This is a genomic window from Ruegeria sp. L12, from assembly GCF_056531745.1.
This window is the reverse complement of sequence record NZ_JBQFMH010000002.1, coordinates 166,611-496,209: the sequence shown is the minus strand read 5'-3', so window position 1 is coordinate 496,209 and position 329,599 is coordinate 166,611. Positions and strand designations below refer to the sequence as shown.

Below are 329,599 nucleotides of genomic sequence, written 5' to 3'. Positions count from 1 at the left end.
GTCGTCGCCTTTGCCGTCGTCGCCTTTGCCGTCGTCGCCTTTGCCGTCGTCGCCTTTGCCGTCGTCGCCTTTGCCGTCGTCACCTTTGCCGCCGCCACCTTTGCCGCCGTCGTCGTTTCCGTCGGGATCTCTATCGTCGTCGTCCGGATCGTCGTTACCTGAATTGGAACTGTTTGTCGCTCCATCATCACCGCGCTGGTTTTCATCGGCTGGACCATCGCCAGACCGCTGATCCGTAAATCCGATAGATGCAGTTGGAAAGTCCGTCAGGACTGCGGCGAAGTTGGGGCAATCAAGCAGAGTCCGTTCGAGGATGGACTCGAAATCAGCCCTGCGCTGGATATATTTCAGCATCCGAGAACTGACGACATCGCAAGCGCAAAGGGTATTGGACGATACCGACTGTTTGGCGGTCGCGACGGTGCACATTGCGCTGGCTGAAGTTGGCGCCAAAACGGGCAATGTTGCCGAAAGAAAAACAATGGATAACAGTTTGGATTTGATGCGCATGGCGCCACTCCTGAATACTCGTTAACTACACCGCGATATACAGAAGCGGCGTCATATTTTGAACATGAAGTGATCAATATTCCGTCGTTTTTGCAAGGAGAAGGCGAGGCGGATTCGTTCGGATATACCTAGGAGAAAATATAAATTTAATAAAAACAAAGGGTAAGCCTGATACGCGGGCTGACCCTCATTTCGTGGAGGTGTTTGGATGTGACGCAAAATTGCCACGATTGCGCCATTGTTTCCAAACTGTGAACCAGATTACTGCAAGGCCTACGCGGATTTGGACATTCTTTTACGTTCGTGCGGATCCAAGTAGCGTTTGCGCAGGCGTACCGCATTCGGTGTCACCTCGACCAGCTCATCATCGTCGATATAAGCGATGGCCTCTTCCAGCGAGAACTGAACATGCGGGGTCAGCCGGACAGCATCGTCCGAGCCGCTGGCGCGCACGTTTGTCAACTTCTTGCCCTTCAACGGATTCACCTCAAGGTCGTTGTCGCGCGAATGCTCGCCGATCACCATGCCCTGATAGACATCGGTCTGCGGCGCAACGAACATGCGTCCACGTTCCTCAAGATTCCAAAGCGCATAGGCGACAGCTTGTCCGTTCTCCATCGAGATCAGGACGCCCGCGCGACGACCGGGAATCGGCCCCTTATGAGCGGCCCAGCCATGGAATACGCGGTTCAGAACGCCGGTGCCGCGAGTGTCGGTCAGGAACTCTCCATGATAGCCGATCAACCCGCGCGACGGGACATGGGCGATGATGCGGGTCTTACCCGCGCCTGCAGGGCGCATCTCGGCCAGTTCGCCTTTACGCGCACCGGTGATTTTCTCGATTACCGCGCCGGAATATTCGTCATCCACGTCGATGGTGACTTCTTCGATGGGTTCCAACCGCTGGCCATCTTCCTCGCGGAACAGAACTTGCGGGCGCGAGATGCTGAGCTCGAACCCTTCGCGGCGCATGTTTTCGATCAGTACGCCCATCTGCAATTCGCCACGGCCCGCAACCTCGAAGGCCTCGCCACCGGGGGTGTCGGTGATGCGGATAGCGACGTTCGATTCGGCCTCTTTCATCAGGCGGTCGCGGATCACACGGGACTGTACCTTCTTGCCGTCACGGCCCGCCAGCGGCGAGTCGTTGATGCCGAAGGTCACGGTGATGGTCGGCGGATCGATGGGCTGGGCGGGCAGGGCCTCATCCACTTGTGGAGAGACGAGTGAATCCGCCACGGTGGCTTTGCTCATGCCGGCGATGGTGACGATGTCACCCGCTTCGGCCACGTCGATGGGCTGTTGTGCCAGACCGCGGAACGCCAGAATCTTCGAGGCGCGGAAGTTTTCGATCAGGGTGCCATCACGGCTGAGTGCCTTGAGGCTGTCGCCTGCCTTCAGTGTGCCGCTTTCCACGCGGCCGGTCAAGATGCGTCCGATGAACGGATCGCTGCCAAGCGTCGTGGCGAGCATCCGGAACGGTTCGTCCTTTTTCTCGATCTGCTTGGGAGCCGGGACGTGATCGACGATCAGATCGAACAGCGCGGTCAGGTCCTTGCGCGGCCCGTCCAGTTCCATATCTGCCCAACCCGAACGACCCGAGGCGTACATGGCGGGAAAGTCCAGCTGATCGTCGTCAGCGCCGAGATTGGCGAAGAGATCAAAGCACTCGTCCAGCGCCCGGTCGGGCTCGGCATCGGGTTTGTCGACCTTGTTCAGAACCACGATCGGGCGCAGGCCCAGTGCCAGCGCCTTGGAGGTGACGAACTTGGTCTGTGGCATCGGCCCTTCAGCTGCGTCGACCAGCAGGACGACTCCGTCGACCATCGACAGGATACGTTCCACCTCACCCCCGAAATCGGCGTGGCCGGGGGTGTCTACGATATTGATACGGGTATCTTTCCACTCGACCGAGGTCGCCTTGGCCAGAATGGTAATGCCGCGCTCGCGCTCGAGATCGTTGCTGTCCATGGCGCGTTCCGCCACGGCCTGATTTTCCCGGAACGCACCGGATTGTTTGAGCAGCTCATCCACCAGCGTTGTTTTGCCGTGGTCCACGTGAGCGATGATTGCGATATTGCGCAGGTCCATGAGAGGTCAGCCTTTGAACGGGAAGTTGCCCGGCGCATAACGTGGTGCGGCGAAATATACCAGCCCTAACCGCCAGTCAGTGGCTGGCAGTGGCGGAAAACAGGTGGATGATCAGAAACCCACTCAGAATCATGCTGAGCCCCAGGATCGCGGACCAGTCGAGGCGCTGTCCGAATACCAGAAAACCAATCAGAACTATCCCAAGACCGGACCAGATCGAATAGACAATCCCGACCAGCAGGGCCCTGTGCGTCAGCGCCATAAGATAAAAGGTGCAGCCGTATCCAGGCACGACAGGAAGCGCGGGCCAGAACCGGGTGATTGCAGACTCCTCTACAATGCGGTTGAACCGAGTGTTTCGGCCATCAGGCCAGCAACGGGATCGGGCAGATCCTGGGCGCAAATGGATCTCTTGTTCGTGGGGTTTTTAGGCTGCGTTTGAGCACAAGCGGCAGGACGCGGGCAGGGCATTTCGAAACATGTTTGCGATTTGGATTAAATTGACCAAAGGTCAGGTAAACCTGACTATTCAGAGAATTGCATGTCATGGTAGTACTTTACGTGTTTAATGGTGTGTTTTCTTAACGAGTTTCCAAAAATGACGACTTTTTCAAAATCTGTCATAATCGTTTCGGTAATGATCGTGGCGCTCGGGTGGCTTGCAGACGGGGGGTCCGTCGACATTGATGCAGCCCAAAATGTTGATCGGTATATCGGGGTTCCAGTTTAAGCGTCCGCCGAACGATTTTGAAAAAGGAGCTCTCGGGCTCCTTTTTTTTGGCTTATTGCTTTTCGATCGCTTTCAATTTTGACCGATGTTCGGACAGCTTCTTGACCACGTACTGCCGCGCCTTACGCTCGGCCAGCCTGACGCGGATTTCGGTCAGGAACGCCTCTTCCAGCGATTGCGATGCGGCCGCCAGAACGTCCCCGACCTCGACGAAAAAACGCTCTTCGCCGATTTCATCCATAACCTTGATCGTGTCTTCGGCCAATTTGGCCGCAAGGGTATCGATGGTGTTCGACATCAGCGGGTGTTCTCAGTCAGACGGCGTTTCACGTAATCGGTCACGTCGGTCATTAGCGTGTCCATGTGACGATCCTGGAAGAAATGGTCCGCACCTTCGACCTCGTGATGAGTGATGGTGATGCCTTTTTGCTCGTGCAGCTTGCCGACCAATGAGGTGGTGTCGGCCGGCGGCGCTACGCGGTCGGCCGAACCATTGATGATCAGACCCGAAGACGGGCAAGGCGCCAGGAACGAAAAATCATACATATTGGCAGGCGGCGACACGCTGATGAATCCGGTGATTTCGGGGCGGCGCATCAGCAGCTGCATTCCGATCCATGCGCCAAACGAGAATCCGGCGACCCAGCAGTGTTTTGAGTTGTTGTTCATCGACTGCAGATAATCCAGCGCCGATGCCGCATCGCTCAGCTCGCCCACGCCCTGATCATATTCGCCCTGGCTGCGACCTACGCCCCGGAAGTTAAAGCGCAGGACGGTGAAGCCCATGTTGTAAAAGGCGTAATGCAGGTTATAGACGACCTTGTTGTTCATGGTCCCGCCGAATTGAGGATGCGGGTGCAGCACGATGGCGATCGGTGCGTCTTTTTCCTTTTGCGGGTGGTAGCGGCCTTCCAGGCGGCCTTCGGGTCCGGGAAAAATCACCTCGGGCATGTGTGCTTTGGTCCTGTTTTTTGCCGTATCTGACCCGAGACTATCTTGACGGTAATCGTCGGGTACTTTAGAACGGTTCTAATTACATCTATGTCGCGTAAAGACGCTGTCAGTGGGAGATACGCACTGGCTGCAGCGGCGTCAATGTTTTCGCGCGTTCTTGCCGAGAGGGAATGATATGAAGCTGTCGACCAAAGGCCGCTATGCGATGGTTGCGCTTGCTGATATTGCACTGCAGTCTTCCGACAAGCTGGTGACTCTTGGCGAGATATCCGAGCGTCAGGATATTTCTCTTCCCTATCTCGAACAGCTGTTCGTCAAACTGCGGCGGGCCGAACTGGTCAGCTCGGTGCGCGGGCCGGGCGGCGGGTATCGCCTGGCGCGTCCTGCGTCGGATATTCGAGTGGTTGAGGTTCTGGCAGCCGTTGATGAAACGGTAGATGCGTTGCACAAGGGTGCAGGTGCTTCGGGTGGGTCCTCGGGCAGCCGGGCGCAATCGTTGACCAACCGTTTGTGGGAAAGTCTGAGTGCGAATGTCTATGTCTTCCTGCACCAGACCCGCCTGTCAGATGTGATCCGGAACGATTTGGCGCCTTGTCCGGCTGTACCTAGCCTGTTTGCTGTCGTAGACGACTGATCCTATGAAGCCGTCAACCGACCAACCGCTGAGCGCACAGAAAAAGATGTATCTATGAAACGGGTTTATCTGGATCATAACGCCACAACACCGCTGCGGCCCGAGGCCCGGACTGCCATGATGGTGGCGATGGATGTGGTGGGCAATCCATCATCGGTTCATGCCGAGGGGCGGGCAGCGAAGGCGGTCGTCGAACGCGCGAGGGCGCAGGTGGCCGAGGCTGTCGGCTGTCGCCCGCAAGAGGTCATTTTCTCCTCGGGCGCGACCGAGGCCGCGCGGGTTCTGGAAAATCGCCCCGAAGGTTGCGACGTGTTTGTCGACGCCACTGCTCACGATGCGCTGTGGTCGCATTTCGATCTGACCCATTGTGGCGAGCGTCCGTATGGCCCCGGTCACACACTGGCGATGGGGCTTGCGAATTCTGAGACCGGGATCATTACCCAGCCGCCCAAAAAGGTGGAAAATCAGTGGCCCTATGGGGCGCGGCGCGCGGACTGGCTATTGTTGGACATAACTCAGGCCGTGGGGCGTATCCCGTTTTCTTTCGCCTGGAGTGGTGCAGATATGGCGATCCTATCGGCGCATAAGATTGGCGGAACAAAAGGTGTGGGGGCGTTGATCTTACGGCAAGGTCTCGATATCGAGCCTTTGGCCAGCGGTGGTGGTCAGGAGATGGGGCGCAGATCGGGCACCGAAAACCTTGTGGGTATCGCCGGGTTCGGCGCGGCTGCCGAGGCTGCTCAGCGTGATCTGGAAGATGGCATATGGGAAAATGTCAGGGAACTTAGAAATATTCTAGAAAACGCTCTTGAGGCTGGTTCTAAATCTACTATTTTTGTCGGGAAAGATCAGGAGCGACTCCCGAATACCCTGTGTTTTGCGACGCCCGGCTGGAAAGGCGAAACGCAGGTAATGCAGATGGATTTGTCGGGCTTTGCCATCAGCGCAGGGTCCGCTTGTTCCAGCGGCAAGGTCAAGACCAGTCGGGTTCTGACTGCAATGGGATTTGATGAGGCGGTGGCCTCAAGCGCGGTCCGCGTTTCGCTGGGCCCGCAAACGACGGAAGAAGATGTGTTGCGTTTCGCAGAAACGTGGCTGGAAAAAGAGAAAAAGCATCGCGCGCGCGCCGCGTGATCAGACGGAGGGTGTCAGATGGCCGCTTTGGACCAGACCCAGGTAAAAGAGGGTGTCGATCAGGAAACCGTTGATGCGGTACGCGAGGTCAGCACCTACAAATACGGTTGGGAAACCGACATCGAGATGGAATACGCGCCGAAGGGCGTGAATCCGGACATCGTTCGTCTGATCTCGGAAAAGAATGAAGAGCCTGAATGGATGACCGAATGGCGTCTGGCTGCGTTCGAGCGCTGGACCCAGATGGAAGAGCCGAACTGGGCCATGGTCAGCTATCCCAAGATCGATTTTCAGGACCAGTATTATTATGCGCGCCCGAAATCGATGGAAGAGAAGCCCAAGTCGCTGGACGAGGTCGATCCCAAGCTGCTGGCCACCTATGAAAAGCTGGGTATTCCTCTGAAAGAACAAATGATCCTGGCAGGCGTCGAAGGTGCTGAGGACGCTCCTGCCGAGGGCCGCAAGGTTGCGGTCGACGCGGTGTTTGACTCGGTTTCGGTTGGCACGACCTTTCAGGCCGAACTGAAAAAGGCGGGCGTCATTTTCTGCTCAATCTCTGAGGCGATCAGAGAGCATCCCGAACTGGTCAAGAAATATCTGGGCTCTGTGGTTCCGGTATCAGACAACTTCTATGCCACGCTGAATTCGGCCGTGTTCTCGGACGGCTCGTTTGTCTACATCCCGCCGGGCGTGCGCTGCCCGATGGAACTGAGCACGTATTTCCGCATTAACGCGGAAAACACCGGTCAGTTCGAACGCACCCTGATCATCGCCGACAAGGGGTCTTACGTGTCCTATCTGGAGGGCTGCACCGCACCGCAGCGCGATACCGCGCAGTTGCATGCGGCGGTGGTCGAGATCATCATCGAAGAAGATGCCGAGGTGAAATATTCGACCGTTCAGAACTGGTTCCCCGGGGATGAGAACGGTAAAGGCGGCATTTATAACTTCGTGACCAAACGCGCCGATTGCCGAGGCGACCGGTCCAAGGTGATGTGGACTCAGGTCGAAACCGGTTCGGCCGTGACGTGGAAATACCCGTCCTGCATCCTGCGCGGTGACGACAGCCAGGGTGAGTTCTACTCGATCGCGATCACGAACAACATGCAGCAGGCTGACACCGGCACCAAGATGGTGCATCTGGGCAAGAACACCAAGTCGCGCATCGTGTCGAAAGGTATCAGCGCGGGCAAGGCGCAGAACACATATCGCGGTCTGGTCTCGATGCACCCCAAGGCCAAGGACAGCCGCAACTATACCCAGTGTGACAGCCTGTTGATCGGCGACAAATGCGGCGCGCATACGGTTCCGTATATCGAGGTCAAGAATAACTCATCCCGCGTGGAACACGAAGCGACGACATCCAAGGTGGATGACGATCAGCTGTTCTATTGCCGCCAGCGCGGCATGGACGAAGAAGAAGCGGTGGCGCTGGTCGTCAACGGGTTCTGCAAGGACGTGTTGCAGGCGCTGCCGATGGAGTTCGCCATGGAGGCGCAGCAATTGGTGGCAATTTCACTGGAAGGCTCGGTCGGCTGAGGCAAAATGCAGACCTGTTCGATCATAATCGGTGACGCATTGCGCACTGGGCGCAGCAGCGATGGGCCTTTGGTGGCCTGGGGTGCTGCTCGCCCGGAGATTGTGAATTGCCCTTCGAAAATCTCCTTGCTAAGCAAGCAGGAGGATTTCGATTGTGTAATTTATAAGTGCGCCCATGAGCAAAGAGCAGGCTTCGAGTTTTCAGGATCGCGTCGAACGTATCAATGCGCGGGCACTGGAAACCAAAAAACAGGCACCAAAGCGACGGCCCGATACGGTCTGGACCCGACTCTCCTATCCGCTGGCATTCGTCGGAGCTTTTGCTCTGGGGATCGGGGCGTTCTTTCTGTCTCGCTATCTGCAATTGCAACTGGCCGGGCTTCCGGGCGAGTCGGGGGGCGGCGGGCAGGATTTCATCGGCTTGGCGCTGGCTGGTGGCGTCGTCTTCATGATCTCGTTTTTGTTGAAGAACAATCAAAAGGAATTCGCGTCAGCAAGCGCGTTCGCGATGATTTTGACCACCTTCACGTTTCACAACGCAGTGTGGGCCTATCCCGACGCGTTCGAAGTGGTTTACGGCCCGGAATGGGTGGATTTCGTAAAGCAAATAACGGTGCCGAACAGTATTCAACTGTTCCACATTGCGATCGAGTTCAACTGAGCGCTTGCACCCGGACAACCTTCGTTTGCTGCGCGGCATCTGATCATCTCCGAAATACGACGTCGCCGACCTGCCGCAAATTGAGCGGGAAGCGCGCACAGCTGCAGACCTGTTGTGATCGTCATGCCTGCGCAATGGTGGAGCGTTGAGTTGAGATGAAAGCGATTGCGGACTCGCCACAGAAGTTGCCCATCAGATTGTTCTGGTGGAAAGGCGCGATGAATTTCGGTGATGATCTTGCGCGTGCCGTGGTTTCGTACGCAGCTGACAGACCCGTGAGTTGGGCGCGCCCTGTTAAGGCTGACCTATTTGCCGTAGGTTCGATCATGACGATGGTGCGGCGCGGCGCACTCAAGCGTGGTTCGGATGTGAAGCCATTTGTCTGGGGTACCGGTTGTATGGGGCCGCTGAGGCCCGACTTCCTGAACGCCGTTGAACCGGTGAAAGTTGTTCGCGGCCCGATTACAGCGTCATTCCTGGACCTTTCGGATGTTGCGTTCGGTGATCCGGGGCTTCTTGCCAGCCAGACCTTCGTCAGGGACCGGGCGCAAGAAGACGTGATCGGCCTCGTGCCTCATCACACAGAAGTTGACGATCCTGATATCAAGTCGCTTGTCGATTCTGATCCCAAAATTCGACTGATTGATACCCGACGGCCTGCTCATGTCGTCTGCGCTGAAATTTCAACTTGCGCCAAGATCTACTCGTCCAGTCTGCATGGACTGGTAGTAGCTGATAGCTATGGTGTATCTAATCATTGGTTTTTGAACAATAAAATCCACCGATCGGGAACTCTCAAGTTTTATGACTATGCAGCTGGGATTGAGCGCGCAATGCCCCGACCCCTTGAATTGGCTGATATTGCAAAACACGCAGCCAAAGAGACTGCGGCAAAGCTTGAATATCAGGATGGAATAGACACAAGCCGGGCAAGCCTGCTGGAGAGCTTCCCCGCAATCGAAACAGAGATGGAAAAAGAAAATGCTGGAAATTAAAAACCTGCACGTAAAGCTTGAGGAAGAAGACAAGCAAATCCTCAAAGGCGTCGATCTGACGGTCGAGGCCGGCAAGGTGCATGCGATCATGGGGCCAAACGGCTCGGGCAAGTCGACGCTCAGCTATGTTCTGTCCGGGCGCGATGGCTATGAGGTGACCGAAGGCTCGGCCACGCTGGCTGGCGAAGATCTGCTCGAGATGGAGCCGGAAGAGCGGGCGGCTGCGGGTGTGTTTCTGGCATTCCAATACCCGGTCGAGATCCCGGGCGTCGGCAACATGACCTTCCTGCGCACTGCCGTGAACGCGCAACGCAAGGCACGCGGACAGGAGGAACTGTCGGCTACGGACTTCCTGAAAGAAGTGCGTGCCAAGGCCAAGACCCTGAAGATCGATGCGGACATGCTGAAGCGCCCGGTCAATGTGGGTTTCTCGGGCGGCGAGAAAAAACGCAACGAAATCCTGCAGATGGCGATGCTTGAACCCAAGATGTGCATCCTGGACGAGACCGATTCAGGTCTGGATGTCGATGCCATGAAGCTGGTGTCGGAAGGTGTGAATGCGCTGCGTGACGAGGGGCGCGGCTTCCTTGTGATCACGCACTATCAGCGCCTGCTGGATCACATCAAACCCGATGTCGTGCACATTATGGCAGACGGCCGCATCGTGAAAACCGGTGGCCCCGAGCTGGCGCTGGAAGTGGAACATAACGGTTATGCCGATATTCTGGCCGAGGTGAACTGATGGCTTTGCCCCAAGCAAAACAGACAGCAACCGAGGAACGGCTGGTCTCGATGTCGATGCCAGACGCCGGATGCACCCGCAAGGCGCGCGAGGCTGCACTGGCACGTGTACGCGAAATGGGTCTGCCCGGTCGTCGGGATGAGTATTGGAAATACACCCGCCCGGATTCGCTGACCACGGCCGATGCCCCGACCGCCGCAGTATTTCATCATGATGAACCACTGATGTTCAATGAATTTGATCGCCTCAAGATAGTGTTCATTGACGGTGTGTTCAGCCCGGATGAGTCTGATGACCTTTCGTTGGAAGGGGTGAAAATCGACCGTCTCGAGGATATCTGCTGCAAAGATATCCATTGGGCCAAAGAGTTGTACGGCGTTCTCGAAGCGAAAGGCCAACACCCGGTTCAGCGGCCGTTGGCGGCATTGAATACCGCGTTCGCCTCGGACGGTGTGGCCATTCACGTCACCGGAAAGCCATCGAAACCGATCAGCCTGATCTATCGCCATGAATCCGAGACCTCGGATGCGATCCTGCACCACATCGTGCGAGTCGAAAGCGGGGCTGAGGTGACGATTCTTGAAAACGGCCCCGCAGCGTCGCGTTTCAACAAATGCATGGAGATCGATATCGCCGATGGCGGCACGTTGCATCATGTGCGTGCGCAAGGCCGTGATCATCAGCGCCGCGCAGCGACTCATATGTTCACGCGCATGGGGCACGAGTCGGTTTATAAATCGTTCACTCTGACGGTGAACGGTGTTCTGACCCGCAATGAGCAGGTTATCGAACTGACCGGAGACGACGCTGTGGCGCATGTGGCGGGCGCCTGTGTCGGCGACGGTGATTTCCATCATGACGATACGGTTTTCATCACCCATGACGCGGTGAACTGCGAAAGCCGTCAGGTGTTCAAAAAGGTTCTGCGCAACGGCGCGACGGGCGTGTTCCAAGGCAAGATCCTGGTAAAAGAAGGCGCGCAGAAGACGGATGGTTATCAGATCAGCCAGTCTCTGCTGCTGGATGACGACAGCCAGTTTCTCGCCAAGCCCGAGCTTGAGATCTATGCCGATGACGTTGCCTGTTCACACGGCTCAACATCAGGCGCGATTGATGAAACGGCGCTGTTCTATCTGCGATCTCGTGGCGTTCCGGTCAAGGACGCGACTGATATGCTGACGCTGGCCTTCCTTGCGGAAGCCGTGGAGGAGATCGAGGACAAAGCACTGGCCGAAGTCATCGTCGAACGTCTCGAAAGCTGGTTGGCGCGCCGAAGCTGATGCCGGTCACAACCGATATCGTGGCCACATATCGCGGACCGGGGCGCGTTGTACGTCGTCTGTTGGATATGGGGCCACGTGAAGACCGTGCATTGGCCTTCGTAATGGCCTTTTGCGTGATCGGCTTTATCGCGCAACTTCCGGGACTTGCCCGAAAGGCCCATCTGGAAGGGGCAGAGCTGAACATGCTGATGGGCGGTGCCTTGCTGGGCTCTGTTTTCATTCTGCCGCTACTCTTTTACCTGCTGGCATGGGTAACCCATCTCGTCGCACGGGGCTTTGGCGGCAAAGGCACCAGTTATGGCGCTCGTCTGGCCTTGTTCTGGGCACTTTTGGCGTCGGCCCCCTTGGTATTGCTGAACGGTCTGGTGGCCGGCTTCATCGGTCCGGGCCCCACACAGTCGCTGGTCGGTTTGTTCTGGGTTGCGATTTTCGTCTGGTTCTGGTTCTCGGGGCTGAGACAAACGCAAAGGGCGCCTGAATGAGCTCTGCCTTATTGATGAGAATGGTCGTTCTGACCCTGTCGAACCCGGCTGAGGCCGCACGACGTCTGTTGTCGATGAAGCTTGGTAACGACGTGCTGTGGCTGGCTTTTTTTCTGGCGGTGATTCTGAATGCGCTGGTGCACTCTGCATCGACTATCATCTTGCCGCTGATTTCGGCTGACATGCAGCAACTGGCTGTGCCAATGTCGCGCACCTTGTTGGTATCCGCCGCAGCCATCGTGATCAGCGTGGTGGCCTTTCAGTTGGTCGGCCGCATGCTGGGTGGAGCGGGCGAGATCAATGAGGTGGCGACTCTGGTGATCTGGCTGCAAATACTGCAGATCGCTGGTCAGGCGGTTATTCTTGTGGTCGCGTCTTTCGCCCCCTTCCTGTTCCTCCCGGCCAGCCTGGTGATGCTGGGTCTCAGCCTCTACATCACCCTGCATTTCCTGAACGAAGTGCACCGCTTCGACTCGCTTGGCAAATCCTTTCTGGTGATGCTCATCGCAGGCGTTCTGGCCGTCCCCTTCGTTCTTTGGTTGACCCCTGGCGGGTCTGTATAGGGAATTCCTGTTCATGTATGACGTGCAGAAAATCCGCGCTGACTTTCCGATCTTGTCACGACAGGTGAACGGCAAGCCGCTGACCTATCTGGATAATGGCGCATCGGCGCAGAAACCTCGGATGGTGATCGATGCGGTCACACAGGCCTATGCTCATGAATATTCGAATGTGCATCGCGGCCTGCATTACTTGTCCAACCTTGCAACCGAAAAATACGAATCCGTACGGGGCACAGTCGCGCGGTTTCTGGGCGTTGTGGACGAGAATGAGATCGTATTGAACTCCGGCACGACCGAGGGGATCAATCTGGTCGCCTATGGCTGGGCCATGCCGCATCTGCAGGCCGGAGACGAAATCGTCCTGAGTGTGATGGAGCATCACGCCAATATCGTGCCCTGGCATTTCCTGCGCGAACGGCAGGGCGTCGTGTTGAAATGGGTGGATGTGGATGCTGCGGGTCATCTGGACCCGCAAGCGGTGATCGACGCGATCGGGCCCAGAACCAAACTGGTCGCGGTGACCCATTGCTCCAACGTGCTGGGGACTGTTGTCGATGTCAAAGCCATCACGCAAGGCGCACACGCCAAGGGCGTGCCGGTTCTTGTCGACGGCAGTCAGGGCGCGGTTCACATGCCGGTCAATGTGCAGGATATCGGCTGCGATTTTTACGCGATCACCGGCCACAAACTCTATGGTCCATCCGGGTCAGGTGCGATTTACATCAGCTCGGACCGCATGACCGAGATGCGCCCGTTCATCGGCGGCGGAGACATGATCAAGGAAGTCTCCAAAGATCAGGTGATCTACAACGATCCGCCCATGAAATTCGAGGCCGGAACCCCCGGTATCGTCCAGACCATCGGTTTGGGCGTGGCGCTGGATTACATGATGGATCTGGGTATGGAGAACATTGCCGCGCATGAGGCAGGGCTGCGCGACTATGCCATGCAACGCCTGACCGGGCTGAACTGGCTGCAGGTACAGGGCACCACCGCCGACAAGGCCGCGATCTTCAGCTTCACGCTGGACGGGGCAGGGCACGCGCATGACGTTTCGACCATTCTGGATAAAAAAGGTGTTGCCGTGCGTGCGGGTCACCATTGCGCCGGGCCGCTGATGGACCACCTGGGCGTCACCGCCACCTGCCGCGCCAGTTTTGGTCTTTATAATACCACGGATGAGGTCGACACTCTGATCGATGCGCTGGAATTGGCGCATGATCTGTTTGCCTGATCCGGTCGTATTTGCAGTTGCACCCGGATCGGAACGAGGGTAGCTAACGGCCAAGGCACCTGTAGCTCAGCTGGATAGAGCGCTGCCCTCCGAAGGCAGAGGCCAGAGGTTCGAATCCTCTCAGGTGCGCCATTTTCTCAGTGTTGATGCGCCGTCTGACACAGATGATCAGGCAAAACAAAACCCCAACAGCATGGGCTGAGGGGGTTAACTCAACAGAACGAAGTTCTTAGCGATTAGCCGCGCCAGGTACGGATGACGCCGCAATCCATGTGGACGAAGTTCGAGCCATAGTATTGTCCGACGCCGCCCGCACGGCAGGACATTGCAGCCTTGGCCATCTGTGAAACCGAGCGCGACGACAGGCGCAGATCGGCGGCCTGGCCTTTCATGTGCAGCGAGTTCTTGGCAACCCCGCGCGATCTGGAGCGCAGCATGGCGTTGGTTTTGGGGGAGCGGTAGCCAGAGAGCAGCATATAAGGTTCGCTGACGTCCAGCATGTTGTGGGCGGCTGCCATGATGTCGATGGTGCGCAGGTCCATGGGTTTTACCTGATCATTGCGCCAGTCGCGCATGAAGTAGTTCACTTCTTTGACGGCGTCCTTGATGTATTTGCCATCGACCCAATATACCATATCGAGACGTTCGCCCGTGCGTCCCGAATACATGCGGATGCGACGAATATCGCCCCCGCCGCGAAGGAATCCTGCTGCCTTGGAATAGGTCGGAGCTGCTACGACTGCCGTTGCTGCGAATGCACCCAATAGGGCACGACGGGTCAAACCCGATGCACTGCTCTTGGTCATTTTCTGTTTCGTCCCGTACTGTTCCTGCCTGCGCACGATGTTACGCGCGCGGTGTTAATTTTTCCCATCCCAGATGCGGATTTTATGGCACAGCCGGAATCAACAGCCAAGAATTCTTTGGTCGCAGGTAAAACTAGGGGGAATTTTCGGCAGTTTTTTGCGCAACTGATGCAAGTATGCTTTAATTTGACGCGCTTAGGTCAGGCCCGATGCAAACACGCACCACGGGCAAAAAGATGCGCCTTGGTGATGTATTTGTGAATAGACATTGGCCAAGCGGCTTAACATTATCGTCTGACGCGCCCGAGCAGTGTGCGTCAAGTTATTGAATAACCAAGGTCATCCCATGTCGTTTGTTTCTCGTTCCCGTTCTCTGCTGTTTGCCCTGCTGGCCTCTGGCGCATCTTTGGCGCATGCTGGCACGGATGGAACGGCCTTTCAGATGGCGGTTGCCGACAACACGGCCTCGGCCCCGGCAATAGCCGAGTATTACCGCAGCAATGGTTTCGACCCGATCTGGGTTGGCGAAACAGCCGAGCATGAGGCGCGGCGTGCGGCTCTGATCAAGGCCTTGTCGACAACTGATCTGCATGGGTTGCCAGCGGCGCGCTATGACGTGCAATCGCTGCTGACGCAAATGCAGCAGGCCCGGACCACCCGTGATCTGGGATTGGTCGAGGCGGAACTGAGCCGTGTGTTCGTGAAATATGCGCGCGATATGCAATCGGGTACGGTTACGCCATCACAGGTCGATGATGGGCTGGTGCGAAAGGTCGAGCGGCGCTCGACCGTTGCGCATCTTGAACGCCTCACATCGTCCGAAGACGCGGGATATTTCCAGGCGCTGATGCCGCAATCGCGGCAGTATCGGGCGCTGATGAAGCAAAAGAGGGTGCTGGAGGATCTGATCGCTCAGGGCGGCTGGGGTGCGACCGTTCCGGTTGCCAAGCTCGAGCGTGGCGATACCGGCCCGAATGTGATCAAGCTTCGCAACCGGCTGGTTGCAATGGGATATATGAAACCAACGGCCAGCCCGGCTTATGACGATGCACTGATTGCAGCCGTAAGGGCGTTTCAGACGGCGCATGGGTTGGAGCCTGATGGTGTCGCAGGAAACGGGACGATCACCGAGGTCAATCGTCCGGCATCGGACCGTCTGCGCGCTGTCCTTGTCGCAATGGAACGCGAGCGCTGGCTGCCTGAGGATCGTGGTCAGCGCCATATCCTTGTGAATCAGACGGATTTCTCGGCCAAGATCGTGGATGACGGGCAAGTTACGTTCGAGACCCGCGCCGTGATCGGTAAGAACACGAACGATCGCCGCAGCCCTGAATTCTCGGATGAGATGGAGCATATGGTGATCAACCCCAGCTGGTATGTCCCGCGCTCGATCATCACCAAGGAATATCTGCCGAAACTGCAATCCAATCCGAATGCGGTCGGGCATATCCAGATTACGGATCGCAGCGGGCGACAGGTCAATCGCGGTGCCGTGGATTTCACTCAGTTCACCGCGCGGAACTTCCCGTTTTCGATGCGCCAACCCCCCAGTCAGAACAACGCTTTGGGGCTGGTGAAGTTCATGTTCCCTAACAAGTACAACATCTATCTACATGATACGCCACAGAAATCTCTGTTCGCGCGCGAGGTGCGAGCGTTCTCGCATGGCTGTATCCGGCTGGCACAACCGTTCGAGTTTGCTTATGCGCTGCTGGCCCGGCAGGAAGAGAACCCCAAGGCGTTTTTCCATCGCGTTTTGAACACGGGCAAGGAAACGACGGTGAAACTGGAAAAGAAAGTGCCGGTGCATTTGATCTATCGCACCGCCTATATCGGCCCGAAGGGGGACGTTCAGTACCGCCGCGATGTCTACAACCGTGACGCCAAGATTTGGGAAGCGTTGCAAAAGGCAGGGGTGGCCCTGCCGGACGTTCAGGGGTAATCACGGGGGCAAGTCCTGCCAAAAGGAAGCCCGACATGCAGTTCACCGTTGAGCAAATCGCCAAAGCCATTGGGGCCGAGGCCGCCGGTCAGACCGGCCTGACCATCCTGCGCGCCGCCGAGCCAGGGGATGCCGGGCCAACCGATCTGGCGATGGCGATGTCTCCGAAATATGCTGAGGCTTTGGAAAATGGCTCTGCCCGCGCCGCCGTGCTTTGGGATGGTGCCGATTGGCAGTCCCTGGGCCTTGAGGCAGCCATATTCGTTCAGCGTCCGCGGATGGCGATGGCCGGGATCACCTCGATGCTGGATCGGGGGCAGGGAATTGCATCCGGAATTCACCCCTCTGCCGTGATCGATCCGACAGCCGAGATTGGCGCGAATGTCTCGGTCGGCCCGCTGGCCGTCATCGGTGCGCGCGCTCAGATCGGGGCGGGATCTGTCATCGGGGCACATTGCGTGGTCGGTATCGACGCGGTGCTGGGTGAGAATGCCCTGCTGCGCGAAATGGTAAGCATCGGGGCGCGGGCGCAGATCGGTGATCGGTTCATCGCCCAGCCGGGGGCAAGGATCGGTGGCGACGGCTTCAGCTATGTCACGCCCGAGGTTTCAGGGGCCGAAAATGCCCGAAAAACACTGGGTGACCAAGGGGATGCCAAGGCGCAAAGCTGGATGCGAATCCATTCTCTGGGCGCGGTTGAGATTGGCGATGATGTCGAGATCGGTTCGAACTGTACCGTCGACAACGGGACCATCCGCAACACGGTGATTGGCAGCGGCTCCAAGCTGGATAATCTCGTGCATGTGGGTCACAACACGCGCGTCGGTCAGGATTGTCTGCTATGCGGTCAGACCGGCGTGTCCGGGTCCGTCGAGATTGGCAATAACGTCGTGCTGGGCGGCCAGACAGGTGTTGTCGACAATATCTTCATCGGTGATGGCGTGATTTCCGGTGGCGGCACCAAGATCCTGTCGAACGTACCTGCCGGGCGGGTCATCATGGGCTATCCGGGGATCAAGATGGAAAGCCACACCGAGATTTACAAAGCGCAACGCCGACTTCCGCGCATGGCTCGTGACGTCGAGGCGTTGAAAAAGGCTGTTTTCAAACAGCCGTCGAGCGATTAAATCATCCCCAACGCGAAAATCAGGGAACCGATATGAGCATCAGCGACCGCGTCATTGCAATCATTGCCGAACAGGCAGTGCTGGAGCCTTCGGATGTGACGCCCGACAGCACGCTCGAAGATCTGGGCATCGACAGCCTTGGTCTGGTCGAGAGCATCTTTGCCATCGAAGAAGAATTCGACATCTCGGTGCCCTTCAACGCCAATGAGCCGACCGCAAGCGATTTCGACATCACCGATGTCGCTGCAATCATTGCGGGCATTGAAAAGCTTGTCGCGGAAAAGGTCTGACGCCGGATTATGAAACGCGTAGTCATTACGGGTGCGGGCACCATCAACTCGCTGGGTCATTCGGTGCCCGATACTCTGGAAGCGATGCGCGAAGGCCGGTGCGGTATTTCTCAACTGGAATTCCGCGATGTCGACCGCCTTTCGATCAGGATCGGTGGGCAGGTGCGCGGCTTTGAGGCCGAAGGCCGATTCAATCGGCAACAGATGAGCCTTTATGACCGCTTCACGCAGTTCACTCTGACCGCAGCGAAAGAAGCGATCGACCAATCCGGTATCGTGTTTTCCGGTGACACGGCGGCGCGGTCCGGTGTGGTTCTGGGCACTGCAGGTGGCGGAGTTTCGACCTGGGATGATAACTACCGTTCGGTTTACGAGGACGGCAAGAACCGGGTGCATCCGTTCGTAGTGCCGAAACTGATGAACAATGCGGCGGCCAGTCATGTCTCGATGGAGCATAACCTCAAAGGCCCCAGCTTTACGGTATCGACCGCATGCGCATCGTCGAACCATGCGATGGCGCAGGCGTTTCAGTTGGTCCGCAGTGGCGCAGCCCCAGCGATGGTGACCGGCGGATCAGAATCCATGCTGTGCTTTGGCGGGGTCAAGGCATGGGAAGGGTTGCGGGTCATGTCCAAGGACGCCTGCCGTCCCTTCAGCGCCAATCGCAATGGTATGGTGCAGGGCGAAGGTGCCGGAATATTTGTGTTCGAGGAATATGAACACGCACGCGCACGCGGGGCCGATATCCTGTGTGAGGTTGTGGGCTTTGCCATGTCCTCGGATGCGGCTGATATCGTGATGCCGAGCAAACAGGGCGCCTCGCGCGCGATGGCCGGTGCCCTGAGGGATGCGCGCCTGAATGCAAGCGACGTGTCCTATATCAACGCGCACGGCACCGGTACGGCGGCCAATGACAAGACGGAATGCGCGGCGGTTGCGGATGTGTTTGGGCCACATGCGGATGACCTGATGATATCGTCGACCAAATCAATGCACGGTCATCTGATCGGTGGCACCGGCGCGGTCGAGCTGCTGGCCTGTATCATGGCGTTGCGCGATGGCGTGATTGCCCCGACAATCGGTTATGAAGAGCCCGACCCGGAATGCGCGCTGGATGTTGTCCCCAACGAAGCGCGCGAGGCGAAGGTCGATGTCGCACTCAGCAACGCATTTGCCTTTGGCGGTCTGAACGCCGTTCTTGCGCTGAAGCGGATATAAGAAAGCCGCCGGTTTGAAACGGCGGCTTTGTTTGGATTTTGGTCAGGGGTTTATCTGATCGATACGTTCAGCCCGTCAAAGGCTGAGGTAAAGCCGCTCAGGGACATGTCCATATTCAATACCTGATCGGGCAGGCGGGCGGGGACCAGCGACAGAACCGCTTTCGAGCCGGCTTTCATTGCATCGATATCGCCTTGGGTCAGCCCAAGCTGCGCGACGCAGCCGACCGGAACGCAATGGTGATAGTTGTAAAGCTTGCGCGGCGCACCATCGATTGAAACAGCCAACTGTGCCTGCAGCAAGGTCTCAAGGGGAACAACCACATTCGCCCATGCCACGGCCGCGCCGCCTTCGGGCAGTTTCCCGATCGACACTTCGGCAATCGGATCGCCTTGCTGGTTGTTGAGAATTTGCACCATGGCACAGGGATCGTCATTACCTTCGGTCTTGATGCAGGAAATGTTCCAGTCGCCGGTTTGTTCTTTGACATATTGCTCGCCGATCCGGGGGCCGGATTGACCCAAATCCAGATCGCTTCCAACCTCGGCCTCCGCTTCGGGGGCTTCTGTTGTATCCTGCGCATAGGCCGTGCCACACAACAGTGCTGCGGCTACAAGGTTAAGCGGGAGAAGTTTCCTGATCATGAATGCCTCATCTTGCTGATCCAGCTTTTTGTCCGGTCTAACACCACCCGTTTGCGGTGTCAGTGTCAAACCGATGAACAAGGCGGTATTTGTACGTTTTTTCGCCGAAGTTGGTTCGGAAAATCGAGTATTGGGCAAATAAGAAGGGAGCCGGTGGAGCGGCCCCCTTCATAGAATTTTCTCCCCGTCGGACTGGCCGACTTAGTTATGCGCAGACGTTACGAAAGGGGAACCCGTGGGTCAACTGCTAACCCAAAGAATTTAACCTATTTAAGGGCGAAATCTGCCGTATTCTGAAAAAATGCCGTGCCCGAAGGCACGGCCAGTCAACAGGGAGGAAATTGCCGCATCGCAGCAGAACCGCAATGAAGCGAGATTCACTCTCGCAGCCAAAAGTTAACTTTGTATGCTTGGGTCAGATCGTAGAATTCGGGACAGTTACTTAATGGACAATGAAATCTTTATTGGCGGCGCGGGCGAGGGGTACGGCCAGGCACAGGGGCTTTCGCTGAAATACGCCAACCGCCATGGGCTGATCGCCGGCGCGACCGGTACCGGCAAAACCGTTACGCTACAAATCCTGGCCGAAGGGTTTTCGAAGGCGGGCGTCCCCGTCTTTCTGGCCGACGTCAAAGGTGACCTGTCCGGCCTCGCACTGCCGGGCAGCGCCGAGCACAAGCTGCATCAGGCGTTCATGGATCGTGCAGCCCGGATCGGGTTCGACGCATTTTCATATGGCGCGTGTCCAGTCACCTTCTGGGATCTCTTCGGTGAACAGGGCCATCCTGTGCGCACCACCGTCACCGAGATGGGCCCGCTGCTGCTGTCGCGGCTGCTGGAACTCAGCGAGGCGCAGGAGGGTATCCTGAACATCGCCTTCCGCGTGGCGGACGAAGAAGGGATGCCCCTGCTGGATCTCAAGGATCTGCAGGCACTGCTTGTCTGGATCGGAGAAAACCGAGCGCAGTTGTCCTTGCGCTACGGCAATGTCTCGACCGCATCGATCGGAGCGATTCAGCGGCGGCTGCTGGTGCTAGAGAATCAGGGCGGAACGAACCTGTTTGGCGAACCGGCGCTTGAACTTTCGGATCTGATGCGCACGGATGAGAACGGACAGGGGATGGTGAACATCCTTGCATCGGACAAACTGATGGGTGCCCCGCGCCTGTATGCGACTTTTCTTCTTTGGCTTCTGAGCGAGCTTTTCGAGGAACTGCCCGAGGTCGGCGACCCGGACAAACCCAAGCTGGTCTTTTTCTTTGATGAGGCGCATTTGCTGTTCGAAGACGCACCCAAAGTGCTGGTCGACAAGGTCGAACAGGTTGCGCGCCTGATCCGCTCGAAAGGGGTTGGGGTTTATTTCATCACACAGAACCCGGCGGATATTCCCGAGGATATTCTGGGACAACTGGGCAACCGGGTGCAGCACGCCCTGCGTGCCTTTACCGCAAGGGACCGCAAAAACCTGCGTCTGGCGGCCGAGACCTATCGCGAAAACCCGGCATTCGACACTGAAACCGCCATTCGTGAGGTTGGCGTGGGTGAAGCGGTGACCTCAATGCTGCAGAAAAAGGGCGTTCCGGGGATGGTCGAGCGCACCCTGATCCGACCACCGGGGTCTCAGCTTGGACCAATTACAATGGCGCAACGCAAGGCGGTAATGGATGCCTCGGCGATGCAGGCGAAATATGACACGCGGGTCGACCGGAAATCGGCGTTTGAAATCTTGCAGGCGCGGGCCAACACCGCGGCGCAGGCAGCAGCCGAGGCCGAGTCGGACGAGATTCTGGATCAGCAAAGTCCAATGGAACGTGAATACGCTTCGGCCCGCCGTTATTCCGGCAGCCGCGTCGGGCGATCCTCGTCGCGCGTCTCACGCAAGAAAGATACCTTTGCCACAGCGATGAGCGAAGCCGTGATCAAGGAATTGAAGGGAACAACCGGCCGCCGCATTGTACGTGGCATTCTGGGCGGGTTGTTCCGCAATCGCTGAAGGATGGCACTGGCGCCCCTCGGATTGGGGCGCCGACATCTCTTAGCCTTTCAGGCGCCGCTGGCCTTCCTGACGGCAGTAATTGTCAGCCTCGGATACCGACATCTTGGTTGCCGGGAAGTTAATCGCACGGTCCCAGGTCACGCGGTCATGACGATAAAGTTGACAGGTTACGACGCCTTTGGATGTCTGTACCTGAACCGGGGTGGTTTCCAGATCTTCTGGCGACGGGATACAGGCGGTCAGCATTGCTGCAAGCGGGATCATGACGATGGCGGATTTGAGTGTTCTGTTCATTTAGCCTCAACCTTGTTTTCAATAGTTAAAATCGGATTGGCCGTATGCCGTGCAATTCCGACCGGATTTGTTAGGTGCCTGATATTTCAGTGGGTGGTGATGGTCGCATCTACAAAATAAAGATTTAACAATCAATAAACCGCGCCACTCAATGGGCGCGGTTCGGTAAATTTTGTCTGATCCGGGGCTATTTCTCGGGGATCAGGCCTCTTGGACTGAACCTGAGAACAATCAGCAATATCAGGCCCATGGTAAACAAGCGCATATGGGCTGCGCTGTCTATCAAATGCGACTTGAGCGCGCTTCCGTCGGGCATTCCGGCGGTGATCAGGTTCATCAGCCACAGACCGATGGGTTCGACCTGCACCCACAGGAACCAGATCAGGAACGCGCCCAGTACGGCTCCAAAGTTGTTGCCCGATCCGCCCACGATCACCATCACCCAGACAAGAAACGTGAAACGCAGCGGATTATACGTGCCCGGCGTCAGCTGCCCGTCCAGCGTGGTCATCATTGCGCCCGCGATACCGCAGATGGCCGAGCCCAGAACGAAGATTTGCAGATGGCGGCGGGTGACATCTTTACCCATCGCCTCGGCGGCAACTTCGTTGTCACGAATGGCGCGCATCATGCGGCCCCACGGGCTTTTGAGCGCCATCTGAGCCATCCAAAGCAGCACCAGAAGCACGATCAGGAACAGCAGCGAATAGCCCAGCTTGACCGACAGCGTCGACGCGGTAACCGGGTCAATCCCGAACCACTCGGCGCGCGCAAGGAAAGAGGGGTCCTGCTGCAATTCGACCTCATACCCAACCACGGGTGAGGGGCGCGGGATGCCGTAGACATTCTTCACCCCACGAGCCAGCCAGTCCTCATTCTTCATGATCGCGATGATGATTTCGGCAATCCCCAGCGTGGCAATCGCCAGATAGTCCGAGCGCAGGCCCAGCGCGGTCTTGCCGATCAACCAGGCGGCACCGGCGGCCAACAAACCTCCGGCAGGCCAGGCCAGCAGAACGGGCAGGTTAAGGCCACCGATATTGCCTGCAACCGCAGGGTTGATCGCCTCAATCGCCGCGACATTTGGATCAAAGATCGCACGATAAACAAAGAATCCAACCACGAGGATGCCTATGATGGCCAGCGTCTGCATGCGCCCCTTGGGCATTTTCTGCGCAACCATCACTGCGGCAACCACGGTCGCCGCGCCCAGCAACAGTGCAAGGATGACACCATATCCACCACCAGACCATGCACCCGGCGTCGGAGGGGTCGAGACCAGCACAACCGCCAGCCCGCCCAGCGCGACAAAGCCCATGACGCCGACATTGAAGAGGCCCGCAAATCCCCATTGCAGGTTCACCCCGATGGACATGATGGCCGAGATCAGGCCCATGTTCAGGATCAGGATCGCTGCGTTCCAGCTTTGCGTAAATCCGGTCAGCAGGATCAGCGCACCAACGACTACAAAGAGTAGGGTGTTTTTGACGGGCTCGCTCATATCACTTTTCCCTTGAACAAGCCGGTGGGCTTAAACAGCAGTACGATCAGCAGGATGGCGAAGCTGACGGCGAATTTGTAATCGGTGGACAGGAACTGGACCAATCCGGATGGCTCCAGAATTTCCGGAACCAGATAAGTCAGCACCTTTTTCCACGCATAGGTGATGGTCACCTCGGAAAACGCGATGATGAAACCACCTGCGATGGCGCCCAGAGGGTTTCCGAGGCCGCCCACAATAGCCGATGCAAAGATCGGCAGCAGAAGCTGGAAATAAACGAAAGGCTTGAAGCTCTTGTCGAGGCCGTAGAGAACACCTGCGGTGGTCGCCAGCGCGGCGACGATGATCCATGTGATCATGACCACACGCTCGGGGTTGATGCCCGACAACAGCGCCAGATCCTCATTGTCTGAGTAGGCGCGCATCGACTTGCCGGTGCGGGTCTTGTTGAGGAACCAGAACAAGGCGGCCACGGCAAGCACCGCAACCACGACCGTGATGGCCTGCGAGGTCTTGATCGCCAGTCCTTCGTTCAGCCCCGTCCAGGCCTTGAAGTCGCGCGCCTTGATCAGAAACCGTGCGCCGTCCGAGAACCGCTGATCATCCGGCCCGATAATGAAGCGCACCAGCCCGTTCATGATGAACATTACGCCCATCGATACGATCACCAGAATGACCGGTTTGGCCTTTTGCTCGCGATAGAACCTGTACACCAGCTTGTCGGTGACCAGCACCAGAATGATACAGCCCAGAATGGCAAAGGGCAGGGCAAGCAGGGCGGTCGGCAACGGCCCGAAACTGACCCCGGCGGCCTGCAGGCCCCATGTGACCAGCACTGCGATCATCGCGCCAAAAGCCATGGTGTCGCCATGGGCAAAGTTCGAAAACCGCAGGATGCCGTAGATCAGGGTTACGCCAAGCGCCCCCAGCGCCAGCTGACTGCCATAGGCGACCGCTGGCACGATAACAAAGTTGGCCAAGGCGACCAACGCGTTCAGTAAATCCATGAATTCTTCTCACTGTCCGGGTGCGGCTTTATGGCATGTGCAGTATCGGGATTTCAACATTTCAAGGGGGATTTGAACGTCAGGTCGTACGTTTTTATAACGTGCGATCCTCCTTTGCATTCAGGTACGTTGTCTGCCGGGGCGCCAAAAAACGGGTCCTTCTCGAAGGTTGCCCGTTTTGTTGTCACCCTGAATAAACTGAACTGCTTTTATTGACGGTTGCAACGCATTGTAATTACTGCGTAATGGTGCATTCTCCGCGCTCCTGACGGGCATTGCCGCCGGTCTCACGGATTTCAAGTTTTCCGGTTTCAGCTTCGATCGTGTAGCCCCGGGAAGCGGAGCTTGAAATAAACAGGAATTCCTGACCGTTCAAAGTATGGTAGGTCAGCACCTCGTGGCGTCCCTCGGGATTGACCAGGACACCATTTGATTCTCCTTCGACCCGTTCCATCGAAACGGCATAGGAAGTTGCCATCGGGCTGCAACCGCCAGTTTTGCAGATGTCAGTAACCTGACAGTCATATTTGATCAGGGTGCCGGGTTCCGGGTTCGAAACGGCAAGTGCTGAAACAGGGAAAAGACCCGCAGCAAGTGCAGTCGTGTATCTCATTTTCAAATCTCCTGAGGAGGTGATGATGTTCGCGCAGACGCAGGGATTGCAACTATAGGTAATCTCATCTCGTCTGAGGCTGGCCTTTAAAAACGAATTGTGGCCAAATTGGAGCCGCTAAAAAAAGATATTCAGAAATAACCGGACAAGGCTCGCCAGATATTTTCAGGTATCTTTCTCGGAGCTCTCAAAACGAGTGCACATGTCCTCACCAGGTCTCAAGAACAGGTGAATTTCCTGACGTAAGGCTTTGATAGAAAAAAGCCGTTTTTAAGTTGAGTTCATCACGTGACCACAGGTTGTATGGCTATCATCAAAACACTCCAAAGGGACTCGAGTTAGGTACGACAGTATCTGGATCGGGTCGGGGAACGAGAAGGTAACACCGAATATGAAACACTTTGCTCTGATCGTCTTAGGATTGATTCTGCCCACACTCGGCCTGGCTGCAACGGACGATCCCCTGAAAGGGGCGGATTTTGTCGTGAATTGTGAGTCGGACAAAACTGGTGGTTCGGTAACCCTAGCGAGATCCGGCGTGACCGACAAAGGTTTTATCGTTTCCGAGGATATCAAGGGTGAGGCTCAGATCATTCCCGGCCTGAACTCTTTGACCTTCCTGTATATCATGGATCAGGACGTGGTGACCTTTGTGGTGAAATTCGACAGCCTGCATTATGACATGTCGATCAAGGGCCCTCACGCGACGCTGGACTCCGGCTATTGCAGCAATCCGGCGGAGTGAGTTTGAAGGGGCGGTTGTAGGTGTTCAGGCGCAGGTCGCAACCGCTTTCCCTGACTGCGGCATTGGGATGCGCGCGGCAATCGGGATCGCGGTGTAATGCGGTTGCAACTTCAGCCTCCCAGGAAACTCTTACGCACTTCGGGATCGGCCAGCAGCTCCTTGCCTGTGCCGGTATAGGCGTTCCGCCCCTGAACCAGCACATACCCCTTATCCGCAATCTCCAGCGCCTGACGGGCGTTCTGTTCGACCATCAGGATCGGCAGCCCTGTGCGGGAAACCTCGATAATCCGGTCGAACAGCTCATCCATCACGATGGGCGAGACCCCGGCAGTGGGTTCGTCCAGCATCAAAACCTTGGGTTGTGTCATCAACGCACGGCCCACGGCGACCTGTTGGCGTTGGCCGCCCGACAGCTCTCCGGCCGCCTGATTGCGCTTGTCGCGGAGTATGGGGAAGAGGTCATAGACCTGCTCCATCGTGTCCGAGAAATCGTCGCGGCGGATGAATGCGCCCATCTCAAGGTTCTCTTCCACCGTCATTGAGGTGAAGATATTCGAGGTCTGGGGCACAAAACCCATCCCACGCATCACGCGATCCTGCGGGGTAAGCGAGGTGATGTCCTCGCCATCCAGCCGCACCGCGCCAGAGCGGACATCCAGCATCCCGAACACAGCCTTCATCGCGGTGGATTTACCTGCACCGTTGGGACCAACGATCACTGCAATCTCACCTTTGTCGACGGCGATGGTGCAATCGTGCAGGATGTCTGGACCCTTGCCATAACCACCAGTCATCGTGTCGCCGATCAGGAAGGGGCCGCCCTCGACCTTATGCGTCTCGCCGCTTTTGCGATGAGCGGGGGTCATTGTGCCGACACCATGCGTGTTGGTGATTGAGGCGTCCCTGTTGCCCTTATCGTCCTGGTAGGGGTTGTCGCTCATGCGCCCGCCTCCAGCTTGTCTTTGTTCTTAAGGCCGGTGCCCAGATAAGCCTCGATCACGTGCTCATTGGCCTTGATTTCGTCCAGCGTGCCTTCGGCCAGAACTTTTCCCTCGGCCATACAGATGACCGGGTCGCAGATCTTGCCGATGAAATCCATGTCGTGCTCGATGACGACAAAAGTATAGCCGCGTTCCTTGTTCAGGCGCAGGATGGTGTCGGCGATGGTCATCAGCAGGGTGCGGTTCACACCGGCGCCGACCTCGTCCAGAAACACGATCTTGGCGTCGACCATCATGGTACGGCCCAGTTCCAACAGCTTTTTCTGACCGCCCGAGACCTGACCGGCCTTGTGATCGGCCAGATGTTCGATGGTCAGAAACTCCAGCACCTCATCGGACTTCGCCCTCAGCGCACGCTCTTCATCCGCGATGCGCTTGCGTCCGAACCATGTGTTCCACAGCGATTCACCCGATTGCGCGCCGGGCACCATCATCAGGTTCTCGCGGCAGGACATCGAGGAAAACTCGTGCGCGATCTGGAAAGTCCGCAGAAGGCCCTTGTGAAACAGCTCATGCGGCGGCAGGCCGGTGATATCCTCACCATCCATATGGACCTTGCCGCTGGTTGGGGGCAGAACGCCCGCAATCACATTGAACAGAGTGGTTTTTCCGGCACCGTTCGGTCCGATCAGACCGGTGATCGAGCCCTTTTGGATTTCCAGCGATGCCCCATCCACCGCATGAAACCCGCCGAAATGCTTGTGCACGTCATCGACGACGATCATCTTTTCCCCTAGCCGCCGTTTTCGGCGTTGTTGTCCCATCCCCGTTGGCCGGGGTGCGGCCTTTTTTCACTGAAACAGCCCGGACACAAGGGCCGGGCTGCTTGTTTTTATAACTGTTAACGCGGGATCAACGGAAGTTGACGGTCTTGTTCTCGCCGTCGGTCACTTCGATCTCGCGATACGAGCCCGCGCTTTCACCGGGGCCGATCAGCTCAACACCCGAAGCGCCGACATAGTCGATGTCCTGACCCGCGGCCAGCAGTTCCAGGCCCTTAGCCAGTTCGCCGGGATAGATTTTCTCACCCGGAGCGTTGGCAACGTCCATGATCTTTGCGCCATATTCTGCCGGAGCGGTCGAGCCTGCCGCCTGCATGGCCAGCATGAACAGCGCCGCAGCATCGTAGGATTCCGGCGAGTAGGGCGACGAACCGTCAAAGCCCGCGGCTTCTGCCATGGCAAAGTACTTCTCGGCACCTTCACCGCCCGAACCAGCGATTTGACCGAACGAGCCGTTCAGGTCGGGGCCAACGTTTGCGGGCAGCGAGTCACCGATCATGCCGCCGGGAAGGCCGAACGTGTCAAACGCACCGCTGTCCAGCGCCGACTGGATGATGCCCAGACCACCTTGGTCCAAATAGCCCGCAACGACCAGAATGTCGCCACCGGCCGAGGCGAGCGCGCCGACTTCAGCCGAATAATCGGCTTTTCCGTCTTCGTGCGCGGCCACGATGGTCACTTCGCCACCCGACGCCTCGTAGGACGACTGGATCGCGTCCGCCAGACCCTTGCCATAGTCGTTGTTGGTGTAGGTCAAAGCGATCGAGCTGATGCCACGATCGTTCAGGATATCGGCCATAACCTGACCTTCACGCGCATCCGACGGTGCGGTGCGGAAGAACAGGCCGTTATCTTCCATGGTCGACAGACCCGGCGAAGTCGCTGACGGTGAAATCATCACCATACCGTTCGGAATTGCGACGTTCTGCAGGATCGCACCGGTCACGCCCGAGCAGTCGCCGCCGATGATTCCGGCAACGCCGTCGGCAATCATGCGCTCACCGTTCGAGGTGGCCAGACCATTGTCGATACAGCCAGTGTCGGCGCGGGTTCCGGTGACGGATGCGCCGTCCAGCAGCTTGCCGGATTCGGTGACTTCGGCCATCGCCATTTCAGCGCCCGACCCCATGGCCGGAGCCAGCGATTCAATCGGGCCGGTAAAGCCGAACAGCACGCCCAGTTTGACGTCCTCGGCCATTGCGGTGCCCGCCAGCAGAGCGGTGGCTGCAGTTGCAGTCAGCAGCTTTTTCATATGGTTACTCCCCATTATCATTCGAACATCTTTGTTCTGGGCATGACCCTAGGCAAGCCCCGCAAAAAAGAAAAGCCCTAACGCAAACGTGTTTTTGCCTGCTGTAAACCTATTTATTCTCATGATGATATTTGCTGTGTGCCAAAGGGAAAGATCATGGCGTTCAGAACATTTGCGATTTTGGTCCTGCTGTTCACCGCGGGCATGGTCCGTGCTGATATCCTTGAAACCTCAGAAGGTCCGGTGCGGGTCGAACCCATGGTAGAAGGGCTCGATACACCCTGGGCTGTCGGGATATTGCCGGATGGCGCATTTCTGGTGACCGAGCGTGATGGGAAACTGCTTTATGTGTCTGGGGGCAAGTCTCAGATCGTGCGCGGCGTGCCGAAAGTCGCTGCCAAGGGGCAGGGTGGTCTGCTGGATGTTACCATCGCGCGGGACTTTGCCCAAACACGCGAGATTTTCCTGACATTTTCGAAGCCGCAGGGCGGCGGCAAGGCCGGTACGGCGCTTGCGGTGGCGCGCCTGTCAGAGAATGGCGAGCGCCTGACCAAGTCGCGGGTCATCTTCGAGGCCAGCCCCGGAGGCTCGGGTGGCCGCCATTTCGGATCACGGGTTGTCGAGGCGAATGACGGCACATTGTTCGTCACGATCGGAGACCGAGGTGACCGACCTCAGGCACAGGACAGGTCAAACCACATCGGCACGGTGATCCGGGTGAATCGTGATGGCTTGGTGCCCTCGGACAATCCCTTTGTCGGGCAGGCAGATATCCGGCCTGAAATCTGGACGTACGGACATCGCAATCCGCAAGGGGCCGATCTGGACGCTCGGGGTCGCTTGTGGACGGCCGAGCACGGCGCGCGGGGCGGGGATGAGGTGAACCTGATCCAACCGGGCCGGAACTATGGCTGGCCCGTTATTTCATACGGCACGCACTATTCCGGCGAGGCCATCGGTGAGGGGACGACCAATGACGGCATGGAGCAGCCGCAACACTATTGGGATCCGTCCATCGCGCCTTCGGGTTTGATGATCTATTCCGGCAAGCTGTGGCCGGGCTGGAAAGGCGATCTGTTCGTGGGTTCGCTCAAGTTCGACTATATTTCTCGTCTGTCCGGGACTTCGCTGCGTGAAGCGGAACAAATCAAGGGGCCCGAGACAGAACGCGTGCGCGACATCGTCGAGGCCCCTGACGGGGCGATCTGGTTCATCTCGGTCGGGCAGGGGGCAGTTTATCGGATGACGCCGAAGGGTTAGACCGAAAGCCGCCCGCTTTGCGCACCACGTTCACGATAAGGCGTGGTATTGTAATGCGCCCTGTAGCATTTCGAGAAATGGCTCGGCGAGGCAAAGCCGCAGGCCAGCGCTACGTTGATCACACTCATATCCGTCTGCATCAGCAGGTTGCGTGCTTTGTGCAGGCGCAGTTCCATGTAATAGCGTTTGGGTGACCGGCTGAGGTAGCGACGGAACAGACGCTCCAGCTGACGTGTAGACATGCCCACATCCTTAGCCAGAGTCGAAGGCGAGATCGGCTCTTCGATGTTCTTTTCCATCATCAGGATGACTTGACTCAGCTTGGGATGCCGCACGCCGATGCGCGTGGGCGTCGACAGGCGCTGGGTGTCCTGATCGGTGCGGATCGAGGAATAGATCATCTGATCCGCAACCGCATTCGCCAGATCCTCGCCATAGTCATCGGCGATGATCTTGAGCATCAGATCGATCGACGAGGTGCCGCCGGCCGTAGTCATTCGGTTTCCGTCGATCTGAAACACAGATTTGGTCAATTCGACCGTGTCGAACTCTTCCGAGAAGCTGTCCGAGTTTTCCCAATGAATCGTTGCGCGCTTGCCTTCCAGCAACCCGGCCTTGGCCAGCGTGTAGGCGGCGGTACACAGCCCGCCGATCTTCACACCCTTGCGCGCCTCACGGCGTACCCAGTTCAGGACCCGTTTGGTGGTCGCCGCCTGAACGTCGACCCCGCCGCAGATCAGGACCACTTCGTCGCGCTGCAATTCCTCAAGATCTGCATCCAGCTTGAAAGTGGTGCCGGCTGAACAATGCACGATGTCGCCGCCTTCACCGGCCAGAGTCCAGGTGTAAAGCTCACGATTGGCCATCCGGTTGGCGATGCGCAGGCTGTCGAGGGCCGATGCAAAGGAAAGCAATGAGAACTTGTCCAGCAGCACAAATACGAAATTCAGCGGCTTGCCCGCGCCCTGATCCACGGTGACAACTTGGCGTTGCTCTTGCATGGCGAACTGTCCTTGATTCGGTGCAGACCGGATTTACCCGGTTGCAAATATGCCAGCCACCATGCTCAAAGCTTGTTTGCGGCGTCAAGAGGCGCAAATGTGATATGGTCTCTCATCATTGCATTTTGTATAGAGGCCACCTGAAATACCTCAGCGGAGATCAAAGCTATGACCGAATGGCAAAAAACGAACTGGCGCAACAAGCCCCGGGTTCAGATGCCAGACTATACCGACGCGGCCGCGCTGGCCAAAGTCGAGGCGCAGCTTTCGCAGTATCCCCCGCTGGTCTTTGCAGGCGAGGCGCGGCGTCTCAAGCAACATCTGGGTGCCGCCGGTCGCGGCGAGGCCTTCCTGCTGCAGGGCGGGGATTGCGCGGAAAGCTTCGAACAATTCAGTGCAGACGCGATCCGTGACACGTTCAAGGTGATGCTGCAGATGGCGATGGTTCTGACCTATGGCGCCAAGGTGCCGGTTGTCAAAGTGGGCCGAATGGCCGGGCAATTCGCCAAACCGCGCAGCGCGCCGACCGAAGTGGTGGATGGTGTGGAACTGCCCAGCTACCGTGGTGACATCATCAACGAGCTGGCCTTCACACCCGAGGCACGCATCCCGAATCCGGGCAAGATGCTGCAGGCCTACACGCAGGCGGCGGCGACACTGAACCTGCTGCGCGCTTTCTCGACCGGCGGTTTCGCCGACATGAGCATGGTGCATTCCTGGACGCTGGGCTTCACGGATGAACAGGACGTTCAGAAATACTCGGAAATCGCCGACCGTATTCAGGACACCATCGACTTCATGGGCGCTGCCGGGATCACGGCGGATACCACGCATGAGTTCTCGACGGTCGAGTTCTACACCAGCCACGAAGGGCTGCTGCTGGAGTACGAAGAGGCGCTGACCCGTCTGGATTCGACCTCGGGCAACTGGCTGGCCGGTTCCGGCCACATGATCTGGATCGGCGACCGTACCCGTCAGCCCGACGGTGCGCATGTCGAGTTCTGCCGGGGCGTTCTGAACCCGATTGGTCTGAAATGTGGCCCGACCACGACCGCAGAAGATCTGAAGGTCCTGATGGCCAAGCTGAACCCCGAGAACGAAGAGGGTCGTCTGACCCTGATCGCGCGTTTCGGTGCCGGCAAGGCGGGCGAACATCTGCCGCGTCTGGTCAAGGCCGTGAAGGAAGAGGGCGCGAAAGTGACCTGGGTCTGCGACCCGATGCATGGCAACACCATCAAATCGGCCACGGGCTACAAGACGCGCCCGTTCGACTCGGTCCTGCGCGAAGTGCGCGATTTCTTCGGCGTGCATCAGGCCGAAGGCACCATCCCCGGCGGTGTGCATTTCGAGATGACCGGCCTGGACGTCACTGAATGCACCGGCGGTGTGCGGGCAGTGACCGAAGAGGATCTCTCGGACCGCTACCACACGGCTTGCGACCCGCGTCTGAACGCCTCGCAAGCATTGGAGCTGGCCTTCCTCGTTGCAGAAGAGCTGACAAATCTGCGTCGCGACAGGGTCAAGCGCGCTGCGAGTTGATCAGGGTCGAGAATGCGGAAAATCTGAACGGCGGGTCATTGGCCCGCCGTTTTGTTTAGTCGTCCCGCGAGGAAACCAGCCGTAAATGCGGTTTGCGGGGCGTAAACTCACCTTGCGGCTCGGCAAAGCCCATGGACTCATGCGCGGCGGGTTTGGGTGGCTGCCGCAGCTCTGACACCTCTCGCACCCGATGATCGGTGATCGAGAAACGTCGCGGCGTGGCCCCGATCGTGCCGTCGCTGAGCATGACACCCAGCACGCGGCTGACATCGCCGAGGTCGCTTTTCAGCGGCAACAGGATCATTCTGGCCTCAAGGTTGGTGCGACCCATCTTGCCCTTCGAGGTCAACCCGAGTTCGACCACCGCAGGGGCCGTGAACACCCGGTCCAGATGGGTTTTGACATCATCGCGCGCACCGGGGTCGAAAAACGCGGTCAGCGGCATGCCGCGTACCTCCATCCCGGCCAGCTTGTTCAGGTGGCTCCCAGCCAGGCGAAATCGCGCCAGACCGGGTGCGATGCGTTCGAGGATGAACGTATACTCCAGAACATTCTCAAGCCCGCGCGGGTCGATCTGTGACCGCATCGGCACGCCCTCGTTACCGAGCAAGGCGGTCCAATAAGCCTCGGCCTGACGGATAGGGGACAGGCTGCGCCCGCTGTCAAATCGGTCCATCGCGACGATCTTTCCAAATCCTGAGCCAGATCCGTTGCCAAAAAAGGTTTTCATTTCATCACCCTACCACCACTCAATCGCGATTTTCCTAAAATGCCATCTATCGGGCAAAGCCGGAATTCGCCAGCGGCTGCGATTGTCAAATTGACACGGGTTAATACAAATTTGGAGTAAATCTTTAACGAATGGTTAACCGATTGGTCGACAGCGAGAAATGAGCAGGGTCTTGCCCCCCGCCCGCCGATGGCATTAGGTGCGGCGAGCGGTTTTGACGGAAAGGGCAGGCATGATCAAATCCATGACCGGTTTCGCCTCGGGCAAAGGGGCGTTCGGGCCTCATAGCTGGGGTTGGGAACTGCGCAGCGTGAACGGCAAGGGGCTGGATATGCGACTGCGTGTGCCTGATTGGCTGACCGGGCTCGAGGCCGCGCTGCGTGGCGATCTGTCGAAGCAGGTCAGCCGGGGCAATGTGACCCTGTCGCTGCGCCTCAGCCGGGAAGAGAGTGCCTCGGAAATCAAACTGAACGTGGCGGCGATGGAGGCTGCATTGGACGCGCTGACCCAGACCGAAGCCATGGCAGGCGCGCGCGGTATCGAGCTGGCCGGGTCGAAGGCCAGTGACCTGTTGGCACTGAAGGGGATGCTGGAGGCGGGCAGCGAAGAGGACGATCCGGCACCACTGGTCGCGCAACTGAAATCCGAATTCGCCGGATTGCTGGCCGCCTTTCTGGATATGCGAAAGGCCGAAGGGCAGGCGCTGGCCGGCATCCTCAGCGGTCAGTTGGACCAGATTGCGCAACTGACAGACACTGCCGCAAATCTGGCCGAGCAGCGGCGGAATGAAATGGCGCAGGCGCTCAAGGATAATCTGGCGCGTGTTGTCGACAATGCGCAAGGTGTCGACGCCGAACGGGTCGCGCAGGAGCTGGCCTTGATCGCCGTCAAGGCCGACATCACTGAAGAAATCGACCGTCTGGCAGCCCATGTCGCCGCTGCGCGCGCGCTGTTGGATCAGGACGGTCCGGTTGGGCGCAAGCTGGATTTCCTGATGCAGGAATTCAACCGCGAGGCCAACACGCTCTGTTCAAAATCGCAAAATGCCGAACTGACCGCTGTCGGGCTTGAGCTGAAAGCGGTGATCGATCAGATGCGCGAACAAGTTCAGAACGTAGAATAGGAACGAGGGCAAGCACATGGCAGATCGCCGCGGTCTATTAATCATCCTGTCCTCGCCTTCGGGTGCAGGCAAATCCACGCTGGCACGCCGCCTGATGCAATGGGACAGCGATCTGGAATTCTCGATCTCGGCCACCACCCGCGCCCCGCGCCCGGGTGAAGAGCATGGGCGCGAATATTACTTCCTGTCCGAGGATGCGTTCAAGCAGCAGGTCGCAGAGGGCCAGATGCTGGAACATGCCCACGTCTTCGGCAATTTCTATGGCTCGCCCGCTGAACCTGTCCGCGAGTCGATCAACAAAGGCCGCGACGTATTGTTCGATGTTGACTGGCAGGGTGAGGTGCAGATCCGGAATTCGGATCTGGGCAAGCATGCTTTGTCGATCTTCATCCTGCCCCCCTCGATACCAGAACTTCGGCGCAGGCTGGAAAGCCGTGGGCAGGACAGCGACGACGTGATCGCCAAGCGGATGCTGAAAAGCTGGGATGAGATCAGCCATTGGGGCTATTATGATTATGTCCTGATCAACGACGATCTCGATGCCACCGAAGAAAAGCTGAAAACCATCGTCAGCGCCGAGCGGATGCGCCGCATTCAGCAGCCGCGCCTGCAGAACCATATCCGCACCTTGCAAACCGAATTCGAGGATCAGTCATGACGATCTACGCTTTGGGGCAACATAAACCGCAGATTCACGAGGATACATGGGTCGCGCTCGATGCCAATCTGATCGGAAAGGTGGTGCTGGAGCAGGGCGCCTCGGTCTGGTTCGGCAGCACCATCCGCGCCGATCATGAAGAAATTCGCGTAGGCGCGGGCACTAACGTGCAGGAAGACTGCGTGATGCATATCGATGCCGGATATCCACTGACCATCGGGGCGAATTGCACTATCGGGCACAAGGTGATGCTGCACGGCTGCACGATCGGAGACAACACGCTGATCGGCATGGGCGCTATCGTTCTTAACGGGGCGAAGATCGGTAAAAACTGCCTGATCGGGGCCGGGGCGCTGATCACCGAAGGCAAAGAGATACCCGACAACTCTCTGGTCATGGGGACACCGGGCAAGGTGGTCCGGCAGCTGGACGAGGAGGCGGCGCAGCGCCTGACCCTCAGTGCGCTGCATTATCAGGACAACATGCGCAAATTCCGTGAAACGCTGAAACCGGTCTGATGCCGAATGCCTGAACCCTTGTTCTCCGAGTTGGTCACAGCCATCCCGATGCCCGCCTTGATGGTCGACGAAGCTGAACGGATCGCCGCAGCCAATAGCGAGGCGCGGAGCCTGCTGGGGGCGGCGATTGAAGGGCGGCACTTCGCCACGATCCTCAGGCAGCCTCTGGTCATCGATGCAATTGAACAATGTATGCGGTCAAAGCGGCCCAGCAACGCACGGCACCTTTCGAATGATGGCGCGCAGGATACGACCTTTGAGGTTCAGTGCCGGTACATGGCCAGTTCAAATGTCGCGCTGGTGGTGTTTCAGGATATCACGCACCTGGAACAGGCAGGCCAGATGCGGCGGGATTTCGTGGCCAATGTCAGCCATGAGCTGCGCACGCCGTTGACCGCTCTAATGGGTTTCATCGAAACCCTGCGCGGACCCGCGCGCGACGATACGGCAGCCCGGGAGCGATTTTTGCAGATCATGGCGGATGAGGCCAATCGCATGAACCGGCTGGTCGGAGACCTTCTGTCACTGAACCGGGTGGAAAGCGAAGAGCGGGTCAGGCCCAAGGAATCTGTCGAGTTGACGGGCCTGATCCAATCCACCCTGAACACGCTGCGGCCTCTGGCGGATGATGCCGGTGTAAAACTGTCGCTCGACGCTCCCAATGATCCGGTGACGATTGCGGGAGACAGTGATCAACTGCGTCAGGTTCTGACCAACCTGGTGGAGAATGCGATCAAATACGGCGGCAGCGGCGGCGTGGTGAATGTGGTCGTTACATTGTCCGAGCGCGATACTGCGATGCGCGGTGCCGCGGTTCGTATCCGGGTCATAGACCAAGGACCGGGAATCGACGCCAAGCACCTGCCTCGACTGACCGAGCGATTCTATCGGGCCGACAGCCATCGCTCTCGCGAATTGGGGGGCACGGGTCTGGGACTGGCCATCGTCAAGCACATCGTCAATCGCCATCGCGGTCGGTTGCGGGTTGAAAGCGAAGAGGGGCAGGGCGCTGTATTTACGGTGATACTGCCCCGTTAAACTCTGACCCGGTGCAGACGTCCGGGCTCTGACGGCGCGTCAAGTTAAGAAATTCTGGATATTTCCTGACTTGTCATGAAACCGTTACATACCTGTCACAAAAGGCTTACGCGCGACTCTTAGGGCTTTGCGCAGATCATCATGGGGGTGATCAGTACCCATCCTTGTCAAGGAGACTGAAATGTCCTTTGTAAAACTGTCGGCTTCTGCGCTGGCAATCGCCACCGTCTCGGCAACCGCCGCTGCTGCACGTGACAACATTCAGGTTGCCGGTTCGTCCACCGTTCTGCCTTATGCGTCGATCGTGGCCGAGCTGTTTGGCGAAAATACCGACTTCCCCACACCGGTTGTTGAATCGGGCGGCTCGTCTGCCGGCCTCAAGCGTTTCTGTGAAGGCGTTGGCGAGAACACGATCGACGTCGCAAACGCGTCGCGTGCGATCCGTGAAAAAGAAATCAAAGCCTGCGCTGAAAATGGTGTGACTGACATCATCGAAGTGCGCATCGGCTATGACGGCATCGTATTTGCAAGCCAGCAGTCCGGCCCTGCCTTCTCGGCCTTCCAGCCTGCGGACATCTACAACGCCATCGGCGCAAAAGTCATCAAGGACGGCGCGCTGGTCGACAACAGCTACAACAGCTGGGCCGAGTTCAACGGCGACCTGCCGGACGTTGAAATCGCCATGTTCATCCCCGGCACCAAGCACGGCACCCGTGAAGTGTTCGAAGACAAGGTTCTGCTGGCAGGTTGTGAAGCAACCGGCGCGATGGAAGCCATGATCGCAGGCGGCATGAGCGAAGACGATGCCGAAGACGCATGTCTGGACGTGCGCACCGATGGCAAGTCGGTCGATATCGACGGTGACTACACCGAAACTCTGGCCCGCATCGACACCAACCCCAACGGCATCGGCGTGTTTGGTCTGGCGTTCTACGAAAACAACACCGACAAGCTGAAAGTGGCTACCATGGGCGACGTCGCTCCGTCGACCGAGACCATCGCTTCGGGTGAGTACCCGGTGTCGCGCCCGCTGTTCTTCTACGTCAAGAAAGCGCATATCGGCGTGATCCCCGGCCTGAAAGAATACGCTCAGTTCTTCACGCATGATGAGATCGCAGGTGGTTCGGGCCCGTTGGCCAACTACGGTCTGGTTGCTGACCCAGAGCTGGCGAACACTCAGGACGCCATCGCGAACGAAGTGACCATGGGTTCGGGCAGCTAAACCCAGACCCCATCTAAAATGACAGGGGGCGGCGCAGGTGTCGCCCCGCTTTTTACTTCAAATCCCGATCAAGACCTGTGGGGGTACCATGCCAATTTTTTGGCTCATTCTGATCGTGCTTGCGATTGCTGCCGTTGGATACGTGTTGGGTCGCAGGCGCGCCTTACAAAGCGGCGGCGAAGAAATTCGGGCATTGCATTCGCTTCCAGCGTTCTACGGCGCCAACGTGGCGCTAAAGACGATTGTTCCTGCCATCGGTTTGCTGATCGCCTGGCTGCTGGTGCAGCCGCTTTATGTGAATTCTCAGGTCTCGGGAATGATCCCGGAAACGGCGGTCAAGGACGGTTCATCCCTCAGCCTCGTCATGGCCGAGGTGCGCCGCACGGCATATGGTCTCGACAGTGCCGTCGCACAGGGGCAACTCACCGAAGAGGTGGCCCGGAATGGGCGGGCGGATACCTCCGACATTACCCAGCGGCTTAAGGACGCCGGTCAGGTGGTGACCTCGGACATCACGCAACCAGTGCTGCGTGGGGCGCAGAGCTATCGGGCGATGAATTCCACCGGTTACGCGATCATGTCGGTTGCGGTTCTTCTTGTGGCGCTGGCCGGTGCCGTGTTCAGCTGGTTCCAGACTCACTCTGATTACCGCGCCCGTAACGTTGTTGAGCAAGGCATTCGCGTACTGCTGCTGGCGGCCGCCTCAATCGCGATCCTGACAACGGTTGGAATTGTGTTGTCGCTGATCTTCAACACATGGGAGTTCTTCAAGCTCTACCCGGCATCCGAGTTCTTCTTCGGCACCACATGGGCCCCCAGTTTCTCGGGCCGGGGCGGGGCGTCCGATCTGGGCATCATCCCGCTGCTGTGGGGCACGTTCTACATCTCGCTGGTCGCGCTGCTAGTGGCTGTGCCAATTGGCCTGTTCGCTGCGATCTACCTCAGCGAATATGCCTCGCCCCGCGTCCGTTCCTTTGCCAAGCCGCTGCTTGAGGTTCTGGCTGGTATCCCGACCATCGTTTACGGCCTGTTTGCCTTGCTCACCGTTGGTCCGCTGTTGCTGAGCGTATTTGGCGACGACGGATTGGGTTGGATGAAGGCCGGTACTGCCGTGATGACGGCCGGTCTGGTCATGGGCATCATGCTGATCCCGTTCGTGTCCTCGCTGTCGGACGACATCATCAACGCGGTGCCGCAGGCCATGCGTGACGGTTCTTACGGGCTGGGGGCCACCCAGTCCGAGACCATTCGTCAGGTCGTTCTGCCCGCAGCGCTGCCCGGCATCGTAGGTGCAATCCTGCTGGCCGCCTCGCGCGCCATTGGTGAGACCATGATCGTGGTCTTGGGGGCAGGGGCCGCCGCGCGTCTGGACCTGAACCCGTTCGAGGCCATGACCACCGTTACCGCAAAGATCGTCAGCCAGTTGACCGGCGACGCCGATTTCGCGTCGCCCGAGGCCCTCGTGGCCTTCGCGCTTGGCATGACCCTGTTCATCCTCACGCTGGGGCTGAACGTCTTCGCCCTTTATATCGTGCGCAAGTATCGGGAGCAGTACGAATGACCGACGCCAGCATGCAAAGCCCCGAGACGGGCCGCCATTCGGTTTCCCTAACGGCCACCGACGCCCGGACCAAGAAACGTGCCGCTGCAGAAAAGCGTTTTCGCGCCTATGGGATCGTTGCGATTGCAACAGGCCTGTTCTTCCTGATCGTGTTGTTTGCCTCGATCCTGTCACAGGGCATCCCGGCCTTTCAGCGCACTGTGGTCAGCGTCGAATTCACGCTGAGCCCAGCCCAGCGCGACGAGGCGGAGGGAACCCTGTTCAAGACCAAGGCCTATTCCAACCTGTTCATTGCAGAGCTGAATGAGCAACTGGCCGAAAGCGGTATCACCGTTGATTTCGACGAGGCTGCAATCGAACGTCTTCTGGGCAAAATCGGTGGGACAATCCGCAGCTTTTATGCCGATAACCCCAGTAAATTGGGCGAGCCGGTCATGTTCGATCTGGCGGCCTCAAGTCGGGTGGATGGTTATTTCAAAGGCCGCGTGTCGCGTGACACCCTGCAGGACAGCCGTTTCCTGCAGCTTAGCGATCTGGATCTGGTGGACGCGCTGAAAGAGGCGGGCATCGTCAGGCAGGCCTTCAACTGGCCGTTCATCACCGGAGCGGATTCGGGCGTGGATAACCCCGGCGGTGCAGGCATTGGTGCCTCAGTCGTGGGGTCGTTCTTCATGATGCTGGTGGTACTGTGCCTGTCGCTGCCCATCGGAGTCGCCGCGTCAATCTATCTTGAGGAGTTTGCACCGCAGAACCGTTTCACCGATCTGATCGAGGTGAACATCTCGAATCTGGCCGCTGTTCCGTCGATCGTATTCGGTATTCTGGGTCTGGCGGTGTTCATCCAGTTCATGCACCTGCCGCAATCGGCGCCGCTGGTCGGTGGTCTGGTGCTGACGCTGATGACCTTGCCGACGATCATCATCTCGACCCGAGCGTCGCTGAAGGCGGTTCCGCCGTCGATCCGCGATGCGGCGTTGGGGGTAGGGGCCTCAAAAATGCAGGCGGTGTTCCATCACGTTCTGCCGCTGGCCGCGCCCGGTATCCTGACCGGGACTATCATCGGTTTGGCGCAGGCGCTGGGTGAAACCGCTCCGCTGCTGCTGATCGGCATGGTGGGCTTTGTCGCCCGTGGCTATCCCGATGGATTCGTCGCGGGTTTCACCGAGCCGAATTCGGCCATGCCCGCACAAATCTATACCTGGGCCGCGCGCGCCGATGTTGGTTTCTATGAGAAAGCCTGGGGCGGTATCATCATCCTTTTGATGTTCCTGCTGACCATGAATATCATCGCAATCATCCTGCGCCGCCGCTTTGAACGCCGCTGGTAATTGGGGGCAACAATGAACGACATGACACAGGTGGAGAGAGCCGTGGACTCCAAGAATATCAAGATCAACGCCAAGCAGGTTCAGGTCTATTACGGCGAAACCCACGCCATCAAGGACGTGAGCGTCGACATCGAGGATAAGACGGTTACCGCCTTCATCGGCCCGTCGGGCTGTGGTAAGTCTACTTTTCTGCGCTGCCTGAACCGGATGAACGACACCATCGACATCTGCCGCGTTCAGGGCGATATCCTGCTGGATGGCGAGGATATCTATGACAAACGCGTCGATCCGGTGCAGCTGCGCGCCAAGGTGGGCATGGTTTTCCAGAAACCGAACCCGTTCCCCAAGTCGATCTATGACAACGTGGCTTATGGCCCGCGTATCCACGGCCTTGCCAAGAACAAGGCGGAACTTGATGACATCGTTGAGAAATCCCTGCGTCGCGGTGCCATCTGGGATGAGGTCAAGGATCGGCTTGACGCCCCCGGCACCGGCCTGTCTGGCGGCCAGCAGCAGCGTCTGTGCATCGCCCGCGCCGTCGCGACCGAACCCGAGGTTCTGCTGATGGACGAGCCCTGCTCGGCGCTGGACCCGATTGCAACTGCGCAGGTCGAGGAACTAATTGACGAACTGCGCTCGCGCTATTCGGTGGTGATCGTGACCCACTCGATGCAGCAGGCCGCGCGGGTCAGCCAGAAAACGGCGTTTTTCCATCTGGGTAATCTGGTTGAATTTGGTGAGACCGGACAGATCTTCACCAACCCCGAAGATCCCCGGACCGAAAGCTACATCACTGGCCGGATCGGCTGAGTACAGGATTATTGCGATGAGCGAACAACATATTGCATCCGCGTTCGACCGCGACCTCGAGACCATTCAGGCGCATATCATGAAGATGGGCGGGTTGGTCGAAGCCGCCATCATGGGCGCCGCCCGGTCGTTGGAGACCCGCGACGAGGAACTGGCCAAAGAAGTGCGTCAGGGCGACAAGGCCATCGACGCGCTGGAAGAGCTGATTGACGAAGAAACCGCGCGTTTGATCGCGTTGCGCGCACCCACGGCGGGCGACCTACGACTGGTACTGTCGGTGCTGAAAGTATCGGGCAATCTGGAGCGGATCGGCGATTATGCCAAAAACATCGCCAAACGGACCACGGTTTTGGTCAATGCCGGTGAAATCAGCGGCAGTGCGGCTGCCCTGCGCCGCATGGCGCGTGAGGTTGAGCGGATGCTACGCGATGCGCTGGACGCCTATATCCAGCGCGATGCCGAACTGGCCACCGATGTGATCGAACGCGATCTGGAAGTCGACCAGATGTATAACGGGCTGTTTCGCGAGTTCCTGACCTTCATGGCCGAAGATCCGCGCAACATCTCGTCCTGCATGCATCTGCATTTCATCGCCAAGAATATCGAGCGTATGGGCGACCACGTTACCGCCATCGCCGAACAGGTGGTCTATCTGGTGACCGGCGAACGGCCCACCGAGGCGCGACCCAAGGCCGACAACACCTCGCAAACGATCTAGGAGACAGGCTTATGTCCGCTGATCAACCGACGGTGCTGGTGGTTGAGGATGAGTTGGCGCAGCGCGAAGTGCTGGCCTACAACCTGGACGCAGAGGGGTTTCGTGTCACGCGTGCAGCCAATGGGGAAGAGGCCTTGCTGCTGGTCGAAGAAGACCGCCCGGACATCATCGTTCTTGACTGGATGATGCCCAGCCTCAGTGGGATCGAGGTCTGCCGGCGTCTCAAGATCCGGCCCGACACCCGTTCGATCCCGATCATCATGCTGTCAGCGCGGTCCGAGGAAGTGGACAAGGTGCGCGGTCTGGAAACCGGGGCGGACGACTATGTGGTCAAGCCTTATTCCGTCGTTGAGTTGATGGCACGGGTGCGCACCCAGTTGCGGCGCGTGCGGCCTGCGACAGTGGGCATCCGACTGGAATATGACGACATCATTCTGGATTCGGAAACCCACAAGGTCAGCCGGGACAACAAACCGTTGAAATTGGGCCCGACCGAGTTTCGCCTGCTCAGCACCTTCATGGAAAAGCCGGGCCGGGTCTGGAGCCGTGAGCAACTGCTCGACCGGGTCTGGGGCCGGGACATCTATGTCGATACGCGCACGGTGGATGTTCATATCGGTCGCTTGCGCAAGGCCCTGACGCAGCATGGCGGCGACGATCCGGTGCGGACAGTGCGCGGGGCAGGGTACGCGTTAGGCTAACGGGGTAACGTTTCTTCGGTCTGGGCCTGTGAGGCGAGCCAGTGACGGAATTGCCGCAATGACTGGTCATGCGACTTGTCGTGGGGCCAGACCAGATAATAGGCGCCCAGCGTTTCGATGGCATCGGGAAACGCGGCGACCAGATTGCCGGTCGCAAGGTCCTGTTCGATCAGATAGTTGGGCAACAACGCAACGCCCAGACCATGCAGCGCGGCCTGATTGATGGTGTTGAACTGATCGTGCACCGTCCCGGGCAGGGGATGCTGAGGCTCAACACCCATTTGCCGGAACCACTCTTGCCAGGCCTGCGGGCGCGTCTGGATATGCAGCAAGGGCAGTTTGAGCAGATCGTCCGGTGACGACAATGTTCCCTGCGGCAGCAATTCGGGCGCGCAGACGGGTAAGACCCGTTCCATCTTCAGCAACAGCCGCTCGGTTCCCGGCCAGTCCGGTTCGCCGAAATGCAATGCGGCATCAAAGGGTTCCGATGCGAAATTGAACGGCCTCAACCGGGTTGCCATGTTGATGGTTATGTCTGGATGCAGACGCGCAAAATCGGGCAGGCGCGGCACCAGCCAGCGCATCCCGAAGGTGGGCAGGATCGCCAGATTCAGCGTTCCTCCGACCGGTGAGACATGTAGTTTCAACGCTGCTTGCGCGATCTGGGACAAAGCCGGGCGTATCTCTTGCACGTAATCCTGTCCGGCCTTCGTCAGCGACAATCGCTTGCGGCTTCGGCTGACGAGTTCTGCGCCCAGATGAGTCTCAAGCGTCTGAAGCTGCCGGCTGACAGCGCTTTGCGTCAACGCCATTTCTTCGGCCACCGCTGAGGCCGAGCCAAGCCGGTCCAGCGCCTCTAGTGCGCGCAGGGCCGAGATTGGAGGTAGGACAGGGCGGCGTATGCTCATCTATGCGTTTTACTCATGAAAACGTGCAAATGTCTCGCTGTTTTTTGAGGAAATCTCAGATTATGATGCGCCAAACGCTAAACCGGAGATACGCCATGAACGCGCCAGAGACCAAACCCGTTCTGCGGGCCAAAGACGCGCCCGAATTGGGCAATTTCAGCTGGGACGATCCTTTTCGCCTCTCCGATCAGTTGCAAGAAGATGAACGTTTGGTTGCCGAAAGCGCCCGCGCATATGCGCAGGAAAAACTGCAGCCGCGGGTGACGCAGGCGTTCCAGAACGAGGAAACCGACCCTGAGATTTTCCGCGAGATGGGCGAAATGGGTCTGTTGGGTACCACCATCCCCGAGGAATATGGCGGCATTGGCGCCGGATATGTGACCTATGGTCTGGTCGCGCGCGAGGTCGAGCGGGTGGATTCCGGCTATCGCTCGATGATGTCGGTGCAAAGCTCGCTGGTGATGTATCCGATCTATGCCTATGGCAGCGAAGAACAGCGCCGGAAATACCTGCCGAAACTGGCCAGCGGAGAATGGATTGGCTGTTTTGGCCTGACGGAACCGGATGCAGGGTCAGATCCCGCCGCGATGAAAACCCGCGCCGAGAAGATCGATGGCGGCTATCGTCTGACCGGTACCAAGATGTGGATTTCGAATGCTCCGATCGCGGATGTGTTTGTCGTGTGGGCCAAGTCGGACGCGCATGACGGCAAGATCAGGGGCTTTGTTCTGGACAAGAACACCAAGGGTTTGAGCGCGCCGAAGATCGAAAACAAGCTGAGCCTGCGAGCCTCGATCACTGGTGAGATCGTTATGGATGGCGTGGAGGTTGGCGAAGATGCGCTGCTGCCGCATGTTCAGGGTCTGAAAGGGCCGTTCGGATGTCTGAACCGCGCACGTTATGGGATCAGCTGGGGTGTTATGGGCGCGGCCGAGAGCTGCTGGCATGCGGCGCGCCAATATGGTCTGGATCGCAAGCAATTCAATCGTCCACTGGCGCAGACACAATTGTTCCAACGCAAACTGGCCGAGATGCAGACGGAAATCGCCTTGGGTCTTCAGGCAAGCTTGCGTGTTGGACGTTTGATGGATCAGGCCGAAGCCGCGCCCGAAATGATCTCGATCATCAAGCGCAACAACTGTGGCAAGGCACTGGATATCGCGCGGATGTCTCGGGACATGCATGGCGGCAACGGAATCTCGCTCGAGTTCCAGGTGGTGCGCCACATGATCAATCTGGAGACGGTCAACACCTATGAGGGGACGCATGACGTGCACGCACTGATCCTTGGACGGGCACAGACCGGGCTGCAGGCGTTCTACTAAGCCGCTTCCGGCTGGCACGTTCATATCTGAATGCAGACAGACGTGCCGACCAAAGGCGTAAATACTCCGGGTGTGTCGGGGCAATGAAACCTTCCATTTACTTGACAAAGAACGCCGAATTGCCGTTGATCCCTTATTCCTAAGGGAGCGTTCCTGATGCTTGATCTCATCGCATTACGCCGTGATTTGCACGCCCATCCCGAGATCGGGTTCGATCTTGAAAGGACACCGCGCCGGATTGCCTCTGAGCTGAAGCGCGCAGGGCTTAATGTGGTTTGTGGAATTGGCCGCACCGGGCTTGTTGCCACTTTGCGTCGCGGTCCCGATGAAACGGCCATAGGTTTTCGGGCGGACATGGACGCGCTGCCGATACATGAGGCTAACAATTTTGCATATCGCTCGAACACGGATGGGAAATTTCATGGCTGCGGTCACGATGGCCATAGCACCATGCTGCTTGGTGCCGCGCTAAAGCTGGCGGCTGATCAATCCTTGAACCGCACGGTTCACTTCATCTTTCAGCCGGATGAAGAAAACGGAAATGGTGCCAGGGCGATGATCGACGACGGCTTGTTCGAACGCTTCCCCATGACTTCAATTTTTGGGCTGCATAACTTGCCGGGAATGGAGCTTGGTCACTTCGCAACACAGTCCGGTCCGTTCTGTGCTTTTGAGGATAATTTTGAAATCAGTGTTCAGGGGCAGGGTGGACATGCGTCGATGCCCGAGAAAGGGATCGATCCGATTGTGACGGGATCTGCAATTGTCATGCAGTTGCAATCCATCGTCTCCCGGTCATTGCCGCCAAGCGAACATGGTGTGGTATCCATAACCGAGTTCCTCACCGATGGCGCCCGCAACATACTGCCAAGCAACGTAACTTTGCGAGGGGACTGCCGCGGGTTTTCCAAAGAAGTGTCTAAAACCATCGAAAGCAGAATGCGCGCAGTTGTCGAGGGCGTATGTGCTGCGCAAGGCGCACAGGCGCAGGTCAGCTATTCGACCTCGTTCAGACCGCTGGTCAATGAAGCAAACGCGACCGACATAATCTCAAAGGCCGCCGGTGAGGTTGGAACCGTAGATGCTGATTATGGGCGCGTTGGATTCTCAGAGGATTTTGCAGAGTTCCTGACTTATCGGCCGGGTTCATTTATTCTGATGGGTAACGGCGTCGAAGGATCCTCAGCGATGCCGCTTCACAATCCGTCATATGACTTCAATGATGAAGCCATCAGTTATGGCGTGGAGTTTTGGTGCAGACTGGCACATCTTAACCACTGATCCGTTTGGAAAGAACGGGTACCTGGATCGCTTATTCGGGTGCAATCATTAAACGTATAATCGGTATTATGGTTAATACTTCCAACGGTACACAACCAGATTTGGCGATGGTTTTTCAATCTGTTACGCTAATCTGCAGAACCATGAACGCAGGCAGATATGCATCTGAAGGATAAGACCGTAGTTGTGACCGGTGCAGCCGGAGGTATTGGTGAAGGACTTGCCAGGCGCTTTGCTCATGAAGGCGCTCACGTGGTTTGCGCGGATATCGACATGGTCGGTGCGCAGCGCGTTTCCGACGAGATTGGCGGTGAAACAATCAAGTGCGATGTTTCTCTTGAGAACGACATCCGCAACGTGATTGAGACTGTCGAAGGCACTATGGCTCCGATTGATCTGTTTTGCGCGAATGCCGGTATTCTCACGCTTGGCGGGCTTGATGTACCAGACGGCGAATGGGACCGTATCTGGCAGATCAATGTTATGTCCCATGTCTGGACAGCGCGGCATATGGTGCCACGTATGGTGGCGCGCGGCGGCGGATATCTGATGATGACCGCCTCGGCCGCGGGATTGCTTAATCAACCCGGTGCGGCACCGTACGGCGTGACAAAACATGCAGCCATCGGGTTCGCAGAATGGGTCGCGTTAACCTATGCGCATCAAGGTATCCGGGTGTCGGTCTTGTGTCCCCAGGCGGTGCGTTCGGACATGACCCGCGGACATGAGGATTCGGTTGCGGCAATCGACGGAATGCTCGAGCCCGAAGCCGTCGCGCAGACCTGTGTCCAGGCCTTGGCCGAGGAACGGTTTCTGATCCTGCCGCATCCACAGGTATTGGACTATATGCGTTTGAAAACTGCGGATTATGATCGTTGGATAGACGGAATGTCCAAGTTAAATCAAAGGTATAACAGTAATAATTAACGCGAACGACGTCGCCGAAGCAACCCTTCCTGAGCGACCGATGCGACCAATGTTCCGTCTTGTGAAAAGATCGATCCACGATTGAAACTACGCCCCTGCCCCGTCCATGGCGATTCCATCGCATACAGGTGCCAGTTCTGAAACTGCACCGGCGCGTGGAACCAGATCGCGTGATCCAGACTGGCGCCATCAATCTCACCGGTGAACCAACTGAGGCCATGCGGGCGCATGCCTGAGCTTAGCAAGCTCATATCTGAGGCATAGGCCAACAGCAGATGCTGCATGATCCTGTCAGCATGCGCTGCAGCCCCCATTCGGAACCAGACATGGTTCCGATCATCTGCTTTTTCAGGAGTGAATATGTCCAGCGGCGCGACCTCTCGGACTTCGATAGGTCGCTCGCGCAGCAGTTCGGTTTTGAGCGCTTCCGGTACGCGCGTCAGATATTTCTGTCGCAATTCATCGCGTGAAGGGTGATGCTCCGGCGGTTCAATATCAGGCATCGGGTGCTGATGATCCCATCCATCATCCTGCTTATGGAAAGATGCCGACAGGTTCAGGATCTGTTTGCCATGCTGGATCGCAACAACACGGCGGGTGGTGAAAGACCCTCCATCCCGTGCGCGATCCACTTGATAAATAACCGGAATAGACGGATCACCGGGGCGGATGAAATAAGCGTGCAGAGAATGACACAGGCGATCTTCGACTGTTCTGTAAGCCGCTGCCAGAGCCTGAGCGATAACCTGACCGCCGAAGATGCGTGTGGGCGTTTCGCCACCTGAACCGGTGCCGCGAAACAGGTCGACCTCAAGCGCCTCGATATCGAGCAGGTCAAGCAGGACGCGTTCAGCTTCGGTCATGGGCGGGTCTCCGGTTCGGTGGTACTTTCCGCTATCATCCGCGTTACGATCATTCAACGAGCGCCCCGTGCACCAGCGCCTTCAACTCTGCCCGCGAGGGATATGAGCTGGAAGGCGACAATTGCGTGAAGAAGACGGCAGTGAAGTTGTTGACCGGATCCACCCAGAAATAGGTGGATGCCATGCCGCCCCAGCCGAAATCTCCGACCGAGCCCGGACACCGTAATCTTGCAGGATCAAGCACCACCGCGCCGCCTATGCCGAACCCCGTGCCCTCCATGGGCTGTTCGGCAAAGCTTTGCGGTCCCATTGAAGCAATGTCACCGGGTAAGTGGTTGCGAAACATAAATTCTATGGTTTTAGGCCCCAGTATTCGCACCCCGTTGCCCGAGCCCTTGTTTCGCAGCATCTCTGCGAACAGACCGTAATCGTCGATCGTGCTGATAAGGCCACCTCCGCCGGAAAAGGTGGTGGCGGCTTCAAAGGGTGACTCTCCGGCGCAGTCAACAAGGCGCAGCATATCGCCTCCGGTTTTGGCCGCATTCAAATCCATCGCATCCCCGGCAAGCGGCGTATAAAGCGAGGCAAACCGGTCCCCTGCCCCGGTCGGCACGGAAAACCCGGTTTGGCGCATGCCCAGCGGATCAAAGATGTGCTCGGCCAGAAAACGGTCGAATGGCTGACCCGAAACGACCTCGATCACGCGACCGATGACGTCGATTCCGACGGAGTATTCCCAGCGATGACCCGGCTGAAAGGCCAGAGGCAAAGCAGCCAGCAGCTTGACCCGATCCGCAAGCGCGCCCTGTGCCGGAGAGAATATCAGATCAAGCTCATCCATCGCTTCGGGCAACAGCCCGGGATTGAACGGATAGCTCAATCCGCTGGTATGGGTCAGCAACTGGTGCAAGGTCGGCGTCGGCGCGGCCTCGGTCTGATCCAGACGCGTGGCACCGGGGATCAGGGCGTGCATCGATTGAAATTCGGGCAGGAATTCGGATATGGCAGCATCAAGATGGAACAACCCGCGTTCGACCAGCATCATCAGGGCAACCGAGGTCACGGGCTTGGTCATGGAATAGATGCGTACCAGACTATCACGCTGAAACGGCAAGTCTTTTTCGATGCATCCACGGCCACAGCTATGAAAGAATGCCTCTTGCCCGTCATGCTGGATCAGCAGACTGCTACCGGCGTATTTCCTTTCATCCACATATCGCTGCATCCAGTCCTGAATGCGGGGCAGCGCCTTTGGGTCAAATTTCATGATCTACTCCTCCAGCGCGGTCAGACCATGCTGGGCAAATACCGGGACGTATGCCCCAAAGGCGCGCGCTCGTGCAGGGTCTGATGCGTTGCCGTCCAACGCCCGTTTATAGACGCCCTGAAGAATGGCGGCCATGCGGAAGAAATTGAAGGCGAGATAGAAACCAAAACTGTCGATCCCGGGCAGGCCGCGCCGCGCGCAGTAGTCTGCAACGAAGGCCCGGTCCGAGGGCAACCCAAGCGCTTCCCGATCCACCCCGGCCAGCCCCCGCCCCTCCTTTCCCGGTGGCAGTTGCCACTGCATGATTACCGCTGCCAAATCCGCATAGGGATGACCGATTGTCGACAACTCCCAATCCAATACGCCAATACATGCCGTTCCATCGCGTTCGAACAGAATATTATCAATGCGATAGTCGCCATGAACCAGTGTTCTTTGCCCGTCTTCAGCAGGCACTTGTAGTTCAAGTTCGTCGATCAACCTATTCATTTGGCTTATGTCTTCGGTTTCAGAAGCGCGGTACTGTTTGGTCCAGCGCCCGATCTGTCGCACGAAATAGTTTCCCGGAGGACCAAAATCCGACAGACCTGCGGCATCGATATCGACCATATGAAGTTCGGCCAAAACCCTGTTCATCTCATCCAGAATGGCAGTCCGGGTGGCGCTGGTTTCGCCCTCCATGACGGGATCCACGAAAGAGCGGCCGTCCAGATGTTCCATCACATAAAAAGCCGAACCGATGACGCTGTCATCCTCGCACAGTAGGTACATCCGCGGCACCGGGACGTTCGTATCGCTCAGAGCGCTCTGAACCCGAAACTCACGGTCTACTGCATGCGCGGACTTGAGCAGAACGCCCAGAGGTTTGCGGCGCAGCACGTAGTTTCGATCAGGTGTTCGCAACAGATAAGTCGGGTTCGATTGCCCAACCGTGAATTTAGTAGCCTCTAACAGGCTCTGATAACCTGTTAAATGCGCCTTAAGATACGCATCTACCGCATTTATATCTAACGTATTATCCTGATTAGTCATCCGTCTTCCAGATGTTGAACGCCGCTAAAGTGCGTCGGCGAAGATGTTCCCTCCGCTCTGCACATTGATCCCGCCCGAAACCGGCACGACGGCCCCAGTGACATAACTGCCGCCGCGCCCGCAGAGGAACAGCAGGCAACCCGCAATATCCTCGGCCTGCCCGACACGGCCCAACGGGACAGACTTGCCCACGCGTTCACGCTTGTCCTCATCTTCTGTGGCAAAGGCCGTCATGCGCGACACAAATGGTCCCGGTGCAAGAGCATTTACCGTCACGCGGTACGGCGCCAGCTCTTTGGCCATGATTTTGGAAAGATGAATCACCGCCGCTTTTGATGCGGAATAGCTGTATGCGCCGTCGCCCATCGGCGTTTCACCCATCACCGATCCCACGTTTACCACCCGCGCGGGATCCCGGTCCGAGGCGGATTTCATCAATAATGGCAACAGCTTCTGAGTCAGATCAAAAATGCCCGCTACATTAACCGACATCACTTTGTCCCATGCCGCATAGGGAAATTGACCCATCGGAGCGCCCCAGGTAACCCCCGCATTATTCATCAGGATTTCAAGCGTTTCCGTCCGCTTCTTCACCTCATCGACCAGCGCGTCGATCCCTTCTTCGCTGCCGATATCTCCGGCAAACCCTTCGGCAGAACCAGGGGCATCCAGCGCGTTCAGTTCTGCGGCCACGGCCGCACAGGCCTCACCCTTGCGCGAGGCGATCAGCACACGGGCTCCGGCGCGGACCAGAGCCTCGGCCGCCATCCGGCCAATGCCGGTGGCACCACCGGTGACCAAAGCGGTTTTGCCGTGCAGCGAAAACAATGTTTCGGGCGTCATGAGTTCTCCCTTACCCATTTACCGTTGCGGAAGCGGTGGGGCTGTCTGCTTGACAACACTCGCCTGTAATCCAACGATTTCATGAACACCGAAGCAAGGGGTAAGGAAAAACATGCAAACATTACTCAGCGTCACACCTGGCGGCCCCGAGACTTTGGAACTGACCACTCTGCCCGACCCGACGCCCGGCAAGGGCGAGATTCTGATCCGTGTGCGGGCCGCGGGCGTTAACTTTCCGGACACCTTGATCATTCGCGATCTATACCAAATGAAGCCGCCCCGCCCTTTTGCACCAGGCGGCGAGGTCGCGGGTGAGGTCATCGCGTTTGGTGACGGAGTGAGTGGATTTGCGCCCGGAGATCGGGTATTGGCCCTGACTGGACATGGCGGATTTTCCACCCATCTGGCATTGAGGGCGGCGACGGCGGTGAAAATCCCCGACGCGATGCCCTTCGACGACGCCGCCTGTTTTATCTTTACCTATGGAACCTCGTATCATGCCCTGAAGGATCGGGCGCAGCTGCGATCCGGTGAAACGGTGCTGGTGCTGGGGGCCGCCGGTGGTGTCGGGTCTGCAGCAATTGAGCTGGCCAAGGCGATGGGTGCGCGTGTTATTGCTGCGGTCTCGTCCGCGGACAAGGCGGCGTTCTGCAGGGAAATCGGTGCGGATGAAACCCTCATCTACCCGCCCGAGATGGATCGTGCGGCGCAAAAGGCGTTATCTGCCGAGATCAAGTCGCTGGCTGGCGGTGAAGGCGTTGATGTTGTCTATGATGCGGTTGGCGGCGATTACGCGGAACCTGCGCTGCGCAGCATGGCCTGGGCCGGACGGTATCTGGTCGTTGGTTTTCCCGCCGGTATTCCAAGCCTTCCGTTGAATCTGACCTTGTTGAAAGGGTGCCAGATCGTGGGTGTGTTCTGGGGGGCTTCGGTATTCCGCAACCCCAAGGGGCATGCGCAGAACTTGGGCGAACTGTTCGCCATGTATAGCGACGGCAAGATCACACCTCGGATTCAAGCGCGCTTCCCTCTGGCCCGTGCCGCCGAGGCATTGGATCTGATCAATCAGCGTGCCGTTCTCGGAAAGGTTGTGGTTGCGATGGACGATTTGTGACCCGCGCGGCAACGTCGACTGGTGCTATTGGCCAACATACATAGACGAACCTCACTCACCGATATTCTGGCCGCTGGACGCCCGCCGGTTTCGGGTCTATGAAAAAAAGAAATGGGGACAATTTGAAGATGCACAATATCCTGGTTCTGAATGGACCTAATCTGAATCTACTGGGCACAAGGCAGCCTGAGGTTTACGGCCATACGACGTTGAAAGATATAGAGGATTTGTGCATTTCCCATGGGCGGACTCTGGGGGTGAATATCACCCACCTGCAATCCAACCACGAAGGCGCACTGATCGACGCAATCCATGCGGCGCGTGGCGTCCATGATGGAATCGTTCTGAATGCGGGTGCTTATACCCACACCTCGATCGCTCTGATGGATGCGATCGCCTCGGCTCAGGTTCCGGTGGTTGAGGTGCACCTGTCCAACATCCACGCGCGCGAGACGTTTCGGCACACCTCTTACATCGCGCTGGTTGCGATTGGGCAGATATGCGGGTTTGGGGCGCAAAGCTATGTTATGGCGCTGGATGCACTTGCTGCCCACCTCAGCAAGGAGAGTGCGGCATGATCCTCAAGGATTACCTGAATTTTCTGAGCTATACCAAAACGCTCGAAGAACTTTGGGATGCGCATTGCCGCCAGATGGCAAAATATGGGTTCGACCGTATTTTATATGGCTACACACAGTACCGTACGGCGACTTCGCTGGGCGATCCCGAAGACTTTGTGATACTGACCAACCATTCCTCGGAATACCTGGACGGGTTCATTCGGTCTGGTCTTTATTTCCATGCACCTATGCTGAAATGGGCTCTGAATAACGAGGGCGCCGCAAGCTGGAGCATGATCCACGACATGATGTCCAGCGGTACAATGTCGCCGGAAGAACGCCGGGTGTTCGAGTTCAACAAATCCCGAGGCGTTACAGTCGGGTATACAGTCAGCTTCAACTCTGTCTCGATGCGCTCGAAAGGCGCGATTTCTCTGTCATCGAACAATCATAGCCAGGATGAGATAAACGATGTCTGGCAAGAGCACGGCGATGACATTCTGTTGATGAACAATGTCGCCCATTTGAAGATTCTGACCCTGCCCTATCACGCCCCAAACCGTGCCCTGACCAAGAGGCAGCGGGAAGCGTTGCAATGGGTTGGCGATGGCAAAACCACGCAGGACATCGCGTTGCTGATGGGGCTGACCGCGGCCACCGTCGAAAAGCATCTTCGCCTCGCCCGCGAGGCGCTTTCTGTTGAGACCACTGCGCAGGCCGTTCTGAAGGCCGCTCTTCAGAATCAAATGTTTGTGATGGAAGTCTAATGTTAAATTGACGCTAACTTGCGTCAAATTGACCCTAGGTAAGGAAATCATGACTTTCCAATCGGTCATGAAAATTGCAACCTATTCGTGTTCCGTGAGTGGTGGCTTTAGCCAGGGAACGTTTGATTGGATCTTTGCGATAACGAAGCTCTCCGATCGCTCTGACTCTGAGGCGTCTATTCGTCCACGTCTCTTTGTTGGAATTTTTGAGGGGCCCTGTCCATCCCCATCATAGCGGGGCCCCTCATACCTCCATCATCAGACATGGCTATCTTTTCGGCGCGGACACGAAATCCATTGATTCAATACAGAAAAACCCGGCTACCTGCGGCAACCGGGTTCTTTGCTTTTGAGCTTTGGGTTTGCCTTAGCCTTGTGCGGCTTTGGCAACTTCTGCTGCGAAGTCTTCTTTTTCGACCACGATACCTTCGCCAACTTCCATGCGGATGAAGCCGGTGATGGTTGCGCCTGCTTCCTTGGCAGCCGCTTCGACGGTCAAATCGGGGTTCACAACGAACTGCTGGTTCAGCAGAGTCGATTCGGCGACGAATTTCTTCATGCGACCTTCGATCATCTTCTCGATCACCTGCTCCGGCTTGCCGGATTCGCGGGCGATGTCCATCTGAACCTGCTTTTCTTTCTCGACAACAGCCGGGTCCATGTCCGCTTCGGACAGGGCAGCCGGGTTCACAGCCGCGATGTGCATCGCAACCTGCTTGCCGATGGCTTCGTCGCCGCCCGACAGGGCAACCAGAACGCCGATTTTACCCATGCCGGTTGTCGCTGCGTTGTGGACGTAGGACACAACAGTGTCGCCCGACAGCTTCGACATGCGGCGCACCGACATGTTTTCGCCAATGGTGGCGATCTTGTCGGTCAGCGTGTCAGCAACGGTTTTACCACCCAGATCAGCCGCCAGCAGAGCGTCAACATCGTCGACGCCTTCGGCCGCGTAGGTGATCTTGCCGACCATTTCCTGGAACTCGCCGTTCTTCGCAACAAAGTCGGTTTCCGAGTTCACTTCGACGGCAACACCGTTGCCACCGTTGACGTGTACGGCCACCAGACCTTCGGCTGCGGTACGGCCCGATTTCTTCGCCGCTTTGGCCAGACCTTTGGTGCGCAGCCAGTCTACGGCTTCGTCCATATTGCCGCCGGTTTCGGTCAGTGCTTTTTTTGCGTCCATCATGCCTGCGCCGGTCGAGTCGCGCAGTTCTTTCACCATTGCTGCTGTGATTGCCATCTTTTGGCTCTCCTCAATTCAAACGGAATTGGGGCAGGTCTACCCTGCCCCATATGTCATTTACGTGACGGGCAGCTTACGCTTCTGCAGCGGCTTCTGCTTCGGCGGGGGCTTCTTCTGCCACGGCTTCCTCAGCCGGGGCTTCTTCGAATGCACCGATGTCAACGCCTGCTGCACCCATCTGAGCGGTCATGCCGTCCAGCGCAGCACGTGCGGCCAGATCGCAGTACAGCGCGATGGCGCGGGCTGCGTCGTCGTTGCCGGGGATGATGTAGTCAACACCATCGGGCGAGCAGTTGGTGTCGACAACAGCCACAACCGGGATACCCAGCTTGTTGGCTTCGGCGATGGCCAGTGCTTCTTTTTTGACGTCGATGACGAACAGCAGGTCCGGAACGCCGCCCATTTCGCGGATACCACCCAGCGAAGCCTGCAGCTTGGCCTGGTCACGCTCCATGCCCAGACGCTCTTTCTTGGTCAGACCTTCGGCACCCGATTCCATGGCTTCGTCGATCTGGTTCAGACGGTTGATCGACTGGGAAACGGTCTTCCAGTTGGTCAGCGTGCCGCCCAGCCAGCGGTGGTTCATATAGTACTGAGCCGACTTTTCAGCAGCTTCGGCGATCGGCTGAGCTGCCTGACGCTTGGTGCCGACGAACAGAACGCGGCCACCTTTTGCAACGGTGTCACGAACGGCCTGCAGCGCCTGATCCAGCATCGGAACGGTCTGGGTCAGGTCCATGATGTGGATGCCATTGCGCGAGCCGTAGATGAACGGGCCCATGCGGGGATTCCAACGCTGTGTCTGGTGGCCAAAGTGAACGCCAGCTTCCAGCAGCTGACGCATGGTGAACTCGGGAAGAGCCATGCTATGTTTCCTTTTCCGGTTTACGCCTGGGCGGGGGTGAAAGAAGCGGATGCTCCAACCGGCGGTCTTGATGAGGATGTCTCCCTCAAAAAGGCCAAACCCCGCCTGCGGGTTTGAATGGCGCGCGTATACGGCAGGTTTTGAGGCAGCGCAAGGGCCAAATGCCCTTATTTTTCAAGCGATGCGAGCGCGTGTGCGTGGCGAACGGCCTGTTCACAATGCGCGGCCAGCTCTTTGCGGTTGGCAAAGTCGCTGACTTTGGCGGGTGCGTGATAGATCAACTCGACCGCCCCTTGCCTGCGCGCCCCAAGCGTCTTGAGCAGATGGGGGCCGAAATCCATGTCACCCCACCAACCATAGAACCGGCCCGGCTGCCCTTTGGGCGCGTGATAGATCACCGACACCGGTTGAACATACATGAATTCCCGCAGCTCATCTGTGAAGAACGCTGCAAAAAGCGTTGTTTTGAATGGTAAAACGCGTAATCCATCGGTCGATGTTCCTTCGGGGAAGAACAACAGTTTATGGCCTGCCGAAAGGCGTTTCTGAAACACCAACGTCTGCTCTCGCGCTTTCTTGCGCTCGCGCTCGATGAATACGGTGCCTGTTGCACGCGCCAACCAGCCAATCCCCGGCCAATTCGCAACTTCTGCCTTGGAAACGAAATAGACCCGCTTGCGAGCATTCAGCGCGAATATGTCCAGCCACGAGCTGTGATTGGCCACGACGGCCCCGCGTTCCCGCATCAGGTTCCCAGAGGTCCGGAACCCGATTCCTAATATTCGAAACGCGTTGCGACATACAAACTGAGTGATATGCGGCGTGACCGGGCGATACATGCCAAACAGCGGTATTTCGACCAGCCGGACAACCAGCAACACGATCAGCCCGCCAAAAACCAGAATGGCCAAGGGCAGACCGCGCAGGACCGTCAGGATCCAGCCCAAGAATCCCAGATGCAGCGGATCGGGGTCGTCGTCACTTTGCCACGAGGTTCCGCTCATCGTGTCAGGCCCCACTGTAAATGCGGCGCTGCCGCTCGTTCATGCGGGCGGTGTCGAGGATCAGGCACACGTCGGTAGTGTTGAAGGCGTGGTCGATAAAAGCCCCCTCGCCCACGAACCCTCCCAGCCGCAAGTAAGCCTTGATCAGTGCGGGCACCTGCACCATCGCCGCGCGGCGATCCAGCGCGTCCTTCGCGACCAGATCCATCGATTGATACACATCCGGCTGCGCGCGCACCCTAAGGTCGGGTGGTGCGAGATGGTTGTGATGCAGCATCGACAGGGGTTGCGCCAGTTTCTGAACATCGGTGCCGTGAAAGCTGGCAACGCCAAACAACACCTCGATCTCGCGCTCGGCCACATAGGCGGCCAACCCGTTCCAGAGATGATACATGGCGGTGCCGCCGCGATAATCCGGGTGCAGGCAGGACCGGCCCAGTTCCAGCAGCTTTCGCCCGCCGTCCTTGAGCACGCTCAGATCGTACTCATCCTCGGAGTAGAACCGCCCGAGTTTTTTCATACGTTCGCCCGGTAACAGCCTGTAAACGCCGATGGTTTCCCCGGTTTGGTTGTCTATCGCCAGCATGTGGTCGAAATACGGATCGAACTGATCCCGCTCCAAACCGGCCTCGTGATCAACCATCTCTCCGCCGCCGCCCAGTTCGCGGACAAACACGTCATAGCGCAAACGCTGGGCGGCGCGCAGTTCGTCCTCGGTCTCGGCCAATTTGATTGTGAACGAAGGGCCTGTATCTGGCATTGAGATTTCCGTCTAAGAGTCTTGCGCTGATAACGCAGGACTCCGGGCGAAGGCAATATTCTCTCGCCGGGTCACACTTATGATCAACGGCGTTAACCATTCCTAAACCAGTTTCACAGATCAAAGACCGGCATCAGGGCTATGCGTGTCCCGTCGATTACCACTTTCCCCTGCTCGCGAAAGTTCACGGTGATCTTGCCGCCGATGTTGGACTGAACCTGTCCAACGCCCCAATCTGGGAAATCGGGGTGGCGGACATACATGCCCGGTGCAAGAATAGCATTCAGGTCTGTCATATCGGGGCTCCGGCTTCTTGCGGCAGATGCAGCAGGAGGTACGCATGGGTGCAACAGACGTCAACCTGGCCGAGTTGATCGGATCCCGGATTTGCCATGATCTGATCAGCCCGATCGGGGCCATCACCAACGGGCTTGAGCTGCTCGAAATGGTGGGCGCCGTACAGGGCCCCGAGATGGAGCTGATCTCGGGCAGTGTTGGCAGCGCGGGCGCACGTATTCGGTTCTTTCGGGTGGCCTTTGGCTCTGCCAGCGACCAGCCGCTGGGTCGGACCGAGGTCAGTGAGCTTCTGCGTGATGTGGAACGCGCAGGCCGGGTCCGCATCCGCTGGAACCTGACCGAGGCAGTGCCGCGCAATCAGGTCAAGCTGGCGTTTCTGGCCCTGATGTGCTGCGAAAGTGCGATGCCGTTCGGCGGAGAGGTCGAGATTTCGACACAGGACAACGTTTGGACCGTGACGGGCGTCGCCGACAAGCTGAACATCGACAGCAAATTGTGGAAGGGCGTCGTAAATGGGCGCTTTGTCGATAAAGTCAGCCCGGCGCAGGTTCAATTTGCGCTGTTGCCCGAAACGGCGACTTCCATGGGCCGCCGGGTCGCTGCCGAGACCACCGCGACCCGGGTCACTCTACGGTTCTAGGCGCGGGTCGTTCCGTTTCCGCGCACCAGATATTTGAAGCTGGTCAGTTGTGCGGCCCCAACCGGGCCACGCGCGTGCATTTTGCCGGTTGCGATCCCGATTTCGGCGCCCATGCCAAACTCTCCGCCATCCGCGAATTGGGTCGAGGCATTGTGCATCAGGATGGCGCTGTCCAGACGTTCGAAAAAGCGCGCAGCCGCAGCCGGATCTTCGGTCATGATGCAGTCGGTGTGGTTTGAGCCGTACTGCCGGATATGCGCGATCGCCGCGTCGATATCAGCCACGGGTCGCGCCGCAATGATGCTGTCGAGGTATTCCTTGCCCCAGTCATCCTCGGTCGCAGCCACCGTGTTTTCAGTGGCCAGCGCACCTTGTGCATGAACTTCAACCCCAGCGGCTTGCAGTGCTGCAACAAGGTCGTGGCCAAGTGTTTCGGCTACATCCTGATGGATCAGCAGGCATTCCGCCGCGCCGCAGATTCCGGTGCGCCGGGTTTTGGCATTCAGTACAACATCCAGCGTTTTCTGCGGATCGGCGGCCTTGTCGACATAGATATGCACGATGCCTTCGAGATGCGCAAAGACCGGCACCCGCGCCTCTCGCTGCACCAGCCCGACCAGGCCTTTGCCACCGCGGGGCACAATGACATCGATAAAGTCGGTCATCGTCAACAATTCCTGTACCGCTGCACGGTCGCGCGTGGGCACCAGTTGGATGGAGTCTTCAGGCAGATTGGCCGCTTTCAGCCCCTCGACCAGACAGGCGTGAATCGCGGTTGAGGAATGAAAACTCTCGGACCCACCGCGCAAGATCACCGCATTGCCGGATTTCAGACACAGCGCACCCGCATCCGCCGTCACGTTCGGGCGGCTTTCATAGATCACGCCAATTACCCCCAGCGGTGTGCGCACACGCTGAATGTTCAGGCCCGAGGCCATGTCCCATTCGGCAATCACCTCACCCACCGGATCGGCCTGATCGGCCACGGTGCGCAACCCGTCGACCATGCCCTGAACACGTGCCTCATCCAGCATCAGGCGGTCCATCATCGCCGGGCTCAGGCCCTTTTCACGGCCGAACTCCAAGTCTTTCTTGTTGGCCTCGATGATGTCTGCGCGATTTGCCCAGACGGCTTCGGCCGCTGCTATCAGCGCGGCATGTTTCCGTTCGGCGTTGGCGAAAGCCAGTTCTTGCGATGCGGCTTTGGCACGTGCACCAAGGTCGGCCATCATTGCGGAAATGTTGTCGAAATCCTTCATCTCAAGCGCCTTTCGGTTTCAGTTTATCAGGCCCGGCCATCACAGCGCCAGATCGTCCCGGTGGATCAGCGCCGCGCGGCCCGGATAGCCCAGCGTCGCCTCGATCTCGGACGATTTCCGTCCCTTGATCGCGTCCGCTTCTTGCGCGGTATAGCGGCTGAGCCCTTGCGCCAGCCGCCGCGCCTGCGCGTCCAGTATGGCCACCGGGTCACCACGGCCAAAATCTCCGGTCACCTCGACGATACCAGCGGGTAGCAGGCTTTTACCATTGGACAACGCCTTTGCCGCGCCGTCATCGATCACGATCTCGCCGCGCGGTTTCATCGCCGAGATCCAGCGTTTCCGGGCCGCATGCGGATCAAGTGTGGCCGTGAACCAAGTACAGTTTGCACCGTTATCGAGCATTCTCAAAGGGTTCTGCGGCGATCCTTCTGTGATCGCCATATCGCACCCGCCTGCCGTGGCCATTTTCGCCGCCAGCAGTTTGGTCTTCATACCGCCCTTGGACAGACCCGATCCTGCGTCGCCCGCCATCGCCTCGATCTCGGGGGTGATCTGTTTGATCACGTCATAACGGGTGGCTGAGGCGTCTTCGTTGGGATTGCCGGAATAGAACCCGTCGACATCCGACAGCAGGATCAACTGATCCGCCCCGATGGTCACGGCGATCTGAGCGGCCAGCCGGTCATTGTCGCCATATCGGATCTCATCGGTGGCAACTGTGTCGTTTTCGTTGACAATCGGAACGACGCCCAGACTCAGCAGGGTTTCCAAAGTCGCACGGGAGTTCAGATACCGCCGCCGGTCTGCGCTGTCTTCCAGAGTCACCAGCACCTGAGCGGTCTTGATCTCATGCGGCGCCAGCGCTTCTTCATAGGCGCGCGCCAGACGGATTTGACCGACCGCTGCGGCTGCCTGCGATTGCTCCAGCGGCAGATTCTGCATCGGCAGGCCAAGAACGCCTCGGCCCAGCGCGATTGATCCCGACGAGACCAGAACAACATCCGTGCCCTGCCCTTTCAGCCAGGCCACATCCTGCGCCAGCGATTTCAGCCATTCCGATCTGAGCAGTCCCGTGTTCCGGTCGACCAGCAAGGCCGATCCGATCTTGACCACCAGACGGCGGGCATTGCTCAGGGTTGCCAAGGTGTGGCCTCCTCGCTGGGTTTCTGGCGCAGTCGGTTTTCGTCGATCTGCGCCCGCAAGGCGCGCAATACCTCGGTCACGCCCAGATGCGCGACGCCGGACATGGTCATGACCGGTCCGCCGACGGCCTCTTCCAGTTCGGATTTGATCAGGTCACGTTCTTCGTTATCCAGCGCATCGATCTTGTTCAGAACGGTGATGCGCGGTTTATCCGCTAACGCGCCGCCATAGGCTTTAAGTTCGGTGATGATGGTGTGGTAATCCTGGATCACGGTTTCCGAGGTGCCGTCGACCAGATGCAGCAGCACCGCACAGCGTTCCACGTGTCCGAGGAAACGGTCACCGATCCCACGCCCTTCATGTGCGCCCTCGATCAGGCCGGGAATGTCGGCCACGACGAATTCCACGTTGTCAACGCCGACAACGCCCAGGTTGGGGTGCAGTGTTGTGAACGGATAATCCGCGATCTTGGGGCGCGCATTCGATGTGGCGGCCAGAAAGGTCGATTTGCCCGCGTTGGGCATACCCAGCAGGCCGACATCAGCAATCAGCTTCAGCCGCAGCCAGATGGTGCGGTCGATCCCCGCCTGCCCCGGATTGGCACGGCGCGGGGCCTGATTGGTCGCGGATTTGAAATGCAGGTTGCCGAAGCCGCCATTGCCACCTTTGGCCAGCAGGACCCGTTGTCCGACCTCGGTCAGGTCGCAGATCACGGTCTCTTCGTCTTCGTCCAGAATCTCGGTGCCCACGGGCACGCGCAGGATGATGTCGTCGCCATCCTTGCCGGTGCGCTGCTGCCCGCGTCCGGGCTGTCCGTTTTTGGCGAAGAAATGCTGTTGATAGCGGAAGTCGATCAGGGTGTTCAGCCCATCCACAACCTCGGCCCAGACCGAACCGCCCTTACCGCCGTCCCCGCCATCGGGGCCGCCGTATTCGATGTATTTTTCGCGCCGAAAGCTGACGCAACCGCCACCTCCGGCCCCGGACCGGATGTAGACCTTTGCAAGATCGAGAAATTTCATAACTGTCCCCTACTGCAAAGGCCCCACCGGCCACAAGTCAGAGTTTCTTTGTATATGTCCAGGTGGGCACATTCGCGTCGCGCGCCACCGAATAGCTTTCCGCATCGCCAAGATACTGGAACCCGCAATGGGTCAGCACCCGGGCCGAGGCCGGATTGTCCTGAAACACGCTGGCGAACATGTTGGCGTTCTCAAGCGGGTTGGCATTCACCAGCGCTTCAACCGCCAGCGATGCGATGCCGGTGTTCCAATAGAGCGGCGCGACCCAATAGCCAACTTCGGACTGATTGCGGTCCAGCCGAGTCAATGAGATCACGCCGATCAGCTCTGGCCCGCCATCCTTGGTGGCATCCATTGCCCAGACATCCTCGTCCCGGCCCTCGGCCATCGCCCGCGTCACAAACGCCTCGATCGAACCTGGCGGGAGCGGATGCGGAATGCTGGACGTCATGCGCGCCACGCGCTCTTCGCCTGCATAATGCTCAATGAGACCCATATCCGACCGACGCAGAGGGCGCAGGTCGAACCGCTCGGTTTCGATGACCGGCTGATTGATTATCGTCTCAAGTTTCATGAGTGCGTTCCTCCTCCGAACAACACAAAAAGTACGGACGCAACAGTCAAACTCGCTAGCATCCACATCAGATATTTTTCCGCAGGCCGACCTTCAACCGCATGGGCGATCCCATCTCCGGCAAATGTCCAGACCGGGTGTAGAATGACCTGGCAAAGTAACAAACACGCAGCGATCGTGAACGTCGCGTCAAAGCTGGAGGTCCCGGTGGCGACAAACCCCGTAAACCCGGCAATGATCATCGCCCAGGCTTTGGGGTTGAGCGGATGCACGATCAGTCCGGCCATGAAACCCGGCACCTGCTCATCCGCCGACCCGCGTGACAACCGCAGATTGGCGATCTTCCACGCAAGCCAGCAAATATAGGCGGCTGAAGCGTATTTAAGCGCCTCAAACACCAGCGGCGCCTGATTGGCCACCTGCATCAAACCGAAACCAACCGGCCAGATGATCAACTGCTTGCCCAGAATGACACCGCCCACAAAGGGCAGCGCCGCCCGAAAGCCATAGCGCGCACCTGTACCCAGCAGGACCATGTTGGCCGGTCCCGGCGTGCCGACCTGGCTGGCGGCAAAAATCAGGAAACTGGTGGTCGCGACGGTCATCGGTTCGGGTGATCACAACTGCGTTAAAACGAAAAAGGGACCGGCAATTTCTGCCGGTCCCCCATGAATTTTTCATTAAACCTTCTGGGTTTCGGCTTACTCTGCGGCCTCCGCCACTGGCAGGACCGAAATAAAGGTGCGGTTTTTGAGTCCCTTGTGGAACTTCACGGCGCCATCGGTGGTTGCAAAGATGGTGTGATCTTTGCCCATGCCTACGCCTTCGCCCGGCCAGAACTTTGTGCCGCGCTGACGCACGATGATGTTGCCTGCGATGGCTGCCTGGCCACCATACAGTTTCACGCCAAGGCGGCGACCAGCTGAGTCGCGACCGTTACGGGAGGAACCGCCAGCTTTCTTATGTGCCATTCTCTCTCTCCTTAGCCCTGAGCCAGCTCTTTGGCTTGCTCAACCCATTCGGGTTTCACTTTGATGGTGTCGATAGCAGCAATCTGCTCGTCCGACAAGGCGGCCAGAGCGGCAAAGCTCTTGATACCGGCCTCAACCAGCTTTTTGGCAGCGGCAGGGCCGACACCGTTCAGCTTGGTCAGATCGTCAGCGGCAGCGGCGGCAGGTGCCTCTGCTTTGGCTTCCGCTTTCTTGGCGGGCTTTGCAGCAGGTGCTGCTTCGCCAGCCGGTGCCGAACCGGTTGCAGCTTTGATGCCCGACTTGTCAGCGCCCGACGATAGGATGTCGATGATTTTGACCAGGGTCAGTTTCTGACGGTGGCCAACAGTACGCTTCGAGCTGTGCTTACGACGGCGCTTGACGAATTTGATGACCTTGTCACCTTTGATCTGTTCGATCACTTCGGCCTGAACGCCTGCGCCTTCAACGAAAGGTGCACCAACAACCGGAGCGTCGCCGCCCAGCATCAGAACATCGTTGAATTGAACTTTTTCACCTGCGTCGGCAGCCAGCTTTTCAACGCGGAGGATATCACCCGCCTGAACCTTGTACTGCTTGCCGCCAGTCTTGAGGACCGCAAACATGCGTCTTTCCTTTTCCAAACCGCGTTCTGTGGTCCCCTTTCGGGAGTTGCTGGCGAATGCCACCTCGAACAGCGTGCCCTTTTCGGGCTGTGTGACGACCCGCAGGACCAGCCCGTCGGGTCAATAATAACGAGACCCGGCGCGGGGAATCCGGCCGGGATGCGCGCTTATCCAAACATTCATGGGTAAAGTCAACCCAATTCCGAGGTCAAAGATCAGACGCCTGCATTGCTTGAGCCACCGCCTCTCCCAACTGGAAAGAGATGCTGTTTATCATCTGATCGAAACCGTCGAACAAGGCCTTGTTCAGGGCGCGTCCGGTTTCGGTGCGTGAAAAAGCGATATTCTCGCGCATCTGGGATTCAGACAGCGGCTGATAGGCCATTAAAAGGAAAGAATACATCCATTCCGTCGTCTCTTTCTTGGTCTCTTCACGCCGTGAGAGTAGTTCGGCCAGCCAGGCCTCTTCGTTGGCGCGCGCACCCTGCCCGGTCGCCAATCCGCGATAGAAACTGAAATCAGAGCTTATCGTGCCCCTGACATTCTGTTCGATCAGATCATTGACCTGAACATATTCGTCCACAAGACGAAAAAAGGTATCCTCGCGGTCCGCTTGCTCATACATCGTTCGCGCCATGTCCTCGATCGCTTCATCGGATAACGCACGGCGCGCCGAATTCTCCAGCGAGACGATGGTCTGCCCAAGATCGCTTTCAAAGAAAATTGCCGCCTGTTCCAACTGCGCTTCGGTCATGTTGCGTTCGACTGCGTTCGACATCTGGGTGTGCATCCGGTCAGGATCATAAAGCCTGTCGATCTGCGCTTCGAAATAGGACCCGCCTGAACCATCCAACATTGTCTCGTTCATCGACTGACCCTGCGCCCGCCCCTCATCGCTTAGGATGTCCAAGAATTCTGACAGTTGCATGGCTTGTAACAGCCGCTCGACCTTCTCAGCTGCCGCCAGCGAACTCGCCGACAATATCAGCGCCGTTACTGCAGCCATCAAGCGCATCAAATATCCTGCGCTGGGCGCAGTTCCGCCATCCGCGCGGCGAGAACCTCAAACCGCATGGCCATGATCTCATACTGGATGGCGTTCAGCAGTTCGTAAACTTCCTGCATCATCGGTTGCTCCAACGCCTCAACATATGCGTCGACATCGGCATCCGAGAAATCCTTGTACGTACTAGCCGCACCTGCCAGTGCAGATAGCTGCAACGACCGGCGCATATCGCCCTCGTTCTGGCGCATTCTTTCTCGAAGCTCGTCACCGTTGAGCTGTAGCTCGATAACGCCGGATGCGCTGGCAGCCAGCAGGAACCGAACCTGAATCTCCTGCAGTGCCCGCAGGGACGTGCCGCTGGCATCCACTGCACGATTCATACGCTTCAGGCTTTCGACCCGGGTCGAGCCCTTTTTGATCAGCTCGGACACGATTTCTTGCCCCTGGCGCTGCTTGCCCTCGTCATCCTCATCCATATGCGCGGCATTCTCGGCTGCAACCAGTCTTTGGCCGAGATCCGAGGCATAGAATTCAACCGCATGGTTCAACGCTTCGTCGCTCAGGGTCTGTTCCAGAATCGTCACAGCGGTTTCATGCATCTTTTCGGTGTCGAACACCTCTTTGGTCAGTCGTGTCCAATCCGAGCCGAATCCATCCGGATCAATCCCCAGCATCTGAGGCGCCGAAGCCGAGGCCAGTGCGATGCTTTCAAGCGCGACATCAAAGCCTGTTGTGGTCAGAAACGCCTCGATCCGATCCCGGTTTGCGGCCTGGGCCGCCGTGGCAAGAGTGAGCAGCGGTAGAACAAGGCACAAAACGAGGTGGCGTAGATGATATGTCATGGCTATCAGCCTAGGAGTTTTCGGCGCACTGGCAATGGAAAATCCCGCGATCGGTAAATTCCGGAATTTTCTGCTTGCACCCCTGCGCGTTCCTCACTAAATCCCCCCCTCACAGACCCCCGCGGAGAGGTGCCGGAGTGGTCGAACGGGGCGGTCTCGAAAACCGTTGTGGGTGCAAGCCCACCCAGGGTTCGAATCCCTGTCTCTCCGCCATAATCTTCAAGCCCAAAAACTATTAAATGCGCTACAGCCATTGCCAGTGGCGTGAACCCGCCGCCCGATCCGGGGTTAATCAGCGTGCCATGGCCCAAACCCGGATTATGCTGCAATTTCACGGGTTTTCCCCTTTGAGCCCGTGTAGTTTTACCCCATCTCGGCGACAGAGCATTCAAAGGAGACTCATATGTCACGCCTACTACTTATCGTTGCCATCGCCGCCATTGGCGCAGGCGCTTATTATTACACAACCAAACCCGAGCCGACCCCGGCTGAAAAGCTGCAGGCCGCTGCGGAAGACGCCACCGAAGCGGTGGGCGATGCTGCCTCGGCCGTGCAGGAAGCCGCGACAGATGCCGTGAATGAGGCGACCGAACAGGCCTCTGAGGCGGCATCGTCCCTTACAGATCAGGCGACCGAGGCGGCGTCATCGGTCGCAGAACAGGCCAGTGACACTGCCAGCGCTCTGGCGGAACAGGCAAATGACGCCGCCGCTCAGGCGGGCGATCAGGTTGCAGCGCTGGCGACGCAGGGGCAGGATTTGCTGAATACCTGGGTACAGGATGGCATGCTGACCGCACAGAATTTCGATTATGATGCAATGCTTGCCTCGGTACAGGACAGCGCATTGGCAGACAGCGTAAAAACTCAGGTCATTCAGATCCTCGATGACATCAAGGCATCGCCAGAGACAATAGTGGCGAAAATTCAGGATCTGCGGGCGCTGTTGACGCAGCAATAAGAAAACACCGGGTTGGCCAAAATCGGCCGGCCCGAATTGCATTGACCCAGTGGATTCCGCCGCGTCATTAAGCTGGCGGATTGACCTTGATGCTTTATTTTGCTTGCCTTGAGTTGAAAGCTGTACGGAATTTCCCCGCTTAAACAGAGGCTTCCGCAGCCCAAAACAGCGATAAAGGATTGCAACATGACAGCCCTGCCCGAGACTATGTTCGCCGTTGTTCAAACGCATGAAGGATATTCGGGCAGCGCCTCTGGCCCGACTTTGGCAGACGCCTCAGACTGGCTGGCCGAAGCGGAAATCCCTATCCCCACACCGGGACCCGGACAGGTTCTGATCCGGTTGCGCTCCGCATCGGTCAACCCCTCCGACATCCACTTTATCAAAGGCGAATATGGCCAGCCGCGTGTCAAAGGCGCCGCCGCCGGGTTCGAAGGCTGCGGCGATGTCGTTGCAACAGGCAGCGGGGCCGAAGCGCTGCAGGGTCAGCGCGTGGCCTTTGTCGCTGCGGGCTCGGGCGCGTGGGCTGAATATGTGGTGACGCAAGCGCTGATGTGTATCCCTTTGCGGCCCGATATCTCGGACGAGGATGGTGCGGCGCAGATCGTGAACCCGCTGACCGCAATGGCGATGGTGGATATTGCCCGCAACGCCGGAGAGGCCTTTGTCATCTCTGCCGCCACCAGCCAGTTGGGCAAGCTTATGTGCAGTCTGGGGCGTGATCTTGGTTTGAAGCCGATCGCACTAGTGCGTCGGGCGGAGGCTGTAGACACGTTGAAAGAGCTTGGGGCTGCCGAGGTTCTGGTGACCGGCGACCCGGAGATTTCTGACAGGTTCAACAAGATCAGTTCGGCCCTGAAGCCTCGGGTCTTTCTGGATGCCGTGGCCGATCAACTTTCTGAGCAGATTTTCTGCGTCATGCCAAACGGTGCGCGCTGGGTGTGTTACGGCAAGCTCAGCACCGAGCTGCCGAAGCTGACTCAGATGGGACAGTTGATCTTCATGAGCAAGCGGATCGAGGGGTTCTGGCTGACCCGCTGGATGATGGATACGCCCCCTGCCGATCAGATGCGGGTTGTCGGTGAAGTGCAAGCCCGGTTCGCGGATGGCCGCTGGCACACGGATGTCTCTGCCCGGCTTTCCCTGCGGGAGGTGCTGCCAAAACTCGCGGACGCGCTGAAAAAGAGTGACGGCAAGGTGATTATCGCGCCATAGTAGATCAAAGCGCCGGACAAAACCGGCTGAGGGAGGGTGAGATTGGATAACGCACAGCTGCTGATCAGCGGGCTGGCGAATGGCTGCGTCTACGGCCTGATCGCACTCGGCTTTGTTCTGATCTACAAAGCGACCGAGGCGGTGAATTTCGCGCAGGGCGATTTCATGATGCTGGGTGCGTTTGTTAGCATCGGCCTGACCAACACCGAGTATATGGGCCTGCCCTTCTGGCTGGCGCTGCCGATCTCGCTGGGGATCATGGGGGTGTTGGGGTATCTGGTCGACCGACTGATCATCCGCCGCCTGTTTGGCGAAAGCCAGACCGCTGTGGTGATCCTGACCATCGCTTTGGGTTTTGTGATCCGTTTTGCCGCCGGGCTGATCTGGGGGCATGAACCGCAGACTTTGCAGAACCCACTGGCTGGGAAAGAGGTTCGCTTTGGTGGTCTCGTGCTGGGGATGGAGGATGTGGCCGTCATCGTCGTGACCGTCCTGCTGACCTGGGGTCTTTACGTGTTTTTCAGTAAAACCAAGCTGGGACTTGCCATGCAGGGCGCGTCTCAGAACCAGTTGGCGGCTTATTACATGGGTATACCTGTCAAGCGAGTGCAGGGTTTCATCTGGGCACTTGCTGGCGTGGTCGCCGGGATTGCCGGAATATTATTCGCCGCCAAGGGCTCGGTTGATCCCACGACGGGATTGCTGGGGATCAAAGCCTTCGCGGCGGCCGTGATCGGAGGGTTCGGCAGCCTGCCCGGCGCCTTGGCCGGAGGGCTGATCGTCGGCGTCATTGAACCCTTTGCCAGCCGCTACATTGCAGCCGGATACAGCCAGATTGCACCTTACGCGTTGTTGCTGGCGGTTCTGATCTTCCGACCACATGGCCTGTTCAGTCAGGTGCGGGTCAAAAAGGTCTGATCGCCATGCGGATCGTGTTCAAAACCAACTATATGCAGGACATACGCCCCTGGAAGGATGGCTATCAGCTCAGCCTCTACATGGCTCTGCTGACTATCGTGGCCGCCGCGCCTTGGTGGCTGGACGATTTCTATTTAGGGGAACTGACCAATGTCCTGATCTGGGCCATTGCGGGGCTGGGTCTGATGATCCTGACCGGTCATACCGGACAGGCCAGCCTGGGCCATGCCGCCTTTCTGGCGGTCGGGTGCTATGCCAATGTCATCCTGATCGAAGCAGGCGTGCCCTTCTTGCTGGCTTTCCCGCTGGCGGGGCTGTTGACAGGCATCGTCGGAGCAACGGTCGCCATCCCGGCCTTGCGCCTGCACGGCATCTATCTGGCGATCTTCACGCTGGCCTTGTCTGTTCTGATGGACGACATCATCGTTCTGGCCGAACCCGTTACCGGAGGTGTCGCGGGCAAATATCTGGGCGGTGTCGAAATATTCGGCCATCTGGTGGATCGCTGGTCCACGCCGGATCAGTTCTTCTGGCTGGTTCTGGCGGTCGCCGTCATTGTGACGCTGGGCTATATCAATCTGCTGCGCGCACCGCTGGGCCGCAGCTTTATTGCCGTGCGCGATTCCGAGGTTTCGGCGCAGGCAATGGGCGTGGATATCGCGCGCACCAAGACGATCTCGTTTGCCTTGTCCTGTGCAGTCACCGGGCTGTCAGGCGCGCTGATGGGGATGTTTGCCGGAGCTTTCAACAACGAGACCTTCAGTGTCGTAATCTCGATCCAGTTGCTGATGATGATCGTGATCGGCGGGTTGGGCTCGATCCATGGCGCGTTTCTGGGCGCGATCGTGATCGGCTTCCTGCCGCAATTCCTGTCGATCTCAAAGGAATATGCCGCAGCCCTGTTCGGTGGCAATACGGTCGCCATCCCGGGGCTGGAATTCGGCATCTTCGGAATGATCCTGATTGCTTTCATCCTGTTCGAACCGATGGGACTGTATGGCCGCTGGCTGAAAATCCGCACATGGTTCGAGCTGTTCCCGTTCTACCGCAAGGACATGTTCAAACGGCAGAAATCCTATCTCAAGACGGAGCGTCTGAGATGAGTTTGCTGGAGTTCGAAAACGTCACCCTGAAATTCGGCGGGCTGACCGCGGTGGATGATCTGTCATTCAATGTCCAGGAGGGTGAGGTATTCGCCATTGTCGGCCCGAATGGCGCGGGCAAGTCCACCGTCTTCAATCTGATCTCGCGTTTCTACGATCCCTTTGCCGGGACCATCCGGTTCGATGGGCATGATCTGCTGCGCGTCAAACCGTCAGCTGTTGCAGCCTATGGCGTTGCAAGGACGTTTCAGAACATCGAATTGTTCGAACACGCGACCGTTCTGCAGAACCTTCTGGTGGGGCGTCATCGTCATCGCAGAACCAATCTGATCTCGGAAATCCTGTTCACGCCATCCGCGTGCAGGCAAGAGATCGAAAATCGCGAAAAAGTCGAGGAGATCATCGATTTTCTCGACCTTCAGGCGTTCCGCGACAAGATGATCTCGGGCCTGCCATATGGTGTGCGCAAGGTGGTCGAGGTCGCCCGCGCGCTGGCCACCGATCCGAAACTGCTGCTGCTGGACGAACCCGCATCGGGCCTGTCGGTGGAAGAGACCACCGATATGCGCTGGTGGATCGACGACATCCGGCGGCAGATGGGAATCACGGTTCTGATGGTGGAACATGACATGGGGCTGGTCTCGGGCGTATCCGACCGGGTTCTGGCAATGGCCGATGGCGCGAAGCTGGCGCTGGGAACCCCGGCAGAGGTGCAGTCGCATCCGGCAGTGGTCGAGGCATATCTGGGCAAAGCCTCATGAGCCAGCCAATCCTAAGCATCCGCAATATCGAAAGCTTCTACGGCCCCATCATGGCCATTCGCGGCGTGTCGCTGGATGTGCATCCGGGTCAGATCGTCTCGATCCTCGGGGCAAATGGCGCGGGCAAGACAACGCTGATGAAAACCGTCTCGGGCGTGATGGACCCCGAGAAAGGAACGATCACTTTTGACGGGCAACAGGTTCAAGGGTCTGAGCCGCATATGGTTGTGCAAAAGGGCATCGTCCATGTGCCCGAGGGGCGCGAGGTATTCCCGCTGCTGACCGTCGATGAGAACCTGAGCCTCGGGGCCTATACTCTGTCCGATAAAGGCCAGATCGATCATGACCGGGAATTGGTCTTCTCATATTTTCCGGTGTTGAAGGAACGTCGCTCGCAAGAGGCCGGAACCCTGTCTGGTGGGCAACAGCAGATGCTGGCGATCGGGCGCGGGTTGATGGCCAGCCCGCGGATCATGCTGCTGGACGAGCCGTCTCTGGGTCTGTCCCCTCTGCTGGTGCAGGAGATTTTTGGCATCCTAAAGCGCCTCAATGATGAACAGAACATGACGATGATGCTGGTCGAACAGAACGCCAATGCCGCGCTGGAACTCGCCCATCATGGCTATGTGATGGAGATCGGGCGGATCGTCATGGACGGAGCCGCCGATGTGCTGCTGCAATCCGAAGACATCCAGAATTTCTATCTTGGTATTCAGGAAGAAGGCGCGCGGGAAAACCGCCGCTGGAAACGCAAGAAGACGTGGAGGTGAGCCGGATGGACGCAAGCCCCCTTCCCCCACAGACCGTCATCCACGGCGTTCAGTTCAACGCAACGCCGGGTCAGCGCCCCCTTCGCGTTGATGGCTGCGTCACGATTTGCGAGCTGTTCCAGAAACGCTGTGCCGCGCTGGGGTCGCGCACCGCGCATCGCGAGAAGGATTTCGGCATCTGGAAATCCTATTCCTGGGCCGATTACTGGCAATACGCCAAATGGATCGGGCTGGCGCTGCGCAAACTGGGGCTGAAGCGCGGTGAGGTCGTCTCGATCCTGTCCGAGGACCGCAAGGAATGGGCGTGGTTCGATATGGGCATCCAATGTGTCGGGGGGATCGCCTCGGGCGTCTACACCACGGATTCAGCCAGCCAGTTGAAGTATCTGGTCAATGACAGCGGCAGCCGCTTTCTGATCGTTGAAGACGAAGAGCAGTTGGACAAGTTCCTTGAGGTCGAAGCAGACCTGCCAGATCTGCTCATGGTCATTATCCTTGAGGACGAAGGCCTGCACGATCTCGATCATCCGCGCTGCATGATGGTTGGGGACCTGTACGCTTTGGGGCAGCAGGCCGAGGCCGATGATCCTGGCGCATTCGAGGCGGAAATCGCCTTGGCCATGCCGCAAGACACTGCCCTGCTCATCTATACCTCCGGCACCACCGGCAACCCCAAAGGCGCGATGCTGAGCCATGAAAACATCATGGCTGCGATCGAGGCCGGAGCGCACTCCCTGCCGTCGCTGGCAACCGATGAGCAGCTGTGTTTCCTGCCGCTTTGCCATATTCTCGAACGCGATGTTTCGATCTATTACCCGTTGGCGACGAAAAGCACCGTGAATTTCGCGGAAAGCCCCGAAACGGTGTTCGCGAACCTGCAAGAGGTCTCTCCCGCCACTTTCACCGCCGTCCCGCGCGTGTGGGAAAAGATTTACTCGCAGGTCATGTTCATGGCGAAAGAGGCAACGCCGACCGGGCGTTTCGCCTTTGCGCAGGCGCTCAGGGCAGGTATGGCGCGAGCCGAGTATATCCTTGCAGGCAAACCCGTTCCCGCGATGGTGGGGCTGCGGTTCTGGATCTGGGATCGGTTTGTCCTGCGTAACCTGCGCCGCATGCTTGGATTGGACCGGATGCGGCGCGGCGGTTCGGGCGCTGCGCCAATCTCACCTGATTTGCTGCGGTGGTACTGGGCGATTGGTGTGCCCATTGTCGAAGGGTTCGGGATGACCGAAACCGCAGGCATCGCCGCGCTGAACACGCTTGAGGCCAACAGGATCGGTACCATCGGCAAGCCGGTTCCGGGCAACGACATTCGCATCTCGGAGGACGGAGAGATTCAGGTCAAAGGTCTGAACGTCTTTCAGGGTTACTGGCGCAACAATGCCAAAACCGCCGAAAGCTTTACCTGCGACGGCTGGCTGCGCACCGGGGACATGGGGCATATCGACGAGGATGGCTTTGTCACCATTACGGGCCGCCTCAAAGACATCATCATCACCGCTGGCGGTAAGAACATCACGCCCGCAGAGATCGAAAGCGGGTTGAAGTTCAGCCAGTTCATATCGGATGCCGTGATCATCGGGGATAGGCGCAAGTATCTGACCGCGCTGATCATGATCGATCAGGAAAACGTCGAGAAATTCGCGCAGGAGCGTAAGATTCCATTCTCGAATTTCGCATCCCTTTGTGCGGCACCGGAGGTAACCGATCTGATCGGAGCGGAAATCAAGGCCGTAAACAACGAGTTTGCGCGGGTGGAACAGATCAAGGATTTCCGCCTGATCGACGTGCTGCTGACCGCTGAGGATGAGGAACTGACCGCGACGATGAAGCTGAAACGTGGTCTGGTGGAAAAGAAACACGCACATCTCATTGAAGATATGTACAATTAGTTAAGGGGCGACCCAATAGGGAGGAGAAATATGAAACAATTGATTAAGGGGCTTGCCGCAGCCACGGCAGTGACCGCATCCGCCACGATGGGCTGGGCACAAACGCAGGGCGTGACAGATGATGAGATCGTCATCGGTTCGGTGAATGACCTCAGCGGTATCTTCGCCGCCGTGGGCGTGCCAGCCACCAAGGGTGCGAATGTGGTCTTCGACCGTGTCAACGCCGAGGGCGGCGTTCATGGGCGCAAGATTCGTTTTGTGGTCGAGGATAACGGCTATCAGATGCCGCGCGCGATGCAGGGCTATAACAAGTTGCTGAACCGCGACAAGGTGTTCGCGATGCTGCAATCGCTGGGTACGCCGATGAATGTCGCCGGTTTCAAGCTGCTGGATCCGAAGGGAATTCCCAACGTCGCCCCCCTGACCGCCGCGCGGCAAATGCTGCAAGAGCCGATGAAGAACAAGTTCACCTCATTCTCGACCTATTACGATCAGGCGCGGATCGGGGTGAAGTATCTGAACGCTGAGTTCGGATCGCAAACCGTCTGCACCATGTACCTGCCCACCGATTTCGGCGAGGAAATCCTTGAAGGCAGCAAAGCCGGAGCCGATGAGGCCGGCATCACCTTTGGCGCAGAGACCACCCACAAGCCGGACGAGACGGATTTCGTAGGCTCGCTGAGCAAGCTTAAAGAGGAAGGCTGCGATATCGTCACGATGGCGCTCGGTGTGCGTCAGGCAATCACCGTTGTCGGAACGGCGAAGAAGATGGGCCTGACCGACATGAAGTTTCTCGGAACTTCGGCCAGTTTCCTGACCGTTGTGGCACAGGTTCCGGGTGGCGTGACGGATGGTTTCTACGCAGCCGCATCATGGCTGGACCTGTGGGCGCGCGCGGAAGAGCCTGCCCCGGCGGCGTTTATCGCGGAATACAAAGAGGCTACGGGCGAGGACCCGGTCGGTTTCTCGATGCTAGGCTATTCTGCCGCCGAGATGATGGTCAAAGCGCTGGAGGCGGCGGGGCCTGACCTGACCCATGACAGCTTTATCGCCGCGATGGAGTCGCTGGACTATATGGATGAGCTGGTCGGCAACCAGATCACCTATGGGCCCGACGACCATCAGGGGGCTGATACCGTCTTTGTCAGCGTTGTCGAAAACGGCGCGTGGAAGCTGGTTTACGAAGAATAAACGTTTCGACCCGCAAAATGAAAAAGGGCTCGCAGTTGCGAGCCCTTTGTTTTTCGTATTCCGCAGCGAATTAACGCTTCGAGAACTGGAACGAACGGCGCGCTTTGCGCTTACCGTATTTCTTACGTTCCACAACGCGGCTGTCGCGGGTCAGGAAGCCAGCGGCTTTCAGAGCGCCACGCAGCGACGGATCGTACAGTTGCAGCGCTTTCGAGATGCCGTGCTTGACCGCACCGGCCTGACCGGTCAGGCCACCGCCTTTGACGGTTGCGACAACGTCGAATTCGCCTTCCACACCAGCAACCTGGAACGGCTGGCGCAGGATCAGCTGCAGAACGGGACGAGCGAAATACTTGTCCTGATCTTTGTCGTTCACGGTGACCTTGCCGGAGCCCGGCTTGATCCAAACGCGGGCAACAGCGTCTTTACGCTTGCCGGTTGCGTAGGAGCGGCCCAGCTCGTCACGTACGGGTTCACGCACGATGACTTCTTCGGCCACGGTTTCAACGCCTGCGACGGCGCTCAGCTCTTCGAGAGTATTGATCTGATCAGCCATCGGTCATTAGCTCCGGGTGTTTTTCTTGTTCATGGACTTGACGTCCAGAACTTCGGGCGCTTGCGCCTCGTGAGGATGCTCGGCACCGGCGTAAACGCGCAGGTTGGTCATCTGCTGACGTGCCAGACGGTTGCCCGGCAGCATGCGCTTGACCGCCTGGGTCACGACGCGCTCGGGGTATTTACCTTCGAGGATCTGCTGCTTGGTGCGCGACTTGATGCCGCCCGGGTGGCCAGTGTGCCAGTAGAAGTTCTCTTCACGCTTCTTGCCGGTCATCTGGATTTTGTCAGCGTTGATCACGATGACGTTGTCGCCCATATCCATGTTCGGGGTGAACGACGCTTTGTGCTTGCCACGCAGGCGCATGGCGACGATCGAGGCAAGACGGCCCAGAACCACGCCCTCGGCGTCGATCAGGATCCATTTCTTGTCGATGTCTGCAGGTGTTGCAGAAAAGGTTTTCATGGCAGGATAGTCCTGTTTGATGTGAAAGACCGCCCCAAGACAGAGCGGCCCGAATTCGATGGAGGGGGTTTAGACCCACTCGCACTGCAGGTCAACACACGCAAGTCAGATTATATATAGCAATAACAGTGTCTTATAAATTAGGTATTATTTTACCCCATTAAAATGACCGATATGCCCGACCCTGAGAAGCTTATGTGCAAATTACAGTTCGAATTCATTCAAAGCCGGAGGCGACCATGCAGGAATTGAAGCAGGTCATCGCCGCATATGGTGCGGCATGGCAGGAGACTGACCCGGAACAGCGGCTGAAGTTGCTTACGCGCTGTTTCGCCGAGACCGGACACTATGTCGACCCGACCGCAGAGGTGTCCGGCAGAAATCAGTTCTCAACCCATATCGGAGCGGTGCTGAAGGACACGCAAGGCCGTGTTGAGATCACCAGCGAACCTACCTCGCACCACGGCGTCGTACACTTTACCTGGCATATGGTTGCGCCGGACGGAACGATCATGGTGAGCGGACACGACTTCATTCGGCTGGGTGCAGATGGAAAGATCGCGCAACTGGCCGGGTTCTTTGGTGATCCAGCCCCGCTGGGTTAATGCCATCAGACGCTGATCTGTTCTGGTGGATTGTCCAGCAACGATCGCAGCCGCAGCATTGCGTCTTCGAATTTGGACAATGAAACATGCCCGTTCACGGCGATGCGCACGGCGTTTGGCGCGCGGCCATCGCGCAGGGCGAACTCGTCGGCTGAACGCAGTTGAATCCCTTCCCGCTCAGCCGCGCGGCTGAAGGCGGCAGATCGCCAGCCCGACGGCAGGTTTAGCCAGAGGAAAGGGATATCCCGGTCCCAGTTCAATTCGAACCCTCCCAGAGCGTTTACGGCGACGCGCACGTACTCTCCCATCTTCGACCGGACGTCTGTGGTCAGTTGCCGTGCTGATGGGTGACTCAGCAGCAGGCGTGTCAGTTCTGCCAGCGGCTGAGCGAGTCCGAAATAGCCATATTCCGCAGACCTGCGCAGATCGACACTGCGTTCCTTCGGTGCAATGGCAAAGCCCACGCGCAGCGCGGGCGTCAGTGTTTTTGAGATCGAAGAGACATGCCAGCCCCTTTCGGGAGCCAGCGCACGATAGCTGGGCGCGCGGGCATCGCCCATGCGATAACAATCATCCTCGATGATCTGCAGATCGTGCTTGCGCGCGATCTCGACCACTTCCTTGCGACGCTCCAGCGGAGAGTGCCCTCCGGTCGGGTTCTGAACTTCGGGCGAGACACAAATCGCCTGAGCCTGAGTCTGTCTGAGAATATGATCGAGCGCTTCGGGGCTGATCCCCCATTTATCCATCTTTACGCCGATTACATCTGCACGCATCAACTCTCCGGCCCGGCGGAATCCTGCATAAGACAGGTCCTCGACCAGAACCACAGGCTTGGCGCCGCTAAGGACGGTCTGAAACACGACACACAACCCGCTCTGACCGCCATGCGTCAGTACAATGTCATCTGCCGTGACCGCCCCAAGCGGCAGGTCGGACAGCCAATCCACTACGGCCTGTCGAACCGGTTTATAAGCGTCGCGAGTCGGGTAATTCATGAACATGCGTGGATCGCCCTGCGCGACTTTGGACAGACATTCGCGGATCAAGGCCACCTGCCCGACGTCCGGCAATCGCGGGCTGAACAGGCTGACATTGGCATCATATTTGTCGTCGCGCAGATGCAATTGGCGCGACCAGACATCATCCAGAATGGGCGCGCGCGGAGGGGCCACGAATGTACCACGCCCGACCTCGGCTTGTAGCAAACCCTCATCCGTCAGAATCGTATACGCACGCGCGACCGTTCCGGGGGTGATCTTCAGGCGATACGCAAGTTCCCGCACGGGTGGCAGTTTCTTACCAACCTCTAAGGTCTTACTTTCTATGGCTTTACGGATTGTGTCAGCAACCAGCGTATACTTTGGCCCCTTGGATTTCGGTAACGCTTCCGGCCAAATTGTATCCATTACAATTCTTCCTTTGATTTTGACACAATGCTGAATGTATCAAAACATCATACCGAGCATTTCTAATTTGTGTCAATACAATTTGAAAGGATACCCAAGATGACACGCGCAATGCACAACCCCGCCCTCATGCTGCTGAACGACAGTCCCCGGCTGCCGCTGATCGCTGCGCTGGCCGTGCGGTTTGCGGCGTCGGTCACACAATGGGAACAACGCCGCCGCAGCCGTATAAATCTGGGCAAGCTGGATGACAGGCTGTTGCAGGATGTCGGTCTGACCCGCCTTCAGGCGGACACTGAATCCAGCCGCTATTTCTGGATGAGATAAGCCATCCCCAGTCCCATTTCATGGGACCTCTTCCTGGCCGGGGTCTGACCCCGGCCTTTTTTATCCGAAGGCCGCCGCAGCGGAGCCTGCAGGTGGGATAGAATAGGTCATGCTGGCGCGCGCCACCGGTTTGTCGGACCCTTCCGAATACATCAGCACATCACCCACGGCCAATGTCCGACCGAGTTTCAGCAACCGGCATTTTGCAACCATATCCCTGCCGCCCTCGGGTTTGCGCAGAAAATCCATCGAACTGCTTGTGGTGACCGCCAGCGATTGCCGCCCCTTGCTGGCCAGAACCATTGCATAGACAGACACATCCGCCAGACCGAACATGGACGGCCCGGAAACCGTACCGCCGGGGCGCAGGTGTCGATCCTCGACCCGTAGGCGCATGGTGATTGTGGTCTCGGTCAAATCCTCAACCACGAAATCCTCATGAACCTGCGGGAACACCTGAGCCAGATATGCGGCCAGTTCTTCTTTGTTTAACGCTAACGACATGCTTCCCCTCATCGCCCTGCCCCCATAGAATTGGCCCAACAGCCAGCAGGAGGGCAAGATGGCAATTCTGGAACGTAACGACACAGGCGCCATTGCGCGGCTTCAAATGAACGCGCCAGAGCGTCTGAACGCACTCAGCGACGAGATGCTGGCCGCCCTGCAGGCAGAACTGGACGCCTTGCGTAACGACAAATCGATTCGCGTGGTGATCCTGTCCGGCGCGGGCAAGGCATTTTGCGCCGGCCACGATCTGAAACAGATGACTCAGGGTCGGCAGGCGCCGGATGGCGGGCTTGGCTATTTCCAGGACCTGTTCGATCGCTGTGCGAAGATGATGATGTCCATTCAGTCCCTGCCCCAACCGGTCATTGCACAGGCCCATGGCATCGCCACTGCAGCCGGGTGCCAGTTGGTCGCCACCTGCGATCTTGCCGTTGCGGCCGAAGGCACGAGGTTTGGCGTCAATGGTGTGAATATCGGCCTGTTCTGCTCAACCCCTATGGTAGCACTCAGCCGGAACATCCCGCGCAAACAGGCGTTCGAGATGCTGACGACGGGTGATTTCATCAGCGCCGAGCGTGCGGCTGAATTGGGTCTGATCAACCGGATTGTGCCCACAGATCAACTGGAACAGGAAACGGATGCTTTGGCTGAAAAACTGGCGGCCAAACTCGGCGCAGCCGTAAAGATCGGAAAAGAGGCGTTTTATCAACAGCTTCCAATGCCCACGGACCAGGCCTACGCCCATACCGCCGCGGTAATGGCACAGAATATGATGTATCGCGACACTGAGGAAGGCATATCCGCATTTATCGAAAAACGTCCGCCAGATTGGCAGCAGTAACGCGATTATTATATGCATTTTTACCTACTGTTCGCATTTTTGCACTTTTCAAAAGGGCAACACTGTGGCAATGCTGGGTCAAGGCTGAGGCCTGGATACACTTTTGGGTCGCCGTGGGCGGAAGGTCCCTCCAAGCTGGTTTCTCTCACCGGCGTTGACATTCCCGCAGCGGCGACCCCAAGACTCCCCTAAGAAAATCCCCCATATTGCGCAGCGCTTCGGTGTGCCCTATGTGGCAGTCCATGACAGACAGATTGCATATCGTGGGCGGCGGCATGGCCGGGTCCGAAGCCGCATGGCAAGCGGCAGAGATGGGTGTGGATGTGGTAATCCACGAAATGCGCCCTCAGGTTGGGACGTTTGCGCACCAGTCCGGCAATCTGGCCGAGATGGTGTGCTCGAACTCGTTCCGCTCGGACGATGATGAACAGAACGCCGTGGGCTTGCTGCATTGGGAAATGCGTGCCGCCGACGGGCTGATCATGACTACCGCCGATGCCCACCGTCTGCCCGCTGGCGGCGCGCTGGCGGTGGACCGTGATCCATTTGCCGAGACGGTGACGGCCAAGTTGAAGGCGCATCCGCGCGTTTCGGTCACCGGTGAAGAGGTCACCTCGCTGCCTGCTGACGGGCACTGGATTTTCGCCACCGGCCCCCTGACCTCCCCCGCGTTGGGCGATGCCATTCGGACGGAAACCGGGGCCGAGTCGCTGGCCTTCTTCGATGCAATCGCGCCCATCGTTTATGCAGACAGCATCGACATGAGCCGGGCCTGGATGCAGTCCCGTTACGACAAGGGCGAGACCGAAGAAGAACGGACTGCCTATCTGAACTGCCCCATGGACCGCGATCAGTATGAGGCGTTCATCGATGCGCTGCTGGCGGCTGACAAGACTGAATTCCACGAGGGCGAAACCGCCGGGTATTTCGACGGCTGTCTGCCCATCGAGGTCATGGCAGAACGCGGGCGCGAAACGCTGCGGCATGGTCCGATGAAGCCGGTCGGCCTGACCAACCGGCATCAGCCGGAGGTAAAGCCTTATGCCGTGGTGCAACTGCGCCGGGATAACGCGCTGGGCACGCTGTTCAACATCGTGGGATTTCAAACCAAGATGAAGTATGGCGCGCAAACCGATGTTTTTCGTATGATTCCTGGCTTGGAAAACGCCAGTTTTGCGCGGCTTGGTGGCATTCATCGCAATACATTCATCAACTCTCCGACTTTGCTTGATGAACAGATGCGACTGAAGTCGCGGCCCCATATCCGTTTTGCCGGTCAGATCACCGGGGTGGAAGGATATGTGGAAAGCGCCGCGATGGGTCTGCTGGCCGGTCGCCTTGCTGCAGCTGAAATCCAGGGGCGCACCTTGCCCGAGGTCCCGCAAGACAGCGCCATGGGCGCGTTGATCCATCACATCACCGGTGGAGCGGAGGCAAAGACCTTCCAGCCCATGAACGTGAATTTCGGGCTGTTCCGCCCGGTCGACGGTCTGAAAGGCGGCCGTCGGGGTCGCAAGGATCGTTACAAAGCCTATACGGACCGCGCAAAATCGGCCTGGTCCGAGTGGCTAACGCATTGCTGACTGGACGTTGTGTTCCCAAAGCGCCTAACATGTAGGCCATGGGCGATAAGTTTCTGAAAGACACATATGACCTGAGTTCTGCTCGGGAAACCCGCAATCACTATCAAAAATGGGCTGAATCTTATGACGACGAGGTGGGTGAGCAAGGCTATGTCACCCCCGATCGCGTTGCGGCGGCGCTGAAATCCTATATGCCCGATGATCAGGTTCCGATCCTGGATTACGGTTGCGGCACCGGGCTGTCGGGCGTTGCACTGCACAAGGCGGGGTTTCGTGTCATTGACGGGATGGACCCAACGCCGAAGATGCTGGAACAGGCGGCGGCCAAAGGTGTTTACCGCCACCTCATTGGTTTCGAAGTTTCCGATCCCAGGCCGATTGAGGCAGGCGCATATACCGCGATCACGGCAATCGGAGTCATCGGATCAGGCGCGGCACCACCAGAAACGTTCGATCTCCTCATGAACGCCTTGCCCCGCAACGGATATCTGGCGTTTTCATTCAACGACTATACTCTTGCGGATCGAGCGTATACCACGCGGTTGAATGATTGGCTGGATATGGGGCACGGGCGGCTGTTGTTTCGCGAATACGGCCCCCATCTTCCGGGCATAGACATGAAATCTGACGTCTACGTTGTTGAAAAAGCTTGACCTTTATCACCCGTTTTGCCCCGTCTCCGACTGGCCCCCTGCATCTGGGGCACGCCTATTCCGCGCTTTTGGCACAGGATATGGCTATGGCCGAAAACGGACAGTTTCTGCTGCGGATTGAGGATATCGACCAATCCCGATCCCGCCCGAAATGGGAAAACCAGATCTATGAGGATCTAACATGGCTTGGCTTGCGCTGGCCGCAGCCTGTCATGCGGCAATCGGACAGGCTTCCGCACTATCGCAAGGCGTTGGAAGCGTTGGCGAACAAAGGGCTAGTCTACCCTTGTTCCTGCAAGCGGGCTGATATCGAGGCCGCTGCTGGTGCTCCCCAGGAAGGCGTACCTCAGTTCGGTCCAGATGGTCGCATATACCCCGGCACTTGCCGTCAGAGAAATCTGTCAGATGCAGGTCAAGATGATGTGCTAAGGCTCGACATGCACAATGCGCTTCAAGTTGCTGATATTACTTCATTTCAGGAATCCGGAACAACATTTTCGGGCACCCACCGCCTGTGTCCTGATCACCTTATCCGCGCGGTGGGCGACATAATCCTCGTGCGCCGGAATATGGGCAGTTCCTACCACCTGTCCGTCGTTGTCGACGATGCGGATCAGAACATAACCCATGTCGTGCGCGGCGAGGATCTGTTCGAAGCGACGCAGATCCATGTCCTGCTGCAGAGCCTGCTCGGCCTTCCGACGCCAACCTATCATCACCATCGCCTGATCCGCGATCAGGACGGCAAACGCCTCGCCAAACGAGACGACGCACGCGCCGTCGCGCTTTACCGAGAGCAAGGCGCCACGCCCAACGAGATTCGAAAACTGATCGGGCTCTGACCCCGCTTCATCTTTTTCCAAATACTCTCGCCGAAGGCATGCCGCCCAGCGGCATTCATTCCATGGGCGACATCAACTCAACCTCAGCCCCGTCACGTACTGCGGTATAGAAACAGCTGCGCCGATTAGTGTGACAGGCCGGCCCGGTTTGTCGCACCACCACCAGCAGACAGTCCCGGTCACAATCGACACGAAAATCCACCAGTTCCTGCACATGCCCCGAGCTTTCGCCTTTGACCCAGAACGCCTGTCGCGACCGTGACCAATAGGTTACCCGACCGGTCTCTAACGTGCGTTTGACTGATTCCGCGCTCATCCAGGCCATCATCAGCACCTCGCCGGAGCCTTCGTCCTGCGCGATTGCGGGTACCAGACCTGCCTGATTATACTTGAGCGTCGACGGATCGAACGAGACAGTTTGTGTCATCGCAAAAACCTTTTGCATCCCGGAACATGGCCACTATGTATGGGGAACAGTCAACGAGGGAAAGCCATGAGCGGCGAAACCGATCTGATCAAGCTCTATTCCGGGCGCATTCTCGCGCTTGCTGCCGATATCCCTCATCTGGAACGGCTGGATAACCCGGATGCGACCGTGAAAAAACGCGCGCCGCTTTGTGGGTCGACGGTGACTGTGGATGTACAGGTCGAAGATGGGCGGATTTCTGCGTTCGGGCAGGATGTGAAAGCCTGCGCTCTGGGTCAGGCTTCAGCCTCGGTGGTTGGAAGCGCTGTGATCGGCGCGACACGGGCGCAGGTCGAAACCGCGCGCGATCAGCTTTCAGCGATGCTGAAGAAGGGCGGCCCTGCCCCTGACGCCCCGTTTGACGGGCTTGAGGTGCTGATGCCAGCGCGCGATTACAAGAACCGCCATGCGTCGATCCTGCTGGCGCTGGAAGCGACTGCCGAGGCGATGGAACAGGCAGAACAGGCAAACTGCGCCTGAACGTAGTAAATTCCGACAAATCTGTGTAATCTCTGCCGAAATCCGGGGGAGGCTCAGACGTGGAAAAACTGCTCGAACATTTTGTGACCCTTTGGGTTGTCATAGATCCGATTGGCACGATCCCCGTTTTCATCGCAGTTACTGCGAGTGTTGAGGCCGCTGCCCGCCGCAAAACGGCCTTTCTGGCGGCCGTAGTCAGTGCTGGCATACTGCTGTTTTTCCTTGTCTGCGGACAGCTGGTAATCGAAGCGCTGGATATCGGTCTGAATTCCTTTCAGGTCGCTGGCGGGATAATCCTGTTCCTGTTCGCGCTGACCATGATCTTTGGCGAAAGCAAACAGGACACCGAGCAGCGTGAAGCCCAGGAGGACCTGGATGACAAGATGCACAAGACCAATCCGGCGATCTTTCCGCTGGCGGTTCCGTCTTTGGCCTCACCCGGAGCAATGCTGGCCATTGTCGTCCTGACTGACAACAACCGCTACAGCATTGCCGATCAGGGCATAACGGCGCTGGTCATGCTGGCCGTGATCGCCATCGCGTTTGTGCTGATGCTGCTGGCCGAGCCTATCATACGCCTGATCGGGCATTCCGGGGCTGCCATCATCAGCCGGGTCATGGGAATGATTCTGGCTTCGGTCGCGGTGAATTCCGTTCTGTCCGCGATGCTCGAGATCATCAAAACCGGGCAACTGTAAAAAAAACCGCCGCGCCTTCCGGGCGGAAAGGGCGGCGGCAGGTTGTGCGTTTCTCACGTAGGGTCCGGTTTTCCGCGCGGGGCCGAGGCTGGCCCCTTCAAGGGGTTTGGGACAGGCAGGTCACCCTTGACTGAGATGGGGAAACAAGCACGGCATTATCGGCATGAGATCGCAGGCAGAAAAGCTTAAAACCCCGTCGGCAAGTGAAGGGCTACCACCAGCATGACAACCAGCGAAACCGCGCCCACCGCATCCTGCAAAATCGTTGCTTGCGAACGGCTGAAAGCGGTCTTGATCTGGGCCAGCATGGTCTCACCTCCGGTCAGGGTTTAATCTTTTGTTGACCTTTTGTTCTCATATTTCGACGAGCCAGTAAAGAACTTTATGAGAACATTCGTGAACTTTTTGCGGTTATCGTGCCTAACCAACTGAAATCAAACGGATTGCCTGATCCTGTTTCATGAGCCACAGAAGAACGCGCGCCGCCTTGCCTCTGTCGGTTGTCAGATTCGGATCTGCGGTTAGCAGCGCACGGGCATCCGTTTGGGCGACAGCCATCAGTCCGGCCTGACGTTCCAGATCGGCGATGCGAAACTTTGGCAACCCGGATTGTGCGGTACCAATCAGGTCCCCGGCCCCGCGCATCTGCAGATCGGTCTCGGCGATTTTAAACCCGTCTTCGGTCTCGCGCAGGACCTCCAACCGCTTGCGCCCACCTTCGCTGAGTGGAGGCTGGTACATCAGAAGGCAAGTCGAGGCATCCTCGCCCCGCCCCACCCGGCCACGCAACTGGTGCAACTGGGCCAGTCCGAAAATCTCGGCCCGCTCGATCACCATAATCGTCGCGTTGGGCACATTCACGCCCACCTCGATCACTGTTGTGGCAACCAGCACTTTGGTTTGCCCGGACTGGAACGCAGCCATGGCCGCGTCTTTTTCGGCAGGCGGCATTTGTCCATGCACCAGCCCCACCACGCCGTCCCCCAGTATCGCGCGCAGTCGTTTGAACCGCTCCTCGGCGGCTGTCAGGTCCGACACCTCGGATTCGTCCACCAAAGGGCAAACCCAATAGCATTGCTTGCCCGCATCAATCGCGCCCCGCAAATGGGCCACAACTTCATCCATGCGCTGCGTACTGACGATGGCCGTTTTGATCGGTTTCCGGCCCGGAGGTTTTTCGTCCAGAACCGAGACATCCATATCCCCATATTGCGCCAGCGCAAGGCTGCGCGGGATCGGTGTCGCGGTCATTACCAGTACATCCGCGCGCTGGCCTTTCTCGGACAGTTCCATCCGCTGGCGCACACCAAAGCGGTGCTGCTCATCAACGATGGCAAGCCGCAGGGCGTTGAATTCGACATCGGATTGAAAAACGGCATGGGTGCCGACCAGAATCTGAATGTCGCCCTGTTTCAATGCCGCCAGCTTGGCGCGCCGTTCCGCCCCTTTGTCACGTCCCGTCAGGATTTCAAGGACAACGCCCGCCTCCTCGGCCAGCGAGCGCAACCCTTCCAGATGCTGGCGCGCCAGAATCTCGGTTGGGGCCATCATTACCCCCTGCCCGCCCGCCTCAACGGCGACCAGCAAGGCCATGAACGCCACAAGCGTTTTGCCTGCCCCCACATCCCCTTGAAGCAGACGATTCATGCGATTGCCCGAGGCCATATCGGCCGAGATTTCCTCGATCGCACGTGTCTGCGCCCCGGTCGGACGGTACGGCAGGCTTGCCAATACTCTGGACTGCAACGCACCTGTGCCGACACTGACGATCCCACGTGTCTTGCGCTCTCTTTGGCGCGCAATGGCCAATGTAAGCTGATGGGCCAGAAACTCATCGTAAGCCAGCCGCTCGCGTGTCGGAGCGAATGAGGCGACATCGTCCGCCCCCTGCGGATGATGCGCTGATCGTATCGCGGTCTGCCAATCCGGCCAGCTTTGCTGCGCAACCTGTGTCGTGTCCGCCCATTCGGCCAATGCGGGCGCGCGCGCCAATGCGCTTTGCGCGGCTTTATAGGCTGTCTTCTGGGTGACGCCCTGAGTCAGGTGATACACCGGCTCGAATTCCGGCAACTCGCCAGCACTTTCCGGTGCAACGACATGATCCGGATGCACCATCTGCGCCATGCCGTCGAACAGCTCCAGCTTGCCCGACACAATACGGCGCGCGCCCTGTGGCAGGATTTTCTTCAGGTACTCCCCGCGTGCGTGAAAAAACACCAGCTGGAAATCGGCCTGCGCATCTTCGACATGAATGCGATAGGCCCCACCTTTGTTCCGAGGCGGACGATGCGTCCCGACCGTCACCTCGACCGTCAGGGTCGTCGGCAGGACGGCACCTTGAATTGTATCGCGCCGCCGCCGGTCGATCACCGCATAGGGCAACGCGAACAAGACATCTCGCGGCGACTCGATCCCGAGTTGCCCCATCAATTGCGCCGTTTTGGGGCCAACGCCATCCAGTGTCTCGAGCCCGGCAAACAGTGGGAAGAGTTGTTCAGGTCTGCCGCTCATGCATCCCCGATCAGCTGCAGCCAGCCGTCTTCGTCCAGTGTTTCGATCCCCAGATCAGCCGCCTTCTTCGCTTTTGATCCAGCGCCCGGACCGGCCACAAGCAGGTCGGTTTTTTGGCTGACCGAACCAGAGACCTTTGCCCCCAATGCCTCGGCCCGCGCCTTGGCCTCGGCGCGGGTCATCTTTTCCAATGTCCCCGTGAACACCACTGTTTTACCCGCGACCGGGCTGTCCGAGGCCGGGGCCTCAGGCGGGATAATCGTCAGATGTTGGCGCAGATCGTCAAAGGCCTTGCGTTCGTCAGCATTGGCGAAAGCATCAGACAGCGACAGGCCCAGAGTCGCCCCGATCCCATCAATCCCGATCAGATCGGACCATGCGCTGGCCGCTGAGGGAGGAACATCCAGCCGCGACATCGCAATGTCACGCGAATCCTTAAGCCTTGCACGCCGACCCTCGGTAGTGGCGGCAAACCGTTCGGCTTCCTCCGCCTCATCCGCGGCCCGCTGCGCCAGCGCCGCCGGGCGCGCAGTGTCAATCGCCGCCGCCATCACATCCCAATCCCGATAAAACAGCGCCAGATCGCGCGCGCCGACTTCACCCACGTGACGAATGCCAAGCGCGAACAGCAATCTTGCGAAGGCAATGCTGCGTTTGTCGCTGATTGCCGCAAACAGGTTGCTGGCAGAGGTATCGCCCCAACCATCCCGGTTCTTCAATCGCGCCAGATTGCCCGCGTCACGGTCCTGCAGCGTGAAGATGTCGGCAGGTGTGTTGATCGGCAAAACCGGGTCGTCATAGAACATTTCGATCTGTTTGGCGCCCAATCCTTCGATGTCGAACGCTTTGCGCGAGACAAAATGCTTGAGCTTTTCGACCGCCTGTGCCGGGCAAATCAGACCGCCGGTACAGCGGCGGACCGCATCGCCTTCTTCCCGGATCGCGTCGCTGTCACATTCGGGGCATTTCGATGGAAAATCATATGGTTCGGCATCATCGGGCCGTTTTGACAGGTCCACATCCGAGATCTTGGGGATCACATCACCCGCGCGATAGACCTGTACCCAATCGCCGATGCGGATATCCTTACCATCGCGGATCACGCCGCCCTTGGCGTCCCGACCCGCAATGTAATCCTCGTTGTGCAAGGTCGCGTTCGAAACCACGACACCGCCAACCGTCACCGGATGCAATCGCGCAACCGGGCTGAGTGCGCCTGTCCGGCCCACCTGAATGTCGATGGCCTCAAGCCGTGTCCAGGCAAGTTCTGCCGGGAATTTATGCGCTATCGCCCAGCGAGGGGTCGTGGACCGGAACCCCAACCGGCCCTGCAGGCCGAGGTCATCGACCTTATAGACCACACCATCGATGTCGTAGCCTAGGGTCGCCCTCTGCGCCTCGATCCGGCGATAATGGTCCAGCATTTGATCGGTTGTGGCGCACAAGCGGGTCAGATCATTGACCTGAAACCCAAAGTCTTTGAGCCTCTCGATTGCTCCCATCTGCGTATCCGCTAAAGGCTCGGAAAGCGCGCCCCACGCATAGGCGAAGAACCGAAGCGGTCGCGCCCGGGTGATCTCGGAATCAAGTTGCCGCAGAGAGCCCGCCGCCGCATTTCGGGGATTCGCGAAGGTTTTGCCGCCCCTCTCGGATTGCCGCGCGTTCAATGCGTCGAAATCCTGATGAGACATGTAGACCTCGCCCCGAACCTCAAGCACGTCAGGCGCGCCGTCTATGTGGTGCGGGATGTCCGCGACGGTTAGGGCATTGGCGGTGACGTTCTCGCCTACCTCGCCATCTCCTCGGGTGGCGGCCTGAACCAACGCGCCGTTTTCATATCGCAATGAAAGAGACAGACCATCAATCTTGGGTTCGGCAGTGTAGGCCAGCGGCGCATCCGCGCTCAGGCCAAGATACTTACGAATCGAACGGTCGAAATCGGCGACATCCTCGTCGTCAAACGCATTGCCCAGCGACATCATGCGCATGGCATGGGCCACCTTGGTAAAGCCGTCCGCAGGTCGCGCCCCAACCTGATCCGTTGGACTGTCTGCGCGCTTCAGATTTGGGAAACGGGCTTCGATTTCGGCGTTTCGGCGCTTGAGCGCGTCGTAATCGGCGTCCGAAATCTCGGGCGCATCTTTGGCGTGATAAAGCTCATTTGCGCGCAGCAGGGCCGCGGCAAGACGGGCCAGTTCTTCCCGTGCTTCGTCTTCGCTCAACTCTGCTACCGCTGTGATCTTGCTCATGTCCCCGCCCTGTCACGTCGTCTTGGACCCCAGTGATAGGGCGAGGCCATGGTCAGGTCCAGTGCTGTGCTGAGCCGCGAGTGGGAATGCCGCCCCGGACCAACGGCGGCAATCTGTTGATTGTATCAGGCTCCAACCGCCATTCGCGTTTGATCGACGCTGCCGACTTGCGGGTCACGCAGAACATATCCGCGGCCCCAGACCGTCTCGATATAGTTCTCTCCGCCCGTCGCATTGCTGAGTTTTTTGCGCAGCTTGCAAATAAACACGTCAATAATCTTCAGTTCCGGTTCATCCATTCCACCATAAAGGTGGTTCAGGAACATTTCTTTCGTTAGGGTCGTCCCTTTGCGCAGGCTCAGAAGTTCCAGCATCTGGTATTCCTTGCCCGTCAGATGGACGGTTTTGCCACCGACCTCGACCGTTTTGGCATCCAGGTTAACGGCCACCTGCCCGGTATGAATCACCGATTGCGAATGCCCTTTCGAGCGGCGAATGATCGCGTGAATACGCGCCACCAGTTCTTCGCGATGGAAGGGTTTGGTCAGATAGTCGTCGGCGCCGAAGCCGAACCCCTTTATCTTGCTTTCCGTATCATCTGCGCCTGACAGGATCAGAATGGGTGTTTCAACCCGCGCAATGCGCAACTGCCGAAGCACCTCATGCCCGTTCATATCCGGCAGGTTCAGGTCCAGCAGGATCAGGTCATAGTCGTAAAGCTTGGCCAGATCGATCCCTTCTTCGCCAAGATCTGTCGCATACACGTTCAGGTTAGCATGTGTCAGCATCAGTTCGATGCTTTTGGACGTTGTGGGATCATCCTCGACAAGAAGTATACGCATTCAGCCGCTCCAATTCGGTACAATATCATCGGTTCAAATCGAGACTGGCTAAAAATGGTTAACCTGTCGTTACCGTTGATTCATTTATTCACTTTCCCCTTTAAGTTGTCGATATTTTTTTAGCGCGGTGACCTTTAAGGCGTCGGTTCCGTGCTCGGCAACAGCCGAGGCCCAAATGTTGAACTCTTCATCGCTCAACCCATATCGCTTTTTGGCATCCGAGAGAGAAATGAGCCCGTAAAGCACCCCCCGAACGACGATCAGCTTGCGCGAGGCAACCCAGCGTCGTGTATCCGCAGGGGGCAAATCTGCGCGCGTCAAAACAGTTCCATCCGGCAAGGTAACCGACCTTGGCCCTTCGACTTTGTGCAAATACATCTGTCACACCTTCTATTACTGCGACAAAGCTGCGCCCAGCCTACTTAAAACAGCATGAAACCGCCCCTTGAGAGTGTGTAGAATTTTCCTATATTCTGCCGGTCTTTCTTAACCCGGACTGGAACCACCCATGGCCCTCGATACCGAGACCCCGCTGAACTCGCTTGGCTTTGCCAAACCGCCCTCGGAAACGCGGGTGGTCGTCGCGATGTCCGGCGGTGTGGACAGTTCGGTTGTGGCCGCTTATCTGGCCGATCAGGGATATGATGTGGTGGGCGTGACGCTTCAGCTGTATGACCACGGCGCGGCGCTGGCCAAGAAGGGTGCATGCTGTGCAGGCATCGACATCCATGATGCGCGACGCGTGGCCGAAGAGCGTGGGTTTCCGCATTACGTTCTGGATTACGAGAACATCTTCAAGGATGCAGTGATCGACGAATTTGCCGACAGCTATTTGGCGGGCGCGACCCCTGTGCCCTGCATCCGCTGCAACGAACGGGTGAAATTCAAGGACCTGCTGGAAACCGCCAAGGACCTTGAGGCCGATTGCATGGCCACCGGTCACTATATTCAGCGCATGATGGGGCCGAACGGCCCCGAACTGCACAGCGCCGAGGATGCGAACCGGGACCAATCCTATTTCCTGTTCTCGACCACTCCTGAGCAGTTGGATTTCCTGCGCTTCCCACTTGGCCATCTGCCCTCGAAGGATGCTACCCGCGAGATGGCCGCGCAATACGGGCTGGCCGTGGCGGACAAGCCGGACAGTCAGGACATCTGCTTTGTACCCGATGGCAACTATGCCAGCGTTATCGAAAAGCTGCGCCCCGGCGCGGCGGAACCGGGCGAGATCGTCCATGCCGATGGCCGTGTATTGGCGCAGCATGACGGGGTGATCCACTACACCATCGGCCAACGGCGCGGCCTTGGCATCGGCGGCCTTAGCGAGCCGCTGTATGTGGTCAAGCTGGACGTGGACAAAAAGCAGGTCGTTGTCGGCCCCAAAGAAATGCTGGCCACCCGCATCGTACCGGTACGCGAGATCAACTGGCTTGGGGATGAACCTTTCACCTCGCAAAGGGAATGGCACCTGTCGGTCAAGGTCCGCTCGACCCGCCCCCCGCGCGAAGCGATCATTCGACCCCTATCCGACACCACTGCCGAGGTCGAGTTGCTGACACCCGAGGAAGGTATCTCTCCGGGTCAGGCCTGTGTGTTCTATGCGAATGAAGGCAGCCGCATCTTTGGCGGCGGCTGGATCTGGCGCGGTTACTAGGCCGAAACGGGCTCGACTTCAGCTTCGATCTGAATTTGCAGGGCATCGTTGAACCGGTTGAACGCACCGCAGAGCGTTATACGCCAGGTCAGTTCCACAATCTGCGCATCGCTGAACCATTCGCGCAGGTCCGAGACCTCGGTATCCCGCATCCGGCCTGAACGGGTGGTCACCGCCTCGGCATAGCGCACCACCGCCTTGTCACAGTCGTCAAGCTCGGGATGATCCTCAACATCCGGCAACCGAGCCGCACCTTCGGGGCTGAGCCCTGCCACGGTCAGCAACGGGGTATGATGGGACACGCAATAATCGCAGGCGTTCAGTTTCGATACCGTGACCATTGCCAGCTCCAGCGCCCGGCGCGGCAGGTTTTCCTGCGCACGCAATGTCGTCAGCATACCAGTGACATGCTCCAGAACCGGCGGGCAATAGGCTGCGACCCGTGCCCAGTTGTCGAACGGCCCATAGGCACCCAATGCTGTATGGGACGCGCGGGCTGCGTCGGTCATGTCATCATCGCTCAGAGGCGGGATACGGGTCATGGGCATTCTCCTTCGCGGCATACTTACCCATGCCTGAAGGTGCTGCGACAGATGCGCTTCGATCACAATCCGGTCATTGTGCCGGTTGGGTTTACAGGGCGTCTGTAGGCGAATTGAACAGGATGTAAAGCCCGACACAAACCATGATGTAGGGCGCGATCCGGTCCATTCGCGCCACCCGAGGCCCAAGGCTTTGTGCCCGCGGCGCGCCCCAGGTTGCGACCGCGACCAATGCAGCAGCGGCCCCAGCAGCACCGAGCAAGGCGGCCAACCGGAATGAGGGCGCAGAATCGGCCAAGAGCGGCGTCATTACCGCAAAGCTGTCAATGGACAGGCTCAGAAACAGAGTGACGACCGAGCTGACGGCCCCTTTGGAGCTGAGATCTTCCGCCTCGGTTCCCCGCATTTGCTGCCAGATACCGCGCAAGCCGAAGATCAAGGGCACAAGTCCAAGATAGCCGATCCATTCGGGGATGCCGCTTTGATCCAGCCCGACCGCGACGGTCATGGCAAGCGACAGGACAATGGCCTGCGCAATTGCAAATCCGGCAATGGCGCGGCGTTGTTCCATGATCAGGATCAGGCCAAGCAAAACCGCCAGATTGTCGAGATTGGTCGACACCATCGCCACCCCGGCCGATATGGCAAACAAGAGGTGGTCGAACATGTCGCTACGCCATCCGCTGCAGAACCGCGCGCGCAGCGCGCAGGCCGGGGGCCTCTCCGCCACGCCCAAGACGGTCCATCGTCTCGGCCATGGCCTGCTGCTGCGTATCCGGGGTTGCTGCGACCTGTCTTAGCGCCTGGGCGATTCTGTCGGGTTGGCAGTCGTCCAGCAAGCATTCGGGCACCGTTCGGGTTTCCGAGACCAGATTGACCAGCGTCACAGTATCCAGTTTCACCATGCGTTTCGCGATCAACGTAGTCAGCCAGTTCAGATTATAGGCAATCACCATCGGCGTCGCTTGCGCGGCCAGTTCCAGAGACACCGTGCCCGATGCCGCCAGCGCAAGATCGGCAGCCGCAAATGCCGCCCTTTTCTGCGCCTGAGCCTGATCCGTGGGCAATTCCCGCGGATCGACAACAACCGGTTGCCCCGGCCAATCCTTCACCTGCTCGGTGACAGCCTCGACCATATGCGCGACGGTCGGAACCACCACGCGCGTGCCCGGGCGGTCTTGCAGATATTGCCGGAGAGCGGCCCCAAATATCGGGGCCAGCCGTTCAACCTCCCCTCGCCGAGAGCCTGGCAGTGCAAGGATGATCGGCGCATCACCCAGATCGTGATCCGCGCGGAACTGCGCAACATCCTGATCTGTCGCAACAGGTTCGTTCACAACCGGATGGCCGACGAAATCGCACTCCATCCCGGCGCGTTCCATATAGGGCGGCTCGAACGGCAACAGGGCAAGGACATGGTCGATCACCTTCGCCATCTTGTCGGCCCGCCCCGGGCGCCAGGCCCAGACGCTGGGGGCGACATAGTGGACGGTGCGGATATTGCCCGATGCCTTCACCAGTTTGGCGACCCGCAATGAGAAATCAGGACTGTCGATGGTGATCAGAACATCCGGTTGCGTCTCAAGCACCGCCTGAGCGGTCTCGGCAATCCGGCGTTTGAGGTGGAAAAACTTCGGCAGAACCTCGACCAGTCCCATAACGCTGAGCTCGGACATGGGAAAGCGACTGTTCAGCCCCTGCGCCTGCATCAAGGGGCCGCCAACACCGTCGAATGCCACATCGGGAACCAGCGCGCGCAGCCCCTCCATCAATGCGGCCCCCAACCGGTCGCCCGAAGGTTCTCCAGCGACCAGAAAGACGCGCATCAGACCGCGCGCTCTCGGACCTGAAGGAACAGGCCCAGTCGGTTGCATTCCTCGACGACACGGTCACGCTGCAACACGATTACGCCGCCCTTTTCGATCACGATACCTGAAAGCCCGGCAGCAACCGCCCCGGACACGGTGTCGGGGCCAATTGCTGGCATATCCGCGCGCCGGTCCTGATCGGGCTTGGGCCCTTTGAACAGGACACCGCCGCCCGCATCGGGCCGTTGTGTCAGGGATTGCAGCATCCATGCGGTGCCGAAGATACTCTCGACCGCCAGCGCCTGCCCCTTCAGAACCACACAAGCCTGACCGATATCGGCCGCACCCATCGCGCGCAGGATACCTGCGGCGCGATCTGCATCAGACAGATCGGCCTCGGACGGGTGTGCTTCTGACAGGCAACCAAGCGGAGGCAGCAGATCAGGCGCAATCTCATGTGCGGCCCGAACGTTCAGTCCGGCGTCTTCAAAGATGCCGATGACCGCCCGCAGCGCGCCATCGTCTCCGGACATGATGGCCTGCTGCAGGATCGGAACCAGCGGCATCGTTGCAGCGTCGATCCGCGCCGGGTCAACAACAGGGCGGCGTACCGCTCCGGCCATGCAGATCTCGGTTACGCCCCTCGTTTTGAGGTCGGCGATGAAACTGCCAAGATGTTCCAAAGGAAAAACCACATCTGCTGTCAGAGTGTCCGGTTCGAACCCCTCCATGGCGCAAATCAGCGGGCGGTCGGACAGGCACGAGACAACCGCATCCGGCAACACTCCTGTCCCCGCGATCAGAGCCAGCATCGGATTACTTCCTCGGCGTCAGGAACGAGCGATCGGATTCACCGGTGACGAAATCGACGATCCGGCGCACATATTCGCTTTCGTGATCATCTCCCAACCGCTTGGCCCGATCCATGAAGGTGCCCTCACCTTCGGACAATTCGCGAAACGCGGCGCGCAAGGCCGAGATATCAGCGCGCGCCACGCCACGCCGTTTCAGTCCGACCAGGTTCAGACCATCCAGTTCGCCTCGCGGAGCCTGCACAAGGCCATAGGGAATCACATCATTGGCCACCATTGTCAGCGCGCCGATGATCGCACCGCGACCGACACGCACAAATTGATGCAGACCGGAAATGCCGCCAACGATTACGTCATCTTCGATGATGCAGTGACCAGCCGCGCCGGCATGATTGACCATGATCACCCGGTTGCCGATCTGCACGTCATGGGCGACATGGACACCGGCCATAAGCAGGCAATCGTCGCCGATACGGGTCACACCACCGCCACCGTCGGTACCGGTGTTGACCGTCACATGTTCACGGATGCGATTGCGTTTGCCGATTTCCAAGCGGGTGTTCTCACCGCCGAATTTCAGATCCTGCGGGATTTCTCCGATGACCGAGAAATTGAAGATCACGGTGTCTTCGCCGACACAGGTATCGCCGGTCACCACCACATGAGATTTCAGCTCGACCCGGTCACCCAACCGAACTTGCGATCCGACATAACAGAACGGACCGATGGTACAGTCCTGCCCGATCTGAGCGCCGTCTTCGATAATTGCGCTGGGATGGATGCCGCTCATGTCGTCTTTTCCATGTCCCAATCGACATAGGCCGAGAATTCGGCCTCGGCGGCCACTTCGCCTTCGACGGTTGCACGACCGCTGAACTTGAAGATCTTGCCACCTTTTTTGCCGCGCACAGTTTCAACGTGCATCTCCAGCACATCGCCGGGCACGACCTTGCGGCGGAACTTACATTTGTCGATGTTCATGAAGTAGATCAGCAGCTCGCTGTCGATCACATCCATGCCGACGCCAAGCATGACACCAGCGGTCTGGGCCATTGCTTCGACAATGGTAACTCCCGGCATGATCGGAGTACCTGGGAAATGGCCCTGAAAATGCGGTTCGTTCATGGTGACGTTCTTGATGCCGACTGCGGATTGATAACCCTGAATATCCACCACCTTGTCGACCAGCAAAAACGGATAGCGATGCGGCAATATCCGCTGAATCAGCTGAATGTCTGCGCTCTTGGTTTCCGTGGTCATGGTTTGGGTGTCCTGTTCTGGATGTCTCTTTCAAGCGTGGTTAGCAATACCGCTGGGCAAGGGCAAGCCAGCCTAGTCGCCGTTGGTTGCCCCAAGGCTGGTCCCGTCGCCGATTGCAGCGTTGATACGCTCGATTGCGGCATTGGTGATGTCCGAGGCGTCCGAGCTGAGCACTACAGTCGAGCGTTCGATCACGACCGACGCCTGAGATTCACGCAACAACTCAATCAACACCGGCTGCGCCAGTTCGAAAAACTGACCGCGCGCCTCTTCTCCTCGCCGTGCCAGTACATCGAGCTTGGCTCGCTGGCTGTCTCGATGCGACTGAACTTTTTCGTCAAACGCCTGCGCAAGGGGGCGGAATTCCTCAGCAGATACAGTCGCCCGAAGCTCGGTGAGGTCTTTTTCCTCTTTGCTCAGTTCGGCGACGATCCGCTCGTTTTCCTGAGCCAACAATGCACTTTCCGTTTCTATCTCACGAAACACGCGCTGGCCAAAGGCGGATTCCGCAAACAAACGCTCGCTGGAAATCGTCAGAACACCGGTCTGCAGCACGCCCAGTTGTTGCGCGCCAGCGGGCAGTGCCGACAAAGCAATCAAAACACACAGGGCCCGCAAAGGGCCCTGTAGAAGTTTTATCAAGCCGAAATTCATTCGCGGATCAGAACTGAGCCTGAATAGTCAGGTCAAAGCTCTGTTCGTTGTCAAATTCCTCTTTCTTGAGCGCCTTTGAGAAATTGAAGCGCAGCGGGCCAAAAGGCGTGGTCCACAGAACTGAAACACCGATGACGTGGCGAATTGATCCGTTCGCTCCAACGATATCGGCGCCCGAGGTATTCACGTTGTCGATATTGTAGAGGTTTCCGACGTCATAGAATACGCCGCCCCGCAGACCCAGTTCCTCGGGCAGGCCCAAAGGGAAGTCCGATTCAAATCGCGCCACCCAGTAGTAGTTGCCGCCGATAGCATCATCCTGACCGTTCGACTGATCCCGCGGGCCGATACCGGCGGGTTCGAAGCCACGGAAGGTGTTGGGACCAAGAACGAAACGATCGATAGTCCGGCTGAAGTCGTTCCCGGTCCAATGCAACGCACCCAATTCAAGGCTTGCCCGCAGTACCACTTCTTCGTTCAGGACCCGCTTCTGAGCGATCGCACGCGCGGTTGACTTGATATATTCGTTGTCGCCGCCCAGTCCTGCCGCATCAACCCCCAGTTCAAACAGAACACCTGCTGTGGGATTCAGGCCGCCAAGACGGCTGTCATAGACATAAGAAACACCGAACGAGCTGGAAGTCCGTTTTCCCTGATCGATTTCCGATGCGATCACCGCACCGTTGGTCTGACCGCTTTGCTGCGTCATCTCGCTACGATTCCAGCCATAGCGCAAGCGCAGTGAGGACAGCTCGCCAATCGCATAGCTGAGTTGCGGATTGAAGAAGACCGTTTTCGTATCGTAGCTGGCGAAGCTTGAATTCGTTGTAGACAGCCCCAACCCAAGATCAAAGCGCAACTTACGGCCAAGCAGGTATGGTTCGGTAAAGTTGATTGCATACTGCTCCGAGTCCTGTGCGGTCGACAGAGTGACACCCAGAGTCTGGCCCCGGCCCAGGAAATTGGACTCGCTCAGACCAATCGCGATTCCGAAACCATCCGAGACCGAATAGCTACCACCAAGGCTCAGCGAGCCGGTGGGCTGCTCTTCCACATCCACGTCAACGATGACCTGGCTGGGCGACGAACCTTCGCGTGTGTCCACATCAGCGACCGAGAAGAAACCAAGTGCGCGGATCCGCTCGGCGCTCTGCCTAATCTCACGCGGGTTGAACGGGTCACCTTCAACTGTGTCGAATTGACGACGGATCACCCGGTCCAGCGTGGTGGTGTTGCCCTCAATGTCGATCCGTTCAACAAAGATGCGCGGACCGCGGGTCAATACGAACTGTACATCCAGCGTCAAATCGCGCGGATTGCGCGTCACCCGCGGCTCGACCCGCAGAAAATCGACACCGTTCTTCAGCCCCAGGCGTTCCATCCGCGCGATCGAGTTTTCGACCAGCGTTGGCGAATAGATTACCCCCGGCTTGATCTTAAGCGCTTCCTGATAGGGCGCGGCGTCCACGCCCGGGATCTCACTCACCGTAGAGATCTGACCGAATGAGAAGCGCTGACCTTCAGTGATATTCATCACCAGGAAAAACGCGTCCCGTTCGCGGGTGAATTCCACATTTGCACTGTTGACGCGGAAATCGACATAGCCGCGCGACAGATAGAAGTCGCGGATCACCTGTTTGTCGAACTCGATCCGGTCGGCAATGAAGGTATCGCCCCGCAGGAAAGTGCGCAGAACGTTGGCCTGTTTGGTTTCCAGCACGCGACGCAGCCGACGATCGGAATAAGCGCGGTTACCGACAAAGCTGACGCGCTCAACTTCGATGGTTGTCCCTTCGGCGACTTCAAACACCAGATCCACCCGGTTGTCGCTGCGGCGGATGATGCGCGGGATAACCGTGGCCGAAACCCTGCCCTGCGCCGAATAAATCTCGGCAATCAGATCCGCATCGGCCTCGGCGACCTGAGGGGTAAAGACCCGGCGGGTTTCAGAAGAGATCGCATCCAGCAGCACGTCATCCTTGACGCGGCGGTTTCCCTCGATGCTGATCTGGTTGATTGTAGGGTATTCCGCGACTTCGATGACCAGAGTATTGCCGCGCGGCGTCAGTTCGACTGTCTCAAAAACACCACTGTCAAGCAAACGCTGAAAGGCGTCGTTCAGTTGTCCGGCGGTGACGGTCTGTCCCGGTTCGATTCCTGTTCGAGAGATTATCGTCGAGGTTTGGATCCGTCGATTGCCCTCAACTTCGAAGCTGTTGATCGTGTATGACTGCGCTAGCACCGGTTGTGGAAGAACCAACAAGCCCGGGATTGCAAAGAAGAAAAAGAATACTAGTGCCTGCCACAAAATATTGCTTTGCCGCCCGCGTGAGCCGCAGTATGTGCCCGTGCCTCTGCCGTCAGTCATTTTTGTCACTACCCAGAATTTTCAGACTTTAGGTGCTGAGTAGCCCGATTGTGGCATCATGTCAAAAGTGCAAAATGCAAAAAACGGCCCGCAGGCCGTTCTTAGAAGTCAGCGTCAGTCTGCAAGAATCACAAGCCGACGATGTATCCACCAACCGCAAGCGCCAAAGCGGTCACCCCGAAGCTAAGCAGGACATCCCAATTCAAAAGAAACAGGTGGCTGAAGCCCTGATAGGATTTCTGTAACGCTCTGGTCATCGCTCTTGAGTCCATTCATACGAAAGCACCCAAGAGCATAGGCTTGAATTGCGGCAAGATTGCGTCCGAACCGTGCCAGTTCCGCCTTATTCAGCAGAACAAATCGTTGGTGACTGAGAACAGCATCAAAGACAGGATCAGCGTTACCCCAATCCCCATCAGCACGCGCAGCGCCTTATCGCTGGGTGGTTTGCCGGATACCGCCTCATAGGCATAAAACACCAGATGGCCGCCATCCAATGCCGGGATTGGGAACAGGTTCAGTAAACCAACCGCCGTCGACAAAACCGCAATGAAGAAAACAAAGCTTTGTGCGCCCTGACTGGCCATCGCACCGGATACCTCGGCGATCCCGATCGGGCCTGAAATGTTGCAGGTGCTGATCGCGCCGGTGATCATATGCCACATGCCCGAGAGTGAGCCCTGAATGATGCGCCCGGACTGAACCACTCCACCCTGCAGCGAATCCCAAAGTCCCGCCGGAACCGTTTCAGGCTCGATCATCATTCCGCCAACGATTCCGATGCGCCAATGGGTTACGAAACCGCCATCGGGTTTCGGCTCATCCGTCCGGCGTGGTGCCAGCGCGAAATCAAGATCCGCCCCGTCGCGCCAGACTGTCAGTAACAATGCCCGGCCATTCGACCCCTCAACATGTTCTTTCAACTGACCAAAGGCAAAAATCGGATCACCGTCGACAGCGGTGATCACATCGCCTTGCTGCAACTGGATATCCATCGCTGCGCTGCGCGGTGTAACCTGTTGAATCAGAGGCGGAAACAGCCAGGGTGCCTGAACATTCACAGTCTCACCATCGCGGATGACGGTATAATCCAGTTCAGGCTGTACGGGCAAAGCATCGATAAAGTCCGACCAATTGCTCTGATCATCGAAATCAGGGGTCTGAATGCCGGCGATTGCGATGATCTCATCACCCTCCTGCAGCCCCTGCTCTGTACCTGGCAGCGGTTGCAGCGCACCAACGGTCAGTGGTTCACGCGAGACACCCTGAGACCAATAGATCAGGCCGAACACCAGAATGGACATCGCGAAATTGAAAACCGGCCCCGCCGCAACAGTTGCCGCGCGCGCCCAAAGCGGGGCGCCATGCATGGTCCGCCGCAGCTCTTCCGGGGTTCGTTCGGCGATCACTTCCATCGCCTCTTCGTCTTTGCCAGAGGCCGCGTTGGCATCCCCCAGAAACTTGACGTAACCACCAAAGGGCAAGAGCGCGATCTGCCAACGGGTACCGCGCTTATCGACCCGGCTCCAGAGCACCGGACCGAAGCCGAGCGAAAACACCTCGGCATGGATGCCGGACCAGCGGCCCACGATGTAATGCCCGTATTCATGCACCGCGACGATCACGGACAGGGCCACAACAAAAGCAATGATCGTATAGAGAAGATTGCCGAATTGCGGAATCAGAGAGAGTATATCCAAAGGTGTTTATCCTGCTCGTTGCAAAGCGGTTTCATCGACCCATTTCCGTGTCAGATGGTCCGTTTGCTGTACGTTATCAAGGGTCAAAGGGGCATCAATAAGGCCGTCCGAGGCCTCAAAACGATCAAGTATCGCGGCCACCGTATCTGCCATGTCCAGAAAGCCGATCCGGCCTTTGATGAAGTGATCCAGTGCCCGTTCCTTGGCGGCGTTGAAGATGGCACCTGACAGGCCGCCACGCTCCATGACCTCTCGGGCCAGGCGCAAGGCGGGATAGCGCGCCTCATCCGGTGTTACAAAACGCAACTGCCCCAGTTTGGCGAGGTCCAGCCGTTCGACCGGCAGATTGCGCCGCTCCGGCCAATGCAGTGCATAGCCGATGGCATGGCGCATATCCGGCGCCCCCAAATGTGCCATTAAGGCCCCATCCTGAAACCCGACCAGCGCATGAACGATGGATTCAGGATGAACCAGAACTTCGATCCGGGCAGGATCGACGCCAAAGTATTCTTTGGTTTCTATCACTTCCAACGCTTTATTAAACATCGAAGCACTGTCGATAGTGATCCTCTGCCCCATGTCCCAGTTCGGATGACTCGACGCCTGTTCGACTGTTGCGCGGGACAGATCGGCCATCGGCCAATCGCGAAACGCCCCTCCACTGGCGGTAATGATAATCCGCTCGACTGTGCTGAGGTCTTCGCCAGCAAGAGCTTGAAACACCGCTGAATGCTCGCTGTCGACTGGCAATAGCCGCGCGCCATGTGTTCGGGCGGTGTCCAACACCAATGGCCCGGCACAGACAAGTGTCTCCTTGTTGGCCAAGGCAAGGGTCGCTCCCTGTTTGAGCGCTTCGATCCCTGGCGCCAACCCCGCCGCGCCGACGATGGCCGACATGACCCAATCCGCCGGGCGCGCGCCCGCTTCGATCAGGGCCGCCTGTCCGGCTGCAGCCTGCACTTCGCTGCCCGCCAGCGCGGCGCGCAGATCGTCCAGCCTGTCTTCAAATGCAGTCACCGCGATATCTGCGCCCAGCCGCTTGGCGTCCTGCGCCAGTTGGGCAATATTGCTGCCGCCGGTCAGCGCCACGACATCGTAGGCGTCGGCGTGCCTTGCGATCAGATCGATGGTGTTCTGCCCAATCGATCCGGTCGCTCCGAATATCGACACTTTCCGCATCACATGCCTCCGGGCGCGTAAATCAACCCTGCGATCAGCACAAAGACCGCCGCGCCCATCATGCCGTCAAAGCGATCCAGGAATCCTCCGTGGCCGGGGATCAGGTTTGAACTGTCCTTGACCCCGAACTTTCGTTTCACCGCACTTTCCACAATATCCCCAGCCTGACTGGCCATCGAAGCGAGAACGGATACAAGAACGAACGCGATCCCAAACCCTGCGTAGACGGCAAAGACGGTACCAACCAACGCGGCAGCGACCCAGCCGCCAACCGTGCCGGACCATGTTTTCTTGGGACTAACCTTAGGCCAGAACTTCGGGCCGCCCAGTGTCTTGCCCACAAAATACCCGGCTATGTCGGTGGCGACCACCACAAGGATCAGCCAAACCATCCAGCCAAACCCCATGTTTTCACGGATCGAAATAAAGCCCAACCCCGAGGCGGCTATCCAAAAGGCAAACACTACATAAAGACCACGCGCCTGCCGCATCTGCCCAGCCCCAACCAAGGCCGGTGCCAGCAAAAATGGCAGTTTGTAAAGCGGCGGCAGATGAAAGCTAAGGACGACCGCAAACCCCGTCAGGATTGCCAGTTGAATGGCAACGCCCTGACGTTCGGGGTCGATGATGCGCACGAGCTCCCATGTCATCAGCCCGCAGGCCAACGCGATGAATACCTCGAACCAAAGGCCACCCAGCCAGACTTCGACGGAACCAACAATGACAAGAACCGCAGCCGACAGAATCCGGGTTGTCAGATCAGACCATCGGTCGTCACTCATGCCGGAACCGCCCCGAACCGCCGCTCCCGCAAACCATAGCTTTGGCAGAGGCGTTCAAGCTCGGCAGCCGTGAAATCCGGCCACAGAGTGTCGATGAATTCATACTCGGAATAGGCCGACTGCCAGAGAAGGAAGTTTGAAATCCGCGCCTCACCGCTGGTACGGATAACCAGATCCGGATCAGGAAGAACGCGTGTATCCAGATACTTAGGCAGGGTCTCTTCATCCACATCTTCGGGACGCAGACGTCCCTCAGCCACGTCACAAGCCAGACGTTTGGTGGCGCGCGCCACCTCATCCCGACCACCGTAATTCAGCGCAACAGTAAGATGAACCAGATCGTTATCCTGTGTCTCACGTTCCAGCGAGTCCATCAGATCGGTCAGTTTCGCATCCAGACGCACACGATCCCCAATGAACCGCACCCGGATGCCGTTATCCTTCAGCGTCTTGGTTTCTTTGGTGATATAGCGGCGAAACAGGCTCATCAGCCCGGCCACTTCAACCTGCGTGCGTTTCCAGTTTTCCGTCGAAAACGCAAACACCGTCAGATACTTGATCCCCAAACCTGGACAGGCCTCAACAACCTCTCGAACGCGCCGTGCGCCCGCATGGTGGCCAAACAGCCGGGGCCGACCACGTGCCTGCGCCCAACGGCCATTCCCATCCATGATGATGGCCACATGGCGCGGCCCTGTTTCAAGCGCTGTATGAGGATCTTTCGGCATGATCAGGCTCAGACCTGCATGATCTCAGCTTGTTTGGTCTCAAGCGCCTCATCAACCGCCTTGATCATCAAGTCGGTCAGGTCCTGAACCTCGGCTTCCCACAGCTTCTGGTCATCCTCGGACAGGCCATCGGCTTTGCCCTTCTTGATCTGATCCATGCCGTCGCGCCGGACATTACGGATCGAAACGCGTGCGCTTTCAGCATATTGTCCGGCAACCTTGCCAAGCTCGCGGCGGCGTTCTTCGTTCAATTCAGGGATCGGCAGCATGATAATGGTGCCGTTCAGCTGCGGGTTAATGCCAAGCCCGCTTTCTCGGATCGCCTTTTCAACCTTGCCCACCAGCGACTTGTCCCAGACATTCACGGTCACCATCCGCGGCTCGGGCACGTTCACCGTTCCAACCTGATTGATCGGCGTCATCGAGCCGTAGGCGTCCACCATCACCGGCTCGAGCATCGAGGCCGACGCCCGCCCGGTCCGAAGCGAGGCAAATTCGGTTTTGAGGTTGGCCATTGCGCCGTCCATGCGGCGTTTCAGATCATCGGTATCCAGTTCGAAATCGTCAGACATGCTGCTCACTCCCCGTATTCAGGTGCTGTTGAGATGGGTCATAAGCCATCACAATTGGGATGTATAGCAATCATGGTCAGGAATTGTGGCAATGACCAGAACTGTTTCCTGCATTCCGCCTCTGGCCCTGCCATCAACGCCGGTCAGGGCGACTGCCTGACCAGCATTTGGTCTGTATTTGATCAGGCGTTGACGTCGACGACAACCCGCCCCTTGACCTGACCCTGCAAAATATCCGCCCCCAATCCGGGCAGATCAGACAGGGTCGCCGGATGCACCATCGCCTCAAGCTTATCCATCGGCAGATCGGTCGCGATACGCTGCCACGCACGAACACGGTTGTCATAAGGCTGCATCACACTGTCGATCCCCAGCAGGTTCACCCCACGCAGTAAGAAGGGAATCACGGTGGCGGGCAGCGCCGCACCGCCAGCCAAGCCCACAGCCGCTACCGATGCGCCATATTTCATCTGCCCCAAGACACGTGCCAACATCGCACCGCCTACGGCATCCACACAGCCTGACCAGGATTCACTTTCCAACGGGCGCTTGGTGGTCTCATTCAATTCATCCCGCGGTACGATCGTGGTCGCCCCCAGAGACTTGAGATACTCCGCCGTCTCCGGGCGCCCGGTAACCGCAGCAACCTCATATCCCAGATGCGCCAGAATAGCCGTCGCGACCGACCCAACGCCCCCAGCGGCACCGGTTACCAGGACGGGACCATGCCCAGGCTCCAGCCCGTGATCTTCCAGCGCCATAACCGCCAGCATCGCGGTAAAACCGGCGGTCCCCACCGCCATCGCCTGACGCGCGGTCAAACCATCGGGCAGAGGCACCAGCCAATCCGCTCGCGCATTGGCCTTCTGCGAATAGCCGCCCCAATGCGCCTCGCCCACACGCCAACCGGTCAGCACAACCTTGTCGCCGGGCTTGTATCGTTCATCCGACGACGCCTCGACCGTTCCGGCATAATCGATTCCGGGGATATGAGGGTAACTGCGCACCAATCCGCCCCCCTTGGGCGACATGCACAATCCATCCTTATAATTCACAGTCGAATATTCCACGGCCACTGTCACCTCGCCCGACGGCAGATCGCTCTCGCTGATCTGTCTGACCGACGCGCTTGCCAGCCCGCTCTCTTCATCTCTGTCCATCACCAATGCGTTAAACATCTGACATCCTTCCTGTTTCCCAAAACCAGATCCGCTGCTTCATCTGGCCAAAAATATCTCGGGGGAGTCGCGCAGCGACGGGGGCAGAGCCCCCTCCTCCGGTCAAATCCAGAACCCGTCCCTTACAACTGCACCCCGCACCCCATCAGGCGTCTCAACCTCAAGCGCGGTGCCCGCGTCCCAATGGCTCAGCCGCACCATCCCAATCGAGACATTGGTGCTGAAATCCGGCGACCAAGCGGCCGAGGTCACCTGACCCACCTGTTTCCCGCCGCCATAAATCGGCCACGGCCGATCACATGGGGGCACGGCGTCCCCCGCAATCTCTATCGGTCTGATCTGCTGCACTGGACCTTCTTTTGCCACCCGCAATAAAGCATCTCGCCCGATGCAGCCGATGGCCGTATGCGTATTGCAAAACTTGCCCAAGCCACATTCATGCGGCGTGTTGTCGTCGGTCATGTCGTTTCCGTAGGACAACAAACCACCCTCGATCCGCTCGATCAGATTTGGGCATCCGGCGCGCACGTTCAGATCCTCACCCTGCGCAAAAAGAGCATTCCAGAGCGGCATACCGATATCGCCGCCCTCGACATAAATCTCGAACCCGCCCTGTTTCGAATAGCCCGAGCGCGCCACGGCCAGATCCCGCCCTTCAAACTGGAACATATCGAATTTGAAGAAACGAATGTCTCGCACCCGATCCCCAAACACCCGCGCCATCAGATCATCGGCTTTCGGACCCTGAATCGCCAACGGAGAGACGTCCGGCTCGTCCACCAGAACATCCAGACGATAACCGTTCGCCACCCCCTTGACCCAAAGCAGCAAATCGCTGTCGGCAATTGAAATCCACCACCGGTCGTCCGACAATTTCACCGCAACCGGATCGTTCAGCATCCCCCCGGTTTCATCCACGATGGGCACATAAAAGCACTGACCGGGCAGCATTCCCCGCAGATCACGCGGGGTCAGCATCTGCATCAGACGTGTCGCATCGGGGCCGCGCAACTCTACCTGTCGCTCGCAGGCCACATCCCAGACCTGAACATCGGTTTTCAAATGCCGGTAGTCCGCCTCGACGCTATCAAACACGGTAGGCAGCAGCATCCTGTTATAGACCGTGTAAGCTTTGACACCGGCCGCTTCCACGCCATCTGAAAACGGCGTCCGCCGCAACCGCCGGGATAACGATATCTGGGGCACTCAGACCTCCTGAGGCAAAAAGACCAGATCACTCACCGGCGCGCCCGAGCCGACTTCGGTCAGCATCTGATGCAACTGGCCCCTGTGATGGGTCTGGTGGTTGAACATGTGGATGACGCATTGCGCGTAAGGTTTTGTGACATCAGCTTCTTTCGCCGCCGAGTACCAGGTGAAATCGCCAGTCAGAAGATCGTCAGCCAACGTCCCGGCCCATTCAGCGATCCGTGCGTCGATCTTGTCGCGCAGCGGCAGCCATTCGGCCAGATCAGCGCAGAGCGAGACACTCTCGGGTATACCGCCACCTGGCCCTTGCCCCTTGTCGAACCGAGAGATCCAGATCCAGTCGCCCCATAGCAAGTGGTTTGCCGTCCCCATAATCGAGCCAAAAAACGCGCCCCGATCCCGAGACAGAACCTCGGGGGGTAATGCTTGAAGAAATCCCGCCAACTGATTGTTTTGCCAATGACCATAGCGGGCCATCTCGCGTGCAAAGGCCCCGGTGATCATCACTTGGGCCCGTGCCAGTCGATCGGACAGATTTCGGCGGACTTGCCCCCGAAATCCCACACCCGGCCATAATCGCGCACTTTCGACTTGGTGCCGCGTGCAACAATGATATCGGGCCCCATCCAGTATTTCGAGTTCGACACCATCACCGGATGCTCGGGGTCCTTACCCGCCAGCATCTCGATCTCGCCCTGAATCTTGCGCCCGATTACGATGCGCCGCTTGGTGCCGTCACGTTCGATCACGACAGGGGCCCGCTCGGCCCCGATGATTTCACTGACCAGCATGGTGAACAAACCGGTGGTGCCGCCTGCCTGACCGCTGAATATCTGCAGCAGTCCATTATAGGCCTTGCCGCTTGCGCGCTCGTCCACATAGGCCGCGACCTTCCACTGGCCCTCTCCCATACGGCCCGGGATATCGACCAACAAACCCACATTCAGGCCCGACAGGTCTTCGCCTTCATAATGGCCGTCATCAATGATGACACCCATCCAAGCGTGGCAATGCCCCTCTGTCGGAGGGTGCGCGCCCAGCGACACCACGCAGGGACAGAATACATCGCAGGAACAGTTCAGGATCAGCTCACCCTTGATGGCCCAATCGGTCGGGCTCATTTCACGGCGCTTGGGATTTGGCATCCGGCTGTCGATCCGCTGACTGATCGGTAGCTTGTCCGATTCCGGTTTTCTGTTCTTTGCCATCGGCTTATCCTCCGTATGCAATGTGATACGCCAGCAGTCCAAAACCGCCCGCAATCAGCGCGAACCCCATGGGTCGCGTTACCGCGTGCCCGATCTGAGGAAGTTTCTCCAACACCATGAACAGGGTCGCGAGCCCCATCCACAACAAGCTCATGACGCCGCCAACAAAGCCGAGCGCCATGAAGCCCCAGCAGCAACCAACGCAGAACGCGCCCAGCCCCAGCCCCATATGCAGCCCGCCCGCGAAACCGGTCTTCCAATGCCCCAGGAAATAGGTCATCGGCGCATGGCAAACCCCATGACAGACCTCTTTCGCGCGGGTGAACTGGAAAGCACCGACCGCAATCAGCAGCCCTCCTGCCAGATAGGGTGATTTGGCAATGCCCAGCATATCAACCGCACCCCCAAACAACAGGGCCAGTTGAAGGCCGGTGATCAGAGCTGCAAAACCGACCCAGACGATGAAATAACCGGACAACACGCCCAGCCACCCTGCCCGCGTTCCATTTGCGCTGCGGATCAGGTCATCATAGCTGCGCAAGGTGGGCACCAGCGTTGGCAGCATCATCGCCGCCATCATGATTGCCCACATCCAGAACAGCAGACCAAATTCGGCCATGGGCATATACATGTCCATGCGCGGGTCCATCGCGGCCATGGCCTGCCCCATCGGGCCCGGTCTGCCGATCCAGTCCAGATCCATATCGCGGCTCATGCTGAACATCATCCACCACGCCCAAAGGATCGTGATGTAGAAGCCCAACCAAAGCGCGCTGCGGAAAACTGAGCGACTCACTTGCCTCTCCCGACTCAACTCCCTTGCTTTTCAAATGTCAGACTTTTAAATGTCAGACAAATAAAAATTCACGACTGCAGACAAAGACCATGAAAATCGACCCGCAAAGACCTGTTGATCTGTCGGCCCAAATTGCCCAGGCGATCCGGGATGCAATTATGTCTGGCCGGTTGATCGTGGATGAAAGGCTGCCGTCTGAATCAGAGCTCGCCGATCAGTTTCAGGTTTCGCGTTCGACGGTACGCGAGGCGTTGAAACGGCTTGCGGCGCAGTCCTTGATCCGAACACAACGCGGCGCGTCGGGCGGTGCGTTCGTGAACCGGCTGAACTTTGAGGACGCCTATTCTCAGCAGATCACGACCTCGACCCTGCTGCTGTCGATGAACGCCGTCAGCTTCGATACGGCCTGCGAGGCCCGCTATGCGCTGGAACGCGCCTGTGCCTCACTTTCGGCGCAGCGCCGCACCGCAGATCAGTTGGCAACGATGCGGGCCGAGATCTTCCGGCAGTCTCAACCGGGCCTGACAGATGAGGCCTTCTGTGCGTCGGACGTAGCCTTCCACCGAGCGCTGGTTGATGGGGCAGGCAATCCGGTATTATCCTACCAGCTTGCGGGCGCAGTCGAAGCCATGCAACCCTTGATGAACATGATCACCTTTACAGCGCGGTCGCGCGAAGAGATCATCGCCCTGCACACCGACATCGCCGACGGGCTGGAGGCCGGCGATGCGGCGACCGTGGATGCCGCGCTGGTCAAACTGGAAAGCTATACAAGACAATTGGCGCATGATGTCGCCGAACAGCGGCGCAAACCCGCATAAGAACCAAAGAGGACCCCGAGCAGGCTACATGACATCCGGCAATAAGACCGGAACTCTCACTATGAATTGAAGATCAATGACTTACGGGAGGACGTTATGAACCAAAGACCGGACCCAACATTTTATCCATCCGCCAAGCTGGCAATGGAAGGCCCCACCGAGACACTGGCCTTCACACTCATGCTCAGCCCCGATTTTTCGCAACCGGACGGGCTGGCTGTCGTGAACGTCGACCCGACATCGGATGACTATGGCAAGATCGTTCATCAGGTCATCATGCCGGAAAAAGGTGATGAATTTCATCACTTTGGCTGGAACGCCTGTTCTTCGGCACTATCACCGCTCAGCGGCCATGCGTTTCTGGAACGCCGGTATCTTATCATTCCGGGCATCCGGTCCAGCCGTATCTATATCATTGACGTGAAAAACCCGCTTGAGGCCAAGATACACAAGATCATCGAACCCGAGGAAGTCTTTGCAAAGACAGGGTATTCCCGCCCCCATACGATCCACTGCGGCCCCGAGGGCATCTATGTCAGCACGCTTGGCGGCGGTGGTGCAGACGGCACCGACGGCCCTCCGGGTATTTTCATAATGGATTGCGAAAGCTTCGAGATCATCGGTCGCTACGAGATCGAGCGCGGTGTGCAGGACAAGCACTATGATTTCTGGTGGAACCTTCCGCGCGACTACATGGTCAGTTCCGAATGGGCGCTGCCGCCGCAGTTCGAGAATGGGTTGGTGGCCGAGGATTTGCTGTCGAACAAATACGGCCACAGCATCCACTTCTGGAACCTGCGCAGCCGCACCAATATCCAGACCATCGATCTGGGTGAGAACCATCAGATGGCGCTGGAAATCCGGCCTGCTCACGACCCGGTCAAGCAACATGGGTTCTGTGGCGTCGTCGTGGATACAACCAACCTTCAGGGCGCGATTTTCACATGGTGGCGCAATGATGATGGTACGTTTGAGGCCAAGAAAACCATCACCATCGATCCCCAACCCGCTGATCCGGACGACCTGCCAGAGCTTCTGAAGGGCTTTGCCGCCGTGCCGCCTCTGGTCACGGATATCGACCTCAGCCTTGATGACAAGTACCTCTATGTCGCCTGCTGGGGTATTGGCGAGATGCACCAGTACGATGTGTCGGACCCGATGAACCCCAAGCTTGCCGGCAAGGTTGAAATCGGCGGGATCGTGAAGAAAACCAAACATCCCAACGGTCAGACCTTCGGCTATGGCCCGCAGATGGTCGAGATCAGTCGAGACGGCAAACGCGTCTACTGGACCAATTCGCTCTATTCCACATGGGACGATCAGTTCTATCCCGAAGAAGGTGGGGCGGCGATGGTCAAGGCGGATGTGGGCGAAAACGGTGGCCTGACGCTTGATCCCAAGTTCTGGGTCGAATTCCCCAAAGGCTATCGCAGCCATCAGATCCGCCTTGAGGGTGGTGACTGTTCTACCGACAGCTTCTGTTACCCATCGGTCTGAGTTGGAGGTTCTGATGACATCGACGGCTGGCCTCTGGCTGGCCGTTATCCTCAGCGGTGCCTATCACGGGATGAACCCCGGAATGGGTTGGCCGCTGGCGGTGTCGTCCGCCTTGATGGAGCAACGCCAATCCGCCCTCTGGCGCGCCCTCGCGGCCCTTGCCGGCGGGCATTTCGTGGCAATGCTGGGGGTATTGCTGCCTTTTGCCCTGATGGCGGTGCTGGTCGATTATCAGCGAGAAATCCGCATCGGAGCGGCGCTGATCGTGATTGCCATGGGCCTCTACATCGCGCTCACCCGCAGTCACCCCCGTTTCCTGTCGCGCATCCCTCCCAGCCGCCTGGCGCTGTGGTCCTTTCTGGTCGCGCTCGCCCACGGCGCCGCCTTGATGCTGGTGCCGATCTATCTGGGCCTGTGTGGTCTGGACGAGTTGGATGCCGGTCACAGGGCGATCTCTGAAATCATGACGACAAACGGGTTCATCGTTTTGGCTGTAGCTGCGCTTCATACTGCGGCGATGATTCTGGGTGGAGGACTTCTGGCCTTTGCCGTCTATCGCTGGTTGGGGCTGCAATTCCTGTCTCGCAGTTGGTTCAATCTGGAACTGATCTGGGCGCTCAGCCTGATCCTTGTCGGCATTCTGGGCCTGTGGTCGGCTTTGTAAGGTTTCAATTTCCTGTAAGCACCTTGTATTTCAGCCATCAAGCCGCTTTGTCGACAGCGGACAGATTTCAGGAGTTCCCGAATGCCAGACACCGCGCGCCCTACAGATTTGCTGCGACAAGGCCGGATGGTCGATTGGCAGGCCGCCACCAGCCATGCGTTCACTGGCGAGCTGGCCCAGGGCACCCTGCCTGAGGACAAGATGCGTTGGTACCTGCAACAGGATTATCAATTCGTCGGCGGGTTCGCCCGATTGCTGGCCAGCGCCATCGCTCATGCCCCGACCCTGGCCGACTGCGTGCCCGCCGCGCAGTTTCTGGCGGTGATCACCGGCCCCGAAAACACCTATTTCCTGCGCGCGATGGAGGCGCTGGGCACGACCCCCATCACCGAGCCGGCCCCTAGTACCAAGGCGTTTCAAGACCTGATGGCACAGGCCGCAGCTTCGGGCCGGTACGAAAATATGCTGGCGGTTCTGGTGGTGGCGGAATGGGCTTATCTTTGCTGGGCCAGCCCGGTGAATCCACCGAAAGAAGACCTGCCGTTCTGGTTTGCGGAATGGATTACGCTACATGCAGGCGAAGGATTCGAGGGCGTGGTCGAATATCTGCGCGGGCAACTGGACAAGGCCTGGCCGACGCTGGATGCGGACGCACAGGCCGAAGTGACGCGCCTGTTTCATCGCGCCATCGAACTGGAACGTGATTTCTTTGACGCCGCATACGCGGCCTGACGGAGAGGCAATATGATCTATGCACTGAATGCCCTGGCTGCGGTTCTGACCATTGGCTTTGGTCTTTTCGGGTTTCTGGCTCCGGCCCACACGGCCTCGGCGCTGGATTTGGCCCCCACGAACAGCACCATGGGTCTCAGCGAGATGCGCGCGTCGGTTGGCGGCCTGTTTGTTGTCACAGGAATCGTGGTGTTATGGCTGAACAATCCGATGGCTTACGTGATGTTGGGCGTGGTCTATGCCGGTGCTGCATTGGGCCGGTTCGTGTCAGTGGCGATAGACAACCCCCCGCTGGTCAAAGCGCTGACCTTTGGAGGAATCGAATTGGTTCTGGCCCTGTGGTTGATCCTCGCCAACATGAGCAAAGCTTCGTAAAGCATTGGTTTGATTAAAGGTACAGATTGCCAATCTGAGTTTGCATCGCCCCCGATCCTCACCTATATATGAGATGTCCTTCGGGACTATGGACATAAACGCGCTCGTAATAAGCGGATCGGACCCGGGGGCGGTACCCGGCGGCTCCACCAACCATCCTTCGTTTGGGGATTTTGGGGCCGAAACAGGATCGACGAACGTCTAAAGGGGTTAGCTTTGTCTCGGCTGTCTGCCACCGTTACCGGCGAAAATAGTACAATTGCAAACGACAATCGTGCTCCGGTTGCAGTTGCTGCGTAAGCAGTAACAAGACCGAAACTTAAGCCCTTGCGCCTAGCCGCGTAAGGCGGGGTTCGCAGGTACCTGGCAACAGAAACCTGCATTTCTCCGCTTATGTCTGTTTAATGCGCATAAATCAGCTGAGATTCAGAGTTTATTCACCTCTCTGGTCCATCCTTCCCCTTGAAAGACAGGAGGGTCGAGATGTCGAAATCTGACAGATTGCGCGCGTGGTATTCTGAGGTTTGGGAAAAGGGCAACGTCGACGCCATCGATCAGTTCTTTGCCCCGGATACACTGGCCGAGGGGTTGATCCCCGAAATGCAGGTCGGTGCTGACGATTTCCGCGATTTGGTCATGGCCTTCCGCCATGTGCTTGGTGAAATCTCGGTCGACCTGCCGAAAATCATCGAAACCGGAGATTGGGTGTCCGGAATTCTGCATGTCCGCACCTGCCGCGCCGATAATGGCGCCCCGCTTGAGGTGACTGGACAGGTCATGGCCCGGTTCAAGGACGACAAGATGGTCGAGGCATACAACCAGTTTGATTTCATTTCATTCTTTGAGCAATTGGGCCAGTTTCCGCAGGACACCCTACCCGTCTGTATGACCGGACAACGGCTCGACTGGGCCTGATGCGGGCCTTGACCAATGGCAACCTTCCACGCTAGCAGAAGGACAAGGGGTTGGCTTGCGAACACCCCGTGAGGCGGCAGCCCAAGTTCGCATGTATCCGAAACACAAAGGAAACATGCTATGGCTGCCCCCAATGCAATTACACCCCGTCAATTGTCCCGCCTGATCGGCACCCCTCAGGCACCGGTTCTCATCGATATACGCACCGACCCGGATTTTGAGGAAGATCCTCACCTGATCCCGGGTGCCATTCGCTTGAGCTATTCGGATCTCGCCGGGATAGGACAGCGTATCGGTGGCGCGCAATGCGTGGTTGTCTGCCAGAAAGGCAAAAAGCTAAGTCAGGGCGTTGTCTCATGGCTTCAGGCCGAATATTTGGAAGGCGGTATGTTCGCGTGGCGCGATATGCCGGATGCCCCGAGTGTGCCCGCCTCGGCCCTGCCTGCTCTGGTTGATGAAAGTTCGCTCTGGGTGACGCGGCATAGACCCAAGATTGACCGAATCGCCTGCCCGTGGCTGATCCGCCGATTTGTAGACACTCGCGCCCGCTTCCTGTTTGTCGCACCTTCGGAAATCTCGGGCGTTGTTCAACACTTTGGCGCGGTGCCTTTCGATATCGACGGTGCCGAATGGAGCCATAAAGGCGATGCCTGCACGTTTGACTCCATGCTGGACGGATTCAATCTGCGTACTGCCGCGCTGGACCGCATGGCGAATGTGATCCGCGCGGCAGACACCGATCGGCACGATCTGGCACCCGAAGCTGCCGGGTTGCTCGCCCTGTCGGTCGGAATGTCCCGCCAATATCGCGAGGATCAACAGCAGCTGAAAGCCGGCCTGCATCTCTATGACGCGCTCTATCGCTGGGCCCGGGACGGGTTCGAGGAAACCCACAGCTGGCCTGCAGGACACGGGCAATGACACCGGGCATTTCCGAGCTTATCCGAGTTTTCGGCCGTATCGGACTGCTGTCCTTTGGTGGTCCCGCGGCCCAGATTTCCTTGATGCATCAGGAACTTGTCGAGCGTCGTTCATGGTTGGACGAACAGACATATCTGCGCGCGCTATCACTGTGCATGCTGTTGCCCGGCCCCGAGGCGATGCAACTGGCCACATATGCCGGCTGGCGCTTGCGAGGTGTCGTCGGAGGATTGATCGCCGGCACCCTTTTCGTCCTGCCCGGTGCGTTGGTGATCGCGGTTCTGGTCGCGCTTTATGCCGCTTTCGGTACATTACCACTGGTCCAGGCCGGTTTTCTTGGGGTCAAGGCGACCGTCATCATCATCGTTTTACAGGCTCTGCGGAACCTGTCTCGCAAAGCACTCACCGACACCGAGCACAAGGTGATTGCCGCGCTTGGTTTCCTGGGTATCTTTGTTCTGAACCTACCCTTCCCCCTGATCATCCTGAGCGCAGCGCTGTGGGGGTATGCTACCTCGAAAGCCACTGCGATGTCTCCGACCGAGTCGCTGCCTGCGGCGTCGAACCCCATTCGAACCTGCCTGATCTGGCTGCCTTTATGGCTGGGCCCGCTGGTTCTGCTGGACCTGAGTGATCAGAGACTGCTCAGCGACCTTGGCTGGTTCTTTGCCAAGCTTGCCGTGGTCACATTTGGCGGTGCGTATGCGGTTCTGGCTTACATGACCCAAACGGTGGTCGAGACTTATCAGTGGATCAGCACCGATCAGATGATCGATGCACTGGGACTGGCCGAAACCACACCCGGCCCCCTGATCCTGGTGACACAGTTCGTCGCGATGCTGAGCGGCCAGTTAGCCGGGGGTGCCGCATTGGCCCTGGCAGCCGGAGCGGTAGCGTTGTGGGCGACCTTTGTGCCCTGTTTCCTCTGGATTTTCCTCGCCGCCCCCCATCTGGAACGGATTGCCGCCCGACCGCGCCTGTCTGCAGCAATGCATGGAATCACCGCCGCAGTGGTTGGGGTGATTCTCAACCTGTCCGTGTGGTTTGGTCTGAACGTGTTGTTTGGCGACATTCTTGGCTGGACTCGGGGACCGGTTTCGATCCCTCTGCCAGACCCGGGCACGCTGAATTTCCACGCCGTGATCCTGACACTGTCGGCCGGGCTGTTGATTTTCCGTCTGAAATCCGGTTTAGCGGCCACATTGTGCATAATGGTTCTGGCCGGGATTGGATTGCAGGTTTTGTAATCAATGCAGCCCAGCACGGCCTTTCGTTTCCGCTCGAATCCCTTATGCTGAGATCAACCACTTTCGAAGGATCAACCATGTCGGAAGACATCGACTACGGGAATCTGATGCACACGGCCATGCGGGGCCTGATCAAGACCGTCCTGAGGGACGTGTCGGAAACCGGCCTGCCCGGCGCGCATCATTTCTTTATCACATTCGATACACGGCAAGACGGTGTCGAAATTGCCGATTGGCTGCGTGAACGGTATCCGGATGAGATGACCATCGTCATGCAGCATTGGTTCGAAAACCTTGAGGTCGGCGAAGAAGGGTTTTCGATCACGCTGAACTTCGGGGATGCGCCCGAGCCGCTTTATATCCCCTATCTGTCGATCAAAACCTTTGTTGATCCGTCGGTCGAGTTCGGCCTGCGCTTCGAAAGCCCCGAAGACGAGGACGAGATGGATCATCTGCCTGCCGAAGCCCCGATCGAGGTCGACGCGGAGGAGGACCCGGAACCACAGCACGATGCCGATGTGGTGTCGCTGGACAGTTTCCGAAAATAAACCTGCTTAAACCCCGCATTGATGCGGGGTTTACTGTTTTTTCAGGAAAGTCTCGACCGAGCGGGACTTCACACCGTTTCGGAACCGAGAGAATGACAAATCCAAACCGCCTTCGGCCAGGGTCCGGTCAAATTGCTGCAGTTCATAATCTCCGGTCTCACCAATAAACAGTGAGAATACGGTCAACGTTTCGCCCTCGATCCGTCCCCAGACAAAGGGTTCGCCCTTCATCGGATCCAGCGGAACTTCATGGCCGAACACATTGCGCCTCATCGCTGCGGAATAAACGTCCGGGCGGTCCGAGGCCTGGAAATCCACCGAGTATTTGCCCTCTTTGACCCGACCGTCCGATTTATATGTGGTTGTGGTCCAGCTGATATTGAACCCGCCTTTCAGTTCCTGAATGGAAACGCTCATGTCCCGGGGGGTCGCCGTGCCGTCGGAATCTACCACATCCGCCGAACCGGTATAGTCGCCGACAAACGGCGTGATAGAGTTGGCCGCTGCCTGCTGCACCGACATGGTCAGCCACGCGGATGCGACCAGCGCGAACAAAACCCCGTAAAGAGCTGATCCAATAACAGTGACACGCATGACTGCCTCCGACGCGAGTTACCTTTCTATTTTAGCTTTCACCCGCTCACGTACAATGGCACTGTTTTCGCTAACGGAAAATATTTGTACCGACGCCTCGTCTATACCTTTGAACACGCGGCGTTTAAGGTGCGCGCAACTGGCCGATTGCGTCCTGGCGTCGCTCAGGCTAAACGGCATACAATCGCATACCCGACGGAGTGACAGATGTCTCAGACCCGCACCGAATCCGACAGCTTTGGCCCGCTTGAAGTTCCTGCCGATAAATATTGGGGCGCGCAGACTCAGCGTTCGATCATGAACTTCCCCATCGGTTGGGAAAAGCAGCCCGTGGCCATTGTGCGCGCGCTGGGCGTGATCAAGAAGGCCTGTGCGATGGAAAACAAGGCCACCGGCAAACTGGACGCCACAATCGCCGACGCGATCATTCAGGCGGCTGGTGAGGTGATCGAAGGCAAGTTCGATGATAACTTTCCGCTGGTTGTGTGGCAGACAGGCTCTGGCACCCAGTCGAATATGAACTCGAACGAAGTGATTGCGAACCGCGCCATCGAGATTCTGGGCGGTGAGATCGGTTCGAAAGACCCGGTGCATCCCAACGATCACTGCAACATGGGCCAGTCGTCGAACGACACGTTCCCCACCGCAATGCACGTCGCCACCGCAACCAGCGTGCGCGACGTGTTGCTGCCGGGCCTTGAAAAGCTGGCCTCGGGGCTGGAACAGAAGGCCGACGAGTTCAAAGACATCATTAAGATCGGTCGGACACATACGCAGGACGCCACACCTCTGACTTTGGGTCAGGAGTTCAGCGGCTATGCGCATCAGATCCGTCAGGGTATTGCCCGTGTTCATGCTGCGATGCCGGGAATTTACGAACTGGCCCAGGGTGGTACGGCCGTTGGTACCGGCCTGAACACTCAAAACGGCTGGGGCGAAGCTGTAGCGGGTCATATGGCCGAAATCACCGGCCTGCCTTTCGTGACTGCCCCGAACAAATTCGAGGCACTGGCCGCTCATGACGCCATGGTCTTCCTGTCCGGTGCTTTGGCGACGATTGCGGGCAGCTGCTACAAGATCGCGAATGATATCCGTTTCCTCGGTTCCGGCCCCCGTTCGGGCCTGGGCGAGTTGATCCTGCCCGAAAATGAGCCCGGCTCGTCGATCATGCCCGGCAAAGTGAACCCGACTCAGGCCGAAGCGTTGACGCAGGTCGCGGCCCATGTGATGGGCAACAACGCGGCGATGACTTTCGCTGGGTCGCAGGGTCATTTTGAACTGAACGTCTACAACCCGATGATGTCCTACAACTTGCTGCAGTCCATTCAATTGCTGGGCGACGCCGCCGACAGCTTCACCGAACGGATGCTGCTGGGCATTCAGGCCAACGAGCCGCGCATCGACAAGCTGATGAAGGAATCGCTGATGCTGGTCACCGCGCTGGCGCCGACCATCGGTTATGACAATGCGACCACCGTCGCCAAGACGGCGCATAAAAACGGCACCACGCTGAAGGAAGAAGCCATCGCGCTGGGCTTCGTAGATGAAGCGACCTTTGACGCGGTTGTTCGCCCTGAACAGATGATCGGCCCGAAAGACTGATGGGCAAGCCGGTTAATCTGAACCGGTATCGAAAGGAAAAAGCGCGGGCCGAGAAAAAGGCCCGTGCAAACCAGAACTCTGTAGCCTTTGGGCGCACCAAGGCCGAAAAAGACGTTGTTAAATTTCAGCAGGACAAGCTGAAACGCAACCTCGACAATCATGAGCTGGATGAATGAGCGGACGGCCCGTCAAACGCTCTCTGACCCTCAAAGGGCATCGAACTTCGGTATCCCTCGAGGATGAATTTTGGCGCGCCTTTCGCGATATCGCTGAAGAAAAAGACCAACCTATCAACGCTTTGGCCGCTGAAATTGACGTGGATCGCGACCCGGATACCGGGCTTGCATCGGCCATTCGCGTATTTGTTCTGAACTGGTATCGTGCCAAGGTTTGACGGTTGTCATTCACAGCTCTTTCCGGGTAACCTCGTCGAGAACAAAAAGGGTACATTCATGAGCAAAACGGTATTGGGTCCAGACGGTCAACCACGATGTTCCTGGTGTCAGGCGGCCCCGGAGTTCTTTGATTACCATGACGAAGAATGGGGCTACCCGGTCTCAGATGACCAGCGACTGTTCGAGAAACTGTGCCTTGAGAGTTTTCAATCCGGTCTGAGTTGGCGCACCATTCTCAACAAGCGCGAGAATTTTCGCGCGGCGTTTTGCGGCTTTGATTTCAACAAGATGGCCGCATTTACGGAAGAAGATGTTGAGCGCCTTCTGCAAGATTCCGGCATTATCAGGCATCGCGGAAAGATCGAGGCGGTCATCAACAACGCCCACCGCGCGCAACAACTGGTGGCGGAAGAAGGTTCAATTGCGGCTTATGTCTGGAGATACGAACCCGAAACTCCACCGCCCCCGCAGACCGCTTCAACCTCTGTTGAATCCATCGCCATGTCGAAGGATTTGAAGAAACGGGGCTGGAAATTCGTTGGCCCGACGACCGTGTTTGCCTTCATGCAAGCCATGGGTCTGGTCAATGACCACGCCGAAGAATGTATCGGACGTGAAAAAGCGGCGCAGTTGCGCCGCTCATTCACCAAACCTGTCTGATGATCAGACCGAGGCGCGATAGATCTTGTCGATATTCCCGCCCAATGCAGCATTGAATTCAGCATCCGACTGCTGCTTGGACAGACCTTCCGTCAAAGCACGCGAGAACGAAGCGATCATCTTGCCGTTCTGACCCAGCAGATCGCAGGCCTGCTCGGTCGAATATCCGCCCGACAGCGCCACAACGCGCAGAACGCGGGGGTGATCGGCTAGCGCATCATACAAATTGGCCTGGCTCGGAATGGTCAGCTTCAGCATGACCTCTTGCCCTTCGGCCAGTTGATCAAGGTTCTTCAGGATCTCGGCTTTCAGAATATCCTCGGCCTCGGCCTTGGTTTCCGAGTGAATGTTCACCTCAGGCTCGACAATCGGCACCATGCCCGCATCGGTTACAACGCGCGCAACCTCGAACTGTTGCGCGACAACCGCGGCGATGCCTTCGGCGTTGGCTTCGTGAATGACCGAGCGCTCCTTGGTTCCAAACACGCCCTCGGCCTTGACCAGTGTCTCGGCCAGGCCCGGAATCGGCTTCATCATCTGAACGCCGTTTGCCTGCTCCTCAAGGCCTTTGTCGATCTTCAGGAACGGCACGATTTGCTTGGCGGACCACAGGTAATCAGCAACCTTCTTGCCTGCGATTTCTTCACCCAGCGTACGTTCGAACAGGATTGCGCCGATCACTTTTTCACGGGTGAAATCATCCGCCAGAATGATGCGGGCGCGCATTTTCTGGATTTCGCCGAACATCTCTTCGTCCGAGCTGTAGTCCGATGCCTCAACGCCATAAAGCGCCAGTGCCTTGGGGGTTGAACCGCCGCTCTGGTCCAGTGCTGCGATAAATCCTGCGCCATCGGACATCTGCGCGCGCTGTTCTGCCTTGGACATAACTCTTTCCCGTTCAATATGATTCCGCATTTGCCAACCGCATACAGCAAGCGGCTGAGCGATGATAGTTTGTTAGCGCTCAATCAACCGCAACCATATGCCATCTTTCGATCGCACGGTCAGGTGCGCGACCGGTATGGGCGTTTTGCCCCGGATTGTTTCAAAGCGATAGCGCCGCAGCAGCATCGACAGGATCAGCGGCCCCTCGATCATGGCAAAGCCTGCGCCGGTGCAGACCCGTGGACCGGCAGAGAACGGGATATACGCCTCTCGCTGGCAAGTCCGACCGTTTTCAGTGGACCAGCGGGTGGGGTCAAAATCGTCTGGATTGTCCCACAGACGCTCGTGCCGGTGCAGGTGCCAAGGGCTGATCACGATCTGAGCGCCCTGCGGAATGTCCCGGTTGCGGAACTGTTCCGGGCATGTGGTTTCTCGCACCATCATAGGCACCGGAGGGTAAAGGCGCAGCGCTTCGCGGAACACATCGCGACTGAGCTTAAGCTGTGACATCACCGCGAATTCTGCAAATTCCAGCGCCTGCGCCTCTGCCGCCACCTTCTCTTGCCAATCGGGGTAGAGCGCCATCAGATACAAAGTCCAGGCGAGAGCCGATGCACTGGTTTCGTGCCCGGCCAGGAAGAAGATCGCGACCTGATCGATCATTTCCTCTGTATCAAAGCATTTCCCTGTCTCGGGGTCCGGCGTTGTCATGATCTTTGTCGCCAGATCATTCGGCGCCTCGCCCGCTTTGATCGCCGTCGCGCGTTCGCCGGTCAACCGACCGATCAGATCGCGGATTTGTCGCGCGGTCTGACGCGTTTGGCGAGCATGAAGCCGCGGCATCCATCGCGGGAGCGGAATGAACGCGGCAAGGTTCAACAGCGGTTGTGCGCGCTGATATGTACGGAATTTATCGAACACCTGCGCGGCGACTGCATGGTCAATCGGCACCGAGAACAGCGTGCGGAAGATCACATCGGCGGCCACATGACTGGTGATCTCTTCGCATTCCACCGTCTGACTGGTTTGTGCGCCCATACGGTCTGCGCAAGCCTGCGCCGCAGCGACCATTGCTGGAAAGCTGTCTTTCAGCCGACCGCCTTCAAACGCCGGGTCAATGATCCGCCGCTGACGCTTCCAGGTCTCCCCATTGGTCAGGAAAACCGATTCCCCTAGCAAAGGACGCAACCCCTCGCTGATACGGTTGGATTTGGGAAAGGCATCTGGCCGGTCTTTCAACACGGTTCGGATCAGATCGGGCTGGTTGATCATGTAGGATCGAAAGAACGGCGTCCGAAACTCGGCCATCCATGCGCGATAAAGCCGCTGAGGTTGCGCGGATAACAGATCCTGCCGGAACAGGCGCAGATACCGCCACAAAGAGACCTTGTCCGGTCGTGCCTGTGGCTTCGGCGGCCTCATACGCGCACCGATGTGTATTTTGATACCGGCCTTTCGATCCGCGATTGCGAGGGCGCACGGCCTTGAAAACGGCTGGCCAAGGTGTGGGGCCCGGCGGTGATGCGGAAATAGTCGTAGTCTCCGGGATGGTCAAAAGCGCAGAGATATTGAAAATGCAGACGGAAGAACCGCCAACGCAGTTGCCTCCAACGCTCGGCTGACAGGGTTTGAGTGAAGGCGGCCGACAAAACAAGAGGGCCTCGTTTGTCGGCGGTCGCGACCCCGCTGACCGACACGGGGTCGCATAAGGCAAAGGCGCAGCCATCCCCCGGTGCGGACACGTCCACCCATGTCAGATCGGGATGTTCTGACAGATAGCGCAGGTCTGCACGTAAGCCGGTGGCCGCCGGCAGGAACGAAACCATCGGAACGACCTGCCCCAAGGTCAGGAAAGACAGCACCGGACCGCCATCGGGGACCTTTTGCCGTCGCAACAGCTCTGCCAGAACCGAGACGCCCAGATGAGCACCCGAGCTATGGCCCACGACCAGCACCTCATCCAAATCGCTGCCGAGGGCGTCTGAGATCAGATCAGAGAATTGCGCCAGCCGTTCCTTCATCTCGGGCGCATATGCCCCACGCAGTCGGGCAGAATGCGCGTAGTCATGCATCAGATAATAGGCAAAAAGCCGATTATCGAGCTTTCGAAACCAATGAAGCAGCGCATAGGCTGCCCCTATCGCGAGTGGCAGGCCCCACCCTCCGACCAGAGGATGCGACAAGGCGTATAAAGCCCAGGCAAGACCCAGCGCTGCAATCAGTTGCAGCAGCAGCATCCCCACCGGGTATAGCGCCGCGATCACCGGCCCTTTGCGCAGTTGCATCAAACGCCAGAGCGTTCCTGTTGAGATATAAATCCACGCAGTGCGGGCAAGCTGCAGATAGGTCGCGGGGATCGAACGCGCCATGCTCTGACGCACGAGATCGGACCAGACCAGCACATCAATCTCGGCCTCGACCAACGCGCCATCCTGTTGGGACCGAATATGCCAGCCATAAAGGTCGCGCCCTGTCCGACCCCGGATGGCTATGTCATAGCCCGAGATGGCAGCCTGAGCGTTCCCTTCGGTCCGATAAAGCTCGCGATATCGACGCGGGTGAAACGGGTCGTAACCGGGGATGTAGAATACCCGGCGCCTGCGCACCTCTGGATAGGTTTGTTGACTGCTCATTAACCCGGCCCTCTGCCGTGTAGATTAGCGCAGAGTGATGGCTAGAGTAAGACCCGCCATCGCCACATCCATGTTTAGCGCCAGAGGGCTAACCGAAAGTGGCCAGAACCGGGAAAGTTTCAAGCAGCCACCAGCTGAATTCGGTGAAGAGACCTGTGATCAACATGATGCCTACGAACAGGAGCAGCCCGCCCATCACCTTTTCGATCGTCGCCATATGCGGTTTGATCCGGTTCATCACCGCCATCGAGCGGTTCAGGAACATGGCCGCCAGCAGGAAAGGAATGCCAAGCCCCGCCGCATAAACACCCAGCAGCAAGGTGCCCCGTGCGACCGAAGCTTCGGACGCGGCCAGAGACAGAATTGCACCTAATTGGGGCCCGATACACGGCGTCCAGCCGAAGGCAAACGCAAGACCCAGGATATAGGCGCCAAAGATCGAACCACCGGAATCTCCGGTCTCAACCCGGGCTTCGCGATCCAGCAGCGGGATGCGAAAGACGTTGAGAAAATGCAGACCGAAGACGATTACCACGGCACCGGACAGCTTGGCGAAAAGCACCTGATTCTGCAGAACAAACGCCCCGAATGCCGAGGCGGTAAAGCCGAGCAGCAAGAAAACCGTCGACAGCCCCATGACAAAGAACAACGCCGCCAGTGTGGCCTTGCGCCGCGCGCGCACCTCATCCTTCATCTCATTGATCGAAACGCCGCTCATATAAGCCAGATAAGGCGGTACAATCGGCAACACACAGGGCGACAGAAAACTGATCAACCCGCCCAGCATGGCGATGAACATGGCGGGCAGCAGCCCTGCGTCGATGATATCTATTCCGAACATGGATTAGCACATATGGTATCAAGTCGGTTTCGTCACGGGGCCATTCAGTCACATCCTCGTGGCTGTATGTTGCATGCTGGACAGCATCGCGTGTTGGAAATATCTCAATCACATGACTGATGAGACCGAGACACTCGACGCGTTGGGGCTGTTATGCCCCCTGCCCGTTCTGAAAGCCCGAAAACGGCTAAAATCCCTGCCCGCCGGAGGGTTGCTGCGCCTGCTGGCCGACGACCCAGCGGCGATCATCGACGTGCCGCATTTTTGCAGCGAGGCGGGGCATACGCTGATTTCACAGGAGTCGACGGGCGGGTATCAGGTCTATCTGATCCAGAAATCCGGCTGACAAATACGAAAAAGGCGGACCAGATGGCCCGCCCTTTCGATCACTGTCCCAGTGACCACCAACCGCGCCGTTTCGGCTTGGCGGGGGCTGGCTCGGGTTCTTCCGCAACGGTTTCAAGAACAGGTTCCGGCGTTTCTTCTGCCGGGGCATCCTCTGCAACTTCTTCTTGCGCTACCGGCTCTGCAACGTCTTCTGCTTGCGCTTCAGGTTCTGCTGATTGCTCGGTTTCCGCGTCGGTCGCTGCCACAGGTTCTACAACCTCTTCTGCTTCAACTTCCGGCGTCGCATCGGCTTCATCGGATTGGGCAACTGGTTCGGATGGCTCAGGCGCGTCTTCCGCGGTCTCCGCCTGAGTTGGCTCAGGTGTCGGGGCAGCCTCTGACTCGGCGGGCTGAGTTTCTTCAGTCGCTGCCGTTTCCGCATCTTTTTTGCGACGACGTGGCGCACGACGTTTCTTGGGCTTCTCTGCCTCTTCAACGGCCTCGACAGCCGGCTCAGCCTCAGCGGCCTTCTCCTCGGCGGTTTCATCGTCTTTCGCCGCATCCGGCGATGCCGCGTCATCCGCGTCGCCCTCTGCCGCCTCAGCGCTACCCTCTGCGGCTTCTGCATTGCCCGCATTCTTCTTACGACGACGCCGACGCCGCTTGCGCTTGGGCTTCGCCTCATCTTCAGTCTGAACGTCGGAATCTTCGACGGCCTCTTCCTCTTCCGAGGCATCGACCATATCCATCAGCGTGGCATCTACCGAGACCACAGGCGCAGTCGCTTCGGGCACCACCCGGCTGGCCGTCTTGAATTTCTCCATCGAGAAATCGGGGCTGACCAGATGCACATCACCTTCGATCCGCACCGACAGGCCATAACGCGACTCGATCTGGGCGATATGCTCACGTTTCTGATTCATCAGGAAGTTGGCGATGCTGACCGGGCAGCGCACCAGAACCTCGCGCGAGCGGCGGCGGGTGCCTTCCTCTTCGATCTGGCGCAGGATCGACAGCGCCATGTTGTCGTCCGAGCGGATCAGGCCGGTACCATGACAGGCAGGGCACGGCTGAGTCGTCGCCTCGATCATGCCGGGGCGCAGGCGTTGGCGGCTCATCTCGAGCAGGCCAAAGCCCGAAATCCGACCCACCTGAATGCGGGCGCGGTCGGTTTTCAGTTTCTCTTTCAGGCGCTTCTCGACCGCCGCGTTGTTCTTGCGCTCGTCCATATCGATGAAATCGATGACGATCAGACCGGCCAGATCGCGCAGACGCAGCTGGCGCGCCACCTCTTCGGCAGCCTCCAGATTGGTCTTCAGTGCCGTCTCTTCAATCGAGCCTTCCTTGGTCGCCCGGCCTGAGTTCACGTCAATCGCCACAAGCGCCTCAGTCACGCCGATCACGATATAGCCACCGGACTTCAACTGCACCGTCGGGTTAAACATGCCCGCCAGATAGCTTTCCACCTGATAGCGCGCGAACAGCGGCAGCGCGTCTTCATACCGTTTCACGTTTTTGGCGTGGGACGGCATGATCATCTTCATGAAGTCCTTGGCGATGCGATACCCGCCCTCGCCTTCAACCAGAACTTCATCGATATCGCGGTTATAGAGGTCGCGGATCGACCGTTTGATCAGATCGCCTTCCTCGTAAATCTTCGCGGGCGCAATGGATTGCAGCGTCAGTTCACGAATCTGCTCCCACATGCGCTGCAGGTATTCATAGTCGCGCTTGATCTCGGATTTCGTCCGTTTGGCACCTGCCGTGCGCACAATCAGCCCCGCACCAGTCGGCACATCGATTTCCGAGGCGATATCTTTCAGCTTCTTCCGGTCTGCCGCATTGGTGATCTTGCGGCTGATCCCGCCACCACGCGCCGTATTGGGCATCAGCACACAATAGCGGCCGGCCAAAGACAGATAGGTTGTCAGCGCAGCACCCTTGTTGCCGCGCTCTTCCTTGACGACCTGCACCAGCAGGACCTGACGTACCTTGATGACTTCCTGAATCTTGTACCGGCGCGGGCGCGGTTTGCGCGGAGGACGGATATCCTCGCTGTCATCTTCATCCGCCACGGATTCGATGGTGTCATCCTTCGCGGATGCGTCGGCGCTTTTCTCTTCGGCGTCATCGTCCGCGTCCTGATCATCGTCAGAAGGCGCCGCCTCTTCGTCCTCGGCTTTGGCGTCAGCCTCACCCTCGTCAGAGGCCTCTTGCGCGCTGTCATCAGCGGTTTCGGTAAAGTCCTCGTCCGAATCCTCGGCGCTCTCAACGCCCGGTTCCTCTTCCTGAGAGGCTTCTTCCGAAACAGGCGCTTCGGCTGGCGCATCCTCAGTTACAGGCGCGTCTCCATCTTCGGGTTCTTCCACCGGGGTCTCGGCAACGATCTCCATCGGAGATGTCCCCTCGGGCACATCCGCCTCTTCACCGTCATCAAGATCGATGGTTTCCATGCCGGTCGGTTCGGACGAAACCTCCAGCGTCTCGACCGGATCGTCTGTCTTGACGTCGGCCGCCTTCGATCTCGAGCGCGACCGGCGTTTCTTGGGCTTGGCCTCTTCGGCCTCATCACGCGCCTTCATCGCCTCGGCATAGGCACGTTCTTCCTCCATCAGCGCCTCGCGGTCGGCGACGGGGATCTGATAATAATCGGGATGAATCTCGGAAAATGCCAGGAAACCATGCCGGTTCCCGCCATAATCCACGAACGCCGCCTGCAGCGACGGTTCGACCCGTGTTACTTTTGCAAGATAGATGTTGCCAGCAAGCTGGCGTTTGTTTTCGGATTCAAAGTCAAATTCCTCAACCTTGTTTCCGTCGACCACCACGACGCGGGTTTCCTCCGCGTGGGTGGCATCGATAAGCATTTTCTTAGCCATTTGTCCTTGGTGCACCGCGCCAAACGCGTTGTCCTGACCCGTCCGGGTGGACAGGCGCTTTTGGGGAGGTGTCTTGTACGGGCGATATCGGACGGCGCGCAGCAGGGTCTGGCGCCATGGCCCCCTGCCCGTATACTCAATCGTTGCGCGCGCGTCATCGCGGTTCTTCTCCGACAGGCGCGTGTGAACGCAGCCCGCCCATTTATTCCTTTCACCCGCACAGGCGGGTTCAGGCGTTCATCTGCCCCATAAGGGGCACAATCGGTCTGCCGTGCCGCGCGGGATTGTTCCTGATCATCGGCTCAGCAGCGAAACTCAAAAATACGGGGCTTGCAGGCGCAATTTACCCGGCCCGTCCGCTCACAATAAAGGCAGTCCTGTGGAAAAGACAATGGGCAAACTGCATCCCCACCTGCCGGATCCACAGGATCCACTTCATCTGGCGATAAATATCCCGGGGGTGAATTGAGCCGAAGGCTCAAGAGGGGGCTGGCCCCCTCCCCGCCCTCACAGATAGTCCGACCTTTGAAGGCCATATTTGGCCATCTTTTCATTCAGCGTCCGGCGCGGCAGGCAAAGCTCATCCATCACCGACGCGATCGAGCCCTTATGACGCCGCATCGTGTTGTCGATCAGCATCCGTTCAAACGCTTCGACATATTCCTTCAGGGGTTTGCCTTCGGTCGTCATCACCGGCTGCATTTCTTCATGATCCGACATCAGAAGCGACGCAATGGTACCCGACCCGCGCCGTGACTGCAGCACAGCCCGTTCCGCGATGTTGATCAGCTGCCGCACATTGCCCGGCCAAGGGGCCTGCAACAATTGCGCCGCTTCCTGCGCGCTGACCTGCGGCGCGTCACAGCCGTATTCCTCGGCAAATTGCTCGCTCAGTCGCGTGAACAGGGTCAGAATATCCTCGCCTCGCTGACGCAGTGGCGGCATGGTGATGCGCAACGCTGCAAGACGATAGAACAGGTCGGGGCGGAGCACGTCTTCGCTGGTCTTGCCTGCTTCCTGCAGGTTCGAGATTGCGACGATCCGTGTTTCCGCCGGGGTGCCCTGCTCATTCATCACGCTCAGCAACCGGGCCTGCAGCGTGTCGCTCAGCGCCTCGACATCCTCCAGAACCAGCGTACCGCCACGCGCCTCTTCGATGGCGGGCAGTTGCGTGTCCTCGGGCAGCATCGGGCCGAACAGACGTTTCGACAACGCCTCTTCCTCAAGCGCCGCGCACGAAACCAATACGAACTTCTTCCCGGCACGGCTGCCCACGGCGTGCAGAGCATGCGCCACCAGCGTCTTACCCGTTCCGGTTTCGCCGTCGATCAGGACATGACCATCCGCCTGCCCCAGATCCAGAATATCCTCACGCAGCCGCTCCATTACCGGGCTGGCCCCGATCAGCTTGTTCATGATCTGGGTGCCGCCGGACAGCTCGCGCCGCAGGGCGCGGTTGTCCAGCGTCAATCGGCGGGCATTGCTGGCGCGTTTGGCCAGCTCGGACATGCGGTCCGGGTTGAAGGGCTTCTCCAGGAAATCGAATGCACCGACGCGCATCGCCTCGACCGCCATGGGCACGTCCCCATGCCCGGTGATCATGATCACCGGCAGAGTACTGTCAGCGCCCATCAGTTTTTTCAGCAACTGAATGCCGTCCATGCCGGGCATCTTGATGTCGGAGATTACGATCCCCGGATATTCCGGCCCAAGCACTTTCAGCGCATCCTCGGCGCTGGCAAAGGTCTCGGTGTCATAACCCGACAGAGCCAACCATTGGCTGATCGACTGGCGCATGTCCTGTTCATCATCCACGATGGCGATTTTCATGGCCTGTGCCATAGTCACTTCCTTTACTCCGCGGCCTCAAGACCGTCGCTTCCCAGTATGGGCAATTGCATCTCAAACACCGCGCCGCCCTGTTGGCCGTTGCGCGCGGTCAGCCGTCCGCCATGGTCGTTCACGATCCCGGACGAGATGGCAAGCCCCAGACCCACGCCGTCTCCTGGGCGTTTGGTCGTGTAAAACGGTTCAAACAGGTTTTCGATGTCTTCGATCCCGTAGCCATTGTCGCGCACGGTCAATATTGCGGTTTCACCCGCAGCAAGGATGATCTCGACATCCGGTTCCTGTACAGATTTGGTGGCGTCCAGCGCATTGCGCAAGAGATTGACCATAACCTGTTCAATCCGCATCCGATCTCCCATCACTATAACAGGTTCTTCGGGCAAAATCTGCGTGATCTTCACATGGCGCTGACGCAGCTGCGGTTCCATCATAGACAGGCTCGAGGCCAATGCTTCGCCAAGATTTACAGGCGAAAACGCGTCTGCCCCCTTGCGGGCATAGGATTTGAGCTGACGTGTGATCGCCCCCATCCGCTCAATCAGCCCGTCAATGCGGCCAAAGCTGGCCAGCGCCTCTTCGGGCCGATTCCGGCGCAGCAGCAGGCGGGCACCCGCCAGGTAGGTTTTCATCGCCGCCAGAGGCTGATTCAACTCGTGACTGACGGCCGCCGACATCTCGCCCAACGCGGCCAGTTTCGAGCTTTGCGCGAGGGTCTGCTCGGCAACTTCCAGCGTCTTTTCAACCCGTTCGCGCTCAGCAATTTCCCGCTGCAGTCTTGCGTTCAATGCGCGAAGCTCCGCCGACTCGCGTTGGAACAAAGTCATGCGCGACGTGGCCCTGCGGCTGAGCGCATAAAAGGCCAGCGCCAGAAGAATCGCAAAACCCATGATTTCCAGCGCCAGAACGCTGTTCACCTTCTCCCGGATCGAAGAATAAGTGGTGAACGACGTCATCTGCCAGCCACGGAACGGAATGCGCGTTTCCATCCGCATCACGGCCTCGCCCTGCAAATAGGCATCGGGCGGCAGCGCATGCCAATCGGTCGTGGCCCGGATCGCGCGCTGGATTGCGCCTTGTGGCGGCTGCCGCAGAAGTGCGCCGCTTTCGTCCAGCCCGCGCCATTGTGGTTCGGTCGACAGAATGATCGTACCGGTACTGTCCCTCACCATCACCGCATCGGAGATACCGGCCCAGGCACGTTCGAATTTCTGCAGATCGACCTCAACCACGATCACGCCAAGAATTTCGGCATTTGCTTCGATCCGGCGCGAATAGACAAAGCTATAGCCGCCCGCTTCACGCGGAATGACTGAGAATATCGTCGCGTTTGAACGCATCGCATCGATGAAATAGGGCGTGCCGCGATGCCCCTCGCCCAGACGATTGCGATCAGTCGCCGCCACGGTCAACCCATCACGGTCCAGCAAGACCAGCGAAGCCGCGCCGATCTCTTCAACAAAGGAAATCAGGCGCTGGGTCGACAGCGTATAGTCGCTGGATTGCAGGGCCGAGATCAGCGTCGGATCGCGAGACAGCAGTTGCGGGACAATCGAATTGCGGCGCAATTCACTCAGCAGGTTGCCGGAATACAACGCCAGGCGCAGCTCGGCCCGGTTGCGGGTGGATTCGGTGAAACGACTGGTCAACAGGCTGTTGGTGATCCACACCGTCGCCACAGTTGCGATCAACAGCAAGAAAACGGCAAGCCGCAGCCGCCAGCCCATAGGCGAGCCGCGAAGCCGGTTCAGAAATCCAGCGCTGTTTGATTGATCGTCCGCACTCATGCCCAGACGCTACGCGTCCCGACCGATGACCTCAAGTCACGCTGGCGCCAGCACCCCGGCCAATGCGCGGAAGAGCGCCGTTCCATCCGTGCCTCCGTGGCCTGAATCCGCCGCCCGTTCGGGGTGTGGCATCATCCCCAACACGCGTCGGTTGTGGGACAAAATACCCGCAATATCATCGCGCGAACCGTTGGGATTGTCGGCATAGGTGAAGGCAATGCGGTCCTGATCTTTCAGCGCCGCCAGCGTCTCATCATCCGCAAAATAATTGCCGTCATGATGCGCAATCGGAATATCGATCACATCCCCGGCATTGTAGCCTTCGGTAAAGGCGCTGGCGCTGGTCTCGACTTTCAGGCCGATGGTCTTGCAGATGTATTTCAGACCGGCATTCCGCAGCAACGCACCCGGCAGGATACCAGTTTCTGTCAGGACCTGAAAACCGTTGCAAATGCCAACAGCATAACCGCCCCGTTCGGTATGAGCGGCCAGCGCCTTGCAGATCGGCGATTGCGCAGCAATCGCACCGCAGCGCAGGTAATCACCATACGAAAAGCCACCCGGCACGCCGACAATGTCGACGCCCTCGGGCAGTGTGGCATCCTTGTGCCAGACCATATCAACCGAGAACCCGGCCTGTTCGAAAGCAACGGCAAGATCGCGGTCACAGTTGGACCCGGGGAATACGATGACGGCTGCGCGCATGGCGGACCCTCCTAAGAGACAAAATCGGTGACAACGGCGACACCCGGAGGCGTAGGATTGTCAAAGGCAGCAAGCTCGGCGCTTGCCTGGTTCAGAGTGATCTGGCGGGTGACCAGCGGGCTCAGATCAACGCCTCCGCCCGCGATCAGTGACAACAGCGACGGATAGCGCCAACTGGGCATTCCGCGCGTTCCATAGACGGATAGTTGGCCGGAATAAAGAACATCCATAGGCAGCGCCATCGTGGCGTGATCGCCCGCAGGCATACCGATCTGCACCATCCGGCCCAGTTTGCGCAACGAACGCATGGCCGAGACGGTTGTGACTTCGATACCCAGGGCCTCGATGGCAACATGGGCGCCGCCTGAGGTCAGATCCCTGACCGCTTGCGGTGCGTCGCAGCTGGCCGCATTGACCACCGCATCAGCCCCGAGGCTTTCCGCATAGGCCAGCTTGTCATCGGCGATATCGACCACCACGACACGCGCGCCAAGGGCCTTGCCCAGCAGCAGGGCCGAGATACCGACACCTCCGCCACCAAAGACAGCCAGCCATTCTCCGCCCTGTAACTGTGCCCGCCCGACCAAGGCCTGCCACGCGGTCGTCACCCGACATCCCAGCGCTGCTGCGACTTCAGGGGGCAAAGTGTCTGGCAAAGCGGTCAGGTTGGCGTCAGCGTGAGCGACCGAAATGAACTCGGCAAAAGCGCCATCGCAGGTGAACCCCGGCACGACCTGATCGGTGCAAATCGTTTGATAACCCTGCGCGCAATCCGGGCAGTGACCGCAGGCCAGAATGAAGGGCGCAATGACCCGATCCCCAACACGCCACCGGTTGACCCGGCGGCCAACGGCAACGACCTCGCCGCAATATTCATGACCGGGGGTTATGGGAAGAACAACATCCGGGTCCGAACCGGACCATGCGTGCCAGTCTGACCGGCAAACGCCACAGGCCAGAACCCGCACGACCACGCCGTCTTCCGCCGGTTCCGGGTCGGGAACCGTCGTCACCTCAAGCGGCTGTCGATAAGAGATCAGACGCGCCGCCCGCATCCGTTCAGACCAGTTCGATCTCGTAGCGTTCGATGACGGTGTTGGCCAACAGCTTCTCGCACATCTCGGTCACATCCGCCTCGGTTGCGCCATCGGCGAGTTCCAGATCGATGACCTTGCCCTGACGCACACCTTCGACCTGATCAAAACCCATCGCACCCAATGCGTGACGCACGGCCTCACCCTGCGGGTCCAGAACCCCGTTCTTGAGCATCACATGCACTCGTGCCTTCATGGTCGAAAACTCCAGTCGAGGACCGCCAGCCGGTCCGTTTCATTGCGCGCGGGATATCCCGCTTGGATCTGTCGGACAACCCCGCCGATACTGGGCGGGATCAGTTGATCAGCGTTGGCTTCGTCACGTTGGTCTTGGGCAGAACACCCAGACGGCGAGCCACCTCGGAATAGGCATCCGTCAGGCTGCCCAGATCGCGCCGGAACACGTCTTTGTCCAGCTTCTGACCGGTCTCAATGTCCCACAGACGGCAGCTGTCGGGGCTGATCTCATCGGCGACGATGAGGCGCTGATAGTCGCCTTCAAAGATCCGTCCGATCTCGATCTTGAAATCGACCAGTCGGATGCCGACAGCCAGCATCACGCCGCTCATGAAATCATTCACGCGCAGCGCGAGGCTGAGGATATCGTCCATATCTTGCTGGCTGGCCCAACCGAAGGCCGCAATGTGTTCCTCGGTGACCAGCGGATCACCCAAGGCATCATCCTTATAGCAATATTCAACGATCGGACGCGGCAGCTGCGTTCCCTCGGCGATGCCCAGACGTTTCGACATCGAACCGGCGGCATAGTTACGCACGATCACTTCCAGCGGCACGATCTCGCAATTGCGGACCAATTGCTCGCGCATGTTGAGGCGGCGGATGAAGTGGTTAGGAATGCCGATCTGTGTCAGGCCGGTCATGAAGAATTCACTCAGGCGGTTGTTTAAAACACCCTTGCCGTCGATGACATCTTTCTTTTCGGCGTTGAACGCGGTGGCGTCGTCCTTGAAGTACTGCACGATCGTACCCGGTTCAGGGCCTTCATACAGAATTTTAGCCTTACCTTCGTAAATCTTCTTGCGACGCGCCATGAGCGACCTTTCCAGACTGGCGAAAGGGAATGAGTCCCTTCACGTTGGCGCCCTCATAGTGCAAGCCCCGCCTTCCCGCAAGTTCAGCGACCCGAGAGGGTTTGACGCAGCGCAAATACCTTGCGCCCGGGGCGTCGTATAGTCATATCATCAGGAAAGAGATTGCAATCCAAGGGGTCCCCAACCAATGACCACATTCGACGAACGTGAAGCCGCGTTTGAAAGCAAATTCGCCCATGACGAAAAGATGCAGTTCATCGCACGTATGCGCCGCAACCGGTTCATGGCAGTCTGGGCATCGGCGCTGAAGGGCGAAACCGTTGAACAGGCACGGAAATACGGTCAGGAACTGGTCCATGCCGATCTGCAGAATGTCAGCGAAGACGATGTTGTCGAGGCAGTCAAAGGCTATCTTGGCGATCTCGCAGACGAGGCCAAGATTCGTTCGAAAATGGCTGAACTTCTGGCCGAGGCCAAAGAACAGGTGATGGCGGAAGCCGAACACTGATGGCCTGAAATTCAAAACTCATGATCTTCATGAGAATTATGAGTTTGATTTGACGCCTCGGTCGTGAGACACGGGGCGTCTCATATTTTACGGGCTCAGGCCCTTAATTTTGGAATACCCCAATGACAAACGCGCTCAGCAAGCTTCTGGAAACTGTTGATGTCATCCTCGCGGATGGCGCGACTGGCACCAACCTGTTCAACATGGGCCTGCAATCCGGCGATGCGCCCGAATTGTGGAATGTCGAGGCACCCGACAAGATTCGCGCGCTCTATCAGGGCTCGGTCGACGCAGGCAGCGATCTGTTTCTGACCAACACGTTCGGCGGCACCGCAGCGCGGCTGAAACTGCATGGCGCCCAGAATCGCGTGGCCGAGCTGAACCGCATCGGTGCCGAGCTGGGCCGTGAGGTCGCCGACAAGGCGGGCCGCCCGGTGATCGTGGCAGGCTCGGTCGGCCCAACCGGTGAGATTATGGAGCCGGTCGGCAGCCTGACCCATGCCGAAGCGGTCGAGATGTTCCACGAACAGGCGGACGCCCTGAAGGCGGGCGACGCAGATGTTCTGTGGCTGGAAACCATCAGCGCCCCGGAAGAATTCCGCGCCGCCGCCGAGGCCTTTGCGCTGGCCGATATGCCCTGGTGCGGCACCATGAGCTTTGACACCGCCGGTCGCACAATGATGGGCGTGACCTCATCCGATCTGGCGACGATGGTTGAAACCCTGCCGAATCCGCCTTTGGCCTTTGGGGCCAATTGCGGCACCGGAGCTTCGGATATTCTGCGCACCATTCTGGGGTTTGCAGCGCAAGGGACCGAACGCCCGCTCATCTCCAAAGGCAATGCAGGCATTCCGAAATATGTAGATGGCCACATCCACTATGACGGTACGCCCGAATTGATGGGACAGTACGCGGCGATGGCCCGTGACGCCGGGGCCACCATCGTGGGCGGATGCTGCGGGACCATGCCAGCGCACCTGCGGGAGATGCGCAAAGCACTGGATACACGGCCTCGCGGTAACCGTCCGACTTTGGATGAGATCACGCTCGCGCTTGGTCCGTTTACCTCCGCCTCGGATGGAACCGGGGACGATGCAGCACCTGAACGGCGCGCACGTCGCCGTCGCCGGGCTTAATCAGACACTCAGCGCCCCTCGAATTTCGCGGGGCGCTTTTCAAGAAATGCAACGACGCCTTCCGCAAAATCCCGCGTGCGGCCGCATTCCCCCTGCAGATGCGCCTCGGCCGCCAGTTGCTGCGGCAACGTCTTGTCATAGGTTCCCCGGATCGCCTGCTTGATCGCGCGGAACCCGGCCGTCGGGCCATTGGCCAGATAGGCCGCCCGCTTGCGCCAATGCGCGTCGAACTGGTCATCCGCCACGGCTTCCCAGATCAGCCCCCATTCATCTGCCTGCCGTGCGCTGATCTTGTCGGCAAACAGTGCCGCACCCATCGCTTTGGCAAACCCCATCTGGCGCGGCATGAACCATGTCCCTCCGGCATCCGGCAACAAACCGATCCTGGCAAATGCCTGCAAAAAATAGGCGCTCTCGGTCGCGATCACCACATCCGCGCACAGCGCCAGATTGGCCCCTGCCCCGGCAGCCGGTCCATTGACCGCAGCAATGGTTGGCACCGGGCAGTCATAGACCGCCTCAAGCATCGGTTCATACTCATCCCGCAATGCGCGCTCCAGATCGATCGAACCCGTACTCGATGCGTCGCCCAGATCCTGGCCCGAGCAGAACGCCGGCCCAGCCCCGGTCAGAACAATCGCGCGCGCCTGCCGGGCGGCGTCTTTCATGGCATAGGTGATTTCCGCCCGCATCTGCGTCGTCAGCGCATTCATTTTGTCCGGGCGATTCAGCGTCAGAACCGCCAGACCTTCTGCAATCTCAAGCTGGACTGCTTCATATTCCATCTAAAAAACCTCACCTGCGCAGCATCTTGCGAAAGCTTACGCAAATGCGAGGGAAGGAAAAGCAGAACCGCGCGTCAGTCTTCCAGAATTCGGCGCAAACGTTCCTGTTCTTCGTCGCTGAGCGTGTCTGTATGTCCGCCCCCCTGCGACTGTGACCGTTTGCGCAAAAAGCTCCAGCCCAGACCCGCCGCGATCAGCAACATGATCGGACCGGCCAGCCACAACATCAGATTGGCGCCGGTTGCAGTGGGTTTCAGAAGTACGTATTCGCCATAGCGGGCTACAATGAAATCCACCGCTTCCTGATCGGTATCTCCCGCCACCAGACGTTCACGCAACAGAATGCGCAGGTCGCGCGCAAGCTCTGCGTTGCTTTCGTCGATACTTTCATTGCGGCACACCAGACAGCGCAATCCGGTGCTGAGCTCACGCGCGCGCTCTTCCAGCACCGGATCGTCCAGAACCTCATCCGGTTGCACTGCCAAAAGCGGGCTGGATATCAGCATCAGTATCAGAACAAGGCGCTTCATTCCGCGGGCACTCCGCTTGCTGGTGTCTTGCGCGCACCTGCGGCCACGCGGAAACGGCGGTCCGACAGGCTGAGCAAGCCGCCCAGAGACATCAGAATACATCCCGCCCAGATCCAGTTGGCCAGAGGTTTGATATAGGTACGCATCACCCAGCCGCCATCTGCCTGCTGATCCCCGATCACCACATACAGATCCCGCAGGAACCGGTAGTCAATCGCCGCCTCGGTCGTGGGCATGCGCGCCACCGGATAGTCGCGCTTCTCGGGGTGCAGGGTGGTGATCTGACGCCCGTTCTTTTCAACGGCAACATCAGCGGTGGTCGAAAAGTAATTTGGCCCTTCCACACGCCGCACATCCTGCAGGGTCAGCGTGAACTGACCTACTTCGAATGGCTGGCCCGGCTGCGCCACGCGAATATCTTCTACTTCCCACGCGGTCAGACCGGCGATTGCAAACATCGTGACACCCAATCCGGTATGAGCGACAGCCTTACCCCAATCGGCACCGGGCAGTCGGAACAGACGGCCAAGGCTGCCTTTGCGGCCCGTGCGGTTCCACAGGTCTACGATGGCGCCGAAAGTGATCCAGGCGCCAAGGAACAGTCCCACAGGACCCAAAGCGCTGCGTCCCGTCTGCAGGACCCAGACCAGTATCGCCAGCGCGATGGCCAGAACGAAGGCATAACGCAGCGACCATGCCGCCTTGCCCAGCCTGCCCCGCTTCCACGGGATCATCGCGCCCACAGGAAGAACGATCCCAAGCACCACCATGAAAGGCGTGAAAGCGGCATTGAAGAAGGGCGCACCAACCGAAAGCTTCCGGTCAAACGCCATCTCGGCCACCATCGGCCAGAGCGTTCCGAAGAACACCACGAAACAGCTGACCGCCAGCAGGATATTGTTCAGCACCAGCGCGCTTTCACGGCTGACCATTCCGAAGACGCCCTTCGCCTCCATCGCCTGCGCACGCGCGGCAAACAGGGTCAAGGCGCCACCCGTAAAGATGATCAGGATGAACAGGATGAACACCCCGCGTTCGGGGTCATTGGCGAAAGCATGGACCGAGGTCAGCAGACCCGAGCGTACGATGAATGTCCCGATCAGCGAGAAGCCAAAGGCGATGATGGCCAGCAGGATGGTCCAGCTTTTCAGCGCCTCGCGCTTTTCGACCACGATGGCCGAATGCAGCAACGCCGCCGCCAGAAGCCAGGGCATGAAGCTGGCATTTTCAACCGGGTCCCAGAACCAGAACCCGCCCCAGCCCAGCTCGTAATAAGCCCACCAGGATCCAAGCGCGATGCCGATAGTCAGAAAGATCCAGGCCGCCAACGTCCAGGGCCGCACCCAGCGCCCCCAAGCAGCATCAACCCGGCCTTCGATCAACGCGGCAACGGCAAAGCTGAACGCCATGCTGAGGCCGACATAGCCCAGATACAGGAAAGGCGGATGGAAGGCCAAACCGGGGTCCTGCAATAGCGGGTTCAGGTCTCGACCATCAAACGGAGGAACCGGCAGCCGGTCAAACGGGTTCGACGTGAACAGGATGAAGGCGTAAAACGCCACACCGATCGACGCCTGAACCGCCAGCACCCGCGCTTTCAATGTTGGAGGTAATCCGCCCCCGAACACAGCCGCCATCGCGCCGAAAATCGCAACGATCAGAACCCACAGCAGCATCGAACCTTCATGGTTCCCCCATGTCCCGCTGATCTTGTAAAGCATCGGTTTTGCGGAATGGCTGTTCTCAACCACGATCCGCAGCGAGAAATCCGAGGTTACAAACGCCCAGATCAACGCACCGAAGGCAAATGCTGCCAGAATGAACTGGGTGATGGCCGCCGGTTCGGCGAAAACCATCCATCCGGTCCAGCGTTTTGCAGCGCCTACAAGCGGCACCACGGTCTGAACGATGGCTACCAGAAAGGCGAGGATCAGTGCGAAATGGCCGAGCTCTGTAATCATGGGCCGGTTATACTGCGGCAGCCAGCCATGTGCCATTAACATTCGTCAAGGATCGCCGCACATAGTGTCGCGCCTCAGCCTGCGCGCAGACGTTTCCATTCGTCCAGCGCCGGATTGGCCTCGGCTTGAGCCCCGCCCTGATTATGCGGAGATTCCGCCATGCGGGTATCTTTGGGCTGCAGGGCGTCCAGCGCTTCGAGATTGGCAATAATATCCGGAACTCCGCGCATCGACGTGCTGATTTCACGCTGGAAATCCTGCGCTTTCATCTGATGGCGGGCGCCGAAATAGAATGAGACGATGACGCCCAACAGCCACCAAAGCGGCTCGGGCACAAGCGATATGCCCTGCATCCGTGCCGCGAACCAAACAGGATCGACCATGGCGGCGATAAACAGACCCAAAGTCCCAAGCGCCAGCGCAGGGCGTGGCAGGCGGTTCACACCGTCCATGAACCGATCGAAGTAACCCTTTGACGGCGCCTGAAACTCGGCTCCGAACTGCGACATCGCCGCCGCCCGCAGCATCACCGCACGCTCGGCCCCGCTCTCGGTGTTTTCGCGAAAGACTTCGGCGGTTTCCTGCACGACGTTCCGACCACTGCCGAATAGTAGTCCGAGAATTCCTGAAATCAGGCCCATTCTAAAACCCTCCGCTGAAACTCTTCATCGTTCAGATGATAGACGGGTGACAAAAACGCCTCCGCACGCTTGATCCACCCCCCTTTGCCACCGGCACGGGTACGGGCGTATTTGCGCAATGCAGAATTGCGGTCGGCCAGCTGGAAATAATAGCTTCGGCGCGCAACCCCATAAGCATCCCGCAGCACTATGGGCTGAGGATTGGCCGCATCGCTGCAGGCGCGCGCCGTCTGGGCGCCAATGACACCATCAACATCCAAGTCATAGCCCATCTGACCCAAAAGCTTCTGCAAGATACGCACCGCATGCGCACCGGCGTTCACATGCATATCAAAAACAGAGGGCCACAGGGCCTCAGGCAACAGATCGATCTTAGGCTTCTCGAAATAATGCTTCAGGAAGATCTCGACCGCCTGCGCCCGGGTCAATGCCTGCACGTCCGCGCGGTCGACCACGCCATCCGCCGTCAGATCCAGACCCAAACGCCGCATCGTGTGGATGGTCACACCATGTTTGGTCGCACCACCGGGATCGTCCGGGTCATCAACAAAACCACCCTCACGCGCCACGATATCATCCGCAATCTGTCGAACCGTCTGCATTGAACCACCCTCTTGCTCAGATGGTCCAAACGGTCAGATAAAGGCATTAACACCCCGATAAATCAAAGGGCGCTGCCCGCCTATCGCACGCAACGCCCTGCTTCTTTTGTTTAAAAACACCTCCGCCGGAGGCAAGCAGCAAAGCTGCATTCAGCTGTCGCCACCCTCCTTGTAAACGCCCTGTTCTTTCAGCGCATCCACCACTTCTTTGGGCATGTAGGTCTCATCGTGTTTGGCAAGAATTTCAGTAGCTTCGAACACACCGTTCACATAACTGCCGGTGCCGACCATACCCTGATTTTCCGAGAAAAGGTCAGGCAGAACACCGGTGAAAGCAACCTTCACGCTCTCGCCGCCATCGGTGACAACAAAATGCACCGTCTCCCCTTGCCCGCGAATGATCGAGCCCTCTTCGACCAGACCGCCAATGCGGAAAACCTCGGTCGGTTTTGGGGGCTCGGCGATCACCTGACTGGGCGAGCGGAAGAAGTTGATGCCGTCGCGCATTGCATAGCCAATCAGACCCGTCGCCAGCACAAGGGCCACGACAGCCAACAGAATGACCTGAACTCGACGACGTTTCTTGAGCGTTTTCATACCGTCCTCACGGGAACAGAGGGGCCATCATCAGCCCCTGGGTTTCATCCTCACCTAACATCAGGTTGGCGTTCTGCAAGGCTTGCCCACTGCTACCTTTTGTCAGGTTATCCAATGCCGCGACCACGATCGCGCGGCGCTCGATCCGGTCTCCGACCACGCCGATATGGCAAAAGTTCGATCCCCGCACGTGGTGGGTCGAAGGTGTTTCACCAAAAGGCAGCATCTCGATGAAAGGCTCGTCCTCATAGGCCGATTGCAGGGTTTCATAAACGCTCTGCGGGTCGCCCTTCACGTAGGTGGTGGCCAGAATGCCCCGGTTGGCGGGGATCAGATGCGGCGTGAATTGCACGTGCACGGTACGGCCAGCGATTGCCGAGAACTCCTGATCGAACTCACCCAGATGCCGATGCGTTCCACCCACCGCATAGGCATTCGCGCCTTCGCTCAGCTCTGCGTGCAGCAGGTTCTCTTTCAGTGCCCGACCCGCGCCCGAAACCGCGCATTTCAGGTCCAGAATGATATCATCCAGATCAATCACGCCAGCCGAGATCAATGGCCGCAGCACATATTGCCCGGTCGCGGCATTGCACCCGGTCCCGGCGACAAGCCGGGCTGACCGGATCTCATCCCGATAGAACTCTGTTAGGCCATAGACGGCCTCTTCCTGATGCCCGAGTGCCGCATGCGGGTTGCCGTACCATTTCTGGTACTCGTCACCATCCCGCAGCCGGAAATCCGCCGAAAGATCGACGATTTTCAGGGTCCTGGGCAGATCGCGGATAACTTCCTGACTGGTCTTGTGCGGCAAGGCGCAGAAACACAGGTCGATCTGGGAAAAGTCGATTTCGGATATCTTGCACAGCACCGGCAAATCCATGTGCCGCAAATGCGGAAACACCTGCGCCATGGTCTGCCCGGCCTTACGTTCGGCGGCCAGAGCTTTGATTTCCATATTCGGATGCCCGGCAATCAGCCGCACGAGTTCGGCACCGGTATAGCCGGAAGCACCCAGAATTGCGATTTTATGGGTCATGTCAGACCTCTTTCATTCATGTGTCACATGGGGTGACCGCCGTTGTGACGGTCAACGAATTACGAAATGGGAAAAGCGCCGTCCTTGACCTAGGTCAGGCGGCTTCAAACGAGATTTGTCGTCGGAGAAACTGAGTCGCACGATCCGTCACCACGCCCGGCTTGCCCGTCGTCAGAAACCCGGCCTTGCCTTCACCCAACATGTTGGGATGGCGCTGCAGGTAGTCAGACAAGCTTTCGGCAACCAGATCGCCCTGGCTATAGACCTTCACATCCGCGCCAAGCGCCTGCTGAAACGTCTCTGCCATCAACGGGTAATGGGTGCAGCCCAGAATGGCCGCCTGAGGTTCCGGCATTTTGCGTTTCAGGGCATCCACATGGCTGCGCACCAACGCTTCGGCAAGGATCATGTCGCCCTCTTCGATGGCGTCGACCACACCGCCGCAAGCCTGCGCTTCGACATCCACGCCAATCGCGCGGAACGCCAGTTCGCGCTGAAAGGCCCGGCTGGATACGGTGGCTGGTGTGGCAAACAACGCGACATGCTGCACTTCGACCTCGCGCGGAGGTGAGTTATCACCCCATCGCCGCTCGGTCAGCGCCTCGATCAATGGGACGAACACGCCCAGCACCCGCTTGCCATCGGGTACGCCAGCCTCCTGCATTCTGCGCAGAGCGGCAGCGCTGGCAGTATTGCAGGCCAGAATCACCAGATTGCATCCGCGATCCCACAGGTTCTGCACGGCTACGCGGGTCAGTTCATAGATATCCTCGGCGTCGCGCACGCCATAGGGCGCGTGCGCGCTGTCTGCGTAATACAGAAAATCCACGTCGGGCAGACGTTTCTGCGCGGCGTTCAGGACGGTCAGACCACCCAATCCGGAATCAAAGATACCTACTGCCATTTGCCCTTCAGGCGCGATGCCGTTCCTCGAATTCATAGCCGTAGTCATAAGACTTCAGCGGTTTCGGAGACAGCTCATACGTGGCTTTGCGCAGGAAATCCATCATCTTGCGCGTATCCTTGCCCAATGGGTCAAGAATGTCGCGCCCAATGGGCTCGCCAACGACCACACGGACCGGGGTATCAACGCGTTTTTTGAACTCTTTGATCAGCAGACCCATGCGCAGCGTGTTGTGCAGATGGCTGGCAATCTGGAACAGGCGCGAGGTGTGGCCATCAAAGAACACCGGCACCACGGTTGCGCTCGATTTCGCCACCATCCGGGCGGTGAAACCGCGCCATCCCGGGTCCATCGGATGCGAGAATGGTTTGGCGGCGGTGCTGACGGTGCCACCTGGGAAAATACCGATCGCCCCACCCTCGCCCAGATAGTTCAGCGCGGTCTTGCGGGTGTCGAGGTTCAGCTTCATCGCCTCTTTGCTGGCCTCGAACGAGATCGGAAGAACGATCCGGTTCAGATCTTCAGCCTTGCGAAACACATGGTTGGCCAGAATGCGGAAATCTCCGCGTGTCTGGGACAGGATATGGCCCATCATCAGCCCATCCAGAATGCCATAGGGGTGGTTTGCAATCAGGATCAGCGGCCCATCTTTGGGGATGTTCGACAACGCGCCGCCCGCCACGTCCAACGTCAACCCATACCGATCCACCATCACGGACCAGAAATCACGCCCCTGCGCCACGTCCTGCTCGTACCCGTTGGCACGGCGGATCAGGCGCATACGGCCCGTCGTATTCTCCATCAGCTTGATTACCATCCGCCCGCTCCGCGTTTCCGCGGAATGGGCATAGGAAATATCACGGGCGACGTGATGGCGCGAGGGCATTGGTTCCTCCGGTTTGCTGCCTGCTAAATAAGGCCGGACAACCAAATTGCATGGCTTACGTGACAGGCTTGTGAAGCTTCACTCTGCCGCAGCCTTCAACTCTGGCCCGCCGTCGCGGATGACGGCCAGCAACTCCTCGCGCCGTTTTGCAGCTTTGGTTTCGCTCGCCACCAGCACCGGCCCAAAGCCGCGAATGTCCAACGGCAGAGCCGCCAGTGCCGCAATCGCATCGCGGGTCTCGGGTGTGAGCTTGGGCAGAACCTCTTTCATGTCCTTCTCATATTGACAGATCAAAGCACGCTCCATCTTCCGTTCAGCCGAGTATCCAAAGACATCCAGAGGGGTGCCGCGCAGACCTTTCAGCCTGGCCAGCAGTTTCAACGGCCCCAGGAACCACTCACCAAACGCCTTCTTGGCCGGACGCCCATTGTCGCCTTTCGTGCCCAGCGTTGGCGGCGCAAGATGGAAGGTCATCTTGAAATCGCCATCGAACTCGGCCTCGGCCTTCTGCCGCGTATCCAACAATAGCCGTGCGACCTCGTATTCGTCCTTGTAGGACAAAAGTTTATGATAGCCCTTGGCGATCGCTTCACGAACCTTTTGATCCTCGGTGCTATCAACCAGCTTGCGATACCGTTTCGCCAGTCGCTTGCCTTGATAATCGGTCAGGTGCGCAACACGGAAATCGATCACCTGATCGAGCGTCTTTGGCAATTCCGTCACGTTGGGGCTCAGAATGTTTGCAACCTCGTCCGGATGGGTCACTGCCCAGCGGCCAACTTCGAACGCGCGCTTGTTGCGTTCTACCGCTGTGCCGTTCAACTCAAGTGCCTCCAGGATCGCCTGATGACTTATCGGCAACAGACCGCGCTGCCAGGCGGCGCCAAAGACCATCATGTTCGAGTAGATCGAATCCCCCATCACCGCGCGCGCCAGATCGGTGGCATCGAACAAAGCCACCCCGTCCTTCAGCCGCGCCTGCAGGGCAAGCTGCAACTGATCGCTGGGGATCGTGAAGTCGGTATTGCGCGTGAAATCTCCGGTAATGATCTCATGACTGTTCACCACCGCCCCGGTTCGACCGGACTGCGTCAGACCCAGTGTCTTTGCCCCCGCCGAAACCACCAGATCACCGCCGATCAGAGCGTGCGCCTCGCCGGTGGCGACGCGGATGGCGCTGATATCCTCGGGCCGGTTGGCCAGACGACAGTGGATATGAACCGCCCCGCCTTTTTGAGCGAGGCCCGCCATCTCCATCATGCCCGCGCCTTTACCGTCGATCTGGGCCGCTTGCGCCAGAACCGCGCCTATGGTGACTACGCCCGTACCGCCAACGCCGGTGATCACAACGTTATGCGTGCCGTCAATCTGCGGCAAAACAGGGTCCGGCAAGTCCGGCAAGTCGATCTCGGTCGTCGCCTCTTTGCGGATTTTCGCACCCTCAACTGTCACGAAGGATGGGCAGAACCCATTCAGGCACGAGAAATCCTTGTTGCAGCTTGACTGATCGATCGCCCGCTTGCGGCCGAGTTCGGTTTCCTTCGGAACGATGGAAACACAGTTCGACTGGATACCGCAATCGCCGCAGCCCTCGCAGATGTCGGTGTTGATGAACACGCGCTTGTCCGGGTCCGGGAACGTGCCCCGCTTGCGTCGTCTGCGTTTTTCAGCTGCACATGTCTGGACATAAACAATGACCGATACACCCTCGGTTTCGCGGAATTTTTCCTGAACCTGCATCAACTTGCCGCGCTCGAAAGTTTCGACGCCCAAGGGCAAAGCGCCAAAGTTCACATCCTCCTTCTCGTCATAGACAACAGCCACGTTGTTGACGCCCATGGCCCTGACCTCGGCCACGATACGTTCGGCGCTCAGCCCGCCTTCATTCTCTTGCCCGCCAGTCATCGCAACGGCATCGTTATAGAGGATCTTGAAGGTGATGTTGGTGCCCGCTGCCAGCGCCGCCCGGATGGCCTGCACGCCCGAGTGGTTATAGGTCCCGTCACCAAGGTTCTGGAACACGTGCTTTGTGGTCGAGAACGGAGCCTCGCCAATCCAATTCGCACCCTCGCCGCCCATCTGGGTGAAGCCGGTGGTCTCACGGTCCATCCACTGCACCATGTAGTGACAGCCGATCCCCGCATAGGCCCGGCTACCCTCTGGCAGTCTGGTCGAGCTGTTATGCGGACAGCCGGAACAGAAATACGGCAATCGCGCTGCGATTTCCTGGGCGTTGTCAGCCCGCCGCGCCTCGGACAGCGCTGCCAGACCCGCCCGCACACCGTCCGTATCGCGTCCCTCTTCGATCAGGATCTCGCCCAGCTTCTCGGCAATCATGATGGGGTCGAGCGCCCCTCGGGTCGGGAACAGCTCTTCCCGGTGCAGCGTTCCTGCCCCGCCTTTGTACCAGCCATAGACACGGCGCCCGCGCCGGTCGTCAAAGATGGCCTCTTTGACCTGCACTTCGATCAGCTTGCGCTTTTCCTCGACGATCACGATCAGATCGAGCCCCTCAGCCCAATCGTGGAAGCCCTTCATATCCAAGGGGAAAGTCTGACCGATCTTGTAAGTGGTGATACCCAGCCGCCCGGCTTCATTCGCGTCGATATTCAGCAACGACATCGCATGCGCTAGGTCCAGCCAGTTCTTGCCGGCAGCCGCAAATCCGATCTTGGCACCCGGCTTGCCCCAAACCCGTTTGTCCAGCTTGTTGGCGTGCGAGAACACCTCGGCCGCAAAGCGTTTGTGGTCGATCACGCGCGTTTCCTGCAGATGCGGCGTATCGCCCAGCCGAATGTTCACCCCCCCCTCGGGCATGTCGAACTGCGGAGTTACCAACTGCATTCGATCCGGGCGACCATCGACGACCGAGGTAACCTCGATCGTGTCCTTCATCGTCTTCAGCCCAACCCAGACCCCGGCAAACCGGCTGAGCGCAAAGCCATAGATGCCGTAATCCAGTATCTCCTGCACCCCCGCCGGGCTGACCACGGGCATGTACATATCCACCAGCGACCATTCGGACTGATGCAACACGGTCGAGCTTTCGCCCGTGTGGTCATCGCCCATCGCCATCAGCACACCGCCATGCTGCGCCGTACCCGCCATGTTTGCGTGGCGCATGACATCGCCGGACCGGTCCACGCCCGGACCTTTGCCATACCACAGACCAAACACGCCATCGAACTTGCCATCGCCGCGCAGCCCGGCCTGCTGGCTACCCCACAAGGCCGTAGCAGCCAGATCTTCATTCAACCCGAACTGAAACGTGACATCGCGTTCAGCCAATTGCTTTTCGGCACGAGACATCTGCAGATCGACCGCGCCTAGGGGCGACCCCCGGTATCCGGTGACCAGACCTGCGGTGTTCAGACCCGCAGCCGTATCGCGCGCCTTCTGCATCAGCATCAGTCGCACCAACGCTTGCGTTCCGTTCAGCAGAACCGGGCTCCGATCCAGATCGAACCGGTCATTGAGTGATATTTTCGGCTGACTCATCTGACGTCTCCCCTCGTCGGATTAGTGTGCTTCATACCTGCGTATATTAGGTCACAATTGCTGACCTGTATAGTAAATTCACTCTATTCCGTAACGATTTCCGGGTTTGATTGTGGAATTTGTTATGTGTTTCATATAGGGCTGCCCGGGGATAACGAAAGTTGCGGCGATGGATTGGGACAAGCTCAGAATATTTCACGCGGTTGCGGATGCTGGCAGCCTTACACACGCGGGCGACAAGCTCAATTTGTCTCAATCCGCCGTGAGCCGTCAGATCCGAGCGCTCGAAGAATCACTCGATGCCACCCTGTTCCACCGCCATGCACGCGGCCTGATTCTGACCGAACAGGGTGAACTGCTGTTTGACGCAACCTCGGCCATGTCCAAACGTCTGGACGCCGCCGCCGCGCGCATTCGCGACAGCGAGGATGAGGTCTTTGGCGTTCTGCGCGTAACCACGACCTTTGGTTTCGGAACGCTCTGGCTGGCTCCACGCCTGCCCAAACTCTACGAACGTTACCCCGACCTCAATATCGACCTGATGCTCGAAGAACGCGTTCTCGACCTGCCCATGCGCGAGGCCGATGTCGCCATTCGCATGAAAGAGCCCAGCCAGGCCGATCTGGTCCGCAAACGCCTGATGACCGTTCAAATGACACTCTATGCCACTCCGACCTATCTTGAGGCGAACGGAGGCGCACCAGAGTCGCTTGAGGAAATCTCCAACCATCGGCTGATCTGTCAGACCCCCTCGGCCCCGCAGGTCGGCGCCAGTGCAGCAATGGTGCGTCATGTGATGACCTACAATCCGGGCTCTCTGATGACGGTGAACAACTATTTCGGGGTACTTCAGGGCGTGATACATCACCTTGGGATCGGCGTGCTTCCCAACTATGTGACCGATGACTTCCCCGAGCTTGTTCCGGTGCTGTCGGATATTGAAACCGCAGATGTCCCGGTTTACCTCGCGTATCCCGAAGAACTGCGCCATTCCAAACGGATCGCGGCGTTTCGGGACTTTGTGCAGGATGAAATCATAGCCCACCGCAAGCACCTGAGGCAGCTTGGAAAACTATAGCTATGCGCCAACCGCATAGCCGACATGACCACCTGATGCCCGATTAAACCTTGATCGTTCGAAAGGTGATCCCTAAATGAGCTCTTGAAGGCGATGATGCTGAAACGCTTATCATCTTCATACCTCCCTGTTGGACTATGGCCGAGCTTAGTGCTCGGCCTTTTTTTTGGGGCTTTTTTCACACTGCCTGAAAATTGGGTTGCGAAATTGCTGGGAAATCTGGCGATACGTGCATATGATCCCGAAAAATCAACCAAATTTCCGTGATCGAGGACAGTTATATGCTCCAAACCCTACGCCTGTTTGCGGCGCTTCTTGCTATGGTGGTGATGGCTGGGCCTTTGCACGCACAAGTGCCCTCCACATCATCATCGACGTCCCCCGCGACGATTTCAATCCCCGAAGACCTGACCCCCGAACAAGTCGATGGTCTGGTCGCGCGGATGTCGGATGATCAGGTCAGGTCCATCCTGCTTGAACGTCTCGACGCCGTCGCCGAAAAAAACGCAGCCGCAGCGGAAGAGCGTGAAGATCCGATCACCGAGATCAACGAGATCTGGGCCGAGATGGTCGCGTCCTGGACCCATGTCCTGACCACGGTTCCCAACATATTCAGCGCTCAGGCCAAGGCTGCCGGGAACTTTGTCTCGACCTTTGGCGGCAGCGGCGCATTGACCCTGATCGGTCTTGTGATCGGCGTCCTGATCGTTGGCTTCATTGCTGAAAAGCTGTTTGGCTTCCTGACGCGTAAATGGCACGCGATGCCTGACACCGCAGATGAGAATGATCTTTGGGGCGCAGTCAAATACCTGTTTGTCCGCTTCTGCAACGAACTCGCCGGTCTGGTCGTCTTCTATGTTGTCATCCGGGCGGTCGGGCGCGGGCTATTGACGCCGGAACAGATCGTCTATGCAGCCCCGTTCGTATTCTATCTGATCTGGATTCCGCGACTGGGTGCGGCCGCATCGCGCTTTATTCTGGCACCCAACAAGGCAGAATACCGTCTGGTCAATATTGACGATCACTGGGCGCAATATTTGCACCGCCACCTGATCGGTCTGCTGATCCTGATCGGCATTACCCTGTTTGTGGTGCGCTTCAACGCATTGAACGAAGTGACCGGGGAAGAAACCCGCATCGGATTCTGGCTGAACGCGGCGATCCACATCTATATCGGCGTTATCGCATGGAAAGCGCGCGAAGGCCTGTCGCAGATGATGCTGGGCACCGATCCCGATCACACCAAATTCGATGAAGAAGTCGCGCATTACTACCCATACTTCGCCATCGCCGTATCGGCGGCAACCTGGTTGCTGGTCGAGTTTCTGGTGGCGCAGAACAACCCCTCAACGCTGTACCTTCTGGTTCAGGGGGCGCATTTCACCACCATGTTCTGGCTGCTGATCGCTCCGGCGCTTGACACCCTGATCCGTGGACTGGTGCGTCACTTGCAACCCCCGATGCTGGGTGAAGGTCCGGTGGCTGAACAAGCCTATCGCTCGACCAAGCGCAGCTATATCCGGATTGGCCGCGTGCTGGCTGGTATTCTGGTCATCCTGATGATCGCCAAAGCGTGGAATCTGGACCTGCAAGAGATCGCGGGCGGTGGTCAGGAAGATGGCAGCCGGGTGATCCAGTTCTTCATCATCATCGCCATTGGTTACATCCTGAATGAGGTCGTCTCGCTCTGGATCAACCGTCGTCTGGCGCAAGAGATGACAGCGGATCAAAGCCCCGATGAAGAGGCCGGTGAAGGTGGCGGTTCGGGCGGATCGCGGCTGGCGACGGTTCTGCCGCTGCTGCGGGTGACCGCTCAGGTCGCGATTGCGGTGATTTTCTTGCTGCTTGCGCTTGGGGCGTTGGGGCTGGACATCACCCCGCTGCTGGCCGGTGCCGGTATTCTGGGTCTGGCCATCGGGTTCGGTGCTCAGAAACTCGTCTCGGACATTGTTGGTGGTATCTTCTTCCTGATCGACGACGCGTTCCGGGTGGGCGAATATGTCGATGTGGGTGGCACCACGGGCACGGTCGAGAAGATCTCGATCCGGTCCATGCAGCTGCGCCACCATCGCGGGCCGGTGCACACCATTCCTTATGGTGAGATTCAGAAGCTGACCAACTACAGCCGTGACTGGGTCATCATGAAGCTGAAATTCACCGTGCCCTTCGATACCGACCCGAACAAGGTCAAGAAGATCTTCAAGAAGATCGGTGCCGAAATGATGGAGGACGAGATCCACAAGGATGGCTTCCTGCAGCCGTTCAAGTCGCAGGGCGTGTTCGACTTTGACGATGTCGGCATGATCATCCGCGGCAAGTTCATGGCCAAGCCGGGCAAGCAGTTCACCCTGCGCAAGGAAATCTTCAACCGGGTCAAGGCCGCGTTCAAGGAAAACGGAATCGACTTTGCCCGCCGCGAGGTGCGCGTTGCGATCCCGGGTCTGGAAGAAGCTGAAAACCTGACTGAAGAGCAAAAGGCAGCCGTTGGCGCAGCCGCTGCGGACTCGTTGAACAAGGGCGAGGCCCCTGCCTGACCTGCATGTTTTTGGTCGGCACCACCTGCCGGCTGGACTAGGTGTAATCGAACCAAATGGCGGGACCGGTCTTAAGACTGGTCCCGTTTTTCTTTGCCTGAATGCCCCTGCGCGGGTTTGGCCCTTTCCTCAGGCCGACTGTTGCCCTACAAGGCGCGCAATCTCGGCCCACTTGGACACAGGACAGAAGATGCAAGAGCCCGCCATCACACCCGATCTGATTGCCGCACACGGGCTCAAGCCCGAGGAATACGACATGATCCTCGAGATCATCGGGCGTGAACCGACTTTTACCGAACTGGGCATCTTCTCGGCCATGTGGAACGAACATTGTTCGTATAAATCGTCCAAGAAATGGCTGCGCACCCTGCCTACTTCCGGCCCTCAGGTGATCTGCGGCCCGGGTGAAAATGCGGGCGTGGTCGATATCGGCGACGGTCAGGCCGTGGTGTTCAAGATGGAAAGCCACAACCACCCTTCGTATATCGAACCCTATCAGGGTGCGGCGACCGGCGTGGGCGGTATCTTGCGCGACGTCTTTACCATGGGTGCTCGCCCAATCGCGTCCATGAACGCCCTGTCCTTTGGCGAGCCCGGCCACCACAAAACCCGGCAACTGGTCAATGGTGTGGTCGAAGGCATCGGTGGCTATGGCAACTGTTTTGGCGTTCCCTGTGTCGGGGGCGAGGTTCGCTTTCACCCCGCCTATAACGGCAACTGCCTTGTGAACGCTTTCGCCGCCGGTCTGGCTGACAGCGACAAGATTTTCTACTCGGCAGCCTCTGGTGTCGGCATGCCGGTCGTCTATCTGGGTGCCAAAACCGGTCGCGATGGTGTGGGCGGCGCGACCATGGCCTCGGCTGAGTTCGACGACACCATCGAAGAGAAACGCCCCACCGTTCAGGTCGGCGACCCCTTCACCGAAAAACGCCTGATGGAGGCGACGCTGGAACTGATGCAGACCGGCGCGGTGATTTCGATCCAGGACATGGGCGCGGCGGGTCTGACCTGCTCGGCTGTTGAGATGGGCGACAAAGGCGGTCTGGGCGTGCGTCTGGATCTGGAAAACGTCCCCCAGCGTGAAGAGAACATGACCGCGTACGAGATGATGCTGTCGGAATCTCAGGAACGCATGCTGATGGTGCTGAAGCCCGAGCTTGAGGCCGAGGCCCGCGCCGTGTTCGAGAAATGGGATCTGGACTTTGCCATCGTCGGCGAAACCATCGCCGAAGACCGTTTCCTGATCATGCACAATGGCGAGGTCAAAGCCGATCTGGTTCTGTCGAAACTGTCCTCAACCGCACCGGAATACGACCGCCCGTGGGAACCGACACCCGAAGCGGCACCGCTGGACGATGTCCCCCAGATCGACCCGATCGACGGGTTGCGCGCCCTGCTCGCTTCGCCCAACTACGCGGGCAAGCAATGGGTCTATGAACAATACGACACCATGGTCATGGCCGACAGCACCCGCACCCCCGGTCTGGGTGCAGGCATGGTGCGCGTCCACGGCACCGACAAGGTACTGGCCTTCACCAGCGACGTGACCCCGCGCTATGTCCGGGCAAACCCGGTCGAAGGCGGCAAACAAGCTGTGGCCGAAGCCTATCGCAACCTGACCGCCGTCGGGGCCAAACCGCTGGCCACCACCGACAACCTGAACTTCGGCAACCCAGAAAAGCCCGAGATCATGGGCCAGTTCGTCGGCGCGATCCAAGGCATTGGCGAAGCTGTCGGCGCGCTGGATATGCCCATCGTGTCAGGCAACGTCTCGCTTTATAATGAAACCGACGGTCAGGCGATCCTGCCGACGCCGACCATCGGTGCGGTCGGTTTGCTGAACCATACCGACGAGATCATCGGAAACGAGGTGCGTGAAGGCCACGTCGCACTTATTATCGGTGAAACCAAAGGACACCTTGGCCAATCCGCCCTGCTGGCAGAAGTGTTCAACCGCGAAGACGGCGACGCACCATATGTCGATCTGGCGGCTGAGAAACGCAATGGTGACTTTATCCGCGCCAACCGTGACATGATCAAGGCCTGCACCGATCTGGGCGACGGTGGCATTGCACTGGCCGCGTTCGAACTGGCCGAGGCAGCAGGCGTGGGCGTCTGCCTCGACGATGCCCCGACCGAGTTCCTGTTTGGCGAGGATCAGGCCCGCTATCTGGTCGCCTGCAACTTCGATCAGGCCGAGGCGCTGATGATCGCCGCCGGTCAGGCGGGTGTACCGCTGGTCTCGGTGGGCCGTTTCACCGGTGATGCGGTCAAAATCGGCGGATCCGAAGCCCCTCTGACCGAACTGGCCGACACGTTCCGCACCAGCTTCGCGGCGGCGGTTGCCTGACCGGCTGACCTTTTCACGGATCAAGCATGAAAATCCCGCGCCTGACACCGGCGCGGGATTTCCCGTTCCGAGACTCCGGTCCCATCTTGCACGCCCCCGCGCATCGCTCTACATCTTGGGAAAGACTTTCAGGAGTACACCTACATGCCGATGAGCGCCCACGAGATTGAAACCCTGCTGCGCGAAGCCTTTCCCGATGCGGAAATTCAGGTTGGCGGCAGCGATGGCGTGCATATGTCGGCCATGGTCGTGGACGAGAGCTTTCGAGGAAAGAACCGAGTGCAGCAGCAACGCGCTGTCTATGCAGCGCTGAAGGGTAAGATGGACGGCCCCGCTGGCGAGTTACACGCATTGGCGTTGACCACGAAAGCGCCTGAGTAATGGATGAACCCATTGGGTGGGCTGCTCTGAGACTGGTCTACCTATTATTGGATGTTCTAAATTTCCTCGCGATCATACTCTGTGATCTGCCAAAGCTGCTAAGGTACGGGCCAAGATATTGGCGCATCACGCGACAAATGAGACGGCGTGCCTACACTAGGCGCAGAGAATGAGTATACAAAATGACACTTTGGGGCACTTGGTTCGTTGCAATCGCGGCAATTATTGTTGCCGCAGCCCTGATCGAAGCCTATGTCAAACGCAACCGAAAACGAAGGCTATCGGATATGCGCCCTGACCCGGAAAAGCTCAGCAAGGTTGGCGGCATCGAACGATACGGGCTTGATCCGGTGACACTGGCGCAGGCCGAACACCGAAGGCTTGAAGAAGAAGGATGGGCGCCTGAGCTGCCCGACAACGGAAAGACCCCCGCGCAGGCGGATGAAAAGGAAAAGCAAGATGAGCGACGTTAAGACCCAGATCGACGAAACCGTCAAAGCCAACGACGTGGTGTTGTATATGAAGGGCACCAAAGAGATGCCGCAATGTGGGTTCTCGTCCCGCGTGGCCGGTGTTCTGAACTATATGGGCGTGGAATACACGGACGTGAACGTACTGGCAGATGAGGACGTGCGTCAGGGCATCAAGGACTATTCCGACTGGCCCACCGTGCCCCAGCTTTACGTCAAAGGCGAATTTGTCGGCGGCTGCGATATCATCACCGAGATGACCCTGTCGGGCGAACTGGACACGCTGTTTGACGACAACGGCGTCGGCTACAACAAGGAAGCAGCCGACAAAATCCGCGAAGCGAACGCGTAATCTATCGGCTCACGCAGTCCCTGAACAGAACCAGTTCGGGGGCTGTATCGCCGGCGGCCTGAAAGCTGATCGTGGCTTCCCAGCCTTTCGACCGCAACGTATAGGTACCATCTGCCCCGACAGAGGCATACTGAATACCCGATCCGCTTTCGGCCTGCTGCATCGCGATCAGCTTTCCATCAATGACCATTGCGGCCGCACCGGTCCCATCCGTCGCATTGAAGTATGACACCGGTATTTGGGTGGCGTTTTCGCAGATGAATGTGACCGACAGAATATCAATCTCGGCCAACGCTGCTGGTGCCCACAGGGCCAGCGCGCTGATACACAGGGAAAGGCGCTTTCCCGACATCATGCAGTCTTCTCTTCTATGACAGAGGCTAGCGCTTCGGCGCGCGCCGCCATCTCGGCCAGTGTGTCGGTTACCGAGGGCGGCACCACCGCAACCTCAATGCGTTCGGGCGCGGGTTGAGGCATATTGCGCAGGCGGTTCAGTTCAGCTTCAACTTCGGCCAGTTTCGCCTCAGCCACTTTCACGCGGTCGTCCTGTGCCGCAGCCTTGTCAGCCAACATCAGGCCCGCCATCAGCAACATGCGCGATTCAGGCATGCGCCCGATCTGATCCGACAGCACCTGCGCCTCGTCATCCAGCAGCTTGGCTGCAGCCTGCAGGAAGACCTCTTCCCCGTCCTGGCACGAGACATCAAAGCCGCGGCCACCGATATGAATGGTTACTTCGGGCATTACTCAACCTCTCCTTCAGCCAGTTTGGCATGGGACAACAGCGGCTCCAACCGGGCCAGAACAGCATGTGCTTCTGCCGCATCCGAGGCCCGCGCAGCGCGGGTCGCCTCAAGCTCGGCAGCCGTTGCCCGGTTCAGCATGTCTGCGTCGGTCATGCCATCCTCGGCGGCGGCGCGCAGTTCATCAACAACGCCGCGCAACTGCTCATTCGCGTTGCGCAACCGCTGCAGATCGTCGTCCAGCCGCGACATCGCCGCGCCATGGCTGGCCCGTTCGGCGCGTAACATCTCAAGCTCAGCGCTGAGTTCCGTCATCCGCTCACTATCGGCAAGTTCTGTGCGCAGTTTGTTAAGCTCTGCTTCCATCTCTTCTGCGCGATCGGCGACCAGCGTCAGTTGCTCGACTTCGGCATGAAGAGACTCAACCTCTTCCGCAGCGCCTGCATAAGGCCGCAGCGTTTCAACCTCTGCCCTCAGCGCCGCGATCTCGTCATTGCTCTCCAGCGCTGCTTTTGCCTCTGCCAGATCTGCGCGCGCCGCTTCGACCGTCGCAAGCTGCGCCTTGGCCTCGGCCAGTTGGTCGCGCAGCACATCTGCCTCACCATCCGCAGCAGGTTGCGCGCGCAAAGCATCGATTTCCTGCGCATGCCGCGCATTCAGCGCCTTAATCCGCTCTTCCAACTGCGCATTGGCCAGGCGCTCTTCTTCCAGTGCAGTGCGTAGGGCTGCATCATCGCCACCGGCCAGCGTGGGCGTCTGAAGCGCCTCGACACCGCTGCCGATCCGTTCCATCGCTGCAATGATACGGCGTTGTAATTCTTCGATCTGGCTCATGCCCCTGTCACCTCTTTACCAAGGTTCGTTCTGTTGCGCGCCTGCCCGAATCAAGGGCGGCGGTTCTGATCCCTAGTCTAACGGAATGTGACGGAAAATACCCACTGTTTGGTTTCAACCACTTGCGGAACGCAGTTCATGCGGCAAACAGGCCCAACACCGGGTTCTGCTTGCACTTTGACGGGCGGATGGTATTCAGCGCCCAATCTGCCCGTAACCCAAAGGAATAACGCCCGTGGACCTGACTGCGCTGCGCAAAGCCAACCCCGAACACTGGGACAAGGCTGCGGCCATCCGCACCCTGACCCTTGATGCTGTCGCTGCCGCCAATTCCGGCCATTCCGGAATGCCGATGGGCATGGCCGATGTCGCGACCGTGCTGTTCGAAAAGCACCTGAAATTCGACGCATCCGCCCCGAACTGGCCGGATCGCGACCGGTTCATCCTGTCGGCGGGCCATGGCTCGATGCTGGTCTATTCGCTGCTGTACCTTACGGGCCATGCGGATGTGACGCTGGACGAGATCAAGAACTTCCGCCAATTGGGCGCGAAGACCGCAGGTCATCCGGAAAACTTCCTGATCGACGGGATCGAGACCACCACCGGCCCACTGGGTCAGGGCATCTCGAACGCTGTGGGCTTTGCCATCGCCGAAGAAGTCCAACGCGCGCATTACGGCAAGAAGATCGTCGATCACTATACCTATGTAATCGCAGGCGACGGTTGCCTGATGGAGGGCGTCAGCCAAGAGGCGATCACCCTCGCCGGTCGTCACGAACTGAGCAAGCTGATCGTTTTCTGGGACAACAACAACATCACCATCGACGGCACCGTTGATATGGCCGACCGCACCGATCAGGTGCGCCGGTTCGCGGCCTCGGGGTGGCATGTGATCGAGATTGACGGCCATGATCCGAAAGCGATTGATGCCGCCATCGTGCAGGCCAAGAAATCCAACAAGCCGACGATGATCGCCTGCGAAAGCCATATCGCACTGGGTCACGCCGCACAGGACACCTCGAAAGGCCACGGCGCGCTGACCGATCAGGATCAGCTGAAAGCGGCGAAACAGGCCTATGACTGGCCCCATGACGCGTTCGAGGTCCCGGCCAATGTCAAATCCGCTTGGGAATCCATCGGAGCACGCGGTGCCGCCGAACGCGCTGCGTGGGAAGAGCGTTTCGCGCAGATATCCGAACGCAAGCAGGCCGAGTTCAACCGCGCTTACGCGTTCGAGGCGCCCAAGAAGCTGGCCGGTGCCATCCGCGCGTTCAAAAAGCAGATGTCGGAAGACCAGCCGAAGCTGGCCACCCGCGCCTCGTCGGAAAAGGTTCTGAACGTCGTCAACCCGATCATGACCGAGACCATGGGCGGTTCGGCCGACCTGACCGGTTCGAACAATACCAAATCGGCTGATATGGGTGTGTTCCTTCCGGAAAACCGCAAAGGCCGTTACATCCACTACGGCATCCGTGAACACGGCATGGCCGCAGCGATGAACGGCATGGCGCTGCACGGCGGCATCCGCCCCTACGGCGGCACCTTCATGGCCTTCACCGACTATGCCCGTCCGTCCATGCGTCTGGCCGCGCTGATGAAAGTGCCCAGCGTATTCGTGATGACCCACGACTCGATTGGTCTGGGCGAAGATGGCCCGACCCACCAGCCGGTCGAGCATCTGGCGATCTCGCGCGCGACGCCCAACACCTATGTGTTCCGCCCCGCAGATACGGTTGAGACCGCCGAAGCGTGGGAACTGGCGCTGACCTTCAAAGACAGCCCCTCGGTGCTCTCGCTGACGCGTCAGGGCGTCCCGACCGTGCGTACACAACACAAAGGCAAAAACCTGACCTCGCAGGGCGCCTATGTCCTCGCGGATGCCGAAAGCAAACGTCAGGCCATCCTCATCGCCACCGGTTCCGAAGTGTCGCTGGCGATGGAAGCCAAAGCGATGCTCGAAGCCGAAGGCATCGGCACCCGTGTGGTCTCAATGCCTTGCATGGAACTGTTCGCCGAACAGGACGAGGCTTACCGCAAGCGTGTTCTGCCTGCCGGTCCGGTCCGCGTCGGCATCGAAGCCGCTGTCCGCGCCGGTGGCTGGGATCGCTGGTTGCTGGGCGAGCGTGGCCGTGAGACCAAGGCAGGTTTCATCGGCATGTCCAGCTTTGGCGCCTCGGCCCCGGCGGGCGAACTGTATAAGCATTTCGGTATCACCGCCGAGGCGACCGTTGCCAAAGTCAAGGAATTGCTGGGGCTGTAAAACAGACCCTGCTTATCGTGCAAAGGGCGGCTCGGGCCGCCCTTTTCATTTGGATATCAATGCGATGCGGACTTTCCGAAAAGCGGCATCAACACCTTGGTCGCCAGCGGGATCAGAACCAGCCCCCAGGCCAGCCCCAGAATGCCGTCCATCGTCGCCTTTGACAGCCATTTGACCGCAGCGCTCCATTGGTCGGGCACCGAATAGGCAATCGCCTTGGCCCAGTCATAGATCTGATACTGCAAAGCACCAAAGCCCAACACCTCAAGCCCGTGAATGATGATCGATCCGCCAACCCACAGCATCGCCGCCGTCCCAATGGTCGAGAGCAGTTTCATCACCACCGGCATCGCCCGCACCAATCCGCGCCCCAGCCCGCGCCCCACCGGGCTCGGCGCGTTCCCGGCCAGAAACAGTCCTACATCGTCCATCTTCACAATCAGCGCGACCGAGCCATAAACGGCCAAAGTCACCCCCAGCCCCACAACTGCTAGGGTTGCCGCCTGCATCCAGATATTCGGAGCCTCAATTGCGGCCAGCGCGATGGTCATGATTTCAGCCGACAGAATGAAATCGGTCTTGATCGCGCCCTTGACCTTCTGTTCCTCCAGATGGCCGGGATCGCGGTTCTTCATATCCTCCTCGATCACATGGCTGCCATGAGGAAACAGGACATGGAATATCTTCTCGGCCCCTTCGAAACATAAATAAGAGCCCCCCAGCATCAGCAGCGGTGTAATCAGCCAGGGCGCAAAATTGGCCAGCAGCAGGGCAACCGGCAGCAACAGGATGATCTTGTTGAAAATAGACCCGCGCGCGATACGCCAGATGATCGGCAATTCCCGCGCCGGCGCAAAGCCCTGTACGTATTTCGGCGTAACCGCAGCGTCGTCGATGATCACCCCGGCGGTCTTGGCCCCGGCCTTTCCCGCCGCCGCCACGACATCATCCACGGATGCCGCTGCGACCTTGGCAATCCCCGCTACATCGTCCAACAGGGCCAACAGACCACTCATCGCGCTTCCTTTCATTCATCCGCCGCAGAGGGACCCTACCTGATCCGGCAGCTAGCGCAAGCGTTAGCGCAATCGCGTGAGGTTTGCGCTAACACCTTAAAAATATGCCGTTTTTGCCCTTTTGAGATTCAATATTCGCGGCTATATGGCCTGCAACGCAAGCGCATTTTGGAGACGTCAGATGACCATCAAGGTCGGTATCAATGGTTTTGGCCGCATTGGCCGCTGCACCCTGTCGCACATTGCCGCCTCGGGCCGCAACGACATCGAAGTGATCAAGGTCAATGCCACCGGCCCGCTGGAAACATCTGCGCATCTGCTGAAATATGACAGCGTTCACGGCCGTTTCCCGCGCGATGTCACCATTGACGGCAACACCATGGATCTGGGCCGCGGCCCGATGCAGATGTTCTCGACCTACGACATGAACGAGCTGGACTGGGAAGGCTGCGACGTCGTGCTGGAATGCACAGGCAAGTTCAACGATGGCCTGAAGGCCAAAACACATCTGGAACGTGGCGCAGGCAAGGTTCTGCTGTCGGCTCCGGGCAAGAACGTAGACAAGACCATTGTGTTCGGCGTCAACCACAACACGCTGGCCGCCAATGACAACATGGTGTCGAACGGATCGTGCACCACCAACTGCCTGGCGCCGCTGGCCAAGGTGCTGGACGAAGGCGTCGGCATCGAACACGGCATCATGACCACCATCCACGCCTATACCGGTGACCAGCCGACGCTGGACCGCCGTCACAGCGATCTGTACCGCGCCCGTGCTGCTGCCATGTCGATGATCCCGACTTCGACCGGAGCCGCAGCAGCGCTGGGTGAAGTCCTGCCGAACCTCAAAGGCCGTCTCGACGGCTCGGCCATCCGCGTTCCCACCCCGAATGTCTCGGCGGTGGACCTGTCGTTCCGCGCGTCGCGTGACGTCACCGTGGAAGAAGTCAACGCCATCGTCGAAGAAGCCGCCAAGGGCCCGATGCAGCGCGTATTGGGCTATGAGCCCGCGCCGCTGGTCTCGACCGATTTCAACCACACCGAAGAAAGCTCGATCTTCGCGCCCGAACAGACCCGCGTGGTCGACAACCGCATGGTGCGCGTGCTGGCGTGGTATGACAACGAATGGGGCTTCTCGGTTCGTATGGCCGACGTCGCTGTCGCGATGGGCCGCCTTAACTGACCCTTCGCACACCGCTTGTACCCTTATGCCCGCTCAGGTTATCTGGGCGGGCATTTTCGTTCAGGGCGTATCCATGACCAATCAAATCGCAATCTGGCTTGGAATTCTCATTCTCGGCGGTTTGATGCTGGATGCGGCCTTGTTCGGTACGGAACACCTGCTGTTCCTCGGCAAAAAGCTGTATGATTTCCTGGATTGGCTGGCCTTCTGGCGCTGACAGAGGTTTTGCTTGACTTTCGCCGCAATCTGTAATTGTTAGCGCTAACCATTACTGGACCCGACTATGACGGAGCGCACCATGACACTCAAGCTGGCAATCAATGGATTTGGACGGATCGGGCGCGGTGTTCTGCGTGCGGTTATGGAATCGGGTCGTACCGATGTCGAAATCGTTGCGATCAACGATCTGGCAAAACCCGAAATGAACGCGCATCTGTTTGAATTCGACAGCGTTCATGGTCGCTATTCCAAACCAGTCACGCTCAGCGATGCCGGGCTGGACGTTGGTGCCGGCCCGATCCGGCTGACCAGCGAACGTGACCCCGAAGCGCTGGATTGGTCGGATGTGGATGTTGTTCTGGAATGCACCGGTGTCTTCCGCACCCGTGAGGCCGCCGAACGGCACCTGAAGAACGGATCGAAAAAAGTTCTGATCTCAGCCCCTGCCCGTGGCGATGGTGCTGTAAAAACAGTGGTGTTTGGTGTGAACGAGCACGAGTTGACTGCCAGCGACATCGTGGTTTCCAACGCCTCCTGCACCACCAACTGCCTGTCGCCCGTCGCGGCAGCTTTGGATGCAGGGCTGGGCATCAAGCACGGCAACATGACCACCGTCCATGCGTATACCGCCAGCCAACCGGTGCATGACACTGCGGGCAAAGACCCATACCTGTCCCGCGCGGCGGCTCTGTCGATGATCCCGACAACGACTGGTGCGGCTTCGGCCGTCGGGTTGGTTCTGCCTCAGTTGGCCGGGAAGTTGACCGGGCAAGCCATTCGGGTGCCTACTCCCAATGTCTCAGTCGTCGATCTGGTGGCCGAAGTTTCGCGTCCGACCACCGAAGAAGAGGTTAACGCCTTGTTCGTTGAAGCCGCCGCCAAAATCCCGGGTGTTCTGGCCGCTGAGACGCGTCCGCTGATCTCAGTCGATTTCAATCACGACCCCCACAGCTCAACCGTTTCCCTGGCGGAAACAAAAGTCACCGACGGCACTTTGGTGCGCGTGCTGGCCTGGTATGACAATGAATGGGGTTTCTCGAACCGTATGCTGGACACAGCCGCAGCTATGGGTGCGTTATCCTAAACGCTCTCGTAGCGCATCCCTGACGCGGGGCGTGACGAATTTCGACACATCCCCGTTCAGGCGAGCGATTTCTTTCACCAGCTTGGATGCAATCGCCTGATGCCTGGCTTCGGCCATAAGAAACACCGTCTCGATTGAATCGTCCAACGCGCGGTTCATTCCAACCATCTGGAATTCATACTCAAAATCGGCAACCGCCCGCAGACCGCGCACAATAATTTGAGCGCCGACATCGCGGGCGCAGTCGATCAGCAGGTTTTCGAACGGATGCGCCACGATCTCGGTGCCGGTCTGATCGGACAGATGAGCGCATTCGGCTTCGATCATCGCCACGCGCTCTTCCAGCGAGAACAGCGGCCCTTTGTCCCGATTGATCGCAACACCGATCACCAGCTTGTCCACCAGCGCCGAGGCCCGACGGATAATGTCGATATGACCGATGGTGATCGGATCAAAAGTTCCGGGATATAATCCAACCCGCATCAGGGCCTCCTGCGCAACAATATTTCTGCGCTAGCAAACACATCTTTGCCGCAGGTGCAAGGGTCAGCCATACATTCCGGCCCCTCAGTGCCCCATAATCATGCCTTCCAGCGCGTCTTTTTCCATCGCAAGTTCAGACAGTTGCGCCTTGACCGCATCGCCCAGCGTGACGATTCCAATCAATTTGCCCTCTTCCACGACCGGCATGTGACGGAACCGGCCTTCGGTCATGCGAGACAGAATATCCTCAACGGTGTCTTGCCGGGTCGCTGTCACGAGGTCTTTGGTCATGTAGGCGCTGACGGGTTTGCCCAGACAGCCGCTGCCGCTGTCCGCCAGCTCGCGTACAATATCACGCTCGGACAAGATGCCAGCCGCCGTTTGCCCGCCATCCTCGGAAATGATCACAGTACCGATCCGCTTGCTGGCCAGAATTTCGGCGGCCTGGGAAACTGTTGCTGATGGTTCGACCGTCACCACCTCGTCAGTGGCTTTGGATTTAAGAATGGCCTGAACAAGCATTAGCAAAACCTCCGGTATAACGTACTGTTTTCCAAAGCGTTGCCGGAATGTCTGAAGGTGTCAAGATGCAGCTTCGCGCTCAAGCCGCGCTACTTCGTCCCGCAGGCCGGATGTCAGCGCCTCGGCAAAGCGGTTCAGCCGTTCGTTTCGCTGATCGCCCTGATGCCGGACCAGATAGAACCCGCGTGTCAGACTGACCTGATCCGTCAGGATTTTCCGCAGGCCGGGATGAAACGGTAAGGTAAAGTCATGCGCCACGCAGACACCGGTTCCCAAAGCCACCTGCCGCAACTGCACCGACACCGAATTTGATGCAAGCGCGACACGGTCAATGCCGATATCGTTGAGATAGTCCAACTCGCGATCAAAGATCATATCGGGGATGTACCCGATCATCCGGTGATCGCTCAGATCGGCAATCGTGTGGATCGGCGGGTGGCTATCAAGATAGTTTTGGCTGGCCACCATATGCAGCCGATAGTCGCTGATCTTCTGAACCAGCAATTGCCCGGCGGTTGGCGCACTGACGGTGACCGCCATATCCGCCTCGCGCCGGGACAGGTTGATGATACGCGGCAAGGCCAGGATCTGGATATCCAGATCCGGGTTGGCGTCGCTGATCCGGGCGCAGACCTGCGGCAACAGGTAGTTGGCACTGCCATCGGGCGCGCCTATGCGGATTTGGCCGCTCAGCGACTTGGCGGACCCGGTCATGACACCCGCCGCCGCGCGCATGGCCTCTTCGGCTTGCAATCCATGCTCCATCAATCGCTGGCCTGCTGTCGACAGCACATACCCCTGCTGTGATTTGGTAAACAACACTGCATCCAGCGCCGCCTCCAATCTGGCAATTCGGCGGCCAACCGTGGCCGGATCGATCTTCAGCACCCGCCCCGCCGCCGACAGGCTTTCTTCGCGCGCGACCGCCAGAAAAACGCGCAGATCGTCCCAGTTTGGTGTCACAGTCCCAACCTTTGCATTTTTGCAAAACAGATTTGAGACATTGCCTCTGTCCTTGGGGTTTTTGCAAGTCTATTCTGCGCGCAATCTCAGCGGAGGAATTTGCGATGAATGATCTGACCCACTTTCTGAATGGCGAAATGGTTGCGGGCACGTCCGGCCGTTTCGATGATGTTTACAACCCGGCAACGGGCGAAGTGCAGTATAAATGCCCGATGGCCAGCGCAGCAGAAACCACTGCAGCCATCGAAGCCGCCGCTGCCGCTCAGCCCGCATGGGGCGCCACCAACCCGCAGAAACGCGCGCGTGTCATGATGGCGATGGTTCACCTGATGAACCGCGACATGGACAAGCTGGCCGAAGCGCTGAGCCGCGAGCACGGCAAAACCATCCCCGACGCCAAGGGCGACTTGCAGCGTGGTCTGGAAGTGATCGAATACTGCATCGGCGCACCGCAGATGCTGAAGGGCGAATACACCGACAATGCGGGCCCTGCCATTGACATGTATTCCATGCGCCAACCGCTGGGCGTTGTCGGCTCGATCATGCCGTTCAACTTCCCTGCCATGATGCCGCTGTGGCACGTCGGCCCGGCGCTGGCCTGTGGCAACGCCGTGGTTCTGAAACCGTCCGAGCGTGACCCCTCGGTGCCGCTGATGCTGGCCGAGTTGTTTGTCGAGGCCGGTCTGCCCAAGGGTGTGTTCCAGGTCGTAAACGGAGACAAAGAAGCGGTCGACACCATCCTCGACAGCGACATCATTCAGGGCGTCAGCTTTGTCGGCTCGACCCCGATCGCGCAGTATATCTATGCCCGCGCCACCGCAAACGGCAAACGTGCACAGTGCTTTGGCGGTGCAAAGAACCACATGATCGTCATGCCCGACGCGGACATGGATCAGGCCGCTGACGCGCTGGTCGGTGCCGGTTTCGGCGCGGCAGGCGAACGCTGCATGGCTGTTTCGGTCGCTGTACCGGTGGGCGATGATACCGCTGACGCGCTGATCGAAAAGCTGGTGCCGCGCATCGAAAAGCTGAAGGTCGGCCCCTACACCGCCGGTGACGATGTGGACATGGGCCCGGTGATCACCCAAGCCTCGAAAGAGCGTATTCTGGGCCTGATCAATTCCGGCGTCGAACAGGGTGCCAAGCTGGTTGTCGATAACCGTGATTTCAGCCTGCAGGGCTATGAGGACGGTTTCTTCGTCGGCCCCCACCTGTTCGACAATGTCACGCCCGACATGGACATCTACAAACAAGAGATTTTCGGCCCTGTCCTGTCGACCGTGCGCGCCGGTTCCTACGAAGAAGCGCTGAAACTGGCGATGGACCATGAATACGGCAACGGTACCGCGATCTTCACCCGTGACGGTGACACCGCGCGCGACTTTGCCAGCCGGATCAATATCGGCATGGTCGGCATCAACGTTCCGATCCCGGTACCGCTGGCTTATCACACGTTTGGTGGCTGGAAGAAATCCATGTTCGGTGACCTGAACCAGCACGGCCCCGACAGCTTCAAGTTCTATACCCGCACCAAAACCGTCACCGCGCGCTGGCCCTCGGGCATCAAGGAAGGTGGCGAGTTCAACTTCAAAGCGATGGATTGATCGTTTCGATGCTTTCTCAGAAACCCGGCCAGATTTGGCCGGGTTTTTTAGTTTTCAGGCCGGTTTTGACGCAAGTCCAACCTCACAAGAAATTCAGCGGTGCCCCCCTGGAAAAATGAGGTAATCACCAATATTTTACCGCTAATTCAAAAGACCGAGCAGTTGATATTTTTCCGGAGGCAGCCTTGTCCCAAAACCGTATGACCCGCCGCACAGCCCTGTTGGGGGCTGCATCAGTGATTGCGACACCCGCTTTGGTGCGCGCTCAAAGCCTGGATGCCTTTCCACAGAATGAAGAGGCGATCAGCACGCAAGCGCCTGTACGCCGCAATGTATCCTCGTTCTCACAACAGAACTGGCAGGATCACTTTGACGAACTGGGCGTCGGATGCCTGTTGGCCGACATCACCAGCCGCGCGGTGCATTACTGGGGGGCTGATGGCACCTACAAGCTGTATCCCAGCTCGGTCCCGATGAGCGAAGAACTGACCAAGCGTGGTTATACCGAGGTTGTGCGCAAGCGCGAAAACCCAAGCTGGACGCCGACCGCCTCAATGCGTGAACGCGATCCGACTTTGCCGATCCGTATGGAGGGCGGAGAACCAGGCAACCCGCTGGGCACCCGCGCGATGTATCTGTCCTGGCCCGCCTATCTGGTCCACGGCACACATGACACTCGGAAAATCGGTCGGCAGAGTTCATCCGGGTGCATCGGTCTTTACAACCAGCATGTGGAAGAGCTGTATCCGCTTGTGCAGGTCGGCACTCAGGTACGGCTGCTGTAAGCAGATTGCCTTTTGCAACAAGAAGCCCCGGCCACATGGACCGGGGCTTTGTCTTCCGGGGGTCTTGAAGACTTATTCAGGCAGGATCACTGCATCAACAACATGAATGACACCGTTGCTGGCTTCGATATCGGCCTGAACGACTTTTGCGTCATTCACCTTGACGCCGTTCTTGGCATTGACACTCAGGCGGTCACCCTGCACCGTCAGAACTTTGGCCCGTTTGCCAGCGATATCACCCGACATGACCTTTGCTGGAACCACGTGGTAAGTCAGAATTGACACCAGCTGATCCTTGTTCTCAGGCAACAGCAGCGTTTCCACCGTGCCTTCGGGAAGCGCGGCAAAGGCCTCATCCGTGGGTGCGAAAACGGTGAACGGGCCATCGCCCTTCAGCGTATCGACCAGACCCGCGGCCTGCACCGCGGCGACCAGAGTGTTGAACGATCCGGCAGAAACGGCCGTATCGACGATGTCAGCGGCTTGCGCTTTGACCGGAAGTGCCAGTGCAAGTGCGGCGGCGGCGCCCATGAATGTGCGGCGGAACATGGCTGTTAACTCCTCTCCAGCTTGTTATGGAAAGGGTTACGCGACACTGCGCGGCCCGGATCACATTCAGGTCAATTTTCTTTGAGCTGAACCCAGATGCTCTGCGCCCTGCCATCCTTCAGGAACGGCAGTGCCTCCACCGCATCCGGGCGGTCCTGCTGCAAGTAGTACCCCGGCCAAAGCATTGAATATGCACCAGATTGCAGCAACACGTGCAGCATGTACTGCTCGCCCCAGCCGGGGCAATCATAAAAGAACCGCTTGGGGTATTCATAGGGCAGAAAAACATCGTGGACATGGATCACCACACCCGGCTTCAACGTCGGAATGATCCGGCAGAACAGATGGGCCACATCGTTGCTCATCCGCACGACGTGGCTGGAATCGATGAACAGAACATCCCCGGATTCGAGCTGTTCGAACAGGGACGGGTCTACGTCTTCCAGCCGCTTCTGCTCGAAATGATCCACGACATGGGCAATGTCGGCGCGGGGATAAGGGTCGATCGCGGTGATCTCGGTCTTCAGCCCGCCATCAATGATGGCCTGCCGCGTAACGCGGGTCGAGTTGCCGCAGCCCACTTCGATCACCCGCTTTGGCTGGAACCTGCGGATCATCAGATACAGCGCATCCGCGTCCGGGCTGTCATAGTAGCCATTTCCCAGTTGATAACCGGTCTGGTTGCGTTCGGGGTCTTTCAGTGCCTCAAGCGCCGCCCTGTGCTGCGCGTACTCCGCAACCAGTTGCGAGATGTCGAACCCGGCCATCCCCGGTGAGAGCGCATAGGCCGGACGGGTCAGCCCCCCTGCCCGCTCAAAAGCCTCAAGCCGCGCGCGTTCGTCATTCTCGGTTGCCTTGTCGATCAGCTTTACCCCCAACTCATCAAGGGCGGCGTTGATCTGGGGAAATTTCCTTGGTTTCACGCGAGGCTCCACATTCGGTTCTGTTTGTTCCTTACCCGCGCCAGCCGGGCGTTCGCAAGAACCCAGCATGTCAAACCCTTGGCAAAACGGAAATTTCCGTATTCACTGATGTGAATTGACCAGCGAGGGCCGCCATGCAGCAGGAATTCACGATCGGTATCGAAGAGGAGTATCTTCTGGTCGACCGCGACAGCCTGCAATTGGCCGAAGCCCCCGAGGCGTTGATGGAGGCCTGTCAGGCCGATTTCGAAGGTCAGGTCAGCCCTGAATTCCTGCAATGTCAGATCGAGGTCGGAACCCGCCCGCATGCGACGGTCAAAACCGCGCGCGAAGACCTGAAGCGTTTGCGGTCCTGCGTTTCCAAACGCGCGACCGAATATAATCTGGCCCCGATTGCCGTCTCCTGCCACCCGTTTGCGAACTGGAAGGATCAGCATCACACGCGCAAAGAGCGCTATGATGCGCTACAGCATGCGTTGGGTGGCGTGGCGCGGCGGATGCTGATCTGCGGGATGCATGTGCATGTGGGGGTACAGGACCAGGCGCTGCGCGCCGATTTGATGCCGCAATTGTCTTACTTTCTGCCTCATCTGCTGGCCCTGTCGACCTCGTCCCCCTACTGGAATGGCGAGGACACCGGTCTGTCCTCTTACCGGCTGACCGTGTTTGACAATCTGCCCCGCACCGGCTTGCCGCCGATCTTCGGAAGCTGGGGCGAGTATGATCGTACAACGGGCGTTCTGGTCGAGTTGGGCGTGATCGAGGATACAACGAAGATCTGGTGGGACCTGCGCCCGTCGCATCGCTTTCCGACGCTTGAGACCCGCATCATGGATGTGCAACCCCGGTTGGAGCACACTCTGTCACTGGCGGCGCTGGTGCAGGCACTGACCCGGATGCTGTGCCGCCTGAAAGCCCGCAACTTGCGGTGGCGGCAATATGACAGGTTCCTGATCGGCGAAAACCGCTGGCGCGCGCAACGTTATGGCGTGGGCGAGGGTCTGATCGATTTCGGCGACCGGTCGATCAAACCCATGGCCGAACTGATGGGTGAATTGATGGGCATGCTGGCCGAAGATGCCGAAGCCTTGGGCACCATGACCGAACTTGCCCGCCTGCGCCAGATCGCCGAAAGCGGCACCTCGGCCACCCGCCAGCGCCGCGCCCATGCCGAAGCCGTCGCGCGCGGCGACGATCCCGGGCAGGCGGTGGTGAAACACCTGATCGAAGAATTCCACGCGGACCTGTAAGCCTCAGGTAACCGCCAGAATATCCTTGATCCGCTCGGCTACGGGTTCATAGAGGTCACGGTCGGTCCAATATCCGCCATGCGAAAACGGATTCCACGAGGTAAAGATCTTACCCGCATTGATCGGCTTGTCCTTTAGCGCCCGACTGTCGGCCAGTTGCTTGTAACGCGGCGCGCTCTTGCCCAGCGGAAAGCCCAGAACATCGTGTTTGTCGTAGTAGTTGTACCACCACGTCCGGAATTGTAGCGCCGCGGGCAGCTTGCTGTTGGGCGCCATGATCGGGAAAATGTCACTCTCGGGATAGGCAAACAGGAAAATGGGAATATTGCACCCGAAGGTCACGATCCCAGCCACCGTTTTCATATTCTCGACATCGGTCTGATGCACCGGAGACCCACCACCCGGGCGCAAATGCCGCTGCATGTCGTAGATGTAATTCGACATGATGTGCCCACCCAGCGAATGCGCAAGGATCAGAACCGGTCCCTCGGGTCCGACCTGATGTTTGACCACACCCATCACATTCTCGATCTTCTCGTGTATGGCCTCATAAATCTTGTCGCCATCATCCGGTGTCGGGCGGTACGACGCTGCATCCGAAAGATTGCACACCACAAATTCGCGCAGCTTGTCATATCCCAGACTGCGTTTGATCTTTTTTAGATAGGCTTTCTGACGTCCCTGCAGAATCTGGGCCCAGACCACCTCGTGCCAGATCACGTGGCTCATATCCGCGCCGACCCGGTTCGAGACGCGCTGCTTCAGCCCTTTCGAGAAGGTCGGGGTCGTGGATGCAGGCTGGCCCTGCGGCTTATGTTGGCTACCCATACCGTGAATCACCACCACGGCCAGTTTGTGTGACGCCATCGGAATACTCCAAAAAAAATCATCTGTAGAATTCGTGCAGTATAACGCAGCCACTCAATTCCCCCAAACATGGCCGCAATGTTTGCCGCCATTGAAAAATTTCTGTAAGGATTGAAGAATAAAACGCTCGTTCAATTCTGTAGAGTACAGGGACCACAGCCATGGATTTCGCGCTGACCGAGGAACAGACGGCCATCTTCGACATGGCCTATGCTTTTGGCCAAGAAAATATCGCCCCCTTCGCGCGTCAGTGGGAAGCTGACGGCACCATCCCGAAAGAGCTTTGGCCCAAGATTGGCGAGCTTGGATTCGGCGCGCTATACGTCTCGGAAGACGGCGGCGGATCGGGGCTGAGCCGCCTAGATGCCACTTTGGTGTTCGAGGCGCTTTCGATGGCCTGCCCCTCAGTCGCGGCTTTCCTGTCGATCCACAACATGTGCGCAAAGATGCTGGACAGCTTTGCCAGCGATGAGCTGAAATCCCGCATCATGCCCGGTATTCTCAGCCTCGATACGGTGCTGAGCTATTGCCTGACGGAACCCGGCTCCGGGTCGGACGCAGCCGCCTTGAAAACCCGCGCCGAGCGGACGAATGAGGGCTATACCCTGAACGGGTCCAAAGCCTTCATCTCGGGCGGGGGTTATTCGGACGCCTATGTCTGCATGGTTCGCACAGGCGAAGATGGCCCCAAAGGGATTTCGACGGTCTATGTCGAAGACGGCACCGCCGGCCTCAGCTTTGGGGCGCTTGAACAGAAGATGGGGTGGAAAAGCCAGCCCACCGCGCAGGTCCAATTTGACGACTGCAAAATCCCGGCTGGCAATCTGGTTGGCACGGAAGGCGACGGGTTCAAATACGCCATGATGGGGTTGGATGGCGGGCGGCTGAACATCGCTTCGTGTTCGCTGGGGGCCGCGCAGAACGGGCTGGACATGACGCTGCAATACATGTCCGAGCGCAAGGCCTTTGGCCAATCCATCGATCAGTTCCAGGCGCTGCAATTCCGCCTTGCGGATATGGAGATCGAGATGCAGGCCGCTCGCACCTTCCTGCGGCAAGCTGCGTGGAAACTGGATCAGGGCACACCTGACGCCACCAAGTTCTGCGCCATGGCCAAGAAATTCGTGACCGAGACAGGGTCGAAAGTGGTCGACCAGTGCCTGCAACTGCACGGCGGTTACGGCTATCTGGCCGATTATGGCATCGAAAAGCTTGTGCGTGATTTGCGCGTGCACCAGATACTTGAAGGCACGAACGAGATCATGCGCGTCATCGTCGCGCGCCAGATGCTTGCCAACCGCTGAGGACTTCATGGCTGACATTGATATCCGCACAGTCGGACGCGCCGGGCGCATCACTCTGACACGCCCGAAGGCTCTGAACGCGATGAGCTATGAGATGTGCATGGCCATCGAAACTGCCCTACGGAACTGGCGCGAAGATGATGCGGTCGACCTGATTATCTTTGACGCCGAAGGGGAAAAAGCCTTTTGCGCCGGAGGCGACATTGCCGAGCTTTACGCCACCGGCACCAAGGGAAACTACGATTATGGCCGCACGTTCTGGCGCGATGAATACCGTCTGAATGCGCTGATCTTCGAATACACCAAACCCGTGATCAGCTTTCTGCAGGGTTTTACCATGGGCGGTGGCGTGGGCATAGGCTGCCATGGCAGTCATCGTATCGTTGGCGAAAGCTCGAGGATCGCAATGCCGGAATGCTCGATCGGCCTTGTCCCGGATGTGGGCGGGTCATTGATGCTGGCACTGGCACCGGGACGTCTGGGCGAATACCTCGGAACAACCGGCTATCGCATGGGCCCCGCAGACGCGATCTATGCGGGCTTTGCCGACCATTTCATTCCACAAGACCACTGGCCGTACCTCATCGAACTTCTGGAGGCATCAGGCCGCGCAGAGGTGGTCGAAGAGCACGTTGAAACCGCGCCCAAAGGAGATCTCGCCGATCTCCAACCGCAGATTGATACGTTGCTCGACGGAGAAAGCCTGAGCGATATCCTGAATACCCTGCGCTGTTCTGACGAAGAGTTTTCGGAACAGACCCTTATCAGCCTGCAACGCAACTCTCCGCTCTCGGTGGCCTGCACCGTGGAAATGCTGCACCGGCTGAGGGGAGCGAACCTTACGATGCGCAAGGCGTTGGACATGGAATACCGCTTTACCTATCGCGCGATGGAAGACGGTGATTTTCTGGAAGGCATCCGTGCCCAGATCATCGACAAGGACCGCAACCCCAAATGGCAATTTGCCGATATGAACGTACCGGCCGTAGCGGTCTCAAAGATGCTGCAGCCCCTGGGTGCCAACGCGCTGAGCTTTTCAGAGGAGTAAGGGATGAAAATCGCATTCATTGGACTGGGCAACATGGGCGCCCCGATGGCCGCCAATCTGGCAGCAGCCGGGCATGAGGTGGTCGGCCATGACATGGCAGACGTATCGGTCGACGGCGTGGCAATGGCCCCGACTGGGGCCGAGGCTGCATCGGGTGCAGAGGCGGTCATCACCATGCTGCCCAACGGCCAAATCCTGCGCGCCGTGGCGGACGCGATCATCCCGGCCATGACACAGGGCGCGGTACTGATCGATTGCTCAACCGTGGATGTCGACAGTGCCCGCGCCGTCGCGCAGCAGGCCGTGAGCGCAGGCCTTCAGGCCGTCGACGCTCCGGTGTCGGGCGGTATTGGCGGCGCGGCTGCCGGTACTCTGACCTTCATGGCCGGAGGCTCGGACGACGCCTTCGCCAAGGCCGCCCCCCTCTTTGACATAATGGGCCAGAAGGCCGTGCATTGCGGAGAAGCCGGTGCAGGTCAGGCCGCGAAGATCTGTAACAACATGATCCTCGGCGTCACCATGATTGCCACCTGCGAGGCCTTTGCGCTGGCGGACAAGCTCGGCCTGGATCGGCAAAAGATGTTTGACGTGGTCAGCACGTCGTCGGGCTATAGCTGGACGATGAACGCCTATTGCCCTGCCCCGGGTGTCGGCCCAACAAGCCCGGCAGACAACGGCTATCAACCCGGATTCGCAGCCGAACTGATGCTCAAGGATCTGCGCCTCAGCCAACAGGCGGCAGACAGTGCCGATGCGGATACCCCGATGGGTCAGGTGGCAACCGCGCTTTACGAACAGTTTGTCGAGAAAGAAAACGGGCTGGGCCAGGATTTCAGCGCAATGCTACCGCGATTTGAGAAGCGCACCCGTTCCTAGAACTCGTTGCGGCGGAAAACCGCACAGCTCTGGAAAATCCAGAGGCGCGCCCTTAGGTGATTGGGTATTGTCGACCCGCGACAACTCATACATGCCGGAGCGCGCCTTTATGAAATCTCTGATCAACATTTCCATGATTGCTTTGCTCACATTGAGCCCCGCTGTTGCATTGGCCGGGAACGGCAATGGAAAAGGTAAAGGCAAAAACAAATCTAATTTTCAGGTCGAACGGGTCGCGCCGAAATCTGGCGTGGCACGTAGCAATGCCGTACATTGCCCTCCGGGTCTGGCCAAAAAGGCAGTCCCGTGTGTGCCACCCGGCCAGGCCAAAAAGCTTTATCGGACGGGCGACCGGCTAGATGACTACATTTGGATCGATGATCCATATCGCTATGGGCTGCGGCGCGGTGGCAATTATGTGCGCGCAGGCGACTATGTATATAAAATCGATCCCGAAACTCACAAAGTGCTGAACCTTATCGGCGCTGTTGCCGATATCCTGTATTAAGGCCGCTATTCTGCGGCCACTCGCTCGGCATTCAGCATCGGCTTGAGGTAACGCCCGGTGTGGCTGCGTTCGACTGCGACCACATCCTCGGGCGTTCCGACGGCGACGATTTCACCGCCCCCGTCACCGCCCTCAGGGCCGATATCGATAATATGATCCGCCGTTTTCACCACATCCAGATTATGTTCGATCACCACAACTGTATTGCCCTGATCGACCAGTTCATGCAGCACTTCCAACAGCTTGCGCACATCTTCGAAATGCAGCCCCGTGGTCGGTTCATCAAGGATATACAATGTGCGCCCGGTCGACCGCTTACTGAGCTCCTTCGACAGTTTCACCCGCTGCGCTTCGCCGCCTGACAGAGTCGTCGCCTGCTGACCGACCTTGATATACCCCAGTCCAACCCGCGCCAAAGCGTCCATCTTGTCCCGGATCGACGGCACGGCCTTAAAGAACTCCTGCGCGTCTTCCACAGTCATATCAAGCACATCCGCGATGGACTTGCCCTTGAACTTGATCTCAAGCGTCTCGCGATTGTAGCGCGCGCCTTTACAGGTTTCGCAGGTGACATAGACGTCGGGCAGGAAGTGCATCTCGATCTTGATGACACCGTCGCCCTGACAGGCCTCGCACCGGCCGCCCTTGACGTTGAAGCTGAACCGACCGGGTTTGTACCCCCGCGCCTTGGCCTCCGGCAGCCCGGCAAACCAGTCCCGAATCGGAGTGAAGGCCCCGGTGTAAGTCGCTGGATTCGAACGCGGAGTTCGTCCGATGGGCCGCTGATCGATGTCAATCACCTTGTCCAGATGCTCCAGCCCCTTGATCGTCTCGCAGGGCGCTGGTGTCTGTCGCGCCCCGTTCAGGCGCATCGAGGCGGTTTTAAACAGCGTCTCGATCGTCAGGGTCGACTTGCCGCCCCCGGAAACGCCGGTCACGCAGACAAACTTGCCCAGCGGGAATTCAGCCGTCACGTTTTTCAGGTTGTTGCCGGTTGCCTTGACCACCGTAACCTTCTGCTTCTTGCCCTTGCGGCGCTCGGCAGGGACAGCGATCTCGCGTGTGCCCGACAGGTATTGGCCGGTTATCGAGGCCGCATCGCCGGCGATATGCTCGGGCGTGCCATGGCTGACCACCTGCCCGCCATGCACACCTGCACCGGGACCAATATCAAAGACGTAATCCGCTTCGCGGATGGCTTCTTCGTCATGCTCAACCACAATCACCGTATTGCCCTGATCACGCAGGTTTTTCAGCGTGCCCAACAAACGGTCATTGTCGCGCTGATGCAGACCGATGGACGGCTCGTCCAGCACGTACAGCACCCCGGTCAGGCCCGAGCCGATCTGGCTGGCCAGACGGATACGCTGGCTCTCGCCACCTGACAGGGTACCACTTGAACGGGACAGCGTAAGGTATTCCAGACCCACGTTATTCAGGAACCCGAGGCGTTCGCGAATCTCTTTCAGAATGGCCCGTGCGATTTCATTCTTCTGTACGCTCAGATGGTTCGGCGCGTCCTCGACCCAGGCCAGCGCCTCGCGGATCGACATCTGCACCACCTGCCCCACATGCAGACCCGCAATCTTGACGGCCAGGGCTTCGGCGCGCAGGCGATAACCCTCGCAGGTGCCGCAGGGGCGATTGTTCTGATAGCGTTCGAACTCTTCACGAATCCAGGCGCTGTCGGTCTCGCGATAACGGCGCTCCATGTTTGGAATGACGCCTTCGAAGCTGCGGGTGACCTGATAGACCCGCCCGCCTTCGTCATAGCGGAACTGGATTTCCTCATCGCCGGAACCGCGCAGGAACACCTGCTGCACCTTCTTGGGCAGGTCCTTCCACGGCGTGTTCTTGTCGAACTCGTAGTGCCGGGCGATGGCTTCGATGGTCTGCAGGAAATACGGCGATTTCCCTTTGCGCCACGGCGCCAGCGCCCCGTCATAGAGTTTCAGGGTCTGATCTGGCACCACCAGCCGTTCGTCAAAGAACAGCTCGACCCCCAGTCCGTCACAATCCGGGCAAGCTCCGAAGGGCGCGTTGAACGAAAACAGTCGCGGTTCGATCTCGGGGATGGTGAAGCCACTGACCGGACAGGCAAAATTCTCGCTGAATGTGATCCGCTCAGGGTCGCCTTCCTTTAGCGCGGTTTCCAGAATGGCGATACCATCGGCCAGATCCAGCGCGGTGCGCAGGCTGTCGGCCAGCCGGGTTTCCATGCCTTCGCGCACCACCAGACGGTCGACCACCACATCGATATCGTGGCGGAACTTCTTGTCCAGCGTGGGCGGCGTATCAAGCTCATAGAACTCACCATCCACCTTGACGCGCTGGAACCCCTGCTTACGCAGCTCCAGGAACTCTTTCCGATATTCACCCTTGCGATCACGCACGATGGGGGCCAGCAGATAACCGCGTGTGCCCTCCTCCATCGTCATAATACGGTCGACCATGTCCTGCACCTGCTGCGCTTCAATGGGCTGGCCGGTGGCCGGGCTGTAAGGCGTTCCGGCGCGCGCGAACAGCAGACGCAGATAGTCATAGATCTCGGTGACGGTGCCCACGGTCGAACGCGGGTTCTTCGAGGTAGTCTTCTGTTCGATTGAAATCGCCGGGGACAGGCCGCTGATGTGATCCACATCGGGCTTTTCCATCATGTCCAGAAACTGCCGGGCATAGGCCGACAGACTTTCGACATAACGGCGCTGCCCTTCGGCATAGATGGTGTCAAACGCCAGCGATGACTTGCCCGAGCCCGACAGGCCGGTGATCACCACCAGCTGATCGCGCGGAATATCCACATCGATGCTTTTGAGGTTATGCTCGCGCGCGCCGCGCACCTCGATATTCTTCAGCTCAGCCATTTCGGCCCCCAACAACCAACGCCTCTCAGAAATAGGCGAGCGACGGTGAGTCTCCAACCATAAATTTAGAACAAAGTGTGAACAAGCGGATTTTCGGTCAATCCCTCGCTAACCTTCAGATTTGCGCGCGATCGCCCACGCGCAAATCGGAAAGGCAGGATCATTTTCCAGATCATCCGTCTGGGGATCATAGACCGGAGGCCAGTCCGGTTCGAGGTTTCGCAGCGCTGCCTGCCGGTTGCCCCATTGCTCGGCCCGGATTTCAGCGGGATCGAACCCGCATTCGATCAGCAGATTGCGCAAACCGCGCTCGGACCAGCGCGAACAATCATAAGGGGCCGCATGGAACGGGACGAAAAACGGCACGGCCAGCCAGAAATAGCCGCCGGGGCGCAGCATCTCTTGCACGTTTAGCGTCGCCTCGAATGGTCGGTCCAGATGCTCCCAGACCTGATTAGCGAGAACAAGGTCGAACGTCCTCACCTGCCCCCGCTCATCAAGCAGCGGGCCGGTGCAGATGTCATGATCATTGCGCCAGGCCTGCTCATAGCTGCGAAAGCCGAACTGATTGCCCCACGAACCAGAAATTTCGACCGCGTCCAGCTTTGACGGATTCAACTCGCGAATCCACTGACGGCTGCGCCGCGCCATGATCACCCGGTTTAAACTTGTCACTGCAGCCCTCGGTCGTTTTGAAGGCAATACAACATGACATTGCCGACTTGTCAGCGCAGATTTTCGAATTTGTAGGGGAAAATGGCGCGGTTGACGGGGCTCGAACCCGCGACCCCCGGCGTGACAGGCCGGTACTCTAACCAACTGAGCTACAACCGCGCATCTATTTTCGTGGCCTTTATCCTGGACCAAGGACTGCAGCGATGGCGCGGTTGACGGGGCTCGAACCCGCGACCCCCGGCGTGACAGGCCGGTACTCTAACCAACTGAGCTACAACCGCCCGCTGCACGTTCGTTGCTGAACGTTGGGGTGTATTATGGCCACGCTCGGGCAGCGTCAAGCGGCGTTTTGAAGTTTTTTATCTGCATCCTCAAAATTGCTGGATCGACTGCAGTTTTTTCCCTGAAACTACCCTGCTGCGGTTCGTTGCCATACTATGCTGTGATTCACTTCATACGGCCCGAAGTAAGTCAGATTATTTGAGGTTTATGCATAGTGTATGCTCAAGCCTTTTCAACAAGACAACATAACGTTGAATTCGACACTATTTGCCTTAGTGCGGCCCCAATTCTCATTGAGAAACAGGCCGCAACCCATTGCTGAATCTGTTTACAATTCCGAGGGTCAAGATTGAATCTGAGAATCGGCCATAGGATCCTTATTTAGGATGAAGACCCAAATTTGCCTCAAGAAATCCAACGAAATCGTCCGGCACGACATGCTTCGGCACGCGCGTTGAGATGATCTGAGAAAAAGTGACAGTGCGGAAGTAAAATGGCAGTAGTTACAGTGAATTACCCGGGTGAAGACCCGACCGGAGACGTTTATGTTGATAGCCTGATCTGGGGAACATCTTGGAATGTAGATACGAACCAGGGCGGCCCGGAAGGTGTCATTACATACTCGTTCGATAATGGAACGCTGGGTAACCGCAAGTTCGCTGGTTATATGAAAGAAGCGGTACGTAAGGCATTTGAAGTTATTGACAATTACATCCCGGTGACGTTTCAGGAAGTCGGGTTCCTGCGAAGCAATGGCCAACCCAGGCAATCCAACCTGACTTATGTACTGGAAACAGAAGACGCTTTGGGTGGTTTGGGATATCATCAGGTACCCGGAGACGAGCCATTTTTCGAAGACAGTTTTGGGTTGGGTGCCCTGATCGGGGCATTTGCCGGCGACAGCATATACTTTTCCGAAGAGGGGCTGCAAAAAGGCGGACTGGGCTTTGAGGTGATCATGCACGAAATCCTGCATGGTCTCGGACTTGCGCATCCACATGATAACGGCGGTTCTTCTTCAATCTTTCCGGGTGTTACCAGCAGCACCGGCGACTACGGAACAGATGGGCAGAATCAGGGCGTGTTCACGATCATGTCCTATAACAGCGGCTATCCCACTGAGATCGAACCGATGTACTACGACATCGGCAGTTCCGCGACTCCGATGGCCTTGGACATCGCTGCATTGCAGGCCATTTATGGCTCCAAACAGTTTAACACGGGTGACAACGTTTATAATATCAAAGGCCAAAACCAAAAAGGTGTCGGCTGGCGAGCGATCTGGGACACCAACGGTGAAGACACGATTTCAGCCAAGGATGTCAGCCGCAATGTTGTTATCAACCTGAAAGCAGCCGACCTGGGTGGAAGCGACGCGGGTGGCTCACCTTCTTACGCCAAGGGCATTCAGGGCGGGTTTACGATCGCAAATGGTGTTGTAATCGAGAATGCCATCGGTGGGTCAGGCAATGACCGGATCAAAGGAAACAGCGCCGACAACGAACTGTTCGGGAGGAACGGCGAAGACAAGATATATGGCCGCGATGGCGACGATCTTATCAAAGGACACGACAAGGACGATACTTTGTCCGGAGAGAATGGGTCCGACAGAATTTACGGTGGAAATGGCAGAGATACCATTCTGGCGACAGAAGGCGATGGCAACGACCACATAAATGGTGGTGATCACACTGACTGGCTTATCTTCTCTGGAAATTCGTCGATAACGGTCGATCTCTCGCGAACGGACAGGCAGGATACTGGCGCCTCTGGCAACGACAGAATCCTAAACATCGAAAACGTCGAGGGCGGTGAGGGATCTGACCACCTTAGCGGTACCGGCGGAGCCAATATTCTGAGAGGTATCCAAGGCGGCGATACGCTAAGCGGCAAGAGTGGAAGCGACAAGCTTTATGGCGGCAGTGGAGATGATGCGCTGCATGGTGGCCGCGGAAAAGATCGCCTGTATGGCGGCAATGGCGAGGACACTCTGATCGGTGGGTACGGGAAAGACCAGTTGTTTGGCGGAGACGATACAGATCACTTTGTTTTCAGATCTACAAAAGACAGCGCGCTTCTGAAAACGAAGAATACCGATGTTATCAGGGATTTCGAAGTTGGCGTCGACAAAATTGACCTTAGTGCGATCGACGCAAACAGTGCAACGGAAGACGATGATGCGTTTGTTTTCAATGGCCAGACCCGCACCAGTACGTCCGAAGAAGGCGAGATCTACTTTAAACGGGTGAATAATCCTGGTCAGGACAATGACTATACTCTGGTTATCATCGACACAGATTCGGACAGCTCTGCCGAGATGATGATCCAGTTGAGTGGTCTGCATAATCTAACTGCAGACGATTTCATTCTGTAGCTGCCAAAGATTTCAGTGCTTTTGGGGCGCATGTTCGAACACGCGCCCTCGTTCTGTCGGCTCGGAACACCGGATGGCCAGCCACGGTGTGCTAATTTGATTTCGACCCCCTTGCGGGCGACCCAAAGTCTCTGTACTAGACGGCCTCATGGGTGATTAGCTCAGTGGTAGAGCGCTTCGTTCACATCGAAGATGTCAGGAGTTCAAATCTCTTATCACCCACCATTCTTTCTTTTGAATCAAGCGACACCGGTCATCGTCGCCGGCCTCTAGCCACCGATATAGACCCCCGTTCTGGGCCGGTAGAATATCTTCTGATCATGAAGCCTGCCCAAAAGCTCGTGCATTCTGCGGACGAAATCTTCACGTGTCATCCGGTCGTCGCCAGTTTCATCGGGATGTTCCAGGGATTTCGAGGCAATCGTCTGTCGCAAGGCCTCTTCAATCAGATCCATATCATCAACCGACAGCTCAAACAGGTCGTTATACTGGGGCATCTCGCGTTCTCCTGACATTGATGAATATTCAGGGTGCTACGAGCAGCATTCGTTTTCCATCTTTTTTAGCAAAGACGAGGAAATGAATTGACGCACAAAGAAAAAGGCGGGGTCAGTGCCCCGCCTTTTCATCTTCTCAATGTGCTGTCGCTGATGGCCCTGTGCCTTCCGCCGCTTTCGCTGCTGCGGCAGCCGCTTCCTCGGCGGCTTCGTCCCATTCCACCGGCTCTGGCTCGCGGATCAGGGCGTGCTCCAGAACTTCGGAAACATGTTTTACAACAATGATTTCCAGCCCTTCCTTCACGTTATCGGGGATGTCCGCCAGATCCTTCTCGTTCTCTTCAGGAATGAGAACGGTCTTGATCCCACCGCGCAACGCGGCCAGCAGTTTTTCCTTTAATCCGCCGATTGGCATCGCGTTGCCGCGCAACGAGACCTCACCCGTCATGGCGATGTCCTTGCGTACCGGAATGCCCGTCAGGACCGAGACAATCGACGTCACCATCGCCAGACCGGCGCTGGGGCCATCCTTGGGCGTTGCCCCATCGGGCACGTGCACGTGGATATCGATCTTGTCGAACTGCGGCGGTTTCACCCCGATCTGGGGCGAGATCGACCGTACATAAGACGAGGCCGCGTCGATGGATTCCTTCATCACATCGCCCAGCTTACCGGTGGTCTTCATCCGCCCTTTGCCGGGCAGTTTCAGAGCTTCGATATGCAACAAGTCACCCCCGACCGAGGTCCAGGCCAAACCGGTGACAACACCGACCTGATCGTCCTGTTCAGCCAGACCATAACGGAACTTGGGCACACCCAGGAACTCATCCAGATTGTCCGGCGTCACAGTGACCTCTTCCGCCTCTTTCTTGATGATCTTGGTCAGCGATTTCCGCGCCACTTTGGCGATTTCGCGTTCAAGGTTTCGCACGCCCGCTTCGCGGGTATAGGTACGGATGATCTTTTGCAGCGCCTCATCGGTCAGCTCAAACTCCTTGGCTTTCAGACCATGGTTCTTGACCTGTTTGTCGATCAGGTGCTGCTTAGCGATCTCGCTCTTTTCCTCTTCGGTGTAACCAGCCAGCGGGATGATCTCCATCCGGTCCAGCAGAGGCCCGGGCATGTTGTAGCTGTTCGAGGTGGTCAGGAACATCACGTTGGACAGGTCATATTCGACCTCCAAATAGTGGTCCATGAACGTGCTGTTCTGTTCCGGATCCAGAACCTCCAGCATTGCCGAGGCCGGATCGCCACGGAAATCCTGCCCCATCTTGTCGATTTCATCCAACAAGATCAGCGGGTTCGTGGTTTTCGCCTTTTTCAGCGCCTGGATGATTTTGCCGGGCATCGAGCCGATATAAGTCCGACGGTGTCCACGAATTTCGGATTCGTCGCGCACGCCACCCAGCGAAATACGAATGAACTCACGCCCCGTCGCTTTCGCAACGGACTTACCCAGCGAGGTCTTACCCACACCCGGAGGGCCAACCAGACACAAGATCGGGCCTTTCAGCTTTTTCGAACGCTGCTGAACCGCCAGATATTCAACGATCCGTTCCTTGACCTTCTCAAGCCCATAGTGATCGGCGTCCAGAATATCCTGCGCGCGGCCCAGATCCTTTTTGACGCGGGATTTGGTGCCCCATGGTAGCGACAGGATCCAGTCCAGATAGTTGCGCACAACGGTCGCTTCGGCCGACATGGGCGACATGTTCTTGAGCTTTTTCAGCTCGCCCTCGGCCTTCTCGCGCGCTTCCTTCGACAGCTTGGTCTCAGTGATCTTGGCTTCCAGTTCGGCAACCTCGTTGCTGCCGTCCTCGCCATCACCAAGCTCCTTCTGAATGGCTTTCATCTGCTCATTCAGATAGTATTCGCGCTGCGTCTTCTCCATCTGAGATTTGACGCGGGTCTTGATCTTTTTCTCGACCTGCAGAACTGACATTTCGCCCTGCATCAGGCCATAGACCTTTTCAAGCCGCTCGCTGACCGAGAGCGTCTCAAGCAATTCCTGCTTCTGTTCAACCTCGATGCCCAGATGACCTGACACAAGATCCGCCAGTTTCGCGGGCTCGGTTGTCTCGCCCACGGCGGCCAGCGCTTCTTCGGGGATGTTCTTGCGCACTTTGGCATAGCGCTCGAACTCATCCGCAACCGTGCGCAGCAGCGCTTCGGTGGTGGTGACGTCGCCGGGAATTTCGGTCAGATATTCGGCGCGGGCTTCAAAAAACTGATCGTTTTCAAGAAATTCCGTGATCTGCACACGCGCCTGCCCCTCGACAAGCACCTTCACGGTGCCATCGGGCAGTTTCAGCAGTTGCAGCACGTTGGCCAGAACGCCCGAGCGGTAGATACCGTCGATTTCGGGATCATCCTCACCGGGATCAATCTGGCTGGACAACAGAATTTGCTTGTCATCCTGCATCACCTCTTCCAGAGCGCGGACCGATTTGTCACGGCCTACGAACAGCGGCACGATCATGTGTGGAAACACCACGATATCGCGCAGCGGCAGGACGGGGTATGAGGAATTCAGAGGCTCTTGCATGCTCTATCCTTATCATTGGCAAGACGGCACCGGTCCCTTTTCAAGGCAACCTTCGGCCATCTCCTGTCTTGGACGATAAAGGTGGGGCACCTGTTCCCCTATTTCAACCTTACCGCCATCTGTCGTGAGGCAGCATGACGCGATGATTTAGGGACTGCAAGGCATCGCGCCAACATATCCACCGTTTTTGCAGTTTGTACGCCTCACGGACGGGTCCTGAGATACAATCTCGCGCTAAAACACCTTTTGGACGGCGCGTGACAAAAAGAAACCGTGCCCGACCTCGTTTTTGCACTCCAACCCCTTTTTGGACGAGTGGCAGACAAACCCTCCGAACTGTCCGGTGACCCCATAATCCGCGCGGTCAAATCCGTCACGGGTGCGGACTAAAGGTTGGCACAGCATGCGAACCGCACCTTGATTGGTCATGAAGAAATCGTGCCCCCAATCCGAATTGCAGTTCGCCGGTTTAGGCAACGCAGGCGCGCCCGAGCGTTCGATAATTGTGCAGGTCAGGTCCGAGGTGCCGGGTTCCTCTCCCACAACGCACTGAATGTTTTCCGATGGTGTCTCGAACGTCCAAACATCCGCTTGTACGATGGACGCCAGAAACAATGTTAAGAAAATAGCTATGAAACGAGGCATTAAGCCCTCCTGAACAAAACAAGAAAATTATTGAAATAAACTGTCGTCAGGATAGCAGAAAACGCGTTGTTTGTCACCGCTCTCAGAGCGGGTCGATATCGCCCTGCGCGCGCTGCGCGTGGAACTGTGCCTGCCAATCATCGAACGTACCGGACGCGATCGCGCCGCGCATACCCTGCATGATTTCCTGGAAATAGTGCAGGTTGTGCCAGGTCAGCAACATGCCCGAGATCATCTCGTTCGAGCGGAACACATGATGCAGGTAAGCGCGGGAATAGTTCGAACAAGCCGGACAACTGCATTGCTCATCCAGCGGGCGCGGATCGTCGGCGTGGCGGGCGTTCTTGATATTGACCACACCGTAGCGCGTGAACACCTGCCCCGTGCGGCCCGAGCGCGACGGCAAAACGCAATCCATCATATCCACGCCACGCGCGACGGCGCCGACGATATCGTCAGGCTTGCCGACCCCCATCAGATAGCGCGGCCTGTCTTGCGGCAGGAATTCGGGTGCGTAGTCGAGGCAATCAAACATCGCCTCCTGCCCCTCGCCCACGGCAAGGCCGCCAATGGCATAGCCTTCGAACCCGATCTGCTTCAGCGCCTCGGCGCTTTCTTCGCGCAGGTCCCGTTCCAACCCGCCCTGCATGATGCCGAACAGCGCGTGTCCCGGACGGTCGCCGAACGCTTCACGCGATCGCTCGGCCCACCGCATCGACAAACGCATGGATTCCGCGATTCGATCCCGATCCGCAGGCAGCGCCGGGCATTCATCGAAACACATCACGATGTCCGAGCCCAGCAGCCGCTGGATTTCCATCGACCGTTCCGGCGTCAGTTCATGTTTCGACCCATCCACATGTGATTTGAAGGTCACACCCTTCTCGGTCAGTTTTCGCAGGCCGGCCAGCGACATCACCTGAAACCCGCCGGAATCCGTCAGGATGGGGCGTTCCCAGTTCATGAACTTGTGCAGCCCTCCCAACCGGTCGATCCGTTCGGCCGTGGGGCGCAGCATCAGGTGATAAGTATTGCCCAGCAGAATATCCGCCCCAGTGGCGCGCACGCTTTCCGGCATCATCGCCTTGACCGTTGCCGCCGTCCCCACGGGCATGAATGCAGGTGTCCGCACGTCTCCGCGCGGCGTGCTGATCACGCCGGTACGGGCCTTGCGGTCGGTGGCTTTCAGGTCGAAAGAAAATCGCTGAGTCATGATTTCGCCTTGGGTCGCTGAACCGGGCAGGCTTTGCCCGATCCGCAGATGCAATGCAACCCGTCAGGGCAGCGAGGCGACGCGCTCGGTAAACAAGCGCACAACCCCTGCCCCATCCACATCGCGACACACCCGAACCGGAGGGCGCGCAGTGTCCGGTCGCGTCGCGCCGATCTCGGGGTCGTCAAGCGCCACGCTCAGGCCGGTTTCGACAGTTTCGAACATCGGCTCATGGGTGCAGGCGATCACTGCGGTCGAGTCGTGCAGGCCGCAGCCCTCAAGCCCGCCAACCTCTTTGTAGAACTTCAGATAGAAGCGTGAGATGTCCCGCAAGAAGCCCCCCATATTCGGCGAGCGTTGGGCCAAAGCCTCAAAATCTGCGGTCTCATAGAGGGTCTTCAGCGTGACATCCAAACCAACCAGCACGGTGGGCGGCGGCGCGGCAAAAACCTCATCCGCCGCTTTGGCATCGTGATAAATGTTCGCTTCGGCGTGCTCGGTGATATTGCCCGGACAGAACACAGCCCCGCCCATGATGACCAGTTTGCCAAGATTGCGCGAAAACTCGGGGTCCAACCGGATCGCGTTTGCGATATTTGTCAGTGGGCCGACTGCACAGACCACCAGCTCTCCGCGATGTGCGCGGGCCATTTCGACCAGAAACTCTGCGGCGGGCAGAGCGTGGTTTTCTCCGATCTCTTCAATATCAGTCAGATCGCCAAAACCTTCAGGACCATGCACATGCTCTGAGGGGGAATGAGCGGCCTCTCCAAGCGCAAATGGCGCACCTTCAGCCACGGGAATGCCCAAACCCAGCTTATCCACCAGAAAGCGCGCGTTGCGGCTGGATTGATGCACATGGGTGTTGCCGAACACGGTGGTCAGGCCGATCAGGTCAATGTCATCGGCGGCGGCGGCATAGGCGATGGCCATTGCATCGTCGATGCCGGGGTCTGTATCGATAATCAGTTTCATCCCTTCCGATACCGCAAACACCAGCGGGATGCAAAGCGGACACAACACGGAATTTCTGTCCGACGTGTACGCGTTCAAATACTTGCATTCGTCCCCGCACAATCCATACCAGAGTTGAAATCGGGCGACTCAATCCCCAAATGTATACCAATGTACACAAATAATGAGGACAGTATGACAGAAGACCAGATTATCGGACTGCTTACATCAAACATCATCTACCTGCTGGCGGCGGCTCTTGTTGCGATTGTCATCTTCAAGGGCATCAAGATCGTACCCCAATCCGAGAAATACGTGGTCGAACGGTTCGGCCGCCTGCATTCGGTGCTTGGCCCCGGGATCAACTTTATCGTTCCCTTTCTGGATGTTGCGCGCCACAAGATATCCATCCTTGAACGTCAGTTGCCGAATGCAACGCAGGATGCGATCACCAAGGACAACGTGCTGGTGCAGATCGACACATCGGTTTTCTATCGTATTCTTGAGCCTGAAAAGACGGTCTACCGCATCCGCGACGTGGACGGAGCGATTGCCACAACCGTGGCCGGTATTGTCCGCGCCGAGATCGGCAAGATGGACCTGGACGAAGTGCAGTCGAACCGCGCGCAACTGATTGAACGCATTCAGGAAAGCGTCGAGACCGCCGTCGATGACTGGGGTATCGAAGTGACCCGTGCCGAGATTCTGGACGTAAATCTGGATCAGGCAACCCGTGATGCTATGCTGCAGCAGCTGAACGCCGAACGCGCGCGCCGCGCGCAGGTGACTGAAGCCGAAGGCCAGAAACGCGCGGTCGAGCTGCACGCGGATGCCGAGCTCTATGCCGCGGAACAGACTGCCAAAGCCCGCCGAATCTCGGCCGAGGCCGAAGCTTATGCGACTCAGGTCGTGGCCAAGGCCATTCAGGACAACGGCTTGGAAGCCGCACAGTATCAGGTCGCTCTGAAACAGGTCGAAGCGCTGAACGCGCTGGGCAATGGCACCGGCTCGCAGACCATCGTTGTGCCCGCAAATGCGCTTGAAGCGTTCGGCAATGCCTTTAACATGCTGAAAGGAGGCAAATGATGGCCGATCCCTTCTGGCTGACATGGTGGATCTGGCTGGCCGGGGCGCTTGCGCTGGCCATCCTCGAAGTTGCGTTGCCCGGCTTCATCTTCCTTGGCTTCGCCATCGGCGCGGCCATTACCGGAGTGGTATTGCTGATCCCCGGCCTTGCGCCATCCCTGCCTGTCCTGTTGCTGATCTTTGCGGTTCTTTCACTGGCCTCCTGGCTGGTGCTGCGCCGCATGTTTGCGCTGCCTCACGGGCAGGTCAAAACGTTCAATCACGATATCAATGATTGACCGGTCGTGGCGTCCGAAACTGGCGCCACGGCCCCTCTGGACGCTGCCCGGCACTTTCCCTATATAATTTCTCAGGTAACAGACCCGAGGCTTAGATGACCTATCCCAGTGAACAGTTCGAAGGCAGCCCGCTGATCGCGCCCTCGACCATCGACCATCCGCTGTACGAAACGGTGGTCGAAGCCTGCCGGACGGTATTTGACCCCGAGATTCCGGTCAATATCTACGACCTTGGCCTGATCTACACGATCGACATCACCGGCGAGAACGCCGTTAAAGTCATCATGACCCTGACCGCACCCGGCTGCCCGGTCGCTGGTGAAATGCCCGGCTGGATCGTTGAAGCCATCGAGCCGGTGGCAGGTGTCAAGGAAGTCGACGTCGAACTGACATGGGAACCACCCTGGGGCATGGAAATGATGTCAGACGAGGCCCGGCTAGAGCTTGGCTTTATGTAAGCCTCTGCTCTGACCATAATATTCATCGGTTTGTCACAAAACGATTAAGTATCTGTCATCGTTTCGTTTGTTCTTCGACACAAATGACCGGCAGTTTTGCGGCGCACGCATATGCCGTCCCCGCTGTGCCTGCGCTCCGGGCAATGACTGATGACCGTCCCCCAATGATCTGACCCGGATTTCAGACCGCCCTTGCCCGAGGGCGGTCTTTTTTGCGTCCTATTCGACGCCGCAGGTCGATTTGATCTCGGCGGCGCGTGCGTCCAGTTCCTTGATGTAGTCGCCCGATAGCATCTTGAGATGCTTGTTCTCGGTCCCGGTAACCAAGCCCAGCAAGGCACCTGCAGGCAGAATCGAGACCACGCTTTCGACCTGTTGGTCCTCGGCATGTTTTTTCTCGGCCGCAATCGCGCGCAGATCTCCGGGTGCCGTGGCGCAATTGACCGGATGACGTTTTGTATCATCCGCAGCCATCGCCGGGTAAGCCAAGCCGCAACAAATCATGGCTGCCACTATGGGTTTGATGATCCCGCACCGTTCTGCCATCTGTTCTGACCTCTCACTGTGATATGCCCGCCTCGCCACGCTAAAGGCATGCGACCCCCGGATACAACCCGGATCAGAGAGTGTATTTGCACACGCAATGCCTTGAGCCCGGCGACTGTCGGACTTAGATTAAGGGCAACGCGCGAAAACGGAGCCCACGATGTTTGGCATTCCCGGCAAACAGGCCGTGACCATGACAGAAAAAGCCGCTGAACAGATTGTTCGGCTGATGCAGTCCGGCGGCCATGCCGGTCTGCGCATCGGTGTGAAAAAAGGCGGCTGTGCCGGCATGGAATACACCATGGACTATGTCGATCAGGCCGATCCGAATGACGAGGTGGTCGAACAGGATGGTGCACGCGTGATGATCGCACCCATGGCGCAGATGTTCCTGTTCGGAACCGAGATCGATTATGAGGTCTCGCTGCTTGAATCCGGGTTCAAGTTCCGTAACCCGAATGTGGTCGATGCCTGCGGCTGCGGCGAATCGATCAAGTTTGACGAAAGCCTGCCGACGCGGTCCTGAGGCCCTGCCCGGTTGAAACAGGCGATTCTGCTGCGCAACCGAATTGTCAGCCTTTGCCGACAATGATATCCGATCACCAACATACCGAACACGTTGGGAGATTTGGACATGCGGCGGAAGCTGGCGGCTGGAAACTGGAAAATGAACGGAACCGGCCCTGCGCTGAGCGAGCTTGAGGCGTTGACGGCAAATCACCCTGCCCCGTCGGTCGATATTCTGATCTGCCCCCCTGCCACATTGCTGAGCCGTGCTACGGCCCTGACCGATGGCAGCGGGATCACCGTGGGTGGTCAGGATTGTCACGCGGCGGACTCGGGCGCGCATACCGGTGATATCAGTGCCGGTATGCTGGTGGATGCCGGGGCAAGCGCGGTCATTCTGGGCCATTCCGAGCGCCGCGAGGATCACGATGAGCAGAACGAAGATGTCCGCGCCAAAGCCCGCGCTGCGATGGATGCCGGTCTGAAGGCGATCATCTGTGTCGGCGAAAGCCTTGAGCAGCGCGAGGCCGCCAACACGCTGGATATCATCGGCGGCCAGATGTCGGGCTCGATCCCGGATCAGTCGACCGGTGAGAACCTGATCGTGGCGTATGAGCCGATCTGGGCCATCGGCACCGGCAAGGTTCCGACGCTGGAAGAGATCGGCGAGGTCCATGATTTCATCCGCGCCCGTCTGGAACGCCGTTTTGGCGAAGGCGTCGGTCGCTCGGTGCGTCTGCTGTACGGCGGATCAGTGAAACCCGGCAATGCCGCCGAGATTTTTGCTGTTTCAAATGTGGACGGAGCCCTGGTGGGCGGCGCAAGCCTGAAGGCCGCCGATTTCTCGGGTATTATTCAGGCGCTCGAGGGCGCCTGATAACCGGCGCTACTCGGCGATATCCTCGGCCCAAAGCTCAGGCTTATCTTCGATAAAGCGCTTCATCAACGCGATACAGTCGGGGTCGTTCGCGACAATGACCTCGACCCCGCGACTACGCAGGAAGTCTTCGTTGCCACCGAAGTTCCGGTTCTCGCCGACCACAACGCGCGGGATACCGAACTGAACGATGGTGCCCGCGCACATCATGCAGGGCGACAAAGACGTATAGAGCACCGTATCCCGGTAGGTTTTCTGCCGCCCGGCTTTGCGCAAAGCATCCATCTCGCCATGCGCAATCGGGTCGCCGCCCTGAACCCTTTGGTTTCGTCCGCGCGCCACCACCTCGCCGCCACGGGCGAGAACCGAGCCAATGGGGCAGCCACCCTCATCAAACCCGGCTTTTGCTTCATCATAAGCGATACGCAGTAAGCGGCTGTCGGTTTCAGTCAGCATCAGGGATGATCCTTGGTTCGGGCGCCCACCGAAAGCCTGCCCAATGTCGCCCATACCGTCAACGGATCAGGCCAGCTTCATGGTCACGATCCCTGCAATGATCAGCAGAGCCGCCAGAATACGCATCGGCGTCAACGCTTCGCCCAACAGCGTAACCCCCACCACGAAAGCCCCCACAGCACCGATGCCCACCCAGATGGTGTAGGCAGTGCTGAGCGGCAGGTCCCGCATCGCCAGAGCCAGCAACCCGAATGACCCGATCATGGACACACCCATGATCGCAGTGGGCAAAAGCCGCGTGAATCCAGCGGATTGCTTCATCGCACCCGCCCAGACAACTTCAAGAATTCCGGCAATAAGCAGCATGATCCATGCCATGAGATGACCCCTTGTCAAAGCGGGTCGTCCCGCATGATCTACCCGAGTTGGGGAGGTCGTCCTCTGCCATTCAGATAAGCATCCGCGCGAGCGTTTCAAGGCATGAAAATGCCGGGCAGTCGCAACCGCCCGGCGATACGGGTCAAGCCCGCTAGTTGGTTATGATTTCCGGCCCCATGAAGGTGTTGGGCAGGAAAGTCGATATCCACGGGATATATGTCACCATAATCAGGAAGACGAACAGCACGGCCAGGAACGGCAGCGCCGCCTTTACCACGCTCATCATCGGCATCCCCGCCACGCCCGAGGTCACGAACAGGTTCAACCCGACCGGGGGCGTAATCATCCCGATCTCCATGTTCACCACCATGATGATGCCCAGATGGATCGGGTCGATGCCCAGCTCGATGGCAATCGGGAAAACCAGAGGTGCTACGATGACCAGCAGGCCCGAAGGCTCCATGAACTGGCCGCCGATCAGCAGGATCACGTTCACCACGATCAGGAAGGTGACCGGCCCCAGACCCGCCGACAGCATGGCGCTCGCGATATGCTGGGGAACCTGTTCATCGGTCAGTACGTGCTTCAGGATCAGCGCGTTGGCGATGACGAACAACAGCGTGACGGTCAGTTTCCCGGCCTCAAACAGCGTGTGCTTGGTGTCCGGGTGGAAAAAGGCCGTGACCAGCGCATAGGGCTTCTTGAGCAGCGAGATATTCTGCGCATCGCCTTCGGTGCTAAGCGGCCCCATATCCTTGTAGACAAAGCTGGCAATCAGAAAGGCATAGACGGCGGCCACCGCGGCGGCCTCGGTCGGGGTGAAGATACCCCCGTAGATGCCACCCAAAATGATCACGATCAGGAACAGGCCCCAACCGGCTTCGCGCGCCGAGGTGAAGACCTCGCCCCAACCCTTCCAGTCACCCTTAGGCAGGTTCTTGACCTTGGCCATGACGTAGATGGTGATCATCAGCATCAGACCAGCCATCAGACCCGGAATCACACCCGCCAGGAACATCCGCCCGACCGAGACCTCGACCGCGGCGGCATAAACCACCATCACGATAGAGGGCGGGATCAGGATGCCCAGCGTACCGGCGTTACAGATCACACCGGCGGCGAATTCCTTGGAATAGCCCACCTGCCGCATCCCGGCGATGACGATGGACCCGATGGCCACCACGGTTGCCGGAGAAGAGCCCGACAGTGCTGCAAACAGCATACAGGCGAACACGCCCGCAATCGCCAGACCGCCGGGCAGATGCCCCACGCAGGCAATCGAGAACCGGATGATCCGCCGCGCCACCCCGCCGGTCGTCATGAAGGACGAGGCCAGAATGAAGAACGGAATGGCCAGCAGGGTAAAGTGACCCTCGAACGCTTCGAAAAGCGTACCCGCGACCGAGGCCAGAGAGCTGTCGGAATAAATCAGCAGGAACAGGGTTGAACTGAGGCCAAGGGAAACCGCAATCGGAACACCGATCAGCAGCAGGCCAACAACCATCGAAAACAGAAGTACGACGTCCATCAGTCATGCTCCCCCTGTTGGGCGCGGACCTCTTCGATCTCGTCCTCGACCTCGTGACTGGCGACAAGACGATCCGCCTCACCGCGCCAGATCTGCACTCCGACCTGCGTAAAGCGGATCACAAGCAGCAGCATGGAAACGGGCAGCACCAGATAGGGTATCACCTTGGGCAGTTTCTCGTACCCTTCGCCATAGTTGATCAGGTCTTCCAGAAAACGCAGCGGCGCGACCATGGGAATGTCATCGACTTCATAAAAGCTCTGGCTGCGTGCGCTCATATCGAATCCGGTCGGAAACCAGCGGCCCGAGGTGGGCGGCAGGTCGGCAAACACGGCCCAATAGTCATACGAGCCCTTCAGCAGCAGCAGCGAAAACACCAGACAGCATCCAACCGCGATCAGCGCCAGTATCCGGCGCGGCGCTGGGGCCAGCATGTTCAGGATCGCATCTACCCCCAGATGCGCGTGTTTCTTCACCGCATAAGAGGCCCCCAGAAGCACCAGCCAACCGAAGGTGAAGACCGTCAGCTCCAACGCCCACAAAATATTGGAATTGAACACAAATCGCGCGATCACGTTGGCAAAGGTGATGATCGTCATCAGCCCCAACAGTAGCGCAATCAATGTCTCTTCGATTTGGTCGGCCAGCCCGCTTGGGCCGGGTTTCGCACCAGACATTTCTCTGTCCCCGCATTTTCTTGATGAGAGTATCTTGATGAGAGTATTAGGTTGGCGGGCCTTTGAACGGCCCGCCCGGCACGCGCGTCGATAACTCCCCAGTCCCCAGACGCGCAGCCTGATGTCCGGGATCAGAACCCGGCGTTGATCGCCTGAGCGGCGTCAATCTTGTCCTGCCCGACGTCGTCGGCGAACTTGTCCCAAACAGGCTTCATCGCATCGACCCAGGCCTGACGCTGTTCCGGATTCAGGTCACGGATGATACCGCCCGCATCGGTGATCGAGGCTTTGGCCGCTTCGTTCACAGCAAAGGCTTCCTTGTTCCGGGTCTCGGTCACTTCGGCCAGAATGGTCAGGAACTGATCGCGCACTTCCGGGTCCAGGCTGTCCAGCCAGTCGACCGATGTCACGACCAGATAGTCGATGATGCCGTGATTGGTCTCGGTGATGCCGTCCTGCACCTCGAAGAACTTCTTGCCGTAAATGTTCGACCAGGTGTTTTCCTGCCCGTCCACGACGCCCTGCTGCAGCGCGCCATAAACTTCCGAGAAGGCCATTTTCTGCGGGCTGCCACCGATGGCTTCCATCTGCGCCACCAGCACGTCGCTGGATTGCACGCGGAACTTCAGACCCTCGGCATCCGCCGGATCGACCAGAGGCTTGTTCGCCGACATCTGCTTCATGCCATTATGCCAAAAGGCCAGACCCTGCAGGCCACGTCGCTGCATGCTGTCCTTCATCGCCTGACCTTCGGCCGAAGCCTGGAACGCGTCCACTGCGTCAATGTTCTTGAACATGAACGGCAAGTCGAACAGGCGGAACTGCTTGGTGAACTTTTCGAATTTCGACAGCGACGGCGCGGCCAGTTGCACGTCGCCCTGCAACATCGCCTCTAGCACCTTGTCGTCGTTGTAAAGGGTCGAGTTCGGATAGACTTCCACGCACATCACGCCGTTCATCTCGTCATTGACGCGCTGCTCCAGCAGCGAGGCGGCGATGCCCTTGGGGTGTTTGTCGGAATTGGTCACATGCGCGAACTTGACCACGATCTCGCCATCGTCACAGGCGGCCATGCCTGCAGTGGCGGTCACAGTAAGCGCAAGCGCGGTTGCGGCTGTTGCCAGGAATTTCATCGGTTTCGTCCTCCCAGACTTCCTTGAGACTTCCATCAGGCGCCCATTAAGCGCCATCTGCACCGCAGTGAAGCGAATCGCCGCCACTCGCTCAACGTTTTGTTTCTGTGGTTATGATATCTCTAATTATCTATATATTACTGACACTTAATCGACATCTTCACAGGCAGCATTCCTGCACCACTCCAACTCTGTGCGAATTCCCGCACATCGCGGATCGATCCTGTGCGGATTTCCGCACACTCACGAATCATCCTGACCGAATCGTACGACCTGACCTGACACGCGACCGCAGCCCGCCTAAGGCGGGCTGCCCGGCCCAACTGTTTTGACTGCATGATAATGCTGGCAAAACAGGCGGGAGCGCTTGTTATCGGCGATAATCCTCGGGGCGAATCTGATAGCGTGCAAGTTTGTCATAGAATGTCTTGCGTGGCAGTTTCAGCGCCTTCGCTGCCTCCGCGGCTTTGCCATTGTGACGCCCGAGCGCCGCAATCAACAGTGAACGCTCGACCCGCGCAAGCTGCTCGTTCAATCCCAGATCGGCTGCCTCGATCACCTCATCCGGCATCCCGAGAACAAATCGCATGGCGGCCGACATCAACGATCGGGCGTTTCCCGGCCATTCCTGCGCCATCAACGAGGCAAGATGCTCGGGCGTCACCTCAGGAACCGCGAGCCCGGCCTGTTCCGCCGCCTGCGCAACATAGTGCCGGAAGATGACCGGAATATCCTCGGGCCGTTCCGACAAGGACGGAATGCGCACGCGCATTACATCCAGACGATAGAACAAATCCGCATTGAACCGTCCCTGCGCCGATAGTTGGGACAGGTCTGCCGTCGTTCCTGCAATGATCCGTGCGTCCGCGCCCTGCTCGATCAGTTCCAGCGCCGCATATTGCGTGGCGTCAGACATGGCCGAGACCTCATCCAGAAACAACGACCCGCCCGACGCGTCTTCACAGCTTTGCCGCAGCTCGTCCGCCGACAATCCCGAAGCCGGCCGTTTGACAAACGGTCCCTGCCCGACCGGCGACATCAGATGTACGACCTCCGCCACCTTCGAAATACCACTGCCCGCTGGCCCGTTAACCAGTACCTCGGCCCGGGTTGGGGCTACGGCGCGCACCCGTTCACGCAACGCCTCGGCCTGATCCGACAGCCCGAACAACATCCGCGCAGCAGGATCACCGCGCTCAAGCTCGCTTTTCTGTTGGCGCAACAACAGGATTTCGGCGCGTGTCGCCATTGCCCGCTCGAGAACCGCCAACAGATCAGCAGCGGCACAGGGTTTTTCCAGAAAATCAAAGGCACCCAGCCCCATTGCCTGAACGGCCATGGGAATATCCCCTTCGCCGGTCAGCAAAACCACCGGCAATTCAGGATCAACCTCGCGCGCATAGTTGAGCAGATGAAACCCGTCACGCCCCGGCATTCGGATATCCGAGACGATCACGCCGTCAAAATCACGCCGAATATGATCCTTGGCCGCCACAAAAGACCCTGCGGTCATGGGGTCATACTCGGCCAGTTCCAGCGTTTGGGCCAAAGCTTCGCGCACAGCAGAATCATCATCCACCAAAAGAACCTTACGGATCATGTCGCCTTGTCCTCGTCATAGGGTTCCAGTTCGACCGTGAACTCGGCGCCATCTTCGGTGTTCGCGCCCCGGATGTCGCCTCCGAAACTTTGCACCAAGCCATAAGAGATAGACAGGCCCAGCCCCATACCTTCCGAGCTTCCAACCATCTTGGTAGTATAAAACGGCTCGAATACACGATCCGGATCTTCGATGCCCGGCCCGGTATCGCGCACCGATACGCGAATTCGTTCGCCTTCGATCAGACGGATCGATATCCGGCGGTTCGGCTGATCCATCATCGCATCCGCCGCGTTGTTGATCAGGTTGACAAAAACCTGACCAAGGCGCACCTCGCCGCCCCACGCGTAAACCGCCGCATCCGGCGGCGACCAGTCCAGGGCCACATCCTCGGCGCGCAACCGCGTTTCGGTCAGTTCCACGGCGGTGTTCAACACCTGAACCAGATCGACCTTGCCCATCGGCTCGCTTTCGTTCCGGGCGAACGCGCGCAGGTTCTTGATGATCCGCGCCATACGCGCCGCCATGTCCGAGATACGGCCCAGGTTCTCACCCGCCCTCTCTCCCTTCCCCCGCTCCAGAAAGGCTGAGCCATTATCGGCAAACTGACGGATCGCCATCAAAGGCTGATTCAGTTCATGACTGATCCCGGCGGACATCTTTCCAAGCGCGCTCAACTTTCCCGCCTGCACCAGATCCGCCTGCGCCTGCTTCAGGGCCGCTTCGGCCTCTTGCCGTTCGATCACTTCCCGTTTCAACGCCGTGTTCGCCGCCGTCAACGCACGCGTACGTTGCGCCACGCGGCTTTCCAGCACTGTATTGGCCTCGGCCAATGTTCTGCGCCGCTCCGAGGCAAGGAACAACAGCGCTCCGAAAGCAAAGCAGATCGCAGCCACTGCCGCCGCCTGCAAGCCTGCCAGACGCCGTGCCGGAGCGACATCGACCAGAACCTCGGCGCTCATATCGATCACCGGCAGCGCAAGCGTTAGATGCAACGCCCGACGCGGGAAATAGCGCCCCCATCCCAGCCGCCACACTTCATGCCCGCCGACCCGTGATGAGGCAAAATCGACGGTTTGTCCGTCCGGAGGTATCAGCCCCGGCTGCCCGTCGATGCGCTGCCAAAACAGCAGATCCGAGCGGTTCGAAATAAAGACGACCCCGTTGCCATCGATGAAAAACACGGCTTCGGTACTGCCGCGCCAGGTCTGCTCGACATCCTGAACATCGGCCACCACCATCAGCCCGCCCTCTACCTGGCCCGCGGACCCGAAGGCCGGAGCGACGTAGGAATAGATGCGATCGCCGCTGTCAGGCATGACCCCATGCGCACTGCCCAACGCCCCCTGCATGGCGCGCTCGAAGGCGGGATGACCGGCCATATTCGGTTGCGCGACAGGCTGCGCCGAGGCCAGAACCCGGCCATCCGGGGCCAGATAGATCACGTTGACTGCCGCGGTCTTGTCCGCCACATCCAACAGAACCGATTGCGCGGTTTGTATCTGTGTCGAGGTCTCAAGCTCCCGCAAGGCCGGATGATCCGCCATCAACGCCGCAACCTCTTGATACACCTGCATCTGAGTGCTCAATCGGTCGGCCGCCAGCTCAAGGTCAGCCTCAGCCTGCTGGCTCAATTGGGTCAACGCCTGGCGATAGCCGTAGGTCCAGACTGCCGCCGACAACAGGGCAACCGCACACAGAAATCCAGCAATGATCCAAACCCGTTGCATGTCTTAGGGTCTTGCATTCGCAGCGACCCATGGCAAGTGTGCAGCGCATGAAGACACTGTCCCAATCCCCGACGCAGCCCGGTTTTGTACAAAACCCCTACCCGTTCTACGACACCGCCCGCGCGTTCGGTGATCTGATCTTCTGGGAGGACTACGGCATGGTTGCTGCTGTCTCCCACCGCGCGGTACAGGCGTTGTTGAAAGATCGCCGCTTTGGGCGCGAAATCCCGCCCGAGCTTGCGCAGCCCGGCCCGGATCACCTCGCCCCGTGGCTCGCAGTCGAGGCGCATTCGATGCTCGAGCTCGAACCTCCCCGCCACACACGGCTGCGCGCGCTGGTGCTTCGCGCCTTTACCTCACGCGCAATCGCGGCGCTTGCACCTGCGATCGAAACATTGTGCCATGACCTGATCGACCGGTTTCCGAACGCACCTTTCGACCTTCTGCAAGCCTATTGCACGCAAGTCCCCGTAATCACCATCTGCCGCCTGCTGGGGGTGCCGTCGGAAATGGCGCCGCGGCTACTGAAGTGGTCTCACGCAATGGTGGCTATGTATCAAGCCAACCGCACACGTCAGACCGAAGACGACGCCGCCAATGCGTCAACAGAGTTTACGCGCTTTCTGGAAAGCTATATCGAGATACGCCGCAAAGACCCGCGCGACGATCTGATCACCCGCCTGATCGCCGCAGAGGAAGATGGCGAAAAACTCTCTCACGAGGAACTGATCACCACCTGTATCCTGCTGCTCAATGCCGGTCATGAGGCGACCGTCCATGCCATCGGCAACGGCGTGAAAACGATCCTGGAAACCGACACACAGGAACAGGTAAAATCCCCTAAAACCATCGACACAGCGGTCGAAGAAATCTTGCGCTTCGACCCGCCACTGCATATGTTCACACGCTATGCATATGAAGATGTCGAGGTCTTCGGTCACCGATTCACCCGTGGAGACCAAGTCGCCCTGCTGCTAGGTGCCGCCAATCGGGACCCGGCGGTTTGGCGCAGCCCAAACACCTTTGACCCGGCCCGTCCGTTCTCCGCCAATACCAGCTTCGGCGGTGGCCTGCATTTCTGCGTCGGCGCACCACTGGCGCGCTTGGAAATGAAGATTGCGCTGCCAATCCTGTTCAACCGCTGCCCGAATCTTACCCTTGCGGACAAGCCAAGCTATTCCGACAGCTATCATTTTCATGGGCTGACCGACCTGACCGTACGTCTTTAAGAAGCTCGCATCGCGCCTGCCGCGCGATGTCTCCGACAGAGGTAGTAAGGGCCAGATGAAGAACGGATCCCCTGCTTCATCTGGCTAAAAATATCTCGGGGGCGTCGCGGCTTGCCGCGGCGGGGGCAGAGCCCCTCGCCGTTGCCAATCAAGCGGTGCCTGCCGAATTCAATGGCAACATTGTGGTCGACTTGAGCTCTTCCATCGAAAGCAGCGCAGTGACATTGTGAACACGTACCTCTGAAATCAGCGCCTGATAAAACGCGTCATAAGCGCGGGCGTTTTTGACGCGAACCTTCAGGATATAATCGATGTCGCCTGCCAGCCGATGCGCCTCTTGCACTTCGGGGCGATCGCGCAGCGCCTTTAGAAACAGTTTTTGCCACTCGGCCTCATGCTCAGAGGTCCTTATCAGCACAAAGAAAGTTGCCTCAAAACCAAGGGCTTCGGCATCCAACAGAACGGTCTGCTGGCCGATAACTCCGGCTCCTTTCAATTTGCGAATGCGATTCCAGACCGGGGTCTTCGAACTGCCGACACGGGCCGCGATTTCGTCGAGTGATTGGCTGGCGTCCCGCTGCAGCTCAGCCAGAATTTTCCTATCCGTGTCATCTATGCGCACCGACATTCCACTATTTCCCTCTATTCAGAACAGGGGTTCCAATTACGCCGCCACCCAAAACAAACGTCCTTATTTGTCGCGAGATATGGCGCTAGGGTGGGAATATTTCCTATATTGCAGGTCAAGTCAAACAACCCAGACGGCTTTGAGCCAACGCTTGTCATTAACAAGGAACTTGCCTGATGCCCCGTGCTTTTACACCCAAAGTGGTTACGGCCAACGACCTGCTGGAAGGCGATGTGATCTACCTGACCGAAGATGATCGCTGGTCGCGCGAACTGTCCGAGGCCGAGCTGATCACCGACGAAGCGCACGCGCAGGTTCGCCTGTTGGATGCCTCGCGTCAGGCCGATAAGATCGTCGGCGCCTATCTGGCCGATGCCATCGCTGGCGAAAACGGCCCTGAACCCACTCATTTCCGCGAGGACTTCCGCCGCACCGGCCCGTCCAACTATGCCCATGGCAAGCAGGAAACAGCAACGCAGCCCCGGGTCTGATCAACGGCCCTCTTCTCCCCTTAAAGGCCCCGGTTTCGGGGCTGCAATGAAGGACAGCTAGACATGTACCGCTACTCCGAGTTCGACACAGCCTTTTTGGAAGAGCGTAACAAACAATTCCGCGCCCAGGTCGAGCGCCGCATTGACGGCTCGCTGACTGAGGACGAGTTCAAGCCCCTGCGCCTGATGAATGGCCTGTACCTGCAGCTGCACGCCTATATGCTGCGAGTTGCCATTCCCTATGGCACGCTGTCCAGCGCGCAGATGCGCCAGCTGGCCCTGCTGGCCGAGAAATGGGACAAGGGCTATGGCCATTTCACCACCCGTCAGAACATCCAATATAACTGGCCGAAACTGAACGACGTGCCGGATATGCTGGACGCGCTGGCCGAGGTTGGCATGCATGCCATTCAGACATCGGGCAACACCATCCGTAACGTGACCGCGGACCATTTCGCCGGTGCCGCCGCGGATGAGGTCGCCGATCCGCGTCCCTATGCCGAGTTGCTGCGCCAGTGGTCCACCGACCACCCGGAATTCCAGTTCATGCCGCGCAAGTTCAAGATCGCCATCACCGGCTCGGAAAACGACCGCGCCGTGATCAAGGCGCATGACATCGGCCTGCAACTGGTCGAGCGTGACGGCGTTCTGGGTGCCCGCGTGATCGTCGGCGGCGGTCTGGGCCGGACCCCGATGATCGGCAAAGAGCTGTCCGAATTCGTCGCCTTTGACGACCTGCTGGCTTACCTCGAAGCCACCGTTTCGGTGTGGAACCAGATTGGCCGCCGCGACAATAAGTACAAGGCGCGCATCAAAATCACCGTGCACGAGAATGGCATCGACACCATCCGCGCCAAGGTCAATGAACGCTTCCTGCAGGTTCGCCCGCAGTTCAAAGGCGCGGATATGAACCTGCTGGAAGAAATCAAAGGCCACTTTGCCGCTCCTGATTTTCGCGAAGGCTCGGTTGCGTCGTTCGAGAGCGCCTATACCAACGATCCGGTGTTCCGGTCGTGGGTCGACACCAACATCGCACCGCACAAGAACGCAGACCACGCGATCGTGACGATCTCGATCAAAAAGCACGGCCAGACACCGGGCGATGCGACTGCCGAGCAGATGCGCGTGATGGCCGATCTGGCCGAACAGTTCGCCTATGACGAACTGCGCATCAGCCATGAACAGAACGTGATCCTGCCGCATGTCCACAAATCGGACCTGCCCGCGATCCATGCGAAGCTGAAGGAATACGAGCTGGCCACCGCCAATATCGGCCTGATCAGCGATATCATCGCCTGCCCCGGCATGGATTACTGCGCGCTGGCGACGGCTCGCTCGATCCCGGTTGCGCAGGAAATCGCGACCCGGTTTGAAGACCTGAAGCTGGAGCATGATATCGGCCACCTGAAGATCAAAATCTCGGGCTGCATCAACGCCTGTGGTCACCACCACGTTGGTCACATCGGCATTCTGGGTCTGGATCGTGCGGGCGTCGAGAACTACCAGATCACTCTGGGCGGCGACGGCACCGAGACCGCAGCCATCGGCGACCGCACAGGTCCGGGCTTTGCCTATGACGAAATCGTGCCCGCCGTTGAGCGCATCGTCGACACCTATCTGGAACAGCGCGACAGCGCCGAGGAGACTTTCCTGGAGACCTACCGCCGCGTCGGCATGGCACCGTTCAAAACCGCCCTCTACCCCGAGGCACGGGCGAATGCCGCTTGACCTGATCCAGACGGAACTGGGGGTTGACCGCGCCGAACTGACCAAAAAGGTCGAGGCGCTGAACGCCCGCTTCCGCCACCACAGCGCCCATGATGTCATGCATGGCGCGCTTGAGGAGATCGAGGACCTTGCCCTCGTCTCCAGCTTTGGTGCGGAGTCAGTGGTGCTGCTGCACATGGCGGCTGTGGTTGACAAGATGACCCCGGTGCTGTTCGTCGATACGCAGTTGCTGTTTGCCGAAACGCTGGAATACCAGCACGAGGTGAGCGAGCGTCTGGGGCTGAAGAACGTACATATCATCCGGGCGGACGATGAGGATATTCAGCGCGACGATCCCTATGGTGCGCTGCGTCTGCGCGACACAGATGCGTGCTGTAACCTGCGCAAGACCTTCCCGCTGCAACAGGCATTGACCAGGTATTGCGGTTGGATTACCGGGCGCAAACGGTTTCAATCCGGAACCCGCGCCGCACTCGACTTTTTTGAGGTCGAGGATGGTACGGGCCGGATCAAGGTCAACCCGCTGGCCCATTGGGCGCCCGAGGATGTGCGCACCTATATGGACGAGAACAACCTGCCACGGCACCCGCTGGTGGCCAAAGGATACCCTTCGATCGGCTGTGCGCCCTGCACCTCGCCGGTCAAAGAGGGCGAAGACCCCCGCGCCGGACGCTGGCGCGACCAGAACAAAGAAGAATGCGGCATCCATTTCGTCGATGGCAAGATGGTCCGCGTTGGAGAAAATACATGAACGTAATCGTAACCGACGAGGGGTTCGCCCCCGATGATTGGACTGACGGCTATGTCACGCTGGACGATGCCGCAAATGATGTGGTCGCGCTGGATGTCGCATCCGACACCGACCCGGATGAACTGGTCGAACGGCTGGGCAGCGCCCGGATGGTGCGTGTGGACTTTCCGTCCTCGGCGGACGGACGTGGCTTTACCATCGCGCGGGTTCTGCGCCTGAAGGGCTATACCGGACGTTTGCGCGCCAAGGGGCATGTGCTGGCCGATCAATACGCCATGGCCAGGCGCAGCGGCTTTGACGAGGTCGAGATTGATCATACGCTGGCCAACCGTCAGCCCGAGGATCAATGGCTGGCCCGCGCCAACTGGCAAGACAACAACTATCAGGCACGCCTGCGCGGCTGAGCCCGCAAATCGCCAGCTTGTGACATGAAAGGGGCAATCTGCCCCTTTTCCTGACTTGGATCAAAGATTAAACGGAGATGTCGGTTTAGCAGACCGGCAGTGAAACGATGACAGAGATGAAATCCGTGAGTGAAGCAACCGCCGTCAAGGCCCCCGTTCTGCCCGACGCCCAGACCGTCACCGAGGTGAAGCACTGGACCGATCGCCTGTTCTCGTTCAAGGTGTCGCGCCCCGCCTCGCTGCGCTTTCGTTCGGGCGAGTTTGTTATGATCGGCCTGCTGGGCGACAACGGCAAGCCGCTGCTGCGCGCATATTCCATTGCCTCGCCGTCCTGGGACGAAGAGCTGGAATTCTACTCGATCAAGGTGCAGGACGGTCCGCTGACCTCTAAGCTGCAGCACATCAAACCGGGCGATCAGATCATCCTGCGTCCCAAGCCGGTTGGCACGCTGGTGCATGACGCGCTGCTGCCCGGTAAACGTATCTGGTTCTTCGCCACCGGCACCGGCTTTGCCCCCTTCGCCTCGCTGCTGCGCGAACCGCAGACCTATGAGGATTACGACGAGGTCATCATCACGCATACCTGCCGCGACGTGGCCGAGCTGGATTATGGCCGCGAGCTGATCGACAGTATCAAGCAGGACGAGTTGCTGGCCGAACTGATCGGCGAAGGCTTTGGCGACAAGATCCGCTATTACCCGACCACCACCCGGGAACAGAGCCCCAAAATGGGTCGCATCACCGAGCTGCTGAAAGACGGTACCGTCTTTGCCGATCTGGGCATCGAAGGCGGCATCAAAGCCGACACTGACCGCGCCATGGTCTGCGGCAGCCTGGCCTTCAACCACGACATCAAGGCCATTCTGGAAGAGTTCGGCCTGCGCGAAGGTGCAAATTCCGAACCCAAAGAGTTCGTGATCGAAAAGGCCTTTGTGGGCTAAACGGCTTTGCCGGTCGGGTCACAACGCCTCCTGACCGGCAAAAACACCCGGAATTCATGGAAAATTCATGCGGCCTGCGATTTATGCCGCTTGAAACGCTTCTCAGCCCGGTCTAAATTCCGGGCTCGAAATTCTGCAATCATCAAAGGAATGAACCCATAGCCCGCAGACCTCACAACGCGCCACCGCAGAGAGATACCGGCCCGCGCGTCAATGACAGAATCCGTGCCCCCGAAATCCGCCTGATTGGCGCTGATGGAGACAATGTCGGGGTGGTTCATCCCGCCAAAGCCATGCAACTTGCCGCCGAAGCTGGCCTCGATCTGGTTGAGATTTCGCCCAACGCGAACCCGCCGGTCTGCAAGATCATGGATTTTGGCAAGTTCAAGTACGAACAGCAGAAACGCGAAAGCGAAGCCCGCAAGAAGCAAAAAGTCATCGAGGTGAAAGAGGTCAAATTCCGACCCAACACCGACACCCATGACTATGACGTCAAGATGAAGAACGTCTTCAAGTTTCTGGAAAAAGGCGACAAGGTCAAAGTCACTCTGCGCTTCCGCGGCCGCGAGATGGCACACCAGAATCTGGGGCGTGAGCTGCTGGAACGCGTGGCCGAAGACATCAAGGATATCGGCAAGGTCGAAAACATGCCGAAGATGGAAGGCCGTCAGATGATCATGATGATCGGCCCGCTACCGCAGAAATAGGCCTCTGCTCATCGAGAGATCACAGCCCTGTCAGAGACGCTCTGGCAGGGCTTTTTCGTTCACCGGAACGTCAACCGATGCGATTGGCCTCGACCCCAGCCATTTCCTATCTGAAAGGCGTCTGAAAGCGACGCCCTGTCGATTTCGGGCGCTCTGGTTTCGACTGGGGCTTGCCGCGAAAAGGCAAGACTCAACCCTCGTGAACCCCGAGCCTGAAAGAAGAAAACCACGAGGTGGACATGGGTGAGATGGCATTTGCAGGAGGGGTGTACCACTCGCTTCCGGCCTCGGCATATTGCGATGAAACCGTGTTCGCCCAGGAGCAAAGCCGCATCTTTCAGCGGTCCTGGCATCTGATAGGTCACGCAACGGATATTCCCAATTTCGGGGATTATGTGGTCGAGGACGTCAACGGCGTCTCTGTCATCGTCATCCGGGGTCAGGACGGCGGCATTCGGGCCTTTTACAATGTCTGCGTCCACCGGGGGCACGAACTGCTGCGGGGTAAGGGTTGCACGAAGAAAATGACCTGCCCTTATCATGCCTGGACCTATGACACTCAGGGCCAGTTGCGCGCAGCCCCCAACGCCCGTGCCTTCCCGGGGTTTGACACATCCCACTACAAACTGCGCGCCATTCGGATCGAACTGTTCTTCGGGCTGATCCTGATCAATCTGGATCAGGACGCGCCGCCGCTGGCCGAGCTTGCGCATCTGGCCCTGCCTGAAATTGCGGACTATGCGCCCAATCTGGCCCGCTATCACCGCGCCGACCGCACTGAACGGCTGGCACATGCCAACTGGAAGGTGGTCGCCGAGAATTTTAACGAGTGCTACCACTGCGCGGTGGTCCACAAAACACTGACCACCGGCGTTGTCGACCCGGATCAATACCGCACTCAAGGCTTCGATTATGGCATCCGTCACTGCAGCCCGGCACGTCCCGACGGACAGAAATCCTATGGCTATGTGGCCGACCCCCATGCCCGGACTGATCGCTTCCTGACCTGGTGGTTCTTCCCCCTGTTTGCGCTTCAGGTCTACCCCAGCGGGATCGTGAACACCTATCGGTGGAAGCCGCTATCGGTCGGCACCACCAAGATCGAGGTTGACTGGTGGCTGCCCCATCCGACCCCCAACGCTGTCGAGCGCGAAATCATCCTGCAACACCGCACCACAACCTTCGCCGAGGACGCGCCCATCGTGGATTCGGTTCAACGCGGGTTGCAAAGCGGCGCCATTTCACACGGCGCCCTTGTGGTTGACGAAATTTGCTCATCTCAATCCGAGCATCCGATCATGGCGTTCAACGCCCTGTATCACAGAGCGATGACCGCTACGGAATAGCCGCCGTGATGGCGAGGGACAGTTTGGTCACCATCTCGTCAATCTGCGCATCTTCGATGATAAATGGCGGGGCCAGCAGGACGTGGTCGCCGTTCCGGCCATCGCGGGTGCCGGACATCGGGTAACAGATCAATCCTTCGGCGACGGCAGCTTTCTTGATCTTTGCGGCGATACCCAACCCAGGCTTAAATGGCGTTTTGGTTTCACGGTCAGCCACAAGCTCGATCCCCCGGAACAGTCCCCGGCCCCGGATGTCGCCCACATGCGGATGTTGACCAAAGGCAGCCACCAGTGCCGATTGCACCTTGTCACCCATAAACCCCGCGCGCGCAGGCAGTTCACGTCCGGTCAGTTCGCGCACCACAGCCAAAGCAGCAGCCGTCGCAACCGGGTGGCCGATATAGGTATGCCCGTGCTGGAAGAAACCCGAGCCATCGCGGATAGCATCATAGATCTTCCCGGTACACATCATCGCCCCGATGGGTTGATATCCGGCCCCCAACCCCTTGGCGATACACAGAATATCCGGTGCCACGCCATCGTGATCGCAAGCAAACAGATGGCCGGTACGACCCATTCCGCACATCACTTCATCAAGGACCAACAGCACACCGTACTGATCGCAGATCTCTCTGATCCGTTTGAAATACCCTTCGACCGCCGGAACCGCACCCAGCGTCGCGCCCACCACCGGCTCGGCCATAAAGGCCATCACGGTGTCGGGCCCAAGGCGCAGTATCTCGGCCTCCAACTCATTGGCAACGCGCTGGCCATACTCAAAGCTGCTCTCACCATCAGGCTTTTCGGCATATTCATAACAGGGCGCGATATGCGTCATCTCGATCAGCATCGGCGCGAATTGCGCCCGCCGCCACGCATTGCCGCCCGCCGACAGTGCACCCAGCGTATTGCCATGATAGCTCTGCCGCCGCGCGATCACGTGACGGCGCTCGGGTTGTCCGATTTCCAGAAAATACTGCCGCGCCAGCTTGATGGCAGCCTCGGTCGCCTCGGACCCGCCAGAGACGAAATAAACCCGATCCAGATCCCCCGGCGCGTTTTTGATCAGCAAATCCGCCAAGGCCTCGGCTGGTTCAGAAGTCATGAAACCGGTATGGGCAAATGCAATCTGACCCACCTGATCCTGCACTGCCTTGATCACAGCTTCATTCGAATGCCCAAGGCACGACACCGCAGCATCGCCACAATCCAAAAAGCGCCGCCCCTCTGAATCAATCAGGTAGCAGCCGTCACCACCCGCTGCGACCGGCAGCGCAGACTTTGTATGGCGCGGAAAAACATGGCTCATTTTCAAGTCCTCTTGAGAAGGTCAATCAGTGCTGAAACCGAGGCAGCGTTGTCCGCCCAACGGGTGCCTTCGGCACTGGTCAGGCTGTTTTCAAACCCCACCCGAACATCCCCGCCGCGCCGAGCTGCGCGCTGCAGACACAGATGCTCCTGCGCACCAAAGGCGCAGACCATCCAGGGGGCCGGGCTTTCGGGGAAGGTGTCCAGAAGGTCGGGTGTTGATTCCTGATCCGTGGTATAGCGCCCCAGAACCAGCAGGCGATCGACCTGGTTTTCGCGCACGACACCGGCTGTCTGCCAGCGCGTCAAAAGCTCGGCATCCGCCGCATCATATAGGATATGCTGGACCCGCGTCCCGTGCTCTGCACAAAGGGCATAGATCTTGGGGGCCAGATCGGGTGACCGGGCAATCTCGCGCACGGAGATCGAAGCCCATTCCGGGCGCACCAAACGCAGGCAATCATACTGCGCCTGCACATCGAATATCCCCGCAGATTCAGTGGTGATCTGCACGTCCATCCCCGGCACGGCCTGACGTAATTCCGCAATCGCCTCTCGGTACAGCCCCGCATCCAGCGCGTGTTTTCCCGCCTCGTCTCGAACATGCAGGTGGATACCATCTGCGCCAGCAACATGGCAGGCGTGCGCCGTTTCGACGATCTCACCGATCCCGACCGGCACCGCCGGATGGTCCTCATGCCCGCGCCGCGCTCCGTTGGGTGCGACCAGCACATACGGCCGGGCGTCGCTGGCATTAAACAAGGAAGTTGTGTCGCTCATTTCAGCATTCCATCAATATCACAACCCACCTATCGTCAGCCTGATCGTTTTCAATTCCAATTTTTCAGAACATATGTTTTTCTGACCCAATGCAAACCAGCCCCGCCCACCTGACCAAGCGCCTGCTCCGGGAAATCGACACCCTGCCCCCCCAGATGCAGGCTGCCGCGAAATACATCATCGATCACCCCGGAGATTTCGGTCTGGACCCGATCCGTGTCACTGCAGGAAAAATCGGGGTCAGTTCCAACGTTCTGGTCCGATTGGCGCAGCGATTGGGTTTTGACAGCTACAACGCGTTCCGAGTCCCCTTCCGGCAGACCCTTGTAACAGATCGCGAAGACCGCTTGGGGCAAGATTGGCTGGACCGTATGCGGGCCGGAAATACCTTCAGCGCGGCGCAGGCAAGATACATGCAAAATGAGCTGAACGTGGTGTCCCGATCCCTTCGCTTGATGGACCCGGTTCAAGTCGAGCGTGCGATTGACCACATGCTCACAGCCAATCGCTGTTTCATCACCGCAACACGGGCCAGCTATGCGCTGGCTTATTACTTTCATTATGCCGGACGGATGGCGCATCCGGGCTTTCAGTTGATCCCCCGGCATATGGGTACGGCAATCGACGACCTTCTGGATGCAGATCACAACGATTGCCTGTTCGCCCTGACGGTGCACCCTTATTCCTCGGACACGATCCAATCCATTCGATTTGCCCGTGATCGCGGCGCCAGAATCATCCTGCTGTCCGACAGCGAAGTCATCGCCCCCGGCGTAACCCCCGATATCATGCTGCCGATCAGTGCCCGAACACAGCACCACCTCTCCAGCTTCACCGGCGCCATGGCCGTTCTGGAAGTTCTATTAAGTCATCTCTTTGCCGCTGGTGGACGCACCGCGCGCGACCGGGTAGAGCGTTACCAAAAAGCGCGGGAAGATACCGGTGCCTATTGGCAACCCGCCAAACCACCCAGAATACGCACCAAATAAAAAGCCCCGGGCAAACCGGGGCTTTCCAAGGTCAAACAGGGTCGGCTCAGATACAGGCTTCGACCGCCCGTTTTGTCATCACACCGACCAGATGCGCGCGATATTCCTTACTGCCATGCAGGTCGCCGATCATGTTCATCGGGTTGATGTGCAGACCCATCAGAGCATCCGGCCGGAACTCCTTGCTCAGCGCCGCCTCGGCCTCGGACCAGCGGAACACTCCATCCTCACTCGCTCCGGTTACCGCAACACGCACGCCATCGGCAAAGCGCGCCACATAGACCCCTACCAGCGCAAAGCGGGAGGCCGGTTGCAGGAACTTCTGATAGCTCGCCGCCTGCGGCACCGGGAACCGGATTGAGGTGATGATCTCACCTTCCTCAAGCGCTGTGCCGAACATGCCCTCAAAGAAGTCATCCGCCGCAATCTGCCGGGAGTTCGTCACGATCGTTGCGCCCGAGCCCAGGACGCCCGCCGGATAACAGGCCGCCGGGTCGTTATTGGCGACAGAGCCACCAAGCGTCCCTCGGTTGCGCACCGCCGGATCACCAATCTGCCCGGCAAGCGCCGCCAGCGCGGGGTATGCCCCCGCCGCTTCGCGCGCCACCGTCGCATGCGTTGTCGCTGCGCCGATTGCAACCGAGCCGTCATCTTCGATGCAAACCCCTTGCATCTCGGCAATCCCGCTCACCGACACCAGCTTGGATGGTGCCGCCAACCGCTGCTTCAGCGTCGGAATCAGCGTCTGACCGCCCCCCAGCGCCTGTGCATCCTCGGACCCCAATGCGGAGACCGCATCGGCGATGGTCGAGGGCTTCTCAAACTCGAAACTGTACATTTCGTATTTCCTTTCCGAAAGGCGCGGATCCGCCCTTCATCTGGCTATAAATATCCCGGGGAGCGTGAGGGGCTGGCCCCTCGCACCCCAACCTCTCAGCTGTTCATCGCCGCCCAGACGCGCGACGGGCTTACCGGCATGTCGATGTGATCCACCGCCTTGCCACCCGAATTCAGCGCATCCAGAACCGCGTTGACCACCGCAGGCGGCGAGCCAATCGCACCAGCCTCACCACAGCCCTTCACACCCAACGGGTTATGCGTGCAGGGCGTCTGGCTGGAATGATCGACGCCATAGAACGGCACGTCATCGGCGCGCGGCATCGCGTAGTCCATATAGGACGCGCTCAGCAACTGACCGTTCTCGTCATAGGCGCAGTTCTCCAGCAGCGCCTGACCGATGCCCTGACCGATACCACCATGAACCTGACCATCCACAATCATCGGATTGACGATGTTGCCAAAGTCGTCCGCGGCGGTGAAGGCTTCGATGGTGACCTGACCGGTTTCGGGGTCCACCTCGACCTCGCAGGCATAGGCCCCCGCCGGGAAGGTAAAGTTGGCCGGGTCGTAAAACGCGGTCTCTTCCAGCCCCGGCTCAACCTCCAGCGGGAAATTGTGCGGCACATAAGCTGTCAGGGTGACATCACCCCAGGCTACCGACTTGTCGGTGCCTGCAACGCTGAACTGACCGTCTTTCAGTTCGATATCGGCCTCAGAGGCTTCCAGAAGGTGGGCCGCAATCTTCTTGGCCTTGTCAATTACCTTCTCGGTCGCCTTGACCATGGCCGAGCCACAGACCGCCAAAGACCGCGAGCCATAGGTCCCCATGCCAAACGGGATTTTCGAGGTGTCGCCATGCACGATCTCGACCATCGACTCGTCGATGCCGATCATGTCGGCCACAACCTGCGGGAAGGCGGTCTCATGCCCCTGCCCGTGGCTGTGTGCGCCGACCATGACACTGATCGAGCCGGTGGCGTTCACCCGCACGGTTGCCGCATCATAGAGACCCGCACGGGCCCCCAACATGCCAACAATATTCGAAGGCGCGATGCCGCAAGCTTCGATATAGCAGTTGACACCCAGTCCGCGCAGCTTGCCATTTGCCTCGCTTTCCGCACGCCGCGCGGCAAAGCCCGCGATATCGGCGGCAGATTCAAGCTTGTCCATTGTCCCGTTGTAATCCCCGGTGTCATAGGTCAGCGCCACTGGCGTGTCATAAGGGAATTGGGTGACAAAGTTCTGACGGCGCAAGGCAATCGGATCGACTCCCAGCTCGCGCGCTGCCTTGTCCACGACGCGTTCCAGTTGGAACGTCGCCTCAGGCCGGCCCGCGCCGCGATAGGCATCCACCGGCACCGTGTTGGTGAACATCGCCTTCACGTTCACCTGAATGACCGGCGTCTTGTAGTTGCCCGCCATCAGCGTGCCGTGAAGCCAGGTCGGAACCGAGCTGGAGAAGGTCGACAGATACGCCCCCAGATTGGCATAGGTGTTGGTGCGCAGCCCGATGAAGTTGTTATCCGCATCCAGCGCCAGTTCGATCTTGCTGACATGGTCGCGGCCATGGGCGTCTGACATGAACGCCTCGGTCCGGCTGGACGTCCACTTGACCGGGCGATTGCAGGCCTTGGCGGCGAAGGTACAGAACGCCTCTTCCGCATAGTGGAAAATCTTGGTGCCAAAACCGCCGCCTACATCCGGGGCCACAACGCGCACCTTGTGCTCGGGCAGGCCCAGAACGAAGGCGCACATCAGCAGACGGATCACATGCGGGTTCTGCGAGGTGGTGTAGAGCGTGTACTCATCGGTGCCACGCTTGTATTCGCCCACCGCCACGCGCGGCTCCATCGGGTTGGCGACCAGACGGTTGTTAACCAGCTCCAGCGTGGTCACATGCGCCGCGCCTGCAAAGACCTCGTCGACCTTGGCATCGTCGGTCTCGCCCAGTTGCCAATCATAGCAAATGTTGTTCTTCAGATCGTCATGGACCAGCGTCGCGCCCTCTTGCGCGGCGGCCTTCATGTCGATCACAACGGGCAGTTCCTCGATATCCACATCGATAGCCTCAGCCGCGTCGCGCGCCTGTTCCAGACTGTCTGCCACAACGGCGGCGATGGGATCGCCCACATGACGGACCTTGCCCTGCGCCAGAATCGGATGCGGAGGCTCCTGCATGGGCGCGCCGTGCTTGTCGGTCACCTCCCAGCCGCAGGGCATTCCGCCCACGCCTTCGAAATCCTTGCCGGTGAAAACCTTGACCACACCCGGCATGCCTTCGGCTGCCGAGGTATCAACACTCTTCAGCCGTCCATGCGCGATGTCCGAGCGCAGAAAATAAACATAGGCCTGTCCGGCCACGTTGATGTCGTCGGTATAATTGCCTGCTCCGGTCAGAAAGCGCATATCCTCGCGCCGCTTGGAACTGGCTCCGATGCCACTGTCTTTGGGCATTGCTTGTTCTCCTCCCTGGGAAAAACTTTCCTGGAAAATTCCTGTTGGCCGTTTTACTCGGCCGCGATGCTGGAAACGTCCTGACCCGAAGCGGCCATGATCGCCTTGACGATATTATGATAGCCGGTGCAGCGGCACAGGTTGCCTTCCAGATACTTGCGAACCTCGGCCTCGGTCGGGCGCGGATTGTCTTTCAGCAGCGCCGCCGCGCTCATCACCATACCCGGCGTGCAGAAGCCGCATTGCAGCCCGTGGTGATCCTGGAATGCCTGCTGGATCACGTTCAGCGAACCATCTTCGTTCGCCTGCCCTTCGATCGTGTCGACATCGGCCCCGTCCGCCTCAAGCGCGAGCATGTTGCACGATTTCACCGCCTCGCCATTCACATGCACGACACAGGCGCCACACTGGGCCGTGTCACATCCAACATGCGTTCCGGTCAAAGACAAGTGATCCCGCAGAAAGCCGGACAGCAATGTCCGCCCTTCCACGTCACCGCTAACGGCTTTCCCGTTCACGGTCATTGAGACCTGTGTCATGAGATCCTCCCTATTTGGATTATTCCTTTGCGCCCGAGTTAAACACGGGAAATTTTGTTTGAGAACAAAAATATTTGCTCGATTTTTCAATGGCCCGCCACATAGTCCAATAATCATGATGCACGCCGCGCGAAGGGCAAAGATGCCGTTGCGTCATTTCACTTGTGCGGCACGCGGCTGGGGCCTGCTTGGGATTTCTTTCAACAACCCGCCAACCCCCATCGCGGCGATGTCCGATCCGGTTGTTTCGATCCCACATGCCACACGCGACAATACCCAATCGGCCCCGTTCAGGGCGGGTGAGCGCGCGCAGCCGGGCAATCCGATCACCGGGCGCGCGCCAAGTTCCCCAAGGAACAGCAGATTGCCGGGATCGACAGGCATACCGAACCTGTCCACCTGTCCGCCAGCAAGGCGCACCGCAGCGGGTGCGACATCGTTTTCGTCGGATGTCGCCGAGCCGGTCAGGATCATCACAACGTCGCCTTGCAGAGACGCAAGCCCTTGCGAAAGATCATCCATCCTGTGCCTGACGGCCTGAACATCCATCAGGTCCATCCCCAACGCCTCGACCCGACCGCGAATCGCAGCGATCCCTTTTTCGTTCGACGGTCCTCCGGCGATATCCGTCACGATCAGACCCGCCGTCCGGAATTTCGGAGGGGTCAGCCGCACGGCCCCCCGGGCCAGATCGGCCGCACGCTGCACGTCGGATCGCGGCACGGCGTAAGAGATCACCTTGATGGTCGCGACCATGCCGCCCGCGCCCATCTGCTGATATTGCGGCACTGTTGCCACGGTGATCATGGGGTGAACCTGATTGAACCGCTGCACGGCCTCAACATCCAGTTCAACGACACCCGGCCCATCGGCCAAAAGGTTCACCCTGCCGGTAAAAGCCTTTGTGACGCGCAGATTGACACCCGCAGGATCGGGGGCCAGCGCCTCGGCCAGCATCGTTGCCGCCTCATCCTCGTGGCAATCGCCGGGCTCAAGCCGGGCAACGATGACCTCGTCCAGACCGGCTTGCGTCAACTGCGTGATATGCTCGGGGGTCAGCGCGATACCCTTGCGCAGCTTTTGACCGCCGGTTTTGACCGAATGGGCGAGAATAGCACCGCTGGCCTCTGACAGAGGGACCGGCCCGAACTTCACGCCTTGCCCCGCAAAACGGCGGTCATCTGGGCCAGAATGGCAACCGCGATTTCCGCAGGGCCGGCCGCCCCGATGTCGAGCCCGACCGGACCGTGTATCCGCCCGATCTGCGCGTCAGAAAATCCGGCCTGCTTCATCCGCTCCACACGTTTGGCATGCGTGCGCGTCGACCCGAGCGCGCCAATATAAAACACACCGGCATCCAGCGCCGCCTGCAAGGCGGGATCGTCAAGCTTGGGGTCATGGGTCAGCAACACAAGGGCGGTGCGCGAATCCAGACCCAGTTTGGCCACGGCCTCGTCCGGCCAATCCGTTAGAATGGTCTCGCCTGGGAACCGGGCCTCCGACGCAAAGGCATCTCTGGGGTCAATGATCGCCGGATCGTAGCCCGCGATCCGGGCCATGGGCACCAATGCCTGCGCGATATGCACCGCCCCCACCACGATCAGCCGCAGCGGCGGGTTATGCACGGCGACAAAGGTTTGCCCGTCCTCTTCAAACCCCGAACGATCCATCCGCAATCGTTCCGCATAGGCATTGCGGCGCAGGGCACGATGGCCGGTTTCAACATTCACCTCATAGGCCAAGGGCTCGCGCCGCGCGCGGGCCGCGACCAGTTCGGCGAGCATGGGTTCCGGCAGGACCTGCCCGACCGGTTCAACCAGAACTCGAATGGTGCCGCCACAGGCCAGACCGACCGCAAAGGCGTCTTCGTCGCTGACGCCAAATTCCAGCAGCCGCGCCTCGCCTTCGTCGATTGCCTCCAGCGCTTCCACGATCACCGCGCCTTCAACGCAGCCACCCGAAACCGACCCCTCGATCCGACCATCGCCCGCAATGACCAATTGCGCACCGACACGACGCGGCGCACTGCCCCAGGTCTCGACCACGGTGGCAAGGGCTGCCTTTTTGCCCGCGCGATACCACCGCAATGCAGTTTCGGGGCTGTTGTCGAATCGTTCCATTGAGACCTCCGACGTTGCTCGGCTTCAACATAGTTAGCTTTACGACTTTGGAAAGCAGTCAGACACAAGAGTTTCCGGCGCTAAAGAGCCGATTTCATTTTCACATTCACAAATTGTTGATTGTCCCCACATCACCCTTTAGCCTGACGTCGTTCCCGGGCTGAACCCGGAACATCCCCCTTCATTTTCAAAGCGGAGACAGAGAGTTGAAACGCATTCTTACACTGGGCGCCATTATTGGCCTGACCACAGCCAGCGCCGGTTGGGCTGAGACATTTCTGAAATACGGAGAAGTCGAGGGCTGGAAGGTATTTATCGATCAGGAGAAGAAGTCCTGCCTGATCGAGACCGTCGATGATGCCGAGAACGTGGTGCAGATGGGTCTGACCGAGGACCGCGGCGTGGGTTATGTTGGCGTCTTCACCAAAGCCGAAACCAACATCAAGCGCGGCGAGAAAGAGGGCGTCGCCATTCTGATTGGTGACAACATCTATGTTGGCGAGGCCACGGGTATGAAAGGCAATATCACCAAGGGCTATTCCGGCGGTTACGTCCTGTCGGATGATCCGCAATTCGCCGATGATCTGGCAAAGAAGAAGGTCATGGTGGTGTTCCCCGAAAAAGAGTTTGCCTTCACCGTCGATCTGACCGGCACCTACAAAGCCATGGAAATGGCGCGTAAATGCAACAAAGAACAGCTCTCGTAATCACCCTTCGGAAAGCGCGGCCATCAGCCGTGCTTTCTGCCCTTGGTCGTCGGGCGCAGAGATCACGTTGGCCAGATCTTCCAGCGAGGCGATCGAATGCCCGGCGCGGAAGCTGTCGACATGAGGCAACATGGTCCTGACCCCCTGCGCCTTGGGGGCGAACCCGTCCCAGCGCAGCAACGGGTTCAGCCAGATCAGACGTTTTGAAGACAGGTGGAGACGCTCGACCTCTTTCTCTAGCTGATCAGGTTCACCGCGTTCCAACCCATCGGTGATCAGCAGCACAACGGCGCCCTGCCCCATCACCCGGCGAGACCAGTCGCGGTTGAACTGATGCAGACACTCTCCGATCCGCGTGCCGCCTTCCCAATCCTGCGCCTCAGCCCCGGCGGCAGCCAGCGCTGCATCGACATCGCGCTGATGCAGATGTCGGGTGATATTGGTAAGGCGTGTGCCGAAGGTAAAAGCGTGCACCTTGGCCCACCCCGCCCCCTTGGCGTTCGAAACCGTGTGCAGGAAATGCAGAATCACACGGCTGTACTGGCTCATCGATCCCGAAATATCACACAGCGCCACAAGGTTCGGCCAGCGCGGTTTGGGTTTGCGTAAGGCGATCTCGTGCAGTTCTCCGCCCTGACGCATGGCCGCGCGCAACGTGCGCGCCCGGTCGATCCGATGGCCCAAATGGCTGGCCTGCGCGCGGCGCGATGCAATGGGTTTGACCGGCAGGGACAATCGCGCCAGCAGATGCTTGGCCTGCGCCATTTCTTCTGTGTTCATCTGTTCGAAGTCCAGATTGCGCAGACGTTCCTCGGACGAGGCAGTCTGGGTGGCATCAATCTCGATCTCGGTCTCGCCCTCCTGTTCGGGCAATTCGGGCTGATCCCGTTCGACGCCATCAAGCAGCGCTTCGGCGGCGCGTTTTTCACCGGCATCCGCCTTGCGTTCCTCCTGCACGCCGCGAATGGCGGGCAGCATCATGGCCATCATGTGTTCCATATAGCGCGGGTCGCGCCAGTAGAGCCGGAACACCTGAGCAAAAACCGTACGGTGTTCCGGGCGGTTCACGAAACAGGCGTGTAGGGTCCAGTAGAAATCCTGTTTCTTGGTAAACCCTGCCGCTTGCACCGCACGGATCGCATCCACCACGCGGCCCGTGCCGATGGGCAGGCCCGCCTTGCGCAGAGCCCGGGCGAAATGGGTGATGTTCTGCGCAAGCTTGGGGTTGTCGGGGATGTCGAGGGGGAGTTGTTCGGCCATTGTCAGGATTGGTTGTTATACCAGCAAAAAACAAGCGACGCGATTATGGTGGCGGTAACCGGGAGTGCTAGGTGCCAGACATAGCAGTAGAACACAGCAAATCGTCCGAAGTCGCGCAAACTCTTCTGAAAGTCTGGTATGTATCCCGCCAAGCTATCAAAAGCTCCACGAACACGACTCAAATTGGATGGGTCGGCGGGATCATATTCGTACAGCCGGTCAAGATCCCGACCAAAGGCCTCAAGCCTCGATTTCGATGTTTTATCAGCAATGTATTGAAGACCTACGACCTTTCTGCCTGCAATGTTCCACCCTTTGAATGACTGCATATCACCATACCATTGGATCGTATGAGCGACACAGGAGAACATAGCAAAGATCACTAGCGCACTTCCCAAACGCTCAGGCACAAAGATCAACGGACCAATTTGCCCGGTGGTTACCGCTATCCAATCTGAAGAATAAGCAAACAGCAACACCGAAGAAAACCAGCAAGCACGACCTGTGGTTCTCGTTGCCCTTGAGATAGCTTGATCACCTAAAAAATTCATGAATTTACTAATTCTGCCTTGGCTTCGTCGAGAAGGCGTTTGGCCTCGGACCCCTGCAGTTTCTGGATGTCGTCCTGATATTTCAGGATCGCGCCCAGCGTATCGCCGATCACTTCGGGGCTGAGGTTGATCACATCCAGCGCCAGCAGGCATTTGGCCCAGTCGATGGTTTCTGCCACACCCGGTTTCTTGAACAGGTCTTCGGTGCGCAAGCGCTGGACGAACGCGACCACCTCGCGGCTGAGCGTCTCGGCAGCCTCGGGCGCGCGGGCGTGGAGAATTTCGATTTCGCGGTTGAAATCGGGGTAGTCGACCCAGTGATAGAGGCAGCGGCGTTTCAATGCGTCATGCACCTCGCGCGTTCGGTTCGAGGTCAGGATGACGATAGGTGGTTCGGGCGCCTTAACGGTGCCGAGTTCCGGGATGGTGACCTGAAAGTCACTGAGCGCTTCGAGCAGGAAGGCCTCGAACGGCTCATCGGTCCGGTCCAATTCGTCGATTAGCAGGACAGGAGCGCCATTTTCATCAGGGCGCATCGCCTGCAGCAAGGGTCGCTCGATCAGGTAATCGTCCGAGAAAAGTTCGGTCTGCAGCGCCGCGCGATCGGCGCCGCCCGAGGCTTCCGCCGTACGGATTGCCACCATCTGCGCTGGAAAGTTCCATTCGTAGACCGCCGAGGAAGCGTCGAGGCCCTCATAGCATTGCAAACGGATCAGGCGGCGGTTCAAACCTGCGGCAAGCGCCTTGGCAATCTCGGTCTTGCCGACGCCGGCCTCGCCTTCCAGAAACAGGGGGCGTCCGAGTTTCAGCGACAGAAACACGACAGTCGCCAGAGCGCGCCCACAGACATAACCCTGAGCGCCCAGAGTTTCCTGCACCGCGTCGATGGAATTTGGTTGCGTCATGTGACCCCCTCAATCGCTGCGCCCAACAGGTCATGGCAACGGGCGCGCGTCAAGACCAGGGCTTTTTCGGGATTTACGACGATCTGGTTGGTTGACAAGGCTTTTCCCTCTGAACCGGCTGTGCTAGCCGGAGGCCATGACCGATACCCTCACGATCCGCCGTCCCGACGACTGGCACCTGCACCTGCGCGATGGCGCCATGTTGCAGGCCGTCCTGCCCGAAACCGCGCGTCATTTTGCCCGCGCGATCATCATGCCGAACCTCATGCCACCGGTTGTGCGCGGCGATCAGGCCGCGGCCTATCGTGATCGCATCATGGCCGCCCTGCCCGACGGCATGTCGTTCGAGCCGCTGATGACCTTGTATCTGACCGAGGACACGGATGCCGACGACGTTGCCGCCGCCCATGCCAGCGGTTTGATCAAGGCGGTGAAACTGTATCCGGCGGGGGCGACTACAAACTCCGCCTCGGGTGTGCGCGATTTCGACAAGGTGCGCCCGGTGCTGGAGCGGATGGCCGAGATCGGCCTGCCCCTGTGTGTTCACGGAGAAGTGACCGATTCAGAGATCGATATCTTCGACCGCGAGGCCGTTTTCATCGACCGCGTGCTGGACCCGATCCGCAAAGCGACACCGGGTCTGCGGGTGGTGATGGAGCATATCACCACCGCAAACGGGGTGGATTATGTCAAAGCCAACGACACCGACCTTGGCGCGACGATTACGGCGCATCACCTGATCATCAACCGCAACCACATCCTGGTCGGCGGGATCAAACCGCATTACTACTGCCTGCCCGTCGCCAAGCGCGAGGAGCATCGCCTGGCGCTTCTGGCTGCGGCCACCTCGGGCGACAAGCGGTATTTCCTGGGCACCGACAGCGCGCCGCACACCGATGACAACAAGGAAATGGCCTGTGGCTGTGCGGGGTGCTTTACCGCGACCAACACAATGTCGCTGGTGGCAGAGATGTTCGAGCGCGAGGGTGCGCTGGACAAGCTGGAAGGGTTTGTTTCCCTGAATGGCCCGGCGTTCTATGGCCTGCCCGTCAACGATGAGACGATCACTCTGACCAAGGGTGAACCGGTCGCCTACCCGTCCAAGATTGAAACCGGCGATGGGCCCGTGACCGTGTTCGATCCGGGCTTTCCACTGCACTGGCGCGTGGTTTAATCGTCCAGTCTGTCGGCCAGATCCGCTGCGCGCCCACCGGTGCGCAGCATGGACCAGATGGCGTCAGCCTCATCTCCGCCGATCAATTTCGACGCCTTGCCCCGCACACGATCCTCGCGATCTGACAGAGACATCGGGGCCAGCAGATCATGTGTTGCCTCAAGCCGCGCGCCATCGCGGCGGAGCAGCGACAGACGGGCCTGAGTTTCGGACAGGCTGCCATCTGCCTCTACCGTGATCCGGTCGCGCAGGGATTGCAGGCGCGGGTCGGCGCAGATTTTGTCGGAATAGCTGCCCGGCAATGCCGTATCATAGCCAAGCGATTGCATCGCCAGAACGGTACGATACGAGAATTTGGCCCCGAGCCCCGTTGAGGGCTCTGGTTGGTTGCAGACACTCATCCATCTGGGGTGGGTTTTGACTTTGATCTCAGCGACTTCCGGTTCGGCGATATCAAGGTCGCGAGCCGCCTCTAACGCGGCGTGCAGGCCATGGCAGCAAGCATGGAACTTGTGGCTAACGGTCTCGAACAGCCATTCGTCACCTTGGCCCTGCAAAGCTGTGTCAGCATCGTCAGCCCCTAGATGGATGGTGCCAAAGCCATAAGCGCCCTCAAGGGCATTTGCGTTTGGCAGAAATCCATTGCGGATCAGCAACGCAGGTTCCACCCCGTTCGATGCTGCGATACCAGCATTGTAAGGCTTTCCCATCGTTCCAAACTGCGCCTTAAGGCCCGATGCCCGGGTCGCGGTCAGACCCAGCAACGCAGACATCTGCGGCGCGTCAAAACCCATGATGCGCCCGGCAGCAACGGCGGCCCCGAAGGCTCCGGCGGTTGCTGTCTGGTGAAACCCTGCCTGATAATGCCCGCGCCCCAACCACAGCCCGACACGGATCGAGGTTTCCATGCCGATCAGCGCAGCCTCGAGGAAATCGACCAGAGGGCGATCCTCCCACGCCGCGATGGCCAGCGCCGCAGGCAACACCGCAACCGAAGGATGGCCGATATGGGCGAAATGGGTGTCGTCATAATCCAGCGCGTGGGAAATGGTGCCATTCGCCAGCGCTGCAGCGCGCAAAGGCGCGGCGCCTCCGCCGAACAGGCGGGCCTGCTCCATCCCGCCTTCGGACAGCACCATCTGACGGACAATCTGCGAGACCGGTTCCTCGGCCCCCGCGCGTCCGACCGCAATCCAGTCCAGAACGGACAGAGAAGTCACGATACGCGCCTGTTGCGTGGTCGAAACGGGGCCTGCGGCGAATTCGGCAAGCGAGGAGGTCAGGTTGCTCATGCCACGCAGTCTAGCGCGCGCTGGCGGGTCGTAAAGCCTCAGCCGTAGAGGTTCGCGGCGCGCTGTTCAAATGCACGCACGATCCGGTGCATGGCTTCGTTGAACACAACGCCGATAATGCCCTGCAGCACAGCGTTCTTGAATTCGAAATCGACATGAAACGAAACGTTGCACCCTTCATCCGTATCCTCGAACTCCCAGTCCGACCGCATATATTTGAACGGACCGTCCAGATATTCGGTATCGATCCGTTTATGCGCATCGAACAATGTGACCCGGCTGCCAAAACGTTCACGGAACACTTTGAACGAAATCACCAGATCAGCCTCCATCACCTTGCCTTCCCCCGCGGCATAGTTGCGGCGGATGCGGGCCGCGGCACACCAGGGCAGAAACTCGGGGTACTTCGCCACATCCGCGACCAGGTCGTACATTTGCTGAGCGGTGTAAGGCAGCGGTCGGGTTTCGGAATGGGTTGGCATGATATCCGGGATTAACTGGTGACAATGGCGCGTGATTTCGTATGTTGCGCGCCAAAGATCAAGGGGGCAGCGATGAGCGACCGCGCATATGTGATAGATGAGATGATCTCGGCCAAGGCCATAGCCGCGCGGATCGAGGCGCTGTGCCGAGAGATCACCAGGGAATTCGGTGGCACCGACAAGCTGATTGTCGTGGGCCTTTTGCGCGGTAGTTTCGTGTTCATCGCAGACCTTGTGCGCGAGCTTGATCTGCCGATCGAGGTCGATTTTCTCGAGGCATCCTCGTATGGAGATTCAATGGAGAGCAGCCGGGAAGTGCGTATTCTCAAAGACTTGCGCGGCGCAATTGAAGGGCGCGATGTGCTGGTGGTCGAGGATATTGTCGATACCGGCCATACGCTGAACCACGTCACCAAGCTGCTGCAAAGCCGCAAACCCGCGCGATTGAAATCCATCGCGCTGCTGGACAAACCCAGCCGCCGCGAAGTGGATTTCCGATCCGACTGGATCGGATTCGAGATTCCGGACGAATTTGTTGTGGGCTATGGCATCGATTACGCCCAACGCAACCGCAACCTGCCCTTTATCGGCAAGGTTCGGTTCGTCGAATAGCGATACAAATGAACCTGCGCCACTTCCTTCGCATGACCCTATGGGCGCGCAATCCGCCGTCCGAGAGGCGCGTGAAGCTGGTTTTTGGTGCCATCTTGATATGCCTGTTGATTGCAGGCATAGAATTTATGGGCTGGTGGCCGGACTGGGCGGGAAGCGAACCGAGAAAGCTCAGGCCGTAAGGGCCCGTTCAATCGCAGCCAGGAAAATACCAGTGCCCACAGGAATCAGCGCGTCGGGAAAATCATAGTCTGGATTGTGCAGTTGTGGCTGATCCACCCCGGCACCCAACCAGAACATCGCCGACTTTGCGCTTTTGCCGAACTGCCCGAAATCCTCTGAAAATCTCTGCGGTTCTTTGGCCAGCCTGTGCCAAACGCTCTGAAAATCGCAGGCGTCTGATAGAATATGTGCGGCCTCTGAATCGTTGGTGCAGGCCTCGAATATGTCGTCATAGGTGATTTCCACAGCCAGGCCCTGTTCCTGCGCAACCGCGTGAACCAATCGCTCGGCCTCGTCGATCAGACGATCCATCCGCTCATCCGAAACCGTGCGCAGCGTCACCCATAGCTCGGCCTGACCGGGGGTGACGCCGAACGTTGCTTCGCCAAGCCGGGCGTGCGTCACCGTTGTCAGCGCATAATTTTCATCCAATGCCCCGCCCGCACCAAGCGCCGCAAGCGCCGGCAACAGCTCTGAAATCGCCTGTGCAGGAGACAGCCCATCCTGAGGTGCCGCCGCGTGAGACGTCTTGCCCGTCAGCGCGACGCGCATCCCGCGCGAGGCGCAGTTGGCCGGGCCGCTACAAATCTCGACCGTTCCAAGTTCGAGACCCGGCAGGTTGTGCAGCGCGAATATATAATCCGGTGCGATGTCGGCGAACTTCGCATCGCTGCGAAAGGCGCGGGCCCCCTGCCCGGTTTCTTCGGCTGGCTGAAAAATCAGAACCACTCTTCCGCGCGCGTGACGCGTTTCACCCAGCACGAAAGCCACGCCCAGCACCATCGCCATATGACCGTCATGCCCGCACAGATGCCCCTTGCCGGGGTATTGCGACGCATATGGGGCGTCCGAGATTTCCTGAATCGGCAACCCGTCCAGCTCGCACCGGATGCCAACTGTCGGACCGGGCTGTCCACTGTCATAGATTGCGGCGACCCCGTAGCCGCCGATATCGGTCAGAACCGCATCGGGTCCGCAGGCCTGCAGCATATTGGCGATGCTGGCAGCTGTTCCACGTTCGTCACCTGAAACCTCGGGCACCTGATGCAACTCATGGCGCTTTTCGATAAGCCAGTTCTGAAGCTCGGGGCTCACCCTTGCCCCAGCTTCTGCTGACGCGCTTCACGCAGACGCGCAAAGTCATCTCCCGCGTGGTAGGAAGACCGTGTCAGCGGCGTGGCCGATACCATCAGGAAACCCTTGCCGAAGGCTGCTTTTTCATAAGCCGCAAACTCTTCCGGGGTGACAAAGCGGTCAATGCCATGGTGCTTCGGCGTCGGCTGCAGATATTGGCCAATCGTCAGGAAATCGATATCCGCCGCGCGCATGTCATCCATGACCTGACGCACCTGCTGTTCGTCTTCGCCCAAGCCGACCATGATGCCCGATTTGGTGAAGATCGACGGATCCATTTCCTTCACACGCTGCAACAGGCGCAGCGAGTGGAAATAGCGTGCGCCCGGGCGCACCTGCGGATACAGCCCCGGAACCGTTTCGAGGTTGTGATTGAACACATCCGGCTTTGCTTCGACGACAACCTCCAGAACCGAAGGATCACATTTGAGGAAATCCGGGGTCAGAATTTCAATTGTCGTCTTGGGTGATCGATGCCGCACCGCGCGGATGGTCTGCGCAAAATGCTCGGCTCCGCCATCTTCAAGGTCATCGCGGTCAACCGATGTGATTACAACGTGGTTCAGCCCCAGCTTCTGCACAGCATGGGCGACACGCCCAGGCTCAAACGCGTCCAACTCATCGGGTCGACCAGTTGCAATGTTACAGAAGGTACAGCCGCGGGTACAGATCTCGCCCATGATCATCATGGTAGCGTGGCCCTGGCTCCAGCATTCGCCGACATTGGGGCATCCCGCTTCTTCGCAGACGGTGACCAGATTGTTGTCGCGCATGATCTTGTGGGTTTCGGCATAGCCTTCGCCGCCGGGCGCCTTGACGCGAATCCATTTGGGTTTGCGGGGGGCCGCATTGTCCGGGCGATGCGCTTTTTCAGGGTGTCTTTGCTCGGGAATTTTCAGATCACGCACGGCTGGCTTTCCTGACTTCGGGTCAATTCGCTTTGCGCCTAACATAAACCGACTGAACTGGTTAGGCCAGCGACGCATAGCCGCTATGCACCTCTACCGCGCAAACGCAGAAAATCAGACGCGATTTCAGTATTTTCTAGTTTACTGCCAAAGCAGTTACCCGCATTTCAGATATTTGGCACTTGCAGCATATCTATTGTTGAAGCCGTTTTAGAATCGTTTTAACCCTCGCCTCAAATCAATGTGAATCACAGGAGTTTGATGATGAAAACCGGTGCAAAACTGCCTGACGTGACCTTCCACACCCGCGTTCGTGACGCCGCAATCGAGGGCCCGAACCCGTTCCGTTGGGAAGACAAAACCACTGCTGATTACTTCGCAGGCAAGCGCGTCATCCTGTTCTCGCTGCCGGGTGCATTTACCCCCACCTGCTCGACCTATCAGTTGCCGGGTTTTGAGAACGGTTTTGCCGATTTCACCGCCAAAGGCATCGATGCGATCTATTGCATGTCGGTAAATGACAGCTTTGTCATGAACAAATGGGCCGCCGATCAGGGTCTGCAGAACGTTAACGTGATCCCGGATGGCTCGGGCGAGTTCACGCGCAAAATGGGCATGTTGGTCGACAAAGACAATCTGGGTTTCGGCATGCGCTCGTGGCGCTATGCGGCCATCGTCAATGATGGCGTGGTCGAGGCATGGTTCGAAGAGCCCGGCCTGATGGATAACTGCCCCGAAGATCCCTATGGCGTATCGTCGCCCGAAAACCTGATGAAACATCTGGATGAGGCGCGCGAGCCCGCGCTGGCCTGATCCGATCCTGAAACACAAGACAAGGCCCGCCCAACCGGCGGGCCTTTTTCGTCAGGCGCGGGTCTGGGCGACGACATCCTGCCCGACCTGCCGGATCACCTCAGCTAGGCGATCGAACCAGTCCTCGCTGCCGGTCGACAGACGCCGCACCAGCCCGACTGTCCGCGCCGGTTGCGGTGCGGCGAACCGCAACAATCGCAGACCGGGCACTGCGTCCGCCTCAGCCTTTGCTGCCAGTTCCGGTATCAGGGTCAGACCAAACCCCTCGGCCACCAAACGTGACAACGTAGCCAGCGACGAGGCCCCCATGTTGATATGCCCACTGGTCCGGTCCTGACCGCAAACCTCAAGCGCCTGATCGGTCAGACAGTGGCCGTCTTCCAGCAGCATCAATTGCGCCGCCTGCAGGTCCAGCGGGCGCAAGGCTTCGGGGCTGACGGTCAGACGGCTGAGCCGGGTCTGACTGCCCGCCAGCAAAAAACGATCTTCGAACAACGGCTCTTCGTACAGGTCAGCGCCCCCGGCAGGCAATGCCAGCACCGCTGCGTCGATCTCACCCCCACGCAGCATCGTCAGCAAACGCTCTGTTCGGGCTTCACGGATCTGAACCCGCAATGAAACATCGCCCGAGCGCAATCCGGCCAGCACCCCGGGCAACAGATAGGGCGCCACGGTCGGGATCATGCCAATCGACAGGGACCGATGCCCGCCAGAGTGGTCTCGGGCGAACCGGTCCAAGCGATCAGCCGCTTTCAAGACCTGATCCGCGCGATCCAGAATATCCCGCCCCAATGGCGTCAGCAGAATATCGCGGGCCTGCCGTTCAAACAGCGGCCCGCCCATGGCTTCTTCCAGCGCCTTGATCTGAACCGATAACGCAGGCTGCGAGACATGGCAGACCTGCGCCGCGCGGCCAAAGTTTCGCTGCTCGGCAACAGCGCGGAAATACTGCAATTGGCGGAATGTGAAATTCATAACCTTTGACTATCACTTACCGCCAGATCCACAAGATGGATATATCAGCCAATCATTCGATCACGCTCGGTCTGCTCTTCATAGTGCCGCTTGAGTCGTTGCAGCGCGATCCGCAGCACAATTTTGCCCGACCGCGCCGACCAGCCCATGCGCTTTTCTGCCAGTTCCAGCCCCTCAAGATAGCAACAGCAACGTAATGCGACATCGCTGAGCCCCGGACCAAGGTCCGAAAGCGCCCGTGCCACACGATCCCGCGCGCCGGACGGGCCCTGCCCGATCTGCGCATCCGCCACGAAATCCCCGCGGCCGCCGCCAGTCAGGAAACGATCCCAGTTCTGCGTGACCTGAGGTCCGATCTGCGACAGTTCGAAATCTTCGCGCAAACGCTCTCCAGCGGCGACAAGAGTTTCGTCCAGAAACGGCCTGCCGTCCCGGTCCCGCCTGCGCGCTAGGGCAACCAATGGGCTTTCGGCAGTGCTGTACCGCGCCCGCACGATAGTCTTCGGCCTTGCTTTTGCACCGAACACCTGAAACGGGGTTTGCGCCTCGGCCATGCCGAACTCATTCTGCGCACGTGCTTCATTCTCGGCCTCGGCCAGCAAGTGGCTGAGTGCGGAACGTCCTGCAGTCGTGATCCGGTACCGCGAAATGCGTCCGGGATTGTCGCAGGATATCCAGTCCTTCAGCGCCAGCGCCTGAGCGATCTTGCAATCCACCACGGCAGTTCGGGTGGTGCCACCTTCGCCGTTGTCCCGCACCACAACGGCCTTGTCCATATCCTCGGCAACCGCCAGCACCGAGCCGGATTCACACAGGCGGCGCAGAACCCGCAGGGCTTCGCGTTCGAACACATGATCTTCGACCTCATCGTGCGAATTATCGGTCGCATAGATTGGTGCGTTTTGCCCGTTCTGGGCGAAATGATCCTGTGCCAACGATTGCAGCGCGGCGTCAACCAGCGGATCATCGCGACGCATCTCGACCCGGCGTATCTGCCGCAAAATGGTCGAGGCATGGCATCCCGCAGCGCGCGCGATATCCCGGATCGAGCGGCCCGCCTCGGTATGATCCAGATATCGTTGCGCCCCTTCTGGGACCCATGCCGGTACGGTGAAAGCCACGCTGTTTTCCATATTTCTATGCCCTCGTCGACAAAGCAGACTGACAGTTTTCGCCGTCGGATTCTTAGTTAACCAAATCTAACTAGAGTCGCTTTCGTTACTCGTTCGTTAACCACAGACGGCACCGAGCAGAATTGATTCAAAAAGATAAACAGTCGTGAAACCATAGTTCGGAGTGAGCGACAGCAAGGCAACACCCGCTTAGGTTGTGTAACATTTTTGGCATCGGAACAAAAATGAAGGATTGCCCTGATGCAGGACCTGATGACCATGATCGCAACGCTGCGCCGTCCGCGCCTGCTGACCCGTGCGGCAAAAATCGGCGCGAAGGACTATAATCGGGATCGGCACCTGCAGCGAGTCCTGGGCTATGGATCGATACCGGGAACAGGGTCAGCCCTGATCAGGCTGATGGAACTGGAACGTGAAATTGACCAGCAAAGACAAGAAGATGACGCAGCCTATTCGCTGGTGCGTCATCTGGATGTTTTGATCGCCGTGATTGGCGAGGCGCAGCTGTATCAGGCCAGCCGCGCCGCGCGCTATCCGTGATCAGGTAAAGGCGTCGGGCATCGATGCCTTTTTCTCGGCCACATATGCGTCCAGAGCGGCCTTCACGTCGGGATCGATCTGCGGCTGCTGGTAGTTGGCCAGCAAGTGCTCAACCCGCGCCGAAGCCAGCGTCCGTGTATCGCGGGCGCCCTCTTCTTCCCAGGTTTCGAACGGCTTGTAATCCAGCAGGTCGGTCTTCCAGAACGCCTCTTTGAAGTTCGCCTGCGTATGGTCACATCCCAGATAGTGACCGCCAGGTCCGACTTCGCGGATGGCGTCCATCGCCTGGGCGTTCTCGTCATAGGCCACGCCTTTCGCCAATCCGTGCAGAACACCTAACTGGTCGGCATCCATGACGAATTTCTCGAAATCCGCCACCAAACCACCTTCGAGCCAGCCGCAGGAATGCAGCATGAAGTTCACGCCCGACATCAGCCCCATATTCAGCGAATTCGCAGTCTCATAAGCGGCCTGCGCGTCCGGCAGTTTCGAGCCGCAGAACGACCCAGCCGAACGGAACGGCAGCCCCAGCCGCCGCGCCAACTGGCCTGCGCCATAGGTCACGTGCGACGCCTCGGGGGTGCCGAATGTCGGCGCGCCCGAGTTCATGTCGATCGACGACACGAAGGCACCGAAGATCGCCGGAGCGCCCGGGCGGATGATCTGGCTGTATGCCACGCCTGCCATAACCTCGGCCAGAACCTGCGTCAGCGTGCCTGCCACCGAAACCGGAGCCATCGCGCCGCCCACGATGAAGGGTGAGATGATGCAGGCCTGGTTATTGGCGGCATAAACTTCGAGCGAGCCCATCATCACATCGTCGAAGGTCATCGGCGAGTTGATGTTGGTCAGCGAGGTCATCACGGTGTTGTTCTGCACGAACTCCTTGCCGAACAGAATCTCGCACATCTCGACCGAATCCTGCGCGCGGCTGGGATCGGTGACCGAACCCATGAACGGTTTGTCCGACAGGGTCATATGCGCCATCAGCATATCCAGATGGCGTTTGTTCACCGGGATATCGGTCGGCTCGCAAACGGTGCCGCCCGAATGGTGCAGCCATTTGGACATGTAGGCCAGCTTCACGAATTTGTTGAAATCGTCCATGGTCGCGTAGCGGCGACCGCCTTGCGCATCGCGCACGAACGGTGGGCCATAGACCGGGGCCAGAACCATATTGCGACCGCCGATGACCACCGATTTCTCGGGGTTGCGGGCGTGCTGGGTGAACTCGCTGGGGGCGGTTTTGATCAATTCACGCGCCAGACCGCGCGGCAGTCGCACACGCTCTCCCTCGACATCGGCACCGGCATCTTTCCAACGTTCCAGCGCAGCCGGATTGTCGACAAAGTTGACCCCAACTTCGGCCAATATGGTCTCTGCGTTGGCTTCGATGATCTGCAACGCTTCTTCGTTGAGAACCTCGAAATTGGGGATGTTGCGTTCGATGTATTTCGCGGTTTCGATCTTGACCGCCGTGCGCTCGGCCCGACGGGCGGCACCACCGCCACCCCGTGCCCTGCGCCGGGTGTTTGCCTCTGCCATTGAGAAAATCCCGTGATTGGTTGGTTTGGTAAATTAGTTACATGAACGGCAATCACCGCCGCAGGTAGTTTACGGCGCAATAGGGGTAAAAGCGACATGAACCGCCGCTGATCTCGATCCTGTTGAGTTCGGCCCCTACGTCACTTTTTTCTGCATCACGACGGAATTTCCCGAGGTTTGGACCTCATGCCAGCCCAGATGCGTATACATCGCACGTGTCGCACGCATCAGCCGATGAGTCCGCAAACGGAGAATCGAAAGACCCGCCTCAGCCGCCCTGAGCTCCGCGATTGCAAGCAACTGTCGCGCGACGCCCTTGCCCTGCGCCTCTGGCGAAACCGCAAGGTTGAAAATCATCATCGCATCCGCCTGCTGATCAAAGACAATGACGCCCAAAAGACGCCCACCTTCTTCAGCAACAACAACCTGATGCGCCGCAATCTCTTCGGCGACCCCGCTCGTTACATCGGGCAGATCGGTGATGTCACGCATGGCCGGTGCATAGGCGTCTGCGATACAGGCCCGTATCGCTTTGGCGTCGCCGGTTTCGGCAGTCCTGAGCTTTGTGGTCGTCATATGTCAGCCTCCTTGCTCAATTGACGTCATTGCGCTTGCACAAGCAAGGCTTGCGACCTAATAGCCAGTCATGACCCAAGACACCCACGACCGCCTTCTGATCATCGACTTCGGCAGCCAGGTAACCCAGCTGATCGCCCGTCGCCTGCGCGAGCTGAACGTCTATTGCGAAATCCACCCTTATCAAAGCGTGACGATGGACTTTGTCCGGGAAATGGCCCCCAAGGCCGTGATTTTCTCGGGCGGGCCGGACAGTGTCACGCGCGAAGGATCGCCCCGCGCCCCGCAAGAGATCTTTGATTACGGCGTTCCGATCCTGGGCATCTGCTATGGCCAGCAGGTGATGATGCACCAGTTGGGTGGCAAGGTCGAAAGCGGACATGGCACCGCCGAATTTGGCCGCGCCTTCGTGACCCCGCAAAGCAAGCTCGATATCCTTGATGGTTGGTTCGCGGACGGCGATGAGCAGGTCTGGATGAGCCATGGTGACCATGTCAGCGAAATCGCCCCGGGCTTCGAGGTGTTTGGCACCTCACCGAACGCCCCCTTTGCGATCACCGCCGATCCCGCACGTCATTTCTATGCCGTGCAGTTCCACCCCGAAGTGCATCACACACCCAAGGGCGCCAAACTGTATGAGAACTTTGTCAGACTGGCGGGTTTCACCGGCGACTGGACCATGGGTGCCTATCGCGAAGAGATGATCCGCAAAATTCGCGAGCAGGTCGGGGACAAGAAGGTTATTTGCGGCCTTTCGGGCGGCGTCGACAGCTCGGTCGCGGCGATCCTGATCCACGAGGCCATTGGCGATCAGCTGACCTGCGTGTTTGTCGACCACGGCTTGCTGCGCAAGAACGAAGCCGCCGAGGTCGTTGGCATGTTCCGCGACAACTACAATATCCAGTTGATCCATGCAGATGAAAGCGACCTGTTCCTGGGCGAGTTGGACGGGCAAAGCGACCCGGAAACCAAGCGCAAGATCATCGGCAAGCTGTTCATCGACGTGTTCCAGAAACATGCCGACACCATCGACGGTGCCGAGTTTCTGGCGCAGGGTACACTGTACCCGGATGTCATCGAATCTGTCTCGTTCTCGGGCGGCCCTTCGGTGACCATCAAATCCCACCACAATGTCGGTGGCCTGCCTGAAAAGATGGGCCTCAAACTGGTTGAACCACTGCGCGAACTGTTCAAGGACGAAGTGCGCGCCCTGGGCCGTGAACTGGGCCTGCCGCAAAGCTTTATCGGTCGCCACCCCTTCCCCGGACCCGGCCTGGCCATCCGCTGCCCAGGCGAAATCACGCGCGAAAAGCTTGAGATTCTGCGCGAGGCGGATGCGATCTATATCGACCAGATTCGCAAGCACGGTCTTTATGACGAGATCTGGCAGGCCTTCGTGGCCATCCTGCCCGTGCGCACCGTCGGCGTGATGGGCGATGGGCGGACATATGACTATGCCTGCGCCCTGCGCGCGGTGACCTCGGTCGATGGCATGACGGCGGATTACTACCCGTTCAGCCACGAATTTCTGGGCGAGACCGCCACCCGCATCATCAACGAGGTCAAGGGCATCAACCGATGCACTTACGACATCACCTCAAAACCACCCGGAACCATCGAGTGGGAATGAACGAAAAGCCGGGTCACAACCCGGCTTTTTTGTTTTGCAATCCCTCACAAAACGCCCTTTAGTCAGCGCGTTGCACCCCCGGCAGAGCAATTGATCAATGGATGAGAGCAAAACTCAGATCTGCAAAGCCGCCCTCTGGATGACGGGCGCGATTGCCTCGTTCTCATCCATGGCGGTTGCGGGCCGCGAGTTGAGCGTGACGCACGATACGTTCGAGATCATGTTCTACCGCAGCCTCGTCGGCATCTGCGTTGTCGCGCTGGTGCTGTCGCTCACCCGAAGCTGGCATCAGGTCACGACCAAGCGGCTGGGATTGCACGGCATGCGAAACGTGCTGCATTTCACCGGGCAGAACCTCTGGTTTTATGCAGTTACGGTTATCCCTTTGGCTCAGGTTTTCGCGCTGGAGTTCACCAACCCGATCTGGGTCATCCTGCTGTCGCCACTGCTCTTGGGGGAACGTCTGACCGCAATTCGCCTGACCGCCGCCCTGATCGGATTCGCTGGCATCCTCATCGTGGCGCGCCCGGGCGCGGCCTCGATCAGTCCCGGCGTAATCGCGGCGGCACTGAGCGCGATTTTCTTTGCACTGACAACAATCTCGACCAAATCCCTGACGCGCATCGCCAGTATCGGTTGTATCATGTTCTGGCTGACGGTCATGCAGGCGGTCCTTGGCCTTGTCGCCTCGGGGCTGGACGGAGACATCACCCTGCCTTCACTTGGCACTGCCCCGTTTCTGCTGCTGATCGGATTGGCCGGATTGCTGGCGCATTACTGTATCACCAACGCGCTGGCCATAGCTCCTGCCACGGTGGTTGTCCCGTTCGATTTCGCACGTCTGCCAACCATCGCGATTGTTGGCATGATCCTCTATCAGGAACCGCTGGACAAATGGACACTGCTGGGCGCAATGGTCATTTTCTCGGGCATCTTCCTGAATGTCTGGTCGGAAAATCGTAACAATTTGGCAACACACGCTCACCGTGCCGACGCGGACTAACGCTCCGTCACCAGTTGACCTTATTTTAAGGATTAAGACAGTAACAACCGGTAACGAAGCCGGGTGTGCATGTGAGGGTGCACGTAACAGGCGATAGGACAGGATTTGGGAGGAATAAATGAAAAAAACGCTGATCAAAGCGTGCGCTCTATGTATGGGTGCGACAGCTGCACAAGCGGGCGGTCTTGACCGAAGCGGTCAGGGTGTCAATATTTTGTTTGAGGAAGGCACCGTCGCCCAGTTCCGGCTTGGCTATACGGATCCGAGCGTCAGCGGCACGATGGAAGACCAGATTCCGGTCAGCCCTACTTTTGGTGAAACCATCGACTCAGGTGATATTGCAAACAGCTTCTTCACTCCGCACCTCGCCTTCAAGACGGCCTTGACCGAAAAACTGGATTTTGCGCTGGTTTACGATCAACCGTTTGGCGCCGATGTCGAATACAATGCCGACTATCCGCTGTCGCAGAACCTCCTGTCTGGATTTCCGGGCGGCAGTACGGATGTTTTGCGTGCGAAGGCGGACACAGACGCGGTCACTGCGCTATTGCGATACAAGCTGGATAACGGCTTCAGCGTCATCGGCGGTGTTCGGGCACAGCGCCTGAAAGCAAGCGTCTCGGTGCCAATCGCCGGTGCGGGCACCCAGCCTTTCCCCTCAGGCGGGTATCGCGTCGAAACAGATGCTGAAATCGACTTTGGCTATGTTGTTGGTGTCGCATGGGAACGCCCGGATATCGCGGCCCGGGTTGCCTTGACTTACAACTCGAAGATCACCCATGACCTGTCGCAGACCGAAGCGAATGATTTCGTCAACGGTTTCATCTTCCCCCCCGGCATTCCGACCGTTGGCCGCACAAGCGCAGACTCAACCTCCGAGGTTGTGACGCCGCAATCGGTCAACCTCGACTTCCAGACCGGGGTCGCGCCGAAAACCCTGCTGTTCGGTTCGGTCCGCTGGGTCGACTGGCCGCAGACGGTTTACGCTCCGCCGGTCTATACCGGCCTGACAGGTATCAATCTGGTTGATTACGAAGAGGCCACCTGGACCTATTCGCTCGGCCTGGGATATCAGTTCTCGGAACAATTCTCGGGTGCGGTCACGCTGGGCTATGAAAGCTCGCAAGGGAACTCTGTGTCCAACCTAGGTCCGACGGACGGATTCTGGAGCATCGGACTTGGTGGCACCTACTCGTTTGAAAAGGCAAAGGTTTCGGGCGGCGTTCGCTATACCGACATCGGTGACGCCACTGCAAACGGTACCGGCCCGGACAACCGCGCCACCTTCACCGGCAACAGCGCCTGGAGCGTTGGTTTCCAGATCACCTACGCTCTGGACTGATACTATCCAAAGACCAACTTAAAAGCCTCGCCCGTCTGGCGGGGCTTTCTCGCATGTTCCGGGTCGATCAATCACTGGCGGGATGCGAGAACAGGCCATGGCTGATCAAAAAAATCTTTCTCCCCGCGCGTGGGCCGAACTGATCCTGCTGGGCGTGATATGGGGCGGATCCTTTCTGGCGATAAGGATCGCATTGGACACAATCCCGTTCGTAACTTCGGTTTTTCACCGGGTCTTCTGGGCGTCGCTTGCGCTCTGGGTCGTTATCTGGCTGCAAAGACAACCAATCCCGCGCGATCCGCGCATCTGGGGGGCATTCTTTGTGATGGGCGTGTTGAACAATGTCCTTCCCATTTCGCTTATGGCTTGGGGGCAGCTTTATGTCGAAGTTGGACTGACCTCGATCCTGAACGCCACTACAGCCATTTTCGGAGTATTACTGGCGGCCATTTTCTTTCGCGATGAACGCCTGAGCAAGACGCGCCTTCTGGGCGTCGCGCTGGGTTTTCTGGGTGTATCGGTCACTATCGGCCTTCGACAGTTTGGAAGCTTCAACCTGAGCAATCTGGGGCAACTGGCCATTCTGTCCGGCACGCTTTCTTATGCCTTCGCCGCTGTTTGGGCGCGCAAGTATCTCAGCGGCCTCTCGCCACAAATCGCCGCCGCGGGGATGCTGACCGCATCGACGATCATCATGCTGCCAGTCACCCTGATGATCGACGGCGTTCCTGCACTTGACCTTCCTGCCTTGACCTGGGTCGCCATCGGCTACTACGCGCTGGTGGCAACCGCCGGGGCCTATCTGCTCTACTACCGCGTCCTGCAACAGGGTGGCAGCGGCAATGTACTGCTGGTGACGTTGATCATCCCGCCGGTCTCGATCCTGCTGGGCGCATTGGTCCGGGATGAGGCCCTGCCCTCGCGCGCCTTCATCGGTTTTGCCATATTGGCGTTGGGACTTTTAATCCTCAGCCAATCCCGCAGACGCGATTGACGCCGCCAACCGCCCGTTTTAGCTAGGGCAAAACAAGGGACGGCGGACGATGATCTATAGCTCAGCGAAAGACTGGCGCGAGGCCGAACGGAAAAAAGTGCTGTTCTTTGGCATGTCCGGGCTGGGTAAGTCCTATGTCTCGAACACCCTCCGCGATGCCGGCGATTGGTTTCACTATTCGATAGATTACCGCATCGGCACCCGGTACATGGGTGAATACATCACCGACAATGCCAAAGCCGAGGCGATGAAGGTTCCCTTCCTGCGCGATCTGCTGCTGTCGGACTCGATCTATATCGGATCGAATATCAGCTTTGAAAACCTGACCCCGGTCTCGGCCTATCTGGGCAAACCCGGCAACCCGGAATTGGGCGGTCTGGAGATATCTGAATACCAGATGCGGCAAGAGCAGTTCCGGCTGGCTGAAATCCATGCCCTTCTGGACACCAAATACTTCATTGAACGCGCCCGGCGTCTGTATCATTACCCGCATTTCATCTGCGATACCGGGGGCTCAATCTGCGAATGGGTCGAACCCGATGATCCGGGCGATCAGATCCTGACCGAACTGTCCCGTCAAACCCTGATGATCTGGATCAAGGGCGACGATGCACATACCGAAGAACTGATCCGCCGTTTTGACAAGGCCCCTAAACCGATGTCCTATCAGGCCGAGTTTCTGGCCCGTGTCTGGGACGATTATCTTGCGCTACAGGGTTGCAGCGGTGATGAAGTCGACCCAGACGCCTTCATCCGCTGGACCTATGCGCAGGCGCTGGCGCATCGGCAACCCCGGTATGAGGCCATGGCGCGCAACTGGGGTGTTACGATCTCGGCCGATGACATCGCCAAGGTGCGCGACAGCAGTGATTTCGATGAGTTGATCGAACGCACCCTTGAGACCCGCCGCAACCCCACCTAAGTTCCAGACTTCTTTCGCAGATTCAACAGCGTGACCTTATGCCTATCAAAATACCCTCAGACCTGCCCGCCTTTGATGTCCTGACCAACGAGGGCGTCATGGTCATGGCCGAGGATCAGGCTGCACGGCAAGACATCCGCCCCTTGCGGATCGGCCTGTTAAATCTGATGCCCAAGAAGATTCAGACGGAAAACCAGTTCGCACGCCTGATCGGCGCAACCCCGTTGCAGATCGAGCTGTCCCTGATCCGTATGACCGAGCACAAGACCAAGAACACGGCCTCTGAACATATGGCCGAGTTTTATCACCCCTTTCAGGAGGTGAAGGATCAGAAATTCGACGGCCTGATCATCACCGGTGCCCCGATTGAGCATCTTGAATTCCCCGATGTGACCTATTGGGACGAAATGCGTGAAGTCTTTGATTGGACCCAGACCAACGTGCATTCGACCTTTGGCGTTTGCTGGGGTGGCATGGCGATGATCAACCATTTCCACGACGTCAGGAAACATATGCTGGACGCCAAGGCCTTTGGCTGCTTCCGGCACCGAAATCTGGCACCTGCTTCGCCGTATTTGCGTGGGTTTTCTGATGATTGCGTCATACCGGTCAGCCGCTGGACCGAAATGCGTCAGCCCGAGATCGACGAAGCGCCGGGCCTGATCACCTTATTGGGCAGCGACGACGTTGGCCCCTGCCTGGTCGAGGACCCCGAGCATCGCGCGCTCTATATCTTCAATCACTTCGAATATGACAGCGATACGCTCAAGCAGGAATATGACCGTGACGTCGCCAACGGCACGCCGATCAACGTACCGATCAACTATTACCCGGACGACGATCCAACTCAGGATCCGCAGAACCGCTGGCGCAGCCATGCACACCTGCTTTATGGAAACTGGATCAACTCCATCTACCAGACAACACCGTTCGATCTGAACAAAATTGGCCAGTAAGCTGCTGATATCCCTGTGTATCCTGGCCGCGGGCGTCGCTGCGGCCACCGCTTGGCGCGGCGCGCAGCGCGAAGCACAGGCCGAAGCCTTGTTCCCGCCCGAGGGACAGATTGTCGATGTCGACGGGGTCTCGGTACATGCAGTCGTCATGGGTGAAGGCCCCGATGTGGTGCTGATCCACGGCTCAAGCGGCAATACCCGCGACATGACGTTTGCACTGGCACCTATACTGGCCGAGAATTTCCGGGTTATCGTGTTCGACCGGCCGGGCCTTGGGTACTCTGACAGCTTTAACCCCGATGGTGAAACCATTGTGGAACAAGCCGAAATCCTTCAGAAAGCGGCGGCTCTGCTCGGGGCGAAAAAGCCCATCGTTGCAGGCCAGAGCTATGGCGGATCAGTCTCGCTGGCATGGGCTGTCACACGGCCCGATAATATCTCGGCGCTTGTTCTGATCGCCCCGGCTGCCATTCCGTGGGAAACGCCGCTTGATGCGTTCAACACCATCGGCGCGACCTCGGCCGGGAATGCGCTGGCCCTGCCCTTGATCGCTGCCTATGTACCTGATTGGTATGTCACCAAGGCTTTGGACAAGGTATTTGCGCCGCAGAAAGCGCCCGAGGGGTATGCCGAACATTTCGGCCCGGGTCTGACCATGCGCCGCGCCTCGATGCATGCAAACGCGAAACAACGCGCCAACCTGCTGGATGAGGTGACCGAACTTCAGCCGCGCTATGGCGAAATCTCTGTCCCGACGGAAATCGTTCACGGCACCGCAGATGATACTGTAGGGCTGGGTTGGCATTCCGAACGGCTGATCGAACAAATCCCGGGCGCGGAACTGATCGAACTGGACGGTATCGGACATATGCCACAAGTCGTTGCCGCCGCCGAGGTCGCCGCCGCCATAAATCGCGCCGCAGAACGCGCGGGTTTGCGTTAGTGCAATCCGTAATCCATAGTAAGATTTGGATTTTATGGCGAGGGCTTACATGACCCGAAAAGATCAGGGCGCAATCGAAAGCTATTTCCGGAATGAAGCACCGAAAGAGGTTCGAGCCGCCATTGAGGATTCCCGCAAGGGCGACATCCTGAACCCAACCTACCCTTATTCTGAAAAGATGAAGGGCAAGGATTATGACGAGCAGATGGATGCGCTGCAGATCGAGCTGGTAAAGATGCAATCCTGGGTCAAGGCAACGGACCAGCGGGTCGCAATCCTGTTCGAAGGTCGTGACGCTGCCGGAAAAGGCGGTACTATCAAGCGGTTCCGCGAAAACCTTAACCCTCGCGGCGCACGTAACGTGGCGCTCAGCAAACCATCGGATGCGGAACGCAGCCAGTGGTATTTTCAGCGCTACATCTCGCACCTGCCATCGGCTGGTGAGGTCGTTTTTTTTGACCGCAGCTGGTACAATCGCGGTGTCGTCGAAAACGTCTTTGGCTTTTGCACCAATGATGAGCGTGAGAGGTTTTTCCGGCAGGTCCTTCCTCTGGAAACCGGTTTCAGGAATGACGGAATCCACATGTTCAAGTTCTGGCTGAATGTCGGACGCGCCGAACAGTTGAACCGGTTCCTCGCCCGCGAGACGGATCCCCTGAAGCAATGGAAACTCAGCCCCATCGATGTGGCCGGTCTCAGCAAGTGGGACGAATACAGCCAGTCCATCGCCGAGACCCTGACCCGCAGCCATTCAGAGAACTGTCCCTGGACGATCATCCGATCGGATGACAAGAAACGGGCACGATTGGCGGCCATTCGCACGGTGCTCGGCGCGCTGGAATATGAGGGGAAGGATACGGACGTTGTTGGCGCACCCGATGACAAAATCAGTGGCGGGCCTGATATCTGGGATGCCTGAACCTGCTGGTTTCGGACGCAACTCATACATATATAAGAAGAAACGTGCCTGAGGCCGGGATGACGAAACGCGGATATCACCACGGAAACCTGAAACAAGCGCTGATCGAAGCGGCCTTATCGCTGATCGAGCAGAAAGGTCCGACCGGGTTCACGCTGTCAGAGGCCGCCAAAACCGCTGGTGTCACGCCGGCCGCCGTCTACCGACATTACGAAGGGCGCGAGGACCTGATCGCCGAGGCCGCGCGCCAAGGATTCGAGATGTTCGCCGACCTGATGCAATTTGCCTATGACAAAGGGCAACCCTCGGCCCTCGCCGCGTTCGAGGCGACAGGCCGTGCCTATCTGGCTTTTGCCCGCAAACATCCCGGGCACTACATCGCAATGTTCGAAAGCGGCATCTCGATCAACCGGACGCCCGAGCTTGCCCTTGCGGCCAACCGCGCCAAAAACGTGCTTGAGAAGGCAGCCAGTGATCTGTCGCAGCATATTCCACCAGAAAAACGCCCACCTGCATCAATGTTCAGCGCACATATCTGGGCGATGAGCCATGGGGTGGTCGAACTTTATGCGCGCAACACCGGCGCGAGCTCTCCGTTTCCGCCCGAGGATCTGCTGGAATCCGGAATCGGCATATATCTACGGGGTCTGGGGTTGGTGGCGCAGGACGACTGAAGGTTCAGAACACCCGGCTGGTTGCGGGTGAGTTCAAACGCGATGTCACGTTGATCAGGTCCATGTGCCCCATGCCCTTGATATCGACCGGCCCGATATCGGTGATCTGGAACTCATCGATCAGCGCATATTTCATCTCTTCTGGCGCCACGATCCGCATTGGATTGGCAAATACCTGCAGGCGTGAGGCGATATTCACTGCAGGCCCGAAAACGTCATAGACGTATTTTTGAATACCCACGACCGAGCCGACAGCAGGCCCCATCCCCAACCCGATACGCGCCTGCCATTTATGCGGATGGCTTTCATTTCGCCGTTCCAGATATCGCAGGAACCGTACCGCACAATGGGCGACTGCGGTGGCATGATCGGGCGTCTCATCCGGCATCCCAGAAACGGCCAGATAAGCATCACCGATGGTCTTGATCCGCTCACAGCCGAACTGTTCGACGATCCGGTCAAAGGCCGTGAAAATATCATTCAACTCGCTCAGCGTGACCGTCGGATCAGTTCTGGCCGCGAAATCGGTGAAGCCCACGAAATCAAGCATCACCACCGACACCTGTTCGAACAATTGCGGTGTGACAACGCCGAAGGTTTTGAATTCTTCGTAGACCGCCTTGGGCATCAGATTCAGCAACAGGCGCTCTACACGCTCTTTCTCACGTTCCAGTTCACGCGTATTCCGCTCGACCATGGTTGAATAGCTGTCGATCATGCTTTCCAACTCGCGGATTTTCGTGATGTTCTGGCATTCCACGACCAGGACCTGTTCCTCAAGCCCGTTGGCAAGCGACACGGTGGTTGCGAATATCAACGTGCGCCGCTTGGGTTTAATCTGCAGCTCGACGGAATAGCGCAAACCGGATTGCTTTACGTCTTCAAGCTCTCTGGGGTCGAGATCGGGCAACAGATCCAAAATCGTCTGCCCTTCTTCCGGCTTTCCAAACCATTCGGCAAACGGGCTGTTGTGAAAAACGAAAGTCAGATCCGACGCGCGCAAAACGGCGACACCTACGCCAATCGCGCGGAGCAGATGCTCATTGATGGCCAGAATGCTCATGCCGCGTTCCGGGTTACGATGATCGCGCGCTTGCCTTCAATCGCGGCCAGCGCCACATTTATGTCCGGCTCGGACATTCCATGCATGGCTAGGGCCTCGCTGAACAGCGTTGCCATCTCGTCAAAGTCCGAATGTGAAATATTCAGATGTCTATGCACCGCCTCGATCCGGTCGTCACTGAACGAGGCCGGCCCCCCTATCAGGGATGAGACAAACTTGGTCTGATGATCAATCAGGCGCGGCAAGTCGATATCATCGAAATAATCTCCGATCTCATCGGATTCCAATGCCATTTCATAGAATGACATCACAACGCGGCTGATGGTTTTGAAGCCACCATACTTTTCATAAATCGACTGACTCACAACACAAAACCGACTGATTAGTGGCAATAACACTATGAGGTTATATCAAATTGACAGTTTTGTTAACTTTTTTGCGCATAAGGCGAAAGAACACCGGCCAAATGGCAGGGCCAGAGGTGTGTTGATTAACAATTATGCCGCGCGATTGGGGAATATGGCGGAGAGACAGGGATTCGAACCCTGGAGACGGTTTCCCGCCTACACACTTTCCAGGCGTGCGCCTTCGACCACTCGGCCACCTCTCCGTGTCGGCGTTATTTGGACCATCGAAACCGGATTTGCAAGGCCCGATTACGGGTGAATTAAAGCTCGTCCCCGTCAGCGGAATCCAGATCGGATTCTGTCAGGTCAACCGGGCCCGTGCTGCGCTCTGCGGGCGTGCTCGACTCTGGTGATCCGACCTCTTCCGCGCCCCCACCAGCCCGCAACACTTCGGCATTGCGCAGCCAGACATCGCGCTGAGCAAAGGGAATTTCGATGCCTTCTTCGACAAAGCGGCGGTTGATCTCGTGGTTCATGTCGGATTTGACTGAAAGCACCCAATTCACATCCCGCAAGATCGCGCGAATTTCGAAGTCCAGCGAATCTGCCCCGAACCCTTGAAACACCACGCTGGGCGCGGGATTCGCCAACACCATTGGATGCGCATTCGCGATCTCACCCAAAATGGTCTCGACCCTGCGGGTATCGGTGCCATAGGCCACACCGACCGGCGCAATCAAACGGCCAATCGTGTTGCCGCGCGTGTAGTTCGTGACCACGCCGCTGATCAGGTCTGAGTTGGGGACGATCACATCCGAGCGGTCAAAGGTCTCGATCCGCGTCGACCGGACCGAGATATCGCGGACATAGCCCATCATACCGTTCACATCGATCCAGTCGCCTTTCGAGATCGGACGTTCGACCAGCAGAATGATGCCCGACACAAAGTTCGACACGATGGTCTGCAGTCCGAAACCGATCCCGACCGACAAGGCACCAGCCACAATCGCAAGCGAGGACAGATCAAAGCCTGCAATCATGATAGCAATCAGCGCAGCCAGGAAGATGCCGACATAGCCGGTGCCTGAAACGATGGCGTTCTGGCCGCCCGGGTCGATATTGGTTTTGGGCAGCAGAGAGTTTCTCAGCCCACTCTGCAGCAGCCGGGTCAGCGTGTAACCAATGGCAAAAACGGCCACAAAAGTCAGGAAGTTGCTGGGCGAGATCGTGACGCCGCCAATGTCAAAGCCCAGTAGCAGGCGCGACCAGGCTTCCAGCAGGTCGGTTTCGCGCGCGCCCCAGTAGATAGCCAGTATCGGCAGCGCCAGAATGGCCAGCGCAAACCCGACCAACACCGAAAACAGGGAATCCCGCGCGGCCTCGCCCTGCCCCGACAGCCATCCATATACCATGCTGAAGAATCGCTGCACGATCACCAGCGCTGCGATAAGAACCAGTGTCTTGATCGCCGGGAACACAATCGCCTCTGCCGCATTGATGTAACCGAACGCCGCCAGTACAGGCGTCGCGATCCCCAGCAGGAACAGCGCACGTCTCAGGAATTCGACCAATTGGCTGAAACCGGCAGCGCGGCGCGGCGTGTCTTGTTCGACAGGGTCAACCTGTCTGACCTGACGCACACGCAGCAACAGCAATGCCGTTGCCAAAACGACCGGGAAACCAACCACAGCCCTTGTTGCATCCGAGATATTTTCGATCTGCTCGAACAACTGCGCCAATTCGTGCAGGATCAGCATGACCGCCAGCAGATCGATATATACTCTGATTTCCCTGATCTTGCCTTCAGACAAACGTTGGAAATTCTGAGCAGCGCCCATCAGATAGATCTGTCTGCCGATCCAATCGAAGTAGAAAATGATCGCGGCCCAGTAGGGTATCTTGTCGAACAAAAGCGTGCCGCGAAGACCCAGCACCCCGGTCAGCATGACCGCTTCGACCAGAGCCCAGACGCCCAGCCAGGGCAGAAATATGCGAAAGAGTGAGACGATGAAGGTCCAGACGCCGCTGCCCTGCCCGCCCAGCGAGCGCAGATACGCGCCGCCCTTCTCGGACCAGTACCGCCCATAAAGCAGCAATACCGCTGCAATCGCGAGCAACGCGAGAATGCCCAGACTGCGTTCATTGATCCGCTCGCGCACCACGTCGGTTTTGAAATTCTTGGTGGTCTCGTTGATAAGGCTGCGGGCAGCTTCCGTGACATCGACCCATGCGGGGGCCCAGTAGACCGGATTGAGCGGCGACGGCCCTCTTTCAAGCAATTCTTTGGTCTGACGATCACGGATGATCCGGTCGATTTCACTGATCAGACCGTTCGCCCGGCTGAACGCCTCTTCCGAGATAATGCGCGGAACCCGCAGACTGTTAAGCTGCGTTTCCAGGTGCTCGCGCAACTGCGCTATATCCTCGGGTTCCGTTTCGCCATCCGCCGGCGGATCACCCAGAGCCTTGATCTGACTTTCCAGCGTCTGAATGCGATCCGTGTTTGCACCACGCGCCTTGTTGAAGTCTTCGCGATAACCGTTGATCTCTGCGCGCAGATTCTCGAGCGCCGCATTCGACGCCCGATTTGCACTGATCACGGACACAGCGCGGTCCGCCGTGCTGATCCATTCCTTATAGTATTCGCTCTGCCGGTCGGTCAGCTGAGCCGAGGCCATCCCGCCCAACCCAAACAGGCACAAGGCGCATAGAATCAGAAACAGGCGGACCTGTCGCACCATCACACGTCCTCGAACACACCTGGTATGCTGCGCGGTGCCTGGGTCATCCAGTCGGGAACGGGCAGTTCCTTTTCGCGCAGGAATTCAGGATTGAACAGTTTCGACTGATAGCGGGTGCCATAATCGCACAGGATCGTCACGATCGTATGTCCCGGCCCCATCTCTTTCGCCAGTCGCACCGCGCCCGCCATGTTGATCGCGGTCGAGCCGCCCATGACCAGCCCCTCTTCGCGCAGCAGATCGAAGATATAGGGCAGCGCTTCGTTGTCGGTGATCTGATAGGAATGATCGGGCGTGAACCCTTCGAGGTTCTTCGTCACCCGCACCTGACCGATACCTTCCGCGATCGAGCCCCCCTCCATCGCGATCTCGCCGGTGGTGTAATAGGAATAAAGCCCCGCGCCCATCGGATCGGCCAGACCGATCTTGACCCCTTTGGGCTGCAGCGCATCAGCGACGCCTGCAAGCGTCCCGCCCGAACCGACGGCGCAGATAAAGCCATCGACCTTGCCGCCCGTCTGCTCCCAAATCTCAGGACCCGTGGTCTCCACATGCGCCTGACGGTTGGCCACATTGTCGAACTGGTTCGCCCAGATCGCGCCATTGGGCTCGGTCTGAGCAAGCTCTTCGGCCAGACGGCGAGAATAATGCACAAAGTTGTTGGGGTTGCGATAAGGCGCGGCGGGCACCTGCACCAGCTGTGCCCCGGCCAGGCGCAGCATGTCCTTTTTCTCTTCCGACTGGGTTTCGGGGATCACGATCACGGTTTTGAAGCCCATCGAGGCCCCGACCAGCGCCAGACCAATCCCGGTATTGCCCGCTGTACCTTCGACAATCGTGCCACCGGGTTTCAGATCGCCGCGCGCAATGGCATCGCGGATGATATAGAGCGCCGCGCGATCCTTGACCGACTGGCCCGGATTCATGAACTCGGCCTTGCCCAGAATCTCGCATCCGGTCTCGTCGCTGATGCGGCGCAGCCGGATCAAAGGTGTTTTACCGACCGCGTCGGCAAGGTCTCGTGCAATGCGCATAGCACCCTCTTTTCACTTGGTATCGCAGAAGATTTACAGGCGCCCCGCCACAACCACAAGCCGCGATAGCTATGCCCGCAGCCGATCACGGTTTCGTGCCAGCCAATGGGCCAGAGTCAAAAGCGGCAGGTCCTTGAAAACATGGGCGTCCACCTGTTCCATAAACGCATCGTAGGGCAGGATTTTGCTGCGGATATCTTCACCTTCGGCGGCGACCCCTGCGCCTTCGACCGTATCCGTCAGATCAGCCAGACCGACATACAGATAAACATACTCGGTTGATGACCCGCTGGAGGAATAGGCGCCTCCGGCACTTTCCAGATGTTTCAGTGTGATCTGCGCCTCTTCCTGCGCTTCCCGGTGGGCCGCTTGTTCCGGTGTCTCACCCGGATCGATCATTCCCGCGACCGGCTCCCACAGCCAGGGGTTCGGGTCGTCGATCATGAAGACCGGTGCACGGAACTGTTCAACCAGCAACACCGTATCGCGGGCGGGATCGTATGGCAGGACGATAACGGCCGCGCCTTGCATCAACCCGTTGCGATGCAGAACCGGCCCCATCGAGCCATTATATTGTCGATGCTGCAGTTCAACCTCATCCATGCCGAAATAGCCGACATAGGGGCGTCTATGCTGATGAACGGTTACGTCCCGCGCCAGATCGCATTGACCTCCGTCGACCCGATGCCGGGCCGCCAATCTTGCCCAAGCCCGCGTGCGTATGGCCGGGAAACTGCGGGCAATAACCGAAGCCTCAACCTGTCCGTAATGTGCCATGACTTCTTCGGCTGCCAGAAGATTGACTGCACCCCAGCGATCAATCCAATCCTGCAATGACCAGGGCTGATCCGGCGTCCACTGACCGGGCTGCGGATGGAACACCTGAGCCACAGCCGTCGAGCCGTCGGCGCGTTCGACCTGTTGGTTGCGCAAATCATAGTCGAACCCGCCCTCGTAGTAGGCCAGCCTTTGCAAGTCCTCGATGCTCAGGTTCTGAACCAGCAGCCCCTTGGCAATACTTCCCTTTTCAGCCGCAATCGTGGGGAAAAACTGGTTTTTCACGCTATATACCGCATGATCGCTCAACGTGGCCGGGGCAATCGTCAGTTCGGCCAGAGGCCGCCCCAGCACCAGTTCAAGCAATGGTATATGGCGCAAGGTGCCGTAGAAAAACAGATCGGACATGGTTCAGGAACTCGGGTATTATCGTAGTGGCTCAGCGCCAGCGGCGCGCGGCGATTTCGGTCAAGATACCGCTGACGACCGAACCGATCGCAAAGGTCAGAAGTATTTCGGGCACAAGCAATTGCTCACCCATTTCAACTCCCAACTTGAAGATGGCCAGCAGCGCTTCGAACGGACCGCCATAACGCTGGCGCATGGCAAGGGTGAACATTTCGTTCGCCCCCTGAACAAAAAGGCCCCAGAACACCATTGCAGTAACCCCGGTCAGACCGTTGTTGACCGCTGCCGTCCATCCGCGTCCGGCCCGTTTACCCATGACAACCCAGCCACAGACAACACCGAGAAACATGTTCACAAAAGTGAAATAGCCGTAATCCCTGCCTTCTTCGCCGTTGGAGATCACCATCCCCGACACGATGAACGCCACCACCAGCAGACAAAAGGCTGCGACAAGACGTGAGGCTGTAGGCATTCGGTTTTTCCGTCTTCAACTGGGTTTGGCTACAGTGATCTGTGTCACATCACAATTACCGGTGTCAAAGGCTGCGCCACACGCGGTCAAATAATAATTCCACATGCGGCGGAAACGCTCATCAAAGCCCAGTTCGGAAATCTCGTCCCATTTGGAATTGAATGTCTCGTACCAGCGCCGCAGGGTCAGGTCATAGCTTTTGCCGAACTCCTTTGACCGCACCACGCACAACCCCGCTTGGGTGATCTGCTGTTTCAGGATGGTCGGCGCCGGAAGCATCCCGCCCGGAAAGATGTATTTCTGAATGAAATCAACGCCGTTCTTGTAGATATCCCAACGATGATCGGCGACGGTGATGATCTGCAGCGTTGCTTGTGCGCCGGGTTTCAGACGGTCGCGAACCGTGTCGAAATACGCGGGCCAGTATTTCTGGCCAACCGCCTCGAACATCTCGATCGAAGCGATGCCGTCATATTGGCCCTGCTCGTCACGGTAATCCTGCAGCTTGAAGTCAACTAGATCGGATAGTCCTGCTTTTTCAATACGATCTTGCGCAAACTTCAACTGCTCCTGACTGATGGTCAGGCCGGTCACTCGCAGGCCACGCTCTTTTGCGGCGTATTCGGCGAATCCGCCCCAGCCGCAGCCGATTTCCAGAATGTGATCCCCCGGCTTGGCCCCCATTTCATCCACCAGACTGGCATATTTTGCTGTCTGCGCCTTCTCCAGGCTCTCCTGCCCGGTCTCAAAGATCGCGCTGGAATAGGTCATGGTGTCATCCAGCCACATCCCATAGAAGTCGTTCCCCAGATCATAGTGGTACGAGATGTTCTTTTTTGCCTGAGACCGGTGGTTACGGTGCAGCCAGAATCTGAGGCGCTCATAGGCGCGAACCAGAAACTGTCCGGTAAAATCATCATAGACTGTTTCCGTTCCCAGATGCACAAGGTCCATGAAACTGCGCAGATCGGGCGTGCTCCAGTCGCCTTCCAGATACGCGTCCGAGAACCCCAACTCGCCCTCGCGTACCAGACGGGCGAAAACCTCGGGGTCATGAATATCGACATGGGCTACTGGGCCGGGATTTGGCGCATCCGCGCGGAATACGCGACCGTCCGGCAAGGCAATGTCAAGCCGCCCGGACTCCATCCGCTGCAGCATCTTGAAGACCTGTGCGAAATATCTCGGCAGGTTATCCTGCCCCTCTGTGGAAGTCAGAAACATCCGCTCTCCCCTCTGCGGTTGCCGGATAAAGCTAGGGCGGGATTCGGTTTCTGGCAAGTTTTCAGTTCCTTACTGGTTTTTGTAGCACTCATAGAGGCTGAGCGCGCGGGCGCGGCCTGCGACCAATGAGACGACCGGGTCCGGGTAATTATCTTTTGGGGAAAGCCCCCAGGATCGGGGTATCGCATCGAAATAAGACAATGCAGTCGCGGACGGGTTTGCCTGCCCTTCGGCGATCCAACGCTGCAGGTATTCGGCATTTGGATCAAAGCGCTCGCGTTGCGTATCCGGGTTGAAGATCCGAAAATACGGCGTTGCGTCCGGACCCGATCCCGCCACCCATTGCCATCCCATCGCATTCGCCGCCGGGTCCCAGTCGATCAGGCAATCAGCGAACCAGTCCATACCGATTTTCCAATGTGTCGCCAGATGCTTGGTCAGATAACTTGCCACGATCATCCGGGCTCGATTGTGCATCCTGCCGGTCACATACATCTCGCGCAGCCCGGCATCGACCAAAGGCACTCCGGTCCGAGCTTGTTTCCAGGCCTGCACCTCCGGCTTGTCCGGATCGGTGTTCCTGGGAAAGGCATCCCATTCCGGTTTCCAATTGTCGCTCAGCAGATGCGGCCAATGGAACATCAGGTGATAAGCAAACTCGCGCCAGACCAACTGCCGCAAATAAGGCTCGACCCCCGAGACACCCATCTGCGTCGCGTTCTGCACACGATGCCAGATCGTGCGGGGGCTGATTTCCCCCAGTGACAAGTATTCGGACAGGTTTGAGGTGCCTGCTGCGTCCAGTCGATCTCTTTGATCGGGATAGAGGCTGAGGCGATCCAGAAAACCATTCAACTGATCCAAAGCCGCGCCCTCGCCTGCCCGGACATGAGGGTTGAGGATGCGCGCACCGCGCTGCATCTGACGACTGAGCTGCCAGTCGGATAGCCGATCCGAACGCGGCCAGACCTGCGGTGCCGATATCTGTGCGGGGCTTGGCTCGGGCGACGGCACATCTCGACCGAACACCGCCCGCCACATGGGCGTAAAGACCCGAAAGGGCTGACCGGCCTTGGTTGCCACCGTCCACGGTTCGAACAAGAGGTGACCGGGGTACGACAGCGCCTCGATCCCCTGCTCGGTCAGGGTGGATTTGACCTGCTTATCCCGCGCGATTGCTCCGGGATCGTACGCCCGTGTCCAGTAGACCGCTCCCGCTCCGGTTTCGGCCACCAACTGGTGCAGCACGTCCAGAGCGTTTCCCTGACGCAGGATCAGACGGCTGCCATGATTCTCAAGAATTCGGGAAAAAACCTGCAGGCCCTGTTCAAGCCGCCACTTCGGGGCAGCGCCGAGCATCTGTACTTGATCGTCCAGTATGTAGACAGGAATAACAGGCGCGCCGGATTGCGCCGCCGCACTTAGCGCCGGATGATCGCCGAGCCTGAGGTCGCGACGAAACCATAAGATGACTGCTGGCTGTTCAGTTGCCATATCGGACCCGTGTTTTCTCTGAACTACGAGACGGGCCAGATAGTGGATCACAAAACGCGGTCAAGCGCCTCCAAAAGCTGAATAATCTCTTGTCGCGTCGTGTAATGCGTAAAGCTGAGCCGCAGGACGCCCTGATCAGGATCAACCCCCATCGCCTGCAACGGACGTACCGCATAGAAATCGCCGCCACCGGCCATAACGCCATGCTTGGCCAGTTCGGCGGCAACAGGTTCCGCTGCTGTGTTCAACGCCAGAGCAACCGTCGGCGCGCGACGGGCCGCGTCTGACGGGCCGATCAGGCGCAGGGTGTTGCGATCCTTCACCGCATCCAGCAGGGGTTGCAGCAATGCAACTTCATGCGCGCGCATCAGGTCATGCACAAACGCACCGCGCGCCGCAGCACCCGCGTCAGGCCCGCCGTGGTGATCACAAAGCTGATCCAGATAGTCCGCCATGCCCGCGCTGGCCGCAATCTGAGCATGATCAGGTCCAGCCGGGGTGAACCTTTTGTACAGCGTATCCGCGTTGAAATAATGCGCCTGATTAGGCAGCATCTCCCCCAGACTACGCCGGATCACCATGCAGCCCTGATGCGGCCCATAGGTCTTGTAAGCCGAGAACAGATAGATATCCGGCCCCAGATCGCCGACATTTGGCAATCCGTGCGGTGCATAGGATACGCCGTCGACGCAGACAAACGCACCTGCGGCATGGGCAATCGCGGTGATCTCGGTCACCGGATTGATCTCACCCACCACGTTCGAGCAATGCGGAAAACAGACCAGACGCACCCGTTCATCCAGCAGATTTTCTAGATCCTTTGGATCAAGTGAACCGCTTTCGGGATCAATCTGCCATTCGCGAACTTCGATCCCCTCTTCGGCAAGGCGCCGCCACGGGCCTGAATTGGCCTCGTGATCCTGATTGGTCACAACAACCGCGTCGCCGGGCTTCATCCATTGGCGAAACGCCTGCGCCAGAACGTAAGTATTCTGCGTGGTCGACGGCCCAAAGCTCAGCTCATCCGTGTCGACACCGAGTATAGCCGCCAGACGCGCCCGCGCTTCGTCCATCTCTGCTCCGGCCAGTTCGCTGACAGTATAGGGCGCGTAAGGCTGAACCTTGCGCTGGGTGTAGAACCGCGTCAGACGGTCAATGACAGGCTTGCAGGTATAAGACCCGCCCGCGTTCTCAAAGAACGCCTGCCCATTCAGACTGGGCTCGGAAAAAGCCGGGAACTGAGCCCGCACGAAATCTATATCCAACGGCGCCATTGCCGGTCTCTCCCCCTATCTTCCTGATGAACGTCTGCGGCGCAGATCAGCCCTGAACCTTGGTATAGGTCCCCTCGCCCGCCAGAATTCCCCGGAAGCCACCGGGCTCGTCCAGGCCGAAAACGATCAGAGGCAAGTTGTTGTCACGTGCAAGCGCAATGGCCGACGCATCCATGACCCGCAGGCGTTTGGCCAGCACGTCATCATAGGTCACAGTGTCATAGCGCACCGCATCCGCGTGCTCTTTGGGGTCTTTGTCATAGACTCCGTCAACGCCGTTCTTGCCCATGAAAATCGCCTGACAGGCCATTTCATTGGCGCGCAGTGTCGCCGCCGTGTCTGTGGTGAAATAGGGGTTGCCGGTACCGGCGGCAAAGATGCAGACCCGTTTCTTTTCCAAGTGGCGCACAGCGCGACGGCGAATGTAGGGCTCGCACACTTCATCCATGCGAATGGCCGAGATTACTCGGGTGAACACCCCGATCTCTTCCAGTGCCGACTGCATCCCCAAAGCGTTCATCACGGTGGCCAGCATGCCCATGTAATCCGCCGTAGTCCGCTCCATCCCCTGCGCCGAACCGCTGAGGCCCCGGAAGATGTTGCCGCCGCCGATCACCATGCAGATTTCCACACCCAGATCATGTACCGACTTCACTTCTTGCGCGATGCGCTGAACGGTTGGCGGGTGCAGACCGAATCCCTGATCCCCCATAAGCGCCTCGCCCGAGATCTTCAGCATAACGCGGTCATACTTGGTTTTCGAAATGTCGGTGGACGAGGTCAGGCTCATATTGCGCTCCGGGCTGGCACGGGTTTATTTTCCGGCGCAAAATGAAGCAAAAGCTCCGCAGGTTCAATGCGGATAGTAAGGAATGAGGCTTCCGATTATGGCCGACCGATCCGCAGCACAGATTTGGGACCGGCTGCCTCCAATTCCCGACAACAAACCGGTGCTGATCGCCGGACCGACGGCCTCGGGCAAGTCAGCACTTGCCTTGCAGATTGCCGAGACCTTTGGGGGTGTCATCGTCAACGCGGATGCCAGTCAGGTCTATGACTGCTGGCAGGTAATCTCGGCCAGACCATCCGCCGAAGAGGAATCCCGCGCTGCGCACAAACTCTATGGGCATATCGCTTATGATCAGACCTATTCGACTGGTCATTGGCTGCGCGAGGTCATTCCACTGCTGTCTGCCGGGCAACGCCCGATCATCGTTGGCGGGACGGGCCTGTACTTTACGGCCCTGACCCAGGGCATGGCCGAGATCCCCGCGACCCCGACCGATGTCCGGCTGAGTGCGGACCAATTGCCCTTGCCTGATCTGATCGCAGGTGTCGATGCGCAAACGCTGACCAATATCGACACAAACAACCGCGCGCGGGTGCAACGGGCATGGGAGGTGCAGCAAGCCACAGGGCGTAGCCTGCTGTCGTGGCAGGCCGACACACCGCCGCCGGTTCTGAGGATCGAAGACAGCGTTCCAATCGTAATTGATGTTGATAAAGCATGGTTGCTGGACCGGATCGAGCGTCGTTTTGACCAAATGCTGGACACGGGCGCCCTGGATGAGGTTCGGGCGATGCGGGGCCGGTATGACCCGTCACTTCCCGCATTCAAGGCAATCGGCGTACCCGAGCTGATGTCGTATTTGGACGGTGAGATCAGCCTTGAAGAAGCGCGCGAACGCGCCACCATCTCGACCCGACGCTTTGCGAAGCGGCAACGCACATGGTTTCGCGCACGGATGAAAAACTGGAATCGCGTCGATTTCTCAAAATGATACAAAAAATTTCTAAAGAGATTTTAAGCCGGAATTCACATCGGCGAATCCCCTGTGGTCGAATCCGTCCAAACCGGCCTGCAGCAAGGGCGAATGACGGCTCGCCATAACAACAGGCGGATGCCCCACAACCCCTTGTCATGTCGTTTTTGTGCCCCTTATGACGATTTCGAACATTGACGTCACCGGAATTCTGGGGCCGAATAGCGGCATGGGGATGACCAATGTCCAAAACAAATGCCAAGAACCTGCTGTCCGGCACGATCCGGTCTGAGCGGTTCTGATCCTCTTCAACACGTACAAGTTTCACAGGGAGAAACCTTAATGACCAAAGAAACCCTTACCGGAGCACCGGTCCATTGGGCGGCAGAGATGCACGCTCGGGAATACCGCGAAGGCAATCTGAGCCGCCGCGAATTCCTGGCCCGCGTGACCGCGCTGGGTGTGGCGGTACCGGCTGCCTATGGCATGATCGGTCTGCAATCGCCCGCAGCGGCACAAGAACCGCAGCGTGGCGGCACCATCCGCTATCAGATGGAAGTGCGCGCACTCAAAGATCCGCGGACTTATGACTGGACCCAGATCGCAACCTTCACCGCTGGTTGGCTGGAATACCTTGTCGAGTACAACAATGACGGCTCGTTCAAGCCGATGTTGCTGGAAAGCTGGGAAGCCAATGACGACGCCACCGAATACACTCTGAACGTCCGCAAAGGCGTGAAGTGGAACAATGGCGACGATTTCACCGCAGAAGACGTGGCCCGCAACATCGCAGGTTGGTGTGATGCCGGTCTGGAAGGCAACTCGATGGCGTCGCGTATGGCGTCGCTGATCGACGAAGGCACCCAGCAAGCGGCAGACGGTGCGATCACGGTTGTTGATTCACACACCGTGAAACTGAAGTGCAATGCACCGGACATCACCATCATTCCGGGCATGGCCGACTATCCGGGCGCAATCGTCCACAGCAGTTTTGATGCGAACGACATGTTGTCGAACCCGGTTGGCACCGGCTTCATGATCCCCGAAAGCCACGAGGTTGGGGTCAAAGGCGTGCTGGTCCGCAACGAAGGTTTCGACTGGTGGGGCTATGAGGCCGGTAAAGGCGGCTATATCGACCGGATCGAGTTCATCGACTACGGTACCGACCCTGCTGCGTTCCTGGCGGCCTATGAGGCCGAAGAGATCGACATGAACTGGGAGTCGGTTGGCGAATTCGTCGACATCTTCGACGGCATCGGACTTGTCCGCTCGGAAATCCCGTCGGGCTTTACCATTGTTATTCGTCCGAACCAGCTGGCCGAGGACGAGAACGGCAACAAGATCTATGGCGACAAACGCGTGCGTCAGGCTCTGGCCATGGCGGTGGACAACGAAGTGTGTCTGGAACTGGGTATGTCAGGCTACGGCATTCCGGCCGACAACTGCCATGTTGGTCCCATGCACCCCGAGCATGACTCGGCCGTGACCCGTATTCCGTATGATCCGGCAGGCGCCAAGGCGCTGATGGACGAAGCGGGCATGGGCGATTTTGAACACGAAGTACAGTCGATCGACGATGACTGGCGCCGCAACACCACTGCCGCTGTTGTCGCTCAGCTGAACGATGCGGGCATCAAGGCCAAGCATACGGTTCTGCCGGGCTCGACTTTCTGGAACGACTGGACCAAGTACCCCTATTCGTCGACCAACTGGAACCACCGCCCGCTGGGCACTCAGGTTCTGGCGCTGGCCTATAAATCGGGTGTTGCCTGGAACGAATCCGGTTTCGCCAATGAAGAGTTCGACAAGCTTCTGGCCGAGGCGAACTCGATCGCGGATGTGGATCAGCGCCGCGAGGTGATGGCCAAGCTGCAGGCGATCATGATCGATGAAGGCGTGATCATCCAGCCGTACTGGCGGACTGCGATGCGTCACCACCGCGACAATATGGTGGGCGTCGAAAAGCACATCGCTGACCTGCCGCAGCTTTATAAGTTCGGCCTCACGTCCTGAGCCAAACAAACAAAGGCCGCGCCGCTCTGGCGCGGCCTTTTCGTCCTAAATGCGGCGACCAAAAATAACAGCGATGCGTGAAACCATATGAAAATCACGCTGGCCGACCAACAGGGGCTAATATGGGACTTTTCATTCTAAGGCGCGTCGGCATCATGCTTTTGACAGCATTATGTCTGACATTCCTGGTCTTCTTCCTGACCAATCTCTATCCGAACCTGGAAAAGCTTGCGAAAACGCAGGGCAATTTCCGGATGTCGGATGAGCAGGTCGAGAGCTATCTGGAGAAAAACGGCTACCTCCAGTCGACGCCGATCAAATATGGCGAATGGCTGGGTGTCCTGCCCTCGTTCCGGTACACGAATGAGGACGGCACGGTTCAGGGCAGATGCATTCTGCCAGGTAAAACCGCCGAAGAGTCTCCGAATTTCTGCGGTATCCTGCAGGGGTACTGGGGGTATTCGACTGTCTTCAAGGAAGAGGTCTCAACCGTTGTTGGCAACCGGCTGGCCCTGACCGGGCGGCTGATGTTCTGGGTGATGCTGCTGATGGTCCCATCCGCGCTGATTCTGGGAATTCTGGCGGGAATGAAAGAAGGATCGGCCACTGACCGGACACTTTCGACCTTTGCCATCACGACGACAGCAACACCGGAATACGTGTCGGGCGTTATCTTTATCGCCATCTTCACCTCTTCTGCCGTCGGTTTGAAATGGTTCAAGGGCACCGCCACGCAAGCGATGGAGAACCCGACGTTCGAGAATTTCTTCTTACCGGTATTGACCATCGCGCTTTACGGAATGGGCTATATCGCCCGAATGACCCGCGCCTCGATGACCGAGGTGATGACGGCACAATACATCCGGACCGCCCGCCTGAAAGGTGTGTCCTTTCCGAACATCGTCATGAAACACGCATTGCGCAACGCGCTGATTGCGCCCTTCACCGTCATCATGCTGCAGTTCCCCTGGCTGCTGAACGGCGTGGTGATTGTCGAGACCCTGTTCAACTACAAGGGCTTTGGCTGGGCGCTGGTTCAGGCGGCGGGCAACAACGACATCCAGCTGTTGCTGGCGATTTCGGTCGTGTCGGTCTTTGTTGTGCTGGTGACGCAGCTGATATCGGATATCGGCTATGTCTACCTCAACCCGCGCATTCGCATTTCATAAGGAGGGTCAGATCATGGAACCACTTACCTGGACCGGCTCTATCGCCTTCCTGAACCCGCTATTTGCACTGGCGCTATCGCTGATGGCTTTGTCCATTGTCGTCTGGATGCTGGCCAGCATCGTGCTGCCCGAAGACCAGATGACGGTGAACCCGGATGGCACGTTAAGCTCAAGCTCGGGCTTGCGGACGATGATACAGGCCGCGCTCCGCTATAGCTTCCTGGCCAGTGTCGGGATCGCGGTTGCCTATATCGTACTGGGCATCCTGATGGGCACCAGCGCCGGGATAATCGGAGCCATCTCCCAGCAGTTTTTGCCTGTCTGGGTGTCGCTGATCATCCTTTATACCATGTCGATCGCGTTCAAACGCAAGCTGGGCCTCTATGGCAAACTGTATGACAGCCCCATCGGCATGATTGGCTTTGGCCTTGTGATGTTCTGGGTCTTTACCGGCATCTTCGGCGCCATGGACCTGATCGTGACGCATGACCCGCTGTCCCAGATCTCGGGCATGAAGAACAAGGTGCCGGGTACACCACTGCCCAATCTGGAAGAAGGGCAGTACGCCTGGTATCTGCTGGGCGGTGACAACCTGGCCCGCGACGTGTTCAGCCGTATGGTCAAAGGGGCATGGATCGTTGTTCAGATCGCCCCACTGGCCACGATGTTCGCCTTCATGGTTGGCATCACGCTGGGCCTGCCTGCCGGTTACTATGGCGGTCGGCTGGATACGCTGCTGTCGTTCCTGGCGAACCTGATCCTGGCCTTCCCGGTGATCCTGCTGTTCTATCTGCTGGTCACGCCCGAAATCGTTGCGACCGGTGTGCCGAACTATATGGCGGCGATCCTGTTCGTGTTCCCGATCATCTTCCTCGCTGTTCTGTTGAACTCGCGCTACTACACGCGACCGAACTTCCGGACGCCGCTGCTGATCGGAGTACTGGGCGTTGCGGGCTGGCTCTACCTGTCTCTGATCTCGACCGATGGCTATGTCATCAACACTGACAGCTACAGCATCTGGGGCCTACCGACCTATCTGGATCTGTTCGACATACCGGGCGGTATTCTGGTGGTCTTTGTCTCGGTGGTCTTCGTGAACTCGCCCACGGTGTTCCGCATCGTGCGAGGGCTGGCGCTGGACATCAAAACCCGCGACTACGTGGCTGCGGCCCAGACCCGGGGTGAAGGCCCATGGTATATCATGCTGTGGGAGATCCTGCCCAACGCACGCGGCCCGCTGATCGTCGATTTCTGTCTGCGCATTGGCTATACCACCATCCTGCTGGGAACCCTTGGTTTCTTCGGGCTGGGCCTGCCGCCGGAAAGCCCGGATTGGGGGTCAACGATCAACGAGGGGCGCAAGCTGCTGTCGATCTATCTGCACCCTGCCCTGCCGCCCGCGCTGGCCCTGCTGTCGCTGGTTCTGGGTCTGAACCTGCTGGCAGACGGTCTGCGCGAAGAAAGTCTGAAGGACTGATTGAGATCGAGGCTGGGGGCTCTGCCCCCAGACCCCCGGGATATTTTTAGCCAGATGAAGGGGATCCCCCGGACTCTCGCGAGGAGTAACAAGATGAATAAACTGGCGGATTATGACGGGCCAATTCTGGAGATCGACAAGCTTTCGATTTCGTTTTTCACGCGTCTGAGGGAAATTCCGGCGGTGATGGATTTTTCCGTCAGCGTGCAGCCGGGCGAGGCTGTGGGGCTGGTCGGTGAATCCGGCTGTGGCAAATCCACCGTGGCGCTGGGTGTGATGCAGGACTTGGGTAAGAATGGTCGCATCGTGGGCGGTACCATCAAGTTCAAGGGCCGCGATCTGAGCGAGATGACCACCGAAGAACTGCGTGACATTCGCGGCAATGAAATCGCAATGATCTATCAGGAACCGATGGCCTCTTTGAATCCGGCGATGAAGATCGGCAAGCAACTGATGGAAGTTCCGATGATCCACGAAGGGGTCAGCGCCGAAGAGGCCTATTCGCGCGCGCTGGAAGTGGTGACCGATGTGCGCCTGCCCGACCCCGAGCGGATGCTGAATTCCTTCCCGCACCAGTTGTCGGGTGGTCAGCAGCAACGTATCGTGATCGCGATGGCCTTGATGTCGAAACCTGCGTTGTTGATCCTGGATGAGCCGACGACCGCGCTGGATGTGACGGTTGAGGCCGCCGTGGTCGAACTGGTCAAGGATCTGGGCAAGAAATACGGCACCTCGATGCTGTTTATCTCGCACAACCTTGGTCTGGTTCTGGAGACCTGCGACCGGCTGTGCGTGATGTATTCGGGTGAAGCGGTCGAGCGCGGCTCGATCAAAGATGTATTCGACGAGATGCAGCACCCCTATACGCAGGCGTTGTTCCGGTCGATCCCGCTGCCGGGCGCCGACAAGAACTCGCGTCCGCTGGTGGCGATTCCGGGGAACTTTCCGCTGCCGCACGAACGTCCGCCGGGCTGCAACTTCGGCCCGCGCTGCGACTATTTCGAAGAGGGTCGCTGCGACGCCAAGGATATCCTGATGGAAGCGGTGCCCGGCAATGACCGGCACCACACGCGCTGCCTGAAGTTCCAGGAGATCGACTGGAATGCTCCGATCACGGTGGGTGAGCAGAAAGAGAAGGCCGAGATCGGCCGGACGGTTCTGAAGATGGACAACCTTAAAAAATACTATGAGGTAGCGGCAAACGCCCTGTTCGGTGGTGGTGAGAAGAAGGTTGTGAAGGCCAATGAGACGCTGAGTTTCGAGGCGCACGAATCCGAGACGCTGGCCATTGTGGGTGAATCCGGATGCGGCAAATCCACTTTCGCCAAAGTGCTGATGGGGCTGGAAACGGCCACCGACGGGCAGATTCTGCTGGACAATCGCAATATCGAAGACGTGCCCATCGAAGAGCGCGATGCCAAGACCGTGGGCGAAGTACAGATGGTGTTCCAGAACCCGTTCGACACGCTGAACCCATCGATGACGGTAGGCCGTCAGATCATCCGGGCACTGGAAATCTTCGGCGTCGGCAACTCAGAAGCCGATCGCAAGAAGCGGATGCTGGAATTGCTGGATCTGGTGAAACTGCCCCGCGCCTTTGCCGACCGGATGCCACGTCAGCTGTCGGGTGGTCAAAAGCAACGGGTGGGCATCGCCCGGGCCTTTGCCGGTGACGCGCGGATTGTAGTGGCGGACGAGCCGGTCTCGGCACTGGACGTATCGGTGCAGGCGGCGGTGACCGATCTGCTGATGGAAATCCAGCGCGAACAGAAGACCACGCTGCTGTTCATCAGCCACGACTTGTCCATTGTGCGCTATCTCAGCGACCGGGTCATGGTGATGTATCTGGGTCATGTGGTCGAATTGGGCACCACCGATCAGGTCTTTGCCCCGCCCTATCACCCCTATACCGAAGCGCTATTGAGCGCGGTTCCCATCGCCGATACGTCCATCGAGAAACAGCATATCGTGCTGGAAGGCGACATCCCCTCGGCCATGAACCCGCCGCCGGGCTGCCCGTTCCAGACCCGCTGCCGGTGGAAATCCGAAGTGCCGGACGGACGCTGTGAATCCCATGTGCCGCCGGTTCAGACGCTGGCGGACGGCCATCAGGTCAAATGCCATCTGGCGGAAGACATACTGGCGCGCATGGAACCGGTCATCAAAGTCGCGGCGGAATAGATCGCGGGAACTCTAAAAGAAATGGCCGGTGCTGAACCGGCCTTATTTCATGGGATTAACCGCCCCAGATCACCTTCACGTAATTCTGGGTCTCTTTATACGGTGGGATACCGCCATGCTTCTCAACCGCTTTTGGCCCGGCGTTATAAGCCGCCAGCGCCAGACGCCAGGATTTGAACTTGCGGTATTGCCACGACAGATACCGCGCCCCGCCTTCGAGGTTCTGGATCGGATCATGCGGGTTTACACCTAGCAGCCGCGCCGTCTGTGGCATCAACTGCGCCAAACCCAACGCTCCCTTGTGTGATTTGGCGTGCGGATTCCAGCCGCTTTCCTGCTGTACCAGTCGCAAAAACAGGTCCTCTGGCACATTGTGCTGGCGCGCAGCTTTACGCGCATGTTCCAGATATTGCCCCCGGTAGTTACCGGTATAACGTTTCGAGAATTTCCCACGCTCAGTCTTTGGCTTGAGCCGTTCCGAGCCGCGATATTGCGACGCCGCGCGGTTATCCAGAACCTTCGATTGCTTGAGGAAGATATCCTTGCGGTTCTTGGAGGATAACGTCTGCGCCTGTGTCACCGAAGCCACCAGGCAAAGACTTAAGATCGAAAGACCACCAACCAGAAAACGCATTAAAGCCAATCCTGCACGCTCAATAACCAGACGGATTATAGATAAATCAGTCAGAAATGAAAGCTTGGTAAAGATCACCCTAACATTTTCCAACTCAATGTTGCCTCATCAATCATGTTTTAACCAAGACCCAGCCCGTATAGGGTCGGCAACAGCATAGCGTGCCCAGATTCGGGCGCGATCCACCAAAACAAAAACGAGGGAATATATGGCGGGTTCAGTCAACAAGGTGATTTTGGTCGGCAATCTGGGGCGCGATCCGGAGGTGAGGACATTTCAGAATGGCGGCAAGGTGTGTAACCTGCGCATCGCCACCTCGGAAACCTGGAAAGACCGCAACACTGGTGAGCGCCGCGAACGTACCGAATGGCACTCGGTCGCGATCTTCAACGAAGGCCTTGTCCGGGTAGCCGAGCAATACCTGCGCAAAGGCTCGAAAATCTATGTCGAGGGTCAGTTGCAGACGCGTAAATGGCAGGACCAGTCCGGCCAGGACCGCTATTCGACCGAGGTTGTGCTGCAGGGGTTCGGCTCGACCCTGGTAATGCTGGATGCCCGCGGTGAAGGCGGTGGCGGCGGCGGAGGCTATGGTGGTGGTCAAGCCGGTGGTGGTTATGGCGACCCCTATGGTGGCCAATCCAGCGCCCCTGCCCCCGCATCCGGCGGAATCGACGACGACGAGATTCCGTTCTAAACCCAAACGGAGATACAACATGGCATGGTCCTTCTCACTCGGCCGATTGCTCGGTTCGGAACTGAGGGTCCATGTCACCTTCTTCCTTTTGCTGGCATGGGTTGGTTTCGCCGCCTATTCCCGCGGCGGCTGGCCTGCTGCTATCGACAATCTTCTGTTCGTTCTGGCGCTGTTTGCCTGTGTCGTCGCGCATGAGTTCGGCCATGCCCTGATGGCGCGGCGCTATGGCATTCGTACCCCTGACATCACGCTGTTGCCCATCGGCGGGCTGGCCCGGTTGGAACGCATGCCGGAAATGCCGATGCAAGAGGTCTGGGTTGCTCTGGCCGGCCCTGCGGTGAATGTGGTGATCTGGGCCATACTGGTGGTGCTTGGCGCGGGAACACAGCTCGAGACCTTTGCCCAGATTGAATCGACACATTCGGATTTGCTGACCCGGCTGGCCTATGTGAACCTGCTGCTGGCTGCCTTTAATATGATCCCGGCCTTTCCGATGGACGGTGGGCGTGTGTTCCGTGCCCTGCTGTGCCTGAAGATGGATCGGGTCAAGGCGACTCACTATGCTGCGGTCGCCGGGCAGATGGTGGCAGTCGGGCTTGGCTTCCTCGGGCTGACCTCTGCCAATCCGATATTGGTTCTGATCGCGATCTTTGTCTTTGTCGCGGCCAATGCCGAAAGTCAGGATGTCGCCATGCGCTCGGTCGCGCGACGGGTGCAGGCGCGCGACGCGATGATCACCGAATTCCACGCACTCTCGCCCGAGGACACGCTGGCCACCGCAGCGCAAGCCGTCATCCACACCACGCAGCACGAGTTTCCGGTGCTGGATCACGAGGGCGAATTGCTGGGCTTTGTCACCCGCAATCATCTGTTTGCTGCCCTTGCGGGCAATCACCCACGATCGGAACCTGCGGTGTCGATTATGGAGACCAGCATTCCGCAGGTTTCACTGACCAGCAGTCTGAACAAAGTGCTCGAAGGGTTGCACTCGGGCGCTCCAGCCATCGCGGTCTGCACCAAGGCCGGTAAGATGGTCGGATATATCACCCGCGAGAATATCGGCGAACTGATGGTGATTCAGGGGCGCTGAGCGCCCGGGTCAGCACATCTCCAGCGCGTCTTCGAGCACCGATATCACCGCATCCCTCGGGACATCCGATGTGACAAAGGCCTGCCCAATGCCGCGTGCCAGAATGAATCGCAACTGACCGTCGAGCACCTTTTTATCCTGCGCCATCAGATCGACCAGAGCCCCGGCACCCGGCAAATCTCCGGGAATGTCGGCCAAATCGGTTTTCATCCCCATCGCGCGCAGATGTGCCCGCACGCGGCTTGGATCTTCCTGCGAACACAGGCCCAGCCTCGCAGACAGTTCAAACGCCAATGCGCAGCCGATGGCCACGCCTTCACCATGCAGTAGACGGTCGGAATATCCAGTTGCCGCTTCCAGTGCGTGGCAGAAGGTATGGCCCAGATTCAGCAGGGCGCGATCCCCCTGTTCGGTCTCATCTCGCGAAACGACATCGGCCTTCATCTGAACCGCCCTGGTCACGGCCTCAACACGCGCCGCCATGTCGCCGGAAGACAGGCTTGGACCGTTACGTTCGAGCCATTCGAAGAATTCGGCATCCCCCAGCAGGCCGTATTTCACCACTTCGCCATATCCGGCCAGAAAATCGCGCGCGGTCAGTGTCCCCAACACGGCCGTATCGGCCAGCACAAGCGAGGGCTGGTGGAACGCCCCGATCAGGTTCTTGCCTTGGGGCGCATTGATTCCGGTTTTGCCCCCGACCGAACTGTCGACCTGCGCCAGCAGAGAGGTCGGGATTTGAACGAACCGCACACCGCGCCGCATCACAGCAGCTGCAAAACCCGCGAGATCGCCGATCACGCCGCCGCCAAAGGCGACAACGACATCACGGCGCTCGACCTTCTCGGCCAGCAACCATTCAACCGCACGTTCGAAATGCGGCCAGCTTTTGGTGGCCTCTCCGGCAGGAAGCGCCAGCGATGTCATCTCGATGCCAGATGTGGCAAGACCGTCGCGCAACGCGTCCAGATGCAGATCCGCGACTGTCTCATCCGTCAGCACCGCAACGCGCGGGCGCGGCAGCAACGGGGCGATGCGCGCACCGGCCTGCGCCAGAAGGTTCGGACCGATCTCAACGTCATAGGAACGCTCGGCCAAGTCTACATGTACGGTCTGATGCATTAATTCCGTTCCAAAACATCCGGGCGCGTCTCAAGCGCTGTGATAACCCGGCCCACCATATCCTCGATCGCGGTTTCGCCGTCCGAATCGGCGACCAGATCGGCCTGTTCATAGACGGGCACACGCGCGTAATACAAATCGCGCAATGTCGCATAGGGATCAGCGGTGCGCAGCAAGGGCCGAGTGTCCTTGTGCTTGACCCGGTTCCACAGCACGTTCAGATCGGCCCGCAACCAGACCGAGACCCCGCGGTCCGAGATCATCTGGCGATTACCTGCAGCCAGAAACGCCCCGCCTCCGGTCGACAGAATGCCCTTTTCCTTCTCGTCCAGCAGCCGCCCGATGACCTGAGTTTCCTTACCGCGGAAGAATGCCTCACCATCGCGGGCAAAAATTTCCGGGATCGTCAAGTTGGCCGCCGATTCGATCTCGGCATCGCTATCCAGAAACGGAACACCCAGCCGCGCGGCCAGCGCACGCCCCACGGCGGTCTTTCCTGCGCCCATCATTCCGACCAAAACAACGGTTTTGTACAATCGAAACCGTTCGGCGGTGCCGGGGCGCGACGCGTTATGCTTAATTTCGCTCATTTCATCGTGAATGACGTGATCTTGGAAAAAATGCCAGTTATAACTTGGGCAAAACCAAAATTTGAGGCAGCCTTCACCCATGGGTCGTTTGATCAAGTTCCTGATTTACCTTATTTGCCTGTGTTTCATCGGGCTGGTTGGGTATGCCTATGTCGGGCCATTCTTTGGCGCAGACTTCTCTGCGCCTCAAAGCGAAATCCGCGAACCGGTCACACTGAATGCCGACTAGAGCGACCTTGCTGGCGCTTTTTCTGGCCGGCTCAGCGCAGGCACAAACTGCGGAACCCTTATCGGCCATCGACTGGCTGACCGATCCGCCAGAGAATCTGCCGGGCACCGTGTTGCTGGAACCTCCGGTCACACAGACCGGGCTGCAACCCGACGTGCAGGTAACACCGCTTGAGGCGCTGTCGCCCCCATTGGGTCTGGTGGCCTCCTCGGTCACCGGGTTGCCGGTGGATTTGTGGCAAGGCAGTGCGCCCGAACGGCTTGCGGACCTGATTGCCCATGTTCCGGTCAGGGCCAATCCCGCAATGCAGCGTCTGCTGTTCACGTTGTTGCTGACCGAGGCACGCCCGCCCGCAGGCGCACAAACGCAGGATGTTTTGCTGAATGCGCGGCTGGATCGCCTGATGCAACTGGGCGCATCGGACCCGGTCCAATCGCTGGTGCAACTGGCCGGGCCAACCGACACGCAGGACCGGTTCAAACGCTGGTTCGATGCCACCTTGCTGACCGGAGATGAAGATCGCAGTTGCACCGCGCTGATCGCGCAGCCGCATCTGTCACGGGACTATGCCGCACAGATTTTCTGCAAAGCGCGGCGCGGAGACTGGGCCTCGGCCGCATTGACGATTGAGGCCGCGCACGCGCTTCACGTCCTGCCCGATGATGAGCTTGCCCTGCTCGACCGCTTTCTCAGCCCCGAACTGTTTGAAGGTGCCGAATATCTGCCGCAGCCGGAAAACCCCGATCCGCTGACCTTTCGCCTGTTCGAAGCCATTGGGGAGCGCCTGCCCACCGCCTCGCTGCCCCGGGCTTTTGCCAATGCCGATCTGCGGGACGTCGCCGGTTGGAAGGCTCAGATCGAGGCTGCCGAGCGTCTGACCCGGATCGGGGCGCTGACTCCGAACCAGTTGCTGGGTCTCTATACCGAACGTTCGCCTGCCGCCTCGGGCGCAGTTTGGGACCGTGTTGCCGCAATCCAGCGGTTCGAGACCGCGCTGAACACCGGGAACCTTGAAGCGATAGCAAAAACGCTGACCGCCGCGTGGTCGCAGATGCAAACCGTCGGCCTAGAGGTCGCGTTTGCCGAATTGTTTGCGCCGCGTCTTGCCCCCCTGACACTGTCGAACCCATCTGCCGAAAATCTGCGGTGGCGGGTTTTGTTGCTGTCCGAACTCTATGAAGAGGCCGCGCAATACGTGCCGGAGGGCGTTGAAGCCAACGCCTTTCTCGCCGCCCTTGCCGTGGGTGATCCGGGGCGCGCCGAGGCCCCCACTCCGCTGGCGGACGCAATTTCGGAAGGGTTCGCTTGGTCGGCCCCGATCCCGTCGGATATCGATGCGCTGCTGAGCAACGATCAGCTGGGTGAGGCCATTCTGGAAACCATGCAACTGTTCGCCCATGGCGCGCGCGGCAATCTGGTGGACCTGACCGCCGCAATCGCCGCCTTCCGCCGCGTGGGTCTTGAAGATACCGCCCGCCGGGCAGCATTGCAGTTGATGATCCTCAACGGGGCCTGACCATGGCCGCGCCCGCCTCACAGGAATTGTGGATATCCACCTTTCTCGAAGCGCAAGCAGCCGAGCTTGGGGCGGCGACCAACACGCTGCTGGCATACGGGCGCGACCTGAAGGATTTTTCCGCCTGGCTTGAACGCCGCAAGGCCAGCTTTGCGGAGGCAGACCGGGACCGGATCGAAGGCTATCTGATCGATTGCGACGCACAAGGATTGTCCCGCTCGACGCGGGCGCGACGATTGTCGGCTATCAAGCAGCTCTATCGCTTTGCGTTCGAGGAGGGCTGGCGCGAGACCAACCCGGCGATCCAGATCAAAGGTCCGGGCCGCGCCAAACGCCTGCCCAAAACGCTGGACGTGGCCGAGGTTGACCGGCTTCTGGCGGCGGCACGCCGAACCGGCCGGACGCAAGCCGACAAGGTACGCAACACCTGCCTGATGGAACTGCTCTATGCTACGGGTATGCGCGTGACCGAACTGGTCTCGCTGCCGGTTTCTTCGGCCCGTGGCGACCCGCGTATGCTGCTGGTGCTTGGCAAGGGCGGGAAAGAGCGGATGGTGCCCCTGTCCCCCGACGCCCGCGATGCGCTGGCCGCTTGGTTGACAGAGCGCGACGAAGCCGAAGAGCAATCTGTTGCCAAAGGTGGCCAGACCTCGCGCTTCCTGTTCCCCTCACGCGGGAAATCCGGTCATCTGACCCGGCATATGTTCTTTCTGCTGATCAAGGATCTGGCGGTCGAGGGCGGCGTTTCGCCTGAAAAAGTCACCCCACACACCCTGCGCCACGCCTTTGCAACGCATCTGCTGGCCAACGGTGCCGATCTGCGCTCGATCCAGACGCTGCTGGGCCATGCGGATGTGGCAACGACCGAGATTTACACTCACGTGCTGGACGAACGCCTGTCGGAACTGGTGCTGGAACACCATCCATTGGCGAAAGACGACAAGGGCGATCAGGACTAACCCCTTGATCGTACGGGGCTGCACCCCCATAACCAATGCAGCAACAAACATATTCAAGGACCGATGGAACCCACCTCTTCTCTGCTTGATGGCGCCTTCTGGATCACCACAGGCTCTATTCTTCTTCTGCTCGTGCTGTCGGGCTTCTTCTCTGGCTCGGAAACAGCGCTGACAGCGTCCTCGCGCGGCAAGCTGAGGGCACAGGCAGACAAGGGATCGAAGGGGGCGCAGAAGGCGCTTGATATCACCGACGATAATGAACGTCTGATCGGCTCGGTCCTGCTGGGCAACAATCTTGTGAACATTCTGGCGGCCTCGCTGGCCACCGCCCTTTTCACCCGGCTGTTCGGCGAAAGCGGCGTTGCGCTGGCTACACTGGTGATGACCCTTCTGGTTCTGATCTTCGCCGAGGTGCTGCCCAAGACCTATGCCATCACCAATGCCGAAAAAGCCGCGGCACTGGTCGCGCCGGTCATCAGTATCGTGGTCACAGTATTCTCACCAATGGTGGCTGCGGTACGGCTGCTGGTGCGTGGCGTCCTGCGCCTGTTCGGCGTAAAGATCGACCCGGACAGCCACATTCTGGCTGTGCGCGAGGAAATCGCCGGCGCCCTGCAGCTGGGCCATTCCGAGGGAGTGGTCGAAAAGGAAGACCGAGACCGTATTCTGGGCGCGCTGGACCTTGGCGACCGCGCGGTGGAAGAAATCATGCTCCACCGCTCGAATATCGAGATGATCGACGCGGATGCCGAGCCCGAAATGATCCTGCAACAATGCCTGGAAAGCCCCCATACCCGCCTGCCCGTGTTTCGGGATGAACAGGAAAACATCGTCGGCGTCGTCCATGCCAAAGACCTGTTTCGCGCAATGTACGCCCAGGTCGGCGGCGCGGATGGCGATACCGAAAGGCTGAAGAATTTCGACATCGCGAAAGTGGCCAACGATCCTTACTTCGTGCCCGAGACCACCACTCTGGACGACCAGATGCGCGAGTTTCTTCGGATGCACAGCCATTTTGCACTGGTTGTCGACGAATACGGATCGCTGCGCGGGCTGATCACGCTCGAGGATATTCTGGAAGAGATCGTGGGCGAGATCGCTGACGAGTTCGATATCGACGAAGAGGTGCCCGTCACCCGAACCGACGATGGCCAATATCTGGTCGAAGGCGCGATGACCATCCGCGACGCCAACCGCGCGCTCGACTGGTCACTGCCGGATGAAGAGGCCAACACGCTGGCCGGTCTGGTGATCCACGAAGCTCAGATGATCCCTATCGTCGGTCAGGTGTTCTCGTTTCACGGCTTCCGGTTCGAGGTGACCGCGCGCGAGGGGAACCGGATTACCGGGCTGAAAGTGCGCCCTCTGTAACGTATGCAATTTGTTTTCGGTATTAACCCGAGCGCTGCTAGGGTGCCTGTCATCGAAAATACCAATGAATTGCAGGACAAATACATTATGCCCAGCCTCAAGAAGAAATTGCAGGACACACAAGATCGACTCAGCTCGGTGGTGTGCACGATACCATCGGCAACCGTTACTCAGGCGTTGGCAGCCTGCGGGGTCGATTCACTGATCATAGACCTTGAGCATGGTGCGGTCGATTATGCCTCGGCCCACGCGATGATCGCCGCAACCGCGGGAACAAACTGTGCGCCGTTGGTGCGTGTTGCGCAAAACCAGCCGGCAGATGTTAAGCGTGCTCTGGATCTGGGCGCAGAAGGTATTGTTTTCCCGCTTATCCGAACCGTGGAAGATACCCGGAGCGCCGTCGAAAGCCTGCGTTATCCTCCCGATGGCACCCGTGGTTTCGGGCCCTTTCTTGCGCAATCGCGTTGGGGGGAAACGCTTGCCACCTATCCCGGCGCTGTTGGACCGGAACTGATCTGCTGCATACTGGTCGAGACAGCAGAAGCCATTGAAAACATTGACGCGATTTGCGCTGCACCTGGTGTCGATCTGTTGATCATCGCACAGTTCGACCTGAGCACAGAACTGGGTGTGATGGGCCAATTCGATCACCCGGACTTTGTTTCAGCTGTTCAGAAGGTGGAAAAAGCTGCCTTCAAAGCTGGAATTCCACTGGGGAACGTCGCGCTGAACGAAGCACAGGCGACCGATCTGTTTTCACGCGGTTACAGACTGGTCGGTGGTTTCGATGCACTTTGGTTGCGTGAGAAAGCTTTACAAATCCAAAGCTGGTGCAAAACGTGACATACGACACCTGTTGTCGCTAACGGAATAGTAATATCTGCATCAGATCGACAGTTTTTCCCCAAATAATGGGAGATCAATCGTGAAAACCACCACCCGTGTCGCAGTTATCGGAGGCGGCGTTGTCGGATGTTCGGTCCTCTATCACCTGACCAAACTCGGCTGGTCGGACGTGATGCTGCTGGAACGGTCTGAGTTGACCAGCGGTTCGACCTGGCACGCGGCGGGCGGGTTTCACACGCTGAACGGCGACACCAACATGGCCGCGCTGCAGGGTTATACGATCAGGCTGTATAAAGAGCTGGAAGAGATCACCGGCATGTCCTGCGGCCTGCACCATGTGGGCGGCGTTACGCTGGCCGACAATCAGGACCGGTTCGACATGCTGCTGGCCGAACGCGCCAAGCATCGCTTCATGGGCCTTGAGACCGAGATCGTAGGCCCCGATGAGATCAAAAAGATCGCCCCGATCACCAACACCGACGGTATCCTCGGCGCGCTCTACGATCCGCTGGACGGGCATCTTGACCCTTCGGGTACCACCCATGCCTATGCCAAAGCCGCACGGATGGGGGGCGCCACGATCGAAACCCACTGCATGGTGCGCGAGACCAATCAGCGCCCGGACGGCACATGGGATGTGGTCACCGACAAGGGCACCATTCACGCGGAACATATCGTCAATGCAGGCGGTCTGTGGGCGCGCGAAGTTGGGGCGATGGCGGGCATCTACTTCCCGCTCCACCCCATGGAGCACCAGTATCTGGTCACCGACGCCATCCCCGAAATCGAAGCGATCATCGACGCGGGCGGAGAGCATCCACACGTGATGGACCCCGCTGGCGAAAGCTATTTGCGGCAGGAGGGGCGCGGCCTGTGCATCGGTTTCTACGAACAGCCCTGCAAACCCTGGGCCGTGGACGGCACACCTTGGGAGTTCGGCCATGAACTGCTGCCCGATGACTATGACAAGATCACCGACAGCATCGAATTCGCCTATCGCCGCTTTCCGGTTCTGGCCGAGGCCGGGGTTAAATCGGTCATCCACGGGCCGTTTACTTTTGCGCCAGACGGCAACCCTCTGGTCGGGCCGGTGCCGGGCGTGCGCAACTATTGGTCGGCCTGTGGCGTGATGGCCGGGTTTTCTCAGGGCGGCGGTGTTGGCCTGACACTGGCGCAGTGGATGATCGAAGGTGAGCCGGAACGCGACGTCTTTGCGATGGACGTGGCCCGTTTCGGCGACTGGATCAGCCCCGGCTATACCCGCCCGAAAGTGATCGAGAACTATCAGAAACGGTTCAGCGTCGCCTATCCGAACGAGGAACTTCCGGCTGCCCGCCCCAACCGCACCACGCCGATGTATGACATCTTCAGCGATCTGGGCGCAGTTTGGGGGCAGCAATACGGGCTGGAAGTGCCGAACTATTTTGCGCAGGGCGATGAGCCGGGCTATGAGACGCCCTCGTTCCGCCGCTCGGACGCGTTTGACGCCACAGGGCGCGAAGTTCGGGCTGTACGCGAAGGCGTCGGCATCAACGAAGTGCACAATTTCGGCAAGTACCGCATCTCAGGGCCGGACGCACGCGCCTGGCTGGACCGGATCATGGCGGGGCGCATTCCGAAGCCCGGACGTCTGTCGCTGACGCCGATGTTGTCGCCGAAGGGCAAGTTGATCGGCGATTTCACCGTCTCGTGCCTGAGTGAAACTGAATTCCAGCTGACCGCCTCTTACGGCAGTCAGTCCTTCCACATGCGCTGGTTCCAACAGAACGCGCAGGACGGGGTGCAAGTCGAGAATATCAGTGACCGCCTGAACGGGTTCCAGATCGCGGGGCCAAAGGCGGCCGAAGTTCTGGCCAGTTGCACGCGCGATGATATCAGTACACTGCGCTTCCTCGACGTGGGCCGCATGACGGTCGGCATGACCGACTGCATCGTTCAGCGTGTCAGCTATACCGGCGATCTGGGGTATGAGATTTATTGCGATCCGATGGCGCAGCGGCAGCTTTGGTGGACCTTGTGGCAAGCCGGCCAACCCCATGGCATGGTGCCCTTCGGGATGCGCGCGATGATGAGCCTGAGGCTGGACAAGTTCTTTGGCTCGTGGATGCGGGAATTCTCGCCTGACTACACAGCGGCGGAAACCGGTCTGGACCGGTTCATTGCCTTCTCGAAGCCCAGCCCGTTCATCGGACGCGAAGCTGCCGAGGCTGAGCGCGCGACCCGAAAGTTGGTCGCTTTCGAGGTTGATGCCGAAGACGTCGACGTCAACGCCTATGAGCCGATCTGGCTGCAGGGCGATGTAGTCGGTTTCTGCACCTCTGGCGGATATTCTCACTATGCCCGGAAATCCATCGCCATGGGATTCCTGCCCACCGAACATGCAACAGACGGTCAGGCGGTCGAGATCGAAATCCTCGGTCAGATGCGCAGCGCTCGGGTGATCAGCACACCCCTGTTCGATGCGGATGGCGCCCGGATGCGGGGGTGACTTGGCTTACGCCAGACGGCATGGTCACTATATGAGCGCTATTCCGATCATTCTTCTGGCCGCTGGACAGTCCAGCCGCATGGGCGGCGTGGACAAGCTGATGCAGCCGATAGACGGCATTCCGTTGCTGCGCCGATCCGCGCAAACGGCGCAGGCCGTTGGTCGGGTGATCGCCGCCCTGCCCCCCAAGCCTCATGCCCGGTACGAGGTGCTCGATGGGCTTGGTGTCACCGAAGCCGAGATTGAAAACGCCGCAGAAGGAATGAATGCCAGCCTGCGCGGGGCATTGGCCCTGGTCCCTGCGGATGCACCCGCGGTCATGATCCTGCTGGCAGATTTGCCTGACCTGACATCGGGGGATCTGAATGCCGTGGTCCGCTCGATGTCAGAACACCCCGACAATCTGGTCTGGCGTGGCGCAACCCGGGATGGCATGCCCGGCCATCCGGTGATCTTTGAACGCACGCTGTTCCGCGACCTTGCGCAACTGACCGGAGACAGCGGAGCGCAAGACGTGGTGAAGCGCAACAAAGGCAAGGTACACCTACAGCGCTTGCCGGGCAGAAACGCCTTGCTGGATCTGGATACCCCATCGGATTGGGCGGACTGGCGATCAAGCCGCCCCCCGAAATAGATGCGGCCCGGTCGAAAATGACCGGGCCGCTTGCCCAAAAAACAGGACTACCACTTTCACCAATCTCTCCAGCGCGATCAGATCGCCATACAGGCTGTCTGACTATCAGCTGCCGAACCTAAACAAGACCCCCTCGTTAACATGCCGCTCTGCGCTTCAGAGACTGAAATGTGCCTTTGACACCCCCTAGTGTCTCGGGCCCCCCTCACTTGGGCAATTACATCGTCGCCGATCAGATGCTTCCAAACAACGTAAAATTGGAGGAAATGGTAAATTTCCCCGGAATTGGACTTGCGTTTGCGCAAAAATGCAACAATGAAAAATCCCGCTTAGGTTGCGCTTCCCTTTCGGCAACTCAGGGTAAAATCGGCTTCAAAAGCTTTCTAACCGTAAGACATCGTTATTATTACGGTCAGTCTGTTCAGCGCGAAGCAAGAGCGTTGATCAATGATGCAACCATAAGCTGAGCATCGGCACTCCAACACCACGAACGCTAAGTTTGTTAACAAAACTGAATCAATATGGCGCTTTTGGTCCAGCCTGGGCAAAACCGGCAACAATCCACCGATTCGTGCGGCTTTGGATTGGCTGATTCCCGCTCATCCGCCCGGAGTCGGTGGGCGCATAGAAATACCAGAAAATGGCGAAATTAAGGTTTCTTAATCTTTCGCTCAGGAACCACCAAGATTGCTGGGGCATCTCCTGTCACAAGCGCGGGCTTAACCGCCAAACACAGACAGGAGTCAAAATGAGCATCCGTAAATCCTCACTGCTTTTCCCCCGCACATCGAACTGGCTTGGGGCCTGCACATTGGGCGCGGCCATGCTGGCCACAACCGCCCTGCCCGCGATGGCGGACGAAGCGCTGGCCGATCTGGTTGAAACCGTATCGCCGTCGGTCGTCACCATTATCGCCAAGCAAGACGCGGCACCGACCCCGGCGCAGGGTCAGGAGTTCAATTTCGAGGGCCAGCCCTTTGGTGAGTTCTTCAAACGCTTCGGCGGCCCCGAGGGGTTCCAGATGCCGCAGCGGGGTCCGGCGCAAGGTCTTGGTTCGGGATTCGTACTGGATGAGGCCGGGTACATCGTCACCAACCATCACGTGGTCGACAACGCCTCCGAGGTCACCGTACGCCTGAACGATGATCGTGTATTCGAGGCGGAAATCATCGGCACCGATCCGCTGACCGATATCGCCGTTTTGAAAATCGACGCGGGCGAAGACCTGCAGGCCGTTCAACTGGGTGACAGCGACGTAATCCGTGTGGGTGAGGACGTGGTGGCCATTGGCAACCCGTTCGGGCTCAGCTCGACCGTGACAACCGGTATCGTTTCGGCCAAGGGCCGCAACATCTCGGAAGGGCCTTATGCCGAGTTCATTCAAACCGATGCAGCCATCAACAAGGGCAACTCGGGCGGTCCGCTGTTCAACATGGAAGGCGAAGTCATCGGTGTGAATTCGGCCATCTACTCGCCCAGCGGTGGTTCGGTGGGTCTTGGGTTTGCCGTGACCTCGAACATCGTCGATCACATCACCACCGATCTGCGCGATGACGGTCAGGTCAGCCGCGGGTGGCTGGGCGTCTCGATCCAGAATATCAGCCCGGAACTGGCATCGGCAATGGGGATCGACACCGCAGCGGGCGCGCTGGTTTCCGATGTCGTCACCGACAGCCCCGCTGATGGTGTGCTGCAACAGGGCGACGTCATCCTGAGCTTCAACGGAGAACCCGTTGATTCCAGTAGTGATCTGCCGATCCTTGTTGGCACCACCAAAGTGGGCACTGACAGCGTTCTGACCGTTATTCGCAACGGCAAGGAAGAACAGATCGAACTGACCATCGGTCAGCATCAGGCCGCCTCGGCAGCGACCGACAGCGTGGTGGAAGAGGAATTCAAGGGCACGTCGCTTGGCGTGACCGTTGCACCTCTGACCGAAACCGCACGCGCTGAAACCGGTGTCGGAGAGGACGTGACCGGCGTGATCGTCACCGATCTGAACCCCGAGAGCCCTGCCGCAAAGGCCGGACTGCAACGCGGCGACGTGATCGTGCGTCTTGGCAATCTGGAAACGGCTACTCCGGACGCATTGAAAAGCGCGCTAGAGAGCGAAAAGACCGATCCGGCGCTGGTTCTGATCAATCGCGGCGGCAACCAGATCTTCGTGGCGGTCGAGATCGCCTGAACCACAACACCTAAGCGCGCCACATGATGGGGAAATCTGGTGCGCCTATTCCGGAGGCCGCGAAGTGTCCACGCGCCACTGGGACAGCCGGGTGCGGCCTCGCACCCGGCCTGTTTTTTTCAAAGAGTATCTGTGTTTATATCCGATTGGGAAAGGAGCCCCGACCATGAGCAGACGCCTGTTGATTGTTGAGGATGACCAGGAGACCCGGGATTTCATCGCCAAGGGCTTTGGCGAAGAAGGCTATGTGGTCGAAGTCGCATCAGATGGCCGCGAAGGTCTGTACCATGCCACCGACGGCGGGTTTGACGCCATTGTGCTGGATCGGATGCTGCCCGGTCTGGACGGGTTATCGCTGATCAAATCGATGCGGGCGGCGGGGCTGAAAACCCCGGTGCTGATGCTGACCGCGATGAGCGCCGTTGACGAGCGGGTCAAGGGACTGCGCGCCGGGGCGGATGACTATCTGGTCAAACCCTTCTCGTTTCAGGAACTGCACGCCCGGATCGAAGCGCTTTTGCGCCGCCCGCAAGAAGCGGAAGAGACCCCGACCCTGGCGTGTCGCGATCTGGAAATGGACCTGCTGACCCGTAAGGTCACCCGCAGCGGGCGCGAGATTACACTGACGCCGCGTGAATTCCAGATTCTGGAATTCTTCCTGCGCCGTAAGAACCGTGTCGTGTCGCGCACGATGTTGCTGGAAGGTGTATGGGATTATCACTTTGACCCGAATACCAATGTAGTGGACGTCCATATCTCGAAACTGCGCCGCCAACTTGATGAAGACGGCGCGGACCCGATGATCGAAACGGTTCGGGGCGCCGGATATATGGTTTCGGATGCCTGACCTGCGCCTGTCGCTGAAGAACGCACGCACCCGGCTGGTGATCGCCAGCATGGTGCTGAGCACGTTGCTGACGGCGGCTGTGCTGGCGACAGTCTATTTTACCGCCAACCGCACCATCTCGGGCGAGACGCGATCGGTCGTTCAGGCCGAGCTTACCGGTCTGGCGGATGAATATGAACGGCGCGGCATGATCGGGTTGATCTCGGCCATTGACCGCCGTCTTCCGACCGCAGCGCAACGCGACGCGCTATATCTGCTGACCGGTCGGCAAGGCACCAAACTGGCAGGCAACCTGTCCCATTGGCCAGACGGAATCACCCCTGGCAGCGGCTGGGTCGAGCTGCAGCTGCGTCGCGAGGACAGCGACCAGACCGTGCCAATTTCAGCGGCCTCTTTCCGACTGCCGGGAGGAGAGCGATTGCTGGTCGGGCGAGACGCATTGGCGCGACAGCAGTTCGACCGCGCCCTGTTCCGATCTGTCGCTCTGGCGCTTGCCACAGCATTGGCACTCAGCCTGCTGACCGGATGGTTGCTGACACGTCTGGTGTTCTCACGCCTCAAGGATATTGCCGATACGGCGGACAACATCGTCTCCGGCGATCTGGCGCTGCGGATGCCCTTGCGCGGCACCGGGGATGAGTTTGATCAGGTCTCGGGCACGCTCAACAACATGCTGGACCGGATTGAAGAGCTGATCAGCAATCTGCGCACGACGTCGAATTCCATCGCGCACGATCTGCGCTCGCCCCTGTCGCGGCTGCGTCAGCGCGTCGAGGCGCTGGCTGAGCCGGGCAAAAGTGATCAGGAACGGGACATAGACATGGCCCGCGCCACCGGCGAGATCGATCATTTGCTGCGGGTTCTCAGCCAGCTCACCGAAATCTCGCGTGCCGAGGCCGGCTTGGGCCGTGAGCAGTTCGAACCTGTGAAATTGCAGCAGTTGGTAGGCGATGTGGTCGAACTGTATGAACCCGTCGCCGCGGATCAGAACATCCGGCTGGAGGTCAAGGGCAGTGCCGAACCGATCCAGGGTCACCGCCCGCTGTTATCACAGGCGCTGTCCAACCTTCTGGAAAACGCGATGCGCTATGCCCCTGCGGGCACCGCAATCACCATCGATATCCGCGAAGATGGCGACTTTACCTTGCTGAGCGTTCGCGACCGGGGTCCCGGTGTGCCGGAAAGCGATCTGCCGCGATTACAGATGCCGTTCGTGACCCTTGATCCCGCCCGCACCGAACGCAACGCGGGCCTCGGTCTGGCACTGGTCGCGGCGATCTCGCACATGCACGGCGGCAAGTTCATGGCGCAGAACCGCAAGCCAGGGCTTGAGACTGTTCTGAGGTTGGCGCGAAAGCCGTGAGGCAGTTTAAAAAAGCCGCATTGCATATTGTATTTGCTTTTAAATCTTTGCCGGAAGCGACGCGTATCCCCTGAACCTGATCCTGCCGCCATGCTGGCGCGCGGGCAGCAATCTGTAATCCGGATACCTGCGCAAGAACCGACCCAGCGCAACCCGTCCCTCCAGCCGTGCCAGCGTCAGCCCGACACAGACATGCGGACCCCCGGCGAAAGCCAGATGCCGGTTGGGTTTGCGGGTGATGTCGAACCACCCCGGATCATCGAACACCGCCGGATCCCGGTTGGCCGCACCGATACACAGGTGCAGGTTGGTGCCTTTGGCAATGTGAAGACCGTGCAACTCAACATCCGCCGTAGTTTCACGGTTGCCGAACTGGTTGGGTGAGCGAAAGCGCAGCACCTCTTCGACGGTCGAAGTGATCAACGCAGCGTCCTCAGACAGGCGCTGCTGCTGATCCGGATGATCATGCAGCAGCGCTAACCCGTTGCCGATCAGGTTTGTGGTGGTTTCGTGCCCCGCGTTCAGGATGAAGATGCAGTTCTGCAGCAACTCGATTTCGCTGAGCTTTGCATCGGCCCCTTCACCCCGGATCAGACGGGTCAGCACATCTGTTTCCGGATCGCCCGGATTGGCGCGGCGACGGGCAACAAGGTCTTCAAGATAGGTTTTGAAGTCGGTCGCCGCCTGGTGCCCTGTCGCCAACTGCACCTCGGTCAACGCCGGTTCCAGCGCGCCTAAAATGGCCAATGACCAGTCACGCAACGGCCCACGCTCGGACATCGGCACATCCAGCAGATTCCCGATGATCTGGATCGGGATGGTCGAGGCGAAATCTTCGATCAAATCCACCTGTTCCCGGCCCGCCATAGCATCCAGCAATGCGTCCACGGTCTCGATCAGGCCTGGCTCCATCCGCGCAATGGCGCGCGGTGTCAGGGCCGAGGTCATGATCTTGCGTACCCGCGTGTGCAATGGCGGGTCAGAGAAGACCAGCGAGGTCGTGTGGTGCTCGAATAGTGGAGAGTCCACGCCGAATTTCGGACCAAAAGCGGCTTTCTTGTCTGACGAATAAAGCGTGGTGTCGCGATAGATTCGATCCAGATCGGCGTGACGCGACAACAGGACCGAGCCATCGGGCTGCGGCAGCACCGGCGCATGTTCGAGCAAAGCATCATAGAAGGGGAACGGATCCTCGACAAAGCCGTCCGGCGGGTGCGTTAGATCCAGATTTTTTACCAAATATTGATGGCTTACGCGGCTCATCGCATCCTCCCTGTCCATCTCATGCCTAGCGCATGCGACACATCCGGACAACTCTGCGCGGATGACAGCGGATGCTGATCAGGCTAAGAAAGGCCCATGTCAGATCCGGTCTCTTCAATCCGAAATCTTGGACCCGCCTTCGAGCAGGCCTGCACCCGTGCGGGCATCCATTCTGCGCAGCAATTGCGGGAATTGGGTGCGGATGAGGCTTATGCGCGCCTGCTCCAAGCCGGCTCGCGCCCGCATTTCATCGGATATTATGTTCTGGTGATGGGGCTGCAGGGCCGTCCGTGGAACGACTGCAAGGGGGAAGAGAAGAAAGCCCTGCGCAAACGGTTCGATGCGATCAAGGCCGGTGTCAGCCGCGCGCCCGAAAGCCAGATGATCTCAGACCTGGACGCGGTAGGCCTGCGTGTCACTTCAGCCGATCTGAAACCCATCTGAAAACGAAAAAGGCCGCCCCGGCAGGAGCGGCCCAATCTTTTCACCGAAGCTGTGGCTTAGCCGACCAGTTCGATGCCCGAGAAGAAGTATGCGATCTCTACAGCCGCGGTTTCCGGCGCATCCGAACCGTGGACCGAGTTTTCACCGACCGATTCAGCGAATTCGGCGCGGATGGTGCCGGGTGCCGCGTCTGCGGGGTTGGTTGCGCCCATGACTTCGCGGTTTTTGGCAATGGCGCCTTCGCCTTCCAGTACCTGAACGACGACCGGAGCCGACGACATGAATTCGCACAGTTCGTCATAGAACGGACGCTCGGCATGCACTTCGTAGAACTTGCCGGCCTGAGCTTTGGTCATGTGGATGCGCTTTTGTGCAACAACGCGCAGACCCGCGTCTTCGAACTTGGCGTTGATCTTGCCAGTCAGGTTGCGGCGGGTTGCATCGGGTTTGATGATCGAGAATGTGCGTTCCAGTGCCATGTCGGCCTCTCCTTGTCTGTCGGGCGCGGGATATGCGCCGAAATCCATCGCGCGCCGCCTAACATGGTATTTGCCGCATGAAAAGTGGAATGATGGCCCGCCCGGCGCTTTGGTGATCAGATTGCGTCCGGCAGTGGCTCCAGACGATCCACGCGACGGACATAAAGCACCGCGAGAAGGCCGATGAAGCTGCTGCCGCACATCATGCTCAGCACCAGATAAGGCCCGTTTTCAGGGCTGACCAAGGCGCCCGTCATCGAGGTCAGGATGGCACCAAGCGCCACGACCATTGCTCCCGACAGCCCCGCCGCGCTGCCCGCCAGCTTGGGGCGAACGGACATGACACCGGCGGACGCATTGGCGTTGGTCAAACCGTTGCCGAACCCCACGCAGATGGCCGAGCCGAAAAATACCCAGACCGAGCCCAGGCCCGCCGAGAACAGAAGCAACCCACAAAACGGCCCGGTCGACGCCACGATCCGCCCGATCAGGATCATCGTGGTCAGACGGGTGCGTGCCGCGATCCGTCCGGTGACGAAGTTACCGACCATAAAGCCGCCGGTGATAATGCCGATGCCGAGGCCCAGCATTGCTGGGCTCAGATCGAACCATGCAGCAGCGACCAAGGGTGCGCCGGTGATGAAGCTGTAGAACCCTCCAATCGAAAAGGCCGCGCATAGGGCATAGCCCCAGAAGCGTCGTGCCCGGAACAGGTGAGGATACTCGCGCATCTGGGCCGAGAAGGTCGAGGCGCGGTTGATATTCGTCTCGCCCATGTCGAACCACAGCAGGGTCAGCAGCCCTGCCCCCAGCAGCGAGTACAGAACGAACCCCGCACGCCAGCCAAAGAGCATGTCCAATGTACCGCCCAACATCGGCCCCAGCATCGGCGCCAGTGCCATGGCCATCGCGATGTAACCCAGCTTGCTGGCGGCTTCATTTGGCGAGTACCGGTCCCGGATTGAGGCGCTGGACAAAACTGACCCTGCCACCACTGCCGCCTGCAACAAGCGAAAGCCCAGGAACAGCCAGATCGACTCGGCCAAAGCACAGCCGATCGAAGCGAAGACAAAGATCGTCAAACAGATCAGCAGGACCGGCCTGCGCCCGAACCGGTCCGACAGCGGCCCCATGATCAGTTGCAGCACCGCTGAAACCGCCAGATACCCCGCGACCGAAATGTTCACGAGGCCGTAATCCACCGCGAAATCCTCGCTCATATGCGCCAGCGACGGCAGGAACATGTTCAGCGACAGCACCGACAGCGCCGTGGCAAAGATCAGCGTGATCAAACGAGGGGGCGTCCGGGCCGCGCGCATGTCGAAAACCGTTTCAGAAAAGCAAACGAGACAGCGCTAGCACATTGCCCGCGCGTTGAACATGCCAAGCCGCTGGCGGCGGCATTCCGGCTCTGCTAAGAGCGGCCTCATGCTACGGATTGAAGACATCACCTATGCCGTTGAAGGCCGCCCTCTGTTCGACGGGGCCAGTGCCACCATTCCTGATGGGCACAAGGTTGGCCTTGTGGGGCGCAATGGGACCGGCAAGACCACCTTGTTCCGCCTGATCCGGGGCGAGTTGTCGCTGGAATCCGGTAATATAGCGGTCCCCAAAAGGGCGCGGATTGGAGGGGTGGCGCAAGAGGTGCCCTCGTCCGAAGTTTCGCTGATCAACACCGTACTGGCGGCCGATACCGAGCGCAGCGCGCTAATGGCCGAGGCCGACAGCGCCACCGACCCCGCCCGCATTGCCGAGATCCAGACCCGGCTGGCCGATATCGACGCCTGGTCGGCCGAGGCGCGCGCGGCCTCGATCCTGAAAGGTCTGGGGTTTGACGACGAGGACCAGTTGAAGCCCTGTTCCGATTTCTCGGGCGGTTGGCGGATGCGCGTCGCTCTGGCGGCGGTGCTGTTTTCACAACCTGATTTGCTGTTGCTGGACGAACCGACCAACTATCTGGACCTCGAAGGTGCGCTGTGGCTGGAAAGCTATCTGGCGAAATATCCGCATACGGTGATCATCATCAGCCACGACCGTGGCCTGCTGAATCGCGCAGTGGGCTCGATCCTGCATCTGGAAGACCGCAAGCTCACCTATTACGCCGTTCCATACGATAAGTTTGCCGAACGCCGCGCGGAACGACTGGCACAGGCGGAATCGGAAAACGCCAAGGCCAAGGCGCGTATCGCGCATTTACAGAGCTTCGTGGATCGCTTCCGCTACAAAGCGTCAAAGGCCGTGCAGGCCCAGTCGCGCCTGAAGATGATCGAACGCATCCAACTGGTTTCGACCCCACAAGAGGCGGCGCTGCGCGCGTTTTCCTTCCCCGAACCCGAGGAACTGTCGCCGCCGATCATCCAGATCGAAGGCGGCATCACCGGCTATGGCGAGACCGAAGTGCTGCGCCGCCTGAACCTGCGCATCGATCAGGACGACCGGATCGCGCTGCTGGGCAAGAACGGTCAGGGTAAATCCACCTTGTCGAAACTGCTGTCCGACCGCCTGCCCCTGATGGCAGGCAAGATAAGCCGCAGCAACAAGCTGCGCATCGGCTATTTCGCGCAGCATCAGGTGGATGAATTGCATGTGGACGAAACGCCGCTGGACCACCTGCGCCGCCTGCGTCCGGATGAAGCGCCGGGCAAGTGGCGCTCGCGTCTGGCCGGGTTCGGGCTGAACGCGGATCAGGCGGAAACGCTGGTCGGACGTTTGTCCGGAGGGCAGAAAGCCCGCCTGTCGCTGTTGATCGCCACCATCGACGCGCCGCATATGCTGATCCTCGACGAACCCACCAACCACCTGGATATCGAAAGCCGTGAGGCGCTGGTCGAGGCGCTGACCGCCTATTCCGGCGCGGTGGTTCTGGTCAGCCACGACATGCACCTGCTGTCTCTGGTGGCGGATCGGCTTTGGCTGGTCTCGGACGGCACGGTGAAACCGTTCGACGGCGACCTTGAAGCCTACCGCTCCCTGCTGCTGGCCCGCGACAAGCCGGCAAAGGAAAAGCCCGTCACGGCAAAGCCCAAGCGCCCCTCGCGCGATACCATGCTGGCCCTGCGCGCCGATCTGCGCAAATGCGAGGACCGGATCGAGAAGCTGACGGATATGCACGAGAAACTCTCGGCCAAGCTGTCCGATCCGGCGTTGTACGAGGATGACAAGATCAACGATCTGGAAACCTGGAACCGTAAATTCGCCGAGGTGAGCGAAGCGATGCAAAAGGCCGAGGCGCTGTGGATCGCCGCTGTTGAACGGTTGGAAAACGCCGAGAACGCCGCATGATCGACCTGGCTTTCTTCATCACCGCATTTACGACGATGTTCGTTGTGATCGACCCGTTCGGCACAACGCCAATTTTCGTCGCCCTGACGCAGGACATGGACGCGGCAACCCGCCGCAAAACCGCAATCCGAAGCTGCCTGACCGCCGTATTCATCCTGATCGCCTTTGCCGCCTTCGGTGAAGCGGTTCTGGGTTTTGTCGGAATTTCGATGGAGGCTTTCAAAGTCGCCGGGGGCGCGCTGCTGTTCCTGACCGCGCTGGACATGCTGTTCGACCGCCGCACCAAACGCCGCGAGGACCGGGCCGAGGAAGAAGAACATCCCGACCCTTCTGTCTTCCCACTGGCCATTCCACTGATTGCAGGGCCCGGATCGATTGCAACCATCATCCTGCTGGCGGGCCAGAACCCGGGTATTCAGGGCATTGCTGCCGCCTGTGCCGTCATGCTGGCGGTCATGGTCGTGGTGTTCTCGTTCTTTCTGGCCGGGGGACTAATCGCTCGCATTCTGGGCAAAACCGGGCTGAACGTGCTGACCCGCCTTTTGGGCATGTTGCTGGCGGCGCTGTCGGTGCAGTTCATTCTGGATGGGTTGAAGGCCTTTGGCTTCGCCGCCTGAACCCCCATATATGTAGTCGAGCAATGATTTTCGGGTGACGGAATGGATGGAGAGAATATCGGGCGCTTGACTTATCTGGTGCTGCTGGCGGCGGCGCTGTTGATGTGGTTCATCACCCAGAACCGCCAATCGCTGGGCAAGACAATGCAACAGGCTGCAGCCTGGGTATTCATCTTTATCGGTGTCATCGCTGTGATCGGACTTTGGGGCGATATCCGCTCGACCGTTGGCCCCTCGCCTCAGCTGACGGTGACCGATCAGCGGATCGAGGTGCCTCGATCTTATGACGGTCATTATTACCTGCCGGTGCTGGTGAACGGCAAAGCGGTGACCTTTCTGGTCGATACCGGCGCCAGCGACATCGTCCTGAGCGACAAGGACGCCGAGCGTGCCGGGATCGATACCACGCAGCTGACCTATCTGGGCCGCGCTGCGACCGCGAATGGCGTGGTGCGCACGGCTCCGGTGCGGTTGGACAGTCTTGCGCTGGGGCCGATCACCGACCGCAATGTGCCTGCCTCGATCACCGAGGGTGAGCTGGATCAATCCCTGCTGGGGATGGAGTATCTGCATCGTTTCTCGAACATCCAGTTTGCCGATGGGCGTCTGATTCTGTCACGCTGACGGCATTCCTCGATTGAGAACAAAATAAGAACACGCTAACCTGACAGCATGTCCACCCAACTTCTTGGCCGCAAACCCGCACGCACCCCGCCCGGGATAGCCCTGCACCCACAGATCAGCTTGCAACTGGCCCGCGTGCACGAGGCTTGCGGCCCCGCACGGCGCAGCTTTGCCCTGTGGCTGGCCGGGCAAACTCAGGGGTCGGTGCTGTGGATTTGCCCTGAATGGGAGGTCGGGCAGTTGCATCCCGAAGGTATGCTGCCCTTCGCCGATCCCTCACGCTTTTTACTGGTCCGCCCGTCGAAGGCCGAAGACCTGCTTTGGTGTATGGAGGAAGCGCTGCGCAGCGGTGCAGCCCCGCTGGTCATTGGCGACCTTCCCGGCCCGCCGGGGCTGACCCCGGTCCGGCGCCTGCATCTGGCTGCTGAACAAGGGGGCGCATCAGGGCAAGCCCCGCTGGGGCTGCTGCTGACCCCCGATGACGGAGGCGCGCAAGGGATCGAAACGCGCTGGCATCTGGCCCCAACCTATTGCGACGCGGGCCAAGGCTGGACCCTGACCCGCCGCCGCGCCCGCTCGCAACCGCCTGCCAGTTGGATCGTGACGCGGACTTCAGATCAAACCAGACTGCATCTGCAACGGGTCGAGGTCAGCGATACGTCCGAGTGACGGCGGGCCAGTCACGCAACTTGTGACTGGTCAAAACCGCAGTCGCGCCCTAGCGTTCCGGGATGACCCACGCGATCCACGATAGCCGCTATTCCTGGCTGCGCCTGCTGATCACCCTGGCCATTGCCACGGTGGTCAATGTCGGCATGTGGGCCGTGATCGTGGTGATGCCCGCGATTGAGGCACAGTTCGGTGCCGGGCGGGCCGAGGCGTCGATGCCTTATGTGCTGTCGATGATCGGCTTTGCGCTGGGTAACATGTGGCTGGGGCAATTGGTGGACCGGCTGGGTGTGACCAAAGCGCTGATCGGCGCAGCTGCCCTCAGCGCCACCAGCTATCTGCTGGCTACGCTGGCCCCGAACATGGTGCTTCTCTCGCTGGCACATCTTCTGCTTGGGTTGGGCACATCGGTCGGGTTCGGGCCGCTGATTGCCGACATCTCGCACTGGTTCATGCGACGGCGCGGGATCGCGGTGGCGCTGGTCGCCAGTGGCAACTATCTGTCCGGGGCGATCTGGCCTACGCTGCTGTCGGGCATTCTGGCGCGCGAGGGCTGGCAGCAGGTCTACCTGACTTTGGCGCTGATCACTCTGGTCGTTGTAATTCCATTGTCCCTGCTGTTGCGCCGTACGGTTCCGACCGAGGCGCACAGCACCGCCGCGGCCGCCGCGCAGATCAGATCGCAGAGCGTGGGCCTGTCGCCGCGCGCACTGCAATACATCCTCGGGCTTGCCGGAATTGGTTGCTGCGTGGCGATGTCGATGCCGCAAGTCCATATTGTGTCTTATTGCGTGGGGCTGGGATATGGCCCAGCCGTCGGGGCCGAGATGCTGTCGCTTATGCTGCTGGGCGGCGTGGTCAGCCGCGTGATCTCGGGTCTGGTGGCTGACAAATTGGGCGGTTTGACCACCCTGCTGATCGGCTCGGTCCTGCAATGTATCGCGCTGTTTCTGTTCCTGCCATATGACGGGATGGTCTCGCTTTATGTCGTCAGCATGCTGTTCGGTCTGGCACAGGGCGGCATCGTGCCCAGCTATGCCCTTGTGGTGCGCGAATATATGCCCCCGCAAGAGGCGGGCGCGCGGGTGGGTTTCGTCATGATGATGACCATCATGGGCATGGCGCTGGGTGGTTGGATGTCCGGCTGGATTTACGACGTAACCGGAAATTATCAATTGGCCTTTATCAACGGCATCCTGTGGAACGGCCTGAATATCGCCATCCTGCTGACGCTGTTGAAACGGTCGCGCCCCCGAGGACAAGAGGTCATGGCATGACAAATCTGACCCGACGCACGTTGATCGCGGGCCTGGCCGCCCTGCCCCTTGCAGGAGTCGCGCAAACGGCTCTGATTCCTTATGTTCTGGCTCCCAGAGGCACTTCGGTTGGGTTCACCTTCGATCTTTCGGGCGTGGCACAATCGGGAACGATGCCGATCCGGTTAGCCGATATACTGATCGACACCAAACGCCTGCAGAACAGCCGGGTCGATGTAGTGCTGGACGTGGCCGATGCGCGCACAAAGCTGCCCTTTGCCCGCGGTCCGATGCTGGGCCAAAGCGTGCTGGACGCCAAAAGCCATCCGACAATCCGCTTCACCTCAACCAAAATACAACTCGGCCCCACCGGCCGCATATCCGGGGGCGCAATGGTCACCGGAGATCTGACGGTGCGCGGCGTAACGCGGCCCGTGACCCTGATGGCCAGCCTCTATCGGAAACCGGGAAGCGCCATCGACGATCTGGATGTCTTGTCGATACGGCTGGTCGGCGCGCTGAACCGGCATGAGTTCGGTGCCTCGGGCTATCCTGATCTGGTGCAGGACACCGTCGGGCTGAACATCCATGCCGAGATCCTGCGCGAAAGCTGACTCAGAAAGACAAAAACGACTTGCGAAGGTCGAATAGTCGCGCGAAAAACTCGCTCATGACGTCAGGTTAAAGCCACCATGCGCACAATCATTTCCTTCGCCGCCCTGTTTCTTTCAGTCATTCTGCTGCAGCTTTCCACCGGCGGCGTCGGTCCACTGGACGCGATTTCTGGTCTGACACTGAACTTCTCGACGGAACAGATCGGTCTTTTGGGATCGGCGCATTTCCTTGGCTTCTTCATCGGATGCTGGTGGGCCCCGCGCCTGATGGGCAGCGTCGGCCATTCCCGCGCCTTTGCCGTCTGTACCGCGTTGGGGGCGATGGGGTTGCTGGGGCATACATTGACGGAAGATCCACGCATCTGGGCCGTCCTGCGGATCGCCTCGGGCACCTGCGTCGCCGGATGCTATACGGTGATCGAGGCCTGGCTGAACGCCAAGGTGACAAACGAAACACGCGGTCGCGCTATGGGCACCTACCGGATTGCCGATATGGGAGCGTCGCTCTGCGCGCAGCTGATCATCGCGGTTCTGCCTCCGGCCTCTTATGTATCTTACAATCTGCTGGCCATCATGTGCTGCGCCTCGATATTGCCACTGGCCCTGACACGCGCCAGCCAACCCGAGACACCGGATGCACCGCGCCTGCGTCCAAAACTGGCATGGCGCAGTTCGCCCCTGGCCGTCGCGGGCGTGATTGTCGCGGCGCTGAGTTCGGCCTCGTTCCGAATGGTGGGTCCGGTTTACGGGCAAGAGGTCGGGCTGGGCGTGGATCAGATCGCGTTCTTCCTGGCCTCGTTCGTTCTGGGTGGCGCAATGGCGCAGTATCCGATGGGATGGCTTGCGGATAAATACGACAGGCGCTGGGTGCTGATCTGGCTGTCTGCAGTGGCTGTTCTGAGCTGCGGTATCACCATGATGGCCAGCGGCACCGGCACGCTTGGGGTCATGCTGGCAGCCTGGTTCTTCGGCTTTACCACATTCCCGATTTTTTCGGTATCCTCGGCCCACGCCAACGATTTTGCCACAGCAGAACAGCGGGTCGAGCTGTCGGCAGCTCTGATGTTCTGGTATGCGCTGGGCGCGATTGCCTCGCCCTATATCTCTTCAACACTGATCCAACAGTTTGGCCCCGGCGCGTTGTTTGCCTTTGTCGCCTTGGGGCATGTATTTCTGATTGTGTTCGGCCTGGCACGGATGCGGTCGCGCCCGACGCCGGACGAGCGGACCAACTACGTCTACGCACCTCGTACCTCGTTCACCATCGGGCGGCTGCTGAAACGTTCACGGGAAGAATAAGAAAGGGCCGGGAAATCCCGGCCCTTTGACTTATTGCTGGGTCGGTGGCGTGTCTTCCGCCACCCCTTCGACGACCTCTGTCGGCTCAGGTGAGGCGTCTAGCGCGCCGTTCACCACCCCGGCCACGCCGTTTTCCATCGACAGGCCCAGCTCATCACCCAGCTTTTTCAGCGCCGGCATCTGCACCGCCATGCCCATGATCGAATCCAGCGCCTGATTGACCACCGGTTTGTCACCGTTGGCAGCCCCGCCACCAGTCGCCCCACCGATGCCACCAACCTGATGGATCTTGATCGAGTCGATCTTTTCAGCCGGTTTGACCATTTCCGAAATGATTGATGGCATGGTCTCGATCCGCGCCAGGTCCACCTTCATGCGGATCTGTGCCGACGACAGAGCATTGTCGGCCTCGACAATCGCGCGCTTGCCTTCCGCTTCGGCCAGCATGTCGTTCTTCTTGGCCTCGGCGCGGATGTTCAGCGCATCCGCTTCGGCCTGCGCTTCCTCGCGGCGCGCTTCGGCGCGGTCGGCGGCGGCCTCTTTCTCGGCCTGAGCGGCCAGACGGATGGCGGTCGCCTGACGTTCTGCCTCGCGCGTCGCTTCGATCAATGCGATCTGTTTCTGACGCTCGGCTTCGGCTACTTCGCGGGCGGTTGCCACCGCTTCGGTCGCCTTGGTCGCTTCGGCCCGGGCCAGATCAGCCGACGCCCGCGCGCGGCTTTCTTCCTCGGATTTCTGCGCGATGATGATCTGGCGTTCCTGTTCGGCCACTTCGATCTCACGCTCTTTGGCGATTTCGGCATCGCGAATCTTGCGCTCGCGCTCGATCTCGGCTGCGCGGATGGCCTCCTCACGGGCAATGCGGGCGCGCTCGGTTTCGCGTACCGAGTCCTCGGTCCGTGCAGCAATTTCGGCCTCCTGCGCCACGCGCAGGGTTTCGACCTTCTGGGTCTGCTCAATGCGCGCTTGCGCCTCATCCTGCTCGATCAGCAGCTTCTGACGCTGGGCTTCCATCGCAGCACGACGGACTTCGACCTCGGCATCCGCATCGATTTGCGCGCGCTCTTTCTTCGAGGCGGCAATAACCTCGGCCAGCTTGCGCATACCGACAGCGTTAAAGGCGTTGTTCTCGTCCAGAGCCTCGAACGGTGTCTGGTCCAGCGCGGTCAGCGAGACCGATTCCAGCGACAGACCATTCTTCAGCAGATCCTCGGAGACCGCATTCTGCACCTCCTGAACAAAGTCAGCGCGGTTTTCATGCAGACCGTCCATGGTCATCTGGGCCGCCACGGCACGCAGACCGTCGATCAGCTTGCCTTCGATCATCTCGCGCAGTTGCTCAACGTCAAAGGTACGGTCGCCCAGCGTTTGTGCGGCGCGTGCAATGCCCTCTTCGGTGGCCATGACCGAGACGTAGAACTCGACGCCCACATCGACGCGCATCCGGTCCTTGGTGATCAGCGCGGCCTCGCCGCTACGCTGCACCTCAAGGCGCAGGGTCTTCATGTTGACGGGGCTGACCTCGTGCAGCAGCGGCACGATGATGACGCCGCCATCCATGATGACTTTCTTGCCGCCCGCCCCGGTTTTTACCAGGCTGATCTCGCGTGTCGCGCGTTTATAGAGACGGCCTAGCACCAGGCCGATGAATAAGACGACTGCTAAAATGGTCACAACTGTGATGGCCAGGAATTCAAGTTCCATGCAAAATCCTCCGATTTTTGGGGTTTAGAATTTGGTTAGTCTGACAGGCCGACCAGAACGAACCGGTCCTGCCGTCGGTCGCGCAGGACAAGCACTTCGGTGCCCTGCTCAAGCGTATCTTTATCTTGCAGCGGCTCTGCCCGCAGGTAGTGCGCATTGCCAAAGCGATCCATGACCCGCACCTCGGCTGGACGACCGCGGGACGCGGTTCCTTGCGATATGAAACCCCGGCGGCGCGACAGCATTCTCTCGGACATCGCCTCGGTCTCGGTCTTGGGCAGCAGCCGGGCGAATACACCGCCAAAGCCACGCGCAAACCACATGCCGAAGGCTCCGGCGGGGATCGCGGCCATCCATGCGGGCAGGTCAAAGCCCAACAGATCGCGCAGGGCCAGTTGCAGGCCCATACCGGACAGCCCAAAGCCTGCCAGCAGAACCACAAGCCAGATCAGGAATGGCATCCTGCCGATGCCCAGCCAGCCAAGCGGACCTGCAGAGGCATTGGTGGTAACCTCGGCTTCGACCTCGGCAAGCTCAAAATCGCCCAGATCGACATCTGCGTCGAGATCCAGATCAAAATCCGCAACCTCAAGATCGGGGGCATCTGCCATATCCAGATCGGCTTCGCCATCGCCTGCCAACAGGCTGCCACCCAACATCAGCGCGATCAGTTCCAGCCCCAGCAGACCAAACAGCAGCGCAAGTGAAATGGTAAAGGGCGCAAACGCACCATCAAGCAGAAAGCTGAACATCAGCGATATGTCCCCGCTTTTGTATACTTTGGTATGCAATATAAATGGGTAGTCATAACGAAAATTCAAGAAGTTGTGATTCCACAGCTCAACCCAAGGTTATTTTGACCCGTCCCGCAATCACAATCCCGGTCACCGGGAATGTCCGATTACATGACCAGCAAGTGGCTAAAATGACATGCAGGCGAAACCCGGCCTTTTGCTGCGCGGTCACATCATGTAGACGAGCGCGCAGACAGTTACGCGGAAACGGAATATGGCTCGGATTCTTATCACCTCGGCGATCCCCTACATCAACGGGATCAAACACCTCGGCAATCTGATCGGCTCGCAATTGCCTGCTGATCTTTATGCGCGCTATCAGCGTGGCCGGGGGAACGAGGTGATGTTCCTGTGCGCCACGGACGAACACGGCACCCCGGCAGAACTGGCCGCTGCCAAAGCGGGCAAGCCCGTCGCGGAATACTGCGCGGATATGTATGCCGTTCAGGCCGAGATTGCGCAGCGCTTCGGGCTCAGCTTCGATCACTTTGGCCGCTCGTCCAGCGAGCAGAACAAGGTGCTGACACAGCATTTCGCGGGTAAACTGGACGAGGCCGGGCTGATCCGTGAGGTCAGCGAAAAGCAGGTCTATTCCAATGCCGATAAACGGTTCCTGCCCGACCGATATATCGAAGGCACCTGCCCCAATTGCGGCTATGACCGCGCACGTGGCGACCAGTGCGAAAACTGCACCAAGCAGTTGGACCCGACTGACCTGATCGAGCCGCGCAGCGCGATCAGTGGCTCAACCGATCTGGAGGTGCGCGAGACCAAGCACCTGTATCTGCGCCAATCTGCGATGAAAGATCAACTGGATGCCTGGATCGACAGCAAGGCAGACTGGCCGATCCTGACCACCTCGATTGCCAAGAAATGGCTGCATGACGGCGATGGCCTGCAGGACCGTGGCATCACCCGCGATCTGGACTGGGGTGTGCCGGTCAAGAAAGGCGACCAGGACTGGCCGGGGATGGAGGGCAAGGTCTTCTATGTCTGGTTTGACGCGCCCATCGAGTATATCGCCTGCGCCAAAGAATGGGCTGATGCCAATGGCAAGTCTGACGCCGACTGGGAACGCTGGTGGCGTACCGACAAAGGTGCGGATGACGTGCGTTATGTCCAGTTCATGGGCAAGGACAACGTGCCCTTCCATACCCTGTCGTTCCCGGCCACCATTCTGGGCTCGGGCGAGCCGTGGAAGATGGTCGACCACCTGAAATCCTTCAACTACCTCAACTATGACGGCGGCCAGTTTTCGACCTCGCAGGGTCGTGGCGTGTTCATGGATCAGGCGCTGGACATCCTGCCCGCCGATTACTGGCGCTGGTGGCTGCTGAGCCATGCGCCCGAAAGCAGCGACAGTGAGTTCACATGGGAAAACTTCCAGCAATCGGTGAACAAGGATCTGGCGGATGTGCTGGGCAATTTCGTCAGCCGGATCACCAAGTTCTGCCGTTCGAAATTCGCCGAGGCCGTGCCCGAAGGCGGCACGTTCGGTGACCGCGAGCAGGCGCTGATCGAAGAACTGACCAAACGCGTCCGTGCCTATGAAGCGCATATGGAAGCGATGGATGTCCGCAAATCCGCGCAGGAATTGCGCGCGATCTGGGTGGCGGGCAACGAATACCTGCAGGCCGCAGCGCCCTGGTCGACCTTCAAGGAAGATTCTGAACAGGCTGCCGCGCAGGTACGTTTGGGCCTGAACCTGATCCGCCTGTATGCCGTGCTCAGCGCGCCGTTTATCCCGGACACATCGGCCCGGATGCTGAGCGCGATGAACACGCTGGACACCAGCTGGCCGGATGACGTGGCCGCTGCATTGGCCGCCCTGCCCGCGGGCCACGAATTTACCGTGCCTGACGTGCTGTTCGCCAAGATCACCGACGAAAAGCGCGAGGACTGGCAAAGCCGTTTTGCCGGAACCCGCGACTGACGGTCGACATCTCGGAACACTAGCAAACGGGGGCCGTTTTGGCCCCCGTTTTCTTTGGCACGCACCCCTAAGTCTGCCGAGTTGCGGGAAAAACCTCGCCCGGGTTGCGACAGGCTTCGCATTCAAGAAGCTTGAGATATTGTCGCAAACCAGCCATCCTGCGTGGGAAGTCAATCGACTCGTCCCGGCATCGCACATGTCCGGATGGGCAATCCTTAGTTCGAACGAGGCGCCGCCATGTCCCTTGCATTTCCTACGTCCATCCATCGCCACAGCGGATCATTCAGGGCCCTGGCCCTTCTGACCAGCCTCGGGCTGGCCTCAGCCGCGTGGGCGCAGGACCAAGGCGATGCGCCACCACCGAAGGTTTCGATCGCTGCCGCCTATACCGAGGAGATCACGGAAGAGGCGACCTTTATCGGACGCGCCGAAGCGATCAACAAAGTCGATATCATCGCGCGCGTCAGTGGCTTTCTCGAAAGTCAGGATGTCGAAGACGGCGCGCTGGTGAATGAGGGCGACCTTCTGTTCAAGATCGAACCGGACCTGTATGAGGCGACCCTGCAGTCGCGTAAGGCCGATCTGGACCGGGCAGAGGCCAATCTTGAACTGGCCAAGGTCGATCTGGCCCGAAAGGAAGAACTGTACAAACGCGACGCGACGCCAGAATCCGAACGCGACATCGCCCGTGCCAACGAACTGGTAGCCGAAGCCGAGGTCAAGGCCGCGAACGCCGCTATTCAACAGGCCCAACTGGATCTGAGCTACACCGAAATCCATGCGCCGTTCACCGGACGACTGGGCCGCGTTGCGACAAGCGTCGGGGACGTGGTCGGCCCGAACAATCCGCCGCTGGTCAATCTGGTGAGCGAAGCGCCGATCTACGTGAACTTCTCACTCAATGAGAAGCAGTTTACCACGGTTCTTCAACATGTTGGCGAAAGCGCAGCCTCTCTGGCCGAAAGCGATCAAAGCCCGAATGTCCACGTGACGCTGCCCAATGGCACCGAGTTGGATGAAACCGGCAAGATCATCTTTGTCGACAACCGTATCGACCCTTTGACCGGGGCCATCACCTTGCGCGCCCAGTTTGACAACACGGACCGGCTGATCATCGATGGGGCTTTTTTGAACGTCCAGATCGAAGCCCTGGAGCCCACGCTGCAGGTGCTGATACCGCAAGCGGCTCTGCAGCGCGATCAGCGCGGCGAATTCGTTCTGGTGGTTAATGACAAACAAATGGTCGAACAACGCTATATCACCACCGGCGACACGGTCGACTCGGCCATCATCGTCGCGGATGGTCTGCGCGAAGGCGAAAGCGTGATTGTCGAGGGCCTGCAGCGCGTGCGCCCGGGCGTGGCGGTCGACGCGGTTGTCGCTGCCGAACAGCCGGGGGAATAACCGATGTTCTCAGCCCTGTTCATCAGCCGGCCCAAGCTGGCGCTTGTTATTTCGCTGGTGCTGACCATTCTAGGCGGCATCGGCTATCTGGTTCTGCCGGTTGCGCAGTTCCCCGATATCACGCCCCCGGTCGTCAGCGTCACCGCCACATATACTGGCGCGAATGCCGAGACCGTCGAGAACACCGTCGCCGCCCCCATCGAGGCGCAGGTCAACGGTGTGGACGACATGATCTACATGACGTCGACCTCATCGGATAACGGTTCGTATTCTCTGAACGTTACGTTCGAAGTCGGTACAGACCCCGATATTGCATCCGTGAACGTGCAAAACCGCGTGGCACAGGCGATGGCGTCGCTGCCATCCGAGGTCACCTCGTCGGGTGTTGTGACGCAGAAGGCGTCGACAAACATGCTGTTGCTGGTCACGCTGACCTCGCCCAATGGCACCTATGACAGCGTGTTTCTGTCCAACTATGCCTCGATCAATCTGAAAGACGCGCTGGCGCGGGTTCAGGGCGTCGGTAAGGCGGATGTTCTGACCAATCTGGAATACGCCATGCGGATCTGGATGGACCCGGATAAGATGGCGGCGCTTTCGATCTCTCCGGGTGATGTGATCAACGCGATCCGCGAGCAGAATATCGAGGTCTCGGCCGGTTCGATCGGCTCGCCCCCCGTGCCCGAGGGACAGACCTTTCAGTACACGATCAAAACCAAAGGCCGCCTGACCTCGGCTGAAGAGTTTTCGAACATCGTAATCCGCACCGGCGACGCGGGCGCCATTGTGCGCGTTAAAGACATCGCACGCACCGAACTCGGCGCGCAGTTCTATTCGGCCTCTGGCTATTTCCAAAGCGTCCCCGCCACCGTCATCGGCATCTATCAGGCCCCCGGGGCCAACGCCCTGGCCGTGTCCGAGCGTGTCGAGGCCGAGCTTGAGCGTCTGTCACGCTCGTTCCCGACGGATGTGGAATATGCTGTTCCGTTCAACACGACGGACTTTGTTGAACAATCACTGAATGACGTGGTTTCGACGCTTATCCTGACTTTCATTCTGGTGATCACCGTCGTGTTCATCTTCCTTGGCAGTTGGCGCGCGACCATCATTCCGGCGGTGGCGATCCCGGTGTCATTGATCGGGACATTCGCCTTCCTTCTGGCCTTTGGCATGTCTCTGAATACGATCTCTCTGTTCGCGCTGGTGCTGGCCATCGGGATCGTGGTGGATGACGCTATCGTTGTCGTCGAAAATGTCGAGCGCATCATCGCGGATGAGGGCCTGCCCCCCGCCGAAGCCACGCGTAAGGCGATGGGCCAGATCACCGGCCCGGTGATTGCGACAACGCTGGTTCTGCTGGCCGTCTTCGTGCCGGTGACCTTCATGCCCGGTATTTCGGGGCGGCTCTATTCGCAGTTCGCGGTCACGATCTCAACCGCTGTTGTGATCTCTTCGATAAACGCTCTGACATTGTCCCCGGCCTTATGTGGGCTTGTGCTTCAGGCGCGCTCGGGCCCGCCCAAGGGTTTGCTGGCGGTCTTCGAAAAGTTCATTGGTTCGGTACGCAGCGGGTATGTTGCAATCGTGCGCAAACTGCTGATCCTGCCTGTCATTTCGCTGGGCATCATTGCGGCTTTCGGCATGGGCACCGGGACCATCATGGGCAACACCTCGCAAGGGTTCATTCCGCTTGAGGATAACGGCTATCTCTTCGTCGATATCCAATTGCCCGACGCGGCAACGCTTGAGCGGACCGAAACCGTCTCGGCCCGCCTCGATGCCCAAATTCAGGAGATACCGGGCGTTGCCAGCACCGTTCTGGTGAACGGCTTCTCTCTGCTGAATGGCACAACAACCAATGGCGCGGCGATCTTCGTCAACCTTACAAACTGGGGGGAACGGCAGGAACCCGACCTCAGCGCCAATGCCATTCTGGGCAAGGTGCTGGCCATCGCCAACCAGGAATCCGCAGCCTCGATCGTGGCCTTCAACCCGCCGCCGATCCAAGGCTTGGGTATGTCTGCGGGCGTTGAAATGGAGGTTCAGCAAACCGGTGGCGGATCGCCGCAGGATCTGGCCTCGGCGGTTGGTTCATATGTCTACGCCGCCAACCAACGGCCCGAGATTGCGCAGGCTTACACCACCTTCCGCGCAAATGTGCCGCAGTTGTTCGTCGATCTGGACCGGGAAAAGGCCAAGACCCTGCAGGTCTCGGTCGCTGAGGTGTTCCAGACCATGCAGGCGCAGCTCGGCTCGTACTACGTGAACGACTTCAACCTGTTTGGGCGGGTCTATCGGGTGATGATCCAGGCCGAGGGGTCCTATCGGAACAAAGTCGATGACATCTCGAACCTTTATGTGCGTTCAACCAAAGGCGAAATGGTGCCGCTGGGCACTTTGATCGATATCGAGAACGTGTTGGGGCCGGTGCTTCTGAAACGGCACAACCTGTTCCGTTCCGCCACGGTGACCGCTGTTCCGGCTCCGGGGCTTTCGACCGGGGATGCCATCACCACCATGACCGAGGAATCGGCAACCGCCCTGCCCCCCGGCTATGCCTTCGAATGGACGGGAACGGCACAACAGCAATTGGCTTCGGGCAATTTGGTGGTCGTGATCCTAGGGTTGGCGATCCTGTTCGGATATCTGTTCCTTGTCGGCCAATACGAAAGCTGGACCATGCCTGTATCGATCCTGATGTCGGTGACGGTGGCCTTGTTCGGAGCAGTCGCGGCGGTTGCGATCGTGGGCAGTGACATCAACCTTTACACGCAGATCGGGATGATCATGCTGGTCGGGCTTGCCTCAAAGAACGGAATTCTGATCGTTGAATTCGCGATGGAGCAGCGGGCCAAAGGCCTGTCGATCAAAGACGCAGCGGCTGAGGCGGCGTATCAGCGTTTCCGCGCCGTGATGATGACCGCCCTGTCCTTCCTGCTGGGCGTCGTGCCGCTGCTAGCCGCGAACGGTGCCGGTGCGGCCAGCCAGAAGGCCATCGGGGTTGCCGTCTTTGGTGGGATGCTCGCAGCGACGCTGTTCGGGGTGATCCTTGTTCCGGTTCTCTATGCCGTGATGCAGGGGATGCGAGAGTGGATCAAAGGCAGTAAGAATGATCCCGGCCCTTCGGAAGAGGCCGCATGATCGGATAATCAGAAACGCCCCGCAAAATTGCGGGGCGTTCTCTTCGATCTTAGCGATTGGCTATCCAGCTATCGATCCGGGTGATCTGTTCCGGTGTCAATCGCAGCCCGAGCTTGTTGCGTCGCCAGATCACATCTTCCGCGGTGCGGGCATATTCCTTTTCAATCAGCCAGTTCAGCTCTGCCGCCGTCAGGGTGGCCCCGAAATCCTCACCCAGATCGGATTGTTCCTGCGCTGAACCCAACACAGCGCGCGCCTCAGTGCCGTAAGCGCGCACTAAACGATGTGCCCAGCGTTCCGTCAGGAAGGGATAATCGGCCCTCAGGCTTTGCACCAAAGCATCGACCCCATCGACAGGAAAATCCCCTCCCGGCAATGGCACGCCAGCCGTCCAGGGACCAGACACGCCCGGGATATGCTCGCCTACTTTCTCAAGCGCGCTTTCTGCGAGGCGGCGGTAGGTCGTGATCTTACCACCAAAGACATTCAGCACTGGCGCGCCGCCCTCGGCATCCACTTTCAAGGTGTAATCCCGTGTTGCCGCCGTCGCGCTGCTGGCCCCGTCATCGTACAAGGGCCGGACGCCGGAATAGGTCCAAGTGACATCCGCGCGCGTCACTGGCGTCTTGAAATACTTCGAGGCAAAAGCGCAAAGATACTCCTGCTCTGCCTCGGTACAGACCGGAGGCTCGGACGGGTCCGAATGATCCTGATCCGTGGTTCCGATCAGAGTGTAATCCTGCTCGTACGGGATGGCGAAAATGATCCTCCCGTCTTCACCCTGAAAGAAATAGCATTTGTCGTGATCATAAAGCTTCGGCGTCACGATATGACTGCCGCGCACCAGCCGGACCCCTTCGCGCGAGTTCATGCGAATCTTGGTCTGGATGATTTCACCCACCCACGGCCCGCCCGCATTGATGAGCATTTTTGCATGAACTGTTCTGGTCTCATCCCGGTCGCGGTCGCGCAGGGTCACCTTCCACAGATCATCGACCCGCTCGGCCGAGACAACCTCGGTGCGCACCATGATCTGCGCGCCGCGCGCCTCGGCATCGCGGGCGTTCAGGACGACCAGCCGGGAATCCTCGACCCAGCAATCGGAATATTCATAGGCGGTTTCGAACTTGTCCTGCAGCGGGGCACCTTCAGGTCCGTTTCGCAGGTTCAGCGACCGTGTTCCGGGCAGAATTTTTCGCCCGCCGAGATTGTCATACAAAAACAAGCCCAACCGGATCAGCCAGGCCGGACGCCGCCCGCGCATCCAGGGCATGACCGTGCTCAGCAGTCTGGAGGTTGGCGTCTCGGAATCGAACCGCATGTCGGCGTGATACGGCAGCACAAAGCGCATCGGCCACGAGATATGTGGCATGGCGCGCAGCAATGTTTCGCGTTCAATCAGCGCCTCGCGAACCAGACGAAACTCGAAGAACTCCAGATACCGCAGCCCGCCATGGAACAGTTTGGTCGATGCAGAGGACGTGGCCGAGGCCAGATCATTCATCTCGGCCAGCGCCACGGACAATCCCCGCCCCGCCGCATCGCGCGCGATACCGCAGCCGTTGATGCCACCACCGATGATGAACAGGTCGGTTACCTGAGTGCTGTCCGATGACATTGTTATGCGATTCCCAATTTCTGCAGCTTTGCGCGCATTAACCTGATTTATGTTCGTTTGGTCAATAATTGCTTTCGTTATTTATCGCTTTCGAATGGTATAAGCTATTATATCAGTCATAACTTGCCACTTTGAATAAAAAGAGCAAAAACGAAAACACCCACGCAGACGGAGATCACCCATGTCCTTGTCCTTCCGCCAATCGGACATTCTTGAAATCGCCAAGGAAGACGGCCGCGTCACGGTCGAAGGGTTGGCAGACCGTTTTCAGGTCACCGTCCAGACCATCCGCCGCGATTTGTCCGACCTGTCCGAGGCCGGAATGCTCGACCGGGTACACGGCGGGGCCGTGTTGCGCTCGGGCGTTTCGAATATCGGCTACGAGGACCGCCGCGCCCTGAATCACGAGGTCAAAACCCGTATTGCCGAACGTTGCGCGGCTGACATCCCGGATGGCAGTTCGCTTTTCCTGAACATCGGCACCTCGACCGAGGCGGTCGCCCGGCAATTGTTGCACCACAAGAATCTGATGGTGGTGACCAACAACATGAACGTGGCCTCGATACTGGCCGAAAACCCGGACTGCGAGATCGTCGTTACTGGCGGCGTGCTGCGCCGGTCGGACAGCGGGTTGGTCGGGAATCTGGCCGTTTCAACCATTCGCCAGTTCAAGTTTGACCACGCGGTCATCGGCTGCTCGGCGCTGGATGTTGATGGCGACCTGATGGATTTCGATCTGCAGGAAGTTCTGGTCAGCCAAACCATCATCGCGCAGGCGCGGCACACCAGTCTTGTGGCGGATCATTCCAAGTTCGCGCGAACAGCCCCGGCGCGCATCGCCTCTCTGGCGGATGTCGACGTGATCTATTCGGACGCCCCTTTGCCCGACGAACTGTCTGCGAAATGTACCGACTGGCAAACGCGAATTGTCGAGTGTCCCTGAGGCCTATCACCTTCTGGTTGCTCCACCTTGTCAGATGCCCCTTGAGATGACAGTATCGTGATCATCAGCATCAGGCACTTTAGGGATGGTACCGGGCCATGATCGCGCTTTTATTTTCGCTACTTACAGTCACAATGGGGCTGAACTATTTCGGTCGCACGGGTATCGGAACGACCTTGTTCCTTATCACGCTGGCGTTGAGCGTTTACTGGCTAAAATTTCACGCCACCAGCGTTTTGACCATCCAACTGTAGCGGAGCGTGATGATGACACCAGACCTGTCCCGAAGCCTGAACGCCCTGGGCGCATTTGCTGTCAGCCTCATCCTCATCCTTGCGTATGCATATCAGTTCACGCTGGATGAACTGCCCTGCCCTCTCTGCCTGCTGCAACGGGTTGGATTCGTGGCCGTGGGCGTCGGGCTTGGCCTCAACCTGCTATACGGCGCGCGTCCGCGACACTACGCGCTGATGCTGTTGGCCGCGCTTTATGGTGGCAGCGTATCCGTGCGGCAAATCCTGCTGCATATTGTGCCGGGCACGGGCCATTATGGCTCACCCGTTCTGGGGCTGCACTATTATACCTGGGCCGCAATCGGGTTCTTTCTGATCCTGCTGGGCACTTCGGTCATGCTGATGTTTGACCGCCAATATGTCAGCGACGGCCAAAGAGGCCCACGTTTCGGCGGCAGTACATTGGCCAAGGCCGCGTTCTTCACCCTACTCGCTCTGGCGGTGCTGAATGCCGTGTCGACCCTGATCGAATGCGGGCCGACCATTTGCGCCGACCCGCCCACCAGCTACAAACTGATTGACGAATTGGGCAACAACAACTGAGGATAGGACAACCTTCCCGACGAGAGGCGCGAGCATGGGACTTCTGGGACAGCCGCTTGGCTATTACGACTATCTGACATTCGTGGCGCTCATCCTGCTATTGGCGGCAGTCATGGCGCTGTTCCTGTTCATCATGGGCTTGCCGGGCCGCATTGCGATCAAGCGCAACCACCCCCACGCTGAGGCGGTCAAGATCATGGGATGGATGGGGTTTCTGGCCATCGTGCCCTGGGTGCACGCCTTCATCTGGGCCTTCCATGACGGCGTCACCGTAGACATGCGCCGCGGACCCGAGGACGAGCGCAAGGCTATTCGTGATGAGATCAGGCGGCTGGGTGGAACTGTGAAACCGGAATATCAGGACCCGCTGGATACAGACGACACTCAGAAGAGCTAAGGTCAGAGGAAATCAACACATATGCTAGTCGCCCTTGGCATCACGCTGTTTTACATCATTTTCGTCTGGTTTGTGTTCTTCAAGGCGCAATGGCTGAAATTCAACATCATGTGGGGGATCGTCTCGTTCTGGGTCGGGGCGCATCTGTTGCTGATCTTCCTTGTCGCCTTGCGGTTCTTTCAGCCCTTTTCGGCCGACAGTCACGTGGTGCGCTCGACCATCCAGATCGTTCCCCGACTGACCCAGCCCACGGTTCTGACCGAGGTTCTGGTCGAGCCAAACACCTGGGTCACAAAGGGAGAGCCGCTTTACCGCTTTGACGACACGGTGTTTTCGCTGGCCGTCGAAAAGGCAAATGCACAATTGGTGGCGGCACAGCAAAATGCCCTGATCCTGGAACAGGATGTCATTGCCGCGACCGAAGCCGTCGAACGCGCCAACGCGCAACTGGCCTATGCCCAGACCGAACAGGCCCGGTACGAAAACCTCGTTCCTGCAGGTGGCGCGCGGCAGGACGAGTTGGACCGCTGGAATGAACAGGTGGCCGAGGATCAGGCCAAGGTCAAAGAGGCCGCAGCGAATCTGGAGAAGGCCAATCTTGCAGCGGCCTCGCAGGTCGACGGTGTGAATACAGGCATCATCGAGGCCCAGTCACAACTGGCCGAGGCCGAGTACTTTCTTGATAATACAACGATATACGCACCCGAAAACGGCATGATCGTCTCGCAGCAGGCGCGTCCGGGCATGGTGGTGGGTGAAATCCGTCTGGGCGCGATTGCAAGCTTCGTGACTGAAGACAGCCCCTATATCCTCGCCACCTTCCGGCAGCAGAATCTGAAATTCGTTGAGGTCGGCCAGCCGGTCGAGGTGGCGCTGGACCTCTATCCCGGCGAAATTCTGAGCGGCAAGGTCGAGGCGATCTGGTGGGCGACGCGTCAAGGTCAGTATCTGCCCTCGGGCCGCCTGCCCGGGTTTGAACTGCCGAAACTGCCCGGTCGCATCGCGGTACAAATCTCGGTCGATGTGCCTGAAAGTCATACCTTCCCCGCTGGCGGCCACGCGGCGGTGGCGATCTACACGGGCATGGGCAAGAGTTTCGAGTTCTTGAGGCGCATCAACATCCGCCTCTATTCCTTCGCCAACTTCATCCGACCGCTGGATATCTGAGGATGCGCGCCATGACACTCCGCCGACTGCTCGGCACCGCCCTCTGCGCCGCAAATCTTGCTGCCTGTACGCCGGTAGGGCCGGATTTCGTGCGCCCGAACTCTCCGGTCGTGAAACAATGGATCGAGGTCAACAGCCCCAGCGCGGGCCAAAGCGGCCTGACCTCACGCAGCGCGCCGGTGGTGCGATGGTGGGAGACGTTCAATGATCCTACATTGAACAAACTGATCGCCGAGGCCTATGCCCAGAACCTGACCTTGCAGGTTGCAGGGGCCCGCGTGCTGCAGGCCCGCGCACAGCTTGGTATCGCATTCGGAGAGCTTTATCCCCAGTCGCAAGCCATCGGCGGATCGCTGGAACGGCGACAGATCAGCGACAACCTTGGCCCGATTTCCGATATTCGGCGGATCATCCCGCTGGATACCGAGTTTTCAACCTCGCAGGTCGGGTTCGATGCGCAATGGGAACTGGACGTATGGGGCGCACAACGGCGTGGCGTACAGGCGGCGCGGTCGAACCTCGCCCTGCAGGTGGCCAATTATGACGATGCGCTTGTAACGCTCACCGGCGATGTGGCCGCCCTGTATATCAACGTCCGCTCCTTGCAGGAGGCCCTGGGCGTAGCGCGCGAGAATATCCAGATTCAGCAGGTATCGGCGGACCTGACCCAGTTGCGCTTCAACAACGGCGTAACCACCGAATTGGACGTGCAGGAATCCACGGCGCTGCTGAACAACACCAGGGCGCTGGTGCCCCAGTTGGAGAGCGATCTGCTGCAAGCCAAGAATGCGCTGGCGGTACTGCTGGGCAAAACCCCGGCGCAAATGGCGGGGATGCTGGGCGGGTCCGGTCGTATCCCATCAGCCCGCACAAACGTGGCCGTGGGTGTACCCGCAGAACTGCTGCGACGCCGCCCGGATGTGCGCGCGGCAGAGCTGGCCGCAGCAACGCAATCGGCTCAGGTCGGCATCGCGCTGGCCGATCTCTATCCGCAATTCATTCTGTCCGGGTCGATCGGCCTGCAGGCCTCGGGTGGGCGCGATCTGTTCAGCGGCAACAGCACCACGGGTCTGGCCAATGCGGGCGTTGTCTGGAACGTGCTGAACTATGGCCGCATCAAGAACAATGTCCGCGCGCAGGACGCCGCCTATCAGGCGTTGATAGCGAATTATCAGAACACTGTCTTGACCGCCTATTCCGAGGTTGAAAGCGCCATGGGCGCTTATGCACAGGCGCGCAAGCAGGTCACCTTCTATCAACGCAGCGTTGACGCATCGCGCCGTGCTGCCGAGATTGCCGTCGATCAGTATCGCGACGGCATTGCCAGTTACTCGCGCATCCTGAATACGCAGACCGCGCTTCTGCGGTCGCAGGCGAACCTGATCGAGGCGCGGCAAGAGGTTTCGTCAAATCTGGTCGCCATCTACAAAGGTCTGGGCGGAGGCTGGCAGATCCGACAAAATCAGGAATTCCTGCCCGAAACGGTGCTGGCCGAGATGGCCTATCGCACCGATTGGGGGGATCTGCTGCAGAAAACGCCCACCGGGGCCAGCCTGAACTGATCCCTATTTCGTCAGCCCGCGCAGCCCGCCCGAGATCAGGATGTTCACTTCGTACAAAATGCGCGGTGCGGCCAACCCGCCGGGGCTGGCCAGATAGTTCGGGCTCCATTCCGGTTCGAACTTCTGCTTGAAGCTGCGCAGCCCCTCGAAGTGATAAAATTGCTCCCCATGCTCATAGACAAAGCCGCCAATGCGGTTCCATAGCGAGGCAAGTTGCCGGTTCTCGATCCCCGAAAACGGCGCGGCCCCCAATGAGAACCAGTGGAACCCCTGCTCTGCCCCCCATGACATCATCTCGGCAAAGAGCGCATCCATGACAAAGCTGGGACTGTCGGGTTCATAGCGCATCAGGTCCAGTGACAGTTCCGACTTGTTGCCACCCTGAAACAGGTTCGCAAAGGCCATGATCTTACCGCTCTCATCCCTTAAAACCGCATGATCGAAATAGGACAGGTACTTTTCGTCAAAGCCCCCTAGCGCAAAGCCCTTCTCCTCACCCGCCTTTTTGGCAAGCCAGTCGTCCGAGATTTTGCGCAGTTCCGGCAGCACCGGGGCCAGTTCCTCTTTGGGAATGATCTCGAACACACAGCCTTCGCGTTCGGCCCGGTTCTTGGCCTGCCGGAACCGTTTGCGCGGCTTGCCGTCCAGTGAGAAATTGGTCAGCGGCACCCGCGCAACCTCGCCAATCTTCAGGATCGACAGGCCGAGGTCCAGAAACGTCGGCAAATACTTGGTCGAAACACTGTAGAAAGCGCATAGCTTGCCTTCGCGATCCGCCATTTCACGCAGTTGCCAGACCAACTGCTGCCCGGCCTTTTCGTCGCCCACCGGTTCGCCCTTGGTGATCAGGGCGTTGCCCGTATCGGCGTAGGCCAGAAAGGCGGTCTGATCATCTGAAATCAGGAACTGCTTGTCTCCGGTCAAGGAAATCTGGGACTCGGTATCTTCACATTCCATCACCAGCCGCTCGACCACTTCGGGGATTTCGGTTCGGGTCGGGGCCGGAATCTCTCGCCCGAACAGCGAATTCACCGCCACAACTCCAAGGATCACCGCCACCACGAGGCTAGAGCGCAGGAAGCGGGAGGCATCGCCGTTCCAGGCGAACTCCCACCACAGCGCGTTCTGGTATTCGACATGGGAATAGGCAAACAGCCCGATCCAGAAGATCACCAACAGCAAGGCCATGACGCTGACCAGCCACGGGATGTTCAACCGGAAGATCGACGCGCCGCTGACCCGGTAGAAGGCGCCACGAAACATGGCCAGCAAGGCGATGGTGCCGAGCAGAGAAAGCGCCTCATGCGTGTCCAGGCCTTTGGCGAGTGAGGCAAAGAACCCCGCCACCATCAACAGCATCGCCACGACCCAGGCGCGATACAGCTTGCGGAACAGACCGCGAGAGACCAGCAGCAGCAACACCCCCACCGCGCTGCCCGCCAGATGCGAAGCCTCAACGAAGGACAGCGGCAGCACCTCACGCAGGGCGCCGAGGTTCTGCGAACTGGAAGGCAATGCGCCCGAGACCAGCAGGACAATCCCGGCCACCGCCGCGATTCCCGCGGCCACCATCGGTACGATCGGGCGAATGGCGCGGTAAACCCATGTCGCCGCCCCTCCGATCTTGTCCCGCTGTGTCAGGGCCGAGGCCCCGGCGATAGACAGGGTTGCGATGCCAAACGGGCAAAAAGTGTAGACGACCCGATAAAGCAATAGCGCCGCAATCACATCCGAACGCCCCGAGGCCCCCAGACCTGCGATCAGAGTCGCCTCAAACACGCCGATCCCGCCCGGCGCGTGGCTGAGAATGCCGACCGCGATAGCCGCGATATAAATGGTGAAAAAGTACGGAAAACCGACACCCAGATCATCCGGCATCAGCACATAAAGCGCCATGGATGCGCCGAATACATCCCCGACCGCCGCAACGGTCAGCAGGCTGGCCAGCTTGCCGCCCGGCAGGTTAAAACCAAACCCTCCGTATCCCAATCGCCGCCCCCCGGTAGACAGCCAGACGAACAGCGCCACAAGCCCTGCCAGAAGGCACAGGCCAATGACGGTTTCGGTGGTCTCTGCGATAGGCAATACCTTCGAGATACCGTCGGGGTGGAAGGTCAGAAGTATACCCAGAAGCAGGATCAGCCCCATCCAGAACGCCACCCAAGAGGTCGCGATCACTCCGGCGACGCGCCCCAGATCCAATCCCAGCGAGGCATAGATGCGATAGCGGATGGCCGTGCCGGTGATATAGGAAAAGCCCAGACAATTCGACACCGCATAGCCACTGGCCCCGGCCATGCCTGCGATGGGCAGAGGGACTTTGCCCTCGGCGACGCTCTGTACGGCAAGGACATCATAGAAGGATAGCGACAGAAAGCTGACCGCCGTCCAGCACAGCGCGAAAAACATCACCTTCCACGAAGTCGCGGCGATATCGGTCTTCACATCCGCCCATTTCACATGCGCCGACAGGTCGTGAAGAACAAATAACGCGATCAGCGTTATCGCCACTGGCACTGCAATCCGAACCAGAGGTTTTTCCAACAGGCCCGTTACACGCTCGGCCAGCTTTTGGGCCCGCGACTCGTCGCTTGTTGCCTCTGAAGTCATTCTGATTATCCCTACCCTGTTGCGGGTTTCGGTGTCAGGTCAAAGCTTTACATATAATTGCCAGCCGTCAAAGCATGTTGCGCCCGGATTCATGTCCGCCCCTTGCGTGTCGACAGCAACAGGTTGGTCTCGGACCGGGTGACACCCTCCATCCGCCGGATTGCAAACAGCACGTCGTCAAACTCAGCCAGCGTGTCGGTGCCGATCTCGACGATCAGATCCCAGCTGCCATTGGTAGAATGCACCGCCCCCACCTCGCGCATCGCCGCGATCCGTGATCTGATCCGCTCGGTTCCCCGACCTTCAATCTCAAGCATCATCAGCCCGCGCACCGGGCTTTCCGACACGCCCTGTCGGGTCACGACTGTGAAGCCGACGATCTCACCCGATTGCTTGAGGCGTTGAAGGCGGCTGCGGACGGTCGTCCGTGTGACGCCCAGCACCTCAGCCAATTCCGACAACGATGCCCGCGCGTCCCGGTGCAGTGCATTCAGCAATCGGCTATCCAGTTCGTCCATAAGAGCTTTCCAATTCGAATTTCACCAATCCAGTTTGATCATTTTGGTCTCTTTTCTCAACCCGTACTGCATTTCTATAAAAACATATGGACAAAAAAACGCTCATTCTGGCCGGAGCTCCGATGGATTCCGGCAAACGCCGTCAGGGCTGCCGCATGGGTCCTGATGCCTATCGCGTGGCCGGTCTTGCACAGGCTTTGACCGATCTGGGCCACACGGTCACGGATATTGGCGACACGCGACCGGACCATGTGGATATGGTCGAACATCCACATCTGTTCGCCCTGCCCGAATGCGTGGGCTGGACGCAAGCACTGTGCCGGACGGCACAGGATGCCGCACAACAAGGTCTGCCGATATTCATGGGTGGCGATCACGCGCTCTCGATGGGCACGGTCTCGGGCATGGCGGCGCATGCGCTGAGCATTGATCGTCCCCTATTTGTGCTGTGGCTCGATGCGCACAGCGACTTTCACACGCCCGGCAGCACCGGCAGCGGCAACCTGCACGGCACGCCCGTCGCCTACGTCACCGGACAACCCGGGTTCGAGGCCTTCCCGCCCCTCGCCGCGCCTATCCCGACGGACCGGGTTGGTATGATCGGCCTGCGCTCGGTCGATCCGGCCGAACGCGCCGCACTGGAAAAAGATCACGCCATGCTGGCTGATATGCGCAGTATCGACGAGCATGGCATCAAAGCGCCGCTTCTGGCCTTCCTCGATAAGGTGCGGGCCGCGAACGGCATCCTGCATGTCTCACTGGATGTGGATTTCCTCGATCCCTCGGTCGCACCTGCGGTCGGCACCACCGTCCCCGGCGGCGCAACCGAGCGTGAGGCGCATCTGGCCATGGAACTGCTGCACGAAAGCAGCCTTGTCTGCTCGCTGGATCTGGTCGAGCTGAACCCGTTTCTTGATGAACGTGGCCGAACCGCAAAACTGATGGTCGATCTGGCCGCCTCGCTGATGGGGCGCCGCATCTTCGACCGCCCGACACGGAGTTTCTGATGACCCAACCTTCCGACAAGGCGCTGGTACCTTTTGTATCCGTGGACAACATGATGCGCCTGATTCACCATATCGGGGTCGAGCAGATGATCACCCAGATTGCCGCTCAGATCGAAGCCGATTTCAAACGATGGGAGAGTTTCGACAAAACGCCCCGCATCCCGGCGCACTCCCCCCACGGTGTGATCGAGTTGATGCCCACCTCGGATGGCGAGGCCTATGGGTTCAAATACGTCAACGGCCACCCCAAAAACACATCCGAGGGGCTGCAGACGGTGACCGCTTTTGGTCTTTTGGCCGATGTTTATACCGGTTACCCCACTTTGCTGACCGAGATGACGATGCTGACCGCGCTGCGCACGGCGGCGACGTCGGCTTTGGTGGGCAGCTATCTTGCCCCTAAATCCGCCACCGTTATGGCGATGATCGGGAACGGAGCACAATCGGAGTTTCAGTGTCTCGCCTTCAAGGCCATGTGCGGGATCGACACCGTGCGCCTTTATGACACCGATCCGAAGGCTACGTCGAAATGCGCAGCCAATCTGCAGGGCAAGGGGCTGACGGTCATCGCCTGCAAGACACCGGAAGACGCAATCGAAGGCGCCCAGATCATCACGACCTGCACCGCAGACAAAAAATATGCCACGATCCTGACCGACAACATGGTCGGCCCCGGTGTCCATATCAACGCCATCGGCGGCGACTGCCCGGGCAAAACCGAGTTGCATCGCGACATCCTGCTGCGGTCGAACATCTTTGTCGAATATCCCGAACAGACCCGTATCGAAGGCGAAATACAGGCACTGGAACCGGATCATCCCGTAACCGAAATGTGGGAGGTCATGACCGGTAAGGCCAAAGGACGCACGGATGATCGCCAAATCACCTTGTTCGACAGTGTAGGCTTCGCCATCGAGGATTTTTCTGCCCTGCGCTACATCAAACGGGCCATCGCAGGGACAGACTTCTTTGAACCATTGGATATGCTGGCCGATCCGGACGACCCACGAGACCTGTTCGGAATGCTGATGCGGGCTGAATAGACCGTGTATTCGTCTATTTCGCCCTGAAACCGGCAAACAGCCGAGGGGGCTCTGCCCCCAACCGCCTTCGGCGGCCCCCCGGGATATTTTTGGCCAGATGAAGCAGCGGATCTTTAGCCATTCGTTGCGATACTCACGGTGCGGTACAGGCAGGAGTACCGGTGGCCGCGCCAGGTGAAGCACTCCGGTTGCAATCGGAGAGTGGATCCCTTGCTTCATCTGGCCAAAAATATCCCGGAGCGCGAGGCAGAGCCTCGCAAAAAACTGCTATCCCGCAAGCGACGGCAGATAGAGCACGATTCCAGGGTAAGCCACCAGCAATGCGATGGTCAGCGCATCTGCAACAAAGAAAGGCGTCACGCCTTTGAAGACATCCTGAACACTCAGGTCGGGCCTTACCCCGGCGACAACAAAACAGTTCAGGCCGATGGGTGGCGTGATCAAGCAGAACTCGGCCATTTTCACCACTAAAATGCCGAACCAGATGGCACACATGGGACCGGACATGCCGAAAGCACTGTCGGCGGCGCTGACGGTCTCTCCTCCGTTCAAGGCCATCACCGCAGGATAGACGACGGGCAATGTCAGCAGCAACATACCGATTGCATCCATGAACATGCCCAAGACCGCATAGGCCAACAGGATGCAAATCAGGATCAGCATCGGCGACATCTCAAGCGAGGTGATCCAGTCGGAAAACGCCCCCGGCAAATCCGCAAATCCCAAAAAGCGGACATAGATCAGAACACCCCAGATGATCGTAAAAATCATCGCCGTCAGTTTGGCCGTTTCCAACAGCGCCGATTTGAACTCGGGCCAGCGCATGCCGTGAAACAGCGCAAAACAGAACACGATGAACGCACCGATCGCGCCACCTTCGGTCGGGGTGCCCCACGCTTTTTCGCCAAACGGATTGTAGACGAAACAGATGATGATCAGGATCACCGCGACAATGGGCAAGGCGCCGGGCAAAGCGGTGAAACGCTCTTTCCAGGTAAACCCGGTGACCGGAGGCCCAACCGATTTGAAGACCACAGCAATTCCAACGATCAGAACGCCATAAACGACCGCTGAGAACGCCCCAGGGATAAATCCGGCAAGCAACAGTTTGCCCACATCCTGTTCGACGATGATGGCGTAGATCACAAGGATCGCTGAGGGCGGGATCAGCGAGGCGAGTGTGCCACCAGCGGCAACAACGCCCGCCGCAAAGCGTTTGTTATAGCCGACAGACAGCATTTCGGGGATTGCGATGCGGGCAAACACCGCCGAGGTCGCAACCGATGCACCCGAGACTGCCGCGAAGCCAGCCGTGGCGAAGATGGTGGACACGGCCAGACCACCGGGCACCCACGCGATCCAGCGCTTGGCGGCTTCGAACAAGGCGCGTGTCAATCCGGCGTAGTAGGCCAGATAGCCGATCAGGATGAAGGTCGGGATCAGGCTGAGCGTATGAGACGCCACTTTCGAGTGCGGCACCTGACCTGCGGTTTTCACGGCGACGGTGACGGCCTTGCCGAACCGGCCGGGATCATAACCGAACTTGGCCCAGAATATCCAAATCAGACCAATCAATCCGGCCAGCCCGGCGGCAAAGGCCACGCGCATACCGGTAACGACCATGACCAGCAGACCTGCAGTGACCCACAGCCCGATTTCGATCGTGTCCATGGGTCAGTTCTGCCTTTCGTACTGCTCGGCCTCGGCGGCGGCCTGCGCCGCAGCATCCTGGATCAATGGCACTGCAACCGGCAGCTTTGCCCCCGTGATAAGCGCGCGGCCATAGCCCCAGACTTGCAGGACCAGACGCAGGCACAAGACCGTGAAAGCGACCGGGGCAAGCAGCTTGGCGGGCCAGAGCGGAATGCCGATATCGATCGAGCTGTCACGGCTCCACATCGGGGCACCAAAGTCAAAGGATCGGTCGAAGTGGGACCAACTGCCCCAGACAAGGGCCAGCATCAACAGCAGGATCAGTAGGACCGAAGTCAGTTCGAACAGCCAAAGCGCGCGCCCCTTCAGGCGCGATATCACGATATCCATGCGGATATGGCCGCCATCACGCTGGACATAAGAGATGCCCAGAAACGCAATCAGCGGCATGGCCTGTTCGATCCAGTCGACATAGCCCGGCAGCGGTGCGTTCAAAGCATTTCGACCACTGACCGAGATCACTGCCAGCACCATCAACCCGAACACCGCCAACCCACTGATCAGCGCCAGAAAACGTTCCAACCTTAGCAAACGCTGGTCCAGACGGCTGATCAGGCTGCCGTCCTGCAGCACAGTGGCATGTCCTGCCATACTGGTGATCCTTCGCTGTCAGGTATGGCCGGGCACCGGACGGCTCCCGGCTGATCCGATCAGTTGCCGCCGCGTTGCTGCTTCAACGTGGTCTGGACGAGATCGTAGAGGTCCTGCGCCGGCAGACCCTGCGCTGTCATATCCATGATCCATTGCTCGCGAATGGGATCTGCGGCCTTGGCGCGAAACTCCTCGATCACGGCGTCGTCGATCATGACTTTGGCCACGCCCTTCTCTTCCAGAACGCTGTCCCACTGTTCCAGCAGCCCGCCGTAATTGGCCAGATAATGCGCGATGGCCTCATCAACCGAGCTGTCCAAAGCTTCACGGTGCTCGGCAGGCAGGGCCTCATAGGCATCGATATTGACGACAACGGGACAATTCACGGTGCCGGGGTTGAGGTTTGCGGTCCACCAGTCGGCCTCGTTGATCGTGCCGAAGGACAGATGAGCGTGCTGCGCGAAGGCGACCGTGTCGACCACGCCCGATTCCATCGCGTTATAGGCTTCGGTTGCGGGAACGGATGTGGGCACACCTCCAACGGCTTCAAAGGCTTGCCCCAGACCGCCAGTCGCGCGCACACGCATGCCGTCGAAATCGGCCAGTTTGTCGCGCGCATCGCCGGTGCCGACAAGATTGTATTGCGGCATGGGTGAGGTCATGATGATACGCGCATTCCACTGCGCCATCTCGTCCTTGACCGCCGGATGATCATAGACCGCGTGGCTGACGGCCACTTCTTCGTCCAGCGTGTTCACACCCAGAAACGGCAGCTCCAGCACGGTGATCGCGCGGTTCTTGTCACGGTGGTAGCCAGCGCAGAACTGCGCCATCTCGAAGGCTCCGATCTCGATCCCGTCCAGGTTTTCGCGCGGCTTCGACAGACCGCCATAGCTGACGTTGATGGTGAAATCGCCGCCCGTTTTTTCGCTAACCAGTTCGGCCAGTTTCTCGACATGTTCGGTGAAGGCCCGGCGTTTACCCCAGACCGAGGCATTCCACTCGGTCGCCGCCGCTTCGGTGACGAATGCAAGGCTCAGCGCGGCAATGGCCGCACCGCTCAACATCTTGTTCATTGTGTATCCTCCCATTGATGCGCCGCTTGACGAGACGCTTGATTTGGAAGCTAGCGCTAAGTCCCTGATGTGCCAACCCCCGCATCAGACAGGCGACCGGATGCAGATCGCTATGGGCAGGTGAAAGAAGTGACGTCGGCCTTGCCGATTCAGCGATCACACCTAACAGCTTACCAATTGTTTTATCATCGTAATTCATGACATAGCAGGATTATTTTACAGTTTTTGCAAAAATACAGAAATTTATTTACAAACTAATCCAAGGATTACCGTAATTTATTTCTTTCTTTTCCAAGCCCCGTATTATCCGAAGTGGGGAGGAACCGGATCGACATTGCCTGATCGGCGGCGATATCAATCCAATGTAATCCAGTTCTAGAGGGAGGAGCCTCAACAATGACCACCGCTGCTCAGGCAGATGCCAAGACCTATCCGCCATCCGCAGAAACCGTCGCTCGTGCGCATGTGGACGCCGGCAAATATGCCGACATGTATGCGGCTTCGATCAACAACCCCGAGGCCTTCTGGGACGAGCAAGGCAAGCGCGTAGACTGGATCAAACCTTATTCTCAGGTCAAAGACGTCAACTATGATCTCGGCTCGGTCAAGATCAACTGGTATTCCGACGGTACGCTGAACGTTTCGGCCAATTGTCTGGACCGGCATCTGAAAACCCGTGGCGATCAGACTGCCATTATCTGGGAACCGGACGATCCGCAGGATGCGGCCCAGCATATCACCTATGCAGAGTTGCACCGTCGCACCTGCCGCATGGCCAACATTCTGGAATCCATGGGTGTGCGCAAAGGCGACCGCGTCGTCATCTATCTGCCGATGATCCCCGAAGCTGCCTATGCCATGCTGGCCTGCGCCCGCATTGGCGCCATCCATTCCATTGTTTTCGCGGGCTTCTCGCCCGACGCGCTGGCTGCGCGGGTCAATGGTTGTGACGCCAAGGTAATCATCACCGCCGACGAAGCCCCCCGTGGCGGCCGCAAGACACCCCTGAAATCAAACGCAGACGCCGCCCTGCTGCACTGCAAGGACAGTGTGAAATGCCTTGTCGTCAAACGCACTGGCGGGCAGACGACCTGGATCGACGGCCGCGATTACGACTATAATGAAATGGCGCTGGAGGCGGATGATTACTGCGCCCCGGCTGAGATGAACGCCGAAGATCCTCTGTTCATCCTCTATACCTCCGGTTCGACCGGTCAGCCCAAGGGCGTCGTTCATACGACCGGCGGCTATCTGGTCTATGCCTCGATGACTCATGAAATTTCCTTCGATTACCACGACGGCGACATCTATTGGTGCACCGCCGATGTGGGCTGGGTCACCGGCCACAGCTATATCGTCTATGGGCCGCTGGCCAATGGCGCGACGACACTGATGTTCGAAGGCGTACCCACCTACCCCGATGCGGGCCGTTTCTGGGAGGTTTGCGCCAAGCACAAGGTCAACCAGTTCTACACCGCTCCCACCGCGATCCGCGCGCTGATGGGTCAGGGCAATGAATGGGTCGAGAAACACGACCTCAGTGACCTCAAGGTGCTGGGAACCGTGGGCGAGCCGATCAACCCCGAAGCCTGGAACTGGTACAATGAGGTGGTTGGCAACGGCAACTGCCCCATCGTCGACACCTGGTGGCAGACTGAAACCGGCGGCCACCTGATGACCCCCCTGCCCGGCGCGCACGCGATGAAGCCCGGCTCGGCGATGAAACCGTTCTTCGGCATCGAACCGGTGGTTCTGGACCCGCAATCGGGTGTCGAGATCAGCGGCAACGGCGTCGAGGGCGTGCTGTGCATCAAGGACAGCTGGCCCGGCCAGATGCGCACCGTCTGGGGCGATCATGAGCGGTTCGAAAAGACCTATTTCTCGGACTACAAAGGCTATTACTTCACCGGCGACGGCTGCCGTCGCGATGAGGATGGCGATTACTGGATCACTGGCCGCGTCGATGACGTGATCAACGTCTCGGGTCACCGCATGGGCACAGCCGAGGTGGAGAGCGCGCTGGTGGCACATGCCGCCGTGGCCGAGGCCGCCGTTGTGGGATATCCCCATGAAATCAAAGGGCAAGGCATCTATTGCTATGTCACTTTGATGAATGATCGCGAACCATCGGATGATCTGCTGAAAGAGCTGCGCACATGGGTCCGGACCGAGATCGGCCCGATTGCATCCCCGGATGTGATCCAGTGGGCACCGGGGCTGCCCAAGACCCGTTCCGGCAAGATCATGCGTCGTATCCTGCGCAAGATCGCCGAGAACGATTTCGGCTCGCTGGGCGATACGTCTACGCTGGCCGATCCGTCGGTTGTCGAAGACCTGATTGAAAACCGTGCGAACAAGTGAGGGTGTGATGGACGTTGCCACTACCACGACCCCCGCTGTTCTGATCCTTCTCGGCCCTCCGGGCGCCGGGAAGGGAACGCAGGCGCGGATGCTGGAAGACAAGTTCGGACTGGTGCAGCTCAGCACCGGTGATCTGCTGCGCGATGCGGTTGCTGCGGGTACCGAGGCCGGAAAGGCCGCCAAAGCGGTGATGGAGGCCGGTGAACTGGTCAGCGACGGGATCGTCATCGACATCCTGCGGGACCGGATGGCGGAACCGGACTGCGCAAAGGGCGTCATTCTGGACGGCTTCCCGCGTACCACGGTTCAGGCCGAGGCGCTGGATGGTCTGCTGGCCACTGCCGATCAGAAGATCAACGCGGCCATCAGTCTTGAGGTTGAAGACGCCGAAATGGTGACGCGAATCTCAGGCCGCTACACCTGCGCGGGCTGCGGCGAAGGGTTCCATGACACGTTCAAGGTACCTGCCGTCGAGGGCAAATGCGACAAATGCGGCCACACCGAGTTCAAACGCCGCGCCGATGACAATGCCGAGACGGTCGCCTCGCGTCTGGCCGCTTATCACGCACAGACCGCGCCGTTGATTGACTACTATCAGAACCAGGGCGTGCTGAACGGCATCGACGCCATGGGACAGATCGACGACATCGCCCGGGACCTGCAGGGTCTTGTGGGCAAGGTCATGAATTAAGGGGAGGAGAGAGGCCTAAGGGCCTGCCCCACAACAGAATACTTCAATGGACCGCCTTGGCGGAACAGGGAAGTTTTGCCTGACGTTACGGAGCGTTCGGCACATTCGAGAAGCGGCCCGACGCACTGGAGGAGTTGGGCACAGGGCCGCCCAACGAGGAAGCGAAGGAGGAACCCGCGATGGCGGATCATTCAACAAACTCCGCGCAGACTGCCGAAGCCGACAAGGGCTATTGGCAGGCCAACCTGCGCCTCATCTACATCAGCCTCGCGATCTGGGCGCTGGTGTCTTTTGGATTCGGCATCCTGCTGCGTCCGCTGCTGTCCGGCATCGCCGTGGGCGGCACCGATCTGGGCTTTTGGTTCGCTCAGCAGGGATCGATCCTGGTCTTTCTGGTGCTGATCTTCAACTACGCCTGGCGCATGAACAAGCTCGACGCTGAATACGGCGTGGACGAGGAGTAAACCCCATGGACCAGTTTACCATCAACCTGCTGTTTGTTGGCGCGTCCTTTGCGCTTTACATAGGCATCGCGATCTGGGCCCGCGCGGGTTCCACATCGGAATTCTACGCCGCCGGTCGCGGCGTTCACCCGGTCACCAACGGTATGGCGACAGCGGCGGACTGGATGTCCGCGGCCTCGTTCATCTCGATGGCGGGCCTGATTGCCTTTACCGGCTATGACAACTCGACCTTCCTGATGGGTTGGACCGGTGGCTACGTTCTGCTGGCGCTGCTGCTTGCACCTTACCTGCGCAAGTTCGGCAAGTTCACCGTGTCGGAGTTCATCGGCGATCGTTTCTACAGCCAGACAGCCCGCATCGTGGCGGTGATCTGTCTGATTGTGGCATCGGTGACCTACGTTATCGGTCAGATGACCGGCGTTGGCGTCGCCTTTGGCCGCTTCCTCGAAGTATCGAACACCACCGGGCTGTTGATCGGTGCAGGCGTTGTGTTTGCCTATGCGGTGTTCGGGGGGATGAAGGGCGTGACCTACACTCAGGTCGCTCAGTACTGCGTGCTGATCACCGCCTATACCATCCCGGCCATCTTTATCTCGCTGCAGCTGACCGGCACACCGGTTCCGGCGCTGGGTCTGTTCGGTGACACCGCCAGCGGTGAGCCCCTGCTGACCAAGCTGGACGCCATCGTGACCGAGCTGGGCTTCAACGACTATACGGCCCACCACTCGAACACGTTGAACATGGTGCTGTTCACCCTGTCGCTGATGATCGGTACCGCCGGTCTGCCGCACGTGATCATGCGCTTCTTCACCGTGCCGAAAGTGGCTGACGCCCGTTGGTCTGCTGGCTGGGCGCTGGTGTTCATCGCGCTGCTGTACCTGACCGCCCCTGCGGTTGGCGCAATGGCCCGTCTGAACATCACCGACATGATGTGGCCCAATGGTGGCATCGAAGGTGGCGCTGTCTCGGTCGAGGAAATCGATACTGATCCGCGCTATGACTGGATGGCGACTTGGCAGAAAACCGGTCTGCTGGACTGGGAAGACAAGAACGGCGACGGCAAGATCCAGTACTACAACGACAAGTCCGAAGCGATGACTGCAATCGCGGAAGAAAAAGGCTGGGTCGGTAATGAGCTGACCAAGTTCAACCGTGACATCCTGGTTCTGGCCAACCCCGAAATCGCCAACCTGCCGGGTTGGGTGATCGGTCTGGTCGCTGCCGGTGGTCTTGCGGCTGCTCTGTCGACCGCTGCGGGCCTGCTGCTGGCGATCTCGTCGGCCGTGTCCCACGACCTTGTCAAAGGCGCGATCAACCCGCAGATCTCGGAAAAGGGCGAACTGCTGGCCGCGCGTATCGCAATGGCTGTCGCCATCGTTGTCGCAACCTATCTGGGTCTGAACCCACCGGGCTTTGCGGCGCAAACCGTGGCCTTGGCCTTCGGTCTGGCGGCAGCTTCGATCTTCCCGGCGCTGATGATGGGGATCTTCTCGACCCGCATCAACAACACCGGTGCGGTTGCAGGTATGCTGGCTGGTCTGACCGTTACTCTGGTCTACATCTTCCTGCATAAGGGCTGGCTGTTCATTCCGGGCACCAACTCGTTCACCGATGCTGATCCTCTGCTGGGTCCGATCAAGTCGACCTCGTTCGGCGCGATTGGTGCGATGATCAACTTCGGCGTCGCCTATGTGGTCGCAGGCATGACCAAAGAGACTCCGCCGGAGATCGTGGAATTGGTCGAAAGCGTACGCATTCCCCGTGGTGCGGGCGCAGCTCAGAACAAATGAGCATGATGCGGCACTTGGGTAAGCCCATGTGTCGCGTCTTTTGACCGACGACTCCCGCCCGGCACTCTACCGGGCGGGATTTTTACCCAGAGACGCAGGAAAATCTGATGCCCCTGTCCCATGACCAGATCACCCGGTTTCTGAAATCCGTACACCCCTATGACGCCCTGCCCGCGCAGGTTCTGGACGATCTGGCAAAACAGATCGAAGTCTGGGAACTGGATGAGGACAGCTCGATCTATGAGCTTGGCCATGCAATGCCGGGCGTGTTCGTCATCTATGAAGGACAGGTTGAAATCACCGATGAGAACGGCGCCGTCGTCTCTCATCTCGGGCTCAGGAACTCCTTTGGTGAACGTGGGCTGCTGAAAGATGGCAAGGCCGCCACCAAGGCACGGGCGCACACGCCGTCCGTTCTGATCCTTCTGCCCCCTGATCTGGTGCGTAAGTTGATCGACGGGCACGACGTGGTCTCGAAATTCTTCAACAGGACTCGTGGCAACCGGAGCGGACCGGACAGTCTGGCGACGAGCGCGGTTGACGTGTTGATGGCGCACAACCCCGCCACCTGCCCGCCCGACACGCCGGTGCAAAGCGCCGCCCAAATCATGCGCGACCGCCATATCTCATCGCTTTGCGTGACCGAAGGCGACCGGCTGCTGGGCATCACGACCCTGCGCGATATTTCGGGCAAATTCGTCGCCGAGGCGATGCCTGCCGACACATCGGTTTCGGCCATCATGACCACCAACCCGATCACGCTGGCGCCCACCGATATCGGCTCGGACGTGCTGCATGTGATGATGGAGCGTGGCATCGGCCATATTCCGATATCCGAGGCCGGGCGGCTGGTTGGTATCGTCACGCAAACCGACCTCACCCGGTATCAGGCGGTCAACTCTGCCGAACTGGTGGGCCGGATTGCCCGCGCCGACACTGCTGATGAAATGGCCTCGGTCACCGCCGAGATACCGCAACTGCTGGTCCAACTCGTCGCGGGCGGCAACCGGCATGAGATCGTGACGCGGCTGATCACCGACATCGCAGATACCGCAACGCGGCGCTTGCTGGCACTGGCCGAGGCCAAACTGGGTGCGCCGCCGGTGCCTTACCTGTGGCTGGCTTGCGGTTCACAGGGACGGCAGGAACAGACCGGTGTTTCGGATCAGGATAATTGCCTGATGCTGGATGACAGCGTGACCGATGACGACATGGCTTATTTCGCAGCTCTGGCCAAATTCGTCTCGAACGGGCTGGACACCTGCGGATATTTCTATTGCCCGGGCGACATGATGGCGACAAACCCGCGCTGGTGCCAGCCGGTGCGCGTCTGGCGCGACTATTTCAAAGGCTGGATCGCCAAACCCAACCCCGAGGCACAGATGCTGGCGTCGGTCATGTTCGACCTGCGGCCCATCGGTGGCTCTTTCGATCTGTTCACCGACCTGCAGGCCGATACGCTGGCTGCGGCCAATGCGAACTCGATCTTCGTGGCGCATATGATCTCGAACTCACTGAAACACACGCCTCCTCTGGGTTTGCTGCGCGGGTTTGCCACCATCCGGTCGGGCGAGCATCGCAATACGCTGGACCTCAAGCATAACGGTGTCGTGCCCATCGTGGACCTGGCCCGCATCTACAGCCTGCAGGGGCAACTGACCGAAGCGAACACCCGCGCGCGCCTCAGCGCCGCCGAGGCTGCTGGGGTTCTCAGCGCCTCGGGCGCGCGCGATTTGCTGGATGCCTACGACCTGATCGCCGAGACTCGACTGGAACATCAAGCCCGTCTGGTCAAGGCCGGAGATGCGCCGGACAATTACCTGCCCCCCGCGGAGTTGTCCGATTTTGAGCGAAGTCATCTCCGCGATGCGTTTGTCGTGGTAAAAACGATGCAATCAGCGGTCGGACATGGCAAAGGTATGCTGGGCTAAGACAGCAGGAATGAACGGAGAAACCACATGTTTCTGGAACTGATCGGCACGATTTTTGCGGGCTTCGCGTTTGCGGGTGTCGTGATGGTGGTAAACAAGCTGACCGGAGGCCGCCTGCCCAAATGGGCCGCGCCGGTCGCAGCGGGTGTCGGGATGATCGCGATGACGATCACCAGCGAGTATTCCTGGTACGACCGCACCCGTGACCAACTGCCCGAAAGCCTGACCGTGGTGCAGGAGGTCGAAAGCCGCACATTCTATCGCCCCTGGACCTATGCGGTACCCTTTGTTGACCGCTTTGCCGCCATCGACGCCGCGTCCGTGCGCACCAATTCAAGCGTACCGGATGAGCGTCTGGTCGATCTCTATTTCTTTGGCCGCTGGGCACCTGTCTCCAAAGTACCAGTCGCCGTCAACTGCGCCGACAACAGCCGCGCCAATCTGGCCGATGGCGCAGAATTCGCCGATGACGGGCGCTTGCTGAATGCCAGCTGGATCAAGGCCAACGCCGATGATCCGGTGATCGAGGCCACCTGCGGGGTCTGACCATGCTGAACCATCTGAGCCTGCGCCTGAGAATCTTTCTGTTCTTCCTGCTGCTGGCGGCGGGTGGACTGATCATCAGCGCTCTGGCTTTGTGGATCGGCTATCGGCGAGCCAGTGATCCGGCCCTGATGGACGCCTTCATCTTTGCCGAGATCCTGATCGCCTTCGGGATGCTGGCGCTGGTCGCCGGGGTCTGGCTTTTGTTCGATGACAATATCGCAAAACCGATCGAACGGCTTTCGGCCCAGCTGCGCGCGCGGGCCCATGCCGGGGTCAGCACCGATCTGGACCTGCAGGCCGCGCGGTATCTGGGCGATCTGGCCCCAGCCGCGGCCGGGCTGGCCGAGCAACTGGCCGCCAATGCTATGAACACGGCCGAGGCGGTGGCGGCGGAAACCGCCCATCTCGCCTCTGAAAAGCAACGGCTCACGGCGCTGCTGACCGAGATTCCGGTAGCCATGCTGCTGGCCGGCCCCAAGCACCAGATCGTTCTGTATGACGCGCAGGCGGCTGAGGTTCTGGCCCAGATCGCGCATCCCCGGCTGAATGCCTCGCTGTTCGACTATCTCGAAGCGACGGGCCTGACGGATTCTTATGCCAAGTTGGTCAAGACCGGAAAGGACGTACATTGTACCCTGACCAGTGTCGATGGGCGGCAAACCTATTCGGCCCGGATGAAACCTCTGGGCGATGCGCCCGGCTATATGCTTGTCTTCGATGACAGCGCTGCCCAGATCGACCCCAATGAGGCCCGCCCGCTGGTTTATGATTTCGAACTGCTCGATACGTCCGGCGACGACGCGTTTGAAGAAAAACCCTTGCTGGACCTGTGCTTTGTTGTTTTCGATACCGAAACTACGGGCCTTCTGCCGCATAAGGACGAGATCGTGCAGATCGGTGCGGTGCGCGTCGTGAAAGGCAAGATCGTCGAAGGTGAGCGGCTGGATACTCTGGTCGATCCCGGCATCCCGATCCCGCCCGCCTCGACCAAGGTGCACAAGGTCAGCGACAGGATGGTTCAAGGCGCGCCTGACATTGCCGAGGCCGGTCGCAGCTTTCATCAATTCGCCCGCGATGCGGTGATTGTTGCGCATAACGCTCCATTCGACATGGCCTTCCTGCGCCGCCATGCCGAGCGAATGCAGGTGGAGTGGAGCCATCCCATTCTCGACACCGTTCTGCTGTCCGCCGTGCTGTTCGGAGCAAGCGAAACCCACACGCTGGATGCGGTCTGCGAGCGGTTGGGCATAACCATCCCCGAAGCCCTGCGACACACGGCTTTGGGTGATGCCGTCGCCACCGCCGAGGTACTGGTTCGGATGCTCCCAATGTTGACGGCGCGCGGCATGGTGACATTTGGCGACGTCATCGTGGAAACGCGCAAACACGGACGGTTGCTGGAAGATCTGAACTGATCGGAATTTCCAGAACCTGCATCAGCTTTTCATGGACAATCCCCGCGCCGCGTGGCACCTGAGACAGGCCCATTGAACGAGCGCGTGATGACGGAAACAACTTTCACTCCCGGACCCGAGCAGAGATTTGCCTTTCGCGAGGCCCTGGGCTGTTTCGGCACCGGTGTTACCGTCGTCACCACCAATACCGCCGAAGGCCCTGCCGCGATCACGGTGAACTCGTTTGCGTCCGTATCGCTGGACCCGCCTCTGGTCTTGTGGTGTCTGGATCGGAATTCGAACCGATATGATGCGTTCAGCACCTGCGAGCATTATGCAATCCATGTAATGGCACAGGACCAGCACGATCAGGCCTTGCAGTTTGCACGCAACGGCTTCGACTTTTCCCATGCGGATTGGCAGGAAGATGATGCCGGGCGGCCCCGTCTTGCGGAATGTCTGGCCCGCTTCGACTGCCGTTTATCGGCCCGTCACGAGGCCGGGGATCACCTGATCCTTGTCGGTCATGTCGACACGGTCATGCATCGCCCCGGTCAGGGGCTGATCTTCAAGCGCGGACAATTCGGCGGGTTTGCCGACCTGATTTAATCGTCCAGCGATCCGTGAACGGCCAGGGCTTCCAGCTGGGTTTCCTGCGGGGTGATCACGCGAAACGCCTCGTGCACCCCTGCCCCCGTCAATTCCCGCGCGACGGTCAGCAAGGTGTTCGGGGCGTGATCCTCGCACATCTCGGCCATATGCGCGATTTCTGACTGCGCCACCTCCATCGCGGCCTCGACTGATGGCGCACCATAAAGCTGCACGAAATGCTCGGCCAGATACCCCGTGATCCGGTCAATCTCGGCCAGCTCAACCTGCGTGACTGCAACAAAGGTCACGCGCCCGAAGGTTTCAAGCCCCAGCCATCCATTGGCGAAGGCCTGACGTGCCTTGCCCTCCAGATCGCCTTCACCCCAGTTCGAGAATTCGAACCCGCCCGAGATGCACCATTCGCCGGTTCTTGCGGGCGAATGGAACACGTTCATATCACTTTCATCGAAATGGATTGCACGGGCGAGTTTCATCAGGTGGTCTCCAACAATTCCGTTAGCGGGCGCAGATGGGTGTCGGCACCGTCGCGGATCAACATCCCGAACCGTTCGTCGGTGCCCAGAAATACGCCCAAATCTCCAACGGGTTCTCCGACGCCGCGCAGCAGCCCCAACCATTCGGCATGAAGCGGCGCGTTGCCATCCTCGCTCCAACGGTTGAGCCAGGTCAGCATGTGGCGCGACCAGCTTTCGACCAGTTGAGTCGCCGAGACCTCGGCACACCCCTCGTCATAAAGCGCGGTCACATCCGGCGTGTCCCCCGGCGCGTCGCTGGTTTGCAGCAGCGCCAGATCCCAGCCGACGATCAGCCAATCGGGAATGGTCTCTGGCTCAGCAGAGGCGGCGGCTACCTTCATCACCCCGCATTTGGCACCGTTCACGCAAATCAACCCGTCCCAACCCAGATGCACCGCAACCTCGGGCGGGGCCAGCGCGCCCAGCGCGTTCTGGAACCCGACCGCGCAGAGCGGCAGCATCGCCATCGCGTCCTGCAGCGCAACCTCAGGCGCAAAGACGATGGCAACGCGCAGACGATCCGCCTGAATGTTGTAAACCACCGTACCTGAATCGCAGCCCAGCGCCGCCATGGCCTGCGCGCGTTCGAACGGGTCCTCGCCGCCCTGTGCCGGGTGGCCCGTCAGCAAAGGCGGAAAGACCGGCTGGTTCATGCGTTGCCTTTGGCGATCATGTCGCGGGCGATCTTGCAGAAAGCGTCGGCCTGCGGGCTGTCCGGTTTGCTGACCACGATCGGTGCGCCCCCATCGGCAGCCACACGGATATCCAGATGCAGCGGGATTTCCCCCAGCAGCGGAACGCCCAGCGCCTCGGCCTCGGATTTGACACCGCCGTGACCGAAAACATGCTCCTCATGCCCGCAGTTCGAGCAGATATGGGTCGACATGTTCTCGATCATGCCAACGATGGGCGTCTTGAGCTGGTTGAACATGTCAATCCCCTTGCGAGCATCGATCAGAGCCACGTCCTGCGGCGTAGAAACCACAATGGCTCCGTCCACCTTGAATTTCTGGCTTAGCGTCAGTTGCACGTCGCCGGTGCCGGGCGGCAGGTCGACGATCAGTACGTCCAGCGCCCCCCATTGCACCTGCCCCATCATCTGCTGCAACGCACCCATCAGCATCGGGCCACGCCAGACAACCGCTTGTCCTTCGTTGGTCATCAGGCCCATCGACATCATGGTGACGCCATGATTGCGCAGCGGCAGGATTGTCTTGCCATCGGGGCTGGCCGGGCGGCCCGAGACGCCCAGCATCCGGGGCTGTGACGGGCCATAAACGTCGGCATCCAGCAGGCCCACACGCCGCCCCTCAGCCGCCAGAGCGCAAGCCAGGTTGGCCGATACGGTCGACTTGCCGACCCCACCCTTGCCCGAGGCCACCGCGATGATCCGGTCCACCCCCGGCACCGCCTGCGGGCCGGTCTGCGACGGCTTGGGTTTCGGCTTCAGATCGGGCGGCGCCTTGTCCGAATGCGCCGTCAGCATGGCCGAGACCTTGGACACGCCCTCGACCATCTGCGCCGCCTGTTCGGCGGTGGCGCGCACGGGCTCCATCTTTTCGGCCTGCTTGGGGTCTATCTCCAGCACAAAGCGAACGGTATCGCCTTCGACATTCAGCGCCCGCACGATGCCCGCGCTGACAATATCCTGCCCCGAAACCGGGTCTGTGATCTTTTTCAGGTTCGCCAGAACCGCGTCACGGATGCTCATGCCATCGTTCCCTTGATCAGCCCTGCGTTCAGGGTCTTGCGTATCGACAGGTTGTAGTCGCCGCTCATTGCATGTGTCTCCGTCTCTTTCTGTTTATTTGACGCATCCGGTTTGTCGCCGCTAGGCTTGGCCATGCGCTTTGTCCTGTTGTGCCTGAGCCTGACGCTCACCGCCACCCCCTCTTGGTCACAAGAGGCGCTTGGCCTTGCCGCCCCGGATGAGGTGACAGACTCGGGTCTGCTGCAACATATTCTTCCACGCTTCTCTCTCAAGACCGGGATACGTGTTGTTTCGGACGAAAGCGGCGTCATGTCACTGGCCCCTTCCCCGCCCGGCGATCCGGTCTTTGAACGTGACGGGGTGATCTATCACCTGCGCATCGACGACAGTGCAAGGCAGGCACGGTTCCGCGACTGGCTGCAATCCGATATCGGCAAACGTACGGTCGAAAGTTTTGCCCCCGCAGACGGCAAGCCCTTCAGCGCAAGTTTCGAAATCGCCGCCATCACCGAGGAAACAGAGGTCGACGGCAACGCGCTGCTGGGCGAGGATCTGTCGTTGACCCATTGTGGCCGCTGTCACGTGATCGGCCCGCAGAACCGGATGAACGGACTGGGTTCGACCCCGTCTTTTGCCGTGTTGCGCGCGATGCCTGATTGGTCCGAGCGGTTTCAGGCTTTCTTTGCCCTGAACCCGCACCCTGCCTTCACGCAGATCGAAGGTGTGACCGAGCCTTTCCCGCCCGAGCGCCCCTCGCCCATCCATCCGGTCGAAATGAGCCTTGATGACCTCGAAGCGATTCTGGCCTTCGTCGCCGTCCTGCGCGCCGCCGATCTGGGCGCCCCGCTGCAATTTCAGTGATCCTTGCGTTTCGAGAAATAGTCATCCGTCGTCACAACCCGAGGTCTGGGGGCCGATTGAAACGGATTGTCGGTGCTGTGGAACTGAGCGTTCACACGGCAATTATCACACATCTGAATCATTCTGGCCTGATCCGAGGTTGCGAACATCGGGTGTGTCCCTGACAGTTTCTCAATGATCCGCTCAACCGTCGATTTGACCCCAAAGGCAGCGCCGCATTCGACACACTCAAAGGGTTCTTCCTCATTCAGCACCTGCTGCGACAGCGCAGCGTCACTCAGGTCAAGCTGAGGCATCAGCGTAATCGCCTGCTCGGGGCAGATCGTACGGCAGATTCCACATTGCAGACAGGCGTCCTGCTGAAAATTCAGCTGTGGCTTGTCCGGATTGTCGATCAGAGCGCCCGAGGGGCACAGGGATACGCAACTGAGGCACAAGGTGCAGGTGTCGGTGTTGACCGCCACTGCGCCATAAGGCGCGCCTTCGGGCAATGCCAGCGGCGCTTCGGTGTTCGGGTTCAAGGCCTGCGCCGCCAGACGCGTGATCTGGCGTCGGTTGCCCAGCGGAAGGACCGGATCTGTCAAAGGCTGCGGAACGTCTTGCGTATAAAGCAGATCAGCCAGCGCATCCGGGTCGGCCTCATCAATCAGGCTCAGCGCATCTTGGCCCGCGATGGCCTGCGCCAGTTCCAGTTCCCGATCCAGCGCATCCCGTTCCGTCCCTGACCCCATCAGGACATCGACACGGGCAAAACCATGCGCCAGCCCGGCCAGCATCTCGGCATGGCCAAAGCCAGACACCACCTTCAGTTCCAGTGGAATGACGTCGGCGGGCAGGCCCCGTCCAAACCGGGCCGCCATGCGGATCATCTGCGCCCCATGGGCATCATGCACCAACAGGCGCGGCGCTACGCCGCCTGCGCGCCGGTACGTGCGGGCCAGAATGTGCATCCGCGACAATACCGCCGAGACCGGCGGGTCCTCATAGGTGATGGCGGTCGACGGGCACAGGGCCGCGCATTCACCGCACCCGGCACAGATCATCGGATCAATGGCTACGTGATCACCCGCAGGCGTGATCGCACCGGTCGGACAGATATCCAGACAGTTCGAACAGCCCGTCTGCTCAGCCCGGGAATGCGCGCAAAGCGTCTCGTCCAGCCGAACATAGAGCGGCTTTTCAAACGTCCCGACCAATTGCACCGCATCGAAGGCAAGACGCGCAACAGCCACTGCATCGCGGGGATCGGCACGCAAATAGCCCTCGCGCTTATCGGGGGCCGTGACCAGAGGCGTTCCTCCGGTCAGATCAACGACGATATCGCAACGCGACGTTGCGCCATCCCGCGGCGCGCTCCAGCCGAACCCACCGCGCCCGCCCGGCTCTAGCTGCTGCACCTGATCCAGATGCCAGATGAACCCGCCCAGCGCACCGGACAGATTGCGCACCCGCGCCCGGGCGACATCAAAGGCTCGGCTCAGCGGCTCGGCCTCATCCGTTACGATTACAGTCACGGCCAGCGAGCCGGACAGTTGTTCGGCCAGTGGATAGGCAACCTCTCCGGCACCGATGATGCAGCAGGTGCCTTCACTGATGACATCAACGCTGGGTGTAATCGGTTGCGGCAACAGGGCCTCGGTAGCCAATGCTGCCATTTTGGGCATCGCATCCGCGCCTTGCTCGGACCACCCTGCCCGGTCGCGCAGATCGACAAAGCCGGGCTCTGCAACGCCCAGCTCTTCTGCAAGTTCGCTGAAAATCGCGCCTTCCTGCCCGCAGGCAATCACCACCTGCTCATCGCCGTTCAGAAGTTCGGAAGCGACCCCCAATTCCCGCGTACACAGAGCGGTGTGGACTTTCGAGCACGCCACCTCACAGGCCGAAGAAATTCCGTCTGCATCTAGTGCCTGCGTTCCATCGCAATCACACAACACGAGCTTGCTGGCCATATTCCCTCCCGGCGCTGCTTGCTGCACGTCAGCACCTTAGTCCTAATCCTCGCCGTGACAATGTGAAGGCCGGGTTAAAGGTCAAATTTATGCACTATTATTCATCACAACTTTGCGTGCCAAGCACAGGCATAAGAAATTTACGAATAAACAGTTAGTGATTGCGACACATATCGCACAAACTGGACTTGGCAGGTCACCAGTTTATGTACCATAGTACATCGAGGGAAGGCAGGGGAGAGCCTTCGGGGAGGAGCCAGTGGCCAAGGCCGCAAGTCAGATTGAAATGCCGGTTGGCGTCGTCGTGCGCAAAACACCCGGGGTCACACGCTGGGCCCGATGGAACTGGCGCGCAGTAGCATTATTGCCGGGGGCCGGACCGGCCGACTGGCAGGAGTTGCGCCGCGAAGGCGAGGCCGCCGAATTCCACGCCGCCACCCTGCCCCTTACGTTATGGGCGGACGAAACCGAAGCTTACATGGTGAACCTGTCGGACGGGCAGCCGTCGCTTTACCTCGTGCTGCGGGACGAGTTGAAGGGCGACACGCCTCTGAATGCGGTGCTGATCACCGCCTCTCCGTTCGAGGGGCAGGACTATGCCGACACTGGCGAAGAGATTGTCGAGAAAATTCCGATGACCGAAGGGCTGATCGCATGGCTGCGGGATTTCACCTTGCAGCATCACCGCGACGAGGTGTTCGTGAAACGCCGCCGCGACAAGAAGCGCACAGACCTGGTGGAAGACGGCAAGGGCGACGCCCGCATCCGGCAGGAGTCGGATGTTTACCGCGCCCCGCGCAGGGTGCTGCAATGAGCGGGGCCGGCGATTTCTGGTCCCGCCGCAAGGCTGCCGTTCACGCCGAGGCCGAAGTCGAAGCGCTGGCCGCTGAAGAACAGATCATCGCGGCGCAGCAAGCCGAGTTGGAAGAAAAGACCGACGCCGAGCTTCTGGCCGAATTCAATCTGCCCGATCCCGACACGTTGCAAGCCGGTGATGATGTCTCGGGCTTCATGGCCAAGGCAGTGCCGGACCGTTTGCGCCGCCGGGCGCTGCGTCGCTTGTGGCGGCTGAATCCTGTACTGGCGAATGTCGACGGGCTGGTCGACTATGGCGAGGATTATACCGACGCCGCTTGCGTGATCGAAAACATCCAGACCGCCTATCAGGTTGGCAAAGGCATGTTGGCCCATGTCGAAGCGCTGGCGGCTGAGACCGAAGAGCTTGATGCAGAACCAGAGCTTGATGCGCCCGAGGTGATCGCTGCGGATGACGAACAGATCGATACAGCCGAGCCCGAAGCAAAACTCGTGCTGATGGCCGAAGTGGACGAGGCCGAGGAGGTCGACCTTCCCCCGGCCCCGCGTCGCATGAAATTTGAATTCGAAGGATAACTCTATGACCGCAGACAACGCGCAAACCATTGATATCTCGGCCGAGGATCGCCTGCGCGCTGATTTCTACAACTTTCTGGGCCTGCTGCTGGCCGGTCCGCCCGATCAACTGCTGCTGGACCAGATGGCTGGGCTTGGCGGAGATGACACCGATCTGGGTCAGGCCATTCAGGCGATGGCGCGGGTGGCCAAGGTGACCAAACCCGCTGCCGCCGAACGTGAGTTCAACGCGCTGTTCATCGGGCTGGGACGCGGAGAGCTGCTGCCTTATGCCAGCTTCTACCTGACCGGGTTCCTGAACGAAAAACCCCTCGCCCAGTTGCGCAATGACATGACCGCGCGCGGCATCACCCGGGCGCAGAATGTGTATGAACCGGAAGACAACATCGCATCTTTGATGGAGATGATGGCGGGCATGATCGTCGGTCGTTTCGGCGCACCTGCATCGCTCGAAGATCAGCGGGCGTTCTGGAACAAGCATATCGGCCCCTGGGCCGCGCATTTCTATTCGGATTTGGAAGGTGCCGAAAACTCGGTCCTCTATGCCTCGGTCGGTACTGCCGGTCGGGTGTTCATGGAGATCGAGCGCGAAGCCTTCCGAATGACGGCAGCGTGAATCGCTGTCATTCGCCAGCGCCCGCTGGGGCGCTAAACTGCAAATGGGGAAGGAGAAGCCCATGAGCAAGACCAAGGAAGACGGCGCCACACGCCGGGATTTCCTCAAACTGGCCGGAACCGCAGCCCCTGCTGCCGTTGCCGCCGCCAGCCTGACCGGCAAAGCCGAAGCAGCCGAGCTGCCGACGGATGAGACCCGCATTCAGGACACCGCGCATACACGCGCCTACATCGAAAGCACACGCTTTTGAGTGACGATGAAAGCACCCGGTTCTAGGACCGGACGCCTTCACCACCCGACTGACGGTTGCGATTGGCCCTGACGTCGGTTTTGCGAAGTACCAAGCCAGCCGTGGCTGACACGGCGCGCAAGGGAGGAAACCAATGCTTAGGAAAAAGACCAACGGGGTTGCGAGACGCCCCCAGCGGACAAGTATCCTGTCCCAGGTCGGCGAGAAAACCGTCGATCGCCGCGCATTTTTGCGTGGATCGGGCCTGACGATCGGCGGCCTCGCCGCGATCAGCGCCACGGGTGGAACCGTGACGCCTGCCAGTGCCCAGACAGCGGCCAATCAGGCCGTCGAGAACATCAAATCCATATGCACCCACTGCTCGGTCGGCTGTACGGTCGTTGCCGAAGTGCAAAACGGCGTCTGGGTCGGGCAGGAACCCGGCTGGGACAGCCCGTTCAACCTGGGTGCTCATTGCGCCAAGGGGGCCTCGGTCCGCGAGCACGCCCATGGCGAGCGCCGCCTGAAATATCCGATGAAAAAGGAAGGCGGCGAGTGGAAGCGCATCAGCTGGGAACAGGCGATCAACGAGATCGGCGACGGCATGATGAGCATCCGCGAGGAATCCGGGCCGGACAGCGTCTATTGGCTGGGTTCTGCGAAGCATAACAACGAACAGGCCTATCTGTTCCGCAAGTTCGCCGCCTACTGGGGCACGAATAACGTGGACCATCAGGCGCGTATCTGCCACTCGACCACGGTTGCGGGCGTTGCGAACACATGGGGCTACGGCGCCATGACCAATTCGTATAACGACATCCATAACTCACGTGCCATCTTCATCATCGGCGGCAACCCGGCCGAGGCGCATCCCGTCTCACTGCTGCATGTTCTGCGCGCGAAAGAGCAGAACAACGCGCCGCTGATCGTCTGCGACCCGCGCTTTACGCGCACCGCGGCGCACGCGGATGAATATGTCCGCTTCCGTCCCGGTACCGACGTTGCGCTGATCTGGGGTATCCTGTGGCACATCTTCGACAACGGCTGGGAGGACAAAGAGTTCATCCGCACCCGTGTCTGGGGCATGGACCAGATTCAGGAAGAGGTCGCCAAATGGACCCCGGAAGAGGTTGAGCGCGTGACCGGCACCCCCGGCTCGCAGCTAAAGCGCGTGGCACGTACCATGGCCAATAACCGTCCCGGCACGGTGATCTGGTGCATGGGCGGGACGCAGCACACCAACGGCAACAACAACACTCGCGCCTATTGCGTGCTGCAGCTTGCGCTCGGCAACATGGGCACCTCGGGTGGCGGCACCAACATCTTCCGCGGCCATGACAACGTTCAGGGCGCGACGGACCTTGGCGTTCTGTCCCATACCCTGCCCGGCTATTACGGTCTGTCCAACGGTGCCTGGGCACATTGGAGCCGTGTCTGGGGCGAGGATGTCGACTGGCTGAAAGGTCAGTTCGCCACGATCAAGGACAAGGAAGGCAAGGACAAGCCGCTGATGAACGAGCGCGGCATCCCGGTTTCCCGCTGGATCGACGGTGTTCTGGAAGACCCGGCCAACATGGATCAGGACAACAACGTCCGTGCCATGGTTCTGTGGGGTCACGCTCCGAACTCGCAAACGCGGGGACCGGAGATGAAGACGGCGATGGAGAAGCTGGACATGCTGGTCGTGATCGACCCGTATCCCACCGTCTCGGCCGTTCTGCATGACCGCACCGATGGCGTCTACCTGCTGCCCGCCTGTACGCAGTTCGAAACCCGTGGCTCGGTCACGGCCTCGAACCGGTCGCTGCAATGGCGTGACAAGGTGGTCGATCCGCTGTTCGAAAGCCTGCCGGATGAGGTCATCATGGCCAAGTTCGCCAACAAGTTCGGCTGGGCAGATAGGTTCTTCCGCAATATCGAGATGGAGGACGCCGAGACCCCGAATGTTGAAAGCATCACGCGTGAATTCAACTCGGGCCTCTGGACTATCGGCTATACCGGTCAGTCGCCGGAACGTCTGAAAAGCCACATGGCCAACCAGCACACGTTCGACAGAACCACGCTGCAAGCCATTGGCGGACCCAACGACGGCGAGTACTATGGTCTGCCATGGCCCTGCTGGGGCACGGCCGAGATGGGTCATACGGGGACACCGAACCTCTATGACATGTCCAAACCGGTGGCCGAGGGTGGCCTGACCTTCCGCGCCCGTTTCGGGGTGGAACGCGATGGTGACAATCTGCTGGCCGAAGGGGTCTATAGCGTTGGATCGGAAATTCAGGACGGTTACCCTGAATTCACGATGCAGATGCTGATGGACCTAGGCTGGGACGGTGATCTGACGGCTGAGGAACGCGCGGCAATCGACGCTGTCGCGGGGCCAGAGACCAACTGGAAGACCGACCTGTCCGGCGGCATCCAGCGGGTCGCGATTGCTCATGGCTGTGCGCCCTTCGGGAACGCCAAAGCCCGTGCGGTCGTCTGGACTTTCCCGGATCCGATCCCGCTGCACCGCGAGCCGCTTTACACCAACCGGCGCGATCTGGTGGAGGACTATCCAACCTACGAGGACCGTCAGGCCTATCGCCTTCCGACCCTTTATGCTTCGATCCAAAAGAACGACTTTTCAAAGGATTACCCGATAATCCTCACGTCAGGTCGTTTGGTCGAATATGAGGGCGGCGGCGAGGAAAGCCGGTCGAACCCGTGGCTGGCTGAGCTGCAGCAGGACATGTTCGTGGAGATCAACCCCCGTGATGCCAACAACCTTGGTATCCGTGACGGGGCACAGGTCTGGGTCGAAGGTCCCGAGGGCGGCAAGGTCAAGGTGATGGCGATGCTGACCAACAGGGTCGGTGCCGGGGTGGCCTTCATGCCATTCCACTTTGGCGGCCATTTCCAGGGTGAAGACCTCAGGGCGAAATACCCTGCTGGTGCTGACCCCTATGTGCTGGGTGAAAGTTCCAACACCGCGCAGACATATGGCTACGATTCAGTGACCCAGATGCAAGAGACAAAATGTACTCTCTGCAAAATCTCGGCAGCGTAAGGAGGACGACGAATGGCTAGAGCAAAGTTTCTCTGCGACGCTGAACGCTGCATCGAGTGCAACGCCTGCGTGACCGCGTGTAAGAACGAGCACGAGGTGCCGTGGGGCATCAACCGCCGCAGGGTGGTGACGATCAATGACGGCAACCCGGGCGAACGCTCAATCTCGGTGGCCTGCATGCATTGTTCGGATGCGCCCTGTATGGCGGTGTGCCCGGTCGACTGCTTCTATCAGAACGAAGAAGGGGTTGTCCTGCACTCCAAGGACCTGTGCATCGGCTGCGGCTATTGCTTCTACGCGTGCCCCTTCGGCGCGCCGCAATATCCGCAGGCGGGCAACTTCGGATCGCGCGGCAAGATGGACAAATGTACCTTCTGCGCCGGTGGCCCCGAGGAAACGCACTCGACCGCAGAGTTCGCCAAATACGGTCGCAACCGGATCGCCGAGGGCAAACTGCCCATCTGCGCCGAGATGTGTTCCACCAAGGCCCTGCTTGCCGGTGACGGCGACGTGGTGTCCGCCGTCTATCGCGAACGCGTCGTGGCGCGCGGGTTTGGCTCGGGCGCTTGGGGTTGGGGCACGGCCTACGACCAGAAAGACGGCTGATCCGCCTTTCGCATAAGCAATGGATGACCCGCCCCGTGCGGGTTGTCCGATCTTGGAATTTGACCGAGGTTCAGATGCTTCGCTTTCTCATCGCAATGCTGTTCACCCTTGGGCTGACCCTTTCTGCATCGGCCCAAACAACCGATGACGGCACCGCCGCGCCCGAAAGGGTGGAAACCGGCGGGGCAACGACCCTCGAAGACATCCTCGCCCGCCAGCGTGGAGAGCGGGTGGATAACAGCTATCGCTCTGACAACACCGGACAAGGCAATGTCGAGGGCCTGCTGGGCCAGCTTGGCACGCGCGGCGTAACTTCCGACAGTGATGTTTATCGCGCCCTGCGTTATGGATCAGCGGACGTAACTGTTTCGTCCAATGGTCCGGCGGCAGATGTCCTGATTCAGGACGGCGGCATGTGGTGGCTGAATTTCCGCACCGGGCCGCTGCGCGAATACGGCACTTATATCATTGTCGGGATGGTCGGCATTGTCCTTCTGTTCTTCCTGATCCGCGGCAAAATCCGCATCGACGGAGAGAAAACCGGCCGCACCGTCACCCGTTTCAACGGTTTTGAACGCTTTGGTCACTGGCTTTTTGCGGGCTCGTTCCTGATCCTCGGCCTGACCGGGCTGCTGACACTCTATGGTCGCGATTTCCTGATCCCGATCTTCGGCAAGGATGGCTTTGCCACCATTGCACAGGGCTGCAAATGGCTGCACAACAACCTTGCCTGGGCTTTCATGCTGGGGCTGATCATCGTCACGGTGAACTGGATCGCCCACAACATCCCCAACAGAACCGAC

The 329,599-nt window shown here is 58.8% G+C and carries 324 protein-coding genes, 6 tRNA genes, 1 other RNA gene and 1 pseudogene (1 of these 332 running past the window's edge); 170 read left to right on the top strand and 162 right to left on the bottom strand.

Annotation, left to right across the window (positions count from 1 at the left end; translation table 11 throughout):
- The 5 genes from ACR0K9_RS05440 to ACR0K9_RS05420 all read right to left on the bottom strand — a co-directional run.
- Window positions 1-510: hypothetical protein (locus ACR0K9_RS05440; RefSeq protein ID WP_480821373.1), on the bottom strand; the 510-nt coding region annotated here is incomplete at its 3' end.
- A gap of 273 nt (window positions 511-783) precedes the next feature.
- Window positions 784-2,601 carry a translational GTPase TypA gene (gene typA / locus ACR0K9_RS05435; RefSeq protein WP_480536554.1) on the bottom strand — a complete coding sequence of 606 codons (1,818 nt, stop codon included), beginning with the start codon at window positions 2,599-2,601 and terminating at the stop codon, window positions 784-786.
- 76 nt (window positions 2,602-2,677) lie between these two features.
- The gene (locus ACR0K9_RS05430; protein ID WP_480595257.1) at window positions 2,678-2,893 is read right to left on the bottom strand and encodes an SMR family transporter; all 216 of its coding nucleotides are present in this window, start codon (window positions 2,891-2,893) and stop codon (window positions 2,678-2,680) included.
- Window positions 2,894-3,383: 490 nt separating this feature from the next.
- Window positions 3,384-3,629, bottom strand: coding sequence for a hypothetical protein (locus tag ACR0K9_RS05425; RefSeq protein ID WP_480536557.1), 246 nt, complete (start codon window positions 3,627-3,629; stop codon window positions 3,384-3,386).
- Window positions 3,629-4,282, bottom strand: a complete 654-nt coding sequence (locus ACR0K9_RS05420; protein ID WP_480469767.1) for an alpha/beta hydrolase — start codon at window positions 4,280-4,282, stop codon at window positions 3,629-3,631. The genes ACR0K9_RS05425 and ACR0K9_RS05420 overlap by 1 nt, the downstream gene beginning before the upstream one ends.
- 178 nt (window positions 4,283-4,460) lie before the next feature.
- Between ACR0K9_RS05420 and iscR the strand changes: the two genes are divergently transcribed.
- From iscR to ACR0K9_RS05365, 11 genes are all read left to right on the top strand, one after another.
- Window positions 4,461-4,919 (top strand): Fe-S cluster assembly transcriptional regulator IscR, encoded by a 459-nt coding sequence (gene iscR, locus ACR0K9_RS05415; RefSeq protein WP_480536558.1) that lies wholly within the window; start codon window positions 4,461-4,463, stop codon window positions 4,917-4,919.
- Between the two features lie 54 nt (window positions 4,920-4,973).
- A complete protein-coding gene (locus ACR0K9_RS05410) occupies window positions 4,974-6,053 on the top strand; it encodes a cysteine desulfurase family protein (protein WP_480821371.1) in 1,080 nt (359 codons plus the stop codon).
- An 18-nt stretch (window positions 6,054-6,071) separates the two neighbouring features.
- Window positions 6,072-7,592, top strand: coding sequence for a Fe-S cluster assembly protein SufB (gene sufB, locus ACR0K9_RS05405; RefSeq protein WP_480536561.1), 1,521 nt, complete (start codon window positions 6,072-6,074; stop codon window positions 7,590-7,592).
- Between the two features lie 175 nt (window positions 7,593-7,767).
- The gene (locus tag ACR0K9_RS05400; RefSeq protein ID WP_480536562.1) at window positions 7,768-8,253 is read left to right on the top strand and encodes a hypothetical protein; all 486 of its coding nucleotides are present in this window, start codon (window positions 7,768-7,770) and stop codon (window positions 8,251-8,253) included.
- Between the two features lie 155 nt (window positions 8,254-8,408).
- On the top strand, window positions 8,409-9,248 hold the full coding sequence (locus ACR0K9_RS05395; protein WP_480821369.1) for a polysaccharide pyruvyl transferase family protein: 840 nt from the start codon (window positions 8,409-8,411) through the stop codon (window positions 9,246-9,248).
- Window positions 9,235-9,990 carry a Fe-S cluster assembly ATPase SufC gene (sufC, locus tag ACR0K9_RS05390; protein ID WP_480536564.1) on the top strand — a complete coding sequence of 252 codons (756 nt, stop codon included), beginning with the start codon at window positions 9,235-9,237 and terminating at the stop codon, window positions 9,988-9,990. Before ACR0K9_RS05395 ends, sufC begins: the two co-directional genes overlap by 14 nt.
- Entirely contained in the window at window positions 9,990-11,270 is a 1,281-nt protein-coding gene (locus tag ACR0K9_RS05385) for a SufB/SufD family protein (RefSeq protein WP_480821367.1), read from the top strand. The genes sufC and ACR0K9_RS05385 overlap by 1 nt, the downstream gene beginning before the upstream one ends.
- Window positions 11,270-11,755 carry a YIP1 family protein gene (locus ACR0K9_RS05380; protein WP_480536566.1) on the top strand — a complete coding sequence of 162 codons (486 nt, stop codon included), beginning with the start codon at window positions 11,270-11,272 and terminating at the stop codon, window positions 11,753-11,755. The genes ACR0K9_RS05385 and ACR0K9_RS05380 overlap by 1 nt, the downstream gene beginning before the upstream one ends.
- Window positions 11,752-12,318 carry a Yip1 family protein gene (locus ACR0K9_RS05375; RefSeq protein ID WP_480821365.1) on the top strand — a complete coding sequence of 189 codons (567 nt, stop codon included), beginning with the start codon at window positions 11,752-11,754 and terminating at the stop codon, window positions 12,316-12,318. The genes ACR0K9_RS05380 and ACR0K9_RS05375 overlap by 4 nt, the downstream gene beginning before the upstream one ends.
- A 13-nt stretch (window positions 12,319-12,331) precedes the next feature.
- Entirely contained in the window at window positions 12,332-13,552 is a 1,221-nt protein-coding gene (locus ACR0K9_RS05370; RefSeq protein ID WP_480821363.1) for a cysteine desulfurase, read from the top strand.
- A gap of 55 nt (window positions 13,553-13,607) precedes the next feature.
- A tRNA-Arg gene (locus tag ACR0K9_RS05365) sits at window positions 13,608-13,684 on the top strand.
- Window positions 13,685-13,788: 104 nt separating this feature from the next.
- On the opposite strand, the gene mepK is transcribed toward ACR0K9_RS05365, so the two are convergent.
- Entirely contained in the window at window positions 13,789-14,358 is a 570-nt protein-coding gene (mepK, locus tag ACR0K9_RS05360; protein WP_480536304.1) for a peptidoglycan L,D-endopeptidase MepK, read from the bottom strand.
- Between the two features lie 346 nt (window positions 14,359-14,704).
- Between mepK and ACR0K9_RS05355 the strand changes: the two genes are divergently transcribed.
- From ACR0K9_RS05355 to ACR0K9_RS05340, 4 genes are read left to right on the top strand one after another with little or no spacing between them, the layout of a single operon-like run.
- Window positions 14,705-16,300 carry a L,D-transpeptidase family protein gene (locus ACR0K9_RS05355; RefSeq protein WP_480821361.1) on the top strand — a complete coding sequence of 532 codons (1,596 nt, stop codon included), beginning with the start codon at window positions 14,705-14,707 and terminating at the stop codon, window positions 16,298-16,300.
- A gap of 35 nt (window positions 16,301-16,335) precedes the next feature.
- Window positions 16,336-17,427 (top strand): UDP-3-O-(3-hydroxymyristoyl)glucosamine N-acyltransferase, encoded by a 1,092-nt coding sequence (gene lpxD, locus ACR0K9_RS05350; protein WP_480821359.1) that lies wholly within the window; start codon window positions 16,336-16,338, stop codon window positions 17,425-17,427.
- Between the two features lie 32 nt (window positions 17,428-17,459).
- Window positions 17,460-17,717, top strand: coding sequence for an acyl carrier protein (locus ACR0K9_RS05345; RefSeq protein ID WP_480536308.1), 258 nt, complete (start codon window positions 17,460-17,462; stop codon window positions 17,715-17,717).
- Between the two features lie 9 nt (window positions 17,718-17,726).
- Window positions 17,727-18,935, top strand: coding sequence for a beta-ketoacyl-[acyl-carrier-protein] synthase family protein (locus ACR0K9_RS05340; RefSeq protein WP_480536310.1), 1,209 nt, complete (start codon window positions 17,727-17,729; stop codon window positions 18,933-18,935).
- Window positions 18,936-18,985: 50 nt separating this feature from the next.
- On the opposite strand, the gene ACR0K9_RS05335 is transcribed toward ACR0K9_RS05340, so the two are convergent.
- Window positions 18,986-19,579, bottom strand: a complete 594-nt coding sequence (locus ACR0K9_RS05335) for an invasion associated locus B family protein (protein ID WP_480821357.1) — start codon at window positions 19,577-19,579, stop codon at window positions 18,986-18,988.
- Window positions 19,580-20,024: 445 nt separating this feature from the next.
- Here ACR0K9_RS05335 and ACR0K9_RS05330 point away from each other — a divergent pair, with 445 nt between their 5' ends.
- Entirely contained in the window at window positions 20,025-21,572 is a 1,548-nt protein-coding gene (locus ACR0K9_RS05330) for a helicase HerA-like domain-containing protein (protein WP_480821355.1), read from the top strand.
- 42 nt (window positions 21,573-21,614) lie between these two features.
- Here ACR0K9_RS05330 and ACR0K9_RS05325 read toward each other — a convergent pair whose 3' ends face one another.
- From ACR0K9_RS05325 to ACR0K9_RS05310, 4 genes are all read right to left on the bottom strand, one after another.
- Window positions 21,615-21,869 carry a hypothetical protein gene (locus tag ACR0K9_RS05325; RefSeq protein ID WP_480821353.1) on the bottom strand — a complete coding sequence of 85 codons (255 nt, stop codon included), beginning with the start codon at window positions 21,867-21,869 and terminating at the stop codon, window positions 21,615-21,617.
- A 187-nt stretch (window positions 21,870-22,056) separates the two neighbouring features.
- Window positions 22,057-23,370 carry a branched-chain amino acid ABC transporter permease gene (locus ACR0K9_RS05320; protein ID WP_480536316.1) on the bottom strand — a complete coding sequence of 438 codons (1,314 nt, stop codon included), beginning with the start codon at window positions 23,368-23,370 and terminating at the stop codon, window positions 22,057-22,059.
- Window positions 23,367-24,377, bottom strand: coding sequence for a branched-chain amino acid ABC transporter permease (locus ACR0K9_RS05315; protein WP_480821351.1), 1,011 nt, complete (start codon window positions 24,375-24,377; stop codon window positions 23,367-23,369). The genes ACR0K9_RS05320 and ACR0K9_RS05315 overlap by 4 nt, the downstream gene beginning before the upstream one ends.
- A gap of 235 nt (window positions 24,378-24,612) precedes the next feature.
- Window positions 24,613-24,990: a hypothetical protein gene (locus tag ACR0K9_RS05310; RefSeq protein ID WP_480821350.1), complete on the bottom strand. Its 378-nt coding sequence runs from the start codon at window positions 24,988-24,990 to the stop codon at window positions 24,613-24,615.
- A 391-nt stretch (window positions 24,991-25,381) separates the two neighbouring features.
- On the opposite strand from ACR0K9_RS05310, the gene ACR0K9_RS05305 reads away from it, so the two are divergent.
- Complete coding sequence (locus ACR0K9_RS05305) at window positions 25,382-25,735, top strand: hypothetical protein (protein WP_480821349.1); 354 nt, start codon at window positions 25,382-25,384, stop codon at window positions 25,733-25,735.
- Between the two features lie 110 nt (window positions 25,736-25,845).
- Here the strand turns inward: ACR0K9_RS05305 and ACR0K9_RS05300 are convergent, their stop codons facing one another.
- The 3 genes from ACR0K9_RS05300 to ACR0K9_RS05290 form a co-directional block, all read right to left on the bottom strand.
- Window positions 25,846-26,676: an ABC transporter ATP-binding protein gene (locus ACR0K9_RS05300; protein WP_480821348.1), complete on the bottom strand. Its 831-nt coding sequence runs from the start codon at window positions 26,674-26,676 to the stop codon at window positions 25,846-25,848.
- Complete coding sequence (locus ACR0K9_RS05295) at window positions 26,673-27,461, bottom strand: ABC transporter ATP-binding protein (RefSeq protein ID WP_480821347.1); 789 nt, start codon at window positions 27,459-27,461, stop codon at window positions 26,673-26,675. The genes ACR0K9_RS05300 and ACR0K9_RS05295 overlap by 4 nt, the downstream gene beginning before the upstream one ends.
- 127 nt (window positions 27,462-27,588) lie before the next feature.
- Complete coding sequence (locus ACR0K9_RS05290) at window positions 27,589-28,770, bottom strand: ABC transporter substrate-binding protein (protein ID WP_480821346.1); 1,182 nt, start codon at window positions 28,768-28,770, stop codon at window positions 27,589-27,591.
- A gap of 156 nt (window positions 28,771-28,926) precedes the next feature.
- Here ACR0K9_RS05290 and ACR0K9_RS05285 point away from each other — a divergent pair, with 156 nt between their 5' ends.
- Window positions 28,927-30,030, top strand: a complete 1,104-nt coding sequence (locus ACR0K9_RS05285) for a PQQ-dependent sugar dehydrogenase (protein ID WP_480821345.1) — start codon at window positions 28,927-28,929, stop codon at window positions 30,028-30,030.
- Here ACR0K9_RS05285 and ACR0K9_RS05280 read toward each other — a convergent pair.
- Window positions 30,027-31,031, bottom strand: a complete 1,005-nt coding sequence (locus ACR0K9_RS05280) for a GlxA family transcriptional regulator (protein ID WP_480821343.1) — start codon at window positions 31,029-31,031, stop codon at window positions 30,027-30,029. The two genes, ACR0K9_RS05285 and ACR0K9_RS05280, sit on opposite strands and share 4 nt — an antisense overlap.
- Before the next feature lie 168 nt (window positions 31,032-31,199).
- On the opposite strand from ACR0K9_RS05280, the gene ACR0K9_RS05275 reads away from it, so the two are divergent.
- A complete protein-coding gene (locus ACR0K9_RS05275) occupies window positions 31,200-32,570 on the top strand; it encodes a class II 3-deoxy-7-phosphoheptulonate synthase (protein ID WP_480536324.1) in 1,371 nt (456 codons plus the stop codon).
- A 55-nt stretch (window positions 32,571-32,625) separates the two neighbouring features.
- On the opposite strand, the gene ACR0K9_RS05270 is transcribed toward ACR0K9_RS05275, so the two are convergent.
- Window positions 32,626-33,300, bottom strand: a complete 675-nt coding sequence (locus tag ACR0K9_RS05270) for a PAS domain-containing protein (RefSeq protein WP_480821341.1) — start codon at window positions 33,298-33,300, stop codon at window positions 32,626-32,628.
- A 232-nt stretch (window positions 33,301-33,532) separates the two neighbouring features.
- Between ACR0K9_RS05270 and ACR0K9_RS05265 the strand changes: the two genes are divergently transcribed.
- From ACR0K9_RS05265 to phoB, 10 genes are all read left to right on the top strand, one after another.
- On the top strand, window positions 33,533-34,423 hold the full coding sequence (locus ACR0K9_RS05265) for a YicC/YloC family endoribonuclease (RefSeq protein WP_480821339.1): 891 nt from the start codon (window positions 33,533-33,535) through the stop codon (window positions 34,421-34,423).
- A 16-nt stretch (window positions 34,424-34,439) separates the two neighbouring features.
- Entirely contained in the window at window positions 34,440-35,081 is a 642-nt protein-coding gene (gene gmk / locus ACR0K9_RS05260; protein WP_480821337.1) for a guanylate kinase, read from the top strand.
- A complete protein-coding gene (locus ACR0K9_RS05255) occupies window positions 35,078-35,599 on the top strand; it encodes a gamma carbonic anhydrase family protein (RefSeq protein WP_480821335.1) in 522 nt (173 codons plus the stop codon). Before gmk ends, ACR0K9_RS05255 begins: the two co-directional genes overlap by 4 nt.
- Before the next feature lie 6 nt (window positions 35,600-35,605).
- Window positions 35,606-36,637 (top strand): sensor histidine kinase, encoded by a 1,032-nt coding sequence (locus tag ACR0K9_RS05250; protein ID WP_480821333.1) that lies wholly within the window; start codon window positions 35,606-35,608, stop codon window positions 36,635-36,637.
- A gap of 181 nt (window positions 36,638-36,818) precedes the next feature.
- On the top strand, window positions 36,819-37,859 hold the full coding sequence (locus tag ACR0K9_RS05245) for a substrate-binding domain-containing protein (protein WP_480821331.1): 1,041 nt from the start codon (window positions 36,819-36,821) through the stop codon (window positions 37,857-37,859).
- Between the two features lie 88 nt (window positions 37,860-37,947).
- Window positions 37,948-39,420 carry a phosphate ABC transporter permease subunit PstC gene (pstC, locus tag ACR0K9_RS05240; RefSeq protein WP_480821329.1) on the top strand — a complete coding sequence of 491 codons (1,473 nt, stop codon included), beginning with the start codon at window positions 37,948-37,950 and terminating at the stop codon, window positions 39,418-39,420.
- Entirely contained in the window at window positions 39,417-40,748 is a 1,332-nt protein-coding gene (gene pstA / locus ACR0K9_RS05235; protein ID WP_480821327.1) for a phosphate ABC transporter permease PstA, read from the top strand. The genes pstC and pstA overlap by 4 nt, the downstream gene beginning before the upstream one ends.
- Before the next feature lie 12 nt (window positions 40,749-40,760).
- Window positions 40,761-41,558, top strand: a complete 798-nt coding sequence (gene pstB, locus ACR0K9_RS05230; protein WP_480821325.1) for a phosphate ABC transporter ATP-binding protein PstB — start codon at window positions 40,761-40,763, stop codon at window positions 41,556-41,558.
- Between the two features lie 16 nt (window positions 41,559-41,574).
- A complete protein-coding gene (gene phoU, locus ACR0K9_RS05225) occupies window positions 41,575-42,276 on the top strand; it encodes a phosphate signaling complex protein PhoU (protein WP_480536337.1) in 702 nt (233 codons plus the stop codon).
- 11 nt (window positions 42,277-42,287) lie between these two features.
- Window positions 42,288-42,977 carry a phosphate regulon transcriptional regulator PhoB gene (gene phoB, locus ACR0K9_RS05220; RefSeq protein WP_480536338.1) on the top strand — a complete coding sequence of 230 codons (690 nt, stop codon included), beginning with the start codon at window positions 42,288-42,290 and terminating at the stop codon, window positions 42,975-42,977.
- Here phoB and ACR0K9_RS05215 read toward each other — a convergent pair.
- A complete protein-coding gene (locus ACR0K9_RS05215; RefSeq protein ID WP_480821323.1) occupies window positions 42,974-43,885 on the bottom strand; it encodes a LysR substrate-binding domain-containing protein in 912 nt (303 codons plus the stop codon). The genes phoB and ACR0K9_RS05215 overlap by 4 nt on opposite strands.
- Before the next feature lie 95 nt (window positions 43,886-43,980).
- Here ACR0K9_RS05215 and ACR0K9_RS05210 point away from each other — a divergent pair, with 95 nt between their 5' ends.
- The 3 genes from ACR0K9_RS05210 (at window position 43,981) to ACR0K9_RS05200 (ending at window position 47,418) form a co-directional block, all read left to right on the top strand.
- Window positions 43,981-45,210 (top strand): acyl-CoA dehydrogenase, encoded by a 1,230-nt coding sequence (locus ACR0K9_RS05210; RefSeq protein WP_480821321.1) that lies wholly within the window; start codon window positions 43,981-43,983, stop codon window positions 45,208-45,210.
- Between the two features lie 156 nt (window positions 45,211-45,366).
- Complete coding sequence (locus ACR0K9_RS05205) at window positions 45,367-46,491, top strand: amidohydrolase (RefSeq protein WP_480821319.1); 1,125 nt, start codon at window positions 45,367-45,369, stop codon at window positions 46,489-46,491.
- A 159-nt stretch (window positions 46,492-46,650) separates the two neighbouring features.
- Window positions 46,651-47,418 (top strand): SDR family oxidoreductase, encoded by a 768-nt coding sequence (locus ACR0K9_RS05200; RefSeq protein WP_480821317.1) that lies wholly within the window; start codon window positions 46,651-46,653, stop codon window positions 47,416-47,418.
- Here ACR0K9_RS05200 and ACR0K9_RS05195 read toward each other — a convergent pair.
- The 4 genes from ACR0K9_RS05195 to ACR0K9_RS05180 are packed head-to-tail and all read right to left on the bottom strand — an operon-like array spanning window position 47,415 to window position 51,423.
- Window positions 47,415-48,281 carry an acyl-CoA thioesterase gene (locus ACR0K9_RS05195; RefSeq protein WP_480821315.1) on the bottom strand — a complete coding sequence of 289 codons (867 nt, stop codon included), beginning with the start codon at window positions 48,279-48,281 and terminating at the stop codon, window positions 47,415-47,417. The genes ACR0K9_RS05200 and ACR0K9_RS05195 overlap by 4 nt on opposite strands.
- 49 nt (window positions 48,282-48,330) lie before the next feature.
- Window positions 48,331-49,548: a serine hydrolase domain-containing protein gene (locus ACR0K9_RS05190; RefSeq protein WP_480821313.1), complete on the bottom strand. Its 1,218-nt coding sequence runs from the start codon at window positions 49,546-49,548 to the stop codon at window positions 48,331-48,333.
- A 3-nt stretch (window positions 49,549-49,551) separates the two neighbouring features.
- Complete coding sequence (locus tag ACR0K9_RS05185) at window positions 49,552-50,580, bottom strand: phosphotransferase family protein (RefSeq protein ID WP_480821311.1); 1,029 nt, start codon at window positions 50,578-50,580, stop codon at window positions 49,552-49,554.
- A 24-nt stretch (window positions 50,581-50,604) separates the two neighbouring features.
- The gene (locus tag ACR0K9_RS05180) at window positions 50,605-51,423 is read right to left on the bottom strand and encodes an SDR family NAD(P)-dependent oxidoreductase (protein WP_480821309.1); all 819 of its coding nucleotides are present in this window, start codon (window positions 51,421-51,423) and stop codon (window positions 50,605-50,607) included.
- A 112-nt stretch (window positions 51,424-51,535) separates the two neighbouring features.
- Between ACR0K9_RS05180 and ACR0K9_RS05175 the strand changes: the two genes are divergently transcribed.
- The 3 genes from ACR0K9_RS05175 (at window position 51,536) to ACR0K9_RS05165 (ending at window position 53,864) form a co-directional block, all read left to right on the top strand.
- On the top strand, window positions 51,536-52,537 hold the full coding sequence (locus tag ACR0K9_RS05175; RefSeq protein WP_480532380.1) for an NADPH:quinone oxidoreductase family protein: 1,002 nt from the start codon (window positions 51,536-51,538) through the stop codon (window positions 52,535-52,537).
- 128 nt (window positions 52,538-52,665) lie between these two features.
- Window positions 52,666-53,115 (top strand): type II 3-dehydroquinate dehydratase, encoded by a 450-nt coding sequence (aroQ, locus tag ACR0K9_RS05170; protein WP_480532382.1) that lies wholly within the window; start codon window positions 52,666-52,668, stop codon window positions 53,113-53,115.
- Window positions 53,112-53,864, top strand: a complete 753-nt coding sequence (locus ACR0K9_RS05165; RefSeq protein WP_480532384.1) for an autoinducer binding domain-containing protein — start codon at window positions 53,112-53,114, stop codon at window positions 53,862-53,864. The genes aroQ and ACR0K9_RS05165 overlap by 4 nt, the downstream gene beginning before the upstream one ends.
- A gap of 367 nt (window positions 53,865-54,231) precedes the next feature.
- Here ACR0K9_RS05165 and tsf read toward each other — a convergent pair whose 3' ends face one another.
- The 5 genes from tsf to ACR0K9_RS05140 all read right to left on the bottom strand — a co-directional run bounded on the left by tsf (window position 54,232) and on the right by ACR0K9_RS05140 (window position 58,035).
- Window positions 54,232-55,107, bottom strand: coding sequence for a translation elongation factor Ts (gene tsf, locus ACR0K9_RS05160; protein WP_480532386.1), 876 nt, complete (start codon window positions 55,105-55,107; stop codon window positions 54,232-54,234).
- 76 nt (window positions 55,108-55,183) lie between these two features.
- Window positions 55,184-55,975 carry a 30S ribosomal protein S2 gene (gene rpsB, locus ACR0K9_RS05155; RefSeq protein WP_480532388.1) on the bottom strand — a complete coding sequence of 264 codons (792 nt, stop codon included), beginning with the start codon at window positions 55,973-55,975 and terminating at the stop codon, window positions 55,184-55,186.
- Between the two features lie 167 nt (window positions 55,976-56,142).
- Entirely contained in the window at window positions 56,143-56,979 is an 837-nt protein-coding gene (gene olsA / locus ACR0K9_RS05150) for a lyso-ornithine lipid O-acyltransferase (RefSeq protein ID WP_480821307.1), read from the bottom strand.
- Between the two features lie 4 nt (window positions 56,980-56,983).
- Window positions 56,984-57,739 (bottom strand): L-ornithine N(alpha)-acyltransferase, encoded by a 756-nt coding sequence (gene olsB / locus ACR0K9_RS05145; protein ID WP_480821306.1) that lies wholly within the window; start codon window positions 57,737-57,739, stop codon window positions 56,984-56,986.
- 113 nt (window positions 57,740-57,852) lie between these two features.
- The gene (locus tag ACR0K9_RS05140) at window positions 57,853-58,035 is read right to left on the bottom strand and encodes a DUF3553 domain-containing protein (protein ID WP_039535521.1); all 183 of its coding nucleotides are present in this window, start codon (window positions 58,033-58,035) and stop codon (window positions 57,853-57,855) included.
- A gap of 44 nt (window positions 58,036-58,079) precedes the next feature.
- On the opposite strand from ACR0K9_RS05140, the gene ACR0K9_RS05135 reads away from it, so the two are divergent.
- Window positions 58,080-58,676 (top strand): histidine phosphotransferase family protein, encoded by a 597-nt coding sequence (locus ACR0K9_RS05135; protein ID WP_480821304.1) that lies wholly within the window; start codon window positions 58,080-58,082, stop codon window positions 58,674-58,676.
- Here ACR0K9_RS05135 and ACR0K9_RS05130 read toward each other — a convergent pair.
- From ACR0K9_RS05130 to ACR0K9_RS05090, 9 genes are all read right to left on the bottom strand, one after another.
- Entirely contained in the window at window positions 58,673-59,935 is a 1,263-nt protein-coding gene (locus tag ACR0K9_RS05130; RefSeq protein ID WP_480821302.1) for a glutamate-5-semialdehyde dehydrogenase, read from the bottom strand. The two genes, ACR0K9_RS05135 and ACR0K9_RS05130, sit on opposite strands and share 4 nt — an antisense overlap.
- 39 nt (window positions 59,936-59,974) lie before the next feature.
- Window positions 59,975-61,081: a glutamate 5-kinase gene (gene proB, locus ACR0K9_RS05125; protein WP_480821300.1), complete on the bottom strand. Its 1,107-nt coding sequence runs from the start codon at window positions 61,079-61,081 to the stop codon at window positions 59,975-59,977.
- Window positions 61,069-62,103: a GTPase ObgE gene (gene obgE, locus ACR0K9_RS05120; protein ID WP_480821298.1), complete on the bottom strand. Its 1,035-nt coding sequence runs from the start codon at window positions 62,101-62,103 to the stop codon at window positions 61,069-61,071. Before obgE ends, proB begins: the two co-directional genes overlap by 13 nt.
- Before the next feature lie 37 nt (window positions 62,104-62,140).
- Complete coding sequence (locus ACR0K9_RS05115; protein WP_480821296.1) at window positions 62,141-62,677, bottom strand: GNAT family N-acetyltransferase; 537 nt, start codon at window positions 62,675-62,677, stop codon at window positions 62,141-62,143.
- A complete protein-coding gene (locus ACR0K9_RS05110; protein ID WP_480821294.1) occupies window positions 62,674-63,282 on the bottom strand; it encodes a LysE family translocator in 609 nt (202 codons plus the stop codon). The genes ACR0K9_RS05115 and ACR0K9_RS05110 overlap by 4 nt, the downstream gene beginning before the upstream one ends.
- A gap of 96 nt (window positions 63,283-63,378) precedes the next feature.
- Window positions 63,379-63,648 carry a 50S ribosomal protein L27 gene (rpmA, locus tag ACR0K9_RS05105; protein WP_039535512.1) on the bottom strand — a complete coding sequence of 90 codons (270 nt, stop codon included), beginning with the start codon at window positions 63,646-63,648 and terminating at the stop codon, window positions 63,379-63,381.
- Window positions 63,649-63,659: 11 nt separating this feature from the next.
- A complete protein-coding gene (locus tag ACR0K9_RS05100) occupies window positions 63,660-64,271 on the bottom strand; it encodes a 50S ribosomal protein L21 (protein ID WP_480821292.1) in 612 nt (203 codons plus the stop codon).
- A 208-nt stretch (window positions 64,272-64,479) separates the two neighbouring features.
- Complete coding sequence (locus tag ACR0K9_RS05095) at window positions 64,480-65,277, bottom strand: DUF2059 domain-containing protein (protein ID WP_480821290.1); 798 nt, start codon at window positions 65,275-65,277, stop codon at window positions 64,480-64,482.
- Between the two features lie 8 nt (window positions 65,278-65,285).
- Entirely contained in the window at window positions 65,286-66,119 is an 834-nt protein-coding gene (locus tag ACR0K9_RS05090) for a DUF2059 domain-containing protein (protein WP_480821288.1), read from the bottom strand.
- 123 nt (window positions 66,120-66,242) lie between these two features.
- On the opposite strand from ACR0K9_RS05090, the gene ACR0K9_RS05085 reads away from it, so the two are divergent.
- The 9 genes from ACR0K9_RS05085 (at window position 66,243) to ACR0K9_RS05045 (ending at window position 74,927) form a co-directional block, all read left to right on the top strand.
- A tRNA-Ser gene (locus ACR0K9_RS05085) sits at window positions 66,243-66,332 on the top strand.
- A gap of 190 nt (window positions 66,333-66,522) precedes the next feature.
- Window positions 66,523-67,077, top strand: coding sequence for a hypothetical protein (locus tag ACR0K9_RS05080; RefSeq protein ID WP_480821286.1), 555 nt, complete (start codon window positions 66,523-66,525; stop codon window positions 67,075-67,077).
- 186 nt (window positions 67,078-67,263) lie between these two features.
- Window positions 67,264-68,292, top strand: a complete 1,029-nt coding sequence (locus ACR0K9_RS05075) for a zinc-binding dehydrogenase (RefSeq protein ID WP_480821284.1) — start codon at window positions 67,264-67,266, stop codon at window positions 68,290-68,292.
- 42 nt (window positions 68,293-68,334) lie between these two features.
- The gene (locus ACR0K9_RS05070) at window positions 68,335-69,210 is read left to right on the top strand and encodes a branched-chain amino acid ABC transporter permease (protein WP_480821282.1); all 876 of its coding nucleotides are present in this window, start codon (window positions 68,335-68,337) and stop codon (window positions 69,208-69,210) included.
- Between the two features lie 5 nt (window positions 69,211-69,215).
- Window positions 69,216-70,313, top strand: coding sequence for a branched-chain amino acid ABC transporter permease (locus ACR0K9_RS05065; protein ID WP_480821280.1), 1,098 nt, complete (start codon window positions 69,216-69,218; stop codon window positions 70,311-70,313).
- Window positions 70,310-71,074, top strand: coding sequence for an ABC transporter ATP-binding protein (locus ACR0K9_RS05060; protein WP_480821278.1), 765 nt, complete (start codon window positions 70,310-70,312; stop codon window positions 71,072-71,074). The genes ACR0K9_RS05065 and ACR0K9_RS05060 overlap by 4 nt, the downstream gene beginning before the upstream one ends.
- Window positions 71,071-71,844, top strand: a complete 774-nt coding sequence (locus ACR0K9_RS05055; protein ID WP_480821276.1) for an ABC transporter ATP-binding protein — start codon at window positions 71,071-71,073, stop codon at window positions 71,842-71,844. The genes ACR0K9_RS05060 and ACR0K9_RS05055 overlap by 4 nt, the downstream gene beginning before the upstream one ends.
- Window positions 71,845-71,849: 5 nt before the next feature.
- Window positions 71,850-73,736, top strand: coding sequence for an AMP-dependent synthetase/ligase (locus ACR0K9_RS05050; RefSeq protein WP_480821274.1), 1,887 nt, complete (start codon window positions 71,850-71,852; stop codon window positions 73,734-73,736).
- Between the two features lie 30 nt (window positions 73,737-73,766).
- A complete protein-coding gene (locus ACR0K9_RS05045) occupies window positions 73,767-74,927 on the top strand; it encodes an ABC transporter substrate-binding protein (protein ID WP_480821271.1) in 1,161 nt (386 codons plus the stop codon).
- Window positions 74,928-74,997: 70 nt separating this feature from the next.
- On the opposite strand, the gene rpsI is transcribed toward ACR0K9_RS05045, so the two are convergent.
- Window positions 74,998-75,483 carry a 30S ribosomal protein S9 gene (gene rpsI / locus ACR0K9_RS05040; RefSeq protein WP_480821269.1) on the bottom strand — a complete coding sequence of 162 codons (486 nt, stop codon included), beginning with the start codon at window positions 75,481-75,483 and terminating at the stop codon, window positions 74,998-75,000.
- Between the two features lie 6 nt (window positions 75,484-75,489).
- The gene (gene rplM, locus ACR0K9_RS05035) at window positions 75,490-75,948 is read right to left on the bottom strand and encodes a 50S ribosomal protein L13 (RefSeq protein ID WP_298383233.1); all 459 of its coding nucleotides are present in this window, start codon (window positions 75,946-75,948) and stop codon (window positions 75,490-75,492) included.
- A gap of 239 nt (window positions 75,949-76,187) precedes the next feature.
- Between rplM and ACR0K9_RS05030 the strand changes: the two genes are divergently transcribed.
- Window positions 76,188-76,553 (top strand): nuclear transport factor 2 family protein, encoded by a 366-nt coding sequence (locus ACR0K9_RS05030; protein ID WP_480821267.1) that lies wholly within the window; start codon window positions 76,188-76,190, stop codon window positions 76,551-76,553.
- Window positions 76,554-76,558: 5 nt separating this feature from the next.
- Here ACR0K9_RS05030 and ACR0K9_RS05025 read toward each other — a convergent pair whose 3' ends face one another.
- Complete coding sequence (locus tag ACR0K9_RS05025; RefSeq protein WP_480821265.1) at window positions 76,559-77,962, bottom strand: aminotransferase-like domain-containing protein; 1,404 nt, start codon at window positions 77,960-77,962, stop codon at window positions 76,559-76,561.
- A 99-nt stretch (window positions 77,963-78,061) separates the two neighbouring features.
- Here ACR0K9_RS05025 and ACR0K9_RS05020 point away from each other — a divergent pair, with 99 nt between their 5' ends.
- Window positions 78,062-78,289 (top strand): DUF1127 domain-containing protein, encoded by a 228-nt coding sequence (locus tag ACR0K9_RS05020; RefSeq protein ID WP_480532433.1) that lies wholly within the window; start codon window positions 78,062-78,064, stop codon window positions 78,287-78,289.
- Window positions 78,290-78,349: 60 nt separating this feature from the next.
- Here ACR0K9_RS05020 and ACR0K9_RS05015 read toward each other — a convergent pair whose 3' ends face one another.
- Window positions 78,350-78,793 carry a PaaI family thioesterase gene (locus ACR0K9_RS05015; protein WP_480532435.1) on the bottom strand — a complete coding sequence of 148 codons (444 nt, stop codon included), beginning with the start codon at window positions 78,791-78,793 and terminating at the stop codon, window positions 78,350-78,352.
- A 49-nt stretch (window positions 78,794-78,842) separates the two neighbouring features.
- On the opposite strand from ACR0K9_RS05015, the pseudogene ACR0K9_RS05010 reads away from it, so the two are divergent.
- The 4 genes and pseudogenes from ACR0K9_RS05010 to gluQRS all read left to right on the top strand — a co-directional run.
- Window positions 78,843-79,637: pseudogene (locus ACR0K9_RS05010) on the top strand (enoyl-CoA hydratase); the annotation flags it as partial.
- A 242-nt stretch (window positions 79,638-79,879) separates the two neighbouring features.
- Window positions 79,880-81,220, top strand: coding sequence for a methylenetetrahydrofolate--tRNA-(uracil(54)-C(5))-methyltransferase (FADH(2)-oxidizing) TrmFO (trmFO, locus tag ACR0K9_RS05005; RefSeq protein WP_480821263.1), 1,341 nt, complete (start codon window positions 79,880-79,882; stop codon window positions 81,218-81,220).
- 38 nt (window positions 81,221-81,258) lie between these two features.
- The gene (locus tag ACR0K9_RS05000; protein ID WP_480821261.1) at window positions 81,259-81,873 is read left to right on the top strand and encodes a class I SAM-dependent DNA methyltransferase; all 615 of its coding nucleotides are present in this window, start codon (window positions 81,259-81,261) and stop codon (window positions 81,871-81,873) included.
- Window positions 81,870-82,715: a tRNA glutamyl-Q(34) synthetase GluQRS gene (gluQRS, locus tag ACR0K9_RS04995; RefSeq protein ID WP_480821259.1), complete on the top strand. Its 846-nt coding sequence runs from the start codon at window positions 81,870-81,872 to the stop codon at window positions 82,713-82,715. Before ACR0K9_RS05000 ends, gluQRS begins: the two co-directional genes overlap by 4 nt.
- A gap of 55 nt (window positions 82,716-82,770) precedes the next feature.
- On the opposite strand, the gene hisI is transcribed toward gluQRS, so the two are convergent.
- A complete protein-coding gene (hisI, locus tag ACR0K9_RS04990; protein WP_480821257.1) occupies window positions 82,771-83,160 on the bottom strand; it encodes a phosphoribosyl-AMP cyclohydrolase in 390 nt (129 codons plus the stop codon).
- 48 nt (window positions 83,161-83,208) lie between these two features.
- Between hisI and ACR0K9_RS04985 the strand changes: the two genes are divergently transcribed.
- Together ACR0K9_RS04985 and ACR0K9_RS04980 are read left to right on the top strand one after the other, a co-directional pair.
- Complete coding sequence (locus ACR0K9_RS04985) at window positions 83,209-83,661, top strand: iron-sulfur cluster assembly scaffold protein (protein ID WP_480821255.1); 453 nt, start codon at window positions 83,209-83,211, stop codon at window positions 83,659-83,661.
- A 59-nt stretch (window positions 83,662-83,720) separates the two neighbouring features.
- Window positions 83,721-84,359, top strand: coding sequence for a MarC family protein (locus tag ACR0K9_RS04980; RefSeq protein WP_480532446.1), 639 nt, complete (start codon window positions 83,721-83,723; stop codon window positions 84,357-84,359).
- A 185-nt stretch (window positions 84,360-84,544) separates the two neighbouring features.
- On the opposite strand, the gene ACR0K9_RS04975 is transcribed toward ACR0K9_RS04980, so the two are convergent.
- The 5 genes from ACR0K9_RS04975 to sciP all read right to left on the bottom strand — a co-directional run bounded on the left by ACR0K9_RS04975 (window position 84,545) and on the right by sciP (window position 90,339).
- The gene (locus ACR0K9_RS04975) at window positions 84,545-84,667 is read right to left on the bottom strand and encodes a hypothetical protein (protein ID WP_480469848.1); all 123 of its coding nucleotides are present in this window, start codon (window positions 84,665-84,667) and stop codon (window positions 84,545-84,547) included.
- 112 nt (window positions 84,668-84,779) lie between these two features.
- Window positions 84,780-86,870, bottom strand: a complete 2,091-nt coding sequence (recG, locus tag ACR0K9_RS04970) for an ATP-dependent DNA helicase RecG (RefSeq protein ID WP_480821253.1) — start codon at window positions 86,868-86,870, stop codon at window positions 84,780-84,782.
- A complete protein-coding gene (gene ligA, locus ACR0K9_RS04965) occupies window positions 86,867-89,119 on the bottom strand; it encodes an NAD-dependent DNA ligase LigA (RefSeq protein ID WP_480821251.1) in 2,253 nt (750 codons plus the stop codon). Before ligA ends, recG begins: the two co-directional genes overlap by 4 nt.
- A gap of 125 nt (window positions 89,120-89,244) precedes the next feature.
- A complete protein-coding gene (ctrA, locus tag ACR0K9_RS04960; protein WP_480532454.1) occupies window positions 89,245-89,961 on the bottom strand; it encodes a response regulator transcription factor CtrA in 717 nt (238 codons plus the stop codon).
- A gap of 84 nt (window positions 89,962-90,045) precedes the next feature.
- Window positions 90,046-90,339: a CtrA inhibitor SciP gene (gene sciP, locus ACR0K9_RS04955; RefSeq protein ID WP_480821249.1), complete on the bottom strand. Its 294-nt coding sequence runs from the start codon at window positions 90,337-90,339 to the stop codon at window positions 90,046-90,048.
- Window positions 90,340-90,469: 130 nt separating this feature from the next.
- Between sciP and mnmA the strand changes: the two genes are divergently transcribed.
- On the top strand, window positions 90,470-91,615 hold the full coding sequence (mnmA, locus tag ACR0K9_RS04950) for a tRNA 2-thiouridine(34) synthase MnmA (protein ID WP_480821247.1): 1,146 nt from the start codon (window positions 90,470-90,472) through the stop codon (window positions 91,613-91,615).
- Here mnmA and ACR0K9_RS04945 read toward each other — a convergent pair.
- The 19 genes from ACR0K9_RS04945 to ACR0K9_RS04855 form a co-directional block, all read right to left on the bottom strand.
- Complete coding sequence (locus ACR0K9_RS04945) at window positions 91,612-92,157, bottom strand: carboxymuconolactone decarboxylase family protein (protein ID WP_480821245.1); 546 nt, start codon at window positions 92,155-92,157, stop codon at window positions 91,612-91,614. The genes mnmA and ACR0K9_RS04945 overlap by 4 nt on opposite strands.
- Before the next feature lie 91 nt (window positions 92,158-92,248).
- Complete coding sequence (locus ACR0K9_RS04940) at window positions 92,249-92,824, bottom strand: hypothetical protein (RefSeq protein WP_480821243.1); 576 nt, start codon at window positions 92,822-92,824, stop codon at window positions 92,249-92,251.
- A gap of 4 nt (window positions 92,825-92,828) precedes the next feature.
- The gene (gene lpxB / locus ACR0K9_RS04935) at window positions 92,829-93,983 is read right to left on the bottom strand and encodes a lipid-A-disaccharide synthase (RefSeq protein WP_480821241.1); all 1,155 of its coding nucleotides are present in this window, start codon (window positions 93,981-93,983) and stop codon (window positions 92,829-92,831) included.
- Window positions 93,983-94,777, bottom strand: coding sequence for an LpxI family protein (locus tag ACR0K9_RS04930; RefSeq protein WP_480821239.1), 795 nt, complete (start codon window positions 94,775-94,777; stop codon window positions 93,983-93,985). Before ACR0K9_RS04930 ends, lpxB begins: the two co-directional genes overlap by 1 nt.
- A 4-nt stretch (window positions 94,778-94,781) precedes the next feature.
- Entirely contained in the window at window positions 94,782-95,567 is a 786-nt protein-coding gene (gene lpxA, locus ACR0K9_RS04925) for an acyl-ACP--UDP-N-acetylglucosamine O-acyltransferase (protein WP_480821237.1), read from the bottom strand.
- On the bottom strand, window positions 95,564-96,037 hold the full coding sequence (gene fabZ / locus ACR0K9_RS04920) for a 3-hydroxyacyl-ACP dehydratase FabZ (protein WP_480469859.1): 474 nt from the start codon (window positions 96,035-96,037) through the stop codon (window positions 95,564-95,566). Before fabZ ends, lpxA begins: the two co-directional genes overlap by 4 nt.
- 72 nt (window positions 96,038-96,109) lie before the next feature.
- Window positions 96,110-96,679 carry an OmpH family outer membrane protein gene (locus ACR0K9_RS04915; RefSeq protein WP_480821235.1) on the bottom strand — a complete coding sequence of 190 codons (570 nt, stop codon included), beginning with the start codon at window positions 96,677-96,679 and terminating at the stop codon, window positions 96,110-96,112.
- Window positions 96,680-96,698: 19 nt separating this feature from the next.
- Window positions 96,699-99,059 (bottom strand): outer membrane protein assembly factor BamA, encoded by a 2,361-nt coding sequence (gene bamA, locus ACR0K9_RS04910; protein ID WP_480821233.1) that lies wholly within the window; start codon window positions 99,057-99,059, stop codon window positions 96,699-96,701.
- A 128-nt stretch (window positions 99,060-99,187) separates the two neighbouring features.
- Window positions 99,188-99,316, bottom strand: a complete 129-nt coding sequence (locus ACR0K9_RS04905) for a hypothetical protein (protein WP_480532473.1) — start codon at window positions 99,314-99,316, stop codon at window positions 99,188-99,190.
- Between the two features lie 90 nt (window positions 99,317-99,406).
- Window positions 99,407-100,759 (bottom strand): RIP metalloprotease RseP, encoded by a 1,353-nt coding sequence (gene rseP / locus ACR0K9_RS04900; RefSeq protein WP_480821231.1) that lies wholly within the window; start codon window positions 100,757-100,759, stop codon window positions 99,407-99,409.
- 6 nt (window positions 100,760-100,765) lie between these two features.
- Window positions 100,766-101,938 (bottom strand): 1-deoxy-D-xylulose-5-phosphate reductoisomerase, encoded by a 1,173-nt coding sequence (gene dxr / locus ACR0K9_RS04895; RefSeq protein ID WP_480821229.1) that lies wholly within the window; start codon window positions 101,936-101,938, stop codon window positions 100,766-100,768.
- Window positions 101,938-102,720, bottom strand: coding sequence for a phosphatidate cytidylyltransferase (locus ACR0K9_RS04890; protein WP_480821227.1), 783 nt, complete (start codon window positions 102,718-102,720; stop codon window positions 101,938-101,940). Before ACR0K9_RS04890 ends, dxr begins: the two co-directional genes overlap by 1 nt.
- The gene (locus tag ACR0K9_RS04885; RefSeq protein WP_480821225.1) at window positions 102,717-103,448 is read right to left on the bottom strand and encodes an isoprenyl transferase; all 732 of its coding nucleotides are present in this window, start codon (window positions 103,446-103,448) and stop codon (window positions 102,717-102,719) included. Before ACR0K9_RS04885 ends, ACR0K9_RS04890 begins: the two co-directional genes overlap by 4 nt.
- Before the next feature lie 8 nt (window positions 103,449-103,456).
- Entirely contained in the window at window positions 103,457-104,020 is a 564-nt protein-coding gene (frr, locus tag ACR0K9_RS04880; RefSeq protein WP_480532483.1) for a ribosome recycling factor, read from the bottom strand.
- 182 nt (window positions 104,021-104,202) lie between these two features.
- Window positions 104,203-105,198 carry an acryloyl-CoA reductase gene (gene acuI, locus ACR0K9_RS04875; RefSeq protein ID WP_480821223.1) on the bottom strand — a complete coding sequence of 332 codons (996 nt, stop codon included), beginning with the start codon at window positions 105,196-105,198 and terminating at the stop codon, window positions 104,203-104,205.
- A gap of 102 nt (window positions 105,199-105,300) precedes the next feature.
- Window positions 105,301-106,404, bottom strand: a complete 1,104-nt coding sequence (locus ACR0K9_RS04870) for a dimethylsulfoniopropionate demethylase (protein WP_480821221.1) — start codon at window positions 106,402-106,404, stop codon at window positions 105,301-105,303.
- Complete coding sequence (locus ACR0K9_RS04865; protein ID WP_480821219.1) at window positions 106,405-106,911, bottom strand: DinB family protein; 507 nt, start codon at window positions 106,909-106,911, stop codon at window positions 106,405-106,407. It lies immediately after the preceding gene.
- Window positions 106,911-107,615 (bottom strand): DUF1326 domain-containing protein, encoded by a 705-nt coding sequence (locus ACR0K9_RS04860; protein ID WP_480821217.1) that lies wholly within the window; start codon window positions 107,613-107,615, stop codon window positions 106,911-106,913. The genes ACR0K9_RS04865 and ACR0K9_RS04860 overlap by 1 nt, the downstream gene beginning before the upstream one ends.
- 4 nt (window positions 107,616-107,619) lie before the next feature.
- Window positions 107,620-108,411 carry a DUF2182 domain-containing protein gene (locus tag ACR0K9_RS04855; RefSeq protein WP_480821215.1) on the bottom strand — a complete coding sequence of 264 codons (792 nt, stop codon included), beginning with the start codon at window positions 108,409-108,411 and terminating at the stop codon, window positions 107,620-107,622.
- 89 nt (window positions 108,412-108,500) lie between these two features.
- Between ACR0K9_RS04855 and ACR0K9_RS04850 the strand changes: the two genes are divergently transcribed.
- From ACR0K9_RS04850 to ACR0K9_RS04805, 10 genes are all read left to right on the top strand, one after another.
- On the top strand, window positions 108,501-109,232 hold the full coding sequence (locus ACR0K9_RS04850; protein WP_480821213.1) for a FadR/GntR family transcriptional regulator: 732 nt from the start codon (window positions 108,501-108,503) through the stop codon (window positions 109,230-109,232).
- Window positions 109,233-109,328: 96 nt separating this feature from the next.
- A complete protein-coding gene (locus ACR0K9_RS04845) occupies window positions 109,329-110,729 on the top strand; it encodes a selenium-binding protein SBP56-related protein (protein ID WP_480821211.1) in 1,401 nt (466 codons plus the stop codon).
- Between the two features lie 13 nt (window positions 110,730-110,742).
- On the top strand, window positions 110,743-111,393 hold the full coding sequence (locus tag ACR0K9_RS04840) for a hypothetical protein (protein ID WP_480821209.1): 651 nt from the start codon (window positions 110,743-110,745) through the stop codon (window positions 111,391-111,393).
- Between the two features lie 81 nt (window positions 111,394-111,474).
- Entirely contained in the window at window positions 111,475-112,125 is a 651-nt protein-coding gene (locus ACR0K9_RS04835) for a TenA family protein (RefSeq protein WP_480821207.1), read from the top strand.
- A gap of 12 nt (window positions 112,126-112,137) precedes the next feature.
- Window positions 112,138-112,500 carry a DUF4345 family protein gene (locus ACR0K9_RS04830; RefSeq protein WP_480532503.1) on the top strand — a complete coding sequence of 121 codons (363 nt, stop codon included), beginning with the start codon at window positions 112,138-112,140 and terminating at the stop codon, window positions 112,498-112,500.
- Between the two features lie 36 nt (window positions 112,501-112,536).
- Window positions 112,537-112,884: a transfer-messenger RNA gene (ssrA, locus tag ACR0K9_RS04825) on the top strand.
- 99 nt (window positions 112,885-112,983) lie between these two features.
- The gene (locus tag ACR0K9_RS04820) at window positions 112,984-113,415 is read left to right on the top strand and encodes an ester cyclase (RefSeq protein WP_480532505.1); all 432 of its coding nucleotides are present in this window, start codon (window positions 112,984-112,986) and stop codon (window positions 113,413-113,415) included.
- Between the two features lie 120 nt (window positions 113,416-113,535).
- Entirely contained in the window at window positions 113,536-114,336 is an 801-nt protein-coding gene (locus ACR0K9_RS04815) for a chromate resistance protein ChrB domain-containing protein (RefSeq protein ID WP_480821205.1), read from the top strand.
- Window positions 114,333-115,583 carry a chromate efflux transporter gene (chrA, locus tag ACR0K9_RS04810; RefSeq protein ID WP_480821203.1) on the top strand — a complete coding sequence of 417 codons (1,251 nt, stop codon included), beginning with the start codon at window positions 114,333-114,335 and terminating at the stop codon, window positions 115,581-115,583. The genes ACR0K9_RS04815 and chrA overlap by 4 nt, the downstream gene beginning before the upstream one ends.
- A gap of 77 nt (window positions 115,584-115,660) precedes the next feature.
- Window positions 115,661-116,131 (top strand): SspB family protein, encoded by a 471-nt coding sequence (locus ACR0K9_RS04805; RefSeq protein WP_480821201.1) that lies wholly within the window; start codon window positions 115,661-115,663, stop codon window positions 116,129-116,131.
- 30 nt (window positions 116,132-116,161) lie between these two features.
- On the opposite strand, the gene ACR0K9_RS04800 is transcribed toward ACR0K9_RS04805, so the two are convergent.
- Window positions 116,162-116,725, bottom strand: coding sequence for a hypothetical protein (locus ACR0K9_RS04800; protein WP_480821199.1), 564 nt, complete (start codon window positions 116,723-116,725; stop codon window positions 116,162-116,164).
- Between the two features lie 207 nt (window positions 116,726-116,932).
- Here ACR0K9_RS04800 and fumC point away from each other — a divergent pair, with 207 nt between their 5' ends.
- Genes fumC through ACR0K9_RS04780 form a run of 4 tightly spaced genes read left to right on the top strand, consistent with a single transcriptional unit; the run spans window position 116,933 to window position 119,382 of the window.
- Window positions 116,933-118,327, top strand: a complete 1,395-nt coding sequence (gene fumC, locus ACR0K9_RS04795) for a class II fumarate hydratase (RefSeq protein ID WP_480532515.1) — start codon at window positions 116,933-116,935, stop codon at window positions 118,325-118,327.
- Window positions 118,327-118,503, top strand: coding sequence for a DUF4169 family protein (locus tag ACR0K9_RS04790; RefSeq protein WP_480821197.1), 177 nt, complete (start codon window positions 118,327-118,329; stop codon window positions 118,501-118,503). Before fumC ends, ACR0K9_RS04790 begins: the two co-directional genes overlap by 1 nt.
- The gene (locus tag ACR0K9_RS04785; RefSeq protein ID WP_480821195.1) at window positions 118,500-118,721 is read left to right on the top strand and encodes a ribbon-helix-helix domain-containing protein; all 222 of its coding nucleotides are present in this window, start codon (window positions 118,500-118,502) and stop codon (window positions 118,719-118,721) included. The genes ACR0K9_RS04790 and ACR0K9_RS04785 overlap by 4 nt, the downstream gene beginning before the upstream one ends.
- Window positions 118,722-118,779: 58 nt before the next feature.
- Window positions 118,780-119,382, top strand: a complete 603-nt coding sequence (locus ACR0K9_RS04780; RefSeq protein ID WP_480821193.1) for a DNA-3-methyladenine glycosylase I — start codon at window positions 118,780-118,782, stop codon at window positions 119,380-119,382.
- 3 nt (window positions 119,383-119,385) lie between these two features.
- Here the strand turns inward: ACR0K9_RS04780 and ACR0K9_RS04775 are convergent, their stop codons facing one another.
- The 4 genes from ACR0K9_RS04775 to ACR0K9_RS04760 form a co-directional block, all read right to left on the bottom strand.
- Window positions 119,386-120,267, bottom strand: coding sequence for a fructose bisphosphate aldolase (locus ACR0K9_RS04775; protein ID WP_480821191.1), 882 nt, complete (start codon window positions 120,265-120,267; stop codon window positions 119,386-119,388).
- 72 nt (window positions 120,268-120,339) lie between these two features.
- Entirely contained in the window at window positions 120,340-121,689 is a 1,350-nt protein-coding gene (locus ACR0K9_RS04770) for a cytochrome P450 (protein WP_480821189.1), read from the bottom strand.
- Window positions 121,686-122,900 (bottom strand): hypothetical protein, encoded by a 1,215-nt coding sequence (locus tag ACR0K9_RS04765; RefSeq protein WP_480821187.1) that lies wholly within the window; start codon window positions 122,898-122,900, stop codon window positions 121,686-121,688. Before ACR0K9_RS04765 ends, ACR0K9_RS04770 begins: the two co-directional genes overlap by 4 nt.
- Window positions 122,901-122,988: 88 nt before the next feature.
- The gene (locus ACR0K9_RS04760; RefSeq protein WP_480821185.1) at window positions 122,989-123,741 is read right to left on the bottom strand and encodes a cytochrome c biogenesis CcdA family protein; all 753 of its coding nucleotides are present in this window, start codon (window positions 123,739-123,741) and stop codon (window positions 122,989-122,991) included.
- A gap of 112 nt (window positions 123,742-123,853) precedes the next feature.
- Between ACR0K9_RS04760 and ACR0K9_RS04755 the strand changes: the two genes are divergently transcribed.
- Window positions 123,854-124,087 (top strand): sulfurtransferase TusA family protein, encoded by a 234-nt coding sequence (locus ACR0K9_RS04755; RefSeq protein ID WP_480821183.1) that lies wholly within the window; start codon window positions 123,854-123,856, stop codon window positions 124,085-124,087.
- 40 nt (window positions 124,088-124,127) lie between these two features.
- Here ACR0K9_RS04755 and ACR0K9_RS04750 read toward each other — a convergent pair whose 3' ends face one another.
- From ACR0K9_RS04750 to purC, 7 genes are all read right to left on the bottom strand, one after another.
- On the bottom strand, window positions 124,128-126,947 hold the full coding sequence (locus tag ACR0K9_RS04750) for an Rne/Rng family ribonuclease (RefSeq protein ID WP_480821181.1): 2,820 nt from the start codon (window positions 126,945-126,947) through the stop codon (window positions 124,128-124,130).
- A gap of 507 nt (window positions 126,948-127,454) precedes the next feature.
- Window positions 127,455-128,789, bottom strand: coding sequence for a sigma-54-dependent transcriptional regulator (locus ACR0K9_RS04745; protein WP_480532537.1), 1,335 nt, complete (start codon window positions 128,787-128,789; stop codon window positions 127,455-127,457).
- Between the two features lie 11 nt (window positions 128,790-128,800).
- Window positions 128,801-130,579 (bottom strand): sensor histidine kinase, encoded by a 1,779-nt coding sequence (locus ACR0K9_RS04740; RefSeq protein WP_480532539.1) that lies wholly within the window; start codon window positions 130,577-130,579, stop codon window positions 128,801-128,803.
- Window positions 130,580-130,615: 36 nt separating this feature from the next.
- A complete protein-coding gene (gene purQ / locus ACR0K9_RS04735) occupies window positions 130,616-131,284 on the bottom strand; it encodes a phosphoribosylformylglycinamidine synthase subunit PurQ (protein WP_480532541.1) in 669 nt (222 codons plus the stop codon).
- An 11-nt stretch (window positions 131,285-131,295) separates the two neighbouring features.
- Window positions 131,296-132,339 (bottom strand): zinc-dependent alcohol dehydrogenase family protein, encoded by a 1,044-nt coding sequence (locus ACR0K9_RS04730; RefSeq protein WP_480821179.1) that lies wholly within the window; start codon window positions 132,337-132,339, stop codon window positions 131,296-131,298.
- A 4-nt stretch (window positions 132,340-132,343) separates the two neighbouring features.
- The gene (purS, locus tag ACR0K9_RS04725) at window positions 132,344-132,574 is read right to left on the bottom strand and encodes a phosphoribosylformylglycinamidine synthase subunit PurS (protein ID WP_117872765.1); all 231 of its coding nucleotides are present in this window, start codon (window positions 132,572-132,574) and stop codon (window positions 132,344-132,346) included.
- Window positions 132,575-132,674: 100 nt separating this feature from the next.
- Window positions 132,675-133,430: a phosphoribosylaminoimidazolesuccinocarboxamide synthase gene (purC, locus tag ACR0K9_RS04720; RefSeq protein WP_480532545.1), complete on the bottom strand. Its 756-nt coding sequence runs from the start codon at window positions 133,428-133,430 to the stop codon at window positions 132,675-132,677.
- A 187-nt stretch (window positions 133,431-133,617) separates the two neighbouring features.
- On the opposite strand from purC, the gene ACR0K9_RS04715 reads away from it, so the two are divergent.
- Both ACR0K9_RS04715 and bmt read left to right on the top strand, forming a co-directional pair.
- On the top strand, window positions 133,618-133,938 hold the full coding sequence (locus tag ACR0K9_RS04715) for a DUF1476 domain-containing protein (protein WP_480821177.1): 321 nt from the start codon (window positions 133,618-133,620) through the stop codon (window positions 133,936-133,938).
- A gap of 122 nt (window positions 133,939-134,060) precedes the next feature.
- Window positions 134,061-135,074, top strand: coding sequence for a betaine--homocysteine S-methyltransferase (gene bmt / locus ACR0K9_RS04710; RefSeq protein ID WP_480821175.1), 1,014 nt, complete (start codon window positions 134,061-134,063; stop codon window positions 135,072-135,074).
- 8 nt (window positions 135,075-135,082) lie between these two features.
- On the opposite strand, the gene ACR0K9_RS04705 is transcribed toward bmt, so the two are convergent.
- The 10 genes from ACR0K9_RS04705 to ACR0K9_RS04660 all read right to left on the bottom strand — a co-directional run bounded on the left by ACR0K9_RS04705 (window position 135,083) and on the right by ACR0K9_RS04660 (window position 146,514).
- A complete protein-coding gene (locus ACR0K9_RS04705) occupies window positions 135,083-135,859 on the bottom strand; it encodes an enoyl-CoA hydratase-related protein (RefSeq protein WP_480821173.1) in 777 nt (258 codons plus the stop codon).
- Window positions 135,860-135,933: 74 nt separating this feature from the next.
- Complete coding sequence (locus ACR0K9_RS04700) at window positions 135,934-136,389, bottom strand: cytochrome c-type biogenesis protein (RefSeq protein ID WP_480821171.1); 456 nt, start codon at window positions 136,387-136,389, stop codon at window positions 135,934-135,936.
- The gene (locus tag ACR0K9_RS04695) at window positions 136,386-138,350 is read right to left on the bottom strand and encodes a heme lyase CcmF/NrfE family subunit (protein WP_480821169.1); all 1,965 of its coding nucleotides are present in this window, start codon (window positions 138,348-138,350) and stop codon (window positions 136,386-136,388) included. Before ACR0K9_RS04695 ends, ACR0K9_RS04700 begins: the two co-directional genes overlap by 4 nt.
- A 74-nt stretch (window positions 138,351-138,424) precedes the next feature.
- Window positions 138,425-138,991: a holin family protein gene (locus ACR0K9_RS04690; RefSeq protein ID WP_480821167.1), complete on the bottom strand. Its 567-nt coding sequence runs from the start codon at window positions 138,989-138,991 to the stop codon at window positions 138,425-138,427.
- A complete protein-coding gene (locus ACR0K9_RS04685; RefSeq protein ID WP_480821166.1) occupies window positions 138,982-139,593 on the bottom strand; it encodes a holin-associated N-acetylmuramidase in 612 nt (203 codons plus the stop codon). Before ACR0K9_RS04685 ends, ACR0K9_RS04690 begins: the two co-directional genes overlap by 10 nt.
- Window positions 139,594-139,743: 150 nt before the next feature.
- A complete protein-coding gene (ccmE, locus tag ACR0K9_RS04680; protein WP_480532559.1) occupies window positions 139,744-140,190 on the bottom strand; it encodes a cytochrome c maturation protein CcmE in 447 nt (148 codons plus the stop codon).
- 7 nt (window positions 140,191-140,197) lie between these two features.
- Complete coding sequence (gene argC / locus ACR0K9_RS04675; protein ID WP_480821164.1) at window positions 140,198-141,226, bottom strand: N-acetyl-gamma-glutamyl-phosphate reductase; 1,029 nt, start codon at window positions 141,224-141,226, stop codon at window positions 140,198-140,200.
- Window positions 141,227-141,320: 94 nt separating this feature from the next.
- Window positions 141,321-142,130, bottom strand: a complete 810-nt coding sequence (murI, locus tag ACR0K9_RS04670) for a glutamate racemase (protein WP_480821162.1) — start codon at window positions 142,128-142,130, stop codon at window positions 141,321-141,323.
- Between the two features lie 7 nt (window positions 142,131-142,137).
- On the bottom strand, window positions 142,138-143,016 hold the full coding sequence (locus ACR0K9_RS04665; RefSeq protein WP_480821160.1) for a lysophospholipid acyltransferase family protein: 879 nt from the start codon (window positions 143,014-143,016) through the stop codon (window positions 142,138-142,140).
- A gap of 78 nt (window positions 143,017-143,094) precedes the next feature.
- Window positions 143,095-146,514: an indolepyruvate ferredoxin oxidoreductase family protein gene (locus ACR0K9_RS04660; protein ID WP_480821158.1), complete on the bottom strand. Its 3,420-nt coding sequence runs from the start codon at window positions 146,512-146,514 to the stop codon at window positions 143,095-143,097.
- A 169-nt stretch (window positions 146,515-146,683) separates the two neighbouring features.
- On the opposite strand from ACR0K9_RS04660, the gene ACR0K9_RS04655 reads away from it, so the two are divergent.
- From ACR0K9_RS04655 to grxD, 6 genes are all read left to right on the top strand, one after another.
- The gene (locus ACR0K9_RS04655; RefSeq protein WP_480821156.1) at window positions 146,684-147,592 is read left to right on the top strand and encodes a LysR family transcriptional regulator; all 909 of its coding nucleotides are present in this window, start codon (window positions 146,684-146,686) and stop codon (window positions 147,590-147,592) included.
- Window positions 147,593-147,873: 281 nt separating this feature from the next.
- Window positions 147,874-150,126: a mechanosensitive ion channel family protein gene (locus ACR0K9_RS04650; RefSeq protein ID WP_480821154.1), complete on the top strand. Its 2,253-nt coding sequence runs from the start codon at window positions 147,874-147,876 to the stop codon at window positions 150,124-150,126.
- A gap of 190 nt (window positions 150,127-150,316) precedes the next feature.
- Window positions 150,317-152,476: a phosphoribosylformylglycinamidine synthase subunit PurL gene (gene purL, locus ACR0K9_RS04645; RefSeq protein ID WP_480821152.1), complete on the top strand. Its 2,160-nt coding sequence runs from the start codon at window positions 150,317-150,319 to the stop codon at window positions 152,474-152,476.
- A 144-nt stretch (window positions 152,477-152,620) separates the two neighbouring features.
- Window positions 152,621-152,857, top strand: a complete 237-nt coding sequence (locus ACR0K9_RS04640; RefSeq protein WP_480821150.1) for a BolA/IbaG family iron-sulfur metabolism protein — start codon at window positions 152,621-152,623, stop codon at window positions 152,855-152,857.
- 182 nt (window positions 152,858-153,039) lie between these two features.
- A complete protein-coding gene (locus ACR0K9_RS04635; protein WP_480821148.1) occupies window positions 153,040-153,330 on the top strand; it encodes a hypothetical protein in 291 nt (96 codons plus the stop codon).
- Window positions 153,317-153,679 (top strand): Grx4 family monothiol glutaredoxin, encoded by a 363-nt coding sequence (gene grxD, locus ACR0K9_RS04630; protein WP_480532579.1) that lies wholly within the window; start codon window positions 153,317-153,319, stop codon window positions 153,677-153,679. Before ACR0K9_RS04635 ends, grxD begins: the two co-directional genes overlap by 14 nt.
- 1 nt (window position 153,680) lies before the next feature.
- Here the strand turns inward: grxD and ACR0K9_RS04625 are convergent, their stop codons facing one another.
- The 3 genes from ACR0K9_RS04625 to ACR0K9_RS04615 are packed head-to-tail and all read right to left on the bottom strand — an operon-like array spanning window position 153,681 to window position 155,256.
- Complete coding sequence (locus ACR0K9_RS04625; RefSeq protein ID WP_480821146.1) at window positions 153,681-154,034, bottom strand: MliC family protein; 354 nt, start codon at window positions 154,032-154,034, stop codon at window positions 153,681-153,683.
- On the bottom strand, window positions 154,031-154,423 hold the full coding sequence (locus ACR0K9_RS04620; protein ID WP_480532583.1) for a cell division protein ZapA: 393 nt from the start codon (window positions 154,421-154,423) through the stop codon (window positions 154,031-154,033). Before ACR0K9_RS04620 ends, ACR0K9_RS04625 begins: the two co-directional genes overlap by 4 nt.
- Window positions 154,423-155,256, bottom strand: a complete 834-nt coding sequence (locus tag ACR0K9_RS04615; protein ID WP_480821144.1) for a hypothetical protein — start codon at window positions 155,254-155,256, stop codon at window positions 154,423-154,425. Before ACR0K9_RS04615 ends, ACR0K9_RS04620 begins: the two co-directional genes overlap by 1 nt.
- Window positions 155,257-155,491: 235 nt before the next feature.
- Here ACR0K9_RS04615 and tkt point away from each other — a divergent pair, with 235 nt between their 5' ends.
- Window positions 155,492-157,516 carry a transketolase gene (tkt, locus tag ACR0K9_RS04610; RefSeq protein ID WP_480821142.1) on the top strand — a complete coding sequence of 675 codons (2,025 nt, stop codon included), beginning with the start codon at window positions 155,492-155,494 and terminating at the stop codon, window positions 157,514-157,516.
- 56 nt (window positions 157,517-157,572) lie between these two features.
- Here tkt and ACR0K9_RS04605 read toward each other — a convergent pair whose 3' ends face one another.
- A complete protein-coding gene (locus ACR0K9_RS04605) occupies window positions 157,573-158,532 on the bottom strand; it encodes a DUF808 domain-containing protein (protein ID WP_480821140.1) in 960 nt (319 codons plus the stop codon).
- A 181-nt stretch (window positions 158,533-158,713) separates the two neighbouring features.
- On the opposite strand from ACR0K9_RS04605, the gene gap (ACR0K9_RS04600) reads away from it, so the two are divergent.
- The 3 genes from gap (ACR0K9_RS04600) (at window position 158,714) to gap (ACR0K9_RS04590) (ending at window position 161,018) form a co-directional block, all read left to right on the top strand.
- Window positions 158,714-159,715: a type I glyceraldehyde-3-phosphate dehydrogenase gene (gene gap / locus ACR0K9_RS04600; protein ID WP_480532591.1), complete on the top strand. Its 1,002-nt coding sequence runs from the start codon at window positions 158,714-158,716 to the stop codon at window positions 159,713-159,715.
- A gap of 73 nt (window positions 159,716-159,788) precedes the next feature.
- Entirely contained in the window at window positions 159,789-159,932 is a 144-nt protein-coding gene (locus tag ACR0K9_RS04595; RefSeq protein WP_480795282.1) for a hypothetical protein, read from the top strand.
- Window positions 159,933-160,013: 81 nt separating this feature from the next.
- Window positions 160,014-161,018, top strand: a complete 1,005-nt coding sequence (gene gap / locus ACR0K9_RS04590; protein ID WP_480821138.1) for a type I glyceraldehyde-3-phosphate dehydrogenase — start codon at window positions 160,014-160,016, stop codon at window positions 161,016-161,018.
- On the opposite strand, the gene coaD is transcribed toward gap (ACR0K9_RS04590), so the two are convergent.
- The 3 genes from coaD to ACR0K9_RS04575 all read right to left on the bottom strand — a co-directional run bounded on the left by coaD (window position 161,010) and on the right by ACR0K9_RS04575 (window position 162,986).
- Window positions 161,010-161,501, bottom strand: coding sequence for a pantetheine-phosphate adenylyltransferase (gene coaD, locus ACR0K9_RS04585; RefSeq protein ID WP_480532595.1), 492 nt, complete (start codon window positions 161,499-161,501; stop codon window positions 161,010-161,012). The genes gap (ACR0K9_RS04590) and coaD overlap by 9 nt on opposite strands.
- 84 nt (window positions 161,502-161,585) lie before the next feature.
- Window positions 161,586-162,023, bottom strand: coding sequence for a CBS domain-containing protein (locus tag ACR0K9_RS04580; RefSeq protein ID WP_480821136.1), 438 nt, complete (start codon window positions 162,021-162,023; stop codon window positions 161,586-161,588).
- A 60-nt stretch (window positions 162,024-162,083) separates the two neighbouring features.
- Window positions 162,084-162,986: a LysR family transcriptional regulator gene (locus tag ACR0K9_RS04575; protein WP_480821134.1), complete on the bottom strand. Its 903-nt coding sequence runs from the start codon at window positions 162,984-162,986 to the stop codon at window positions 162,084-162,086.
- A 104-nt stretch (window positions 162,987-163,090) separates the two neighbouring features.
- Here ACR0K9_RS04575 and ACR0K9_RS04570 point away from each other — a divergent pair, with 104 nt between their 5' ends.
- Both ACR0K9_RS04570 and ACR0K9_RS04565 read left to right on the top strand, forming a co-directional pair.
- Entirely contained in the window at window positions 163,091-164,590 is a 1,500-nt protein-coding gene (locus ACR0K9_RS04570) for a CoA-acylating methylmalonate-semialdehyde dehydrogenase (protein ID WP_480821132.1), read from the top strand.
- A 200-nt stretch (window positions 164,591-164,790) separates the two neighbouring features.
- Window positions 164,791-165,375, top strand: a complete 585-nt coding sequence (locus ACR0K9_RS04565; protein ID WP_480533136.1) for a L,D-transpeptidase — start codon at window positions 164,791-164,793, stop codon at window positions 165,373-165,375.
- 72 nt (window positions 165,376-165,447) lie between these two features.
- Here the strand turns inward: ACR0K9_RS04565 and ACR0K9_RS04560 are convergent, their stop codons facing one another.
- Together ACR0K9_RS04560 and ACR0K9_RS04555 are read right to left on the bottom strand one after the other, a co-directional pair.
- Window positions 165,448-165,924, bottom strand: coding sequence for a fasciclin domain-containing protein (locus ACR0K9_RS04560; protein WP_480532603.1), 477 nt, complete (start codon window positions 165,922-165,924; stop codon window positions 165,448-165,450).
- 71 nt (window positions 165,925-165,995) lie between these two features.
- Window positions 165,996-166,847 (bottom strand): class I SAM-dependent methyltransferase, encoded by an 852-nt coding sequence (locus tag ACR0K9_RS04555; protein ID WP_480821130.1) that lies wholly within the window; start codon window positions 166,845-166,847, stop codon window positions 165,996-165,998.
- Window positions 166,848-166,981: 134 nt separating this feature from the next.
- Here ACR0K9_RS04555 and ACR0K9_RS04550 point away from each other — a divergent pair, with 134 nt between their 5' ends.
- The gene (locus ACR0K9_RS04550) at window positions 166,982-168,097 is read left to right on the top strand and encodes a carboxylate-amine ligase (RefSeq protein ID WP_480821128.1); all 1,116 of its coding nucleotides are present in this window, start codon (window positions 166,982-166,984) and stop codon (window positions 168,095-168,097) included.
- 3 nt (window positions 168,098-168,100) lie between these two features.
- On the opposite strand, the gene ACR0K9_RS04545 is transcribed toward ACR0K9_RS04550, so the two are convergent.
- On the bottom strand, window positions 168,101-168,964 hold the full coding sequence (locus ACR0K9_RS04545) for a hypothetical protein (protein ID WP_480821126.1): 864 nt from the start codon (window positions 168,962-168,964) through the stop codon (window positions 168,101-168,103).
- Between the two features lie 161 nt (window positions 168,965-169,125).
- Between ACR0K9_RS04545 and ACR0K9_RS04540 the strand changes: the two genes are divergently transcribed.
- From ACR0K9_RS04540 to ACR0K9_RS04525, 4 genes are all read left to right on the top strand, one after another.
- A complete protein-coding gene (locus tag ACR0K9_RS04540) occupies window positions 169,126-170,268 on the top strand; it encodes an acyl-CoA dehydrogenase family protein (protein ID WP_480821124.1) in 1,143 nt (380 codons plus the stop codon).
- A 7-nt stretch (window positions 170,269-170,275) separates the two neighbouring features.
- Window positions 170,276-171,316 (top strand): enoyl-CoA hydratase/isomerase family protein, encoded by a 1,041-nt coding sequence (locus tag ACR0K9_RS04535; protein WP_480821122.1) that lies wholly within the window; start codon window positions 170,276-170,278, stop codon window positions 171,314-171,316.
- Between the two features lie 3 nt (window positions 171,317-171,319).
- Window positions 171,320-172,192, top strand: coding sequence for a 3-hydroxyisobutyrate dehydrogenase (mmsB, locus tag ACR0K9_RS04530; RefSeq protein WP_480821120.1), 873 nt, complete (start codon window positions 171,320-171,322; stop codon window positions 172,190-172,192).
- 109 nt (window positions 172,193-172,301) lie between these two features.
- Window positions 172,302-172,700 (top strand): hypothetical protein, encoded by a 399-nt coding sequence (locus tag ACR0K9_RS04525; RefSeq protein ID WP_480821118.1) that lies wholly within the window; start codon window positions 172,302-172,304, stop codon window positions 172,698-172,700.
- A 5-nt stretch (window positions 172,701-172,705) separates the two neighbouring features.
- On the opposite strand, the gene uvrA is transcribed toward ACR0K9_RS04525, so the two are convergent.
- From uvrA to ACR0K9_RS04505, 4 genes are all read right to left on the bottom strand, one after another.
- A complete protein-coding gene (gene uvrA / locus ACR0K9_RS04520; RefSeq protein ID WP_480821116.1) occupies window positions 172,706-175,564 on the bottom strand; it encodes an excinuclease ABC subunit UvrA in 2,859 nt (952 codons plus the stop codon).
- 108 nt (window positions 175,565-175,672) lie between these two features.
- A complete protein-coding gene (locus ACR0K9_RS04515) occupies window positions 175,673-176,239 on the bottom strand; it encodes a methyltransferase domain-containing protein (RefSeq protein ID WP_480532621.1) in 567 nt (188 codons plus the stop codon).
- Window positions 176,240-176,321: 82 nt separating this feature from the next.
- Window positions 176,322-176,398 (bottom strand) — tRNA-Asp (locus tag ACR0K9_RS04510).
- A gap of 45 nt (window positions 176,399-176,443) precedes the next feature.
- Window positions 176,444-176,520, bottom strand: a tRNA-Asp gene (locus tag ACR0K9_RS04505).
- Between the two features lie 494 nt (window positions 176,521-177,014).
- On the opposite strand from ACR0K9_RS04505, the gene ACR0K9_RS04500 reads away from it, so the two are divergent.
- Window positions 177,015-178,895 carry a M10 family metallopeptidase C-terminal domain-containing protein gene (locus tag ACR0K9_RS04500; RefSeq protein ID WP_480821114.1) on the top strand — a complete coding sequence of 627 codons (1,881 nt, stop codon included), beginning with the start codon at window positions 177,015-177,017 and terminating at the stop codon, window positions 178,893-178,895.
- Between the two features lie 150 nt (window positions 178,896-179,045).
- Window positions 179,046-179,120, top strand: a tRNA-Val gene (locus ACR0K9_RS04495).
- A gap of 44 nt (window positions 179,121-179,164) precedes the next feature.
- Here the strand turns inward: ACR0K9_RS04495 and ACR0K9_RS04490 are convergent.
- The 5 genes from ACR0K9_RS04490 to ACR0K9_RS04470 form a co-directional block, all read right to left on the bottom strand.
- On the bottom strand, window positions 179,165-179,392 hold the full coding sequence (locus ACR0K9_RS04490; protein WP_480821112.1) for a hypothetical protein: 228 nt from the start codon (window positions 179,390-179,392) through the stop codon (window positions 179,165-179,167).
- 136 nt (window positions 179,393-179,528) lie between these two features.
- Complete coding sequence (gene lon, locus ACR0K9_RS04485; RefSeq protein ID WP_480532627.1) at window positions 179,529-181,937, bottom strand: endopeptidase La; 2,409 nt, start codon at window positions 181,935-181,937, stop codon at window positions 179,529-179,531.
- A gap of 234 nt (window positions 181,938-182,171) precedes the next feature.
- The gene (locus ACR0K9_RS04480; RefSeq protein WP_480821110.1) at window positions 182,172-182,582 is read right to left on the bottom strand and encodes a DUF6636 domain-containing protein; all 411 of its coding nucleotides are present in this window, start codon (window positions 182,580-182,582) and stop codon (window positions 182,172-182,174) included.
- 82 nt (window positions 182,583-182,664) lie between these two features.
- Window positions 182,665-183,795 (bottom strand): tRNA guanosine(34) transglycosylase Tgt, encoded by a 1,131-nt coding sequence (tgt, locus tag ACR0K9_RS04475; RefSeq protein ID WP_480821108.1) that lies wholly within the window; start codon window positions 183,793-183,795, stop codon window positions 182,665-182,667.
- A gap of 63 nt (window positions 183,796-183,858) precedes the next feature.
- On the bottom strand, window positions 183,859-184,770 hold the full coding sequence (locus tag ACR0K9_RS04470) for a nucleoside hydrolase (RefSeq protein ID WP_480821106.1): 912 nt from the start codon (window positions 184,768-184,770) through the stop codon (window positions 183,859-183,861).
- Window positions 184,771-184,944: 174 nt separating this feature from the next.
- Between ACR0K9_RS04470 and ACR0K9_RS04465 the strand changes: the two genes are divergently transcribed.
- From ACR0K9_RS04465 to ACR0K9_RS04455, 3 genes are all read left to right on the top strand, one after another.
- A complete protein-coding gene (locus ACR0K9_RS04465; protein WP_480532633.1) occupies window positions 184,945-185,835 on the top strand; it encodes an SPFH domain-containing protein in 891 nt (296 codons plus the stop codon).
- Window positions 185,835-186,113, top strand: a complete 279-nt coding sequence (locus ACR0K9_RS04460; RefSeq protein WP_480821104.1) for an NfeD family protein — start codon at window positions 185,835-185,837, stop codon at window positions 186,111-186,113. The genes ACR0K9_RS04465 and ACR0K9_RS04460 overlap by 1 nt, the downstream gene beginning before the upstream one ends.
- 95 nt (window positions 186,114-186,208) lie before the next feature.
- A complete protein-coding gene (locus ACR0K9_RS04455) occupies window positions 186,209-186,571 on the top strand; it encodes an SUF system Fe-S cluster assembly protein (protein ID WP_480821102.1) in 363 nt (120 codons plus the stop codon).
- A 219-nt stretch (window positions 186,572-186,790) separates the two neighbouring features.
- On the opposite strand, the gene ACR0K9_RS04450 is transcribed toward ACR0K9_RS04455, so the two are convergent.
- Window positions 186,791-187,117 carry a hypothetical protein gene (locus tag ACR0K9_RS04450; protein WP_480821100.1) on the bottom strand — a complete coding sequence of 109 codons (327 nt, stop codon included), beginning with the start codon at window positions 187,115-187,117 and terminating at the stop codon, window positions 186,791-186,793.
- Window positions 187,118-187,277: 160 nt separating this feature from the next.
- Between ACR0K9_RS04450 and ACR0K9_RS04445 the strand changes: the two genes are divergently transcribed.
- Together ACR0K9_RS04445 and tpiA are read left to right on the top strand one after the other, a co-directional pair.
- A complete protein-coding gene (locus tag ACR0K9_RS04445) occupies window positions 187,278-187,643 on the top strand; it encodes a HesB/IscA family protein (RefSeq protein ID WP_480821098.1) in 366 nt (121 codons plus the stop codon).
- A gap of 108 nt (window positions 187,644-187,751) precedes the next feature.
- On the top strand, window positions 187,752-188,501 hold the full coding sequence (tpiA, locus tag ACR0K9_RS04440) for a triose-phosphate isomerase (protein WP_480821096.1): 750 nt from the start codon (window positions 187,752-187,754) through the stop codon (window positions 188,499-188,501).
- A gap of 9 nt (window positions 188,502-188,510) precedes the next feature.
- Here the strand turns inward: tpiA and ACR0K9_RS04435 are convergent, their stop codons facing one another.
- The 7 genes from ACR0K9_RS04435 to ACR0K9_RS04405 form a co-directional block, all read right to left on the bottom strand.
- Complete coding sequence (locus ACR0K9_RS04435) at window positions 188,511-188,957, bottom strand: nucleoside deaminase (RefSeq protein WP_480821094.1); 447 nt, start codon at window positions 188,955-188,957, stop codon at window positions 188,511-188,513.
- 66 nt (window positions 188,958-189,023) lie between these two features.
- Window positions 189,024-189,335, bottom strand: a complete 312-nt coding sequence (locus tag ACR0K9_RS04430) for a DMT family transporter (RefSeq protein ID WP_480821092.1) — start codon at window positions 189,333-189,335, stop codon at window positions 189,024-189,026.
- Window positions 189,336-189,486: 151 nt separating this feature from the next.
- A complete protein-coding gene (locus ACR0K9_RS04425; protein WP_480821090.1) occupies window positions 189,487-190,863 on the bottom strand; it encodes a TRAP transporter large permease in 1,377 nt (458 codons plus the stop codon).
- Window positions 190,863-191,540, bottom strand: a complete 678-nt coding sequence (locus tag ACR0K9_RS04420) for a TRAP transporter small permease (RefSeq protein WP_480821088.1) — start codon at window positions 191,538-191,540, stop codon at window positions 190,863-190,865. Before ACR0K9_RS04420 ends, ACR0K9_RS04425 begins: the two co-directional genes overlap by 1 nt.
- 131 nt (window positions 191,541-191,671) lie before the next feature.
- A complete protein-coding gene (locus ACR0K9_RS04415) occupies window positions 191,672-192,673 on the bottom strand; it encodes a DctP family TRAP transporter solute-binding subunit (RefSeq protein WP_480532653.1) in 1,002 nt (333 codons plus the stop codon).
- Window positions 192,674-193,043: 370 nt separating this feature from the next.
- Window positions 193,044-194,273 carry a sigma-54-dependent transcriptional regulator gene (locus tag ACR0K9_RS04410; protein WP_480821086.1) on the bottom strand — a complete coding sequence of 410 codons (1,230 nt, stop codon included), beginning with the start codon at window positions 194,271-194,273 and terminating at the stop codon, window positions 193,044-193,046.
- Window positions 194,270-196,003, bottom strand: coding sequence for a sensor histidine kinase (locus ACR0K9_RS04405; protein ID WP_480821084.1), 1,734 nt, complete (start codon window positions 196,001-196,003; stop codon window positions 194,270-194,272). Before ACR0K9_RS04405 ends, ACR0K9_RS04410 begins: the two co-directional genes overlap by 4 nt.
- Before the next feature lie 47 nt (window positions 196,004-196,050).
- On the opposite strand from ACR0K9_RS04405, the gene ACR0K9_RS04400 reads away from it, so the two are divergent.
- A complete protein-coding gene (locus ACR0K9_RS04400; protein ID WP_480821082.1) occupies window positions 196,051-197,232 on the top strand; it encodes a cytochrome P450 in 1,182 nt (393 codons plus the stop codon).
- 148 nt (window positions 197,233-197,380) lie between these two features.
- Here the strand turns inward: ACR0K9_RS04400 and ACR0K9_RS04395 are convergent, their stop codons facing one another.
- Complete coding sequence (locus ACR0K9_RS04395) at window positions 197,381-197,860, bottom strand: Lrp/AsnC family transcriptional regulator (protein ID WP_480821080.1); 480 nt, start codon at window positions 197,858-197,860, stop codon at window positions 197,381-197,383.
- 176 nt (window positions 197,861-198,036) lie between these two features.
- On the opposite strand from ACR0K9_RS04395, the gene ACR0K9_RS04390 reads away from it, so the two are divergent.
- From ACR0K9_RS04390 to ACR0K9_RS04360, 7 genes are all read left to right on the top strand, one after another.
- The gene (locus ACR0K9_RS04390; RefSeq protein ID WP_480532663.1) at window positions 198,037-198,351 is read left to right on the top strand and encodes a DUF2849 domain-containing protein; all 315 of its coding nucleotides are present in this window, start codon (window positions 198,037-198,039) and stop codon (window positions 198,349-198,351) included.
- A 63-nt stretch (window positions 198,352-198,414) separates the two neighbouring features.
- Window positions 198,415-200,079 (top strand): nitrite/sulfite reductase, encoded by a 1,665-nt coding sequence (locus ACR0K9_RS04385; protein ID WP_480821078.1) that lies wholly within the window; start codon window positions 198,415-198,417, stop codon window positions 200,077-200,079.
- Window positions 200,069-200,830, top strand: a complete 762-nt coding sequence (locus ACR0K9_RS04380) for a phosphoadenylyl-sulfate reductase (protein WP_480821076.1) — start codon at window positions 200,069-200,071, stop codon at window positions 200,828-200,830. The genes ACR0K9_RS04385 and ACR0K9_RS04380 overlap by 11 nt, the downstream gene beginning before the upstream one ends.
- Window positions 200,827-201,234 carry a DUF934 domain-containing protein gene (locus tag ACR0K9_RS04375; RefSeq protein ID WP_480532669.1) on the top strand — a complete coding sequence of 136 codons (408 nt, stop codon included), beginning with the start codon at window positions 200,827-200,829 and terminating at the stop codon, window positions 201,232-201,234. The genes ACR0K9_RS04380 and ACR0K9_RS04375 overlap by 4 nt, the downstream gene beginning before the upstream one ends.
- Window positions 201,235-201,341: 107 nt before the next feature.
- Window positions 201,342-202,175 carry a ferredoxin--NADP reductase gene (locus tag ACR0K9_RS04370; RefSeq protein ID WP_480821074.1) on the top strand — a complete coding sequence of 278 codons (834 nt, stop codon included), beginning with the start codon at window positions 201,342-201,344 and terminating at the stop codon, window positions 202,173-202,175.
- 116 nt (window positions 202,176-202,291) lie between these two features.
- On the top strand, window positions 202,292-202,882 hold the full coding sequence (gene infC / locus ACR0K9_RS04365) for a translation initiation factor IF-3 (protein WP_480567110.1): 591 nt from the start codon (window positions 202,292-202,294) through the stop codon (window positions 202,880-202,882).
- 239 nt (window positions 202,883-203,121) lie between these two features.
- Window positions 203,122-204,228 carry an aromatic ring-hydroxylating oxygenase subunit alpha gene (locus ACR0K9_RS04360; protein WP_480821072.1) on the top strand — a complete coding sequence of 369 codons (1,107 nt, stop codon included), beginning with the start codon at window positions 203,122-203,124 and terminating at the stop codon, window positions 204,226-204,228.
- Here the strand turns inward: ACR0K9_RS04360 and ACR0K9_RS04355 are convergent.
- Window positions 204,218-205,537: an aspartate aminotransferase family protein gene (locus ACR0K9_RS04355; RefSeq protein ID WP_480821070.1), complete on the bottom strand. Its 1,320-nt coding sequence runs from the start codon at window positions 205,535-205,537 to the stop codon at window positions 204,218-204,220. The two genes, ACR0K9_RS04360 and ACR0K9_RS04355, sit on opposite strands and share 11 nt — an antisense overlap.
- Window positions 205,538-205,539: 2 nt before the next feature.
- Window positions 205,540-206,316, bottom strand: coding sequence for a beta-keto acid cleavage family enzyme (locus ACR0K9_RS04350; protein WP_480821068.1), 777 nt, complete (start codon window positions 206,314-206,316; stop codon window positions 205,540-205,542).
- Between the two features lie 89 nt (window positions 206,317-206,405).
- Between ACR0K9_RS04350 and ACR0K9_RS04345 the strand changes: the two genes are divergently transcribed.
- Window positions 206,406-207,305, top strand: a complete 900-nt coding sequence (locus ACR0K9_RS04345) for a MurR/RpiR family transcriptional regulator (RefSeq protein ID WP_480821066.1) — start codon at window positions 206,406-206,408, stop codon at window positions 207,303-207,305.
- A gap of 46 nt (window positions 207,306-207,351) precedes the next feature.
- Here ACR0K9_RS04345 and ACR0K9_RS04340 read toward each other — a convergent pair whose 3' ends face one another.
- From ACR0K9_RS04340 to ACR0K9_RS04320, 5 genes are all read right to left on the bottom strand, one after another.
- Window positions 207,352-208,143, bottom strand: coding sequence for an FAD binding domain-containing protein (locus ACR0K9_RS04340; protein WP_480821064.1), 792 nt, complete (start codon window positions 208,141-208,143; stop codon window positions 207,352-207,354).
- Window positions 208,144-208,238: 95 nt separating this feature from the next.
- Complete coding sequence (locus ACR0K9_RS04335) at window positions 208,239-210,599, bottom strand: xanthine dehydrogenase family protein molybdopterin-binding subunit (protein ID WP_480821062.1); 2,361 nt, start codon at window positions 210,597-210,599, stop codon at window positions 208,239-208,241.
- A 53-nt stretch (window positions 210,600-210,652) separates the two neighbouring features.
- Window positions 210,653-211,138: a (2Fe-2S)-binding protein gene (locus tag ACR0K9_RS04330; RefSeq protein WP_480821060.1), complete on the bottom strand. Its 486-nt coding sequence runs from the start codon at window positions 211,136-211,138 to the stop codon at window positions 210,653-210,655.
- Window positions 211,139-211,291: 153 nt separating this feature from the next.
- Window positions 211,292-212,293, bottom strand: a complete 1,002-nt coding sequence (locus ACR0K9_RS04325) for a molybdopterin-binding protein (RefSeq protein ID WP_480821058.1) — start codon at window positions 212,291-212,293, stop codon at window positions 211,292-211,294.
- Window positions 212,290-213,258 (bottom strand): XdhC family protein, encoded by a 969-nt coding sequence (locus ACR0K9_RS04320; protein WP_480532689.1) that lies wholly within the window; start codon window positions 213,256-213,258, stop codon window positions 212,290-212,292. Before ACR0K9_RS04320 ends, ACR0K9_RS04325 begins: the two co-directional genes overlap by 4 nt.
- A gap of 206 nt (window positions 213,259-213,464) precedes the next feature.
- Between ACR0K9_RS04320 and ACR0K9_RS04315 the strand changes: the two genes are divergently transcribed.
- Window positions 213,465-213,965, top strand: a complete 501-nt coding sequence (locus ACR0K9_RS04315) for a hypothetical protein (protein ID WP_480821056.1) — start codon at window positions 213,465-213,467, stop codon at window positions 213,963-213,965.
- Here ACR0K9_RS04315 and ACR0K9_RS04310 read toward each other — a convergent pair whose 3' ends face one another.
- Genes ACR0K9_RS04310 through ACR0K9_RS04300 form a run of 3 tightly spaced genes read right to left on the bottom strand, consistent with a single transcriptional unit; the run spans window position 213,966 to window position 216,681 of the window.
- Window positions 213,966-215,225: a vWA domain-containing protein gene (locus ACR0K9_RS04310; RefSeq protein ID WP_480821054.1), complete on the bottom strand. Its 1,260-nt coding sequence runs from the start codon at window positions 215,223-215,225 to the stop codon at window positions 213,966-213,968.
- A gap of 2 nt (window positions 215,226-215,227) precedes the next feature.
- Complete coding sequence (locus ACR0K9_RS04305) at window positions 215,228-215,776, bottom strand: hypothetical protein (protein ID WP_480821052.1); 549 nt, start codon at window positions 215,774-215,776, stop codon at window positions 215,228-215,230.
- Window positions 215,773-216,681, bottom strand: coding sequence for an AAA family ATPase (locus tag ACR0K9_RS04300; protein ID WP_480821050.1), 909 nt, complete (start codon window positions 216,679-216,681; stop codon window positions 215,773-215,775). Before ACR0K9_RS04300 ends, ACR0K9_RS04305 begins: the two co-directional genes overlap by 4 nt.
- Window positions 216,682-216,817: 136 nt before the next feature.
- On the opposite strand from ACR0K9_RS04300, the gene pyrC reads away from it, so the two are divergent.
- The gene (gene pyrC / locus ACR0K9_RS04295) at window positions 216,818-217,855 is read left to right on the top strand and encodes a dihydroorotase (protein ID WP_480532699.1); all 1,038 of its coding nucleotides are present in this window, start codon (window positions 216,818-216,820) and stop codon (window positions 217,853-217,855) included.
- Here pyrC and ACR0K9_RS04290 read toward each other — a convergent pair.
- Both ACR0K9_RS04290 and ACR0K9_RS04285 read right to left on the bottom strand, forming a co-directional pair.
- Complete coding sequence (locus tag ACR0K9_RS04290) at window positions 217,852-219,147, bottom strand: MmgE/PrpD family protein (RefSeq protein ID WP_480821048.1); 1,296 nt, start codon at window positions 219,145-219,147, stop codon at window positions 217,852-217,854. The genes pyrC and ACR0K9_RS04290 overlap by 4 nt on opposite strands.
- Before the next feature lie 38 nt (window positions 219,148-219,185).
- The gene (locus ACR0K9_RS04285; RefSeq protein WP_480821046.1) at window positions 219,186-219,629 is read right to left on the bottom strand and encodes a type II toxin-antitoxin system RatA family toxin; all 444 of its coding nucleotides are present in this window, start codon (window positions 219,627-219,629) and stop codon (window positions 219,186-219,188) included.
- Window positions 219,630-219,701: 72 nt separating this feature from the next.
- Here ACR0K9_RS04285 and hpt point away from each other — a divergent pair, with 72 nt between their 5' ends.
- Entirely contained in the window at window positions 219,702-220,241 is a 540-nt protein-coding gene (hpt, locus tag ACR0K9_RS04280; RefSeq protein ID WP_480821044.1) for a hypoxanthine phosphoribosyltransferase, read from the top strand.
- Between the two features lie 171 nt (window positions 220,242-220,412).
- On the opposite strand, the gene ACR0K9_RS04275 is transcribed toward hpt, so the two are convergent.
- Together ACR0K9_RS04275 and lipA are read right to left on the bottom strand one after the other, a co-directional pair.
- Complete coding sequence (locus ACR0K9_RS04275; protein ID WP_480821042.1) at window positions 220,413-221,558, bottom strand: amidohydrolase; 1,146 nt, start codon at window positions 221,556-221,558, stop codon at window positions 220,413-220,415.
- Entirely contained in the window at window positions 221,555-222,505 is a 951-nt protein-coding gene (gene lipA / locus ACR0K9_RS04270; RefSeq protein ID WP_480532709.1) for a lipoyl synthase, read from the bottom strand. Before lipA ends, ACR0K9_RS04275 begins: the two co-directional genes overlap by 4 nt.
- A 264-nt stretch (window positions 222,506-222,769) precedes the next feature.
- Here lipA and ACR0K9_RS04265 point away from each other — a divergent pair, with 264 nt between their 5' ends.
- A complete protein-coding gene (locus ACR0K9_RS04265) occupies window positions 222,770-223,318 on the top strand; it encodes a redoxin family protein (RefSeq protein ID WP_480821040.1) in 549 nt (182 codons plus the stop codon).
- Window positions 223,319-223,369: 51 nt separating this feature from the next.
- Here the strand turns inward: ACR0K9_RS04265 and ACR0K9_RS04260 are convergent, their stop codons facing one another.
- Both ACR0K9_RS04260 and ACR0K9_RS04255 read right to left on the bottom strand, forming a co-directional pair.
- Complete coding sequence (locus ACR0K9_RS04260; protein ID WP_480821038.1) at window positions 223,370-224,293, bottom strand: hydrogen peroxide-inducible genes activator; 924 nt, start codon at window positions 224,291-224,293, stop codon at window positions 223,370-223,372.
- 44 nt (window positions 224,294-224,337) lie between these two features.
- On the bottom strand, window positions 224,338-225,426 hold the full coding sequence (locus ACR0K9_RS04255; protein WP_480821036.1) for a DUF6456 domain-containing protein: 1,089 nt from the start codon (window positions 225,424-225,426) through the stop codon (window positions 224,338-224,340).
- A 240-nt stretch (window positions 225,427-225,666) separates the two neighbouring features.
- On the opposite strand from ACR0K9_RS04255, the gene ACR0K9_RS04250 reads away from it, so the two are divergent.
- The gene (locus ACR0K9_RS04250; RefSeq protein ID WP_480532717.1) at window positions 225,667-225,966 is read left to right on the top strand and encodes a DUF6477 family protein; all 300 of its coding nucleotides are present in this window, start codon (window positions 225,667-225,669) and stop codon (window positions 225,964-225,966) included.
- Here the strand turns inward: ACR0K9_RS04250 and ACR0K9_RS04245 are convergent, their stop codons facing one another.
- Both ACR0K9_RS04245 and ACR0K9_RS04240 read right to left on the bottom strand, forming a co-directional pair.
- Window positions 225,967-227,511, bottom strand: coding sequence for a trimethylamine methyltransferase family protein (locus ACR0K9_RS04245; protein WP_480532719.1), 1,545 nt, complete (start codon window positions 227,509-227,511; stop codon window positions 225,967-225,969).
- 135 nt (window positions 227,512-227,646) lie between these two features.
- Entirely contained in the window at window positions 227,647-228,087 is a 441-nt protein-coding gene (locus tag ACR0K9_RS04240) for a GNAT family N-acetyltransferase (protein ID WP_480821034.1), read from the bottom strand.
- A gap of 70 nt (window positions 228,088-228,157) precedes the next feature.
- Here ACR0K9_RS04240 and guaA point away from each other — a divergent pair, with 70 nt between their 5' ends.
- The 9 genes from guaA (at window position 228,158) to ACR0K9_RS04195 (ending at window position 237,470) form a co-directional block, all read left to right on the top strand.
- Complete coding sequence (gene guaA / locus ACR0K9_RS04235) at window positions 228,158-229,717, top strand: glutamine-hydrolyzing GMP synthase (RefSeq protein WP_480821032.1); 1,560 nt, start codon at window positions 228,158-228,160, stop codon at window positions 229,715-229,717.
- A 97-nt stretch (window positions 229,718-229,814) separates the two neighbouring features.
- Window positions 229,815-230,720 (top strand): DMT family transporter, encoded by a 906-nt coding sequence (locus ACR0K9_RS04230; RefSeq protein WP_480821030.1) that lies wholly within the window; start codon window positions 229,815-229,817, stop codon window positions 230,718-230,720.
- Window positions 230,721-230,838: 118 nt separating this feature from the next.
- Complete coding sequence (locus ACR0K9_RS04225; RefSeq protein WP_480821028.1) at window positions 230,839-232,062, top strand: OmpP1/FadL family transporter; 1,224 nt, start codon at window positions 230,839-230,841, stop codon at window positions 232,060-232,062.
- Between the two features lie 97 nt (window positions 232,063-232,159).
- Complete coding sequence (locus tag ACR0K9_RS04220; protein ID WP_480821026.1) at window positions 232,160-233,056, top strand: DMT family transporter; 897 nt, start codon at window positions 232,160-232,162, stop codon at window positions 233,054-233,056.
- Window positions 233,057-233,105: 49 nt separating this feature from the next.
- On the top strand, window positions 233,106-233,978 hold the full coding sequence (locus ACR0K9_RS04215; protein WP_480821024.1) for an ATPase: 873 nt from the start codon (window positions 233,106-233,108) through the stop codon (window positions 233,976-233,978).
- A gap of 38 nt (window positions 233,979-234,016) precedes the next feature.
- Window positions 234,017-234,934 carry a homoserine O-acetyltransferase MetA gene (gene metA, locus ACR0K9_RS04210; RefSeq protein WP_480821022.1) on the top strand — a complete coding sequence of 306 codons (918 nt, stop codon included), beginning with the start codon at window positions 234,017-234,019 and terminating at the stop codon, window positions 234,932-234,934.
- Complete coding sequence (locus tag ACR0K9_RS04205) at window positions 234,924-235,877, top strand: alpha/beta fold hydrolase (protein WP_480821020.1); 954 nt, start codon at window positions 234,924-234,926, stop codon at window positions 235,875-235,877. The genes metA and ACR0K9_RS04205 overlap by 11 nt, the downstream gene beginning before the upstream one ends.
- Before the next feature lie 49 nt (window positions 235,878-235,926).
- Window positions 235,927-236,796, top strand: a complete 870-nt coding sequence (gene ppk2 / locus ACR0K9_RS04200) for a polyphosphate kinase 2 (protein ID WP_480532735.1) — start codon at window positions 235,927-235,929, stop codon at window positions 236,794-236,796.
- Between the two features lie 59 nt (window positions 236,797-236,855).
- The gene (locus tag ACR0K9_RS04195) at window positions 236,856-237,470 is read left to right on the top strand and encodes a TetR/AcrR family transcriptional regulator (RefSeq protein WP_480532737.1); all 615 of its coding nucleotides are present in this window, start codon (window positions 236,856-236,858) and stop codon (window positions 237,468-237,470) included.
- A gap of 4 nt (window positions 237,471-237,474) precedes the next feature.
- Here ACR0K9_RS04195 and ACR0K9_RS04190 read toward each other — a convergent pair whose 3' ends face one another.
- The 11 genes from ACR0K9_RS04190 to pyrH all read right to left on the bottom strand — a co-directional run bounded on the left by ACR0K9_RS04190 (window position 237,475) and on the right by pyrH (window position 249,094).
- Window positions 237,475-238,533 (bottom strand): adenylate/guanylate cyclase domain-containing protein, encoded by a 1,059-nt coding sequence (locus tag ACR0K9_RS04190; RefSeq protein ID WP_480821018.1) that lies wholly within the window; start codon window positions 238,531-238,533, stop codon window positions 237,475-237,477.
- Window positions 238,530-238,898 carry a group I truncated hemoglobin gene (locus ACR0K9_RS04185; RefSeq protein WP_480821016.1) on the bottom strand — a complete coding sequence of 123 codons (369 nt, stop codon included), beginning with the start codon at window positions 238,896-238,898 and terminating at the stop codon, window positions 238,530-238,532. The genes ACR0K9_RS04190 and ACR0K9_RS04185 overlap by 4 nt, the downstream gene beginning before the upstream one ends.
- A gap of 155 nt (window positions 238,899-239,053) precedes the next feature.
- A tRNA-Ser gene (locus ACR0K9_RS04180) sits at window positions 239,054-239,143 on the bottom strand.
- A 57-nt stretch (window positions 239,144-239,200) separates the two neighbouring features.
- A complete protein-coding gene (locus ACR0K9_RS04175; protein WP_480821014.1) occupies window positions 239,201-241,621 on the bottom strand; it encodes a DUF3772 domain-containing protein in 2,421 nt (806 codons plus the stop codon).
- Window positions 241,621-242,655, bottom strand: coding sequence for a cysteine synthase A (locus ACR0K9_RS04170; RefSeq protein WP_480821012.1), 1,035 nt, complete (start codon window positions 242,653-242,655; stop codon window positions 241,621-241,623). Before ACR0K9_RS04170 ends, ACR0K9_RS04175 begins: the two co-directional genes overlap by 1 nt.
- Before the next feature lie 69 nt (window positions 242,656-242,724).
- The gene (locus tag ACR0K9_RS04165) at window positions 242,725-243,840 is read right to left on the bottom strand and encodes an NUDIX domain-containing protein (RefSeq protein ID WP_480821010.1); all 1,116 of its coding nucleotides are present in this window, start codon (window positions 243,838-243,840) and stop codon (window positions 242,725-242,727) included.
- Between the two features lie 31 nt (window positions 243,841-243,871).
- On the bottom strand, window positions 243,872-244,312 hold the full coding sequence (locus ACR0K9_RS04160; protein WP_480532749.1) for a TrgA family protein: 441 nt from the start codon (window positions 244,310-244,312) through the stop codon (window positions 243,872-243,874).
- A gap of 15 nt (window positions 244,313-244,327) precedes the next feature.
- Complete coding sequence (locus tag ACR0K9_RS04155) at window positions 244,328-245,536, bottom strand: class I SAM-dependent methyltransferase (protein WP_480821008.1); 1,209 nt, start codon at window positions 245,534-245,536, stop codon at window positions 244,328-244,330.
- A 69-nt stretch (window positions 245,537-245,605) separates the two neighbouring features.
- Window positions 245,606-247,030: a cryptochrome/photolyase family protein gene (locus ACR0K9_RS04150; protein WP_480821006.1), complete on the bottom strand. Its 1,425-nt coding sequence runs from the start codon at window positions 247,028-247,030 to the stop codon at window positions 245,606-245,608.
- A gap of 47 nt (window positions 247,031-247,077) precedes the next feature.
- Window positions 247,078-248,304 carry an aminotransferase class V-fold PLP-dependent enzyme gene (locus tag ACR0K9_RS04145; protein ID WP_480821004.1) on the bottom strand — a complete coding sequence of 409 codons (1,227 nt, stop codon included), beginning with the start codon at window positions 248,302-248,304 and terminating at the stop codon, window positions 247,078-247,080.
- Between the two features lie 46 nt (window positions 248,305-248,350).
- The gene (gene pyrH, locus ACR0K9_RS04140) at window positions 248,351-249,094 is read right to left on the bottom strand and encodes a UMP kinase (protein ID WP_480532757.1); all 744 of its coding nucleotides are present in this window, start codon (window positions 249,092-249,094) and stop codon (window positions 248,351-248,353) included.
- 82 nt (window positions 249,095-249,176) lie between these two features.
- Between pyrH and miaA the strand changes: the two genes are divergently transcribed.
- The 5 genes from miaA to ACR0K9_RS04115 all read left to right on the top strand — a co-directional run bounded on the left by miaA (window position 249,177) and on the right by ACR0K9_RS04115 (window position 256,907).
- Window positions 249,177-250,085 (top strand): tRNA (adenosine(37)-N6)-dimethylallyltransferase MiaA, encoded by a 909-nt coding sequence (miaA, locus tag ACR0K9_RS04135; protein WP_480821002.1) that lies wholly within the window; start codon window positions 249,177-249,179, stop codon window positions 250,083-250,085.
- 324 nt (window positions 250,086-250,409) lie between these two features.
- The gene (locus tag ACR0K9_RS04130) at window positions 250,410-252,080 is read left to right on the top strand and encodes an ABC transporter substrate-binding protein (RefSeq protein WP_480821000.1); all 1,671 of its coding nucleotides are present in this window, start codon (window positions 250,410-250,412) and stop codon (window positions 252,078-252,080) included.
- A gap of 122 nt (window positions 252,081-252,202) precedes the next feature.
- Window positions 252,203-253,249 carry an ABC transporter permease gene (locus ACR0K9_RS04125; protein ID WP_480820998.1) on the top strand — a complete coding sequence of 349 codons (1,047 nt, stop codon included), beginning with the start codon at window positions 252,203-252,205 and terminating at the stop codon, window positions 253,247-253,249.
- Between the two features lie 13 nt (window positions 253,250-253,262).
- Entirely contained in the window at window positions 253,263-254,726 is a 1,464-nt protein-coding gene (locus ACR0K9_RS04120) for an ABC transporter permease (protein ID WP_480820996.1), read from the top strand.
- Window positions 254,727-254,819: 93 nt separating this feature from the next.
- Window positions 254,820-256,907: a dipeptide ABC transporter ATP-binding protein gene (locus ACR0K9_RS04115; RefSeq protein WP_480820994.1), complete on the top strand. Its 2,088-nt coding sequence runs from the start codon at window positions 254,820-254,822 to the stop codon at window positions 256,905-256,907.
- Between the two features lie 55 nt (window positions 256,908-256,962).
- Here the strand turns inward: ACR0K9_RS04115 and ACR0K9_RS04110 are convergent, their stop codons facing one another.
- Window positions 256,963-257,541 (bottom strand): lytic transglycosylase domain-containing protein, encoded by a 579-nt coding sequence (locus tag ACR0K9_RS04110; protein WP_480820992.1) that lies wholly within the window; start codon window positions 257,539-257,541, stop codon window positions 256,963-256,965.
- A gap of 208 nt (window positions 257,542-257,749) precedes the next feature.
- Between ACR0K9_RS04110 and ssb the strand changes: the two genes are divergently transcribed.
- Together ssb and ACR0K9_RS04100 are read left to right on the top strand one after the other, a co-directional pair.
- Window positions 257,750-258,235 (top strand): single-stranded DNA-binding protein, encoded by a 486-nt coding sequence (gene ssb / locus ACR0K9_RS04105; protein WP_480532771.1) that lies wholly within the window; start codon window positions 257,750-257,752, stop codon window positions 258,233-258,235.
- Window positions 258,236-258,254: 19 nt separating this feature from the next.
- A complete protein-coding gene (locus tag ACR0K9_RS04100) occupies window positions 258,255-259,325 on the top strand; it encodes a site-2 protease family protein (protein ID WP_480820990.1) in 1,071 nt (356 codons plus the stop codon).
- A 9-nt stretch (window positions 259,326-259,334) separates the two neighbouring features.
- Here the strand turns inward: ACR0K9_RS04100 and aroB are convergent, their stop codons facing one another.
- The gene (aroB, locus tag ACR0K9_RS04095) at window positions 259,335-260,447 is read right to left on the bottom strand and encodes a 3-dehydroquinate synthase (protein WP_480820988.1); all 1,113 of its coding nucleotides are present in this window, start codon (window positions 260,445-260,447) and stop codon (window positions 259,335-259,337) included.
- Window positions 260,447-261,037, bottom strand: coding sequence for a shikimate kinase (locus ACR0K9_RS04090; RefSeq protein ID WP_480820986.1), 591 nt, complete (start codon window positions 261,035-261,037; stop codon window positions 260,447-260,449). Before ACR0K9_RS04090 ends, aroB begins: the two co-directional genes overlap by 1 nt.
- 79 nt (window positions 261,038-261,116) lie before the next feature.
- Between ACR0K9_RS04090 and ACR0K9_RS04085 the strand changes: the two genes are divergently transcribed.
- The 10 genes from ACR0K9_RS04085 to ACR0K9_RS04040 all read left to right on the top strand — a co-directional run bounded on the left by ACR0K9_RS04085 (window position 261,117) and on the right by ACR0K9_RS04040 (window position 273,475).
- Complete coding sequence (locus ACR0K9_RS04085) at window positions 261,117-261,266, top strand: hypothetical protein (protein WP_480532779.1); 150 nt, start codon at window positions 261,117-261,119, stop codon at window positions 261,264-261,266.
- Window positions 261,256-262,782, top strand: coding sequence for a hypothetical protein (locus tag ACR0K9_RS04080; protein ID WP_480820984.1), 1,527 nt, complete (start codon window positions 261,256-261,258; stop codon window positions 262,780-262,782). The genes ACR0K9_RS04085 and ACR0K9_RS04080 overlap by 11 nt, the downstream gene beginning before the upstream one ends.
- Window positions 262,783-262,784: 2 nt before the next feature.
- A complete protein-coding gene (locus ACR0K9_RS04075; RefSeq protein WP_480820982.1) occupies window positions 262,785-263,741 on the top strand; it encodes a site-specific tyrosine recombinase XerD in 957 nt (318 codons plus the stop codon).
- Between the two features lie 63 nt (window positions 263,742-263,804).
- A complete protein-coding gene (locus ACR0K9_RS04070) occupies window positions 263,805-265,112 on the top strand; it encodes an HlyC/CorC family transporter (protein WP_480532785.1) in 1,308 nt (435 codons plus the stop codon).
- A 3-nt stretch (window positions 265,113-265,115) separates the two neighbouring features.
- Window positions 265,116-265,955: an HpcH/HpaI aldolase family protein gene (locus ACR0K9_RS04065; protein ID WP_480820980.1), complete on the top strand. Its 840-nt coding sequence runs from the start codon at window positions 265,116-265,118 to the stop codon at window positions 265,953-265,955.
- 82 nt (window positions 265,956-266,037) lie between these two features.
- Complete coding sequence (locus ACR0K9_RS04060; protein ID WP_480820978.1) at window positions 266,038-268,446, top strand: GcvT family protein; 2,409 nt, start codon at window positions 266,038-266,040, stop codon at window positions 268,444-268,446.
- A 1-nt stretch (window position 268,447) separates the two neighbouring features.
- Window positions 268,448-269,080 (top strand): nucleotidyltransferase family protein, encoded by a 633-nt coding sequence (locus tag ACR0K9_RS04055; protein WP_480820976.1) that lies wholly within the window; start codon window positions 268,448-268,450, stop codon window positions 269,078-269,080.
- A 748-nt stretch (window positions 269,081-269,828) separates the two neighbouring features.
- Window positions 269,829-271,265 carry a Do family serine endopeptidase gene (locus tag ACR0K9_RS04050; RefSeq protein ID WP_480820974.1) on the top strand — a complete coding sequence of 479 codons (1,437 nt, stop codon included), beginning with the start codon at window positions 269,829-269,831 and terminating at the stop codon, window positions 271,263-271,265.
- 166 nt (window positions 271,266-271,431) lie between these two features.
- Window positions 271,432-272,112, top strand: a complete 681-nt coding sequence (locus tag ACR0K9_RS04045) for a response regulator transcription factor (RefSeq protein WP_480532795.1) — start codon at window positions 271,432-271,434, stop codon at window positions 272,110-272,112.
- The gene (locus ACR0K9_RS04040; RefSeq protein ID WP_480820972.1) at window positions 272,105-273,475 is read left to right on the top strand and encodes a sensor histidine kinase; all 1,371 of its coding nucleotides are present in this window, start codon (window positions 272,105-272,107) and stop codon (window positions 273,473-273,475) included. Before ACR0K9_RS04045 ends, ACR0K9_RS04040 begins: the two co-directional genes overlap by 8 nt.
- Window positions 273,476-273,514: 39 nt before the next feature.
- Here the strand turns inward: ACR0K9_RS04040 and ACR0K9_RS04035 are convergent, their stop codons facing one another.
- Window positions 273,515-274,738 carry a cytochrome P450 gene (locus ACR0K9_RS04035; protein WP_480820970.1) on the bottom strand — a complete coding sequence of 408 codons (1,224 nt, stop codon included), beginning with the start codon at window positions 274,736-274,738 and terminating at the stop codon, window positions 273,515-273,517.
- Between the two features lie 96 nt (window positions 274,739-274,834).
- Between ACR0K9_RS04035 and ACR0K9_RS04030 the strand changes: the two genes are divergently transcribed.
- A complete protein-coding gene (locus ACR0K9_RS04030) occupies window positions 274,835-275,182 on the top strand; it encodes a TfoX/Sxy family protein (protein ID WP_480820968.1) in 348 nt (115 codons plus the stop codon).
- A 56-nt stretch (window positions 275,183-275,238) separates the two neighbouring features.
- On the opposite strand, the gene ndk is transcribed toward ACR0K9_RS04030, so the two are convergent.
- Both ndk and ACR0K9_RS04020 read right to left on the bottom strand, forming a co-directional pair.
- The gene (ndk, locus tag ACR0K9_RS04025) at window positions 275,239-275,661 is read right to left on the bottom strand and encodes a nucleoside-diphosphate kinase (protein ID WP_372575233.1); all 423 of its coding nucleotides are present in this window, start codon (window positions 275,659-275,661) and stop codon (window positions 275,239-275,241) included.
- 116 nt (window positions 275,662-275,777) lie between these two features.
- Window positions 275,778-276,980, bottom strand: coding sequence for a multidrug effflux MFS transporter (locus ACR0K9_RS04020; RefSeq protein WP_480820966.1), 1,203 nt, complete (start codon window positions 276,978-276,980; stop codon window positions 275,778-275,780).
- A 109-nt stretch (window positions 276,981-277,089) separates the two neighbouring features.
- On the opposite strand from ACR0K9_RS04020, the gene ACR0K9_RS04015 reads away from it, so the two are divergent.
- The 7 genes from ACR0K9_RS04015 (at window position 277,090) to ACR0K9_RS03985 (ending at window position 284,022) form a co-directional block, all read left to right on the top strand.
- Entirely contained in the window at window positions 277,090-278,943 is a 1,854-nt protein-coding gene (locus tag ACR0K9_RS04015; RefSeq protein WP_480820964.1) for an ABC-F family ATP-binding cassette domain-containing protein, read from the top strand.
- Window positions 278,940-279,560 carry a MarC family protein gene (locus ACR0K9_RS04010; RefSeq protein ID WP_480532807.1) on the top strand — a complete coding sequence of 207 codons (621 nt, stop codon included), beginning with the start codon at window positions 278,940-278,942 and terminating at the stop codon, window positions 279,558-279,560. The genes ACR0K9_RS04015 and ACR0K9_RS04010 overlap by 4 nt, the downstream gene beginning before the upstream one ends.
- A 42-nt stretch (window positions 279,561-279,602) precedes the next feature.
- The gene (locus ACR0K9_RS04005; protein WP_480820962.1) at window positions 279,603-280,184 is read left to right on the top strand and encodes a retropepsin-like aspartic protease family protein; all 582 of its coding nucleotides are present in this window, start codon (window positions 279,603-279,605) and stop codon (window positions 280,182-280,184) included.
- A gap of 48 nt (window positions 280,185-280,232) precedes the next feature.
- Entirely contained in the window at window positions 280,233-280,853 is a 621-nt protein-coding gene (locus tag ACR0K9_RS04000; RefSeq protein WP_480820960.1) for an ImuA family protein, read from the top strand.
- A gap of 62 nt (window positions 280,854-280,915) precedes the next feature.
- Entirely contained in the window at window positions 280,916-282,130 is a 1,215-nt protein-coding gene (locus ACR0K9_RS03995) for an MFS transporter (protein WP_480820958.1), read from the top strand.
- Complete coding sequence (locus tag ACR0K9_RS03990; RefSeq protein WP_480820956.1) at window positions 282,127-282,723, top strand: YceI family protein; 597 nt, start codon at window positions 282,127-282,129, stop codon at window positions 282,721-282,723. Before ACR0K9_RS03995 ends, ACR0K9_RS03990 begins: the two co-directional genes overlap by 4 nt.
- A gap of 78 nt (window positions 282,724-282,801) precedes the next feature.
- Window positions 282,802-284,022, top strand: a complete 1,221-nt coding sequence (locus tag ACR0K9_RS03985; protein ID WP_480820954.1) for an MFS transporter — start codon at window positions 282,802-282,804, stop codon at window positions 284,020-284,022.
- Window positions 284,023-284,052: 30 nt separating this feature from the next.
- Here ACR0K9_RS03985 and ACR0K9_RS03980 read toward each other — a convergent pair whose 3' ends face one another.
- Entirely contained in the window at window positions 284,053-285,726 is a 1,674-nt protein-coding gene (locus tag ACR0K9_RS03980; protein ID WP_480820952.1) for a flotillin family protein, read from the bottom strand.
- 35 nt (window positions 285,727-285,761) lie between these two features.
- Window positions 285,762-286,478, bottom strand: a complete 717-nt coding sequence (locus ACR0K9_RS03975; RefSeq protein ID WP_480820950.1) for an OB-fold-containig protein — start codon at window positions 286,476-286,478, stop codon at window positions 285,762-285,764.
- 256 nt (window positions 286,479-286,734) lie between these two features.
- Between ACR0K9_RS03975 and metG the strand changes: the two genes are divergently transcribed.
- The 3 genes from metG (at window position 286,735) to ACR0K9_RS03960 (ending at window position 292,998) form a co-directional block, all read left to right on the top strand.
- Window positions 286,735-288,453: a methionine--tRNA ligase gene (gene metG / locus ACR0K9_RS03970; protein WP_480820948.1), complete on the top strand. Its 1,719-nt coding sequence runs from the start codon at window positions 286,735-286,737 to the stop codon at window positions 288,451-288,453.
- Between the two features lie 237 nt (window positions 288,454-288,690).
- Window positions 288,691-289,857, top strand: coding sequence for an efflux RND transporter periplasmic adaptor subunit (locus ACR0K9_RS03965; RefSeq protein WP_480820946.1), 1,167 nt, complete (start codon window positions 288,691-288,693; stop codon window positions 289,855-289,857).
- A gap of 3 nt (window positions 289,858-289,860) precedes the next feature.
- Window positions 289,861-292,998 carry an efflux RND transporter permease subunit gene (locus tag ACR0K9_RS03960; RefSeq protein ID WP_480820944.1) on the top strand — a complete coding sequence of 1,046 codons (3,138 nt, stop codon included), beginning with the start codon at window positions 289,861-289,863 and terminating at the stop codon, window positions 292,996-292,998.
- 49 nt (window positions 292,999-293,047) lie between these two features.
- Here ACR0K9_RS03960 and glpD read toward each other — a convergent pair whose 3' ends face one another.
- Window positions 293,048-294,616, bottom strand: coding sequence for a glycerol-3-phosphate dehydrogenase (gene glpD / locus ACR0K9_RS03955; RefSeq protein WP_480820942.1), 1,569 nt, complete (start codon window positions 294,614-294,616; stop codon window positions 293,048-293,050).
- A 181-nt stretch (window positions 294,617-294,797) separates the two neighbouring features.
- Here glpD and ACR0K9_RS03950 point away from each other — a divergent pair, with 181 nt between their 5' ends.
- The 6 genes from ACR0K9_RS03950 (at window position 294,798) to ACR0K9_RS03925 (ending at window position 299,521) form a co-directional block, all read left to right on the top strand.
- On the top strand, window positions 294,798-295,559 hold the full coding sequence (locus ACR0K9_RS03950; RefSeq protein WP_480820940.1) for a DeoR/GlpR family DNA-binding transcription regulator: 762 nt from the start codon (window positions 294,798-294,800) through the stop codon (window positions 295,557-295,559).
- A gap of 98 nt (window positions 295,560-295,657) precedes the next feature.
- Window positions 295,658-295,813, top strand: coding sequence for a DUF5993 family protein (locus ACR0K9_RS03945; RefSeq protein WP_480532833.1), 156 nt, complete (start codon window positions 295,658-295,660; stop codon window positions 295,811-295,813).
- Between the two features lie 9 nt (window positions 295,814-295,822).
- The gene (locus ACR0K9_RS03940) at window positions 295,823-296,395 is read left to right on the top strand and encodes a disulfide bond formation protein B (protein WP_480820938.1); all 573 of its coding nucleotides are present in this window, start codon (window positions 295,823-295,825) and stop codon (window positions 296,393-296,395) included.
- Between the two features lie 34 nt (window positions 296,396-296,429).
- Complete coding sequence (locus ACR0K9_RS03935) at window positions 296,430-296,792, top strand: DUF3302 domain-containing protein (RefSeq protein ID WP_480532837.1); 363 nt, start codon at window positions 296,430-296,432, stop codon at window positions 296,790-296,792.
- Between the two features lie 21 nt (window positions 296,793-296,813).
- Window positions 296,814-297,959 (top strand): HlyD family secretion protein, encoded by a 1,146-nt coding sequence (locus ACR0K9_RS03930; RefSeq protein ID WP_480820936.1) that lies wholly within the window; start codon window positions 296,814-296,816, stop codon window positions 297,957-297,959.
- A gap of 11 nt (window positions 297,960-297,970) precedes the next feature.
- Window positions 297,971-299,521, top strand: coding sequence for an efflux transporter outer membrane subunit (locus ACR0K9_RS03925; protein WP_480820934.1), 1,551 nt, complete (start codon window positions 297,971-297,973; stop codon window positions 299,519-299,521).
- A 3-nt stretch (window positions 299,522-299,524) separates the two neighbouring features.
- Here the strand turns inward: ACR0K9_RS03925 and mprF are convergent, their stop codons facing one another.
- Together mprF and ACR0K9_RS03915 are read right to left on the bottom strand one after the other, a co-directional pair.
- Window positions 299,525-302,131, bottom strand: coding sequence for a bifunctional lysylphosphatidylglycerol flippase/synthetase MprF (gene mprF, locus ACR0K9_RS03920; RefSeq protein ID WP_480820932.1), 2,607 nt, complete (start codon window positions 302,129-302,131; stop codon window positions 299,525-299,527).
- A gap of 89 nt (window positions 302,132-302,220) precedes the next feature.
- Window positions 302,221-302,649 (bottom strand): Lrp/AsnC family transcriptional regulator, encoded by a 429-nt coding sequence (locus ACR0K9_RS03915; protein WP_480820930.1) that lies wholly within the window; start codon window positions 302,647-302,649, stop codon window positions 302,221-302,223.
- A gap of 86 nt (window positions 302,650-302,735) precedes the next feature.
- On the opposite strand from ACR0K9_RS03915, the gene rocF reads away from it, so the two are divergent.
- On the top strand, window positions 302,736-303,656 hold the full coding sequence (gene rocF / locus ACR0K9_RS03910; RefSeq protein WP_480820928.1) for an arginase: 921 nt from the start codon (window positions 302,736-302,738) through the stop codon (window positions 303,654-303,656).
- Window positions 303,656-304,699, top strand: a complete 1,044-nt coding sequence (locus ACR0K9_RS03905; RefSeq protein WP_480820926.1) for an ornithine cyclodeaminase — start codon at window positions 303,656-303,658, stop codon at window positions 304,697-304,699. Before rocF ends, ACR0K9_RS03905 begins: the two co-directional genes overlap by 1 nt.
- Window positions 304,700-304,966: 267 nt before the next feature.
- Here ACR0K9_RS03905 and ACR0K9_RS03900 read toward each other — a convergent pair whose 3' ends face one another.
- Genes ACR0K9_RS03900 through ACR0K9_RS03890 form a run of 3 tightly spaced genes read right to left on the bottom strand, consistent with a single transcriptional unit; the run spans window position 304,967 to window position 308,079 of the window.
- Entirely contained in the window at window positions 304,967-306,370 is a 1,404-nt protein-coding gene (locus tag ACR0K9_RS03900; protein WP_480820924.1) for a TRAP transporter large permease, read from the bottom strand.
- Between the two features lie 3 nt (window positions 306,371-306,373).
- A complete protein-coding gene (locus ACR0K9_RS03895) occupies window positions 306,374-307,003 on the bottom strand; it encodes a TRAP transporter small permease subunit (protein ID WP_480820922.1) in 630 nt (209 codons plus the stop codon).
- Between the two features lie 59 nt (window positions 307,004-307,062).
- A complete protein-coding gene (locus ACR0K9_RS03890) occupies window positions 307,063-308,079 on the bottom strand; it encodes a C4-dicarboxylate TRAP transporter substrate-binding protein (RefSeq protein ID WP_480820920.1) in 1,017 nt (338 codons plus the stop codon).
- Window positions 308,080-308,475: 396 nt separating this feature from the next.
- On the opposite strand from ACR0K9_RS03890, the gene acs reads away from it, so the two are divergent.
- The 8 genes from acs (at window position 308,476) to ACR0K9_RS03850 (ending at window position 317,865) form a co-directional block, all read left to right on the top strand.
- Window positions 308,476-310,440, top strand: coding sequence for an acetate--CoA ligase (acs, locus tag ACR0K9_RS03885; protein ID WP_480820918.1), 1,965 nt, complete (start codon window positions 308,476-308,478; stop codon window positions 310,438-310,440).
- A 7-nt stretch (window positions 310,441-310,447) separates the two neighbouring features.
- A complete protein-coding gene (locus ACR0K9_RS03880; RefSeq protein WP_480820916.1) occupies window positions 310,448-311,131 on the top strand; it encodes an adenylate kinase in 684 nt (227 codons plus the stop codon).
- A gap of 179 nt (window positions 311,132-311,310) precedes the next feature.
- The gene (locus tag ACR0K9_RS03875; protein WP_480532861.1) at window positions 311,311-311,595 is read left to right on the top strand and encodes a DUF4212 domain-containing protein; all 285 of its coding nucleotides are present in this window, start codon (window positions 311,311-311,313) and stop codon (window positions 311,593-311,595) included.
- A gap of 5 nt (window positions 311,596-311,600) precedes the next feature.
- Window positions 311,601-313,385 (top strand): sodium:solute symporter family protein, encoded by a 1,785-nt coding sequence (locus tag ACR0K9_RS03870; protein ID WP_480820914.1) that lies wholly within the window; start codon window positions 311,601-311,603, stop codon window positions 313,383-313,385.
- A gap of 107 nt (window positions 313,386-313,492) precedes the next feature.
- The gene (locus ACR0K9_RS03865; protein ID WP_480820912.1) at window positions 313,493-315,316 is read left to right on the top strand and encodes a DUF294 nucleotidyltransferase-like domain-containing protein; all 1,824 of its coding nucleotides are present in this window, start codon (window positions 313,493-313,495) and stop codon (window positions 315,314-315,316) included.
- 27 nt (window positions 315,317-315,343) lie between these two features.
- Window positions 315,344-315,862 carry a hypothetical protein gene (locus ACR0K9_RS03860; protein WP_480532867.1) on the top strand — a complete coding sequence of 173 codons (519 nt, stop codon included), beginning with the start codon at window positions 315,344-315,346 and terminating at the stop codon, window positions 315,860-315,862.
- Window positions 315,863-315,864: 2 nt separating this feature from the next.
- Window positions 315,865-317,277 carry a 3'-5' exonuclease gene (locus tag ACR0K9_RS03855; RefSeq protein WP_480820910.1) on the top strand — a complete coding sequence of 471 codons (1,413 nt, stop codon included), beginning with the start codon at window positions 315,865-315,867 and terminating at the stop codon, window positions 317,275-317,277.
- 87 nt (window positions 317,278-317,364) lie between these two features.
- The gene (locus tag ACR0K9_RS03850; RefSeq protein ID WP_480820908.1) at window positions 317,365-317,865 is read left to right on the top strand and encodes a flavin reductase family protein; all 501 of its coding nucleotides are present in this window, start codon (window positions 317,365-317,367) and stop codon (window positions 317,863-317,865) included.
- Here ACR0K9_RS03850 and ACR0K9_RS03845 read toward each other — a convergent pair.
- The 4 genes from ACR0K9_RS03845 to ACR0K9_RS03830 are packed head-to-tail and all read right to left on the bottom strand — an operon-like array spanning window position 317,862 to window position 320,228.
- Complete coding sequence (locus ACR0K9_RS03845; protein WP_480532873.1) at window positions 317,862-318,341, bottom strand: DUF6505 family protein; 480 nt, start codon at window positions 318,339-318,341, stop codon at window positions 317,862-317,864. The genes ACR0K9_RS03850 and ACR0K9_RS03845 overlap by 4 nt on opposite strands.
- Window positions 318,341-319,036: a biotin/lipoate--protein ligase family protein gene (locus tag ACR0K9_RS03840; RefSeq protein ID WP_480820906.1), complete on the bottom strand. Its 696-nt coding sequence runs from the start codon at window positions 319,034-319,036 to the stop codon at window positions 318,341-318,343. Before ACR0K9_RS03840 ends, ACR0K9_RS03845 begins: the two co-directional genes overlap by 1 nt.
- On the bottom strand, window positions 319,033-320,094 hold the full coding sequence (locus ACR0K9_RS03835; RefSeq protein WP_480820904.1) for an Mrp/NBP35 family ATP-binding protein: 1,062 nt from the start codon (window positions 320,092-320,094) through the stop codon (window positions 319,033-319,035). The genes ACR0K9_RS03840 and ACR0K9_RS03835 overlap by 4 nt, the downstream gene beginning before the upstream one ends.
- The gene (locus ACR0K9_RS03830) at window positions 320,091-320,228 is read right to left on the bottom strand and encodes a hypothetical protein (RefSeq protein ID WP_480532879.1); all 138 of its coding nucleotides are present in this window, start codon (window positions 320,226-320,228) and stop codon (window positions 320,091-320,093) included. The genes ACR0K9_RS03835 and ACR0K9_RS03830 overlap by 4 nt, the downstream gene beginning before the upstream one ends.
- On the opposite strand from ACR0K9_RS03830, the gene ACR0K9_RS03825 reads away from it, so the two are divergent.
- Window positions 320,227-320,955, top strand: a complete 729-nt coding sequence (locus ACR0K9_RS03825; RefSeq protein ID WP_480820902.1) for a hypothetical protein — start codon at window positions 320,227-320,229, stop codon at window positions 320,953-320,955. The two genes, ACR0K9_RS03830 and ACR0K9_RS03825, sit on opposite strands and share 2 nt — an antisense overlap.
- Here the strand turns inward: ACR0K9_RS03825 and ACR0K9_RS03820 are convergent.
- Window positions 320,949-322,904, bottom strand: a complete 1,956-nt coding sequence (locus ACR0K9_RS03820) for a 4Fe-4S binding protein (RefSeq protein WP_480820900.1) — start codon at window positions 322,902-322,904, stop codon at window positions 320,949-320,951. The genes ACR0K9_RS03825 and ACR0K9_RS03820 overlap by 7 nt on opposite strands.
- 259 nt (window positions 322,905-323,163) lie before the next feature.
- Here ACR0K9_RS03820 and ACR0K9_RS03815 point away from each other — a divergent pair, with 259 nt between their 5' ends.
- The 7 genes from ACR0K9_RS03815 to ACR0K9_RS03785 all read left to right on the top strand — a co-directional run.
- Window positions 323,164-323,718 carry a DUF3305 domain-containing protein gene (locus ACR0K9_RS03815; protein WP_480820898.1) on the top strand — a complete coding sequence of 185 codons (555 nt, stop codon included), beginning with the start codon at window positions 323,164-323,166 and terminating at the stop codon, window positions 323,716-323,718.
- On the top strand, window positions 323,715-324,296 hold the full coding sequence (locus tag ACR0K9_RS03810; RefSeq protein ID WP_480820896.1) for a DUF3306 domain-containing protein: 582 nt from the start codon (window positions 323,715-323,717) through the stop codon (window positions 324,294-324,296). Before ACR0K9_RS03815 ends, ACR0K9_RS03810 begins: the two co-directional genes overlap by 4 nt.
- A gap of 4 nt (window positions 324,297-324,300) precedes the next feature.
- Window positions 324,301-324,912, top strand: coding sequence for a TorD/DmsD family molecular chaperone (locus ACR0K9_RS03805; RefSeq protein ID WP_480820894.1), 612 nt, complete (start codon window positions 324,301-324,303; stop codon window positions 324,910-324,912).
- A 61-nt stretch (window positions 324,913-324,973) separates the two neighbouring features.
- Window positions 324,974-325,162 carry a ubiquinol-cytochrome c reductase iron-sulfur subunit N-terminal domain-containing protein gene (locus ACR0K9_RS03800; RefSeq protein ID WP_480532889.1) on the top strand — a complete coding sequence of 63 codons (189 nt, stop codon included), beginning with the start codon at window positions 324,974-324,976 and terminating at the stop codon, window positions 325,160-325,162.
- 133 nt (window positions 325,163-325,295) lie between these two features.
- Entirely contained in the window at window positions 325,296-328,190 is a 2,895-nt protein-coding gene (locus ACR0K9_RS03795) for a formate dehydrogenase subunit alpha (protein ID WP_480820892.1), read from the top strand.
- A gap of 12 nt (window positions 328,191-328,202) precedes the next feature.
- The gene (fdh3B, locus tag ACR0K9_RS03790) at window positions 328,203-328,796 is read left to right on the top strand and encodes a formate dehydrogenase FDH3 subunit beta (RefSeq protein WP_010439472.1); all 594 of its coding nucleotides are present in this window, start codon (window positions 328,203-328,205) and stop codon (window positions 328,794-328,796) included.
- 74 nt (window positions 328,797-328,870) lie between these two features.
- Window positions 328,871-329,599, top strand: partial view of a formate dehydrogenase subunit gamma gene (locus ACR0K9_RS03785; protein WP_480820890.1) — the 5' portion only. It continues 474 nt past the right edge of the window; only the first 729 of its 1,203 coding nucleotides appear in the window; its start codon is at window positions 328,871-328,873; its stop codon lies beyond the right edge, outside the window.

Excerpts from the sequence above, each read along its gene's own strand:
- typA (WP_480536554.1), bottom strand. The coding sequence starts at position 2,601 with ATGGACCTGCGCAATATCGCAATCATCGCTCACGTGGACCACGGCAAA.
- ACR0K9_RS05425 (WP_480536557.1), bottom strand. The coding sequence starts at position 3,629 with ATGTCGAACACCATCGATACCCTTGCGGCCAAATTGGCCGAAGACACG.
- ACR0K9_RS05420 (WP_480469767.1), bottom strand. The coding sequence starts at position 4,282 with ATGCCCGAGGTGATTTTTCCCGGACCCGAAGGCCGCCTGGAAGGCCGC.
- iscR (WP_480536558.1), top strand. The coding sequence starts at position 4,461 with ATGAAGCTGTCGACCAAAGGCCGCTATGCGATGGTTGCGCTTGCTGAT.
- ACR0K9_RS05410 (WP_480821371.1), top strand. The coding sequence starts at position 4,974 with ATGAAACGGGTTTATCTGGATCATAACGCCACAACACCGCTGCGGCCC.
- sufB (WP_480536561.1), top strand. The coding sequence starts at position 6,072 with ATGGCCGCTTTGGACCAGACCCAGGTAAAAGAGGGTGTCGATCAGGAA.
- ACR0K9_RS05400 (WP_480536562.1), top strand. The coding sequence starts at position 7,768 with ATGAGCAAAGAGCAGGCTTCGAGTTTTCAGGATCGCGTCGAACGTATC.
- ACR0K9_RS05395 (WP_480821369.1), top strand. The coding sequence starts at position 8,409 with ATGAAAGCGATTGCGGACTCGCCACAGAAGTTGCCCATCAGATTGTTC.
- sufC (WP_480536564.1), top strand. The coding sequence starts at position 9,235 with ATGCTGGAAATTAAAAACCTGCACGTAAAGCTTGAGGAAGAAGACAAG.
- ACR0K9_RS05385 (WP_480821367.1), top strand. The coding sequence starts at position 9,990 with ATGGCTTTGCCCCAAGCAAAACAGACAGCAACCGAGGAACGGCTGGTC.
- ACR0K9_RS05380 (WP_480536566.1), top strand. The coding sequence starts at position 11,270 with ATGCCGGTCACAACCGATATCGTGGCCACATATCGCGGACCGGGGCGC.
- ACR0K9_RS05375 (WP_480821365.1), top strand. The coding sequence starts at position 11,752 with ATGAGCTCTGCCTTATTGATGAGAATGGTCGTTCTGACCCTGTCGAAC.
- ACR0K9_RS05370 (WP_480821363.1), top strand. The coding sequence starts at position 12,332 with ATGTATGACGTGCAGAAAATCCGCGCTGACTTTCCGATCTTGTCACGA.
- mepK (WP_480536304.1), bottom strand. The coding sequence starts at position 14,358 with ATGACCAAGAGCAGTGCATCGGGTTTGACCCGTCGTGCCCTATTGGGT.
- ACR0K9_RS05355 (WP_480821361.1), top strand. The coding sequence starts at position 14,705 with ATGTCGTTTGTTTCTCGTTCCCGTTCTCTGCTGTTTGCCCTGCTGGCC.
- lpxD (WP_480821359.1), top strand. The coding sequence starts at position 16,336 with ATGCAGTTCACCGTTGAGCAAATCGCCAAAGCCATTGGGGCCGAGGCC.
- ACR0K9_RS05345 (WP_480536308.1), top strand. The coding sequence starts at position 17,460 with ATGAGCATCAGCGACCGCGTCATTGCAATCATTGCCGAACAGGCAGTG.
- ACR0K9_RS05340 (WP_480536310.1), top strand. The coding sequence starts at position 17,727 with ATGAAACGCGTAGTCATTACGGGTGCGGGCACCATCAACTCGCTGGGT.
- ACR0K9_RS05335 (WP_480821357.1), bottom strand. The coding sequence starts at position 19,579 with ATGATCAGGAAACTTCTCCCGCTTAACCTTGTAGCCGCAGCACTGTTG.
- ACR0K9_RS05330 (WP_480821355.1), top strand. The coding sequence starts at position 20,025 with ATGGACAATGAAATCTTTATTGGCGGCGCGGGCGAGGGGTACGGCCAG.
- ACR0K9_RS05325 (WP_480821353.1), bottom strand. The coding sequence starts at position 21,869 with ATGAACAGAACACTCAAATCCGCCATCGTCATGATCCCGCTTGCAGCA.
- ACR0K9_RS05320 (WP_480536316.1), bottom strand. The coding sequence starts at position 23,370 with ATGAGCGAGCCCGTCAAAAACACCCTACTCTTTGTAGTCGTTGGTGCG.
- ACR0K9_RS05315 (WP_480821351.1), bottom strand. The coding sequence starts at position 24,377 with ATGGATTTACTGAACGCGTTGGTCGCCTTGGCCAACTTTGTTATCGTG.
- ACR0K9_RS05310 (WP_480821350.1), bottom strand. The coding sequence starts at position 24,990 with ATGAGATACACGACTGCACTTGCTGCGGGTCTTTTCCCTGTTTCAGCA.
- ACR0K9_RS05305 (WP_480821349.1), top strand. The coding sequence starts at position 25,382 with ATGAAACACTTTGCTCTGATCGTCTTAGGATTGATTCTGCCCACACTC.
- ACR0K9_RS05300 (WP_480821348.1), bottom strand. The coding sequence starts at position 26,676 with ATGAGCGACAACCCCTACCAGGACGATAAGGGCAACAGGGACGCCTCA.
- ACR0K9_RS05295 (WP_480821347.1), bottom strand. The coding sequence starts at position 27,461 with ATGATCGTCGTCGATGACGTGCACAAGCATTTCGGCGGGTTTCATGCG.
- ACR0K9_RS05290 (WP_480821346.1), bottom strand. The coding sequence starts at position 28,770 with ATGAAAAAGCTGCTGACTGCAACTGCAGCCACCGCTCTGCTGGCGGGC.
- ACR0K9_RS05285 (WP_480821345.1), top strand. The coding sequence starts at position 28,927 with ATGGCGTTCAGAACATTTGCGATTTTGGTCCTGCTGTTCACCGCGGGC.
- ACR0K9_RS05280 (WP_480821343.1), bottom strand. The coding sequence starts at position 31,031 with ATGCAAGAGCAACGCCAAGTTGTCACCGTGGATCAGGGCGCGGGCAAG.
- ACR0K9_RS05275 (WP_480536324.1), top strand. The coding sequence starts at position 31,200 with ATGACCGAATGGCAAAAAACGAACTGGCGCAACAAGCCCCGGGTTCAG.
- ACR0K9_RS05270 (WP_480821341.1), bottom strand. The coding sequence starts at position 33,300 with ATGAAAACCTTTTTTGGCAACGGATCTGGCTCAGGATTTGGAAAGATC.
- ACR0K9_RS05265 (WP_480821339.1), top strand. The coding sequence starts at position 33,533 with ATGATCAAATCCATGACCGGTTTCGCCTCGGGCAAAGGGGCGTTCGGG.
- gmk (WP_480821337.1), top strand. The coding sequence starts at position 34,440 with ATGGCAGATCGCCGCGGTCTATTAATCATCCTGTCCTCGCCTTCGGGT.
- ACR0K9_RS05255 (WP_480821335.1), top strand. The coding sequence starts at position 35,078 with ATGACGATCTACGCTTTGGGGCAACATAAACCGCAGATTCACGAGGAT.
- ACR0K9_RS05250 (WP_480821333.1), top strand. The coding sequence starts at position 35,606 with ATGCCTGAACCCTTGTTCTCCGAGTTGGTCACAGCCATCCCGATGCCC.
- ACR0K9_RS05245 (WP_480821331.1), top strand. The coding sequence starts at position 36,819 with ATGTCCTTTGTAAAACTGTCGGCTTCTGCGCTGGCAATCGCCACCGTC.
- pstC (WP_480821329.1), top strand. The coding sequence starts at position 37,948 with ATGCCAATTTTTTGGCTCATTCTGATCGTGCTTGCGATTGCTGCCGTT.
- pstA (WP_480821327.1), top strand. The coding sequence starts at position 39,417 with ATGACCGACGCCAGCATGCAAAGCCCCGAGACGGGCCGCCATTCGGTT.
- pstB (WP_480821325.1), top strand. The coding sequence starts at position 40,761 with ATGAACGACATGACACAGGTGGAGAGAGCCGTGGACTCCAAGAATATC.
- phoU (WP_480536337.1), top strand. The coding sequence starts at position 41,575 with ATGAGCGAACAACATATTGCATCCGCGTTCGACCGCGACCTCGAGACC.
- phoB (WP_480536338.1), top strand. The coding sequence starts at position 42,288 with ATGTCCGCTGATCAACCGACGGTGCTGGTGGTTGAGGATGAGTTGGCG.
- ACR0K9_RS05215 (WP_480821323.1), bottom strand. The coding sequence starts at position 43,885 with ATGAGCATACGCCGCCCTGTCCTACCTCCAATCTCGGCCCTGCGCGCA.
- ACR0K9_RS05210 (WP_480821321.1), top strand. The coding sequence starts at position 43,981 with ATGAACGCGCCAGAGACCAAACCCGTTCTGCGGGCCAAAGACGCGCCC.
- ACR0K9_RS05205 (WP_480821319.1), top strand. The coding sequence starts at position 45,367 with ATGCTTGATCTCATCGCATTACGCCGTGATTTGCACGCCCATCCCGAG.
- ACR0K9_RS05200 (WP_480821317.1), top strand. The coding sequence starts at position 46,651 with ATGCATCTGAAGGATAAGACCGTAGTTGTGACCGGTGCAGCCGGAGGT.
- ACR0K9_RS05195 (WP_480821315.1), bottom strand. The coding sequence starts at position 48,281 with ATGACCGAAGCTGAACGCGTCCTGCTTGACCTGCTCGATATCGAGGCG.
- ACR0K9_RS05190 (WP_480821313.1), bottom strand. The coding sequence starts at position 49,548 with ATGAAATTTGACCCAAAGGCGCTGCCCCGCATTCAGGACTGGATGCAG.
- ACR0K9_RS05185 (WP_480821311.1), bottom strand. The coding sequence starts at position 50,580 with ATGACTAATCAGGATAATACGTTAGATATAAATGCGGTAGATGCGTAT.
- ACR0K9_RS05180 (WP_480821309.1), bottom strand. The coding sequence starts at position 51,423 with ATGACGCCCGAAACATTGTTTTCGCTGCACGGCAAAACCGCTTTGGTC.
- ACR0K9_RS05175 (WP_480532380.1), top strand. The coding sequence starts at position 51,536 with ATGCAAACATTACTCAGCGTCACACCTGGCGGCCCCGAGACTTTGGAA.
- aroQ (WP_480532382.1), top strand. The coding sequence starts at position 52,666 with ATGCACAATATCCTGGTTCTGAATGGACCTAATCTGAATCTACTGGGC.
- ACR0K9_RS05165 (WP_480532384.1), top strand. The coding sequence starts at position 53,112 with ATGATCCTCAAGGATTACCTGAATTTTCTGAGCTATACCAAAACGCTC.
- tsf (WP_480532386.1), bottom strand. The coding sequence starts at position 55,107 with ATGGCAATCACAGCAGCAATGGTGAAAGAACTGCGCGACTCGACCGGC.
- rpsB (WP_480532388.1), bottom strand. The coding sequence starts at position 55,975 with ATGGCTCTTCCCGAGTTCACCATGCGTCAGCTGCTGGAAGCTGGCGTT.
- olsA (WP_480821307.1), bottom strand. The coding sequence starts at position 56,979 with ATGAGCGGAACCTCGTGGCAAAGTGACGACGACCCCGATCCGCTGCAT.
- olsB (WP_480821306.1), bottom strand. The coding sequence starts at position 57,739 with ATGCCAGATACAGGCCCTTCGTTCACAATCAAATTGGCCGAGACCGAG.
- ACR0K9_RS05140 (WP_039535521.1), bottom strand. The coding sequence starts at position 58,035 with ATGACAGACCTGAATGCTATTCTTGCACCGGGCATGTATGTCCGCCAC.
- ACR0K9_RS05135 (WP_480821304.1), top strand. The coding sequence starts at position 58,080 with ATGGGTGCAACAGACGTCAACCTGGCCGAGTTGATCGGATCCCGGATT.
- ACR0K9_RS05130 (WP_480821302.1), bottom strand. The coding sequence starts at position 59,935 with ATGAAGGATTTCGACAACATTTCCGCAATGATGGCCGACCTTGGTGCA.
- obgE (WP_480821298.1), bottom strand. The coding sequence starts at position 62,103 with ATGAAATTTCTCGATCTTGCAAAGGTCTACATCCGGTCCGGGGCCGGA.
- ACR0K9_RS05115 (WP_480821296.1), bottom strand. The coding sequence starts at position 62,677 with ATGAAACTTGAGACGATAATCAATCAGCCGGTCATCGAAACCGAGCGG.
- ACR0K9_RS05110 (WP_480821294.1), bottom strand. The coding sequence starts at position 63,282 with ATGACCGTCGCGACCACCAGTTTCCTGATTTTTGCCGCCAGCCAGGTC.
- rpmA (WP_039535512.1), bottom strand. The coding sequence starts at position 63,648 with ATGGCACATAAGAAAGCTGGCGGTTCCTCCCGTAACGGTCGCGACTCA.
- ACR0K9_RS05100 (WP_480821292.1), bottom strand. The coding sequence starts at position 64,271 with ATGTTTGCGGTCCTCAAGACTGGCGGCAAGCAGTACAAGGTTCAGGCG.
- ACR0K9_RS05095 (WP_480821290.1), bottom strand. The coding sequence starts at position 65,277 with ATGGCTGCAGTAACGGCGCTGATATTGTCGGCGAGTTCGCTGGCGGCA.
- ACR0K9_RS05090 (WP_480821288.1), bottom strand. The coding sequence starts at position 66,119 with ATGACATATCATCTACGCCACCTCGTTTTGTGCCTTGTTCTACCGCTG.
- ACR0K9_RS05080 (WP_480821286.1), top strand. The coding sequence starts at position 66,523 with ATGTCACGCCTACTACTTATCGTTGCCATCGCCGCCATTGGCGCAGGC.
- ACR0K9_RS05075 (WP_480821284.1), top strand. The coding sequence starts at position 67,264 with ATGACAGCCCTGCCCGAGACTATGTTCGCCGTTGTTCAAACGCATGAA.
- ACR0K9_RS05065 (WP_480821280.1), top strand. The coding sequence starts at position 69,216 with ATGCGGATCGTGTTCAAAACCAACTATATGCAGGACATACGCCCCTGG.
- ACR0K9_RS05060 (WP_480821278.1), top strand. The coding sequence starts at position 70,310 with ATGAGTTTGCTGGAGTTCGAAAACGTCACCCTGAAATTCGGCGGGCTG.
- ACR0K9_RS05055 (WP_480821276.1), top strand. The coding sequence starts at position 71,071 with ATGAGCCAGCCAATCCTAAGCATCCGCAATATCGAAAGCTTCTACGGC.
- ACR0K9_RS05050 (WP_480821274.1), top strand. The coding sequence starts at position 71,850 with ATGGACGCAAGCCCCCTTCCCCCACAGACCGTCATCCACGGCGTTCAG.
- ACR0K9_RS05045 (WP_480821271.1), top strand. The coding sequence starts at position 73,767 with ATGAAACAATTGATTAAGGGGCTTGCCGCAGCCACGGCAGTGACCGCA.
- rpsI (WP_480821269.1), bottom strand. The coding sequence starts at position 75,483 with ATGGCTGATCAGATCAATACTCTCGAAGAGCTGAGCGCCGTCGCAGGC.
- rplM (WP_298383233.1), bottom strand. The coding sequence starts at position 75,948 with ATGAAAACCTTTTCTGCAACACCTGCAGACATCGACAAGAAATGGATC.
- ACR0K9_RS05030 (WP_480821267.1), top strand. The coding sequence starts at position 76,188 with ATGCAGGAATTGAAGCAGGTCATCGCCGCATATGGTGCGGCATGGCAG.
- ACR0K9_RS05025 (WP_480821265.1), bottom strand. The coding sequence starts at position 77,962 with ATGGATACAATTTGGCCGGAAGCGTTACCGAAATCCAAGGGGCCAAAG.
- ACR0K9_RS05020 (WP_480532433.1), top strand. The coding sequence starts at position 78,062 with ATGACACGCGCAATGCACAACCCCGCCCTCATGCTGCTGAACGACAGT.
- ACR0K9_RS05015 (WP_480532435.1), bottom strand. The coding sequence starts at position 78,793 with ATGTCGTTAGCGTTAAACAAAGAAGAACTGGCCGCATATCTGGCTCAG.
- trmFO (WP_480821263.1), top strand. The coding sequence starts at position 79,880 with ATGACAGACAGATTGCATATCGTGGGCGGCGGCATGGCCGGGTCCGAA.
- ACR0K9_RS05000 (WP_480821261.1), top strand. The coding sequence starts at position 81,259 with ATGGGCGATAAGTTTCTGAAAGACACATATGACCTGAGTTCTGCTCGG.
- hisI (WP_480821257.1), bottom strand. The coding sequence starts at position 83,160 with ATGCAAAAGGTTTTTGCGATGACACAAACTGTCTCGTTCGATCCGTCG.
- ACR0K9_RS04985 (WP_480821255.1), top strand. The coding sequence starts at position 83,209 with ATGAGCGGCGAAACCGATCTGATCAAGCTCTATTCCGGGCGCATTCTC.
- ACR0K9_RS04975 (WP_480469848.1), bottom strand. The coding sequence starts at position 84,667 with ATGCTGGCCCAGATCAAGACCGCTTTCAGCCGTTCGCAAGCAACGATT.
- recG (WP_480821253.1), bottom strand. The coding sequence starts at position 86,870 with ATGAGCGGCAGACCTGAACAACTCTTCCCACTGTTTGCCGGGCTCGAG.
- ligA (WP_480821251.1), bottom strand. The coding sequence starts at position 89,119 with ATGAGCAAGATCACAGCGGTAGCAGAGTTGAGCGAAGACGAAGCACGG.
- ctrA (WP_480532454.1), bottom strand. The coding sequence starts at position 89,961 with ATGCGTATACTTCTTGTCGAGGATGATCCCACAACGTCCAAAAGCATC.
- sciP (WP_480821249.1), bottom strand. The coding sequence starts at position 90,339 with ATGTATTTGCACAAAGTCGAAGGGCCAAGGTCGGTTACCTTGCCGGAT.
- mnmA (WP_480821247.1), top strand. The coding sequence starts at position 90,470 with ATGGCCCTCGATACCGAGACCCCGCTGAACTCGCTTGGCTTTGCCAAA.
- ACR0K9_RS04945 (WP_480821245.1), bottom strand. The coding sequence starts at position 92,157 with ATGACCCGTATCCCGCCTCTGAGCGATGATGACATGACCGACGCAGCC.
- ACR0K9_RS04940 (WP_480821243.1), bottom strand. The coding sequence starts at position 92,824 with ATGTTCGACCACCTCTTGTTTGCCATATCGGCCGGGGTGGCGATGGTG.
- lpxB (WP_480821241.1), bottom strand. The coding sequence starts at position 93,983 with ATGCGCGTCTTTCTGGTCGCTGGAGAACCTTCGGGCGACCGGTTGGGG.
- ACR0K9_RS04930 (WP_480821239.1), bottom strand. The coding sequence starts at position 94,777 with ATGCTGGCTCTGATCGCGGGGACAGGAGTGTTGCCGGATGCGGTTGTC.
- lpxA (WP_480821237.1), bottom strand. The coding sequence starts at position 95,567 with ATGAGCGGCATCCATCCCAGCGCAATTATCGAAGACGGCGCTCAGATC.
- fabZ (WP_480469859.1), bottom strand. The coding sequence starts at position 96,037 with ATGACCACGGAAACCAAGAGCGCAGACATTCAGCTGATTCAGCGGATA.
- bamA (WP_480821233.1), bottom strand. The coding sequence starts at position 99,059 with ATGACTGACGGCAGAGGCACGGGCACATACTGCGGCTCACGCGGGCGG.
- ACR0K9_RS04905 (WP_480532473.1), bottom strand. The coding sequence starts at position 99,316 with ATGACCAGAGCGTTACAGAAATCCTATCAGGGCTTCAGCCACCTGTTT.
- dxr (WP_480821229.1), bottom strand. The coding sequence starts at position 101,938 with ATGCGGAAAGTGTCGATATTCGGAGCGACCGGATCGATTGGGCAGAAC.
- ACR0K9_RS04890 (WP_480821227.1), bottom strand. The coding sequence starts at position 102,720 with ATGAGTGACGACCGATGGTCTGATCTGACAACCCGGATTCTGTCGGCT.
- ACR0K9_RS04885 (WP_480821225.1), bottom strand. The coding sequence starts at position 103,448 with ATGCCGAAAGATCCTCATACAGCGCTTGAAACAGGGCCGCGCCATGTG.
- frr (WP_480532483.1), bottom strand. The coding sequence starts at position 104,020 with ATGTCTGACGATTTCGAACTGGATACCGATGATCTGAAACGCCGCATG.
- acuI (WP_480821223.1), bottom strand. The coding sequence starts at position 105,198 with ATGTTTAACGCATTGGTGATGGACAGAGATGAAGAGAGCGGGCTGGCA.
- ACR0K9_RS04865 (WP_480821219.1), bottom strand. The coding sequence starts at position 106,911 with ATGATCACCGGGGCCTTTGCACGCGAGATGGCCCGCTATGGTCATTGG.
- ACR0K9_RS04860 (WP_480821217.1), bottom strand. The coding sequence starts at position 107,615 with ATGGCAAAGAACAGAAAACCGGAATCGGACAAGCTACCGATCAGTCAG.
- ACR0K9_RS04850 (WP_480821213.1), top strand. The coding sequence starts at position 108,501 with ATGAAAATCGACCCGCAAAGACCTGTTGATCTGTCGGCCCAAATTGCC.
- ACR0K9_RS04845 (WP_480821211.1), top strand. The coding sequence starts at position 109,329 with ATGAACCAAAGACCGGACCCAACATTTTATCCATCCGCCAAGCTGGCA.
- ACR0K9_RS04840 (WP_480821209.1), top strand. The coding sequence starts at position 110,743 with ATGACATCGACGGCTGGCCTCTGGCTGGCCGTTATCCTCAGCGGTGCC.
- ACR0K9_RS04835 (WP_480821207.1), top strand. The coding sequence starts at position 111,475 with ATGCCAGACACCGCGCGCCCTACAGATTTGCTGCGACAAGGCCGGATG.
- ACR0K9_RS04830 (WP_480532503.1), top strand. The coding sequence starts at position 112,138 with ATGATCTATGCACTGAATGCCCTGGCTGCGGTTCTGACCATTGGCTTT.
- ACR0K9_RS04820 (WP_480532505.1), top strand. The coding sequence starts at position 112,984 with ATGTCGAAATCTGACAGATTGCGCGCGTGGTATTCTGAGGTTTGGGAA.
- ACR0K9_RS04815 (WP_480821205.1), top strand. The coding sequence starts at position 113,536 with ATGGCTGCCCCCAATGCAATTACACCCCGTCAATTGTCCCGCCTGATC.
- chrA (WP_480821203.1), top strand. The coding sequence starts at position 114,333 with ATGACACCGGGCATTTCCGAGCTTATCCGAGTTTTCGGCCGTATCGGA.
- ACR0K9_RS04805 (WP_480821201.1), top strand. The coding sequence starts at position 115,661 with ATGTCGGAAGACATCGACTACGGGAATCTGATGCACACGGCCATGCGG.
- ACR0K9_RS04800 (WP_480821199.1), bottom strand. The coding sequence starts at position 116,725 with ATGCGTGTCACTGTTATTGGATCAGCTCTTTACGGGGTTTTGTTCGCG.
- fumC (WP_480532515.1), top strand. The coding sequence starts at position 116,933 with ATGTCTCAGACCCGCACCGAATCCGACAGCTTTGGCCCGCTTGAAGTT.
- ACR0K9_RS04790 (WP_480821197.1), top strand. The coding sequence starts at position 118,327 with ATGGGCAAGCCGGTTAATCTGAACCGGTATCGAAAGGAAAAAGCGCGG.
- ACR0K9_RS04785 (WP_480821195.1), top strand. The coding sequence starts at position 118,500 with ATGAGCGGACGGCCCGTCAAACGCTCTCTGACCCTCAAAGGGCATCGA.
- ACR0K9_RS04780 (WP_480821193.1), top strand. The coding sequence starts at position 118,780 with ATGAGCAAAACGGTATTGGGTCCAGACGGTCAACCACGATGTTCCTGG.
- ACR0K9_RS04775 (WP_480821191.1), bottom strand. The coding sequence starts at position 120,267 with ATGTCCAAGGCAGAACAGCGCGCGCAGATGTCCGATGGCGCAGGATTT.
- ACR0K9_RS04770 (WP_480821189.1), bottom strand. The coding sequence starts at position 121,689 with ATGAGGCCGCCGAAGCCACAGGCACGACCGGACAAGGTCTCTTTGTGG.
- ACR0K9_RS04765 (WP_480821187.1), bottom strand. The coding sequence starts at position 122,900 with ATGAGCAGTCAACAAACCTATCCAGAGGTGCGCAGGCGCCGGGTATTC.
- ACR0K9_RS04760 (WP_480821185.1), bottom strand. The coding sequence starts at position 123,741 with ATGTTCGGAATAGATATCATCGACGCAGGGCTGCTGCCCGCCATGTTC.
- ACR0K9_RS04755 (WP_480821183.1), top strand. The coding sequence starts at position 123,854 with ATGACTGATGAGACCGAGACACTCGACGCGTTGGGGCTGTTATGCCCC.
- ACR0K9_RS04750 (WP_480821181.1), bottom strand. The coding sequence starts at position 126,947 with ATGGCTAAGAAAATGCTTATCGATGCCACCCACGCGGAGGAAACCCGC.
- ACR0K9_RS04745 (WP_480532537.1), bottom strand. The coding sequence starts at position 128,789 with ATGGCACAGGCCATGAAAATCGCCATCGTGGATGATGAACAGGACATG.
- ACR0K9_RS04740 (WP_480532539.1), bottom strand. The coding sequence starts at position 130,579 with ATGAGTGCGGACGATCAATCAAACAGCGCTGGATTTCTGAACCGGCTT.
- purQ (WP_480532541.1), bottom strand. The coding sequence starts at position 131,284 with ATGCGCGCAGCCGTCATCGTATTCCCCGGGTCCAACTGTGACCGCGAT.
- ACR0K9_RS04730 (WP_480821179.1), bottom strand. The coding sequence starts at position 132,339 with ATGCGGGCGGCGCGTCTGATCTCTTATCGACAGCCGCTTGAGGTGACG.
- purS (WP_117872765.1), bottom strand. The coding sequence starts at position 132,574 with ATGAAGGCACGAGTGCATGTGATGCTCAAGAACGGGGTTCTGGACCCG.
- purC (WP_480532545.1), bottom strand. The coding sequence starts at position 133,430 with ATGGCGCGTCGCAAGAAGATTTACGAAGGTAAGGCTAAAATTCTGTAT.
- ACR0K9_RS04715 (WP_480821177.1), top strand. The coding sequence starts at position 133,618 with ATGACCACATTCGACGAACGTGAAGCCGCGTTTGAAAGCAAATTCGCC.
- bmt (WP_480821175.1), top strand. The coding sequence starts at position 134,061 with ATGACAAACGCGCTCAGCAAGCTTCTGGAAACTGTTGATGTCATCCTC.
- ACR0K9_RS04705 (WP_480821173.1), bottom strand. The coding sequence starts at position 135,859 with ATGGAATATGAAGCAGTCCAGCTTGAGATTGCAGAAGGTCTGGCGGTT.
- ACR0K9_RS04700 (WP_480821171.1), bottom strand. The coding sequence starts at position 136,389 with ATGAAGCGCCTTGTTCTGATACTGATGCTGATATCCAGCCCGCTTTTG.
- ACR0K9_RS04695 (WP_480821169.1), bottom strand. The coding sequence starts at position 138,350 with ATGATTACAGAGCTCGGCCATTTCGCACTGATCCTCGCCTTTCTGGTA.
- ACR0K9_RS04690 (WP_480821167.1), bottom strand. The coding sequence starts at position 138,991 with ATGGGCCTGATTTCAGGAATTCTCGGACTACTATTCGGCAGTGGTCGG.
- ACR0K9_RS04685 (WP_480821166.1), bottom strand. The coding sequence starts at position 139,593 with ATGCAGACGGTTCGACAGATTGCGGATGATATCGTGGCGCGTGAGGGT.
- ccmE (WP_480532559.1), bottom strand. The coding sequence starts at position 140,190 with ATGAAAACGCTCAAGAAACGTCGTCGAGTTCAGGTCATTCTGTTGGCT.
- argC (WP_480821164.1), bottom strand. The coding sequence starts at position 141,226 with ATGACCCATAAAATCGCAATTCTGGGTGCTTCCGGCTATACCGGTGCC.
- murI (WP_480821162.1), bottom strand. The coding sequence starts at position 142,130 with ATGGCAGTAGGTATCTTTGATTCCGGATTGGGTGGTCTGACCGTCCTG.
- ACR0K9_RS04665 (WP_480821160.1), bottom strand. The coding sequence starts at position 143,016 with ATGCCCTCGCGCCATCACGTCGCCCGTGATATTTCCTATGCCCATTCC.
- ACR0K9_RS04660 (WP_480821158.1), bottom strand. The coding sequence starts at position 146,514 with ATGAGTCAGCCGAAAATATCACTCAATGACCGGTTCGATCTGGATCGG.
- ACR0K9_RS04655 (WP_480821156.1), top strand. The coding sequence starts at position 146,684 with ATGGATTGGGACAAGCTCAGAATATTTCACGCGGTTGCGGATGCTGGC.
- ACR0K9_RS04650 (WP_480821154.1), top strand. The coding sequence starts at position 147,874 with ATGCTCCAAACCCTACGCCTGTTTGCGGCGCTTCTTGCTATGGTGGTG.
- purL (WP_480821152.1), top strand. The coding sequence starts at position 150,317 with ATGCAAGAGCCCGCCATCACACCCGATCTGATTGCCGCACACGGGCTC.
- ACR0K9_RS04640 (WP_480821150.1), top strand. The coding sequence starts at position 152,621 with ATGCCGATGAGCGCCCACGAGATTGAAACCCTGCTGCGCGAAGCCTTT.
- ACR0K9_RS04635 (WP_480821148.1), top strand. The coding sequence starts at position 153,040 with ATGACACTTTGGGGCACTTGGTTCGTTGCAATCGCGGCAATTATTGTT.
- grxD (WP_480532579.1), top strand. The coding sequence starts at position 153,317 with ATGAGCGACGTTAAGACCCAGATCGACGAAACCGTCAAAGCCAACGAC.
- ACR0K9_RS04625 (WP_480821146.1), bottom strand. The coding sequence starts at position 154,034 with ATGATGTCGGGAAAGCGCCTTTCCCTGTGTATCAGCGCGCTGGCCCTG.
- ACR0K9_RS04620 (WP_480532583.1), bottom strand. The coding sequence starts at position 154,423 with ATGCCCGAAGTAACCATTCATATCGGTGGCCGCGGCTTTGATGTCTCG.
- ACR0K9_RS04615 (WP_480821144.1), bottom strand. The coding sequence starts at position 155,256 with ATGAGCCAGATCGAAGAATTACAACGCCGTATCATTGCAGCGATGGAA.
- ACR0K9_RS04605 (WP_480821140.1), bottom strand. The coding sequence starts at position 158,532 with ATGAGTGGTCTGTTGGCCCTGTTGGACGATGTAGCGGGGATTGCCAAG.
- gap (WP_480532591.1), top strand. The coding sequence starts at position 158,714 with ATGACCATCAAGGTCGGTATCAATGGTTTTGGCCGCATTGGCCGCTGC.
- ACR0K9_RS04595 (WP_480795282.1), top strand. The coding sequence starts at position 159,789 with ATGACCAATCAAATCGCAATCTGGCTTGGAATTCTCATTCTCGGCGGT.
- gap (WP_480821138.1), top strand. The coding sequence starts at position 160,014 with ATGACACTCAAGCTGGCAATCAATGGATTTGGACGGATCGGGCGCGGT.
- coaD (WP_480532595.1), bottom strand. The coding sequence starts at position 161,501 with ATGCGGGTTGGATTATATCCCGGAACTTTTGATCCGATCACCATCGGT.
- ACR0K9_RS04580 (WP_480821136.1), bottom strand. The coding sequence starts at position 162,023 with ATGCTTGTTCAGGCCATTCTTAAATCCAAAGCCACTGACGAGGTGGTG.
- ACR0K9_RS04570 (WP_480821132.1), top strand. The coding sequence starts at position 163,091 with ATGAATGATCTGACCCACTTTCTGAATGGCGAAATGGTTGCGGGCACG.
- ACR0K9_RS04565 (WP_480533136.1), top strand. The coding sequence starts at position 164,791 with ATGACCCGCCGCACAGCCCTGTTGGGGGCTGCATCAGTGATTGCGACA.
- ACR0K9_RS04560 (WP_480532603.1), bottom strand. The coding sequence starts at position 165,924 with ATGTTCCGCCGCACATTCATGGGCGCCGCCGCCGCACTTGCACTGGCA.
- ACR0K9_RS04550 (WP_480821128.1), top strand. The coding sequence starts at position 166,982 with ATGCAGCAGGAATTCACGATCGGTATCGAAGAGGAGTATCTTCTGGTC.
- ACR0K9_RS04545 (WP_480821126.1), bottom strand. The coding sequence starts at position 168,964 with ATGGCGTCACACAAACTGGCCGTGGTGGTGATTCACGGTATGGGTAGC.
- ACR0K9_RS04540 (WP_480821124.1), top strand. The coding sequence starts at position 169,126 with ATGGATTTCGCGCTGACCGAGGAACAGACGGCCATCTTCGACATGGCC.
- ACR0K9_RS04535 (WP_480821122.1), top strand. The coding sequence starts at position 170,276 with ATGGCTGACATTGATATCCGCACAGTCGGACGCGCCGGGCGCATCACT.
- mmsB (WP_480821120.1), top strand. The coding sequence starts at position 171,320 with ATGAAAATCGCATTCATTGGACTGGGCAACATGGGCGCCCCGATGGCC.
- ACR0K9_RS04525 (WP_480821118.1), top strand. The coding sequence starts at position 172,302 with ATGAAATCTCTGATCAACATTTCCATGATTGCTTTGCTCACATTGAGC.
- uvrA (WP_480821116.1), bottom strand. The coding sequence starts at position 175,564 with ATGGCTGAGCTGAAGAATATCGAGGTGCGCGGCGCGCGCGAGCATAAC.
- ACR0K9_RS04500 (WP_480821114.1), top strand. The coding sequence starts at position 177,015 with ATGGCAGTAGTTACAGTGAATTACCCGGGTGAAGACCCGACCGGAGAC.
- ACR0K9_RS04490 (WP_480821112.1), bottom strand. The coding sequence starts at position 179,392 with ATGCCCCAGTATAACGACCTGTTTGAGCTGTCGGTTGATGATATGGAT.
- lon (WP_480532627.1), bottom strand. The coding sequence starts at position 181,937 with ATGCAAGAGCCTCTGAATTCCTCATACCCCGTCCTGCCGCTGCGCGAT.
- ACR0K9_RS04480 (WP_480821110.1), bottom strand. The coding sequence starts at position 182,582 with ATGCCTCGTTTCATAGCTATTTTCTTAACATTGTTTCTGGCGTCCATC.
- tgt (WP_480821108.1), bottom strand. The coding sequence starts at position 183,795 with ATGACTCAGCGATTTTCTTTCGACCTGAAAGCCACCGACCGCAAGGCC.
- ACR0K9_RS04470 (WP_480821106.1), bottom strand. The coding sequence starts at position 184,770 with ATGAAACTGATTATCGATACAGACCCCGGCATCGACGATGCAATGGCC.
- ACR0K9_RS04465 (WP_480532633.1), top strand. The coding sequence starts at position 184,945 with ATGACAGAAGACCAGATTATCGGACTGCTTACATCAAACATCATCTAC.
- ACR0K9_RS04460 (WP_480821104.1), top strand. The coding sequence starts at position 185,835 with ATGGCCGATCCCTTCTGGCTGACATGGTGGATCTGGCTGGCCGGGGCG.
- ACR0K9_RS04455 (WP_480821102.1), top strand. The coding sequence starts at position 186,209 with ATGACCTATCCCAGTGAACAGTTCGAAGGCAGCCCGCTGATCGCGCCC.
- ACR0K9_RS04450 (WP_480821100.1), bottom strand. The coding sequence starts at position 187,117 with ATGGCAGAACGGTGCGGGATCATCAAACCCATAGTGGCAGCCATGATT.
- ACR0K9_RS04445 (WP_480821098.1), top strand. The coding sequence starts at position 187,278 with ATGTTTGGCATTCCCGGCAAACAGGCCGTGACCATGACAGAAAAAGCC.
- tpiA (WP_480821096.1), top strand. The coding sequence starts at position 187,752 with ATGCGGCGGAAGCTGGCGGCTGGAAACTGGAAAATGAACGGAACCGGC.
- ACR0K9_RS04435 (WP_480821094.1), bottom strand. The coding sequence starts at position 188,957 with ATGCTGACTGAAACCGACAGCCGCTTACTGCGTATCGCTTATGATGAA.
- ACR0K9_RS04430 (WP_480821092.1), bottom strand. The coding sequence starts at position 189,335 with ATGGCATGGATCATGCTGCTTATTGCCGGAATTCTTGAAGTTGTCTGG.
- ACR0K9_RS04425 (WP_480821090.1), bottom strand. The coding sequence starts at position 190,863 with ATGGACGTCGTACTTCTGTTTTCGATGGTTGTTGGCCTGCTGCTGATC.
- ACR0K9_RS04420 (WP_480821088.1), bottom strand. The coding sequence starts at position 191,540 with ATGTCTGGTGCGAAACCCGGCCCAAGCGGGCTGGCCGACCAAATCGAA.
- ACR0K9_RS04415 (WP_480532653.1), bottom strand. The coding sequence starts at position 192,673 with ATGAAATTCCTGGCAACAGCCGCAACCGCGCTTGCGCTTACTGTGACC.
- ACR0K9_RS04410 (WP_480821086.1), bottom strand. The coding sequence starts at position 194,273 with ATGATCCGTAAGGTTCTTTTGGTGGATGATGATTCTGCTGTGCGCGAA.
- ACR0K9_RS04405 (WP_480821084.1), bottom strand. The coding sequence starts at position 196,003 with ATGCAACGGGTTTGGATCATTGCTGGATTTCTGTGTGCGGTTGCCCTG.
- ACR0K9_RS04400 (WP_480821082.1), top strand. The coding sequence starts at position 196,051 with ATGAAGACACTGTCCCAATCCCCGACGCAGCCCGGTTTTGTACAAAAC.
- ACR0K9_RS04395 (WP_480821080.1), bottom strand. The coding sequence starts at position 197,860 with ATGTCGGTGCGCATAGATGACACGGATAGGAAAATTCTGGCTGAGCTG.
- ACR0K9_RS04390 (WP_480532663.1), top strand. The coding sequence starts at position 198,037 with ATGCCCCGTGCTTTTACACCCAAAGTGGTTACGGCCAACGACCTGCTG.
- ACR0K9_RS04385 (WP_480821078.1), top strand. The coding sequence starts at position 198,415 with ATGTACCGCTACTCCGAGTTCGACACAGCCTTTTTGGAAGAGCGTAAC.
- ACR0K9_RS04380 (WP_480821076.1), top strand. The coding sequence starts at position 200,069 with ATGCCGCTTGACCTGATCCAGACGGAACTGGGGGTTGACCGCGCCGAA.
- ACR0K9_RS04375 (WP_480532669.1), top strand. The coding sequence starts at position 200,827 with ATGAACGTAATCGTAACCGACGAGGGGTTCGCCCCCGATGATTGGACT.
- ACR0K9_RS04370 (WP_480821074.1), top strand. The coding sequence starts at position 201,342 with ATGACAGAGATGAAATCCGTGAGTGAAGCAACCGCCGTCAAGGCCCCC.
- ACR0K9_RS04360 (WP_480821072.1), top strand. The coding sequence starts at position 203,122 with ATGGGTGAGATGGCATTTGCAGGAGGGGTGTACCACTCGCTTCCGGCC.
- ACR0K9_RS04355 (WP_480821070.1), bottom strand. The coding sequence starts at position 205,537 with ATGAGCCATGTTTTTCCGCGCCATACAAAGTCTGCGCTGCCGGTCGCA.
- ACR0K9_RS04350 (WP_480821068.1), bottom strand. The coding sequence starts at position 206,316 with ATGAGCGACACAACTTCCTTGTTTAATGCCAGCGACGCCCGGCCGTAT.
- ACR0K9_RS04345 (WP_480821066.1), top strand. The coding sequence starts at position 206,406 with ATGCAAACCAGCCCCGCCCACCTGACCAAGCGCCTGCTCCGGGAAATC.
- ACR0K9_RS04340 (WP_480821064.1), bottom strand. The coding sequence starts at position 208,143 with ATGTACAGTTTCGAGTTTGAGAAGCCCTCGACCATCGCCGATGCGGTC.
- ACR0K9_RS04335 (WP_480821062.1), bottom strand. The coding sequence starts at position 210,599 with ATGCCCAAAGACAGTGGCATCGGAGCCAGTTCCAAGCGGCGCGAGGAT.
- ACR0K9_RS04330 (WP_480821060.1), bottom strand. The coding sequence starts at position 211,138 with ATGACACAGGTCTCAATGACCGTGAACGGGAAAGCCGTTAGCGGTGAC.
- ACR0K9_RS04320 (WP_480532689.1), bottom strand. The coding sequence starts at position 213,258 with ATGGAACGATTCGACAACAGCCCCGAAACTGCATTGCGGTGGTATCGC.
- ACR0K9_RS04310 (WP_480821054.1), bottom strand. The coding sequence starts at position 215,225 with ATGGCCGAACAACTCCCCCTCGACATCCCCGACAACCCCAAGCTTGCG.
- ACR0K9_RS04305 (WP_480821052.1), bottom strand. The coding sequence starts at position 215,776 with ATGAATTTTTTAGGTGATCAAGCTATCTCAAGGGCAACGAGAACCACA.
- ACR0K9_RS04300 (WP_480821050.1), bottom strand. The coding sequence starts at position 216,681 with ATGACGCAACCAAATTCCATCGACGCGGTGCAGGAAACTCTGGGCGCT.
- pyrC (WP_480532699.1), top strand. The coding sequence starts at position 216,818 with ATGACCGATACCCTCACGATCCGCCGTCCCGACGACTGGCACCTGCAC.
- ACR0K9_RS04290 (WP_480821048.1), bottom strand. The coding sequence starts at position 219,147 with ATGAGCAACCTGACCTCCTCGCTTGCCGAATTCGCCGCAGGCCCCGTT.
- ACR0K9_RS04285 (WP_480821046.1), bottom strand. The coding sequence starts at position 219,629 with ATGCCAACCCATTCCGAAACCCGACCGCTGCCTTACACCGCTCAGCAA.
- hpt (WP_480821044.1), top strand. The coding sequence starts at position 219,702 with ATGAGCGACCGCGCATATGTGATAGATGAGATGATCTCGGCCAAGGCC.
- ACR0K9_RS04265 (WP_480821040.1), top strand. The coding sequence starts at position 222,770 with ATGAAAACCGGTGCAAAACTGCCTGACGTGACCTTCCACACCCGCGTT.
- ACR0K9_RS04260 (WP_480821038.1), bottom strand. The coding sequence starts at position 224,293 with ATGAATTTCACATTCCGCCAATTGCAGTATTTCCGCGCTGTTGCCGAG.
- ACR0K9_RS04255 (WP_480821036.1), bottom strand. The coding sequence starts at position 225,426 with ATGGAAAACAGCGTGGCTTTCACCGTACCGGCATGGGTCCCAGAAGGG.
- ACR0K9_RS04250 (WP_480532717.1), top strand. The coding sequence starts at position 225,667 with ATGCAGGACCTGATGACCATGATCGCAACGCTGCGCCGTCCGCGCCTG.
- ACR0K9_RS04245 (WP_480532719.1), bottom strand. The coding sequence starts at position 227,511 with ATGGCAGAGGCAAACACCCGGCGCAGGGCACGGGGTGGCGGTGGTGCC.
- ACR0K9_RS04240 (WP_480821034.1), bottom strand. The coding sequence starts at position 228,087 with ATGACGACCACAAAGCTCAGGACTGCCGAAACCGGCGACGCCAAAGCG.
- guaA (WP_480821032.1), top strand. The coding sequence starts at position 228,158 with ATGACCCAAGACACCCACGACCGCCTTCTGATCATCGACTTCGGCAGC.
- ACR0K9_RS04230 (WP_480821030.1), top strand. The coding sequence starts at position 229,815 with ATGGATGAGAGCAAAACTCAGATCTGCAAAGCCGCCCTCTGGATGACG.
- ACR0K9_RS04225 (WP_480821028.1), top strand. The coding sequence starts at position 230,839 with ATGAAAAAAACGCTGATCAAAGCGTGCGCTCTATGTATGGGTGCGACA.
- ACR0K9_RS04220 (WP_480821026.1), top strand. The coding sequence starts at position 232,160 with ATGGCTGATCAAAAAAATCTTTCTCCCCGCGCGTGGGCCGAACTGATC.
- ACR0K9_RS04215 (WP_480821024.1), top strand. The coding sequence starts at position 233,106 with ATGATCTATAGCTCAGCGAAAGACTGGCGCGAGGCCGAACGGAAAAAA.
- metA (WP_480821022.1), top strand. The coding sequence starts at position 234,017 with ATGCCTATCAAAATACCCTCAGACCTGCCCGCCTTTGATGTCCTGACC.
- ppk2 (WP_480532735.1), top strand. The coding sequence starts at position 235,927 with ATGACCCGAAAAGATCAGGGCGCAATCGAAAGCTATTTCCGGAATGAA.
- ACR0K9_RS04195 (WP_480532737.1), top strand. The coding sequence starts at position 236,856 with ATGACGAAACGCGGATATCACCACGGAAACCTGAAACAAGCGCTGATC.
- ACR0K9_RS04190 (WP_480821018.1), bottom strand. The coding sequence starts at position 238,533 with ATGAGCATTCTGGCCATCAATGAGCATCTGCTCCGCGCGATTGGCGTA.
- ACR0K9_RS04175 (WP_480821014.1), bottom strand. The coding sequence starts at position 241,621 with ATGGTGCGACAGGTCCGCCTGTTTCTGATTCTATGCGCCTTGTGCCTG.
- ACR0K9_RS04170 (WP_480821012.1), bottom strand. The coding sequence starts at position 242,655 with ATGCGCATTGCACGAGACCTTGCCGACGCGGTCGGTAAAACACCTTTG.
- ACR0K9_RS04165 (WP_480821010.1), bottom strand. The coding sequence starts at position 243,840 with ATGTCCGATCTGTTTTTCTACGGCACCTTGCGCCATATACCATTGCTT.
- ACR0K9_RS04160 (WP_480532749.1), bottom strand. The coding sequence starts at position 244,312 with ATGCCTACAGCCTCACGTCTTGTCGCAGCCTTTTGTCTGCTGGTGGTG.
- ACR0K9_RS04155 (WP_480821008.1), bottom strand. The coding sequence starts at position 245,536 with ATGTTTCTGACTTCCACAGAGGGGCAGGATAACCTGCCGAGATATTTC.
- ACR0K9_RS04150 (WP_480821006.1), bottom strand. The coding sequence starts at position 247,030 with ATGGCAACTGAACAGCCAGCAGTCATCTTATGGTTTCGTCGCGACCTC.
- ACR0K9_RS04145 (WP_480821004.1), bottom strand. The coding sequence starts at position 248,304 with ATGGCGCCGTTGGATATAGATTTCGTGCGGGCTCAGTTCCCGGCTTTT.
- pyrH (WP_480532757.1), bottom strand. The coding sequence starts at position 249,094 with ATGAGCCTGACCTCGTCCACCGACATTTCGAAAACCAAGTATGACCGC.
- miaA (WP_480821002.1), top strand. The coding sequence starts at position 249,177 with ATGAGGCTTCCGATTATGGCCGACCGATCCGCAGCACAGATTTGGGAC.
- ACR0K9_RS04130 (WP_480821000.1), top strand. The coding sequence starts at position 250,410 with ATGACCAAAGAAACCCTTACCGGAGCACCGGTCCATTGGGCGGCAGAG.
- ACR0K9_RS04125 (WP_480820998.1), top strand. The coding sequence starts at position 252,203 with ATGGGACTTTTCATTCTAAGGCGCGTCGGCATCATGCTTTTGACAGCA.
- ACR0K9_RS04120 (WP_480820996.1), top strand. The coding sequence starts at position 253,263 with ATGGAACCACTTACCTGGACCGGCTCTATCGCCTTCCTGAACCCGCTA.
- ACR0K9_RS04115 (WP_480820994.1), top strand. The coding sequence starts at position 254,820 with ATGAATAAACTGGCGGATTATGACGGGCCAATTCTGGAGATCGACAAG.
- ACR0K9_RS04110 (WP_480820992.1), bottom strand. The coding sequence starts at position 257,541 with ATGCGTTTTCTGGTTGGTGGTCTTTCGATCTTAAGTCTTTGCCTGGTG.
- ssb (WP_480532771.1), top strand. The coding sequence starts at position 257,750 with ATGGCGGGTTCAGTCAACAAGGTGATTTTGGTCGGCAATCTGGGGCGC.
- ACR0K9_RS04100 (WP_480820990.1), top strand. The coding sequence starts at position 258,255 with ATGGCATGGTCCTTCTCACTCGGCCGATTGCTCGGTTCGGAACTGAGG.
- aroB (WP_480820988.1), bottom strand. The coding sequence starts at position 260,447 with ATGCATCAGACCGTACATGTAGACTTGGCCGAGCGTTCCTATGACGTT.
- ACR0K9_RS04090 (WP_480820986.1), bottom strand. The coding sequence starts at position 261,037 with ATGAGCGAAATTAAGCATAACGCGTCGCGCCCCGGCACCGCCGAACGG.
- ACR0K9_RS04085 (WP_480532779.1), top strand. The coding sequence starts at position 261,117 with ATGGGTCGTTTGATCAAGTTCCTGATTTACCTTATTTGCCTGTGTTTC.
- ACR0K9_RS04080 (WP_480820984.1), top strand. The coding sequence starts at position 261,256 with ATGCCGACTAGAGCGACCTTGCTGGCGCTTTTTCTGGCCGGCTCAGCG.
- ACR0K9_RS04075 (WP_480820982.1), top strand. The coding sequence starts at position 262,785 with ATGGCCGCGCCCGCCTCACAGGAATTGTGGATATCCACCTTTCTCGAA.
- ACR0K9_RS04070 (WP_480532785.1), top strand. The coding sequence starts at position 263,805 with ATGGAACCCACCTCTTCTCTGCTTGATGGCGCCTTCTGGATCACCACA.
- ACR0K9_RS04065 (WP_480820980.1), top strand. The coding sequence starts at position 265,116 with ATGCAATTTGTTTTCGGTATTAACCCGAGCGCTGCTAGGGTGCCTGTC.
- ACR0K9_RS04050 (WP_480820974.1), top strand. The coding sequence starts at position 269,829 with ATGAGCATCCGTAAATCCTCACTGCTTTTCCCCCGCACATCGAACTGG.
- ACR0K9_RS04045 (WP_480532795.1), top strand. The coding sequence starts at position 271,432 with ATGAGCAGACGCCTGTTGATTGTTGAGGATGACCAGGAGACCCGGGAT.
- ACR0K9_RS04040 (WP_480820972.1), top strand. The coding sequence starts at position 272,105 with ATGCCTGACCTGCGCCTGTCGCTGAAGAACGCACGCACCCGGCTGGTG.
- ACR0K9_RS04035 (WP_480820970.1), bottom strand. The coding sequence starts at position 274,738 with ATGAGCCGCGTAAGCCATCAATATTTGGTAAAAAATCTGGATCTAACG.
- ACR0K9_RS04030 (WP_480820968.1), top strand. The coding sequence starts at position 274,835 with ATGTCAGATCCGGTCTCTTCAATCCGAAATCTTGGACCCGCCTTCGAG.
- ndk (WP_372575233.1), bottom strand. The coding sequence starts at position 275,661 with ATGGCACTGGAACGCACATTCTCGATCATCAAACCCGATGCAACCCGC.
- ACR0K9_RS04020 (WP_480820966.1), bottom strand. The coding sequence starts at position 276,980 with ATGCGCGCGGCCCGGACGCCCCCTCGTTTGATCACGCTGATCTTTGCC.
- ACR0K9_RS04015 (WP_480820964.1), top strand. The coding sequence starts at position 277,090 with ATGCTACGGATTGAAGACATCACCTATGCCGTTGAAGGCCGCCCTCTG.
- ACR0K9_RS04010 (WP_480532807.1), top strand. The coding sequence starts at position 278,940 with ATGATCGACCTGGCTTTCTTCATCACCGCATTTACGACGATGTTCGTT.
- ACR0K9_RS04005 (WP_480820962.1), top strand. The coding sequence starts at position 279,603 with ATGGATGGAGAGAATATCGGGCGCTTGACTTATCTGGTGCTGCTGGCG.
- ACR0K9_RS04000 (WP_480820960.1), top strand. The coding sequence starts at position 280,233 with ATGTCCACCCAACTTCTTGGCCGCAAACCCGCACGCACCCCGCCCGGG.
- ACR0K9_RS03995 (WP_480820958.1), top strand. The coding sequence starts at position 280,916 with ATGACCCACGCGATCCACGATAGCCGCTATTCCTGGCTGCGCCTGCTG.
- ACR0K9_RS03990 (WP_480820956.1), top strand. The coding sequence starts at position 282,127 with ATGACAAATCTGACCCGACGCACGTTGATCGCGGGCCTGGCCGCCCTG.
- ACR0K9_RS03985 (WP_480820954.1), top strand. The coding sequence starts at position 282,802 with ATGCGCACAATCATTTCCTTCGCCGCCCTGTTTCTTTCAGTCATTCTG.
- ACR0K9_RS03980 (WP_480820952.1), bottom strand. The coding sequence starts at position 285,726 with ATGGAACTTGAATTCCTGGCCATCACAGTTGTGACCATTTTAGCAGTC.
- ACR0K9_RS03975 (WP_480820950.1), bottom strand. The coding sequence starts at position 286,478 with ATGTTCAGCTTTCTGCTTGATGGTGCGTTTGCGCCCTTTACCATTTCA.
- metG (WP_480820948.1), top strand. The coding sequence starts at position 286,735 with ATGGCTCGGATTCTTATCACCTCGGCGATCCCCTACATCAACGGGATC.
- ACR0K9_RS03965 (WP_480820946.1), top strand. The coding sequence starts at position 288,691 with ATGTCCCTTGCATTTCCTACGTCCATCCATCGCCACAGCGGATCATTC.
- ACR0K9_RS03960 (WP_480820944.1), top strand. The coding sequence starts at position 289,861 with ATGTTCTCAGCCCTGTTCATCAGCCGGCCCAAGCTGGCGCTTGTTATT.
- glpD (WP_480820942.1), bottom strand. The coding sequence starts at position 294,616 with ATGTCATCGGACAGCACTCAGGTAACCGACCTGTTCATCATCGGTGGT.
- ACR0K9_RS03950 (WP_480820940.1), top strand. The coding sequence starts at position 294,798 with ATGTCCTTGTCCTTCCGCCAATCGGACATTCTTGAAATCGCCAAGGAA.
- ACR0K9_RS03945 (WP_480532833.1), top strand. The coding sequence starts at position 295,658 with ATGATCGCGCTTTTATTTTCGCTACTTACAGTCACAATGGGGCTGAAC.
- ACR0K9_RS03940 (WP_480820938.1), top strand. The coding sequence starts at position 295,823 with ATGATGACACCAGACCTGTCCCGAAGCCTGAACGCCCTGGGCGCATTT.
- ACR0K9_RS03935 (WP_480532837.1), top strand. The coding sequence starts at position 296,430 with ATGGGACTTCTGGGACAGCCGCTTGGCTATTACGACTATCTGACATTC.
- ACR0K9_RS03930 (WP_480820936.1), top strand. The coding sequence starts at position 296,814 with ATGCTAGTCGCCCTTGGCATCACGCTGTTTTACATCATTTTCGTCTGG.
- ACR0K9_RS03925 (WP_480820934.1), top strand. The coding sequence starts at position 297,971 with ATGACACTCCGCCGACTGCTCGGCACCGCCCTCTGCGCCGCAAATCTT.
- mprF (WP_480820932.1), bottom strand. The coding sequence starts at position 302,131 with ATGACTTCAGAGGCAACAAGCGACGAGTCGCGGGCCCAAAAGCTGGCC.
- ACR0K9_RS03915 (WP_480820930.1), bottom strand. The coding sequence starts at position 302,649 with ATGGACGAACTGGATAGCCGATTGCTGAATGCACTGCACCGGGACGCG.
- rocF (WP_480820928.1), top strand. The coding sequence starts at position 302,736 with ATGGACAAAAAAACGCTCATTCTGGCCGGAGCTCCGATGGATTCCGGC.
- ACR0K9_RS03905 (WP_480820926.1), top strand. The coding sequence starts at position 303,656 with ATGACCCAACCTTCCGACAAGGCGCTGGTACCTTTTGTATCCGTGGAC.
- ACR0K9_RS03900 (WP_480820924.1), bottom strand. The coding sequence starts at position 306,370 with ATGGACACGATCGAAATCGGGCTGTGGGTCACTGCAGGTCTGCTGGTC.
- ACR0K9_RS03895 (WP_480820922.1), bottom strand. The coding sequence starts at position 307,003 with ATGGCAGGACATGCCACTGTGCTGCAGGACGGCAGCCTGATCAGCCGT.
- ACR0K9_RS03890 (WP_480820920.1), bottom strand. The coding sequence starts at position 308,079 with ATGAACAAGATGTTGAGCGGTGCGGCCATTGCCGCGCTGAGCCTTGCA.
- acs (WP_480820918.1), top strand. The coding sequence starts at position 308,476 with ATGACCACCGCTGCTCAGGCAGATGCCAAGACCTATCCGCCATCCGCA.
- ACR0K9_RS03880 (WP_480820916.1), top strand. The coding sequence starts at position 310,448 with ATGGACGTTGCCACTACCACGACCCCCGCTGTTCTGATCCTTCTCGGC.
- ACR0K9_RS03875 (WP_480532861.1), top strand. The coding sequence starts at position 311,311 with ATGGCGGATCATTCAACAAACTCCGCGCAGACTGCCGAAGCCGACAAG.
- ACR0K9_RS03870 (WP_480820914.1), top strand. The coding sequence starts at position 311,601 with ATGGACCAGTTTACCATCAACCTGCTGTTTGTTGGCGCGTCCTTTGCG.
- ACR0K9_RS03865 (WP_480820912.1), top strand. The coding sequence starts at position 313,493 with ATGCCCCTGTCCCATGACCAGATCACCCGGTTTCTGAAATCCGTACAC.
- ACR0K9_RS03860 (WP_480532867.1), top strand. The coding sequence starts at position 315,344 with ATGTTTCTGGAACTGATCGGCACGATTTTTGCGGGCTTCGCGTTTGCG.
- ACR0K9_RS03855 (WP_480820910.1), top strand. The coding sequence starts at position 315,865 with ATGCTGAACCATCTGAGCCTGCGCCTGAGAATCTTTCTGTTCTTCCTG.
- ACR0K9_RS03850 (WP_480820908.1), top strand. The coding sequence starts at position 317,365 with ATGACGGAAACAACTTTCACTCCCGGACCCGAGCAGAGATTTGCCTTT.
- ACR0K9_RS03845 (WP_480532873.1), bottom strand. The coding sequence starts at position 318,341 with ATGAAACTCGCCCGTGCAATCCATTTCGATGAAAGTGATATGAACGTG.
- ACR0K9_RS03840 (WP_480820906.1), bottom strand. The coding sequence starts at position 319,036 with ATGAACCAGCCGGTCTTTCCGCCTTTGCTGACGGGCCACCCGGCACAG.
- ACR0K9_RS03835 (WP_480820904.1), bottom strand. The coding sequence starts at position 320,094 with ATGAGCATCCGTGACGCGGTTCTGGCGAACCTGAAAAAGATCACAGAC.
- ACR0K9_RS03825 (WP_480820902.1), top strand. The coding sequence starts at position 320,227 with ATGCGCTTTGTCCTGTTGTGCCTGAGCCTGACGCTCACCGCCACCCCC.
- ACR0K9_RS03830 (WP_480532879.1), bottom strand. The coding sequence starts at position 320,228 with ATGGCCAAGCCTAGCGGCGACAAACCGGATGCGTCAAATAAACAGAAA.
- ACR0K9_RS03820 (WP_480820900.1), bottom strand. The coding sequence starts at position 322,904 with ATGGCCAGCAAGCTCGTGTTGTGTGATTGCGATGGAACGCAGGCACTA.
- ACR0K9_RS03810 (WP_480820896.1), top strand. The coding sequence starts at position 323,715 with ATGAGCGGGGCCGGCGATTTCTGGTCCCGCCGCAAGGCTGCCGTTCAC.
- ACR0K9_RS03805 (WP_480820894.1), top strand. The coding sequence starts at position 324,301 with ATGACCGCAGACAACGCGCAAACCATTGATATCTCGGCCGAGGATCGC.
- ACR0K9_RS03800 (WP_480532889.1), top strand. The coding sequence starts at position 324,974 with ATGAGCAAGACCAAGGAAGACGGCGCCACACGCCGGGATTTCCTCAAA.
- ACR0K9_RS03795 (WP_480820892.1), top strand. The coding sequence starts at position 325,296 with ATGCTTAGGAAAAAGACCAACGGGGTTGCGAGACGCCCCCAGCGGACA.
- fdh3B (WP_010439472.1), top strand. The coding sequence starts at position 328,203 with ATGGCTAGAGCAAAGTTTCTCTGCGACGCTGAACGCTGCATCGAGTGC.